Annotated in this window: 417 protein-coding genes, 7 tRNA genes, 3 rRNA genes and 2 pseudogenes (2 of these 429 running past the window's edge); 198 read left to right on the forward strand and 231 right to left on the reverse strand. The window is 67.9% G+C overall.

All coding sequences use genetic code 11. The features are described 5' to 3' along the window. Window positions 1-193: the start of an ABC transporter substrate-binding protein gene (locus ACQFZP_RS09050; protein WP_211891108.1), read on the reverse strand. It extends 926 nt beyond the left edge of the window; 193 of the gene's 1,119 nt are visible here — the first part of the coding sequence; its start codon is at window positions 191-193; the stop codon falls past the left edge of the window. 159 nt (window positions 194-352) lie between these two features. On the opposite strand from ACQFZP_RS09050, the gene ACQFZP_RS09055 reads away from it, so the two are divergent. Continuing rightward, the gene (locus ACQFZP_RS09055) at window positions 353-1,153 is read left to right on the forward strand and encodes a hypothetical protein (protein ID WP_211891109.1); all 801 of its coding nucleotides are present in this window, start codon (window positions 353-355) and stop codon (window positions 1,151-1,153) included. Window positions 1,154-1,212: 59 nt separating this feature from the next. Here the strand turns inward: ACQFZP_RS09055 and ACQFZP_RS09060 are convergent, their stop codons facing one another. Then, window positions 1,213-1,998 carry a helix-turn-helix transcriptional regulator gene (locus ACQFZP_RS09060; protein WP_211891110.1) on the reverse strand — a complete coding sequence of 262 codons (786 nt, stop codon included), beginning with the start codon at window positions 1,996-1,998 and terminating at the stop codon, window positions 1,213-1,215. Between the two features lie 85 nt (window positions 1,999-2,083). Here ACQFZP_RS09060 and ACQFZP_RS09065 point away from each other — a divergent pair, with 85 nt between their 5' ends. The 3 genes from ACQFZP_RS09065 to purT all read left to right on the forward strand — a co-directional run bounded on the left by ACQFZP_RS09065 (window position 2,084) and on the right by purT (window position 6,962). After that, window positions 2,084-3,865 carry an ABC transporter transmembrane domain-containing protein gene (locus ACQFZP_RS09065; RefSeq protein ID WP_211891111.1) on the forward strand — a complete coding sequence of 594 codons (1,782 nt, stop codon included), beginning with the start codon at window positions 2,084-2,086 and terminating at the stop codon, window positions 3,863-3,865. After that, on the forward strand, window positions 3,862-5,685 hold the full coding sequence (locus ACQFZP_RS09070) for an ABC transporter ATP-binding protein (protein WP_211891112.1): 1,824 nt from the start codon (window positions 3,862-3,864) through the stop codon (window positions 5,683-5,685). Before ACQFZP_RS09065 ends, ACQFZP_RS09070 begins: the two co-directional genes overlap by 4 nt. A gap of 68 nt (window positions 5,686-5,753) precedes the next feature. Then, window positions 5,754-6,962: a formate-dependent phosphoribosylglycinamide formyltransferase gene (gene purT / locus ACQFZP_RS09075; RefSeq protein WP_211891113.1), complete on the forward strand. Its 1,209-nt coding sequence runs from the start codon at window positions 5,754-5,756 to the stop codon at window positions 6,960-6,962. Window positions 6,963-7,273: 311 nt separating this feature from the next. Here the strand turns inward: purT and ACQFZP_RS09080 are convergent, their stop codons facing one another. Further along, the gene (locus ACQFZP_RS09080) at window positions 7,274-8,167 is read right to left on the reverse strand and encodes a hypothetical protein (RefSeq protein ID WP_211891114.1); all 894 of its coding nucleotides are present in this window, start codon (window positions 8,165-8,167) and stop codon (window positions 7,274-7,276) included. 158 nt (window positions 8,168-8,325) lie between these two features. Between ACQFZP_RS09080 and ACQFZP_RS09085 the strand changes: the two genes are divergently transcribed. From ACQFZP_RS09085 to ACQFZP_RS09095, 3 genes are read left to right on the forward strand one after another with little or no spacing between them, the layout of a single operon-like run. After that, window positions 8,326-9,384, forward strand: coding sequence for a hypothetical protein (locus ACQFZP_RS09085; RefSeq protein ID WP_211891115.1), 1,059 nt, complete (start codon window positions 8,326-8,328; stop codon window positions 9,382-9,384). 1 nt (window position 9,385) lies between these two features. Beyond that, window positions 9,386-10,246, forward strand: coding sequence for an ABC transporter ATP-binding protein (locus ACQFZP_RS09090; RefSeq protein ID WP_211891116.1), 861 nt, complete (start codon window positions 9,386-9,388; stop codon window positions 10,244-10,246). Further along, the gene (locus ACQFZP_RS09095; RefSeq protein ID WP_211891117.1) at window positions 10,243-11,532 is read left to right on the forward strand and encodes an ABC transporter permease; all 1,290 of its coding nucleotides are present in this window, start codon (window positions 10,243-10,245) and stop codon (window positions 11,530-11,532) included. The genes ACQFZP_RS09090 and ACQFZP_RS09095 overlap by 4 nt, the downstream gene beginning before the upstream one ends. A gap of 135 nt (window positions 11,533-11,667) precedes the next feature. Here ACQFZP_RS09095 and ACQFZP_RS09100 read toward each other — a convergent pair whose 3' ends face one another. Next, a complete protein-coding gene (locus ACQFZP_RS09100) occupies window positions 11,668-12,336 on the reverse strand; it encodes a hypothetical protein (RefSeq protein ID WP_211891118.1) in 669 nt (222 codons plus the stop codon). A gap of 266 nt (window positions 12,337-12,602) precedes the next feature. Between ACQFZP_RS09100 and ACQFZP_RS09105 the strand changes: the two genes are divergently transcribed. Together ACQFZP_RS09105 and ACQFZP_RS09110 are read left to right on the forward strand one after the other, a co-directional pair. After that, entirely contained in the window at window positions 12,603-14,906 is a 2,304-nt protein-coding gene (locus ACQFZP_RS09105; protein ID WP_211891119.1) for an HNH endonuclease signature motif containing protein, read from the forward strand. Between the two features lie 273 nt (window positions 14,907-15,179). Next, window positions 15,180-15,839, forward strand: a complete 660-nt coding sequence (locus tag ACQFZP_RS09110; protein ID WP_249312275.1) for a dihydrofolate reductase family protein — start codon at window positions 15,180-15,182, stop codon at window positions 15,837-15,839. A gap of 218 nt (window positions 15,840-16,057) precedes the next feature. Here the strand turns inward: ACQFZP_RS09110 and ACQFZP_RS09115 are convergent, their stop codons facing one another. After that, a complete protein-coding gene (locus ACQFZP_RS09115) occupies window positions 16,058-18,625 on the reverse strand; it encodes an MMPL family transporter (protein WP_211891120.1) in 2,568 nt (855 codons plus the stop codon). 136 nt (window positions 18,626-18,761) lie between these two features. Here ACQFZP_RS09115 and ACQFZP_RS09120 point away from each other — a divergent pair, with 136 nt between their 5' ends. Next, window positions 18,762-19,403: a TetR/AcrR family transcriptional regulator gene (locus tag ACQFZP_RS09120; protein WP_211891121.1), complete on the forward strand. Its 642-nt coding sequence runs from the start codon at window positions 18,762-18,764 to the stop codon at window positions 19,401-19,403. Between the two features lie 344 nt (window positions 19,404-19,747). Here ACQFZP_RS09120 and ACQFZP_RS09125 read toward each other — a convergent pair whose 3' ends face one another. The 8 genes from ACQFZP_RS09125 to ACQFZP_RS09160 form a co-directional block, all read right to left on the reverse strand. Further along, window positions 19,748-20,851 carry an alpha/beta fold hydrolase gene (locus ACQFZP_RS09125; RefSeq protein WP_307852803.1) on the reverse strand — a complete coding sequence of 368 codons (1,104 nt, stop codon included), beginning with the start codon at window positions 20,849-20,851 and terminating at the stop codon, window positions 19,748-19,750. 27 nt (window positions 20,852-20,878) lie between these two features. After that, a complete protein-coding gene (locus tag ACQFZP_RS09130) occupies window positions 20,879-21,418 on the reverse strand; it encodes a histidine phosphatase family protein (protein ID WP_104310690.1) in 540 nt (179 codons plus the stop codon). Continuing rightward, window positions 21,415-22,965 (reverse strand): ABC transporter ATP-binding protein, encoded by a 1,551-nt coding sequence (locus ACQFZP_RS09135; protein WP_211891122.1) that lies wholly within the window; start codon window positions 22,963-22,965, stop codon window positions 21,415-21,417. Before ACQFZP_RS09135 ends, ACQFZP_RS09130 begins: the two co-directional genes overlap by 4 nt. Before the next feature lie 55 nt (window positions 22,966-23,020). Beyond that, window positions 23,021-24,712, reverse strand: a complete 1,692-nt coding sequence (locus tag ACQFZP_RS09140; RefSeq protein ID WP_211891123.1) for an ABC transporter permease — start codon at window positions 24,710-24,712, stop codon at window positions 23,021-23,023. Window positions 24,713-24,731: 19 nt separating this feature from the next. Continuing rightward, window positions 24,732-25,775, reverse strand: a complete 1,044-nt coding sequence (locus ACQFZP_RS09145; protein ID WP_211891124.1) for an ABC transporter substrate-binding protein — start codon at window positions 25,773-25,775, stop codon at window positions 24,732-24,734. A gap of 33 nt (window positions 25,776-25,808) precedes the next feature. Beyond that, window positions 25,809-26,801 (reverse strand): metallophosphoesterase family protein, encoded by a 993-nt coding sequence (locus tag ACQFZP_RS09150; RefSeq protein WP_211891125.1) that lies wholly within the window; start codon window positions 26,799-26,801, stop codon window positions 25,809-25,811. Beyond that, window positions 26,798-27,553 (reverse strand): tyrosine-protein phosphatase, encoded by a 756-nt coding sequence (locus ACQFZP_RS09155; RefSeq protein ID WP_181026887.1) that lies wholly within the window; start codon window positions 27,551-27,553, stop codon window positions 26,798-26,800. Before ACQFZP_RS09155 ends, ACQFZP_RS09150 begins: the two co-directional genes overlap by 4 nt. Before the next feature lie 341 nt (window positions 27,554-27,894). Further along, on the reverse strand, window positions 27,895-28,794 hold the full coding sequence (locus tag ACQFZP_RS09160) for a MurR/RpiR family transcriptional regulator (protein WP_211891126.1): 900 nt from the start codon (window positions 28,792-28,794) through the stop codon (window positions 27,895-27,897). Window positions 28,795-28,833: 39 nt separating this feature from the next. Between ACQFZP_RS09160 and ACQFZP_RS09165 the strand changes: the two genes are divergently transcribed. After that, window positions 28,834-29,814 carry an NAD(P)H-quinone oxidoreductase gene (locus ACQFZP_RS09165; protein WP_211891127.1) on the forward strand — a complete coding sequence of 327 codons (981 nt, stop codon included), beginning with the start codon at window positions 28,834-28,836 and terminating at the stop codon, window positions 29,812-29,814. 97 nt (window positions 29,815-29,911) lie between these two features. On the opposite strand, the gene ACQFZP_RS09170 is transcribed toward ACQFZP_RS09165, so the two are convergent. Continuing rightward, window positions 29,912-30,376 carry a DUF6892 domain-containing protein gene (locus ACQFZP_RS09170; RefSeq protein WP_211891128.1) on the reverse strand — a complete coding sequence of 155 codons (465 nt, stop codon included), beginning with the start codon at window positions 30,374-30,376 and terminating at the stop codon, window positions 29,912-29,914. A gap of 127 nt (window positions 30,377-30,503) precedes the next feature. Between ACQFZP_RS09170 and ACQFZP_RS09175 the strand changes: the two genes are divergently transcribed. Together ACQFZP_RS09175 and ACQFZP_RS09180 are read left to right on the forward strand one after the other, a co-directional pair. Then, window positions 30,504-31,124 (forward strand): DJ-1/PfpI family protein, encoded by a 621-nt coding sequence (locus ACQFZP_RS09175; RefSeq protein ID WP_211891129.1) that lies wholly within the window; start codon window positions 30,504-30,506, stop codon window positions 31,122-31,124. Next, window positions 31,124-31,351, forward strand: a complete 228-nt coding sequence (locus tag ACQFZP_RS09180) for a DUF1272 domain-containing protein (RefSeq protein ID WP_104310698.1) — start codon at window positions 31,124-31,126, stop codon at window positions 31,349-31,351. Before ACQFZP_RS09175 ends, ACQFZP_RS09180 begins: the two co-directional genes overlap by 1 nt. A gap of 79 nt (window positions 31,352-31,430) precedes the next feature. On the opposite strand, the gene ACQFZP_RS09185 is transcribed toward ACQFZP_RS09180, so the two are convergent. Next, entirely contained in the window at window positions 31,431-32,480 is a 1,050-nt protein-coding gene (locus tag ACQFZP_RS09185; RefSeq protein ID WP_211891130.1) for a 2,3-butanediol dehydrogenase, read from the reverse strand. Continuing rightward, window positions 32,477-33,313: an SDR family NAD(P)-dependent oxidoreductase gene (locus ACQFZP_RS09190; protein ID WP_211891131.1), complete on the reverse strand. Its 837-nt coding sequence runs from the start codon at window positions 33,311-33,313 to the stop codon at window positions 32,477-32,479. The genes ACQFZP_RS09185 and ACQFZP_RS09190 overlap by 4 nt, the downstream gene beginning before the upstream one ends. A 114-nt stretch (window positions 33,314-33,427) precedes the next feature. Here ACQFZP_RS09190 and ACQFZP_RS09195 point away from each other — a divergent pair, with 114 nt between their 5' ends. Continuing rightward, window positions 33,428-34,036: a TetR/AcrR family transcriptional regulator gene (locus ACQFZP_RS09195; RefSeq protein ID WP_211891132.1), complete on the forward strand. Its 609-nt coding sequence runs from the start codon at window positions 33,428-33,430 to the stop codon at window positions 34,034-34,036. 115 nt (window positions 34,037-34,151) lie between these two features. Next, entirely contained in the window at window positions 34,152-35,456 is a 1,305-nt protein-coding gene (locus tag ACQFZP_RS09200) for an NAD(P)/FAD-dependent oxidoreductase (protein WP_211891133.1), read from the forward strand. 65 nt (window positions 35,457-35,521) lie between these two features. Here the strand turns inward: ACQFZP_RS09200 and ACQFZP_RS09205 are convergent, their stop codons facing one another. Both ACQFZP_RS09205 and ACQFZP_RS09210 read right to left on the reverse strand, forming a co-directional pair. Further along, the gene (locus ACQFZP_RS09205; protein WP_211891134.1) at window positions 35,522-35,836 is read right to left on the reverse strand and encodes a heavy metal-binding domain-containing protein; all 315 of its coding nucleotides are present in this window, start codon (window positions 35,834-35,836) and stop codon (window positions 35,522-35,524) included. A 115-nt stretch (window positions 35,837-35,951) separates the two neighbouring features. Further along, complete coding sequence (locus ACQFZP_RS09210; RefSeq protein ID WP_211891135.1) at window positions 35,952-36,530, reverse strand: hypothetical protein; 579 nt, start codon at window positions 36,528-36,530, stop codon at window positions 35,952-35,954. A 169-nt stretch (window positions 36,531-36,699) separates the two neighbouring features. On the opposite strand from ACQFZP_RS09210, the gene ACQFZP_RS09215 reads away from it, so the two are divergent. Then, window positions 36,700-36,951 carry a hypothetical protein gene (locus tag ACQFZP_RS09215; protein WP_211891136.1) on the forward strand — a complete coding sequence of 84 codons (252 nt, stop codon included), beginning with the start codon at window positions 36,700-36,702 and terminating at the stop codon, window positions 36,949-36,951. A gap of 167 nt (window positions 36,952-37,118) precedes the next feature. On the opposite strand, the gene ACQFZP_RS09220 is transcribed toward ACQFZP_RS09215, so the two are convergent. Beyond that, window positions 37,119-37,191 (reverse strand) — tRNA-Arg (locus tag ACQFZP_RS09220). Between the two features lie 165 nt (window positions 37,192-37,356). Between ACQFZP_RS09220 and ACQFZP_RS09225 the strand changes: the two genes are divergently transcribed. Together ACQFZP_RS09225 and ACQFZP_RS09230 are read left to right on the forward strand one after the other, a co-directional pair. Beyond that, complete coding sequence (locus tag ACQFZP_RS09225) at window positions 37,357-38,646, forward strand: MFS transporter (protein WP_258067887.1); 1,290 nt, start codon at window positions 37,357-37,359, stop codon at window positions 38,644-38,646. A gap of 252 nt (window positions 38,647-38,898) precedes the next feature. Further along, on the forward strand, window positions 38,899-39,567 hold the full coding sequence (locus tag ACQFZP_RS09230) for an SRPBCC domain-containing protein (RefSeq protein ID WP_211891138.1): 669 nt from the start codon (window positions 38,899-38,901) through the stop codon (window positions 39,565-39,567). Window positions 39,568-39,695: 128 nt separating this feature from the next. Here the strand turns inward: ACQFZP_RS09230 and ACQFZP_RS09235 are convergent, their stop codons facing one another. Then, window positions 39,696-39,866 carry a hypothetical protein gene (locus ACQFZP_RS09235; protein WP_179557633.1) on the reverse strand — a complete coding sequence of 57 codons (171 nt, stop codon included), beginning with the start codon at window positions 39,864-39,866 and terminating at the stop codon, window positions 39,696-39,698. 198 nt (window positions 39,867-40,064) lie between these two features. Further along, window positions 40,065-40,538: a redox-sensitive transcriptional activator SoxR gene (gene soxR / locus ACQFZP_RS09240; protein WP_307852804.1), complete on the reverse strand. Its 474-nt coding sequence runs from the start codon at window positions 40,536-40,538 to the stop codon at window positions 40,065-40,067. Between the two features lie 115 nt (window positions 40,539-40,653). On the opposite strand from soxR, the gene ACQFZP_RS09245 reads away from it, so the two are divergent. The 6 genes from ACQFZP_RS09245 (at window position 40,654) to ACQFZP_RS09270 (ending at window position 47,457) form a co-directional block, all read left to right on the forward strand. After that, complete coding sequence (locus tag ACQFZP_RS09245) at window positions 40,654-41,193, forward strand: flavin reductase family protein (RefSeq protein WP_211891139.1); 540 nt, start codon at window positions 40,654-40,656, stop codon at window positions 41,191-41,193. A 61-nt stretch (window positions 41,194-41,254) separates the two neighbouring features. Further along, entirely contained in the window at window positions 41,255-41,878 is a 624-nt protein-coding gene (locus ACQFZP_RS09250; RefSeq protein WP_104310709.1) for a superoxide dismutase, read from the forward strand. A gap of 92 nt (window positions 41,879-41,970) precedes the next feature. After that, window positions 41,971-42,756 carry an EI24 domain-containing protein gene (locus ACQFZP_RS09255; RefSeq protein WP_211891140.1) on the forward strand — a complete coding sequence of 262 codons (786 nt, stop codon included), beginning with the start codon at window positions 41,971-41,973 and terminating at the stop codon, window positions 42,754-42,756. A 235-nt stretch (window positions 42,757-42,991) separates the two neighbouring features. Further along, the gene (locus tag ACQFZP_RS09260; RefSeq protein ID WP_211891141.1) at window positions 42,992-44,935 is read left to right on the forward strand and encodes a beta-glucoside-specific PTS transporter subunit IIABC; all 1,944 of its coding nucleotides are present in this window, start codon (window positions 42,992-42,994) and stop codon (window positions 44,933-44,935) included. Window positions 44,936-44,967: 32 nt separating this feature from the next. Next, window positions 44,968-46,401 (forward strand): 6-phospho-beta-glucosidase, encoded by a 1,434-nt coding sequence (locus ACQFZP_RS09265; protein WP_104310711.1) that lies wholly within the window; start codon window positions 44,968-44,970, stop codon window positions 46,399-46,401. Between the two features lie 144 nt (window positions 46,402-46,545). Further along, window positions 46,546-47,457: a PRD domain-containing protein gene (locus ACQFZP_RS09270; RefSeq protein WP_211891142.1), complete on the forward strand. Its 912-nt coding sequence runs from the start codon at window positions 46,546-46,548 to the stop codon at window positions 47,455-47,457. Window positions 47,458-47,803: 346 nt separating this feature from the next. Here ACQFZP_RS09270 and ACQFZP_RS09275 read toward each other — a convergent pair whose 3' ends face one another. The 15 genes from ACQFZP_RS09275 to serS form a co-directional block, all read right to left on the reverse strand. Further along, window positions 47,804-48,121, reverse strand: coding sequence for a hypothetical protein (locus ACQFZP_RS09275; RefSeq protein WP_211891143.1), 318 nt, complete (start codon window positions 48,119-48,121; stop codon window positions 47,804-47,806). 286 nt (window positions 48,122-48,407) lie between these two features. Further along, entirely contained in the window at window positions 48,408-49,820 is a 1,413-nt protein-coding gene (locus ACQFZP_RS09280) for a glycoside hydrolase family 1 protein (RefSeq protein ID WP_211891144.1), read from the reverse strand. 81 nt (window positions 49,821-49,901) lie between these two features. After that, window positions 49,902-51,761: a beta-glucoside-specific PTS transporter subunit IIABC gene (locus ACQFZP_RS09285; protein ID WP_211891145.1), complete on the reverse strand. Its 1,860-nt coding sequence runs from the start codon at window positions 51,759-51,761 to the stop codon at window positions 49,902-49,904. A gap of 205 nt (window positions 51,762-51,966) precedes the next feature. Next, on the reverse strand, window positions 51,967-52,884 hold the full coding sequence (locus tag ACQFZP_RS09290; protein ID WP_211891146.1) for a PRD domain-containing protein: 918 nt from the start codon (window positions 52,882-52,884) through the stop codon (window positions 51,967-51,969). 139 nt (window positions 52,885-53,023) lie between these two features. Then, window positions 53,024-53,140, reverse strand: a 5S ribosomal RNA gene (rrf, locus tag ACQFZP_RS09295). Between the two features lie 130 nt (window positions 53,141-53,270). Then, window positions 53,271-56,384, reverse strand: a 23S ribosomal RNA gene (locus tag ACQFZP_RS09300). A 444-nt stretch (window positions 56,385-56,828) separates the two neighbouring features. Continuing rightward, a 16S ribosomal RNA gene (locus tag ACQFZP_RS09305) occupies window positions 56,829-58,348 on the reverse strand. Together the 16S, 23S and 5S rRNA genes form the textbook arrangement of a ribosomal RNA operon. A gap of 529 nt (window positions 58,349-58,877) precedes the next feature. Then, window positions 58,878-59,723 (reverse strand): Cof-type HAD-IIB family hydrolase, encoded by an 846-nt coding sequence (locus ACQFZP_RS09310; RefSeq protein ID WP_104310950.1) that lies wholly within the window; start codon window positions 59,721-59,723, stop codon window positions 58,878-58,880. Between the two features lie 172 nt (window positions 59,724-59,895). Next, window positions 59,896-59,985: transfer RNA gene (locus tag ACQFZP_RS09315), tRNA-Ser, on the reverse strand. Between the two features lie 102 nt (window positions 59,986-60,087). Then, entirely contained in the window at window positions 60,088-61,383 is a 1,296-nt protein-coding gene (locus tag ACQFZP_RS09320) for an LCP family protein (RefSeq protein ID WP_211891147.1), read from the reverse strand. A 105-nt stretch (window positions 61,384-61,488) separates the two neighbouring features. Next, complete coding sequence (locus tag ACQFZP_RS09325; protein ID WP_104310948.1) at window positions 61,489-62,835, reverse strand: LCP family protein; 1,347 nt, start codon at window positions 62,833-62,835, stop codon at window positions 61,489-61,491. A gap of 29 nt (window positions 62,836-62,864) precedes the next feature. Next, a tRNA-Ser gene (locus ACQFZP_RS09330) sits at window positions 62,865-62,952 on the reverse strand. A 98-nt stretch (window positions 62,953-63,050) separates the two neighbouring features. Beyond that, on the reverse strand, window positions 63,051-64,523 hold the full coding sequence (locus ACQFZP_RS09335; RefSeq protein ID WP_307852805.1) for an LssY C-terminal domain-containing protein: 1,473 nt from the start codon (window positions 64,521-64,523) through the stop codon (window positions 63,051-63,053). A gap of 8 nt (window positions 64,524-64,531) precedes the next feature. Next, window positions 64,532-65,386, reverse strand: coding sequence for an HAD family hydrolase (locus ACQFZP_RS09340; protein WP_258067949.1), 855 nt, complete (start codon window positions 65,384-65,386; stop codon window positions 64,532-64,534). Further along, window positions 65,383-66,648 (reverse strand): serine--tRNA ligase, encoded by a 1,266-nt coding sequence (gene serS, locus ACQFZP_RS09345; protein WP_104310947.1) that lies wholly within the window; start codon window positions 66,646-66,648, stop codon window positions 65,383-65,385. Before serS ends, ACQFZP_RS09340 begins: the two co-directional genes overlap by 4 nt. Before the next feature lie 84 nt (window positions 66,649-66,732). On the opposite strand from serS, the gene ACQFZP_RS09350 reads away from it, so the two are divergent. The 3 genes from ACQFZP_RS09350 (at window position 66,733) to ACQFZP_RS09360 (ending at window position 68,757) form a co-directional block, all read left to right on the forward strand. Beyond that, on the forward strand, window positions 66,733-67,902 hold the full coding sequence (locus ACQFZP_RS09350; protein ID WP_104310946.1) for a diacylglycerol/lipid kinase family protein: 1,170 nt from the start codon (window positions 66,733-66,735) through the stop codon (window positions 67,900-67,902). A 166-nt stretch (window positions 67,903-68,068) separates the two neighbouring features. Continuing rightward, on the forward strand, window positions 68,069-68,317 hold the full coding sequence (locus ACQFZP_RS09355) for a helix-turn-helix domain-containing protein (RefSeq protein WP_179555371.1): 249 nt from the start codon (window positions 68,069-68,071) through the stop codon (window positions 68,315-68,317). 125 nt (window positions 68,318-68,442) lie between these two features. Next, entirely contained in the window at window positions 68,443-68,757 is a 315-nt protein-coding gene (locus ACQFZP_RS09360; protein ID WP_211891148.1) for a DUF6907 domain-containing protein, read from the forward strand. Between the two features lie 24 nt (window positions 68,758-68,781). Here the strand turns inward: ACQFZP_RS09360 and ACQFZP_RS09365 are convergent, their stop codons facing one another. Continuing rightward, the gene (locus ACQFZP_RS09365; RefSeq protein WP_211891149.1) at window positions 68,782-69,093 is read right to left on the reverse strand and encodes a hypothetical protein; all 312 of its coding nucleotides are present in this window, start codon (window positions 69,091-69,093) and stop codon (window positions 68,782-68,784) included. 158 nt (window positions 69,094-69,251) lie between these two features. Then, the gene (locus ACQFZP_RS09370) at window positions 69,252-70,691 is read right to left on the reverse strand and encodes a hypothetical protein (protein WP_211891150.1); all 1,440 of its coding nucleotides are present in this window, start codon (window positions 70,689-70,691) and stop codon (window positions 69,252-69,254) included. A 439-nt stretch (window positions 70,692-71,130) separates the two neighbouring features. Between ACQFZP_RS09370 and ACQFZP_RS09375 the strand changes: the two genes are divergently transcribed. Further along, complete coding sequence (locus ACQFZP_RS09375) at window positions 71,131-71,433, forward strand: DUF6907 domain-containing protein (protein WP_211891151.1); 303 nt, start codon at window positions 71,131-71,133, stop codon at window positions 71,431-71,433. 3 nt (window positions 71,434-71,436) lie between these two features. Here the strand turns inward: ACQFZP_RS09375 and pheA are convergent, their stop codons facing one another. Next, a complete protein-coding gene (pheA, locus tag ACQFZP_RS09380; RefSeq protein WP_179555376.1) occupies window positions 71,437-72,384 on the reverse strand; it encodes a prephenate dehydratase in 948 nt (315 codons plus the stop codon). A 67-nt stretch (window positions 72,385-72,451) separates the two neighbouring features. Here pheA and pgm point away from each other — a divergent pair, with 67 nt between their 5' ends. Further along, window positions 72,452-74,080, forward strand: coding sequence for a phosphoglucomutase (alpha-D-glucose-1,6-bisphosphate-dependent) (pgm, locus tag ACQFZP_RS09385; RefSeq protein WP_211891152.1), 1,629 nt, complete (start codon window positions 72,452-72,454; stop codon window positions 74,078-74,080). Between the two features lie 115 nt (window positions 74,081-74,195). Here pgm and ACQFZP_RS09390 read toward each other — a convergent pair whose 3' ends face one another. Together ACQFZP_RS09390 and ACQFZP_RS09395 are read right to left on the reverse strand one after the other, a co-directional pair. After that, window positions 74,196-76,691, reverse strand: a complete 2,496-nt coding sequence (locus tag ACQFZP_RS09390; RefSeq protein WP_249312278.1) for a hypothetical protein — start codon at window positions 76,689-76,691, stop codon at window positions 74,196-74,198. Window positions 76,692-76,841: 150 nt separating this feature from the next. Further along, window positions 76,842-77,801 carry a M15 family metallopeptidase gene (locus tag ACQFZP_RS09395; RefSeq protein ID WP_211891154.1) on the reverse strand — a complete coding sequence of 320 codons (960 nt, stop codon included), beginning with the start codon at window positions 77,799-77,801 and terminating at the stop codon, window positions 76,842-76,844. Between the two features lie 131 nt (window positions 77,802-77,932). Between ACQFZP_RS09395 and ACQFZP_RS09400 the strand changes: the two genes are divergently transcribed. Then, on the forward strand, window positions 77,933-78,220 hold the full coding sequence (locus ACQFZP_RS09400; protein WP_179555380.1) for a GNAT family N-acetyltransferase: 288 nt from the start codon (window positions 77,933-77,935) through the stop codon (window positions 78,218-78,220). Window positions 78,221-78,263: 43 nt separating this feature from the next. On the opposite strand, the gene eccCb is transcribed toward ACQFZP_RS09400, so the two are convergent. The 6 genes from eccCb to ACQFZP_RS09430 form a co-directional block, all read right to left on the reverse strand. Next, window positions 78,264-81,203 (reverse strand): type VII secretion protein EccCb, encoded by a 2,940-nt coding sequence (gene eccCb / locus ACQFZP_RS09405; RefSeq protein WP_211891155.1) that lies wholly within the window; start codon window positions 81,201-81,203, stop codon window positions 78,264-78,266. After that, entirely contained in the window at window positions 81,200-82,240 is a 1,041-nt protein-coding gene (locus tag ACQFZP_RS09410) for a hypothetical protein (RefSeq protein ID WP_211891156.1), read from the reverse strand. Before ACQFZP_RS09410 ends, eccCb begins: the two co-directional genes overlap by 4 nt. After that, window positions 82,237-83,088 carry a hypothetical protein gene (locus ACQFZP_RS09415; protein WP_104310933.1) on the reverse strand — a complete coding sequence of 284 codons (852 nt, stop codon included), beginning with the start codon at window positions 83,086-83,088 and terminating at the stop codon, window positions 82,237-82,239. Before ACQFZP_RS09415 ends, ACQFZP_RS09410 begins: the two co-directional genes overlap by 4 nt. Next, entirely contained in the window at window positions 83,085-84,419 is a 1,335-nt protein-coding gene (locus tag ACQFZP_RS09420) for an EsaB/YukD family protein (protein ID WP_211891157.1), read from the reverse strand. Before ACQFZP_RS09420 ends, ACQFZP_RS09415 begins: the two co-directional genes overlap by 4 nt. Window positions 84,420-84,487: 68 nt before the next feature. Then, on the reverse strand, window positions 84,488-84,988 hold the full coding sequence (locus ACQFZP_RS09425; RefSeq protein ID WP_104310931.1) for an OCRE domain-containing protein: 501 nt from the start codon (window positions 84,986-84,988) through the stop codon (window positions 84,488-84,490). Then, window positions 84,985-85,716: a hypothetical protein gene (locus tag ACQFZP_RS09430; RefSeq protein ID WP_104310930.1), complete on the reverse strand. Its 732-nt coding sequence runs from the start codon at window positions 85,714-85,716 to the stop codon at window positions 84,985-84,987. Before ACQFZP_RS09430 ends, ACQFZP_RS09425 begins: the two co-directional genes overlap by 4 nt. Before the next feature lie 141 nt (window positions 85,717-85,857). Between ACQFZP_RS09430 and ACQFZP_RS09435 the strand changes: the two genes are divergently transcribed. Together ACQFZP_RS09435 and ACQFZP_RS09440 are read left to right on the forward strand one after the other, a co-directional pair. After that, on the forward strand, window positions 85,858-86,205 hold the full coding sequence (locus ACQFZP_RS09435) for a hypothetical protein (RefSeq protein ID WP_104254576.1): 348 nt from the start codon (window positions 85,858-85,860) through the stop codon (window positions 86,203-86,205). A gap of 39 nt (window positions 86,206-86,244) precedes the next feature. Then, a complete protein-coding gene (locus tag ACQFZP_RS09440) occupies window positions 86,245-86,553 on the forward strand; it encodes a hypothetical protein (protein WP_104254575.1) in 309 nt (102 codons plus the stop codon). A 107-nt stretch (window positions 86,554-86,660) separates the two neighbouring features. Here the strand turns inward: ACQFZP_RS09440 and ACQFZP_RS09445 are convergent, their stop codons facing one another. The 13 genes from ACQFZP_RS09445 to ACQFZP_RS09505 form a co-directional block, all read right to left on the reverse strand. Next, a complete protein-coding gene (locus ACQFZP_RS09445) occupies window positions 86,661-87,170 on the reverse strand; it encodes a DUF6301 family protein (protein ID WP_211891158.1) in 510 nt (169 codons plus the stop codon). 64 nt (window positions 87,171-87,234) lie between these two features. Continuing rightward, window positions 87,235-87,705: a hypothetical protein gene (locus ACQFZP_RS09450; protein ID WP_211891159.1), complete on the reverse strand. Its 471-nt coding sequence runs from the start codon at window positions 87,703-87,705 to the stop codon at window positions 87,235-87,237. Beyond that, window positions 87,695-90,238: a DNA/RNA non-specific endonuclease gene (locus ACQFZP_RS09455; protein ID WP_211891160.1), complete on the reverse strand. Its 2,544-nt coding sequence runs from the start codon at window positions 90,236-90,238 to the stop codon at window positions 87,695-87,697. Before ACQFZP_RS09455 ends, ACQFZP_RS09450 begins: the two co-directional genes overlap by 11 nt. Next, window positions 90,235-90,603 (reverse strand): DUF6507 family protein, encoded by a 369-nt coding sequence (locus tag ACQFZP_RS09460; RefSeq protein ID WP_104254572.1) that lies wholly within the window; start codon window positions 90,601-90,603, stop codon window positions 90,235-90,237. Before ACQFZP_RS09460 ends, ACQFZP_RS09455 begins: the two co-directional genes overlap by 4 nt. A gap of 1 nt (window position 90,604) precedes the next feature. After that, on the reverse strand, window positions 90,605-90,940 hold the full coding sequence (locus ACQFZP_RS09465; RefSeq protein ID WP_104310924.1) for a hypothetical protein: 336 nt from the start codon (window positions 90,938-90,940) through the stop codon (window positions 90,605-90,607). Between the two features lie 2 nt (window positions 90,941-90,942). Further along, on the reverse strand, window positions 90,943-92,040 hold the full coding sequence (locus tag ACQFZP_RS09470; RefSeq protein ID WP_211891161.1) for a DUF6177 family protein: 1,098 nt from the start codon (window positions 92,038-92,040) through the stop codon (window positions 90,943-90,945). 174 nt (window positions 92,041-92,214) lie between these two features. Beyond that, window positions 92,215-92,742 (reverse strand): DUF6301 family protein, encoded by a 528-nt coding sequence (locus tag ACQFZP_RS09475; RefSeq protein WP_211891162.1) that lies wholly within the window; start codon window positions 92,740-92,742, stop codon window positions 92,215-92,217. Between the two features lie 10 nt (window positions 92,743-92,752). Further along, window positions 92,753-92,950 carry a hypothetical protein gene (locus ACQFZP_RS09480; RefSeq protein ID WP_211891163.1) on the reverse strand — a complete coding sequence of 66 codons (198 nt, stop codon included), beginning with the start codon at window positions 92,948-92,950 and terminating at the stop codon, window positions 92,753-92,755. A gap of 165 nt (window positions 92,951-93,115) precedes the next feature. Continuing rightward, the gene (locus tag ACQFZP_RS09485) at window positions 93,116-93,643 is read right to left on the reverse strand and encodes a DUF6301 family protein (RefSeq protein ID WP_104310920.1); all 528 of its coding nucleotides are present in this window, start codon (window positions 93,641-93,643) and stop codon (window positions 93,116-93,118) included. 10 nt (window positions 93,644-93,653) lie between these two features. Next, window positions 93,654-96,104 carry a hypothetical protein gene (locus tag ACQFZP_RS09490; RefSeq protein ID WP_211891164.1) on the reverse strand — a complete coding sequence of 817 codons (2,451 nt, stop codon included), beginning with the start codon at window positions 96,102-96,104 and terminating at the stop codon, window positions 93,654-93,656. Further along, on the reverse strand, window positions 96,097-96,465 hold the full coding sequence (locus tag ACQFZP_RS09495; protein ID WP_104310918.1) for a DUF6507 family protein: 369 nt from the start codon (window positions 96,463-96,465) through the stop codon (window positions 96,097-96,099). The genes ACQFZP_RS09490 and ACQFZP_RS09495 overlap by 8 nt, the downstream gene beginning before the upstream one ends. 4 nt (window positions 96,466-96,469) lie before the next feature. Next, window positions 96,470-96,811 carry a hypothetical protein gene (locus ACQFZP_RS09500; protein WP_211891165.1) on the reverse strand — a complete coding sequence of 114 codons (342 nt, stop codon included), beginning with the start codon at window positions 96,809-96,811 and terminating at the stop codon, window positions 96,470-96,472. 1 nt (window position 96,812) lies between these two features. After that, window positions 96,813-97,862, reverse strand: coding sequence for a DUF6177 family protein (locus tag ACQFZP_RS09505; protein ID WP_211891166.1), 1,050 nt, complete (start codon window positions 97,860-97,862; stop codon window positions 96,813-96,815). A 276-nt stretch (window positions 97,863-98,138) separates the two neighbouring features. Here ACQFZP_RS09505 and ACQFZP_RS09510 point away from each other — a divergent pair, with 276 nt between their 5' ends. Next, window positions 98,139-98,570, forward strand: coding sequence for a hypothetical protein (locus ACQFZP_RS09510; RefSeq protein WP_211891167.1), 432 nt, complete (start codon window positions 98,139-98,141; stop codon window positions 98,568-98,570). Between the two features lie 66 nt (window positions 98,571-98,636). Here the strand turns inward: ACQFZP_RS09510 and ACQFZP_RS09515 are convergent, their stop codons facing one another. The 7 genes from ACQFZP_RS09515 to ACQFZP_RS09545 form a co-directional block, all read right to left on the reverse strand. Then, entirely contained in the window at window positions 98,637-99,686 is a 1,050-nt protein-coding gene (locus ACQFZP_RS09515) for a lipoyl protein ligase domain-containing protein (protein ID WP_211891168.1), read from the reverse strand. A gap of 23 nt (window positions 99,687-99,709) precedes the next feature. Further along, entirely contained in the window at window positions 99,710-100,675 is a 966-nt protein-coding gene (locus ACQFZP_RS09520; protein WP_211891169.1) for an alpha/beta fold hydrolase, read from the reverse strand. 2 nt (window positions 100,676-100,677) lie between these two features. Then, window positions 100,678-101,526, reverse strand: coding sequence for a transglutaminase family protein (locus ACQFZP_RS09525; RefSeq protein ID WP_104254567.1), 849 nt, complete (start codon window positions 101,524-101,526; stop codon window positions 100,678-100,680). Next, entirely contained in the window at window positions 101,523-102,464 is a 942-nt protein-coding gene (locus tag ACQFZP_RS09530) for an alpha-E domain-containing protein (RefSeq protein ID WP_068478330.1), read from the reverse strand. The genes ACQFZP_RS09525 and ACQFZP_RS09530 overlap by 4 nt, the downstream gene beginning before the upstream one ends. Then, window positions 102,458-104,248 (reverse strand): circularly permuted type 2 ATP-grasp protein, encoded by a 1,791-nt coding sequence (locus ACQFZP_RS09535; protein ID WP_104310912.1) that lies wholly within the window; start codon window positions 104,246-104,248, stop codon window positions 102,458-102,460. The genes ACQFZP_RS09530 and ACQFZP_RS09535 overlap by 7 nt, the downstream gene beginning before the upstream one ends. Before the next feature lie 121 nt (window positions 104,249-104,369). Continuing rightward, a complete protein-coding gene (locus tag ACQFZP_RS09540) occupies window positions 104,370-105,785 on the reverse strand; it encodes an FAD-binding oxidoreductase (protein WP_211891170.1) in 1,416 nt (471 codons plus the stop codon). Between the two features lie 409 nt (window positions 105,786-106,194). Then, complete coding sequence (locus tag ACQFZP_RS09545; RefSeq protein WP_211891171.1) at window positions 106,195-110,787, reverse strand: proline dehydrogenase family protein; 4,593 nt, start codon at window positions 110,785-110,787, stop codon at window positions 106,195-106,197. Between the two features lie 119 nt (window positions 110,788-110,906). On the opposite strand from ACQFZP_RS09545, the gene ACQFZP_RS09550 reads away from it, so the two are divergent. The 3 genes from ACQFZP_RS09550 to ACQFZP_RS09560 all read left to right on the forward strand — a co-directional run bounded on the left by ACQFZP_RS09550 (window position 110,907) and on the right by ACQFZP_RS09560 (window position 114,387). Then, window positions 110,907-111,860, forward strand: a complete 954-nt coding sequence (locus tag ACQFZP_RS09550; protein WP_104310909.1) for an L-lactate dehydrogenase — start codon at window positions 110,907-110,909, stop codon at window positions 111,858-111,860. A gap of 83 nt (window positions 111,861-111,943) precedes the next feature. Then, a complete protein-coding gene (locus ACQFZP_RS09555; RefSeq protein WP_211891172.1) occupies window positions 111,944-112,636 on the forward strand; it encodes a YczE/YyaS/YitT family protein in 693 nt (230 codons plus the stop codon). Between the two features lie 167 nt (window positions 112,637-112,803). Then, complete coding sequence (locus ACQFZP_RS09560; RefSeq protein WP_211891173.1) at window positions 112,804-114,387, forward strand: amino acid permease; 1,584 nt, start codon at window positions 112,804-112,806, stop codon at window positions 114,385-114,387. A 105-nt stretch (window positions 114,388-114,492) separates the two neighbouring features. Here ACQFZP_RS09560 and ACQFZP_RS09565 read toward each other — a convergent pair whose 3' ends face one another. Further along, on the reverse strand, window positions 114,493-115,452 hold the full coding sequence (locus ACQFZP_RS09565; protein ID WP_211891174.1) for a carbohydrate kinase family protein: 960 nt from the start codon (window positions 115,450-115,452) through the stop codon (window positions 114,493-114,495). 68 nt (window positions 115,453-115,520) lie between these two features. Here ACQFZP_RS09565 and ACQFZP_RS09570 point away from each other — a divergent pair, with 68 nt between their 5' ends. After that, the gene (locus tag ACQFZP_RS09570) at window positions 115,521-115,880 is read left to right on the forward strand and encodes a hypothetical protein (RefSeq protein WP_146080713.1); all 360 of its coding nucleotides are present in this window, start codon (window positions 115,521-115,523) and stop codon (window positions 115,878-115,880) included. A 3-nt stretch (window positions 115,881-115,883) separates the two neighbouring features. Here ACQFZP_RS09570 and ACQFZP_RS09575 read toward each other — a convergent pair whose 3' ends face one another. Together ACQFZP_RS09575 and ACQFZP_RS09580 are read right to left on the reverse strand one after the other, a co-directional pair. Beyond that, the gene (locus tag ACQFZP_RS09575) at window positions 115,884-116,618 is read right to left on the reverse strand and encodes an ABC transporter permease (RefSeq protein WP_211891175.1); all 735 of its coding nucleotides are present in this window, start codon (window positions 116,616-116,618) and stop codon (window positions 115,884-115,886) included. Next, on the reverse strand, window positions 116,615-117,397 hold the full coding sequence (locus ACQFZP_RS09580; protein WP_211891176.1) for an ABC transporter ATP-binding protein: 783 nt from the start codon (window positions 117,395-117,397) through the stop codon (window positions 116,615-116,617). Before ACQFZP_RS09580 ends, ACQFZP_RS09575 begins: the two co-directional genes overlap by 4 nt. A 63-nt stretch (window positions 117,398-117,460) precedes the next feature. Here ACQFZP_RS09580 and ACQFZP_RS09585 point away from each other — a divergent pair, with 63 nt between their 5' ends. After that, on the forward strand, window positions 117,461-118,636 hold the full coding sequence (locus ACQFZP_RS09585) for an SLC13 family permease (RefSeq protein WP_104310903.1): 1,176 nt from the start codon (window positions 117,461-117,463) through the stop codon (window positions 118,634-118,636). A 3-nt stretch (window positions 118,637-118,639) separates the two neighbouring features. On the opposite strand, the gene ACQFZP_RS09590 is transcribed toward ACQFZP_RS09585, so the two are convergent. After that, window positions 118,640-118,870: a hypothetical protein gene (locus ACQFZP_RS09590; RefSeq protein WP_179555398.1), complete on the reverse strand. Its 231-nt coding sequence runs from the start codon at window positions 118,868-118,870 to the stop codon at window positions 118,640-118,642. A gap of 215 nt (window positions 118,871-119,085) precedes the next feature. Between ACQFZP_RS09590 and ACQFZP_RS09595 the strand changes: the two genes are divergently transcribed. Beyond that, window positions 119,086-120,075 carry a Gfo/Idh/MocA family protein gene (locus ACQFZP_RS09595; protein ID WP_211891177.1) on the forward strand — a complete coding sequence of 330 codons (990 nt, stop codon included), beginning with the start codon at window positions 119,086-119,088 and terminating at the stop codon, window positions 120,073-120,075. Window positions 120,076-120,157: 82 nt separating this feature from the next. On the opposite strand, the gene ACQFZP_RS09600 is transcribed toward ACQFZP_RS09595, so the two are convergent. Next, window positions 120,158-120,239 (reverse strand) — tRNA-Tyr (locus ACQFZP_RS09600). Between the two features lie 123 nt (window positions 120,240-120,362). On the opposite strand from ACQFZP_RS09600, the gene ACQFZP_RS09605 reads away from it, so the two are divergent. Next, window positions 120,363-120,851: a YajQ family cyclic di-GMP-binding protein gene (locus ACQFZP_RS09605; RefSeq protein ID WP_104310980.1), complete on the forward strand. Its 489-nt coding sequence runs from the start codon at window positions 120,363-120,365 to the stop codon at window positions 120,849-120,851. A gap of 56 nt (window positions 120,852-120,907) precedes the next feature. Beyond that, window positions 120,908-122,422: a cardiolipin synthase gene (gene cls, locus ACQFZP_RS09610; RefSeq protein WP_211891517.1), complete on the forward strand. Its 1,515-nt coding sequence runs from the start codon at window positions 120,908-120,910 to the stop codon at window positions 122,420-122,422. Between the two features lie 272 nt (window positions 122,423-122,694). Here the strand turns inward: cls and ACQFZP_RS09615 are convergent, their stop codons facing one another. From ACQFZP_RS09615 to ACQFZP_RS09625, 3 genes are all read right to left on the reverse strand, one after another. Continuing rightward, entirely contained in the window at window positions 122,695-124,059 is a 1,365-nt protein-coding gene (locus ACQFZP_RS09615; protein ID WP_211891178.1) for an FAD-dependent oxidoreductase, read from the reverse strand. A gap of 87 nt (window positions 124,060-124,146) precedes the next feature. Next, on the reverse strand, window positions 124,147-125,244 hold the full coding sequence (locus ACQFZP_RS09620) for a polyprenyl synthetase family protein (RefSeq protein ID WP_211891179.1): 1,098 nt from the start codon (window positions 125,242-125,244) through the stop codon (window positions 124,147-124,149). 101 nt (window positions 125,245-125,345) lie between these two features. After that, entirely contained in the window at window positions 125,346-126,074 is a 729-nt protein-coding gene (locus ACQFZP_RS09625) for a class I SAM-dependent methyltransferase (protein WP_104310978.1), read from the reverse strand. A gap of 93 nt (window positions 126,075-126,167) precedes the next feature. Between ACQFZP_RS09625 and ACQFZP_RS09630 the strand changes: the two genes are divergently transcribed. Then, window positions 126,168-127,478, forward strand: coding sequence for an isochorismate synthase (locus tag ACQFZP_RS09630; RefSeq protein WP_211891180.1), 1,311 nt, complete (start codon window positions 126,168-126,170; stop codon window positions 127,476-127,478). A gap of 86 nt (window positions 127,479-127,564) precedes the next feature. Then, window positions 127,565-128,020: an ASCH domain-containing protein gene (locus ACQFZP_RS09635; RefSeq protein ID WP_211891518.1), complete on the forward strand. Its 456-nt coding sequence runs from the start codon at window positions 127,565-127,567 to the stop codon at window positions 128,018-128,020. Between the two features lie 25 nt (window positions 128,021-128,045). Here ACQFZP_RS09635 and ACQFZP_RS09640 read toward each other — a convergent pair whose 3' ends face one another. Next, complete coding sequence (locus ACQFZP_RS09640) at window positions 128,046-128,897, reverse strand: PPK2 family polyphosphate kinase (protein ID WP_211891181.1); 852 nt, start codon at window positions 128,895-128,897, stop codon at window positions 128,046-128,048. A gap of 95 nt (window positions 128,898-128,992) precedes the next feature. Between ACQFZP_RS09640 and ACQFZP_RS09645 the strand changes: the two genes are divergently transcribed. Beyond that, window positions 128,993-129,202, forward strand: coding sequence for an Rv0909 family putative TA system antitoxin (locus ACQFZP_RS09645; RefSeq protein WP_104254545.1), 210 nt, complete (start codon window positions 128,993-128,995; stop codon window positions 129,200-129,202). A 60-nt stretch (window positions 129,203-129,262) separates the two neighbouring features. Here ACQFZP_RS09645 and ACQFZP_RS09650 read toward each other — a convergent pair whose 3' ends face one another. Beyond that, on the reverse strand, window positions 129,263-129,757 hold the full coding sequence (locus tag ACQFZP_RS09650; protein ID WP_374100757.1) for an acyl-CoA thioesterase: 495 nt from the start codon (window positions 129,755-129,757) through the stop codon (window positions 129,263-129,265). A 122-nt stretch (window positions 129,758-129,879) separates the two neighbouring features. Here ACQFZP_RS09650 and ACQFZP_RS09655 point away from each other — a divergent pair, with 122 nt between their 5' ends. Further along, window positions 129,880-130,485 (forward strand): LppP/LprE family lipoprotein, encoded by a 606-nt coding sequence (locus ACQFZP_RS09655; RefSeq protein WP_211891182.1) that lies wholly within the window; start codon window positions 129,880-129,882, stop codon window positions 130,483-130,485. A 39-nt stretch (window positions 130,486-130,524) separates the two neighbouring features. On the opposite strand, the gene menD is transcribed toward ACQFZP_RS09655, so the two are convergent. Both menD and ACQFZP_RS09665 read right to left on the reverse strand, forming a co-directional pair. Beyond that, on the reverse strand, window positions 130,525-132,399 hold the full coding sequence (gene menD / locus ACQFZP_RS09660; RefSeq protein WP_307852806.1) for a 2-succinyl-5-enolpyruvyl-6-hydroxy-3-cyclohexene-1-carboxylic-acid synthase: 1,875 nt from the start codon (window positions 132,397-132,399) through the stop codon (window positions 130,525-130,527). Then, a complete protein-coding gene (locus tag ACQFZP_RS09665) occupies window positions 132,392-132,961 on the reverse strand; it encodes a PLDc N-terminal domain-containing protein (RefSeq protein ID WP_211891183.1) in 570 nt (189 codons plus the stop codon). Before ACQFZP_RS09665 ends, menD begins: the two co-directional genes overlap by 8 nt. A 96-nt stretch (window positions 132,962-133,057) precedes the next feature. Between ACQFZP_RS09665 and ACQFZP_RS09670 the strand changes: the two genes are divergently transcribed. Next, window positions 133,058-133,444, forward strand: coding sequence for a DUF4229 domain-containing protein (locus ACQFZP_RS09670; RefSeq protein WP_104310892.1), 387 nt, complete (start codon window positions 133,058-133,060; stop codon window positions 133,442-133,444). On the opposite strand, the gene ACQFZP_RS09675 is transcribed toward ACQFZP_RS09670, so the two are convergent. Next, window positions 133,441-134,418, reverse strand: a complete 978-nt coding sequence (locus ACQFZP_RS09675) for a 1,4-dihydroxy-2-naphthoate polyprenyltransferase (protein WP_307852807.1) — start codon at window positions 134,416-134,418, stop codon at window positions 133,441-133,443. The genes ACQFZP_RS09670 and ACQFZP_RS09675 overlap by 4 nt on opposite strands. A 159-nt stretch (window positions 134,419-134,577) precedes the next feature. Here ACQFZP_RS09675 and ACQFZP_RS09680 point away from each other — a divergent pair, with 159 nt between their 5' ends. Further along, entirely contained in the window at window positions 134,578-135,816 is a 1,239-nt protein-coding gene (locus ACQFZP_RS09680; RefSeq protein WP_211891184.1) for an SGNH/GDSL hydrolase family protein, read from the forward strand. A gap of 137 nt (window positions 135,817-135,953) precedes the next feature. Here the strand turns inward: ACQFZP_RS09680 and ACQFZP_RS09685 are convergent, their stop codons facing one another. From ACQFZP_RS09685 to ACQFZP_RS09695, 3 genes are all read right to left on the reverse strand, one after another. Further along, window positions 135,954-137,312: an AMP-binding protein gene (locus ACQFZP_RS09685; RefSeq protein WP_211891185.1), complete on the reverse strand. Its 1,359-nt coding sequence runs from the start codon at window positions 137,310-137,312 to the stop codon at window positions 135,954-135,956. Between the two features lie 40 nt (window positions 137,313-137,352). Then, on the reverse strand, window positions 137,353-138,264 hold the full coding sequence (locus ACQFZP_RS09690; RefSeq protein WP_151423960.1) for a 1,4-dihydroxy-2-naphthoyl-CoA synthase: 912 nt from the start codon (window positions 138,262-138,264) through the stop codon (window positions 137,353-137,355). A gap of 72 nt (window positions 138,265-138,336) precedes the next feature. Next, window positions 138,337-138,873, reverse strand: coding sequence for a hypothetical protein (locus ACQFZP_RS09695; RefSeq protein ID WP_104310887.1), 537 nt, complete (start codon window positions 138,871-138,873; stop codon window positions 138,337-138,339). Window positions 138,874-139,047: 174 nt separating this feature from the next. On the opposite strand from ACQFZP_RS09695, the gene ACQFZP_RS09700 reads away from it, so the two are divergent. Beyond that, window positions 139,048-140,046, forward strand: a complete 999-nt coding sequence (locus ACQFZP_RS09700; protein WP_211891186.1) for an o-succinylbenzoate synthase — start codon at window positions 139,048-139,050, stop codon at window positions 140,044-140,046. Window positions 140,047-140,080: 34 nt separating this feature from the next. Here the strand turns inward: ACQFZP_RS09700 and ccsB are convergent, their stop codons facing one another. The 5 genes from ccsB to ACQFZP_RS09725 are packed head-to-tail and all read right to left on the reverse strand — an operon-like array spanning window position 140,081 to window position 145,184. After that, complete coding sequence (gene ccsB, locus ACQFZP_RS09705; RefSeq protein WP_104310885.1) at window positions 140,081-141,175, reverse strand: c-type cytochrome biogenesis protein CcsB; 1,095 nt, start codon at window positions 141,173-141,175, stop codon at window positions 140,081-140,083. Beyond that, on the reverse strand, window positions 141,172-142,983 hold the full coding sequence (gene resB, locus ACQFZP_RS09710; RefSeq protein WP_211891187.1) for a cytochrome c biogenesis protein ResB: 1,812 nt from the start codon (window positions 142,981-142,983) through the stop codon (window positions 141,172-141,174). Before resB ends, ccsB begins: the two co-directional genes overlap by 4 nt. Next, on the reverse strand, window positions 142,967-143,851 hold the full coding sequence (locus tag ACQFZP_RS09715) for a cytochrome c biogenesis CcdA family protein (protein WP_374100765.1): 885 nt from the start codon (window positions 143,849-143,851) through the stop codon (window positions 142,967-142,969). The genes resB and ACQFZP_RS09715 overlap by 17 nt, the downstream gene beginning before the upstream one ends. Window positions 143,852-143,904: 53 nt before the next feature. Then, a complete protein-coding gene (locus ACQFZP_RS09720; protein WP_307852808.1) occupies window positions 143,905-144,540 on the reverse strand; it encodes a TlpA family protein disulfide reductase in 636 nt (211 codons plus the stop codon). Then, complete coding sequence (locus tag ACQFZP_RS09725; protein WP_104310883.1) at window positions 144,537-145,184, reverse strand: histidine phosphatase family protein; 648 nt, start codon at window positions 145,182-145,184, stop codon at window positions 144,537-144,539. Before ACQFZP_RS09725 ends, ACQFZP_RS09720 begins: the two co-directional genes overlap by 4 nt. A 117-nt stretch (window positions 145,185-145,301) precedes the next feature. On the opposite strand from ACQFZP_RS09725, the gene aspS reads away from it, so the two are divergent. Then, window positions 145,302-146,612 (forward strand): aspartate--tRNA(Asn) ligase, encoded by a 1,311-nt coding sequence (aspS, locus tag ACQFZP_RS09730; protein WP_104310882.1) that lies wholly within the window; start codon window positions 145,302-145,304, stop codon window positions 146,610-146,612. A gap of 81 nt (window positions 146,613-146,693) precedes the next feature. On the opposite strand, the gene ACQFZP_RS09735 is transcribed toward aspS, so the two are convergent. From ACQFZP_RS09735 to ACQFZP_RS09765, 7 genes are all read right to left on the reverse strand, one after another. After that, window positions 146,694-147,083: a DUF4913 domain-containing protein gene (locus ACQFZP_RS09735; RefSeq protein WP_211891188.1), complete on the reverse strand. Its 390-nt coding sequence runs from the start codon at window positions 147,081-147,083 to the stop codon at window positions 146,694-146,696. After that, window positions 147,080-148,840: a type IV secretory system conjugative DNA transfer family protein gene (locus tag ACQFZP_RS09740; RefSeq protein ID WP_211891189.1), complete on the reverse strand. Its 1,761-nt coding sequence runs from the start codon at window positions 148,838-148,840 to the stop codon at window positions 147,080-147,082. Before ACQFZP_RS09740 ends, ACQFZP_RS09735 begins: the two co-directional genes overlap by 4 nt. Continuing rightward, the gene (locus ACQFZP_RS09745; RefSeq protein WP_249312281.1) at window positions 148,837-150,399 is read right to left on the reverse strand and encodes an ATP/GTP-binding protein; all 1,563 of its coding nucleotides are present in this window, start codon (window positions 150,397-150,399) and stop codon (window positions 148,837-148,839) included. Before ACQFZP_RS09745 ends, ACQFZP_RS09740 begins: the two co-directional genes overlap by 4 nt. Continuing rightward, the gene (locus tag ACQFZP_RS09750) at window positions 150,396-151,889 is read right to left on the reverse strand and encodes an SCO6880 family protein (protein WP_211891523.1); all 1,494 of its coding nucleotides are present in this window, start codon (window positions 151,887-151,889) and stop codon (window positions 150,396-150,398) included. The genes ACQFZP_RS09745 and ACQFZP_RS09750 overlap by 4 nt, the downstream gene beginning before the upstream one ends. A gap of 4 nt (window positions 151,890-151,893) precedes the next feature. Further along, complete coding sequence (locus tag ACQFZP_RS09755) at window positions 151,894-153,471, reverse strand: hypothetical protein (protein ID WP_211891190.1); 1,578 nt, start codon at window positions 153,469-153,471, stop codon at window positions 151,894-151,896. Further along, window positions 153,471-154,220 carry a hypothetical protein gene (locus ACQFZP_RS09760; protein WP_211891191.1) on the reverse strand — a complete coding sequence of 250 codons (750 nt, stop codon included), beginning with the start codon at window positions 154,218-154,220 and terminating at the stop codon, window positions 153,471-153,473. The genes ACQFZP_RS09755 and ACQFZP_RS09760 overlap by 1 nt, the downstream gene beginning before the upstream one ends. Before the next feature lie 97 nt (window positions 154,221-154,317). Next, window positions 154,318-154,701 carry a TrbC/VirB2 family protein gene (locus ACQFZP_RS09765; protein WP_368845302.1) on the reverse strand — a complete coding sequence of 128 codons (384 nt, stop codon included), beginning with the start codon at window positions 154,699-154,701 and terminating at the stop codon, window positions 154,318-154,320. A gap of 221 nt (window positions 154,702-154,922) precedes the next feature. Between ACQFZP_RS09765 and ACQFZP_RS09770 the strand changes: the two genes are divergently transcribed. The 3 genes from ACQFZP_RS09770 to ACQFZP_RS09780 are packed head-to-tail and all read left to right on the forward strand — an operon-like array spanning window position 154,923 to window position 157,623. Next, entirely contained in the window at window positions 154,923-155,438 is a 516-nt protein-coding gene (locus ACQFZP_RS09770; protein WP_211891193.1) for a hypothetical protein, read from the forward strand. After that, entirely contained in the window at window positions 155,435-156,634 is a 1,200-nt protein-coding gene (locus ACQFZP_RS09775; protein ID WP_211891194.1) for a M23 family metallopeptidase, read from the forward strand. Before ACQFZP_RS09770 ends, ACQFZP_RS09775 begins: the two co-directional genes overlap by 4 nt. Then, window positions 156,634-157,623, forward strand: a complete 990-nt coding sequence (locus ACQFZP_RS09780) for an FHA domain-containing protein (RefSeq protein WP_211891195.1) — start codon at window positions 156,634-156,636, stop codon at window positions 157,621-157,623. Before ACQFZP_RS09775 ends, ACQFZP_RS09780 begins: the two co-directional genes overlap by 1 nt. 36 nt (window positions 157,624-157,659) lie before the next feature. Here ACQFZP_RS09780 and ACQFZP_RS09785 read toward each other — a convergent pair whose 3' ends face one another. The 3 genes from ACQFZP_RS09785 to ACQFZP_RS09795 all read right to left on the reverse strand — a co-directional run bounded on the left by ACQFZP_RS09785 (window position 157,660) and on the right by ACQFZP_RS09795 (window position 158,518). Continuing rightward, window positions 157,660-158,010 (reverse strand): glutaredoxin family protein, encoded by a 351-nt coding sequence (locus ACQFZP_RS09785; protein ID WP_307852809.1) that lies wholly within the window; start codon window positions 158,008-158,010, stop codon window positions 157,660-157,662. A 71-nt stretch (window positions 158,011-158,081) separates the two neighbouring features. Then, window positions 158,082-158,180: a 30S ribosomal protein bS22 gene (locus ACQFZP_RS09790; protein WP_082775156.1), complete on the reverse strand. Its 99-nt coding sequence runs from the start codon at window positions 158,178-158,180 to the stop codon at window positions 158,082-158,084. A 125-nt stretch (window positions 158,181-158,305) separates the two neighbouring features. Beyond that, window positions 158,306-158,518 carry a helix-turn-helix domain-containing protein gene (locus ACQFZP_RS09795; RefSeq protein WP_104254521.1) on the reverse strand — a complete coding sequence of 71 codons (213 nt, stop codon included), beginning with the start codon at window positions 158,516-158,518 and terminating at the stop codon, window positions 158,306-158,308. Window positions 158,519-158,729: 211 nt separating this feature from the next. Here ACQFZP_RS09795 and ACQFZP_RS09800 point away from each other — a divergent pair, with 211 nt between their 5' ends. Further along, a complete protein-coding gene (locus tag ACQFZP_RS09800; protein ID WP_211891196.1) occupies window positions 158,730-160,187 on the forward strand; it encodes a TrkH family potassium uptake protein in 1,458 nt (485 codons plus the stop codon). Then, entirely contained in the window at window positions 160,180-160,848 is a 669-nt protein-coding gene (locus tag ACQFZP_RS09805) for a potassium channel family protein (protein ID WP_068478414.1), read from the forward strand. Before ACQFZP_RS09800 ends, ACQFZP_RS09805 begins: the two co-directional genes overlap by 8 nt. Here ACQFZP_RS09805 and ACQFZP_RS09810 read toward each other — a convergent pair. Beyond that, entirely contained in the window at window positions 160,841-161,860 is a 1,020-nt protein-coding gene (locus ACQFZP_RS09810; protein WP_211891197.1) for an Lrp/AsnC family transcriptional regulator, read from the reverse strand. The genes ACQFZP_RS09805 and ACQFZP_RS09810 overlap by 8 nt on opposite strands. A gap of 109 nt (window positions 161,861-161,969) precedes the next feature. On the opposite strand from ACQFZP_RS09810, the gene ACQFZP_RS09815 reads away from it, so the two are divergent. Further along, a complete protein-coding gene (locus tag ACQFZP_RS09815; protein ID WP_179555423.1) occupies window positions 161,970-163,544 on the forward strand; it encodes an AbgT family transporter in 1,575 nt (524 codons plus the stop codon). 55 nt (window positions 163,545-163,599) lie between these two features. Continuing rightward, window positions 163,600-164,799: a M20 family metallopeptidase gene (locus ACQFZP_RS09820; RefSeq protein WP_211891198.1), complete on the forward strand. Its 1,200-nt coding sequence runs from the start codon at window positions 163,600-163,602 to the stop codon at window positions 164,797-164,799. An 81-nt stretch (window positions 164,800-164,880) separates the two neighbouring features. On the opposite strand, the gene ACQFZP_RS09825 is transcribed toward ACQFZP_RS09820, so the two are convergent. From ACQFZP_RS09825 to proC, 3 genes are all read right to left on the reverse strand, one after another. Further along, window positions 164,881-166,110, reverse strand: a complete 1,230-nt coding sequence (locus ACQFZP_RS09825) for a CPBP family intramembrane glutamic endopeptidase (RefSeq protein ID WP_179555425.1) — start codon at window positions 166,108-166,110, stop codon at window positions 164,881-164,883. A 90-nt stretch (window positions 166,111-166,200) separates the two neighbouring features. After that, window positions 166,201-167,754 carry a DnaJ domain-containing protein gene (locus ACQFZP_RS09830; protein WP_211891199.1) on the reverse strand — a complete coding sequence of 518 codons (1,554 nt, stop codon included), beginning with the start codon at window positions 167,752-167,754 and terminating at the stop codon, window positions 166,201-166,203. A gap of 90 nt (window positions 167,755-167,844) precedes the next feature. Next, complete coding sequence (proC, locus tag ACQFZP_RS09835) at window positions 167,845-168,684, reverse strand: pyrroline-5-carboxylate reductase (protein ID WP_179555427.1); 840 nt, start codon at window positions 168,682-168,684, stop codon at window positions 167,845-167,847. 114 nt (window positions 168,685-168,798) lie between these two features. Here proC and ACQFZP_RS09840 point away from each other — a divergent pair, with 114 nt between their 5' ends. After that, window positions 168,799-169,098, forward strand: coding sequence for a hypothetical protein (locus ACQFZP_RS09840; protein WP_146079215.1), 300 nt, complete (start codon window positions 168,799-168,801; stop codon window positions 169,096-169,098). An 18-nt stretch (window positions 169,099-169,116) separates the two neighbouring features. On the opposite strand, the gene ACQFZP_RS09845 is transcribed toward ACQFZP_RS09840, so the two are convergent. After that, window positions 169,117-169,587, reverse strand: coding sequence for a nucleoside deaminase (locus ACQFZP_RS09845; RefSeq protein WP_371029797.1), 471 nt, complete (start codon window positions 169,585-169,587; stop codon window positions 169,117-169,119). Between the two features lie 73 nt (window positions 169,588-169,660). On the opposite strand from ACQFZP_RS09845, the gene upp reads away from it, so the two are divergent. The 4 genes from upp (at window position 169,661) to ACQFZP_RS09865 (ending at window position 172,295) form a co-directional block, all read left to right on the forward strand. Beyond that, complete coding sequence (upp, locus tag ACQFZP_RS09850) at window positions 169,661-170,296, forward strand: uracil phosphoribosyltransferase (RefSeq protein WP_211891200.1); 636 nt, start codon at window positions 169,661-169,663, stop codon at window positions 170,294-170,296. A gap of 379 nt (window positions 170,297-170,675) precedes the next feature. Continuing rightward, window positions 170,676-171,371, forward strand: coding sequence for a winged helix-turn-helix domain-containing protein (locus tag ACQFZP_RS09855; protein WP_211891201.1), 696 nt, complete (start codon window positions 170,676-170,678; stop codon window positions 171,369-171,371). Window positions 171,372-171,514: 143 nt separating this feature from the next. Further along, window positions 171,515-171,979 carry a MarR family winged helix-turn-helix transcriptional regulator gene (locus tag ACQFZP_RS09860; RefSeq protein ID WP_179555429.1) on the forward strand — a complete coding sequence of 155 codons (465 nt, stop codon included), beginning with the start codon at window positions 171,515-171,517 and terminating at the stop codon, window positions 171,977-171,979. Next, on the forward strand, window positions 171,963-172,295 hold the full coding sequence (locus tag ACQFZP_RS09865; protein ID WP_211891202.1) for an ArsR/SmtB family transcription factor: 333 nt from the start codon (window positions 171,963-171,965) through the stop codon (window positions 172,293-172,295). The genes ACQFZP_RS09860 and ACQFZP_RS09865 overlap by 17 nt, the downstream gene beginning before the upstream one ends. A 153-nt stretch (window positions 172,296-172,448) precedes the next feature. Here ACQFZP_RS09865 and ACQFZP_RS09870 read toward each other — a convergent pair whose 3' ends face one another. The 4 genes from ACQFZP_RS09870 to ACQFZP_RS09885 are packed head-to-tail and all read right to left on the reverse strand — an operon-like array spanning window position 172,449 to window position 176,717. Beyond that, a complete protein-coding gene (locus tag ACQFZP_RS09870; RefSeq protein WP_104310860.1) occupies window positions 172,449-173,564 on the reverse strand; it encodes a bifunctional 2-methylcitrate synthase/citrate synthase in 1,116 nt (371 codons plus the stop codon). Continuing rightward, entirely contained in the window at window positions 173,561-174,475 is a 915-nt protein-coding gene (prpB, locus tag ACQFZP_RS09875; RefSeq protein ID WP_211891203.1) for a methylisocitrate lyase, read from the reverse strand. Before prpB ends, ACQFZP_RS09870 begins: the two co-directional genes overlap by 4 nt. Beyond that, entirely contained in the window at window positions 174,475-176,010 is a 1,536-nt protein-coding gene (locus ACQFZP_RS09880) for an MmgE/PrpD family protein (protein WP_211891204.1), read from the reverse strand. Before ACQFZP_RS09880 ends, prpB begins: the two co-directional genes overlap by 1 nt. Continuing rightward, entirely contained in the window at window positions 176,007-176,717 is a 711-nt protein-coding gene (locus tag ACQFZP_RS09885; protein WP_211891205.1) for a GntR family transcriptional regulator, read from the reverse strand. The genes ACQFZP_RS09880 and ACQFZP_RS09885 overlap by 4 nt, the downstream gene beginning before the upstream one ends. Window positions 176,718-176,891: 174 nt before the next feature. On the opposite strand from ACQFZP_RS09885, the gene ACQFZP_RS09890 reads away from it, so the two are divergent. Together ACQFZP_RS09890 and ACQFZP_RS09895 are read left to right on the forward strand one after the other, a co-directional pair. Further along, on the forward strand, window positions 176,892-177,977 hold the full coding sequence (locus ACQFZP_RS09890; protein WP_211891206.1) for an AI-2E family transporter: 1,086 nt from the start codon (window positions 176,892-176,894) through the stop codon (window positions 177,975-177,977). Window positions 177,978-178,085: 108 nt separating this feature from the next. Further along, window positions 178,086-179,300, forward strand: coding sequence for an MFS transporter (locus ACQFZP_RS09895; RefSeq protein ID WP_211891207.1), 1,215 nt, complete (start codon window positions 178,086-178,088; stop codon window positions 179,298-179,300). A gap of 95 nt (window positions 179,301-179,395) precedes the next feature. Here the strand turns inward: ACQFZP_RS09895 and ACQFZP_RS09900 are convergent, their stop codons facing one another. Beyond that, on the reverse strand, window positions 179,396-180,325 hold the full coding sequence (locus tag ACQFZP_RS09900) for an AraC family transcriptional regulator (RefSeq protein ID WP_211891208.1): 930 nt from the start codon (window positions 180,323-180,325) through the stop codon (window positions 179,396-179,398). 92 nt (window positions 180,326-180,417) lie between these two features. Continuing rightward, on the reverse strand, window positions 180,418-180,795 hold the full coding sequence (locus ACQFZP_RS09905; protein ID WP_211891209.1) for an ankyrin repeat domain-containing protein: 378 nt from the start codon (window positions 180,793-180,795) through the stop codon (window positions 180,418-180,420). A gap of 149 nt (window positions 180,796-180,944) precedes the next feature. Here ACQFZP_RS09905 and ACQFZP_RS09910 point away from each other — a divergent pair, with 149 nt between their 5' ends. Further along, window positions 180,945-181,340, forward strand: coding sequence for an META domain-containing protein (locus ACQFZP_RS09910; protein ID WP_307852810.1), 396 nt, complete (start codon window positions 180,945-180,947; stop codon window positions 181,338-181,340). Between the two features lie 144 nt (window positions 181,341-181,484). Further along, window positions 181,485-182,465 carry a beta-ketoacyl-ACP synthase III gene (locus ACQFZP_RS09915; RefSeq protein WP_104310969.1) on the forward strand — a complete coding sequence of 327 codons (981 nt, stop codon included), beginning with the start codon at window positions 181,485-181,487 and terminating at the stop codon, window positions 182,463-182,465. Between the two features lie 409 nt (window positions 182,466-182,874). Here ACQFZP_RS09915 and ACQFZP_RS09920 read toward each other — a convergent pair whose 3' ends face one another. The 10 genes from ACQFZP_RS09920 to ACQFZP_RS09965 all read right to left on the reverse strand — a co-directional run bounded on the left by ACQFZP_RS09920 (window position 182,875) and on the right by ACQFZP_RS09965 (window position 196,648). Beyond that, window positions 182,875-184,026 carry an ROK family protein gene (locus ACQFZP_RS09920; RefSeq protein ID WP_211891210.1) on the reverse strand — a complete coding sequence of 384 codons (1,152 nt, stop codon included), beginning with the start codon at window positions 184,024-184,026 and terminating at the stop codon, window positions 182,875-182,877. 128 nt (window positions 184,027-184,154) lie between these two features. Next, window positions 184,155-185,309: a multiple monosaccharide ABC transporter permease gene (gene mmsB, locus ACQFZP_RS09925; RefSeq protein ID WP_104310968.1), complete on the reverse strand. Its 1,155-nt coding sequence runs from the start codon at window positions 185,307-185,309 to the stop codon at window positions 184,155-184,157. 50 nt (window positions 185,310-185,359) lie between these two features. Continuing rightward, window positions 185,360-186,901, reverse strand: coding sequence for a multiple monosaccharide ABC transporter ATP-binding protein (mmsA, locus tag ACQFZP_RS09930; protein WP_104310851.1), 1,542 nt, complete (start codon window positions 186,899-186,901; stop codon window positions 185,360-185,362). A 137-nt stretch (window positions 186,902-187,038) separates the two neighbouring features. Beyond that, window positions 187,039-188,160: a multiple monosaccharide ABC transporter substrate-binding protein gene (gene chvE, locus ACQFZP_RS09935; RefSeq protein ID WP_104310850.1), complete on the reverse strand. Its 1,122-nt coding sequence runs from the start codon at window positions 188,158-188,160 to the stop codon at window positions 187,039-187,041. A 189-nt stretch (window positions 188,161-188,349) separates the two neighbouring features. Next, entirely contained in the window at window positions 188,350-189,765 is a 1,416-nt protein-coding gene (locus ACQFZP_RS09940; protein ID WP_211891211.1) for a GH1 family beta-glucosidase, read from the reverse strand. Beyond that, window positions 189,762-192,110 carry an alpha-xylosidase gene (gene yicI / locus ACQFZP_RS09945; protein WP_104310848.1) on the reverse strand — a complete coding sequence of 783 codons (2,349 nt, stop codon included), beginning with the start codon at window positions 192,108-192,110 and terminating at the stop codon, window positions 189,762-189,764. Before yicI ends, ACQFZP_RS09940 begins: the two co-directional genes overlap by 4 nt. Before the next feature lie 14 nt (window positions 192,111-192,124). Beyond that, window positions 192,125-193,006 (reverse strand): carbohydrate ABC transporter permease, encoded by an 882-nt coding sequence (locus ACQFZP_RS09950; protein ID WP_104254495.1) that lies wholly within the window; start codon window positions 193,004-193,006, stop codon window positions 192,125-192,127. Next, window positions 193,003-193,977: a carbohydrate ABC transporter permease gene (locus tag ACQFZP_RS09955; protein WP_211891212.1), complete on the reverse strand. Its 975-nt coding sequence runs from the start codon at window positions 193,975-193,977 to the stop codon at window positions 193,003-193,005. Before ACQFZP_RS09955 ends, ACQFZP_RS09950 begins: the two co-directional genes overlap by 4 nt. A gap of 61 nt (window positions 193,978-194,038) precedes the next feature. Further along, window positions 194,039-195,322 (reverse strand): ABC transporter substrate-binding protein, encoded by a 1,284-nt coding sequence (locus tag ACQFZP_RS09960; protein WP_104310846.1) that lies wholly within the window; start codon window positions 195,320-195,322, stop codon window positions 194,039-194,041. A gap of 165 nt (window positions 195,323-195,487) precedes the next feature. Continuing rightward, the gene (locus tag ACQFZP_RS09965; RefSeq protein ID WP_104310845.1) at window positions 195,488-196,648 is read right to left on the reverse strand and encodes an ROK family transcriptional regulator; all 1,161 of its coding nucleotides are present in this window, start codon (window positions 196,646-196,648) and stop codon (window positions 195,488-195,490) included. Window positions 196,649-196,784: 136 nt separating this feature from the next. Between ACQFZP_RS09965 and xylA the strand changes: the two genes are divergently transcribed. Beyond that, entirely contained in the window at window positions 196,785-197,981 is a 1,197-nt protein-coding gene (xylA, locus tag ACQFZP_RS09970) for a xylose isomerase (RefSeq protein WP_104310844.1), read from the forward strand. Between the two features lie 133 nt (window positions 197,982-198,114). Next, window positions 198,115-199,464 (forward strand): FGGY family carbohydrate kinase, encoded by a 1,350-nt coding sequence (locus ACQFZP_RS09975; RefSeq protein ID WP_211891213.1) that lies wholly within the window; start codon window positions 198,115-198,117, stop codon window positions 199,462-199,464. Between the two features lie 60 nt (window positions 199,465-199,524). Here the strand turns inward: ACQFZP_RS09975 and ACQFZP_RS09980 are convergent, their stop codons facing one another. Both ACQFZP_RS09980 and ACQFZP_RS09985 read right to left on the reverse strand, forming a co-directional pair. Continuing rightward, a complete protein-coding gene (locus tag ACQFZP_RS09980; RefSeq protein WP_104254489.1) occupies window positions 199,525-199,938 on the reverse strand; it encodes an Hsp20/alpha crystallin family protein in 414 nt (137 codons plus the stop codon). Window positions 199,939-200,100: 162 nt separating this feature from the next. Next, window positions 200,101-201,033, reverse strand: coding sequence for a DNA-3-methyladenine glycosylase family protein (locus ACQFZP_RS09985; RefSeq protein ID WP_211891214.1), 933 nt, complete (start codon window positions 201,031-201,033; stop codon window positions 200,101-200,103). A 79-nt stretch (window positions 201,034-201,112) separates the two neighbouring features. Here ACQFZP_RS09985 and ACQFZP_RS09990 point away from each other — a divergent pair, with 79 nt between their 5' ends. The 5 genes from ACQFZP_RS09990 to ACQFZP_RS10010 all read left to right on the forward strand — a co-directional run bounded on the left by ACQFZP_RS09990 (window position 201,113) and on the right by ACQFZP_RS10010 (window position 206,559). Beyond that, window positions 201,113-202,033, forward strand: a complete 921-nt coding sequence (locus tag ACQFZP_RS09990) for a rhodanese-related sulfurtransferase (RefSeq protein WP_211891215.1) — start codon at window positions 201,113-201,115, stop codon at window positions 202,031-202,033. Window positions 202,034-202,485: 452 nt separating this feature from the next. Then, the gene (locus ACQFZP_RS09995) at window positions 202,486-203,760 is read left to right on the forward strand and encodes a branched-chain amino acid ABC transporter permease (RefSeq protein ID WP_104310840.1); all 1,275 of its coding nucleotides are present in this window, start codon (window positions 202,486-202,488) and stop codon (window positions 203,758-203,760) included. 9 nt (window positions 203,761-203,769) lie between these two features. Further along, entirely contained in the window at window positions 203,770-204,750 is a 981-nt protein-coding gene (locus tag ACQFZP_RS10000; protein WP_104254485.1) for a branched-chain amino acid ABC transporter permease, read from the forward strand. Between the two features lie 22 nt (window positions 204,751-204,772). Beyond that, window positions 204,773-205,756: an ABC transporter ATP-binding protein gene (locus ACQFZP_RS10005; protein WP_307852828.1), complete on the forward strand. Its 984-nt coding sequence runs from the start codon at window positions 204,773-204,775 to the stop codon at window positions 205,754-205,756. After that, the gene (locus tag ACQFZP_RS10010) at window positions 205,753-206,559 is read left to right on the forward strand and encodes an ABC transporter ATP-binding protein (RefSeq protein WP_104310839.1); all 807 of its coding nucleotides are present in this window, start codon (window positions 205,753-205,755) and stop codon (window positions 206,557-206,559) included. The genes ACQFZP_RS10005 and ACQFZP_RS10010 overlap by 4 nt, the downstream gene beginning before the upstream one ends. Before the next feature lie 342 nt (window positions 206,560-206,901). On the opposite strand, the gene ACQFZP_RS10015 is transcribed toward ACQFZP_RS10010, so the two are convergent. Together ACQFZP_RS10015 and ACQFZP_RS10020 are read right to left on the reverse strand one after the other, a co-directional pair. Next, window positions 206,902-208,254 carry an ABC transporter substrate-binding protein gene (locus tag ACQFZP_RS10015; RefSeq protein WP_104310838.1) on the reverse strand — a complete coding sequence of 451 codons (1,353 nt, stop codon included), beginning with the start codon at window positions 208,252-208,254 and terminating at the stop codon, window positions 206,902-206,904. A gap of 110 nt (window positions 208,255-208,364) precedes the next feature. Continuing rightward, entirely contained in the window at window positions 208,365-208,838 is a 474-nt protein-coding gene (locus ACQFZP_RS10020; protein ID WP_211891216.1) for a GNAT family N-acetyltransferase, read from the reverse strand. A gap of 54 nt (window positions 208,839-208,892) precedes the next feature. Here ACQFZP_RS10020 and ACQFZP_RS10025 point away from each other — a divergent pair, with 54 nt between their 5' ends. Further along, window positions 208,893-209,912, forward strand: a complete 1,020-nt coding sequence (locus tag ACQFZP_RS10025; RefSeq protein WP_211891217.1) for an acryloyl-CoA reductase — start codon at window positions 208,893-208,895, stop codon at window positions 209,910-209,912. Window positions 209,913-209,953: 41 nt separating this feature from the next. Here ACQFZP_RS10025 and ACQFZP_RS10030 read toward each other — a convergent pair whose 3' ends face one another. Continuing rightward, window positions 209,954-210,301, reverse strand: coding sequence for a winged helix-turn-helix transcriptional regulator (locus tag ACQFZP_RS10030; RefSeq protein ID WP_104310835.1), 348 nt, complete (start codon window positions 210,299-210,301; stop codon window positions 209,954-209,956). Window positions 210,302-210,379: 78 nt separating this feature from the next. Here ACQFZP_RS10030 and ACQFZP_RS10035 point away from each other — a divergent pair, with 78 nt between their 5' ends. Then, window positions 210,380-211,039, forward strand: a complete 660-nt coding sequence (locus ACQFZP_RS10035) for an FMN-dependent NADH-azoreductase (protein WP_211891218.1) — start codon at window positions 210,380-210,382, stop codon at window positions 211,037-211,039. A gap of 170 nt (window positions 211,040-211,209) precedes the next feature. On the opposite strand, the gene ACQFZP_RS10040 is transcribed toward ACQFZP_RS10035, so the two are convergent. The 12 genes from ACQFZP_RS10040 to hemE all read right to left on the reverse strand — a co-directional run bounded on the left by ACQFZP_RS10040 (window position 211,210) and on the right by hemE (window position 222,086). Next, window positions 211,210-211,848 (reverse strand): DedA family protein, encoded by a 639-nt coding sequence (locus ACQFZP_RS10040; protein ID WP_211891219.1) that lies wholly within the window; start codon window positions 211,846-211,848, stop codon window positions 211,210-211,212. A 6-nt stretch (window positions 211,849-211,854) separates the two neighbouring features. Beyond that, window positions 211,855-213,207 carry a glutamate-1-semialdehyde 2,1-aminomutase gene (gene hemL / locus ACQFZP_RS10045; RefSeq protein WP_179555445.1) on the reverse strand — a complete coding sequence of 451 codons (1,353 nt, stop codon included), beginning with the start codon at window positions 213,205-213,207 and terminating at the stop codon, window positions 211,855-211,857. Continuing rightward, the gene (hemB, locus tag ACQFZP_RS10050) at window positions 213,204-214,229 is read right to left on the reverse strand and encodes a porphobilinogen synthase (protein WP_104310832.1); all 1,026 of its coding nucleotides are present in this window, start codon (window positions 214,227-214,229) and stop codon (window positions 213,204-213,206) included. Before hemB ends, hemL begins: the two co-directional genes overlap by 4 nt. Before the next feature lie 97 nt (window positions 214,230-214,326). Continuing rightward, on the reverse strand, window positions 214,327-215,238 hold the full coding sequence (locus tag ACQFZP_RS10055; protein WP_211891220.1) for a uroporphyrinogen-III synthase: 912 nt from the start codon (window positions 215,236-215,238) through the stop codon (window positions 214,327-214,329). 14 nt (window positions 215,239-215,252) lie between these two features. Further along, on the reverse strand, window positions 215,253-216,176 hold the full coding sequence (hemC, locus tag ACQFZP_RS10060; protein WP_307852811.1) for a hydroxymethylbilane synthase: 924 nt from the start codon (window positions 216,174-216,176) through the stop codon (window positions 215,253-215,255). Continuing rightward, on the reverse strand, window positions 216,173-217,459 hold the full coding sequence (locus ACQFZP_RS10065) for a ferrochelatase (RefSeq protein ID WP_211891221.1): 1,287 nt from the start codon (window positions 217,457-217,459) through the stop codon (window positions 216,173-216,175). Before ACQFZP_RS10065 ends, hemC begins: the two co-directional genes overlap by 4 nt. Then, window positions 217,456-218,259: a hydrogen peroxide-dependent heme synthase gene (hemQ, locus tag ACQFZP_RS10070; RefSeq protein WP_104310829.1), complete on the reverse strand. Its 804-nt coding sequence runs from the start codon at window positions 218,257-218,259 to the stop codon at window positions 217,456-217,458. The genes ACQFZP_RS10065 and hemQ overlap by 4 nt, the downstream gene beginning before the upstream one ends. Window positions 218,260-218,320: 61 nt before the next feature. Next, complete coding sequence (locus ACQFZP_RS10075) at window positions 218,321-218,617, reverse strand: DUF3618 domain-containing protein (protein WP_104254473.1); 297 nt, start codon at window positions 218,615-218,617, stop codon at window positions 218,321-218,323. Beyond that, window positions 218,610-219,071 carry a phage holin family protein gene (locus ACQFZP_RS10080; RefSeq protein WP_104310828.1) on the reverse strand — a complete coding sequence of 154 codons (462 nt, stop codon included), beginning with the start codon at window positions 219,069-219,071 and terminating at the stop codon, window positions 218,610-218,612. The genes ACQFZP_RS10075 and ACQFZP_RS10080 overlap by 8 nt, the downstream gene beginning before the upstream one ends. Before the next feature lie 30 nt (window positions 219,072-219,101). After that, window positions 219,102-219,425, reverse strand: a complete 324-nt coding sequence (locus ACQFZP_RS10085; RefSeq protein ID WP_104310827.1) for a hypothetical protein — start codon at window positions 219,423-219,425, stop codon at window positions 219,102-219,104. 97 nt (window positions 219,426-219,522) lie between these two features. Beyond that, the gene (locus ACQFZP_RS10090; protein WP_104310826.1) at window positions 219,523-220,953 is read right to left on the reverse strand and encodes a protoporphyrinogen/coproporphyrinogen oxidase; all 1,431 of its coding nucleotides are present in this window, start codon (window positions 220,951-220,953) and stop codon (window positions 219,523-219,525) included. Continuing rightward, window positions 220,950-222,086: a uroporphyrinogen decarboxylase gene (gene hemE / locus ACQFZP_RS10095; RefSeq protein WP_374100758.1), complete on the reverse strand. Its 1,137-nt coding sequence runs from the start codon at window positions 222,084-222,086 to the stop codon at window positions 220,950-220,952. The genes ACQFZP_RS10090 and hemE overlap by 4 nt, the downstream gene beginning before the upstream one ends. Window positions 222,087-222,224: 138 nt before the next feature. Between hemE and ACQFZP_RS10100 the strand changes: the two genes are divergently transcribed. After that, complete coding sequence (locus ACQFZP_RS10100; protein WP_179555449.1) at window positions 222,225-223,562, forward strand: glutamyl-tRNA reductase; 1,338 nt, start codon at window positions 222,225-222,227, stop codon at window positions 223,560-223,562. Between the two features lie 402 nt (window positions 223,563-223,964). Further along, window positions 223,965-224,465: a hypothetical protein gene (locus ACQFZP_RS10105; protein WP_179555450.1), complete on the forward strand. Its 501-nt coding sequence runs from the start codon at window positions 223,965-223,967 to the stop codon at window positions 224,463-224,465. A 103-nt stretch (window positions 224,466-224,568) separates the two neighbouring features. On the opposite strand, the gene ACQFZP_RS10110 is transcribed toward ACQFZP_RS10105, so the two are convergent. Further along, the gene (locus ACQFZP_RS10110; protein WP_211891222.1) at window positions 224,569-226,581 is read right to left on the reverse strand and encodes a M13 family metallopeptidase; all 2,013 of its coding nucleotides are present in this window, start codon (window positions 226,579-226,581) and stop codon (window positions 224,569-224,571) included. A 100-nt stretch (window positions 226,582-226,681) separates the two neighbouring features. Between ACQFZP_RS10110 and ACQFZP_RS10115 the strand changes: the two genes are divergently transcribed. The 3 genes from ACQFZP_RS10115 to ACQFZP_RS10125 all read left to right on the forward strand — a co-directional run bounded on the left by ACQFZP_RS10115 (window position 226,682) and on the right by ACQFZP_RS10125 (window position 230,075). Further along, window positions 226,682-228,043 carry an MATE family efflux transporter gene (locus ACQFZP_RS10115; protein WP_307852813.1) on the forward strand — a complete coding sequence of 454 codons (1,362 nt, stop codon included), beginning with the start codon at window positions 226,682-226,684 and terminating at the stop codon, window positions 228,041-228,043. Between the two features lie 173 nt (window positions 228,044-228,216). Continuing rightward, window positions 228,217-229,335 carry a hypothetical protein gene (locus ACQFZP_RS10120; RefSeq protein ID WP_211891223.1) on the forward strand — a complete coding sequence of 373 codons (1,119 nt, stop codon included), beginning with the start codon at window positions 228,217-228,219 and terminating at the stop codon, window positions 229,333-229,335. A gap of 107 nt (window positions 229,336-229,442) precedes the next feature. Next, window positions 229,443-230,075, forward strand: a complete 633-nt coding sequence (locus ACQFZP_RS10125; RefSeq protein WP_104310821.1) for a LysE family translocator — start codon at window positions 229,443-229,445, stop codon at window positions 230,073-230,075. On the opposite strand, the gene ACQFZP_RS10130 is transcribed toward ACQFZP_RS10125, so the two are convergent. Further along, a complete protein-coding gene (locus tag ACQFZP_RS10130) occupies window positions 230,072-231,130 on the reverse strand; it encodes a hypothetical protein (RefSeq protein WP_211891224.1) in 1,059 nt (352 codons plus the stop codon). The two genes, ACQFZP_RS10125 and ACQFZP_RS10130, sit on opposite strands and share 4 nt — an antisense overlap. 190 nt (window positions 231,131-231,320) lie before the next feature. Between ACQFZP_RS10130 and nucS the strand changes: the two genes are divergently transcribed. The 4 genes from nucS (at window position 231,321) to ACQFZP_RS10150 (ending at window position 234,599) form a co-directional block, all read left to right on the forward strand. Next, window positions 231,321-232,016 (forward strand): endonuclease NucS, encoded by a 696-nt coding sequence (nucS, locus tag ACQFZP_RS10135; protein WP_179555454.1) that lies wholly within the window; start codon window positions 231,321-231,323, stop codon window positions 232,014-232,016. A gap of 69 nt (window positions 232,017-232,085) precedes the next feature. After that, window positions 232,086-232,853 (forward strand): HAD hydrolase-like protein, encoded by a 768-nt coding sequence (locus ACQFZP_RS10140; protein ID WP_249312282.1) that lies wholly within the window; start codon window positions 232,086-232,088, stop codon window positions 232,851-232,853. Between the two features lie 49 nt (window positions 232,854-232,902). Next, window positions 232,903-233,385, forward strand: coding sequence for a DUF3224 domain-containing protein (locus tag ACQFZP_RS10145; RefSeq protein WP_104310817.1), 483 nt, complete (start codon window positions 232,903-232,905; stop codon window positions 233,383-233,385). A gap of 17 nt (window positions 233,386-233,402) precedes the next feature. Continuing rightward, entirely contained in the window at window positions 233,403-234,599 is a 1,197-nt protein-coding gene (locus tag ACQFZP_RS10150; RefSeq protein ID WP_211891225.1) for an ATP-binding protein, read from the forward strand. Between the two features lie 29 nt (window positions 234,600-234,628). Here the strand turns inward: ACQFZP_RS10150 and ACQFZP_RS10155 are convergent, their stop codons facing one another. The 4 genes from ACQFZP_RS10155 to ACQFZP_RS10170 form a co-directional block, all read right to left on the reverse strand. Next, complete coding sequence (locus ACQFZP_RS10155; protein ID WP_211891226.1) at window positions 234,629-235,327, reverse strand: GNAT family N-acetyltransferase; 699 nt, start codon at window positions 235,325-235,327, stop codon at window positions 234,629-234,631. 111 nt (window positions 235,328-235,438) lie between these two features. Beyond that, complete coding sequence (locus ACQFZP_RS10160) at window positions 235,439-235,903, reverse strand: peroxiredoxin (RefSeq protein WP_104310815.1); 465 nt, start codon at window positions 235,901-235,903, stop codon at window positions 235,439-235,441. Between the two features lie 148 nt (window positions 235,904-236,051). After that, window positions 236,052-236,990: an HpcH/HpaI aldolase/citrate lyase family protein gene (locus ACQFZP_RS10165; RefSeq protein WP_249312284.1), complete on the reverse strand. Its 939-nt coding sequence runs from the start codon at window positions 236,988-236,990 to the stop codon at window positions 236,052-236,054. Window positions 236,991-237,060: 70 nt separating this feature from the next. Next, window positions 237,061-237,723 carry a hypothetical protein gene (locus ACQFZP_RS10170; protein ID WP_211891227.1) on the reverse strand — a complete coding sequence of 221 codons (663 nt, stop codon included), beginning with the start codon at window positions 237,721-237,723 and terminating at the stop codon, window positions 237,061-237,063. A 94-nt stretch (window positions 237,724-237,817) separates the two neighbouring features. Here ACQFZP_RS10170 and ACQFZP_RS10175 point away from each other — a divergent pair, with 94 nt between their 5' ends. Then, window positions 237,818-238,747, forward strand: a complete 930-nt coding sequence (locus ACQFZP_RS10175; protein ID WP_104310813.1) for an N-acetylglucosamine kinase — start codon at window positions 237,818-237,820, stop codon at window positions 238,745-238,747. A 30-nt stretch (window positions 238,748-238,777) separates the two neighbouring features. On the opposite strand, the gene ACQFZP_RS10180 is transcribed toward ACQFZP_RS10175, so the two are convergent. Next, complete coding sequence (locus ACQFZP_RS10180) at window positions 238,778-239,698, reverse strand: aldose 1-epimerase family protein (RefSeq protein ID WP_211891228.1); 921 nt, start codon at window positions 239,696-239,698, stop codon at window positions 238,778-238,780. Between the two features lie 99 nt (window positions 239,699-239,797). On the opposite strand from ACQFZP_RS10180, the gene ACQFZP_RS10185 reads away from it, so the two are divergent. Further along, entirely contained in the window at window positions 239,798-241,075 is a 1,278-nt protein-coding gene (locus ACQFZP_RS10185; RefSeq protein ID WP_211891229.1) for an alpha-amylase family glycosyl hydrolase, read from the forward strand. Between the two features lie 174 nt (window positions 241,076-241,249). Here ACQFZP_RS10185 and ACQFZP_RS10190 read toward each other — a convergent pair whose 3' ends face one another. Together ACQFZP_RS10190 and ACQFZP_RS10195 are read right to left on the reverse strand one after the other, a co-directional pair. Further along, complete coding sequence (locus ACQFZP_RS10190) at window positions 241,250-242,731, reverse strand: MFS transporter (protein WP_249312285.1); 1,482 nt, start codon at window positions 242,729-242,731, stop codon at window positions 241,250-241,252. A 238-nt stretch (window positions 242,732-242,969) separates the two neighbouring features. Further along, window positions 242,970-243,054, reverse strand: a tRNA-Leu gene (locus tag ACQFZP_RS10195). Window positions 243,055-243,288: 234 nt separating this feature from the next. On the opposite strand from ACQFZP_RS10195, the gene ACQFZP_RS10200 reads away from it, so the two are divergent. The 7 genes from ACQFZP_RS10200 (at window position 243,289) to pknB (ending at window position 252,430) form a co-directional block, all read left to right on the forward strand. After that, a complete protein-coding gene (locus ACQFZP_RS10200; protein WP_104254452.1) occupies window positions 243,289-243,999 on the forward strand; it encodes an FhaA domain-containing protein in 711 nt (236 codons plus the stop codon). Next, on the forward strand, window positions 243,996-244,574 hold the full coding sequence (locus ACQFZP_RS10205; protein ID WP_104310810.1) for an FHA domain-containing protein FhaB/FipA: 579 nt from the start codon (window positions 243,996-243,998) through the stop codon (window positions 244,572-244,574). Before ACQFZP_RS10200 ends, ACQFZP_RS10205 begins: the two co-directional genes overlap by 4 nt. Window positions 244,575-244,576: 2 nt before the next feature. Further along, window positions 244,577-245,827: a Stp1/IreP family PP2C-type Ser/Thr phosphatase gene (locus ACQFZP_RS10210; protein ID WP_179555463.1), complete on the forward strand. Its 1,251-nt coding sequence runs from the start codon at window positions 244,577-244,579 to the stop codon at window positions 245,825-245,827. After that, window positions 245,811-247,220 carry an FtsW/RodA/SpoVE family cell cycle protein gene (locus tag ACQFZP_RS10215; protein ID WP_179555464.1) on the forward strand — a complete coding sequence of 470 codons (1,410 nt, stop codon included), beginning with the start codon at window positions 245,811-245,813 and terminating at the stop codon, window positions 247,218-247,220. The genes ACQFZP_RS10210 and ACQFZP_RS10215 overlap by 17 nt, the downstream gene beginning before the upstream one ends. Continuing rightward, window positions 247,217-248,677: a peptidoglycan D,D-transpeptidase FtsI family protein gene (locus tag ACQFZP_RS10220; protein WP_179555465.1), complete on the forward strand. Its 1,461-nt coding sequence runs from the start codon at window positions 247,217-247,219 to the stop codon at window positions 248,675-248,677. Before ACQFZP_RS10215 ends, ACQFZP_RS10220 begins: the two co-directional genes overlap by 4 nt. Continuing rightward, window positions 248,674-250,470 (forward strand): protein kinase domain-containing protein, encoded by a 1,797-nt coding sequence (locus ACQFZP_RS10225; RefSeq protein WP_211891230.1) that lies wholly within the window; start codon window positions 248,674-248,676, stop codon window positions 250,468-250,470. Before ACQFZP_RS10220 ends, ACQFZP_RS10225 begins: the two co-directional genes overlap by 4 nt. Window positions 250,471-250,657: 187 nt before the next feature. Further along, a complete protein-coding gene (gene pknB, locus ACQFZP_RS10230; protein WP_104310806.1) occupies window positions 250,658-252,430 on the forward strand; it encodes a Stk1 family PASTA domain-containing Ser/Thr kinase in 1,773 nt (590 codons plus the stop codon). Between the two features lie 66 nt (window positions 252,431-252,496). On the opposite strand, the gene ACQFZP_RS10235 is transcribed toward pknB, so the two are convergent. Both ACQFZP_RS10235 and ACQFZP_RS10240 read right to left on the reverse strand, forming a co-directional pair. Continuing rightward, window positions 252,497-252,688: a hypothetical protein gene (locus ACQFZP_RS10235; protein WP_104310805.1), complete on the reverse strand. Its 192-nt coding sequence runs from the start codon at window positions 252,686-252,688 to the stop codon at window positions 252,497-252,499. Further along, on the reverse strand, window positions 252,688-253,584 hold the full coding sequence (locus tag ACQFZP_RS10240; protein WP_211891231.1) for a class E sortase: 897 nt from the start codon (window positions 253,582-253,584) through the stop codon (window positions 252,688-252,690). The genes ACQFZP_RS10235 and ACQFZP_RS10240 overlap by 1 nt, the downstream gene beginning before the upstream one ends. A 148-nt stretch (window positions 253,585-253,732) precedes the next feature. Here ACQFZP_RS10240 and ACQFZP_RS10245 point away from each other — a divergent pair. After that, window positions 253,733-253,969, forward strand: a pseudogene (locus ACQFZP_RS10245) (cell division protein CrgA); the annotation flags it as partial. A gap of 163 nt (window positions 253,970-254,132) precedes the next feature. Here the strand turns inward: ACQFZP_RS10245 and ACQFZP_RS10250 are convergent. Continuing rightward, the gene (locus ACQFZP_RS10250; RefSeq protein ID WP_307852814.1) at window positions 254,133-254,876 is read right to left on the reverse strand and encodes a rhomboid family intramembrane serine protease; all 744 of its coding nucleotides are present in this window, start codon (window positions 254,874-254,876) and stop codon (window positions 254,133-254,135) included. Window positions 254,877-255,029: 153 nt separating this feature from the next. Then, entirely contained in the window at window positions 255,030-255,569 is a 540-nt protein-coding gene (locus ACQFZP_RS10255) for a peptidylprolyl isomerase (protein WP_104310961.1), read from the reverse strand. Window positions 255,570-255,700: 131 nt separating this feature from the next. On the opposite strand from ACQFZP_RS10255, the gene ACQFZP_RS10260 reads away from it, so the two are divergent. Beyond that, window positions 255,701-256,306, forward strand: a complete 606-nt coding sequence (locus ACQFZP_RS10260; RefSeq protein ID WP_104254443.1) for a hypothetical protein — start codon at window positions 255,701-255,703, stop codon at window positions 256,304-256,306. 33 nt (window positions 256,307-256,339) lie between these two features. Here the strand turns inward: ACQFZP_RS10260 and ACQFZP_RS10265 are convergent, their stop codons facing one another. Next, window positions 256,340-257,209: a LysR family transcriptional regulator gene (locus tag ACQFZP_RS10265; protein WP_211891233.1), complete on the reverse strand. Its 870-nt coding sequence runs from the start codon at window positions 257,207-257,209 to the stop codon at window positions 256,340-256,342. A gap of 68 nt (window positions 257,210-257,277) precedes the next feature. On the opposite strand from ACQFZP_RS10265, the gene ACQFZP_RS10270 reads away from it, so the two are divergent. Further along, window positions 257,278-258,201, forward strand: a complete 924-nt coding sequence (locus tag ACQFZP_RS10270; protein WP_249312288.1) for an EamA family transporter — start codon at window positions 257,278-257,280, stop codon at window positions 258,199-258,201. On the opposite strand, the gene ACQFZP_RS10275 is transcribed toward ACQFZP_RS10270, so the two are convergent. The 5 genes from ACQFZP_RS10275 to ACQFZP_RS10295 form a co-directional block, all read right to left on the reverse strand. Then, window positions 258,195-258,653, reverse strand: coding sequence for an NUDIX hydrolase (locus tag ACQFZP_RS10275; RefSeq protein WP_104310960.1), 459 nt, complete (start codon window positions 258,651-258,653; stop codon window positions 258,195-258,197). The genes ACQFZP_RS10270 and ACQFZP_RS10275 overlap by 7 nt on opposite strands. Before the next feature lie 153 nt (window positions 258,654-258,806). Next, a complete protein-coding gene (locus ACQFZP_RS10280; RefSeq protein WP_179555473.1) occupies window positions 258,807-259,466 on the reverse strand; it encodes a methionine ABC transporter permease in 660 nt (219 codons plus the stop codon). Then, window positions 259,463-260,515 carry a methionine ABC transporter ATP-binding protein gene (locus ACQFZP_RS10285; RefSeq protein WP_211891234.1) on the reverse strand — a complete coding sequence of 351 codons (1,053 nt, stop codon included), beginning with the start codon at window positions 260,513-260,515 and terminating at the stop codon, window positions 259,463-259,465. The genes ACQFZP_RS10280 and ACQFZP_RS10285 overlap by 4 nt, the downstream gene beginning before the upstream one ends. A 149-nt stretch (window positions 260,516-260,664) precedes the next feature. Further along, complete coding sequence (locus ACQFZP_RS10290; RefSeq protein ID WP_211891235.1) at window positions 260,665-261,540, reverse strand: MetQ/NlpA family ABC transporter substrate-binding protein; 876 nt, start codon at window positions 261,538-261,540, stop codon at window positions 260,665-260,667. A 176-nt stretch (window positions 261,541-261,716) separates the two neighbouring features. Continuing rightward, entirely contained in the window at window positions 261,717-262,610 is an 894-nt protein-coding gene (locus tag ACQFZP_RS10295) for a LuxR C-terminal-related transcriptional regulator (RefSeq protein WP_211891236.1), read from the reverse strand. Window positions 262,611-262,792: 182 nt separating this feature from the next. Between ACQFZP_RS10295 and ACQFZP_RS10300 the strand changes: the two genes are divergently transcribed. From ACQFZP_RS10300 to ACQFZP_RS10315, 4 genes are all read left to right on the forward strand, one after another. After that, window positions 262,793-263,137: a DUF485 domain-containing protein gene (locus ACQFZP_RS10300; protein ID WP_211891237.1), complete on the forward strand. Its 345-nt coding sequence runs from the start codon at window positions 262,793-262,795 to the stop codon at window positions 263,135-263,137. After that, complete coding sequence (locus ACQFZP_RS10305) at window positions 263,134-264,765, forward strand: solute symporter family protein (RefSeq protein WP_211891238.1); 1,632 nt, start codon at window positions 263,134-263,136, stop codon at window positions 264,763-264,765. The genes ACQFZP_RS10300 and ACQFZP_RS10305 overlap by 4 nt, the downstream gene beginning before the upstream one ends. 174 nt (window positions 264,766-264,939) lie before the next feature. Then, entirely contained in the window at window positions 264,940-265,785 is an 846-nt protein-coding gene (locus ACQFZP_RS10310; protein ID WP_283245167.1) for an SDR family oxidoreductase, read from the forward strand. A gap of 198 nt (window positions 265,786-265,983) precedes the next feature. Continuing rightward, a complete protein-coding gene (locus tag ACQFZP_RS10315; RefSeq protein WP_211891239.1) occupies window positions 265,984-266,337 on the forward strand; it encodes a UBP-type zinc finger domain-containing protein in 354 nt (117 codons plus the stop codon). Window positions 266,338-266,528: 191 nt separating this feature from the next. Here ACQFZP_RS10315 and ACQFZP_RS10320 read toward each other — a convergent pair. From ACQFZP_RS10320 to dnaA, 9 genes are all read right to left on the reverse strand, one after another. Next, window positions 266,529-266,601, reverse strand: a tRNA-Ala gene (locus ACQFZP_RS10320). Between the two features lie 41 nt (window positions 266,602-266,642). Further along, a tRNA-Ile gene (locus ACQFZP_RS10325) sits at window positions 266,643-266,716 on the reverse strand. A gap of 54 nt (window positions 266,717-266,770) precedes the next feature. Further along, window positions 266,771-267,178: a DUF3566 domain-containing protein gene (locus ACQFZP_RS10330; protein ID WP_104254434.1), complete on the reverse strand. Its 408-nt coding sequence runs from the start codon at window positions 267,176-267,178 to the stop codon at window positions 266,771-266,773. An 11-nt stretch (window positions 267,179-267,189) separates the two neighbouring features. Continuing rightward, complete coding sequence (gyrA, locus tag ACQFZP_RS10335) at window positions 267,190-269,856, reverse strand: DNA gyrase subunit A (protein ID WP_211891240.1); 2,667 nt, start codon at window positions 269,854-269,856, stop codon at window positions 267,190-267,192. Between the two features lie 17 nt (window positions 269,857-269,873). After that, window positions 269,874-272,078 (reverse strand): DNA topoisomerase (ATP-hydrolyzing) subunit B, encoded by a 2,205-nt coding sequence (gene gyrB / locus ACQFZP_RS10340; RefSeq protein WP_104310792.1) that lies wholly within the window; start codon window positions 272,076-272,078, stop codon window positions 269,874-269,876. Between the two features lie 165 nt (window positions 272,079-272,243). Next, a complete protein-coding gene (locus ACQFZP_RS10345; protein ID WP_104254431.1) occupies window positions 272,244-272,732 on the reverse strand; it encodes a DUF721 domain-containing protein in 489 nt (162 codons plus the stop codon). Beyond that, complete coding sequence (gene recF, locus ACQFZP_RS10350) at window positions 272,725-273,906, reverse strand: DNA replication/repair protein RecF (protein ID WP_104310791.1); 1,182 nt, start codon at window positions 273,904-273,906, stop codon at window positions 272,725-272,727. Before recF ends, ACQFZP_RS10345 begins: the two co-directional genes overlap by 8 nt. Before the next feature lie 3 nt (window positions 273,907-273,909). Beyond that, entirely contained in the window at window positions 273,910-275,049 is a 1,140-nt protein-coding gene (dnaN, locus tag ACQFZP_RS10355) for a DNA polymerase III subunit beta (RefSeq protein ID WP_104285227.1), read from the reverse strand. Window positions 275,050-275,527: 478 nt separating this feature from the next. After that, a complete protein-coding gene (gene dnaA, locus ACQFZP_RS10360; protein ID WP_104310789.1) occupies window positions 275,528-277,036 on the reverse strand; it encodes a chromosomal replication initiator protein DnaA in 1,509 nt (502 codons plus the stop codon). Between the two features lie 378 nt (window positions 277,037-277,414). Between dnaA and rpmH the strand changes: the two genes are divergently transcribed. The 8 genes from rpmH (at window position 277,415) to ACQFZP_RS10400 (ending at window position 289,394) form a co-directional block, all read left to right on the forward strand. Then, window positions 277,415-277,552: a 50S ribosomal protein L34 gene (gene rpmH / locus ACQFZP_RS10365; protein ID WP_068484134.1), complete on the forward strand. Its 138-nt coding sequence runs from the start codon at window positions 277,415-277,417 to the stop codon at window positions 277,550-277,552. Next, window positions 277,491-277,946: a ribonuclease P protein component gene (rnpA, locus tag ACQFZP_RS10370; protein WP_258067908.1), complete on the forward strand. Its 456-nt coding sequence runs from the start codon at window positions 277,491-277,493 to the stop codon at window positions 277,944-277,946. The genes rpmH and rnpA overlap by 62 nt, the downstream gene beginning before the upstream one ends. Before the next feature lie 41 nt (window positions 277,947-277,987). Continuing rightward, on the forward strand, window positions 277,988-278,254 hold the full coding sequence (gene yidD, locus ACQFZP_RS10375; RefSeq protein WP_374100766.1) for a membrane protein insertion efficiency factor YidD: 267 nt from the start codon (window positions 277,988-277,990) through the stop codon (window positions 278,252-278,254). Between the two features lie 21 nt (window positions 278,255-278,275). After that, window positions 278,276-279,286: a membrane protein insertase YidC gene (gene yidC / locus ACQFZP_RS10380; RefSeq protein WP_104310786.1), complete on the forward strand. Its 1,011-nt coding sequence runs from the start codon at window positions 278,276-278,278 to the stop codon at window positions 279,284-279,286. 49 nt (window positions 279,287-279,335) lie between these two features. Next, entirely contained in the window at window positions 279,336-279,845 is a 510-nt protein-coding gene (locus tag ACQFZP_RS10385) for a protein jag (RefSeq protein ID WP_104310785.1), read from the forward strand. A 278-nt stretch (window positions 279,846-280,123) separates the two neighbouring features. After that, on the forward strand, window positions 280,124-280,762 hold the full coding sequence (gene rsmG / locus ACQFZP_RS10390) for a 16S rRNA (guanine(527)-N(7))-methyltransferase RsmG (protein ID WP_104310784.1): 639 nt from the start codon (window positions 280,124-280,126) through the stop codon (window positions 280,760-280,762). A gap of 6,248 nt (window positions 280,763-287,010) precedes the next feature. After that, a complete protein-coding gene (locus ACQFZP_RS10395; RefSeq protein ID WP_179555487.1) occupies window positions 287,011-287,934 on the forward strand; it encodes a ParA family protein in 924 nt (307 codons plus the stop codon). A gap of 284 nt (window positions 287,935-288,218) precedes the next feature. After that, a complete protein-coding gene (locus ACQFZP_RS10400; RefSeq protein WP_307852830.1) occupies window positions 288,219-289,394 on the forward strand; it encodes a ParB/RepB/Spo0J family partition protein in 1,176 nt (391 codons plus the stop codon). A gap of 98 nt (window positions 289,395-289,492) precedes the next feature. Here the strand turns inward: ACQFZP_RS10400 and ACQFZP_RS10405 are convergent, their stop codons facing one another. From ACQFZP_RS10405 to ACQFZP_RS10435, 7 genes are all read right to left on the reverse strand, one after another. Then, window positions 289,493-290,455: a D-alanine--D-alanine ligase family protein gene (locus tag ACQFZP_RS10405; protein WP_104310782.1), complete on the reverse strand. Its 963-nt coding sequence runs from the start codon at window positions 290,453-290,455 to the stop codon at window positions 289,493-289,495. Between the two features lie 35 nt (window positions 290,456-290,490). Continuing rightward, window positions 290,491-291,813, reverse strand: coding sequence for a PLP-dependent aminotransferase family protein (locus ACQFZP_RS10410; protein WP_179555489.1), 1,323 nt, complete (start codon window positions 291,811-291,813; stop codon window positions 290,491-290,493). Window positions 291,814-291,917: 104 nt separating this feature from the next. Beyond that, window positions 291,918-292,403: a Cys-tRNA(Pro) deacylase gene (gene ybaK / locus ACQFZP_RS10415; RefSeq protein WP_211891241.1), complete on the reverse strand. Its 486-nt coding sequence runs from the start codon at window positions 292,401-292,403 to the stop codon at window positions 291,918-291,920. A 24-nt stretch (window positions 292,404-292,427) separates the two neighbouring features. Beyond that, complete coding sequence (trxA, locus tag ACQFZP_RS10420) at window positions 292,428-292,751, reverse strand: thioredoxin (RefSeq protein ID WP_104244011.1); 324 nt, start codon at window positions 292,749-292,751, stop codon at window positions 292,428-292,430. Between the two features lie 91 nt (window positions 292,752-292,842). Then, the gene (gene trxB, locus ACQFZP_RS10425) at window positions 292,843-293,835 is read right to left on the reverse strand and encodes a thioredoxin-disulfide reductase (RefSeq protein ID WP_211891242.1); all 993 of its coding nucleotides are present in this window, start codon (window positions 293,833-293,835) and stop codon (window positions 292,843-292,845) included. 71 nt (window positions 293,836-293,906) lie between these two features. Further along, window positions 293,907-295,994 carry a murein biosynthesis integral membrane protein MurJ gene (gene murJ / locus ACQFZP_RS10430; RefSeq protein WP_211891243.1) on the reverse strand — a complete coding sequence of 696 codons (2,088 nt, stop codon included), beginning with the start codon at window positions 295,992-295,994 and terminating at the stop codon, window positions 293,907-293,909. 2 nt (window positions 295,995-295,996) lie between these two features. After that, window positions 295,997-298,420, reverse strand: coding sequence for a DUF6049 family protein (locus tag ACQFZP_RS10435; RefSeq protein ID WP_211891244.1), 2,424 nt, complete (start codon window positions 298,418-298,420; stop codon window positions 295,997-295,999). A 92-nt stretch (window positions 298,421-298,512) separates the two neighbouring features. Between ACQFZP_RS10435 and ACQFZP_RS10440 the strand changes: the two genes are divergently transcribed. Next, window positions 298,513-299,943, forward strand: coding sequence for a CCA tRNA nucleotidyltransferase (locus tag ACQFZP_RS10440; protein ID WP_211891245.1), 1,431 nt, complete (start codon window positions 298,513-298,515; stop codon window positions 299,941-299,943). 102 nt (window positions 299,944-300,045) lie between these two features. Here the strand turns inward: ACQFZP_RS10440 and ACQFZP_RS10445 are convergent, their stop codons facing one another. Then, the gene (locus ACQFZP_RS10445) at window positions 300,046-301,461 is read right to left on the reverse strand and encodes a hypothetical protein (protein WP_211891246.1); all 1,416 of its coding nucleotides are present in this window, start codon (window positions 301,459-301,461) and stop codon (window positions 300,046-300,048) included. A gap of 227 nt (window positions 301,462-301,688) precedes the next feature. Between ACQFZP_RS10445 and rpsF the strand changes: the two genes are divergently transcribed. The 10 genes from rpsF (at window position 301,689) to nhaA (ending at window position 310,572) form a co-directional block, all read left to right on the forward strand. Continuing rightward, the gene (gene rpsF / locus ACQFZP_RS10450) at window positions 301,689-302,078 is read left to right on the forward strand and encodes a 30S ribosomal protein S6 (protein WP_104244003.1); all 390 of its coding nucleotides are present in this window, start codon (window positions 301,689-301,691) and stop codon (window positions 302,076-302,078) included. A gap of 2 nt (window positions 302,079-302,080) precedes the next feature. Beyond that, window positions 302,081-302,674 carry a single-stranded DNA-binding protein gene (locus ACQFZP_RS10455; protein WP_104254414.1) on the forward strand — a complete coding sequence of 198 codons (594 nt, stop codon included), beginning with the start codon at window positions 302,081-302,083 and terminating at the stop codon, window positions 302,672-302,674. Window positions 302,675-302,712: 38 nt separating this feature from the next. Then, on the forward strand, window positions 302,713-302,973 hold the full coding sequence (gene rpsR / locus ACQFZP_RS10460; protein WP_068482210.1) for a 30S ribosomal protein S18: 261 nt from the start codon (window positions 302,713-302,715) through the stop codon (window positions 302,971-302,973). 12 nt (window positions 302,974-302,985) lie between these two features. Continuing rightward, window positions 302,986-303,438 carry a 50S ribosomal protein L9 gene (rplI, locus tag ACQFZP_RS10465; RefSeq protein WP_104254413.1) on the forward strand — a complete coding sequence of 151 codons (453 nt, stop codon included), beginning with the start codon at window positions 302,986-302,988 and terminating at the stop codon, window positions 303,436-303,438. A 179-nt stretch (window positions 303,439-303,617) separates the two neighbouring features. Further along, window positions 303,618-305,186 (forward strand): polyprenol phosphomannose-dependent alpha 1,6 mannosyltransferase MptB, encoded by a 1,569-nt coding sequence (gene mptB / locus ACQFZP_RS10470; protein ID WP_211891247.1) that lies wholly within the window; start codon window positions 303,618-303,620, stop codon window positions 305,184-305,186. 358 nt (window positions 305,187-305,544) lie between these two features. After that, a complete protein-coding gene (gene dnaB / locus ACQFZP_RS10475) occupies window positions 305,545-306,930 on the forward strand; it encodes a replicative DNA helicase (protein WP_104254411.1) in 1,386 nt (461 codons plus the stop codon). A 126-nt stretch (window positions 306,931-307,056) separates the two neighbouring features. Further along, complete coding sequence (locus ACQFZP_RS10480; protein ID WP_211891248.1) at window positions 307,057-307,281, forward strand: hypothetical protein; 225 nt, start codon at window positions 307,057-307,059, stop codon at window positions 307,279-307,281. Window positions 307,282-307,352: 71 nt separating this feature from the next. Further along, window positions 307,353-307,832, forward strand: coding sequence for a cupin domain-containing protein (locus ACQFZP_RS10485; protein WP_104310773.1), 480 nt, complete (start codon window positions 307,353-307,355; stop codon window positions 307,830-307,832). 10 nt (window positions 307,833-307,842) lie between these two features. Then, a complete protein-coding gene (locus ACQFZP_RS10490) occupies window positions 307,843-308,595 on the forward strand; it encodes an alpha/beta hydrolase family protein (RefSeq protein WP_211891249.1) in 753 nt (250 codons plus the stop codon). A 135-nt stretch (window positions 308,596-308,730) separates the two neighbouring features. Further along, entirely contained in the window at window positions 308,731-310,572 is a 1,842-nt protein-coding gene (gene nhaA / locus ACQFZP_RS10495; RefSeq protein ID WP_218854853.1) for a Na+/H+ antiporter NhaA, read from the forward strand. Between the two features lie 81 nt (window positions 310,573-310,653). On the opposite strand, the gene ACQFZP_RS10500 is transcribed toward nhaA, so the two are convergent. Then, the gene (locus ACQFZP_RS10500) at window positions 310,654-312,360 is read right to left on the reverse strand and encodes an FAD-dependent oxidoreductase (RefSeq protein ID WP_211891250.1); all 1,707 of its coding nucleotides are present in this window, start codon (window positions 312,358-312,360) and stop codon (window positions 310,654-310,656) included. Between the two features lie 85 nt (window positions 312,361-312,445). On the opposite strand from ACQFZP_RS10500, the gene ACQFZP_RS10505 reads away from it, so the two are divergent. After that, a complete protein-coding gene (locus ACQFZP_RS10505) occupies window positions 312,446-313,072 on the forward strand; it encodes a YdeI/OmpD-associated family protein (protein WP_211891251.1) in 627 nt (208 codons plus the stop codon). Between the two features lie 20 nt (window positions 313,073-313,092). On the opposite strand, the gene ACQFZP_RS10510 is transcribed toward ACQFZP_RS10505, so the two are convergent. Both ACQFZP_RS10510 and ACQFZP_RS10515 read right to left on the reverse strand, forming a co-directional pair. Continuing rightward, window positions 313,093-314,787 (reverse strand): ABC1 kinase family protein, encoded by a 1,695-nt coding sequence (locus ACQFZP_RS10510; RefSeq protein ID WP_307852831.1) that lies wholly within the window; start codon window positions 314,785-314,787, stop codon window positions 313,093-313,095. 155 nt (window positions 314,788-314,942) lie between these two features. Beyond that, window positions 314,943-315,479 carry a PadR family transcriptional regulator gene (locus ACQFZP_RS10515; RefSeq protein WP_249312289.1) on the reverse strand — a complete coding sequence of 179 codons (537 nt, stop codon included), beginning with the start codon at window positions 315,477-315,479 and terminating at the stop codon, window positions 314,943-314,945. A gap of 192 nt (window positions 315,480-315,671) precedes the next feature. On the opposite strand from ACQFZP_RS10515, the gene ACQFZP_RS10520 reads away from it, so the two are divergent. From ACQFZP_RS10520 to ACQFZP_RS10545, 6 genes are read left to right on the forward strand one after another with little or no spacing between them, the layout of a single operon-like run. Further along, window positions 315,672-316,040, forward strand: coding sequence for a PadR family transcriptional regulator (locus ACQFZP_RS10520; RefSeq protein WP_104254615.1), 369 nt, complete (start codon window positions 315,672-315,674; stop codon window positions 316,038-316,040). Between the two features lies 1 nt (window position 316,041). Then, a complete protein-coding gene (locus tag ACQFZP_RS10525; protein ID WP_211891253.1) occupies window positions 316,042-316,404 on the forward strand; it encodes a DUF1048 domain-containing protein in 363 nt (120 codons plus the stop codon). A gap of 2 nt (window positions 316,405-316,406) precedes the next feature. Continuing rightward, the gene (locus ACQFZP_RS10530; RefSeq protein ID WP_211891254.1) at window positions 316,407-317,186 is read left to right on the forward strand and encodes an ABC transporter ATP-binding protein; all 780 of its coding nucleotides are present in this window, start codon (window positions 316,407-316,409) and stop codon (window positions 317,184-317,186) included. Then, on the forward strand, window positions 317,183-317,944 hold the full coding sequence (locus ACQFZP_RS10535) for an ABC transporter permease (RefSeq protein WP_211891255.1): 762 nt from the start codon (window positions 317,183-317,185) through the stop codon (window positions 317,942-317,944). The genes ACQFZP_RS10530 and ACQFZP_RS10535 overlap by 4 nt, the downstream gene beginning before the upstream one ends. Window positions 317,945-317,998: 54 nt before the next feature. Continuing rightward, entirely contained in the window at window positions 317,999-318,226 is a 228-nt protein-coding gene (locus ACQFZP_RS10540; protein WP_104310765.1) for a FitA-like ribbon-helix-helix domain-containing protein, read from the forward strand. After that, window positions 318,223-318,633 carry a type II toxin-antitoxin system VapC family toxin gene (locus ACQFZP_RS10545; RefSeq protein ID WP_211891256.1) on the forward strand — a complete coding sequence of 137 codons (411 nt, stop codon included), beginning with the start codon at window positions 318,223-318,225 and terminating at the stop codon, window positions 318,631-318,633. Before ACQFZP_RS10540 ends, ACQFZP_RS10545 begins: the two co-directional genes overlap by 4 nt. A gap of 211 nt (window positions 318,634-318,844) precedes the next feature. On the opposite strand, the gene ACQFZP_RS10550 is transcribed toward ACQFZP_RS10545, so the two are convergent. From ACQFZP_RS10550 to ACQFZP_RS10570, 5 genes are read right to left on the reverse strand one after another with little or no spacing between them, the layout of a single operon-like run. After that, complete coding sequence (locus ACQFZP_RS10550; protein ID WP_211891257.1) at window positions 318,845-319,450, reverse strand: hypothetical protein; 606 nt, start codon at window positions 319,448-319,450, stop codon at window positions 318,845-318,847. Further along, window positions 319,447-320,028: a DUF6286 domain-containing protein gene (locus ACQFZP_RS10555; RefSeq protein WP_211891258.1), complete on the reverse strand. Its 582-nt coding sequence runs from the start codon at window positions 320,026-320,028 to the stop codon at window positions 319,447-319,449. The genes ACQFZP_RS10550 and ACQFZP_RS10555 overlap by 4 nt, the downstream gene beginning before the upstream one ends. Continuing rightward, on the reverse strand, window positions 320,025-320,405 hold the full coding sequence (locus ACQFZP_RS10560) for a hypothetical protein (RefSeq protein WP_211891259.1): 381 nt from the start codon (window positions 320,403-320,405) through the stop codon (window positions 320,025-320,027). Before ACQFZP_RS10560 ends, ACQFZP_RS10555 begins: the two co-directional genes overlap by 4 nt. After that, on the reverse strand, window positions 320,402-320,602 hold the full coding sequence (locus ACQFZP_RS10565) for a DUF2273 domain-containing protein (protein WP_104310760.1): 201 nt from the start codon (window positions 320,600-320,602) through the stop codon (window positions 320,402-320,404). Before ACQFZP_RS10565 ends, ACQFZP_RS10560 begins: the two co-directional genes overlap by 4 nt. Continuing rightward, complete coding sequence (locus ACQFZP_RS10570; RefSeq protein ID WP_179555505.1) at window positions 320,599-321,051, reverse strand: Asp23/Gls24 family envelope stress response protein; 453 nt, start codon at window positions 321,049-321,051, stop codon at window positions 320,599-320,601. The genes ACQFZP_RS10565 and ACQFZP_RS10570 overlap by 4 nt, the downstream gene beginning before the upstream one ends. On the opposite strand from ACQFZP_RS10570, the gene ACQFZP_RS10575 reads away from it, so the two are divergent. The 3 genes from ACQFZP_RS10575 to ACQFZP_RS10585 all read left to right on the forward strand — a co-directional run bounded on the left by ACQFZP_RS10575 (window position 321,041) and on the right by ACQFZP_RS10585 (window position 322,824). Beyond that, complete coding sequence (locus ACQFZP_RS10575) at window positions 321,041-321,349, forward strand: hypothetical protein (RefSeq protein ID WP_211891260.1); 309 nt, start codon at window positions 321,041-321,043, stop codon at window positions 321,347-321,349. The genes ACQFZP_RS10570 and ACQFZP_RS10575 overlap by 11 nt on opposite strands. A 211-nt stretch (window positions 321,350-321,560) precedes the next feature. After that, a complete protein-coding gene (locus tag ACQFZP_RS10580; protein ID WP_211891261.1) occupies window positions 321,561-322,538 on the forward strand; it encodes a helix-turn-helix domain-containing protein in 978 nt (325 codons plus the stop codon). A gap of 91 nt (window positions 322,539-322,629) precedes the next feature. Further along, window positions 322,630-322,824, forward strand: a complete 195-nt coding sequence (locus ACQFZP_RS10585; RefSeq protein ID WP_179555508.1) for a hypothetical protein — start codon at window positions 322,630-322,632, stop codon at window positions 322,822-322,824. 96 nt (window positions 322,825-322,920) lie between these two features. Here ACQFZP_RS10585 and ACQFZP_RS10590 read toward each other — a convergent pair whose 3' ends face one another. The 8 genes from ACQFZP_RS10590 to ACQFZP_RS10625 all read right to left on the reverse strand — a co-directional run bounded on the left by ACQFZP_RS10590 (window position 322,921) and on the right by ACQFZP_RS10625 (window position 332,101). Beyond that, window positions 322,921-323,946 (reverse strand): LacI family DNA-binding transcriptional regulator, encoded by a 1,026-nt coding sequence (locus tag ACQFZP_RS10590; RefSeq protein WP_211891262.1) that lies wholly within the window; start codon window positions 323,944-323,946, stop codon window positions 322,921-322,923. 88 nt (window positions 323,947-324,034) lie between these two features. After that, window positions 324,035-325,519, reverse strand: coding sequence for an aldehyde dehydrogenase family protein (locus ACQFZP_RS10595; protein WP_211891263.1), 1,485 nt, complete (start codon window positions 325,517-325,519; stop codon window positions 324,035-324,037). Window positions 325,520-325,529: 10 nt separating this feature from the next. After that, the gene (locus ACQFZP_RS10600; protein WP_211891264.1) at window positions 325,530-326,309 is read right to left on the reverse strand and encodes a glucose 1-dehydrogenase; all 780 of its coding nucleotides are present in this window, start codon (window positions 326,307-326,309) and stop codon (window positions 325,530-325,532) included. Between the two features lie 62 nt (window positions 326,310-326,371). Then, a complete protein-coding gene (locus tag ACQFZP_RS10605; RefSeq protein ID WP_211891265.1) occupies window positions 326,372-327,364 on the reverse strand; it encodes an ABC transporter permease in 993 nt (330 codons plus the stop codon). After that, a complete protein-coding gene (locus ACQFZP_RS10610) occupies window positions 327,361-328,353 on the reverse strand; it encodes an ABC transporter permease (RefSeq protein ID WP_211891266.1) in 993 nt (330 codons plus the stop codon). Before ACQFZP_RS10610 ends, ACQFZP_RS10605 begins: the two co-directional genes overlap by 4 nt. After that, window positions 328,350-329,900: a sugar ABC transporter ATP-binding protein gene (locus tag ACQFZP_RS10615; protein ID WP_211891267.1), complete on the reverse strand. Its 1,551-nt coding sequence runs from the start codon at window positions 329,898-329,900 to the stop codon at window positions 328,350-328,352. The genes ACQFZP_RS10610 and ACQFZP_RS10615 overlap by 4 nt, the downstream gene beginning before the upstream one ends. 34 nt (window positions 329,901-329,934) lie before the next feature. Continuing rightward, window positions 329,935-330,999: an ABC transporter substrate-binding protein gene (locus tag ACQFZP_RS10620; RefSeq protein WP_211891268.1), complete on the reverse strand. Its 1,065-nt coding sequence runs from the start codon at window positions 330,997-330,999 to the stop codon at window positions 329,935-329,937. A gap of 31 nt (window positions 331,000-331,030) precedes the next feature. Then, window positions 331,031-332,101, reverse strand: coding sequence for a mandelate racemase/muconate lactonizing enzyme family protein (locus ACQFZP_RS10625; RefSeq protein WP_307852815.1), 1,071 nt, complete (start codon window positions 332,099-332,101; stop codon window positions 331,031-331,033). Window positions 332,102-332,510: 409 nt separating this feature from the next. On the opposite strand from ACQFZP_RS10625, the gene ACQFZP_RS10630 reads away from it, so the two are divergent. Then, window positions 332,511-333,323, forward strand: a complete 813-nt coding sequence (locus tag ACQFZP_RS10630) for a tyrosine-protein phosphatase (protein ID WP_211891270.1) — start codon at window positions 332,511-332,513, stop codon at window positions 333,321-333,323. On the opposite strand, the gene ACQFZP_RS10635 is transcribed toward ACQFZP_RS10630, so the two are convergent. After that, window positions 333,264-334,259 (reverse strand): EamA family transporter, encoded by a 996-nt coding sequence (locus ACQFZP_RS10635; RefSeq protein ID WP_211891271.1) that lies wholly within the window; start codon window positions 334,257-334,259, stop codon window positions 333,264-333,266. The genes ACQFZP_RS10630 and ACQFZP_RS10635 overlap by 60 nt on opposite strands. Window positions 334,260-334,384: 125 nt before the next feature. Between ACQFZP_RS10635 and ACQFZP_RS10640 the strand changes: the two genes are divergently transcribed. After that, window positions 334,385-335,281 (forward strand): LysR substrate-binding domain-containing protein, encoded by an 897-nt coding sequence (locus tag ACQFZP_RS10640; protein WP_211891272.1) that lies wholly within the window; start codon window positions 334,385-334,387, stop codon window positions 335,279-335,281. Window positions 335,282-335,519: 238 nt separating this feature from the next. Here the strand turns inward: ACQFZP_RS10640 and ACQFZP_RS10645 are convergent, their stop codons facing one another. Together ACQFZP_RS10645 and ACQFZP_RS10650 are read right to left on the reverse strand one after the other, a co-directional pair. Further along, window positions 335,520-336,164, reverse strand: a complete 645-nt coding sequence (locus ACQFZP_RS10645; RefSeq protein ID WP_211891273.1) for a response regulator — start codon at window positions 336,162-336,164, stop codon at window positions 335,520-335,522. Further along, window positions 336,161-337,363 carry a sensor histidine kinase gene (locus tag ACQFZP_RS10650; RefSeq protein ID WP_211891274.1) on the reverse strand — a complete coding sequence of 401 codons (1,203 nt, stop codon included), beginning with the start codon at window positions 337,361-337,363 and terminating at the stop codon, window positions 336,161-336,163. Before ACQFZP_RS10650 ends, ACQFZP_RS10645 begins: the two co-directional genes overlap by 4 nt. A gap of 133 nt (window positions 337,364-337,496) precedes the next feature. On the opposite strand from ACQFZP_RS10650, the gene ACQFZP_RS10655 reads away from it, so the two are divergent. Then, window positions 337,497-338,288: an ABC transporter ATP-binding protein gene (locus tag ACQFZP_RS10655; RefSeq protein ID WP_211891275.1), complete on the forward strand. Its 792-nt coding sequence runs from the start codon at window positions 337,497-337,499 to the stop codon at window positions 338,286-338,288. Then, window positions 338,285-340,408 (forward strand): FtsX-like permease family protein, encoded by a 2,124-nt coding sequence (locus tag ACQFZP_RS10660; protein ID WP_211891276.1) that lies wholly within the window; start codon window positions 338,285-338,287, stop codon window positions 340,406-340,408. The genes ACQFZP_RS10655 and ACQFZP_RS10660 overlap by 4 nt, the downstream gene beginning before the upstream one ends. A gap of 307 nt (window positions 340,409-340,715) precedes the next feature. Here ACQFZP_RS10660 and ACQFZP_RS10665 read toward each other — a convergent pair whose 3' ends face one another. Next, window positions 340,716-341,318 carry a response regulator transcription factor gene (locus ACQFZP_RS10665; RefSeq protein WP_104310750.1) on the reverse strand — a complete coding sequence of 201 codons (603 nt, stop codon included), beginning with the start codon at window positions 341,316-341,318 and terminating at the stop codon, window positions 340,716-340,718. Further along, on the reverse strand, window positions 341,315-342,589 hold the full coding sequence (locus ACQFZP_RS10670) for a sensor histidine kinase (RefSeq protein ID WP_211891277.1): 1,275 nt from the start codon (window positions 342,587-342,589) through the stop codon (window positions 341,315-341,317). The genes ACQFZP_RS10665 and ACQFZP_RS10670 overlap by 4 nt, the downstream gene beginning before the upstream one ends. Window positions 342,590-342,770: 181 nt before the next feature. On the opposite strand from ACQFZP_RS10670, the gene ACQFZP_RS10675 reads away from it, so the two are divergent. Next, window positions 342,771-343,265 carry a small multidrug efflux protein gene (locus ACQFZP_RS10675; RefSeq protein ID WP_211891278.1) on the forward strand — a complete coding sequence of 165 codons (495 nt, stop codon included), beginning with the start codon at window positions 342,771-342,773 and terminating at the stop codon, window positions 343,263-343,265. Between the two features lie 58 nt (window positions 343,266-343,323). Here ACQFZP_RS10675 and ACQFZP_RS10680 read toward each other — a convergent pair whose 3' ends face one another. Continuing rightward, window positions 343,324-344,076: a formylglycine-generating enzyme family protein gene (locus tag ACQFZP_RS10680; RefSeq protein WP_211891279.1), complete on the reverse strand. Its 753-nt coding sequence runs from the start codon at window positions 344,074-344,076 to the stop codon at window positions 343,324-343,326. A gap of 73 nt (window positions 344,077-344,149) precedes the next feature. Here ACQFZP_RS10680 and ACQFZP_RS10685 point away from each other — a divergent pair, with 73 nt between their 5' ends. The 7 genes from ACQFZP_RS10685 (at window position 344,150) to ACQFZP_RS10715 (ending at window position 350,040) form a co-directional block, all read left to right on the forward strand. Continuing rightward, entirely contained in the window at window positions 344,150-345,118 is a 969-nt protein-coding gene (locus ACQFZP_RS10685; protein WP_211891280.1) for an alpha/beta fold hydrolase, read from the forward strand. Between the two features lie 191 nt (window positions 345,119-345,309). Continuing rightward, entirely contained in the window at window positions 345,310-346,239 is a 930-nt protein-coding gene (locus tag ACQFZP_RS10690; protein ID WP_211891281.1) for an ABC transporter ATP-binding protein, read from the forward strand. After that, window positions 346,236-347,081, forward strand: coding sequence for a hypothetical protein (locus ACQFZP_RS10695; protein WP_211891282.1), 846 nt, complete (start codon window positions 346,236-346,238; stop codon window positions 347,079-347,081). The genes ACQFZP_RS10690 and ACQFZP_RS10695 overlap by 4 nt, the downstream gene beginning before the upstream one ends. Then, window positions 347,078-348,373, forward strand: coding sequence for a sensor histidine kinase (locus tag ACQFZP_RS10700; protein ID WP_211891283.1), 1,296 nt, complete (start codon window positions 347,078-347,080; stop codon window positions 348,371-348,373). The genes ACQFZP_RS10695 and ACQFZP_RS10700 overlap by 4 nt, the downstream gene beginning before the upstream one ends. After that, the gene (locus tag ACQFZP_RS10705; protein WP_211891284.1) at window positions 348,370-349,038 is read left to right on the forward strand and encodes a response regulator; all 669 of its coding nucleotides are present in this window, start codon (window positions 348,370-348,372) and stop codon (window positions 349,036-349,038) included. The genes ACQFZP_RS10700 and ACQFZP_RS10705 overlap by 4 nt, the downstream gene beginning before the upstream one ends. Window positions 349,039-349,169: 131 nt before the next feature. Beyond that, window positions 349,170-349,457 carry an MGMT family protein gene (locus ACQFZP_RS10710; RefSeq protein WP_211891285.1) on the forward strand — a complete coding sequence of 96 codons (288 nt, stop codon included), beginning with the start codon at window positions 349,170-349,172 and terminating at the stop codon, window positions 349,455-349,457. After that, a complete protein-coding gene (locus tag ACQFZP_RS10715; protein ID WP_211891555.1) occupies window positions 349,435-350,040 on the forward strand; it encodes a uracil-DNA glycosylase family protein in 606 nt (201 codons plus the stop codon). The genes ACQFZP_RS10710 and ACQFZP_RS10715 overlap by 23 nt, the downstream gene beginning before the upstream one ends. A gap of 118 nt (window positions 350,041-350,158) precedes the next feature. On the opposite strand, the gene ACQFZP_RS10720 is transcribed toward ACQFZP_RS10715, so the two are convergent. The 3 genes from ACQFZP_RS10720 to ACQFZP_RS10730 form a co-directional block, all read right to left on the reverse strand. After that, entirely contained in the window at window positions 350,159-350,434 is a 276-nt protein-coding gene (locus ACQFZP_RS10720) for a hypothetical protein (protein ID WP_211891286.1), read from the reverse strand. A 561-nt stretch (window positions 350,435-350,995) separates the two neighbouring features. Next, entirely contained in the window at window positions 350,996-351,364 is a 369-nt protein-coding gene (locus ACQFZP_RS10725; protein ID WP_211891287.1) for a GreA/GreB family elongation factor, read from the reverse strand. 335 nt (window positions 351,365-351,699) lie between these two features. Next, window positions 351,700-352,257, reverse strand: a complete 558-nt coding sequence (locus ACQFZP_RS10730; RefSeq protein ID WP_211891288.1) for a DUF488 family protein — start codon at window positions 352,255-352,257, stop codon at window positions 351,700-351,702. 378 nt (window positions 352,258-352,635) lie between these two features. Between ACQFZP_RS10730 and ACQFZP_RS10735 the strand changes: the two genes are divergently transcribed. Both ACQFZP_RS10735 and ACQFZP_RS10740 read left to right on the forward strand, forming a co-directional pair. Then, window positions 352,636-353,313, forward strand: coding sequence for a DUF6766 family protein (locus tag ACQFZP_RS10735; RefSeq protein ID WP_211891534.1), 678 nt, complete (start codon window positions 352,636-352,638; stop codon window positions 353,311-353,313). Window positions 353,314-354,219: 906 nt separating this feature from the next. Beyond that, window positions 354,220-354,552: a cupin domain-containing protein gene (locus ACQFZP_RS10740; RefSeq protein WP_211891289.1), complete on the forward strand. Its 333-nt coding sequence runs from the start codon at window positions 354,220-354,222 to the stop codon at window positions 354,550-354,552. A 415-nt stretch (window positions 354,553-354,967) separates the two neighbouring features. Here the strand turns inward: ACQFZP_RS10740 and ACQFZP_RS10745 are convergent, their stop codons facing one another. After that, on the reverse strand, window positions 354,968-355,951 hold the full coding sequence (locus ACQFZP_RS10745) for an aldo/keto reductase (RefSeq protein ID WP_055939215.1): 984 nt from the start codon (window positions 355,949-355,951) through the stop codon (window positions 354,968-354,970). 88 nt (window positions 355,952-356,039) lie between these two features. Between ACQFZP_RS10745 and ACQFZP_RS10750 the strand changes: the two genes are divergently transcribed. Together ACQFZP_RS10750 and ACQFZP_RS10755 are read left to right on the forward strand one after the other, a co-directional pair. Further along, window positions 356,040-356,453, forward strand: coding sequence for a MerR family transcriptional regulator (locus tag ACQFZP_RS10750; protein WP_055939212.1), 414 nt, complete (start codon window positions 356,040-356,042; stop codon window positions 356,451-356,453). A 221-nt stretch (window positions 356,454-356,674) separates the two neighbouring features. Beyond that, window positions 356,675-357,805 (forward strand): annotated as a pseudogene (locus tag ACQFZP_RS10755) (IS30 family transposase). A gap of 176 nt (window positions 357,806-357,981) precedes the next feature. On the opposite strand, the gene ACQFZP_RS10760 reads toward ACQFZP_RS10755, so the two are convergent. Further along, a complete protein-coding gene (locus ACQFZP_RS10760) occupies window positions 357,982-359,985 on the reverse strand; it encodes a serine hydrolase domain-containing protein (RefSeq protein ID WP_211891290.1) in 2,004 nt (667 codons plus the stop codon). Window positions 359,986-360,780: 795 nt separating this feature from the next. Here ACQFZP_RS10760 and ACQFZP_RS10765 point away from each other — a divergent pair. After that, complete coding sequence (locus tag ACQFZP_RS10765; RefSeq protein WP_211891291.1) at window positions 360,781-361,455, forward strand: recombinase family protein; 675 nt, start codon at window positions 360,781-360,783, stop codon at window positions 361,453-361,455. A 24-nt stretch (window positions 361,456-361,479) separates the two neighbouring features. Here ACQFZP_RS10765 and ACQFZP_RS10770 read toward each other — a convergent pair whose 3' ends face one another. Beyond that, a complete protein-coding gene (locus tag ACQFZP_RS10770; RefSeq protein WP_211891292.1) occupies window positions 361,480-361,953 on the reverse strand; it encodes a DUF6416 domain-containing protein in 474 nt (157 codons plus the stop codon). A 469-nt stretch (window positions 361,954-362,422) separates the two neighbouring features. Next, a complete protein-coding gene (locus tag ACQFZP_RS10775; protein ID WP_211891293.1) occupies window positions 362,423-363,187 on the reverse strand; it encodes an HNH endonuclease family protein in 765 nt (254 codons plus the stop codon). A gap of 174 nt (window positions 363,188-363,361) precedes the next feature. Between ACQFZP_RS10775 and ACQFZP_RS10780 the strand changes: the two genes are divergently transcribed. From ACQFZP_RS10780 to ACQFZP_RS10800, 5 genes are all read left to right on the forward strand, one after another. Then, on the forward strand, window positions 363,362-363,481 hold the full coding sequence (locus tag ACQFZP_RS10780; protein ID WP_307852816.1) for a helix-turn-helix domain-containing protein: 120 nt from the start codon (window positions 363,362-363,364) through the stop codon (window positions 363,479-363,481). Window positions 363,482-363,625: 144 nt separating this feature from the next. Next, a complete protein-coding gene (locus tag ACQFZP_RS10785) occupies window positions 363,626-367,219 on the forward strand; it encodes a helicase-related protein (protein WP_249312291.1) in 3,594 nt (1,197 codons plus the stop codon). Continuing rightward, the gene (locus ACQFZP_RS10790) at window positions 367,216-370,059 is read left to right on the forward strand and encodes a DUF1156 domain-containing protein (protein ID WP_249312292.1); all 2,844 of its coding nucleotides are present in this window, start codon (window positions 367,216-367,218) and stop codon (window positions 370,057-370,059) included. Before ACQFZP_RS10785 ends, ACQFZP_RS10790 begins: the two co-directional genes overlap by 4 nt. A 9-nt stretch (window positions 370,060-370,068) precedes the next feature. Then, window positions 370,069-373,491: a DUF499 domain-containing protein gene (locus tag ACQFZP_RS10795; RefSeq protein ID WP_249312439.1), complete on the forward strand. Its 3,423-nt coding sequence runs from the start codon at window positions 370,069-370,071 to the stop codon at window positions 373,489-373,491. 15 nt (window positions 373,492-373,506) lie between these two features. Beyond that, entirely contained in the window at window positions 373,507-375,261 is a 1,755-nt protein-coding gene (locus tag ACQFZP_RS10800; protein WP_211891296.1) for a hypothetical protein, read from the forward strand. A 143-nt stretch (window positions 375,262-375,404) separates the two neighbouring features. Here the strand turns inward: ACQFZP_RS10800 and ACQFZP_RS10805 are convergent, their stop codons facing one another. Next, window positions 375,405-375,911, reverse strand: a complete 507-nt coding sequence (locus ACQFZP_RS10805; RefSeq protein ID WP_211891297.1) for a hypothetical protein — start codon at window positions 375,909-375,911, stop codon at window positions 375,405-375,407. A gap of 487 nt (window positions 375,912-376,398) precedes the next feature. On the opposite strand from ACQFZP_RS10805, the gene ACQFZP_RS10810 reads away from it, so the two are divergent. Further along, window positions 376,399-376,968: a uracil-DNA glycosylase family protein gene (locus tag ACQFZP_RS10810; RefSeq protein WP_307852817.1), complete on the forward strand. Its 570-nt coding sequence runs from the start codon at window positions 376,399-376,401 to the stop codon at window positions 376,966-376,968. Between the two features lie 245 nt (window positions 376,969-377,213). Here the strand turns inward: ACQFZP_RS10810 and ACQFZP_RS10815 are convergent, their stop codons facing one another. The 3 genes from ACQFZP_RS10815 to ACQFZP_RS10825 form a co-directional block, all read right to left on the reverse strand. Beyond that, window positions 377,214-378,401: a hypothetical protein gene (locus tag ACQFZP_RS10815; RefSeq protein WP_211891298.1), complete on the reverse strand. Its 1,188-nt coding sequence runs from the start codon at window positions 378,399-378,401 to the stop codon at window positions 377,214-377,216. Window positions 378,402-379,318: 917 nt separating this feature from the next. After that, a complete protein-coding gene (locus ACQFZP_RS10820; protein ID WP_211891299.1) occupies window positions 379,319-380,254 on the reverse strand; it encodes a hypothetical protein in 936 nt (311 codons plus the stop codon). Between the two features lie 204 nt (window positions 380,255-380,458). Continuing rightward, entirely contained in the window at window positions 380,459-381,499 is a 1,041-nt protein-coding gene (locus ACQFZP_RS10825) for a hypothetical protein (RefSeq protein ID WP_211891300.1), read from the reverse strand. A gap of 598 nt (window positions 381,500-382,097) precedes the next feature. Between ACQFZP_RS10825 and ACQFZP_RS10830 the strand changes: the two genes are divergently transcribed. The 6 genes from ACQFZP_RS10830 to ACQFZP_RS10855 all read left to right on the forward strand — a co-directional run bounded on the left by ACQFZP_RS10830 (window position 382,098) and on the right by ACQFZP_RS10855 (window position 387,361). Further along, window positions 382,098-382,892 (forward strand): hypothetical protein, encoded by a 795-nt coding sequence (locus ACQFZP_RS10830; protein ID WP_211891302.1) that lies wholly within the window; start codon window positions 382,098-382,100, stop codon window positions 382,890-382,892. Window positions 382,893-382,990: 98 nt separating this feature from the next. Continuing rightward, a complete protein-coding gene (locus ACQFZP_RS10835) occupies window positions 382,991-384,097 on the forward strand; it encodes a serine hydrolase domain-containing protein (protein WP_211891303.1) in 1,107 nt (368 codons plus the stop codon). Window positions 384,098-384,165: 68 nt separating this feature from the next. Then, window positions 384,166-385,431, forward strand: coding sequence for a histidine kinase (locus ACQFZP_RS10840; protein WP_211891304.1), 1,266 nt, complete (start codon window positions 384,166-384,168; stop codon window positions 385,429-385,431). After that, complete coding sequence (locus ACQFZP_RS10845) at window positions 385,428-386,087, forward strand: response regulator transcription factor (protein ID WP_104313392.1); 660 nt, start codon at window positions 385,428-385,430, stop codon at window positions 386,085-386,087. Before ACQFZP_RS10840 ends, ACQFZP_RS10845 begins: the two co-directional genes overlap by 4 nt. A gap of 130 nt (window positions 386,088-386,217) precedes the next feature. Next, on the forward strand, window positions 386,218-386,871 hold the full coding sequence (locus tag ACQFZP_RS10850) for a hypothetical protein (RefSeq protein ID WP_146080858.1): 654 nt from the start codon (window positions 386,218-386,220) through the stop codon (window positions 386,869-386,871). Window positions 386,872-386,878: 7 nt separating this feature from the next. After that, entirely contained in the window at window positions 386,879-387,361 is a 483-nt protein-coding gene (locus tag ACQFZP_RS10855) for a hypothetical protein (RefSeq protein WP_211891305.1), read from the forward strand. 37 nt (window positions 387,362-387,398) lie between these two features. On the opposite strand, the gene purB is transcribed toward ACQFZP_RS10855, so the two are convergent. After that, window positions 387,399-388,781: an adenylosuccinate lyase gene (purB, locus tag ACQFZP_RS10860; protein ID WP_104313386.1), complete on the reverse strand. Its 1,383-nt coding sequence runs from the start codon at window positions 388,779-388,781 to the stop codon at window positions 387,399-387,401. Then, window positions 388,778-389,332 carry a low molecular weight protein-tyrosine-phosphatase gene (locus ACQFZP_RS10865; RefSeq protein WP_306455441.1) on the reverse strand — a complete coding sequence of 185 codons (555 nt, stop codon included), beginning with the start codon at window positions 389,330-389,332 and terminating at the stop codon, window positions 388,778-388,780. The genes purB and ACQFZP_RS10865 overlap by 4 nt, the downstream gene beginning before the upstream one ends. A gap of 198 nt (window positions 389,333-389,530) precedes the next feature. On the opposite strand from ACQFZP_RS10865, the gene ACQFZP_RS10870 reads away from it, so the two are divergent. Together ACQFZP_RS10870 and ACQFZP_RS10875 are read left to right on the forward strand one after the other, a co-directional pair. Continuing rightward, a complete protein-coding gene (locus ACQFZP_RS10870; protein WP_211891306.1) occupies window positions 389,531-389,884 on the forward strand; it encodes a hypothetical protein in 354 nt (117 codons plus the stop codon). Next, a complete protein-coding gene (locus ACQFZP_RS10875; RefSeq protein ID WP_211891307.1) occupies window positions 389,881-391,326 on the forward strand; it encodes a hypothetical protein in 1,446 nt (481 codons plus the stop codon). The genes ACQFZP_RS10870 and ACQFZP_RS10875 overlap by 4 nt, the downstream gene beginning before the upstream one ends. Window positions 391,327-391,335: 9 nt before the next feature. Here ACQFZP_RS10875 and ACQFZP_RS10880 read toward each other — a convergent pair whose 3' ends face one another. Then, on the reverse strand, window positions 391,336-391,755 hold the full coding sequence (locus ACQFZP_RS10880) for a phage holin family protein (RefSeq protein ID WP_179555535.1): 420 nt from the start codon (window positions 391,753-391,755) through the stop codon (window positions 391,336-391,338). Window positions 391,756-391,944: 189 nt separating this feature from the next. Between ACQFZP_RS10880 and ACQFZP_RS10885 the strand changes: the two genes are divergently transcribed. From ACQFZP_RS10885 to ACQFZP_RS10920, 8 genes are all read left to right on the forward strand, one after another. After that, window positions 391,945-393,075 (forward strand): thiamine pyrophosphate-dependent dehydrogenase E1 component subunit alpha, encoded by a 1,131-nt coding sequence (locus ACQFZP_RS10885; RefSeq protein ID WP_104313376.1) that lies wholly within the window; start codon window positions 391,945-391,947, stop codon window positions 393,073-393,075. Between the two features lie 62 nt (window positions 393,076-393,137). Next, window positions 393,138-394,103, forward strand: coding sequence for an alpha-ketoacid dehydrogenase subunit beta (locus ACQFZP_RS10890; RefSeq protein WP_104254611.1), 966 nt, complete (start codon window positions 393,138-393,140; stop codon window positions 394,101-394,103). Between the two features lie 55 nt (window positions 394,104-394,158). Then, a complete protein-coding gene (locus tag ACQFZP_RS10895) occupies window positions 394,159-395,592 on the forward strand; it encodes a dihydrolipoamide acetyltransferase family protein (protein ID WP_211891308.1) in 1,434 nt (477 codons plus the stop codon). Between the two features lie 172 nt (window positions 395,593-395,764). Continuing rightward, entirely contained in the window at window positions 395,765-396,883 is a 1,119-nt protein-coding gene (locus ACQFZP_RS10900) for a metal ABC transporter substrate-binding protein (protein WP_211891309.1), read from the forward strand. Further along, window positions 396,880-397,689 (forward strand): metal ABC transporter ATP-binding protein, encoded by an 810-nt coding sequence (locus tag ACQFZP_RS10905; protein ID WP_211891310.1) that lies wholly within the window; start codon window positions 396,880-396,882, stop codon window positions 397,687-397,689. Before ACQFZP_RS10900 ends, ACQFZP_RS10905 begins: the two co-directional genes overlap by 4 nt. Beyond that, window positions 397,686-398,612 carry a metal ABC transporter permease gene (locus ACQFZP_RS10910; RefSeq protein ID WP_211891311.1) on the forward strand — a complete coding sequence of 309 codons (927 nt, stop codon included), beginning with the start codon at window positions 397,686-397,688 and terminating at the stop codon, window positions 398,610-398,612. The genes ACQFZP_RS10905 and ACQFZP_RS10910 overlap by 4 nt, the downstream gene beginning before the upstream one ends. Window positions 398,613-398,614: 2 nt before the next feature. Continuing rightward, window positions 398,615-399,451, forward strand: a complete 837-nt coding sequence (locus ACQFZP_RS10915; RefSeq protein WP_179555538.1) for a metal ABC transporter permease — start codon at window positions 398,615-398,617, stop codon at window positions 399,449-399,451. A 1-nt stretch (window position 399,452) separates the two neighbouring features. Then, complete coding sequence (locus tag ACQFZP_RS10920; protein WP_211891312.1) at window positions 399,453-399,911, forward strand: Fur family transcriptional regulator; 459 nt, start codon at window positions 399,453-399,455, stop codon at window positions 399,909-399,911. A 54-nt stretch (window positions 399,912-399,965) separates the two neighbouring features. Here the strand turns inward: ACQFZP_RS10920 and ACQFZP_RS10925 are convergent, their stop codons facing one another. After that, window positions 399,966-400,946, reverse strand: coding sequence for an aldo/keto reductase (locus ACQFZP_RS10925; RefSeq protein ID WP_211891313.1), 981 nt, complete (start codon window positions 400,944-400,946; stop codon window positions 399,966-399,968). 153 nt (window positions 400,947-401,099) lie between these two features. Between ACQFZP_RS10925 and ACQFZP_RS10930 the strand changes: the two genes are divergently transcribed. Continuing rightward, entirely contained in the window at window positions 401,100-401,360 is a 261-nt protein-coding gene (locus ACQFZP_RS10930) for a hypothetical protein (RefSeq protein ID WP_179555541.1), read from the forward strand. A 113-nt stretch (window positions 401,361-401,473) separates the two neighbouring features. Here ACQFZP_RS10930 and ACQFZP_RS10935 read toward each other — a convergent pair whose 3' ends face one another. Further along, complete coding sequence (locus ACQFZP_RS10935; protein WP_211891314.1) at window positions 401,474-402,358, reverse strand: nitrilase-related carbon-nitrogen hydrolase; 885 nt, start codon at window positions 402,356-402,358, stop codon at window positions 401,474-401,476. Window positions 402,359-402,462: 104 nt separating this feature from the next. Here ACQFZP_RS10935 and ACQFZP_RS10940 point away from each other — a divergent pair, with 104 nt between their 5' ends. From ACQFZP_RS10940 to ACQFZP_RS10960, 5 genes are read left to right on the forward strand one after another with little or no spacing between them, the layout of a single operon-like run. Beyond that, the gene (locus ACQFZP_RS10940) at window positions 402,463-402,636 is read left to right on the forward strand and encodes a hypothetical protein (protein ID WP_179555543.1); all 174 of its coding nucleotides are present in this window, start codon (window positions 402,463-402,465) and stop codon (window positions 402,634-402,636) included. Then, on the forward strand, window positions 402,633-404,135 hold the full coding sequence (locus ACQFZP_RS10945; protein WP_211891315.1) for a purine-cytosine permease family protein: 1,503 nt from the start codon (window positions 402,633-402,635) through the stop codon (window positions 404,133-404,135). Before ACQFZP_RS10940 ends, ACQFZP_RS10945 begins: the two co-directional genes overlap by 4 nt. A gap of 2 nt (window positions 404,136-404,137) precedes the next feature. Beyond that, window positions 404,138-405,229: an alcohol dehydrogenase catalytic domain-containing protein gene (locus ACQFZP_RS10950; protein WP_211891316.1), complete on the forward strand. Its 1,092-nt coding sequence runs from the start codon at window positions 404,138-404,140 to the stop codon at window positions 405,227-405,229. Between the two features lie 49 nt (window positions 405,230-405,278). Beyond that, window positions 405,279-405,932: a TetR/AcrR family transcriptional regulator C-terminal domain-containing protein gene (locus tag ACQFZP_RS10955; protein WP_104313353.1), complete on the forward strand. Its 654-nt coding sequence runs from the start codon at window positions 405,279-405,281 to the stop codon at window positions 405,930-405,932. Continuing rightward, window positions 405,925-406,758 carry an SDR family NAD(P)-dependent oxidoreductase gene (locus ACQFZP_RS10960; RefSeq protein ID WP_211891317.1) on the forward strand — a complete coding sequence of 278 codons (834 nt, stop codon included), beginning with the start codon at window positions 405,925-405,927 and terminating at the stop codon, window positions 406,756-406,758. The genes ACQFZP_RS10955 and ACQFZP_RS10960 overlap by 8 nt, the downstream gene beginning before the upstream one ends. Window positions 406,759-406,770: 12 nt before the next feature. On the opposite strand, the gene murQ is transcribed toward ACQFZP_RS10960, so the two are convergent. Then, window positions 406,771-407,691, reverse strand: a complete 921-nt coding sequence (gene murQ / locus ACQFZP_RS10965; protein WP_211891318.1) for an N-acetylmuramic acid 6-phosphate etherase — start codon at window positions 407,689-407,691, stop codon at window positions 406,771-406,773. Window positions 407,692-407,827: 136 nt separating this feature from the next. Here murQ and ACQFZP_RS10970 point away from each other — a divergent pair, with 136 nt between their 5' ends. The 3 genes from ACQFZP_RS10970 (at window position 407,828) to ACQFZP_RS10980 (ending at window position 411,294) form a co-directional block, all read left to right on the forward strand. Beyond that, window positions 407,828-408,709 carry a MurR/RpiR family transcriptional regulator gene (locus ACQFZP_RS10970; RefSeq protein ID WP_211891319.1) on the forward strand — a complete coding sequence of 294 codons (882 nt, stop codon included), beginning with the start codon at window positions 407,828-407,830 and terminating at the stop codon, window positions 408,707-408,709. A gap of 173 nt (window positions 408,710-408,882) precedes the next feature. Beyond that, entirely contained in the window at window positions 408,883-410,877 is a 1,995-nt protein-coding gene (locus ACQFZP_RS10975) for a glucose PTS transporter subunit IIA (protein ID WP_211891320.1), read from the forward strand. A gap of 150 nt (window positions 410,878-411,027) precedes the next feature. Next, window positions 411,028-411,294 carry a hypothetical protein gene (locus ACQFZP_RS10980; RefSeq protein ID WP_211891321.1) on the forward strand — a complete coding sequence of 89 codons (267 nt, stop codon included), beginning with the start codon at window positions 411,028-411,030 and terminating at the stop codon, window positions 411,292-411,294. A 15-nt stretch (window positions 411,295-411,309) separates the two neighbouring features. Here ACQFZP_RS10980 and ACQFZP_RS10985 read toward each other — a convergent pair whose 3' ends face one another. Then, entirely contained in the window at window positions 411,310-412,005 is a 696-nt protein-coding gene (locus ACQFZP_RS10985; protein WP_211891322.1) for an alpha/beta fold hydrolase, read from the reverse strand. Window positions 412,006-412,127: 122 nt separating this feature from the next. Next, window positions 412,128-412,673: a TetR/AcrR family transcriptional regulator gene (locus ACQFZP_RS10990; RefSeq protein ID WP_104313340.1), complete on the reverse strand. Its 546-nt coding sequence runs from the start codon at window positions 412,671-412,673 to the stop codon at window positions 412,128-412,130. A gap of 73 nt (window positions 412,674-412,746) precedes the next feature. Between ACQFZP_RS10990 and ACQFZP_RS10995 the strand changes: the two genes are divergently transcribed. Together ACQFZP_RS10995 and ACQFZP_RS11000 are read left to right on the forward strand one after the other, a co-directional pair. Then, window positions 412,747-413,949, forward strand: a complete 1,203-nt coding sequence (locus ACQFZP_RS10995) for a DUF418 domain-containing protein (protein WP_104313338.1) — start codon at window positions 412,747-412,749, stop codon at window positions 413,947-413,949. A 93-nt stretch (window positions 413,950-414,042) separates the two neighbouring features. Next, entirely contained in the window at window positions 414,043-415,068 is a 1,026-nt protein-coding gene (locus ACQFZP_RS11000; RefSeq protein ID WP_211891324.1) for a S41 family peptidase, read from the forward strand. A gap of 1 nt (window position 415,069) precedes the next feature. Here ACQFZP_RS11000 and ACQFZP_RS11005 read toward each other — a convergent pair whose 3' ends face one another. Together ACQFZP_RS11005 and ACQFZP_RS11010 are read right to left on the reverse strand one after the other, a co-directional pair. Beyond that, window positions 415,070-415,426 carry a DUF2834 domain-containing protein gene (locus ACQFZP_RS11005; protein WP_211891325.1) on the reverse strand — a complete coding sequence of 119 codons (357 nt, stop codon included), beginning with the start codon at window positions 415,424-415,426 and terminating at the stop codon, window positions 415,070-415,072. A gap of 234 nt (window positions 415,427-415,660) precedes the next feature. After that, window positions 415,661-417,157 carry a dicarboxylate/amino acid:cation symporter gene (locus ACQFZP_RS11010; RefSeq protein WP_211891326.1) on the reverse strand — a complete coding sequence of 499 codons (1,497 nt, stop codon included), beginning with the start codon at window positions 417,155-417,157 and terminating at the stop codon, window positions 415,661-415,663. A 279-nt stretch (window positions 417,158-417,436) separates the two neighbouring features. Between ACQFZP_RS11010 and ACQFZP_RS11015 the strand changes: the two genes are divergently transcribed. After that, window positions 417,437-419,047 (forward strand): DHA2 family efflux MFS transporter permease subunit, encoded by a 1,611-nt coding sequence (locus ACQFZP_RS11015; protein ID WP_211891327.1) that lies wholly within the window; start codon window positions 417,437-417,439, stop codon window positions 419,045-419,047. Here ACQFZP_RS11015 and trmB read toward each other — a convergent pair. Then, complete coding sequence (trmB, locus tag ACQFZP_RS11020) at window positions 419,025-419,765, reverse strand: tRNA (guanosine(46)-N7)-methyltransferase TrmB (RefSeq protein WP_211891328.1); 741 nt, start codon at window positions 419,763-419,765, stop codon at window positions 419,025-419,027. The genes ACQFZP_RS11015 and trmB overlap by 23 nt on opposite strands. Before the next feature lie 128 nt (window positions 419,766-419,893). Here trmB and ACQFZP_RS11025 point away from each other — a divergent pair, with 128 nt between their 5' ends. Further along, window positions 419,894-420,277 carry a hypothetical protein gene (locus ACQFZP_RS11025; RefSeq protein WP_211891329.1) on the forward strand — a complete coding sequence of 128 codons (384 nt, stop codon included), beginning with the start codon at window positions 419,894-419,896 and terminating at the stop codon, window positions 420,275-420,277. Here the strand turns inward: ACQFZP_RS11025 and ACQFZP_RS11030 are convergent. From ACQFZP_RS11030 to ACQFZP_RS11045, 4 genes are all read right to left on the reverse strand, one after another. Continuing rightward, window positions 420,274-420,759 carry a MarR family winged helix-turn-helix transcriptional regulator gene (locus ACQFZP_RS11030; RefSeq protein WP_307852818.1) on the reverse strand — a complete coding sequence of 162 codons (486 nt, stop codon included), beginning with the start codon at window positions 420,757-420,759 and terminating at the stop codon, window positions 420,274-420,276. The two genes, ACQFZP_RS11025 and ACQFZP_RS11030, sit on opposite strands and share 4 nt — an antisense overlap. A gap of 59 nt (window positions 420,760-420,818) precedes the next feature. Further along, window positions 420,819-421,541 carry a response regulator gene (locus ACQFZP_RS11035; RefSeq protein WP_249312294.1) on the reverse strand — a complete coding sequence of 241 codons (723 nt, stop codon included), beginning with the start codon at window positions 421,539-421,541 and terminating at the stop codon, window positions 420,819-420,821. Further along, on the reverse strand, window positions 421,535-422,851 hold the full coding sequence (locus ACQFZP_RS11040) for a sensor histidine kinase (RefSeq protein ID WP_211891330.1): 1,317 nt from the start codon (window positions 422,849-422,851) through the stop codon (window positions 421,535-421,537). Before ACQFZP_RS11040 ends, ACQFZP_RS11035 begins: the two co-directional genes overlap by 7 nt. Before the next feature lie 111 nt (window positions 422,852-422,962). Beyond that, window positions 422,963-424,429: a protein adenylyltransferase SelO gene (locus ACQFZP_RS11045; protein WP_211891331.1), complete on the reverse strand. Its 1,467-nt coding sequence runs from the start codon at window positions 424,427-424,429 to the stop codon at window positions 422,963-422,965. 242 nt (window positions 424,430-424,671) lie between these two features. On the opposite strand from ACQFZP_RS11045, the gene ACQFZP_RS11050 reads away from it, so the two are divergent. After that, window positions 424,672-424,857, forward strand: a complete 186-nt coding sequence (locus ACQFZP_RS11050) for an MbtH family NRPS accessory protein (RefSeq protein ID WP_179555568.1) — start codon at window positions 424,672-424,674, stop codon at window positions 424,855-424,857. A gap of 7 nt (window positions 424,858-424,864) precedes the next feature. On the opposite strand, the gene ACQFZP_RS11055 is transcribed toward ACQFZP_RS11050, so the two are convergent. Then, a complete protein-coding gene (locus ACQFZP_RS11055; protein WP_211891332.1) occupies window positions 424,865-425,608 on the reverse strand; it encodes a hypothetical protein in 744 nt (247 codons plus the stop codon). A 156-nt stretch (window positions 425,609-425,764) separates the two neighbouring features. Here ACQFZP_RS11055 and ACQFZP_RS11060 point away from each other — a divergent pair, with 156 nt between their 5' ends. Beyond that, window positions 425,765-426,097, forward strand: a complete 333-nt coding sequence (locus tag ACQFZP_RS11060) for a hypothetical protein (RefSeq protein ID WP_104313302.1) — start codon at window positions 425,765-425,767, stop codon at window positions 426,095-426,097. Window positions 426,098-426,149: 52 nt separating this feature from the next. On the opposite strand, the gene ACQFZP_RS11065 is transcribed toward ACQFZP_RS11060, so the two are convergent. Genes ACQFZP_RS11065 through ACQFZP_RS11085 form a run of 5 tightly spaced genes read right to left on the reverse strand, consistent with a single transcriptional unit; the run spans window position 426,150 to window position 429,819 of the window. Continuing rightward, window positions 426,150-427,223, reverse strand: coding sequence for an SIS domain-containing protein (locus ACQFZP_RS11065; protein ID WP_211891333.1), 1,074 nt, complete (start codon window positions 427,221-427,223; stop codon window positions 426,150-426,152). A gap of 44 nt (window positions 427,224-427,267) precedes the next feature. After that, entirely contained in the window at window positions 427,268-428,152 is an 885-nt protein-coding gene (locus ACQFZP_RS11070) for a PTS system mannose/fructose/sorbose family transporter subunit IID (protein WP_179555571.1), read from the reverse strand. Then, a complete protein-coding gene (locus ACQFZP_RS11075) occupies window positions 428,142-428,924 on the reverse strand; it encodes a PTS mannose/fructose/sorbose/N-acetylgalactosamine transporter subunit IIC (RefSeq protein WP_104313297.1) in 783 nt (260 codons plus the stop codon). The genes ACQFZP_RS11070 and ACQFZP_RS11075 overlap by 11 nt, the downstream gene beginning before the upstream one ends. Then, window positions 428,921-429,403, reverse strand: coding sequence for a PTS sugar transporter subunit IIB (locus tag ACQFZP_RS11080; RefSeq protein ID WP_104313295.1), 483 nt, complete (start codon window positions 429,401-429,403; stop codon window positions 428,921-428,923). The genes ACQFZP_RS11075 and ACQFZP_RS11080 overlap by 4 nt, the downstream gene beginning before the upstream one ends. After that, a complete protein-coding gene (locus ACQFZP_RS11085; RefSeq protein WP_104313293.1) occupies window positions 429,403-429,819 on the reverse strand; it encodes a PTS sugar transporter subunit IIA in 417 nt (138 codons plus the stop codon). The genes ACQFZP_RS11080 and ACQFZP_RS11085 overlap by 1 nt, the downstream gene beginning before the upstream one ends. A gap of 140 nt (window positions 429,820-429,959) precedes the next feature. Between ACQFZP_RS11085 and ACQFZP_RS11090 the strand changes: the two genes are divergently transcribed. Together ACQFZP_RS11090 and ACQFZP_RS11095 are read left to right on the forward strand one after the other, a co-directional pair. Next, entirely contained in the window at window positions 429,960-430,748 is a 789-nt protein-coding gene (locus tag ACQFZP_RS11090) for a GntR family transcriptional regulator (RefSeq protein ID WP_179555573.1), read from the forward strand. A gap of 112 nt (window positions 430,749-430,860) precedes the next feature. After that, entirely contained in the window at window positions 430,861-431,589 is a 729-nt protein-coding gene (locus tag ACQFZP_RS11095) for a DUF554 domain-containing protein (RefSeq protein ID WP_211891334.1), read from the forward strand. Here ACQFZP_RS11095 and ACQFZP_RS11100 read toward each other — a convergent pair. Then, a complete protein-coding gene (locus ACQFZP_RS11100; protein ID WP_211891335.1) occupies window positions 431,586-432,989 on the reverse strand; it encodes a carboxylesterase family protein in 1,404 nt (467 codons plus the stop codon). The two genes, ACQFZP_RS11095 and ACQFZP_RS11100, sit on opposite strands and share 4 nt — an antisense overlap. Window positions 432,990-433,184: 195 nt before the next feature. Here ACQFZP_RS11100 and rpmB point away from each other — a divergent pair, with 195 nt between their 5' ends. From rpmB to rbsK, 13 genes are all read left to right on the forward strand, one after another. Next, complete coding sequence (gene rpmB, locus ACQFZP_RS11105; protein ID WP_068483927.1) at window positions 433,185-433,421, forward strand: 50S ribosomal protein L28; 237 nt, start codon at window positions 433,185-433,187, stop codon at window positions 433,419-433,421. Next, window positions 433,421-433,591, forward strand: coding sequence for a 50S ribosomal protein L33 (rpmG, locus tag ACQFZP_RS11110; RefSeq protein WP_068483925.1), 171 nt, complete (start codon window positions 433,421-433,423; stop codon window positions 433,589-433,591). Before rpmB ends, rpmG begins: the two co-directional genes overlap by 1 nt. A 2-nt stretch (window positions 433,592-433,593) precedes the next feature. Continuing rightward, on the forward strand, window positions 433,594-433,899 hold the full coding sequence (gene rpsN, locus ACQFZP_RS11115) for a 30S ribosomal protein S14 (RefSeq protein ID WP_104313288.1): 306 nt from the start codon (window positions 433,594-433,596) through the stop codon (window positions 433,897-433,899). Window positions 433,900-434,053: 154 nt separating this feature from the next. Then, on the forward strand, window positions 434,054-434,677 hold the full coding sequence (locus ACQFZP_RS11120) for a DUF2975 domain-containing protein (protein ID WP_104313286.1): 624 nt from the start codon (window positions 434,054-434,056) through the stop codon (window positions 434,675-434,677). Then, complete coding sequence (locus ACQFZP_RS11125; protein ID WP_104254297.1) at window positions 434,677-434,913, forward strand: helix-turn-helix domain-containing protein; 237 nt, start codon at window positions 434,677-434,679, stop codon at window positions 434,911-434,913. The genes ACQFZP_RS11120 and ACQFZP_RS11125 overlap by 1 nt, the downstream gene beginning before the upstream one ends. Window positions 434,914-434,974: 61 nt before the next feature. Then, window positions 434,975-436,693 (forward strand): AMP-binding protein, encoded by a 1,719-nt coding sequence (locus ACQFZP_RS11130; RefSeq protein ID WP_211891336.1) that lies wholly within the window; start codon window positions 434,975-434,977, stop codon window positions 436,691-436,693. 268 nt (window positions 436,694-436,961) lie between these two features. Then, complete coding sequence (locus ACQFZP_RS11135; RefSeq protein ID WP_068483913.1) at window positions 436,962-437,249, forward strand: HU family DNA-binding protein; 288 nt, start codon at window positions 436,962-436,964, stop codon at window positions 437,247-437,249. Window positions 437,250-437,378: 129 nt separating this feature from the next. Further along, entirely contained in the window at window positions 437,379-439,553 is a 2,175-nt protein-coding gene (locus ACQFZP_RS11140) for a cytochrome c oxidase assembly protein (protein WP_249312296.1), read from the forward strand. Beyond that, window positions 439,550-440,839, forward strand: a complete 1,290-nt coding sequence (locus ACQFZP_RS11145; protein ID WP_104313281.1) for an ATP-dependent DNA helicase — start codon at window positions 439,550-439,552, stop codon at window positions 440,837-440,839. Before ACQFZP_RS11140 ends, ACQFZP_RS11145 begins: the two co-directional genes overlap by 4 nt. A 165-nt stretch (window positions 440,840-441,004) precedes the next feature. Then, window positions 441,005-441,562, forward strand: a complete 558-nt coding sequence (locus tag ACQFZP_RS11150) for a YceI family protein (protein ID WP_068483909.1) — start codon at window positions 441,005-441,007, stop codon at window positions 441,560-441,562. A gap of 218 nt (window positions 441,563-441,780) precedes the next feature. Next, window positions 441,781-442,875, forward strand: coding sequence for a VanZ family protein (locus ACQFZP_RS11155; RefSeq protein WP_211891337.1), 1,095 nt, complete (start codon window positions 441,781-441,783; stop codon window positions 442,873-442,875). A 110-nt stretch (window positions 442,876-442,985) separates the two neighbouring features. Continuing rightward, window positions 442,986-443,396, forward strand: coding sequence for a DUF6157 family protein (locus tag ACQFZP_RS11160; RefSeq protein ID WP_179555577.1), 411 nt, complete (start codon window positions 442,986-442,988; stop codon window positions 443,394-443,396). Next, a complete protein-coding gene (rbsK, locus tag ACQFZP_RS11165) occupies window positions 443,393-444,322 on the forward strand; it encodes a ribokinase (RefSeq protein WP_211891338.1) in 930 nt (309 codons plus the stop codon). Before ACQFZP_RS11160 ends, rbsK begins: the two co-directional genes overlap by 4 nt. 295 nt (window positions 444,323-444,617) lie before the next feature. On the opposite strand, the gene ACQFZP_RS11170 is transcribed toward rbsK, so the two are convergent. From ACQFZP_RS11170 to ACQFZP_RS11180, 3 genes are all read right to left on the reverse strand, one after another. Next, window positions 444,618-445,856, reverse strand: a complete 1,239-nt coding sequence (locus ACQFZP_RS11170; protein ID WP_211891339.1) for a saccharopine dehydrogenase family protein — start codon at window positions 445,854-445,856, stop codon at window positions 444,618-444,620. A 126-nt stretch (window positions 445,857-445,982) separates the two neighbouring features. Then, on the reverse strand, window positions 445,983-447,506 hold the full coding sequence (locus tag ACQFZP_RS11175; RefSeq protein ID WP_104313271.1) for an APC family permease: 1,524 nt from the start codon (window positions 447,504-447,506) through the stop codon (window positions 445,983-445,985). Between the two features lie 155 nt (window positions 447,507-447,661). Beyond that, window positions 447,662-448,204, reverse strand: a complete 543-nt coding sequence (locus ACQFZP_RS11180; RefSeq protein ID WP_181027062.1) for a TetR/AcrR family transcriptional regulator — start codon at window positions 448,202-448,204, stop codon at window positions 447,662-447,664. A 52-nt stretch (window positions 448,205-448,256) separates the two neighbouring features. On the opposite strand from ACQFZP_RS11180, the gene ACQFZP_RS11185 reads away from it, so the two are divergent. Next, complete coding sequence (locus ACQFZP_RS11185) at window positions 448,257-449,432, forward strand: FAD-dependent oxidoreductase (protein WP_211891340.1); 1,176 nt, start codon at window positions 448,257-448,259, stop codon at window positions 449,430-449,432. A 622-nt stretch (window positions 449,433-450,054) separates the two neighbouring features. On the opposite strand, the gene ACQFZP_RS11190 is transcribed toward ACQFZP_RS11185, so the two are convergent. Beyond that, window positions 450,055-450,079, reverse strand: the 3' portion of a protein-coding gene (locus ACQFZP_RS11190; protein ID WP_211891341.1) for an SDR family oxidoreductase. The gene runs 833 nt beyond the window's last position; 25 of the gene's 858 nt are visible here — the last part of the coding sequence; the start codon falls outside the window, past its right edge; its stop codon occupies window positions 450,055-450,057.

A 450,079-nucleotide genomic window follows, 5' to 3' on the forward strand; every position in this document is an offset into this window, starting at 1 on the left:
CTGGCAGGGCGCCCTCCTCCGCTGGCGTCGCCATCACTCCGTCGGCTGCCGCAGCGTCGCCGGATGCGCATCCCGCGAGCGCGAGCACCCCGACGGTGGCGGCGGCGAGAGCCCCGGTCCAGCGACGGAGCACGGAACGGTGCGTCGAGGGTCGGGTCGGGGCGGACGAGCGGCGGGTGACAGTCGAGGTCAAGGTGGCTCCATTCGACAGAGTGCAGACGCGAGAAGTAAGGGTTACCTCAGAACACATCGAGCCTACGGACGTGGCGTATCGTTCCGCGGTCACTCGGCGTCGCGTTCCTGCCACCGCATCTGGCCGCGGGCCACCCGCGCGCCGCGCTACGCTTCGAGAGTGAATCAAGGTGAGCTGGTCGGGGGGCTGCTCGTCATCTTCGTGCTCGCCGTGATCGCGATCGCCACGATCGTGGTGTTCGGGGACCTCAGCATCCGCCCCCGGCCGCGCCGCCTGCCCGTCTGGCAGTACACGCACCGCGTCATCGGCAAAGATCAGCCCTACGCGACCTCAACGGGTTCGTTCCCGGCAAGCGAGCAGCGCCTGTGGGAGCTCTGGCGCGAAAGCCACACCCCCGGCAGCATCGTCGCCATTCCGGTCGAGCCGGAACCGGTCGCGCCGAAGCGAGCCGCGGACGACACTGACAACGGCAACCGCACCCAGCCGGAAGACGCCGACACCGCAGGCGCAGCCGCCAGCGGGGACAACGCTCCGACTGAAGCCGCCGAGAAGATCCCGGAGGTGCGGCAGGTGCGCGTCTCCCGCGTCTCTCGGGAGCTGCGCTCGGTGTATCCGCTCGCCCTCGTGGGCTTCAACGTGTACTTCGAGGAGTACGAGAAGACCGAGTTCCCGGTCGGCCTCATCGTGCGCGGCAGCGACGGCGTCGCCATGATGACGCTCACCGACGATGACATCGTCGCGTTCGACGAGCGCGGGCGACGACTCTGGTCGAGCCGCTGGGAGCGGCTCATCTTCTCCAACGCCCACGACCTGCTCCTCTACAACGGGCACACGCAGATCCGCATCGACGACGAGGACCAGCGCGACCTCGTCGAGGTCCTCGTCGTGAAGTACGGGCGCTTCGAGCAGATGCACTTCCTGCCCGGCCCCGAGCGCCGCGCGCCTGACGCTGACGCCTGACGCCTGACGCCTGACGCCTGACGCCTGAAGCCTCACACCTCACCTTGCTGGCCGCGGGTCTACGGCCGCCAGTCGCTGGGCTTCGACCCCATGGCGCGACGGAAGGCGGCACTGAACGCGCTCGTCGTGGCGTACCCGACGCGACCCGCGACGGTGCCGACGGGGACGTCGTCGGCGAGCATCCGCGCGGCCGCGGCCATGCGCACCATGGTGCGCCAGTGCGAGAAGGTCATGCCGACCTCCGACGCGAAGATGCGGGCGATCGTGCGGACGCTCAGCGACAGCTGCCACGCCCAAGCCTCGACGCCACGATCGTCAGCTGGGTCGTTCAGCACGCGGCGCACGAGCGGAGCGAGGCGCTCGTCGCGGGGCACGGGAACCGTCTCGACGTAGCTCGTCGCCTCTGGCAGCAGTTCGATGACGACCGTCTGCGCCCGCAGGCGCTGGTCGGTCTGCATGGGCGACTCGGCGAGGTGCAGCAGCAGCTCGCGGAAGGCGGCGCCCAGCTGCACGGTGCCGACCGAGGGCCAGTCCGGGGCGACGTCGCTCGTGAAGTAGGTGCAGCATCCGGTCGACGAGGCGTCGACCTCCATCGTGTGCGGCGTGAAGGGCGGCACCCAGATGCCCTGCCCGACGGCGAGCGTGCGCAGGGCGCCTTCGACGAGCACCACGACACTGCCGCGCGACGGCCACATGATCATGCCCTCGGGATGCACGTGCGGCTCCCGGTCTCCGAGGTTCGGACCGGTGAGCACGGCCGTCGTGAGGAGGAACGGTGCGGGGATGCCAACGGGCCTGACCTCGACGGTCGCAGGCCCTTGGCTGAATTCGAGCGCCTGGAACACGGTGGATCTCCTGGTTGTCCGGAACGCAACAGAAGTTGGCCGAACGCATCGCTAGCGGGACTTAGGTGAACCTTACTATCGACGGATGCCCCGTGAGAACCCCCAGGCCCCGACCCCCGCATCCGTCATGCGAGACGCACTGTTCGCGTCGGGGCGCAGCTGGCGACTCACGCTCGCAACGCTCGGCTACGTCGTGCACGAAGCCGCCGAGGCGCTGGTGCCGGTCATCGTCGGCGTCATCATCGACCGCGCCATCGTCACCGACGACGTCGCCCAGCTCGCGCTGATGCTCGGCGTGCTGCTCGTGAACTTCCTCGTCCTCTCCTTCTCCTATCGGTGGGCGGCGAGGCTCATGGTGCGCATCTACGGGCACGGCGAGCTGGAGCTCCGGCGGTCGCTGCTGACGCGGGTCCTGCACCCGAACAGGGTCACGAGTCGCCGCAGCCCGGGTGAGCTGCTGCAGATCACGACCTCCGACAGCTACCGAGTCGCGGGCGTCTCGTGGTCGGTTGTGCAGCAGGGGGCAAGCGCCGCGGCGATCCTGGTCTCGTCCGCCGCGCTGCTCGCCATCTCGGTGCCGCTCGGCATCGGGGTGCTCGTCGCGTCGCTGCTGATCCTCGTCGGCATGCACGCGGCGTCGAAGCCCATCGAGGCGCGGGGCGCCCGAGAGCAGGCATCGGCGAGCGCCGCCAGCGACGTCGCGACGGACCTCGTCGCGGGGCTCCGCATCATCCGCGGCATCCGCGCCCAGCCGGAGGCAACGCGTCGGTACCTGGACGCGAGCGCGGAGGCGAAGACCGGCGCGATCGCCGCGAACCGCGGCATCCAGCGGTACCTCGCGGTCAGCGGCGTCGCGTCCGGCGCGTTCCTGGCGGTCCTGGCGTTCTCGGCGGCGGCACTCGCCTCGATGGGGCAGATCACGCTCGGCGAGCTCGTCGCCGTCGTCGGGCTCGGCCAGTACTTGCAGGGCTCGCTCGCGCACGTGGGCACCTTCGCCTCCAACTGGCTGCACAAGCGCGCGTCGGCGGTCCGAGTCGTCGCGGTGCTCGGTGAGGAGCACGCTGTGCCGATCGAGGACACGCACTCCGGCGGGGCCGGGCTCGTGGATGCGGTGCGCGCGTCCACAGACTCCCCCGCGTCGTTCGCGTGGCGGGCACCGGACGGCAGCGTCGTCGACGTGACCCCAGGGGCGCTCGTCGGCATCAAGCCCTCGACGCCAGCGGCCGCACGCGACCTTGCGGCGACACTCGCCTTCCGGGTTCCGCTCGAGGCCGGCGAGGTGACGGTCGCGGGATTGGACGCCCGCACGATCGGCCCCGACGCCTACCGCCGCCTCGTCTTCGCGCCACCCCACGACGCCACCGTCTTCTCGGCGACGCTCGAAGAGAACCTGTTTCTCGAGGCGCAGGTGACGGAGGGATTGGCAGAAGTGCCAGCACTCGGGACGACGGCTGGGGCTTTCGCGGCGGCGGGCGAGCGTCCGACGAACTCCAGCTCACGCCGAGATACAGCCGCAGAGCGCGCGGCGCTCACGGAGGTCTCCGCCCTCGGGTGGGACCGGCAGCTCGGCGAACGCGGCCGTCGCCTCTCGGGTGGGCAGCGCCAGCGCGTCCTGCTCGCCCGCGCCTTCGCGAGTGACGCTCGCGTGCTGGTGCTCGACGAGCCCGCCTCCGCGCTGGACCCGGCGACCGAAGCGCGTGTCGCCGAATCGCTCCGCGCGCATCCGGTCACGACGCTGCTCGTCACCCGCAGCCCCCTGCTGCTCGCCGCCTGCGACCGGGTCGTCGAGGTTGGCGGCGAGGTTGGCGGCGGGGCGGGGAACGAAGCCCACGGAGCGCACGCCGACGAGGAACTGGCCCGCCGATGACCACGAAGAGAGCGCCAACAGTGCGCACGCCTGCCCTCCTGCCCATCGCGACGGGCCGCGAGACGGCGCACGCCGTCGCCGCCCTGCTGCGCGCATCCCGGACGCGGATCGCCGCTGTCGTGCTGCTGCTCCTCGGCGGGTCATCGTCGACGCTGCTCGTTCCGCGTCTCCTGGGCTGGCTCGTCGACCTCGTCACGGGAGGCGCCGGCGTGGCCGCGCTCGTCACGCCCGGCGTGCTGCTGCTCGTCGTCACGGCGGTCTCCGCACTGCTCGCCTACGCGGGCATCCGCCTGCTCGTCGCGGTGGTGCAGGAGCTCGTGAGCTCCCTCCGCGAGGACGCCCTGGGCGTCGTGCTCGGGATGCGCGCGAGCCAGGCCGAGAGCTCCGACTCGTCGGACATCGTGTCGCGCGTGACCGGCGACGTCGAGTCCGTGACCGAGGCCGCATCCGGCGTGCTGCCTGCGGTCACGCAGTCGTCGTTCATGATCGTGCTGTCCCTGGCTGGCATCGCCGCCATCAACCCGTGGCTCGGGTTCGCCGCGCTGGTGGCCGTGCCCGTGGAGGTGCTCGCGACGCGGTCCTTCATCCGTCGTTCCCGCCCCGTGTATGCGGAGATGCGGGTCGCTGAGGCCGAGCGCGGACAGGTCATCATCGAGGGCGTCAGCGGGGCCGACACGATTCGCGCGCTCCGCCGCCAAGCGCTTCAGCTCGCCGAGGTGGATGCGCGCAGCCTGCGGTCGATCGACCTCCAGTACGAGGCGGCTCGCATCCGCACGACGTTCTTCGGCCGCCTGAACGTGGGCGAGTACCTGGGCGTCGCGGCGATCCTGATCGTCAGCTTCTGGCTCGTGCAGGCGGGTGCCGTCTCGATCGGCGGCGCGACCGCTGCTGCCCTCTACTTCCTCGCGCTCTTCGGCCCCATCGGGTCGCTGCTGTCGAGCATCGACGAGCTGCAGCTCGCCGGTGTCGGGCTCGCGCGGCTCGTGGGAGTCGTCGGGGCCGGCCGGCACCGTGGGAGCGACAGTCAGGGTGACGTGGCGCCTGCACCCCTCGTCGAACTGGCACCAGCAACGCAGTCGCCGCTACCTGCGATGCCCGCCATCGCAGTCGACGCGGTCGATTTCAGCTACGACGGCGAGCGGATGCAGCTCTCTGACGTCACCCTGACTGTCGCGCCGGGTGAGCGGGTCGCGCTCGTCGGTGAGAGCGGGTCGGGCAAAAGCACGCTCGCGCAGCTCATCGTCGGCGCGTTCGACCCGACGGGCGGTTCGGTCCTCGTGGGTGGGCGGCCCGCGGTGGCACGCGAGCGCGACGCGAGCGTGATGCTCGTGACGCAGGAGATCCACGTGTTCGCGGCGACGATCGCCGAGAACCTGCGCTTCGGCGCACCGGCGGCGAGCGGCCAGCAGCTCGCGGACGCGGTGCGCACTGTCGGGGCCGAGTGGCTCCTCGAGCTCGACGAGGGCCTCGAGACCCGCGTGGGCGCATCCGGCCTCGCGCTCGACGGTGCCGCCGCCCAGCAGCTCGCTCTCGCCCGAGTGCTGCTGCGCGATCCTGCGATCCTGGTGCTCGACGAGGCGACCGCGGAGGGCGGGGGCGACGACCCGCTCGGCCTCGACGCCGCGCTCACGGCGGCGACCCGCGGCCGCACCTCGGTTGTCGTTGCGCACCGCCTGTCGCAGGCACGCGTCGCCGACAGGATCGTGGTCCTCCGGGCCGGGAAGGTCGTCGAGGAGGGCGCTCACGACGAGCTGGTTCGCCGTGGCGGTGAATACGCCCGACTGTGGGCCGCGTGGCAGCGCGCCTCGCCGGCCGGTTAGACGCTCGTCTCACGCGTTCGGAGAGCGCGACTCGCCCGCCGGAAACACGGGGGTGGGAGAATGCGTGCATGACGGATGGCACCCTCGGCACCCCGCTCACCCCCGCTTCGACGCGCGCGCTGCTGCTCGGCGCCGGCGAGCTCGGCAAGGAGGTCGCGCTCGAGCTGCAGCGCCTCGGCGTCGAGGTCATCGCGGTCGACCGATACGCGAACGCCCCCGCGATGCAGGTCGCGCACCGCAGCCACGTCGTCGACATGCTCGACCCGGTGGCGCTGCGCGCTGTGCTCGCGCTCGAGCATCCGGACATCGTGATCCCCGAGGTGGAGGCGATCGCGACGCAGGTGCTCGCCGAGATCGAGGCTGAGGGGCGCACACGCGTCGTGCCGACAGCGCGGGCGACGCAGCTCACGATGGACCGCGAGGGCATCCGCAGGCTGGCCGCCGAGGAGCTGGACCTCGCGACGTCGCCGTACCGTTTCGCGGACACGTTCGCCGAGTTCGCGGACGCCATCGAAGCGGTCGGCTTGCCCTGTGTCGTGAAGCCGGTCATGTCGTCGTCGGGGAAGGGCCAGTCGGTGATCCGCGAACCTGACGACATCCAGGCGTCGTGGGACTACGCGCAGGAAGGTGGGCGCACGGGCCGCGGCAGGGTCATCGTCGAAGGCTTCGTGCCCTTCGACTCCGAGATCACCCTGCTGACGGTGCGCCACGTCGGCGGCACCGTCTTCTGCGAGCCGGTCGGGCACACGCAGGTCGACGGCGACTACCGCGAGTCGTGGCAGCCGGCCGCGTTGCCTGAGGCTGCGCTCGAGAAGGCGAAGGTCGTCGCGAAGACGGTGACGGATGCCCTGGGCGGCTACGGCCTGTTCGGGGTCGAGCTGTTCATCGTCGGCGATGACGTGCTCTTCTCCGAGGTGTCGCCGCGTCCGCACGACACGGGCCTCGTGACGCTCGTGTCGCAAGATGTCTCGGAGTTCGCGCTGCACGCCCGCGCGGTCCTCGGTCTTCCGGTGTCGGAGCCGCTGCGCATCGGAGCGGGGTCCGGGGAGCCGGCCGCCGCGTCCTGCGCTGTGCTCGCCGAGGGTACGGGCGTGCCGGTCGTCGAGGGTGTGGATGCTGCGCTCGCCATCCCGACGTCGCAGGTGCGGCTCTTCGGGAAGCCGAACGTCGCGGGCAAGCGTCGGGTCGCCGTCGCGCTCGCGCGTGGCGCGGACGTCGACGAGGCGCGGGAGCGGGCGCGCGAGGCCGCGGCGGCGCTGCGCATCACGCTGGACTGAGGCGAGCAGACCTGCGCCGCTGGGGAGCGCCAGGCTGGGGGCAAGCCTGGGGTCAGCGTGCGCGGGATCGCGCGGCGCCCTTGCGCAGGAGGAGCAACTGGAGCAGGACGGCGGCGGCGGCGGCGGCGATGATGCCGAACTGCGCGCCGTCCAGGCACAGACCTCTGGGAGATGCAGGTTCCCCGCGAGACGAACCTGCATGTCTCGCAGGTCTGCGCCCGCGGGAGGGCACGCGAGCACCAGCACAGGAGGGCAAGGGCGGGAGCAGGGCGGCGAGCGCCAGCGGGCCCGCGGGAGGGCACTCGCGCGCCCTAGCTCTCCAGCCCGAGCTCGCGCACGCATTCGCGGAGGAACGCGGCGCCGGCATCGTCGTGGATGAGGTCGCCGAACGTGACGACGTCGTAGTCCTTCTCGAGGATGCCATCGGCGGGGCGGACGTCCACGTGCGCGGCGTCGTACCCGCTGGCGTGCAGTTCGTCGGCCATCTTGTAGTCGCTGCGCGAGTCGCCGACCGAGCGCCACCGCTTCGGCAGCGGGCCGGCGGCCTTGAACTCGGCGAGGGCGCGGCGCGCGCCGTGGTCCTTGTCGAGCTTCACCGACTCGATGTCGGTCGAGATGATCGTGGGGTCGATGCGGAACGGGACGAGGCCCTGCGCATCCGGGGCCTCGCGGTCGCCGTGGCGCATGCCGACGCCCTGCTGCGCGGCGAGCTCGAACGCGGCGTCGTCGAAGGCCTTCTGCCGTTCGAGGTAGGCCTCAGAGCTGACGTCGGTGCGCTGCTCGACCGAGATCATGGCCTTCTTGGTCTCGTCGAAGAAGAGGACGTCGCTGAACTCCCTCTCGCCCAGTTCGCGGATCGCGGCGACGTACGCGGCGGGCGGTACAACCGTCTCGTCGATCTGCAGCTCGCTCATCCCTTCGGGTGAAATCGCCGACCAGGTTCCGCCCTTCTCGTACACGCCGAACATGCGCGCGCCCGGCTGCTGCAGCGCCTCGGCGAGCCCGTTCTCGAAGAGCGGCTCGATGACTCGCTCGCGGATGAACTCCTCGGAGCGGCCCGTGATGAAGGCGATGGGAACGCCCGCGGCGGCGAGCGTGACGAGGTCATCGAGGATGCTCTGGATCGCGACGGTGCGGGTCACTGGGCTTGCGATGGGGCCGTCAACGTCGAGGAGGAGGCCGAGGTCAGGCGCTGAAGTGGTCACGTCTCATTGTGGCAGGGGGCGAGTCCCCGGGTCCAGGATGGGCGCGCCCAGTGTGGTCGGCCCCTGCTACCTTGTGCGCGGGGTCGGCTTCCGCATCAGGCCGGCGTGACCCGCAGATCTCGTCGCGGTCCTGCGATGCGGACAGAATGGAGCTCGGCGTGCGCGTATGGAAGTCCTGGATCTGGCCGGGAATCAAGATCCTCCTGGTGGCCGTGATCGCCGTCGCGCTCGTCAAGATCGCCTTCTTCAGCTCCGCACCTGAGGAGTCCGCCGCCCTGCCGACCGGCGAGATCGTCGAGCCGACGATCAGCCCCGTGCTCGGCACCATCACGAACGACGTCACGTTGACCGCGAACGTGCAGGAGTCGCCCGCCGTCGAGGCGAAGGTGCCCATGATGGGCACGATCGACGCCGTCTACGCGACGCAGGGCGGCCGCGTCGAGGCGGGCGACGTGCTCGCGTCGATCCGCAACGAGAAGACGCCGACCGCCGTGGTTCCGACGGCACCGGATGCGACCGGCGAGGCCCAGCCCGCGCCGGCGGCCGAGCCGGAGTACGAGTGGAACGAGATCGTCGCCCCGACCTCGGGCACGATCACGAAGCTCAACCTCATCGCAGAGCAGCAGGTGTCCGTCGGGGAGGCGCCGGTGGCGATCACTCCGGCGAGCTTCGTCGTGAAGGGCACGATCCCACCGGCTCAGCTGTACCGTCTCGCGACGACGCCGACGGATGCGCAGGTGACGATCACGGCCGGCCCGGCACCCTTCACGTGCACCGAGCTGCGCATCGCGTCTGGTGCAGCGGCGAAGAGCAGCAGCGCCGCGCAGGACCCGAGTGGCGCATCCGGTGCCCCTGAGACGACGGACACCACGACCGTCACGTGCCGTGTTCCTGCCGAGGTGACCGTCTTCCCCGGCCTCGAAGCCAACGTGGTGCTGCACGGCGGGGTGGCGGAGAACGTGCTCACGCTCCCCATTACGGCCGTGAAGGGCCAGGCAGAGACGGGCGTCGTGTTCGTGCAGGGGGCCGACGGCGCCATCGAGGAACGCAACGTGAAGCTGGGCCTCACCGACGGCACGCTCGTGCAGATCGCCGAGGGGGTCTCCGAGACCGATATCGTGCTCGAGTTCGTGCCGGGTGCCGACCAGGCGAGCCCGGAGGACTGCTTCATCGACCCGATGAGCGGCACAGAGGTCTGCGGAATGCTCGGCGGCTGACGTGGCGTTCATCGAACTCCGCGACATCTCGAAGTCGGTGCGGGCCGCCGACGACAGCGAGCTGCACATCCTGCGCGGCGTGAACCTGCGAATCGAAGAGGGCGAGCACCTCTCCATCGTGGGCCGCTCGGGGTCGGGCAAGTCGACGCTGCTGAACATCCTCGGGCTCCTGGACGCACCGACGAGCGGCGAGCTGCTCTTCGACGGCAAACCGACGGCGGCGCTGCGCCTGCGGGCGCGTGACCGGATGCGGGGGGCCCAGATCGGCTTCGTGTTCCAGCAGTTCAACCTGCTCGAGGGACGCACGGCGACGGAGAACGTCGCCATGCCGCTGCTCTACGCCCGCGACCGCACGTTCTGGCGGCGCGACGCGCTCGCCAGGGAGGCGCTCACCGATGTGGGCCTCGATCATCGCCTCGACTCGCTGCCGACTCGCCTCTCCGGTGGCGAGCAGCAACGCGTCGCGATCGCACGCGCCATCGTGCGCCGGCCGCGGGTGATCCTCGCCGATGAGCCCACCGGGGCGCTCGACGTCGAGACGGGCGCGCGAGTCATGACGCTGCTCGCCGATATCTCGAAGGAGACGGGGGCCGCGCTGGTCACCATCACCCACGACGAGAACGTCGCGGCGAGAGCCGACCGGATGCTGCGGCTCGATGCGGGCGTGCTGGTTCCTTCGAGCGCCGGCCGGGGTACGGATGCCGTCGCACATCCGGGCACGGGCCTGCATTCGGACAGGCGCACGGCGACAGACCTGCAATTGGACCTGGAGCTCGACGTCGACTCGCCCGCGCCCTCGACTGCGACTGCGACGAGGGCCAGGACGACCGAGGCGACTCCCGCGGAAGGCGGGAGCGCATGAGCTGGTTCACGCAGGTCACCGGCGCGTTCATCGAGGCCTGGGATGAGCTGCGAGTGCACCGGGTGCGCGTCACGCTGGCGCTCGTCGGGATCGGGATCGCCGTGTTCGCGATCGTCGCGGTCACGGGGCTCGGGTCGATAACACGGCAGTCGTCCATCGAGATCTCCGAACGCTCGAGCGGCCGGCCCGCGAGCTACCAGCTGACGGTGTCGAGCGAGGCCACCGACGAGAAGGTGGAGGTCTACGAGGCGGCGTACGCCGCCGCCATCGAACGGTACGGGATCACGTACCAATCGACGTCCGGGTACGCGGCGACGCGTATCCAGTTCGTTGACGGGGTCGCCGACGTCGAGTCGATGATCGTCGATCCGGCGTACGGGGAGATGCACCGGGTGAAACTGCTCGACGGGTCCTGGCTCACGGACAGTGACGCCGACCGTCTCGCGCCGGCGGTCGTCATCAACGAGACCATGTGGAACCGGCTCGGCAACCCCTCGATGGCTGAGCATCCGACGCTCGAGGTCGCAGGGTCCGCTCCGACGACGGCCGTCGTGGTCGGTGTCTCCGCGAACATCTACCCGGACTATCCGGAGCAGCTCTACGTTCTCAGCGATGCGCAGCACCTGCTCGGCGCCAGCTCGGGCGGCGGGATGATGGGCGGTGGCGGCATGATGAGCGGATCCTTCACCGACCCGTTGGCTGCTGGCGCGGAGGGGGACTCCGCCACGTTCCCTACCTACGAGCTGTGGTTGCCCCTCGAGAACCACGAGCAGCTGTCGAGCCAGATCGTTCGGGACCTGAAGGCGGCGCTCGGGGAAGGCGGAGCGGTCGAAGCGCAGCGCATGGACTACCTGGCGTGGGGCGACGATCCGTTCCTGGCCGTGCAGATCCTGGTGACGGCCGTCGGCGGCATCGTCTTGCTGGTCGGCACGATCGGGTTCGTGAACCTGTCCATCGTGACGGTCAAGCAGCGGGTGCGGGAGATCGGCATCCGTCGCTCGTTCGGAGCAACGGGTGGGCGCGTCTTCTTCTCGATCCTGCTGGAGAGTGTCGTGGGGACGCTGCTCGCAGGCGTCGTGGGCATCGGCTGCGCGATCGTGCTGCTGCAGAATCCGCTTGTCCAGGAGGCGATCACGGGTGGGCTCGGACTCACCGACTCGGTGCCGTTCCCGGTGGATGCTGCGGTGCTCGGCATCGTCGTCAGTGTCGGTGTCGGACTGCTCGCAGGGTTCATCCCGGCCGTCATCGCGACCCGCAGCAACGTGATCGACGCGATCAGGTCATAGGGCGTCGCTGCGTCGTTCGGGTTCGGGTTCGGGGTTCGGGGTCCGAGCGTCCGAGCGTCCGAGCGTCCGAGCGTCCGAGCGTCCGAGCGTCCGAGGCTCAGCGGTCGGCTGGCCTGCGCGGGTCCAGCTCGGCGGCTAGCTGGCTTGCGCGGCTTCCGGCCCGGCGATTGGCGTGCCGAAGCGAAGGGCGGCGACGACGGCCCAGATCAAGAGCAGCGGTAGCGCGACGTAGGCGCCGGCCATGAGGGGTGCGCTCAGCGTCAGGTAGCCGGCGGCGGATACGAGCAGCGCGAGGACGGTCGCACCGCTGACAAGCGTCGCCCAGAGCACGCGCCGAGTCTGGCCGATCAGCACGATCAGCACGAGGGCCGCGAGCGCCAGCATCTTCACGCCGTCGACGACCTGGATTGCCGCCCAGATCTGCCCGGAGTCGAGACCGATCACGCCTGCTGCTCCGTCGGATGCGAGCCCGAACGTGAGGAGCGCTTCGCCGGCCAACTGGATGAGCGAGAGCACAAGCGTTGCCAGGCCCGCGCCGCGGGTGGCTCTGCGCATCCGCTCGCTGCCGAGCAGGGTCGACATCCCGTAGAGGGCGACGGCGGCGAGGCCATGCACGAGTGCCGCGTTGACGAGCACGCTCGGCGAGGTGGCGTAGGCGGCGGCGATGGTGGCCGAGCTGTCGCTGGGGGCGACGTCGGGGGCACCGACCAGCAGGCCGCTCACCCAGGCCGACACGTAGACGCCGCACCACACCCACAGCGTGCGCTGGATCTCGAGCGTCGGGGCCGCGAGCGGTGTAGTCATGCGACAACGCTAGCCGGGGCGCGCGAATGGATGCTGTGTTCAGGCGGGTGGGTGCTGGGCTCGCGGATGGATGCTCAGCTCACGCGGGTGCGGTGGGCTCGCGGCGGTCCACTGTCTGCCCCTTCCGAGCGATACCCCCGTGAATGGGGTTCGTCGGGTGATGGGCGGACTCGCCTGTCGCCCTTTCCCGCGGAGAATGTGGCGCCCATGGCCAAGAAGTGACGCCAGAAACGCAGAATGTCGGTGGTCCGGGAGACGATGCAGGCATGCAGAACGAACCGGTCGACACCAAGGCACCGCAGGCAGCGGCGCTTGGTCGTTCCGCGACGACGGGTGAGGTCCGTGACCGCCTCGAGGCTCGCCTCGGCGTCGAACTCGCCGTCGTCGACGGGGCATGCGACGAGGTTCCGCTGCAAGGGGTGCCCACCCGTTCCGTCAGAACCCGTCAGGTGCGCGACCGCCTCGCGGCACGACTCGGCGTCGAACCCGCCGTCGTCGACGAGGCCTGCCAAGACGCCGAAGACCGCGCGGCCGGCCCACGCCGCGCCTTGCTGATCTCTGCGCTCGCCCACAACCAGCGGCAGCTCAACAGGCTGCACGGCGAGCAGTCCGAGCTCCACGCTCAGGCGCTCGAGATGGGCCTCCGCGGCGATGAGCTCGCTGGCACGTCAAGTCCGGCACTCGAGGTTCGGTCGCTTGCGGGCGAGATCGGGGCCGTGTCGGAAAGGTCGCAGCGGTCGGTGCAGATCGAGCTCGGTCGGGCGTATGCGATTGCCAAGGTCTTCGAGCCGGTTCAGGGCGCCATGGAGGCCGGAGCGATCAGTCGGGCGCACGCGCTCGTGATCGTCGACGCCGGTCTTCGCATCGCGCATCCCGACCCGGCCGAGCTCGAGCGCCGCAGGGCGGAGTTCTGCAGGGTGGTGCTCGAGAAGGCAGTCTCGACGACGCCTGGCCGCATCAAGGCGCTTGCGGAGCGCGCTGCCGAAGAGCTGACGGAGGAGTCGCTGGATGAGCGCTTCGAGCGGGCCCGCCGCACTCGGAGGGTCACGCTTGCGCAGCTCGAAGACGGGCTCGGCGAGCTGTCCATCGTTGACTCCTACGCGAAGCTCAGGCTTGTCTTCGACCGCACGACGAGGCAGGCGCGCGTCATCAGCGACGCCGAGCGACGGGCAGCTAGAGAGCGTGCCGACTCTGATCGCGCTGCGGACTCTGGTCGCGCGGCGGGCTCTGATCACGCTGCGGACTCCGGTCACGCGGCAGGCTCTGATCACGCTGCGGACTCCGGTCACGCTGCGGACTCTCTCGAGGCCGAGGCCGGCGATCCGGCCGGGCAGCTGGCCGGTTCCCATCTGTCTACGGGCGACCTCGAGGATGGGTCGGCGGGCGCGGGCGCGGAGACGCGTGCGGATGCAGCTGACCCGAACGAGGGCCCTCTGCCGGAGCCACGTTCGCTGGATGAGGTGCGAGCCGACGTGCTGAGCGACAGCTTCCTCCGGGCGACGCCGGAGGAGTTGAAGGGCCGAGACCCCGTCGAGGCGAAGATCGCCTTCGTGGTCCCCGTCGAGGCGTACCTTGCTCCGGCGGCGCCTCAGCACAGCGGAATGGTGCCGGGCGTGCCACCGGATTCGCCTGGCGCTACCGACGCTCGGCCGCCGCGTGTGGCCTCAGCTCCGGCCCTTCTTGACGGTTACATCCCCGTTCCGACTGCGGAGGTTCGCCGTCTCATCGACGCGGCTCCCGAGTTCGAGCGCATCTTCACCGACCCCATCAAGGGGACGCTTGTCGAGGTCGACAGCTACCGACCGACGAGTGCGATGCGACGCCGGCTCGCCGTTCGCGACGGTCGGTGCCGCTTCGTGGGCTGCATGATGCCGGCGAACCGCTGCGAGATCGACCACACGAAGGCCTGGGAGGAAGGCGGACCCACGAGTCTCCCCAACCTCGGCCACCTCTGCAAGGGCGACCACACGGGCAAGCACCACGGTGACTGGGCCCTGCAGCAACTGGCGGATGGGACCTACGAATGGAGCTCACCCACCGGGCTCCTCTTCCGAGACGAGCCAGCGCAGTTCGGGAGACTCACCGCCTTGCCGCCGCCCCTCCCTGCCGCGGATGCTCATGCCGTCGACCCGCCAGACGCGAGAACCCCGCGAGGGCCAAACACCCCTGCAGATCCTGCGAACCCTGCAAACCCTGGCAACCCTGCGCGCCTTGCCGAGCTTGGCGAGCTTGGCGAGCCTCACGGTCCTCATGACTCTGGCGACACCCGTGCATCCCTCGACGCAGGCGACTCCAGCGATGCCGACGACGCTGACGACACCGGCGACGAGGATCGCCGTCAGCGCTTCCCGAGGGTCGGTTTCCTGGAGGAGTTCCGGCGTGAACGTGCGGCGAAGAAGGCGGCCATCGACGCGGCGGGCTCTCGGACGCGGCAGCCGGAGTTCCGTCCAACAGCGCAACAAGACAACGCTGAAGGCTTGGCACAGAACCTGCCAGAGGGCGGGGCGGGAACCGGAGACCGCCTGGGTCAGGAGGACCCGGACTCCTCGCACGATCCACCGCCCTTTTAGGCCTTCGGATTCCCACCCCGTTCACCGTTGGCAGGGCGTCTCACGGTCGTACATTGAGATGCAGGGGCGGCGGCAGTCAGGTGCAACGCGACAACACGGTGGGACGGCCGCGAAGCATCCGCGCTCGCAGCAGGGCTGACGGCGGCGGCCGGGCACCGACCGTGGCATCGACCGTGCCAACGGACGCGAGAGCCGTCAGGAGAGCGGTCGGGGTAGCGACGCCAACTGCAAGAGCAGCAAGACCCAAAGCGACAAGCAGCAAGCAGCAAGCTCATGAGTGCGATCAAGGGAGACGCCATGGCCGGCCAGATCATCATCGACCTCTTCACGACGCTGGACGGGGTGCAGCAGGCTCCGGGCGGTCCGGAGGAAGACCCGGAGGGTGGGTTCAGGTTCGGGGGTTGGCAGGGGCCGCTCATCGATGAGGTGGACGGCGAGCAGGTGAACGCAGGCATTCAGAGCATGGATGCGCTGCTGCTGGGCCGCAAGACGTACGACATCTTCGCGGCGTACTGGCCGCGATACGCGGCCGGTCCGTCGGACAGCATCGCGTCGGTGTTCAACAGCATCCCGAAGTACGTGGCGTCGCGCGGCAACCCAGAACTCCCGTGGGCGACGTCACACCTTGTGGGGCCGGACCTGGCGACCGAGGTGGCCGCGCTCCGGGGGCGGCACTCGAGCATCCACGTGGTCGGGAGCGTCGACTTCGCACAGGCGCTGGTGCGGGAGGGCCTCTTCGACGTGCTGAATCTGTGGGTCTACCCCGTCGTGCTGGGGTCCGGGAAGCGCCTCTTCCCCGACGACGGGCCACCCCTCGGGTTGACGCTCCTCGAGCCGCCCGTCGCGTCCCCGAAGGGCACCGTCCTCCTCAAATACGGACCAGGCGGACCCGTGGAGACGGCCGACATGGACGAGGCTCTCCGCGAGCGCTGACCGGCCCCGACCGCCGTTTGGGTATCGAGGTCGGGGATCGGGAACGGGAACAGGAGCACAGCCGCTCCCGCCTCGACCTCGACCACGACCTCGTTTGCACCGACGACCACAACCACGGTTGCACCGACGACTGCAGGCGTAACTACGACGAACCGCCGCCCCGGATTTCGAGGCAGCGGTTCGCCGTAGACGCAATTCAGCTGTGCCTCGTCCGCGCCTCAGTGCACGGGGTGCTTGCGCTCCAGCGCGGCCCCTTCGACGTCGACGTTCGGCATGATCTTGTCGAGCCACTTCGGCAGCCACCACGCTGACTTGCCGAGGAGGTGCATGAGCGACGGCATGATGAGCATGCGCACGATGAACGCGTCGAGCAGCACACCGAACGCGAGCCCGAACCCGATTGAACGGATCATGGTCGACTCGGCGAACACGAACCCGCCGAACACCGACACCATGATGAGCGCCGCCGCGATGACGACAGCCCGGCCGGCGCGGAAGCCCTGCACGACCGCGACCCTCGCCTCCGCCCCGTGCACGTACGCTTCGCGCATCCCGGACGCGAGGAACAGCTGGTAGTCCATGGCGAGCCCGAAGAGGATCCCGACGAGGATGACCGGGAGGAAGCTCAGGATGGGGCCCGTCGCGTGCAGCCCGATGAGGTCGGCGAACCACCCCCACTGGAAGACGGCAACCACGGCGCCGTACGTCGCGAACAGCGACAGGATGAACCCGCCCGTCGCGATGAGCGGCACGAGGATCGACCGGAACACGAGGATCATGATGAGCAGCGACAAGCCGACCACGAGGGCGATGTAGAGCGGCAGCACCGAGTTGAGACCCTCGGAGATATCGATATTGATCGCCGCCTGACCCGCGACGCCGAGCGTGATGCCGTCCTCGATCTCCGGCAGCGCACGCAGCTCACCGACCAGCTGCTCCGTGGAGACGCTGTTCGGCCCCTCCGCTGGAATCACCTGGAACGCCGTGAGGCTCTTGTTGTCAGAAACCCCGATCGGGGCGACCGCCGTCACGTCCTCGAGCGACGCGAGCTTCTCCGCGACCAGCACCTGCTTGTCGAGCACTCCCGCATCATCGAGCCCCTCGGGCAACGTCGCCGTCACGAGCAGCGGACCAGTCGTGCCCGCCCCGAACTGCTCCTCCGTGATCGTGAACGCCTGATACGACGCCGACTCCTCAGGTTCCGACGACCCATCCGGCAGCCCGACCCTCATGGAGAGCGCGGGGATAGCGATCGTCAGCAGCACGGCAACGCCCGCGAACACGGTGACGATGGCCCGCCACGTCGGCATCGCCTTCAGCGGTGCAGCGTGCGCAGCACGCACCTGACCCGTCACGACCCCGACACCGCCAGTTGCGGTGCCGCCGGCCTCGCCAACCCCGCCGCCCGTGCCGTGCAGCTTGCGGATGTGCGCCCGCCGCCGCTTGTTCAGCACCCGCATCCCGAGCTTGCCGAGCAGCGCAGGCGTGAGGGTCACAGCGATGAGCACCGCGATGAGCACGCACACCGCGCCGGCCGTGCCCATGAGGCCGAGGAACGGGATGCCCGTCACGTTGAGAGCAAGCAGGGCGACGATGACCGTCGCGCCCGCGAACACCACCGCGTTGCCGGCGGTGCCGTTCGCGAGGCCGATCGACTCGCGCACCTCCATGCCCTGCATGAGCTGCTTGCGGTGCCGGTTCACGATGAACAGCGAGTAGTCGATGCCCACCGCGAGCCCCAGCATGATGCCGAGAACCGGGGTGACCGACGCCATCTGCACGACCCCGGAGAACGCGAGCACGCTGACGACGCCGATCGCGACGCCCACGAGCGCCGTGAGGATGGGGAGGGATGCGGCAAGCGCCGACCCCAGCAGCACCAGCAGCACGATGGCCGCGAAGACGAGGCCAACCGCCTCGCCGATGCCGAAGATCTGCGGCACGCTCTGGGCGATGTCCGTGGAGAACGCCACGTTGACACCGTCGACGGGGTGCGCCTCGAAGTACTCGATGACCCCCTGCTTGGCTTCCTCGCTCAGCTCCAGGCGAGGCTCCGTGAACGACACGTTCACGATCGCCGTCGAGCCGTCCTCCGAGACGAGGCTGATGCCGTCCGACAGCTCCACGAGCGTCGCGCCGTTCTCCAGCTGCTGCAGCTGCGTGTCGATCTCAGCCTGCGATGCATCCAACGTCGCCTGCTGCTCGGCGACAGCCTGCACCTGTGCGTCCAGCTGCGCCTGCTGCCCCGCGAGGGCCTCGACCTGCGGCGCCGGGTTGCCCGCCGCCTCGAGCTGCTGCTTCGCGGCATCCAGCTGCGCCTGCGCGGCATCCAGTTGGGCCTTTCCTGCATCGAGCTGCGCCTGGCCCGCGTCAAGCTGCGTCTGACCCTCGGCGATCTGCGTGCGACCGCTCTCGACCTGCGCCGCCTGCGCCTCGAGCTCGGCGGTCGCCGAGAACGGGTCGATGACGCCGGCCACGTCGGCGAGGTCGCCGCGATCCGCGATGACCGCGCTGATCTCCGCGCGCTGCGCGTCCGTGAGCGCCGACCCGTCCGCCGTCGAATAGACGACGGTGCCGGATGCGCCCGCGAAGTCGGGCAGCTGCTCCTCGAGGTCCGAGATGACCTCCCCGGATGCCGTGCCTGGCACGTCGAAGCTCGACGTGAGGCCCTTGAACCCGATCAGGAACCCACCGACGGCGAGCCCGAGGATGACCAGCCAGGCCCCCACGACGACCCACACTCGGCGGGTCGCGAAGTTCCCCAGGCGGTACAGCAGTTCGGCCATCAGCATCCTCTCGGCGCACAAGATCGTGCGCGCTCGTTCGTGGTGGCGCTCGAGCCCAAACCGTCCGCCTGAGGGAGCGCCGCCCTAGATCATACGCAACGTCTCGTCTACGCAGTTTGTGAATATGATGGCGGGCATGCCAGAGCAAGCCGCAGATGCTTCAGAGCAAGCCCCAGGCGTCGACGAGCGCGCCGCTTCCGGCCACCGACAGGGCCCGGTGCGCAGCGAAGCCGCCAGGGTCGCGGTGCTTGAGGCCACCTCGAAGCTGTTCGCCGAGCGCGGCTACGAGCGCCTCACCATGGAGGGTGTCGCCGCAGAGGCGGGCGTCTCGAAGCAGACCATCTACCGCTGGTGGCCCTCGAAGGGCGCGCTCGTCTCCGACTGCCTCCTGCAGGGGCAGCTCTTCCCGAACCGCTTCACCGTGCCGAACTCGGGTGAGCTGCGCCACGACCTCACGGCCTGGCTCAGCGCCGTTCTCGCGCTCCTCGGTCAGCCGCAGGGCGAGCTGCTCGTCCGCTCGCTGATCGCCGCATCCGTCGAGAACGCCGACATCGGCCGGCGCTTGCACGAAAGCCTCGGCGCGAGCCACTCCCTCACCGAACGGTTCGAGATCGCCATCGCCGATGGCCAGCTGGCAGCGGATGCACGGCTCGAGGAGATCGGTGAGGCCATCATCGGCGCGCTCCTCCTCCGCGCGCTGAGCCGCACCGAGTCGAGTGACGAAAGTCTCCAGCGCCTCCTCGACGCGGTGCTCGGACCGGCTCAGCCAAGCGGCTGACGGCACAACGACTGACGCCGAAGGACAAACAGCCAAGGGCAAACGGATGCGGCTGACGGCGTATCAGGCCACACCGTCAGGCATGGGAGTGAGGTGAAAGCCTCAGGCTTTAGACCTCGGGCATCGGGCGCCAGGCGCCAAACGTCAGGTGCCAAACCGCGTCAAGCCAGGTGGCAGGCCTCAGATGCCAGGCCACGTGCCCGGCCGGGTCAGGCCAAGTCAGGCCCGGCCAAATCAAGCCCGGCCAAGTCAAGCCCGGCCAAGTCAAGCCCGGCCAAGTCAAGCCCGGCCAAGTCAGGCCCGGCCAAGTCAGGCCCGGTCAGGTCAGGTCAGGTCAGGTCAGGTCAGGCATGATCCTGGCTCTGTCGACCCTCCGACTGGCTTCCACCATTGGGGTCGGCTTCAGCGGCATCGGCTTCGGCAGCGCCGAACGCCTCGAGCTGGGCTTGGAAGTGCTCCGTCTTCGCCTCGGCGATGTCCTGCGGGCGGTTGTCGGCGCTTGCGAAGAACTCGTTCCACCGCGAGCGCAGCACCTGCAGCACCAGTCGGGGTGTGACGTGCACCCTGCGGTTGCGCGCTTCCTCGTCGGCGACCTGCACGAGCTTGCCCGCCGCGGCGTCGGCGGCGAGATCCTGCCCGGCACCCTCCGCGCTTCGCGTGTCGAAGGGTTCCCGCGCGTGGTCCACGCAGAGCTCGGCGACACCCTTCGCGTGGTCGTACATGACGGAGTGCGCGGCGCCCTCGATCTCCCACGTGGATGCTCGAGGAAGCAGCCCAGCCATCTCGCGCAGCCAGGAGCGCGGCACGAGCGAGTCGTGCTCGCCCCTGATGATGAGCGTGTGCGCCTGGATGTGGGGCAGCACGTCCTCGATCCGGTACCGCATCATGCGCGGCAGCACGGCGGAGAACCAGCGGAACCCGCACAGCAGGTAGGCGCCGACAGCCAGCATCGCGACCCTGAACGGCTCGTGCGCCGACGACTCGAGGAACCGGAACGCCAGCTTCAGCAGCGACCGCTCGCGGGGGTTCGTGACGGGGCCGATGAGCACCAGCGTGCTCAGCTCGGGACGCTGCGAGGCGAGCTCGGCCACCACCTGGGTGCCCATCGAATGGCCGATGAGGACGGGGTCGACGAGCCCCAGCTCGTCGACGACGGTGCCGACCACAGCTGCGTAACGCTGGATGCTCATGGGCCGCTTCGGGTACGGCACGCCCGCGAAACCGGGCAGGTCGAGGGCGTGCACCGGCCCGAACTCCCCGAGCCCGGGTGCGAGGTTCTCGTAGTAGTTCGACGCGACGCCGATGCCCGCGACGAGCACAAACGCCCGGTCGCCGTCGGCTCCGATCGTCGACACCCGCGCCCGAACCTCCCCGTGGCGGATGTACCTGACCTGGACGTGCTGGCCAGCGAGGTCAGAGGCGGAGGCCGGTCGGGAAGCGGGAGACACGGCATCAACTGTAGCCAGGGGCGCCCGTCACTCCCCCAGGAAGCGCGCCGTCGGCCGACGCCCAGCGCCGGGCTCGAGCAGCACGACCTGCCCGTTCAGGATGCGAGGGCACACGCCACCCGTGATCGCTTCGATCCCCGCCCTCAGGAAGACGCCGTGGCTCACGACCACCGCAGTCCCGGGCGCCTCGAGGAGGGCGCCGAGGGCGCTGCCAGCTCGCCTCCCCAGCTCAACTGCCGACTCCGAGCCCGGGTAGTCGCCAGACGGCCATCGCTCTGCGGCCTCGGCCACCCGCATCCCCTCAGCCTCCCCGAAGTCGCGCTCGAGCAGGCCGGGTTCCACGACAGGATCGGGGGCGCCGAGGTGCGAGCCCACGATCGCCGCGGTCTGCGCCGCACGGGCAAGGGGCGAGGTGACCACCCGGCCCCACTGCGCGCGGGCGAGGAGCCGGCCCGCGGCTTCCGCCTGCGCCGCCCCGTGCGCATCGAGGGCGATATCGCTGCGGCCCTGCAGCCGGCGTTCCAGGTTCCAGGCGGTGCGACCGTGCCGCACCAGCGCGAGCGTCATGCCGCCGACCCCGAGGAGCCGGCAACGCCGACTGCGAGTTCCGGCGCGCCAGCCGGGGCCGGACCGGCAGTCGGCCCGGTCACTTCCGAGCGAGTCGCCGAGGGGGTGGATGCATCGACACCACCCGCTGATGCGCGGACTCCGGAGCTGGAGTCGGGAGCCGCGGATGCGCGGGCTCCGGAACCAGAGTCAGCAGCCGCGGGACCCGCGACCGCGACACCAACATCGGCGCCACCCGCGCTAGCGCCAGCATCGGGACCCACACCAGCACCAGCGCCAGCCCCGAGATCAGCGCCAACACCAGCGCCGTAGATCCGTGCCCTCGCGACGCGGACCGTGACTCGGTCGCCGACCTTCGGCCGAACGCCGCGGGTCCGCGCGCGCAACCGCAGGCCAGCCCAGTCGAGGACGAGGTCGCTGCCCTCCGGTGTGAAGAGCGCCGACCTGACCGTCGCGTCACCCGCGAGGTCTGCCTCGCCTGTATCGCTTGCCTCGCCTGCCTGACAGGGGACGCCCTCGCGCAGGACATCGCCTACCCCGACTGCGTGGGCCGACTGGCCTGGGACATCCGTCGGGCCCGTAACCTTTGCACCGACCGCAGCACCGACCGCAGCCCTGCCCACAACCGAGCCCGCAACCGTGCCCACGATCTCCACCTCGACGTCGCTCGGGAGGATGGCCGCCTGAACCGGACCGCGGCTTTCCTGCTGGTGCCCCTCGAGCCTGCCCCGGTCCACGCGCAGCGGGTGCGCATCCGCTGCGAAACCCGCCCCGTCGACTGCGCCGTCGACCGCCCCGCCAACTGTGCCGTCCACGATGGTCGCGTCGGACAGGAACTTCGCGATGAACGGCGACGCGGGACGCGTCACGAGCTCCTCCGGGGTGCCGAGCTGCTGGATGCGCCCGCCGTCGAGCACCGCCACGCGATCGGCGAGGGCCAGCGCTTCGGAGCGGTCGTGGGTGACGTGCACCACCGTCAGGCCGAGCTCGCGCGTGAGCGTGTGCAGCTCGAGCCTGAGGCTGTCGCGCAGCGGCTCGTCGAGCGCGGAGAGGGCCTCGTCGAGCAGCAGCACCCGCGGCCTCCCGACGAGCGCGCGGGCGATCGCGACCCGCTGCCGCTGACCGCCCGAGAGCGTCGCCGGATCGCGCTTCGCAGAGCCGTCCAGGCCGACCATCTCGAGCGCCTCATCGACGCGGCGACGGCGCTCGGGCTTCGAGACACGGGCGCGGCGCAGCGGGTAGTCGACGTTGCGGCCGACGTTCCAATGCGGCCAGACGGCGTGCTGCTGGAACACCATGCCGAGCTCCCTGGCCTCCGGTGGCACCACGGATCCCCCGCCGGCGACGACCCGCTCGCCGATGCTCACACGCCCCGACGTGGGGGCCTGGAAACCGGCGATCGTGCGCAGCAGCGTCGTCTTGCCCGACCCGGACGGGCCGACGAGCGCCAGGAACTCGCCATCGCGCAGCGCGAGGTCGATGTCGTCGAGGCCGACGGTGCCGCTCGGGAAGCGGACGGAGACTGAGTCGAGAGTGACGGATGCCACGGTGTTTCCTTCCAGGATGGTGATGCAGAGAGAAGGTCGAGAAGAGCGCCGACCGCTACTTCGGCGCCCTCGTGGCGATGCCGATGACGGTGACGCCGAGGAGCGCCACGATGAGCGACAGCGCCGCGGCGGTGTTGAACGCCCCGGCCTGCTGGAGGTTGAAGATCGCGACGCCGAGCGTCTGCGATCCGGGAGAGAGGAGCAGCACGGACAGCGTCAGCTCGCGCACCGCGGTGACGGCGACGAGGACCGCACCGGAGATCGCAGCGGGCGCCGCCATGCGGCTGGAGATGTCGACGAGCGCGCGCATCCGGCCCGCTCCCCCGATCCTCGCGGCCTCCTCGGCACTCGCCGGGGTGCTCGCGAGTGGCGCCGCCACGGCCTGCACGACGAGCGCCGTGAACGAGGTGACGTAGGAGCAGAGAATCAGCCATGGCGTGTTGAAGAGCCCGATGTGGGGTGCCAGCACGAGCCACGCGACGGCGATGACGATGCCGGGAACCGCCTGCGGCAGCATGGCGAGGGCGCGGAGGGGCCCGCTGCCGCGCATCCGAGTTCGGGTGACGAGCACCGCGATGCCGAGCCCGAGGAACCCGCAGATGAGGGCCGCGAGCACCGCGAGCATGACCGAGTTCGTGGCGCCCTGGATCGCGTTCGTGGAGGTGACGGCTTTCACGACGTTGTCGAGCGTGAGGTTCTCGGGCGCCAGGGCGAGCCCCGGCGCGCGGAGCAGCGACTGCTGCAGCAGCGCGAGCAACGGCAGCACGGTCACGGTGAGCACCAGCACCCAGGTCACGATGGACGCGGGAATGCGCGCCCGCCCGAGCGGCAGGAGCTGCGGCGTGGACGACGACGAGTCGAGCTCCCAACGGCTCTTGCCGATGAGGAAGTCGACGACCAGCGCCGCGAGCGCAAGCAGCAGCAGCACGACCCCGATCGTCGCGACGACCGCAAGCGGCTCATCCACGGTCCCCGACTGCAGGTAGCGGTAGACGAGCGTCGCGAGGGTCGTGTACTGCTCGGGCAGTCCGATGATCGAGGGGATGCCGAAGTCGGCGAGGTTGCCGACCGCGACGAGCACGAACGACGACAGCAGGGCGGGCCGAAGAAGGGGAACGGTGATCGTGAACACGCTGCGGGCGGGGCTCGCCCCGGCGATGCGCGCGGCCTGCTCGAGGTCGGACGGCACGCGGCGCAGGGCGGCCGAGACGATGAGCATCGCGATGGGGTAGCTGTGCACGGTGAGGAGCAGGATGACGCCGTCCGCGCCGTAGATCGACCACAGCGGACCGCCGAACGCCTGCGACCACCAGAGGTTCACGGGGCTCGTCGGCCCGGCGATGCCGAGCCACGCGATCGCGCCGACAAACGGGGGCACGAGCAGCGGGGTGAGCGCGAGGAGCCGCAGGCCGCGGCGTCCCGCCAGGTCGGTGCGGTCGAGCAGCACCGCGAGCGCCGTGCCGATCACCACGGCGCCGAGCGCGGATGCGCCTGCCGACACTAGGCTGTTCGTCGCGGCCTCGACGACGTCGCCCTGCCAGAGGACGTGCAGCTGCGAGCCGCCGGCGGCGAGCACGAGGATCGCGCCGATCGGCACGAGCACAAACGCGGCGACCGCGACCCAGAGGGCAAGCGACAGGCCGTGGACCCCATCCAGCCAGGAACGCGCAGTCTTCCGGACCGCCGCCGAGGCGGCACCGCTGCGTTCAGCGGCACCGCCCCGGGGTGTTGTGAGGGTTGCGGTCATGAGAGGAGCAGCGCCGTCATCAGAGGAACAGCGTGCGGAACTTCTCGACGGCCGCATCCTGGCTGGCGCGGATGGTCTCGAGCTCCGGGGAGAGGATCGTGATCTCGTCCATGGAGGGGGCGCCCTCTGGAGTTCCGACGTCCTCGCGGACGGGCAGGTACGACTGGCTGACGGCTAGCTCCTGGCCGTCAGCGCTCACGAGGAAGTCGACGAACGCCTTCGACGCGTCCGCCTCCTGGGTGTCGGCGAAGATGCCGACGGGCTGCGACACGTAGGGCACTCCCTCGGTCGGGTAGGACACCGCGATCGGCGAGCCCTGGGCGGCGAGCTCGCGCGCCAGGTAGTCGACGACGATGCCCACGGGCTGTGCGCCCGTCGCGATGGCCTGCGAGACGGGGCCGTTGCTGTCCGCGATGACGGGCTTGTTGGCGGCGAGCTTCGTCATCCACGCCTCACCGAGCGCTGGCTCGTCGAGCCACACGGCGGCGTTGTAGGCGGCCGCGCCGGAGACGTCCGGGTTCGGCATGACCAGCTTGTTCGCGTACTCGGCGTCGGTGAGCTCAGCCCACGACGTCGGCGGCTCGCTGACGAGGCCAGTGTTGTAGGCGATGACGGTCGGGATGATGCGCGTGCCCGTGTAGTAGCCCTCCGGGTCGACGATGTCCTGATTGAGCGACTCGACGTCGGCCGGCGAGTACTGCAGCAGCAGATCGTCGGCCGCGTAGTCCTCGAACGTTCCGGCGTCTGCCGCGAGGAAGACGTCGGCCTGCACGCCGCCGGAGGCCTGCTCGGTCGCGACTCGCGTCGTGAGGTCGCCCGTGCCCGCACGGAACACCTCGACGGTGACCTCCGGGTGCACCTCGTTGAAGGCGGCGACAAGCGCATCCGCCTTCTCCTGCGGCTCTGACGTGTAGAGGGTGATGGTGGCGGCTTCCAGCGTGGACTCCGCCGATGGGCTGGCGTCACCGCTGGCGGCGGTGCTGGGGGAGCTTGCGCAGCCCGCGAGGAGGACCCCGGCGAGGCCGAAGGCCGCGAGCGCGGCTGGGGTACGGAGAGAGTTCATGATGACCTAACTGTTCGAGGAGAGCGGGTCTGTTCAGGAGGAGACAGGTGAAGGTTGAGACGTGGTGGGGGTGGGGGTGAGAGTGAAGAGCGGGGCCGGATGCTCGACGCCGACGCTGGAGGTGCTGGCGCCGTCCGCGCCGAGGTGCACCAGCGAGAACATCGAGCGGTCGAAGCCGCTCACCGTGCCTGGCTCGGCGTCCATGACCTGGTGGTAGACGAGCGCCGGCCCCGCAGAGACGTGCACGCCGCGCATCGTGGCGGACAGCGGATGGTGGAAGTGCCCGCACAGGATCGCGCGAACGTCGGTGCCCTCGACGATGTCGAGGAAGTCTGCGGCGTCGCGGAGGCCCGCCCGCGCCAGCATCGGCAGCGGGGACCCGAGCGGCGGGTGGTGCATGACGACAACCGTCCCCGAGGGCGCGAGGGAGCTGGAGCTGCCAGTGCCGGTGCCGGCGCTGGTGCTGGTGCTGGTGCCGGTGCCGGCGGGCAACCTCAGCTCGGCGTCGAGCCACGCGAGCTGCTCCGCCCCCAGCGACCCCGTGGACGAGTCCAGCAAGACGAAGCGCCACGCACCGACCCGCACGGCGCGGGGCGAGGCGTCCTCCGCGCGCGCACCCACCGGCGCCCGATGACCGGGGAGGATGCGAGCTGCGGCCCTCTCGTCGTGGTTGCCGAGCACCGAGAGCACTGGCACACCCCACGAATCCTCCAGCTCGAGGAGGGCGTCGCGAAGGGCCGGGTAGGCGGCCGCGTTCCCGCGCTCGATGAGGTCGCCGCTGATGACGATCGCATCGGGTTCGAGACCCGCGGCGCGCGCGTAGTCGCTCGCCGCGCGCATCCGCGTGATGCCGTCGACAACCCCGTAGAGGGATGCGACAGCGGTTGCGTGCACGTCGCTCAGGTGGAGCACCGTCGTGCGACGCGACCCCGACGGGCGCGGACCGTCGGGCGTGACGCGACCCGCGGGGTGGACGAGGTCGGCAGGATGGGCGAGGTCGACGGGATGCGCGAGGTCGGCAGTCATGACGCGGCCGTCGTGGTGGGCGCGACCGAGGGGGCGCGCGAAGTCGAGGAGCCCGACTCGACCGACGGGGCGAGCGCGCTCGCCGTGGTCCGGCCGGACTTGCCGCGCAGGGCGTGCACCTGATCGTCGGTGAGGCCATGCGAGCGCAGGTACGCTTCGGCGCCGCCGAGCTCACGGATGATGTCGAGTGCATGCTCGAGCGCTTCCGGCGGACTGTCGAGATGGAGGCGGAGGATCTCGTCGCGCTGATCCGACGGGTACGCGTCGGCCACGGCGAAGGCGAACGCCTCGCGGACGGAGCGGACCGCGGCCCCGGAGAGCGCATAGTCGCGCACCACGTCGGCTTCGCTTGCACCGCCCACGAGCTGCGCGAGAGCGACGACGAGCCCCGTGCGGTCCTTGCCGGCGGTGCAGTGCACGAGCACGCCGCGCTCGGCGTTGGCGAGCACGGCGACAGCCTCCGTGAGCGCCCCGCCGCGACGCCGAAGGAGCGTCTCGTAGATGTCCTCGAGACGGCCCGCGACTGGCGGTTCGCTTCCGTAGAGAGGGACCTGGCGCACCTGGACGCCGTGGGTGCGGTCACCAGACTCGGCGCGCTCCCGGAGGTCGAGGATGAGCTCGACGCCCAGCGCCCGCAGCGCTGACTCACCGTCGGCCGAGAGCGCGTCCGGGGAGCCAGCGCGCACGATCCACGGCGAGTTCGCGTCAGCTGCGCGGGCGTTGAACAGCCCGTCGATCTCGATTGCTCTCACGAGCACCTCCCGTTGCGTTTCCATCACTTGCCTCGGTTCCAAGCACCGGGGGAGCATCCGTTACACGGATTCCGTACGGCTTGGAACGTCGTTACATCGGGAGTGTGTCGAGCGAGGGTGAACGCGCGGTGACGGGCGTCGAGCGAGCGGATGAACGCCGCGAGGCGAGTTCGCGAGGCGGCGACTCAGACGTCCGCCGGCACCTGCACGACCGCCAGCAGCAGGTGGTCGCCGCAGTGCAGCAGGAGGCGGTCGCCGCAGTCCAGCAGCAGGTGGTCGCCGCAAGTGCAGCCGCAGTCCAGCAGCAGGTGGTCGCTGCAGTGCAGCCGCAGGCGGTCGGCTCAGTCCTCGGAGAGCGCGTCGGCCACCACGTGGCGCATCCCGACGGCCGCGTCGTCACCGAGCACCTGCCCCAGCGTGGAGTGCAGCGTGTGCAGCACGACGGTGTGGCCGAGGCGCGCGAGGAACGGGTCGATGTCGTGCGCCGTTCCCGCCGGCCCCGTCGTCACGACGATGTCAGCGACCCGCCCAAGCGGCGAACGGGCGTAGCTCGTGATGAGCACCACGGCCGCCCCCTGCGCCCTGGCGGCCTCCGCCGCGCGCAGCGATTGCACGTTCGCGCCCGAGTAGCTGAGCGTCAGGCACGCGTCGCCGCTGGAGAGCGACCGCACCGCGAACTGCTGCGCGAGCGCATCCACCGGGGCCTCGACGGAGTGCCCGAGGGTGCTGAGGCGCATCGCGAAGTCCTGCAGGGGCGGCCCCGAGAACCCGCTGCCCACGAGCACGATGCGCCTGGCACCGCGAAGGGCGGCGACGGCCGCGGCGATGCGTTCCGGGTCGACGCTGTCCTGCGCGAGCCGCACGGCGTCGATCGCATCGTCGAAGGTGCTCGCCTCCACCGACTGCGCCTGCTCTCGCGGCGCGAGCGAAGCGGAACGCGCGAGGTCGAGCCGCAGGTGCTGGAAGCCGCGGAACCCGAGACTCTGACACGCACGGATGACGGTGGCCGTCGACGTGCCAGCGGCGTCCGCGAGCTCAGCCGTCGACCATTCGACCACCTCGTCGGGTCGCGTCAGCACCATCTGCGCGACCTTGCGCTCGCTGGGCCCGAGGGCGGCGGATGCGGCGCGCACGCGGGCGAGCACGCTCAGCTCCGGCCGCGCCACCGAACCGCCCCGCACCGACGCGTCCTCGCGCCCCGACTCGGGAGGGAGGCCTGACGGGGTGGGGAGGCCTGACATGTGAGGGAGTATAGGGGCCCGCATGAAACACTGACCCCCATGCGCGCAATCACGGTTCCAACGCCAGGCGGGCCGGAGGCCCTCATCCTCTCCGAAGTCGACGAGCCGATCCCCGGGCCCCTCGAAGTCGTCATCGACGTGGCCGCCGCCGGCTTGAACCGCGCCGACGTCGCGCAGCGCGAAGGCAAGTACCCGTCACCGGCCGGGGCACCCGACTGGCCTGGCCTCGAAGTGAGCGGAACCGTCGTCGCCGTGGGGGCATCCGTCACGGCGTGGAAGGTCGGCGACTACGTCGTCGCGCTCCTGCCCGGCGGCGGCTACGCCGACCGCGTCGCCGTCGACGAAGGGCTCGTGCTCCCCATGCCGAAGCGCGTCGACCTCGTCGAAGCGGCCGGCCTCCCCGAAGCAGTCGCCACCGTCTGGTCGAACCTCTTCATGAGCGCGCAGCTCAAGGCGGGCGAGACCCTGCTCGTGCACGGCGGCACCAGCGGCGTCGGCACCATCGCCATCCAGCTCGCGGCCGCCCTCGGCATCACCGTCTACGCGACCGCCGGCACCGCCCAGAAGGTCGCCACGACCGAGCAGCTCGGCGCGACCCGGGGCATCAACTACCGCGACCAGGACTTCGTGGAGGTCATCGCCGACGCCACCGACGGTCGCGGCGTCGACGTGATCCTCGACCTCGTCGGCGGAGACTACCTGGCGCGCGATGTCGACGCCCTCGCCACCAACGGCCGCATCATGGTCATCGCGGCGCAGGGCGGCAACGAGGCCACCATCAACGTCGGGCGCCTCATGCAGAAGCGCGGCCGCATCTGGGGAACGACCCTCCGCGCGCGCCCACTCGAAGAGCGGCGCGAGATCATCGCGCAGGTGCGCGAGCACGTGTGGCCGCTCGTCGAAGCGGGCAAGGTGCGGCCCCTGCTCGACACCGTCGAGACCCTCGACTTCGCGCACCGGGCCCACCGGCGCATGGAGTCCGGCGAGCACGTCGGCAAGATCCTCCTCGCCGTGCGCTGACCGACGCGCTGAGCGGCGCGCCGGTCACCAGCGACAGACGAGTGCGCGCCGCCCCGAAGCTGCTGACCGGCGCGCACCTGCCTTCGCCAACCGGCGCTCAGAGCAGCTGCGCGTCGATGCCCTTCCGGCGAAGCCCGTCGAGAACCTCCTCGTCGACGCCGAGAAGGGTCATCGCCGACAGGTTCGGGAAGTGGCGGGTGTCGGTGAAGTCGGTGATGTCGAAGGTCGAGTCCTCGCCGCTCCACTGCGGGGCGATCTCCATGTAGATGTCGTTCCCGCCGTCCTGGAACAGCTCCTCGACAGCCGGCGCGAACTCGGTCGGCACCGGCAGCGACCGGAAGTACTCGAGCACCTCGGGGATCGGCTCCGAGATCTCCTTCGACAGGTCCACCTCCCGGTCCACGTGCTCTTCGAGGAAATCGGTGAGCACGAACTGGGGCGTCAGCAGCTCCTGCTCGTACATCAGCTCCTGGATGACGGCGAGCTTGAAGTTGAGGTCCGCGAAGTCGATCGCGTCGCTTGGCAGGTCGCCGGCGGGCTGGGTCTTGGGGGAATCGCTCATGCGAAACATGCTGGCGGAAGCAGTTGAGCGTCAGCCGAGACCCCCAAGGGCGGGGTTGTGGTCGCTTCGTTCGTCGCCAGACGACCACAACTCAGCCCTCGGCGTGGAAGTCCGGGAGAATGGCGTCATGCCTGAAGCGAAGCGCCGCGTCACCGTCGTCCTGTTCGAGGGGTTCGAGCTCCTCGACGTGTTCGGCCCCGTCGAGCTGTTCCGCATCGACCCGTCCCTCTTCGACGTCGAGCTCATCGCCCCACAGGCCGGCCCGGTCCGCAGCTCGCAGGGTCCGGAGGTCATCGCCACGAGCGCGTTCGCCGACGCGGCGAGCCCCGACATCGTGTTTGTCCCGGGCGGGCAGGGAACGCGCCCGCTCGCCACCGACCCCGAGTTCCTGGCCTGGCTTGGGAGGTGGGCAGCGGATGCGAGGCTCGTGACCTCCGTCTGCACCGGTTCGGCGCTCCTCGCGGCGGCCGGCCTGCTCGACGGGTTCCGCGCGACCTCCAACAAGCGGGCGTTCGCGTGGGCATCATCGCAGGGCGCATCCGTCGACTGGGTGCCACAGGCCCGCTGGGTCGAGGACGGGAACCGGTGGACGTCCTCCGGCGTCGCCGCCGGCATGGACATGACGGCCGCTATCATCGCCGCGATCCACGGGCCCGAGGTCGCGACCACGCTCACCGACGCCGCCGAGCTCGAGGTGCACGCCGACGCGAGCTGGGACCCCTACGCAGTGAAGAACGGGCTCGCCTGATGGCCCTCGAGCTGCGCCCGAACTGCGAGCGCTGCGACGTCGACCTGCCCCCGCACGCCGAGGCCTACATCTGCACTTTCGAATGCACGTGGTGCCGAGACTGCGTCGGCACGTTCGCCGGTCGAGCGTGCCCGAACTGCGGCGGCAACCTGGAGCGGCGACCCGTGCGCCCGGCATCGAAGCTCGCCGCGAACCCGCCGAGCACGGTCCGCGTGCACGGCGGGTAGCGACAGGTATTGCGGGAGGGCGTAAGGAGGGCGCAGGGCAGCGCCGGGAGAGCCTCCGCACGCCGAGCCTCGCGTCTGCCTACGTGCGCACGAGCACCTTCATGCCCTCGCCCGAACGCAGGCGCTTGATGGCCCCGACCACGTCGTCGACGGGCACGTCATCCACCCATCCGTCGGCCGTGTATCCGCCGGCCGCCATTGCCGCGATCACCGCGTCGAAGTCGCTCTGCAGGTAGGCGAGGGTGCCGACGATCGCGGTCTCCCCCATGACCAGCTGCGTCGGCAGGAAGTCCATGGGCCGCTCGTGGATGGCGACGACCACGACCCGACCGCCCGGCGTGAGGTTCGCGAGCGAGGCGGCCACGGCGGGCCCCACCCCGGCCGCGTCGAATGCGACATCCACGCCGTCCCCGCCCGTGAGCTCCGCGACGCGAGCCGACAGGTCCTCCTTGGTGGGGTCGACGAGGTTTGACGCCCCGACTCCGGCGATCGCAGCCCGGCGCCCCGCACTCGGCTCCGAGACGATGACCGTCTCCACACCCTTGGCCCGCAGCGCGAACCACACGCCGATGCCGATCGGACCGGCACCCGAGATGAGCGCCGTCTGCCCCGCCTGCACATCGCTCTGCTCGACCGCGTGCCACGCGACCGCCATCGGCTCGACGAGCGCTCCAAGGCGCAGATCGACGTTCTCGGGCAGCACGTGCAGCTTCGTCGCATCCACCGTCGTGAACTCGGCCATGCCGCCGCCGTGCGACGAGAGGCCGTGGAAGCCGATCTTCGTGCACACGTTCGGCTTGCCGCGACGGCAGGCGGCGCACTCGCCGCACGCGTAGATCGGCCAGACCGCAACCCGGTCGCCGATCTGAACCGAGTCGACGCCCTCCCCGAGCTCGACCACGGTTCCCGAGAACTCGTGCCCGAGGATCTGCGGCGGCATGGACCCCGTGACGGGGTGCGGATGCTCGAAGTCGAGCCCCGAGGATTCGGGCGCGTAGTAGACGTGCAGGTCGGAGCCGCAGATGCCGGCGTACGCGCAACGCAGCTTCACCTGGCCGGGGCCGGGCGTCGGCTCGGCGACCTCCTCCACGCGAACGTCCTCCTTGGCGTGGAACACTGCCGCCTTCATGCGAGGAACTTCCGCAGGTCGGGGTAGCCGGTCGTGGACCAGGCACCGTCGACGACGAGGTTGTCGCCCGAGATGTACGAGGCGTCGTCGCTCGCGAGGAACAGGGCGGCGGATGCGATCTCCTCCGGCTGCGCTGCGCGCCGGAACGGGATGCGTTCGTCGTACGCCTCCTGCACCCCGGGGAGATCGGTGAGGCCCTTCGTGAGCGGCGTCGCGACGAGGCCAGGCGAGACCGCGTTGACGCGGATGCCGTGCTCGCCGAGCTCGAGCGCAGCCTGCTTCGTGAGCATGACGGCGGCAGCCTTGGACGCGGTGTAGCCGACCCCGAAGTGCATCGGCACCAGCGAGTTGAGTGACGCGACGTTGACGATCGCGCCCGGCTTGCCCTCGGCGAGGAACTGCCGGGCCGCCAGGCGGGTGCCGTTGAAGGCGCTGTAGAGGTTGAGGCGGACCGTGAAGTCCCAGTCCTCGAAGGAGATGTCGGTGAGCGTGCCGGAACGCGACCCGCCCGCGACGTTGAAGAGCGCATCCAGCGTGCCGAACTTCTCGACCGTCTCGGCGACGAGCCCTGCGAAGTCGTCCTCGTCGGTCACGTCCGTGCGGCGGCCGACGACGCTGGCGCCGAATGTCTCGCCCGCCGAGGCGACCAGCTCGGCGTTGATGTCGGCGACGACAACCGACGCGCCTTCCGCCACGAGCCGTTCCGTGATCTTCGCGCCGATGCCAGAGACCCCGCCCGTGACGATCGCGACCTTGCCGGCGAACCGGCCGGCGCTGGTCCCGGCGCTGGTCCCGGCGCTGCTCGCTGTGCTTGAGCTTGCTCCTTGTGACATTGCTCACTCCGTTCTGCCCGCCCTCGTTGGCGAGCCCCTTCACCATACGCCCGCTATCAGTCACCTGTCAGATAGTTTGCCGAGAAGGAGCCACGCACCCCATAGGGTTGGCGAATGGACCCGCGTCAGGCACGAACCCGCTCGGCCCTCCGCGCGGCGATCTACGAGCTCGCGGCCGCCCAGCCCATCGCCGACGTGAGCGTCGCCCAGGTCGCCAGGGCCGCCGGCATCACCCGCGACACGTTCTACCGTCACGCGACCACCCCGGAGCACCTCCTCGCGGACTTCCTCGGGGAGGAGATCGACGCCCTCATGGCCCCGATCGCGAACCTGCCAGCCACGAGCGGCACCGAGCTGAGCGTCTTCGACGAGCCCGAACGCGAGCTCCTCCGGCACGTCGCCCGCCACGCGCAGATCTACCTCAATGCCATGGCGCCTCGCCTCACGGGGCCCGTGCGCGACACCCTCGTCGACCGAGTCGAGGCGGGCCTCCTCACCCACCTCGAGCGGCACCCCGAGATCGCTCCGCCAGCACAGCCCGGCATCGACGACGAACGGCACCGCCGCATCCTCGTCGCCTACGCCGGCAGCGGCACCGTCAGCGCCATCGAGGAATGGCTGCGCTCGGGCGAGCTCGGCGACGTGGACGGGGACGTGGACGCTGCAGCAAGCACCATCATCGCCGCGTCACCCGACTGGTGGCTCGGACGCTCACGTTCGTAGGCGACATCGCCGCACCCGCTCAGTTGTTTCGCGATGGTGGCAGCAGGCTGGGAGTTGCGTGACCATGACCCGGTCGCGGCTCCCTCGACAGCGACTGGCGGATAGCGTCGCTCTGATGACCCCCACCCCGAACGGCGCCGCCCAGCCAGCACCGCAGTCAGCGACGACACCGCAGCCGACACCGAAGCAGCAGCCGACGCTCACCACCTACCGAGTGCTGGTCATCGGGGGTGGCAACGCTGGCCTGTCCGTCGCGGGCCGACTCCAGCGGGCCGGCGTCGACGACATCACCGTCGTCGAGCCGCGCGAGAACCACGTCTACCAGCCGCTCCTCTCGCACGTCGCCGGCGGCACCGCGAAGGCGAGCCAGGCCGCGCGACCGCAGGCCGACGTGATGCCGGACCGCGTGACGCTCATCCGCGACGCCGTCGCCTCGGTCGACCCGGAGACGTCGTCGCTCGTCCTCGCATCAGGTCGAAGCATCGGCTACGAGCACCTCGTCGTCTGCCCCGGCGTCGTGCAGGACTGGGATGCGATCCCCGGCCTCCAGGCCGCGCTCGGCACCCCGAACGTCGCGTCCAGCTACGAGATCAGCCTCGCCCACAAGACCTCCCGGATGCTGCGCGAACTGCAGCAGGGAACGGCCGTGTTCGTTCAGGCGCCGGAGCCCGCGTCGTTCGGCGGCGCGATCCAGAAGCCCATGTACCTCGCCTGCGACTACTGGCGATCCCGGGACGTGCTCGACCGCATCCGGGTCGTGCTCGTGCTTCCGGATGCGACGCCGCTCGGCGTGCCCGCGATCGACCGCGAGCTCGAGCGCAAGATCACCGAATACGGCATCGAGGTGCGCCGCGAGGCACAGCTCACCGAGGTGCTCGGCGACGCGAAGACCGCGGTCATCGAGACCGCTGGGGAACACCGCGAGCGCATCCCCTACGACGCCCTCATCGTCGAGCCGCCGCAGCGGGCTCCCGAATGGATCGCCGAGGCCGGACTCGCAGGCGCTGAGCTCGCCTACCCGACCCCCGAGATGAGGAGCGAGCGCGGATTCGCGGACGTCGACACGCACACGATGCGGCACCACCGGTTCCCGAACGTGTGGTCGCTCGGCGATGCCGCCGTGTCGCGCAGCCAGCGCTCCGGGGGTGCACTGAGGAAGCAGACGAAGGCGCTCGCCGAGAACCTCGTGAGCGTGCTCCGCGACCAGGCCCCGGAGAGCGACTACGACGGCTACACGGTCGCCCCGTTCACAGTGTCGCGCTCGAGCGTCGTCTTCGGGGAGTTCGACGACACCCTCAAGCAACGGCCGAGCATCCCGTTCTGGAAGGGCCTCGCCCGCGAGCGCCGCCTCACGTGGGTGTTCGACCGCCACGTGCTGCCCTGGGTCTACTGGAACCTCATCCTGAAGGGGCGGGCGTGACCCCAAAGCCTCGAGGCTGCGCGGCCCGTGACACGTAGCTCGTTCAGCCCACCAAGCCGGTGGCCTCAGCGGATGACGACGGCCGTCCCATAGGCCACGATCTCCTGAAAGTTCTGGTCGATCTCGTTCGAGTCGTACCGCATCGCGACGACGGCGTTGGCGCCTGCCGCCTCGGCTGCCGACTTGAGGCGCTCGACGGCCTCCGCGCGCGCCTGCTCGAGCTGGGTGGTGAGCCCCTTCAGCTCCCCGCCGCCGAGCGACTTGAAGCCCGCCGCGAACTGGGCACCGATGTTGCGAGAACGCACGGTGAGGCCGGAGACCTCGCCGATCACGCTCGTGATGGAGGATCCGGGAACGTCATTGGTCGTCACGATGATCATGGGCAGAGGATAGCGGGCAGAGACGCCCCGGCATAGGCGCGCGGAGACAGCCGGTCAGGTCCAGGCGTGCGGGCCGACGCTGACGTCCGACCCGTGCAGTCGTAGCCTGACCGGGCTAGGTGCGGGGCGCCCAGTCGACCCAGTCGTAGCCGACGTCGTCGCAGGCGTCATCCGCATCGTCGAGCGCGTCATCCACCGTGCCGGAGTCTGGGTCGGCGGCGTGCGTCCGCGCAGCATCCCAGATGAGCCAGTCGTCGCGGTCTGAGGCTCGCCCCGTGAACGTGAAGACGAGATCGCTGATCGCCTTCTTGACCTCCGGGTCGACCTTCTCCGCGTCACGTGCAGCGAGCAACTGGTCGACGGCCGCCGTGAACTGCGCCTGCTTGTCCGCATCGCCGTCGTAGCTCGCGCCATCGGCCGAGAGGGAGAACATCGCATCCGTGGCCGCGTTCGCATCCTGGCACACGAGTGCGTCGCCCTCGAGGGCGTCGGCGACGGGGAACGTCGTGGGGGCTGGCGTCGCGGGCGTCGCTACCGCCGATGAGGATGCGCCCGTTGAGGACGCGGCCGTCGAGGGCGCGCTGGGCGAACCGGAGCCTTCGGCGCCGATGCGTTCCGCGAGCGTGCATCCGCTCAGCAGCAGCGCAACAGCAAGCGCGCCGACAGCGCCGACAGCAGGTGATGATCTACGCACAGTCACGAACTCCCCCGGAGTGATCTCGAATACCGACTCCAACCATACGAGGCACACTCTGAAAGACACGGGATCGGCGTCCAACCTGTGGAGAGAGCGGAACCGCGGAAGGGTCAGCGCCTCTGGAAGTGCAGCGTTGCGGAATGAACAGGTGTGCCAGGATCACCCCATGAAGCCCTTGCTCATCGCAGCAGCAGTCACCCTCGGAGTCGCGCTCGCTGCCCTCGCGCTCGCAGCAGGCCTCCGCACCGACGACCCCGCGGCGGCCGAGTTCCTCGTGGGCCTCGGATACCTCGGCCTGATGCTCGCGCCCGTCAGCGCCCTCGCAGTGCTGACCGTCGGCAGCATCGCACTCGTGCGCACCGCGCGCCGCGACGCGGCGGCGAACTCCGAAGCGCTCCGGACCACCGGGCGCGGGTGACTCGCGGGGCCGACTGACTCGCGGGTCCGAGGCGACAGACAGGAGACGTCAGGCTGGGCCCACCAGGCAGAATGCAGCAGGCGACAAAAAAGGCCCGCTTTCGCGAGCCTTTCCTGCATCTGTCTCAACACAGAGCTGTGTACCCGAACTGTGAAGCTCTTGTACTGTGCGCCCGAAGGGATTCGAACCCCTAACCTTCTGATCCGTAGTCAGATGCTCTATCCGTTGAGCTACGGGCGCCCGGTGTTTCGCTTGCGCGATTGACCAGGGGATAGCTTACACACGACCCGACCGGTCCGCAAACCCGGCGGGTCGCAGGACATTCGGGCGAGCTGACGAACGATGCGCGCGCACCCATGCAGGCGCACAACGCCGACCCGAAGTCCCCGGAGTACCCTCGAACGAGTGACGCCCGACCGCACCAACACCCCGAAGCCCCCATCCACAGGCAACCCCTGGCTCGGTCACCTCGGCGGGTCCCGCGACTACCGGCGCATCCAGCTCGCGATGCTGTGCGCCGGGTTCGCGACGTTCGCGCAGCTGTACGCCCCGCAGGCGCTGCTGCCGGAGATCTCGACGACCTTCGCCATCGACCCCGCGACCGCCGCCCTCATGGTCTCCATGGGCACCCTCGGCGTCGCCATCTCGGTGCTGCCGTGGTCGATCGCCGCCGACCGGATGGGTCGCGTCCGCGCCATCACGATCTCCATCTCGAGCGCCACCATCCTCGGCCTGCTCATGATCCTCATGCCAAGCTTCGAGCTCGCCCTCGTGCTTCGCCTCCTCGAAGGCATCGCCCTCGGCGGCGTCCCCGCCTGCGCCATCGCCTACCTCAACGAGGAGCTCCACCCCACCGCGGCGGCCGGCGCCGCCGGCACGTTCGTCGCCGGCAACACCCTCGGCGGACTCGGCGGCCGAATCGTGCCGACCCCCGTCGCCGAGCTCCTCGACTGGCGGCTCGGTCTCCTGACGGTGTCGCTCATCTCCGTCGCCATGGCCGTGCTCTTCATCTGGCTCATCCCCAAGCCCCGCGGATTCGCACCACTCGCGAAGAACGCAGGCGGCACCCTCGGCGCGAGCATCGGCCGCGCCTGGAAGGCCATCACCGCCCACCTCTCCAGCACCAGGATGCTCGGGCTCTTCGCGCAGGGATTCTTCCTCATGGGCGGGTTCGTCGCCGTCTACAACTTCCTCGGCTTCCACCTCACCCAAGCCCCCTACTTCCTGCCCGTCTGGCTCGTGTCGCTCGTCTTCGTGACCTACCTCGCCGGCTCCTTCTCGTCGCCCTTCATCGCCCGCCTCGCCGGCCGCCACGGACGCAAGCTCGTGCTTCTCGCATCCACCGCCATCTCCCTCGGCGGGCTCGCCCTCACCCTCTCGCCGCAGCTGTGGCTCGTCATCACGGGACTCGCGATCTTCACCGCCGCCTTCTTCGGCGCCCACTCCGTCGCCGTCGGCTGGGCAGGCGCCTACCCGAGCCGAGGCCGCGCCCAGGCGACAGCCCTCTACAACCTCGGCTACTACGGCGGCTCCAGCATCTTCGGGTTCCTCGGCGGCGTCTTCTTCCAGCACTTCGACTGGCCAGGAGTCATCTGGATGGTCGGCGGGCTCACCATCATCGCCGGACTGCTCGCACTCTTCCTCCTGCCGTGGAAGGGTGAGACGGCGGCAACCCAGGCCATCCGCGTTCCCTGACGCACCGGACCCACCCCGCACGACCCGCGGCGTCGTCGCACGCCCGCAACCGCAACTTCACGTAATCGTCACAGCGAACCCCGCGCCGAGCCTGCAAAGGTATGCGCCGGGGTGCGACCCTTGAGGGACGGGATGCGTGCCCACCTCGCACGCCCGCACCCTAGAAGACAAGGCGCCCCAGACCCCGCCGCCCGCAGCTCATCACCCTCACCCCCGCAGCTCAACCCGCGCCGACACACAGAAGGAGGGCACATGACCACGACGCCCGCCTCCACCAGCACTCCGACGTTCGACGGCGCCGGCCAGCTCGCCGCCGTCGCCCGCTCGGTGCGGATGCAGGAACTCGACGGCCACGACGGCTTCGTCATCACCCTCACACAGACGTTCACGGCGAAGCGCAGCTCGCTGTGGTCCGCCGCAACCGAGATCTCCCGTCTCGCACAGTGGTTCGCCCCCGTCGACGGGAGCCTCCGCCAGGGTGGCACCTACCAGATTCAGGACAATGCCCACGGGCACATCACGGGATGCCACGCCCCCGACTCGTTCACTGCCACGTGGGAGTACGACGGCGAGCACTCCCACCTCGAGGTTCACTTCACGAAGGTCGACGAGACCCACGCGACCCTCGCACTCGAGCACCACTCGCCAACCGACGAGGAGACGTGGCCGAAGTTCGGGGTCGGCGCGACGGGAGTCGGCTGGGACCTCAGCTTCGCGAGCCTCGCCCACCACCTCGCGACGGGTGCAAGCGTGCCCCTCGAGACCACCGCCTGGGTGCAGACGGACGACGCGAGCACGTTCCTCGTGCTGAGCGCAGAAGCATGGGCGGATGCATCCATCGCCGCGGGCTCAGACGAGGCGGACGCCCGCGCCGCACAGAAGCGCACCACGGACGCTTACCTCGACGGCCTCAACAGCTGAGACCAGGCTCCGTCACCACGCGCAGTCACCAGGCACAGTCAAGTCGACTCGCTGAGCCTGACGAGCTGGCTGCGTCCGCTGAGAGTGCGGAGCTAGCCGCGCCGTAGCCTCCTCCGGACCGCCGCGCTCTACGCCGTGAAGAGCTTCAGCTCGTCGGCAGTGAAGTAGTTCTGCGTGACGGCGCTGATGAGCACGAGGTACTTCTCGCGCTTCTCGTCGTAGGACGTGACCGTCCCCACGTTGCCGGTCATCGTGTCCCCCGTCACCTGCACGGTGTCACCGATCTTGAACTCAGCCATGGTCTCTCTCCTGTTTGCTGTTCCGGCTCTCTGCCGTCCCGGCTCTGCGCCGGTCCTTCGAACGATATTCGCGACCACCGACACCAGCCAGTCTCGCGCGTCACTTCCTGACGTGACATTTGTCACGGAACGGCGGTCCCCCACGATCGCGGACCCCTTTCCAGCGGAAGCGGCGCGCAAGCACTGCAACAGCCCGCTTCAGTCCAGCCTGCGCGGACCGGATCCGTCGCCCGCGAGGGCATCGTCGGGGTTGAGGAGCCCACACGCCTTCATCGACAGGCAACCGCAGCCGATGCACCCCATGAGCTCCTCCTCGAGGCGCTCGATGCCACGCCGCCGCTCCTCGAGCGTGCGCTTCCACCGCCCGGAGGCCCGCTGCCAGTCCTCCTGGCTCGGGGTCGCGTCACGCGGCAGGTCCGCGAACGCATCCTGCACGTCCGAGAGCGGGATGCCGAGGCGCTTCGCCACCGAGATGAGCGAGACGCGGCGGATCATGTGCCGCGCGTACCGGCGCTGGTTGCCCGCAGTGCGCACCGCCGCGATGAGCTCGAGCTCTTCGTAGAAGCGCAAGGCGGATGCGGCAACCCCGGTGCGTCGCACCATCTCACTCACCGTGAGCAGCTCGTCGGAGGGCAGGGGCGACCCCTGTGTGTCCTTGCGTGTCTCGCTCACAGTGAAATCCCACCGCTCGAATTGACTTCAACCCTACTTGAGGTTCTAGCCTCGAAGACAGAACGCACACGCAACTCCGATCCCCGTCCTTCAGCGAAGGCAGAGAGCCGATTCGATGACAGATCCCGCCCCCAAGGCAGCAGCTCAAGCGGCATCGGCCCAAGCAGCACTGGCCGACGAATTCAAGACGGCCTTCCGGGAGCATCCCGCCGCCGTGGCGATCATCGCCGGGCAGACCGCCACCGGCCCGGTCGGACTCACCGCGTCGAGCGTCAGCTCCGTCGCCGTCGACCCGGCCACCCTCTCGTTCTCGGTGACCCGCGCAACGGGCAGCGCGGGAGGCCTCCTCGAGGCGGGCGACATCACGGTGAACCTCCTCAGCCTCGACCAGGAGACGCTCGCCCTCGACTTCGCCCGAAGCGGTGCCCCGCGCTTCACGCCGGAGCAGGGGTGGGAGCACTTCCCCACCGGCGAGCCGTACCTCCCCCAGGCGCGGGAGACGCTTCGGTGCCGCATCGCCAGCACCGTCAAGGTCGGCGGCTCCACGATCGTGCTCGCCGAGGTACTCGAAGTGCTTCACGGCAGCAGCACCCCGCCGCTCATGTACCAGAACCGTCGCTTCGGTCGCCTCGACGCGTCGTCCTTCGACCAGTAACGCTCGCGCGAACAGCCACCACGAACCACTCCACGAAATCCGACAGAAAGAAGGTCACACCATGACCGCATACACCCTTCCCGACCTCGCCTACGACTACTCCGCGCTCGCCCCGAGCATCAGCGGCGAGATCATGGAGCTGCACCACTCCAAGCACCACGCCACCTACGTCAAGGGCGCGAACACGGCCCTCGAGCAGCTCGCCGAAGCCCGCGAGAGCGGCAACCTCGCCAACGTGAACAAGCTCGAGAAGGACCTCGCGTTCAACCTCGGCGGCCACGTCAACCACTCCATCTTCTGGACGAACCTCTCCCCGAACGGCGGCGGTGAGGCGACCGGCTCGCTCGCCACGGCGATCGACGCGCAGTTCGGCTCGTTCGACAAGTTCGTCGCGCAGTTCACGGCTGTCGCGCTCGGCGTGCAGGGCTCCGGCTGGGCAGTGCTCGCCTACGACGTGCTCGGCGAGCAGCTCGCGATCTTCCAGCTCTTCGATCAGCAGGGCAACGTGCCGTTCGGCCTCGTCCCGCTGCTCATGCTCGACGTGTGGGAGCACGCGTACTACCTCGACTACCGCAACGTGCGCGCCGACTACATCAAGGCGTTCTGGAACATCGCCGACTGGAACAACGTGCAGCAGCGCTACGACGCCGCGACCACGAAGACGAACGGCCTCATCACGCTGTAGTTCCTTCTCGCACGAACCGCGAGCGTTGAGGCGCGGCGGGGACGTGGATGCACGCATCCGCTTCCCTGCCGCGCCTCAGTAGTCTCGGTGGCATGATCGGGCAGTTCTTCGCAGGCGTCGGCGCGCTCTTCCAGGGCTTCGGGTACTGGAAGCGGAAGCCGCACATGATGCTGCTGGGGCTCATCCCGGCGTTCATCGTCTTCGTGCTGGTCGGCGCAGCCCTCGTGACGCTGTTCTTCTTCGTCGACGACATCGTCGAATGGGCGACGCCGTGGGCCGCGCAGTGGGACGAGGTCTGGCGCAACACCCTCCGCATCGCCTTCATGACCCTCATCATCGCCGGTGGCGTCTTCCTGTCGGTGACGACCTTCACGGCCATCACCCTGACCGTCGGCGACCCGTTCTACGAGCGCATCTGGCTGAGCGTCGAACGCGACCTCGGCGACGAGAACCCCGGGGAGGGCCTCGGCTTCTGGGCCGCCGCGAAAGGCAGCCTCTGGCTCGTCGGCATGGGCATCCTCTCCGCCATCGTCGTCGCCGTCATCGGCGTGATCCCGCTCGTCGGCTCGGTCACCGCGGCAATCGTCGGCGTCGCCCTCAACGGCACCGTGCTCTCCCGGGAACTCACCGGCCGGGCGCTGGATGCGCGCCGCCTGCTCGGCGATCAGCGCGCGTCCGTCATCCGCGGTAACCGGGCACAGCTGCTCGGCTTCGGCGTCGCGACGCAGCTCTGCTTCATGGTTCCGGGCGGCGCGGTCTTCACGATGCCAGCGGCCGTCGCAGGCTCCACGGTGCTCGCGCGGCGCCTCCTTGACGAGCGCGGCCTCACTGGTGTCGGCAGCCGCGAGGGCACGCCGGAGGTCGCCGGACCCGTGTAGCTCTCGAACCGCGCTTGCCGAATCGGCGAGGATGCGGTTAGAGTTCGAGGCGACTGCGGGCCTGTTACTCAGCGAGGCAAGAACCCACGTCACAGCTCCCGAGTGGAGCTGACGCAACGCACTGCGAGCATTGCTGCTCCGCAGGGCGTCGACCTCGCTATCTGTTCTTGCACCGTCATGTCGTCAGGCTCTCCGCTCGGGAACGTCCCCATCCCAAGCATCAATGGAGAATGCCATGGCTGAAGCAGTCCGCAACTATCCCAGGCTCGCAGGCGAGATCGTCGATCTCGTCGGCGGCGAGAAGAACATCCAGTCGGCGTCGCACTGCGCGACCCGGCTCCGACTCGTCCTGAACGACACCCCCGCCGGCGCCAAGGACAAGGTGGCCGCGCTGCCCGGCGTCATCACCGTCGTCGAGGCGGGCGGCCAGTTCCAGGTCGTCATCGGCTCGCACGTCGGCGAGGTGCACGAGGCGCTCATGTCGAACGCCAACATCTCGAACAACGTGCCGGAGACGACGGCCCACAAGCCGTCCATCTTGAACCGCGTCATCGCGACCATGTCGGCCGTCTTCGCACCCTTCGTGTACATCCTCGCCTCCGCAGGCCTCCTGCAGGGATCGCTCATCATCACGCGCATGATCTGGCCGGCGTTCGAAGGCACCGGCACCGACCTCGTGCTCACGTTCATCTCCTGGACGCCATTCGCGTTCCTGCCGATCTTCATCGCCATCACCGCGTCGAAGCACTTCAAGGTCAACACCTACATCGCCGTGCTCTGCGCCGCCGCCATCATGAACCCCGACTGGGCCGCCCTCGCGGGCCGCATCGAGGGTGGCGAGACCATCGACTTCCTCGGCATCGCCCTCAACTCGACGACCTACTCGTCATCCGTGCTGCCCCCGCTGATCCTCGTCTGGGTGCTCTCCTACCTCGAGCGCTTCCTCAACAGATACCTTCGCGGCGTCGCGCAGGCCCTCCTCGTGCCGCTCATCTCGGCCGTCGTCATGGTTCCGCTTGTGCTGCTCGTCATCGGCCCGCTCTCCGCGGCAGGCGCATCCGGCGTCGCCAACGGCTACAACTGGCTCGTCGAGATCGCGCCGGCCGTCGCAGCAGGCCTCATCGGCGCCTTCTGGCAGGTCGCTGTCATCTTCGGCGTGCACTGGGGCGTCACGCCGTTCGTGCTCGACAACTTCGACCGCTTCGGCCAGGACTCGTTCCAGGCATTCCAGACCGCGGCCGTCATCGCCCAGGTCGGTGCGGCGTTCGGCGTGTTCCTCAAGACCCGCAACAAGGAGATGCGTGGTGTCTCCGGCTCCGCGGCCGTCACCGGCATCTTCGGCATCACCGAGCCCGCCATCTACGGCGTCACGCTCCGACTCAAGCGCCCGTTCCTCCTCGCCTGCATCGCCGGCGCGGTCGGAGCGATCACGATCTCCTTCTTCGGCTCGCGCTACTACGCGTACGCCGGCCTGCCGGGCATGCTGACCATCGTCAACTCGGTCAGCCCCGACAACCCCAACTCCATCATCGGCATGGTCGTCGGATGCGCCGTCGCCTTCTTCGGAGCCGCCGCCCTCGTGTACTTCATCGGCTTCAAGGACGTCGTCGCCGAGAACCTGCCCACGAGCGACCTCGACCAGGCTCGCCCCACCGACCCGGAGCAGAACGCCCGCTTCGAAGCAGCCCTTACCGCATCGAACAGCACCGGCGTCGTCGCCAGCCCGCTCGAAGGCCAGGTGCTGACCCTCGCCGAGGTGCCAGACGAGGTCTTCTCGGCAGGCGTCATGGGCTCGGGCGCGGCCATCGACCCCGCAGGCCACCAGGTCTTCGCGCCCTTCGACGGCACGGTCGTCTCCGTCTTCCCGTCGAAGCACGCCATCGGCCTCATCTCCGACGAGGGCGTCGAGGTCCTCATCCACGTCGGCATCGACACCGTCCAGCTGAACGGTGAGCACTTCACCGCCCACGTCTCCGAGGGCACCGAGGTGAAGCAGGGCGCGCTCCTCCTCGCCTTCGACGCCGTCGCCATCAAGGCCGAGGGCTACTCCCTCATCACCCCCGTCCTCATCACCAACTCCGGCAGCTACAGCGAGGTCGTCGCGACCGGAGCGGGAGCAGTCGCCGTCGGCGACCAGCTCGCCGTCGCCGTCGCGACCGCGTCCGCCGCCAGCAACTGACACGACCACAGACGAGAAAGGAACTCATGACCATGAGCAGACTCCCAAGCGACTTCCTCTGGGGCGGCGCCGTCGCAGCACACCAGCTCGAGGGCGGGTGGGATGCGGACGGCAAGGGACCGAGCGTCGTCGACGTGCTCACCGCGGGTGAGCACGGCGTGCCCCGCCGCATCACCGACTCCGTCGAGGCCGGCGAGTTCTACCCGAACCACGAGGCCATCGACCACTACCACCGGTACCGCGAGGACATCGCACTGCTGGCCGAGATGGGCCTCAAGTGCTTCCGCACGTCCATCCAGTGGACCCGCATCTTCCCGAAGGGCGACGAGCTCGAGCCGAACGAGGCCGGCCTGAAGTTCTACGACGACCTCTTCGACGAGCTGCTGAAGCACGGCATCGAGCCCGTCGTCACGCTCTCGCACTTCGAGGTGCCCCTGCACCTCGCCCGCGAATACGGCGGCTTCCGCAACCGTGCCCTCGTCGGCTTCTTCGAGCGCTTCGCGAAGGTGTGCTTCGAGCGGTACGCGACGAAGGTCAAATACTGGATGACGTTCAACGAGATCAACAACCAGCTCGACACCCGCAACGAGCTGTTCCTCTGGACCAACTCGGGAGTGCTCCTCACACCGGAGGACAACCCGCGCGAGGTCGTGCTGCAGGTCGCGCACAACGAGCTCCTCGCATCCGCTCTCGCAGTGAAGGCCGGCCACGACGTCGACCCGAACCTGCAGATCGGCGGCATGATCTCGCACGTCCCGATCTACCCGTACTCCTGCAACCCGGCCGACGTGCTCGAGGCGCAGATCTCGAGCCGCGACCGCTTCCTGTTCCCCGACGTGCACGTGCGCGGCCACTACCCGGCCTACGCGGTGCGGGAGCGCGAGCGCGAAGGCTACGACATCGGCTGGCAGGACGGCGACGCCGAGATCCTCGCGGCGGGCACCGTCGACTACCTCGGCTTCAGCTACTACATGTCGACCGTCGCAAAGGCCGACGTGCAGAACGACGAGAAGATCTTCAACGGCGGCCTCGCCAACTCCGTGCCGAACCCGTACGTGAAGGCCAGCGACTGGGGATGGCAGATCGACCCCGTCGGCCTGCGCTACGCCCTCAACGTGCTCACCGAGCGCTACGAGCTGCCCCTCTTCATCGTCGAGAACGGCTTCGGGGCGATCGATGTCGTGAACGAGGACGGCTCGATCGACGACGACGCGCGCATCGAGTACCTGAAGGCGCACATCGAGCAGGTCGAGCTCGCCGTCTCCGAAGACGGCGTCGACCTCATGGGATACACGCCGTGGGGCATCATCGACGTCGTCTCGTTCACGACCGGCGAGATGAAGAAGCGCTACGGCATGATCTACGTCGACCGCGACAACGCCGGCAACGGCACCATGGAGCGCTCGAAGAAGAAGTCCTTCGACTGGTACGCGGGCGTCATCAGCGCCAACGGCACCGGAATCTAGTGTCCTTCCCGGGGGTCCCGCACGTCGGGGTCCCCGGGAATCCACTCGGGCTGCGTCCAAGCGGACGTAGTCTTCATCTGTGCGTGCGGCGGCTGAATACGGACGCCGCGCGCCGAACCCAAGAACGTGAGGAGGGGAGACCCGATGACGAAGACGCAGACGGGAACCCTGCTGAGGGTGTTGAACAACAACGCCGTCATGGTCGACGCCGCGGGTGACCGCGTCATCCTGCTCGGCCGCGGCATCGGCTTCGGGAAGCGCCTCGGCGACACCGTCGAGCTGGCCTCCGCGACCGAATCGTTCGCCCCCTCCACCGCGCTCGAGCTGCGGCAGCTCGCCGACTTCGCCCGCGAGATCCCGCTCGAGGTCTTCCGCGTGGCGCGCCGGGCCGTCGACCACGCCGAGACGGCAGGTGACGTGCGGCCGAGCCAGGCGCTCCTGCTCTCCGTCGCCGACCACCTGCACTTCGCGGTCGTCCGAGCCCAGACAGGCCTGCGCGTCGACTTCCCCCTCAAGTGGGAGATTGCGCAGCTCTACCCGCGCGAGACGCAGCTTGGGCAGGCGACCGTCGGCTTCGCCAACGAGGAGCTCGGCGCGGATGCGGCCATCGACGCCGACGAGGCCACCGCCTTCGCCATGCACTTCGTCAACGCGCAGTTCGCGAAGTCCGACACCTCGCAGACCGTCGCCATGACGAAGACCCTGCAGAGCGTCGTCGACGTGGTCACCGAAACCTTGGGGGCGGATGCGACCGCCGACCCCACGAACGTCGCCCGCTTCGTCACCCACCTGCGCTACCTGTACGCGCGCATGACGACCCGCACCCAGCTCGACAGCGCTCCCCCGCAGCTCTTCACGGCCATCCGCGACTCGTATCCCGAGATCGTCGCCACGAGCGACCGAGTGCGGGACATCATCGAAGCGCAGGGCGGGAAGCTCAGCGAGGCCGAGGTCTGCTACCTCGAGATCCACCTCGCGCGCCTCTCGACGAGCGGCCGGGAGCCGCAGGCGGTGCCCGCCGAGTCAGCTGCGGCTGCGGACGAGCCGTCCGCGTAGGACGCTGCCCTCCACGTCCCGGCCCCCACTCGCCCGCGAAGTCGCCCTCGAACTGGCCCGCGAACTCGCCCCGACCCCGGCCCCGGTTTCGGGATGGAAAAGTCGCTGTCTTGGCGAAAGCTTTCCCGAACGGAGCGAGTTTCCCATCCCGAAGCGGAGGGCAGCTGGCTCGGACGGAACCACCCCGGGGCGTCTCGTGCTGGGAAGTGACCGCGAGAGAGAAGTCGCCTCGGGAAAGAAATTCACCTCGGGATGGGAACCTCGCTGTTTTCCGGGAAACTTTCCTCAACGAAGTGACTCTGCCATCCCGAGACGGCAGGCGCCCGAGACGGCAGGCGCGCGACGATCAGCGCTGTTTCGCGACGGCGCGGCCGAGGCGGACGGCGCCCTCCTGGAGTCGCTCGACGGACGTGTCGCCGTAGGAGAGCCGGAGGCGTCGATCCGAATCCGTGCCCGGCCCTGACGGGAAGAACGAGCCGCGCTGGTAGCTGATGCCTTCGGCCGTCGCGTCGTCCGCGAGCTTGTCGGCGTCAATCGAGTCGTCCGCGATGCGCGGCCAGAGGAAGAGGCCGCCCTCCGGTGCGTCGATCTCGAAGACCCCGGGGGCTTCGGCTTCGAGGGCAGCCGCGAGCGCATCCGCTCGCTGTTGCCTCTGAGGCAGCACGCGGTCGTCGCAGCCTCGCGTGACGCCATCCCCGGCGGTCGGGTCGAAGAGCGTGTTGAGCCCGGCTGTCCAACATCAGTGCGATATCGGGCGAAACGCGCCCCGCGGCGCCTGGAGACCCGAATATTGCACTGATGTTGGTCAGTGACCCTCGGCAATCCCCCTGTCCGGGTGTGTCCGATCGCGTGCACCGAAACGAAAGGCGGGCCGCGCGATGTGCGCGGCCCGCCTCTGCGAGCGCCGATCCCCCGAGCAATGGACTACCGGAGGAGATGGGGGTTGGCCGTTACGCCTGCAGGCTGCCACCGTTCGTGCGGATGACCTCGGCGTACCAGTCGAACGACTTCTTCTTGTAGCGCTCGAGCGTGCCCGAGCCGTCGTCATTGCGGTCGACGTAGATGAACCCGTACCGCTTGCTCAGCTGCGCCGTGCTCGCCGAGACGAGGTCGATGCAGCCCCACGTCGTGTAGCCGAGCAGCTCGACGCCGTCGGCGATCGCCTCGCCGGCCTGCACGAGGTGGTCGTTGAGGTAGGCGATGCGGTAGTCGTCCTCGACGGTCTTGACTCCGCCGACCTCGACGAGCTGGTCCTTCGCGCCGAGCCCGTTCTCGACGATGAACAGCGGCTTCTGCCACCGCTCCCAGAACTGGTTCATGACGACGCGCAGGCCGACCGGGTCGATCGCCCAGCCCCATTCGCTCTTCTCCAGCGTCGGGTTCGGCACTCCCATGATGATGTTGCCGCTCCCGTCAGCCTCGACGGGCTCCGCCGATTCGGCGATGCTCATGTAGTAGCTGAACGAGATGAAGTCGACCGTGTTCCTCAGGATCTCGCGGTCCTCATCCGTGATGTTGAGGTTGATCCCCTTCTCCTTGAAGAGGCGAAGCGCGAAGCCCGGGTACTCGCCGCGCACGTGCACGTCGCCGAACATCAGGTTCGAGTGGTCGGCTTGCATGACGGCGAGCGCGTCGGCGGGCGACGGGGTGAGCGGGTAGGTGGGCAGCGCTATAAGCATGCAGCCAACCTGAGCGCCAGGCGCGACCTCGCGCGCGACCTTCGTCGCGAGCGCCGAAGCGACCAGTTCGTGGTGCACTGCCTGGTACAGGTCCTGCTCGCTGAGCTGGTCCTTCGGCGTGAGGATGCCACCGCTCATGAGCGGGGCGTGCAGCACCGAGTTGATCTCGTTGAACGTGAGCCAGTACTTCACGCGCGAGCCGAAGCGGTTGAACAGCACTCGGGCGTACCGCTCATAGAAGCCGATGAGCTCACGGCTGACCCAGCCGTCGTACTGCTGCGCGAGGTGCAGCGGCGTCTCGTAGTGGGAGATCGTGACGAGCGGCTCGATGCCGTGCTTCTCGAGCTCGTCGAGCACGCGGTCGTAGAACGCGAGGCCCTCCTCGTTCGGCTCGAGCTCATCGCCCTTCGGGAAGATGCGGCTCCACGCGATCGAGAAGCGGAACGTCTTGAATCCCATCTCCGCGAAGAGCGCGATGTCCTCCGCGTAGCGGTTGTAGAAGTCGATGCCGACGTGCTTCAGGTTGTCGGCCGTCGGCCCCTCGGTGGGAGGCGACATGATGCCCTTCGGCATGACGTCCTGGATGGAGAGGCCCTTGCCCCCGTCGAGGTAGCCACCCTCGAGCTGGTTGGCTGCGGTCGCGCCGCCCCAGAGGAATCCGTCTGGGAAGTTGGTTGTCGTCATACGAGTGTCTCCTTCGTTCTGCGATGCGTTCGTGCGTGAGTTCGTGAGCATGTGGATGTAGGGCTGGAGGCGTGGATGCGCCTACTTGGCGAGCGCGACGGCCTCGACCGACTTCGCGAGGTACAGCGCCTCTCCGTGCGAGATGGGGCCGGTGACCTGGCTCGTGATCTCCGGGTACAGTTCGGCGTTCGTGATGATGACGGGCGTGGTCACGTCGTAGCCGGCCGCCTTGATGGCGTCGATGTCGAACTCGATGAGCAGTTCGCCGGCCTTCACGGCCTGGCCGGATTCGACCTTCATGGAGAAGTGCTGGCCGCCCAGCTTCACCGTGTCGACGCCGATGTGGATGAGCACCTCGGCTCCGTCCGCGTGGCGCAGGCCAATGGCGTGTCCCGTCGGGAAAGCGGCGGCGACGACACCGTCGAACGGCGCGTAGACGGCGCCGGAGCTGGGCAGGACGGCAGCGCCCTTGCCGAGCACTCCACCGGCGAACACTGGGTCAGACACCTCGGACAGCGCGACGGCGGTGCCGTCGAGGGGGCTGCGGACCTCGAGGTCGTTGTTCGCGACCTTTGCCAGAGCATCCTCATCCACCGGGTCCTTGAATCCGACGATGACGGTCAGCAGGAACGGCACCACGATGGCGACAGCCATGCCGATGAAGAGCAGCGCCAGGTTGCCTTCGCTAAACAGCGCCGGGAGGGCGAGGAGCGAAGGGACGGCGAGCGCGTTCGCGGCTACGCCGCCAGCCGAGATGAGCGCGCCGCCGAGCACGCCACCGATGATGCCGTAGACGAACGGGCGCTTGAGCGGCAGGTTGATGCCGTAGATCGCTGGCTCCGTGACACCGGCGAGGAAGCCGGAGAGCGTTGCAGGTGCGGCGAGCGATTTGATGCGCTTGTTGCGGGTACGTACCCAGACGCCTGCGACGGCTGCCGCCTGCGCGCTGACAGCGGCGTAGATGGGCGCCGCGAGGTAGACGAAGCCGCTCTGCTGGTACTCGAGGACCATGATCGGCGAGACGCCCCAGTGCAATCCGAAGATGACGAAGACCTGCCAGAGGCCGCCCATGATCGCGCCGCCGAGCCACGGCGCCACCGCGAAGACCCAGCCGATACCGTCCGCGAGGCCTCCGCCGAGGAACGAGGAGATCGGGCCGATGACGAGGAAAATAAGCGGCACGAGCACGGCAACGACGATCATCGGCGTGACGAAGCGGCGCACGGCCGACGGGAGGCGCTTCAGCAGGAAACGCTCCATGTAGCTCTGCAGCCAGACCGCCACGATGATCGGAATGACGCTTGAGACGTAGCTGACCATGATCACGGGGATGCCGAAGAACGTGATGCCCTCCGTGCCGGCCATGGCGACGATCGAGGGGTAGACGAGCGCACCGGCGATGGCGAGCGACGTGAACTGCTCGGTCTTGAAGTACTTCGCGGCAGAGATCGCGAGTGCGAGCGGCAGGAAGTTGATGAACGCATCCGATAGTGCGTTGAGGATCGCGTAGGTGCTCGTGTCGGTGGCGATCCAGCCGAACGTCGCGGCGGCCGCGAGGAACGCCTTCAGCAGCCCGGTGCCAGCGAGGGCCCAGAGAATCGGCGTGAAGATCGCGGCGATGAGGGCGATGAAGCGGTTGAGGAGGTTGCCCTTGTCCTCGTTCTCGTCGGCGGTGCTCGGCTGCGTGCCCGCGACGAGGTTCGAGATCTTGCCGAGCTCCGCGTAGACCTCTGGCACCTCGTTGCCGATGACAACCTGGTACTGGCCGCCGGCCTCGGCCGTCGTGATGACGCCTGGGATGACCTTGACGGCGGCCTTGTTAATCTTCGCGTCGTCCTTGATCGTGAAGCGCAGTCGGGTCATGCAGTGCACCACCGACTTGACGTTCTCTTCGCCGCCGACGCCCTTGAGCACATCCGCTGCAACTCTTGAGTGATCCATGGGACCGCCCTCCTTCTCCCGCCTACGGCGGCAACTCAGTCTGGAACCCCTGGGTCGTCGCCCGCATCAAGCGTCTCGGGGGAGATTTTGGGCAACAAAAAAACCTGAACTCGAACACCGCCATTTCGGCGATATGAGTTCAGGTTTTGCCCGCTTGACCGGTAACAATCCAAGGATTCCGCAGGACTTCATTGCCCTGCGGCAGTCACTCTAGCATCGGCTCGACGTCCGTGCCATAGGCAATGTGCTGAGCGAGGCGTTCGATGTGCACGGTGACGTAGAGCAGCTCCTCGTCTGTCAGCTCGACGCCCGTCGCTTCCCGCACGTAGCTCTTCACCTGCTCGGCGATCGCGAACGAGCGCGGGTAGGTGCGCTTCGTGAAGTCGAAGAACGACGAGTCTGTTGAGCGGAGCATGCTGCGCGACACGAGCCGCTGCAGGAGGAATTGGATGTGGAGGATGAAGCGCGCGTAGTCGTGGCTGTCCACGTCGAGGTCGACCCCGAGGCCGGCCTCCACGGTGACGACGACGTGCTGCACGCGCCGGAACAGGAGCGCCGAGGTGCCGTCCGGTTCGTCGCGTGTGGAGTTCAGCACGTGCATGGTCAGGAAGACTGCTTCTTCCGGCGGGAGCTCACGTCCGAGTGCCGCGGAGATCGACGCTGCCATCTGCTTGGAGGCGGCGAATTCCTGGGGGTGCAGCACCCGGAGCTCCGGCATGGAGGTCGCGGGGATGCGAATGCCCTTGTCGAGGCGTTCGAGGACGTATTGGATGTGGTCGATGATCGCGAGGGGCAGGCGCTTGCCGAGGTCACGGCCGAGGGTGCGCTCGGCTTCGTCGACGGCGCCCATGACGGCTTCGACGACCGCGTAGGGCACGGCGCTCAGCAGCTGCAGTGCCTGGTCGCCCTCGCTGCCCGTTGCGAGCACGAAGGTCTTCTCGACGCGGGATGGGTCGATGAGGTCGCCCGGCTTGAGTTGGAAGCCGAGCCCTCGCCCCATCAGCACGCGTTCGTGCCCGGATCCGTCGATCTGGATCACAACGTTGTTGTTGATGACCTTCGAGATGCCGGGGCCCGGGGAGTTGCTGGAGTCGTGGGAGTTCCTCCTGCGGGATTCACCCATGGTGGGCATTCTATTGCTCCTGGCTCGGAGGAATCGTCGTGCGTGGTCTGCAGCCGTGTTTACGGGCAACAAAAAAGCCGGGGTTGGTGGGTGAGGAGCATCTCTGCTCACTCACCAACCAACCCCGGCTCATGAAGAAGTCCGGCGGTGACCTACTCTCCCACAGGGTCCCCCCTGCAGTACCATCGGCGCTGAGAGTCTTAGCTTCCGGGTTCGGAATGTAACCGGGCGTTTCCCTCTCGCTATGACCGCCGAAACACTATGGACAAACCATCATGTTTCGAACCACACACCACACCCAAAACGGGCCGGCATGCGGTCGATTCTCGATCGTCTATCGAGAACCACAAAGTGGACGCGAACAGCAACAACATTCATGTGCATGTTTTATCAAATCATCAGCTTATTAGTACCGGTCAGCTCCACACATTTCTGTGCTTCCACATCCGGCCTATCAACCCAGTCGTCTACTGGGAGCTTCTCCCCCGAAGGGATGGAAATCTCATCTTGAAGCCGGCTTCCCGCTTAGATGCTTTCAGCGGTTATCCGTTCCGAACGTAGCCAATCAGCGGTGCTCCTGGCGGAACAACTGACACACCAGAGGTTCGTCCATCTCGGTCCTCTCGTACTAAAGATAGATCTTCTCAAATTTCCTACGCGCGCAGCGGATAGAGACCGAACTGTCTCACGACGTTCTGAACCCAGCTCGCGTGCCGCTTTAATGGGCGAACAGCCCAACCCTTGGGACCTACTCCAGCCCCAGGATGCGACGAGCCGACATCGAGGTGCCAAACCATGCCGTCGATATGGACTCTTGGGCAAGATCAGCCTGTTATCCCCGAGGTACCTTTTATCCGTTGAGCGACAGCGCTTCCACAAGCCACTGCCGGATCACTAGTCCCGACTTTCGTCCCTGCTCGACTTGTCAGTCTCACAGTCAAGCTCCCTTGTGCACTTACACTCGCCACCTGATTGCCAACCAGGTTGAGGGAACCTTTGGGCGCCTCCGTTACTCTTTAGGAGGCAACCGCCCCAGTTAAACTACCCACCAGGCACTGTCCCTGAACCGGATTACGGTTCGAAGTTAGATATCCAGAATGACCAGAGTGGTATTTCAACAACGACTCCACGAACACTAGCGTGCCCGCTTCACAGTCTCCCACCTATCCTACACAAGCCACACCGAACACCAATACCAAGCTGTAGTAAAGGTCACGGGGTCTTTTCGTCCTGCTGCGCGTAACGAGCATCTTTACTCGTAATGCAATTTCGCCGAGTTCGCGGTTGAGACAGCTGGGAAGTCGTTACGCCATTCGTGCAGGTCGGAACTTACCCGACAAGGAATTTCGCTACCTTAGGATGGTTATAGTTACCACCGCCGTTTACTGGGGCTTAAATTCAGAGCTTCGCCGAAGCTAACCCTTCCTCTTAACCTTCCAGCACCGGGCAGGCGTCAGTCCGTATACATCGTCTTGCGACTTCGCACGGACCTGTGTTTTTGATAAACAGTCGCTTCCCACTGGTCTCTGCGGCCATCAATGCGCTTTCAGGAGTAAATCCCTATACGCCTCAGGCCCCCCTTCTCCCGAAGTTACGGGGGCATTTTGCCGAGTTCCTTAACCACGATTCTCTCGATCTCCTTGGTATTCTCTACCTGATCACCTGTGTCGGTTTGGGGTACGGGCGACTAAAACCTCGCGTCGATGCTTTTCTTGGCAGCAGAGGATCACCGACTACCTCACAAAAGTGAGTTCCGCGTCAGATCTCAGGCTTCACGAGTGACGGATTTGCCTATCACTCACCCTACATCCTTGCCCGGATTCAACCAATCACCCGGTTCGGCTACCTTTCTGCGTCACACCTGTTAATACGCTAACCGCACCAGAACGGGGTCGAGCGCTAGGCTTCCCACCCACCCGAAGGCAGACGAGAAGATTCGGACTCTTAGCACTACTGGATTAGCTTGGGCGGTTTTTCGCCGGCCACGGGAATATCAACCCGTTGTCCATCGACTACGCCTGTCGGCCTCGCCTTAGGTCCCGGCTTACCCAGGGAAGATTAGCTTGACCCTGGAACCCTTGATCATTCGGAGGACGGGTTTCTCACCCGTCTTTCGCTACTCATGCCTGCATTCTCACTCGTGTAGCGTCCACGGCTGGTTTCCACCGCCGCTTCACTCGCCACACGACGCTCTCCTACCCATCCACACGACTGGACCACGAAGGCCTGTCTATAAATATGAATGCCACAACTTCGGTGGCGTGCTTGAGCCCCGTTACATTGTCGGCGCGGAATCACTTGACCAGTGAGCTATTACGCACTCTTTCAAGGGTGGCTGCTTCTAAGCCAACCTCCTGGTTGTCTGTGCAACTCCACATCCTTTTCCACTTAGCACGCGCTTTGGGACCTTAGTTGGTGGTCTGGGTTGTTTCCCTCTCGACTATGAAGCTTATCCCCCACAGTCTCACTGCTGCGCTCTCACTTACCGGCATTCGGAGTTTGGCTGACGTCAGTAAGCTTTTGGGCCCCATCGGCCATCCAGTAGCTCTACCTCCGGTAAGAAACACGCAACGCTGCACCTAAATGCATTTCGGAGAGAACCAGCTATCACGAAGTTTGATTGGCCTTTCACCCCTAACCACAGCTCATCCCCCCAGTTTTCAACCTAGGTGGGTTCGGTCCTCCACGAAGTCTTACCTTCGCTTCAACCTGGCCATGGATAGATCACTTCGCTTCGGGTCTAGGACATGCGACTGAATCGCCCTATTCAGACTCGCTTTCGCTACGGCTGCCCCACACGGGTTAACCTCGCCACATATCACTAACTCGCAGGCTCATTCTTCAAAAGGCACGCCGTCACAGCTACAAGGCTGCTCCGACGGATTGTAAGCAAACGGTTTCAGGTACTATTTCACTCCCCTCCCGGGGTACTTTTCACCTTTCCCTCACGGTACTTGTCCGCTATCGGTCATCTGGGAGTATTTAGGCTTATCAGGTGGTCCTGACAGATTCACACGGGATTTCTCGGGCCCCGTGCTACTTGGGATACTCTTCAACGTCAATACACGCATTTCGACTACGGGACTCGCACCCCCTCTGGTCAGCCATTCAAAGCTGTTCGTCTATACGCTACTGTCACGCCCACTGCCTGGTAGAGCAGCATGAAAAGTCCCACAACCCCGACCGTGCAACCCCTACCAGGTATCACACACGACCGGTTTAGCCTGATCCGCGTTCGCTCGCCACTACTAACGGAATCACTGTTGTTTTCTCTTCCTGTGGGTACTGAGATGTTTCACTTCCCCACGTTCCCTCTACCCGCCCTATATATTCAGGCGGGAGTCACCAGGTCACCACAAGGGGCCTGGCGGGGTTTCCCCATTCGGAAATCCTCGGATCAAAGTTCGATTATCAACTCCCCGAGGCTTATCGCAGATTTCTACGTCCTTCTTCGGCTCCAGATGCCAAGGCATCCACCGTTTGCTCTTAAAGATTTGATTTACACATGAGTAGCCAATCATTTCATTCTCAGAAACTCTTGACTAAAATTGCTGAACACCACAAACCCAACCATCCGAAGACGATCAACATTTGCGGCATTCAAGATGCTCGCGTCCACTGTGTAGTTCTCAACATACGATCGGTACCAACCCTGCACGACACAAAGCCGCACAACGAAGGCCCAAGAGTTCCGATCCACCACCACCCCAACTCCCCGAAAGAAGCCGCGAGCGGCAGCAGGCCCGGTCCCTCAGGACCCAACAGCGTGCACACCAGCACTCACCATCACCCACACGTTTCCAACCCCAAAGGGCGTACTCCGCACGAACAACAACAAGCACCGAATAGTCAAATGTTCCACCCATGAGCGCCACCGGTCGACGTTTGCGACCGAAATGACTTCAGCTACACACCCCGAAGAGTGCGTGCTAAGTGCTCCTTAGAAAGGAGGTGATCCAGCCGCACCTTCCGGTACGGCTACCTTGTTACGACTTAGTCCTAATTACCGATCCCACCTTCGACGGCTCCCTCCAAAAGGTTAGGCCACCGGCTTCGGGTGTTACCGACTTTCATGACTTGACGGGCGGTGTGTACAAGGCCCGGGAACGTATTCACCGCAGCGTTGCTGATCTGCGATTACTAGCGACTCCGACTTCATGGGGTCGAGTTGCAGACCCCAATCCGAACTGAGACTGGCTTTTTGGGATTCGCTCCACCTCGCGGTATTGCAGCCCATTGTACCAGCCATTGTAGCATGCGTGAAGCCCAAGACATAAGGGGCATGATGATTTGACGTCATCCCCACCTTCCTCCGAGTTGACCCCGGCAGTCTCATATGAGTTCCCACCATTACGTGCTGGCAACATACGACGAGGGTTGCGCTCGTTGCGGGACTTAACCCAACATCTCACGACACGAGCTGACGACAACCATGCACCACCTGTATACCGACCTTGCGGGGCGAACATTTCTGAACGTTTCCGGTATATGTCAAGCCTTGGTAAGGTTCTTCGCGTTGCATCGAATTAATCCGCATGCTCCGCCGCTTGTGCGGGCCCCCGTCAATTCCTTTGAGTTTTAGCCTTGCGGCCGTACTCCCCAGGCGGGGCGCTTAATGCGTTAGCTACGACACGGAAACCGTGGAATGGTCCCCACATCTAGCGCCCAACGTTTACGGCATGGACTACCAGGGTATCTAATCCTGTTCGCTCCCCATGCTTTCGCTCCTCAGCGTCAGTAATGGCCCAGAGATCTGCCTTCGCCATCGGTGTTCCTCCTGATATCTGCGCATTCCACCGCTACACCAGGAATTCCAATCTCCCCTACCACACTCTAGTCTGCCCGTACCCACTGCAGACCCGAGGTTGAGCCTCGGGATTTCACAGCAGACGCGACAAACCGCCTACGAGCTCTTTACGCCCAATAATTCCGGACAACGCTTGCACCCTACGTATTACCGCGGCTGCTGGCACGTAGTTAGCCGGTGCTTTTTCTGCAGGTACCGTCACTTTCGCTTCTTCCCTACTAAAAGAGGTTTACAACCCGAAGGCCGTCATCCCTCACGCGGCGTTGCTGCATCAGGCTTTCGCCCATTGTGCAATATTCCCCACTGCTGCCTCCCGTAGGAGTCTGGGCCGTGTCTCAGTCCCAGTGTGGCCGGTCACCCTCTCAGGCCGGCTACCCGTCGTCGCCTTGGTGAGCCATTACCTCACCAACAAGCTGATAGGCCGTGAGCCGATCCATAACCAAAAAATCTTTCCAAACACAGACCATGCGATCGTGTTAGATATCCAGTATTAGCCACCGTTTCCGGAGGTTATCCCAGAGTTATGGGCACGTTGCTCACGTGTTACTCACCCGTTCGCCACTAATCCACCCAGCAAGCTGGGCTTCATCGTTCGACTTGCATGTGTTAAGCACGCCGCCAGCGTTCGTCCTGAGCCAGGATCAAACTCTCCGTAAATGAATAACAACCAAACAACCCGAAAGCTGCCTGATAAACATCACGCCACCACACCGAAGTGCGATGACAAGTTTGAAACTGACAAAAAACAAAACAACACCAAACCCGAAGGCTCAGTACTGACTTGTATTGTCCAAATATGTTTCCAAAAGGAATCCTTACCCCTCCAATAAAGGAGAGGCACGGGATCAAATTGGCATTTGACATAGTGCACGCTGTTGAGTTCTCAAGAATCGGACGCTTCTCGTTTCCGGCCTATTCGACCATCTCCCGAGAGCAACCTCTCTAACCTACATCAGGCTTGGAACCTTGTCAACTTGAGCTGTGCGAGATTCGCAATTGCTACTGGACGTTCGTGGTCCTGATGTTGAGTTATGTGCGCTTCTTCCTGGCCGGTTTCCCTGCCGCTCGGAAGCAACCTGTGTAACTTACCCGCGTTTTGATCCAGAGGTCAAACCATCCTTGAACCCGGGCGTGTCGCGCCCGTGGTCGGGCTCGCGGACCTAGCGCCTGCGGGCGGCTCCGGGCGCTATTCCACCAGGCCGTGGCGGGCGAAGGCCGTGGAGATGCCGTCTTCCAGCACGGTGGTGGTGACCTCATCAGCAAGCTTCTGCAGTTCGGGGTCGGCGTTCCCCATCGCGATCCCGACGCCACACACGTCGAACATCTCGATGTCGTTCCAGCTGTCGCCGATGCCGATGGCATCAGCACGGTCCAGCCCGAGGTGCTCGAGCACCTTCTCGATGGCGGCACCCTTCGTGGTGCCCGGAAGACCGACCTCCCCGTCGGAACCACCAGGCAGCGGCATGCTCCCGCGCACGATGTGGAAGCGCCCGCCGAACTCGGCCTTCGCCCGGTCGACGGCGCCGGGCTGCTCCGTGAAGAACACCGCCTTCGCGATCTCGGTGAGCGGGGCGTCCTCGATGGGCTCGGCAGAGAACCCCTCTTGCGGCGACGTCTGCGGTTCGACCTTGCCGACCCGCGCGGCCTGCAGGTGCTGCACGAGCGCCGCCCGGGTGGCTGCAGGTGCGTAGACGCGCTTGTCGCTCTGCAGCAAGTAGTGGAGGTCGTGCTTCTCGAAGTGCGCGATGAGGGCGTCGAGCTCGGCCCGCGGCATCGTCTCCTCGTGCACGCGAACGTCTCCCGCGTCCGCGAAGGCCCCGCCGTTGGTGACAGCCCCGTCGAACCCGATATCGAGCACCGCCTGCGGGATGTGCCCGGCCGCTCGGCCGGTGCAGAGGTAGACGAGGTGCCCCGCGGCACGTGCCTCACGCACCGCTCGCACCGTCGAAGGAGCGATCCGACGCCCGTGGTCGAGGATCGTGCCGTCGACATCGAGGAAGGCGATCTTGGGACTGCTCGAGCGTTCTGGCATGTGACCTCACGTTGGTTCGGGAGTGCAGGGGCACTGACCAACCAACCCTATGCCGTGCGCGACTCGCCAAGACCGGCGGGTGGTCGCACCACAGGTGCCGCCGCTGGAGACACGAAACCCCGGCTCCGAGCTGGGCTCGGACCGGGGCTTCATCTTGGTGTTCTCTGCAGAGCGGAGACGAGGGGATTTGAACCCCTGGTCCCCTCAAAGGGGACTCCACCTTAGCAGGGTGGTGCACTCGGCCGGACTATGCGACGTCTCCAAGACTCACCTATCGTAGCGGGTCGCGAGCCAAGTTCCGAACCGAGCGGGAAATTGGCGTACGACTGCTCGTGGCACGCGCCGGCCAAGCCGAGACGAGCGACTATCCGAAGAGCGTCGTCGGGTTGGAGCACGACTCCTGGTCGGCTGCCTGGCCTGCGAAGGTCGGCGCCGGAGTCGCGACCGGCGCGTTCGGGTCGACGGGCGCATCCGTGGCCGTGTCCTCACCGGTCGTGCCGTCGCCGGCCGCGCCATCCTCACCGGTCGCGCCATCCTCACCGGTCGGCGCCCCGGCAACCGACAGAGGCTGGTCGGCAGCGAGCAGATCCCACATGGCTGTCGCGTCGGGCTCGAGTGGCATGACCCGAGCACCGTCGTAGTCGGCCGTCGGCAGCTGCACGAACGCGATCTTCGACAGATCGACCTGGTTGAGCGCTGACGCCATGCCCATGAGCGTCGGCACGTCGGCGAGCGATTTCGTCATCTTCATGTTCTGCGTGGCTGCGACCCCGAGGCCGTACAGCTTCGTCGGGTTCGCGAGGGTGCCAGCGCTCTTCACCTCACGGATGAGCGATGAGAGGAACACCTGCTGGTTCGCGATGCGCTGCAGGTCGCTACCGCCCACGCCGTGGCGGGTGCGGAGGAACTTCAGCGCATCCTCGCCCTGCAGCGTGTAGTTGCCGGGTTGCAGGTAGAGGCCCACGTAGTCGTCGCTGATCTCGTTCGCGACGCACACGTCGACACCGCCCACCGCGTTCGACATCTCGATGACCCCGAGGAACTGCACCATCGCCGCGTACGGAATGTCGAGGCCGCTCATCGCCTCGACCGTCTCGACGACGCAGCCCATGCCACCCTCGCCGAGGATGCTGTTCATGGGCACCTCGAAGCGCTCCTCCTGAGCAACACCCTGGTCATTGGTGCACGCCGGCTGGTCGACGATCGTGTCGCGGGGGATGCTGACGACGGATGCGTGCGTGCGGTCAGCAGAGACGTGCAGCAGCATGTTCACGTCGTTGAGCACGCCGGACGCGTCCTCGTCGCCCTCCCCGTACTCGGCGCCCTGACCCGTGCGGTCATCGCTGCCGACGAGGAGGATGTTGAAGCCGCCCTCGATCTCATCGAACGCCACGGTGTCCTCGTCGTCTCCGCCGGGATTCGGCAGCACGTCGAGCCGCCCCCAGAGGCCGGCGACAGCGATGCCGCCGATGGCGAGCACGCTCACGAGCGCCACCGACAGCGCGATGAGCAGCCCCTTGCCAAGCGAGCGAGCCGCTGACGTCACGGGCAGCCGGCCGTGCTGGGCGACCCCGCCGCGCGCATCCGGGTGCAGGATGCCGTCGTCACCGGCCCGGTCGAAGCGCTGAGCGCTGCTCCCCCGTCGTCGAGAAGTCGTCACAGGTGCGGGCCTCCCCCGAAGCGTACGTGGAGTTCGTCAGCATAGGCCTCGCGAACGTGGATCACCTGACCACGCCCGAGCAGCGCTCGCCGCTGTTCACCGAGCTCAGAAGAGCGACGTGCTCGCGTTGGAGCACGACTCCTCATCGGCGCGCTGACCGGCGAGCGTCGGCTGCGGCACGGCCGTCGTTGGCGCCGTCTCAACCGGAAGGCCGGTTGCCGGGTCGACCGGGATGCCCGTGGCCGGGTCGATCGGGAAGCCCGTCGTCGGGTCGATCACCCAGCCCGTCTCCGGATCGATGTTGACCGTCGCGTTCGGGTCAGGTGTCTCCGTCGCCTCCGGAGCACCGGCGACCTCGAGCGACTGGTCGGTGCGCAGCAGCTCCCACATGGCCGTCGCGTCCGGTTCGAGCGGCTGCACTCGCGCCGAGTCGTACTCGCCCGTCGGCAGCTGCACGAACGTGATCTTGTCGAGCGGCACCTGCGAGAGCGCCATCGCCATGCTGACGAGCGTGTTCGGGTCGGTGAGCGAGCTCGACATGGTCATGTTCTGCGTCGCCGCGACACCCAGGCCGTAGAGCTTGACGGGGTTCGTGAGCGTGCCCGCGCTCTTCACCTCGCGGATGAGGGAGGACAGGAACACCTGCTGGTTCGCGATGCGGGTGAGGTCGCTGCCGTCACCGACGCCGTGGCGGGTGCGGAGGAACTTCAGCGCATCCTCGCCCTGCAGCGTGTAGTCACCCGGCTGGAGGTACAGGCCGACGTAGTCATCGTTGATCTCGTTCGCCACGCAGACGTCGACGCCGCCGACGGCGTTGGACATCTCGATGACGCCGCGGAACTTCACCATCGCCGCGTAGGGGATCTCGATGCCGCTCATCGCCTCGACCGTGGAGACGACGCAGTTCATGCCGCCCTCGCCGAGGATGCTGTTCATGGGGACCTCGTAGGCCTCTTCCATGGCGACGCCCTGGTCGTTGGTGCAAGCGGGCTTGTTGACGATCGTGTCTCGCGGGATGCTGACGACGGATGCGCTCGAGCGGTCCTCCGCGATGTGGAGGAGCATGTTGACGTCGTTGAGCACACCGTCCGCGTCCGCTTCGCCCTCGCCGAACTCGGCACCCTGCCCCGTGCGGTCATCGCTGCCGACGAGCAGCACGTTGATGCCGCCCTCGATCTCGGCGAAGTTCGCGGGCTCCTCAGAACCTGACGGGTCGGCGATGTCGAAGGTCGTGACCTTCGACTGCAGGTTGATCCAGGCGAGCGCCCCGACGAACATGACGCTGACGAGCGCGACGCACAGGGCGATCGTCCCCGTCTTCACCACCGAGTTCGTCGGCGTCGTCACGTGCAGCTTGCCGTGGCGCGCCGAGGTGACCTTCGGCGCTTCGTCCTTGACGCCCTGGCCCGGGACGAAGCCGCGCCGTGCGCGGGAAGGTCCGGAGTGCGTCACAGGCGGGGTTCCTCACGTCAGGGGCTTGGTGGCGGAGGGCGTGGGATTCGAACCCACGAGACATTGCTGCCCACTGGTTTTCAAGACCAGCTCCATCGGCCGCTCGGACAGCCCTCCAGGATTGCTCACAACGATTCAGTATCGTTTTCGAGCTTGTCGCGTGTCCATGGTAACCGAAAGTGAAATGTCTGGTTACCCGGGGAGGACCCGCGACCTCACGGACGCTGCCGCGAGTACTGACGCGCCGGCTTCCCTGACAGAGCCAGCAGGGACAGGATATCCAGAGCCGTGAACGCGAGGGTAGTGCTGAACCTGATTTCCTCGTCGCCGGCCCACCAGCTGCCGAACTGCAGTGCGATCGACGCCGCCGCGTAGAGCAGCAGCGTGATGCGGGCCCAGTTGACGCCGCGCAGCACGAGCACACCAAGCAGCAGCGAGGTGAGGACGATGATGGCGCCCGCGATCATCGCCACGATCCAGGCGGGCTCCGCGAGCGTCGCCGCATCGGTGCCGGAGAGGTCGGCATCCGTGAGCACCTCACGCATGCCGTCGGGCCCGAGAAGGGCCAGCGCCCCGAAGAAGAGCAGGGCGAGCACCCCTCGCCCGAAGACGACGATGGCACCGAAGGTCGTCGTGATCGGCCGGCCGTGCCGTCGCACGGCCTCGCCGACGGAGGCCTCGACCGGATTCGACGAGCTGAGGGGCTCGAACGCCGCCCGCTTCCTCGCCGAGCGCTCCGGACGAGCGGGAGCGGATGCGGGCCGGGGCCACGGGGCAGGGGCAGGGGCGACCGTGGGCTGGCGCTCGAACGCGGCGTTCGCCAGCGGCTCGAGCACCGGGGACGAGACGCCCGTCGCAGCATCCACGGCGCTCGGCAGCTGCAGCACCGGGAGGTTGCCGTCGGTGCGGATCGAGTCACCACCCCCGTTGCGCGAGTGGTACCCGGTGGAGAAGTCCTTCAGGATCGCGACCGACGCCCGCGGCGTGCCCTGGAGCACGGTCGCGACGATGTGGTCCCGCTCGACATCGGTGTCCGCATCGATCTTGTGCGTGACCTGCAGCGTGAAGAGCGAGAAGCCGACGGCACGATCGAAGGTGCCGGCCGCGAGCCAGTCGACGCGCGTGCCGCCTGGGAGGAGCCAGCCTTCCGGACACTTCCAGAACCGCACGTGGTGCCGCTTCGCGGGATTCCCGGCGACTTCCTGCTGGTAGGCGAAGTCCTGCTGCCGACCGAAGAGGAAGAGCGGGCTCACCGGCGCCTCGTCGTAGCTGCGCCGAGTGACGGTCGAGGAGATGATCCCGAGGCTCGTGCGCAGCGAGATGTCATCGGCCCGAGTCCAGCCCGCGGCCCGCATGGCCTCATGCAGCTCGGCCTCGTGACCGAGCAGCCCAAGGTTGATGGGGTCGCCAAGCAGGCCGTCGCTCGTGCGGGCCCTGCCGATGAAGTAGTCGGGCACGTACACGGTCGTCAGGATGCGGTGCATTCGCGGCAGCACCAGGTACGCGAGGAGCGCCCAGAAGATGACCAGGAGCAGGATCCCCCACCAGCCGACCTGCAGGGAGTCGTCGGCGACGAGGAACGCGAGCCAGATCGCGGCGAGCCCGGCGAACACGAAGAAGAAGCCGTCGAGCCCCTGCCCGATGGCGGCGAGCGGCCGCTTCCGCCTCCGTGGCACGTCGACGGTCACGCTCGTGCCTAGCTGAGCTTGCTCAGCGCCACGCCGAGGCCGTCGTGGGCGAAGTCCGGCGCCAGCACGTTGCCGGCGTCGATGACCTCCTGAGGCGCGTCGCCCATCGCGATGGCCGTTCCCCCGTTGGCCGCCCACTGCAGCATCTCGATGTCGTTGCGGCCGTCGCCGGCGACGACGACCCGCTCCATCGGGATGCCCAGCTCGCGACGCACACGCTCGAGCGCGGTGCCCTTGTTGACTCCGTCCGGCGCGATGTCGAGCCACGCCGTCCACCCAACCGAGTAGCTGACCTCGTGCAACCCGAGCCGTTCGATGACCGCCGTGAACTCCTCGATCGAATGGTCGGGCGAGATGACGACCAGACGCGTCGCCTCGGCGTTGAGCAGCTGCTCGAAGGGAACTTCCTGGCCCCGAGCCTCGAAGCTGCCGTCGGGGAAGTGCCCGCTGTACTTGAACACGCCGTGCGGGTCCTCGACCGCGAACATGGCGTTCTCGAGTGCGCCGCGCAGGCTCACGAGCACCTCGGTGGGGTCGAAGGTCTCGATCCACCGGGTCGCGTATCCGCCCTGGGCGACGGCATCCCGCTCGAGCGTCATGGCCCCGTTGGCGGAGACGTGGAACCGGGAGTCGAGGCCGAGCCGCTCTGCGATGGGGCGCGTGTCCGCCCAGCTGCGGCCCGTCGCGAGCATGACCTCGTGGCCTGCCGCCTGCAGGCGGCGAACCTGCTCGAACGTGGCGTCTGGGATCGCGCCGTCGATGCCGAGGATCGTTCCGTCGATGTCGAGCGCCACGAGCATCCGCTCGCCTGCGGCATCCGCCTCGTTCGAGGTGCCCAGGCCCGTCAGGCTCTCCGCGCTCACGCGACGGGCTCCATGACCTCGAGGCCACCGAGGTACGGGCGCAGGGGCTCGGGGATGAGCACCGAGCCGTCCGCGCGCTGATGCGTCTCGAACAGGGCGACGAGCCAGCGAGTCGTCGCGAGCGTTCCGTTGAGCGTCGCGACCGGCGTCGTCTTCCCCGACTCGGTGCGATGGCGCGTCGACAGGCGCCGCGCCTGGTAGGTCGTGCAGTTCGACGTCGAGGTGAGCTCGCGGTACGCGTCCTGCGTCGGCACCCACGCCTCCACGTCGAACTTGCGAGCAGCCGAAGAGCCGAGATCTCCAGCGGCGGTGTCGATGACGCGGTAGCTCAAGCCGAGCGACTGCAGCACCTCCTCCTGCCAGCCGAGGAGCCGCTCATGCTCCGCCTCCGCCTCCTCCGGCTTCGCGTAGACGAACATCTCGAGCTTGTTGAACTGGTGCACGCGGATGATGCCGCGAGTGTCCTTGCCGTGCGAGCCGGCCTCGCGGCGGTAGCAGGTCGACCAGCCGGCGTAGCGAAGCGGGCCGGCCTCGAGGTCGAGGATCTCATCCGAGTGGTAGCCCGCGAGCGCGACCTCGCTGGTGCCCGTCAGGTACAGGTCGTCGTCCTGCAGGTGATAGACCTCGTCGGCGTGCTCGCCGAGGAACCCGGTGCCGCGCATGATCTCCGGCTTCACGAGCGTCGGCGTCGTGAGCATCACGAAGCCATTGCGGATCGCGACGTCGAGGGCGTACGACATGAGGGCCAGCTCCAGTCGCGCGCCGATGCCGCGGAGGAAGTAGAAGCGTGCGCCGGAGACCTTCGCGCCGCGCTGCATGTCGATCGCGCCGAGCAGCTCGCCCAGCTCGAGGTGGTCGCGCGCCTCGAAGTCGAAGCTCGGCCGCTCCCCGACGGTCTTGAGCACCTCGAAGTTCTCCTCGCCACCCGCGGGGACCCCCTCGATGACGAGGTTCTGGATGCGCCCGATCGCGACGTCCGCGGCGGCGCTCGCCTCGTTGGCGGCCTGGCTCGCGGCCTTGACGCTCGCAGCGAGCTCCTTGACCGAGGCGAGGATCGCCGGCTTCTCCTCCTTGCTGGCCTTCGCGACCAGCTTGGACGCCGCGTTCTGCTCAGCACGCAGACGCTCGAACTCGGAGATCGCCGACCGGCGAGCCGCATCCGCCTCGAGGGCCGCGTCGACCGTCGCCGGGTCGTTGCCGCGCGAGAGCTGCGAGCGCTTGAGAAGGTCGGGCTGGTCACGGAGAAGCTGGGCGTCGATCACGGGCCAAGCCTAGCTGGCGCAGGTGACACGGGCACGAGCGGAGCTCGGCGCTGACGCACACCATGGCTGACTTAAGCTCACTGCATGCCGCATACCGCCCGACAGGGTTCAGACAAGCTCGCCGCCATCGTCGTCAACCCAGTGAAAGTCGACACGAAAGCGCTGCGCGCAGCTGCCGCCGAGAGCGCCGAGCGGTACGACTGGCCGGAGCCGCTCTGGTTCGAGACGACCGTCGAGGATCCTGGCGCCGGGCAGACGAAGGAGGCCATCGCCGCCGGCGCGACCATGGTCATCGCCGCCGGAGGCGACGGAACCGTCCGGCTCGTCGCCGAGACGCTCGCGGGCACCGATGTCGCCCTCGGCGTCGTGCCAGGCGGAACCGGCAACCTGCTCGCCCGCAACATCGGCATCGAGGTGGCCGGGGGTGTGACCGACACGGTCTCGGAGATGGTGCAGAGCGCCTCCACCATCCTGCCGGGCGCAAAGCCCTCCTCGCTGCCCATGACCACCGTCGCGCGCGCCGTGGAAGTGGCCTTCGGCGGAGTGGACGCTCGCATCGACCTCGGCTGGGCCGCCGTCGAACGCGAGGACAAGACCCGCGAGCGCATGGCCTTCACCGTCATGGGCGGCGTCGGGATCGACGCAGGCATGATCGCGAACACCTCAGAGGACCTCAAGAAGAAGGTCGGGTGGGTGGCGTACCTCGGGGGCATCATCCGCTCCGTGGCCAACGGGCCAAACTTCCACCTGCGGCTGCGGGTCGACGGCAAGTCGCACGCCAGCACGCTGCGGGCCGCCACCGTGATGGTCGGCAACTGCGGCCTGATGCCCGGCGGGCTCCACCTGCTCCCGGACGCCGAGATCGACGACGGGCGACTCGACCTCGCCATCATGCGCCCGAACGGGCTCCTCGGGTGGCTGCAGATCTACGGGCGCATCGTCGTGCAGTCCGGCATCATGCGTCGCACCGACGTCGGCCGGCGCATCCTGCTGGAAGGCCGCAAGCACGTGCGCGCGCTCACGTACGCCCAGGTCGAGGAAGTCACCTTCCGCCTCGACTCGGGCCCGGAGGAGTTCGAGGTCGACGGGGATGCGGCCGGCCGGATCACGGCTGCGCGCATCTGGATCGAGCCCGCGAGCCTCACCGTGCGCACCCCGAAGCCCATCCCCGAGAACGAGGGCCTGCGCACGCTCGCGCGACGGCTCGGCCTGGCTGCAGAAGAGAACTCGCCGAAGAAGCCTGCGCTCAGCTGAGGCGGCGCGCCCGGGAAGCACGCTCGAGCCGGGCGTGCGCCGCGGTCGCGCGCCTCACTTCTCCGCCGAATCCGCCCGGAGTGCTTGCATCCTCTCGGAATCAAGCGCGAGAATGCTACTTATAACTCTGTAGACTCATGAGTAGCATTCCTCCATCATTTGGGACATGGTCGGTGAACTCCAGCGAAGCGTGGGCAAGAACATCCGTCGAATCCGGCTCTCGCGCGGCATCAGCCAAGAGGCCCTCGGCGCGGTCGTGGGACTGCACCGCACCTACATCGGCTCCGTCGAGCGAGGCGAGCGGAACATCACCCTCCAGACGCTCGAGGGCATGGCGGAACTCCTCGGCGTGGCCCCCATGGAGCTCCTCGACGACGACACCTCAGCGCGAACGGATGCGACTCCCAGCGCCTGACCTCGCAGCCTCACCTCACCAATGTCGGTGGCAAGCCGTAGCTTGTCGGTGCAGGGCAACGAGAACAGACTGTGCCGGGTCCCCTCGCTTCCCTCCCGCTGATCCGCCGACACCTGGAGCGATCGATGACGCACACCACCGGCACGAACACCTGCCCGACCTGGTGCATCGCGTTGCACCTCGACGGCGACACCCTGCACCACGGAGCGAGCATCGAGCTCGCGGTCATGCGGCGCCCCAGCCCCGGCGAGCGCCTGTTCCGCCCAGACCTGCCCGCGACGCCGATGACGCTCGAGCTCGTCGCCCACCAGGAGACGGGTGAGCCTGCGCCGTGGATCGCGGTTCTCCACGAGGGCGCGGCCGTCCTCGACCTCACGACGCTGAGCGCCGAGCACCTCGCCGCCGCACTCCGCGACCTCGCAGCCGACGCGCGTCGCTGAACGTCGCGAAGACACCCGAGGGTGTCAGTCGGAACGGGCCGCTCCCCCACCCGACTCATCGATCTCATCCCGCTCCGCGCGCGCACGCCGCCGCATCCACACGACGAAGGCGACGAGCAGCACGACGATCACCCCCGAGAGAACAGCGATCGTGACCACCGCAGCGCGGGGAACGGACTGCTCCGCGGCATCCGAGGCGACCTCGACGGCCTGCGCCTGCATGGCCCCCCAGAGGAGCAGCGCTGCACCGAGGAGGACCGCGATGACGGCGAGTCCGACGCGACGAACGCGTTGACGCGGGGTCTGGCGAGGGCTGTGGCGAATAGCTGACGACACGTCTGTCTCTTCTCGGGTACGACTGCGGACGCAAGGGCACGCGCATCCGGAGACACAACTGCGTCCTTCCGTGCGCGAAAAAGGGCGACCCACCCCGTGTCGGGGTAGGCCGCCCAGTCTCTCAGACCGGCGTGCGCCGGACCTGGATCTGCTGGCGCTTAGGCGTCCTGCTTGCGCTTCTTCTGCGCGAGGAGGAGCACGGTTCCGGCGAGCAGCACCGAACCGGCGATGCCGAACGCGAGCGCGGCGTCGAACTCTCCACCCGTGGTTGCGAGCGTGTCGTCGTTGCCAGCGGCCACCGCAGTCTCAGTCGGGGTCGCCGACGTCGAGACGGATTCCGAAGGCGAAGGCGTGACCGTGATAGTCGTGCCTGGCGTCGAGGTCGGCTCGGTGGTTGCCGTAGCCGTGGGCTCCGTCGTTGCCGTAGCCGTGGGCTCCGTCGTCGCGGTTGCCGTCGGCTCCGTCGTTGCCGTAGCCGTGGGCTCGGTCGTCGCAGTTGCCGTCGGCTCCGTGGTTGCCGTAGCCGTGGGCTCCGTCGTCGCAGTTGCCGTCGGCTCCGTGGTTGCCGTAGCCGTGGGCGTCGGAGTTGCCGTTGCGGTCGGCGTCGCCGTAGCCGTCGGGGTTGCCGTTGCGGTGGGCGTCGCCGTGACCGTCGGGGTAGCCGTCGGGGTCGGGGCCACGTCGAAGCCGAGGGCGATGCGGATGTTCTTGCGCAGCTCGAGCTGCTCTGCGTCGCTCCACAGGAATTCGAACTTGTCGGCGAGCACCGTGTCACCCGTGGGCTGGACGTCGGTGACGACGAACGCTGCCCAGGTCTCGGCGTAGTCCTCGACGATGTTCATCGCCGCGTAGTTGCTGACGTAGTCCGACTCGTGGGTCGCGTACCAGGCGTTGGCGACGTTCCAGTCGTAGTTGTCCTGCGGCGGAGCCGCGTCGCCGTAGGGCTCCCAGAAGTTCTCGTGGAAGCCGAGGATCTGCGAGTCGGGCTGCGGGCAGCCTTCCCAGAGCTCGAGCTTCTCGCAAGAGGCGTACGTGAGGTCGACCTCTTCCGTGTTGAGCGAGAGCACGTGAGCGAACTCGTGGATGAGGGTCTCGGTGAGGATGGCCTGGTCGTCCGCGTAGGCGAGGTTGACCTTCAGCTGCCACTTGGAGGGGTCGGCGCTGTCCTGGTTGACCGAAGCCGCAGTGTTGCTGCTCGGGTTGTTGTAGGTCTCGTACGTCGACATGTGCTCGTTGATGAACGACGGCGTCGCGATCTTGACGTAGATTTCCCAGATCGCGGCCTCGTCGGGCGTGACACCCGCTGGGAGCTCCGCTCCCGGCTGGATGACGTAGTTGCGCACGGGCTCCGTCGAGCGTGAGAGGTGCGAGCGGGTGTCGTCGCCGTGGCGCGACGGTGCCGCGACCGGCTCCGTCCGAGATCCGGTGAGGTCTTCGCTCGGGGTGTCTGCGAGCGCAGGGGCCGAGCCGAGACCGGCAGAGATCGCGACGATTCCGCCGATGAGTCCGATGGATGCGAGCGTCTTGCGGACGCCGCCGCGAGCCGACATCGAGCGCGAGCCCGTCTCCGACTCAAGCTGTTCGAGCTGCTTCTTCAAGCGTGGGCCCCTTCGTTGGTTGCGGGTCGTGTCGGTGCTGCGAGGCGCTGCGTCGCGAGAGGCGACCACCCGCGTGGTGATCGCACTCCGGCTCTGCGGCGCTGAGGCGGTGTCCCGCCAACCCACCGTCGCCGTCCCGAAACCGGGGTTGGGTAGCACGCGAAGATGGGAGCCAGCAAAGTGCCTGTCTAACGTAACAGGAACGTGACCTTTTTCAAGGGGCGAATTTCGGGTACTTCTCCCCCTGGCGTTGGGACACGCGGTGCGCTACGTGGTGCACGGCGGCGGCGTGTGCGACCGGTCGAGTGGCAGACGACACAGAATGTCGGCGGTCACTTCTACGGTGTCCGAACAGCCCAGCATCCGCGTCGCGCGGCAGCCGCCCCGGCTGTGCCGGACCGGGGCAGCCCCTCCACGTGCACACCAGAGGAGAACGCGCATGATCACGCGATCCGGCACCCCGCTCTGCCCAGCATGGTGCATCGCCCTGCATCTCGATGCAGACAAGACCCTGCACTACGGCGCAAGCAGAGAGGTCTCGGTGGTCACGCGAGCGCCGGCGTCCCACCGCGAACGTCAGCAGGCGTTCGCCATCGACACGCTGGTGCTCGTCCAGCATCAGGAACGCCACGAACGTGTTCCATGGCTCGCGATCCTCTTGCGCGACGGCCCGGTGCTCGATCTCACGGTCGACAGCGCACGCCGTCTCGGCGCGAACCTCACCGAGGCCAGCGCGCGATGAGCCTCAGCCGCGCAGCGAGCTCAGCCAGTCGACCGCTTCGCCGAAGTGCTCGTCGCCCCACTTGGGGTCGACGACGACCGGCTTGCGATCCGCCCGCGGGTACGAGCCGAGGAAGATGACGTGCGGGCTGAAGCGGCGAAGGCCGAGCAGCGCATCCGCAACCCTCGCGTCGTCGATGTGGCCATCGAGGTCGAGCACGAAGCGATACGAGCCGATGCGGTCAGGCAGAGGGCGAGACGTGATCATCGAGAGGTTCACGCCGCGAGTCGCGAACTGCTCGAGCATCACCATGAGGGACCCCGGGAACTCCTCAGGAAGCTCGACGATGAGGCTCGTCTTGTCGGCTCCCGTCCGAGCCGGAAGCTCACGACTGAGGCTCACGAGCGCGAACCGTGTGCGCGCCGTCTTGTTGTCCTGGATGCCCTCACCCAGCACCGACACGTCGAAGCGATCCTCGACCCCGCGCGGCGCTATCGCGGCGTCGATGTCGCCACGCTCGTCGAACAGCGCGTTGACGCTCGAGATGTTCGAGTTCGCGACGACGTGCTCGTGCCCCGGGATGTTGCCGTGCAGCCACCTGCGGCACTGGCCGTACGCAACCGGATGCGCCGACACCGTGCGCACATCCTCGAGACGCGTTCCGGGCCGGACGACGAGGCTGAACGAGATCGCCACCTCGTACTCGCCCGCGATACGAAGTCCCGGGATCGTCGCGAGCGCATCCTGAGACGCCGTGACGCCGCCCTCGATGCTGTTCTCGATCGCGATCATGGCTGCCACGCTGCGCCCGGAGGTGACATCGGCGAGCGCCTCGCCGACGTTGCTCACGGGACGCCAGATCTGACCCTCGGCGGCGGCGACCTGGCCGAGCGCCGCCTCCGTGAACGTGCCAGCCGGCCCGAGGTAGGAGTACGTCTCTCGCTCATCTGGCACGGTGCTGGCATCGGTCATGGGGTTCAGCCTATGCCGATGCATGAGTTCCTCCCCACGAGACACCGCGCGGTGCCAGACTGAGGGCATGCACGATCGCGCTGGCAGCCTCGCCCTTGAAACTGACCTCATCGATCTCGACGCACTCATCGCTGCGTACGCCGAGAAGATCCCCGACCCCGCCGTCTCGACGCAGCGCGTCTTGTTCGGCACGAGCGGCCACCGCGGCTCGAGCCTGAACTCCTCGTTCAACGAGACGCACATCCTCGCCATCACGCAGGCCATCGTCGAGTACCGAGCGGCTCAGGGCATCACCGGCCCGCTCTTCATCGGACGTGACACGCACGGACTCAGCGAGCCGGCCGAGCGCAGCGCCCTCGAGGTGCTCGTCGGCAACGGCGTCACCGTGCTCGCCGACCTCGACGACGAATGGGTGCCGACCCCCGCGCTCTCGCACGCGATCATCCGCTACAACGCCGACCCGGGCAACACCGAGCAGGCAGACGGCATCGTCGTCACCCCGAGCCACAACCCTCCGCAGGACGGCGGCTTCAAGTACAACCCCCCTCACGGTGGCCCGGCTGACAGCGACGCGACCGGGTGGATCGCGAACCGCGCCAACGAGCTCATCGAGGCCGGCCTCGAAGGCGTGAAGCGCGGCACCCCAGACGCGAGCAACGTGGGCCGCCACGACTTCAAGGGCGACTACGTGCGCGACCTGAAGAACATCATCGACGTCGACGCCATCAAGCGCGAGGGCGTGCGCATCGGCGCCGACCCGCTCGGCGGTGCCAGCGTGCGGTACTGGCAGGCCATCGCCGACGAGTACGACCTCGACCTGACGGTCGTGAACCCGGACGTGGATGCGCGCTGGCCGTTCATGACGCTCGACTGGGACGGCAAGATCCGCATGGATCCGTCGTCGCAGTCCGCCATGGCCTCCGTGCTCGCGCGACGCCACGACTACGACATCCTGACGGGCAACGACGCCGACGCCGACCGCCACGGCATCGTCACCCCTGACGCGGGGCTCATGAACCCCAACCACTACCTGGCCGTGGCCATCGACTACCTGTGCGCGAACCGCCCCGAGTGGTCCGCGTCGGCCGGCATCGGCAAGACGCTCGTGTCGAGCACCATGATCGACTTCGTCGCCGCCTCGCTCGGCCGCACGCTCGTCGAGGTGCCCGTCGGCTTCAAGTGGTTCGTCCCCGGCCTCATCGACGGCTCCATCGTGTTCGGCGGCGAAGAATCTGCCGGAGCGTCGTTCCTCCGCAAGGACGGCACCGTCTGGACCACCGACAAGGACGGCATCCTCCTCGCCCTCCTCGCGGCCGAGATCATCGCCGTCACCGGCAAGACGCCGTCGCAGCGGTACGAGGAGCTCGTCGCGGAGTTCGGTCGCCCGGCCTACGAGCGCGTCGACGCACCAGCCACCCCCGCCCAGAAGGCGGTGCTCGGCAAGCTCGACGGCGATGCGATCTCAGCGGTCGAGGTCGCCGGCGACCCCATCACCGCACGTCTCAGCCACGCCCCCGGCAACGGTGCGGCCATCGGCGGGGTGAAGGTCACCACCGACAACGCGTGGTTCGCCGCCCGCCCATCCGGCACCGAGGACGTCTACAAGATCTACGCCGAGTCGTTCAAGGGGCCTGAGCACCTGTTGCTCGTGCAGGCGGAGGCCAAGGCCATCGTCGACGCGGCGCTCAGTTCCTGACCGCGCGCACCGCACCACCCGCCGCTAGAACGCCGCCTGCGTTTCCCACCTCTGGACGTGCTCGAGAGGATGGAAACGCAGGCGGCGTTCTGTGTCGGCGGGCGCCGGCGGGTTGCTACTGGCCTTCGGCGGGAGTCGGGTTGGTCGCGCTGAGGCGGCCAGCCTGTCCGACGCCAGCGGAGAACTCGACGCTCACGATGTCACCCGACGCGTTGAAGCAGGTCACGCCGGTTTCGAAGGTGATCTCGCACACGAACTCGCCGAGCACCACGGGCGAGTTGTAGGGCTGCACGACGGCACCCTCAAGCGGAATGTCGTCCGTGAGGCACGGGAACGTGTAGCCGTTGGAATCGAGCCCCACGACGACGCCCGTCGCGCCGGCCTGGCACGCCTGTTCCGGAACCGGGAAGTCGACGGTGTACTGCTGGCAGGTGACGCCCGTCTCCGGGGTGATCTGGCAGCGGATGTTGCCGGTCTCGCTCGTGAAGGTGACCGGAGCGAAGTTGGGGTCGGCGACGGCGGCCGGCCCGGCGGGCGGTGCCGGCTCCTCCGTGGCGGGCTGCTCCGCGGCGGTCTCGCTCGCGGAGGGGTCGCCGCCGGCGATGGGGTCGTCTCGGTTCGCTCCGACGACGTTGCCGATCATGATCGCCGAGATGATCAGCAGGATCGAGCCGACCACCGAGAGGGCGATGATGCCGAGACGTCGACGGTTGCGGTTGTCGAGGCCACGCACGGCCGCACCGACGCGTCCACCGCCTCCGCCGCTCCCGCCGCCGAGCGCGGCACCCACTCGGTCGAACGGATTCCGATCGGACGGCTGGACGTCGGGCTCGTCACTGACCGGTCCCGAGGAAACGGGCCCCGTGGACCGCGGCGGGGCGGCAGCAGGCGCACCCGCCCCACGCGGCGCGGGCCCGGGACGGCGAGGCGCACGAGGCGCACGCACGCCAGCGGACGCCGGGGCGGACGACGACTCGTCCGCGTCGTCCTCGTCGAACCAGCTGGAGAGCAGCTCCTTGGCAGGGTCCTGCTCGCGCTGGCCTCCCTGAGGCGTTTCAGGCGGAGCGAAGCGCGCATCCCGGTCGCTGTCACGATCCTGCGCGAAGTCACGACCCTGCGCGGAATCCTGATCCTGCGCGAAGCCCCGGCCGTGGCTGACACCCTGGCCCTGGTCGACGTCCTCGCCGAAGGCGGGCCCGGTGTGCTGCTTCGGCAGCGCGCGCGTCGGCGGCTCAGCCTCCGGCGCACTCGGTGCCTGCGCTGCACTCGGGACCTGGGCTGCGGGCTCTGGCATCTGCGGGGTCTGCGCTGCCGCGGCGCCGGAGGCACCGAACAGCTCGGCCGCATCCTGTCGCTCGGAGTCGCGCGCTTCACCGAAGCTCTCGCGCTTGCGAGACGGGAGCGGCACGATGCCGGTCTGCTCGAAGTCGCGAGACACGATCGGGCGATCGGAGTCATCGAGGACGCTGCCGTCGCTGCGCTCACCGGCAAGGAGCTCATCGAAGGCGCTCTTCCCGGCAGGTGCCGCGCGGGGCGGCTCGCCGGGAACGACCGCCGGCCCGCTCGGGAAGACGGGGGCAGCGGATGCGCCGCGGAACGGGTCTCCCGTGGCGGGCATCGGCGGCGGTGAGGGGACGACGCGCGGCGTCGGGAGCGCCGGCGGCTCGGCGCGGAACGAGGGGATACGCGGGGCCTCGTTGGTGGTGCCCGACTGCGCACCGGCACCCTCGAGACCCGTATCGGTCGAGGCCGGCGTCGCAGCGTCAGCTGATGAGCTGGGAGCGGCTGCCCGCTGGTCGGAGTCGGCGGTCGGCGCCGCTGCTGCCTGCTCGGGCGGCCTCCCGAACTGCGGTGCGGCGCTGGCTGGTGCAGCGCTCTCCGGAGCAGCGGTCTCCGATGGCGCCTCACGGTGCGGTGCGGGTGCGGCCGGGGCGGGTGCCGCCGGCTCCACGGGCGCGGGGTCGCCCGTGCCCTCGAGGTCGGAGAACCAGCTCGGCACCTGTCCGCGCGGCTCGCTGTCGTCTCCACCGGGCATGCCGGGCTGGGACGAACGTGCCGGCGGGGTGTTCATGGGGAGCACGTCGAACTCGGTTGTCGGCGGCTCGAACGCGAACGCATCCCGCACTGGACCCGTCGTGTTCGGCGTCGACGCTGCGGGAGCCTGCGGAGCCTCAGCGCTCGCAGCTTCTTCAGCGGTCGGCGCCTCGACGGGCGGCTCAGCTGGCGCGGGGGTGCGTGGGCGCGCCGGAGTGGGAGGGATGACCGTCTCGGGCGTGACGATGCCTCGCTCACCCGTCGCGCGCAGGTCGGGGTTGAAGCGGCGACGCGAGCGGAGGAACGACGGGGGCTCCGGAGCCGCGGGTTCCGGTTCGCTGCCGGCGTCGTCCGTCTCGGGCGCGCTCGGCGACGAGGCCTTCGGGCGGTACCGTGCGAAGAAGTCGTCACCGTCAGTGGGCGCCGTCTTCTGCTCTGCCTCTTCGCGAGCGCGGCCGACGACCTCCGAGGGCGGAGTGGGGGCCGAGGCGTTCCACCGGAAGCCTCCCGCACCGATATCAGCGGGTCGGCGCGGAGCAGCGTTGCTGCCGTCGCTCTCGGCGGCGCGAGGGCGCACGGCCGTCAGCTTGGTACCGCACTCGGCGCAGAATCTCTGTCCGACCTGCGCTTCGGCACCACACGTGGGGCACGTTGCCATCTCGACCTCCTGGTCTTGGAGTGCTTCTGCTTCCAAAGCTCTGGCAGAACTCTACCGAGCCTCGCCTCTTCAGTAGCCTGGCGCCGCGGGAGCGCCCAGGAATTCCTCGTACGTGCTGGTGCCAGCCGCCTGCATCGCGGCGGACGTCTCCGTGCCGACGTAGCGGTAGTGCCAGGGTTCGAACTCGTACCCGGTGGTCGCGGTCGCCCCGTCCGGGAAGCGCAGGATGAAGCCGAAGCGGTGGGCATTCGTGGCGAGCCACTGACCGCCCGCCGTCGTCGAGAAGCACTGCTCGAGCACGCATCCCTCACCCTGCGATGAGATGTCGGCGGCGAGCCCGGTCTGATGCTCGCTGTACCCGGGACGAGCCGACGTGAGGTCGGCTGCTTCCTGGCCGAGGTCGGCGACGTACCCGGTGTAGAGCTCGGTCTGCAGCCCGTAGTCGCGGTACCCGCTGGTCATGTCCAGGGTGAGCCCCGCCTCGGCGCTGGCCGCCGCGAACATCGTCTGCACCGCGGTCGCCGCCTCCGAGCGGAGCGAGTGGCCGTTGGCGGAGGGGACGCCGATCTCCGACATGGCGACGAGGTCGGCGGGCGCGTAGTCGGCGGGAACCAGCGGTGTCTGCTTGTTCACGAGCACCGTGATGCTGTTGGGGTCCGTGATGTCGAGCGCGGAGGCCGGTGGCTGCGTCTCGGTCGGAGTCGGCTCGGCCGCCGCGGTCGGCTCCGGGGTCGGTGTGGCTGTGGGGGTCGGGGTGGCCGTCGGCGTCGCGGGGGCCGAGGTGGATGCGATGGTCGGCACGCTCGCGTCACCGTTCGATGCGGCGGTCACGGCCCAGTAGATGAAGCCGCCTCCCAGGAGCACGACAACCGCGAGACCCGCCGCCGCGATCTTCCGGTTCCGGCGCACACGCGCTGAGGCCTTGCGCTTGCTCCGCCCGGCACGTTCGGCGCGCCGCCCCTGATCATCCGGCGCCTGAGCCTCCGACGCTCGGCCGTCCGGCGTATGGTCCTGCTGCTCCTCAGTCACCGGTCAACCCTCGCACAGGCGCTGGCGGGGTCGTCCGGGACTGGCCGAGGGTGCGGACACTGATGCTCGCACTCGGCATCGTCGGCGGAATCACTGAGCCTTCTGCCGGTGGGACGGCGTAGCCTCTGCGCATGTCAAATTCCGTCCAGCACCAGCAGGATCGTTCGCGCTTCGCCCTCAACGACGGCGACGGCACCGAGATCGGGTTCCTGAGCTACGTCACGACGGCCGACGCGATCGTCATCGATCACACGGTCGTCGACCCCGCCTATCAGGGGCAGGGACTCGCCGCGGTCCTGACGGATGCGGCGCTGACGACGCTCGGCGAGCAGTCGGCGCTCACCATCGTCCCGCAGTGCCCGTACGTGGCGGCGTTCATCCGCAAGCATCCCGAGTACCAGCCGCTGACCACCCGCTGAGCGACGCAGCAGGCCGCACACCCACCGAGCAGCCGCCGCCCCGTCAGGCGCGCTCGGGGAGGTTCGCGAGCTGCACGACCGCGGGAGCCTCTCCGCGTCGCACGTACTTGCCGCGGCCCGGGGGCATCCGCTCGGCGTAGAGGCGCGGCGCGATCTGCCCCTCGCTGCGATCGCCGGAGAGCAGCAGCAGCGCCCCGCCCGTGTCCCGCGTGCTCTGCAGGAACGGCGCGTACATGGCCCTCGTCGACCCGGCGACGGGCCTCGTGACGACGATGTGGATGCCGAGGTCGCGAGCCGCAGGCAGGTGAGGGACCAGCGCCCCGAGCGGGTCGGTGCCGCCGGCCGCGACGATGTCGTAGTCGTCGACGAGGAGCACGACTCTCGGCGTCTTCCTGAGCTCCTCGGCGGTGCGGCCTGGCCGCTCGGCGAGTTCGCTGGCGATGGACGCGGCGAGCCCGCTCGCCTGCGCCGCCGACTTGGCGTGGGCTGCGAGGTACTCCTCGGGGATCACGCCGGGCACCTTGCCGCGCGGGTCGACGACGGCGATCGCGAGCTCGTCTGGAGTGAACCGCTCGACGAGGCCCTTCGCGATGACGCGCAGCGCCGTCGACTTGCCGCTCTTCGCATCCCCGAGCACGACCAGGTGCTGGTCGGAGTCGAGGAAGTCCCACAGCGCGGTGTCCATGGTGTCCTGGCGGAGGCCGAGGGGCACGGCGGCGGGTTCGTCGGCCGCGTCGGGCAGGCTCGACGGGTCGACGACGTTCGGCAGGAGGCGGATGGGCGCTGCGGCCGGCCCGCTCCAGGATTCCGCCGCTCTGGCCGCGAGTTCCTCGAGGGCGTCGCCGACCTGGTCGGGGTCGACCGCTTCGAGCGTCGGGAGCGCGAACTGCGCCAGGGTCTTCGCGTCGGTGAGCGCGCGCCCCCTGGAGTCGGCCGGCACCGATTTGGCGAGCTTGCGGTCTATGGCCGAGTCGGACGGGTCATTGAGGCGCAGCTCGATGCGCGTCCCGAACAGCGACTGGTGCGCCATGCGCAGCTCGCTCCAGCGGCCGAGCGTCACGATGAGGTGGATGCCGTAGCTCGATGCCTGCAGCATGAGCTTCGTGAACGGCCCGTCGAGGTGCTCGAAGTCCTGGCGGAGGGCGCCGTAGCCGTCGACGAGGAGGACGATGTCGGCGGTCGGCAGTCCGGGCAGCTTCCCCGCGGCGTGCATGGCGCGAAGCTGCGCCGTGCTGTCGATGCTGTGCCGTTTGAAGAGCTCCTCGCGCATCCGCAGCATCGCGGTGAGCTCCTCGACGAGGCGCACGAGTCTGGAGTCGTCTCCTCGCGTGGCGACGCCGCCGACGTGCGGGAACGCCTCCAGCCTGCGGAGGCCGCCGCCTGTCAGGTCCATGCCGTAGATGCCGACGGCGCCCGGTGCGCCGCTGAGGGCCAGCGATGCCGCGATCGTGCGCAGGGCCGTGCTCCGCCCAGACTGCGGACCACCGATGATGGCGACGTGACCACCCGATTTGGTGAGGTCGAGCACCCACGGCTCCTGCCGCTGGTTCCCGGGTTCGTCCTCGACCCCGATGACGAAGCGAAGCGGATGCGCTCCCCCGGGGTTGGCGGGGCCGTGGGGGTGTTCGCCGGAATCGCTGGGGTCTGCTGAACTGTCCGCGCCGGCCGCGAACGCCTCGCCGAGCGAGATGCGCTCGGCGAGCGGGGGCAGCCAGACCGGCCTGACCTTCTCCGGCCGGTCGAGCTGGGCGACGAGGTCGTCGATGAGGGTACGGCGGGTCTCCGGGGCGCGCAGCACGAGCGGTGCGTCAGGGTCTCCCCCGCTGTCGATGCCGTTGAAAAGGGGCACCTCGACGATGCGCGGCTGCTCGTCGTCCGTGACCGGGCGCGCCTCAGCCACCTCGTCGATGGGACCGGAGACGTAGCCGGCGTGGAAGCGCTGGTAGACGCTCGTGTCGACCTTCAGGTAGCCGTAGCCGGGGATCGGCGGCAGGTGGAACGCGTCGCCGGAGCCGAGCACAACCTGCGACTCCGCCTCGCTGAACGTGCGCAGACCGAGACGGTAGGACAGGTAGGTGTCCAGCCCGCGCAGCTTGCCGCCCTCGATGCGCTGGCTCGAGAGCAGCAGGTGCACGCCGATGGAGCGGCCGATGCGGCCGATCTGCAGGAACAGGTCGATGAAGTCGGGTTCCGCCGTGAGCAGCTCGCCGAACTCGTCGATGACGACGAAGAGGTGCGGCATGGGCGCGAGCTCGGGGCGAGTGCGGCGCAGCTCGCGGTAGTGCGAGATGGACGGTGACGAGTCCGCGGCCTTCAGGAGCTGCTGTCGGCGCACGACCTCGCCCTGGAGCGAGGCCTTCGCTCGCACCGTCAGCTGCGGGTCGTCGGCGAGGTTGTCGATGAGGCCCGCGAGATGCGGGAGTCCCTCGAACGGTGCGAAGGCCGCCCCGCCCTTGTAGTCGACGAGGATCATCGCGAGGTCTTCCGGCGGGTGGGAGACGGCGAGCGACAGGATGAGCGTGCGCAGCATCTCCGACTTCCCGGAGCCGGTCGCGCCGATGCAGATGCCGTGCGGGCCCATGCCCTGCTGCGCGCTCTCCTTGAGGTCGAGGTGCACCGGGCGGCCCTGATCGTTGACGCCGAACGCGACACGGAGGAACTCCGAGGGCTGTCGCGGCGCCCAGACGCGCTCGAGTGCGACTGGCTTGTCGAGGGGAACGCCGAGGATCTCGGCGATGTCGGCCGCGGGTCCCTCGTCGTCGCGGGCCCCCGCGGTGGCGAAGGTGCGCCGCGCGGCCAGGGTGCGGGCGAGGCCCTCGAACGCGGTCGACGTCACCTCGTCGGCTTCGAATGAGAGCGTGCGCTGCTCGCTGCCGCCCGCGTTGTGCGTGAGCGCCGCACCGCCGTCGGCATCGAGCTCGATGCGCACGTCGACGTCGTCCGGCTCGTGGAGGCGATCGTCGACGAGGTGGACGATGGTCACGCCGATCTCGCTCGGCGTGTAGCTGCGGTCGGGGAGCTGCAGCGGGCGGGCGGCTCGCCGTGGCGGTCGTCGACCACGACGAGACTGGTCAGCGTCGTCGCCGTGCCACCGCGGCGCCTCGCGGCGGCGGCCGTCTGGGTGCGGTCGAGGAGCTCGCTCCCGATCACGGCGGCGAGCTGGCGGAGGTCCGGCGCGACGCGACGCGCCGGCATCGGACCGTCGAAGAGGCGCGGGTTCTGCGCGTGCGGGAGCAGGTCGAAGCCACGCCAGTCGTCTCCGCGGTCCGGAGCGAAGGCGGCGGCGAGCTGCACGTCGTCCGGGAGCTGGTGGCTGGCCAGCTGGGCGACGAGCCCCCTCACGAGGGGCACGGTGCGCTCCCGCGGTCCGATGATCGCGACGACGGATGCGCCCCGAAGCTCCGCGACGGCGGGCATCCCCGGCACCTCGCTGTGCGTCTCGGCGAGCAGCTGCGCCTCGCGAAGCAGGATGGGGTCGGCGGGCTCGGTCGGCGAGTCCTCAGCGGAGACCCCGAGTTGGAACCACGGCACGGTCGCCGTGCCCACGCGGGCCTGCAGGTGGTCGGGGTCGCCGCGGCGCCTGTCCCAGAGGCGAGCGGGATCCTGCACCAGGGAGGCGAGGCCGCTGCGGTCGGGATGCACGAGCCTCGCGGCCCGCGCCGCCCCGGCCGCCTCGTCGCGCAGCTCGGTGCGCTGCCGCTCGAGGTAATCGAGGTAGCGCTTGCGGCGGATGCGCAGCGCCCGGCCGGCGCGACCCCTGGCCGAGATCGCGAAGCCGACACCAGAGACGATGGCGACGACGAACACGATGCCGGCGATGAAGAGGAACAGCGGCTGCCCGTTGCGCATGACCACCATCATCGTGACGGACGTGAGCGCGCCGACGACCGGCAGCAGGAACTGGAATGGCGTCGCGCTGGCCTCGTCGCTCAGCGTGGGCGGCGAGGCGAGCTGGCGGGGCTCGGGCCTCTGGGCCGGGAAGACGGTCCGGGTGGGTCGGTGTGCGTCGCGGATGCTCACGGTCGCCTCCCTGGTCGGTCGGAGGTGGATGCGGGTCGGTTGGGCGCTGGGGGAAACACGGGCGCCTGCGCGGGCGGCGCGACGGGTGCCGGCGGCGCGTGCGGGATCGGAGCCGAGGGCGCGACCGGGGTGGGCACCGGCGGTGCCGCCACCCCCGCTGCCGCATCGATGACCCTGGCACCGAGGCGCAGCATGCGCACGCCGTCGAGGCCCCGCCGCGCGCTCTCGCGCAGCTTCCGGTCGTGTCGCAGGAGCACAGACGGGAAGGGCAGGTTGTCGACGAGCATCTCGGTCGCGAGGCCGGCGACGCGCTGCACGTCGACCGCGACGAGGACGACCCTGGTGTGCGCGCCGATCGCGGCGGCGACGTCGAGGGCCTGCTGGACGCTCGACCGGTCCGCCGGGGTCACGAGGCAGAGCACGTGCGAGTGCTCCGCGAGGTCGCGGAGGCGCTCCAGCGGAGTCGCGCCCCAGTCCGTGACCGTGAGGTCGTAGGCGTCGCTGGACGCGCGGTGCAGCCGCCACCAGGCGTCGACGTCGGCGGGCCACTCGGCCGGCGACAGCTCGAGCGCCTCGACGGCCGTGCCATCGAGGCCGCGTTCCGGGCGGGCGCTGCCGCCCTGCGCGCTGACGAAGCGCACCCGGTCGCGCCGCACTGACGACAGGAACCTGGCGAGCTCCACGGCGACCGTCGTGCATCCGGCGCCGACCGCGAGCGAGGCGACGCCGACACGACGGCGGAGCGCAAGCGGCACGGCGGCACGCTCTCGGAGGTCCCGCAGCTCGGCCGCCCCGCGCGCCGTGAACGCGTGCGGCCAGGCCAGGTGCAAGGCGCTCGGTCGGTTCAACGGAACGCCTCGAGGAGGTCGGCGAAGATCCCGAACGAGCCGAGCGCGAGGGGCACAACCGTGAGCACCACGAGCAGCTCCACGATGTCGGCCCAGCGCCTGAGCTTGGCGGCGACGACCCCGCTCGGGCTCCACGCGGCGGTGGCGACCGCGAGCAGCGCCACGACACCCGCGGCGAGGGCCTTCTCACCGTCGCCGAGGAGCGGCGTCGACAGCAGCCACAGGATGCCGGGCACGGCAGCGGCGGCCAGCAGGGCGAGACGGGGAGGCGCGAGCGGGAACGTGCGCATGCGGAGGAGCGCGACGATGGCGAGGGCCGCGGCGAGCCCCTGCCGCCACGGGTCGCCCGAGAGCAGCAGCTCGGTGAGCGACAGCGCGGCCACGACCGACACGGCGATGACCGTCCAGGTGAGCTGCGCGAACGACTCCGCGATCGCAGCCCGCACGTCAACCGTCGACGCGCGCTCGCCGCGCATGATGCGGTCGTCGTAGGACGTGAGGCCGCTGAGGGAGAGGGCGGCGCCAGGAAGCAGGCCGAGGGCCGCGACGCTCAGCACGGACACGATGACCGCGACGCCACCGCGATCGAAGCCAGCCAGGCTCAGGAAGAAGAGGATGCTGCCGGCAATCAGGCCGACTGCGGCGCCGTACCTCGCCGAGCCCCGCTGGAACCCGATGCCCCACACGAGTCCGAGCACGAACCAGGCGGACATGGCGGCGACGAGCACCGTGTTCGGCAGGAGACCCGCGACGCCGCCGGTGCCACCGTCCCTGCCGACCTCCGCGGCGAGCCCGAACGCGGCGGGCAGGGAGACCCCGATCGCTGTGCTCGCGACGGCGACCGCCGCGAACCGCTGGCCCGACCGAGCGAGTCCCGCGCCAGCGGCCGCGAGCAGTGCCGCGGCGGCGAGCATCCACTGCGCCGGAAGCGCGAACGCGCCCATGGCCCACATGGCGGCACCCGCGGCGGCGACCCCGGCGGCGACGGCCAGCGTCGTGCGCGTGTGCGCCTCCCCCCAGGCGTCCCGCCTCGTGGCCCCGGCCTCCGTGATGGCGTCGGTGATGTCGATGACCTCTGGCGCCTGCGGTGCGTCGTCGGCGGTCGTCACGCGCAGCATCGCGCCCGGCCGCACCCCCTGCTCCTCGAGGGTCGCGTCGAAGTCGAGGGATGCGCCGGTGAGTGTCGTCAGGATCAGCACGTCACCGCCGTGCGGGTGCTCGTCGAGCAGCTCGAGGACGTGAGGGAGGAGCGCCCCGACGGGCTCGGTGCTCGGCAGCGCGAGCTCTGCCTTCCGCTCGCTGCCGATGACGGTGAGTCGCGTGTACGACACTCAGTGCTCCTCAGGGTTCGGTCGCCGGACGTCGGGGTTCGCTTGCCGGATGCCAGGGCTGGCGCTGCTCACTCGACCACCGTCAGCGTCTGCGGGTCGATCGTGATGCCGCTCGTCGGGTTCGTGTAGTACCCGGTGGCCGGGTCGATGTACCAGCCGATCCTCGTGTCGATGAGCTTGCCGGCCGGGTCCGTCGCGTAACCGGTGGCGGGGTCGACAACGAAACCCGTGCGCGGGTCGGTGTACTGGCCCGTCGCCTGGTCGAGCAGGAAGCCGGTCGCCTCGTCCTGCACGACCGTGCCGCCTGGCTGGACGGGGTTCGCCGCGGCCGCCGCCTGGAACGCGGAGATCGCCTCCTGCTGCTTGCGATCCTCGAGCAGGTTCACGACGAAGCTCGTGCCGAGGCACGCGCAGCAGATGACGGCGCCGAGGATCACCGAGCCGAGCAGTCGACCCACGTTCGTGTTGACGGTGCGCCTCGTCGCCTGCGGTCCGTGCGCGAGCGCGCCGAGCATCCGCTCGCGGTGTGCGCGCGTCGTGTCGATGAGCGTGCGGTCCGTCTCACTCACGCGGCCACCCCCGTTCCTGGCACGCCGGGCCGACCGAGGCGCACGCGCCTCGAGCCGAGGGCCAGCACCGTGCCGAACGGAACGGTGACGGCCGTCTCCGCCTGCAACCGCTGCGGGTCGCCGCCCGCGAACGCCCACGTGCCGGAGACGCTGCCGAGGTCGGTGACGAGCACACCCTCGAAGTTCGGCTCGAGGCGCACGTGGGTCGGGGCGAGGCTCCGTGAGAAGTCGGGCACGGCGACCGGCCGCTGGCTCCTCGACGAGACCTGCGGGGCGCGGCCCACGACGATCACGCCGCGGACGACGTGACGCGAGCCGTCATCGAAGTGCAACTCGAGGTCCGGGCTCGAGAATCGCTGGGGCACGCGAGTCGGCGGGGCGAGCTCGATCGCGGCCGGCACCAGATGCAGCGGATCGCGCCCCGTGCGGACGTTCATCGTGGCGCGTGCGCCCGTGAGCGGATGCGCGGGCATGCCCGTCGACCGGGCGACGGTGCGGAGCCCCAGCAGGGCGTGGCCCGCGCTCGTGCCGAGCGCGGCGCGCATCCACCACCAGACCGCGAGCAGGACGAGCGACACGACCACTCCGACGAGCACCGCGAACGCGAGACTGTGGGCCGCGGCCAGCAGCGAGAGGCCAGCGACCACCGCGAGCCCGAGCGCCACGTCGAGCGCGATCGACCAGGCGAGCTGGGCGGTCGCCGCTGGGAGATCGGCCGTTTTCCACACGAGTCGCAAGGCTAGTCGGCCAAACCTGACGCCGGGAGGGGAGAACTCCCCGGTGAAAAGTTGGACGACGGCAGGCAACCCGTGCTGGACTGACATCTCCCGATAAGAACGCGCGCCGATCGCGGTGCTGGAGAGGATGCCATGAAGTTCGCAATGGAAGACCAGACCCTGGTCACGCTCGGCAACAAGTCGCAGACCGAATCGGACGACCTCGGCGAGCTCGTGAAGCAGCTCTTCGACGCGGCCGAGCCGCTCTCCTCGACCTTCAACGGGCCCGCGAAGGCCAGCTTCAACAACTTCAAGTCGAAGACCGACGAGATCTCGAACGCCCTCAACTCGGCGCTCGTCGGCATCGTCACCTCCATCAGCGGCCAGAACAAGGCCTTCGTCGCCGCCGCCGACGACGGAGCCGCGACGCACGAGGCCGCGGCCGGCTCGACCGACTTCAGCTCTGAGTCCTTCCTGACGCGCATCCGCCCGCAGGCCTAGCGCTCAGACACCGACGCGACGAGAACGAGGAGAACACGCATGTTCACGAACCAGATGGATCGCAACGACTACAACATCGGCTCGTCCGAGGCGACGCAGGCGAACTTCGAGCAGGTCGCAGCCCGTCTCGAGTCGGCGCTCGACCGCCGCGACGCCGACGTCAAGTCGGCCATGGCCGATTACCAGGCCGACGGCGTCTCGGAAGAGTACGCGCACCTCGAGCAGCAGTGGAACTCAGCCGGACAGCAGGTGCGCGACGTCATCGCCGCCATCCGCAACTCGCTGGTCGAGAACGACGACGTCGCCCGCCGCGCCCTGTCCGCGGCACGCGCGTCGATCCCGAGCTAGGCAGCGACTCAACGCACCGACATGAGCGGCGGCGAGCATCCGGCACTGGATGCTCGCCGTTGGCGTTCTCAAAGACGCGGTGGCCGCGAACGGTGCTGTGCCTCGGATCAGATGGCCTCGCCCGGCACTCGGTCAGGGCCGATGCCCGACCGCTCCTCGCGGCGCTCGATCTCAGCGTATGCCGGCTGGAGCGCGATGAGCGCCACGCTCGTGTCGAGCGACTTCAGCCACAGGCGCCCGCCGTTGTCGAGGTCCCAAGCGATGTCGCTGCCCTGACGTGCGGATCCCTCACCGAGGATCTCCGCGAGCTCCGCGCCGAGGTGGCGCCGGGCACCTGCGACATCGACTGCACCACTGGCGTCCGCACCGCTGAGCTTCACCTGGATCTCGGTGACCGACTCGTCCTTGACGGAAGCCGAGGCGTTCGAGACGCGTTCGGGCGACTCGATGTATCCGGTCCGGTAGCGAGCGCTGCGGCTTGTCGACCGAGCTTCCGACCATCCCAGCTCTGCAGCTACCCCGGTCAGCTCTTGCTTCGAGACCGGCCAGCTGAGCCCCGTCAGCACCTCACTCAGGCGGGCAACGGTGCTTCGGTCGGCGATGTTCTGCGTCGTCATGGCGTCGTCTGCTTCCCAAGCCCGAGGTCGAGGTCATTCGGGTGCGCGCCCCCGACCCGGAGCGTCACGGGTGACGCGCGGCGCGCGCTTCCTCAAGCTTGGCTCTCAGCCATGCGGGCTGGTTGACCTCGTCTCGCGGGAACTGCTCGAGGTCCGTCAGGTACGCAATGGCATCGACTGGCGCATCCCACTCTGGCTCGTCGTCGTAGTTGTACTCCGCCGAGACTGCCCCTTGGGCTGTCACTGAGACCTTCGCGCTGAACCAGGTGCCAGCCCCTTCGCGGTAGGTCGCCGACCGCAGGTCTCGGACGGCGTCACGCAGGGTTTCCGTGAACGGGAGCGCATTGAACTGCCCGTCGCTCATCTTGTACTTCCCGTTCGGGTTCGCGGCCCGCACGCGCTCCGACGTAACCGGGGCGAGCACCGTTCCGAGATACTCGGCGCGTTCGTCTCCCGGACCGAGCAGGCCGTGCAGCTCTTTCGCGACCCGCGTGAGGGCTTCCTGCTCAGCGATGAGTCCGCGTTCATCTGACATTCGAAAACTCCTTGTTGATCGGCATCTCGCCGTTGACCGAGTACGTTACCTGCACGCGATCCGGCACCGTGCTCCCGTCCGGGTAGTGCGGCTTGATCGAAACCTCGATCATCGTCGAGGGGTCTCTCTGCAGGAGCTCACGCCACGAGTTCTCCAGGTTGAAGTAGCTGTCGCCACCACCCCTGTTGATCTCTTTCAACATGGCGATGAGGTTGGCGTCCTCTGGGCCGCCACCGAAGCCGTTCCCGAACAGGTGCCCGCCATCGTACCCATCGCCGCCTTCGTCTCCGATGCGCGACTGCACGCTTGGCGACCGGTCCGCGTCTCCGAGGGCCAGCTGCTCCGTGTGCGCACCGACGGTGCGGCCGGCGTGATCCGTTTCGAAGACGTGGGCGGCGCTCGCCCCTTCAGAGACTTCGCCGACGTTCGGATGCACCACGTACGTCGCGTTCGGCTGAGGGTTGATCAAGTCGGCGTTCAGGTTGCCCGTCGTCCCGTAGTTCGCCTCGACGTAGACGACCTTGCCGTCAGCGTCCGTGTAGAAGTCGCCACGGCCCTCGACCCGGTACAGGCTGTTCGGCGCCAGGTCGCTGCTCGCCGCGAACGGCGTGCGGGGCCCGGGTGCGTCCGCCTTCGGCACCTCGACTGTCTGGGTCGGCTCGGGACGCGGGTACTCCGTGGGTGGCTCCGGGTAGGACGCAGCGGCGGCCGGTCCGGGCGGCGTGCCCTCTGCGTGAGGCGCCACCTGCCCACCGTTCGCGTCTGGAGCTGGCGTCGCGCCCGGGGCATCTTGCTGGCCATTGCCATTCTGCTGGTCAGGCGCGTTCTGCTGGCCGCCTGCATCCTGCGTACCGTTCCCTGATGGATGCTCGGCGTCACCCTCAGGGGTCCGAGTGGGAGCCACCTCAGGGCCGCGCACCCCGTTCGGGCCATCAGGTGTGCCAGTCGTGGCATTGGTGCCGCTCGGAGAGGTGCCGGAGCTCGACGGTGCGCCGGTCGCACCAGAACCCGGCGAGTTCTGCCCGGTTGACGCAGACCCGGCGCCCGACGGCGACGCGCCGTTGGTCGACGGCCCCTCGACCGAGGATGTCGGTGTCGGCGCACCGGGCGCGGACGAAGGCGAAGCAGCACCAGGCGCGGGCGCGCCGGCCGCTGGGTTCGGCGTGGCTACGGGGCCCGCGGGCCCAGACGGGGCCGCCGGAGCTTCAGGCGCGTCCAGTCCGAAGTGAGACGAGACCGGAGGCACTCCACCGGACGGCGAGAGCGCATCCACGACCCCCGTCGCGCCCACGTACGGCGTGATCTTCAGGCCGTCTGGCGAGAACTTGATGCCCTTCGTCACGAGGCCGACCGCGAGCGAGCCGCCGGGAATCGCGAAGTCGGCGGCGACCCCGCCGACACGGGTCACGATCGAGCCGACCTTCCCGGCCGTCGACACGCCCTTCGCGACGTTCGCACCTGGGATGAAGAAGGTGCCGATGTTCGCAAGCGTCTCGGTGCCCGTCGCGACCGCGTCCTCCTCCCACGCGTGGAAGCCGTTCTCGCCCGCGAGCGCGGCCTGGTGGTCGTAGCCGATGAGGCTGCCCCAGCCGGTCGCGGCGACGTTGACGCGGTCGTCGAACCACTGGTCTGCCTCTGAACCGGGCGCCACGAGCTTCACGGCCCACGTCGTCGGGGACAGCACGACGGCCGTCGAGAGGGCGAAGTTGCCGAGCCCGCCCCACGCGGCGCCTGCCTTGTCCCAGCCCCAGTCGCCGGTGACGGGGTCGCGGCCGATGAGCGACGCCGCCCCCGTCCACGTGCCGTGCCAGAAGTTCCCGGCGCCGTGCGCGACCGACTCCGAACAGTTGCGGTCCTCCTCAGACGGGTACCCCCACGGCAGCTCGGTGGACGCCATGATCGCCTCGGCGGTGATCGCCTCGTCCTCCGTCACGTAGCTTCCGGTGCTGAGCGTCTCCAGTCCGGCGGCGCACGTCGTCGCGGCGGCCGAGACCGTCTCGATGATCGCCGCGTACTCGGCGAGCAGCTCCGTGTTCTTCTCCTTCGCCGGGCCGTGCTCTGTCCAAGGGATGTGCTCGGACTTCTCATCCATGTCGCTGAAGGAAGTGGTCATCCACTCCATCGACAGGCCGTGCGCATCCCACACCGTCACGTTGTAGCCGGCCAGCGCCTCCTGACGGAACGCCACCGCGCGGTCCTCGAGGTCCTTGAGCGTCGGTTTCACCGCTTCCAGCGCCTCCGCGTAGGTGTTCAGGTAGCCGGCCGCGCTGGAGAAGCTGGTCTCCACATCCGCCGCCGCGTTCGTCGCGGGCGTGATCGCCGCATAGACGGACTCCTGCTCCGGCGCCTGGTAAGAGGCGCCGATGCCGGTCCACGTGGTGCTGATGGTCGACACCTTCTCGACGAGGCCGGACCCCATCCCTTCCAGCGACGTCGCAGACCCCTCGATGAGCGACGTGTCGAGGTCGGCGCTCTTGCAAACGAACGCCGACGGGTCGATGAGACCGTCTCCCGTGCAGACTTCGATGGTCATGCGTCCCCCCGGTAGCCGTGCTGCTCGAAGAAGCTGAAGTCGCCGTCGGAGCCGTCCGCGATGGCGCCCTGGAACTCGAGCGCCATCTGCTCCTGCCCGTTGTTGTAGGCGTAGACGGCGTTGGCGACGCCCGTGACGCTCGCGTTGACGGTGTTGCCGACGGCCGTGACGTTCGACTGCTGCTCGGTGAGCAGGCCGGCGAGGGCCTCGGAGACGCCTGCGGTGATGCCGCCGCCCCACGCGACGCCCGCCATGACGCCGTTCATGCCCGCTTCCGTGATGACGGTCGCGAGCTCGCCCTGCGTGGTCTGCACGCTCGTGAGCACCGTCTGCACCCCGGTGGGGTCGATCTTCCAATCCGACACGTCACACCCTCTCTGTCACGGTTCCGCCGACAGCGGCGGCGATCTGCTCGGCCAGGGCACGGCCGCGCTGCGGCTCGCTCCTCGGCACGGTCACGTCTGTCCACAACCCGAACGCTGTGGGCGGATGCGCGATGGCGGCGACCGCACTCGTCGGGTCGACGATCGGCTGGCTCTCGAACACCGTCAGCAGGGACGCTCCCGTCCCGTCGACCGCGTGGCGCACGGCGCCGTCCTCGAAGGAGACGAGCTGCCCCTCCGGGTGGGTCTCGGCGATGGCGCGCGCGATGGCCTCGTCGCTCGGTGCGACCTCGCTCAGCAGGACCAGTTCGATGGGCACGGTCAGCTCCTCCCGACGTTCGCGTCACCCGTGGCGAACTCCACGGCGAGGGCGGATGCGAGGCGCTCCTGGTCGAGGTCCGTCGCGAACGCGCGCAGCTGGTACCAGAGCGGGTCGCCGCCGGAGAGCCGCACGATGAGCGCTGGCGCCCGGCGGAGGCCGACGGTGGTGACGTCGTGGTGCTCGGCCAGCGCGTCCACGTCGATCACAAGGTCGCGCACGGCGCGTGCGCCGAGGAGCACGGCGAGCGGCTGCTCGGGGCGGCGCACACCGGGCAGGCGGCCGAACGAGCCGTCGCGCTCCTCGACCTCACCGCAGGAGAGGAGCGCGACGTTGACGCGGCTCGTCTCGGCGAGCTCGCGCAGCGTGTCGAGCACGCGCGGGTGCGCGGCCAGGGATCCGCGGGGATCGCGGGCCAGTGCCGCGATCTCGGCGCCGCCGACGGGGACGGCGCCGCGCACGTGCTCAAGGATCCCCGACTTCGTGCGCGAGACCGCGAAGCTGACGGCCGAGCCGTCGCCGCCCGCCGCGTAGTGGCGTTCGGTGACGGGCATCTGCCGGCGCATGGACTCGGTGACAGCGGCGTGCGACCAGCGCTGCGCGAGCGGCTCGACGAGGCCCCAGCGCTCGAGTGCGCCCCCGCCCAGGCCCGCTACGAGGAGGTCGGCCGTCCCGCCGATGAGCGTGCGGTCGTCCGCGCGGTCGCGCACGTACACGTCGAAGACGAACGACGGCGTCGTCTGCTCGCGCAGGCGCGAGAGCGTGGGGTGCGGTTCGGGCAGGACGCCGGGCTTGGGTGCCCAGAAGTCCCCGAAGCTGCGGATGCGCGTTCCCCGGAACGCGTCGAACATCGCGCTGCCGTGCGACACGGCCCAGTACCCGCCAGCCGCCTGGAACGCATCCGCGACGAAGCTCGACACGTGCGCCTGGTCGGTCGTCACGAGGATCGGGCGGAGGCGCGAGAACTGCGCGTCAATCAGGAACCGCTGCAGCGGCCTCGAGAGCGTGACCCGCTCAGCGGAGGCCCAGTAGACGGTGTAGCCGCCGCCCGCGCCATCAGGGCCGCGCTCGTCGGAGAGCGGGTCGATGAACGCGGTCACGAAGCCGCCTCCTGGGAGACGGGAGCAGGATTGCACATGTGCGGCACGGGGATCCTCCGGAGAATTCGCGGATGAATCGCCAGCGTATCCACGCATCGCGCGTCACGCGATGGGTACTTCTCCCCTCACCGGGTCGCCGTAAACGGCGCGCGCCGAGGAACGTGGGAGGGGCGCCTACAGGTAGTCGCTCTCGCTGCCGGTTCCCGGAATCCGGTCCTCGGGGATGCCGAAGTGCTCCTCAGCCCGCTCGATGTCCGCGTAGCGCGGGTGGAGCACTTTGAGGAGCACGGTGGATTTCAGCACCTTGACCCACACACGCCCTCGGTTCCCAAGCTCCCAGTAGGCATTCCCGTCCTGCTTGCCTGAGGGTTCCCCGAGCACTGACTTCACACACGCCGTCATCTGCTTGCGCACCGCGAGCATGTCCTTCCTCGCGTGCTCCTTCGAGAAGTTGCACAGCCGCACGTTGACCTCGGCGACGTCGACATCCAAGTAAGAGACGCGCGCGTCCACCGTGCCACCGGCAGCGTCGAGCATGCCCGAAAAATAGTGAGCCCAATTACTCATGTCCCTTTCCATCCGCCACCCGAGACCGTCCGCCAGGCGCTTGCCGTCCTCTATGGGAAGCGGCCAGACAACATCCCGAAACGCCGTGACGATTTCCTGCACGCGGGCCTCATCGGCCACAACCAGTTCCACCATGAGTTCTCTCCTACTTTCCAAGTCCGAGGTCCAGCGCGTCCGGGTTCAACACAATTTCTTGCACGGTGACGTCACCGGTTCCCTTCGCTTTCACAAGCTGGTACGACACCTTGATGGACCCATCCGCGAGCCCTTCGGCAAGCGCAGGGTTCTCAGCGAGGTGCTGCTGCAACTGCTTGTCCACTCGGAACACGTCGTTGAAGTACATCGTCGACCCTTATTTCGCGCTCGCGCTCCGCGGAGAGCGGCCATTCGACGTCTCGAAACGCAGCGACGATCCGCTGCACCTGTGCCGTGTCGGCGACGATGAGTCGGGGGTTCGTGTCTCCTACTTCGGACATGGTTACTCGGTAAGCCTCTGACAAGCCACCACCTACAGGTAATCGCTCTCGCTGCCAGTTCCCGGAACCCGGTCCTCAGGAATACCGAAGTGCTCCTCAGCCCGCTCGATGTCCGCGTAGCGCGGGTGGAGAATCTGCAAGAGCACAGTCAGGTCGATGTTTTTCGCCCAGATCCGCCCGCGGTTCTCCAAGTCCCAGTAGGCGTTCCCTCGCTGCTTGCCCGACGGCTCCCCGAGCACAGACTTCACACACGCCGTCATCTGCTTACGCACAGCGAGCATGTCCTTCCGCGCGTGCTCCTTCGAGAAGTTGCACAGGTTGACCTTGACCTCGGCGACGTCGACGTCCAAGTAAGAGACGAGCACATCCGCGGTGCCACCAGCAGCGTCGAGCATGCCTGAAAAATACTGAGCCCCGTTACTCAGGTCCATCTCCATGCGCCACCCGAGACTATCCGCCAGGCGCTTGCCGTCCTCTACGGGAAGCGGCCAGGCGACGTCGCGAAAGGCCGTGACGATTTCCTGCACGCGGGCCTCGTCGGCCATCACCAGTTCCACCATGAGTTCTCCCTTACTTTCCGAGTCCGAGGTCGAGCGCGTTCGGGTTCAACACAATTTCTTGCACGGTGACGCTACCGTTTTCCTTCGCTTTCACCAGCTGGTACGACACCTTGATGGACCCATCGGCGAGCCCTTCGGCAAGCGCAGGATTCTCCGCGAGGTGTTGCTGCAATTGCTTGTCCACGCGGAACACGTCGTTGAAGTACATCGTCGATCCTTGCGGAGCGCGAGTCCCATCCGGCAAGACACGCCCAGCCTTGCTCAACGAGGAGGCACCACCCTTCGCTTCCGTGATGACCAGTGTGGACCCGTCCTCCGACAAACCAACCTGATCGAACGAGTCTCTACCCGGCTTCGACTCATACAAAAGCGACGCGTCCTGCGAAGCAATCACATCCTTCGCTGCCTGATCGCCCATATCCTCCGAGAGTTTGAGCTGCGCAGTCAAGCCGTCCCGCTCCGCCCAGGACAGCTTTTCGAGCTCAAGCAGTTTCTGAGCGAGATGGGCCTTGACCTCTGGCGCGAGCGTCGGATCCGCATTCACATCACCGATTTGTGCGGCGATTGTCTTCTCGATCGTGCCCTTGGTCAGCTCGCTCTTGCTGACGTCGATGCCGTGCTCCGCGAGCTCGGCGAGTTTGGCGTTCTGCGCGGCAACCGCTTCCACACGCGCAGCCGCAGCCTCTGTGCGGTCGTCGAAGAGCTTGTCGAACGCGTCGGAAAGCTCCGGCACCGTGTCGTTGACGCCCAGCGTCGCCTTGTACGGGTCGACGCTCGTCGGATCTGGGATGCCACCATCGGAGGCTGGGACGCCCGACTTGAGCGAGGCCGACTCTGGATCGCGCGCGTCGGGCTTTCCGTCACCGTCTAGTTCAGGCCCGCGACCACTCGGGTCACGCACTCCCCCGTGGTCGTCAATCAGCCCGCCCGGTGAGCCCGGGGTTCGGCCCGGCGCGGGAACCTCAGGTCCGGAGCCGTTTGGCGAGGCAGGGGTCCGCCCCTCCTCGGGGACGTCCACACTCGCATCGTCACCTGGTTTGCGCCCCGCCCCGTCACCCAGCGCCGGATTCGGGTTTCCCTCGGGCTGCCGAACCGGCACACCAGAAGGCACCCGCTCGGGGGCGTCTGGCCCGCGACCAGGTCCACCCCCGGACTCGCCCAACGCGTCGAGGGCCGCGTGCCCACCAGCCGACGACACCGGCGAGGTGAGCCCCTTCGCTTTCGACAACGGCGTCACCCCGGGCTTGTTCCCGACCAGGAACGACCCCGCTTTGCTGAACGCCAACGCGGTCTTCGCCGCGCCTGCCGCGACCCCGTTCGGGAGCTTCGCCACCATGCCGGGAACCCGCGCCGCCATCGTCCCGATCTTCGCCGCGTTCACCCCGGGGACGATCATCGCCAACCCACCGAACACCACCTCAGCGCCCGCCGCGACGCCGTCTTCCTTCCACTTCGCCCAGCCATCACCACCAGCTAGGGCCGCCTGATGATCCCAACCGACCATCCCACCCCAACCCGTCGCCGCGAGGTTGATGCGGTCGTCCAGGAAGTCGGTGAGGTCGCTCTTGCCGGTGGTCTCCTTCAGCAGCCATGAAGCGGGCACCGTCAACACGAGCGCGGCGCTCGACACCAGAAAATCGGCCGTTCCACCAAGCGTGGTCACGATGTTCGCCACCGACCACTCACCCGTCACCGGGTGGAACCCCAGCAGTGCTTTACCGCCTTCGAACGTGCCACCGACGAAATTGTCGAAGCCTTTCTGAATGGACTGCTGAACGCCTTCCGCCTCCTTCGACGGGGAACCCCACGCCATCGGTTCGTCCAGTGAACCCAGCTGCTCGGCCGTCACCGGCACCAACGGCGCCGCGCACACGCCCGTCAGCAAGCCGTTGATGCTGTTCGCGCACGTCGTCGCGGCCGTCGAGATCGACTCGAGAATGACGTTGTACTCGGCCAGCAGAGCGTCGTTCTTCTCGACCGCGGGCGGATGCTCCTCCCACGAGCAGTCCACGAGCACGTTCGGCTTGTTGTAGCTGAGCGACATCTCGGGCACCTTGCCCTGGCTGTCTACGTACCTCTTGTACCCGGCGAGCGCTTCAGTCCGGAAGTCAGCCGCTCGCGTTTCAAGATCAGCCAGCGTGGTCTTGATCGTCGACAGCGACGACGCGTACGTGTCGATGTGCCCCTGCGCCGACGTGAATCGCGAGGACACGTCGCCAGCCGCATCCACCGCTGGCGTCATCAGCGCGTACACGCTCTCCTGCTCCGGCGCCTGGTAGGGCTCGGCGATCGGAGTCCACGCCGTTTCCACGGCATCGACCTTCGACTTCAGGTTCGTGCCCATCGACGCGAGCTGGTCGCCGCCCGACGCGATGGTCTCCGTGTTTAGGTCGGCAGACTTGCAGGGGAACAGGGCCGGGTCGATGAGGCCGCCCGGGTCGGCGCCGTGTGCCTCAGGCACCTTGATATCCGTACTGGTCGAAGAACGAGAAGTCCCCGTCCTCTGCCGACGCCATCATCTCCGACTGGAAGGACGCGGCCATGGCCGTCTGCCCCGCCTCGTACGCGAGCGTCGCGTTCGACACACCTGTCACCCCTGCGGAGATCGTCTGGCAGATGGTGTCCACGCTCGCCTGCTGGTCTGTCACCAGCCCCTGCACCGCCGAGCCCACACACGCCGTCCACTCGCCACCCCACGCCAACGCGCTCAGCACCCCGGCCACGTTCTCCGCGCTCACCGTGGGGAGCACCTCAGACTCTGCCCCGATCACCGCGGTCAGCACTGTCTTCACACCGCCCGGGTTGATCTGCCACTCCGCCATCGCGTCACACTCGCTCTCTGATCACACCTGCAGTCGCCGCAGCGATCCGCTCCGCCAACTCGCGCCCCCGCGCCAGCTCCCCCGCTGGCACCGTCATCTCCGTCCACAACGACAACGACAACGACGCCGGAGCACCACGAATCGACGCCCGCGCCCCCACCGAATCGAACACCGGCGCCGTCTCGTACACCGTCAGCAACGGGCACCATTCGGCGTCGAAGTACTGCAGCACCGCGCCGTCCAGGAAGTGCGCCACCTGACCATTCGGGTGCAGCCCCTTCGCCGCACCGAACTGCAACTCCTGCGACGGCATCACATCGCTCAACATCACCAACTCCAGAGGCACGTCACACACCCCCAAGCTCAGCCGACAGCGCCATGCCGAGACGCTCCTCGTCGAGGTCATGGGCAAACGCCCGCAAGCGGTGCCAGAACGGCGCCAGCTCGCTGAATCCGACAATCAACGACGGAGCACGCCGCGAACCAACCGGCACCGCACCGAACTCCTCGCGAACCCGATCCACGTCGATGCGAAGGTCGCGCACCGCCCTCGCGCCCAGCAGGGCCGCGATCGGCACATCCGCAGGCCGAAGACCCACGGACTGCCCGACTGAGCCCAGCCGCTCCTCCACCTGCACGTGGGAGACCAGCACGACGTTCGGCACGAAGCGCTCACCCAGCTCCACCAGCGTCGGCAGAACTGTCGGCACCGCCTCCAACGACAACCCCGCACCGTCTCCAGGCCGCTCGTACGTGCCGATCGGCACCACGCCGCGCGCCTGCACCAGAACACCGTCGCGGGAACGCGCGGCCGACACACTGCCCACCGCGCCGCCACTCCCGGCCACATACCGCCGCCGGGCTACCGGCATCTCGCGGCGCAGCTCCTCCGTGAGCGCGTCCTCCGACCACGGCTGCGTCAGCGGGTCATAGCGCCCCCACCGCTCAGGGGTCTCGCCACCCAGGCCAGCAAACAGATGGCGCACCACTGCCCCCACACGAGCCTGCTTCTCCGCCCGTGTGCGCACATGCACATCGAAACTCAGCGCCCCAAGCCCGCTCGACCGAGTCGCCTCGAAACCCTCGAGTCGGTGTCGACCAGCAGGCACCCCCATCCAGAGCTCCGAGAACCCGCGAAGCCGATACCCCGAACGCGTGTCGTACACCCCCGAGCCGGTATCGACTGCCCACTGGCCGTTCGCGGCGCGCAGTTCCTCCAACACGAAGCGAGAGACGTGCGCGTCAGCCCTCGTGACCAGCACCGGCCGCAGGCTCGCCGAACGGCTGTCCATGATGAACGCCCACAGCGGCATCGACAACGTCACCCTCGACGACGACGCCCGGAAGACGTTGCACTCGGCCGTGAACTCGTCCGCGATCGGATGCGACTGCTTCATCGCGGGCCCCCGGCCGAGGCGACTTGCCCACGTTCACCTGATCGCCCACGTGGCAGCGGATGCCGAGCAACCCCCACGGCGCGCGGACGCGCGAAAACACCTACTCCTGCGCCCATCGGCCCCCCAAGTGAATCGCCTGGCCAGGCTACGGGCCTTGGCGGATCCGCGCGATGGGGACTTCTACCTGCCGGTAAGCCTGAAAGCAGACCACAGGAGTGAATTCGCGTTCTTCGCTCGACGAGCATCCCGTCGTTCGCTCGCGTCTAGACTCGCCCCGTGAGAGAACGCCGCACGGAATCCAGAACCGGCCCGCACCTGAAGTGGGCGGCGGCCCTTCAGCTCGTGCAGGGAGTCCTGATGGAGGGCATCCCGTTCCTCGGCCTGATCGTCCTGCTCGCCGTCGATGCCGACGCATCCGTCATGGAGCGCGGCTTCTCGTTCATCGTGCCGTTCTTCGACGAGCACCTGTACCTGATGATGGCCATGAGCGGGGTCTTCGCGGCCCTGCGCATCTTCGGCGCGATCGGTCTTCTGCGGAACCGCATGTGGGGCTTCGCGCTCACCCTCCTGAATTGCTTCATCACGCTGACGCTCATGATGTTCATGCTCCCTGCCGGAATCGCCGACGGGCTCCTCGCCGGGAGCGCGCTTGTCCTCCTGCTCATGGCGCGATACGGGACAACTCCTATCGAAACCCGACCACGCTGATTCGCGCCAGCACGGCGAATCAGCTGCGCATGACGGTACCGCACGTGACCACCGCAGCGTCCGAAGCTACGGAACCCGGTGCGTCCACTCCCTCGACGCGAACTTCGACTGCGCCAGCTCACGAGCCCGCGCGAGTTCCTCGTCCGACAGCTCGGCGGGCGTACCGCCATAGTGCTCCACGAACGTCGTCTTGAAGTGGTCGATGATCGCCGAGCGCTCCATGCCCGTCTGCGACCGCAGGGGGCTCACGCGCTTGTTCGCGGACTGCGTGCCCTTGTCGCTCAGCTTCTCGCGGCCGATGCGCAGCACCTCCGTCATGCGGTCGCCGTCGATGTCGTAGCTCAAGGTCGCGTGGTGCAGCACCGCGCCGGAACCCAGGCGCTTCTGCGCGGCCCCGCCGATCTTGCCGGACGGGCTCGCGATGTCGTTGAGCGGCTCGTACCTGGCGTTGATGCCGAGGCCGTGCAGCGCATCCAGCACCCACGAGTCGAGGAACGCGTACGACTCCGCGAACGACATGCCGTGCACAAGATCGCTCGGCACGTACAGCGAGTACGTCACCACCGAGCCGGCCTCCATGAACATGGCGCCGCCACCCGTGATGCGCCGCACGAGCTGCACCCCATACCTGTCGAGGTTCTCCTGGTCGACCTCATTCTTCACCGACTGGAACGAGCCGAGCACGACGGCCGTCTCGTCCCACTCCCACAGGCGCAGCGTCGCGGGGCGTCGGCCCGCGCCGACCTCCTCGGTCAGCACCTGGTCGAGAGCGACATGCTCGCGAGGCGTCAGGGGCCCCGGATGCAGGATCTGCCAGTCGTACGCGCGCCAGTCGCGTGCACCGAGCACGGCCCGGCGGACCACCACGCCGACGGCCTCAGGCGTGACGCCGAGCAGCTGCGCATCCTCCCGAAGACCATCGCGCACCGCGGCCGTGATCTCCTCCGCGCTCGCGTCCGCAGGCAACCCGTTCAGCGCGCCGTTGATGTCGTCGAGCGCCTCGTCTGGCTCGAGGAAGAAATCGCCCGCGAGGTGCGCCTCGACGATCCGACCGCCCTCCACCTCGAGGTCGACTGTGACGAGCTTCCCGCCAGGAACCTTGTACTCACCGTGCATGGAAGCACTCTACGGCGCAACCGCTACAAGAGCGGCGGGATGCGCGCATCCAGCCACGCGACGATGTCGGCGATGACCTCGTCACGGTTCAGCTCGTTGAGCAGCTCGTGCCGCGCCTCCGGGTAGATCTTGAGCGTCACGTCGCTGAGCTTCGAACGCTTCCGATACAACCGCGCGAGGGCACGAGGCCCGCGCTCGCCGTAACCGACCGAATCCTCCGAGCCGGCGAGGATCAGCACGGGCACGTCGTCGAGCGTCCCCGAGGCGGCACGGGGTGGGACGTGAATGAGCTGCAACGCGCCTCGCGTGGACCACACGGGCGTCTTCGCGATGTCGAAGCACAGCTCGTCGTAGGCGAACGCTCGCCGCGCCTCCGGGTTGCGGCTCAGCCACATGAGGCCGGTCTCGTCGGGCTCGAACCGCTTGTTGAGGTTGCCCGGGTTCGTGAAACCGGGCAACGCGAGGGCCGTGCCGGTGAGGATGCACGCCGAGAAGAACGCCGAATCGCGCACCAGGAGCTGCTGCGCGAGCAACGAGCCCCACGAGTGCCCCTGCAGGATCAGCGGGAGCTGCGGGTAGCGGTCCCGAACCCAGGCGGAGATGTCCTCGAGCGCCTCGAGCGCGGCCCGATTCTCTGTCGCCGGCAGCGCTGAGAGCCCAAGAGAGCCGAGGCCCGTCTGCCCGTGCCCGAGCTGGTCGTGCGCGACGACCGCGTAACCCGCGGCTACCAGGTCGCGCGCATACGCGTCGTAGCGCTTCGCGTGCTCACCCGAGCCGTGCGACAGGTGGAGCACGCCGCGCGGCGACACGCAGGCCCACTCGTAGACGTGCACGTCCACGCCATGACCCGTCGGGACCACGAACGTCGCCGGCGCACCGGTCGGGTCGGGCTTCGGTGCGGCCGGACCGCGCGCATCCGCACGACCCTGCGAGCCGCCGTGCGAACCGCCGGCAGATCCGCCCTGCGGGCCGGTGCCCGAGCCCGGCATGACTAGGCCTCCCGCGTGATGTCGACCTTCACGAACAGCTGCGAGGAGAACGGTCCCGCGTACACGCCGCGCAGTGGAGGCACGTCGTTGTAGTCGCGGCCGCGGCCGACAAGCACGTGGCGCTCGCCGATCGGGATGTCGTTCGTCGGGTCCCAGCCTCGCCACTCGCCGTCCCAGTACTCGATCCACGCGTGCGACTCGCCGCTCACCGTCTCACCGATCTCGGCGTTCGGCCGCGGGTGCAGGTAGCCGGACACGTAGATCGCGGGAATCCCGGCAGCGCGCAGCGCCCCGAGCGCGATGTGTGAGATGTCCTGGCAGACGCCGCGCTTGTGCTCCCACGCCTCGGCGGCCGTCGTGCGGACGCCCGTCACTCCGCCCTCGTAGGCGACAGCCTCGTAGACGAGGTGCAGGATCTCCATCGCCGTGGATGCAGGTCCGGTGTTCGCGCCCTTGACCTCAGCCGCGAGCGCCTTGACATCCTCCGGCGGCATCGTGAGGCGCGTCTGCGCCGTCTGCTCGACGAGCTCGACGCTGCGGAGTCGCTCGCGAGCCAGCTCATCCCAGCTCAGCGACAGCTGCCCGGCCTCGGGACGCTGACGCACCTCGACGAGGCTCGACGCCGTCAGCGACAGCTCCGAGTGCGGGTTCAGCACCTCGAAGGCCGTCACCTTCGTACCCCAGTAGTCGGAGTAGTTGTGCGTCGACGAGTGCGGCGTGACATCGAGGTGCCCGAACAGCACGAACTGGCCGTTGTTGGCCATCGGCAGCATGCGGGCCTCGTTGTACGAGGTCGTGACGTCGCCCTCGTATCGGAAGCCGGTGGAGTGGCGGATGCGGATGCGGCTCATGAGTTGTCTCCCACCCAGCTCGGGGCTGTGATCGACGGGAAGTAGCGCTGGCGGATGGCCTCGGAGGCCCGAGACACCGCGTCCTGCACGCCATCCATGTAGCGGGGCAGGTCGGCCAGGGTGTCGTGGATGGGCCGGTACTCGAGGTCGGACGAGATCTGGCCGAGCAGGCGCTGGGCCTGGTCGGTGACTCCGACGCGGCCGCCGCGCTCGTGGCGGGGCTGGATGTCGTAGAGGCAGGAGAGCGCCGTCGACACCGAGTACTGGATCGACCGTGGGAAGAGACGGTCGAGGAGCAGGAACTCCGCCGCGTTCGCCGCGGAGGGCATGCCGTGATAGGTGCGCAGGTACGACTCATACGCGCCGCACGAGCGGAGGATCGTCGTCCAGGAAGCGCCGGACGCCTCCGTGAGCGAACGCGTCGCGAGCAGGCGTGCCGTCATGTCGGCGCGCTCGAGCGAGCGGCCGAGCATCATGAACTGGTACGCGTCGTCGCGGCTCGCCGCCGAGTTGACGACACCCACCGCGAGCGCCGAACGCTCGCGAACCCACGCGAACAGGTCGTGCACCTTCTCCTGGCGCACGCTGAACGGCATGCGCGAGTAGGTGGCGTTGAGGCACTCCCACAGCTCCGTCGACACGATCTCACGGGCGCGGCGAGCGTTCTCGCGGGCCGCGTTCACCGAGTAGGCGATCGAGGCGGGCTGCGAGCGGTCGACGGCCATGAGGTTCAGCACGTCAGAGCGGGTCAGCTCGGCATCCGGCTGCACATCCGCAGCGCCCATGACGCTCAGGAGCGAGCGGCAGGCAGTCGCCTCGTCGACCCACGGGTCCTCGAGCAGCAGCTGCAGGTGCACGTCCAGGATGCGCGCGGTGCCGTCGGCCCGCTCGACATAGCGGCCGATCCAGAAGAGCGACTCGGCGATACGGCTCAGCATGCGTCCGTTCCCTTCTGGTTCGTGTCGGCAGGTCCCGCCGCGACGGGCGCTTCCGAGCGCGCCTGCTGCTGTTGCTGGATCTGCTCTGACTGAGCGTGCGAATGCGACTGAGCCTGGGAGGCCCGCCCCTGCGTCTGCTGCTGCGTCTGCTGCTGGTCGCCGCGCTTGGGGGCGTCCTGCGGCATGTGGTCCTGACGGTGCGGGATGACGCGAAGCACACCCGTCACGGGGTGCGGCGTCTCCGACATGTCGGCCTGGTCGTCGAGCAGCTCCTCGACGCCGTGAGGCTGGGGCTTGGAGAAGCTGCGCTCGGCTCCGACCACCCACGTGTCCTTGGAGCCGCCGCCCTGGCTCGAGTTCACGACGAGCTGCCCCTCCGGCAGCGCGACGCGGGTGAGGCCGCCGGGCAGCACCCACACGTCGTGGCCGTCGTTGATGGCGAACGGGCGCAGGTCGGCGTGACGCGGCCGCATCCCGTCTTCCACGAGCGTCGGGATGGTCGAGAGCTGCACCACGGGCTGCGCGATCCAGCCGCGCGGATCGGCGAGCAGGCGCACGCGCATCTCGTCGAGCTCCTGCTTGCTGGCGCTCGGGCCGATCATGAGGCCCTTGCCGCCCGAGCCGTCGACCGGTTTCACGACGAGCTCGTCGAGGCGATCGAGCACCTCCTCGAGCGCGTCCGGCTCCTCCAGACGCCACGTGTCGACGTTCGGCAGGATCGCCTCTTCCGACAGGTAGTAGCGGATGAGGTCGGGCATGTACGTGTAGACGAGCTTGTCGTCGGCGACACCGTTGCCGACCGCGTTCGCGATCGTCACGTTGCCGAGCCGCGCCGCCATCATGAGGCCGGGCGAGCCGAGCATCGAGTCGCGGCGGAACTGCAGCGGGTCGAGGTAGTCGTCGTCGACACGGCGGTAGATGACGTCCACGCGCTGGGGGCCGGCGGTCGTGCGCATCCACACGCGGCCGCCGGAGCAGAACAGGTCGCGGCCCTCGACGAGCTCGACGCCCATGAGGCGGGCGAGCAGCGTGTGCTCGAAGTACGCGGAGTTGTAGACGCCGGGCGTGAGGACGACCACGGTCGGGTCCTCGATGCCGTCCGGCGCGGATGCACGCAGCGCGCCGAGCAGGCGGTTCGGGTAGTCGCCGACAGGGCGGACGCGCATGCGGGAGAAGAGCTCCGGGAGCGTCTGCGCCATGGCGCGGCGGTTCGAGATGACGTACGAGACGCCCGACGGGACACGCACGTTGTCTTCCAGCACGCGCATCTCGCCGTGCTCATCCCGGATCAGGTCGATGCCCGAGACGTGGATGCGCACCCCGTTCGCCGTGCGGATGCCCTTCGCAACGCGGTGGTAGTGCACCGAGGAGGCGATGAGGCTCGCCGGGATCACGCCGTCGGCGATGGCCCGCTGGTCGCCGTACACGTCGTCAAGGAACGCCTCGAGCGCGCGCACGCGCTGCTTGATGCCGGCTTCCGTCTTCTGCCACTCGGCGCGCTCGATGACGCGGGGGACCACGTCGAGCGGGAACGGACGCTCCTCGCCGGCGAAGTCGAACGTGACGCCCTGCGCGAGGTACGAGTCGGCGAGCGAATCGGAGCGGTGCCGGATCTGCTCCTGCGTCATCCCCGAGAGGACGTCGTAGAGATCTCGGTACGTGCGCCGCGGATCCAGCTCGCCCTCGGGCGCCTCCCCCATGAACATCTCGTCGAATGGCGGCGACAGCGCCGCTTGGGATTGCCTGGTCAGAGCCTGGCTGTAGCCGTCGAAGAGGTCACCCATGTCCCGAGACTAGTGGACGGAATGTGACGCCCTTGTTTCGCGGACGATCCTCCTGGACGGCACGCCCGAGGTCCCGCAAAAATTCCCGTCAATTGGGAACGCGACCACGCGGCGGCGCGGGCTACTCGGCGAAGACCTTGCCCGGGTTGAGAAGCCCCTGCGGGTCGAAGAGGCGCTTGATGCCGCGCTGCAGCTCGTACTGGCGCTCGCCGAGCTCCTCACCCAGCCACTGGCGCTTGAGGAGACCGACCCCGTGCTCCCCCGTGAGCGTGCCGCCGATCGAGATGGCGTACGTGAAGAGCTCGTCGGCCGCATCCCACACCGCCTGCGGGACGACAGTCTCCGCCCGGTCGTAGATGAACGTCGGATGCAGGTTGCCGTCACCGGCGTGCGCGACCGTGACGATCGTCGTGCCGGTGCGCGCCGCGACCTCGTCGATCTTCGCGAACATGTCTGGCAGCCGGTCGCGGGGCACGGACACGTCCTCGACCAGCACCTTCCCGAGCGCCTCCTTCGCCGCATACGCCTGGCGCCGCACATCCACGAGCGTCAGCGCCGACTGCGCATCCGTGGTCATCGAGACCGTGCCGCCGTTGGCTCGCAGCACCTCGACGATGCCCTCGGCCTCGGCGACCGCGTTCGCGCCGTCGGTCTGGATCAGCAGGTACGAGTCACCGTGCGAGGCGAGATCGACACCCGTGTAGGCGGAGACGGCGGCCAGCACGCCCCTGTCCATGAGCTCCATGATGGCCGGCTGGATGCCGGACGCGGTGACGGCGGCGGATGCACGGGCCGCGCTCCCCACGTCGGTGAAGTACGCGCCGATCGTCGGCACGACCCCGGGCACGAGCGGACGCAGCTTGAGCGTGCACTCGACGATCACGCCGAGCGTGCCCTCCGAACCGACCATGAGCGCGCACAGGTCGAGGCCCGTGACGCCCTTGACCGTTCGGTGGCCGACCTCGATGACCGAGCCGTCGATGAGCACGACCTTGAGCCCGAGCACGGCCTCCCGCGTCACCCCGTACTTCGCGCACAGCAGGCCACCCGCGTTCGTCGCGATGTTGCCGCCCACCGTCGAGATGTGCTTGGAAGCCGGGTCGGGCGCCCACCAGAAGCCGTGCCCCTCGAGCTGCTCGTTGAGCGCGCCGTTCAGGATGCCCGGCTGCACGACCGCAAGCTGGTTGGCGGGCGAGACCTCGAGGATCCGGTTCATGCGCAGGGTCGAGAGCACGATCTCCCCCTCGCCGCCAGCCCCACCTCCCGCGAGGCCCGTGCCGGCTCCGCGCGTGACGATGGGGACGCCGAGCTCGCTCGCGATGCGGCACGCCGCCTGCACATCCTCAACCGACTCCGCCTCGACCAGCGCGAGCGGGACTCCGGCCGCGACCACGCCGGAGCGGTCGACGCGCAGAAGCTCAAGCGCCGCCAGGTCAGTCACCACTCGGCCAGGCAGCTCGCGGGACAAGGCCTCCAAGGCTCGCGCAGGGTCAGGCGTTCGCGGGGAGTCGGGGGTTCCGTCGGCGTCGACAGTCATGCGTTCGATCGTAGGCGACCGGCACGGAGGACACCCGTATCCGCTCGCTCAGTCCTTTGATGACCGAGGTCGTGGCGGCCCTCCCACGCGCGGTCTGCCGCCGCGTGCGGGGTTTCTCCGACTGTGATGGGTTCTACGGATGCGCGTGCGGGGTTTCTCCGACCGATGATGGGTAAAAACCCATCACGCTCGCAAGAAGTCCGCACGGTCCTTGGATGGACGCGCTCGGCACATCCCAGCAGATCGGCGTGCCCTCATCACACGAAGCGCTGCCTCGGCGCGGCTTCTGCGACATCCGCCCCACGCCTGACCAGCATCAGTGCGAAATCCTCGACTGAAACCTTCCAACCGCGATTTCAGCTCGAAATCGCACTGATGTTGGACAGCGCTCGCGGGACACCTGAGCGCATTACCCGCGGGACTTGATGGGGCCCTGCGTGATGGGCGCGTCCGGGTCGATGGTCTGCTCGTACGGGAACAGCTGCTGCATGCGCGCGTCGGGGTGCCCGTTCCGGTGCGCGGTGATGGAGATCGCCTGCTCGCGGAGGAACGGGAGCGCCTCGATGCGGCCGGCGGGCGTGACCGCGTCCGACCAGATGGAGATGTCCGGGTCGCCTTGGAGGGCGTCGCAGAACTCTCGCCGCCTGCCGCCGATGAGGCGCACGCGCAGCGTCTCGATGCCACCCGTGCGGGCGCGCTCGGCGAACTCGGCGTCGGTCTCGCGCTGCACGGCCAGGCCCTGCGCGTGCAGCTCTGCGAGCACCGCATCCGGCACCTCGATGCCCGACGTGATGACGGGCTTCGAGCGCACGATGCGGGCGGCGACGATGACGCGGATGAGGTCGGCGAGCGTCGCGTCCTCGGCCGCGCGGACCGTGGCGCGCGCCGGGATGTATCGCATGAGGTTGCGCTCGAACTTCAGGTTCGAGACGTCGGAGACCTCGCCGAACTCCTCGTTGAACGCGATCTGGTCGCTGAGGGAGGCGCGGCGGAGGCGGTCGAAGGTCTCGTAGTCCATGAACGGGGCCGCCGACTCGATGAGCGCCGTCGCCTGCTCATCGATGCCGCGCAGGTGGAGGGTCTGGGACTGCTCGCCGTGGTTCGGGCGCCACGCGCCGAGGGAGAGCAGCGAGTTGGGGCCCCCGAACTTGGTGGCCGTGCCGACCATGGAGCGGAGCCAGCCGCCGAACGGCTGACGCTGGGGCGTGTTGCCGAGGATGTCGCGGTTCACGTACAGGTTGCCGGCCTCGACCCGGCGCAGCCATTCGGCGATCTCGGTGCGGTCGAGCGAGTGGATGCCCGCCGTCAGCCCGTACTGGGTCGAGTTCTGCAGGCGGATGGCCTCATCCAGGGTGTGCGTGTGCATGACGCTCAGCACGGGGCCGAAGAACTCGGTGACGTGCTGATAGCTGCCCGGCTTGACGCCGACGCGGATGCCGGGCGACCAGAGTCGGCCGGTGTCGTCGAGCTGCCGCGGCTCGACGAGCCACGATTCGCCCTCGCCGAGGGACGTGAGCGCGAAGCGCAGCTGCGAGTCGGGCGGGGAGACGAGGGGCCCGACGACGGCGCCGGGGTCGCTCGGGTAGCCGATGCGCAGCGACGCGACGGCGTCGGCGAGCTGCTCATGGAAGCGCTTCGAGCGGGCCACGGAGCCGACGAGGATGACCGTGCCGGCGTGGCCGGGCCGCTGCCCCGCGCTGAGGAACGCGCTGCGCGCGACATCGAGGGCGGCCCGGTCGAGGTCGGCGCTCGGCGTGATGATCATGGAGTTCTTGCCGCTTGTCGCCGCGATGAGCGGCAGGTCGGGGCGCCAGCGCAGGAACGAGCGCGCCGTCTCCCAGTTGCCGCTGAGCAGCACCCGCTGCACGCGGTCGTCGGTGATGAGCATCTGTCCGAGCTGCTCGTCCGAGAGGAGGCTCTCGTCGCAGATCGCGAGCTGTACAAGGTCGCGTGGGATGTCCGCATCCCACAGCACCTCGGCGAAGACGGCCGCCGTGCGGCGCGTGCGAGGCGATGGCTTCAGGACAACCGCGCTGCCGGCCGCGAGCGCCTGCGCCGTGTGCCCCGCGCTGCCTGCGACGGCGGGCACCCAGGACGGCGTGACGACGGTCACGGCGACGGGTTCGAAGTCGGCGCCCTGCATGCGGTCGAGCTGGCGGGCGAGGTGCGCGTAGTAGTTGGCGAGGTCGATGCAGCGGCTCACGTCGGCATCGACGTCGGGGAGTGGGGTCCCCGTCTCTGAGACGGCCACCTCGATGAGACGCGCTCGGTTCGCTTCGAGCGCCTTCGCCACCTTCTCGAGCACGGCTGCCCGCTCCCAGCCCGGCTTCTGGGCCCAGGGTTCGGCTGCGCGCTCTGCGCGCGAGAGCAGCGCATCCACGTCGCCAGGCTCGTGCAGCAGGTGCCGCTCGACCTCGTCGATGCCGAGCTCGCTGCGAGGCACTCGACGCTGGATGGAGAGGAGCCAGTCGCGGTTGCTGGCAAGCGACGGGTCGGTGCCGGGCGAGTTGCGGAACGTGTTGCGCAGCAGTCGGCCGCGCTTCAGCCCGAGCACGACTTCGGTGAGGCGAGGGCTGGGGCCCGTGTCGGCCGGGTTCTCGGTGACTTCTTCGTCGTCGTCGATGACGGGCTTCGAGGCCGGCTTCAGCTTCTTCACGCGCGCCGGCCGTTCGGCCGCGGGCTCCTCGTCCTCGAAGAGGCCGTCTGGGAACAGCTCGAGCTGGATGCTCGCCGTCACGGTGGCGGCGTCGTCGGCGAGCACGCGGTCCTGTTCGCGGTTCGGGCCTGAGTCGATCTGCCGCATCCGGGCAGTCGCGCTGAGGAGTCGCTCGTCATCGGGATGCACGGCGTCGGCACCCGCACCGGCCGTGACGGCGGCGGTCGCGGATGCTGCGTCGGCCGGCTCCGCGCCGAGCTGCCTGGCCCGCACGTCGACCCGGTGCTGCAGGTAGCTGGCCGCGTGGCGCTGCGTGGTTCCGTCGACGACGGGGGTGCGCTCGACGAGTTCGACACCGGCCGAGCGGATGCGAGCGAGGGTCGCGTCGTCTGCCGAGCGAGGAACGACGACCCTGACCGGTTTCGGCAGCCCTCGAGCGTTCGCGATCGCGGCGGCGAGTGCCACGTCGCGGCGCGCGTCCGCTTCGACCTCGACCCGGAACGCTGCGACGTGGTCGATCGCGAGCGCCTCGTCGAGGAGGCGCGCGAAGTTGGCGTCGACGTCGGCGTCCGACGCGTAGGTTGCGAGGCGCCAGCCGTTGATGACGGCGTCGGCGCGCTCGAGGTCGTGGTTCGCGTCTCGCGTGATGGCGACCGTGATGTCGGAGCCGAGGTCCTCGCGGCGCATGTGCGCCCATCCACCGATGCGGCGGAGCAGGCCGGGCGTCTCGGGGAACTGGGCGGGCAGGGAGATGCCCACGTGCAGGCCGCGCAGCTCCTCCTGCTCGAAGGCGCGCATGAACGCCTGCACGGTCAGCTCGAGATCGGTCGACGACTGAGCTCGCAGCATGAGCAGCGGAGGCGTCGGCGCGGTGAGAGCCGCCCGGCCGAGTGCGGAGAGCTTGAAGACGACGCGCTCGAGCGTTCCGTCGAAGTCCCAGAGGGCTGGCTGCGCTTCGATGTCGACGACACGAAGTTCGAGCTCGCGAATCTGGCCGGCTGCGAGGAGCTGCGTGTAGGTCTCGAGGCGCGCGTTCGAGGCGCGCTCGCCGAGCACCTCATCGCCGAGCAGGCGGATGCGGGAGACGGCCCCTCGAGACGCGGCTCGTTCGACGGCGGCCGAGAGGTCGGCTGGTGCGTTCCGGACGGTGTCCTCTCCGAAGAACGCCGCTGTCGCCCGACGCATGAGCGGCACCGCGAGCCACGGGACTCCGGGGCCGGCGAAGGCACCGAGCTGGAACACGCGCTTCGTGCTGGTCGAGAGGCTCGCGGGAAGCTTCGGGGCGAGGTCGCCGAGGCCGTTGCCGGCCGCGATCGCGTCGTCCGGGCGGATGACCTCGTCGATGAGGGAGCGGAGGAACACCTCGCCGTCCGACCCGCTGAGCACACGGTCGAGCTCGGAGGTCGTGTCGGCTCGCCGCTTCGCTCGAGTGCTCGAAGCCGCCTCGACCGCGGCGGCCCGCTTCGCGTCGGCGTCGGCCACCTGCTCGCGCCAGCCGCGGAGCAGGGCGAGCGCAGCCGGCAGCGCTTCGGAGACGGGGACGTCCCGCAGCTGCGTCACGACCGGCATGGCCGCGGTCGGCGGGGCCGCGTCGGCGGGCGGCCGAGCCGTCGCCTGACCGGGCTGGGTGCCCGTGGCCGGGCCCTGCGCTACGACGCCGGCATGACCGGTGTCGCGGTCCCCCGTCGCCGTGCGCCCTTCCGCCCGGAGCGCCGCGACTATCGAGTCGTCGACGGCGACGGTCTGGTCTGGACGCGGTACGGCACCCCGTCCAGCATCTCGATCGCCCGTCGCGGTTCGCCCCTCGGCACGGAGCGCGCTCACGATCGAGTCGTCGACGGCGACGGTCTCATTCGAGGAGGGCTGAGCGACAGCATCCGCTCCCCTGGGTTCGAGGGTCGTCTCCCCGTCCGCCGGCGTCTCCACGTCTGCCGGCGTCTCCACGTCGCCCGCGTTCGCATCCGCGGGGGCGTTGGTGACTGGCTCGCCGGGAGTCGAAGCGCCGGTGGCTGCAGCATGAGGGGCGGCAGCGCCATCGGCTGAGGCATTGCCGCCGGCTGCAGGGCCATCGGCCGCAGAGCCGTCAGCCGTCGCATCGGCGGGATCCTGAGTGGCGTCGCCATCATCCGCGCCACCGTCGCGCTTCGCGAGCACCTGCTTCACGAAATCTGCGCGCTGCACCCGCCTGGCGTCGACCTCCTCGAGTCCGCGCGCGCGTCGGTCGGGGCCACCGCGGCCGACCGCGCCGCCACCATCCTTCGAACTGGCACCGCCAGCCGATCCGCTCGGTGGAGGAGTCGCGCCGTCGTGCCGTGATCCTTCACTTGATTCCGACGGGATGCGCATGCGAACGAGCGTAACCAGCGCACCTTCAGCGCAACCCGAGCCGCGCCGCGACACGCCGCAGCGATCAGGCCAGCGCCCATACGATCAGAGGGTTGCTGATCTTCCCGAAAGGAAGCACCATGCCCGTGCAGAAGCAGTCGAAGGTCGCGATCGTGGGGGCTGGCAGCGTCGGCACCTCGCTTGCGTACGCGTGCCTCATCCGTGGCGTCGCCCGCGAGATCACCCTCTACGACATCGACACGAAGAAGGTCGAAGCGGAGGTGCTCGACCTCGCGCACGGCACCCAGTTCACGGGTTCGAGCGTCATGACCGGCTCCAGCGACATCACGACCGTCGCGGGAGCCGACGTCGTCATCATCACGGCGGGCGCCAAGCAGAAGCCCGGGCAGACGCGCCTCGACCTGGTCGGCGTGAACGTCGGCATCCTCGAGTCGCTCATGCCGCAGCTCGTGGAGCTCGCACCCAACGCCGTGTTCGTGCTCGTCACGAACCCGTGCGACGTGCTCACGGTCGTCGCCCAGCGCATCTCCGGCCTGCCGCCCGGCCGGGTCATCTCGTCGGGAACGGTGCTCGACACCTCCCGCCTGCGCTGGATCATCGCGAAGCTCGCGGGCGGTCTCGCGCCCACGAGCGTGCACGCCACCATCGTCGGCGAGCACGGTGACAGCGAGTTCGCGCTGTGGTCGCAGGCCACGATCGGCCCCATCCCCATCCTCGACTGGGAGCGCGACGGCGAACGCCCCTTCACCGAGGACACCCTCGAGAGCATCACCCACGATGTGCGGACGGCCGCGTACAAGGTCATCGAGGGCAAGGGCGCCACGAACTACGCGATCGGCCTGTCCGGCGCCCGCATCGCCGAGGCCATCGTCAACGACGAGCACGCCATCATGCCCGTCTCCACGCTGCTGCAGGGGCAGTGGGGCATCGACGACGTCGCCATCTCGACCCCCGTGATCGTGGGCGCCAACGGCGTCGAGCGCATCCTCGACACCCCCATGTCGCCGAGCGAGCTCGAGAAGTTCCTCGCGTCCGCCGAGGAGATCCGCTCCACGGTGCGCTCCGTCAGCTAAGCCCGCCAGCCCGGCGCCCGCACCCATCCACTGTTCCCGAGTGGACCGCGATGCCGCCGCGCGCGAGGGGCTTAGATAAGCGGATGCGCTCCATCGTCCGCCTGCCCCGTCGCGCCACGCAGCTCGTCATCGGCATCGTCCTCTACGGCCTCGCCATCGCGATGATCGTGCGGGGTGAGCTCGGCGTCTCCCCGTGGGATGTGCTGACGCTCGGCATCCAGGTGCAGTCGGGGCTGCCCTTCGGGCTCATCACGGTGCTCATCAGCGTCGTCGTGCTCCTCATCTGGATCCCCCTCCGGCAGCGGCCGGGGTTCGGGACGCTCTTCAATGCGCTCTTCGTCGGGCCCTGCGCCGACCTGGGGCTCTGGCTCATCCCCGAGGGCCTCGATCTCTGGTGGCGCATCCTCCTGCTGGCCGGGGGCATCCTCACCCTCGGGCTCGCGACGGGCCTCTACATCGGCGCGCTCTTCGGGCCGGGGCCGCGCGACGGGCTCATGACGGGCCTGCACCGCGTCACCGGCTGGCGCATCTGGATCGTGCGCACGAGCCTCGAGGTCATCGTGCTCGCCATCGGGTGGATGCTCGGCGGCGACGTCGGCATCGGCACCGTCGCGTTCGCCCTGCTCATCGGCCCCATCTGCGGCGTCACGATCCGCTGGTTCACGGTCGACATCGGCGGCGCCACCGAAGCGCAGACGACCGCGGAACGGGACGCACGCGGCAGCGTCGAACCCAGCGACCCCGAGACCCTGCCAGGCGATTCCCCGGCGAGCTGACGGGATCACCCACGTCACTTATGAACACAAGGTGAACGGGACGTGTGACGCCCCCTACCCTTGCTCAGTACCGACCTCGAGGCGCCCAGCGCGCTCCTCCCTCATGTGCTGACTCTTCAGCGAACGCGCGACGCCCGGGGTTCCCTTCACCAGGAGAAACGTGATCCATGACGTCCCCACGCGCTGACGGCCAGATTCCAGAGGGTGCCGCAGCACCCCACACCGAGGCCGTCTTCACCGAGAAGGGCCGCGACCTGAGCGAGCGTGGCCACCAGTCGCGCCGCGGCCCGGCCGTCGAGCAGGGCGAGGCCCTCGCCAACACGCTCAAGCCGCGCCACCTGTCGATGATCGCCCTCGGCGGTGTCATCGGCGCGGGCCTCCTCGTCGCCTCCAGCACCGCGATCCTCGCGGCCGGCCCCGCCGTCATCCTCGCCTACGCCCTCGCGGGCGTCGTCGTCGTGCTCGTCATGCGGATGCTCGGCGAGATGGCCTCCATCTCCCCCGAGACCGGATCGTTCTCGGCCTACGCGACGCGATTCATCGGGCCGTGGGCCGGCCTCTCCATCGGCTGGCTCTACTGGTGGTTCTGGGTGGTCGTCGTGGGCATCGAGGCCACGGCCGCCGCCGTCATCATCAGCGGCTGGCTGCCTGAGGTTCCCCAGTGGATCCCGGCGCTCATCATCACCCTCGTGTTCCTCATCGCGAACCTCATCAGCGTGAAGTCGTTCGGCGAGTTCGAGTTCTGGTTCGCGTCGATCAAGATCGTCTCCATCATCATCTTCATCATCGTCGGCGCGCTCCTCATCGCGCACGTCATCCCGAACAACACGGCCACGTTCGGGAACCTCGCGCCGGCCGACGGCGGCTTCGCCCCGTTCGGCGTCGCTGGCATCCTCGCCGCGCTCCTCCCCGTCATCTTCTCCATGTTCGGCGCCGAGGTCGCCACCATCGCGGCCGGCGAGTCCGAGCAGCCAGCCCAGGCGGTGCGCAAGGCCGTGAACTCGGTCGTGTGGCGCATCCTGCTCTTCTACATCGGCTCCATCCTCGTGGTCCTCATCGTGCTGCCCTGGGACCAGATCACGGCAGGCGTGAGCCCGTTCGTCACGATGCTGAACGCCGCCGGAATCGGTTGGGCAGCCCTCGCGATGGACATCATCGTGCTCTCCGCGCTGCTCTCCACCCTCAACGCGTCGCTCTACACCGCGTCCCGCATGGCGTTCTCGCTGTCGCGTCGCGGCGAGGCGCCGAAGGCGTTCCGCAAGGTCTCGAAGCGCGGCACCCCGTACGTCGCGATCCTCGCATCCGCCGTCGTCGGCCTGCTCTCGGTCGTGCTCAACTACACGACCCCCGAGTACGTGTTCTCGTTCCTCGTGAACTCGACGGGCGCTGTCGCGATCTTCGTGTGGATCGTCATCGCCGTCTCCCAGCTGCGCTCGCGCCGCATCCTCGCGGAAGACGCCGTCGCCGCCGGCGAGGACCCGAACGCGATCACCAAGGGCGCCATCCGCATGTGGGGCTTCCCGTGGCTCACCTGGGTGGTCATCGTCGCGCTCTCCGCGCTGCTCATCTACATGTTCTTCGCGGGCGAGACGCGCCTCATCGAGGTCACGACGAGCTTCATCATCGCTGGCATCTCGATCGTCGCGGGCGTCTCCGTGCAGCGCAAGCAGAAGCGCGAGCGCGCGGCGGCGGCAGTGGCGCCTGCGTCGAGCTCGGCTTCGGGCCCGGCGTCAGCGGCCGCGTCGGAGTAGTTGCCCCACCGGCCCACGGTTTCGGGATGGGCAAATCACTTCGCTGCGGGAAGTTCCCCAGCACGAAGCGACTTCTCCATCCCGAGACCGCCGGGAGGTCGCGGCCTACGCGTCGGCGGCGGGCGGCAGGTCGTCGTCCGCGGCGAGGAAGCTGCCCGTGACCCGCACCGTGGCGGCCGCGACGGTCATCGCTCGCTGCAGCACTCGGCGCGCATCCGCCGCCTCGTGCGGTACCCCACCTTGCGCGATGGAGGCGACCGCGGTCGCGAAGACCGCGTCGCCGGCCCCCATCGTGTCGACGATCTCACCTGGCAGCTCGACGATCGGCTCGGCCACATCGATGCCGGCCCGGTTGACCCAGCGCCCGCCGCGCGTGCCCTCCGTGGCGAGCACGTGGGTGGCGCCGAGGTCGAGCATGTCGCTGGTCGCCTCGTCGAGGGGCGCTTCGAAGAGCAGGTCGGCGTCGTTGTCGGACAGGTGTGCGAACAGGGCGCTGGACACGTGCCGCTCGAAGTTGTCGAGGAACGCGCCTGGGTCCTCGACGAGCCCCAGGCGCGGGTTCGGGTCGAGGAGCAGACGCTCCTGCGGGCGGATCACGGCCTCGAGGAGCCGCCTGTGCTGCTTCTTGTCGTCGAACGCGAAGCCGGAGATCGCGACGAACGGCGCCGCGCGGATGAGCGCCACCTGCTCGTCGTCGAAGCGGATGCGGCGGGCCCGGGCCGCGTCGTCGAACGTGTACAGGGGCTCCCCGTCGGCTGGTTCGCCGAGGGCCCGCCCGGTGCCCGCGAGCGACACCGACGGCGCGAACTGGATGCCCCGCTTCCGCAGGTGGTCGCGGATGCGGAGCCCGTCCGGGTCGTCGCCGATGCTCGCGATGAGGGCGACGGGCACCCCCAGGCGCGCGAGCGCCATGGTGACGTTGAGGGCTGAGCCGCTCACGTAGCTGCGGCGGGTGAGTCCCCCACGCGCCTCCGTCTCCTGCAGTTCCGTGACGATGGCGTCCCCGATGACCACGACAGGCGCGTCTGGAGCGGGGCGGGCCTTCGCTGTGGGTTTACTGCTCATGTCCCCGATTGTGCCTTGCATGGATGGACCCTGACTGTCTGTTCGAAGTGCGCGCTTATCCTCGTTGCATGTCCACTCCAGCTACCAGCCGAGAGGCAGCGCACGTGCTGCTCGACGCCGTCTCCGTCACGGAGGTGTCGCCAGATGCCGCGGCGCTCGCCTATGAGCGACTCGTCGAAGTCGGTGCCTTCGTCGTGCAGGTCGAGCAGGGGCAGGGGCTGGACTCCGACGGCGACCCGGATGCGGAGCTGCCGGCTGACGGCGGCCCCAACCAGGTGAAGGTCAACATCGAGCTGTCGAACCTGCTGCACGCCAACTACATGACGCTCGACTGGCTCATCGAGGAGCTCGCCCACGCCCGCAACACGACGCGCGACGACATCATCATCGCGCTCCGCGAGCATCTCGACAGCGTCGCCGCCAAGTAGCGTCTACCCGGTTCGACGGCGAAGGGTGAGCGAGCCCAGGATGAGCGCGCCGACCGCGAACGCGAAGATGACGAGGACGGGCGCCCACAGGTCCCATGCCGAGCTCCCCGCCGTGACGGCGTTGATGGCGTCGATGCCGTAGCTCAGTGGCAGCCAGTCGGAGATCGCCTGCAGCGCGTCCGGCATCTGGTCGCGGGGCATGAGGATGCCGCCGAGCAGGATCTGCGGGATGACGAGCACGGGCATGAACTGCACTGCCTGGAACTCGGTGCGCGCGAACGCGCTCGCGAGCAGCCCCAGCGCGGTGCCGAGCAGCGCATCCGCGACCGCGCCGAGGCCAAGCTGCCACAGCGGGCCCTCCACGCTCAGGCCGCACACGACTACGGCGAACGCCACGGTGACGATGGCCTGCGCCACCGCGGCGACGGCGAACGCGAGCGCGTAGCCGACGATGAAGTCGCCCTTCGCGAGCGGCGTCGTCATGAGCCGCTCGAGCGTGCCCGAGCGGCGTTCCCTGAGGGTCGTGATGCTCGTGATGAGGAACATGATGATGAACGGGAACAACGCCAGGATCGCCGGGCCCAGCCGCTGGAACACACCGTCCTGCTCGGAGAACAGCCAGGCGAAGAGGCCGACGAGCAGGCTCGGGGCGACGACCATGAGCGCGATGGAGCGCGGGTCGTGGCGGAGCTGCCTGAGCACGCGCCCGGCCGTGGCGAGCGTGCGCCGGGGGCTCACGATGCGCCCCCTTCTGCGGATCCCGCGTGCCGCCCGTGTCGCGTATCGCCGCGTTCGATGAGGGCGAGGAAAGCCGCATCCGCGTCGCTGGCGCCTGTCTCACGGAGGAGCTCCGGCGGGGTGGTGTCGGCGATGAGGTGGCCATCCCGCATCAGGATGAGGCGGTCGCAGCGCATGGCCTCATCCATGACGTGGCTGCTGACGAACAGGGTCGCGCCATCGTCGGCGAGTGAGCGGAACAGCGCCCACAGGTCCTGGCGCAGCACGGGGTCGAGGCCGACGGTGGGTTCGTCGAGCACGAGCACCTCCGGGTCCCCGAGCATCGCCACCGCGAGGGAGACGCGGTTCTTCTGCCCGCCGCTCAGCGACTCGACCTTCTGCCTGGCCTGCCCGGTGAGCCCGACGCGGTCGATGAGCGCGCCGAGGTCAGCCCGCCTGCTTCCGAGCACGCTCGCGAAGTAGCTGAGGTTCTGCGCCACGGTCAGGTCGTCGTAGACGGATGCGGCCTGCGTCGCGTAGGAGACGCGGGAGCGGAGCTGCCGCGATCCGGCGGGCTCGCCGAGCACCGTCACGGTGCCACCCGCCGTCTTCTGCACGCCGACGATGGCGCGCATGAGGGTCGTCTTCCCACATCCGGATGGCCCGAGGAGACCGCTGATCTGCCCGCGGGGAATCGAGAGGTCCAGCCCGTCGAACACCGCCTTGCCGCCGCGTCTGACGTGCAGCGCGCTCACGACGACGGCCGCCTCGCGGCTCGCAACGTCATCGTTCGCGCTCATGCTCGAATCCTACGAGCGAGCACCGACATCGGGGCCGTATCGCGGGCCTAAACTTGCTCAGCCATGGCCGAGTCCCCCGCGTCCCGCGTCGCCCCACTCATCGCCACCGCCGTGCTCGTCGTCGCGGCGGTCGTCGTCGCGGCCACCGGTGTGCTGCCAGCTCCCGAGCTGCTGGAGCTGGGCGAGCGGGTGATACCCGTGCTGGCGTTCGTCGTGGGCATCACGATCGTCGCGGAGCTGGCGAGCGAGGCCGGCGTCTTCTCGGCGCTCGCCGACCGGCTCGCGAAGCTCGGCCGGGGCCGCCTGTGGTTGCTGTGGATGCTCGTGCTCCTGCTCGCTGTCGTGAGCACCGCCTTCCTCTCTCTCGACACGACCGCCGTGCTCGTCACCCCGGTGGTCGTGCTGCTCGCCGTGCACGTCGGCGTCTCACCCATCCCGTTCGCGCTCGCGACCGTCTGGCTCGCGAACACCGCGTCCCTCTTCCTGCCCGTCTCGAACCTCACGAGCCTGCTCGCGGCTCGGTCGTTCGAGGGCGGGCCGCTCCAGTTCCTCGCGCTGACGTGGGCACCGGCGCTCGTGGGCGTGGTCGCGAGCGCCGCCATCCTGTCGTTCGTCTTCCGCCGCCAGCTCGACCGTCGGTACCGCATGCCGACGCCCACGAGCATCCCGGACCGGCCGCTGCTGATCTTCTCGTCGGTCGTCACTGCCCTGCTGCTGCCACTGCTGGTCTCCGGCGTCGAAGTGGCGGTTCCGGCGGGCGCCGCCGCGCTCCTGCTCGTCGGCGCGTTCGCCGCGCGTCGGCGGGATGCGCTGCGCTTCGGCCTCGTGCCCTGGCAGGCGCTCGGCATCGCCGGGTCGCTGTTCGTGCTCGTCGAGGCCGCCCACGCGCACGGGCTGAGCGAGCTGCTCGCCGCCGTCTCGGGACGTGGCGACGACCCGCTCAGCCTCCTGCAGCTGGCGGCGATCGGCGCCGCGAGCGCCAACGGCATCAACAACCTGCCCGCCTACCTCGCCCTCGAACCCGTCGCCGACAGCCCCGCCCGATTGGTCGCGTTGCTCATCGGCGTCAACCTCGGACCGCTCGTCACGCCGTGGGCCTCGCTCGCGACGCTGCTCTGGCACGAGCGTCTCGTGTCACTGGGCGTGACGATCTCGTGGTTGCGCTTCGTCGCGCTCGGACTCGTGGGGGTCGCGATCATCGTGCCCCTCGCGACGCTGGCACTCGCCGCGACGGTGTGACTGCTACTTCTTCTTGCTCGCCATGTCGTCGAAGGCGGCCTGCAGGGCGATCGCGAAGCCGACGCCCAGAGCGATGCCCGTCATCATGAACGCGACCGTGAAGGCCGGGCTCATCGCCAGGATGACGGAGATCACGATCCCGATCGCGACGCCGATGGCGATGCCTAGGGCCCAGGGCACGAGCCGGGGGCGGTAGCTGCTGACGGGGTCCCTGTCTTGCTTCGGTGCGGTCACGGTCTTCTCCGGTCCTCGTCGAAAGCTGTGCGCCAATTCTGGCCTGGCCATCGCCGCGGTTGATCCTCGCGGGTGAACGATCAGCGTCTGTGCGGGTGACGCCCAGGTGCAGGATCGGCGTGCTCCCGGCCAGCGTCGACGAGGGCGGCTCCTCGCAGAGCACCCACGAGAACCACCAGTGGATGCTCGACGGACCGCTCGGGTAGGTTCGCGTCATGCAGAAGATCAGGTGGGCCATCCTCGGGCCGGGTGCGATCGCGGAGTCGTTCGCGACGTGGCTGCCGAGCTCCGAACATGGCGAGCTGCGAGCGGTCGCCAGCCGCGACGCCGAACGGGCATCGGCCTTCGCCGCCCGTTACGGGGCAGCGGTCTCCGGGACCTACGCCGAGATCCTGGCGCGCGATGACATCGACGCCGTCTACGTCGCCACCGTGCACACGACGCACGCGGAGCTCGCGATCGCAGCGCTCGAGGCCGGGAAGGCAGTGCTGTGCGAGAAGCCTCTGGCCCCGAGCGCCGCCGAGACGGAGCTGGTCCTCGAGGCTGCCGAACGCGCCGGCCTGCCCGCCGTGGAGGCCTACAAGCACCGCTTCAGTCCGCTTGCCCGTGCCGTCGACCGTCGCCTCAAGTGGGGCCAGGTCGCCGCGCCCCTGCACGTGCACGCCCAGTTCGGCTTCGCGGCCGGCAGCAGGGACGGACGCCTGTTCGACCCGCAGCTCGCGGGCGGAGCGATCTTCGATGTCGGCGGCTACCCTGTCTCCTTCGCCGTCAGCGCCGCGGCCTCGGCCGGCATCGCGCTTCCGGAGCTGCACCTCGCGCACCCGGACGGACGCATCGAGGCTGGAGTCGACGTCCACTCCTCCGCCAGCGTCGAGGCGGACGGCTTCACCGCCTTCGTCGAGTGCTCCATCGACACCCAGCTCACGAAGCGCGCCGACATCGTCGGAGATGGCGGCTGGATCACTCTCGAGAACGCCTTCGGCGACCGCGACCTGTCGCCGAACGTGCTCAGCCACATCCACGAGGGGCAGAGGCGTCGCATCGAGGTGGCGCAGGTGCACCCGTTCGCGGCCGAGGCGGATGCGGTGTCGCGCGCGCTGAGGGACGGTCGCCTCGAGTCACGCGCCATGCCGTGGGAGCAGACGCGCACGGTCGCGCGCCTCCTCGACGCCTGGCACGCTGGCGTGATGGAGGCGCAGGCGTGATGGCGTCCGGGACGTCCGCCTGATCAGGCCCAGATAGCAATGACGCGAGACATCTGGTGGATGTCTCGCGTCATGGCGTTCGTGGCGAGTGAGGGATTCGAACCCCCGAATGCTGAGCAGTCTGATTTACAGTCAGATCCCTTTGGCCGCTTGGGTAACTCGCCAGTGCACAGCGCGAAGCGCAAACGTGCAGGCTAGAGACTACCGACTTCCACCCGGTTTGTCGAAACGACGCGGACGCACCCCCGCTCACGAGATTGTCGGCGGTCCTCGCTACCATGGTGGGCATGGCAGATTCCTCGTTTGATGTCGTTAACAAGGTCGACAAGATGGAGGCGGACAACGCCGTCAACCAAGCGCAGAAGGAGCTCGAGACGCGCTATGACTTCAAGGGCGTCGGCGCCTCGGTCGATTGGTCTGGCGAGAAGCTCCTCCTCAAGGCCTCCAGCGAAGAGCGCGTGAAGGCGGTGCTCGATGTCCTGCAGACCAAGTTCATCAAGCGCGGCTTCTCGCTGAAGACGCTCGACGTCGGTGAGCCGTACGCCTCCGGCAAGGAGTACCGCATCGAAGCCTCCCTGAAGGAGGGCATCGACCAGCCGAGCGCGAAGAAGCTCACGAAGCTCATCCGCGACGAAGGCCCCAAGAGCGTGAAGGCGCAGATCCAGGGCGACGAGCTCCGTGTCTCGTCGAAGAGCCGTGACGATCTGCAGGCGACGATGGCGCTGCTCAAGGGCGCCGACGTCGACGTCGACCTCCAGTTCGTCAACCGCCGCTAGTGCCCCCGGGGGCGCCGATGGCCGCGCTCGATCCGAGCACGGCCATCGGCGCGCTCATGCCCTGGTACCCGGAATTCGGCCTCACCGGGTTCTGGCTCGGCGCGGTCGCCACGGTCTACGTGCTCATCATCGTCACGTCGGTCGTCGTGATCCCCCGAAACCGGCGACCCACGACGGCGCTCGCCTGGATCATCACGATCATCCTCATCCCCTACCTCGGCGTCGTCCTCTTCTTCCTGTTCGGCACGAACCAGCTGCCAACTCGCCGCCGACGCATGCAGGCTCAGGTCGACGGCATCATCCGCGACGCCACCGACCAGATCGCCCCGGCCGAGCAGGTCATCACGAGCCCCTCGTGGTTCGCCCAGGTCACCAAGCTCGGCGAGCACCTCACCGCGATCCCCCTCGCCGACGGCAACCGTCTCGAGCTGCACGGCACCTACAACCGGGCCATCCGTCGAATGGCCGACGAGATCGACGAGGCCGAGAGCTACGTCAACGTGCTCTTCTACGCCATGAGCCACGACGACGCCACCGCCCCGTTCTTCGACGCGCTCGAACGCGCCGTGCAGCGCGGCGTGACCGTCCGCGTCCTCTTCGACCATGTCGGCTCGATGCGCTACCGCGGCTACAAGAAGATGAAGCACCGCCTCACCCAGATCGGCGCCGACTGGCACCGGATGCTCTCGCTCTACCCGTGGCAGGGCGGCATGCAGCGCGTCGACCTGCGCAACCATCGCAAGCTGCTCGTCGTGGACGGCCGCACGGCCTACCTCGGCTCACAGAACCTCATCTCCCGCGACTACCACCGCGGCCCCAAGCCGGGCGGCGACGACCTCAAGTGGAAAGACCTCATGCTCCGCATGGAGGGGCCCATGGTCACCGGCGTCAACGCCGTCTTCATCTCCGACTGGTACGCCGAGACAGAAGAGCTCCTCACCGACGTCTTCGAGAACGACCCGGTCACCCCGGAACCCGACGAGGCGGAAGCCGAGATCGAATCCGGCGACCAGCACGACGTGTTCCCCTGCCAGCTCGTCCCAAGCGGCCCCGGCTACGAGAACGAGAACAACCTGCGCCTCTTCAACCAGCTGCTCTATGCAGCGCGGGAGCGCATCGTCATCGTCAGCCCCTACTTCGTGCCAGACGATTCACTCATGTACGCCATCACGACGGCCGTGCAGCGAGGCGTCAGCGTCGAACTCTTCGTGGGCGAGATCGCCGACCAGTTCTTCGTCTTCCACGCCCAGCGCTCCTACTACGAGGCGCTCCTCCGCGCCGGCGTCAGGATCATGCTGTACCGGCGCCCCTACATCCTGCACTCGAAGCACATCACCTTCGACGACTCCGTCACCCTCATCGGCTCCAGCAACATGGACATGCGCTCGTTCACCCTCAACGCAGAGCTCATGCTCATGGTGCACGGCGAAGAGTTCGTGAACCGGATGCGCGAAGTCGAGAACGGCTACAGGCAGCGCAGCTTCGAGCTGACCCTCGACGAGTGGCGGCAGCGGCCCATCCTGACCCGCGCGCTCGACAACGTCGCCCGCCTCACCAGCGTCATCCAGTAGCGGCGCCCCATTGCGCCAACTGCGCTGATCTTGCCGAACGGTTCCCGGAACCGCCCCGGCAAAGAATCTCCAGCCGACGGCGAGCTCCCCCAGTGTCGCGCCGCGGTCAGAACGACCATTGCGACGCGGCTCAGCCGCCGGCTGAAGTGTTGACTCGGACCGGTTCAGGCCCGAAATCTCTTCCGCTCTCTGTGCGTACTCCGAGCGTACGAGGTGAACGAGCGTTCCGCGATGGGCAGAACTCCCCACTTCTTGAACGGCGACCAAAACCCCTATTCGCCCCGGGAAATCCTCGTCATCTCGTCTCGATCCACAACCTTGATCCGCTCACGGCCATTCGCCTCGCCGAGGGCAAGCTCGTGCGCATCGAGACGACGCCACCCAGCGAGGTCGGTGAAGCGCACCCCGCGCGATTCGAGCAGCTCGACGACTGAGGCCTCGCTCGCATCGGCGGGAGTCCACCAATTGCCCTGATCCGCGACGAGGTGCGTCACCGTCTCAAGTGCGTCCGACTTCGTGTGCCCGATCAGGCCGATGGGGCCGCGCTTGATCCACCCCGTCGCGTACATGCCGTTGACCTGCTGGTTGTCGTCGTCCCACACCTGCCCCTCACGGTTCGGGATGACGCCGTGATGCTCGTCGAACGGCACGCCGGGGAGCGGCGAGCCGAAGTAGCCGATGGCCCGGTAGACGGCCTGCACCGGGTACTCGACGAACTCGCCGGTCCCGCGCACGCCGCCCTCGGCGTCCGGCTCCGTGCGCTCGATCCGCAGCGCCCGGACGCGCTCGCCGTCTGGCCCGTCCTCCGTGAGCACCGCATCCGGCTTCGAGTAGAAGTGCAGGTGCAGGCGGCGCGAGGCGGTGAGCTCCCGCTCTCCGCGCCACTTGCCCATGATGCGCCCGATGACCATGAGCTGCTTGTTCGTCTTCGCGAGCTCGGCGGCCGCCGGGTCGCGGTCGAAGTCGTCCTCGTACACGATGACGTCCACGTCGGGCACCTCGCCGAGCTCCCGCAGCTCGAGTGGTGTGAACTTCACCTGCGCGGGCCCGCGTCGCCCGAAGACGTGCACGTCGGTGACGGGGCTCGCCTCGAGGCCCTCGACGACGTTCTGCGGCACCTCGGTGGACATGAGGTCCTTCGGGTGCTTCGCGAGCATGCGCGCGACATCGAGCGCCACGTTGCCGTTGCCGATGACGGCGACCTCGCGAGCGTCGAGCGGCCACGTCCGGGGCACGTCGGGGTGCCCGTCGTACCAGTTCACGAAGTCCGCGGCCCCGTAGCTGCCCTGCGCCTCGATGCCTGGGATGTCGAGGGAGGCGTCGCGGATGGCTCCCGTCGAGAAGATCACCGCGTGGTAGTGCTGCTTGAGGTCCTCGAGCGTGATGTCCTTGCCGAACTCCACTCCGCCGAACACCCGCATGACACCGGATTCGAGCACCTCGCGCAGGGCGTTGATGATGCCCTTGATGCGCGGGTGGTCAGGGGCGACCCCGTACCGCACGAGCCCGTACGGCGCTGGCAGCTTGTCGAACAGGTCGATGGACAGGTCGAACTGGCGCTCCATCTTCTGCAGGATGTCGGCCGCGTAGATGCCGGCTGGTCCTGCGCCGACGATGGCAAGGCGGAGCGTGGTCACATGTCCTCCAGGACGGGTCGAGGTGGAGGCTCGCGAGGTGTCGTCCTCCGGAAGGGGTCAGGGGTGAGCCGTCTCGGGACGCCTCGGTCAGCGATCGCGGCTGACGACCTCCGCGGCGAAGCGCTCGAGCGCGTTCTTCGCCGGGCCGGCTTTCAGCGGCCGCAGGGCTTCGACGGCGAGCGTCACCCAGTTCTGGGCTTCGTCGATCGTGAGCTGCGTCACGCGGTGCTCGCGGAGTTCGGTGATGATGCTCGAGATCTCCTCTTCGCTCGCGCGAGTCTCCTCCGGTTGCTCGTTGACGCCGGCGACGCGGGTGCGGATGCGCTCCAGCAGGTCGCGGCTCGCTTCGTCGGTCGCCGCCTGGCGTTCCAGCAGCAGCACAGGGAGGGTCTCGACACCCGCGCGCAGGTCGGTGCCCGCGAGCTTGCCCGTCGTGTCCGGGTTCTGCTGCAGGTCGATGACATCATCGGCGAGCTGGAAGGCGACGCCGACTCGCTCGCCGTATTCGGCAAGCGCCGCGACGACCGTCTCTGGTGCGTTCGACACGATCGCGCCGAACTGAGCGGCGGCGGAGATGAGGGAGCCCGTCTTGTCGGCGAGGACACCCACGTAGTGGTCGATGCGGTCGGTGCCGGCCGACGGCCCGGTCGTCTCACGCATCTGCCCGAGCACGAGCCGCTCGAAGATCGAAGCCTGCAGCCGGACGGCGCGAAGGCCCAGCTCGGAGAAGAGCAGGCTCGAACGGGCGAAGAGCAGGTCGCCGGCGAGGATCGCGATGGAGTTGCCCCACTGGAGGTGCGCGGCGGCGACGCCTCGACGCAGCTCGGCCTCATCCATGACGTCGTCGTGGTAGAGCGACGCGAGGTGCGTGAGCTCGACCGCGGCAGCTGCCGTGATGACATCGTCGGAGCCCGGCGTCTCGCCGAACTGCGACGAGAGCACCGTGAGCATGGGGCGCAGGCGCTTCCCGCCGGCGTTGAGGAGGTAGCGGGCGGTGACGTCGGCGATCTCGTCGGCGTACTGCACCTCGGCGCGGAGGCGGGCCTCGACCGCGGCCAATCCAGCGTCGAGCCGCTCTCGCAGCACGTCGGACTTCGGACCGTCGAAGAGGTCGTCGGTTCCGCCCGGCACCACGGTGCTTCGCGCCTTGCGGCGCTGTTCGGTCTTGGGGAGCTCCACGCTCATGTCTCCTGGTGGTTCAGGTGTTCCGTCCGAAGGAGATCTCCGCACGAACTGGGTTGGGGTGCAGGTGGCGCTGGGCCGGTGCCTGCTGGCTTCCGTCTCCCCTAGCTGGGGGCGCTGCCGGTCTCGGCGAGCGGGACGAATGCCTTGTGCAGCGCGACGACACCGGCCGAGAGGTTGCGATACTTGACCCGTTCGAAGCCCGCCTCCCGCAGCCAGGATGCCAGCTCACGCTGCGCGGGCCACGCGATGATCGATTCGTTCAGGTACGTGTATGCCTCGGGGTCGCTGCTCACGAGCTTCACGATGCTCGGCATCGCGAGCTGCATGTAGGCGCGGTAGCCCGTGCGGATGATGGCCTGCGGCGGCGTCGAGAACTCGGCGATGACGAGGCGTCCGCCCGGCTTCGTGACACGCAGCATCTCCCGCAGTGCGACTTTCGGCTCCTGCACGTTGCGCAGGCCGAAGCTCACCGTCGACGCGTCGAACGTGTTGTCGTCGAAGGGGAGCTTGGTCGCGTCACCCTGCACGAACTCGATGCGTGGGTTGGCACCGTGGATGCGCTTGCCCTCCTCGATCATGCCGGCGGAGAAGTCGAGGGCGGTGACCTTGGCACCAGCGTCGGCGAGGACCTTGCTGACCGTGCCGGTGCCTGCGGCGACATCGAGGATCTTCTCACCCGGCTGCGGGGCGATCGCGTGGCGGGTCTGCACACGCCAGCGCGGCGCGTTGCCCATGCTCAGGATGTCGTTCGTCTCGTCGTATTTCTTGGAAACACGGTCGAACATCGACGACACTTGCTCGGGTCGCTTGTTCAGGTCGGCTTTGGTCACCGGATCATCCTACGTTGCGGCGCAGGCTTCGCCCTGGCCGCGTTCAGGCGGACTCCCGGGGCCGCCCTTCGCGCCGGGTTTAGGCTTGCGGTCGTGCCAGCTGTCAACGCTCCCCGCTTGCGCGCGCGGACCATCGAGGTGCCGCATTCCGGCGATCTCCTCCGCTTCGCCTCCCCGACCTCCCCCCTCGTGTGGCTTCGGCAGGGCGACGGCATCGTCGCTTCGGGACGTGCCTGGCGGGGCGAATTCACCGGCGAGGCGCGCATCCCAGACTCCGCCGAGGCCTGGCGGCAGGTTGTCGAGGCGGCCGACATCGACGACACCGCCAACACCACCGGCTCCGGCCTCGTCGCCTTCGGGGCGTTCGCGTTCGCGGCCGAGTCCGGGGCGCGCAGCGTGCTCGAGGTGCCAGAGCTCATCGTCGGTCGCCGCGGCTCGGTCTCCTTCGTGACCGCCATCACCGCGGACGGATCCGACCCGAAGCCACTCCTGCCCGAGGCTCAGCCGTTCGGCGAGACGGACGCAACGGCGCTCCTCGAGGACGGCCTCATGTCGTCCGACGAGCACCGCCGCGCGATCGATCGGGCACTGGACCTCATCCACACGGGCCACCTCTCGAAGGTCGTCCTGGCGCGCGAACAGCACGGCAGGCTCCCAGCTGGCGCCGACCGCCGCCGCCTGCTCGCGCGCCTCGCGTCCGCGTATCCCGAGTGCTGGACCTACGCCGTCGACGGCCTCACCGGCACCAGCCCCGAGACGCTCGTCCGGGTCCTCGAGCGTCAGGTCTCGGCTCGTGTGCTCGCCGGCACTGCACCGCGCGGTGCCGACGAGGAAGCGGATGCACGCGCAGAGGCGCGGCTCCGCCACAGCGAGAAGAACCTCGCCGAGCACCGCTACGCCGTCGAGAGCGCGCTCGCGTCCCTCGAGACGCTCGACACGCACGACGACCCCGGCACAGGTCTCACGAGCAGTCGCGTCCCCTTCACGCTCAAGCTGCCGAACCTCTGGCACCTGGCGAGCGACATCCGCGGCACCCTCCCGACCGGTGTGACGGTGCTGGATCTCGTGGACGCCCTCCACCCGACGGCGGCGGTCGGCGGCACCCCCACCCCGGCTGCCCTCGACGCGATCCTGGCTCTGGAGCCGTTCGACCGGCAGCGCTACGCCGGCCCCGTCGGCTGGGTCGGCGCTGGCGGCGACGGCGAGTGGGCAGTCGCACTCCGCGGTGCGGAGATCGACGCGAGCGGGTCGATCACGGCATACGCGGGCGGCGGCATCGTGGCCTCCTCGGACGCATCGGACGAGTACCGCGAGACGCAGCTGAAGTTCCGCCCCATCGTGGAGGCGCTGCGCGGCGAGGCGGAGGACGAGTCGCGGCCTCGCGGCGGGGAGATGACGCGGTGACGGACGCGACCAGCAACGCCAGCAACAGCAACCAGGCGCTCGGACGCACCGAGCTCCCGAGCGTCGACCGTGCGGCCGCCGCCGTGATGTGGGACGAGTACCGCGCCGCCAACCAGAGCGCCGCCGCGTCGGCGTCCGACTACACGGTCGAGTACTTCGGGGACAGCGTCGAGCTCGCCGACGAGCTGCTCGCGCTCGTGACCCACGGCCCGAAGCGCGCGACCGCAGGACTCGTCGAGGAGTTCGCCGAGGAGAGCGAGCCTCTCCCCCGCATCGGTTCGCACTGGATCGCCTGCGATGGCCGCGGCGCGCCAGTCGTCGTGATCCGCAGCACAGAGCTGCGCATCGGCACGTTCGACAGCGTCGACGCCGCCTTCGCCTATGACGAGGGTGAAGACGACCGCAGCCTCGACAGCTGGCGTCGCGAGCACCTCCGCTACTGGGAGCGCACGCGCGCCGCCGCCGGCCGGGAGTTCACTCTGGAGCACGAGATCGTCCTCGAACGATTCAGCGTCGTCTGGCCGCCCGAGCTCGCCGACTGAGCGAGCCCCGCCGTCTGAGCGGGTGTCAGGCGCTCTCCGCCAGGCGCCGCTTCTCGGTCTCGACGTCGAAGTCCGCGGCAGGCCACTGCAGCTCGAAGCCGCGCAGCGCATCCAGCAGCAGCCCCTTCACGACAAGCCGCGAGAACCACTTCCTGTTCGCCGGAACGCAGTACCACGGGGATGTCTCCGTCGACGTGCGTCGCAGCGCGATCTCGTAGGCATCCTGGTACTGGTCCCAGAGGAGGCGCTCATCGACGTCACCGGGGTTGTACTTCCAGTGCTTATCCGGACGCTCGAGCCGTTCCGCGAGGCGAGCACCCTGCTCGTCCTTCGAGATGTGCAGCATCACCTTGATGAGCTTCGTCCCGGATGGGGCGAGCTCGTCCTCGAAATCGACGATCGCCCCGTAGCGCCGCTCGATCTCCTCCGGCGGTGCGAATGAGCGCACGCGCTGGATGAGGACGTCCTCGTAGTGCGATCGGTCGAACACGCCGATCTTGCCTGCCGCGGGCAGCTGCTTGCGGATGCGGACGAGGAAGTCCTGCTCACGCTCTTCAGGCGTCGGCGCCTTGAACGACGCGATCTGCACGCCCTGCGGGTCGACCCCGCCGATGACGTGACGCACGATTCCACCTTTGCCGGACGTGTCCATGCCCTGCAGCAGGAGCAGCACGGAAGGGGCCGCCCGGCCGGCACGCGCGTTCGCGAACATGCGCTCCTGCAGCTCGGCAATCTCCTCGTCGTGCTCGGTGAAGAGGGCGGCCGCGTCTGCCTTCTTGCCAGTGAAACCAGGTGTCGAGTCGGGGTCGACCGAGCCCAGATCGAAGTCGGGGGCAACGCGCAGCACTGCGGCGTCTTCGGTGGTGAAGTGAGGCATGAGACCAGGCTAACGCCACCGCCTGGCACTAGGCTTTGGCACCGCGACGGCTTCCACGACGGAGAGGGAGCGGCGCTCGAGCGAGGGAGAACCACATGGGCATCGAAGACATCACCGGCAAGGCGCAGGAGTTCCTGAAGGACCCGCGCGTCACCGAAGCGCTGAAGAGCGAGCAGGCGGAGGACGTGAGCGACAAGATCCTCGACGGCGTCGCGGATGCGGCCCAGAAGGCCACCGGTGACAAGTTCACCGATCAGATCAAGGGCGCCCGAGACGCGGCCGACAAGCAGGTCGGCAACCAGTAGCGCCGCGGCTCAGCTGCACGAGGAGGGCGCTCGGGAGACCGGGTGCCCTCCTGCGCGTGATCAGCGTCGCTCCTCGCCCGCCGTCGGGACCGCGATGGTGCCGGTCTTCGGGTGCGTCGTCGGCATCCGGTCGCGGGCGTAGGTGATGGTCGAGTAGCCGTGCGGCTCGGGCGTGCCCTCGTCGCCGAGGCTCACGAAGACGATCTTCTCGATGGAGAGGATCGTGCGGCGCGTGATCATGTTGCGCACGACGGCTCTCATCGTCATGGAGGTACGCCCGAAGTGGGTCGCGACGAGGCCCATCTCGATGAGGTCACCCTGCTCGGCCGACGCCTCGAAGTTGATCTCCGAGATGTACTTCGTCACGCACCGGTAGTTGCCGAGCTGGATGATCGCGTAGATCGCGGCCTCTTCGTCGATCCAGCGCAGCAGGCTGCCGCCGAAGAGCGTGCCGTTGGCGTTGAGGTCTTCGGGGCGCACCCACTTCCTCGTGTGGAAGTTCATGGCACCGTCCGCAGCCGCGGGTGCCTCTGGGGTCGTGGATGAGGGGGCCATCGTTCCTCCGGGAATCGTCGCTGGACATGCCAGATCAGCATATGTCCTGACATAAGCACTCCCTGGATCCGTCAAGCCTCGCTCATTAGCCTTCGGGAATGTCGACTGAGGAGGGCTCCACCATGCGAATCCCACGATCAGCACAAATCCCCGCCGCCATCGCGTTCCTCGCCGCCGCATCCCTCGGCATCAGCGGGTGCGCGGCGACCACCACGCCACAGACCGCTGAGACGACACCAGCCGCCACGGTCACCGTGACCGCGACGACGACACCCGCCTCCGAGAGCGAGCCGAGCGAAGCACCCGCGCCGGAGACCGCCTGCACGGACTCGACACAGGCCGCGGCCCTCGAGACCGCACTGCCTCAGGTGGAGGCATACCCGGACTTCCCCGACCTGCCGTGGGTCGCGGCCGAACCCGACCGCGAGACCTGGGATGCGTGCGCGCCCCTCTCGTACGTGGTCGTCACGCTCGAGGGCGGCACCGCGTCCACCCCGCACCACATCCTGCTCTTCCACAGTGGTGCGTACGTCGGCACGGCGACGGCCGATGCCTACGGCTTCCTGCCCGAGATCGGGCAGCTCTCCGACACCCTCATCACCGTCACCTACCGCTACCCGCTGCCCGGCGAGCCGAACGCTGCCCCGACGGGCGAGGCGGTCGCCACCTTCGCGTGGGATGCGGCGACGCAATCCGTCGTGATGGACGGCGATCTTCCGCCCGCCTGAACCGCGGTGGCGCGGCCTGCTGCGCGCCTGCTTCGGGCCTCAGCCTCGAGACAGGGGAACCTCGATCAGGATGCGCTCGTGCTCGCGCGAGACAAGCGCGCCCTGGAGGTCCGCGCGCGTCTCCGCTCGGCAGTAGCTCCAGCCGTACGCGGTCGCCAGCGCCTCGAGGTCGACCCTGGTGGGCGTGTAGAGCACCCGCGTGTGCGCCTCCGCGGCTGCGGTCCGGGCCACCTCGAGGTCGTCGAAGATGGTGCCCCCGCCGTCGTTGCCGACGATGAGCTGCACGCGTGGGGCCCACTCGCCCCCCTGCCCGATCAGCAAGGAGGACGCATCGTGCAGCAGCGTGAGGTCGCCGATCAGCGCCCGCGTCACGCCGCCCTGAGCTGACACCGGACCGCCGAGCTGGCTGCCGACGGCGACTCCGAGCGTCGTCGCGATCGTGCCGTCGATGCCCGCGAGACCGCGGTTGGCGTGGACCCGGATGGGCTTGCCCGCCACCTGGGCGTCGAGCGAGCGGATGAGCGTCGACGCTCCGAGCACCAGGCGGTCGTGCGGCCACGTCGCGCTCCACACCGCCTCCGCGAGCATCCGCCGGTCGACCTTGGTGCGAGCGACCGCCAGTTCCTGCTTCGCGAAGCGGCCCCGCACCGCGGTGTCACTGGAACGAGACGCCTCGATGTCGGGTGCGGGAGTCTGCTCGGCATCCGCCTCCATCAGCTCTCGACTCGCGAGCACCCACTCGCGGAGCCACGCGCGAGATTCGGTTCTGGCATGCGCGTCGGCGGTCGGCACCGGATGCACGCGCACGGCGTCGACGTGCGCCGCGACCGCGTGCCCCGGGTTGTACGGCTCGCCGCCGGTCGGCCCGACGACCACCGCGTGGACGTCATCGTGTGCGATGAGCTGGGGAATCTCGCGACTGAGCGTCGGATGGCCGAAGACCAGGACCCGCTCGATGGCGTCGCGGAGGTCTGGGCGCGGGGAGGTCGGGCCAAGGAGCTGACGGTAGGCGAGCACGAGGTTGCGGCCGTAGCGAGAACCGCTCGTGGCCTCGGCGATGAGGGGCCAGCTACCGTCGTGCGCCACCTTCTCCGCTTCAGGGCCGGCAGCGGCGCCTGCGATGACGAGCGTGCGGGGCCATTCGGCCGCCTCGATGTCGAGCGTCTCGGCTCCGGATGCGGGTGGCTCGTCCTGCCCTGGTGCAGCCCGACCCTGGTCCGCCGCGACTCGGTCGGCGGGGGCGAGGGTTGCCGCCCCAGCGGCCCACGCGTCCAGTTCAGGAACGGCGACGCTCAGCGGGTCGCGGAAGGCGAGGTTCAGGTGCAGCGGCCCGCGCGTCGCGGCTGCCCGCATCGCGAGGCGCTCGGCGAGCGATACCTCATCGGCGGCCCCGACCGGCGCTTGCACGGCATCGTGCGGGACGTTGGGGCCGAAGATGCCCGGCTGCGTCGTGGCCTGGTTCGCGCCGATTCCGAGGAGCTCCTCCGGGCGGTCCGCAGTGACGGCGACCAGCGGCACGGTGGCATGGAACGCCTCGAGCATGGCCGGGAGGAGGTTGGCGACCGCTGTCCCGGACGTCGTGATGACGGGGACCGCTCGCCCGGTCTCGGCGGCGAGGCCAAGCGCGAAGAAGCCGGCGGAGCGCTCATCGATGCGGACGTGCAGCCGAACCGCGCCGACGCGCTCCAGCTCGGCCGCGACCAGCGACAGCGCCTGCGAGCGAGACCCAGGGCAGACGACGAGATCGGTGACCCCGCGCTGGACGAGCTGGGCCAGGAAGTCGAGACTGAAGTCCGTCGCCGGGTTTCCGGTACGCGGCAGCGAAGCGGGCACCGGCGTCGAGGCAGCCGACGCGTCGCCCCCTGCGGGGTGCTGCGAGTGGGGAGGTTCGGGTTCGACGTGCCGATCAGGCACGGGACGACCCGTCACCCTGAGTCCAGTCGTCCTTGTGCTCGATGGGTTCTCCATCATGGCCAGCGTCGCCAGCGTCACCCTTGCGCGGCTTCTTGCCCCCGAGCTCCGGCTTGGCGGGCCTCTCGGTCTTATCAGCCTTCGAGGCCCGCTCACCCTTCACGGGCTCGTCTGCCGCATCCTCCAGCGCCGTCGCAGCGCCACCTTCGGTCACGGGGCCCTTCGGCGCGGCGGCCGGGAACTCCACGTCGTCAAGGGCCTTGAGCTCTTCCTCCAGCTTCCGGATGCGCTCCTCGCTGTCGGACTCGATGCCGATGGACTTCAGGAACGTCTCGTCGTCGTCCGGTGTCGTCTGCACGGGCTTGACGGCGGTCGCGTTGCCTCGGACCTTGCCGAAGAACAGCCAGAGGAGCGGGCCGACCACGGGGACCAGCAAGACGACGACGACCCAGACGGGTTTCGGCAGCGCACGAGTGCGCTTTGCGTCCGTCATCGCGCAATCGACCACGGCGAAGATGGTCACCGCGACGACGATGACTGCGGCAGTAATGAGGAGGCGAGACATGGTCCCCCGAGGATACGCGACTTGCCTCCACCCGACCTGGTGGTGCCTGTGCCCTGGGCGAACCTGGGCTCACCCGGTCGCTCGTAGAATTGCGGGATGAACTCGAAGCGCGCCTGGCTCGTCTACTCCGTCATCAGACTGCTCGCGTTCGCGGTGCCATTCGCCGTCGTCATGCTGGCCCTGCCCGCCTGGCAGTGGAACTGGCTGGCCGGCGCCCTCATCGGTGCCGTCATCAGCGCGTGCATCTCCGTCATCTTCCTGCGCGGCACACGCCAGCAGATGGGCGACGACCTGCAGCGCCTCACCGAGCGCAAGGATGCGCGCACCGCCGACGACAAGGACGAGGACGCGGCCTTGGACTCCACCGCTGAGACCGAGGCGGCCGAACCCGTCAAGGCCACGTCCGAGACCGAGCCTGCCGAGGCCGACCCCGGTGAAGAGCCGACGCCCGACTCTTCGCCGCAGCGCTCACCGAGCAGCTAGCGCACGTACCCGCTGAAGACGATGCCGAAGCCGAGCAGCAGCGCGTAGGCGAGCGTCGCGAAGCTCGTCAGCATGAGCGCGAGGATCAGCTCTTTGGGCTTGCGGGCAGTCGATGCGATGAGGACTGCGGGAGCGGCGAGCAGCAGCGCGAAGAATGTGAAGATCGCGTTGCGGTACGCGATGGCGAAGAGGATGGCCAGCACGAACGGCGCCAGCGTGAAGACGCCGAAGAGCCAGCGCGAGACGACGGGGCCGACGAGCACGGCGAGCGTTCGCTTGCCGGCGAGGCGGTCCTGCTCGATGTCACGGATGTTGTTGACCATGAGCACGGCGCAGGCGAAGAGGCCGATCGCGGTGGCCATGATCCACACGTTCGTGGAGACGCTGCCGATCTGCACGAACGTCGTGCCGGCGGTCGCGACGAGGCCGAAGAACACGAAGACGAACACCTCGCCGAGCCCCGCGTATCCGTACGGACGCTTGCCACCCGTATAGAACCAGGCCGCCAGGATCGCGGCCGCGCCGACGGCCAGCAGCCACCACTGTCCGGAAGTGACGACCAGGAAGAGACCTGCGAGGGCGCCGAGGCCGAAGAAGATGAACGCGACGAGTCGCACGCGCTTCGGGTCGACGAGGCCCGAACCGGTCAGACGGGCGGGGCCGACGCGATAGGCGTCGGTACCGCGGATGCCGTCGGAGTAGTCGTTCGCGTAGTTCACGCCGATCTGCAGGCAGAGGGCGACCGCGAGACACGCGAGCGCGCGCACCCGGTGGTACTCGCCGAGCGGCCCATCGACGATCGCGCCAGCCGTGCCGAGCAGCACCGGTGCGATGGCGAGCGGGAGCGTGCGCAGCCGGGCACCGGAGATCCAGGCGCGCGCATCCAGCTTGCGCACCTCGCCGGCTTTCGGCCGGGGCCGCTGCGTCGGGTTCGCTTGCTGCTTCCGCTGTCTCTGCTTCTGTTTCTGCGCCACGGAGCGATTCTAGAGGGCGGCGCGCGGCCCGCATCCCTGCGACGACGGTTCGCGGCCCCGAGAAGCGAGCTCGCCATCCCGTTCCCGGCCAGCGTCACGGTGGCACTATGAGACCATCACCTCCCATCCCCCGCACGACGTCCGCTCCACAGGAGATCCATGACTTCCCGATCACGCGTTCGCGCGGCGGCCGTCTGCCTCGCGACCGCAGCTATCGCCCTCCTCGTGGCTCCCGGGGCCCTCGCGGCGCCCCTCGGCGATCCGACGGTGAACGGAGGCACGCAGGGACGTGAGTACATCGCCTTGGGCGACTCGTACTCGGCCGGCTTCGGGCTCGTGCCGTTCAGCGAGGAGCCCGCCGCCGGCTGCTTCCAGGCAGTCGCGAACTACCCGCACCGCATCGCCGACTCGCTCGGCCTGACCCTCGACGACCGCACGTGCAGCGGCGCCGTCACCGCCGACATCCGCGATGTCGAGCAGGTCACCGGGGCAGGCGCGAGCGCACCAGTGCAGTCGGCGAGCCTGTCCGCCACGACCGAGATCGTCACCCTGTCGATCGGCGGCAACGACCTGCAGTTCTCGGACATCGCCGCCTCGTGCATCGCAGCGAGCTCCCTCGGGCCCCTCGTCGCCGATCAGACCACGCCCAACTGCCGTTCGAAGTACGTCGTCAGCGGAGGAGGCGTCGAAGTCGACACCTTGAAGGACCGCATCGACTCGCTGGTCGCCCCTGCTCTGGCGTCGACGTTCGCCCTCATCACCGAGAAGGCACCCAACGCCGAGATCGTCGTCGTCGGGTACCCCGCCATCACCCCGGACCCCACGAACACGCCGGTCGGCGGCTGCTTCTCCCCAGCCTTCACCTCGGCGGGCTACCCGGAGAACTCCTTCCCGTTCACCGACGTCGACACCGCATACCTGCATGAGACGGAAGTGCGCCTCGACGCGGCCATACAGACGGCGGCCGAGGCCATCGGCGCCACCTTCATCTCCACCCTCGAGGCGACGGCCGCCCACTCCGCCTGCACGACCACGGATCCGTACATGAGCGGCATCACACTGGAACCTGGTGAGGGAACGCCGACCACACCCGGCGCATCCCTCAAGCTCGGCGCCCTCCATCCCAACGAGGCCGGCGTCGCCTACCTCGCGGAGGCCGTCGGGGCGGAGCTGCGGGCGATCTTCGAGCCCGGCACGCCCGAGGCGACCGCGCCGACTCCCGCGGCCAGTGCGACCGCCACCGCCCAGCCGACGGCCCCGGCACCGGCCGCGCCGACCGCGCCACTGGTCATCGTCGGCGTGCTGGTCCTGCTCGGAGCCGGAATCGGCACGGCAATCTTCGTCCGACGACGATCGGCCGCCGCCAACCGCACACACAAGCACGCCCCCGAGGCCTGACTCCGCAGAGCGCAGGGCCGTCGTTCGCCGCGACCTGGGCTGATCGAACCCCCTCAGGTTCGACGTCCGGCCGCTGTGCAGCACCATCATGGTGCAGCGCATGGTGCAGCCGCCGACGGCCGGCATCGGCGACAGGCTCAGGCCTCGTCGGCACCTCCGTGGGCGAGCCGCGCGACCAGGTCCTCCAGCGATCGACGGTCCGGCTTCCCACTGGGCAGGAGCGGGATGCTGCGCGCGACCACAAGGAGCGCCGGACGAGCCGCACGGCCAGCGGCCGCCGTCGCCTCGCGGATGGAGCGCCAACGCTCGTCGGCTGCGAGCTCACGCGCATCCAGCAACGTCGCCACGGCGCCGGGCTGGGACGTGTCGGGCCCCCACGCGGACGTCTCCACCACCAGCGCGGGCACCTGCCCCCACTGCTCGGACGGCGCGGCGACGACAACGGCCCCCTCCAGGCCGGGCAGGCGGCGCACGATGCCCTCGACCCGGTCGAGCAGCACCTTCTCGCCACCGGAGACGATGACGTTGTCGAGTCGACCCGTCACCACGAGTCGTTCGCGGCCCGTGGCCTCGTCGATCTCGAAGCGGCCGCCGTCGCTCGTGCGGTACCAGCGCACCCCGTCGTCCTCGACGAACGCCTCAGCGGTCCGGCGCGGGTCACCGAGGTAGCCGGCGCAGAGCACGGGGCCCGCCAGCTGCACCTCGCCGTCGCGGATGCGCACCTTGACCCCGTCGAGCGGCTCCCCGTTGTAGAGGCTGCCGCCGCTCGTCTCGCTCGAGCCGTAGCTCGTCGCGAGGTTCCAGCCGAGCTCCTCCGCCCGCGACCGGAGGGCTGGTGGCAGCGCCTGCCCTCCGACGAGGATCGCGTCGAAGCGCGCGACGGCGCCCGCGATCGGACCAGCGCCCAGCTCGGCTTCGGCGGCGTCGAGCAGCCGCACGAGCTGTGCCGGGACGAGAGACACGTAGCGCCGCTCGGCGGTCAGCTCACCCGCCGCGCGCGCGAAGCCCTCGGCGGTGAAATGCTCATCGCCCAGCACAACAGGCTCGGTTCCAGCGATGATCGACCGCATGAGCACCTGGGCGCCCGCGACGTAGGAGGCCGGCAGCGTCAGCAGCCACTGTCGCGTGGGATCGGCTGGCTGACCGGGGGCACCGAAGAGCTCATCGAACCTGGCGTACGTGGCCGCCGCGGACGCGCGCAGTGCGCTCTCCTCGAGCATGACCCGTTTCGGCTCGGCAGTCGAGCCGCTCGTCTCGATGACGAGCACCACGTCGCCCGGGACGCGCTGGAGGACATCGTGATCGGGACGGTCGGCGTCCAGCCTGGGCGTAGTTGCCGAGTCGCGTGAGGACTGCGACGGGCCTGCCGTCGGCAGGACGGCCGGACCCCCGCCATCCAGGGCCCGCTCGAGCGCCGCGGTGACGGCGGCCGGGTCGCGCGCATCCACCCGAACAAGCCGCCGCAAGCCTGCGCCGCCCGATGGTGCGGCCGTCATCGCGAGGACCCCACCGCCGAACCGCGCCGGCCGGCGGGCGCTAGAACTGCCACGGGAACGGCGACCAGTCAGGCTCGCGCTTCTCGAGGAACGAGTCGCGACCCTCGACGGCCTCATCGGTTCCGTAGGCGAGGCGAGTCGCCTCGCCGGCGAACACCTGCTGGCCCACGAGGCCGTCATCGACCGCGTTGAACGCGAACTTCAGCATGCGGATCGCCGTCGGCGACTTCGTCAGGATCGTCTCCGCCATCCGCACAGCCTCGACCTCGAGCTCCGCGTGCGGCACCACCCGGTTCACGGTGCCCATCTCCATGGCCCGATCCGCCGAGTACTCCTCCGCGAGGAAGAACACCTCGCGCGCGAACTTCTGCCCGACCTGCTTCGCGAAGTACGCGGAGCCGTAGCCGGCGTCGAACGACCCGACGTCCGCATCCGTCTGCTTGAACTTCGCGTGCTCGCGCGACGCGATCGACAGGTCGCACACCACATGCAGGGAGTGCCCGCCGCCGGCCGCCCACCCCGGGACGACCGCGATGACAACCTTCGGCATGAAGCGGATGAGGCGCTGCACCTCGAGGATGTGCAGGCGCCCGTTACGGGCCGCGTCGATCGTGTCGCGCGTCTCACCGTCGGCGTACTTGTACCCGTCGCGACCACGGATGCGCTGGTCGCCGCCCGAGCAGAACGCCCAGCCGCCGTCCTTCGGGCTCGGCCCGTTGCCGGTCAGCAGCACCACGCCGACGCGTGGGTTCATGCGCGCGTCATCGAGCGCCCGCGCCAGCTCGTCGACCGTCTGCGGCCTGAACGCGTTGCGGACCTCAGGCCGGTTGAAGGCGACACGGGCGATGCGCCCCGTGACATCCAGGTGATACGTGAGGTCGGTGAGCTCCTCGAAGCCCGGGACGGTGCGCCAGCGCTCGGCGTCGAAGAGTTCGGAGACGAAGGCAGTCATGCCCCAACGCTAACCGACTCGCGGCCGTGACCAGACGGCTGTCGGCCGAACAGGGCCCGGCTCCGTCAGGAACTACCAGAGAGGCGGCGCAACAGGCAGCGTGCCGCCGTTTGCGATGAGCTGGACGAGCGTGTTGCCGACCAGCCACGCTGGCGGCGCACCGAACGGCAAGCCGAGGATGAGCGCGAAGATCGCAGCCCCCCTCGCGCTGTTGAAGATGATGCCCCAGAGCGCCAGAGCGATCGTCAGGAATCCGGCGATTCCCGCCGTGAGCAGCCACATCTCGATCTCGAACTTGCGGTCGATGCCGAACAGGTTCGACGCGTAGAAGAACACGAACACGTCCGCCAGCACAGTGATGAGCACACCGAGCAGCGCCCAGTGCCCTGCCGACCAACGGCGCGGGTTGAACGCGATCTCGTACCAGGTGCGCTGGACGAGCGTGCCATGCCGGTGCTGGGGCTTGTCGTATCCAGGCTTGCCGACGACCGACACAGAGCGCGCGGGCTGTCGTGCCACCGGCGCCGGGCCGAGGAGGCCGTCGTCGAAGTCCTCGTCAGCCGGCGGAGGGCTGAAGCGAGGTGCGGGGCTGGAGAGATTCGTAGACATAAGGGTTTCACGTCCGGTGTGACGGATCGATGCCTCAGCCTAGCGCGATCCGGACGGATCGCACCCAGCTCGGCCGCTTGTCCCCGTCCGGCGCGACAGCGGCACGAGCCAGCAGCTGCGGCTCGGACCAGTGACCGCCGCGCCAGCCGTCGAGAAGCGCGAGAGAATGGGCCCATGCAGCTGCCCGACCTGGACGAGCTCCTCGCTCGCACGCACATCGTGACGCTCCCCCTGGTGACGCGTTTCCGGGGCGTGGATGCGCGGGAGGCCGCGATCATCCGTGGCACCCAAGCCTGGAGCGAGTTCTCGCCGTTCCTCGAGTACGAAGACGCGGAGGCCGCGAACTGGCTGCGCGCGGCCCTCGAGTTCGGCTTCGACGCTTCCTTGCCTCGGTGCTCTGACGGGGAGGTGTGGGTCAACGCGACCGTGCCTGCCGTCGAGACGTCGAAGCTCGACAGCGTGCTCGCGCGCTTCGACGGCTGCCGCACGGCGAAGATCAAAGTCGCGGAGCGCGGGCAGGTGCTCGCCGACGACGTCGCCAGGGTGCGAGGGGTGCGCGAGCGACTGGGCGCCGACGCACGGCTGCGCATCGACGCGAACGGCGGCTGGTCGGTCGACGAGGCGGTCCGAGCGCTCCGCTCGCTCTCGCGCTTCGACCTCGAATACGCGGAGCAGCCCTGCTCGACCGCCCTGGAGCTCGTGGAGCTTCGGGGGCGCCTCGCTGGCGAGGGAATCGCCGTGCCGATCGCCGCCGACGAGTCCATCCGCAAGGCCGAGGACCCGCTCGAGGTCGCGCGTCTCGGTGCGGCGGACGTCATCGTCGTGAAGATGCAGCCCCTGGGAGGTGTTCGCCGCGCCGCCGAGATCGTACGCGCGACGGGGCTCCCGGCCACGGTATCGAGTGCCCTCGACTCGTCCGTCGGCATCGCGATGGGCGCACAGCTCGTCGCGGCCCTCCCCGAGCCGAGGCACGATGCCGGTCTCGGCACGGCGTCGCTCCTTGCGGACGACGTCGTGGCGGAACCACTCCGCCCACGCGCCGGGCGCATCCCGCTTGCCCCGGTGACGATCGACGAAGCCGCGCTCGACCGCCTCGCGTCCCCGGCCCCGCGTCAGGACTGGTGGCGCGCCCGCATCAGTCGCTGCCACGCGCTGCTCGCCGCTTCGGCCTGACCTCGGCCGGAGGTCGGCCTGAGGGCTCGCGGGCCTACAGGCCCGAGTAGGCGTGCAGCCCCTTGAAGAAGACGTTGACGACACCGAAGTTGAACATGACCGTGGCGAACCCGGCGATGGCCAGCCACGCCGAGGGTGACCCTCGCCAGCCGCGCGTCGCTCGGGCGTGGATGTAGCCGGCGTAGACCACCCAGATGATGAAGGTCCACACCTCCTTGGTGTCCCAGCCCCAGTAGCGACCCCAGGCGCGTTCCGCCCAGACCGCACCAGCCATGAGGGTGAAGGTCCAGAGGATGAAGCCGACGATGTTGATGCGGTAGGCGAGGTTCTCGAGGCGCACCGCATCCGGCAGCGCCGAGAGGAGCTTGAGCCGCGACGGGAGACCGGCGCGCACGCGGGCGACGCGACGCGTCTGCAGGAGCTGCGCGACGCTCAGGCCGGCACCGATGGCGAGGCACCCGGTCGCGAGGGAGGCGACGAACACGTGGATGACGAGCCACACCGACTGGAGCGCGGGTGCGAGCGGCACGACGTCGACGTAGAAGCCGAGCGTGGCGATGCCGAGCGTGATGACGGTGAAGCCAGTGATGAAGGTGCCGAGGAAGCGCACGTCCGCCCAGAAGCGGGCGAGCAGGAAGACGAGCACGATGAGCAGCGTCGAGGTCATCGAGTACTCGAACATGTTCGACCAGGGCACACGGTCGGCGGCGATGCCGCGAAGGACCGTGGCCGCGAGGTGCACGAGGAAGGCCGCGACCGTGAGCCACATGGCGATCCGAAGCGACGGGGTCGCCCTCGTGTCGCGCCAGGCATCACCCGATTCGGTGCGAGTGGATGCGAGCGAAACGGAGCTCGAGGGATCCTCCGTCGTGTAGCTGGCCGGTTCCGCCATCTCTCGCTCGCGCGCTGCTGTGTCGTACGTGCTCGCGCCCGCCGAACCGGCGGCCGCGCCGACGAGTGCGTTGCGACGCGCGGCGGTCGCTCCGACGGCGGACTGCCGCTCGGTGCGTTCGGCGGCCCGCGCGCTGCGTCCCGCCAGATCGAGGGAGAACGCGATGAACGCGACCGCGTAGACCGCCATGGCGATGTAGAGGAGCAGGTTCGACCAGCTGGACAGCGTTTCGATCATGGAGCTTCCTGAGTGGGAGAAGAGGCGAGCGCCGCGCCTTGGTTGCCGGCGCCGGGTTCTGAGCTTTGGGTGGGCTCGGTTCGTTGAGAGCCCGAAGAGTCGCGGGCCGGCGACGCGGGTTCGGCTAAGCCTACGATTTTTCTCGTGTGCAGGTCGAGGAGATCGTTGACGGCCGCTGCCAGCTGCGGGTCGTCGCCGCGGGCGAGGCCCGCGTACTCGACGAGCACGGTGCCGTCGGCGCGCGTGGTGGCCTTCACCCACAGGCGGCGCCGTGGCACGAGCAGTGACGTGAAGAGCCCGCCGATGATGAGCACCGCGAAGATGAGGACCGGGATCTGCGTCGGGTCGTCGTGCACGTCGAACGAGGCGTAGCGGGGAACCTCGCCGAGTTCGATGGTGCCGAGACCGTTCGGGAGCTCGGCCGTCTCCCCGGGGCGCAGCTCGATGGGCTTGACGTCGAGATCACGTGCGGCGATCGGTGTGAGCGTGTCGGTGTCGAGCGTGTAGACGGACCTCGGCACCCCCTCGTCGAGGCCGAGGTCGCCCGAGTAGACGTTGAGCGTCAGCATCGGGTCGCGAAGATCGGGGTGGTTGGAGGTGAGGGCACCCGACTCGAGCTCCACCGCCGACGGGTAGAAGAAGCCGAGCATGCCGATCTGCTCGTCGAGTCCATCCGGCACCTTCACGACGCCCATGGAGGTGAGGAAGGAGTCCTGCGGAAGGAACGGCACGAAGTCTGAGAACACGGCGTTGCCGTCTGGGTCTCGCACGGTGATCTCCGGGGCGTACCCGTTGCCGAGGAGGTAGCTGTCGGTGCCCGCGAAGCGAAGGGGGTCGTTGACGCGGACGGTCTCGCTTCTGGCTTCGCCGCCCGGTGTGTTGACGGTCACGTTCGCCGCGTAGTCGGTGGCCTGCCCGATGGCGTTCTGGTTCTCTTCCTCGTACGTGATGTCGAAGGAGTCGAGGCGCATGGAGAACGGCGCGAGCGCGTCCGGGGTGAAGAAGCGGCCAGGGTTGAACGACGAGTAGCTGACGAGCCCGTTCACGAAGGTCTGGCCTTCGACGAGCACCCGCTGCCCTGACCAGGTGTAGCCGCCGCCGATGCCGACCGCGACGATGATGCCGACCATGGCGGAGTGGAACACCAGGTTGCCGGTCTCGCGCATGTACCCGCGCTCCGCGGAGACCGAGACCCCGCGCCTGCCGTCGTCGAAGATGACCGTGCGGTACCTCTTGTCGCGCAGCACCTTGGCGGCTTCGTCGATGACGCCACCGCGCTTCGGGTCGAGAGAGGCGTCGAGCACCTGCGTCGAGTAGGCGTCGAGCCGCGAGAGGCGCGCCGGGGTCTTCGGGGGCTTCGAGCGCAGCGCGTCCCAGTGGTGCTTGATGCGCGGGATGATGCAGCCGATGAGCGAGACGAACAGCAGCAGGTAGATGGCGGTGAACCACGGCGAGCTGTAGACGTCGAACATGCCGATGTCGTCGAGGAACGGAGCGATCTCGGGGTACGTGTCCTGGTAGACGATGACGCCGTTCGGGTCGCTCGAGCGCTGCGGCACGAGCGAGCCAGGCACGGCCGCGATCGCGAGGAGCAGAAGCAGCAGGAGCGCGGTGCGCATGCTCGTGAGCTGACGCCAGGCGGTGCGCAGCCAAGCGACGAGGGCGGACGCACGGCCGGACTTCTTGACGCCGCCCGGCCTGTTGGACGTCGTCGCGCCCGCGGCTCCGGATGCGGTCTTCTTCGGCTGCCGATCGCGGGCTTCGAAGCCGTCCTTGCCCGCGTCGAAATGATCAGAGGGGCGCGACATAACCGGGGAGCATCGCGGCGAACGCGAACATGATCTGCTGCCAGACGCCGATGAGCATCAGGAATCCAAGGACGATGAGGAGGCCTCCGCCAATCAGGTTGATGGTTCGGATGTGCTTGCGGAGCCAGTTGACTCCCGTGGTCACGCGGCCGAGCCCGAGTGCGATGAGGATGAACGGCAGGCCGAGCCCGACGCAGTAGAAGAACGCGAGCAGGGCGCCCCTGGACGGGGAGGCCGTCTGCGCCCCGAGGGCCATGATCGCGGCGAGCGTCGGGCCGAGGCACGGGGTCCACCCGATGCCGAAGACCACGCCGAGCAGCGGTGCACCCAGCAACCCGGATGGGGCGAACTTCAGGCGCGCGGTGCGCTGCATGAACGACACCTGGCCGATGAAGACGACACCCATGAGGATGACGATCGCGCCGAGCACCCGCATGACTGCGCCCTGGTACTGGATCAGCCAAATGCCGATCTGCCCGAACGCTGCGCCGGAGAGCACGTAGATGACGGAGAACCCGAGCACGAAGAGGGTCGCGCCGAACGCGACCCGGCCTCGACCGGTGGTGAGGCGGGTGACGAGGGAGGGCTTCGCGGGCGCGGTCGACGCTGCGGAGGAGCCTGTGCTCGAGCCACCGCCCACCGCTGCTGCAGCAGAAGCCGCGCCTCCTCCGGTGCCCCCTGCGGCCACTGCTCCGATCGGGGTGCGCGAGGTGGTCTTGGCTGGCGCATCCTGAGCGACAGCCCCGACGAGCCCGAGGTACCCGGGGACGACCGGGAGCACGCACGGAGACGCGAAGGAGATGAGGCCCGCGAGGAGGGCGAGGGGGATCGCGAGGAGCAGCTGCCCGCTCACGATGGTCTCGCCGATCGCGTTGCCGGGTGCGATGGCGGTCAGTGCGGATGCTGCGAAGAGGGCAGTGGTCACTTGCTGCTCTCGGCGAGGGTGTCGGTGATCATCGAGCCGAGGATCGACGGGTCGATGGGGCCCCGGATGACCGACGCCACGCGGCCCTCGGCGTCGAGCACGAGCGTCGACGGAATGGCCTGAGGTGGCACGTTGTCCGCGAAGGCGAGGCGGACGCTGGCGTCGTCGACGTCGAGGATCGACGGGTAGGTGATGCCCTGCGTCTCAGCGAACGCCTTGGCCGTCGCGGCCTGGTCGTAGATGTTCACGCCGACGAACTCGACGCCGTCGCCTTCGTGCTCTTCCCACAGCGCCTGCAGATCGGGCGCTTCGAGGCGGCACGGTGGGCACGCCGCGTACCAGAAGTTCACAACGGTGACCGACCCTGCGAGGTCCTCGCTCGACAGCTCGTCGCCGAACTCGGTGATGCCACCGAATTCGATCGGCGCCTGGCGCTCTTCCGCTGGGAAGATCTCGTAGCTGCCGTCGCTCGCCACGGTGCCTGCTCCAGCGTCGCGTGCCTGATCGGCGAGGTCTTCGCTCGGGGCGCACGCGGCCAGCAGGAGCATCGCCGCAACACCCAACGAGGCGAACGCGACGCGAAGGGGTCGGGCAGAGCGCGACATCTTCACGCTCTCTGAGCGGATGGTCACACGGCTCCCTCATCGGTGGCGGCGCTAAGTTCCTGCGCCGCCGGTTCGCGGTAGTCGGCTTCCACGAAGCCGGTTGCGGGGTGGTACTCCAGCGTCGTGATGCTCGAGAGCGAGCACCGCCGGTGCTTCGGGTTGTGCGGGAGCGGCTCTTTCGAGAGCGCTCGGTGCACCATCCAGATCGGCAGCTGGTGAGAGACCACGATAACATCGCCGCCGTCAGCGAGCTCTGCGCCGTCGAGCACCGCCTCGCGCATGCGGGCGACGATGGACTTGTACGCCTCCCCCCAGCTGGGACGCAGCGGGTTGACGAGCTTCGGCCACGATCCTGGGCGACGCAGCGCGCCGTACTTGCCCGTCATGCGCCTGCCCTCGAACGCGTTCGTGGGTTCGATGACCCGCTCGTCGATGACCGGTTCGAGCCCGAACAGCTCGGCGATGGGCGCCGCAGACTCGCGGGTCCTCTGCAGCGGAGAAACGACGAGTCGGGTCGCCGGTACGGCACGGGCGTGCAGGTCTTCTGCGGTCACGCGCGCCATGCGGGCGCCGAGCTCCGAGAGCCCGAAGCCTGGGAGCCGCCCGTAGAGGAGCCCATTGGGGTTTTCGACCTCGCCGTGGCGGACGAGGTGGATTCGCTGTGCCGCCATGCAATCCAGTCTACGAACCGCCGCCGACACTCAGGCACAGGATGCGCATCCGCGACCTAAGCCGTGCCTTGTTCTCTTCCCGCTCGCACGCACGTGCGCCTCGGGTACCCTTGACCGGTGACTGATCGCGCCCTCATCTCCTCCCTTTCCACGCTCGAAGACGGCCCCGTGCTTGTGCAGGGGTGGGTCGATACGGTTCGAGACCAGAAGAAGGTGCAGTTCGTCGTCCTCCGTGACGAGAGCGGCGCCGTCCAGCTCGTGAACCCGCGTGCCGAGGGCCGTGAGGCGATCTCCGACACGATCTCCGCGCTCGCGCAGGGCAGCTTCATCTCCGTGCGCGGCCAGAAGAAGGCCGACGAGCGCGTGAAGCTCGGCGGGCTCGAGGTCAAGGTCGACGAGATCGTCGTCGAGACCGCAGCGCTCCCCGAGACGCCCATCGCCGAGGACACGTCGATCGACAAGCGCCTCGACTGGCGCTTCCTCGACCTGCGCATCCCGCGCAACGCCCTCATCTTCCGCATCCAGACGACGTTCGCGCACGCGTTCCGCACGTACTGGGTGGAGAACGGCTACGTCGAGCTCTTCACGCCGAAGCTCATGGCGTCGGCGTCCGAGTCGAAGGCGGAGCTCTTCAAGGTCGACTACTTCGAGACGAGCGCGTACCTCGCGCAGAGCCCTCAGTTCTTCAAGCAGATGGCGATGAGCTCGGGCCTCGGGAAGATCTTCGAGATCGGGCCCGTGTTCCGGGCCGACCCGTCGTTCACGTCGCGCCACGCGACCGAGTTCACCGGCATCGACGCCGAGGTGAGCTGGATCGAGTCGCACGAGGACGTCATGCAGATGCAGGAGCAGCTCATGGTTGCTGGCCTGCAGGCGGTCAAGGATGCGCACGGCGAGGAGATCAAGGCGCTCTTCGACGTCGACATCGTCGTGCCGTCGCTGCCGTTCCCGCGCATCCCGCTGCTCGAGGCTCGCGAGATCGTCGAGGCGCGTGGCCACAAGCTGGAGCGCAACGACCTCGACCTCGACCCCGAGGGTGAGCGTCAGATCGCGGCGCACGTGCAGGAGACGTTCGGGCACGAGTTCGTGTTCCTCACGGACTACCCGGCATCGATCCGCCCGTTCTACCACATGCGCCACGAGGGCGACGAGTCGCTCACGAAGAGCTACGACCTCATCTGGAACGGCGTCGAGATCTCGACGGGCGCCCAGCGCGAGCACCGTGTGGACGTGCTCGAGGAGCAGGCGAAGCAGAAGGGCATGGAGGTCGACGAGCTCGGCTTCTATCTCGACTTCTTCCGCTACGGAGCACCGCCCCACGGCGGGTTCGGCATGGGCTTCGCGCGCATTCTGATGCTGATGCTGCACCAGACGACGCTGCGCGAGGTCACGTACCTGTTCCGCGGCCCGAACCGCCTGCAGCCGTAGGTCTCATCGCGCTGCGCGCAACCAGGCAGCGACCTCAGAGCCGTCCGCGATCTCTCGCGGGCGGCTCTGCTGCGTCCGACGTCAGCCGCACTGCGTCACCTCGTGGCCTGGCGGGGGTGGTGCGCAGGGCAGGTCGTCACCGCGACGGTTGGTGCTGTCGCGCACGTCGGGGCTCGACTCGAAGGGGCCATCGGGGCTGAAGAGCACGCCGAGGTGGTAGTCGGCATGGTCCCGGAACCAGAGGCAGGCCCCGCCTGGCGAGTCCTTCAGCTCTTCCCACGCCTCCCAGAGCCCGCGGAGACGGAGCACCGCCTCGGGTGAGTCCCACCAGCGAGCCGACCAGACTCGCGTGCGCCCGTCCACTCGGCGGGCGCACGCTCGGCTCACGAACTGGCGCACGAAGTCGTCGAGGCACGCGAACTGGCTGGCGGACGCGCTCCCACCGCCTGGGCGCGTCTCATCGTCGCTCATCGCCGCTCCCCCGCGCGCACTGGTGCGTCCAGAGCTGCGGCGGGATCCTCACCGGGGCCGTGTTGCGCGATCGAGGCGCGGATACGGGTCGCGTGCGGGCCCTGCATCCACGATCTGGTCTTGATGAGGGTCGGGCGCGCGCCGGATGCGAGGACGAGTGCACGCCCGCGCGGGAGCGCGGCGAGCTCGGAGACGTCGAGGATGCGTTCGCGGTGGAGCTGCCTCGAGACGGTGCGGTGGCCTCGGCCGTAGCTCAGCGAGGAGAGTTCTCTGTCGTGGTCTCCGACGAGTTTGGACAGCTCCTCGAGGAAGGCCGCCTCGCTGACGCCCCCGCCGTAGACCTTGACGTTCGCGGCGGACCAGAGCTTTCGCATGCCTCCCTCGCCCCAGACTTCGACGCCCTGCGACCAGGACTGGAGGATGGTGATGAGCACGATGCCGCGCGAGCCGTAGTGGCTGTACAGGTCGGGGAGGGTGCGCCACCGGCAGACGTTCGCGGCTTCGTCGAGCACGCCGAGCAGCGGCCGGGTGAGTCGACCGGCCGGTGAAACCGCGGCGAGTTCTTCCGCTGCCTCCGCCACGGCGACGGTGAGGGCCGTGACGAGCGGGCCCGTGCTCCCCTGCCCCTCGCGGGAGAGCGAGTAGAGAGTGTCGGTGCCACGCACGAACTGGTGAGGGTCGAACCGCGGTCGGCCGTCAGAACCGGTCCCCGGCGTGATCCAGGAGGCGAGGGCCCTGCCGGTCAGGCACGAGGCCATCTGCTGGGCCGTGCCGTAGATGCCGCCGCGCTGCCGCTCGGGTGCGCTGATGACCCCTTCGAGCTGGTCGGCGATGAGCCGAAAGCCGTTGTCCTGCAGGATGCCGATGGCTTCGTCGTCGCCGGGTCGCGTCACCCACCGGTACACCTCGGTGATGGGCTTGCCCGCGAGCGCGCCAGCCAGCAGGAGCGCCGCGAGGAGGTCCTTCGCGGCGGGGTCGAAGAAGGCGTCGGCCCTGGAGCCGGGCTCCCTCGACGCGCTGGCGAAGTGGTCGGCGAGCTTGCCTGCCTGCACCTCGTCGGTGACGTAGCTCAGCGGGTCCCACCACCATCGGGCGACCTCACCCGCGACGGACTGCGGGTCGAAGACCCACACTCGGCCCGTGGCAGCGCGCACTCCGCGGGTCGCGTCGACGACGTCGCGTTTGTTGGAGGTGACGATGACCGCACCTGGTGCCTCGACGATGGCTGGGATGGCGAAGGCGGTCGATTTCCCGGTGCGCGGGCCACTGATGTTGATCTGCATGTCCTCCCACCCCGCGTACACCGGAGCCGGACCCGGGATGCTCGTGCCGAGGCGGACGCCGATCGGGCCGTCGACGCCGAGGCGCCGGCTGCTGGCCGTGGCTCCGCGAGCGCTGATGGCAGCGATCTCCTTCCCCCGGCCGAGCAGGGCCGCGGCGCGGTCGAGTCGGCGAGCGCCGGATCGCCGGCGCCGGCTGAGGAGCGTCGCCGCGGTGCCCGCGAGCAGGAGTCCGAGGCTCATCACGACGGCGAGCGCGGTCGCGGTCTCCGTCCAGTGGATGCGGCCTCGCAGCACCTCGAAGAACAGGGCGAAGAGGTTGTCCGGCAGGGCGGACCCCGTGCCATCGACCGCGTTCGCGGCGCGCACGCAGACGTTGGTGCCGCCGACGGCGACGACGACCGTGCCGAGCGCGACCCACAGCACGACGGCCTCGGTCGCCAGTCCGCCCGGCCCGCGCTTCCGCGGCGCGCTCACGATCTCGCTCGATCCGGCTCGTGCCCGCGGTCGATCCCCGGAGCGTCGCCGGTCACCCTGCTCGCCTCGTGCCAGAGCTTGTTCGTATCGTTGATGCTCGCCTCCGCGGCGGTGAGCTGCACGTCGACCGGGATGCCTGGCCGGCCGCCGACCTTGACGAGGAACTTGCCTCGTCCCGGCGGTTCGGCCTCCCGGCCGCTGGTCGGGTCCCAGGCGGGTGGGTCCTGCCAGCCGATGAGCAGCTCCTGCTCGGCCTGCGACAGCGGTACCGCCGAGGTGAGGCGCGGCATCTCGGCCCCGGGCAGGCCGCCGCAGATGACCATGCCGGCGCGTTCCACGAACCCCTTCGCCTTCATCCGCTCTGATTCGGTGGGCAGGGCGAGGAGGTCGCTCATGGTGTGCGAGATCATGGCCATCCCGACCCCTCGCTGCCGGTTGAGGCGGGTGAGCGCGTCGACGCGGTCGACCATGCCCTTCCCTGCACGGAGCGCTCGCCAGAGCTCGTCGAGGATGACGAAGTAGTGCCTGCGGGGTTCGAGCCCCGCATCCGCGAGCACGTTGGCGACGTTGACGGTGCCGAACCCCGCTGACCAGCAGGCGAGGAGCGCCGCCGCCTGCAGGTCGACGTCGGAGTCGTCGATCGAGGAGACGTCGTACACGACGGGCGCATCGCGTCGCATCGGGTTGGTGGTCTGCCGCGAGAAGGTCTCGCCGAGCCTGCCGCCACCGACGAGTCCGATGAGCGACGCCTCGAGGTCTTCCGTGATCGCCTTGTACCGGCTGTCGTCTCCTCGGTCGAGCGCGACCGCGCGCACCTCCGGTGGCCCTGCCTGGACGACTTCGAGGAGGTCGCCGAGCACGGGCACCCCGTCGTGGTGCTCGTCGAGCCATTTGAGGGCGCGGTCGATGATCGTCTCCTCGCGGTCGCTCGGCGGCTGGAGCCGCATGATCGTGAGGAGAGCGGCGACCATCGTGTGCCGGCGACCGTGGGCGTCGGCGAGCACCTGGCTGGCCTCGGCCTCGAAGCCGTGGGCCCTGAGCCGCTTCGCGGCCGCCGTCGCCTCGCCGGGGTCGAGCACGTTGAGGTAGCCACGTCCGCGTCCGAGCGAGATGACCTGGCCCCCGAGGGCGGTGATCATGTCGACGTGGTCGGGCTTCAGGTCGCCGAGCACGAGCGGCATCACGCCGTAGCCGGCGAGACCCGTTGCCATGCGCCGAACCAACGACGACTTGCCGAGGCCTGGTTTGCCGAGGATGAACGCGGACGGGTTGCTGATGAGCTTGGCTCGTTGGAACCACGAGATGGGGTCGCAGCAGAGGGTGGCCCCGGTCTGCGTGTGGCGGCCGAGGGGCACCCCGATCATCGGGGTGCCCGTCCCGACCGCGAACGGCCAGAGCCCGCAGACCTGGACGGTCGTGCCGCGCCATTCATCCGGGGCCTGGACGTAGGTGGATGCGCCGCTGCCGGCGCCGCTCCAGCCTCGCGCGCCCGGTCGCGCTTGGGTTCTCTGGCGCGCCTGCGCGGTCGGCTTCGCCGTCTTCTGGTGTGATCGCTTCATAGTTTCTCTCGCAGTTCGCTTGGCACTCGCAGGTGCTTGCTGAGGACGAGGCCGAGCGGCAGCGCCGCGGCGAAGGCCGAGTCCTGGGATCCGTAGACGGGTCGGAGGCGGAGGCGTGCAGTCGCGGCGAGGTTGTCGATGGCCGCTCGCGCGTCGAGCTCGTGCTCCGCGTCGAGCACCGTCGCCGTGACGAGTGCCCCGAAGTTCACGAGGCCTGCTCCGGAGGCCTCCTCGCTGGCGGTCGCCGCCGCCGCCCGCACGGCGAGCGTGTCGCGGGCGGCGGGCTTTGAACTCGACGTCTGCCTGAACTGGGCGGCGCTGAGGTCGGCCTCGACGAGGGCGGCAGCGCGGGCCGCGTCGATGGGCCGGTAGAGCAGCGTCACCCGTTTGCGGGCGATGTCGCGGTGCGGCGCGAGCAGCCGGGCGAGCACGCTCGACTGCACACTGCCCCTCGGCGCCACGGTCATCGCCCACGTCGTCGAGTAGGCGGAGTCGTGGCGGTAGCCACCCCAGCTCGCTCGGGCTGCTGCCGGACCCACGTCGCTCCAGCTGAGCTGCGGGGCCTCGCCGGCGGCGTGCGCTTCGTCGATGAGCACGGCGACGGCGGGGTCATAGGCGACTCGAACGATCTCGCAGACCTCCTGCGCCGTGAGCGGTTGCGCGGCGCCGGCGCCGGTCGCCTGCAGTCCCGCGCTGAGGCCGGGGAGGCGGGCCGCGAGCTCTCGCGCCATCTCGTCGGGGGCCCGCCGGCGCCCTCCGGCTCTCAGCGACCCTTGGAAGGTGAGCGCGACGAATGCCTTCACGGTGGATGACCCCTCCGGGTAGTCGGCGACGGTCTCCTCGAGCACGGCGCGCGCGAAGGCTGGCGCGTTCGGGTCGATGTTCATGGCGACCTCGCGCCGCAGGCGCGTGCCGGAGTCCGGCGCGGTCTCGATGGTCACCGAGGCCGCCTCGATCCCCTGCTCGTCACCGAGGCTCGAGAGCCAGTGGCCCCACTCGGCGACCCACGAGTCGATCTGCTCCTGATCGACGAGCGCCGCGCCATCCGGTTCCGTACCGAACACCACCGTGTAGCTGCCGGCGGCCGGCGTGAGGAGCAGGGCGAACCGGCGTCCGTGCGAGTCGCTGTGCTCGCTCAGCCTCGTCGGCGCCGCGATGCCGGGCAGCTGGAAGGTCGCCCACGGCACGCGGCCGATCGGGCCGGACCGGTAGCTCGCCTCGCCCCTCGCCCGTGACAGCGCCCACCCTGAGCGGGCCCCGAGGCGGGAGAGCGCGTTCTTGCCGTGCGCGTCACGCACGACGAGCAGCAGCAGGCACACGCCGATCACCGTCGCCACGATCAGCGCCGCGACGATGCCGGAGATCATGACGGCGACGACCACGAGCACCAGCCCGCCCAGGAGGAGCGCCGTGCCCACGGAGCCGAGCCCGAGGAGGCCTGCGGAGGTCGGCTTCCGCCAGTTACCGTACGTGCGCACCTGTCGTGCCATCGAGCTATCGACCACCGCTCGGCTCCTCTCCTGTGGTCCGCTCCGCGACTGTGATCGCGGCGTCCGTGCCGTGTCTGATCGCCTTCTTCACGGGCTGGACGGCCGCGAGCGCCGCCGCAGCGTATGAACCACCCGCGGCCTTGCCGACTGCCGCCACCGCACCGCCTCCTGGCCCTGCGCTCGGGAACGCGGGGGTCCTCGCGGGCCCCGGCGACGGCACCGACGACCCCGGGGTCGACGGAGATCGGGGTGGCGTCGCCGATGCCCCTGGCGCCCGCGCCCCGCTCCGCGGCACCCCCGTTGCCGCCCGCGAAGGGCTGCTGCCCTGCGGCGCAGTGCTCGGCCGGGGTCGCGCGCCTTCCGGTACGCGGTCCGCGACCGCGTTGGCGATGGATGCGCCCCCGCCGCTCGAGGCGAGCGCCCCGACCATGGGCGTCACGAAGCGCATGAGCGCGGGGAGCGCGACGATGGCGAGGGCGAGAATGACGAGCCCCGTGTAGGTGGTCAGAACGGCGCTGCCCTCCGAGGTCGGGGCGGCCCCGCTCATGTGGAAGCCGGCGGCGTAGACGATCGCCGCGGCCGGCTTGTAGAGGATGAACGCGGTCAGCCAGGCCACGCAGCGCTGGAACCACCCTCTGCCGAGCTCCGTGTTCGTCGCAGAGGCGGCGAGCGGCAGGATTCCGGCGAGGATGACGAGCATCCCGCCTCGCACGATCATGAGGAGCACCTGCACCACCGAGACGAGCCCGACGATCACGCCGATGAAGAGGCCGTTGCTGACCCCACTCGCGATCGCTCCGCCGGAGCTCCCGGCAGCACCGCCGGCGAGGCCCGCGACGGATCCCCCGAGCATGACGCCGACGTTGTCCTTGAAGCAGTTCGGGGCCCCGTCGAGGTCGCACTCGAGCGACTCGTCGATGATCCAGGTCGAGAACGAGTCCCCCGCACGCACGAGCAGCCACACGATCGTGAGGCCGACGCTTGCGACGACCACCAGCGTGAGCAGGCTCTTCAGGAGTTCCTGCCCCGGCCGCGCCCGCTGCTCCCACGCCATGCGCGCGCCGCCGATCATGACGGAGACGATGGCGCAGACACCCGCGATCCACCACGTCGAGGACTGCAGGAACGTCGCGGTGTTGGTCGACGCCGCCGGGGCCGCGGGGATGAGCGCAGACACCAATGAGGAGGCGCCCGCGATGAGGACACCGCCCGCGAGCACGGCGAACAGGCGGCCGTGGAACGGAACCCCGTCGCCGGAGCGGATGCGGAGCCCCACCATGACGGCCAGGAACACGAGCCCGATGATGGCGACCGTGCCAGAGATCCAGCTGACGTACCCGAGCACGGTGCCGAGGTACGCTTCGACGTCGCCGGTCGGCGCGGCGGCAGCTGAACCCGCCGCGGCCCCCGTCGTCCCGAGGTCGGGTGTCGGCACGTCGACCCACATGGTGCCGAGCGTCGAGATCTGCTCGGCCACCCACTCGTTGACGTCGTTCTGGAGGGCCTCACGTGTTCGGCTCCACACCGTCGAGGCGATCCCCTTCGAATAGCACTCGAAATCGCCGAGCCCGCAGTCAGCCATCAGGCGCCCCACCGCACGTAGCCGCCGACGTCGCTGAGCGCCTGCAGGCGCACCGGATGCGGCTCGTCGGTCGGGATCCGCCAGTCGCCACCGACCCACTGGAGGTCGACGACGGCGGCGATGAAGTTGCTCATGCCATCGACGGTGACGCGCTGCGCGACGTCGACACGCGCGGCCTGGCCGTCGAAGGCGAGCATCCGGTAGCCCACGATCTGGAGCCGGATGAGCTCACCCTCGGAGCCCGACTCAGCCCCCGACTTCGACTCTGCGAGGATCGCCTCTCGGTGGGGTCCAGGCGCCAGGGCGTACTCGAGGAGCGGGGCCCGGAGCCCCGCGGTGTTCGACTGCACGAGGAAGTTCGCGGCCGCGAACAGCGCACCTTCCGGCGAACGCTGGAAACAGGATGCGAACCCATCCTCATGCGTCTCTCCCGGACCCGCGGCCGGTGCGCTCGGGGCGAGGTTCACGTCGACATCCCGCCAGTCGGTCTCCGGCGCGATCGCGAGTCGCCATTCCCCCGCCTCGGCGGGGCCCGGCGCCCCAGGCTCGGGCAGCCCGCAATGGCTGGGTGACAGCGTGTCGCCAGCCGCGACGGGCTGGGGACCGACGCTCGCGTCGAGCGTCGGCGTGGAGGTCGCGGACTCGGCCCGCGCATCCGCACCCCCACCGGGAGCCTCACCCCCGAACGCCGCGAGGGCTGAGACGACGACACCGGCACCCACAAGGAGCGCGACGCCGAGGGCGGCCACGACGAAGCCAGGACGTCCCCATGACGTGCCCGAGCTGAGGCGGCCAGATCGGCGCGGCCTCTGCCTGCTGTTCGGCATGATGCTCGCCCGCCGCATGTCAGACGAAGAAGCCGACGAGGCTCGTCGCCGCCGAGATGATGATGACCCCGCCGAGCGCCATGCCGATCTTGCCCGCGTGCTCGCCGCCCTCGCCTCTGCGCGACTGGATGGCCATCATCGTGCCGGCGGCGATGAGGCCAAGCACGCACACCGCGAGCCCGATCCACTTCACCCAGCCGAGCAGGGTCGTGAGGCCCTCGGTGCCCGGAGGCTGCACCGGGTCAGGGTCGGGCAGCGTCGCCAGGTGCGCGGTGGTGTCGAGCAAGATCGCGAGTGCGACGGTCGTCATGATCAGAGGTCTCCTGTCGAGATGAAGGCGCGAGAACGCGCGCCGAAGAGCGACCCAGGTAGGCGGGGTCGGGCGCCGCCGGGGTCGGACCACAAGCGATCGAGTCTGCGCGCCGTGCCTCGCCCCGGTGTCTGAGCCGAACCGTCGACGCCCTCAGATGGCTCGTCGGTGCTGGTGCCGGCTCGGTACAGGAATGGACTCTACGCACGGCCGAAGGGACCGCAGGGAGTTATCCACAGGCCGAATTCGGGGCGCTCCGAGCGACCTAGATTGGTGCTCGCCGCAGCCGAGCTGTGGCTGGGAAGGGGTGCTCGATGCGCCGGAAGATCGCAGTTGCTGCGCTGACAGCGCTGGCCCTGGGAGTGAGCGGATGCTCGACAGCCGACGGGCCGCCGACGACATCGCCGAGCCGACAGACGCTGTCGGACCGGTCGTCTGAGCTCACGGATGGGTCGCGGGGCGAGCACATCGAAGCGGAGGACCCAGAGCCGTCGCCGACACACGATGACGAGTCGGATGCCGACGCGATCAGCGTCGCTGCCGCGACCATGGCGGCGTACCAGCGTCGCGATGTCTCCCAGCGGGACTGGCTCGAGGGGCTCGAACCCCACCTCACCACGGCGGCGGTCGTCGCGCTGAGCTCCGTGGACCCGGCATCGATCCCCGCGCTGACAGCTGGCGGGAGCATCGCGGTCGAACGCGACGCAAGCGGCTACCTCGCCCGCGTCGCCGTCTCGACCGAGGGTGGTTCCTATCGGCTCCTGCTCGTGCGGGACGGTTCCGGGCCCTGGCTCGTCAGCCAGATCGCGCCACCGGACGGAGCCTCGTGAGCGCGCGAACCGGTGCATGGTGGGGAATCGCGATCGTGAACCTGCTCGCGCCGGCGCTGCTGCTCGGGGCCCTGGTCCTCACGACGATCGCGAGCACATCGCTCGCGAGTGCGGCGGCCTGCGCCACCTCCGGGTTCTCGGTGCCGGTCGTTCCGCTCGGCACCGAGACGGAGACCGGCACGGTCGGTTCAGGAGCCGCCGCCGGTGCCATCCAAGCCGACCCGATCTCAGCGTCGCGGCTCACCGTCAGCACCACGATCGACGGCGAGCCGGTCGAGTTCGCTGGCGCGCAGCTCTCGAATGCCGCACACATCCTGGCCGCGGGTCGCGAGGCCGGCCTCGGGGTCCGCGACCAGGTCATCGGGGTCATGACCGCCATCGGCGAATCGACCCTGCAGGTGCTCGACCACGGCGACGCGGCCGGTCCCGACTCACGAGGGCTCTTCCAGCAACGCGACAACGGCGCGTGGGGAAGCTACGCCGACCGAATGGACCCGCACGCAAGCGCCGGCAGCTTCTTCAACGCCCTGCTCGCAGTTGCCGAGCGTGACGCGCTCGCACCGTCGGAGGCCGCCCATCGCGTCCAGGGAAACGCCGACCCGCAGCACTATGCCAAGTACTGGCAGGCCGCCATTGCCGTGAGCGAGACCATCAGCGGAACCAGCACTGGGCTGGGCACAGGGATGCCGCCCGCGAGCGGAGCGAGTCCGGACGCAGACGGAGGGTGTGGGGCGGCAAGCGCGGCTGCCGCGGCCGCCGGTGGAAGCACCGCGAACCTGAGCCCCTCGGGCTGGGCGGCACCCGGTGACGGCGGGCTCACCGACACGTTCGGGAACCGGTTCCACCCCACCGACTTCGAATGGCGCATGCACAACGGCATCGATCTCGCGGCGGGCGGCTGCGGCGGGCAGATCTGGGCCGCGCAGTCCGGGACCGTCGTCGAAGCCGAACCCGACAGCTCCGGGAACGGCACCATCCGAGTCGACCACGGCGGAGGGCTCGTCACGAAGTACCTCCACATGGAATCGGACGGCTACCTCGTCGGAGTGGGGGCGGTCGTCACCGCCGGTCAGCAGATCGGCATCACGGGTACAAGCGGCCAGTCCACCGGCTGCCACCTCCACTTCGAAGTGCTCGTCGACGGCGAACGCGTCGATCCGCTTCCGTTCCTCGACGCGCGCGGGGTGAGGTTCTGATGGCGGGAAGACGCACGAGTCGCCGGCCAGAACCGGGCGAGGCCGTCCCCACGTGGCCGCGCGTCACCGCGCGCCTCGATGCGAGTGGCGGCGGCATGCTGTCGTGGAGCTCGACCCCGGCTGAGATCTCCGCGGACGACCGTGATGCCGCGCTTGCAGCCGTCGTCGCCCGATGCACACGCCTCGCGCAGACCATCGCCCGCGCGATCCGACTCGAGCTGCACGAGGGGAACCGGATGCAGGAGTTCGCCGTGCATCCATCTGCGATCATGCAGGCGATCAGCGCCGACGGACTGCCGGAGACCGATGCTGGGAGCGAGCCCGAGCTCACCATCATCACCGGCACGTGCGTCGCCTGCGCCGCAGCCGCGTCGGCAGCCGAGACCAGGTGCCGGAGGTGCGGCACGCCAGAACCGCTGCTTCGAGGCGGCATCTCCCTGCAGAGGCGCGCTGACCCCGAGCCGGACCAGCCAGCCGTCACCGAGCCGCGCTCCGGGCGCCGGGCGCTGCGTCGGGCATCGTCGCAGGCGTCGAGAGCAGGGACGGCCGCCGGGCCGAATGCCGGGCCCACCACCGAGTCGATCTCAAGGCCTGGACCCGAGCGACGGCCGCGGCGATGGTCGCGCCGAACGACGGCACGGCTGCCCGCAGCGCCCCGGACCCTCGTCATCGAGTTCGAGGACAGCTCCCGTGCGGTACTGGCCGGCAGCGCCGCGGTCGGCCGTAACCCGTCACCCGTTAACGGCCGCATCCCGGTCCGCGTCGACAGTCGGGACAACACCGTGTCGCGCACCCACGCGCTCGTGGACCTCGACCGGTCCGGACGCATCCTCGTCACCGACTACCACTCGACGCACGGAGTGCACCTCAGCGGTGCCAGCAACTCCACTTTCTCGCCAGGCGTCGTCTACCGCGTTCCGAGCGGCGCCCGACTTCGCCTCGGCGACGTCGTCTGCCGCGTCAGCACCGAACCCGCCCTGACGGCCTGAACCCGCTGGTCGGTCCCCCTCAGGCTCGGCCCGCGTTCACCCCCGGGCCGCGGCGGCAGACACCGCCGCATCCAACCGCTCGGGCTCGACGAACCACTGCGAGTGCTGCACGCCATCGATCAGCACGACCGGGATGAGCTCACCGAAGCGCTGCTGCAAGGCTGCGTCGTCCAGGATGCTCAGCACCGACAGCTCAGCGTCGTGGCGGGCGGCGACCTCCCGCACCACCGGCTCCGCGTCCTCGCAGAGGTGGCAGCCCGGCTTGCCCAGGAAGGTGATCGTCGGAACGCGTGCATCCGTCATGCCCTCGAGTCTCGCAGACACCACGCGGACGAGAGCGGTCTTGTGGTCGTCAAGACGCGCGGGAGCGACCACAAGCCCGCTCACGGCCAGAGCAAACCCGCGCCTTAACGCAGAAAACGCCTGACCCGAGGGCCCGGCGCTCTGCGTCGTCGCGACTACTTCTTGTTGCGACGCTGGTGGCGAGTCTTGCGAAGCAGCTTGCGGTGCTTCTTCTTCGCCATGCGCTTGCGGCGCTTCTTGACTACTGAACCCATAGGAACATCCTTTATCTACAAGTACGAGGTGCGCGCAGCGGTGGGCTGCGGCATCGCTGGCGCCAGCTTACACGTCACCTGGCGGTAACCCTGTGTTCGAAAGAAAACCCAGGGTCCAGCAGGACTCAAGCGGTGTGCTGACCGAACTCGTCACCGCGGCCGGACTGCTTGATGGCCTCGGAGACTGCCGACTCCGGCACCCGGAACGAGCGGCCGAACCGCACCGCGGGAAGTTCACCGGAGTGCACAAGTCGGTACACCGTCATCTTCGAGACCCGCATGAGCTCCGCCACCTCGGCAACGGTCAGGAACCGCACATCAGACAGGTCGTTTGCCATGTGTTGCAGCTCCAAGGTGACGGATGATCCGCGCGTTACGGAAGTGAAGTGAGTGTCAGTTGAATACCTTATGGCCCAGAGCACTGCAGAAACAAGGTGCAGAGCGAATCATCCCGTGCCACGTATTCGCGATTCCACGCGCGAGGAGTAGCATGACCGACGCCTCGCGCACGTGAGGCGTCGGTCGACTGTGCTGTGAAGTGGGGATGTGATGCGCACACCGCGGGCCTCGAGCATCCCCGCTCCCGTGGACACGGATGGGCTGCTGCGGCGCATCGTCTCCGCTGTCGGCCGGAAGATCGACGACTTCGCCCACCACACGCCGTCGCGGTTCGCGGTGATCATCTTCACGAGCATCATCCTGCTGTGGACGACGATCTACATGCTGCCGATCTCGTCCGCCGACGGAACGGTGACTCCGTTCCACGAGGCGCTCTTCACGGCGGTCTCGACGATCTGCGTCACGGGCCTCTCCGTGGTGGACATGGCGACGCACTGGTCCGGCTTCGGCCACTTCATGGTGTTCCTGGGCATGCAGGTCGGCGCGATCGGCGTGCTCACGCTGGCGAGCATCATGGGCGCGATCGTCACGCGGCGCCTCGGCCTGCGGCAGAAGCTCGTCGCCGCGAGCGACAGCAACGCCCTGCGCACGCACGCTGGCCCGGTCTCCGAGTCGCAGGCCGTCAAGCTCGGCGACATCGGCGGCATCCTCGCGACGGTCGCGATCTCGCTCGTCATCATCGAGACGTGCGTCGCGCTGCTCATCATCCCCCGCCTGCTCATCGCCGGGGAGCCGCTGTGGGATGCGATCCTCGACGGCTTCTTCTGGGCGACGTCCGCCTTCACCAACACGGGATTCATGCCGACGAGCACCGGCATCGAGCCGTTCGCGACGGATGCGTGGATGCTCACCTGCCTCGCGACCGCAGTGTTCCTCGGCAGCCTCGGCTTCCCCGTCATCTTCGCGCTCACGCGCTGGGTGAAGACGAAGCAGCGCATCTCCGTGCACGTGAAGCTGACACTGTCCACGACGGTGCTGCTCTTCGTTCTCGGCGCGATCGCGATCTACGTCCTCGAAGGCGACAACCCCGCGACGATCGGGGCGCAGGAGCCCGTGTTCCGTCCGATGACGGCGGGCTTCATGTCTGCCATGACCCGCTCAGGCGGGTTCTCCACGATCGACCTCGCGAACGCCGACCCGGCGACGATGCTGGCGATGCAAATGCTCATGTTCGTGGGCGGTGGCAGTGCATCCACCGCTGGCGGCATCAAGGTCACCACGCTGGCCATCCTCTTCCTCGCCGCGTTCGCCGAGGCCAAGGGCGTCAACGACATCCAGGCGTTCGGTCGCCGCATCCCGAACGACGTTCTCCGCCTCGCCGTCAGCGTGACGCTGTGGGGCGCGACGATCGTGGCCGTCTCGTCCATCTCGCTCATGCACTTCGCCTCGGTGCCGTTCGACGAGGCGCTCTTCGAAGCGATCAGCGCGTTCGCGACCTGCGGCCTCTCCACGGGCCTCACCGGCGACCTGCCGGAGCAGGGCGCGTACATTCTCTCCATCACCATGTGGCTCGGCCGCGTCGGCACGGTCACCATGGCCGCAGCCCTCGCTTCCAGCGAGCACAAGCAGCTCTTCCGGCTGCCCGAAGAAAGGATCATCGTTGGGTGAGCCGATTCCACACAATGCGCCGGTGCTCGTCATCGGCCTCGGCCGATTCGGCGCTGCGACTGCGGGCCAGCTGCAGCGTCAGGGGCGAGAGGTGCTCGCGGTCGACACCGACGAGGGACTCGTCCAGAAGTGGGCGGAGCGGGTGACGCACGCCGTCCAGGCGGATGCGCGCAACATCGAGGCCCTGCGGCAGATCGGCGCGCACGAGTTCGCGGTCGCCGTCGTCGCCGTCGGCACATCGCTCGAGTCGAGCGTGCTCGTGACGGCGAACCTGTCCGACCTCAAGGTGCCGCAGATCTGGGCGAAGGCGATGTCGGCGACGCACGGCAAGATCCTCGGCCGCATCGGCGCGCACCACGTCATCTACCCGGAGCGCGAGGCCGGCGAGCGCATCGCGCACCTGCTCTCGGGTCGGATGCTCGACTTCATCCAGTTCGACGACGACTTCGTGCTCGTGAAGCTGTACCCGCCGAAGGCGATCCGCGGGGTGCCGCTCATGGAGTCCGGGGTGCGCACGAAGTACCGCGTGACGGTCGTCGGCGTGAAGAGCCCCGGCAAGCCGTTCACCTACGCGATGGCCGACACCGTGGTCTCGAACCACGACCTCGTGATCGTCTCGGGTTCAGCTTCCGACGTGGAGCGCTTCGCCGCCCTCACGTAGCCGCACCGTCAACCCAGGGCACGTGGCCGGTGCGGCGCTGGCTGCCGTCGAACACGTGCCCCATGCGCTTGCTGTAGTGGAGCATGATGCTGCGTTCGACGACCCGAACGTCGGCGTCCTGCACGATCTGCATCTCGACCTCTGGCGCTTCCGCCAACGAGCTCAGCCAGACGACGACGTACAGGTTCGCGCTGCCTCCCGCGAGCGCGGCGCACGCGCGCACGGACTGCCGCTGGCTGATGCGCCCGGCGGCCGAGTAGAGCCGGCCGGCCGGGACGACCATCCACAGCACCAGCGAGTACGGCCAGCGGGGCTGCTCGAGCTGCACGTCGATGCGCTGCACGATGTGCCCGGACCGCACGGCACGGTGCACGAACCGCCTCGCGTGCGCCTCAGAGACGCCGAGCGCTGACGCCAGCTCGCTGCTGGGCGCTCGTCCGTTGCGCTCGAGGATGCTGATGGCCTTCGCGAGGGCGGGCGAGAGCGGCGCGGCGGGGGACGTGCTGCCGTCTCGGGCCTCCACCTGCCGGGAGGAGGCGCCGAACCCGGACCGCCAGTGCGAGCCATCCAGGAACATCCGCGTCACGAGCATGGTGCGCATGCGGGCGACGTCGGCGTGTGAGGTCAGGCCGAGACGGAGGAACCGGCGCAGCTCGTGCACGTCCGGGACGAGGACGGTGAGCATGAGGTCGTGGTCGCCGGTGATCTCGGCGATCGTCACGACCCGCGGATGCGTGACGAAGGCCTCGATGACGGTCTCGACGGCCCCTGGTCGGCACTGCACCGCGACGATGGCGGTGACGACCCCGGAGTTCCAGCCGACGTGCGTCGTGACCCAGGCGGAATCGTCGGCCTGGAGCCGCTCCCAGCGGCGGCGGGCGGTGGGAGCGCTGACCCCAATGGTCTGACCGATCTGCGCCCACGGTGCGCGCGGATCCTCCTGCATGACGTCGATGAGCGCGAGGTCCGATTCGGACAGCACCGGGGACACTTCTCGCGTCTGGAGATCCATATCGAACATATTGGACCAATATCTGGCCCGATGCGACCACCGTAACAAAGCCGTAAAGCAGAATCAGAACACTCAGGACAGCGAAGTCCCCTCGAACATCGGAGTGCACATGACTCGGACTGACACCACGGAGCTGACGCTCGCGGAGGCGCCAGGGCTCAGCGGAAGGATGCTGCGCGGCGTTGAGCGCATCGGCAACCGACTCCCGCATCCGTTCTTCCTCTTCCTCATCCTCGCCGGCCTCGTCGCCATCGCGTCGGCCATCGCGGCAGGACTGGGGGCGAGCACCATCGACCCGGCGACGGGCGAGGTCATCCCCATCCGCAGCATCCTCTCGGCAGAGGGCCTCGTGTACGCGGTCTCGACGGCGATCGAGAACTTCATCACCTTCCCGCCGTTCGGCCTCATCATCACGGTCATGCTCGGCATCGGCGTCGCGGAGCGCACGGGCCTGCTGAGCACGTTCATGCGCGCCACGGTGCTCTCCGCGCCGAAGTGGGCCGTGACGTACGTGGTCGTCTTCGTGAGCCTCATGGGCAACCTGGCGTCGGACACGGCCGTCATCATCCTGCCCCCGCTCGCAGCCGCGGCCTTCCTCGCCGCGGGTCGGCACCCGCTCGCCGGGTTCATCACCGCGTACGCCGCCGTCATCGCCGGCTTCAGCGCGAACGTCGTCCCCGCTGGCACCGACGTGCTCATGTCGGGCATCACGACGAGCGCCGCCCAGATCGTCGACCCGGGCGCCGAGGTGTCGGTGCTCGCGAACTACTACTTCTTCGCGTCGTCGACCGTGATCCTGTCCATCACGATCACGTTCGTCTGCCAGCGGTTCCTCGAACCGAAGCTCGGCACGTACGTGCCCCCGGAGACGAAGCTCCTCCCGGGCTCGCTCACTCCGGACTCCACCACGAAGCCGGTCACCAGCACGGAACGTCGCGCGCTCCTCATCGCGGCGGTCGCGATCGTCGCCTACCTGGCTGTCCTCGTGGTCCTCCTCCTGCTGCCGGGTTCAGCCCTGCAGGGCGAGGGCGGCGCCATCCTGCGCTCGCCATTCATGTCGAGCATCCCCATCTTCATCCTCTTCATGTTCCTCATCGGCGGCATCACCTACGGCGTCATCGCAGGAACCCTCACGAGCTGGGCGCAGATCCCCAGCATGATGACGGATGCGGTGAAGGAGCTCGTGCCGTTCATCGTCGTCATCTTCACGGCGGCCCAGGCCATCGCCTGGTTCTCGTGGTCGCAGATCGGCCTGCTCCTCGCCACCGGCGGGGCGGACGCGATGGAGGCGACAGGCCTCGGCGGCATCGGCGGCCTCATGATCTTCAGCGTCTTCGTGTTCGTCCCCGCGCTGCTGCTCACGAGCGGTTCCGCACTGTGGACCCTGCTCGCGCCGATCTTCGTGCCCATGTTCATGCTCAACGGCGTCGACCCCGCCTACGTGCAGGCGGCGTTCCGCATCACCGACTCGGCTTCGAACCCGCTCGTGCCGATGAACCCGCTGCTCCCGGTCGTCCTCGGCCTCATGCAGAAGTGGGCGCCGAAGGGCGGCCTCGGCACCCTGTTCAGCCTGGTCATGCCGTTCACGATCGCGATCTGGGGCGTCTGGCTGCTGCAGCTGCTCGTGTGGGGCCTCTTCGAGCTGCCCGTCGGCCCCGGCCATTCCCTCATGATGGGCGGCTGATCTGCGCGCCCGTCGACCCGACTCCGACCCCGAACCAAGTGGAGGAACACCGAATATGAACATCCGCACCGACCACGTGCCCGCCATCGTCGACGAGCTCGGCGCACACCTGCCGGCCCGACTGCCCCTGCTCGTCGACGTCGCCGCCGACCTGCACGCCAACCCGGAGATCCGCTTCACCGAGGTGCACGCCGCGGCGCGGCTCACGTCCGAGCTCGAGTCGGCCGGGTTCGCGGTCGAACGCGGCTTCGCTGGCCTCGACACGGCATTCGTCGGCCGCTGGTCGACCCCGGATGCGGGCGACGAGACCCCCACGATCGCCGTGTTCTGCGAGTACGACGCCCTCGAGGGCATCGGCCACGCCTGCGGACACAACATCATCGCGGCCAGCGGGCTCGGCGCGGGGATCCTGCTGAAGGACGCGCTCACGGCCACCCCCGGGACCCCTGCGCACCTGGTCGTGATCGGCAGCCCAGGCGAAGAGGGGGCCGCTGGCAAGGTCCCGATGATCGAGGGAGGGGTGCTCGACGGCATCGACCTCGCGATCATGGTGCATCCTGCGGCGACGAACACCGTCGGCGGCTCGACGCTGTCCCGGGTGGCGCTCGACGTCACGTTCACGGGGCGCGCCAGCCACGCCGCCGCGAGCCCGGAGCTGGGCATCAACGCGCTCGACGCCTCCACGCTGTCGCTGACGGCGATCGGCCTGCTGCGGCAGCAGCTGACCGACGATGCCCGCGTGCACGCCATCGTCACCGACGGTGGGCAGGCGCCCAACATCATCCCCGAGCGTGCGGCGCTTCGTATCTTCGTGCGCGCCAACGAGCGGGACCATCTGCTGGAGAACATCGTGCCCAGGGTGCGTGCCTGCTTCGAAGGTGCCGCGCTCGCGACGGGATCCTCGGTGCTGATCGAGGAGAACACCCCCGCCTACTACTCGCTCATCTCGAACCCGGTGCTCGCGGATCTCGCCCACTCGGCCTACGAGCGGATCGGGCGGCCGGTCACGGAGGAGCCCATCACCGGGTCCACCGACATGGGCAACGTCAGCCACGTCGTCCCGTCGATTCACCCGATGATCCAGCTCATCCCTGGCGGGGTCACCCACACGAGGGAGTTCGCCGAGGCCGCGGATGGTCCGAACGCCTCGGCGACCATCGCTGACGGGGCTCGGATGCTCGCGGCGACCGCCCTCGCCGTGTTCCGCGAACCGAGCCTCGCGGCCGAGGCGAAGCACGCGTTCGACGCCCGCTGACGTGGAGAAGCCCCTCGCGATGGACGCTGGTTCCATCTCGAGGGGCTTCGTCGTACCGGGGGTTCGGCCGGGCGACCGGCGCTACTCGGGACGCTGGTTCGTGCCAGCCGGCGTCGTCGAACCCGGCTGCGGCTGACCCTGGTTCGGGGCCTGGCCGTAGTGCTGGTTCGGCACCTGGCCGGGCTGCTGGCTCGCAGCCTGACCGTAGGCCTGATTCGGCGCGTCGCCGTAGGTCTGCATCGGCTGCTGCGCGGCCTGCTGTGCGAGTTGCGCCTGCTGCTGAGCGTGCAGTTCGTAGGCGGCCCGAGCCTCGGCCTCGCGACGCTGCTTCGCGGTGACGAGCGGGGCCGTCGTGGTCTCGATGCCGTCCTTCTTCGCACGCCAGATCACAAAGGCGGCGACGATGGCCAGGAACGCGGCCGGGAGGAGCATGATCGGTCCACCCGCACCCGCGGAGCGGTCGATGCCCTCGCTGAGCTGGCCGGTCAGCACGGCTGGGATGAACAGCATGACGTTGTTCGCGGAGTGGATGAGCACGGCGCTCTCGAGCCCGCCCGTGTACTTGACGGTGACCGACATGATCACGCCGAAGAAGAAGTAGTACCCGATGAGCCACCAGTCACCCGCGCCGTGCGCGAGGCAGAAGAGCGTCGCCGAGACGGCGGTTCCGACGATGAAGGAAAGCTGCGGGCCAGCGAACCACGAGCCGGCGGCGCGCTGGAAGCCGCCGCGGGCCACGTACTCCTCGGAGGCGGCCTGGAAGGGCGTCGTGAGCAGCACGAAGACGAGCATGAGCATCGCCGTGCCGTCGATGTTGAGCTCGGCGGGCTCGAGCAGGAACAGCGCGGCCGAGTAGACGGCGAAGACCGGAACGATCACCAGGGCGAGCTTGCGGAACCAGGCCCAGCGGAAGCGGCCGGTGACCGACGAGATGGTGCCAGGCCGGACGCCGAACAGCATCCGCTGGCCGAGGTAGGCCAGCGGGAGGAGCGCCGCGAGCGCGAGGTTGTTGGTGACGAAGATCGCGGGCGTCATGGGGATGACGCCACTCTCAACCGCGTCTCCGAGCGCCTCCGGGCTGAGTTCACCGGTGAGGGTGGAGATGAGGATGCCCACGGCGCCGATCGTCATGGACGTCACGAAGAAGCCGACGATGAGGAACGCGATGAAGAGGACGCCCCTCCACCACCCCTTCCCGCGGCCGATCGGGCTCAACGCGTGGTCGTACGTGAGTCTGCTGCTGCCGGAGGCGGACTGCTCGGTGAGCGGAGCACTGCCGGTCGGGGTCGGAGTCATGCTGTGGTTGCTCATGCTTCGACGCTACTCAGCGGTGGATGCCGTGGGATCGGTCGCACGAATGATTCCGTGGCGCTGTCTGTCGGCTGCGCGACGGAGGCCGGGTCAGCGCTTGTGCGCGATCAGGTCACGCAGCAGCAGCCGGTCGACCCGGTTGCCGTCGCCGGCGAGCCAGTCGCCGACTTCGCGTAGCAGCGACTCCGTCGTGGCGAGGCGGACTCGCTGCCAGGTGAGCGCGTTGTCGACCTCGAGGGGCCCCTCGCGTTCCGCGACGACCGTCATCCAGCCGCGAACCTCGGACATCTCCCCGAACAGCTCGTGGAAGCGCTCGACCGCGTGCGGGAACTCGGCCGCGGGTGAGGAGAAGGCGACGCCGTTGTGCGTGAGCTCACCGTCACGCGAGATGCCGTACGTGCCGGGCGCCCACAGCTCGTCGTTGACGAGCGCGACCCTGCGTCCGCTGACGATGGCGTGCGCGATCGAACCGGCATTCTGGCCGGGGACGCGCAGCCCGTGCACGACGCGAACGCCCGGGATGCGGAGAAGCTGAGCGAGCGGCTCGCCGACGGAGCGCTGGGCGAGGAAGGCGCGCATGGGGTTCGTTCCGCCGGCGGTGCCGCCCGCATCCATGGCCGTCTGGCCTGGTTCACCCCAGACCCGCCTGCCACCAGCGGCAGGCGGGGCTGACTCGTTCGCGAGCTGCACCAGCAGCCGTTCCCTGGTGACGGCGATGCGCCGCTGCGCGAGACTCGACCACGCGAAGTAGCCGGACACGGCCGCGGCGAGGTAGATGGCGGCCTGCACGAGCAGGCTCGCGAAGGCCGGGTTCTGCATGCCTGCCGTCGTGGCGAACAGGGACATGACGCCGAGGGTCGCCGACAGCACGCTCGCCGCGATGGCGATGACGAGGGTCGCGAGCCACATGGTCAGTGCCCAGCGATTCGCGTGGACCCTGAGCCGCAGGACGAGCCAGGCCGCGCTCAACCCCACGTAGAGGAGGACGGCGGGCCACATCGTCGGCTCCGCGCCAGGCCCGAACGTCGGAACGGTGAGCCGCGCGAACGACACGTCGAGCACGAGGAGGAGGGCGCCGATGACGACGATGGCCGCGTGCACCGAGACTGCCGTCAGCTCGCGCCGCGTGAACGGACGCGGAGCGGCCGCCGCCGGCGGCCAGTACACGGGGTGCTCCGGCCAGCGCGTGCGGAACCAGGCCATGCGTCGGACGTCGAAGTTCTGGGCTGGGATGCGGGCAGGGGGCGGGGCGTCGCGGGTCGCGGGTTCCGCGTGCGCGCTGCGGCGCGGGGCTGAGGTGGCGGATTCCTTCGTCGCTCCGGAGCGAGGCGGCGTGCGGAATCGGCCGCCGCCACCCGCCGAGCGTCTGCTCGTCGGAGCCCATTGAGCTCGCTGCTGTGAACGGACGCGGCGCGAGCCCCCGCCGGAGAGCCAGGCGTCATGCTCTCGGCGAGTGCTCTCCTCGGTGAGCACCTCGACCGCGAGGCGGACCCGCACGAAGTCGTCGGAGCTTCCACCGAGGTCGGGATGCGATTCCCGCTGCCTCGCGCGCCCGACTCGTCGGATCTCCTCCAATGACGCGCTGCGGGAGACGCCGAGCACGAGGTACAGGTCTTCCGTGAAGACATGCTTCCGACCGCTCATGGCCGCCCCTCCCGCTGTTCGTTCAAGTCATCAAGCCTACGCATCCCTGGCCCCACGGCCCGCCGCCGTGCGGGAGAAGCGTGGGGACGCTCAGGAGTTCTCTGCGGCGAGCTCGGCCGAGCGTCGCTGGTTGGCCGCGAACGCCCGCTCGAAGAGGCCCGCGAGGTCGCCGTCCTGCAGCTCGGCGACGGAGCGCTCGGTGGTGCCGTTGGGGCTGGTCACGCGCCGGCGCAGCTCGGCCGGTTCGGTGTCCGGGTCGCGGACGACCATGCCGACGGCCCCCTCGAACGTGCCGACCACCAGCTCCTTGGCGAGGTCTTCATCGAAGCCCAGGCGCTTCGTCGCTTCGAGGTACTGCTCGATCAGCAGGAAGACGTGCGCGGGCCCAGAGCCCGAGACAGCCGCGAGCGCGTCGATGCGGTCTTCGCCGACGGTGGCGACGCGTCCCACGCTCTCGAAGAGCGCGACCGCGACGGCGAGCGACTCCTCGCTGGTCGACGCGTTGGCGGCGAGACCCGTCACGCCGAGTCCGATGCTCGCGGGCGTGTTCGGCATCGATCGGACGATCTGGGCACCCTCCGGCAACCGGGCGGCCAGGCTCTCGAGGCGCACACCGGCCGCCACGGAGATGACCACGGCATCCGGCTTGAGCGAGGACGCGATCTCGTCGAGGAGCTCCCCGATGAGATAGGGCTTGACGCCCAGGACGACGACGTCCGCGCGCTCGACTGCGGCCAGGTTCGCCCGCGGGTCGTTCTCGAGCGCGGTCGTCGAGACCCGATCGTCGCGCTCAGCGGCGGCGGCCGAAGCCGCCGACCTCGTCGTGACGTGGACGCGCGCGCCCTCGCCGAGGGGCGCATCCAGCAGCCCGCGCAGGATCGCGCCGTTCATGTTGCCGCCGCCGAGGAACGCGTATGTCAGTGCCGTCATACCCGGATTGTACGGATGCACCACCGACAACGCTCGAATGCAGCACCTGCTCTGACAGCCGTCAGGGTGGTCTCGGTATGCTGGCCGTTACTCGTCACCGTCGAAGGGGAACTCGTGCCGAATCCGGAACTCGCCGCACACATCCGCGAACTGCTGCTCGAAAACCCGCACGTGGGTGAAGTGCTCCAGGTGCGCAGCGTGGAAGTCGATGACCGAGTCACGCTCGTCGGCGTGCGCGTCTCCGTGCTGAACCTCCCCCAGGTGCTCGACCTTCCCCCCGTCCTCGCCCAGCTGCGCGCCCTCGTCCGTGAGGCGGCGCCTCACGCGGAGGCGATCTTCGTGGAGCCGGACGTGACGGAACGCCACAACGTGCACGTCAGCACCGAGTCGATCGTCATCCGCTCCGTCGACTAGCCGGCAGCACTCGGGGAGTCAGTCACGGAAGAATCCCCGCACGAGGGCCGCGCATTCCACCTCGCGCACTCCCGCGATGACGACGGCGCGTTCTGGGAGCCGTCGATCGCGCACGAGGTCATAGCGCGACCCCACGGCACCCGCCTTGTCGTCCCAGGCACCGTAGACGAGGGTGCCGATACGGGCGGAGAGGATCGCGCCCGCACACATGGCGCACGGCTCGAGCGTGACGACGAGCGTGCATCCGTCGAGCCGCCACGTGCCGAGCCGTTCAGCTGCGCGGCGCAGGGCGAGCACCTCGGCGTGACCCGTCGGGTCGCCGGTCAGCTCGCGCTCGTTGTGGGCCGTCGCGATGACGGCGCCGGATGCGTCGGTGACGACGGCCCCAATGGGCACGTCCTCGCTCGCGAGCGCCAGTTCGGCCTCGCCAAGGGCGATTCCCATGAGCTCGTGCAGGCGCTCGTCGACGTGAAGTGACACGCCGCCCATCCTCCCACCGCCGGCGGCCGCCGGTCTGCGCGGATGTCACCGGGATGCCTCCGGCTTCGTTACTCTGTATTTCATGCGCCTGCACGTAGCCGACCACCCGCTCATCACCCACAAGCTCTCGGTGCTGCGGGACAAGAAGACCTCGTCACAGCAGTTCCGCTCGCTTGTCGAGGAGTTGGTGACGCTGCTCAGCTACGAGGCGACCCGTGACGTGCGCACGGAGTCCTACGAACTGCAGACGCCCGTCGCGAAGACCACGGGGCTCCGCATGACCGATCCCGTCCCGCTGGTCGTGCCGATCATCCGCGCTGGCCTCGGCATGCTCGACGGCTTCCTCAAGCTCGTCCCGAACGTCGAGGTCGGCTTCCTCGGGATGCGTCGCAACGAGGAGACGCTGCAGCCGGAGACCTACGCGAAGCGACTTCCCGAGAATCTCGCGAACCGCCAGTGCTTCGCGCTCGACCCGATGCTCGCGACCGGCGGTTCACTTGTCGCCGCGATCGACTTCCTGTTCGACGCAGGCGCGGTCGACGTGACGGCGATCTGCATCGTCGCGTCGCCGGAGGGCATCGAGCGGATGCGCGAGGCGTTCGAAGACAAGAACGTCACCGTCGTCGTCGGAGCGCTCGACGAGGGCCTGAACGAGGACGGCTTCATCGTCCCGGGCCTCGGCGACGCTGGCGACCGCCTCTACGGTGTCGCGGAATAAACTTCGCGTCACCTGTTGACATGCGCGGTCACGAAGAAACATACTGGCCGCATGACGAACCCATCGCGCACCCTGACCGCCTTTTCGGCGACGGGAACCGCTGGCATGATGATGCCCAGCACCGCGATGTCCTGTCGAATGTGTCGCTGACTCCGAATTCTGCTCGTCGAGTCGCCGCATTCTTCGCCCCCTTCTCCGTGAAGCTCTCTCTCGAAGAAGGAACACTGCGCCCCTTGGGCCAGCGTGACCGCTCTGCTCTCTGCACCCGGTCGCATCCCGCCGAGGCTCCAGCCCCTCGGCATCGTTCGCGAACCGTCGCGAACCAGCCCCGCCGACACGCGGGCGCTTCGAGCATCATCACCTCCAAGGACTTCATCCAATGTCTCTCGCAACCGACTTCCGCCGCCCCCGCACCCTGAATGCCGTGACCCAGATCCCAGAAACCCCCCGCCCCGCCTACGTCCAGGCGGTCCCCGTCGCGCCTGAAGCGCGCGGTTTCGTTCTCTACGTCGGCCTCGACGAGGCCAAGGCCACCCTCGACGGAACGACGCTCACCGAGCTCGTCGAAGCGCTCAAGCGCGTCACGGCCGAGGTCGCGCCGCACGCTGAGACGCACGCAGCCGTGGCGCTCGCCCCCAAGGGCGCGGGCGGTCGCGACGTCGAAGTCGTCCGCCTCGCGCTCCAGGACCCACAGGCGCTCGCCGCGCGCGGTGTCGAGGAGGACCACCAGCCGGACCCGGCCGAGGGTGTCACGATCGACACGACCCGCAAGCGCGTGAGCGTCTCAGGCGAGAACGCCGGCCTCACCTACAAGGAATTCGAGCTCCTCCAGGCGCTCGTGCTTCGCGAGGGCCGTACCGTCGACCGCACGGAGATCATCGACATCCTCTGGCGCGACAGCGACGAGGAACGACCGAACGAGCGCACCATCGACGTGCACGTCCGACGCCTCCGCTCGAAGCTCGGCGCGTATGGCGACATCGTGCGCACGGTCCGCGGAACCGGGTACCGCTTCGACCGCCACGCCGACGTCGATGTCCTGTACCCGAACGCGCAGTCACCCGACCGCCTCTGAGCGCACGCCGAACCGGTCGCTACTCCGCATCGGAGCACCCGGATAAGGGCAGTCCTGCCCCATCGTCGCGCCGGATTCCGCCGAGCAATGTACTGGCCAGTACACTCGACGGAAGCTGCCGAGACGAAGAAGCAGGAGGCCCGATGCCGACGACAAGCAACCCGGTAGAGGCTTGGGAATCGCTGTTTCGTGCGCAGGTCTCCATCATGCGTGAGCTGCGTGGCGAGTTCGCAAGCAATTCGATGTCGATGAACGAGTACGACGTGCTCTTCAACGTCGTCCGCGAACCGCAGGGACGCATCCGCCTGCGAGACCTGAACCGCAACGTGCTCATCACACAGTCGTCCGTGTCGAGGCTCGTCGACCGGCTCGTGCAGCGCGGCCTCCTCGTCAAGATCGACGACCGCCTCGACCTGCGCTCCACGCTCATCGAGATCACCCCGGATGGCCGCGCCGAGTTCACACGCGCGGCGCGCACCCACATGCGCAACATCCAGGACCGGATGACGAGCGCGCTCGATCCCGACGAGCTGCGCACGCTTCAGTACCTGTGCACCAAGCTGCGCCTCGGGCAGGCAGGCGGGCGTGGTCGTGACTCCGACTCCTGACTTCGCGTGGCCCGGTGCCGCATCCGCGGCTCCGCTCGACGCTGCGGGCGCCAACGCGCTGGCTCACGGACTCCAGGTGCTCGCCGACCCGACGAGGCTGCGCATCCTCTCGCTCGTCGCGGCGAACCCCGACCGGCCGACGACGGTGACCGAGCTGGTCGCCGCCCTCGGATGCGCGCAGTCGACCGCCTCGCACCACCTGCGGATCCTCGTCGACGGCGGGTACCTCAGCTATGAGCGCAGCGGCACGTGGGGGCTGTACCGTCTCGAGGCGCCGAGGCTCCTCGAGACGTCGGCCAGCATCCGTCCGCGCTGAGCGGTGCCGCACGCGCGGCTCCCCCAGCCAATGCCTCCTCGACGCTCGGGATGGAAAGATGACTTCGTTGTGGGAAGTTCCCCAGCACGAAGCGACATTCCCATCCCGAATCGTCGAGCGAGGCCCGGGCGAGCCCGCGGGTCAATCCGCGGATCAGCCGTCGAGGTGGCGCTCGTCGACGCCGTTGTAGACCGCGAGTGGGCGGATGAGCGAGTTGGCCGCCGCCTGCTCCATGATGTGAGCCGTCCATCCGGTGATGCGCGCCGCCGCGAAGAGCGGCGTGAAGGTCTGGGTGTCGAACCCCATGAGGTGGTAGACGGGGCCAGCCGGGTAGTCGAGGTTGGGCTTAATGCCCTTCCGCTCGCCGAAGCTCTTCTCGAGGGCCTCGGCCAACTCGAGCAGGTCGCGGCGGTCGTAGTGCTCGACCAGCCGCTCGAGCGCCGCGTGCATGGTGGGCACGCGTGAGTCGCCGTTCTTGTAGACGCGGTGCCCGAAGCCCATGATCTTCTTCTTGCTCGCGAGCGCGTCGTCGAGCCACGCCTCGACGTTGGCGGCCTCGCCGATCTCGTCGAACGTGTGCATGACGGCCTCGTTCGCGCCGCCATGCAGCGCACCCTTGAGCGCGCCCACGGCGCCGACGACCGCCGAGTAGAGGTCGGCCGTCGTGGAGGTGATCACGCGGGCGGTGAAGGTGGAGGCGTTGAACGAGTGCTCGGCGTACAGCACCATCGAGACGCGGAAGGCGTCGACGACCTCGGGGGCGGCCTCCTCACCGAACGTCATCCAGAGGAAGTTCTGCGAGTAGTCGAGATCATCGCGCGGTTCGACGAGCTCCAGCCCGTGCCTGCGCCGCTGGTCGTACGCGACGATCGCGGGCAGCGCGGCGAACAGCGCCTTCGCCTTCGCGAGCTCCGCATCCGCCGACGGGTCCTCCGCATCCGGGTCGTTGGCGCCGATGATGCTGACGGCCGTTCGCACCACGTCCATGGGATGCGCCGACGTCGGCAGCGCGTCGATCACGGCACGCACGTTGTCCGCGAGCGCACGACCCGCCCGCTCCTGCGCCACGAACTCGGCGAGCTCGGCCTCGCTCGGCAGCTCGCCGCCCCACAGCAGCAGGGCGACCTCCTCGAAGCTCTTCTGCGCCGCGAGCTCCTGCACCGGGTAGCCGCGGTAGAGCAGGGAGTTCGTCTCCGGATTGACCTTCGAGATGGCGCTGTAGTCGACGGGCACCCCTGCGAGGCCCTTGTAGATCTCCTGCTCAGTCATCGTTGACCTGGCCTTTCCTGAACGCTGAAATTGAACACTCCGCTGTCGAAGTGGTTATACCCCTCGTAGTCGACAAGGTCATACAGCTCCGAGCGGTGCTGCATCTCGTCGAGCTTGCCGGTGAGGGTCCCGTGGCTGATGAGCTCGTCGAGCGCGCCCGCCGTCGCGCCCATGGAGATGCGCAGGGTCGAGACGGGCCAGATGACGAGGTTCATGCCGACGTCGGCGAGCTGCTGCACCGTGAAGAGCTCGCTCTTGCCGAACTCGGTCATGTTGGCGAGCAGCGGCACGTCCACCGCGGCGCGCATGGCTTCGAACTCCTCGAGCGAGGCCATGGCCTCGGGGAAGATGGCGTCGGCGCCCGCATCGACGAGCTTCTTGGCTCGGTCGATGGAGGCGTCGAGCCCCTCGACGGCCCTGATGTCGGTGCGTGCCATGACGAGGAAGTTGTCGTCGCGCCGCGCATCCACCGCCGCTCTGATGCGCTTGAGCGCGGTCTCCTCGTCGACCACCTGCTTGCCGTCGAGGTGTCCGCATCTCTTCGGGTTGACCTGGTCTTCGATGTGCATGCCGGCGAGCCCCGCATCCTCGAGCTCCTGCACGGTGCGCGCGACATTCATGGGCTCGCCGAAGCCCGTGTCGGCGTCGATGATGGCGGGCAGCTCCGTCATGCGGGCGATCTGCCTGCCGCGCCCGGCCACCTCGGTGAGCGTCGTGAGCCCGATGTCGGGCAGCCCGAGGTCGGCGGAGAGCACGGCGCCCGAGATGTAGACGCCCTCGAAGCCCTTCTGCTCGATGAGGCGGGCCGAGAGCGGGTTGAAGGCGCCGGGGAAGCGAAGCAGCTCGCCGCTCGCGAGGCTCGCGCGGAACGCGGCACGCTTGTCGGCGGGGCTGGTCTTGGCGTACAGCATCAGAAGATCCCCCCACCCTCGGTGTACTCGATCGTGCCGGGCAGGGCGACGAAGCCGAGTTGGCCGAGCTCCCCGGGTGCCAGCTCCGGGAGGCGCTGCGCGGTGTCGAGGAACCGCTCGATCTCGCCTTCGTCGACGACTCCGGTCGCGAGGGTGCGGAACTTGTCGACGTACTCGGTCCGCGCGAACGGCCTCGCGCCGAGCGGGTGCGCGTCGGCGACTGCGATCTCGTCGCGGATGACGGTGCCGTCGGTGAGCGTGATCTCGACGCTGCCGCCGAACGCCTTCTCGGCGATGTCGAGCGAGTGGTAGCGGCGGGTCCACTCCGGGTCCTCCTCGGTCACGACGCGCTTCCACAGCTCGACCGTGTCCGGCCTCCCCGCGCGCTCGGGCGCGTAGGAGCCGACGTGGTGCCAGGCGCCGTCCTGCAGCGCGACCGTGAAGATGTACGGGATGGAGTGGTCGAGCGTCTCCCGGCTGGCCGTCGGGTCGTACTTCTGCGGGTCGTTCGCGCCGGAACCGATCACGAAGTGCGTGTGGTGGGAGGAGCGGATGAGGATGCGCTCGATCCGGTCGGGAGCCGTCGCGAGCTGCGGGTGCTCGTTGTGGAGCTTGCGGGCGAGGTCGATCCAGGCCTGCGCCTGATACTCGGCCGAGTGCTCCTTCGTGTAGCTGTCGAGGATCGCGGTCTTCGACTCCCCCGCGGCGGGGAGCGGCACCTGGTAGCGCGCATCCACGCCGCCGAGGAGCCAGGCGATGACCCCGTCTTCGCCCTCGTAGATGGGGGTCGGGCTGGTCTGTCCGCGCATCGCGCGGTCGACGGCCTCGACGGCCATCTTCCCTGCGAAAGCCGGCGCGTGCGCCTTCCACGTCGAGATCTCACCCTTGCGCGACTGCCTCGTCGCCGTGGTCGTGTGGAGCGCCTGCCCGACGGCCTGGAAGATCGTCTCCGTGTCGAGGCCGAGGAGCGTGCCGATGCCGGCCGCGGCCGACGGGCCGAGGTGAGCGACATGGTCGATCTTGTGCTCGTGGAGGCAGATGCCCTTGGCGAGGTCGATCTGGATCTCGTAGCCCGTCGCGATGCCGCGCACGAGCTGCTCGCCGGAGATCGCCCGCTGGCCGGCGAGGTGCTGGGCGACGGCGAGGATCGGCGGGATGTTGTCACCCGGATGCGAGTACTCGGCGGCGAGGAACGTGTCGTGGTAGTCGAGCTCGCGCACGGCGACGCCGTTCGCCCAGGCCGCCCACTCCGGGGACGTGCGCTGCGCATCCTCGAGCCCGAAGAGCGTCGAACCGGCGCCGTGCCGCGAGACGCCGTGCGCGAGCGCCTGGTCACGGGCCGCGACGATCGGGGCGCGCGTGAGGGAGGCTGCTGCGACGGCGGCGTTGTCGATGACCCGGTTGATGACCATGTCGGTCACGTCTGCCTGGACGGTGACGGGGTCGGCCGCGACTTCGGCGATCTTCCACGCCAGCTGGTCGTGGCGCTCGAGGTTCTCGTCGCTGCGGTGGACTCGGACGTCGTGGAGGTTCACGTGGAGAGGATCCCTTCGGAAGGAGATGGCTGAGACAGGGCCGGGTTCGGCGCGGTCGGCGGCGGCTCATGCGCCTGCAGTGAGGCGAGGGCGGTCGTGAGGCTGCGATGCAGGTGGAAGTGGGTCGCGTGCGACGCGAGGCGCGGATCCCTCGCGAGGATCGCGTCGACGACGCCGAGATGCTCGCTCGCCGCTTCCCGGAGTCGTTCCGGATTATGGCTTGAGAGCCTGCGTACTCGTGATGAGTGGAGGCGGCACGACTCGAGCGCCACGCTCAGGTACTCGCTGGCGGCCGCCTCGTCGATGGCGCGGTCGAGAGCATCCACGAGCTCGAAGTACTCGGCGATGCCCTCTTCCCCGAGCTCGAGGAGCCGCGGGGCGTCGAGCAGGCGGATGCGGAGGGGCTCGAACCGGTCGGCGTCACGGCGCATGGCCGCGAGCGCCGCGGCCTGCGTCTCGAGCGCCTCTCGGAGCTCGTAGAGCTGCACGACCCGCTCGGTGCTGATCTCGGAGACGACGAGGACCCTGGGCGACTGACTGCGGACCAAGCCGTCGGCGAGAAGCCGAGTGAAGGCGCCGCGAACCGGCGTGCGGGAGACATCGAGGCGACGTCCCTGCTCCACCTCGGTCAGGACGGTGCCGGGTGGGAGCGCGCCCGCGAGGATCTCCTCGCGGAGCACCGCGTAGACCCGATCACTGGCGCGCATGGAACCTCCTCGGTCGAACACCCCTCAATGTATACATTAGGTGGCTTCTGGGCAAGCACGTCCCAGGCATTGCCAGCTTGTGCATACATAACCGTGCGCCCCGAACGTGCCCTAGCCTTGGCGAGCAGACGCCCTCCCTGGTGAGCGCATCCCCTTGCTGCCGAGGAGGCACCGATGTCCGACCCAACCCGACCGGCACTGTCCAAGACGTCCGCCGACCTGTTCCGCAGGAACCCCGTCACGTGGGGCTTCTGGGTCGCCATCGGACTGCTGCTCGCGGTGCTCCTCGCGACCACCGTCATGCAGCTGTCCTCCGTGCTCGTGTCGATCTTCGTGGCGTTCTTCATCACGCTCGGCCTCGACCCGCTGGTGCGCTGGCTGCAGCGAAAGGGACTGAAGCGCGGGATGGCGATCGTCGTCGTCATCCTGGCCTTCACCGCGATCGTCGTCGGCCTCGTCTGGGTCGTCGTGCCCATCCTCGTCTCGCAGATCACGCAGCTCGCGACGACCGTGCCGCAGGAGATCGACCGCCTCATCGCGGAGGGTTGGTTCGACGACGTCAACAAGGCGACCAACGGCGCCGCCCAGAACGCCCTCGACTGGGCTCAGGACACGCTCGTCGACCCCAATACCTGGGCCACCGTCGGCGGCGGCGCGCTGCAAGTCGGAACGACCATCGTCAACGGGGTCTCGAGCGGCATCTTCATCTTCATCCTCGTCATCAACTTCGTCGCGACGCTCGGGAAGATGAAGCAGGCCGGCTACTCGCTCATCGACGCGTCGGTGCGACCGCGCTTCGAGGACTACGCCGAGCGCATCATGGCGTCCGTCGGCTCCTACCTGAGCGGCATGGTCGTGCTCGCGTTCATCAACTCCGTCTTCAGCGGCCTGCTGCTGTGGGCGGTCGGCGCCCCGTACCCCTTCATCGTCGCCGTCGTCGTGTTCTTCATCACGCTCATCCCGCTCATCGGAACGATCATCACGACCGTCGTCATGACGATCATCGCGCTCTTCGCGTCGCCGATCTCGGCGCTGATCGTGCTCATCTCGATGCTCGTCTACATGCAGGTCGAGGCGTACATCCTCACGCCGCGCGTCATGTCGAAGGCCGTGCAGATCCCCGGCTCCGTGGTGCTCATCGCGGCCCTCGCGGGTGGCACGCTGCTCGGCCTGCTCGGCGCGCTCGTCGCCATCCCGATCTCCGCAGGCATCATCCTGCTCATCCGCGAGGTCGTCATCCCCCGCAAGGCACGCAACTGACCTGCGGGCGCTTTCCAGTTCCTGCGTCACTCGGGATGCGGGACGTTCGGTTACCTCCCGCGGACGCACGATCAACCACGAGACGCCGTCTTCGGCGAGGGTGAGGGCATGACCACCGGAACCATCCCCATCGTCCCCGCGACGCAGGCGCCACGGACGCAGATTCCCGCGAAGACGGCGTGGGCCGCCATCGCGGCCATGATGGCGACGAGCTTCGTGCTCGTCCTCGCCGAGTTCCTGCCACCGAGCCTGCTGCCCTCGATGGCCGCGTCGCTCGGCATCACCGAGGGGCAGGCGGGTCAGACCGTCACGGTGACCGCGTTCGTCGGGTTCCTCACCGCCCCGACCATCGGCATCTTCGTCCCCCGCCTCGACCGCCGCACCCTCCTCGTGATCCTCGCCGGGGCCGCGGCGCTCTCGAGCGCGATCGTGGCCGTCGCGCCCGGCTTCGTGCTGCTGCTCGTCGCGCGCCTCCTGCTCGGCGCCGCGCTCGGCGCCTTCTGGGCCATGTCGATCGCGATCGCCGCGAGCCTCTCGCAGCCCAGGCACCTGGGGCGCGCCATCATGCTCGTCAACACGGGGACGACGGTCGCGACCGTCGCCGGCGTGCCGCTCGGCAGCTACCTCGGGACGATCATGGACTGGCGCCTCATCTTCGCGAGCGTCGCCGTCGTGACCGTGGCGGTCGCGATCGCGCTGCGCGTCGCCCTGCCCCACGTGCCCCCGACCGCGTCGAGCGGCGGCCTGCGCTCGCTGGTCGACACGCTGCGCGTACCGGGCATCCGCGTCGGTCTGACGGGGCACATCCTCACCGTCCTCGGGCACTTCGTCGCGTTCACGTACATCCGCCTCGCCATCGACCGCGTCCCAGGTCTCGACAGCGTCGGCGTGGCCGCGCTGCTCGTCGCGTTCGGGGTCGGAGGCGTCGCAGGCAACTTCCTCGTCGGCCTCCTCGTCGACCGGCACCTCGCGGTGCTCCGCTTCGCCGTGCCGCTGCTCATCGGCATCTCCATCGGCGTCGTCGCGCTCGCGCCCGGCGAAGTGTGGCTCGTTGCGGTGGCCGTCACCACGTGGGGCATCGGCTTCGGCGGCTGGCTCACCACGCTCGGCACGTGGATGGGCCGGCTCGTGCCCGACCGCATGGAGTCGGGCGGCGGACTCTCCGTCGCGGGGTTCCAGCTCGCCATCACCCTGGGCGCCGGCGTCGGAGGCCTGCTCATCGACCTGATCGGGGTCACGCCCGCGCTCGTCGTCGCCTCGGCGTCCGCGGTCGTCGGCGGCCTCATCTTCGGCAGCGCGCGGTTCCCGGGCCGCGCCGACTGAGGTCACTCCGGATGCTGGCGTCGGCTGCGCGAGGGTGCCGCGGGCGCCAGCATCCACCCGCGCGGGGTCCAGGCCACGCACGGGAGCGGATGCCGCTACGGGCTCGCGCGACCCCGCTGGACTGCCCCCGACCGCGCCTCGACCCGCCAGCGACCCGGAGTCGACCCGGTGTGGCGCTGGAACGCGCGGCTGAAGCCAGCCTGCGACTCATAGCCCAGCCCGCTCGCGACCGCGCCGATCGTCAGCTCGCTCCGCAGCAGCAGCCCCTTCGCCGTCTCCATGCGCACACGCGTGAGGTACCCGATCGGCGTCTCCCCGACCGCCTCCTGGAAGCGAAGGGCGAACGCCGAACGCGACATCCTCGCGACCCTCGCGAGATCGTCGAGCGTCCACGGGCGGCCCGGCTCCTGGTGGAGTGCCTCGAGCGCGGCCGCGATGCGCGGCTCGGTGACGTCACGCAGCCAACCCGCCGGCGCGCATCCCGCCTCGTTCCAGGCCCGAAGGGCCGTCGACACGATGGTCGTCGCGATGCGGCTGCAGATGACGGCGTCGCCCGCGCGAGGGTGCCCGGTCGCGCCCCCTCGCCGAGCGGACTCGCTGTCACGGCCCCAGGCGCACGCCATGCCATCGATGAGGGCCACCATCGACGGCTCCTGCCGCGCGAAGTCGCGCACGACCAACGCGGCGGGCAGCGTCTCGGCCGCAGCGTGCGCGAGCGGGGCCGCCTCGAAACCCACGTCGATGAACTCGACGTCACCCGTCGCCAGCACCGACGTCGAGTGCGCGCGCGGGAAGAACACGAGCTCCCCCGCCGAGAGATCCTCGCTCGGCGCGCCCTGCACCGTGAGACGCGCGACACCGTCGAAGACGTAGACGAATCCCGGCCCAGCGTGGCGTCGCGCGAACGGCTCGCCAGACGCGAGCTGGTGCCGGTGCGAGGCGACGAGCGTCCATTCGAGCGACGCGAGGGCCCGATCGAGGGCGTCGCTCGGGGGTGCGTGCGGCGTCAGAGTGGTCACGTTCATTCGAACGCCCGGGGGCAAGCGCTTGTTCCACGGCTCACCGAACGCGACGACACAGTCCGGCCGGTCAGGTTTCGCCCACCGCCCTGAGGTGATCAGTCCAGCAGGTGCGCCTGTCCGAACATGTCCGCGGTCGCGCGCGCGGACGGCGTCCCCGCGTCGAGGTCGGCACCCGCATCCAGAAGCAACCGCACGATCTCATCCTCGCCCTTGAAGAGAGCACCAGCGATCGGCGACTGGTCGCGCGCATTGCGCAGGTCGACGTCGGCCCCGCGACCGATGAGCGCCTCGACCGTGCCCGCGTGACCGCTGTACGCGGCGAGCATCAGCGCAGTGTTGCCGGCCGCATCCTGCAGATCGACGGGCATGCCCTGGTCGATGAGCTCCAGCAGCGTCTGGCTGTCCCCGCGGCGAGCACACCCCATCGCGAGCTCCTTGAGGGCCACCACTTGTTCTGGGGTCAGTTCGGGCATGCCGACAGGGTATCCGCTCGCTCGCGTGCCGCTGGGAGGGCGGTTCCTCCGCGGTGAGCCGCACGGCCTGCGCGCCCGAGGAGTGCGTCCGCTCCGCCACATGATGCCCGCGAGCGGCCCTCCGATCGTCCGCGCCCAGTCGCTACGATGTGGCCATCCCCCTGAGCATCGGAGCCCTCGTGAAGACCATCGGCGTCAGCATCGCAGTCGCGGCAGCGGCTCTCCTGCTCCTCACCGGATGCGCGGCTCCCGCCGCATCCGCAGCCGGCACCTGGGGCACCCCGAACTCGAGCGGCCAGGGCGAGCCGGGCCTCAACCTCGCCGACGACGGCAAGGTCACGGGCAACGACGGCTGCAACCGACTCATGGGCGAGTGGACGGAGACCGACGGCACGGTCGAGTTCGGGGCGCTCGCCTCGACGATGATGTTCTGCGAGGGCGTCGACACCTGGCTGCTCGGTGCGAGCACCGCCGAGGTCGGCGGCGACTCGCTCGTGGTCTTCAACGAGGCCGGTGACCAGATCGGGACACTGCCCCGCGGTTGACGCGCGGACGCGCTGCCGGGCTGCCAAGCTGCCGCGTTCTGGCCCGCCGCCTGCCGCTCCGGCGCGCAATCCGGTGAGCCCGCACGCTCCGAACACCACCCACAGAGACGAACACTGACCGGAGGGTAGGATTCTGCGTTGATCATGCTTTCCTTCTCCCAGCCTCAGCCAGTGCACTCGCGCATCGTCGGAGTCGGCTACGAGTCGCCAGAGCGCGTCGTCACCAACGACGAGCTGTCGCTGACTCTCGACACCAGCGACGAGTGGATCACCTCGCGTGTCGGCATCCGCGAGCGCCGCCTGGCCGCAGAGGGGCAGAGCGTCACCGACCTCGCGGCAGCCGCCGGCGTCAAGGCGCTGCTCTCGGCGGACGTGCATGGCACCGACATCGACATGGTCATCGTCGCCACGATGACGGCCATGGACCGCTCGCCGTCGACGGCCGCCCAGGTGGCGACGCGCATCGGCGCCACGCACCCCGTCGCGTTCGACCTCAACGCCGCGTGCGCCGGCTTCTCGCAGGCCCTCGCCGTCGCCGACCAGGCGATCCAAGCGGGCTCCGCGAGCCGTGCCCTCATCATCGGTGCAGAGCGCATGAGCGACTTCATGGACTGGACCGACCGCACCACCGCCATCCTCATGGCCGACGGCGCAGGCGCCGTCGTCCTCGAGCGCAGCGAGACGCCCGGCATCGCACCCGTCGCCTGGGGCTCGCAGCCCGAGCTGGGCAACCTGGTGCGCATCCAGCAGCCCTCCGGCCGCTTCGAGCAGGAAGGCCGCAGCGTCTTCCGCTGGGCCATCACGCAGGCGCAGCACGTCGCGATCGACGCCCTCGCGAAGGGCGGCGTGCGAGCGGACGAGCTCGTCGCGTTCGTCCCGCACCAGGCGAACCTGCGCATCATCGACGCGCTCGGCAAGCAGCTCGGCCTCGCCGACGAGGTCGTCGCGCGCGACGTCGTCTACTCGGGCAACACCTCAGCCGCATCCATCCCCATCGCCCTCGCCAAGCAGGTCGAAGCGGGCGTCGCCGAGCCAGGTGGGCCGGCCCTGCTCCTCGGATTCGGCGGCGGCTTCTGCTACTCCGGCCAGGTCATCGCGTTCCCCGAGGTCCGCAACCCCGCTTAGTCGGGAGTGTCGGCCCGGTTTTCGGCATCCAGTCCCGGCGGTCCGCCGCCCCGGGATGGGAACCTCACTTCGTTGGGGGAAGTTCCCCGCAATAGAGCGAGAAACCTATCCCGAGAAGCGGCCGAGGCGCCGTGGCCAAGCGCGCACAGCCGCACCGGGCGGACGCCGCCAATGCCGTCTGCGGATGGGTTTCGCGCATCCGGATGGCTTACAAGCCATCCGCATGCGTGCATGCCATCCCGAAACGCAGGGCGCGATGACAGATCCGCCTCGGAGCCGGATCACGCAATCTCGGGATGGGAATCTCGCTTCGTTGGGGGAAGTTTCCCGCAATAGAGCGAGAAACCCATCCCGAGAAGCGGGCGAGGCGCCGTGGCCGAGCGCGCGGTGCAGCGTCAGCCGCGCCGCGTCAGCGGTGCAGGTGGGCGCGTTCGATGAGCGCCTGGAACTGCAGTTCCGCGGCGCCGATGAAGAGCAGGTCGCTGCCGAGTCCGGCGCGCACCACTTCGACTTCGCCGTAGTTCGGGGCGAGGGTGTGCTCGGCGAGGATCTCGAGGAAGTAGTCGCGTTCGAGGTCGAGGAGCACGCCGAGGAACCCGCCGAGGACGACGCGTTCGGGGTTGAGGATGTTGATCATGTTGCGCACGCCGACGCTGAGGACGCCGAGCTGCCGGTGCGTCTCGAGCTTCACGGCGGGGTCGATGCTCTGCTGGAGCATGCGCTCGAGCTCGTCGTCGCTCGCGCTCTTCGTGCCGAGCGCGGCCAGGAGTCGGCGCCTGCTGACGACGCGTTCGAGTTCGTCATCGCCCGAGTTGCCGAGCGCCGCGGGGGTCGCGACGAGGTTGTGGCCGAACTCGCCCGCGTACCCGGCGACACCGTGCAGGAGTCGGTCGTCGGCGATGATGCCGCCGCCGATGCCGCTCGCGCCGCCGTTCATGTAGAGCATGTTGCTGATGCCGCGGCCCGCGCCGAAGATGTGCTCGGCGACGGCGCCGAGGTTGGCGTCGTTCGCGGCGAGGACGGGGAGGCCCGTGGCTTGCTGCAGCTGCTCGGCAAGTGGCACGTCGCGCCACTCGAAGTGCGGCACCCAGCGCACGAAGCCGTCGGATGCGCGGACGAGGCCGGGCACGGCGACGCCGATGCCGACGCATTCGTAGAGGGTGTCGAGGCTCTCGCTGAGGCCCTCGACAAGCGCCTTGACGATGGCGACGGCCTCTTTGGCGGTCGGCGGCTTCTCGGTCTCGAAGCGGATGCGCTTCAGCAGCTCGCCGCGGAAGCTCACGACGCCGACGTTGAGCGCATCCACTTCTGGGACGACGGCGACGGCGACGATCTTGTCGCACAGGTTGACGATGGGGCTGGGCCGTCCGACGAGGTTCGTGGCGACCGGTTCCTGCTCCTCGACGATGCGCCGATCCGCGAGCTCTGCGACGAGCGCGGCGATGGTGGAGCGGTTGAGGCCTGTCTCGCGGGTCAGCTCGGCTCGGGAGGCCTGGCCGCCGCGGTGGAGGCGCTCGAGGATGAGGGAGAGGTTCGACGACGCGACGCGATCGGTGGGCATGCGCGTCCTCTTCTCTCGCTCGTCGTCGTGGTGATGCTGGTCTTCTGCTGTCCTGGTTCGTGCACGTCGGCGCTCGGCCGAGCAGCTCCGCCGCCAGCGCCGGGTGGGCGCGGGCGGCGGAGCACTGATCAGCTGCGTCCGCCCCGGCGCTTGCCGAGGACGTCGATGGCGACTGCGAGCAGCAGCACGAGGCCCTTGATGACCGACTGCCACGCCGAGTCGACGGAGAGGATCGAGAGTCCCATGTTGAGGACGCCCATGATCATCGCGCCGATGACTGCGCCGATAACCGTACCAACTCCACCGGTCACGGCCGCGCCGCCGATGAAGGCAGCGGCGATGGCGTCGAGCTCGTACGTGTTTCCGGCGGAGGCGACGGCGCCTCCTGCGCGGGCGGTCGTGACGATGCCGGCGAGGGCAGCGAGCACACCCATGTTGACGAAGATGAGGAAGTTGACGCGCTCGGTGCGCACACCGCTCATCTTGGCCGCGAAGAGGTTGCCACCCATGGCGTAGACGTTCCGGCCGAAGACGGTGCGCTGGAGGATGAACGTGTAGAGCATGATCAGCACGGCCAGGATGATCAGGATGATCGGCAGGCCCTTGTGCGCGGAGAGGAGCCACGCGAAGGCGAGGACGGCGACCGCGACGATCGCGAGCTTCGCGATGAGGGCGGCCCCCGGCTCGACGGGGAGGTCGAGCTTCTTGCGGCGGGCGCGGGTGCGCAGCTGGCTTCCGATGACGGCCGCGACGACGACGAGCGCGATGAGCATGGTGACGACGTCGTGTCCGCCGAGCATGGTGCCCATGGACTGGGGCAGCGAGCCCTTGCCGATGGCGACGAACTCGTCGGGGAGGGCGTTGATGGTGCCGCCGGTGAGGAGCACGAGCGTGAGGCCTCGGAAGAGGAGCATGCCGGCGAGCGTCACGATGAACGCGGGTATGCCCACGTAGGCGATCCAGAATCCCTGCCAGACGCCGATCACCGCCCCGGCCGCGAGGCCGATGAGCACGGCCGCGAACCACGGCAGGCCCCATTGGGTGATGGCGATGGCCGTGATGGCGCCGACGACGGCGACGACCGATCCCACTGACAGGTCGATGTGGCCGGCGATGATGACGATGATCATGCCGACCGCGAGGATCAGCACGTACGCGTTCTGCTGGATGAGGTTGTTGATGTTGGCGGGGAGCAGCAGCTTTCCGCCGGTGAGGATCTGGAACAGGATGATGATGACGGCGAGTGCGCCGAGGATCCCGTATTGGCGGACGTCGACGGACATCCTGACTTTGCGGGTGCCTGCTTCGCTCGCGGCCTCGGTGTTCGTGGTGGTCACGACTCGTCCTTTCCAGCGGTCATGTACTGCATGAGGAGTTCCTGGGTTGCGTTCTCCTTGGTGACTTCGCCGGTGAGGCGGCCTTCGGAGATCGTGTAGATGCGGTCGGCGAGACCGAGCAGCTCGGGGAGCTCGGAGGAGATGACGACGACGGCTCTGCCCTGTTCGACGAGCTTGTTGATGAGTCCGTAGATCTCGTACTTGGCGCCGACGTCGATGCCGCGCGTGGGTTCGTCGAGGAACAGCACGTCCGGGTCGGTCTGCAGCCATTTGCTGAGCACGACCTTCTGCTGGTTTCCTCCGGAGAGCTTGCCCGTGAGCGTCGCGACGCTTGCCGTCTTGATGTTCATGGACTTGCGGTAGCCCTCGGCGACGCCGTTCTCCTTGATGCCGTCGACGACGCCCCAGCGGGCGACCTTCTTGGCGGCGGCGGCGGAGATGTTGGCCTGGATGTCGCCGATGAGGTTGAGGCCGAGGTGCTTGCGGTCCTCCGTGGTGTAGGCGAGGCCGTTCTTGATGGACTCGTCGATCGTCTTCGTCGAGATCAGCTGGCCCGATTTGTACACCTCGCCGGAGATGTTGGTGCCGTAGCTGCGGCCGAAGATGCTCATCGCGAGCTCCGTGCGGCCCGCACCCATGAGGCCCGCGAAGCCGATGATCTCGCCGGCGCGCACGTGGAAGGAGATGTCGTCGACGACCTTGCGGCTCGGGTCGGCGGGGTGGTGCACGGTCCAGTTCTCGACGCGCAGCTTCTCCTCCCCGATGACCGCGTCGCGGGGCGGGAACATGGAGCTGAGCTCTCGGCCGACCATGGCGCGGATGATCCGCCCCTCGGTCGCGTCCTCTTCGCTCATGTCGATGGAGTCGATGGTGGCTCCGTCGCGGATGATAGTGACGCGGTCTGCGATGCGTCGGATCTCCTTGAGCTTGTGGGAGATGATGATCGAGGTGATGCCCTGCTCGCGCAGCTGCTCGATGAGGCCGAGCAGGTGGGCGGAGTCTTCGTCGTTGAGGGCGGCGGTTGGCTCGTCGAGGATGAGGAGCTTCACGTCCTTGGAGAGCGCCTTGGCGATCTCCACGAGCTGCTGCTTGCCGACGCCGATCTCGCGGATCACGGTGGCGGGGTTCTCGTTGAGGCCGACCCGCTTCAGCAGCTCTGCCGCGCGGCGGTTGGTCTCGTCCCAGTCGATGATGCCGAAGCGCTGCACCTCGTTGCCGAGGAAGATGTTCTCCGCGATCGACAGGTAGGGGCTGAGGGCGAGCTCCTGGTGGATGATGACGATGCCGTCGTGCTCGCTGTCGTTGATGTTCTTGTACCGCACCTCGCGGCCATCGAACTCGATGGTCCCCTCGAAGGTGCCGTGGGGGTAGACGCCGCTCAGGACCTTCATGAGCGTCGACTTGCCAGCGCCGTTCTCGCCGCAGATGCCGTGCACCTCGCCGCGCTGGACTTCGATGTTGACGCCCGAGAGGGCCCGCACACCGCTGAATTCCTTCACGATGTTCGACATCTTCAGGATCTTGTCGTCTTGCACCATTGCTCCGTCTCGCTTTCCGAGCTGCAACGCTCGGTGTTGCTCTGCGCGTTCAGGCGCGAGCTGTCACGGAAGCGCGCTCGGGCTGGTGTGGGGGCACAGCCAGCCCGAGCGCGTTCCGTGTGTGTGTCGGTGACTCGTTAGAGTCCGACGTCCGATGCCTTGAGGAAGCCGCTGTCGATGAGCTTCTCCTGCACGCTGTCCTTCGTGACGACCTCGGGGTCGAGGAGGTACGAGGGGACGACCTTGACGCCGTTGTCGTAGCTCTCGGTGTCGTTGACGTCGACCTCGGTGCCGGCCTTGAGGGACTCGATCATGGCGAAGACCTGGTCGCCGAGGAGGCGGGTGTCCTTCCAGACCGTCATGGACTGCTTGTCGGCGAGGATGTTCACGACGGACGCCTTGTCAGCGTCCTGGCCCGTGAGGATCGGCCACTCGGAGCCCGGCGTGTAGCCGGCGGAGACGAGCGCCTCCGAGATGCCCTGGGCGAGGCTGTCGTTCGGCGAGAGGACGACGTCGACCTTCTTGTCGCTGTAGTTCGAGGCGAGACGGTTCTCCATCTCGTCCTGAGCGCCAGCGCTCTCCCAGCCCTGGATGCCGACGGAGGCCCAGTCGTCGTTCGATGCGGGTGCCTTGCCCGAGGCGACCTCGAGCTTGCCCTCGTCGATGTACGGCTTGAGGACGTCCCATGCGCCGGAGAAGAAGAACTTGGCGTTGTTGTCGTCGGGGCTGCCGGCGAAGGGCTCGAGGTAGAACGGGCCCGGCTGGTTCTCGAGGTCGAGCGTGTCGACGATGTACTCGCCCTGCAGCTTGCCGACCGCGTAGTTGTCGAACGTCGCGTAGTAGTCGACGTTCTCGGTGTCGTTGATGAGGCGGTCGTAGGCGATGATCGTGACGCCTTCGTCAGCCGCGTCCTGCAGCACCGGTGCGAGCACCGAGCCGTCGATGGCGGCGACGACGAGCACGTTGACTCCGGACGCGATCTGGTTCTGGATCTGCGAGATCTGCGTGTCCGGGTCGTTCTCGGCGTACTGGAGGTCGGTGGTGAAGCCGGCCTCGTCGAGCTTGCTCTGGAGCTGCGCGCCGTCGTTGATCCAACGCTCGAGCTCGCGGGTCGGCATCGAGATGCCGACGCTCTCGACCTCGACTGCTGCTCCTGCTTCGCCGGTTGCTGCTGGGTCTGCTGGCGCGTCGCAGGCGGTGAGGCCGAGTGCGAGGCCTCCAACGACTGCGAGACCGAGCAACTTCTTCGTTGCTGACATGAAGGTCATTTCCTCTCTGAAATGTCTTGCCCTAAGTTGTCGCGCCAAACATATACCTACTTGGGCTTGCGCGCGACCTCTTCGGAGAGATTCGTGACCGAACTGCGACGTACGGCCACCTTGTATTCGGGGCCTAGCCTGCCGTCCTGCGGATGCTGCCTGTCAAACGCCTTGGTTGTCTCCTCCAACTTATTCGCGGACAACCCCCGAAATTTGCCGGTTGCGGATGAGATCAGACAGCCACAGGCCACTGTTCTTCACGGTGCGCCGCTGCGTCTCGTAGTCGATGTGGACCACGCCGAATCGCTTCGAGTACCCGTACCCCCACTCGAAGTTGTCCATGAGCGACCAGACGAGGTACCCGCGGAGGTCGACGCCGCGATCCATGGCGCGACGCGCGGCTGCGAAGTGACGCCGCAGGTAGTCGATGCGCTCCGGGTCGTCGACGACCTGCCGATCTCCGTCGACCGTCACAACGTCGGCGAAGGCTGCGCCGTTCTCCGTGATCATGAGCGGCAGGTCCGGGAACTGCTCGGAGAGCGAGACGAACAGCTCCTCGAGCCCGTCCGGCGCGATGTTCCAGCCCATGTCCGTGTACGGGCCGGCCTGCGGCAGGAAGTCGATGTCCGGGCTCCCTGGCCACGGGGATCCGCCCATATCCTTGTGGCCGTCGTTCTTGACCCGCTCGCTCACGCCGTCCCAGGTGCGCACGGTGACGGTGGAGTAGTAGTTCACGCCGAGGAAGTCGAGCGGCTGGTGGATGCGCTCGAGGTCCCCCGGCTCGACGAACGACCAGTCCGAGACCGAGGCCGTGTCCCGCAGGAGGTCCTCGTCGTATCTCCCTAAGAGCATGGGAGACGTGAACGCGCGGTTGGCGAGCGCGTCCACGCGTCGCTTCGCGTCGGGGTCATCCCCTCGCGTCACGTGGAAGTTCAGGGTCACCGAGACGTCGGGGGCGTTGCTGGCTGCGCCACGGATGGCCGACACCGCGAGCCCGTGGGCCAGGTTGAGATGGTGGACCGCCGCGAGCGCGTCAGCGCCGTCGGTCCGGCCAGGCGCGTGAGCGCCAGATCCGTAGCCGAGGTAGGCGGAGCACCAGGGTTCGTTGAGGGTCGTCCACGTGTGCACCCGGTCGCCGAGGTGCGCCGCGGCCACGTGGGCGTACTCCTCGAAGCGGAACGCCGTCTCCCGGTTCGCCCAGCCGCCGGCGTCCTCGAGCTCCTGGGGCAGATCCCAGTGGTACAGCGTCGCGATGGGTCTGATGCCCCGCTCGAGGAGCCCATCGACGAGGCGGTCGTAGAACGCGAGGCCTCGCGGCTCGACCCGCCCTGATCCGCCCGGCTGCACGCGCGGCCAGGAGATCGAGAAGCGGTAGGCCTCGAGACCCAGCTCCGCCATGAGGTCCAGGTCGGCCTCGACGCGGTGGTAGTGGTCGGCCGCGACGTCGCCCGTGTCGCCGTTCCAGGTCTTGCCAGGCGTGTGGCTGAAGGTGTCCCAGATCGACGGGCCACGCCCATCCTCACGAGCAGCGCCCTCGATCTGGAATGCCGCGGTGGCCGCCCCGATGAGGAACCCGGGAGGGAAGTCCGCACCAGCGCGGCTCATCGTTCGATCCGAGCCGCTGCGCCGTCGGCATCCACCCGGGTGTCCCCGAGCTGCAGCGACCAGGTGCTCGTGGTCGGTCCGGTCGCACTGACCGAGTCGTCGTCCCAGCTCACGACGAACTCAGCGCTCGCCCCATCCGGTGTCGTCACGGTCGTCACCGCTGATCCAGCGCCCGCCCCCGGGTACGCGGAGATGACGACGCCGTCGAGGTAGTCGTGGTCTGGGCGGTCGAAACGCTCATGCCGCGCGATCACCGCACCCTCGCGCACGTACAGCGGGAGGCTGTCGAAGCCGTGCCGTTCGCGCCGCCACGTGCCTCCCTGCACGGTCGTGCCGTCGAGCAGGGACGTCCAGCGGCCGGCGGGAAGGTAGAACTCGACGTCCTCATCGGCCGAGAAGACCGGGGCGACGAGGAGGTGCTCGCCGAGCAGGTACTGCCGGTCGAGGTACCGGCAGCTCGGGTCGTCGGGGAACGCGAGCACCATGGGCCGGAGCATCGGGATGCCGCGCTCGTGCGCCTCCAGGCCCGCCGCGTAGAGGTAGGGCATGAGCTGCAGCTTCAGCCGGCTGAACTTCCGCAGCACCGAGACGGCGCTCTGCGGATCGGACTCGTCGAGCCCCTCGGCCTCGTCGAACACCCACGGCACGCGGTACGAGCTCGAACCGTGGAGCCGCGAGTGGCTCGACAGCAGGCCGAACGCGACCCAGCGCTTGAAGACGCCGGCGTCAGGCGTGCCCTCGAAGCCGCCGATGTCGTGGCTCCAGAAGCCGAATCCACTGAGCGCGAGCGAGAGGCCGCCGCGCAGCGTCTCCGCCATCGACACGTAGCTCGACGTGGAGTCCCCACCCCAGTGCACCGGGAGGCGCTGACCGCCCACCGTCGCCGAGCGCGCGAACAGCACCGCGTCGCCCTCCCCCTTGGCACCCTCGAGCACTTCGAACACCGCCTCGTTGTACCGCTGCGTGTAGAAGTTGTGCATGCCGACGGGGTCGGAGCCATCCGCGTAGACGACGTCGACGGGGATGCGCTCGCCGAAGTCGGTCTTGAAGCAGTCGACGCCCTGGTCGATGAGCGCGCGGAGCTTGCCCTGGTACCAGGCGGTGGCCTCCGCGTTCGTGAAGTCCACCAGTGCCATTCCTGCCTGCCACTTGTCCCATTGCCAGACGTCGCCGTTGGGTTTGCGCACCAGGTAGCCGAGCTCTTTCGCCTCCGCGAACAGGTGCGAGCGCTGCCCGATGTACGGGTTGATCCACACGCTCACGCGCAGGTCCTTCGCGTGGAGCCTCGCGAGCATCCGCTCTGGCTCCGGGAACGTGCGCGCATCCCACGTGAAGTCGGACCAGTTGAACTCGCGCATCCAGAAGCAGTCGAAGTGGAACACGCTCAGCGGCAGCTCCCGCTCCGCCATCGCGTCGATGAACTCGGTGACCGTCGTCTCCTCGTAGTCGGTCGTGAAGCTCGTCGACAGCCAGAGCCCGTAGGACCACGCTGGCACCTTCGCGGGGCGTCCCGTCAGCTGCGTGTAGCGATCGAGCACCGCCTCTGGCGAGCCCCCGCCGATGACGTAGTACGTGAGGCGCTCGCCCGGCACCGAGAACTGCACCCGCTCGACCGCCTCGGACCCCACCTCGAAGCTGACGTGGCCCGCGTTGTCGACGAGCACCCCGTAACCCCGGTCGCTGAGGTAGAAGGGGACGTTCTTGTAGGCCTGCTCGCTCGACGTGCCCCCGTCGGCGTTCCAGACCTCGACGTTCTGGCCGTTCTTGACGAGTGGCCCGAAGCGCTCGCCGAGCCCGTAGATGAGCTCGCCCACCTCGAGCGACAGCTGCTCGTGCACATAGTGCTCAGCGAGCGGCAGCGCCATGCCGGACCGCGGCGACCCGACGACTCCTGCGTCGACCTGCGCATCCGCCTGCAGGCCCGCGTACCCGACTGAGCGGTGCCCGCTGCTCGTGAGCACACGCCCATCTGATTCGAACGAGAGCGACCACGGCTCACCGCGAGCAGCCCGCAGCGTCAGGCTGCCGCTCGTGAGCGTGCCCTCCGTCTCGCCCACGCTGACTTCCGCGTGACCGCTCGTCGCACCCGGCAGCGAGAAGCCCAGCGGGGGCTTGCCGCCCTGGTGGTGCTCGATGGTCACGCCGATCACGTCGGGGAGCGGCGAGTGGATGGAGACGGTGAGGATCGGCCTGTTGAGGGTGTCGCCGCGCGAGCCGATGACCTTCGTGGGGGCCGTGATCTGCAGGCCCTGCCCGTCGGACGACTGCTCGAGGTCGTAGACCTCCTGTGCGTAGAGGACCTCGACGCCTGGTCGGATCTGCCAGAACCCGTCGGTGAATTTCATGGTTGCCTTTCGCCTTACTTGACCGCGCCGGCGGTGATGCCGCGCGTCAACGTGCGCTGGAAGATGAGGAAGAAGATGAGCGTCGGGATGACGCCGAGCAGGGCGGAAGCACTGGTCGTCGTGACGTCCATCATTCGGTCGCCCTGGAGCACGCTGACCGCGACGGGGACCGTCTGGGAGGCGTTGCTGACCAGGAAGGTGAGGGGGATCAGGAACTCGTTCCAGGTCCAGATGAAGAAGAAGATGATGAGCACGCTGAGGGTCGGCATGCTGATCGGGAACACGACGCGCCACAGCACCGTCCAGCGACTCGCGCCGTCGAGCGCGGCGGCCTCGAGGATCTCCTTGGGGAACGTGCCGAGCACCGACGCGAGCAGGTAGGTGCCGAATGCGCTCTGGATGACCGTGAAGATGATCACGACGCTCCACGGGTTGTCGTAGAGGCCGACCATCTTGAACATGTTGTAGAGCGGGTAGAGCAGCGCTTCCTGCGGCAGGAGGTTCGCGAAGAGGAACGCGACGATGATCCACATCCGCCCCCTCACGCGGCCCACCCCGATGGCGTAGGCGTTGAGGAACGAGATGAGGACGGCGGCGACGGCGACCGTGCCGGAGATCCAGATCGAGTTCCACAGCTTCTGCGGGAAGTTCGTGCGTTCCCAGAACGCGACGATGCCGTCGAAGTACAGCGACGACGGGAACGCGAGCGGGCCGCCCTCGCTGTAGTCGCTCGGGGACTTGAACGAGTTCAGGAGGATGAGGATGAACGGGAAGAGGATGATGAGCCCGCCGATCACCGTGAGGGTGATCGCGATCCAGTCCTTGCCGTTCGGGGCGAGGTATTTGGAGCGCGGCCGCTTGGGTGCGCGCTGCTTCGACACTGCGTCTGCGGTCATAGTCCCGCACGCTCCTTCCGCTCCACCGAGGTCTGCGCTCGGATGAAGAAGATCGCGACGATCGCGATGACGATGGTGAGGGCTGTGGCGATGGTCGCCCCGTAGCCGACCTGCTGGGATTGGAAGAACTCGCTGTACGCGTAGTAGCTGGGGACGAGCGTGCTGGTGCCCGGGCCGCCGCGCGTGAGCACGTAGATGGGGCCGAAGACCTTCAGCGCCGCGATGGTGCAGGTGAGGGTGACGACGAACACCTCGGGCCGGATCTGCCCGAGCGTGATCGCCGTGAACCGGTCCCACCATCCCGCGCCATCGAGTTCCGCCGCCTCGTACAGCTCGGGGTCGACGCGCTGCAGGGCGGCCATGAAGATGACGATCGGGTAGCCGAGCTGCACCCACACGAGCACGAGCATGATGCTCAGGAGCGCCGTGTCCGGACTCCCGAGCCAGTTGCTGGCGAGCCCACCGAGGCCGACCGCTTCGAGCATCACGTTGAGCGCGCCGTTCTCCGGGCGCAGGATCCACCCGATCACGATGCCCGCGATGGCCATGGGCAGGATCTGCGGGAGGTAGTAGGTGGCGCGCAGGAAACTGGCGATGCGGCCACCGAACTTCTTGCCGATGACGTCGAAGAGCACGACGGCGACCAGCAGGCCGAGTGCGGTTGGGACCACGACCATGGCGATGATCATCGCGATGGTGTTCCGGAACGACGCCCAGAAGGCGGAGTCCCCGAAGAGCTTCACCCAGTTCTCGAGCCCGATGAACTCGGGCGGCCGGATGCCCCGGTACTCCGTGAAGCTGAGGTAGACGTTCCAGAAGAGGGGAACGACGATGACGACGATGAGCAGGAGCGCCCCGGGGACGAGGTAGAGCCACCACCCCCAGCGGGAGGCGCCTCGCTCCGGGAAGGAGCTGACATCGGCGGGGAGCGGGCGACGCCCTGGTTTTTTCGCAAGCGGCGGCTGAGCCATGGTTGGTCTCTTTCAGAGTGGGCGGGGCCGGCCGACGAATGGCGTCCGGCCCCGCGTCTGATTACTCGCGGAAGTCGACCGCGTACGAGTCGTACGACTGGCCGAGGCTGTCGAGGACCTCATCCGAGGTCTTCGTCTTGTTCACGAGCTCCTGGAGCTGCGCGACGAGCTCGTCGTAGAAGGTCGGGGTCGGCCAGTCCGGGTAGAACGCCAGCCCGTCCTTCTCGTTGATGTCGTTGAAGGCCGAGATGAGCTCCTGGCTCTTCGGGTCGGTGATGTCGTCGACGTTGGCGGCGACGGGGAGGCCGCCGTTGTTGCCGATGAGCGCCTGGATCTCGGGGCGCATGGTGATCTCGATGAACTGCGTGGCGAGGTCGGGGTCCCCGGCCGCCGCTGGCACGACCCACATGTTGCCGGCCGAGCCGAGGCTTAGCTCGGTCTCGGGGAACGGCACGATGCCCCAGTCGAAGCCCGAGATCTCGTCGGCGAACCGCCCGTACCACCAGCTGCCGGACACGAAGATGGGTGCGTCGCCGTTGATGAACGAGACTCCCGCGTCCTCGGCCTTGAGCCCGGAGGCGTTCGGGGAGATGTAGCCGGCATCGACGTACTCGACGACCTTGTCGGTCGCGTTCTTCATCGCGTCGCTCTGCCAGTCGACTTCGCCTTCGTAGAGCTGGTAGTCGTTGACGAAGTCGCGGTCGGATTCCTGCAGGAGGAACTGGTACCAGAGCTGACCGAGGGGGTACTCGAGGCCTGCCTGCGCGAGCGGCGTGATGCCCGCATCCGCGAAGGTCTTGAGTGCGCCTTCGAACTCGGCCATCGTCGTGGGCACCTCGATGCCCTGCTCGGCGAACGCCGCCTTGTTGTAGTAGACGGTGACGAACTCGCCGTAGTTCGGCACGCCGTACCACTCGCCGGATCCCATGACCCCGTCTTCGCTGTAGCGCGCAGTGGTCTGCAGTGCGGGCGCGAGCTTGTCTGCCCAGCCGTATTCCTCGACGGATTCGGTGATGGGGGTGAGCAGGCCCTGGCTGGCGAGGAGACCGGCCGTGGCATTGCCCTTCGTGTACTCGAGGATGTCCGGCGCCTGGTCCGAGTTGAGGACCTGGCTTGCGGTCTGGCGGATCTGCTCGAAGCTCTTCTCCTCGAACTCGACGGTCGCACCCGTCTCCTCTTCGAAGACCTTGATCGCCTCGTCCCAGGCGATGCCCATCGCGCTGTTCTCCGCCTCGAAGTGCCAGAGCGTCAGGACTCCGTCGCCTTCAGGAGCGCTTGGACTGCAGCCAGCCAGCGCCAGGCTGCTGACCGCGATCACGGCCGCGGCTGCCCATTTCTTTCGCATGAGTGAACTCCTTTGTTCTTCCTGCAGACGCGTCGGCGGGGGCCGACGATTTGACGCCAGCCCTCCGAACCGAGTGCCTCGAACTGACGTGACGGACACTTCCTTTGGGTCCGACGGGCACCAGTTTGAAGTCACCGCAATGTTTTTGTCAAGCAGTGAAACAAATTAGGTTCGCGAGGTGAGCAACCTCCGGATGGCCACGACGGCGGCACCCTGCGCGTAGCTGTCGAAGTGGAAGTCAGGGCGCTCGATCCTGACCTGCGAGAAGTCGACCTGCTCCAGGTACTCCGTCGCGGCCGAGACGAAATCATCCGGCGCGAGGTCGAGCATGTGGCGCCCCTCGCCCATGATCGCGACGATCTCCGGATCGACGGTGTTCACGGATTCGGCGACGGCGACACCGAGCGCGAACGACGCGCTGCGGAAGGCCGAGAGCGCCCGCTCGTCACCCGCCCGAGCGCGCTGCAGGGCAAGCTCGTACTGCCCAGGATCGACGCCGGCGTTGGCCTCGATAGCAGGCATGGTCACGAAGCTGTGGATGCAGTTCTGGTGCCCCTTGGCACACGTCACACCGCTGCCCGGCATCCGACTGTGGCCGATGCGACCGGCACGGCCGTGGGCACCAGGCGCCGCGTCGTTCGCGACGACGAGCCCGCTTCCGATGCCTGCGCCGAGGCCGTAGACGACGAGCGATCGATGCGCTCCGAGGCCGCCGAACCAATGGAGGGAGGCCGCGAGCGCGTGCACGTCGTTCGACATGGACGTCGGCAGGCCCGTGGCCTCCGCGACCAGGCGAGACAGCGCGATCCCGTCCCAGCCGAGGAAGTTCGAGCGGTGCAGCACCTCGACGCCGCCCACGTTCGAGACATCGCCCGCCACGCCGATGCCGATCGCCGCGACGAGCGGGAAGCCGACGGACACGTCCGCGACCAGCCCGGCGACGAGCGCGACCACCGCATCCACCGACCGATTCGGAAGCGGAGCAGACACCTTCGCGACGACCTGCGCCGTGAGGTCGGTGATCACGACGTACGCGGCCTCACCCGTGAGCTTCACGCCGACGAAGTGGGCACGCTCCGGACGCAGGAACAGGCTCTCGGAGGGGCGCCCGCGGTGGCCGGAGGGCTGCAGCTCCCCCTCGCCGAGCAGGCCCGTCTCGATCAGGTCCCTGGCGATGCGGGTCAGGCTCGTGCGCGAGAGGCCCGCCGCCTCGGCAAGCCGGGCACGCGACCTTGGACCGCCGAGGAGGAGCTCGAGCAGGATGACCCCCTGCGTCTCACCGAGCTCGGGCCACGACTCGAATGAGGCGGGTAGCGCGTCGTTCATTGCGCGAGCTTAGCCCCGCGCCGAGCCCGGCTCGCACTCGAGACACCCTCGGGACGCTCCGAGGGTGGCGATCTCGGCCGCGAACATATATGTTGGCGACGGCAACAATTTTGTTCAACGTCGAACCAGGAGGACCATGTCCACGCCAGCCCCCACCCCCGCAGACAAGTTCTCGTTCGGTCTGTGGACCGTCGGCTACAACGGCACCGACCCGTTCGGCGGCCCGACGCGCGCCGACCTCGACGTCGTGCACGTCGTCGAGAAGCTCGCCGAGGCCGGCGCCTACGGACTCACGTTCCACGACGACGACCTCTTCCCGTTCGGATCCACCGACGAGGTGCGCGACTCCCAGATCTCTCGCCTGCGCGGCGCCCTGGATGCGACGGGCCTCGTCGTTCCCATGGTCACCACGAACCTCTTCTCCGCCCCCGTCTTCAAGGACGGCGGCTTCACGTCGAACGACCGCGACGTGCGCCGCTTCGCGCTGCGCAAGGTGCTCCGCAACCTCGACCTCGCCGCCTCGCTCGGCGCCGAGACGTTCGTCATGTGGGGCGGCCGTGAAGGCGCCGAGTACGACTCCGCGAAGGACATCCGCCAGGCCCTCGAGCGCTACCGCGAGGCCGTCAACCTGCTCGGCGACTACGTCACCGACAAGGGCTACAACATCCGCTTCGCCATCGAGCCGAAGCCGAACGAGCCCCGCGGCGACATCCTCCTCCCCACGGTCGGCCACGCCCTCGCGTTCATCGAGACGCTCGAGCGTCCAGAGCTCGTCGGCGTGAACCCTGAAGTCGGACATGAGCAGATGGCAGGCCTCAACTTCGCCGCCGGCATCGCGCAGGCCCTCTACCAGGGCAAGCTGTTCCACATCGACCTCAACGGCCAGCGCGGCATCAAGTACGACCAGGACCTCGTGTTCGGTCACGGCGACCTGCAGAACGCGTTCGCGCTCGTCGACCTGCTCGAGAACGGCGGCCCCAACGGCGGCCAGACCTACACGGGCCCGCGCCACTTCGACTACAAGCCCTCGCGCACCGAGGACGAAACGGGCGTGTGGGAGTCGGCAGCGGCGAACATGCGCACCTACCTGCTCCTCAAGGAGCGCGCGGCGGCATTCCGCGCCGACCCCGAGGTGCAGGAGGCTCTCGCGGCGTCCCGCGTCGACGAGCTCTCCACCAACACGCTCGGCGAGGGCGAGACGTACGACGACTTCCTCGCCGACCGCTCCGCATACGAGGACTTCGACGCGAACGCCTACTTCAACGGCAAGGGCTTCGGCTTCGTGCGCCTGCAGCAGCTCGCACTCGAGCACCTCATGGGCGCCCGCGGCTAGTCCCGCCCTCGCCCCACGGACTCCCCGTCCCCCTGACAGAGCTGTGGCGGATGCACGCACGTCCAACGACGCGCATGCATCCGCCCCAGCTCTGTCGTGCACCCCACCCCAGCACTACAGAAAGCAGACCACCATGCTCGTCGCCGGCTTCGACTCGAGTACGCAGAGCTGCAAGCTCGTCATCCGGGACGCCGTGACGGGCGAGCTCATCCGCCAGGGTCGCGCGTCGCACGCCCCCGGCACGGAGGTGGACCCGGAGAACTGGTGGGCCGCCGTCCAGGACGCGACCGCAGCGGCTGGCGGGCTCGAGGACGTCGCAGCGCTGTCCGTCGCCGGCCAGCAGCACGGCATGGTCGCGCTCGACGCCGATGGCCACGTCGTGCGCGACGCGCTGCTCTGGAACGACACGCGCAGCGCGGCTGCCGCCCGTGACCTCATCGCGGAGTTCGGGCAGGAGACGCTCGTCGAGCGCACAGGCCTCGTGCCGGTCGCCTCCTTCACCATCACGAAGCTCCGCTGGCTTCGGGATGCCGAGCCACAGAACGCCGCGCGTGTCGCCGCCGTCGCACTCCCCCACGACTGGCTCACGTGGCGGCTCCTCGGCTACGGCCCCGCCGACGAGAGCCCCCTCGGCCCCGACCTGACGAAGCTCACGACCGACCGCTCCGACGCTTCCGGAACCGGCTACTGGTCACCGTTCACCGGCGACTACGACCGCGAGCTGCTCGTCGCGGCGCTCGGCCACGACGTCATCCTCCCGCGCGTGCTCGGCCCGTCCGAGGTCGCCGGCAAGACCCCGGCTGGCGTGCTCGTCGCCGCGGGAGCCGGTGACAACGCGGGTGCCGCGCTCGGTCTCAACGCCCGCGCCGGCGACGTGGTCGTCTCCATCGGCACCTCCGGCACCGTGTTCTCGGTCGCCGAGCGGCCGGTTGTCGACCCGAACGGCGGTCTTGCGGGATTCGCCGACGCGACGGGCGAGTTCCTTCCCCTGTCCGCCACGCTCAACGCGGCGCGCGTCATCGACACGACCGCAACCGTGCTCGGCGTGGACCACGCGGAGTTCGGCCGGCTGGCCGCGTCCGCCCCCGTGGGCTCCGGCGGGCTCGCGTTCGTGCCGTACCTCGACGGCGAACGCACTCCCGACCTGCCGGACGCGACAGCATCCCTGCTCGGCATGACGCGTGGATCCTTCACACGCGAGAACCTCGCCCGCGCCGCGGTCGAGGGCATGCTCGGCAGCCTCGCACAGGCCCTCGATGCGCACCGCGCGCTCGGCGTCGACGCGAAGCGCGTCATGCTCATCGGCGGCGCCGCTCTGAGCGAGGGCGTGCGCGCCGTCGCCCCGACCCTCTTCGAGGTTCCCGTCGAGACCATCGCCCACCTGGAGCCGGCGCCTGATGCGGCGCTTCGAGCCCGGTTCGCGGCGGCCGCGGAGCTCGCGCGGGACTCCGAGGAGTCAGGCAAGGGCCTGCGTTCCGTCTGAGACATCGCGAAGGGGGCAGTGCGAGATCGCACTGCCCCCTTCTGCTGCGTCGCCTGTCGGCTACGCCTGGATGGTCTCGACCTTCGTGCCGGTCTCGATCTCGATCTTGCGCGGCTTCGCGCGCTCGCTGACGGGAACCGTCACGGTCAGCACGCCGTGCTCGTAGCTCGCGGCGATGCGCTCGGTGTCGAGGCCCTGGCCGAGCGTGAACTGGCGCAGGTAGCTGCCGCCGTTGCGCTCACGCACGAGCCACTTGGCACCCTCGGCGTTCACGGTGCTGCGCTCGGCGCGGATCGTGAGCTGCTGGCCGTCGAGGTCGACGTCGATCGAGCTGGGGTCGATGCCGGGCAGGTCGGCGGTGAGGATGTAGTGGTCGGCCTCACGGTAGAGGTCGATGGGCATCGAACGCGGACTGTTCGGTGCTCCCTGGAAAAGTCGTTCCATCTCCTGGAACGGATCGAAGACGCGTGCCATGTCGTTTTCCCTTCCTTGTACGCACCCTCACGATCGTGAGCGACTGCGGTGAACTTGAGTCGACTGGTGTCAACTTCCTTGCTCAGAAAAATTAGCACTCGACCAGGCCGAGTGCCAGAAAGTTTGCTGAAAACCGCGTCAGCCGTGGGCGAACGACCCCCGTCAGTGGAAGCGGTGGTCCTGCACGGTCATGCGCGCGCCGTGCTTCGGGCGCGGGTTGCCAGCCAGCTTGATGAGGCGCACGACCCGCTCGCGATGCCCCCGCCACGGCTCGAGCAGCTCCCGCATGCCGTCGTCGTCGACGTCGCAGCCCGCGAGCGCCCACCCCACCATGTTGGGGATGTGGTAGTCGCTGAAGCTCGGCGCGTCCGGGTCACCGTGTGAGCGCTGCACGGTCTCGTTTGCCGTCCACACGCCGACGCCGACGATCGAGCGGAGGCGGCGCAATGGCTCCTCAGACCCGGTTGGCAGGCTCGCCGTGCGCTCCAGCGCCGACGCGACCGTCGCGGAGCGGATGACCGTACCCGTCCGGGAGTGGTCGACGCCCGCCCGATGCCAGTCCCAGCTCGGGATGCGCCGCCACTGCTCCGGTGTGAGCGGAAGCCGCAGGTGGCGCGGCACGAGGCCGGCCGGGCCGGGCGCGGCACCCGCGTAGTCGCGGTGCAGGATGTCCCACGCTCGATGCGCCTCGAGGCCCGTGATCTTCTGCTCGATGATGGCGGCACTGAGCGCCTCGAACACCGCCCCCGACTTCGGAAGCCGCAGCCCCTCGTTGCGACGCCGCACATCCGCCAGCTCGGGAAGCGCCTCGAGGCGCAGCTCGCTCCAGTCGTCATCGCGACCAAGGAGGACCGGGGCTTCGTCGACCGCGATCTCGGCGGCCTCGCCCCACGACACGATGCGGACCCCGTCCCGCGCCTGCCGGAAGACAGTCGTCGCCCCACCCGCGAACGCGTGCGACGTGCGCCACACGTCCCTCGAGACCGGGTGCATCCAGCAGGTCGGGTCGCGCCTGCCCCGCATGAGCGGCGACAGGGTCTGCACGACATCGACCGGCAGCACCGGCCGATAGAGCGTCATGACCCGATCTGGCATGCGGCAAGGGTACGCAGACCCACCGACATCCGCGCCCCCTCGACGCTCGGAGCCCCGCCGCTCACCTAAAATCGACCGCATGGCTGTCCCCAAGATCGTGCTCTACTACGCCTTCGCGCCCCTCGCCGATCCGGAGGCGATCCGCCTCTGGCAGCGAGACCTCGCGGCGTCGCTGGGGCTGCGCGGACGCATCCTGATCTCGAAGGACGGCATCAACGGCACCCTCGGCGGGGAGCTCAACGCGCTCAAGCGGTACGTTCGCACCACCCGCGAGTACGCGGCATTCAAGGACGCCGACTACAAGTGGTCGGAGGGCACCGGCCTCGACGAGAACGGACAGAGCCTCGACTTCCCGCGCCTCAGCGTCAAGGTGCGGGACGAGATCGTGAGCTTCGGGGCGCCCGGGGAACTGGAGGTCGACGAGCACGGCGTGGTCGGCGGCGGCACCCACCTCGCGCCTGATGAGCTCCACGCACTGGTCGAGTCACGTGACGACGTCGTCTTCTTCGACGGACGCAACGCCATCGAGGCCCAGATCGGCCGCTTCGAGGGCGCCGTCGTGCCAGAGACGGGCACAACCCGTGACTTCATCGCCGAGCTCGAGTCTGGCAAGTACGACGAGCTCAAGTCGAAGGCCGTCGTCACCTACTGCACGGGCGGCGTGCGCTGCGAGGTCCTCTCCGCGCTCATGGTGAAGCGCGGCTTCAGCGAGGTGTACCAGCTCGACGGCGGCATCGTCCGCTACGCCGAGCAGTTCGGCGACGAAGGCCTCTGGAAGGGATCGCTCGCCGTCTTCGACGCGCGCGAGCACCTCGAGTTCGGGCCGAACACCGAGAAGCTCGGGCGCTGCCGGGAGTGCGCGGCGCCCACGCACCGCACGCAGAACTGCAGCGACACCTCGTGCCGCGAGCGCTTCGTCGCCTGCGAAGACTGCGGCGCGAACGAGCTGCTCTGCGCCGAGCACCAGCTCGCGGCGGTCCCAGACAGGGCGGTTTCCTGACCGGAGGATCGGGCCAGGACCGAGTCGGCCGCATCCGTCGCCCCTCGAGGACTTGACGGACCACCTTCCGGTCGGTGACACGCCGAGCACGTGGGCGATCTTCAGACATCCCCGATCTTGGCGGCGGCGGCACACTGGAACGCGCCGGACCGCCACATTTGTGGTGACGTAGAACAAAATTGCGCGTTCGGGCGGCTCACGGCGCACAGCGGCACGCCCGCACCGCTATCGTGTGTAGCGGCAAAGAAACATTGCCGATACAAATCATCCGTAGATTCGCAGAGTGGCGAATCCTCGCTTGCAGCAATAGCAGTTCCAGAATCTCGTTCAGTCGTCGTGCCCAGCCCGACTCGCACTGGAGGTACTCCGTGCCCCTTCTCCTCAGTCCGCTTCCGCCAGCCGGATCGCGCTCAGCGACCGCCGGGCGTTCCCGGCTCACCCAAACGCACCGAATGCTCGCGGCCCTCGCGATGTCGCTCTTCGCGTTCCTCGGCGTCTTCTCGATGGCCGGACCCGCAAACGCGGAGTCCGAGCCCCCGGAAGAGTCGGCGTACTCGATCAGCGGCATCCTCAACTTCGAGAGCGAACCCGTCGAGGGCGTCTCGCTCACCGTCGAAGGCGACGGCTACACCGAGACGGTGGAGTCGGGTGAGGACGGACGCTGGCGCGTCCCCGTCCCCGGCCCCGGCAACTACACGGTGACGCTCGACACGGAGACGCTGCCGGACGGCGTGGACCTCCGCAACGAAGACGGGGCGACGGCCGAGGTCACGGAGGACGAGTGGTCGACGACCAACGTCGGTCGCCTCTTCGCGCTCGGCGAGGACACGAGGCAGAGCAGCAACTTCGGCTCGCAGCTCATCGAGCGCCTCGTCGCGGGGCTCAACTTCGGCCTGCTCATCGCGCTCGGCGCGATCGGCATCACGCTGATCTTCGGCACGACCGGGCTGAACAACTTCTCGCACGGCGAGCTGGTCACGTTCGGTGGCCTCATGGCCTGGCTCTTCTCCGTCTCCATGGGGCTCAACATCTTCGTGGCGATGATCATCGTCGTCCTCCTCGGCGCGGCCTTCGGCTGGGTTCAGGATGCGACGCTCTGGAAGCCACTGCGCAAGCGCGGCGTGCGCCTCGTGCCCGCCATGATCGTGAGCATCGGCCTCGGCCTCGCGCTGCGCTACATCTACCAGCTGTTCTTCGGCGGAGCGATCCTCCCGATGAGCTCCGTGGGTCTCAGCGGGGCCGTCGAGTTCGGCCCCGTGCGCATCACGACAGGCTCGCTGCTGAGCATGGGCATCTCGATCGTCACCCTCCTGCTCGTCGCCCTGTTCCTGACCCGCACCAGGGTCGGCAAGGCAACCAGAGCCGTCTCCGACAACCCGTCGCTCGCGAGCGCATCCGGTATCAACGTCGACCGCATCATCCGCATCGTCTGGACCACGGCAGGTGGCCTCGCCGCCCTCGCCGGCGTCATGCTCGCCCTGTACCGCCAGTCGTCGTGGGACATGGGCTTCCAGGTGCTGCTGCTGATGTTCGCCGCCGTCACCCTCGGTGGCCTCGGCTCCGCGTACGGCGCGCTCGTCGGATCGCTCGTCGTCGGCATCTTCGTCGAGCTCTCGACCCTCTTCATCCCCGCCGACCTCAAGTACGCGGCGGCGCTCCTCATCCTCATCCTGGTCCTGCTCGTCAGGCCCCAGGGCATTCTCGGCCGCCGCGAGCGAGTCGGCTAGGAGACGAACATGGACTGGTCAAACATCCTGAGCAACGCCGTCGGCGAGCTCCTCAGCCCCACCACCGCTGCCTACGCGCTCGCCGCGATCGGCCTCGGAATCCACTTCGGCTACACCGGCCTCCTCAACTTCGGTCAGGCCGCGTACATGCTGATCGGCGCGTACGCGTTCGCGATCCCGACGATCAGCCTCGGCTGGCCGCTCTGGGCCGCCGTGCTGTGCGTCATCGTGGTCTCGGTGATCTTCTCGTTCATCCTGGGCGTCCCGACACTGCGGCTGCGAGCTGACTACCTGGCCATCGTGACGATCGCCTCCGCCGAGATCCTCCGGTACATCGTGACGACGACGGGCCTCACCTCGGTCACGGGTGCCGCCAACGGCCTCAACGGCTTCAAGGGCACCTTCGCGGCGATCAACCCGATCCCGGACGGCACCTACGGCTTCGGTCCCTTCACGTACAACGCGTACGACTGGTGGACCCGCATCGTCGGCTGGGGCATCGTCCTCCTCGCGACGCTCCTCGTCTGGGCCCTCATGCGCAGCCCCTGGGGTCGCGTGGTCCGCGGCATCCGCGAGGACGAGGACGCCGTGCGCAGCCTCGGCAAGAACGTCTTCGCCTACAAGATGCAGGCCCTCATCACGGGAGGTCTCCTCGGCTCGCTGGCCGGCATCATCTTCATCCTGCCGAGAGCCGTGCAGCCCGCCAACTACACGACGGGCCTCACGTTCTTCATCTGGACGATCATGCTCCTCGGTGGAGCCGCGACGATCTTCGGCCCCATCGTGGGCGCCATGATCTTCTGGGTGGTCCTCTCCCTCACGCAGGGCGTGATCAACGGACTCATCGAATCCGGGGCGATCACCTTCCTCTCCATGACGCAGGGCGCCCAGCTCCGCTTCATCATCGTCGGAATCGCGCTCATGCTGCTGGTGGTCTTCAGACCCCAGGGCATCTTCGGAAACAAGAAGGAGCTGAGCTTCAGTGCCTGAGCAGACGAGCCCACCAGCGGGCATCCTCCCCACCCACGAGTTCGTCGACGGCAAGGTCGGACCCGGCTGCAAGAAGGTCGACCCGATCGTCATCGCCGACGGCGTCACCCGCCAGTTCGGCGGCAACACGGCAGTGGATGTGCAGCACCTCGAGATCCCGCGCGGCAAGATCACCGCGCTCATCGGTCCGAACGGCGCCGGCAAGACGACCATGTTCAACCTGCTGACGGGCTTCGACAAGCCGAACACAGGCACCTGGTCGTTCGACGGCACCTCGCTCGCGAACGTGCCAGCCTTCAAGGTGGCGCGCTCCGGCATGGTCCGCACCTTCCAGCTCACGAAGTCGCTCGGCCGCATGACGGTGCTCGACAACATGCTGCTCGGCGCCGACCAGCAGGGCGGCGAGGGCATGCTGCGCGCGCTCTTCAAGCCACTGTGGCGCGAGCGCGAGACCGAGATCACGGCGAAGGCAGACGAGCTCCTTGCTCGCTTCAAGCTCGACGCGAAGCGCGAGGACTACGCGGCGTCCCTCTCGGGCGGACAGCGCAAGCTGCTCGAGATGGCCCGCGCGCTCATGAGCAGCCCCAAGCTCATCATGCTCGACGAGCCCATGGCCGGCGTCAACCCGGCGCTCGTGCAGTCGCTGCTCGGCCACGTCAAGGAGCTCAAGAACGACGGCACCACGGTGCTGTTCGTCGAGCACGACATGCACATGGTCACCAACATCTCCGACTGGGTCGTCGTCATGGCCGAGGGCCAGATCGTCGCAGAGGGCCCACCCGAGACGGTCATGAAGGACCAGGCCGTCATCGACGCGTACCTCGGCGCGCACCACGACCAGGACCTCGGCGACCTCGACATCAAGGAACTGGAAGTCGAGCGCATCGCCGAGGAACAAGGCGTCGAGGCGGCCGCCGAGTACGAGGCCGAGGTGCTCGGGACGACCTCGATCGCCGAGGAGATCGCCGAGACCAAGGCCGAGACGAAGGAGAGTGACGGCAAATGAGCGAGACGCAGCCCACCGCATCCGCTGCACCGGCATCGACCGCGCCGCGAGGCGACGCAGTTCTGTCCACCATTGACCTCGTCGGCGGTTACCTGCCCGGCGTGAACATCCTCAACGGATGCTCGATCGACGCCTACCCCGGTGAGCTCATCGGCATCATCGGCCCCAACGGAGCCGGCAAGTCGACGGTGCTCAAGGCCATCTTCGGGCAGATCAAGATCCGCGGCGGCAGCGTCATGCTGAAGGGCGAGGACATCACCGGCCTGCGCGCCGACAAGCTCGTCGCCAAGGGCGTCGGCCTCGTGCCGCAGAACAACAACGTCTTCCCGTCGCTCACCATCGAGGAGAACCTCGAGATGGGGCTCTTCCTGCGGCCCAAGGTCTTCAACGAGCGCTTCGAGTTCGTCGCCGACCTCTTCCCCGAGCTGGGGAAGCGTCGCAAGCAGCGCGCCAGCTCGCTCTCGGGCGGTGAGCGCCAGATGGTCGCCATGGCCCGCGCCCTCATGATGGACCCGTCGGTGCTGCTGCTCGACGAGCCCTCCGCGGGCCTCTCACCAGTGCGCCAGGACGAGACGTTCCTGCGCGTGCGCCAGATCAACCGCGCTGGCGTCTCGGTCATCATGGTCGAGCAGAACGCACGCCGCTGCCTGCAGATCTGCGACCGCGCCTACGTGCTCGACCAGGGCAAGGACGCGTACACGGGAACCGGCCGCGAGCTGCTCAACGACCCGAAGGTCATCGCCCTCTACCTCGGCACCCTCGCCGCGGACGAGCAGGCGAAGGACGGCGACGCGGCCCACTAGCCGCCAGCATCCACCGCAGACGGGCGGGGAGGCCACCAGCAGACGCGCTGGGGACCTCCCCGCCCTTCTGCGTACGCGCCGCGAGCCTCTGCGCACCCCACCGAACCCCACCGCTGCCAGTCGAAGTGCCCCTCCCCGCGCTCCTTTTTGATCGCTGCCAGCCAAAGCGCCCATTCCAGCACCCCAGAAGGGCCACTTGACCGGCAGCGACCGCAAGAATCGCGCTGCACCACCGGGCCCCGAGGCTATGCGGGCCGGACGGGCGGGTGAGCGGATGCACCTCCTGGGCACACGGAAGGGCCCGGGATGCGTGCATCCCGGGCCCTCGTTCAGCGAGTCAGCTTAGAGCTGGCCAGCCTCTTCTCCGATGTTGGAGTAGGTGTTGCCGCTGCCGTACTGGTAGATGCCGATCGTGGCCTCTGACGGGTCGCCGTTCTCGTCGAACGAGATCGGGCCGGAGACGCCGTCGTAGTCGATGTCGGTGCCAGCTTCGAGGAGCGTGACGCAGTCGGCGTAGGTGGTGCACTTCTCACCATCGACGGAGACCTTCTGCATGTTGTCCTTGATGGTGGTCGGGTCAGCTGCCCCACCGGCCTGCGCCGCGAGGGCAGCGAGGATGACGGCGTCGTACGACTCAGCGCCGTACGTGTAGTCCTTCAGGTCGGGGTCGATGCCGAGGAGCTTCGCGCGGAAGTCGTCGGAGGCGACGACGCCGGGGATGGTGCCCTTGGCGCAGTTCAGCGTGCCCTCTTCGAAGTCAGCGGAGTAGTCGGCCATGTTGCCGTCGACCATGTACAGCTTGTCGGCGGGGAAGCCCTTGGTGCCGATGAGCTGCGGGACGATGGTCGCCGTCTGGTCGAACGCGACGAGCGCGATCGCGTCGGGGTCGGCTGCCGTGACGGCGTCGATCTGTGCCGAGAACTGGCTGTCGCCCTCGTTGAAGGCCTCAGAGGCGACGACCTCGCCGCCAGCGGCCTCGACTGCCGTGGTGATGCTCTCGGACAGGCCCGAGCCGTACGCGTCGTTCAGGTAGATGATGCCGACGGATGCGTTGCCGTCGTTGACGATCGTGTTCCCGTTGACGCGGCCCTGGAGGATGTCCGAGGGGGCGGTGCGGAAGTAGAAGCCGTTGTCTGCGTACGTGGAGAACTCGGCCGACGTGTTGGCCGGGGAGATCTGCACGACGCCCGCGCCGGTGATCTGGTCGATGACCGTCATCGAGACGCCGGACGATGCGGCGCCGACGATGGCGGACACATTCTGGCTGAGGAGGTCGGTGACCGACTGCGTGGCGATGTCGGTCGACGTGTCACCAGAGTCGCGGTGGACGACGCTGATGTTGCCGCCGAGCACGCCGGACGGCGATGCGTTGATCTCGGCGACGGCGAGGTCGACGCCCGCGATCTCGGGCGGGCCGAGGAAGGCGAGGGTTCCGGTCTGCGGAAGCAGCGAGCCGATCTTGAGCGCTTCGGAGCGCTCCTGAGCGGTCGGGGCTTCGACGGGCGAGACCTCGGTTACGGTCTCAGCCGTGTCCGGGCCACAGACTGCGGCAGCGGCGTCGCCGTCCGCGGCTGGTTCGCCACCATCTGTCGTCGAAGAGCACGCGGCCAGCATGAACACGCCGACGCTCATGGCGGCGATTCCTGTGGTGATGCGAAGCTTCCTGGAGGGAGACGACTTGGCAAGGTTACTCATGGTGCTCCTTTATACGTAAGCAGAGAGCGAGCGCCGCGCAGCGGCGCCCGGATCTCAAGTTAGCCGCGGCACTGCGACGAACTGATTCATGCTTGTTACGAGCGAGTAAATCATGAGTGGGGGCTCGATGTGTATTTCACCATCGGGACATGGGGAATGTCGTCCTCGATGAAGGTGTCGCCGCACCGTTCGAAGCCGAATCGCGCGTACCAGGCTTCGAGGTGCGCCTGCCCGTTGAGGGCCGTTGCGACCCCCTCGCTGTCGGCGATCTCGATGAGGTGACGGATGATCTGGGCCGAGTATCCGAGGCCCCTTGAGTTCTCGGCGGTGACGACTCTGCCGATCGCGCGCGCGTCGGTCGGGAGGCGCTCGTCCGGCCAGCCGAGCGGCAGCAGGCGCGCGTAGCTGTGGGGGTAGAGGGGGTCGTCGCCGACGAACGCGTGCTGGGTGCCCTCTGCGAAGTCGGCGGTGTCAGGGTCGAGATAGACGCAGTCCTGCTCGACGACGAAGATGCTCGAGCGCAGGTGCAGGATGCCCCACAGCTCGGCCGCGCTGAGTTCGGGGAAGGTGCGAACCGTGATCATGTCAGCCAGTGTCGCAGAGGTGGAGTTCGGAGACTGGCCACCTACGATGGCGCCATGGTTCGCGGATACCTGACGACGAAGTCCACTGACGCGGCGGGCAAGCCTCGCATCGATGTCGCGTTCGACGAGCTCGACGATGAGCTCTTCGGCGGCGGTCACCTGCGGCGAGACCAGGTGCTGGTCGACGTCGCCTATACGAGCCTCAACTACAAGGACGCGTTGCTGCTCGCGGGGAAGCCCGGCGTGAGCCGGGCGGATGTGCTTGTCCCCGGCATCGACGTCGTCGGGGTCGTGCGCGAGTCCCGCACCCAGAACTTCGTGCCCGGCGATCGAGTGGTGCTGAACGGCGCTGGCCTCGGCGAGACCGGGCACGGTGGCCTCGCCGAAGTGTGCCTCGTGGACGACGAGTCCCTCATCCACCTGCCGGAGGCGATGTCGCTGATCAACGGTGCTGCGATCGGCACGGCCGGTTACACAGCGATGCTCTCGGTGCTCGCACTGGAGAAGCAGGTCGAGCCTGGTGATGGCGACGTGCTCGTGACCGGCGCGGCCGGCGGGGTGGGCAGCGTCGCGATCGCGTTGCTGGCGGGCCTCGGCTACCGGGTGGTGGCCTCCACGGGCCGCGGGGACGAGGAGGGTGACTACCTGCGGAGGCTCGGCGCGGCCGAGATCATCGACCGGCGCGAGCTGTCGGATGCGGTGGGCAAGCCGTTGCAGACCGAACGCTGGGCGGGCGCCGTCGACGCGGTCGGCTCCACGACACTCGCCAACGTGCTCGCCCAGACGAGACGCGAGGGGATCGTCACCTCATGCGGCCTCGCACAGGACACCGACCTGCCGACGACGGTGATGCCGTTCATCCTCAGGGGCGTGACGTTGCGAGGAATCAACTCGGTGGTGCAGAGCGTCGAGGTGCGGGCGGAGGCGTGGAACCGGCTCCTCGAGCTCGACAGCGAGCTGCTGGAGTCGATGACGGAGGTCATCGCCCTGGAAGAGGCGCTCGACCACGCGCAGCCCATCCTGGACGGCAAGGTGCGTGGCAGGACGGTTGTGCGCGTCCGCGGCGACCTGTGACCCGTTCGGCCCACTTCGGGGCCATAGACCCTGGGCGAGGATCAGCTCGAGCGTGCCGGTTCGAGGTTCTCTGACGCCCACGTGCCGAGCTGCTTGAGCACCGGGATGAGGCGCTGGCCTGCCGTCGTGAGCTCGTAGCTGACCGAGACAGGCGGCCCGTTGCTGACGGTTCGTTCCACGAGGCCCGCGGCCGCGAGCTCGCTGAGACGATCGGAGAGAACGGCGTCGCTGATGCCGGTCACAGCGCGGCGCAGGGCGACGAAGGTTAGCGGCTGCGAGCCGAGCACGTCGATGATCATGCCGTTCCAGCGCTTGCCGAGCAGGGTGAAGGCAAGCGAGATGGCGCCGTCGCACGCTGCCGCGCTGTGCACCTGCACGTTCTCTGCCATGCCGTCAGTGTACCCGTGCTAACCTCCACAGAGTCGCTCTGGTTTTCAGAGTGACTCTGTGAATCAGATTGGAGCACCATGTCCCTGCTGCGTATCGACGCGAGCCTCATGCCCGCCACCTCCGCGAGCCGTGCGCTCGGCGACCTCGTCGAGGCCGAATGGGTTGCAGCCCACCCCGATTCCGTCGTGACCCGCCGCAACCTCGTCGACTCCCCCGTCCCCGCCGACGCCTGGCAGAACGCCGTCTACGCAGGCTTCACCCCGGAAGAGGACCGCACCGAGGAGCAGCGCGCGGCTGTCGCCCTCGCCACGCAGCTGGCCGACGAGCTCATCGACGCCGACGCCCTGCTCTTCACCGTCCCCCTCTACAACTACGGCGTCTCCCAGCACTTCAAGCTCTGGTTCGACCTCGCCTACACCGACCCGCGCATCAACCCGGGCAGCACGACCCTCAACGGCAAGCCGGCGACGCTCGCGACCGTCCTCGGTGGCAACTACGACGAAGGCACCCCGAAGGCCGGCTGGGACCACTCCACCCCGTACCTCACGCGTCTGCTCGAGGACGTCTGGGGTCTTGACCTCCGCGTCGTCCAGCGCCCCTTCACGCTCGTCGGCGTGAACCCGGCACTCGACCAGTTCGCTGACCTCGCCGCCGACCTCAAGTCGGACGCCGAGACGAAGGCAACCCAGTCCGGGCGTGAGCTCGCCGAGCTTCGCGGCAAGGCGGACGCGGCCTAAGCAGCGCACCCGCCCTGCCAGGCCCCCGGCCAGGCAGACCCCGGGCCTCGCTCACCGAGTGGCCTCTTTCGGGATGGGTTTCGCGTTTCGGGATGGGGTGCACCCCATCCCGAAGCGAGCAACCCATCCCGAAACGCGCTTCAGGGGCGGGCTCAGCTTCAGGGACGGGCTCAGCTGGCGACGTGGTGCGCTTTCCGGCGCTCCGCGAGCTTCTCGAACCAGCCGTTGACGAGCTGCGCGAGCACGCCGAGAGCGATGGCGGTGACCACGGCGAGCGCCATCATGAGGAGCGGGTTGCTCTGACTCCACGAACCGAACGCCGCGCCGATGAGCACCGCGTAGCCGACCCACACGGCGCTGGCCAGCACGGAGAGCGGCAGGAACCGCGGCATGGGCATGCGGGCGTCGGATGCGGCGAGCACGGTCGCGATGCGGCCCATCGGCAGGAGCCTGACCGTCACCATGACCCACTTCGGCCGGGTCTTGAGCTGGTCGCCGACCCGTGTGCGCACGGCGGTGAGCCGTCGCCCGTTCATCCAACTCCATTTGCCGAAGCCGATGCCTCGCGCGAGCCAGTACGTGCCGAGGTCGCCCAGCACCATGCCGGCGACGCAGAAGACGAAGAGGCCGAACAGGTTGATGAGCGCCGTCCAGCCCTGATCCCCGGCCGTCAGCGCGGAGAGCGCGACGACCAGCGACTGGCTGGGCAGGAACGTGACGACGCCGCCGATGAGCAGCACGAGCGCGGCCACCGCGAAGCTCCACCCGGAGCCGCGGAGGCCGAGCACCCACTCCGAGAGCTCTTCCACGCGCCCCTACTCTGGCGCCACGGCGTCTGCCGCGGCCTTCGCTGCGGCGGGCAGCGCCGCGAGGACTCGCTCGATGGCCGCGTCATCGTGGGCCGCCGACACGAACCACGCCTCGAACACGCTCGGCGGCAGGTTGACCCCCGCGTCGAGCATGGCGGCGAAGAACGGCGGGTAGCGCCAGGCTTCCTGGCGCTTGACCTCGTCTTCGTTGCGCGGGCCTCCTCCGGTGCCGGTCCAGCCGAGCGCCGCGCCGTCGCCGAAGGTGAAGCTGAAGAGGTTGCCGACGTTCTGCACCGAATGGGCGACGCCAGCGGCGCTGAGCGCTTCGGAGGTGGCGGCGCGGATGCGTTCCGCGGCCGCGTCGACCCGTGCGTACACGTCGGCGTCGGCAAGCGCGAGCGTCGCGATGCCGGCCGCAACCGCAACCGGGTTCCCCGAGAGGGTGCCCGCCTGGTACACGGGGCCCTGAGGGGCGAGGTGGCTCATGATCTCGCGTGAGCCGCCGAGCGCCGCGACGGGCATGCCGCCGCCGATGACCTTGCCGTACGTGTAGAGGTCGGCCTGCCACCCACCTGAGGCCTCGCTCTTCTGCTCCTCGCCCCACCAGCCGGCAGGGCCCGTGCGGAAGCCCGTGAGCACCTCGTCGCAGACGAGCAGTGCACCCTCGGCCGAGCAGAGCTCTGCGAGCGCGCGGTTGAAGCCGGGCTCAGGCGGCACGACGCCCATGTTGGCGGGCGACGCCTCCGTGATGACGGCGGCGATCTCGCCCGGATGCTCGGTGAACGCGGCACGCACGGCGTCGAGGTCGTTGAACGGCACGACGATGGTCTGCGACGTGATGGCCTCTGGCACCCCGGCAGAACCGGGGAGCGCGAGCGTCGCGAGCCCAGAACCGGCCGCCGCGAGGAGACCGTCGGAGTGCCCGTGATAGCAGCCGGCGAACTTCACGATGAGGTCGCGGCCCGTGTACCCGCGAGCGAGGCGAAGCGCCGTCATGGTCGCTTCCGTGCCCGTCGAGACGAGACGCACCTGCTCAATGGGGGCGATGCGCTCGACGACCAGCTCTGCGAGCTGGGTCTCAGCCGGAGTCGGCGCGCCGAACGAGAGCCCGCGGGCCGCGGCGTCCTGCACGGCGGCGACGACCGCCGGGTGCGCGTGCCCGAGCAGCATGGGGCCCCATCCGCTGACGAGGTCGACGTACTCGTTGCCGTCGACGTCGGTCAGGTACGGGCCCGTGGCCGAAGCTGCGAAGGGAGGGGTGCCGCCGACCGAGCCGTAGGCGCGGACCGGGGAGTTCACACCGCCCGGAGTGACGTCGAGGGAGCGGGCGAACAGGGCTGCTGAGGCTGCGTGGTTCATCGTGCGTCCACTCTGCCATGGGCCGCCGACACTCCAGTGCCCGCCTGCAGGTTCAGGGTGCGGGCGAGCTCGCTCGCGTAGTAGGTGAGCACGGCGTCGGCCCCAGCGCGGCGGATGGAGGTGATGGATTCGGCGATCGCGCGGTCGCGGTCGATCCAGCCGTTCGCGGCGGCCGCCTCGATCATGGCGTACTCGCCGCTGACCTGATACGCCCAGACGGGAACGATCGACTCCGCGGCGACGTCGGCGAGCACGTCGAGGTACGAGCCCGCAGGCTTCACCATGACCACATCCGCGCCCTCGTCGATGTCGATGAGCGCCTCGCGCATGCCCTCGCGACGGTTCGCCGGGTCGAGCTGGTAGGTGCGGCGGTCGCCCTGGAGCTGCGAGTCGACGGCTTCGCGGAATGGGCCGTAGAAGGCGGACGCGTACTTCGCCGAGTAGGCGACGATCGCGACGTCGGTGTGCCCGGCCGCGTCGAGGGCCGCGCGCGCGCTGGCGACCTGGCCGTCCATCATCCCGGACATGCCGAGCATCGCGGCGCCCGCGTCTGCCTGAGCGATCGCCATCGCGTCGTAGCGTTCGAGCGTCGCGTCGTTGTCGACTCGGCCGGCGGCATCCAGCACCCCGCAATGCCCGTGGTCGGTGAACTCGTCGAGGCAGAGGTCCGTCTGCACGACGATGGCATCCCCGAACTCCTCCGCGAGCACATGCGCCGCGACGTTGAGGATGCCGTTCGGGTCGGTGGCGCCCGAACCGACCGCGTCACGTGTCTCCGGCACGCCGAAGAGCATGACCCCGCCCACACCGAGCCCCGCCGCCTCATCGACGACGCGACGGAGCGAGTCGAGCGAATGCTGCTGCACGCCGGGCATCGACGAGATGTCGATGGGCTCGCTGACCCCCTCGCGCACGAACAGGGGCAGGATGAGGTCGTTCGGGTGCACTCGCACCTCGCGGACCTGGCGGCGCACGGCGTCGCTCTGGCGCAGACGGCGGGGCCTGCGGCTCGGGGAGATCATGCGATCGTGTCCTTCCTCAACGTTCAGCGTCGGCTTCGCGACCGCGATCCGACCCTGCCTTCATTCCGATTCCGGCGCCGTGCTGCGATCCAGCAGCTCAGCGGTCGCCGGGAGTCTGACCGCGACCCTCGTCGAGCGCGGGGATGTCTTCCTTCGGCACGGGCCGGTTGTCGTGCTCTGCCTGCAGCTCGGCCTCGAACGCCCGGACCGCCTTGAGATCGATCGCCTCGGTCACTGGCATGTCGCTGCCGCTCGCGAGCCACTCGAGGCCGTCGAGCAGCGACGCGACCGAGCGCTGCTTCGCCACCACGTCGACGCGGAGGCCGAGCTGCCTGGCGTCCTTCGCGGTGCGCGGGCCGATCGCGGCGATGTAGATCTCGTCGGGGATGGGCGAGAACTGCTTGTCGACCTGCTCGGCCACGGATCCGCTCGTCACCAGGATCGCTCGGATCCGGCTGTTGCGGATGTCGTACTGGATGCTCTCCGCGGCGGGCACGCCCACCGTGCGGTACGCGACGACCGAGTCGACGAGGTGCCCGCGCCTCGCGAGCCCCTCAGCCAGCGTGGGACGTGCGACCTCCGAACGCAGCCAGAGCACGGAGATGGGAGGCTGGTGGCGCGCCGCCTCGGCCCACTCGAGCAGCAGGCCCTTCGCGGAGTTGTCGTGCGTGGGCACGAAGTCGACTCGGTAGCCAGCCGTCGTGAGCGACGCGGCCGTCGTCTCCCCCACCGCTGCGATGAGCGTGTGATCCGGCACCTTCACGCCGAGCGAGTGCATGACGTCCGCTGCGGTGGCGCTCGTGACCGCCACCCAGTTGTAGTGACCGCTCTCGAGCAGTCGGATCTTCTCGGCCAGCACCCTCGAGTCGCTCTCGTTGGGGCTCGCGAAGTTGATGAGGGGGGCAGTGATCGGGAAGGCGGAGCGGGCCCGAACAGCTTCAGCCACGTCGCCGCCCCAGACGCCTCCACGAGGAACGAGGATCTTCCAGCCCTTCAGCGGTGCATCCATCGTGGCTCCTCCGTTCAGGCCATCAGCGCGAGCGCACCCTGATCGAAGAGGTCCGTCGAGATGAGCGTGACCAGTTCTGCCTGGGCGGCATCGAATGCGCGGGGGTCGGAGACCTCCACGGCACGTCTGCTGGACACCCGCGAAGATCCGTCTACTGCATACACGGTAGCCCACGCCTCGAGCTTTCCGTCGGCGTATCGCGCGGAGGCGCCGACGGGGGCGGCGCAACCGGCCTCGAGTGTCGCGAGAATGCCGCGTTCGACGAGAACCGCAGCGCGCGCCGTCGGGTCGTCGAGCTGGGAGACGCCGGCAGGAGTTTCGCCGTCGCGAACTTCGATGCCGAGGCATCCCTGGCCTGGGGCGTTCGGGAAGGTCTCGAGGTCGAAGCGCTCGGTGATCGCCGCCGCGAACCCGAGGCGCTCCAGGCCCGCCGCTGCGAGCACCACGGCGTCGAGATCACCGTCGGTCACGAAGCGGAGTCGCCGCTCGACGTTGCCTCTGATGTCGCGGATCTCGAGGTCTGGCCGCAGTGTCAGCAGCTGCGCCACGCGACGTGGCGAGCCGGTGCCGACCTTCGCGCCGTGCGGCAGCTGCTCGAGGGTCAGACCGGATGCGCCGCCGAGCGAGCAGAGCGCGTCGCGCTGGTCTTCCCGCACCGGGTAGGCAGCGACGGTGAGGCCGGGGGCCTTGGCCGTCGGGAGGTCCTTCAGGGAGTGGACGACGAGGTCGCATTCACCTGCGAGGAGCGCGTCGCGGAGTTCACTCGCGAACACTCCCGTGCCGCCGAGCGACGAGAGCGCCGCGCGGGTCACGTCGCCGTGTGTCGTCACGCGCACGAGCTCGGTCGGCTCGCCCGTGATGCGTTCGAGCTCCCGCGCCATGGTCGAGGTCTGCGCGACCGCCAGGGCGCTGCCCCTCGTGCCGATCCGGAGCGTCACGGCAGGAGTCCGGACACCGCCGGCTTGAAGCCGAGGCGCTTGTTCGCGCAGCAGCCGGGGCGGCACACGTCGAACCAGGGGCCGATGGTGGTCATCGCCGGTCGCTCTCCGACGGGGATCGCGTCGCGACGTTCGAGGACGAGGTCGACGAGGCCCTCGACGTACTTGGCGTGGATGCCGGGCGTGGGGGTCCTGCGAAACGCGAGTCCCGCATCCGCCGCGGAGTCCTTCGCCTCGTTGTCGAGGTCCCAGAGCACCTCCATGTGGTCGGAGACGAAGCCGATCGGCACGACGACAACCGCCTTGACGCCCTTCGAGGGCAGCTCCTCGATGACGTCGTTGATGTCGGGTTCGAGCCAGGGCTGCGAGGGCGGTCCGGAGCGCGACTGGTAGACGAGCTGCCAGGAGAGCTGCTCCGGCACCCGGCCAGCGAGCGTGGTGTCCTCGATGAGCTCCTGCTGCGCCGCAAGGGCGACGACCTCGGCGACAGCGAGGTGCTGAGCTGCGTACGCGCCGCTCTCGCCGAAGCCGGCGCCGGGAGGGCCCGAGTTCTCGGCGTCTGCCATGGGCACCGAGTGCGTCGTGAAGAGCACCTCGACCTCGGTGGCGAGGTCGAGTTCGCTGTGCTCCTGCGCGAGGCTGAGCACCGCGTCGCGGACACCCTCGATGAAGGGCGCCACGAATCCGGGGTGGTCGAAGAAGGCGCGCACCTTGTCGATGGTCAGCTGACCGCCGAGGCCCGAGTCCTCGAGCGCATCCGCGAAGTCCTCGCGGTACTGACGGCAGCTCGAGAACGACGAGTAGGCGCTCGTGGCGATCGCGATGAGCGTCGAGCAGCCCGCCTCGCGGGCATCGAGGAGCACGTCGTTGAAGTACGGTTCGGAGTTGCGATTGCCCCAGAAGACGGGCAGGTCGATGCCGCGGCGCTCGAGCTCGCGCTCGATGGACGCCTTCAGCTGGCGGTTCTGCTCGTTGATGGGGCTCACGCCGCCGTAGTGGCGGTAGTGGTGGGCGACCTCCTCGAGGCGCTCGTCCGGGATGCCGCGACCGGCCGTGACGTTGCGCAGGAACGGGATGACCTCGTCCTGCCCCTCAGGTCCACCGAAGGAGGCGAGCAGGATGCCGTCGTACGCGACGGGCTCGGTCGTGTGCTCCGGCCCGAACCTGGCGGCGTCGGATGCTGCGCTGACGGCCGCGTTGACCTCGACGCGCGTGAACGTCGCGGGATTGGGCTTGCGTCCGGGAGTGCGCTCGCCGGTCTGCCGCGGGGCGACGTCGGTCACTGCAGCACCTCGACGATCTCGGAGGTCTGCACGAAGCGACCCGTGTAGAACGGCACCTCTTCGCGCACGTGCCTCCGAGCGTCCGTCTGGCGCAGATCGCGCATCATGTCGACGAGGTTGAGCAGGTTGTCGTCCTCGAGGGCGAGCAGCCACTCGTAGTCGCTGATGCCGAAGGCCGCGACCGTGTTGGTGAGCGTCGACGTGTAGGACGAACCTGCGCGCCCGTGCTCGGCGAGCATCTGGCGACGCTCATCCTCTGGAAGCAGGTACCACTCGTAGGAGCGCACGAACGGGTACACGGTGACCCACTGGCGCGGCTCCTTGCCGAGCATGTACGCGGGCATGTGGCGTGCGCTGAACTCCGCCGCGCGGTGCACGCCCACGATCTGCCACGACGGGGTGAGCGGTGCGATGAGCTCGCTGCGGCGGATCTGTCGAAGACCCCACTGCAGGCTCTCCGGCGCCTCGCCGTGCAGCCACACCATGAGCTCCCCGTCGTGTCGGAACCCGGAGACGTCGTAGAAGCCGCGAACCTTGACGCCGTTCTCTGCGAGCTCGGCCACGATGCCATCGAGCTCGTCGACGGCCTTGATGGCGTCTCGCCCTGAGAGCACGAGCTCGTTGAGGGTCTCGCGACGGAACACGGAGATCATCGTGTACTCCGTGAGCGTCGTGCCCCCACCCTGCTCTTCATTGCCCGCTTGCGCTTCTGGAGCGGCCTGGTCTGCCTGCTCTGCGGGGACTGCTGACGTTGCATTGGGCTCGGCCGCGTAAGCCGGGACCTCGTTCGAGTGGGTCATGGTCCTATTCTACGAAATGTCGAGGAATGATTCGGGGTGCGCGTGACGAGCGCCGGACAGCTCAGCGCGAGCGGCGGTACAGCGTGACGGCGGCCGTGATGCCGCCGGCCACGACAACCGCTGCACCGGTCGCGAGACCCGCGAGCAGCAGCGGATTGTCTTCCTTCAGGCGCTGGATGCTGTGCCGCGTGGAGTTGAGGAGCTCGCGACCGCGGATGCGCGGGTCGACCTTCACCTCGATCGCGTCGAGCGTCGCCGCCAGCTCGCGCCGGGTCTTCTCGATATCGGCCTTCAGCTGGCCGTCGTTGCGCTTGTCTTCCTTCTTCGCGAGGGTCGCCTCGCCGTTCTGCTCACTCATACTGTCCGAGCCCCTTCACTGCGTTGACATCCTGCTTGACGCTGGCGATCGTTCGCTCCGGCGCGAGCTTGCCCGCGCGCTTGAGCGCGACGTAGCCGGCGAGGCCGAGCACGATGACGAGCAGCAGGAACGCGCCTGCCACGATGAGCGCGGAGAGCCACGGCGCGAAGACCGTGTTGAGCCCGAGGACGGCAGCGGTCACGAGCACTGCCCACAGGGTGAGCGCGAAGAATGCCGCGGCGGCGAACAGGCCGACCGCGATGCCGTACTTCGTGCCCGTCGAGATGAGCTCCCGCTTGCCCTGCTCGACCTCGTCGCGCACGAGCTTCGTGAGGAGCTTCGGGACGTCGGTCACGAGCGTGCCGAGGCTCGCCCTCGACTTCGGGTTGGCCCTCGTGCGGCCGATGCCGGGGAAGGGCCCGCGGATCGGAGTCTTTTCTGACGACTCAGACATGAGTGTGTCGCTCTCTGCTGGGAGTGCTGGTTAGGATGCGTCGCTGCTCGGGTTGCCGACCGTGCCGGTGGGGGCCGGCGGCTTCGACTTCGAGGAGGAGCCCTTCTTGCCGTTGTCCTTGACCGCCTTCGTGACCTGCGCGGTCACGAGCTTCGCGCCGCTGACGGCCGCGTCTGCGACCTTCGGAGCGAGCTTGCGGGAGATCTCGTCGACCTCTGCGCGCTTGGCGCGGACGAGCTTGGTGTCCCAGACCGTGTGCGCGACCGAGGAGATCTGCTCATAGCGCTTGCGTCCCGCGCGAGCCCCGAGGACGTACCCGGCACCGAGGCCAAGCACAAACACGAACTTCTTCATGAAAACTCCTATCGTTCGCCGGTGCGCCCGCGACCGGTCGATCGGGCGCTGTGAAGCCACGAATCAAGCCTAGCCCCGCTCGGCATCTCAACTCGCGCTAAGCCTGTGCGTCCGCGGGGAACAGCCCGTCGACCGCACGGAGCACACCGGGCACGACGCTCGCGAGCCCCGTGCCGTCGATCCAGGTGCCCGCGAGCGCGAGACCGACCGACGCCTCCGCCGCCGAGCGTGCGCCGCGCAGCGTCTCAGCGCGGCCGAGCCGTGCCGCAGGAGGTGGAAGATGCCACACCTGCCTCGCCATGGCCACGACATCGTCGGCGGCGATGGCGGTTCCGAGCAAGCGACCGGCGTCGGCGCAGGCGAGGGCGAGAAGCTGATCGTCGTCGAGTCCACCGGTGAGCGGCTCGGCTCCCCCGCTCACCTCGGGGCCGTACGAGAGGCGGAGCACGTGCATCCCCGCGCCTGCCGCCGCCTCCTGCCAGGCCCACTTCGCGGTGACGTGGGTGAGCGCCTTCGCGCGGATGCTCGTGCTCGGGTCGCCGACGAGCACTCCGGTTCCACGCGGTCGGGCATCGAGCTGCGGGGCGCGGACGAGCAGGGCGACGACCTCGGCCGGCACGGGGCGTTCGCCCGGTGACGCCGGCTCCGATGTCGGGACGGCGACCGTCGACAGAATGCGCTGCACCAGCACGCTCGCCCCGTCTTCGAGCTCCACGCTCCAGGACTCGTCGCCGGAAGACAGCCCCGCGTGCTTCCGCACGGCCACGACGCGCGTGCCGAGGCGCACCTCCACGCCGAGCTCGGCGAGCTCGCGCTCGAGCAGCGCCACGACCCGGTGCATCCCGCCTGTGACGGTGCGCACGGCAGCACCCGGGGGCGCGCTCTTGCGCAGCGCGGCGACGGCGCCTGCGAGCGAGCCGTGCTCGAGGAGGCGATCGGCGAGGCCGGGGACGAGCACTCGGTGGTCGAGGTCCGAAGGGTCGAGCGAGTAGACGCCGCGAGTGACCGGCGCCACGAGCCGTCCCAGCACGATCGGCCCCATACGGGCGAGGACCAGCGCCTCGAGGTTGCGCGCGTCGGCACCGATCTCCGGATCGAGCCGCCGATCGCGCTCGAGCTCGGCGATGCCTGCGTCTCCGACCGCCGCGTGCACGGCCGCCCGAGCCTCGGCGTCGAGCAGCGACGCCTCGCCGGGAATCCCGAGAAGTCCCCCCGCCGGCATGGGCGCGGCCGTGCCGTCTGTCACCACCCAGGATCCGAGCGCGCGCGGCTCGGCGACGTCGTCGAGCATCCCGAGCTCCTGGAGGAGCGCCGCGAAGGCGCCACCCTTCGTCGCGAACGCCTCAGCGCCGATATCGATCGGCAGGTCGCCGAGGTGGGCACGGCGGATCATTCCGCCGAGCTGGTCTCCGGCCTCGACCAGAAGCACCCGGACGCCGCGGCTCGCGGCTCGCCTCGCGGCGAGCATCCCGGCGATGCCCCCTCCGACGACGAGGAGTTCGGGCTGCTCCGAGTGTCGCGGGTTCACTCGACCCGACCGCCATTCGGCAGCGAGTGCGCGAACTCCACGAGTCCGGTCAGGACGGCAGGGTCGGCCGAAGGCGGGACCCCGTGGCCGAGGTTGAGGATGTGGGCTGGCGCGGAGTTGCCGCGTCGGACCACGTCGCGCACATGCGCCTGCAGCACCGCGTCACCCGCGCCGAGCACGGCTGGGTCGACATTGCCCTGCAGCGGCGCGTTGCCGCCCAGGCGACGCGACGCCTCATCCAGAGTGATGCGGTCGTCGACACCCATGACGTCGGCGCCGATCGCGTGCATGTCCGGCAGGAGCTCGGCCGTGCCGACGCCGAAGTGGATGGTGCGAACACGCTCACCGGCGGGCGTGCGCAAGGCTCTCACGCGCTCGAGCGCGAGCCCGCTCGAGGCGGCGATCGACCTCTGGTACCGGTCGCGGCTCAGCGATCCCGCCCAGGAGTCGAACAGCTGCACTATGCTCGCGCCAGCCCGTACCTGCGCCTCCAGGAAGGCGGCGGAGAGCTCGGCGATCGCGCCGGAGAGGTCAGCCCACGCCTCGGGGTCCGCCTGCATGAGGGTGCGCGTGCGGAGATGGTCCTTCGACGGGCCGCCCTCGACCACGTACGCGGCGACCGTGAACGGGGCGCCCGCGAAGCCGATGAGCGGGGTCGCGCCGAGTTCCGCGACCGTCAGGGACACCGCCTCCGAGATGGGAGCGAACAGCTCGGGACTGATGCGCTCCCGAACGCGGGCCGCGAACTCGTGCGCCTCCTTCGAGGTCCGCACCGGGTTCTCGAAGACCGGGCCCGTGCCCGGCACGATGTCGACGGCCTCGCCGATGAGCTTGAGCGGCACCACGATGTCGCTGAAGAAGACCGCCGCGTCGACACCGTGCCTGCGCACGGGCTGCAGCGTGATCTCCGCGGCGAGCTCCGGGCGGAGGCAGGAATCGAGCATCTCGATCCCCGTGCGCAGCTCGCGGTACTCCGGCAGCGAACGCCCCGCCTGCCGCATGAACCACACCGGCAGCGTCTCGGGGCGCTCGCCGCGTGCAGCCCGGATGAGCGGCGCGTCGGCCGTGAGGCCGGAAGAGAGGGGGTGCGAATCGCTGAGTGGCAGGGGTGCGGGAGCTGTCTCGGTCACCACACCATTCTGTACCCGGCACTCGAGCGGGGAGCACAGCCTGCCACCGCGCGCATCTCGACCTATTCCCGGACCGCAAGCAGATTAAGGGAAGGTATGGCTCAGAAGCGGATGCGCCAAGAACTTCTACAATAAGTAATCGTGTTGCTGTGTCTGAGTGCCAATCACCGCACCGCGAGCTTCCCAGTTCTCGAAAAGCTCGCGGCCCGCGAGGACGGCGAACTAGAGTCCGCGCTCCGCGGCGCCCCCGGTGTCGACGGAGCCATCGTGCTGGCCACCTGCAACCGCTTCGAGATCTACCTCGACATCGACACGGCCCAGCCCGTCGCCCCGGAGCTCATGCCGACCATCGCATCGGCACTCGACGTCTCGGTCGAGACGCTCCGCGCCAACATGGCCGTCATCCACGACACCCAGGTGCCGGAGTACCTCTTCGCAGTCTCGAGCGGCCTCGAATCCGTCGTCGTCGGCGAGGGCGAGATCTCCGGCCAGGTTCGCCGAGCGCTCGAGGAGTCGCGCGCCGCCGGAATGTCGACCTCCCAGCTCGAGCGCCTCTTCCAGTCGGCGTCCACCACGTCACGCGGCATCAAGTCGGGCACGAAGCTGCAGAGCGCCGGCCGTTCGCTGGTTCGCCTCTCCCTCGAGCTCGCGGCGTCTCAGATCGCTGACTGGAGCACAGCGCAGGTTGTGCTCGTCGGCACCGGCTCGTACGCCGCCGCCTCCTTGAAGGCACTCCAGGACCGCGGCGTCACGCGCGTCGGTGTCTACTCCCCCTCGAACCGCGCCCACAAGTTCGCGGAGCGAGACGGGGTCTTCGTCATCGACCGCGAGAACCTCCCCGAGTACCTGTCGAACGCCGACCTCGTCGTCACCTGCTCAACTGCCGACACGGTGGTCATCGACTACGACCTCATGCTCGGAGCCCGCCTCGCGCCCGGCTGCGCCGAGTCGACGCTCATCATCGACCTCGGCATGCCCCGAAACGTCGACCCGGCCGTCGGGCGCCTCGACGGCGTCTCGGTGCTCGACCTCGAGACCATCCGCATCCACGCTCCCCTCGAGGAGCTCGGCGCAGCAGACGAAGCCCGCTGCATCGTCTCGCGCGCCGCCAGCGAGTTCGTCGAGCAGCAGGCCGAGACGAGCGTTGCCGAGGGCATCGCCGCGCTCCGCTCGCACATCACCGACATCGCACGCGCAGAGACCGAGCGCGTCGCCAGCAAGGACGATGCCGGGGTCGCCGAAGCCGCCCTGCGTCGCCTCGCGAACACGCTCCTGCACAGCCCGTCAGTGCGCGCCAAGGAGCTCGCCCGTGCCGGCCGCGGCGACGAGTACCTCGACGCCATCGAGCTGCTGTTCGGCATCACCGTCGAGCGCGCAGCCCCGAAGACGCCCGCAGCACCAGCTCTCCCGACGCCGCTTCCCCGCGTCGCCGACGCGGAAGACGATGGGGCCCTCGAGTGCCCCGTCCACACGTCCTAGCACCGAAGCCTCTGCCCGCGCCCTGGCTCGGGTGACCGGTTCCGCGGCCCTTCGGCCTGCCCCGGACTCGAGGCCCCGGTCCTCGCGTCGGTCTTCGTTCCGGTGCCATGCCCATACCGGCCTCGGCCGCGACTCGGGATGGGAAACTCTCTGTCTTGTGGGAAGTTTCCCTCAACGAGGTGACTCTGCCAGCCCGAAAGCGCAGCCGGCGACCGAGATGACGGGTGCAGCGGCTCGACCGCCGAATGCACGGCCACGCGGACCGGCTGACGCTCATCCTCGAACTCGCGAGGGACAATCGTCGGGCGCTGGCAAGCTCGGGCGCCGCGCCTCGTCGGAACCCGCGGCGAGCGTTCCGAGCCGACCGCCAGGTGCACGCTCCGTCGATGGGAACCCTTGCGAATGCTCCGCGATCACCGTTCGAAACTGCTCACTGCCGCCGCTGCCCTGACTGCGCTGCTGGCGCTCAGCGGATGCGCGGGCGGCGGGCAGGATGGCGACGTCGCGCCTGATGAGGGGATGCAGGCGCCGGGCACGGCGATCGCGGACGCGCTGACGGAGAACGAGATGGGTGGGACGCTCGATTTCGGGGCGCTCCTGCCAAGCGGTGCGACTGGCGCCGTCATCGCCTGCCCTGCTGACACGGTCGACACGCTCGCCGAGAGCACCGGCATCGACGCGGGCAACTTCGAGCTGGCCGATGGCACGCTTCCCGTCGCCGACGGCTCGTTCGCGCTGCTCTTCGGTGATGCAGAAGACCGCATCACCTCGTCGGCGGTGTACGCGGCGGACTCGGTGGACCTGTGCGCGGGCGATGCTGTCGCATCCACCTACCTGGGCTCCGGGGCGCTGGTCATGCTGTCGAAGGTCGGTGACATCTGGACGCCGAACGGCGTCGAGTAACCCCTCGTCGGCGAGGTACGCGCGGGGACGAGGACACCCCTCGCGATGGAGTCGGCTCCGTCACGAGGGGTGTCCTTGTCGAGGCGTGGGCCGCCTGGGCCTGCTACCAGATGGTGACGCGTGCCTCCGGGGCGAGCCAGAGGGCGTCGTTCTCGGTGACGTCGAACGCGTCGTAGAAGGCATCCACGTTGCGCACGATCTGGTTGCAGCGGAATTCGGCCGGCGAGTGCGGGTCGACGGCGAGCAGCAGCTTGGCGTATTCGGGGCGAGCCTTCTGCTGCCAGGCTTGCGCCCAGCTGAGGAAGAACCGCTGTGCGGCGGTGAGGCCGTCGATGGTGTCTTCGTCGTCTGGGCTGAAGCCAGCGTGGGCGCGGTAGGCGCGGTACGCCTTCCAGGCGATGCCGAGTCCGCCGAGGTCGCCGATGTTCTCACCGATCGTGAGCTCGCCGTTGACCTTCTGCCCTTCGGTGCCCTCCGGGGAGAGCTCGTTGTACTGGTCGATGAGGGCGCGCGTGCGTTGCTCGAACGCGACGCGGTCGTCGGCGGTCCACCAGTCCTCGAGGCGGCCGTCTCCGTCGTACTTCGAGCCCTGGTCGTCGAAGCCGTGCCCGATCTCGTGGCCGATGACGGCACCGATCGCGCCGAAGTTCGCGGCGGGGTCACGGTGCTCGTCGAAGAACGGCAGCTGCAGGATGGCGGCTGGGAAGACGATCTCGTTCTCGCCCGGCGAGTAGTAGGCGTTGACGGTCTGCGGTGGCATCATCCACTCATCGCGGCGCACGGGCGTGCCGAGCTTCGCGAACTCGTAGGCGGCCTCGTAGACGGATGCGCGGCGCGAGTTGCCGACGACGTCGTCGTCCTTGATCTCGAGGTCGGAGTAGTCGCGCCACCGGTCGGGGTAGCCGATCTTCGTGACGAACTTCTCGAGCTTGTCGAGGGCGCGCTGACGCGTCTCGGGGCTCATCCACTCGAGTTCGGTGATGGATGCGCGGTACGCGCCGGTGAGGTACCCGACGAGTTCGAGCATCTTGGCCTTCGCGGTCGGCGAGAAGTGCCGCTCGACATATGCCTTGCCGATGGCCTCCGGCAGCTTGCCTTCGGCGTGGCCCGTGCCGCGCTTCCAGCGCTCCCGCTGCTCCGGCGTGCCCTGGAGGGTCTTGCCGTAGAACTCGAAGTTGGCTGCGGAGGTCGAGGGGGCGAGGATGCCCGAGTACTGGGATGCGATGCCCCAGACGAGCCAGTCGCGCCAGGCCTCGAGGCGATCTTCGGTGAGGAGGCCGGCAACGCCCTCGAAGAAGTCGGGCTGACGCACGATGACGCGGTCGAGGGCCCCGGCGGGTGCACCCCAGCGGCCCGTCCAGTCGGCGAAGTCGACGTTGGAGTAGGCGGCGCTGAGCTCGGCGAAGGTGCGCGGGTTGTAGGCGAGTTCCGCTTCGCGCGACTTCACGACGTCCCAGTGGAGCCCCGCGATCTCGGTCTCGAGAGCGAAGACCCGCGCGGCGCGCTCCTCCGCGTCGGGGAGACCGGCGAGGCCAAGCATGCGGGCGATGTGCGCCCGGTACTGCTCGCGGATCTCCGCGTACTGCTCCTCGCGGTAGTAGCTCTCATCCGGCAGGCCGAGGCCGGACTGCTCGAAGTAGAGGGCGTACTCGGCGGGCGACTTGAGGTCAGGGTAGACGTACGCCGACACGAAGGAGCCGAGGCCCGTGCGCTCAAGGTCGCCGAGCACGGCGAGGAACTCGTTGATCGAGGAGGCGGCGAGGGCGCGGTCGATGTCGGGGCGGACCGGGTCGAAGCCGAGGGCCTCGAGCTTCTCCTCATCCATGAACGCCGCGTAGGCGTCGGCGGCCTTGCGGAGCTCTGAACCCGGCTCGGCGTCCTTGCCGCTCTCGAGGATGTCGAGGACCGCCTTCTCGGCGTCTTCGCGCAGCTGGATGAAGCTGCCGTAGGCCGGCAGGTACGCGGGCACTTCCGTGGCGGCGATCCACTTGCCGTTGGTGTGCCGGAACAGGTCGTCGGCGGGGCGGACCGAGGCGTCGAGCGCCTCCAGGTCGATGCCCGAGGGAAGCTGCTCGGATGCGGGAGCGGTGGAGGCGAGGTCGTCCGTCTGTGACATGCCTCTCAGGCTAGGACACACCACCGACACTGACGCTGGGATCATCTCAGGGCGAACAGGTAGCGCGGTCGGCTTGCCGACGCTCTGCGACAATGACCTGGTGCGCGCATCCGACGGCCCCTCCCCGCGTGACCGCACCGGCGCCCGCACCCTCGACCGCAGCATCCTGACGCTCGCAGTGCCCGCGTTCGGAGCACTCGTCGCGGAGCCGCTCTTCCTCCTCACCGATACGGCCCTCGTCGGCCACCTGGGTGACACCGCCCTCGCCGGCCTCGGCGTCGCCGCGACGATCCTGCACACGGTCGTCGGCATCATGGTCTTCCTCGCCTATACGACGACTCCCGTCGTGGCTCGTCTGCTCGGCTCAGGCGACCGGCCGGGGGCGATCCGCGCCGGCATCGAGGGGATGTGGCTTGCAGCCTTCTGCGGCCTCGTGCTCCTGGTGGTCGGCCTGCCGCTGAGCGCGCCCCTCGTCGGCGTCTTTACGAGCGACCCCGGCGTCATCGAGGCGGCGAACACCTACCTGTCGCTCAGCCTGTGGGGCCTCCCGGCGATGCTGCTCGTGATCGCCGCCATGGGCCTTCTGCGCGGGCTGCAGAACACGAAGGTGCCGCTCGTCGTCGCCATCGCGGGCTTCGCCGTCAACGCGGCGCTCAACGCGGTCTTCATCTACGGCTTCGGCTGGGGCATCGCAGGCTCGGCGATCGGCACGGTCATCGCGCAGTGGGGCATGGCCATCGTCTACATCGTCATCGCGATCCGGGCGGGCCGGGAGCTCGGCGTCTCTCTGCGGCCCGGCATCGGCGACCCGCGCATCGTGTTCTCGGCCAACGCGTTCATGGTGCTCCGCACCCTCACGCTGCGCGCGTCGCTCGTGGTGCTGGTCTGGGCAGCCGGCCAGCAGGGGGTGGCGGAGCTCGCGTCACTGCAGATCCTGCTCTCGATCAACAGCCTCATCGCGTTCACCCTCGACGCGCTGGCGATCGCCGGCCAGGCCATGGTCGGCCACGCGCTGGGCGCGGGCGAAACCAGGAAGGTGACGGCGATCTCTCGCCGCCTCAAGCAGTGGGGCTTCTGGTTCGGCGTGATCCTCGCGGTCGTCTTCGCGGCCCTCGCGTGGGTGCTCGGGTACGTGTTCACGAGCGACCCGGCGGTCTTGGCGCTCCTGCCCATCGGGCTCCTCATCCTCGCCGCCGGCACGCCGATTGCCGGATTCGTCTACGTGCTCGACGGCATCCTCATCGGGGCTGGCGACGTGCGCTATCTCGCCCTCGCCGGCATCCCACCGCTGCTCGTGCTCGTCGCAGGGGTCGCGATCGTGCTGCCGCTCGGGATGCAGGGAGCCGCGGGACTCGGACTGCTCTGGGCGTCCTACGCCGTCGGCACGATGGGCGCACGCGCCCTTGTGCTGGGCGCCCGCGAGCGCGGAACGAAGTGGCTGGTGCCGGGAGCGGCCAGGTAGGACGCGCTCGCCTGGCGCGATTTCCGGGATCACCGATTGGACACAGGGGAGTTCTCCCCATCGCTCCCCGGGGATTTTGGTGTCATTGTGGGTGAAATGCGGGCCGTCTCAGGCTCGATGTCGCTGTGCACCTCTGACGCCGGCGCCAACAGATCCCCCTCTGGAGTTCCACCATGCGCGCATCCCTTCCCACCGACACCAACTCGAACGAGAACCGTCTTCCGTCACGCCGCTCCATCGTCACGGCCGGCGCCTGGAGCATCCCCCTCGTCTCCCTTGCGGTCGGGGCGCCCATGGCGTCGGCGAGCACGACGACCGCCGGATTCGATCTCGCGATCGTCGGCCTCCAGTTCGGCGAGACGCTCCCGCTCTTCACACCCGACTACACGCAGCGATACTCCTCGTTCACGCCGCTGAGCAACTTCGCCGTCGCGAACTACGGCGACGAGCCATCTCCCACGGAGGGGTTCCGTGCGAGCTACACGGTCGACAACGAGCTCGCCGTGCTCGACCGCGTCGGATATCGCGTCGCCGGTTCGACGGAGCCGACCTACGTCGACGAGGTCGAGACGATCGTCACCGGAACGCGCACCGAGTACCGTTGGCTCGTGCCCGTCTCGGTCCCGGTCAACGAGTCCGAGGACCCGCTGTTCCCGACGGGGGCAGTCGCGCTCGTCGTCGAGTCGACGGTGCTCCTGCGCTACCCGAACGACGCGTACGACCCCGAGAAGCTGGTCGGCGCTCGCGCGAGCGCGACGTCCCTCGCCGCTGAGGCCGAGACAGGCAACAACGTGCTTCAGGGTGTGGGCACGACCGACCTGGAGCCGGCATCGCCGTACGCGGCGCAGACGGAAGCGACCTTCGAGACAGCGCCGCTCGGCACGGGTCCCGCGAGGACGAGCCGTCCGACCTCGGTGAAGATCACGTCGATCGGCCCCAAGCCGCTCCCGGCGACGGGATCGGCGATCGTCAGGTTCGACTACCGCTCGACGACGACGTTCTCGATCGCGAACGTGCGCTTGAACGGGGCCCCGACAGCCGTCTTCCTGCAGAACGTCACGGCCCCCGAACGCCAGCCGTGGGCGACCCTGCAGGAGCTGACAGCGGCGCTCGGTGCTCCGCTGGATGCCGGAGACGTCCTCGAGTTCGACGTGCTCTACGACGCCCCTGCGGTCGCGGGATACGACGTCGAGTCGACCGCCGGACACGCAGGCTTCTCCCCCGCCGACAACAACGACCGCGACCAGCGCACCACCGAGTTCGCGTACGTGTACGGGGTCGTCCCGGCGTAGCCTCGGCACGCGTGCAGGTGCTGCCCGCGACCTCCTGCCGCAGGAAGGACCTGCCCACAGCGCGAGAAGTGCTCGCGCGCCGCTGCGACGGGCGCTAGGTTCGCGTCATGGTCCCGTTCGAAAGCCTGCTCGCCTTCGCTGTCGCGTCGGTGCTGCTCATCCTGATCCCGGGACCGAGCGTGCTCTTCGTCATCGGGAGGTCGATCGCGCTCGGTCGCCGTGCGGGCGTGCTGAGCGTGGTCGGCAACGCGATCGGCATGATCCCGGCGGTCCTTGCCGTGGCCCTCGGCGTGGGGGCGCTTGTCGCGTCGTCGGTGCTCGCGTTCACGATCATCAAGATCGTCGGCGCCGTCTACCTCGTGTGGCTCGGTGTGCAGGCGATCCGGAACCGCAACGCGCATCTGACCGCGGAGGCTCCCCGACCCGCGAGCGCCGTCAGGCTCCTCCGGCAGGGCTTCATCGTCGGCAGCACGAACCCCAAGACGATCGCGTTCTTCGTGGCGGTGCTGCCGCAGTTCGTGTCGCCGGGCGCCGGTCCGGCCTGGACGCAGCTCCTCGAGCTCGGCCTCTGCTTCCTGCTGCTCGCCCTCATCTTCGACGGCACGTGGGCGCTCACCGCCGGAACGGCCCGCGCGTGGTTCGCGAAGTCGCCGAAGCGCATCTCGGGTATGTCCGCAACGGGCGGGGCCATGATGATCGGGCTCGGCGGGGTGCTCGCCCTGTCGGGAGCGAAGAGCTAGGCCGCGCCCTCCGGCGCGTCTGCGAGCGGTCGGCGCAATCGGTCGCCGATCCCGGGGATCACCCACCGTGCAGCGATCGACGAGACGGCGACGAGTGCGACGAATCCCGTGATGAGCTTGTCGGCCAGCGAGTTGACGAGGTTCGACCCCAGCACGGCGAGGCCCTGGGGCTGCCCCAGCATCTGCAGCGTCCAGACGATGCTCTCCCCGGCATGGCCCACTCCGCCGTGGAAGAGGCTGAGCAGGAGCGGAACCGCGACCGCAGAGCACGACAGCGCGACGAGGATCGTCAGGATGAAGTAGCGAGGGAGCGTCGACGCCATGCCGAAGCGGCGCGCCCCGTAACCCCAGACGAGAGCGCCGACGAGGTTCACGAGCGAGAACCAGATCGAGTGGGGTCCGCTGAGCCACACACCGCCGGTGTTGGTGACGATCGCGACGACCACGCCAGCCCACGGGCCGACGACGATGGCCGTGACCGCTGTCCCGATCATGTCGAAGAACAGGGGCAGGCGCAGGAAGTTGACGATGAGATGGCCGGCGAGGTTCATCAGGATGCTCGCCGAGATGATGAGGATGATCTGCCGCGGCCCGAGCTGTCGGCGCGTGCGCGCGTCGCTGGAGGTCTGCGTGACAGGCGCGGTGCCCACGGCCAGGGGCCGTCCGCTCAGCTGCTCGCCTGCCGGCTGGGACTCCTCGGCCTCGGCCGGGACGGCATCCGAACCCTCCGCTCTCGTCCCCTGCACCGCCAGTTCGGCGTGTGCCGACGGGATGGCGCTGCCAGCCCTGGCGACCCACTCGGGGATCGTCGCTGGCGGGGCACCCAGCACTTCCACGATCTCGCCGATGAGTCGCGCGTCTAGCCGAGATCTGCCGGGTCGGAAGGCCTCGAACACCGTGGTCCGGGCTGGACCAGACGCATCGGAGCCAGCGCTGCGCCGGTTGGCCTGGATGCGCGAGGCGATCTCCGCGAAGGGCATGCTGCCCGACTCGGCTCGCAGTCGGCGGAGGTCCGCGACGACCGCATCGCAGGTCTCACGATCTGCATCCGCCACGATGAACCTCCCCGCCCAGGCTGAGGGCTGCCTGCCGATCATCACCGTATCAGCGCCGGAAAGCCGGATATCGCGGCCCGGCGTCGGCCGGCTTCTTGGTCCGTCGGGGCCTGAATGCCGTCACTCCGGTCCCTGCCGGACACCGGCGCGCGTGGCCGTCCGTCGCGTCTCGAACGATTACCCTCGACGGGTGCGTCTTGTCATTGCGAACTGCAGCGTCGATTACATCGGCCGCCTCACCGCCCACCTGCCCATGGCCCCTCGCGTGCTCATGCGCAAAGCCGACGGCAGCCTCCTCGTGCACTCCGACGGGGGCAGCTACAAGCCGTTGAACTGGATGAGCGCGCCCTGTTCGATCGTCGAAGAGGCACCGGATGCGACCCAGGCCGACGCCGGCGTCACGGCGCTCTGGCGGGTCACGCAGACGAAGACCGGCGACCAGCTGCTCGTCACGATCGGCGAGGTCTTCAGCGACCATTCGCACGATCTCGGCAAGGACCCGGGGCTCGAGAAGGACGGGGTCGAGGCGCACCTGCAGAAGCTGCTCGCCGACCAGATCGAACTGCTCGGTGAGGGGCACGCGCTTGTGCGCCGCGAGTACATGACGGCCATCGGTCCCGTCGACATCCTCGCGCGTGACGAGACCGGCGCATCCGTGGCCGTGGAGATCAAGCGACGCGGTGGCATCGACGGCGTCGAGCAGCTCACGCGCTACCTCGAGCTCATGAATCGCGACCCGCTGCTCGCCCCCGTCTCCGGTGTGTTCGCGGCGCAGGAGATCGCCCCGCAGGCCCGCACGTTGGCTGAGGACCGCGGCATCCGCTGCGTCATCCTCGACTACGACGAGATGCGCGGCGTCGACCCACGCCACATGCGCCTGTTCTGACGGGCCACCCCGACCGTTCAGCTGTCTGTCGCCTTGCGCTCGGGTGCTCCTCACTACACTGGCTCGGACATGACGCACACAAGCTCCACTGAAATGACCGGTCCGGTCCCCACCGCACCCCAGTCGACCGAGGTCGTCCAGCCGGCAGCGACGCCGGGAACACGACGGGTCGACCTCGAGCGCGGAACCGGCATCGCCCCGTACACGGCTGTCCTCTGGGACCTCGACGGCACCATCAGCGACTCGGCGCCCGGCATCCTCAACAGCCTGCGCGCCGTGCTCTCGAGCTACGGCCTCCCGATTCCCGGAGACGCCGAGCTGCTGAAGCACGTCGGCCCGCCCATCCACGAGACGTTCGCCGCCTACGGGCTCGACCCGATCGAGGCCACCGAGCGCTACCGCACCATCTACCGCGAGTCGGATTCGTTCATCGGCGACCCGTACCCGGGTGTCCTGCAGGTCATCCGCGACGTGCACGCGGCGGGTATCCCGCAGTCGACGGCGACGAGCAAGCCGGAGAGCTCCGCGGCGGTCATCCTGGACAGCTACGGCGTCGCCGACCAGTTCCTCACGATCACGGGAGCCTCGGACGACGAGGTGCGCTCGGCGAAGGCCGACGTCATCGAAGAGGCGCTCAGGCGGCTCGACGTCGCGGGCGTCGACCTCAGCAACGTGCTCATGATCGGCGACCGCTTCTACGACGTCCAAGGGTCAGCGGAGCACGGCGTGCCCGCCGTCTACGTGTCCTGGGGGTACGGACGCCTGGGTGAGGAAGCGGGCTCGGTGGCGGTCGCCGATTCTGCCGAGCGGCTTCGCACCTTCCTCGCTCTCGACTGATCCCCGCGGCTCCCGCCGCTTTGTCGGTGCTGCGTCGTATCCTCATGGCATGCGCGTAGAGAGCTCTTTCACGATCGAAGCCTGGGATGCGAACGGCCGTGCCGTCGGCATCGAGACCGCAGCCCCGCTCGGGGGTGCGTTCATCGTCCGTGCCATCTCGGGGGGTGACATCGAGGGGCGCAGCGAAGTGCTCTTCGCGGGTGCCTTCAACGAGAAGCACGGGTCCGGCACCTACGTCGCGATCGACGCCTTCGAGGGCACGATCGCCGGCAAGTCGGGCACGCTCGCCTTCTGGCACGCGAACACGGTCGCGAGGGGCCGTCCGGCCGCGGGCGGCGGGCTGCTCCACATCGTGCCCGACTCGGGCACCGGAGAGCTGGCGGGTGTGAGCGGCACCGGCGAGATCATCGCCCGCGGTGACGACCACACGCTCGTGCTCGAGATCCGGTTCGACGACACCGACGAGGTCGAGATCGACGGCGAGGTGTTCGCGGGCGAAGTCGAGGCGGGCACGTCCGAGCCCTCGGCCTGACCGGAAGTCGCGGTCCGGTGCCGAAGCAAGCGGGAGGAGCATCCGCGCCCCCGAACCCGTTCACGCCGTCCTTCGGGGTCACGCCACCGCTGCTCGTCGGGCGGTCTGCGATGCTGGCCTCCTTCGAGGCGGCGATCGACGGCACTCCCGGGGAGGTGGGGCGGGCGACCCTCGTCACCGGTCTGCGCGGGGTGGGCAAGACCGTCATGCTCAACGCGCTCGAGGACATCGCAGTGTCGCGCGGCTGGCTCGTCATCTCCGAGACGGCCACCAAGGGACTCGCGGAACGCATCACAACCGAGGCCCTCCCGAAGCTGCTCGCCGAGCACGACCCGCGGGCCAGCAAGCGGCGCATCACAGGAGTCACGCTGCCGATGAGCTCCGGCGGGTTCATCTCGACCGTCGAAGACCGGCACAGGCCAGTCGCCAACCTGCGATCGCAGCTGACGGCACTCACGGGCCTCCTCGCGCCGAACGGCACCGGCGTGCTCATCACGGTCGACGAGATCCACCGAGGTGCCATCGACGACCTTCGCGAGATCACGACGGTGGTGCAGCATGCCTTCCGCGAAGGCCTTGACGTGGCCTTCGTCGGGGCTGGCCTCAAGCCGAACATCAACGAGCTGCGCAGCGACCGGATGCTCACGTTCCTCCGCCGCGCGCACGTTCAGGAGCTCGGACAGCTCAGCTACGAGGCCTCAGCACGAGCGCTCTCGGAACCCATCGTCGGCGGGGGTCGCAGCATCGACGACGAGGCGCTCGACTACGCCGTGCGGGGCACGCAGGGGTACCCGTTCCTCGTGCAGTTCATCGGCTCGAAGTCGTGGCAGGAGGCCGGCGGCGCCGAGCGCATCGACCTTCAGCACACGCGTCGCGCTGTCCGCCTCGCGCGGCAGGCGATGGGCCAGTACATCTACGAGCCGACGCTCGCGGCCCTGTCCGTCGGCGACCGCACCTACCTCGCCGCGATGGCGAGCGACGACGGTCCATCGCTCTCGAGCGAGATCCGCCAGCGGATGCGCGCGAAGGCAGGCTACGTCGGCGTGTATCGGCAGCGTCTCATCAACGCCGGCATCATCGAACCGGCGGGCTACGGCCGTGTGCAGTTCACGACGCCGTACCTGCGCGAATACCTGCGCGAGCATGTGGTGAGCGAGGCGATCGCGCTCCCCCAGGGCCGCGCGTTCCCACCCCCGCCTGCCGACGACGAGTAGCGAGGCCGAAGGGCTCAGCCCAGGGCCGCTCAGGGAACGCGCACGCCCGTGAACGGGGTGGCGCGGCGCAGCTCGAAGCCGAGCTTCTCGTAGGCGGTGATGGCGCCCGTGTTGCTGGCCGCGGCGTGCATGAGGGCCTGGTCGCCGCGTTCCTGGATGTGGAAGGCCACGTCGAGCACGAGGCGGGAGGCGAGGCCCTGGCGTCGGTAGTCGGCGTCCGTGGCGACGGCGCTGATCTCAGTCCATCCAGCCGGGTGGAGCCGCTCACCCGCCATGGCGACGAGCTTCCCGTCGCGGCGGATGCCGATGTAGCGCCCCATCACGTACGTGCGCGGGAGGAACGGACCTGGCTGGTTCCGCTCGACGAGCGCCAGCATGTCATCGGCGTCGTCGGCACCGAGTTCGACGACCTCCTCGTCCGGCCTGGTCTGCAGGCGCGGCGTCTGCACGAGCTGCACACCTTCTCCGCGCCAGGTCTGCGCCCATCCGGCCGGAACCTCCGGGTCTGCGTGCGAGATCGCGAGCTCGGCCCCCGATCCCAGGAGCTCGGCGATCGCGTCCCACACGTGCGGCTCATCCCAGGAGCGCACACCGAGGAACGGCGATACGTCCGCCGGGTATCGCTTCACGAGGTCCCCGCCGATCGCGAGGTGCGCGTGAGCACCGGTCAGCGAGTGCCAGGCGGGGTTGTCGAGCACAGAGGTGGAGGCGATGGCGGTGTCGGTCATGTGGTCCTCGAGACAGTGGATGTGTCTCCGATTGTCACGCACGCGAGGGTCACCCCCGCGCGGCGTGACCGACCGTTACGGCTGGTTGCCCCGCTGTGTCGTCCTCCGTCGTCAGACGCCGAGCTGCGAGCGAAGCGCCTGCACGTGCCCATCGGGGTCGACGTCGTAGGCCACGTACGACAGCTTGCCCGCTGCGTCGACGATGAAGCTCGAGCGGATCACGCCGGTGCCCGCGATGCCGGCGACGGGACGCTCGCCCCACGCGCCCCACTCCATCGCGGTCGCCCCGGAATCGCTGAGCAGCGAGTACGGAACCTGCTGCTCCTCGCCGAAGATCGCGAGTTCTCGCGGCTGGTCCAGTGAGATGCCGAGCACGGTGACGCCAGCGCCGCTCAGGGCGTCGAAGTTGTCGCGGAAGTCGCACGCCTGCTGCGTGCACTTGGTCGTGCCCGCCTTCGGGTAGAAGTAGACGACGACGGGCGACCCGGTGAGGTCACTGAGCCGGATGATCTCGCCGTGCTGGTCGGTGAGCGCAAAGTCGGGGGCGCTGTCGCCGACGCTGAGAGTGGTGACCAAGATTGCTCCTCGCTCGGGAATCTGACGTGCCGACTCTAGCGAGCGCGCACCCACACTCTCCTGGGAACAGCGAACGGGCCGCCACCCCACCGGCGAACGAGGGGCAGGCGGCCCGCAGGCCTTCGGTCGAGCTGTCCGTCGGGTGCGACTAGACCTCGACGGTGATGCCGAAGGCCTCGGCGAGGCGCAGGATCTTGCGCGCGCGGCCGAGGCGGGGCAGGTCGCTGCCGTCACGGACGACGCCGCCAGCGGCGTCGAAGTCCGCGAGGAACTCGCGGGCCCAGAGGATGTCGCTCGTCTGCGGGCAGATGACCTCGTTGACGACGGCGGTCTGCTCGAGGCGGAGGCAGAGCTTGCCGGTCATGCCGTGCTCGAGCGTCCACTCGGACTCGTTGCGCAGGACGCGGAGGCTCTCATCGGTGGTCGGTCCGTCGACGGGGCCGGGCAGGCCTGCCGCCTTGGACGAGACGGTGAGGCGCGAGCGGGCGTAGGCCATGGCCTCGCGGGTCGCCCACATGCCGGTGTCGCGACGGAAGTCACCGCTGCCGAAGGCAAGGCGGAAGGAACCGTCGGCGCGGGCGATGTTCGTGGCTTCCTCGAGTCCGAGTGCCGATTCGATGAGCGGCACGACGGGAATGCGCGCGCCGAGTCGTTGGTACGTGTTGACGACCTGCTCGGCCTGCTCGGTCTTGGCGAGCACGACCCCGAGGAGTCCGGGGACGCCCGCGAGCTCGTCGACGTCGTCGGCCCAGAAGTCGGAGAGGGTGTCGTTGATGCGAACCCAGGCGGAGTTGCCGGCCTTGAGCCAGGAGATGACATCGGCGCGTGCGGCGGCCTTGTGCTTCGGGTCGACGGCATCTTCGATGTCGAGGATGACGACGTCGGCGCGGGACTCCGCTGCGGCATCGAACGCTTCCGGCCTGGATGCCGGGACGAGCAGCCAGGACCTGGCATCCGCCGGCGGCACGACGTGACCGGCTGTTGACTTGGGGTGGGGGCTCGCTGGAACGTTCAGAACTCTCGCCTCATTCATCGACTGGATGCACGGGCCGGCTCGACCACGCACGGCCGCGTTTTCCGCAGCCAAGGTGTGAGCTTAGTACGACGAAACGCGCTGTCCTTCTGCGGACCCCTACAAGAACTTGCCCGGATGCTGATCAGTAGGAGTACGGAATCAGCCCGAAGAGGAAGTAGAAGATCGCTGGGACGATCATGACGACACCCAGGACGGAGCCCACCGAGGCTGGCATGTTGCGCCATCCGCTGGCACGCAACGCGAGCACTCCGAAGACGATGGCTGCGGCCGCGCTCAGGATCTGCAGGATGGTCAGCACCGGGTTCAGGACTGCGTAGATCTCAAAGCTCCCGGTCCGCGCGACGGCGCTCATGATGAAGGAGAGCAGAGTCGTGAGGAGCCACCCGCCGAGCGCACTCGCGAGGGAGATCATGCCGAAGCGATTGGTCGCGAATGAGAGCTCTTCGCGGAGCGTCGAGAAGGTGAGCACCCGACGCGGTGGGGTGTTCCCGGGCTGCGAGTAGGCTCCGGGCTGCGAGTAGGCCCCTGGCTGCTGGTAGGCGCCCGGCTGCTGGTACTCCCCGCCTGCCGGCTGCTGGTAGCCGGCGGGCTGTTGGGCTTGCTGCCCGTACGCCTGCTGCTGCCCCTGAGCCGCCTGGCCGGACCCGTTGTAGGCGGAAGGTGGGCCGCTTGGCGGCGTTCCATAGTCGGGGGTGCCCTGCCCGGCGTTCGCCGCGAAGTTCTGCGGCGAGTTCGGCTGGCCGTCCGGTCGCTGCTGCCCGTTCCACTGGCTCGGTGTCGTCATGCCATCACCCTAAGACTCTTGGCGTGCTTCCGGCTCGGGCACCTCTCCCCGGAGTGGGAGGGCGTTGTCGCCTGACTGCAATACGATTCGGTACATGACGACGACGTTCTCCCCAGCGCCCGTTCTTGCCATCGATGCCGGTCAGAGCGGCATCCGCTCGCAGATCGACGCGGGCGAGGTGCGCTCCTTCGCCGCGATCCGCACCGACCTGCCGCTGGCGCCGCAGCTCGCGAGCGTCGTCGAGCAGTCGCTGCGGGAGTCCGGCCTGACGGGCGTCACGGTGTCTGGCGGCGTGTCCGGTGTGACGCACGCGCAGACCGTCGCGGATGAGCTCGCCCTGCTGGTGGAGCCGTTCGGGGTCGCGAGGGTGTTCATCGCGCACGACTCGATCTCGGCGTTCCTTGGGGCGCTCGGTTCTGAGCTGGGCGCGGTCGTGGCGGCTGGCACCGGCGTGGTCACGCTGGCCGTCGGGGAAGAGCGGCTCGCGCAGGTGGATGGCTGGGGCTACCTCGTCGGTGATGCCGGCTCCGGCTACTGGATCGGCCGTGCGGCACTGGATGCGGTCATGCGCGCGTTCGACGGTCGCGGTCCGGAGACGGCGTTGACCGAGGTCGTGCTGGCTCACCACCCTGATCTCCCCAGCATGTACGTGTCGCTGCAGACCAACGAGGGGAAGGTTCGGCACATCGCCTCGTTCGCGAGGTCGGTGGGTGACCTGGCGGAGACGGATGCGGTCGCCGCCGAGATCCTCGCGGCTGCTGGCTCGCAGCTCGCGGCGTCGGTCGCTGCCGGGCTCGCGCGCGTCGGCCTGCCGGGGTCGCGTGACGAGGTGCAGGTCCGCGCGATCGGCAACGTGTTCTCGTCGCCGCACGTGGCGGCGGCGTTCCGCAGCTCGCTGCTCGAGCGCGTCCCTCAGGCTCGCGTGGCGGTGGGCGAGAGCCACCCGCTCGACGGCGCGGCGATGCTCCCACACCTCGAGCAGGACCACGCTCTCATCGCGTCGATCGGGGTCGTGACGCTCTAGCGTCCTGACGCTGGCGTTCCTCGGGGCTCTCTAGATCGCGAAGATCCGCTGCGACGTCTCGAGCTTCTCGCCTGGTTCGAGCCAGGCGAGGTCGAGGCCCGAGTTGAAGGCGTCTGGCGCACAGGTCATGGGCTCGACCGCGACGGCCTGGCGGTCCCAGTCGATGCCGGGCTGGTCGCTCGTGAAGACCTGCACCCACGGCGCATCCGTGCCCCAGGTCATGCCGACCCCCGTGCCGTCAGCGGTGGTGAGGGTCACCGTGGCGGTGGTGCTGTCGCCGAAGACGTCGGTGAAGGCGTGGTCGATCTCCATCTCGCCGATGCGTCGCGCCTCGCGGTAGTCGAACGCCCCGGCGACTTCCTCGACGGAGACGACGGAGCCGGGGAGCAGGCGCGCGCCGTGCGCGTGCATGAGCTTCTGCGCCGGCGACTGCAGAGTCCAGTCGTCGATCTGCCCTTCGCCTGCGACGAGGTAGGAGTGGGTGGATGCGCCAGCCGGGGCGGTTCCGGCGCCCACGTTGCGCAGCTCGATGGTGGTCGAGAGGCCGTCCTCGCCGAGCTGGTACCTCGTGCGGACCTCGACACGGAACGGGTAGCCGGTCTGCGGCTCGATCGTGGCGGCGAGGAGCACGAAGTCGGTGCCGACGTCTTCCGGCTGGAAGTCGAGCCAGAGGGCGAGCCCGTGGAGCGCGTGCCCGCGCTTCGGCTCGGAGAGCGGGAGCTGCAACTCCTGGCCGTCGATGCGGTAGCGGCCGTCGATGATGCGGTTCGGCCACGGTGCGAGCGTCGCCCCCTTGTACGCCGGCCGCACTTCGTCCATGTCGAAGCCGTGCACGAGGTGCCTGCCGTGGTGCGTGAGCTCGCGCAGTGTCGCCCCGATGCTGGAGATCGACGCCTCGTATCCGCCGTGGGAGAGGAAGTAGGAGGAGCCTGAGCGCGGGGTGATCGACATCGGTGGGGACTCCTCGGTGCTGTCAGGGGAAGGACGAATGGCAGTCTTTCACGCCGAGTCGGATCCGGCTCTCTCAGCCCGCGTCACTAGCCTGGGGAGATGACCTCAGCTCCTCAGCCCTGGCCGCAGACCGCTCTCTGGTGGCATGTGTACCCACTCGGGTTCGTGGGCGCGGACACGACCGGCGGTGATCTGCCCGGATCCGTTGAGCATTGCCTCGACCGCATCACCGCCTGGCTCGACGAGCTGGTCGGCCTCGGGCTCAACGGCCTGCTCCTCGGTCCCGTCTTCGCATCGCAGACCCACGGCTACGACACGGTCGACCACCTGCGCATCGACCCTCGGCTCGGCGACGACGCCGACTTCGACGCGCTCATCGCCGCCTGCCGCGAACGCGGCATCCGCGTGCTCCTCGACGGCGTCTTCAATCACGTGGGCCGCGACCACCCCTGGTGGCGCGAGGCGGTCGAGGCCGGGCCGGATTCCGCCGCGGCCGCCAGGTTCGCGAGAGGGTCGGATGCGCGCGAGGTGGACGGCCTCGCCGTCGACGTGTTCGAGGGTCACGACGCGCTTGTCGTGCTGAACCATCAGCATCCCGAGGTCATCGAGTACGTCTCGGGCGCCATGGCGCACTGGCTGGAGCGAGGCGCCGACGGGTGGCGACTCGACGCCGCCTACGCCGTGAGTCCGCTCTTCTGGCGCGCGACCATCGACCCGCTGCGTGAGCGGTTCCCCGACGCATGGTTCGTGGGCGAGGTCATCCACGGCGACTACGACGGGTACGTCGCCGACTCGGGGCTCGACTCGGTCACGCAGTACGAGCTGTGGAAGGCGCTGCGCTCTTCCGTCCAGGAGCAGAACCTCTTCGAGCTCGACTGGTCGCTGCAGCGCCATAACGACTTCACGGCGCATTTCCTGCCGATGACCTTCCTCGGCAACCACGATGTGACACGCATCGCGAGTGCCATCGACGACGAGCGCAACCACGCCGCCGCCATCGCCATGCTCTTCTTCTTCCCCGGCACCCCCAGCGTGTACGCGGGTGACGAGCGCGGGCTCGAAGCGGTCAAGGAGGAGCGCGCGGGTGGGGACGATGCCATCCGTCCGGAGTTCCCGGCCGACCCCAGCCAGTGGCCCGAGAACCCCTACTCCCAGGCTCACCGCGACGCGATCGCGTTCCGGCGCCAGCACCCGTGGCTCGCGACGGCGAGGACCCGCACGGAGGACCTCTCGAACACGGCGGCGCTCTTCATCGCCGAGGGCGACGACGGTGAACTCGCGAGGCTCGCGGTGAACCTCGGCGACGACGCTGTTCAGCTGGGAGGCCGGGAGGTCGGCGGCCACGGCTTCGAACGGTGGAGCGACGCCGGCGAGTGACCGCGGCCGGCTACGCAGCTCAGGCCTGCGTTCAGCCGAATGGCTGACCAACTTCAGTGCAATTTCCTATCTCGGGCGCGTGTTCTGCGCCAGAACGCCGGATATTGCACTGATGTTGGTCAGCCGCGAGCGCAACACCCCTGGACTTCGCCCCGTGCAGCTGCCTCGGCTGTCTCAGTGCATCGAGACGAGCGTGTCCTGCTCCTCCGCCTCCTGCTGCACGAGCGGGCGGTCCTTCGTGCCCCTGATCATGAAGCCGGCGATGAGCGCTGCGAGGAGCATGGCGCCCGCCGCCGCGAGGAACACGGCCGAGTAGCCGTTCGTGAAGGCCTGCAGCTGGGGTTCGCCTGCTTCGAGACCCGCGGCGACCGCGTTCGCGTAGAAGACGGTGAAGACCGAGAGGCCGATCGACCCGCCGATCTGCATGGTGGAGTTGACGGTCGCCGCCGCTGCGCCGGCGTCGTGCGGCTCGACGCCCGTGAGTGCGAGGTTCTGCAGGGGCACGAAGATCATGGCGAGGCCGATGCCGAGCAGTACGAGTCCGGGCAGGATGTGCGTGACGTAGCCGCCGTCGACGGTCACGCCGGAGAGCAGCAGGAGTCCGCCGGCGACGATGATCGGGCCGACGATCATGAACGGACGCGGGCCGAACTTCGGGAGCAGGCGTGCGCAGACGGGAACGCACGCGAGGATGACCACCGTCATGGCGACGTTGGCGAGACCGGCGACGAGCGGCTCCATGCCCATGACGATCTGCAGGTGCAGTGCGAGGTACATGGTCGCCCCGATGAGCACGCTGCCGATGACAGCCTGGATCAGGAACGCTCCGCCGCGCACCCGGTCGAGCACGACCCGGAGCGGGAGCAGCGGCTGGGCGACCCGAGTCTCGATCCAGACGAAGGCGGCGAGCAGCACGACCCCGAGCGCGAGGAAGCCGATGGTGCCGAGCGAACCCCAGCCCTCTTCCGCGAGGCTGAACCCGTAGACGAGCGAGCCGAGGCCGAGTGACACGGTGAGCGTGCCCCACAGGTCGTAGGTGTTGTCGCCCTCTGCCTTGCTCTCCTTGAGCACGATGAGCGCGCCGATGACACCGGCGATGACGAAGAAGACGTTGACCAGCAGGCACCAGCGCCAGCTGGCGAACTCGGTGAGCGCCCCGCCGAGGACGAGTCCGACCGCTGCGCCGCTTCCGCCGATGGCGCCGAAGACCGCAAATGCGGTGGTTCGGTCCTTGCCAGACGGGAAGCTGACCGTGAGCAGGGCGAGCGCGGCTGGAGCGAGGAGTGCGGCGAACAGCCCCTGCAGGCCGCGAGCCAGGATGAGGTCGAAGGCGTTCTGCGCGAAGCCGCCGTAGACGGAGGCGGCGCCGAAGCCGATCATGCCGACGAGGAAGGCGCGCTTGCGCCCCCAGTAGTCGGCGATGCGACCGCCGAGGAGGAGGAGCGCCCCGAAGACGAGCGCGTAGGCCGTGACGACCCACTGGCGCTGCACGTCGGTGAGACCGAGATCGAGCTGCGCCTGCGGCAGCGCGATCGTGACGATCGTGCCGTCGAGGACGACGACGAGCTGGGTGAGGGCGAGCACCGCGAGTGCCCACCACTTGGAGATGGTGCGTGGCGCGGATGCGCGGGTGACGGAAGACGCGTCAAGAGACAAGAAAACCCTCCAGGTTCTCAGAAAGCGAGTGCTGGAGGTTTCAAGCCTCGGACCGAGGACGTCGCCGCCTCGACCTACCCGAGCGGCGACGCTCGACAGATCGGCAACTGTAGCAAGTCCTGCGAGCGCACATAAGCGCAGACGCGTCGCGTGGCGTCGCCATGAGAACGACAGAACCCCCGGAACCGAAGTTCCGGGGGTTCTGTGTTCCCGATGCAGGTGACCTGCTCTGGGACTCTGGTGCGCGAGGGGGGACTTGAACCCCCACACCCGAAGGCACACGGACCTGAACCGTGCGCGTCTGCCAATTCCGCCACTCGCGCCAACCTCCGAGAGATTACCAGACACTTCCCCCGACTGCGAAACCGACGCGTGGATGCACGCCCGAGGACCCCCAGAAAATCGCGGCCCGGGCCGAACGGCCCGGCCGCCGAACGCCCATTGGCAACCCACAGGAAGGCACCTGAAGTCGGACATCCAGCCCAGTGCCGTTAGCATGAAACAGATTCGCGCCACCCGGTGCGGGCTGCGGCGTGCCCTTGAGAACCAGGAGTCAAGTGGGAATCCTCGACAGATTTGAGCGTGGGCTCGAGCGTGTCTTCAACGGTGCGTTCGCGAAGACCTTCCGCTCTGGGCTCCAGCCCGTCGAGATCAGCGCTGCGCTGAAACGCGAGATGGACACCAGGGCGTCGGTCGTCACGCGCGACCGCGTGCTCGTCCCCAATCGCTTCAACGTGCAGATGTCGCAGGTCGACTACACGCGCATCTCGCAGATCGCCGGCATCCAGGATGAGCTCATGCGCGTCGTTGAACAGCATGCGGCGAAGCAGGGCTACCAGTTCTCCGGCGGGCTCAGCATCAAGTTCCTCGAGAACGACTCGCTCTCCGAGGGGCGGATCGAAGTCGATTCGCGGAGCGTCCAGGGGCAGGTCGCCTGGGCGCCGATCCTCGACGTCGATGGGGAGCGCATCCACGTGGGCATCGGCTCGACCGTCATCGGTCGAGGCTCGGAGGCTGACATCACGATCGCCGACACGGGCGCCTCCCGCAAGCACGCGGAAGTCGTGTGGGACGGCAAGCGCGCGGGCATCCGCGATCTCGGCTCGACGAACGGCACGAAGGTCAACGGCCGATCGATCTCGCAGGCGGGTCTCGAGCCCGATTCGACGATCCAGATCGGTCGTCACCGTATTGTGTTCCGGGTGATCCCCCAGGCCGACCCGAGTGACGACACCGGGTACCTCCCTCGACAGGGAGGCAGAACATGACCAGTGAACTGACCCTCCTGGTCCTCCGCCTCGCTTTCCTCGCGGCGCTCTGGATCTTCGTCTTCTCCGTCATCTACTCGCTCCGCAGCGACCTCTTCGGTACGCGCTCCTCCGCGTACAAGCAGGCCATGGAGAAGTCGCGCCAACAGGTCTTCGCTTCGGCAGACAGCGACAGCGCGCCTGCCCCGGCGGCACCGGCTCCCGTCCGATCACAGGCGCCCAGCGACCCGACCGAGGCAGTCCAGCGCCCGTCGACTCCGGTGCCGAGCGCATCCGCACGCTCTGAGCGGCCGAGCAAGCTCGTCATCACCTCTGGCCCGAAGCGAGGCACCGAGCTCACCCTCCGCAGCGAGCCGCTCTCGATCGGCCGCTCAGGCGACTCCGACCTCGTCATCCAGGACGACTACAGCTCGACGCACCACGCGCGCCTCCTGCTCTGGAACGACGCATGGATGGTGCAGGACCTCGACTCCACGAACGGCACGTACGTGAACGGCAAGCGAGTCTCGCAGCCGACCCACGTTCCCATCGGCACCCCTGTCCGCATCGGGACGACGACGTTCGAGCTGCGATAGGCATGCTGGTCATCGCGCGCGCCGGCGCCGTGTCACACGTCGGCAAGGTCAGGAGCAACAACCAGGACTCCGGGTTCGTCGGAACCCACCTGTTCGTCGTTGCCGATGGCATGGGCGGACACGCGGGCGGCGACGTCGCGAGCGCGATCGCCGTCAAGCACTTCGCCGAGAACGACGAGCAGTACGCGGGCACCGACGACGCCCAGCACGCCATGACGGAGATGCTGCTCGATGCGAACTCGCTCATCGCGGGGGCGGTCGAGGAGCACAGCGAGCTTCGCGGCATGGGCACGACCGTGAGCGCCCTGAGCCTCGTCGGCGAGTCCCTGGTGCTCGCCCACATCGGCGACTCGCGGGTGTACCGCTTCCGCGACGGTTCCCTCGTGCAGATGACGGTCGACCACACGTTCGTGCAGCGACTCGTGGATGCTGGCCGCATCACGCCAGAAGAGGCGCTCACGCATCCGAGACGCTCGGTGCTCATGCGTGTGCTCGGTGACGTCGAGACGCGACCCGATGTCGACACCGAGGTGTTCGACATCCAGGAGGGCGACCGCTGGCTGCTCTGCTCCGACGGCCTCTCCAGCTACGTCGATGAGTCGCAGATCGAGCGGACGCTGGCTCGCATGGACGAGTCGAGCCGCGAGATCAGCGATGACCTCGTGCAGCTGGCGCTCGACAACGGGGCGCCGGACAACGTGACGGTCGTGCTGCTGGAGATCGGCACGGCGCCGCTCGAGCCGATGAAGACGCGTGTCGTCGGCTCGGCCGCGAACCCGCTGCGCTACTCCGCGAACCTGCAGAAGCGCAGCAACCAGATCATCCCGTCGATTCTGCACCCGCTGCGGCGTCCCGCGCCTCGCCCGCAGGACGAGGAGTTCGTGCCCTTCAGCGACGAGGCACTCCAGGAGCTGATCGCCGAGGACAAGCGGCGCAAGCGCGTCCGGCAGTTCTCGTGGCTTGCCGCGTCCATCGTCTTCATCGCAGCAGTCGCCGGCGCGGGCCTCTTCGCCTACAACTGGACGCAGCAGCAGTACTACGTCGGCGAGAACGTCGGCTATGTGGCCATCTACCAGGGCGTGCAGCAGGGCATCGGGCCGATCACGCTGCACGAGCTGACCGAGACGACCGACATCAAGATCTCCTCACTGCCCGAGTACCAGCAGTCGCAGGTCGACAGAACGATCAGCGCCGGTGACCGCGAGGCGGCCAACGAGATCGTGGAACGGCTTCGAGATGCCGTCCCTGAGTAGCCCGTTCCGGAGCGGGGCCCGCGAGCAGGCGCCCGTCGTGCCTGGCGCGCCCCGCAAGACCGGCCAGGGGCTCCGCAACATGGAGCTCGGCCTGCTGGTGTTCGCCTTCATCATCAACTTCTCCGCGCTGCTGCTCGTGCAGCTGGGCGTCCGCGGCACCTTCGACTTCAACGTCGTGACGCTCTCGGCCATCATCGGAGCGCTCACCCTCGGCGTGAACATCGTGCTGCGATTCCGTGCGCCTGGCGCCGACCCCTTCATCCTGCCCATCGCGGCGGTGCTCAACGGCCTCGGCATCGCGATGATCTACCGGATCGATCTCAGCAACCCTGACCTCGAGGGCGTCTTCTGGACTCCGTCGACGCAGCAGATCGTGCTGACGATGCTCGCCGTCGGCGTCGCCATCGCCGTGCTCATCGCCCTGAAGAACCACCGGGTCCTGCAGCGCTACACGTACGTGTTCATGGCCGTGGCCATCGTGCTGCTCCTGCTGCCGCTCATCCCCGGCCTCGGGCGCACCGACGTGGCGGCGCGCGTGTGGATCAGCATCGCCGGCTTCTCGTTCCAACCCGGTGAGATCGCGAAGATCGCCCTGGCGATCTTCTTCGCCGGCTACCTCGTGACGGCCCGCGACTCGCTCTCCGTCGTCGGCAAGAAGTTCCTGTGGATGCGCTTCCCCCGCATCCGGGACCTCGGTCCGATCCTCGTCGTCTGGGCCGTCTGCATGGGCGTGCTCGTCTTCCAGCGTGACCTCGGCACCTCGCTGCTCTACTTCGGCCTGTTCCTCGTCATGGTCTTCGTCTCGACCGGGCGTCTGTCATGGGTGCTCATCGGCCTCGGCCTGTTCATCGGCGGTGCGCTCATCGCGGCCAACACGCTCGGCTACGTCGAGTTCCGAGTGCACGCCTGGCTCGACCCGTTCGACCAGGAGATGTACGACGCCGACGGCGGCAGCTTCCAGCTCGTGACGGGCCTCTTCGGCCTCGGGGCCGGCGGCCTCATCGGCAAGGGACTCGGCTCCGGCAGCCCGGGCACGACCCCCCTCGCCTCCAGCGACTTCATCATCGCGGCCATCGGCGAGGAGCTCGGCATGGCCGGCATCTTCGTCGTGCTGCTGCTCTTCGTGATCTTCGTGGCACGCGGGTTCCGCATCGGCCAGCAGGGCGTCGACGACTTCGGCCGCCTCCTCGCGACCGGGCTCGCGTTCACGATCGCCCTGCAGGTGTTCGTCGTCGCGGGTGGCGTGATGCGCGTCATCCCGCTGACGGGCCTCACGATGCCGTTCATGGCTGCCGGTGGCTCGAGCCTGCTCGCCAACTGGATCATCGTCGCCATCCTGCTGAGACTGAGCGACACCGTGCGTAACGTGCCGACGGAGGCGATCGACGAATGAGCAAGAACATCCGCCTGGTCGGCGTCCTCGTCATGATCATGTTCATGTCGCTGTTCGTGGCGTCGACCAGCATCCAGGTCTTCCAGGCCGAGACGCTGCGGGACGACCCGCGCAACAGCCGCACCCGCGAGGAGAGCTTCGAGATCCAGCGTGGCCCGATCCTCGTCAACGGCACCCCGATCGCGTCCTCGACCCCCGTCGACTCGGAGTACAAGTACCAGCGTCTCTACGAGAACGGACCGCTGTACGCGGCCGTGACCGGGTACTACTCGGTCGACGGGGCGTCAACGGGACTCGAAGGCGCACTCAACCCCGAGCTCTCCGGCAACAGCGACACGCAGTTCTTCCAGGGACTCGAGCGCCTCTTCACCGGCCAGGACCCGGCAGGAGCAGCCGTCGAGACGACGATCGACCCAGTCGCGCAGCAGACGGCCGCGGATGCACTCGGAGAGCTCAAGGGCGCGGTCGTGGCGACCAACCCTGCGACGGGCGCGATCCTCGCGATGTACTCCACACCGACCTACGACCCGGCGTCGATGGCCAGCCACGACCAGACAAGCGTGCTCGAGGCGTACAACGCGCTGCTGGCCGACCCCAACGATCCGCTCAGCAACCGGGCCATCGGCGGCAACATGAACCCGCCAGGCTCCGTCTTCAAGCTCGTGGTCGCCGCTGCCGCGCTCGAGGACGGCCTCGCGACCGCCGAGTCGCCGCTGCCCAACCCGGCGACCCTCACGCTCCCCGGCACCAACGTCGCCGTGAACAACCCCTCAGCCGGCGCGAAGTGCGGCAGCGGCGACACGACGAATCTCCGCATCGCCCTCGAGCAGTCCTGCAATGTGCCGTTCGCGCAGCTCGCCATGGACCTCGGGGCGGAGCGCGTGCGCGAGATGGCTGAGGCCTTCGGCTTCAACCACGAGTTCGAGGTGCCGATGACGGCAAGCGCCAGCACGTATCCCACCGCACTCGAAGACGACGCGCAGCTCGCGCTCACCGGTTTCGGCCAGTTCGACGTGCGGGCGACTCCACTCCAGTTCGCAATGATCTCTGCGGCAATCGCCAACGGCGGCGAGGTCATGAACCCATCGCTTGTAGAGAGCATCCAGACGCCGACGTTCCAGGAGATCCAGGGGCCCGAGATCTCGAGCTTCGGGCGAGCCATCAGCGAGGAGACTGCGGCATCACTCCAGTCGATGATGGAGGGAAGCGTGAACTCGGGCGTCGCCAGTAATGCAAGAATTGACGGGATCAACGTGGCTGGGAAGACAGGGACCGCGGAGAACGGCGAAGGCGAGCCGTACTCGCTGTGGTTCACAGGATTCGCCGAATCAGGCGATACGCAGATCGCGGTCGCGGTAGTGCTCGAAGACGGTGGCGGAATGGGACAGTCTGGGACGGGCAACGGCCTGGCGGCGACGATTGGGCAGCAAGTGATGAAGGCGGTGCTGAGCAGATGAGACCAGCTGCAGGTGTTTCGTTCGGAGACCGGTACAAGCTGAGCTCGCGCATCGCCATCGGCGGTATGGGCGAGGTCTGGGAGGCGACCGATCAGGTGATCGGTCGCACCGTGGCGATCAAGATCCTCAAAGACGAGTACATGGGCGACCCCGGCTTCCTCGAGCGCTTCCGTGCCGAGGCGAGGCACGCCGCTCTGGTGAACCACGAGGGCATCGCCAACGTGTACGACTACGGCGAGGAGAACGGCTCCGCCTACCTCGTCATGGAGCTCGTGCCCGGGGAGGCGCTGTCGACCGTGCTGGAGCGCGAGCGTGTGCTCCCTCCGGACCAGGTCATGGACATCGTGTCGCAGACGGCGCTCGCCCTGCACGCCGCCCACAAGGCCGGCCTCGTGCACCGTGACATCAAGCCCGGAAACCTGCTCATCACCCCCGACCGCCGGGTGAAGATCACCGACTTCGGCATCGCCCGCATCGCCGACCAGGTGCCCCTGACGGCGACCGGTCAGGTCATGGGCACCGTGCAGTACCTCTCGCCCGAGCAGGCTTCGGGTCACGCGGCGAACCCCGCAACCGACATCTACTCGCTCGGCATCGTCGCCTATGAGGCACTCGCCGGGCGGCGTCCGTTCACCGGCGAGTCGCAGGTCGCGATCGCGATGGCCCACATCAACGACGAGCCGCCTGCGCTGCCCGTCACGGTGCCAGAGCCCGTCCGCAACCTGGTCCTCGCCGCGATCGCCAAGAAGCCAGACGACCGCCCGGCGTCCGCCGAGGTGTTCGCCAGGGCTGCTCGTGCGCTCCGCGACGGCAACGTGACCCGCGCGGCGCAGGCCGTGCCAGCGGTCCTCGGGCTCACCGCTGCTGACGAGGTCGGCGACGCGACCGCCCCGCTCGACCGCACGGCGGTCATGGATGAGGGTGCGCGCACCACGGTGCTCGGCACCGCCGCGGGCACCACCGAGGTCATGAAGGACGACTTCGACACGCTCATCGGCGGCACGCCCGTCGAGGGCGAGGAGCAGTCGGATGCTCTCGTCTCTCCTGCCACGGACGAGCGGAAGAAGCCCGCGGCGTGGGTCTGGGTGCTCATCGGCGCCATCGTGCTCTTCGCCGCTGCGCTCGCCTGGTTCGCCGTCGCGCTGCTGAACAGCAACGCGCCCGCCGCGACGACGCCGCCGGCGACCACTGCAGAGACGACAGCTGTGGAGACCCCACCGGAAGAGCCGACCCCGACGGTCAGCACGCCGACCACGGTCTCCATCGCGCAGGGTGACTTCATCGGCCTCGACTACGACACGGCCGCCACTCGCATCTCCGAGCTGGGACTGACCCCGGCCCGTGCCGTGGGACCTGTGGCGACGAACCCGGATGACGTCAACACGGTGACCGCGGTCAGCCCGACCGGCACCGTCGACCTCGGTTCGACCGTGACCCTCACGGTCTACGACAGCATGGCGACGCCGAACACGCCGACGACCGCCCCCACGGTCACCGTCAACGCGGCCGGAACGCAGGCCAGCATCAGCTGGCCCTCGTTCCAGTGCCCTCCTGGTCAGAGCCTCTCGAGCTACAACGTCAACGTGTCGGGTGCAGAGTTGCAGGATGACCCCGGAACCGCGACCACGGCCACGGCCACGGTGAGCGAGGGATCCTCGATCGTCGAGGCCTCCTACAGCGCGACATGCGGCTCGGGGAACACCAGTGCCGATTCACCCACGGGTTCCGCGACGGTCCCGGAAGTGAACACGCCCGACCCGACGCCGTCTTCGTCCACTCCTCCCGGAGCGTAGGGGACGAGGGTCGCTCCCGCACGGTGGCGCGAGGCAACGAATTCGCCCAACTCCATGCATGCACATGAAACGTGCGGTTCACAGCACCGATGGCACCGTTCACCCATTCCGGGCGAGATAAGATCGGCAGACTAACGAGGCTTGAGCTTGGTGGACACCGCCAAGGGGAGAGGAGCTTGCTTCCGTGATGCAGGGCGAACGCACGCTCGCGGGCCGATACGACATCGGCCGGCGAATTGGTCGTGGAGGTATGGCTGAGGTCTACCTCGGGACCGATGAGCGCCTCGGCCGACGCGTCGCCGTCAAGCTCCTCAACACGCAGCTCTCGGGTGAGCCCGACTTCCGCTCGCGCTTCCGCCAGGAGGCGCAGGCGGCCGCGCGAATGACGCATCCGACGATCGTGCGCGTCTTCGACGCAGGCGAGGACACGTTCGTGCGCGCCGACGGGCACGAGCTCGTCGTCCCCTACATCGTCATGGAGTACATCGAGGGGCAGCAGCTCCGCGATGTCATGGCCGGCGCTCCCCTCGCGGACACCCAGATCCACGAGTACATGACGGGCATCCTCACGGCGCTCGAGTACTCGCACCGTGCAGGTGTCGTGCACCGCGACATCAAGCCGGGAAACATCATGATCACGCCGGAGGACACGGTCAAGGTCATGGACTTCGGCATCGCCCGTGCCATCTCCGACACCGCTGGCACGATCGCACAGACCACCGCCATCCTCGGCACCGCCTCGTACTTCTCGCCAGAGCAGGCGAAGGGCGAGAACGTCGACGGACGAAGCGATCTCTACTCGGCTGGCATCGTGCTCTACGAGATGCTCACGGGCAAGGTCCCCTTCCAGGGCGACTCAGCGGTCGCCGTGGCGTACCAGCACGTCACCGAGCGCCCGATCGACGCGAACGAGATCAACCCGAAGGTCTCGAAGGCCATGAACGCGGTCGTGAAGCGGTCGCTCGCGAAGAGCCGAGAGGATCGCTACCAGTCGGCCTCTGAGTTCCGCCGTGACCTCGACCTCGCAGCCCAGGGCATCATGCCGGCCTTCGCGACGAAGGTGGAGGACGACGACCGCACGCAGCTGTTCGGCCCAGCGCCTTCCGGTGTGAGTGCAACAGAGTCGGCGTTCAACTCGCTCTCCGAGACCGATGACCGCGCACCGCAGGTGCAGCGTCGCCCTCCGGCGATGTGGATCTGGGGCGCCGCGGCGCTCCTCGTCGTCGTCATCGTCGCCGTCAGCATCTGGGTCTCGCAGCTGCCGCAGGCAGGTCAGCTCCCCGATACGAGTGTCGATGTACCGGATGTCGTCGGCGAGCAGTGGGACGCAGCGCGCACGACGCTCGAGGAGATCGGTCTGACTCCGGTACGCGAAGCGCAGACGAGCGAAGATGTTCCCGAGAACCAGGTCATCAGCACGACTCCAGGGTCCGGACTCAGCGTCTCACTCGGTCAGGAGATCACGGTCGTGGTCTCGACGGGACCGTCGGCGGTGACCATGCCAGACATCAACGGCATGACCGTCGAGCAGGCGACGGTTGCCCTGCAGGGTGCCGGACTGAGCGTCGGCCAGATCACGTCAGAGGACTCCCCGACCGTCGCAGCGGGCACGATCGTGCGCAGTGACCCCGCGGGCGGTTCGAGCGTCGCGGCGGCCTCCAGCGTCAACCTCGTGACCTCCACGGGCAACGTGGCGCTGCCTGACCTCCTGGGACAGCCGCTCGAGTCGGCGACGGCGACCTTGCGAGAGCTGGGACTCCTCGCGGTCGTGAAGCAGGACCCGGGCTGCCTCGCGGTCGAGGGCAACCCGATCGTGAACATGTCGGTGCCTCCGGGACCCGTCGCCCAGCACTCGCAGGTCGAGGTCACCTACTGCACGTCGGAGCCCGCGCCGACACCGACGACGACGACTCCCGACGCCACGCCGAGCGGTGCGCCCTCGACGCCTCCGGAGGATTGATCCACCTCCCCGCACACAGTTGATCAGAGTCGAGGGCCCCTTCCGCTTCGCGGGAGGGGCCCTCGATCAGTTCTGAGCCGGAGCCTGGGACAGCACGCCGAGACCGACGGTGACGTCGTTCTGGGGTGTGAGAAGGGCATCCACCCAAGGGAACGCGAAGAAGACCAGGCCGTAGAGTGCCGCGGCGATGAGGACCAGGGCGATGAGCAGCTTCACGGGCCAGGGGCCGGGGAGCACTCGCCAGAGGGCGCCGTACATCAGAGACCTCCCTGGCTCGCGACCGAGGCCGCTATCGATGCTGGCGGACCGTCGGCTCTCGGAGTGAAGGTGTCGAAGACCGCGTAGCCGATGATGCGCTCTGCGGTCGACCAGAACGGGTTGCAGCTCATGATCATCATGAGCCGGTCGGTGCCCGTCTGCTCGGGGTACCGCGGCACCGAACCCAGCACGTCCACCTGGGTCGGTGCGACGTACTCACCTGATCTGTAGGAGTAGGTGTACCAGCCGTCGGCCGTCTCGACGACGAGCTCATCACCGAGCTGCAGCTCGTGGATCTTCTGCATGGACGCCCCGTAGGCGAGGCGATGGCCCGCGATCGCGAAATTGCCGACCTCGCCGGGCATCTGCGAATCCGGGTAGTGGCCGATGTTGTGGTCGAGCACCTCATGCTGCTCGATGCCCTGCGCGATGGGACGGGCGTAGTCGGCGCCCCAGGTGGGCACGTAGAGGATCGCGAACCGCTCGTTGGTGACGGTCGGTGCCGAGGAGATGGGGATGCCGATCGCGGGGTCGGTCGTGGTCACGGTCGTGGCTTCCTCGCCACCCTCGGCGAGCACCTGGCTGAGCTCCTGCCCGGCTTGGTTCTGCTCCTCGCCGACGATGAGGTCGTTGAGCCAGTACTTCCAACCGACGAAGAGGAGCATGACGACTCCGAGCGTCATGAGGACTTCTCCGGAGACACCCACGACGCTGAGCTTGCGGCGCGGCCTGGAGCCGGATGAGGGACGCTGACCTCTGCTCGAGCTCTGACGCTGACGGGTCTCATTTTCGAGGGCACGCCGCTGGGCCCGAGTCTGGTAGCCGTCGTCGTCGGCGAGGAGCGACTCGATCGAGGTGGTCCCGTCGTCTCGTCCAGGCCGTTCAGCAGATGGCATAGGAGCAATCATAGATAGGATGGCCCGCATGTCTCGTGAGAAGTCCAGCGGCTCCAAGTCCGACGAGCCGGAGAAGAAGACTCCGGCCGGTACGAAGAAGCACCGTTCGTCCGAAGCGTCCGCCGCAGCGGCCGCTCTCGCGGCGACCGAGAAGCAGCGCAGGCAGAAGCGCGCAGCTGGTGTCGCCGACAGCGATGAGCGCAACCCGAACCCGGTCTGGTTCAAGCCGCTCATGTTCGGCTTCCTGATCGTCGGGTTCCTCTGGATCATCGTCTTCTACCTGACGAGCGGCGCGTTTCCCATCGCCGAGCTCGGGTCGTGGAACATCCTCGTCGGGTTCGGCATCGCGTTCATCGGCTTCATCATGACGACGAACTGGCGCTAGCCGCTTCCTTCTCCACACGAGCTCGAATTACAGCTGTGTAATTCATCCCCAGGTGTGCATAACCCTGTGGATAACTTTTGTGCATAGCTCTCTGTGGCGGAGAAGCCACATAGCAAGAAGCCGCGCATCCCGATGGATGCGCGGCTTCTTGCGTTCCGAGTGACTACCCGGCGATACCCAGCGGCAGCTGCGAGACGCTCGCGGTGGCGCCGACCACGATGAGCACACCGAGCGCCGCCACTATCCAGAGCCCCTTCCGCGACGGCTTCGCCGACTTCGACTCCCACAGGAACAGCCACGAGCAGAGCGCGCCGGTGACAAGGCCACCGAGGTGGGCCTGCCAGGCGATGCCCGGGATGACGAACCCCATGACGACGTTGATGCCCACGAGCACGATGAGCGACATAGTGTTCATGCGCGCTTGCCGCATGACGACGAAGTAGGCGCCGAAGAGGCCGAAGACGGCACCGGATGCGCCCAGGACGGTCGTGTTCGGTGCGACGAGGGCGATCGCGAGCGAGCCCCCGAGCGCGCTGACGATATACAGCGCCGCGAACCTGAGATGCCCGTACACCTGCTCGAGGACGCGCCCGAAGATCCACAGCGTCAGCATGTTGAACGCGAGGTGGAAGACGGTCGAGTGCGCGAAGGCCGACGTCAGCATGCGCCACGGTTCGAACGCACCACTCCCGACGTGGGAGTAGATGCCGTGATAGACGAGGAGGCCAGTGACCAGATCGCCGGTCACCTGCTGGAGGAGCCAGAGGACGGTCGAGACGCCGATGATGGCGTACGTGACGAGCGGTCGCTGGTCTTGCCCGAGCCGTCGCAGCCGCGTTCGCGCTGAAGGACGCTGAGCGGCCTTGGCTCTCGCATTCGACTCCCGGATGCACTCAGGACAGATCACGCCGACAGGCGCGAGCGTCTGGCACTCGGGGCAGACGGTGCGGCCGCACCGCTGACAGAGCACGAAGCTCTGTCGGTCTGGGTGTCGATAACAGAAGTTCTCACGCTGCTGCGACAGCTCGGGTGATGTCATTCGTGAAGAGGAACCTGGAGCCTAGAGCTGCTCGACGGTGACGCTCTCGATGACGACGTCCTTGAGCGGCTTGTCACGGCCATCGGTCGGAACCTTGGCGATCGCGTCCACGACCGTGCGCGACTCGTCATCGGCGACGCGGCCGAAGATGGTGTGCTTGCCCTGCAGCCACGGCGTCGGGTCCGTCGTGATGAAGAACTGCGATCCGTTCGTTCCGCGGCCGAGCTGCTTGCCGGCGTTCGCCATGGCGAAGATGTAGGGCTCGTTGAAGTTGAGCTCGGGGTGGATCTCGTCGTCGAACGCGAAACCGGGGCCGCCGGTTCCGGTGCCCGTGGGGTCGCCGCCCTGGATCATGAAGTTGGGGATGATGCGGTGGAAGATCACGCCGTCGTAGAGGGGCGTGCTCTTGGTCTGGCCGTCACGAGGGTCGGTCCATTCCAGCTCGCCCGTGGCGAGACCCACGATGGTCTTGACCGTGTTCGGCGCGTGGTTGCCGAACAGCTCCACCTTGATGGGGCCGTGGTTCGTGTTGATCGTTGCAAGTGCAGTGGCGATTGACATGCTCGTCATCTTTCCATAGCCGTCCGACTTCTCTCCTGCCTGTCCGCCGACAGCGTGCGGTGATTCAGGTTGCGTGTGGCAGAAGCGTGCCAAGATATGCACTACCTACTTGTCAACGTCCGGAGGTACCAATGGCCCTTTCACGGAAGCAGTCGCGTGAACTCAAGCGTCTCCGCAAGGACGCAACAAACCTGTGGAGCGAGCAGCAGTCTGTCATCGAGCACGCTCGTGGCATCCTGCAGTCCGCTGGAGTGAGCGCGAAGGGCTTGGCTGAGTCCGAGCTCGTCCCCGCTCTGCAGAAGAGCTACGACAACAACGTTCGCCCGAGCTTCGACCGCGGCTACAGCGTGGCCCGCGAAAAGTACGAAGACGCGAGCGTCCGCTTCAACGGCAAGGTCCTCCCCGTCGTCGCCGGCCTCTCGGGCTCGGTGGCTGGCACGGTCAGCAACCTCGCTTCGAAGAACCACGACCTCAAGGACGTCGCCGGCTCCGCGAAGAAGGTCTCGAAAGAGCTGAACTCGCGCGCCAAGAAGGCATCGAAGGCGTACGACAAGAAGTACAACAGCTCCGGCGTCGGCGTCGGCGGCTGGCTGCTCATCGGTGCTGGCGTCGCAGCTGTCGCTGCTGTGGGCTACGCCCTCTGGCAGACCTTCCGCGCAGATGACGACCTGTGGATCGCTGACGAGGAGCTCGACGCTCCCGTCACCACGGTCTCGCCCGCATCGGCCGCGAAGTAGTTCGCGCGCTCCTGCATCTGACTGGCCCCGCGCTCACCTCGTGAGTTGCGGGGCTTCGTCGTAGGTGCCGGTGATGAGCTGTGCCAGCGCGTCCGCCATCACGGGCTTCGCGCCCCGCCACCAGGCGAGCCGCACTTCGATGGCCGGAGCGTCGCGCAGGGGCCGGTAGACGACCCCCGGTCGGGGGTGCTGGGCGGCCGTGGCCTCGCTGGTCACGCCGAAGACATCGCCATCCGCGATCAGGGTCAGCCACTCGTCGAGGGAGGTGGTCGGGATGAAGATGGGCGATCGGTCAGCCTGCCAGAGTGAGCCGACTGTGGTGCCGGTCCGTGCATCCACCGCGAGGGTCTTGCCGGCGAAGTCGTCGAGGACCAGGGTTCGCCTGCGCGCGAGCGGGTCTTCCTTCGACAGGACTGCGACCCGTCGCTCTTTCCCGACGAGAACGGTCTCGATGCGGGGATCGCGGGGTGCCGTGCGGAGGACGGCGAGCTCGGCTTCACCATCCAGGAGTCCGGCCGTCGCCGTGTTGCTCTGCCGGAAGACAAGATGTGATTCAGGATGCTCGGCTCGCCAGCGTCGTTGCACGGTGCTCGTGTGCGCGCCGAGCGTCGACCAGGCGTAGCCGACCCGAAGTTCCCGGGTCGCCGCATTCGCTTCGTCGCCGATGAGGCTCACTTCGAGGAGGACGCGGCGCGCTCGGGCCAGGATCCGCTCGCCGAGGGGGGTGAGCGCCACATGACGTGTGGAGCGGGAGAGGAGCTGCGCACCGAGCTGGGTCTCGAGCGCGAGGATGGCACGCGACACGGCCGCCTGCGAGCAGTGCATCTCGATGGCCGCATCGGTGAAGGTGCCCGCGTCGACGACCGCGGCGAGGGCGCGGAGGTGGCGGAGCTCGAGACTCATGCGCCAAGCGTATAACTCCCGCGTGTCATGCATTTCTGCGCTCGGTTCACCAGGGACACGATTGGCGCATGACTGGAACCGCGGACACGACGATGCCGAACGCTGCCGCGCCGCGCAGCGTCCTCGCCGGCTCGGCGCTGCTGACCGGCAGCGGGCTCTCCAATCAGCTCGGTGCCGCGTTCGGAGCACTCGCCTTCGATTCCCTTGGCACCGCGGGAGTCGTCGCCGTCCGCCAGCTCGTGTCGGCCGCCATCCTGCTGCCGGTTGCCCGGCCACGGCTGCGGAGCTTCACCTGGGCGCAGTGGTGGCCGGCATTGCTGCTCGGACTCGTCCTGGCGACCATGAACCTGTCCCTCTACGCGGCCGTCGATCGCATCGGGCTGGGGCTGGCCGTCACCCTCGAGTTCCTCGGCCCACTCGCTGTCGCGCTGTCCTCGTCGCGCACGCGGGCGGATCTGCTTCTCGCGGCGGGCGCCGCCGTCGGCGTGTACGTGCTGCTGCTGCCCGACGGGTCCAGCGATCTCCTCGGCTACGCGTTCGGCCTGCTCGCTGCCTGCTGCTGGGCCAGCTACATCCTGCTCAATCGGATGCTCGGAGGCCGCCTGACCGGCCTCCAGGCGCCTGCCACAGCCACGCTGGTCTCGAGCCTTCTGACACTGCCCATCACCGTGCAGCTGATCGCCGACGGGAAGTTCCTGGGCTGGCCACTACTGCTCGCGGCGGTCTCCGGCCTGCTGTGCTCCGTCATCCCCTACTCGATCGACATCATCGCGCTCCGCTGGGTGACCACGAGGTTCTTCGGGGTGTTCATGAGCATCAACCCGATGTTCGCGGCGCTCGCCGGAGTTGCCGTGCTCGGTCAGGTGCCCGTCGCGCACGAGTGGGTCGGCATGGCCATGATCGTCGGCGTCAACGCTGTCGCCGTGTCACGCGGCCTCCGCGGGGGCCGTAGCACCGAGGAGACGCGGAGAGACGCCGGAGGAGCTCAGTGAGCGGCGCGGAGAGAACGCAGGTGCCCGTTGGCGGGGCGTTCCGCGTGGAGCCTGAGCCCCACATCCACGAGCGACACGGTGCGAAGCGCGGCCACCTCCGCGAGGTCGAACCAGCGAGCCTCATCCGTTGAGCCGCCGCGCTCGTTGCGCAGCTCGCCGCTCACGATGCTCGCCTCGTAGACGATCCGGACCGACTGCATCGGCGTCTTGCCCGGCTCGAGCCGGTCACGGCCCGCGATGATGTGCGAGTCGATGCCGAGGAGGTGGTCGATGGAGGCGTGGTAGCCGGTCTCTTCCCAGATCTCGCGGACGACGCCGTCGATGGGGTCCTCGCCCGGGTCCGTTCCGCCGCCGGGCAGGGTCCAGCCTGAGCGACCACGGTCATGCCAGTGCGCGAGGAGGATCTGCCCGTCGCGCACGATGACACCGTAGGAAGCGAGTCGTCGATGCACGGAACCCCCAAAGATCTCTGCCGGGGTCTCGAGGTCAGCGGCCCGGTGCCTGGCCGACCCGAACCACGGGCGCACGCTATCGTACGCCGACGCGCGCCGCGCTCCCGCACAAGGAGGCCCCGACGCGCGCCGGATGGTGCGTAGCGAGCGGGATCAGCGACGCAGCGTCTTGCGCGCGGCCCAGTTGCCGAGGAACTGGAGCCCCTGCACGAGGATCACGATCACGATGACAGCTGCCCACGTGACCTCGGGCTGGAACTGACGATAGCCATACTGGATCGCGAAGTCACCAAGTCCGCCACCGCCGATGAATCCGGCCACCGCCGACATGTCGACGAGCGAGACCACGGCGAACGTGTATCCGAGGATGAGCGGCCCAAGTGCCTCAGGCACGATTACGGTCCACACGATCTGGAAACGTCCCGCACCCGACGCGCGCGCCGCCTCGATGACACCTGGTGACACAGTCAGCAGGTTCTGCTCGACAAGGCGAGATATGCCGAAAGTGGCCGCAAGCGAGAGCGCAACGATCGCCGCATTTGTACCGATACCAGAACCCACGATGAGTCTCGAGAGTGGCTGGACGGCCGCGATGAAGATGATGAATGGGATTGGTCGGAAGAAGTTCACGATTACGTTCATGACCGCGTTCGCGAAACGTTGCTCGTAGAGGTTGCCGCGGCGCGTCAGATAGAGCACGAGCCCAACCAGGAGCCCGCCAAGCCCACCGAAGAGCAGGCTAAGCGAGACGAGGAAGAGAGTCTCGCCGGTCGCCTCGAACAGCTTCGGCAGGAGTTCGATGACCTCGTTCATGCCGCACCTCCCGCAGTGATGTCGTCGAATTCCGTGACGACCGCGAGGCCGCCGATTTCATCGAGGGCCCGGCGTCGTGCATCCGCGTCACCCTGCAGCGCGAAGGTCAGGTCGCCGAACGACTTCCCGCGGATCTCGTTCATTCCGCCGTACACGAGCTCGACAGTGATGCCTGCTTCGTGCAGGATACGCAGCGCCTGACCCTGGTTGGTCCGCCCGTCGCGGAAGCTCAGCGTCACGAGCGTGCCAGGGTGGCGGGCACCCAAGTCTGCGCGCAGCTCGGCATCCGGGATGCCCTGCACGACCGTCGAGACGAAGCGCTGCGTTGCCGGGGCCTCCGGGTTCGCGAAGATGTCGAACACCTCGCCCTGCTCGACGATTTTGCCGTGCTCCATGACGGCGACGTGGCTCGCGATCTCCTTCACGACGTCCATCTCGTGCGTGATGACGATGATCGTGACCCCGAGCTCCTCGTTTGCCTTCTTCAGCAGCTGCAGCACGTCCGCCGTCGTCTGCGGGTCGAGCGCGCTCGTCGACTCGTCGGCGAGGAGGATGCTGGGGTTCGTCGCGAGGGCGCGCGCGATGCCCACGCGCTGCTTCTGCCCGCCGGAGAGCTGGTCGGGGAAGGCGCGCGCTTTCTCGGAGAGTCCGACGAACTCGAGCAGCTCGGCGACGCGCTTCTCGCGCGCTGCCTTCGGCGTCTTGGCGACGCGCAGCGGATACGCCACGTTTCCGGCGACGTTGCGTGAGTTGAAGAGGTTGAACTGCTGGAAGATCATCCCGATTCCGGCGCGGACAGAGCGCAGCTTCGTCTCGGGCAGCTTCGTGATGTCGACCCCATCCACGTGGATGCTGCCGGACGTGGTCGGCTCGAGCGCGTTGATGAGACGCACCATCGTTGATTTCCCTGCACCCGAGTAGCCGATGACGCCGTAGATATCGCCGGCCTCGATGTTGAGCGAGACCCCGTCGACGGCCCTGATGACCGGGGCTCCGCGCTTGGGCGCCGGATACTCCTTGACGACGTCGGTGAGTGTGATGAGGGCCATGTGTTCGCTCTCGCCTTCTTCACGGTGGACCCGTGTGGTGGTGCTGGTGAGCGGCGCCGTGACGCCATTCGTTGATGCAAGCGAGATCGCCGCCCGAGGCCTGATGATCATCATCGGGTCTCGGGCGGCGAGCGCGCTAGGGGTGAGTCCTAGCCCTGGGCTTCGATCTCTGCGACGAGCTCGTCGAGCGTCGTCTGCAGCTCGTCGACGGGCGTCTTGGTGAGCACGGCGGTCTCGCCGAACGTCTCCTTGACCGCTGCCGCAACACCCTCCGAGTTCTGGTAAATCTCGACGAGCTTGAGGTAGTTCTCATTGTCGGCGTTCTCGGCCGTCGTCACGAAGATGTTGATGTACGGGAACGCGGACTCGTTCTGCGGGTCATCCCGCGTGAGTGCGTCTTCCGTGGTGAGGCCAGCGTTCTCGACGAAGTCGTTGTTGATGATCGCGCCGGCGAGGTCAGGCAGCGAGGTTGCCGTGACGGAAGCCTCGAGCTCGGTCACCGTGACACGCGACTCGGGGAGCACATCGTCGAGGGTGGAGAACGGCGAGCCGCCGTCCTTGAGCTCGATGAGGCCAGCTTCCTGGAGCACGAGGAGGCCGCGGGCGCGGTTGGAAGCGTCGTTCGGGACTGCGACCTCTGCGCCGTCCGGAATCGCGTCGACCGAGTCGTACTGCGACGAGTAGAAGCCGAGGGGGTAGATGGCCGTCGAGCCGATCGGCACGAGGTCGTCGCCACTCGCGGCGTTGTGCTGCGCGAGGTAGATGATGTGCTGGAACGCGTTGACGTCGAGCTCACCCTCGCTCGTGGCGGGGTTGGGCTGGTTGTAGTCCGAGAAGTCGACGAGCTCGACCGTGAGGTCCTCAGCTGCCGCTTCCTCGACGAGGACGTCCCAGTACGGGTCGGATGCGCCGACGACACCGAGCCTGATGGTGTTCTCATCGGAGGCGCCGGTGGAGCACGCGGAGAGGCCTCCAATGAGGGCGATCGCGCCGACTGCTGCGGCGATCTTGGTGAAACGTGACATGGAGGAGGGTCCTTTCAATGCGGCGCGCGAACGCCGGCAATCCTCTAAGGGTCTAGAGGGCCTCGCAAGAATAAGAGAACAGCGCGTCGCCGCGCCGGTACATCCTGACACGTTGCGTAACAGTCCACTGACGGCGTCACCTACGCAACAATGTTGCGCTGGAATCGCCAAGCAACTCAGGGCAGAAGGCCCAAGTGCCTGGCCTTCGCAAGAGCCTGGTAGCGAGAGCCCGCATCCAGCTTCGTCATTGCGGTCCCGAGGTAGCTCTTGACCGTGCTCTCGGTCAGAATCAGCTTCCTGGCGATGTCCTTGTTCGTCAGCCCGAGCGCGATCTGACCGAGCACATCCAGCTCCCGCGGCGAGAGCCTGACCGGAGCCTCAGGGAGATCTGCGGTGGCGGCGGCCTCTCTGCTGCGCGGATCTCCGTGGTCGCCGGCGAACCTCACGAGGCGTTCCTCGATGCCCCGCAGCCTGGCCCGCACCTCGGCATCGGCGAGGAGGGATGCCACCTCACGCAGCTCGGAGAACGTCCCCCTCAGCTCCTCGAGCTGCGTCGCGGTGAGACCCCCGGAACCCAGCTCCGAGATGCTCGCGGACCCCACCCGCATCCGACGGCTGAGCTCATCCCGCAGCCGCAGCTCGTCTTCAACGTTCTTCCCGAGCGCGACCGCCTGACCGAGCGACATCGACTGAGAGTCAGGGGCCGCCCGGAACCCGCCATAGAGGACACCCCGCACGTGCTTGTCGACGATGACCGGCACAGCCATCAGGCTCTGGACGTGCTCGGACAGCACCTGCACGTCGTAGTCGTGCGTGATGCGACTGCTGCCGCGGTAGTTCGTGGTGACCTTGGCGCGACGCTCGAGCATTGCCCGACCTCCGAGACCGCGCCCCAGCTGCACCCTGAGCCCCACGAGGCCGCGACCCTGGTTGCCGCAGATCGTATGCACGTCCGTCGTGTCGCGGTACGTCGGACCGCCGAACGAGAGAGGGCACCCCGTGGAGTCCCGCAGGCGCGCCACAGCCTGAGCGAAGACGTCAGCTTCGGTTGCTGCCTCTGGGAACATCATGTGCGTCACTACCAACTTCCGGGGGTAGTTCGATACTTCGTCGTATGCGTAGCGTGGATGCTATCACGCAGGCGATGAGGCTTTCGTGTTCGCAATGATGCGAAGAAATGCCGCCGTCAGCCGCTCCGGAATACACGTCCATCCCTGACGAACGCAGCAATGCACTGAGGCAAGGAGGCCCCATGCAGAATGAAACGTCACCACCGCCGACCGGCGGAATCGACTATGTCGAATTCGAGGAATCGGCCGATTTCAAGGAACTGAAGAAACGCCAGCGTTCCTTCGTCTTCCCACTCTCCATCTTCTTCCTCGTCTGGTACGGCGCCTACATCATCGTCGCCGCATACGCGCACGACTTCATGGCCACGCCCGTCGTCGGGAACATCAACGTGGGTCTGCTGCTGGGCATCGGCCAGTTCGTCACGACCTTCGCGATCACCATGTGGTACGTCTCCTACGCCAACCGGAGACTCGATCCGCTCGCGAATGACCTGCGCGTCCAGCTGACCAAGGAGGACCAGGCATGAGCGTCCAGCTCATCGCCCCGCGGGCGAGCGCGGTGGCCGACAACGACCCCGTCCTGAATATCGCGATCTTCGCGGCGTTCGTCGCCGTGACGCTCTTCATCGTCATCAGGGCGAGCCGAAACAGCAAGACCGCCGCCGATTACTATGCGGGCGGTCGCTCTTTCTCGGGGACGCAGAATGGATTCGCCATCTCCGGCGACTATCTCTCCGCAGCGTCCTTCCTAGGCATCGTCGGTGCCATCGCCGTCAATGGATATGACGGCTTCCTCTATTCGATCGGGTTCCTCGTCGCCTGGCTGGTGGCGCTGCTGCTGGTCGCCGAGCTCATGCGCAACACGGGCAAGTTCACGATGGCCAACGTGCTGTCGTTCCGCCTCAAGCAGCGGCCCGTGCGCGTCGCGGCGGCCCTCACGACGCTCGCGGTCTGCTTCTTCTACCTCCTCGCCCAGATGGCCGGGGCCGGCGGTCTCGTCGCGCTCCTGCTCGGCATCACGGACGACATCGGCGTCGCGATCGTCGTCGCCGTCGTCGGCGTGCTCATGATCATCTACGTCCTCATCGGCGGGATGAAGGGCACGACCTGGGTGCAGATCATCAAGGCCTTCCTGCTCATCGGCGGCGCCGGGGCGATGACGATCTGGGTGCTGGTCATCAACGGCTTCGACCTGTCCGCGCTCCTGCAGGCGGCCGTCGACAAGGCGGCGCTCGACGGTGCTGAAGACCCGGCCGCGATCCTCGCTCCGGGGCTCCAATACGGCAAGAACCCCATCGACTTCGTGTCGCTCGGCCTCGCCCTCGTCCTGGGTACGGCGGGCCTCCCGCACGTCCTGATGCGCTTCTACACGGTGCCCACCGCCAAGGAGGCCCGGAAGTCCGTGGTGTGGGCCATCTGGCTCATCGGCGGCTTCTACGTGTTCACGCTGGTCCTCGGCTACGGGGCCGCCGCACTCGTCGGTGCGCCCGCCATCAAGGACGCGCCCGGCGGCGTGAACTCCGCCGCGCCGCTACTCGCTCTCGAGCTCGGGGGGCCCATCCTCATGGGCTTCATCTCCGCCGTGGCCTTCGCGACCATCCTCGCCGTGGTCGCCGGCCTCGCCATCACGGCTGCCGCATCCTTCGCCCACGACATCTACAACAGCGTCGTGAAGCGAGGCACGGCAACCCCCGAGCAGGAGGTGAAGGTCGGCAAGTACACGGTTGTCGTGCTCGGCGTCGTCGCCATCGTCGGCGGCATCGGCGTACAGGGCCAGAACATCGCGTTCCTGGTGGCGCTCGCCTTCGCGGTCGCCGCCAGCGCGAACCTGCCGACCATCCTCTACTCGCTGTACTGGCGCAAGTTCACCACTCGCGGCGCGCTGTGGAGCATGTACGGGGGTCTCGCGACGGCCATCGTCCTGATTCTCTTCTCGAAGGTCGTCTCCGGTGCCGAGACGGCGATGCTCGGCGCGGAGATCGACTTCGCCTGGTTCCCGCTCAACAACCCGGGCATCGTCTCGATCCCCGTCGGCTTCCTGCTGGGCTGGCTCGGGTCCGTCCTGCCGCAGAAGAAGGAGGATCCGCGCGTCGCCGCCGAGATGGATGTGCGCTCGCTCACCGGGTACGGGGCCGAGGAGGCCGTCGAGCACTAGGCACTCCCTCGTCCGAGCACGCCACGGACTGCTCGAGTTCGTCGAAATGGTCGCTCCGACCCGGTCGGGGCGACCATTTCGGCGCTCTCGTTGTCTCGGTGCCACAACGCACATGAGGTTCGGGATGCGCGTGGGTAGCGTGAACATGTCCACGATGCACACGGAGGTGCGGATTTGACCCAGTCAGCGCAGACAGGTTCCCTCGCCGGGAAGACCATCATCATGTCAGGCGGAAGTCGCGGCATCGGACTCGCGATCGCGAAGCGCGCGGCACGCGATGGAGCGAACGTCGTGCTCCTGGCGAAGACCGGTGAGCCCCATCCGAAGCTGCCCGGCACGGTCTACACGGCCGCTGAGGAGGTACGCGAGGCCGGTGGGCGCGCCCTGCCGGTCGTGGGCGACGTCCGTGACGACTCCGACCTGCAGCGGGCGGTCGATACGGCGGTCGTCGAGTTCGGCGGCATCGACATCGTCGTCAACAACGCGAGCGCCATCGACCTGCGGTCGACGCTCGACATCGACGAGAAGCGCTACGACCTGATGCATCAGATCAACCAGCGGGGCACGTTCATGCTGTCGCGGGCCGCGCTGCCGCACCTGCTGGGGTCGGCGGATGCTCGCATCCTGTCGCTCTCACCTCCCCTCAACCTCTCGGCGAGGTGGCTCGGCGCCTACCCTGCGTATATGACCGCGAAGTACGGCATGACGCTCGCGACGCTCGGCATCGGTGCCGAGTTCGCCGAGAAGGGAGTCGAGGCGAACACCCTCTGGCCGCGCACGACCATCCAGACCGCCGCCGTCGCCAACATCATCGGCGGCGAGGAGCTCATGCGGCGCAGCCGGACTCCCGAGCTGTACGCGGATGCCGCGCACGTCGTCCTCACGGCGCCGCGCGGCCGGTACCAGGGCGAGACGCTGCTGTGCGAAGACGTGCTCGCGGATGCGGGCGTGAGCGATCTGGGCGCCTACTCACCCGGTGTGGATGCCGCCGAGCTGTTTCCCGATGCCTTCGTCGACTGACCGCATGAGCGACGTGCGCTGGCGTGCCGTCCGGGAGCACCGCTGCCGACCGGTCGACCTTCGACGGGCGTCGAACGGGTGCGCGACGGACGTCGGAGGGTGTCTCGAGACCAACGGCCTAGTGTGAGTCCCAGATGGGCGGTTCGGGCACATCCCTGGCAGACCCTACGTGCAGCAGTCCAACGAGGGAGCGCGACGATGACGGGTGTCGATCAGCACATCAAACCGGACGTCCCACCGTCCGGTCCGGGTTGTGTGGAGTGCGAGGAGTCGGGCAGCTGGTGGCTGCACCTGCGTCGCTGCACGTTCTGCGGCCACATCGGCTGCTGCGACGACTCTCTGAACACGCATGCGACGAAGCACGTTCACGCAACGGGTCATCAGGTCATCTGCAGCTACGAGCCTGACGAGGTGTGGTTCTGGGACTACGCGACGGAGACGATGTTCGACGGGCCGACGCTGCACGCGCCGCACAGCCACCCACGGTCGCAAACGGTTCCGGGCCCGCGGGAACGCGTGCCGGCCGACTGGCAACGCCTCCTGGGCGCATGACGACGCCGCTCGGCGATCTCCCGGACGAACCGCTCGCCCTGCACGAGGCCCCATACGCGTAGGCCGGATGCCGAGGGCGGGGTTGTGGTCGTCCAGCCTCGCCTGAAGCGGCCGCAAGTCCGCCCCCGGATGGGCCGACTCACGCAGAAGAACCCCGGTCAGATTTCTCTGACCGGGGTTCTGTGTCACCGTGGAGCCTAGGAGATTCGAACTCCTGACATCCTGCTTGCAAAGCAGGCGCTCTACCAACTGAGCTAAGGCCCCGTTCGGGGGTGGAAACGACACCAGCCTTCAGTGTCGAACCGTGGGGCTACCAGGACTTGAACCTGGGACCTCTTCGTTATCAGCGAAGCGCTCTAACCGCCTGAGCTATAGCCCCCGAAGCGACTGCCCCAACATACACGAAAAGTGCACCGCAGGGGAAATCGAGCCGCTAGCTGTTCGTGAAACCGAACACGAGGCCTCCCGTGACCTTCACCGCGAGGTTGTAGAGGAACGCCGCGACCGCGCCGAGGGCAGTGCCCGCGACGAGGTTGAGGAGCGCCACGACCAGCGAGAAGAGCATGAGCTGCGGCAGTGTGACGAAGTCATCGACTCCAACGCCTGCCGAACCGGAGACGTCGTTGAGGAGGTTGTTGACGCTCCCCAGCACACCCGTGTTCTCGATGACCGTCCACATGAGGAACGTCGCAACGATGGTGATGATGCCGAAGCAGATCGACAGCAGGAAGGAGAACTTCACGACAGACCAGAAGTCGATGTGCACCAAACGGAGGCGCACCTGCTTGCTCGCAGTCTTCTTGCTGGACTTCTGGGCCAGCTTGTCAGCAACGCTCGTCATAGATCAGTACCTCAGTCTTCGGTCTCGTCCTGCTCGAACGACGTGACCGAGTCTGCCACAGTCTCACTCTCGTCACTCTCGGCAGTCGTGCTCTCCCCATCGCTGGAGGCATCAGGGGTCGCCTCGGTCGCCGACTCGGTGTCGTCCGAGGCGGTGGCGCCGGCGGATTCGCCGTCCTCGCCCGCCTCGTCTTCCTTCTCGAGCTCACGGTCGGCGTTCTGCGCGATCGCGATCACGTAGTCGCTGTTGTCGAGCCTCGCGAATGTCACGCCCATGGAGTCGCGTCCGGTCACGGAGACCTCGGCGACGTTGGAGCGCACGACCTTGCCGGAGGCGAGGATGACCAGCACCTCTTCGGCGTCGTGGACGAGCAGCGCGCCGGCGAGCCCGCCGCGTTCCTCGTTCAGCTTCGCGACCTTGATGCCGAGGCCGCCGCGCTTCTGGATGCGGTACTGCGACACCGACGTCCGCTTCGCGTATCCGCCCTCCGTGACGATGAACACGTAGGCGTCATCACTCGAGGTGACCGCTGCAGTGAGCAGGTAGTCGCCGTCGCGGAACGACATGCCCTTGACGCCGGACGTGGAGCGGCCCATGGGCCGGAGCGCCTCGTCGTTCGCCTCGAAGCGAAGCGACATTCCGAGGTGGGAGACGCAGAACACGTGGTCGGACTCGTCGGCGAGCATCGCCGAGACGAGCTCGTCGCCCTCGCGCAGGTTGACGGCGATGATGCCGGCCTGGCGGTTCGTGTCGTACTCGGTGAGCGCCGTCTTCTTGACGAGCCCCTCGCGGGTGGCGAGCACGAGGTACTGCGCCTGGCGGTAGTCGCTGATGTCGAGGATCTGCGCGACCTTCTCGTCGGGCTGCATCGGCAGCAGGTTCGCGATGTGCTGCCCCTTCGCATCCCGGCCGGCCTCGATGAGCTCATACGCCTTGGCCCGGTACACCCGGCCGAGGTTCGTGAAGAAGAGCAGCCAGTGGTGCGTCGTCGTCACGAAGAACTGCTCGACCACATCGTCCGCGCGGAGCTGAGCGCCCTTGATGCCCTTGCCGCCCCGGTGCTGTGAACGGTAGTTGTCGCTGCGCGTGCGCTTGATGTAGCCGCCGCGCGTGACGGTGACCACCATCTCCTCTTCCGGGATGAGGTCCTCATCGGTCATGTCGCCGCCGGAGCCTCGCAGGATCTCGGTGCGTCGATCGTCGCCGAACTTGTCGACGACTTCCTGCAGCTCATCCGCGATGATGGTGCGCTGACGCACCGGGTCGGCGAGGATCTCCTTGTATTCGGCGATCATCGCTTCGAGACGCGCCGCGTCTTCCATGATCTTCTGGCGCTCGAGCGCGGCGAGGCGGCGCAGCTGGAGGTTCAGGATGGCGCTGGCCTGCAGCTCGTCGACGTCGAGCAGCTCCATGAGTCCCGTGCGGGCCTCTTCGACGGTCGGCGACCGGCGGATGAGCGCGATGACCTCGTCGAGCATGTCGAGCGCCTTGAGGTAGCCGCGGAGGATGTGAACCTCGTCTTCTGCCTTCTTGAGGCGGAACTTCGTGCGGCGCACGATGACCTCGACCTGGTGCTGCACCCACGCCGTGATGAAGCCGTCGATCGCGAGCGTGCGGGGCACGCCGTCGACGATCGCGAGCATGTTCGCGCCGAAGTTCTCCTGCAGCTGCGTGTGCTTGTAGAGGTTGTTGAGCACGACCTTGGCGACGGCGTCGCGCTTGAGCACGATGACGAGGCGCTGACCGGTTCGACCGGAGGACTCGTCGCGGATGTCGGCGATGCCGGTGAGGCGCTGGTCCTTGACGAGCTCGGCGACCTTCAGTGCGAGATTGTCTGGGTTGACCTGGTACGGCAGCTCCGTGATGACCAGGCACGTGCGCCCGTGGATCTCCTCGATCGCGACGACAGCGCGCATCGTGATGGAGCCGCGACCGGTGCGGTACGCCTCCTGGATCCCCTTGGTGCCGAGGATCTGGGCACCGGTCGGGAAGTCAGGGCCGTGGATGCGCTCCATGAGCGCGTCCATGAGCTCCTCGCGGGTCGCATCCGGGTGCTCGAGGTGCCACAGCGCACCCGCCGCGACCTCACGGAGGTTGTGCGGCGGGATGTTCGTGGCCATACCGACGGCGATGCCCACGGAGCCGTTGACCAGGAGGTTCGGGAAGCGGGCGGGCAGCACGGCGGGCTCGCGCGTGCGGCCGTCGTAGTTGTCCTGGAAGTCGACGGTGTCCTCGTCGATGTCCCTGACCATCTCAAGCGCGAGTGGCGCCATCTTGGTCTCGGTGTATCGCGGGGCGGCGGCGCCGTCGTTGCCGGCGGAGCCGAAGTTCCCCTGGCCGAGGGCAAGCGGGTACCGCAGCGACCACGGCTGGACGAGGCGGACGAGGGCGTCGTAGATCGCCGAGTCGCCGTGCGGGTGGAACTGCCCCATGACGTCTCCGACGACGCGGGCGCACTTCGAGAACGCCTTGTCTGGGCGGTAGCCGCCGTCGTACATCGCGTAGATGACACGGCGGTGCACGGGCTTGAGCCCGTCCCGGACTTCGGGGAGCGCTCGACCGACGATGACGCTCATCGCGTAGTCGAGGTACGAACGCTGCATCTCGAGCTGCAGGTCGACCTGCCCGATGCGGTCTTCGCCGTCGGCGTTGGTGGTTGTGACGCGTTCTTCAGCCATAGATGTGCCTGTGTGCCTTAGATGTCGAGGAAGCGCACGTCGTGCGCGTTCTGCTGAATGAAGGTCCGGCGCGATTCGACGTCCTCGCCCATGAGCGTGCTGAACACGGCGTCAGCCGCTTCCGCGTCGCTCACCTTGACCTGCAGGAGCGTGCGCACGGCGGGGTCCATCGTCGTCTCCCAGAGCTCCTGGTAGCTCATCTCGCCGAGTCCCTTGTAGCGCTGGATGGCGTTGTCCTTGGGAATGCGGCGACCGGCCGCCTTGCCGTCTGCGAGCATCGCGTCGCGCTCACGGTCGGAGTAAGCGAAGTCGTGCGCCGCGTTGGACCACTTGATGCGGTAGAGCGGGGGCTGCGCGAGGAACACGTAGCCGAGCTCCACGAGCGGACGCATGTAGCGGAAGAGCAGCGTGAGCAGCAGCGTCGTGATGTGCTGGCCGTCGACATCGGCGTCTGCCATGAGGATGATCTTGTGGTACCTGACCTTGTCAGGGTCGAAGTCGTCGCCGAGCCCGGCGCCGAACGCTGTGATCATCGACTGCACTTCGTTGTTCTGCAGGGCGCGGTCGAGGCGGGCCTTCTCGACGTTCAGGATCTTCCCGCGCAGCGGGAGGATCGCCTGCGTCTCAGGGTCGCGCCCCTGAACTGCCGAGCCACCGGCCGAGTCACCCTCGACGATGAAGACCTCGGAGCGTGTCGGGTCCTTCGACTGGCAGTCCTTGAGCTTGCCCGGCATGCCGCCGGTCTCGAGGAGGCCCTTGCGTCGGGTCTGCTCGCGTGCACGACGGGCGGCGAGGCGGGCAGCGGATGCCTGGCCGGCCTTGCGGATGATGTCCCTGGCCTGCGAGGGGTTGCGGTCGAACCAGTCCTGGAGCGCCTGGCCGACGATGCGCTGCACATACGACTTCGCCTCGGTGTTGCCGAGCTTCGTCTTCGTCTGACCTTCGAACTGAGGTTCGCCGAGCTTGATGGAGATGACGGCGGCGAGCCCTTCGCGGACGTCCTCACCCGAGAAGTTCTCATCCTTCTCCTTGATGAGGTTCTTCTCGCGCGCGTACCGGTTGACGACCGTCGTGAGGGCGGCGCGGAACCCCTCGAGGTGCGTGCCGCCTTCCTTCGTGTTGATCGTGTTCGCGAACGAGTGGATGGACTCCGAGTAGGAGTCGATCCACTGCATCGCCAGCTCGAGCGAGATCTTGCGCTCGGTGTCCTCGGCATTGACCTCGATGATCTCCTCGTGCACCGGCTGCTTCTTGCGACGGCTGACGAGGTGCTGCACGTAGTCGACGAGTCCGCGCTCGAACAGGTACGTCTGCGCGCGCTTCTGCGGGATCTCGATGGATTCGGTGACGGCCTTCGGCTCGCCGGTCTCCGTGCGCTCGGCGTCGTCGATGTCAGCGGCGGTCTCGTCCTGCAGCTCAGTGATCTGCGCGGCGAGTCCATCGCCCGTGAGGGTCGACTGGTCGCGGTCGTCTGCGAGCGAGATGCGCAGGCCCTTGTTGAGGAACGCCATCTGCTGGAAGCGGGCGCGGAGCACCTCGAAGTCGTACTCGACGGTCTCGAAGATCTCGGAGTTCGCGTAGAACGTGATGGTCGTTCCAGTGTCTTCGGTCGGCTCGCCCTTCCGGATGTTCCCGGTCGGCACGCCGTTCTCGAAGTCCATCTCCCACTCGAAGCCGTCGCGCTTGACCTGCGCGATGAGGCGGTACGACAGGGCGTTCACGACGGAGGAGCCAACGCCGTGGAGACCACCCGAGACCGCGTATCCGCCGCCGCCGAACTTTCCGCCGGCGTGCAGCTTGGTGAGGACAACCTCGAGGGTGGAGATGCCCTCGACGGGGTGCAGCTCGACCGGGATGCCTCGACCGTTGTCCCGAACGCGCACGGCTCCATCGTCCTGCAGCGTCACCTGGATGTCGTCGCAGTACCCCGCGAGCGATTCATCCACAGAGTTATCCACAATTTCGTACACGAGGTGGTGGAGCCCCTCGGGACCGGTGGATCCGATGTACATGCCGGGGCGTTTGCGAACGGCTTCGAGCCCCTCGAGCACCTGGATCTGGCCTGCGCCGTAGTCGTTCTCAACCCGATCGTTCTGCGAGCGGGCCTCGACCACCTCGGCGGGAGCCCCCTCCTGGCCTTCCGACGTTCCTGGACCGTCCGACTGCAGAGCGTCGTCTGGCGTCTCAGTCGTGTTCTCGGGGTCGGAAGTTTCTGATGCCATAACTCGGGCGTCTCCTTGCTGTGTGGCGACATGCAAGATCCGCGTTGCGAGCAAACTCGCGCGACGCGGATCTAGCGACTGTTCAGTCTACCAAGGAACACGACTCGAGGCCCGAAAATGGAGCGTGAAGCGACGAAAACAAGGGGACGTACCGTATTTGCCTTGTCAACCGTAGGTATCGCGTGGACCACGCCCTGGAACCGATCTGGGACCGCGTTTCCACGAGGGGGCACCCGGGTTCAGAAAGCGGATGCGCTCGACCTTCGCTTCCGCGTACCTCTCGGTGAGGTTCGTGAGCAGCATCGTCTGCATCCCTCGGAGCTGCGTCGCCCACGCAGTCGAATCGCACTGCACCAGCAGCACGCCGTCCTCGATGTGCAGCGGAGTGGAATGCGCCGCCGTCTCCTTGCCCACGATCTCGGGCCACGCGTCCATCAGCTCGGCCTGCTTGAGCGGTCCGTTCCAACCGAATTGCCTGGTCAGGGCCGCAAGGGCCGATCCAGCGGCGACAGGATCACGTCCGAAGCCGAACGGCTCGGACAGCTCGGTGCCCTCCGCATCCTTGGCCTTCGCCGCAAGGCGTCGGCGAAGCGACGTCGTCTTCCCGCCGAAGACCTCCTTGAACCGCGCGTAGACCTCTGCACCCTCACTCATCGGCGGCCCCCGTCTGGATCGTGCCGGCACTGATCCGGATGATCTGCGAGCGCAGCCCCTCAGGAACGTCCTCGAGGACCGCGGCCGTGATGAGGACCTGCTCGAAATCACCGATCGCCTCCGCGAGGCGGGACCGGCGCGAGGCGTCCAGCTCCGCGAACACGTCGTCGAGGATGAGCACCGGATCGCCCGCGCGTGACTCGCTGCGCACCAATTCGGCGGCCGCGAGCTTGAGGGCAAGCGCAAACGACCAGGATTCACCGTGACTCGCCGTGACTCGCGCCGGCAGACCGTTGAGCCAGAACACGGCGTCATCGCGGTGGGGGCCGACGAGGCTCACGCCTCGTTCGAGCTCGCGAGGACGCATCTCGGCGAGCTGCGCGGTGAATCGGTCACGGATCTCCGCGGTCGTGACCTCGCCGCCTTCGACTTCCGCGCCCTCGCCATCGGCGTCACCCATGACAGAGGCAGCGTGGCCGAAGGCGGAGACGCGCATCGACAGCGTCGGCCGATGGTCCGCGCCGACCAGACGCTGGTACGAACCGGCGAGGTGCGGAAGCAGCCGATCGCAGAGCAGCAGCCGCTCGGCGATGATCTGGGAGCCGAGCTCCAGCATCCGCTCGTCCCACACGTCCAGTGTCGCGATCATCGCTTCCGACGATCGCGGGCCCCGCATCGATCGGAGCAACGAGTTCCGCTGTCGCAAGACCCGCTCGTAGTCGGCGATCACGCCGCCGAGCTTCGGCGAATGGGTCACGAGCAGGGAATCGAGGAACCGTCGCCGAGCGCCAGGCTCACCACGCACGAGCGTGAGATCCTCCGGAGCGAACAGCACGCTTGCGAAGTACCGAGCCAGGTCGCGGGACCTGACATTCTGGCCGCCGACCCTCGCCTTGTTCGCACCGGAACTCGCGATCTGCACATCCAGGTGCAGCGAGCGAGTCTCGTGAGCCAGTTCCATCTTGACCACGGCGAACTCCTGGCCGAAGCGCACAAGCGCCTGGTCACTGGAGACTCGGTGCGAGCCGAGCGTGGCCAGGTAGCCGATCGCCTCGACGAGGTTGGTCTTGCCCTGGCCGTTGGAGCCGACGAACAGGTGGGCGCCGGGCCCCAGCGACAGGTCGGCGGACTCGTAGTTCCTGAAGTCGTGCAGCTGCAGACGGGTGACGTGCACTGGTTACCGCATGAGCAGATTCGGCTGCAGCAGGTAGCGGTAGTTCGTCGACTCGCCCTCGTCGCGCGAGGTCTGGCTCGTGAGCAGCACGGGGCCCGGCTTGTTGGGGTTCTCGGAGTTCGTGAACGCGATGCGCACGAACGGCGAGTGGATGGCGCCGACGCCATCCAGCAGGAACTGCGGCTTGAGCGAGACGACCATGTCGTTGCCGTGCAGGACTGCGTCGAGGTTCTCGCTGGCCTGCGCCTGCTCGCTGCCGAGCGCTTCGAGGTGGAGGCCCTCGGTCGTGAACGTGAAGCGCAGGGCTGCCTCGCGCTCGAGCACGAGCTGCACGCGACGAACCGCGTCGACGATGTCGCTGACCGTCAGCACTGCGTAGTGCGGCGTCTCAGCGGGGAAGAGCCGCTCCACTGCGGGGAAGTTGCCCTTGATGAGGAGCGAGGTGACGGTCTTGTTGCCAGCGGAGAAGGCGATGAGCTCACGGATGTCGTCCTTGACGAGCGTGATCGTGATCTCACCGGAGCTGCCGAGCGACTTGCCGACCTCGGCGAGTGTCTTGGCCGGCACGAGAGCTGTCTCGGTCTCGGTGAGGGAGCTCTGCCACTCGATGGTCCGCACTGCGACGCGGTAGCGGTCGGTGGCGACGAGGCTCATCGAATCGGCCTGCAGCGAGAGGTTCACACCCGTGATCACGGGGGCGACGTCTTCGCGAGAGGCTGCGACCGCGACCTGGGAGATGGCCTCCGAGAACACGTCGCCGGCGATGGAACCGCTCGCGCCTTCGACGACGGGCAGGCTCGGGAACTCCTCGATCGGCATCGTCGGCAGGTGGAACGAAGCGCTGCCGCAGCGGATGACGACTCCGGAGTCGTCGCGGCTCAGCTCGACGGGAGCCTGAGGAAGTCGATTCGCGATGTCAGCGAGGAGGCGTCCCTGCACGAGGACGGCTCCGGGTTCCTGCACATCAGCGTCGATGCTGGTGCGGCTGGAGACCTCGTAGTCGAATGACGAGAGCGTGACCCCTGCTTCGCCGACCTCGACGACGACACCGCTGAGGATGGGGAGGGTCGGGCGCTGAGGCAGAAGCTTGACGACAAACGACACCGCATCGCTGAAGACGTCACGGTTGACCACAAACTTCACTAGGCGTTCCTCTCGTTGGAATGCCCCAATGGTAGCCGCCCAGATTCGGTGTGTTGTGCCCGAGCGTCAGAGCATCCTGTGCTGCCTGCCACGGCACGAGCCCGTCGTCGCGCACGCGAAAATACCAGTCCCGCGAGGGCCGGCCGACCACCGTTCACCAATGTCATCGACTCGCCCAATATCAATAGATTTCTTGTCATCATCGTATTAACAGCTGTGCACACTGTGGATAACTCCGTACTCCCCAGCGGCTGCCTGGGAACTACAAAAATGTAAGTTGTGGCGGAGCGGTGGACGCCCTGTGCACGCTGACGAGCACTGGGGTGCACAACTTCTCGGACTCCACAGCGCCGAGCGCGTTTTCCACAGTCCGTGCTCGCGTGTCGATTCCACAGTCCACAAGTTATCCACAGGCCCTGAGGGCAAGAAAAACTCCGCATCCGTGCCCGAGGGCCCGTGATGCGGAGCTGGAGGGCGCTCAGGAGCGTCCGTTTCCGTTCTGGCGGATGCGCGCGGTGAGCTCCGTGACCTGGTTGTAGACGTCGCGGCGCTCGGTCATGAGCTTCGTGATCTTGCGGTGCGCGTACATCACCGTCGTGTGGTCGCGCCCCCCGAACAGCTGCCCGATCTTGGGGAGAGACAGGTTCGTCATCTCCCTGCAGATGTACATGGCGATCTGCCGGCTCGTGGCGATCGCCTGCGATCGGGAGGATCCGTAGAGGTCGTCCACCGTCAGCTGGAAGTACGCAGCCGTCCGATTGATGATGTCCACGGGAGAAACGATGCCCGTGTCCTGATCGGACACCAGGTCCTTCAGCACTGTGGAGACCAGCGCCAGGTCGACCTTCTCGCCATTGAGGTTGGCGTAGGCGGTGACTCTGATGAGCGTGCCCTCCAACTCACGGATGCTCGAGGAGACCCGTGCCGCGATGAACTCGAGCGCATCGTCCGGGATCAGCAGGTTGTCGACCTGCGACTTCTTCCGGAGGATCGCGATGCGCGTCTCGAGGTCGGGCGACTGCACATCGGTGATGAGGCCCCACTCGAATCGGGAGCGCATCCGGTCTTCGAACCCTGTCAGCTGCTTCGGTGGGAGGTCGCTCGTGATGACGACCTGCTTGTTGTGCTCGTGCAGGGTGTTGAACGTGTGGAAGAACGCTTCCTGCGTCGAATCCTTGCCCTGGAGGAACTGGATGTCGTCGATCAGCAGGATGTCGTTGTCGCGGTAGCGCGCCTGGAACGACTGCGTCCGGTTGTTCGCGATCGAGTTGATGAAGTCGTTGGTGAACTCTTCGCTCGAGACGTACCTGACCTGGATGCCCGGGTAGATCGATTCGGCGTAGTTGCCGATGGCGTGGAGCATGTGCGTCTTGCCGAGCCCAGAGCCGCCGTACACGAACAGCGGGTTGTACGAACGTGCCGGCGCTTCAGCGACGGCGACGGCAGCCGCGTGCGCGAATCGGTTCGACCCACCGATGATGTAGTTGTCGAACGTGTACCGCGGGTTGAGCCGCGATTCAGGGTCCGGCTGCGTGCGCGCGCCTTGATCTGAGGACGAATGATGACCGACGGATTCTGCTTCGACGACGTTCACCGAGCTGGTCGGGGTGGGCGCGGCCCGCGGCGGAGCGACCTCGATGTAATCGTGCGAGGCGAGCGGGTCACTGACCGAAGCTCGCGGAGCCGCATCCGGGTTGACGAGAACCGCGAAGGTCTTGATCTCCGGCTCGCCGAGTTCCGCGATCGCAGCGAGCATGGGCACGCGCGCACGAGTCTCGATCATCGTGCGGGTCATGTCGTTGGGGACCTCGAGCAGCAGCGCGCCGCTCATGACGCCCTTGGCTTCGACCAGTCCGAGGAACCCGAGCAGGGAAGCAGGGACTCGATCATCTTCGCGAAGTGTGGAGAGCAGCGTGTGCCACGTCTCTGAAACGGGGTCGGTCACCGAAGCACTCCCCCCGTCCCTCTGTACTTCACGAGACCGCATCTCTGCGGACCGCGTCTTCTTGGCTGCGCGCTCGCAGCATGGTCAACGCACCGGCCGTGTGGCACTGGTGCGCAAGTCATTGTGATCTACCCGGCGAGATATCCACAACTTCTGTGGACAAACAGGCGGGAGCCTGTGCATAACTCGCGGAGGTAGGGGGCCAGCCTACGCTGGATCGCCACGCGCGCCAATCGCTTTGCGAGGATTCGGCATGTCGCGCACTTGCCGGGCACCGGTGTGAGCATAATGCTGGCCCTCTGGCGTCAGTTGACTGCCGGGCGCGGGTCACGTAGGTTAAGGCAGTTGTGCCCTTCGGTAGGGCACTTGTGAAAAATCCGTACGGCGTCCGCCGATCGGGTCGTATCTTCCGGAGTTCTCATGTCGAAGCGTACTTTCCAGCCAAACAACCGCCGTCGCGCGAAGACCCACGGCTTCCGCCTGCGTATGCGCACCCGTGCGGGTCGCGCCATCCTCTCGGCTCGTCGCCGCAAGGGTCGCACCGAGCTTTCCGCGTAGCTTCTTGCTTCCCTACGCGAACCGCGTCACGAAGGGCGATGACTATCAAGCCATCGTTCGACGCGGCGTTCGCGTGGGTGCTCGAGGAATCACGGTCAGCGTGCGCGAGCGCGAACACGATGACACACCTACCCGCTTCGGCTTCATTGTCTCGAAGCGGGTAGGTGTGGCTGTCGTGCGCAATCGCATTCGTCGGCGCCTCAAGGCGGTCTCCAGAGAGCTGCTCCCTGAGGTCGGTTCTGGCTTCGACATCGTGTATCGGGTTCATCCGGAAGCGGCCGAACTCGGGTTCGATGATCTGCGCGAGCGCGCGAGATTCGGGTCGTTGCGAGGCGTGCGTCGTATCGCTGCACCCAGCGACGCGGATGCTCGTGCGTCCAAGTCCGGGAGGTGACCGTGCGCGCCCTTCGACGAGCCGCGCTCGTTCCCAGGAACGTGGTCATCGCACTGTTGAACGCGTACCGCTTGGTGATCTCACCGCTCTACGGTGACGTCTGCCGGTATCACCCCAGCTGCTCCGCGTACTCTTTAAGGGCTGTGCAGGTTCATGGCGTCCTCCGGGGCGGCTTCCTCACCGGGCGACGACTCGTTCGCTGCCACCCCTGGGCTGCTGGAGGCATTGACGACGTGCCCGAGCCAGAACACCGAACCACCACCACTACTGCTCGCGGATTTGTCGTCCAGGGCACTAGCGGGACTTAAGAGAAAGACGTCACCGCACTCATGGATATCCTCGGAACCATCTTGTGGCCGATCAAATGGGTCATCGAGCTCATCTTGGTCGGTTTCCACACGCTGTGGACGACGCTCGGTCTCAACGGCACTGATGGTTGGACGTGGATCCTCGCCATCCTCGGCCTGGTGCTCGTCGTCCGCTCCGCCATGATCCCGCTCATGGTGAAGCAGGTGAAGTCCCAGCGCGCGATGATGGATGTCGCTCCTGAGATCAAGAAGATCCAGGACAAGTACAAGGGCAAGCGTGACCAGTTCTCCATGGAGGCCATGCGTCGCGAGACCATGGCTGTCTACCAGCGAACCGGCTCGAACCCGATGGCGGGATGCTGGCCACTGCTCGTGCAGATGCCGATCTTCTTCGGTCTCTTCTCGGTGCTCAACGGCGCGCAGCACAACACGGTGGGTGTCGGTGCGCTGAACCAGGAGCTCGCGACGTCCTTCTCGCAGGCGGACATCTGGGGCGCTCCACTGAGCGCGACGTTCCTCAACAACGACGGCAACGTCGGCGTCCAGATCCTCGCCGGTGTCATGGTCGTCGTCATGACGGTCTCGCAGTTCATCACGCAGAAGCAGATCACTTCGAAGAACGTGTCGCAGGCGACCAAGGAGTCGCCGATGTACCGCCAGCAGCAGATGCTGCTCTACATCCTGCCCCTCACGTTCCTCGTGTCCGGAGTCATGTTCCCGCTGGGTGTCATGACCTACTGGCTCATCTCGAACTTCTGGACCATGGGCCAGCAGTACATCATCATCCGCAACATGCCTACTCCCGGATCCGAGGCAGCGAAGGCTCGTGAGGAGCGCCTGAAGGCTCGCGGCAAGTGGGTTGAGCCCGAGCGCAAGGACTCCAAGGGCAACGTCATCGTGGAAGCCCCCGTGCAGCAGCCGGCACAGCGCGCTCAGCCCGTGTCAAAGAACCGTGCCAAGAAGAAAGCAACGGGCGGGAAGCCCGGCGCAGGTGGAGCCTCTGGCAAGAGCAGCCCACCCGCGAAGAAGTAGCTTCCCCTCCCCTCGCCTCGCCTCGTCCCCTCTGTGTTAAGGAACCCGAATGACTGAAGCAACCTCCGAGGCCATCCCCGCTGACGCAGAGACGTCGGATGCCCGTGACGACGGTGACATCGCCGCCGACTACCTCGAAGAGCTGCTCGACATCAGTGATGTAGATGGTGACCTCGACATCGAGGTTCGTGAGTCGCGCACCTACATCTCGGTGAACTCCGACGGGGAGTCGAACCTGTCGAAGCTGGCTGATGGGGAGACGGTGGATGCGCTGCAGCACCTGACTCGCCTCGCCGTGCAGGCGGAGACGGGTGAATTCTCGAGACTCATCCTCGACATCGGCGGTTCCCGCGATGCGCGACGGGGCGAGCTGGCCGGGCTCGTCGACCGCGCGATCACCCGCATCGAGGAGGGCGCCTCGTCCGCGGCCCTGCCCCCGATGTCCTCGTACGAACGAAAGATCGTTCACGACATCGTCTCCGAGCGCGGCTATGTGTCTGAGTCTGAAGGCGAAGCGCGCGAGCGTCACACGGTCATCCGCCCGGCACCTTCGGTCTGACGCGCGGAGTTATCCACAGTAGTTTCCACAGGCCATTGTCTGGGGAATTGGACTGGAATTGCCTCTCGGGGTAAAAGGCCAGGTCAGCTACTCTTTCCTACGGATTTTCGGTTCGAGCGCTGTGGATGCGATGTTATGCACAGAGTTATCCACAGGCAAGCCGCGGGTTGCGTTTCGGTTGGTCTGTGAAGAATCGGATCGTGTCAAACTGGCACGAGCTGAGCGCGCCGCGATCTACGGTGCTTTGAGACATCCACGTTGCGAGAGGGGCACGCGCCATGACTGACCACCCGAATGAACTCGAGGTCGAGCCGGCTATCGCGAAGGTGCTGTTTGAGGACCGGATCGAACTCGCTCGCGCGTTCACGTCTGACCTCGCGAAATACGGGGAGCAGCTCGGCCTCGTCGGTCCGCTCGAGTACCCCCGCCTCTGGACTCGGCACATCATCAATTCGGTTCTCATGGCTCCCTTGCTGCGTCCCGGGCTCGTCGGCGACATCGGTTCAGGTGCCGGCCTCCCTGGTCTCGTGCTGGCCATCGCGCGTCCTGACGTCAATTTCGTGTTGATCGAACCCATGGAGCGGCGCACGGAGTGGTTGCAGCGTGAGGTGGATGCCCTCACTCTCACGAACGTCCAGGTGCGTCGAGCGCGAGCTGAGGAAGTGCACGATGAGTTCACCTTCGATCAGCTGACCGCGCGGGCCGTATCTGCGCTGAGCAAACTCATCCCGATCACGGTGCCTCTTGTTCGCTCCGGCGGGGAGCTCGTGTTCCTCAAGGGGCGATCGGCTGAAGCTGAGATCGAGAAGGCCAGCAAGGCCATCCGAAAGTTCGGTCTGACAGATGTTCGCGTTGAAGAGCTCGGCGAGAACCTCGACACTGAGGCCACACGGGTCATCCGCGCAACGGTCGACTAGGACTATCGCTTCGCGTTTGTCTGAAATCGGGACCTGTATCGATCATTCTCGATTCAAGGTGCTGCCTCGCTGGATCGCACCATTCCTTCGATGCAGCTCAGAAGTTTGAATGCACCCAGATCGACTGATATTTGGATGATCGGCGGCGTTCTGAAGAGTGTCGTGCTCGAACGCAGACTACGACCGCGGTTTCGGCAGCAAGACATGCTTTCCTGTGTCCTGACGCCGGTTTGGGACGAGCTCGGTGGCTTCTGCACTCGTTTCACGTGAAACAGGCTGGTTAGGTTCGTTTCCTGAAGTGCGTATCGCCAGACTGGGCCTTGCGCCTGGACTTCTCGGCACCTTGCCTCAGGAAAGGAGCAGATGAGAACTCCGGGGCCGGTAACGATCAATGGTCTCGACGTTTCGATCCAGAAAACCCGAGGTCGGGTGGAGAACGCAAGTGGCGGGGCTTGCCGATACTCGCACTAGGTTCTCGCTGCGCAACAGCGTCGGACTCTGAGCGTTGCCCTGTCGCGCAGAGGGAGGGTCCATCTCCTCTCCAAACTCACAAGGCGTGACTTCAGTAGGGATCTGAAGCCGGCCGCTCTTGATTTTGACTCCGCCAGTCTCTCGTGGGCCTGGACGTGAACGTCCGTCTGCCCAGGTGCAAGGATGGCCGCCTGCACGCGACTTCGGGAGGTATGAACCTTCGAGAGGTACTAATCCACGACGCTTCTCGTGAGGGTCAGGGACGTGCTCGTTCGCGGCGGGATGGATGGATGGCCGACAGAGGCGGCACGTGGTGCATATGCAGACACCCTAGCGAGCCGGCGGCTCGGGACATCATGAGCGCGGGTGTCAAGCTGCGCGCGAAGGCCCGAGGCCCGAGGGTCTCTTGGCCGTCGCGTTCGCGCTAGGCTCGGTTCTCCGCACGAGGTTGTTTCACGTGGAACCGTGTGCCTATTGGCCGCACGGTCGTGTAGCTAACAAGGCCCGGTCATGGTCGAGCCGGGTCCTGCACGAGCCCTGTAGGAAATGGCCTATGCAAGCCTCTTGTCGTGCCCGGGATATGCAACAGCTCGCGCATGTATGAGTCGACCGTGTCGAAGACTGGCTGGACTCGAAGGGTTTCACGTGGAACGAGGCATGAACAGGCAATCCCGGCGACTAGCGGAGTACTGGGCTGAATCTCGTACGTGAGCTGTGCCACGTGAGTTGTTCCACGTGAAACATGCTCCCTTGGGCAGTGTTCGCACTCAGAATAGAGAGAGTGGATTGGGCGCACCCCACCAGGGTCTACTCTCCCGTGCGAAGTGCGAGATCGACCGTACGGATCGGTCGTGGATGAGGCCAGCCGCACTCGTCCCACCGATGGTCCGGCGGCTTGGTCGTTGCTAGCTTCCCGCCCCGCACTACAGGCTCTCCAGGGGTTGATCGGACGGACTCCCGCGCGGCGCATCTGGGCCGCTGTGCAATTTACAACGCAAACCACCAACGGCGTGCGCTGCCGAGCCAAACTGTTTCACGTGAAACGAGGTGCCCACCTCTGGATCTCGCAACGGGCTCCCAGGCCGATCCAGTTCAGTGACCTGGTTCACATTGGGAAACCTGTCTGGTCCCGGAAGACAACACCGTCGTTAGGGGCTAGTGCTCGTGCAGCCCGCCCGTCCGACTACTCAGTTCAAGCGGTGAGACCGTTTACAGGGATGTCGAAACCGTCTCTACCGGTTGAATCCCGCCGTCGATGTAGTCCGCTGACGAAACGGAGCCCGCGAGTGGGGACTCAAATTGCGCGAGCTGTTCGTGGATTCCCGAACTGACCTAACGGCCGGAGGATGGGAACGGAGTACGGAGTCGACGAACATTCGATCGAGGGGGCAGTGACGGGGTGAGTGCAACTCTCGCCTGGAACCTACAGGTCATCGAGCGCTTGGGGTTAGGTCTCATCCCAGCGGCTCCCCTTAGGTCTCAAAGGCTAGACGGATCTGGCGCTGGGCCTGCCCTGGCCAGGGCTGGACTACGCACCGGCCGGGTTAGACAGATCGAGACACGGCATGACTACGAAGGCATGGTCGCCTTATGAGGCTACTGAATCTCGGTCTGGCCTGCTTCCTGTGTTGGAGTGGTGGAACCACGTGAGCCTCGGTGCTCGGTGCCGCTGGGATGAGCGCCGGCGTCCGTCCTTGGTGCTGGCCAGGCAGTGGATTGTCAAATCGCGTGTCTCGAGCAGAGTGATCTGGGCGATCTGCAATGTTGCGACGGCTTGACGGAAGGCACAACGTGCAGTCCCAGGGTCAAACAACGGACAGAGCGCTGCAAGATCCTCCAGGCGCCCACTCCGGCTCCCTCCGTGTTCTAACCGTCCTGGCCGGCGTAGTGTGTGCGGCGAGCAACACTGCGGTCACTGCCCCACCGCCATCCCTGACCTCATCTCCACAGCCCGTGCCCGTGCCCCTATGCCAGTATCTCGAGGCGCCAGGCCGAGAGCTGCGAGACGTAACTGGTCGCCGGTGAGCGGCAAGACTGTGGCGTTGTAGCGCTGCTGTGCGCTGTGAGGCATTTGGTGCGAGCTGCGCGCCGTGCGGTCCGAATTGTGTGGCGTTGGGCCCGAGCCGACTGCTCGTTGGACGGGTCTCCATCACCACCCCATTCCCAGGGGAGCGATCTCCACGGGCGATATACGTCCTGCGCGTCGCGGCCCGTAAACAGATGAGCACGGTGCCCTCAACCAACCGAATCTGCTCGCGAAGGCTCGTGAGCGATGACGAGGATCTCATCTACGGCGCTGTAGCGCGGCGCAGTCGGGCTGATCGAAGACAGACACCGAGCCAGTCTCCGCGGCCCAATTCCTCGCCAGCCAGCAACTTTCGTTTCACGTGGAACGACTCGCTTCGTGCGGGATGACGAGGTCAACGCCGAGGATCGCTTCAGTTCTGTTCACGCGGAACGACCAGCTCGAGTGAATACCGAGAGAACGGGCATGCCTAACTTCACGTGGAACGACTCGCTTCGCGCGAAAGGCTGTCACGTCGGAGGCCTGTGCCGCGCTTCCGTTTCAGGTAGGGCGACTAGCTCCGGCCCCTGCCAATCAGTAGGCCAGTTCCGGTTTCACGTGGAACGACGAGCTCCTACACTCACTACAGAGACAATGCATGGTTCCGTTTCACGTGGAACGACTAGCTTGGGAACCTGCCAAATGGTAAAGCACTGTTCGTTTCACGTGGAACGACGAGGTTGGGTGCGGAGGAGATGAGGTGGTCTCGCCTCTCTAGGAGCAAAGATCTCGCACGCTCATCGCGGAAACGATGTGCGATTCTGTTTCACGTGGAACGACCAGTTACAGCACGGCGAGGATGGACATTCTGGTCGCGTTTAGTCTGAAGCAGCGAGGCCCACACGCATGGCCATGTCCGGGGCCCGCGTCCCATGTGCTCGTTTCACGTGAAACGGCAGCCCAGACCAGCCTCGTGTCGGTCGGTCGGATCACGTATTGCGTAGAACAAGACTCGGGTTCAGCATGCTGCACCCGAGGCTCTACTTATGAACGGGGCACTGCCTTGGCGTTTAGTCCCGACGTGTGAGAGCAAGCACCGGGTTCCACGTGAAACAGATCCAGAATCCACGCGGGCCAAGATCGAACACCGACAGGCCTGTCGGTGTCTAGCCACCTTGTCGGGCCTCCTGTGCTTGGTCTGCTTACCCTGCTGGCCTGCGGGGCCTGCATATCCCGGGACACTGGTGACAGTGGCGAGATGGGTGATTGGTACGGGACTTCCTCCCGAACCGAGGCAGCGCAGCGGTGGGTAGTTCGTGGGAAGAGGGCTCACCCCTCACCCTGTGGCTCTGAAAGGCCGGTCCGCCCCCACATCGCCTCATTCTTCCTGCCTCACGGCACCCTCCACTCGCCGCGACGCCTCAACCGTCAGGTATCACGTAGCAACAGACAGGTATCACGCAGCAACAGACAGGCAGCCCCCACGTGGCTCCCTGTGGCGACCTTGGCGCGCCAGGAGACTGGCGTCGTGCGCCGCTCCCGGCCGCGGCGCTTGGTTCAGGCCTCGGAACTGGCGGCATGGCTCGGCACAAGGCAGGGCAGCCCGGCTAGCTCGCGCTGTGTTTCCCGCTTCCGGCTCCGTCAAGTGCCCGACGAGGCCGAGGTCGTGCGTACGGGCCTGCCTCTAGGAGGGGATGGGAAGGGAGAAATGCCGAGTTGATCGACTGTTGCACTCGACGCGGCAATCGCCGAATGACCACACCCGCCGCCGGTGAGATCTCGCGGATGGATATTGTGCGAATGCGGCTCGCTCAGTGAGAAGACGACAACGTTACGTATGCGTCAGTGAGAGAGTGAAACTGGAACACGAAAGGGACCCGCAAAAGCACCGGAGTCCTATGAGAGCACTGATGGGGTGAGCCCGGAAGGCTGCGCGTGATTGCGGTCGACACCTTTGTTCGTGCCACAGCGCGGAGGTTCGGCTTTGCGGTACGCAGATACGGGAGCTAGCGGCCGGGCACGCGAAATATCTGCGCGCGCTATTCGGAGACATGGACCGGGCCTCGTCGGCGACTGACCACGAGCATCACCTAACGCAGGACTCCATAGGGGGAAGCTCGACATGTTTCACGTGGAACTGAGTCGCGCTGGTCCGTTTGTTGGCGAAGCGAGACAGGGCTCTTTGAGTAGTCCACTCACACCTAGGCTTCGTCGTTCTCATCTGGGTACGAGGTTGGTGCCGGGCCAGCTTAGAACCTGCGACCCATTCCACCCCAGTCCTGAATGAGCTCTAGGTGGCTCACCAGGTGGCTCACGCCAACGTCCGGCAGCGGAACAGCAGAGAGACCCGGGACGTATTCTGTGCTCAGAGTGCTGCGGCCAGTAGGGTCGTCGATTCTCCTCAACAAGCACAGAGGGCTTGAGTTGGCGCGGCCGTGGTGCAACAACCGGCCGCACGACTCGGCGTCTGACGGTCGCCACATGTGAGAGGAGCAAACGTGAATCTAGCTCAGGAAGCGTTTGGTTGATCAGGGCATGCCCTGTGTCGGGCAGGCCGGGGCCCGGGGCCTCGGTCAGCTCACCGGGTCCGTCAAGGTGCCGGGGCACAGTCACAGCCTGTCGTCGGGTCGGCTGTGGCGTCTCTCGCCGTGTCATCGATTTGGTCGGGATCATGTTTGAGCCGGCCTGTATTGCACGTGTGGCCAATGGTAGAGAGTCGGCGAACCGCGAACCGCGGGGACCTATAACCAGAGGTTTCACGTGGAACGCTGGACTGTACGGATCGTTCAGCACAGGCGGGACAACGGTGGAGCCGTGGCGTACCGAAGTTTCTGCCTCCGACTTGAATAGACGCGAAGCGCGGATAGGGCAGAGGGTTTGCGTATGGAGAGCGCAGGGCTCTGCCCCCGATCACGCAACCCCGGCGGATTGAGTCGTAGGGATTAGACCCCCTCAGTCAGCACGCAGTCGCACGCGTGTTTCACGTGAAACTCCGGAGCGTGCGCCAGGGTGCCGAGGTACACCGTGATCCGAGGCGCCCCACCTGCCCAGGCTGGGGATGGCGGTCCGGAGAGCCGCAACCCCGCCCCGGCTCCACAGTCCGAGTCCTCATTGGCCTGCGTCGAGTGAGGCGTCCCTCTCGCGGAAAGAGAGAGTACCCGACCTGTTCAGTTCAGCTCGGAGGTTGTCTTTCGTGACAGTCGTGAGACCTCGTTGGATCGATCAATTGGTGCAGACGCACTCGTACCCGCAAAACAATCTCCCCATAGGACTTCGCGTCGCTACAAGCGGAGAAGTGTGCTTCAGCCACTCGCACGGGATACCTCACGTTTCACGTGAAACGAGCATGAGAACACGGGACCAGCGCTTCAATTCTTGCTGCCGTCGGTTGCAGTCCTTGGTCCAATGAGAGCCGTGCGCCTTGCGTTGAATCCTGAAAGACCGGCGATGCATGTGCACGCGGCAGGGATTAAGTGCATCGAAGGCCCACGGGAAAGACTGTCCCTGCAGATCAACGACCTCCAGTGAGTAGTCAGCTCGGTTCGGCGGGTCCGGCCCCAATCTCCATGTCTCTGCGCGGGAACGCCACCCTGCTGCCCAGGACGGACAGCCCAACAAGTCAACCCTGTGGCTGAAGTTGAAGTATGGGCCGTGTTTCACGTGAAACTTGCGCCGCGCCACCAGCCTCGACGATTCCACAACTCTGAGCGTCGCCGCGTTTCCATTGCGGATGTGAGGCACAATTGAGACGTCTACTTGAGGGAGAGCATTCTTGAAAGCTTCATCTGCCGGCGACGCTGTGACGCCATCAGCGTCGGGGCTCGACGATTCGCCGCTCGCGACAGCATTGTCTGAGCTGAACCAGCGGAGGAAAAGCCTGGTCAAGAAGGAAGTTCCCCTCCCCAACCACACGCGGATCTTCACGATCTCCAACCAGAAAGGCGGCGTGGGCAAGACGACGACCGCCGTCAATCTGGCCGCAGCTCTCGCTACCCTCGGTGCCCGGGTCTTGGTGATCGACCTGGACCCCCAGGGCAACGCTTCCACCGCCCTTGGCATCGAACATCGTGGAGAGACCGCCGGCACGTACGAAGCGCTCCTCGACGGTGAGCCACTGCGTGAGCTGATGCAGCAGTGCCCTGACATCGACACGCTGTGGTGCGTCCCGGCCACACTCGATCTCGCGGGCGCAGAGATCGAGCTCGTCAACCTCGACAAGCGCGACTACCGCCTGCGACAGGCCATCGCGGCGCTCCTCGACGAGACCACCGGTACCGAGGAAGAGTTCCACTACATCTTCATCGACTGCCCTCCCTCCCTCGGGTTGCTGACGATCAACGCATTCGTCGCCGCTCGGGAGGTACTCATCCCCATCCAGTGCGAGTACTACGCCCTCGAGGGGCTCGGGCAGCTGATCTCGAACCTCAACCTCCTCTCGCAGGACCTCAACCCGCAGCTGCGGCTCACGACGATCCTGCTGACGATGTACGACGGGCGAACCAACCTCTCCCAGGAGGTCGCCGCCGACGTTCGCGAGCACTTCCCACAAGAAACGCTCAAGGTCGCGATCCCGCGCACTGTGCGAATCTCCGAGGCCCCGAGCTTCGGCAAGACCATCATTTCCCACGAACCAACCTCGACCGGCGCGATCGCGTATCTCGAAGCGGCCGTCGAAATCGCCCAGCGAGGAGCATAACCACCATGGCAACCAAGAAACGCACCGGACTGGGACGAGGCATCGGCGCTCTCATCCCGACCTCCGATAGAGGCGCCTCGCGCCCTTCAGACGTGTTCTTCGACAGCGAGACACCGGCGTACCCGACGACTGCATCGTCACGCACCAATCCAGCAGAGTCTTCACCGAAGGCAGACGGAGCCTCGGAAGACACCTCGAAGGCGGCCCCCGCGTCGGAGAAGTCCACGGCCAACGCACCCAAGCGGGCGGCACCTGCACGCGCGAGCCGAGCAAAGGTGCCCGCAGTGGACGCCGCAACGGCGAAGAGCGGTGCCGCGAAGAAGGCAACGGCAGAGAAGGCATCGGCAGATAAGGCGCCGGCAAGAAGGACGACAGCAGCATCGTCGAAAGCACGCACCACCGCGAAGCCAGATGCCAACGAGGCGGCCGTAGCTGCAGAAACGAACGAGACAACCACACGAGCGGAGACCACTGAATCGACGAACAACGATTCAGCCGGGCTTGAGGCCGGAACAACCGAAACCGCCGCTACAGCGGCGACAGCTGCGACAGCTGCGAGTGGCGAGAGCCAGGGCTCGGAAGACTCAACCGGAGACGAGGACTCCGACGGTCTGGTTGAGATCCCGGGCGCCACCCTGCGCGCTCTGGATCCGAACCGCATCGTTCCGAACGCGCACCAGCCCCGCACGGAGTTCGACGAAGATGCTCTCCAGGAGCTCATCACGTCGGTTCGGGAGTTCGGTGTGCTCCAGCCGATCGTCGTGCGTCCCATCCCTGCCGACCATCCACTGCGCGATGAGGCCGACTACGAGCTCATCATGGGCGAGCGTCGCCTGCGCGCGACGAAGGCGGCAGGCCTGGAGAGCATCCCCGCCGTCATCCGGAACACGGAAGACGACGTCATGCTGCGTGACGCGCTTCTCGAGAACCTGCACCGCAGTCAGCTCAACCCGCTCGAAGAAGCATCCGCGTACCAGCAGCTCCTCAACGACTTCGGGATCACCCAAGAGGTGCTCGCCGAACGCATCGGCCGTTCGCGTCCACAGATCAGCAACACGCTGCGCCTCCTGCGCCTCCCGCTGGAAGTGCAGCGTCGTGTCGCGGCCGGAGTCCTCTCCGCCGGTCACGCACGCGCGATCCTCAGCGCCGGGGAACCCGCGGCGATGCAGCAGCTCGCCGACAAGATCGTCAACGAAGACCTCAGCGTTCGATCCGCCGAGGCAGCCGCAGCGAAGTCCAGCAGCGCCAAGGCCGACACGCAGGCACCCATCCACAAGGAGCCACGCAGCGGTCTCACCGGGTACCTCGACGAGATCGGCGAGCAGCTCGGCGACCGGCTCAACACCCGCGTCAAGGTCACGCTCCGCCGCACCAAGGGTCAGATCGTCGTCGACTTCGCCTCGATCGCCGATCTCAACCGCATCCTCGAAGAACTCGGCGAATCGGCACCCGGAAAGTAGCCGAGCCGCATGAAGCGCTGAGAACTCCGCGCGACGAAGCGGGTGGATGGGCCGGAAGGCGCATCCACCCGCTTCGTCATTCGAGGCTTGGTGTGGAGCTACTCGAGCGGCCCGCGCCCGGCAGCTGCGGCAGCCAGCTGGGCGTAGATGGCGCTCAACTCCGAGTCGTCCGCTTCGATGCCGAGCGGCACGATCGAGGTCTCAGTGAGGCCAGGAATGGGGTCGGCCTCGAGGAACCACACAACACCGGCTTCGTCGACGATGAAGTCTGCACGGGCGATGTCCGACAGCCCGATGCTCGCGATCGCGAGGAGCGCGGCGTCACTGACGCGCGCGGCCTCGTCGTCGGAGAGCCTGGCCGGCGCGTAGTAGGTCGTCTCGCCGGCGTTGTAGCGCGCCTCGTAGTCGTACACGCCGTTGTTGGCGACGACCTCGACCGCGGGGAGTGCGAGCGGCTCGCCATCCAGGTCGAGCACGCCGACCATCACCTCACGGCCCTCGATGCGCTTCTCGATGATGACGGTGTCGTCGTAGGTGAACGCGGTGACGAGCGCCTGCGGGAGCTCCTCGAACGAGGCCACCGAGGTGACCCCCTGTGCGGAGCCGCCCTCGACGGGCTTCACGACGGCCGGCAGCTCGATACCGCGGGCGATGAGGCGCATCACGGCCTCGGCACCGAGTTCCCGGAACGTGCTGTTCTCGAGCACGATCGAAGGCGGCGTGGCCAGGCCAGCGCGCTTCGCGATCGCCTTGGCTGTCGCCTTGTTCCAGGCGAGACGCGCGGACGTCGGACGCGACCCGACGTACGGGAAGCGGCCCGCGCGGAGCAGGGAGTAGAGCGCGCCGTTCTCACCGCTGGAGCCGTGCAGCAGCGGCCACACGACATCAGGCTTCGTCTCCTCGAGAAAACCCAGCAGCGACGCGTCGGGCTCGCGGATGGTGACGTCCGCACCCGCTCGACTGAGCGCATCCGCGACTCGCCTGCCGGAGCGCAGCGACACGTCTCGCTCGTGCGAGATGCCGCCGGAGAGGATGACGACGTGCAGGCCCTCGATGCTCAATGGGGTTCCCTTCGTAGGAGAGTCAGATGCCGCGGTCAGGAGATGTTCGGCGGGGGCATGTTGACGCGGTCCTCGTCCGGCCCGCGTCGCGCCGACGTGCCGAACGTCTCGACGAGGTCGAGCTCGCCGTTGATCACGTTGGCGAGACGTCGCACGCCTACCTTGATGCGTTCGGGCGTGGGGTAGCAGAACGAGAGGCGCATCTCGTGGCGGCCGCGGCCGTCGGCGTAGAACGCGGTTCCGGGCGTGTAGGCGACGAGCTCTTTGACGGCGCGGGGCAGCATCTGCTTCGAGTCGAGCTGCTCGGGAAGGCGCACCCACACGAAGAAGCCACCGTCCGGCTTCGTCCAGCTGAGCTGGGGCAGGTGCTCGTGCAGAGCCCGGTCCATCACATCGCGGCGTTCGCGGTAGACAGCGCGGTAGCCCTCGATCTGCTGTTGCCAGTCGCTCTGCCGCAGGTACTCCGTGACGACCCACTGGTTGAAGGTCGACGGGGAGAGGATCGAAGCCTCGACCGCCAGGATCAGCTTCTCGCGGATGGCGTGTGGCGCGAGGGCCCAGCCGACGCGCAGGCCGGGCGAGAGGATCTTCGAGAATGAGCCGAGGTAGATGACGTTCTCGGCGTCCATCGAGCGCAGCGCGGGAAGGCCCGGCTTGTCGAAGTACAAGAGCCCGTACGGGTTGTCCTCGAGGATCAGGATGTGCTCGCGCTTGCAGATCTCGAGCACGCGGATGCGGCGCTCGAGGCTCATGGTCACGCCGGCCGGGTTGTTGTAGTTCGCGACGGTGTAGAGGAACTTGATGGTTCTGCCGTCGGCTCGAAGACGCGCGATGTTCTCCTCGAGGGCCTCGGGGATGAGCCCGTCTTCGTCGATCGTGACCTGCGCCACGTCTGCCTGATACGACTTGAACGTTCCGAGCGCGCCGACGTAGCTGGGCGCCTCCGTGAGGACGACGTCGCCCGGGTTGAGGAAGAGCTTCGACACGAGGTCGAGTGCGTGCTGCGAGCCGGTCGTCGTGACGACGTCATCCGCGGAGGCGTCGTTGATGCCCTCGAGGCTCATGACCTGCAGGATCTGCTCTCGCACCTCGGGGATGCCCTGTCCGCCGCCGTACTGCAGCGCCTCGGAGCCGTGCTCCCGCATCATCGTGGTGAAGGCGGAGTGGATGAGCTCCTCGGGGAGCGCCTGCACGAACGGCATGCCGCCTGCGAGGGAGACGACCTCGGGGCGGGAGGCGACGGCGAAGAGGGCTCGGACCTCGCTGGCGGCCAGACCGGCGGTGCGGTCGGCGTAGCTGGTGTACCACGGGTCAAGGTTGCGGCCTGTCTGCGGGCCGACGTCTCCTGGATGCGTCACGGGGTTCCTTCGCGAGAGTCGAAATCCCAGGATACGCCCGAGTGGAGAGTTCCTTCGCGAACCGCATGCAGGAAGTGGACTGCACGGCCCTCCCGTGTCCGGGGTCAGTCGCGAGCGATCGGCGCGCGCTGCCCGTCCAACACGTGCAGGAGGGCGCTGGGGGCGACCTCGATGTCGAGGCCGCGTCGACCGCCGGACACGAAGATCGTCGGGTACGCGAAGGCGGAGTCGTCGAGGTAGGTGGCCAGGCGCATCCGTTGCCCGAACGGGCTGATACCGCCCCGCACGTACCCGGTGCGCTTCTCGGCGAGCGCCGTGTCCGCGAGGGCCGCGCGCTTGCATCCGGCCGCCTGGGCCAGAGCGCGCACGTCGAGGGAGCCGCTGACGGGGACGACGGCAACCGCGAGCTGCTTGTCATCCAGCTGCACGACGAGTGTCTTGAAGACGCGTGACTCGTCGACGCCGAGCTTCTCGGCGGCCTCCGCCCCGAACGCAGATACGCCGGGGTCGTGCACGTAGCTGTGGACCACGTGCTCGACCCCGGCTGCGTCGAGCGCCTTCGTCGCGGGGGTGATGGGCGCTCGCGCCATGTCTGCGTGACCTAGCTCTGAGGCTTAGCCCAGGTAGTCGGCGAACTGCTTCTCGAGGGCCGCGCGCGGGTACGCGCCGACGACCTCCTTGACGACCTCGCCGTTCGAGAACAGCTTGAGGGCGGGGATGCTCGTGATGCGGAACTTCATGGCCAGGTCGGGCTCGTCATCGACGTTCACCTTGACGATGGAGAGGTTCTCGTGGGCTTCGCTCATCTGGTCGAGCACCGGCGCGACCTGACGGCACGGGCCGCACCAGGGCGCCCAGAAGTCGACGATGACGGGACCTGGGGCGTCTGCCACGATCTGGTCGAAGTTCGCCGTGGTGGCGACGATCGGTTCTGACATTGGTACCTCCGTGGGAGTTGTCGTGCTTCGTGGTGGATGGTGTTCGGCGCGGAGTGCCTGCTCGGATTGAGCGGATGCGGCACCAGGCGGGTCAGACGATGACGGTCTCGTTCTCGGTGACCGCTGCTGCAGCCTGCTCCTCGGATTCTTCCGCGAAGGGCTCGGGCTGCGCCGCGAGGTATGCCTCGGCGTCCAACGCTGCGACCGTGCCGGACCCCGCGGCAGTGATGGCCTGGCGGTAGTGCGGGTCGATGACGTCGCCGGCCGCGAAGACGCCGGGGATGCTGGTGCGCGAGGAGCGGCCGTCGACCCAGATGGTGCCCTCGTCGGTGATGTCGAGGATGTTCCTGAACAGGTCGATGCGCGGGTCGTTGCCGATGGCGACGAACACGCCGGTCACCGGCAGCTCGGTGCGTTCGTTGGTCGCGGTGTTGAGCACGCTCGCACCCTCGACGCTGGTCTCGCCGGCGATGTCTTCGATGCGGGAGTTGAGCATCCAGTCGATCTTCGGGTTGTGCTCCGCGCGCTCGCGCATGATGACCGACGCGCGCAGGTTCTCGGAGCGGTGGATGATCGTGACCTTGCTCGCGAAGCGCGTCAGGAACGTCGCCTCCTCCATGGCCGAGTCGCCGCCGCCGACGACGGCGATGTGCTGGTCCTTGAAGAACGCGCCATCGCAGGTCGCGCACCAGGAGACGCCGCGGCCGGAGAGGCGAGCTTCGGCATCGAGGCCGAGCTTCCGGTACGCGGATCCGGTGGAGATGATGATGGTGCGGGCTTCGAAGTCCCCGCTGTACGACGTGGAGACACGCTTGACGTCGCCGTCGAGCTCGACGGACGTGACGTCGTCGTAGACGAGCTCGGCGCCGAAGCGCTCGGCCTGCGCCTGCATGCGCTCCATGAGCTCGGGCCCCATGATGCCCTCGGGGAAGCCGGGGAAGTTCTCGACGTCGGTCGTGTTCATGAGCTCGCCGCCGACCTCGACGCTCGAGGTGATGACAACCGGCTTCAGGCCTGCGCGCGCCGCGTAGATGGCGGCGGTGTAGCCCGCGGGGCCGGAGCCGATGATGATGACGTTCCGCATGAGTCCTCCACGCTTCTTCGAACCGCGGGAATCGCGGCTCGACATACAGGCAAACGCGTTGAGACTAGCGACTATTCCTTCGGACGAGGTGGTGAACCGCGCCCATCGTCGTCATCGGCGCTGTTCCGCGCTTCGCGGGCGAGCCGGGCTTCCTCTTCACGGCGGGCTGCCAGCTCGATCACCGCGCGGCGCTCCTCCTCACGGCGTTCGCGACGCGTGCGCGGCGGCTCCATGCGACCGACCTTCGGGATCTCGGTCGTGCGCGAGTGCATGGGCAGGATGATGCCCGCGGTCGAGAGGTCCTCGGTCGCGCCGCCGAACGCCCACGAGGCGGCGTTGACGCGCTCTTCGCGCTCTTCCTGCTCCTCGGCCTGACGGCGCTCCTCGGCGATGTCCGGTTCCACGTCTTCAGACGCGAGGTTCCACGGCGTCGGTGCAGCGTCGTTGCCTGAGACGGCCACCGTGTCGGGGAACGTTGCGAGGATGTCCGCGTCGAGCTCGCCGTCCTCGTCGTCGCGGCGTGCGGCACTCGAGGGGCCACCGGTCTTGACGCCGAAGCGGGCCAGCAGTGGTCCGGCGAAGCCGCGGAACTCCGGCGACTTGAGGACCCAGAGCAGCGGGAAGTAGAAGAGGGCCATGGTGCCGGCGCCGATGGCGCAGGAGATCAGGGCCTGGAAGATTCCGGAGCGAGGGAAGCCGTCCTCCTGGAACGTGCCGAGCAGGACCATGACGATCAGCGCCGGGATGGAGGCGGCGATGGCCGCGACCGTGAAGCGCACGTAGGAGCGGGTGATGTTCGCGAAGTCGAGCTGCCCCATCCGCTTCCTGAGGATGACGAGGAGGATCGCGAGTCGCAGCGTCGACATGATCGACTGCATGAGGGCGAGCCCGACGACGATGAACTCGACAGGGCCGATGGCGGCGAGCGCCATGCCGAAGATGTGCAGCGGAACCGTGAACAGGAACACGAAGAACACCGTCTTGGTGTCCTCGAGCGCGTAGAACGCACGCTGCACGATGAACAGCCCGCTGAACGGGATGAGGCCGACCAGGAAGGCGATGAGGATCGCCGCGATCGAGTTGATGCCGGCATCCGTCGTCGCGAAGATCCGCGCGAAGGGCACGGCGACGAGGGCGAGGCCGAACCCGGAGAACAGCAGGAACATGCCGATGAGGCGCGAACCTTCAGAGAGGTCGCGGATGAAGTCCTTCGGCCGTCCGTCGCTGATCGCAGCGCTCATGCGGGTGAAGAAGGCCGTGGCGATCGAGACGGCGACGACGGCGTGCGGGAGCGCGAAGATGAGGAACGCGTTCTGCATGGCTGCGATCGACGCGTTCTCACCGGATGCGAGGTACGCGACGATCGTCTCGACGAGCCCCGCGAGCTGCATGACCAGCAGCATCCCGAGGGTCCACCCGGCGAGCTTGCCGACCTGGCCGAGCCCCGTGCCGCGGAACTGGAAGTCGAGGCCGAAGCGGAGCCCTGCGCGACGCCAGAAGAACAGCAGCACGATGGTCTGCATGGCGACGCCGAGCGTCGCGGTGCCGCCGAGCATGGCGATCATCGTCGGATCCCACGAGTCGATGTTGCGCCCGGTACCCGTCGGGTCGGCGCCGAAGACGGAGCTGAAGAGCAGCAGTCCCGCGATGCCGACGACGTTGTTGATGACGGGTGCCCACGCGAACGGTCCGAAGAGGCCGCGGGCGTTGAGGATCTCGCCGAGCACCGCGTACATGCCGTAGAAGAAGATCTGCGGCATGCACCAGTAGGCGAAGGCCACGAGGAGGCCGAGCTGCTCCGAGCTGAGGCTCGCGCCGTAGAGCGCGCCGATGATGGGGGCGCCCACGGTCGCGAGGATGGTCAGCCCGCCGAGCAGCACCATGGCCAGCGTGACGAGTCGATTGACGTACAGCTGGCCGCCATCCTCGTGCCTGGCCGCCTTCACGACCTGCGGCACGATGACGGCGTTGAGGAGGCCGACCGAGATGATCGAGTAGATGTTGCTCGGCAGCTGGTTCGCGCCGGCGAACGCGTCGGCGGAGACGCCGATGACGCCGATGGTCTGCGCGATGACGATGGCCTTCACGAAGCCCAGCACGCGCGACACCATGGTGCCGGATGCCAGGAGCGCGCTCGCCCGAGCGATGCCCTGAGCCATGCTTACTCCTTGGTGCTCTCGGTCGCGTCGACGGTATCCGTTTCGACGCCAGCGTCCGGTCCTGCCCCGGTGTCGTCGTCCGAGGAATCCCCGGCCACCGCCGCGCGCCGCCGTCGGATGGTGCGCACGAGGCCGGCGATGAAGAGGACGGCGAGGCCGATGCTCGCGATGAGGATGGCGATGCTCTCCCACTCGGCGCGCACATCCAGTCGGATCTGCTTCGTCGAGGCGAGTGGCTCGCCCTCGGGCGTCATGACGTTGACGGTGACGTAGGTGGTGCCGTTGGCGATGGCTGTGATCGGGATGCCGACGCGGGACATGGAGTTCGGCTCGATCGACAGGGCCACGGCGTCACCGGTCTCGACCGCGCCTGTGGTTGGCCTGAGTTCGACGAGCACGGTCACCTTGCGGTTCGGGACCGCGTTCGACACGAAGAGCGGCAGCTCGGTGTCACGGCCGACGATGAGCGCCTCGCTCGTGTCGCCGAGTTGCACCGAGGACTCGGTGACCGTCACGTAGTCGCGAAGACTGCTCACCACCGTCTGGGCCCCTGCCGGGTCATTCGCCCACCCGGTGGACAGGGCCCCGACGCCTGCCGTGCGGACCGGGTCGCTGTAGTCGAGCGGGTCGTCGAAGATCGTCGAGATGACCTGGGCGCGCTCGATGGTCTGCATGACCCCGGTCATCCGGTTGAACGCGGTCTCGCCCACGCTTCCGTCGATGAGCGAGGCCTCGCGGCGATCGGTGTCGTCGTCTCCGGGGAACGTCAGGGGTGTCGTGGCGGCCCAGCTGAGTCCATCCACGAACTGCAGCGTCTGCGCGAGGCGCTCGCCGTCGAACTCGTCGCGTGTGACGGTGCCGACCAGCGTTCGCGGCTCGTAGGGGAGCTCGCGCGTGACGACGGCGAGCAGCGTCGCGATGCGGGTCGCCGCCTCGTTCCACTCCTCGTCGGTCGTCGCGTGCACTGCGTCGTCGAACGCGTCGTCGAGGATCTTCTCGGCGACGACCGCGTTCCACCCCGCGACGGTGGCCTGGGCGCTCTCCGTGAAGTCCGCGTCGGCGCTCATCCCCGCGTTGGTGTCGTCCAGGATGATCGACTCGCCACCCCAGCCGCGGAACTTGTCGAGGTCGGTCGACTGGACCGTGCCCGCCTGCGGCCAGACGACTCCGCTCATGGAGTAGGGGAAGCTCACGAGGCTCTCGGCGGTGGGGAGCGGAGGCGCGAGGGGCTCGGGTTCCTCAGTGGGGGATGCGGTGGGCGATTCCGCGTCCGTGGCCTCCGGGGTGGCGGATGCATCGACGCCGTTCGACGTGTCGGCGTCGCCGTCCTCCGAGGGGGTGGTGGTGCCCGTGTCGGTCGTCTCCGTCGCCGTGGGGGTCGGCGTCGGCGTCGCGGTGTCTGCCGGGTCGGCGAAGTTCGCGGGGTCGATGGCGAAGTCGAAGTTCGTGACCTCGAGCGGCTGCTGTGCACCCCACTGCGACTGGAGCGTGAGGCTCGCGTCAGCGAACGGCAGCTCGAACGTCTGATTCTTCAGCGCGGTCAGGCGGTCCAGCCAGCTGATCGCCGACTCTGGCGCGGCCGAGCCGAGGACGCGGATGGATGCGAGGAGACGCGGATCGATGGCAACGGTCGCGTTCGGGCTGGCCTCGACGGCGCTCAGGATCTCGTCGAGGCGCCCCCCTGGCGCCGTCTGCTCGAGGAGGGTGTCGACGCCGAGCAGCGGTTCGTCGGCGTCGGCGAGCAGCCCGGAGGTGATGGGGACAACGGTTGAGACGAGGGTCGGTTCCACGGCCGCAGTCCCGTTGAGCACGATCGTCGAACGAGCCTGCGCGAGCTTCGAGTCGCCGCTCACGAGCGTCGCCGCCATGGGTCGCGGACCGAAGTCGTCAGCTGCCTCGAAGGGGAGGCCATCAGCGGGAACCGAGACGCTCACGGTGGTGGTCTCACCTGCGGCGATCGGACCGGAGCCGAGGCTTGCGACGAGGGCAAGACGGTCGAGCTCAGCCTCACTGCTCGACTCGCTCCACGCATCCAGGGCGAACCTCGTGTCGATCGTGGAGGAGCCGACGGACAGCTCGAGCTGGGCCGGTGCGAGCTCCGCGTCGGTCTTGTTGACGACGACCAGCTCGACGACCAGCGGTCCGCCCGGCTGCACGAGCCCGCCGTCAGCGGGCGCGGCATAGATCGATACCTGGTCGTCCGGGGCATCGGCGATCGCCCGCGGCTCGACCGCGGCCGTCCCGACCACCGCATTCCCGACGGTGGCGACGCTCGTCGTGGCCGCTGCGGGCTGGCTCGTGGGTGCTGCTGACGCGCCCCCGGCGACCCCGAGCGCCAGCAGCGACGCCAGGAGCGTCGCAGGGACAACCCGGCGTGCACAGGCACGCAGGAACCGTGGCACAGCTGCGCGCGGTGCGTGGTCCATGACCTCCATAGTAAGGACGGACGGGGAAGTGGCGAGCTGAACGCGCCCTCAAGCGCACGGCGAGCATCCGCCTCGGCTCGTAGAATGAGCGGATGCAAAACGTGCAGTCCGCCATGGAACGCCTTCGCGGACTCGCGACCGCGTCGCCCGTCGCCGAGCTCGCCGCCGCCTTCGAGGCGGCCGGATTCGAGCTGGCCCTCGTGGGTGGGCCAGTCCGCGACGCCTTCCTCGGGAGGGAGGTCACCGACCTCGACTTCACGACCGACGCGCGCCCCGACGACATCCTGCGCATTGTCGCGCCCATCGCGGATGCGCACTGGGACATCGGCCGCGAGTTCGGCACGATCGGCGCCCGGTTCTCGGGCGAGACGGTCGAGATCACGACCTACCGGGCCGACAGCTACGACGGCACGTCCCGCAAGCCGGTGGTCGCGTTCGGGGACACGATCGAGGGTGACCTGCACCGCCGCGACTTCACTGTCAACGCGCTCGCGCTGCAGCTGCCCGCCCTCACGCTCGTGGACCCCTCCGACGGCACGAAGGACCTCATGGAGGCGACGCTGCGCACGCCCATCGAGGCAGCAGTCTCCTTCGGCGACGATCCGCTGCGCATGCTCAGAGCCGTGCGGTTCACCTCGCAGCTGGGCTTCCAGCTCGACATCGCCTCCTTCGACGCGATCGTCGAACTGCGGCGACGCATCCTCGACATCTCCGCCGAGCGGGTCAGAGACGAACTCGTGAAGCTGCTCAAGACCGACACGCCTCGCGCGGGTCTCGAGCTTTTCGTCGAGACGGGACTTGCCGAACTCGTGCTGCCAGAGCTCCCCGCCCTGCAGCTCGAGCGCGACGACGCGCACCGCCACAAGGATGTCTACGAGCACTCGATCACGGTGCTCGAGCAGGCCATCGCACTCGAGCGCGAGCGCAATCCCGGTGCCGACGCCGACATCGTCCTCCGCCTCGCGGCACTGCTGCACGACATCGGGAAGCCCAAGACGCGCCGCTTCGGGGAGAACCGCAAGGTCACCTTCTACAACCACGACGTCGTCGGAGCGAAGCTCGCGCGCAAGCGCCTCACCTCGCTGCGCTTCGACAACGACACGATGAAGTCGGTCTCGCGCCTCGTGGAACTCCACATGCGGGTCTTCAACTACGAGGGCGCCGGATGGACGGACTCGGCCGTGCGTCGCTTCGCACGGGATGCCGGCCCGGAGCTGCAGCGTCTCCTCATCCTCATCCGCGCCGACATCACGACTCGCAACCAGCGGAAGTCAGACCGCCTGCTCTTCGCGATCGACGACCTCGAGCGGCGCATCCTGGAGCTGCAGGAGAAGGAAGAGCTCGACTCGGTGCGGCCCAGCCTGGATGGCGAGCAGATCATGGCGATCCTCGAGATCGCGCCCGGCCCGGTCGTGGGGAAGGCCTACAAGCACATGCTCGAGGTTCGACTCGATGAGGGCCCGCTCGAGCACGACGATGCGAAGCAGCGCCTCCTCGACTGGTGGGAAGCGAACCGCCCGTAGGTGCATCCCGGCCGCTGGGGAAGACGGCGCGTCCGGTCAGCCGAGTGAACGCAGAACGGCCCCCTCCGAAGAGGGGGCCGTTCGCGTGCGGGTGACCGGAACCTACTCGGCGGTCAGGTACTCCGCGAGGCTGTACCCGGAGCAGGAGACGTAGCTTGAGCTCGTCGCCTCCTGGACCACGTTGCCGTTGACCGTGATCGTGCAGGTCAGCTGGTCGTCGGTGTAGTCGACGGTCGACGCCGAAAGGTAGGCGGACGAGCTGTCGTACCCGTAGTCGGCCTTGTACTTCATGGTGACGGTCTCAGACCACGGCACCGCGGTGGCGAGCGCCTCGGTGTCGACCTGGACTCGGTCGGCGCCCGACAGATCGTTGTCGTAGCTGTAGCTGACATCGATGGGGGAGGTCGACGTGCTCGTCACCGTCATCTCCACGGTGATCTCGCCCTCAGAAGGAACGCCGTTCTCGAGGGTCGAGTACTCGTCGTCCATGAGCGTCTCGTAGTCGTCCACGCTGTCGCCGACCGTGTTCGTGACAGTTGCCACGCTCGTCCAGGTCGTGATGATCGGGCCGACGATGAGGCCGAGCCCACCGAGCACGAGACCGATGATCGCGAGCAGCTTCTTCGCGTTGAAGCGCTTGACGACCAGCCCCGCGATGCCCAGGCCGATGGCCGCGAGGGCCAGCGCGATCCCGAAGTATCCGAAGAACGGGATGAACGCGATCGCGATGCTGAGGACACCCGCGATGAGCGCGATCAGGCCGAGGGTGTTCATGCCGCCGCCCTGACCCTGCGGGGCGTAGTTGCCGTACTGCTGCTGTCCGCCACCAGCGCCGCCGGCCGCACCGTACGCGGGAGCGGCACCGTAGGCGCCCGCTGCGTTCTGGTCCTGGGGAGTGGACCCGTACGCGTTCGGTGCGGATGCGCCGTAGGCGTTCTGGTCCTGGGGTGCCGAGCCGTACGCGTTCTGCGCGGGGGCGCCATACGCGTCAGGTGCCGGAGCGGATCCGTAGGAGCTCGGCTCGTTGCCGTAGCTGTTGCCGGAGGTGTAGTCGGGGGTGCTGCCGTACCCGGGAGCCGAGTAGTCGCTGCCAGAAGCGGATGGCGCCGTGTACGAGGTGTCGCCCGTGTACGAGCCTGCGCTCGGCGACGAGTACGAGGAGTCACCCGACGATCCGTAGCTCGGGGTCGAGTAGCCGGCGTTCGACGAGGCGCTCGGCACACTCGATCCGGTGGAGCCCGAGTACGAGGACTGCCCGCCCTGGTAGTCGGAGGCCGAACCGGGGGCCTCATACGAACCACCAGGAGCTGAGTAGTTGCTCGGGGCCTGGTAGTTGTCGCCGCTGGAGCCGTAGCTGCTGCCGACGCCGTAGCCGCCCTGCTCGCCGTTGGCGGGCTGGTCGCCGAAGGACGCCTGCGGCGCCTGCGGTGCGGCCGAGTCGCCGTTCTGCGGCGCTGGGTTCTGTGGCACTGGGGCGTTCGGGTCGCGTTCGCCCGCGCCGCCTGTTGGATCGCTCATGATTCCCCTAGGTAGTGGTGCGTTTCAGCGGACCACGGGGGCCGCCGGTTGTGCTGGAACGAGCATATTCGTTCGCGAGAAGGGGAGTTCTTCCAATTGGCTGGCATTTAGGAGGAAGAAACGACTATGCTGGCGAGGTTGTCTGTGCGATCAACTGCCCAGACACGCGCAATAACCCTCCTGCTGCAGATCGTCTGCAGCCGTTCTAGACCGAAGGAGGTGGGTTTATCGTGCATCAGTATGAGTTGATGGTGATCCTCGATCCAGAGATCGACGAGCGCACCGTAGCTCCGAGCCTCGATAAGTTCCTCAACGTCATTCGCAACGACGGTGGAACCATCGAGAAGACCGACATCTGGGGCCGTCGTCGCCTCGCCTACGAGATCAACAAGAAGAGCGAAGGCATCTACGCCGTCGTTGACTTCACGTCGACCTCGGCAACGGCGAACGAGCTCGACCGCCAGCTGAACCTGTCCGAAGCTGTCATGCGCACCAAGGTGCTCCGCGCAGAAGAGGCCATCGCACGCGTCGCCTCCGAGGCGAAGCGCGACGAGGCTCGCAAGGCTGCCAAGGCCGCTGCTATCGCAGCGAAGCCCGCGGCGACCACCGAGGCGTAGTCATGGCCGGCGACACGATCATCACCGTGGTGGGCAACCTCACGGCTGACCCCGAACTGCGTTACACGCAGAACGGGCTCGCAGTCGCGAACTTCACCATCGCATCCACCCCCCGCGTGTTCGACCGTCAGGCGAACGAGTGGAAGGACGGCGAGGCACTCTTCCTTCGGGCGAGCGTCTGGCGTGAATTCGCTGAGCATGTCGCCTCGAGCCTCTCCAAGGGCTCGCGAGTCATCGCGCAGGGTCGCCTGAAGCAGCGCTCCTACGAGACGAAGGAAGGCGAGAAGCGCACTTCCATCGAGCTCGAGATCGAAGAGATCGGACCAAGCCTTCGCTACGCGACGGCTCAGCTCACCCGCACGTCCTCCGGCGGCGCCGGCGGACAGCAGGGTGGCGGCGGCCAGGGCGGCTTCGGTGGAGGCCAGCAGCGCTCCTTCGGCGGCAACAGCGGCGGCGGCAACGCCGGTGGCGGTGGACGTCAGTCCGCCCCTGCGGACGAGCCGTGGGGACAGCCCGCGGGCCAGCCTCGCGACAACGGCGCATCCGGCTGGGCGACGCCCGGCGCATCGAACGATTTTGACGAGCCCCCCTTCTAAAGGGCGCTCGCAAGCACACTCAACGAAAGAAGATCCCAATGGCTGGAAAGTCAAGCGGCGACCGCCGCAAGGGTGTACGCGGGAAGGGCGGCAAGCCCGCTGCTCCCGCGAAGCAGATCCGGGTCGGAGTCATCGACTACAAGGATGTCAACACCCTCCGCAAGTTCATCTCGGAGCGCGGAAAGATTCGCGCACGTCGCATCACCGGCGTCTCCGTCCAGGAGCAGCGCCTCATCGCACGTGCAGTCAAGAACGCACGTGAAATGGCGCTCCTGCCCTACGCCGGCTCTGGCCGCTAAGGAGTAGTCGACATGGCAAAGGTAATTCTTACGCACGAGGTCTCCGGCCTCGGTGCAGCCGGTGACGTCATCGAGGTCAAGAGCGGCTACGCCCGCAACTACCTCGTCCCCAAGGGCTACGCAGTCAGCTGGTCCCGTGGCAGCGAGAAGCAGGTCGAGCAGATCCGTTCCGCTCGCGCCGCACGCGAACTCGCAACCCTCGAAGAGGCGAAGGCGCTCAAGGACAAGCTCGAGTCCGCCCTCGTCAAGCTCCACGTGAAGTCGGGTGCCGAAGGCCGCCTCTTCGGCTCCGTCCGCGGCGCCGACGTCGCGACCGCTGTGGAAGCAGCCGGCCTCGGCAAGATCGACAAGCGCAAGGTCGAGTTCCCCAACCCGATCAAGTACACGGGCAACCACGAGGCGACTGTTCGCCTCCGTGACGACCTCGTTGCGACGGTCAAGCTCCAGGTCATCGCCCAGCGATAACCACGGCAGCAGAAGAACGGCCCCGGACATCTCGATGTCCGGGGCCGTTCTCGTTGCAACCGCGCCCGGTTACACCGTCTGGCGCGTCGACGCCACCGTGGGGCGGACGCAGGGACGAACGCTATAAGGTCAGCGGAGTCCAGCATCCCGCCAGAACCTCTCCTGATTGATTCACGACCATGCCGCAGCAAGTCCACCGATGGGCGACCGAGCGCGAGCCGCGCCGGTTCCCGTTGACGGTGAGCCCGACGATCCTCGGCCTCATCGGGTCGCTGTGCATCCTCGTCGGCTCGTTCGGCGCTGGCTGGATCGGCGACGGGCTCGGTCTGCGTGAATGGTTCCCCATCGCGTTCCTCCGCAGCTCACCCGACCTGACACGGCTGTGCACGATGCTCCTGATCGTCGGCGGCTTCCTGCTGCTCATCGCCTGGCTGCGCTTCCGATCGAGCGTCTCCGACACCGACGCGTCCCTGCGACGCGTGATCAGGACCTCCATCATCTGGGCACTGCCTCTGCTGATCTGCGTCCCCGTGTTCAGCCGCGACATGTTCTCGTATGTCGCCGTGGGGCGACTCATGGCAGCCGGCATCGACCCGTACCAGCACGGCGTCAACGAGATCGCCGGATGGTACTCGCTGGGGGTCGACCCCTTCTGGTCGAGCACCGAGTCACCATACGGTCCGCTCTTCATCGCCGTCGCCGCCGTGTTCTCCTGGCTCGGAGCTCAGACGCCCGAGTACGCGCTGTTCCTGAATCGTCTGGCCGCGACCGCTGGCGCCGTGCTCATGGTGGTCGCGTTCCTCAAGATCGCGGCCCTTCGGGGACGCAGCCGCGCGTTCGTTGCGTGGATGATCGCTGCGAACCCGCTCACGCTGCTCCTCTTCATCGCCTCCGGACACAACGACGGCCTCATGCTCGCCGGTATGGGGTTCGGTCTGCTGTCCGCTCTCAAGGGGCGCCGCGTCCTCGCGGTCATCTTGATCGCACTCGCCGTCGCTATCAAGCCCATCGCGCTCATCGCCCTGCCCATCGTGGCGCTCGTCGACAGACCGAGCACTCTCCCCCTCTGGGACCGGGTGAAGAGCTGGGCGCTTCACGGTGCCATCGCGATCGGGCTCGTCGGTGCGCTCGGGCTCGTGCTCGGCCTCGGCTTCGGCTGGGTGACCGCGCTCACGGTGCCAGGCGCGATCCAGCACTGGTACTCGCCGCTGACCCTCATGGTGGGCACCGTACGCGGCCTCGCCGAACTCGTCGGCCTGGATCCATTCGTCTTCGAAGTGGTCCTGAAGGTCATCGCCTTCTCGATCGCCGGCCTCGTCGCCTCCTGGCTGGTCATCACGAAGCGGCCCATCGATCCCGTTCTCCGCCTCGTGCTGTGCACCGCGGTCATCGTCGCCGCCTCGACGGCCATTCACCCCTGGTACGTCTTGTGGATACTGCCCTTCGCCGCAGTTGCTGGTCCGTGGCGCAGAGGTCAGGAGCACCTCGCCGTGCTCGCGACGATCTTCTTCACGACCGTGACGCTCGCCGAACCGACCGACTCGTTCTTCGAGGGGCCGTACACGCGCATCGTCGTCGCGTCCATCACGGTGCTGTTCGCGCTCTCCGTGCTCGTCTGGTGGTGGCGTTCGAACAATGTCTCTGGTCGGGCCGTGCTCATCGCCGTGCCATACGGGCAGGTGCTCGTCGACCGGATCGTCGCGCGCCGGGAACGCAGGCTGCAGCAGCGCACAGAGAGCCCCCTCTGACGACACCGTCGGGCCGACAGTCTGTGGAAAACGCCCGGATATCGTCGGTTTGCGTGGGTGCTCCGCCGGGTGTTATGCACAGCGACGCGCTCGGGGCTCAACCTTCAAGGGCTGCTTTACGTCACTTGTGCACAACTGGAGCATCCGTATAAACCGCTGGTCAGTGGCTGTTTCGTGGACATTACCTTCCAAACGGTAGCGGCGTTCTCCACACAGTTTCCACAAGCCGCACGGCGCGTCTCCACAGTTACACACAGAGTTATCCACAGGCGTCGTGTTTTGGGTTCGCTCGCTGGGGGAGGTGAGGGCTACTGTGGGGAAATCTCTCTCAGACCTACGAGCGCAGTCAGGAGCATCCGTGTCGATCGCGCACCTCGGTTCCCCTCCACAGGGTGAGCGCGAAACGCACGACGGTGTTCGCACTCCTCCCCACGATCTGCTTGCAGAGCAGTCGGCCCTCGGCGGCATGCTGCTCTCGAAAGACGCCGTCGCCGACGTCGTCGAAGCCGTCCGCGGCATCGACTTCTACGTGCCCAAGCACGAGATCATCTTCGACGCCGTGCACGCGCTCTACGCGGCTGGTGAGCCGACCGACGTCATCACGGTCACCGACCACCTGACGAAGTCGGGCGAGCTCTCGCGTGCCGGGGGCGCCGAGTACCTCCACACCCTGGCCGGCATCGTCCCCACCGCAGCCAACGCCGGCTACTACGCGGCGATCGTCTCCGAGCGAGCCGTGCTTCGTCGCCTCGTCGAGGCCGGCACGCGCATCGTGCAGATGGGCTACCTCGCGGAAGGTGAGGTCGTCGACCTCGTCAACCAGGCGCAGGCGGAGATCTACGGTGTCACGGGCGCCGTGGAAAAGGAGGACTACGTCGTCCTCGCCGAGGCCATCCTCGAGGCGCAGAACGACATCGACGCCGCGCAGAACAAGTCCGGCGGCATGACGGGTGTGCCGACCGGGTTCAGCGACCTCGATCGCATCACGAACGGCTTCCACGGCGGTCAGCTCATCATCGTCGCGGCCCGCCCCGGCCTCGGAAAGTCGACGGTCGCCCTCGACTTCGCGCGCTCAGCATCCATCACCCACGGCAAGCCGTCGATCTTCTTCAGCCTGGAGATGGGCAAGAGCGAGATCGCCATGCGCCTCATCTCCGCTGAGGCGAGCGTGCGCCTGCAGCACATGCGCGCGGGAGGCCTCACGCAGGAAGACCTCACGCAGATCGCGCGCACGCAGGGCGACATCTCCGACGCACCGCTCTACATCGACGACAGCCCCAACATGACGCTCGTCGAAATTCGCGCCAAGTGCCGCAGGCTCAAGCAGAAGGTCGGCCTCAACCTCGTCGTCATCGACTACCTGCAGCTCATGACGAGCGGCAAGCGCGTCGAGAGCCGCCAGCAGGAGGTCTCCGAGTTCTCGCGTGCGCTCAAGCTGCTCGCGAAGGAGCTCGACGTTCCCGTCATCGCGCTGTCCCAGCTGAACCGTGGTCCCGAGCAGCGTGCCGACAAGCGGCCAGCTGCGAGCGACCTCCGCGAGTCCGGATCGCTCGAGCAGGACGCCGACATGATCATCCTGCTGCACCGCGAGGGCGCCTACGACCGGGAGAGCCCGCGAGGCGGCGAGGCCGACTTCATCCTCGCGAAGCACCGCAACGGTCCGACCGACACCATCACCGTCACCTTCCAGGGGCACTTCTCGCGGTTCATGGACATGGCGCCGGGGTACGCGACGGGTCAGTAAGGGGACGCGCCGCGGGTTCATCCCTCCGGCTATCGAGTTCAGCCCCACGACCGAAGCGCCGGGGCCCCTGTGCTTCGTACCTTGAATGCAGCACCTACTCGCGGTGACACAGACAAGGGGTACATCATGAACGCAGACGTGACGCAGTCGGCCACCACGAAGCAGCGCCGGGCGATCCTCATCCTCACCATCGCCATGGGCGTGCTGCTGCTCGCGGTCCTCGTCATGCTGGTTGCCGGGGTCATGGCCAGCTCTGCACCCATGATCATCGCCGGCAGCAGCGGTTGCGCCGCGATCGCCACGGCCTGGACGACCGGCGTCCTCGCGATCCGCCAGCGGGCCAGCAAGTAGCCCGAACGCGGTCGCAGAGGCTGCGCGGCATCTGCCAGACTGAGCGCACCGACCCCAACTGGAGGAACCCAATGGTGAGTTCTGAAGAGATCGTCCTGGGCGACCTGCCCGCAGGTATCGTCCGAGCTGACGAGGCCGTGGCCGGCCGTGTGTGGAATGTGCTCGGCCACACCTACATCACGAAAGCCGAGAGCGCCTCGACCTACTCATGGCTCTCGCTCGACCCAGCCGGAACCGGGGTGCCGCCGCACGTGCACCCCACCCAGGACGAGTTCATCTACGTGTTCGAGGGGGTCTACACCCTCTACCTCGACGGCCAATGGACCACGGCCGGCCCGGGCGACCTCGTGCAGATGCCGAAGGGCATCCCGCACGCCTACTACAACAAGCAGGACGAGGCAGCGAAGTCGCTGTTCTGGGTGAGCCCAGGCGGCAAGCTCGCGAACCTCTTCAGCTTGCTTCACAACGTGACCGACCCGGCCGAAGTCGTGCGTCTCTCAGCCCTGAACGGCGTCGACTTCCTGCCAGAAGGTGCCGTGGAAGGCGCGTGAGACGGCGCACGTGACGGATGCGAGCATCCGGGGCATGCCGGGCGACCCGAAAGCGAGGCGCGAGACATACGGCCCGGACGGAGACCAGCATCTGACGTTCTGGGCGCCTCCAGGGCCCGCTCGCGGGCTCACGGTGCTCATCCACGGTGGGTACTGGCGATCGCAGTTCACCGCCGAACTCATGCTGCCGCTGGTGCCGGAGTTCACCCGACGCGGCTGGGCCGTGGCGAATCTCGAGTACCGGCGAGGCGACGATGGGTGGTCGGCGACGCGTGCGGACCTCTTGCGTGGCCTCTCGGTGGCGCGCAGCGAGGCATTCCGGTTGACGCGGGATGCGCGGCTCGTGATCGTCGGGCACTCGGTTGGCGGGCAGCTCGCGCTGCTCGGCGGAGAACCAGGCGACGCGGTTGTAGCGCTCGCGCCGGTCACTGACCTCGCGCGCGGCTACGAAGAAGGCAACGGCGACGGAGCCGTCTCGGACTTCTTCCGCGTGGCGCCTGCCCAAGCCCCGGAGGTCTACGCGTCCGCATCACCGATCGAGCATCTGCCCCTGCGGGCGCGAGCGCTGCTTGTGCACGGCGCCGACGACGCGCGTGTGCCGGTCGAGCACACCCGGGCCTACGTCGCCGCCGCCAGGCAGGCGGGCGCCGACATCGAGCTCATAGAGCCCGCGAGCCTCGAGCACCGCGCCGCGATCGCGCCGGACGCGCCGCACTGGCCAGACGTGCATGCCTGGCTCGACGCATCCGCTCGCCGCAGCTGACGCGGTCGACCTCGACGCCAGGGAGGGATTGGCAGGGCCTGCCTGAGGCCCCCGCGTGTCTCCGCTGGGACGTATGCTTTCCATCCGGTGCGAGGGGTCTGAACGCAGACCCGCGCCGACGTGGAGGGGGATCCATTGGGGAAGCAGAAACAGGACTGGGTGCGTCTGGTCGCGGACCGACTTCGCACAGAGTCTGGAAGCGCGCTTCTGCTGGTGGGAGTCGCGGTCTTCGCGCTCCTCTGGGCGAACTCTCCCTGGTCGGAGTCGTACGTGCATCTCTGGGAGACGCATGCGGCCGTCGGAATCGGCGACTTCCGCATCGACATGAGCCTCCACCACTGGGTGAACGACGGCTTCATGGTCATCTTCTTCTTCCTCATCGGACTCGAGGTGCGGCAGGAGTTCGCCGTCGGCTCCCTGCGCGACCGGCGGCAGGCCCTCGTTCCGATCGTCGCCGGAGTGGCAGGCGTCGTCCTGCCAGCCCTGATCTACCTGGCTATCGCCGGCCGTGAGGCACCGGAGGCATGGGGCGCCGTCATCGGCACCGACACCGCCTTCCTCCTCGGCGCGCTCGCACTGGTCGGCCCCAAGATGTCGAGCCAGCTGCGCGTCTTCCTGCTGACGCTCACCGTCGTCGACGACTTCCTCGCAGTCTCCATCATCGGCATCGTCTACACCGAGTCGGTGCAGTGGATGCCGCTTGCGATCGCCGTCGTCTGCCTCGTCCTCCTCTTCCTCCTCGCTCGAGCGAACGAGTGGCGCAGCACGCCGTACATCGTCATCATCGTCGTGCTGTGGGCGGCGACGCTGCTGTCCGGCGTTCATCCATCGCTCGCGGGAATGGCCGCCGGCCTGCTCATCCCCGCCTCAGACCCGGACCGCGAAGACGTGGTCCGTGCGAAGCGCCTCTTCCGAGACTTCTGGCAGTCGCCCCGCGCCGACGCCGCACGCAACGTGCGGCTCGGTCTCGCCAAGTCGATCTCCGTCAACGAACGCCTCCACGAGGTGCTGCTGAGCCCGGTGGCGCTGTTCATCGTTCCAGTCTTCGCGCTCGCCAATGCGGGTGTCGACCTGCGGGGCGGGATGCTCGGCAACGCGCTCACGTCCCCCGTCACCTGGGGTGTCGTCGCGGGTCTGGTGCTCGGCAAGTTCGGCGGCATCGCGCTCGGCAGCTGGATCGCGGTCCGGGCCGGTCTCGGCTCGCTGCCTCAGGGCGTCGGCATGGGCAGCGTCTTCGGTGGTGCCGCGCTCAGCGGCATCGGCTTCACCATGTCGCTGCTCATCATCTCTCTGGCCCTGGAGGGTGAGGTCGCCGGGCAGGCGATCGTCGGCGTCTTCATCGCCATGGTGCTGTCGTGGGTCATCGGCTGGCTCACGTTCACGTTCGCGCGCGTCAAGATGAACGAGACCACGGCTGACCTGCCGACGACACTCTCCCGCCCGGTCGACCCGGAGCGCGACCACATGCTGGGCGACCCGGACGCGCAGGTCACGATCGTCGAGTACCTGGACTTCGAATGCCCGTTCTGCGCTCGGGCGACCGGCATGTGGCAGGACCTGGGCGAGCACTTCAGCGACGGCGGGGCGCGCTACGTCGTGCGCCACCTGCCGCTCGAGGACTACCATCCGCACGCCTTCCAGGCCGCGATCGCCTCCGAGGCGGCCGCCAACCAGGGCAAGTTCTGGGAGATGCACAACCTGCTCTTCGCGAACCAGGAGCGACTCGACGCGCAGTACCTGCGCGGCTACGCGGAAGAGATCGGGCTCGACCTCCACCGCTTCGACGCGGACATGCTCGACGAGGCGCTGCCGCAGCGCATCCGCGCCGACATGCAGAGCGCCATCGACAGCGGAGCCCGCGGAACCCCGACGTTCTTCCTCGGCGAGACGCGGCACAGCGGCGCCCACGACGCACGAACCCTCATCGCGACGATCGAGGCGCAACGCAAGGAAGCCGCCATCCGTCGCCGGTCCTGAGCGCGCGTACTCCTGACCCCCGCGCGCCGCATCCATCTCTCGTGTGGATGCGCCGCCGGCCGCGTGGGAGGGCCGGAGAGCCTACTCCCCGCCGAACTCGCGGGCGCGGAGGGCGGCGAGGTGGGCGTGGATGAGGGGCAGTGAGGATGCGCCCTCCCCACTGGCCGAGGCGACGCGCTTCATCGACCCGGAGCGCACGTCGCCGGCGACGAAGACGCCAGGCAGGGTGGTCTCGAGGTCAGCGGGCGGCATGCCATCGGTCCAAGCATCCTTGGGGACATCTCGTCCCGTGAGGACGAAGCCCGCCCTGTCGAGCGCGATTCCCTCGGGCAGCCACGTGCAGTCCGGCTGGGCGCCGAGCATGCAGAAGAGCCCGCCGACGTCGAAGCGATGCTCCTCGCCCGAGGTCCGGTCGCGCACGGTCACCCACTCGAGGGCGGCTTCACCCCCGCCATCCGCGATCTCGCTGTTGCTGGCGACGGAGACGTTCGGGGTCGAGTCGAGCTCGCGGATCAGGTACTCGGACATCGACTCGCTCAGCGATGCGCGCCGGATGAGGATGGTGACGTGCTTCGCGAACTTCGCGAGGTGCACGGCCGCCTGACCGGCGGAGTTGCCACCGCCGACGACGATGACGTCTTTGCCCTGCATCTCCCTGGCCATCGATGTGGCCGCCCCGTAGTAGACGCCGGCACCCGTGTGCACATCGACCGCTTCGATGCCGAGGCGCCGATACGCGACCCCGGTCGCGATGAGGACGGTCCGTGCACGCAGCTCGGTGTCGCCGAGATGCACCCGGTAGCTGGGGACGCCGTCGAGCGTGCAGGGCTCCAGTCCGGTGACGGACCGTCCCGTGTAGAACTTCGCGCCGAAGCGTCCGGCCTGAATGCGGGAGCGCTGCGCGAGGCGCATGCCCGAGATGCCCCGTGGGAAGCCGAGGTAGTTGCGGATCATCGAGCTCGAACCTGCCTGCCCGCCGATCGCATCCCGCTCGAGTACCGCCGTGGTGAGCCCTTCGGAGGCCGCGTAGACGGCGGCGGCGAGGCCTGCGGGGCCAGCGCCGATGACCAGGACATCCGAGATCTCGCCTTCGGGCACCAAGTCGAAGCGGGTCGAGAGCAGCTCGTTGAGACCCCTCGCCGTTGCTGCGGGAAAGAGCCTGCCGTCGTATGCCCGGGCCAGCGGGAGCACGACTGGCGCCGAGGACTCAGCAGTCGCCGCGGCGATGAGTGCGGCGCCCTCGATGCTGTCCGGGGTGAGGATGCGGTTCGGGAAGCCGAGTCGTTCGAGGAGGTCCCGAATGGCTCCCGCCTCGCGGTCATGCGGTTCGGCGACGACATCGATCATGCTGACCGCCGGCCGCGCGACCGACCAGCCCCACTCGGAGAGCAGTTCCGTGACGACCGTGTGGAACTCCTCGTCGCGCGGTCCCATCGGGATGCCGGTGAAGGTGTCGATGTCTCGACGGACGGTTGCTTCCCGCAGAGCGTCGAGGTTCGCGGCATATCCAGCTCCGGGTGTCGCGAGGACGAGTCTGCGCGCTGTCGGGGAGATCGATTGCGTGCGGCGCAGGAACGTCGGGCCCGGGGTCTCGCCGACGGAGACGTCGGCGACGACCATGGCGACAGCGGCACCGGAATCGACGAGTTCCCTCAGGAGCTGCAGGGCGCCCTCAGCGTCTTCTGCCGTGATGATCTTGTAGTCACGGTCGTACCTTGCCCTGAATTCGGCTTCGATTCGCGCGAGTCTCTCATCGGCGGCGATGAGGATGATGGGCTGGTCAGTCATGCAATCAGGGTACTGAGCGATGAGGGTTTCGTGGGCGACTGTGGGAATCTGCGTTCACGCGTCGGTGGGGCGTACGCTTTCTGCCATGGCTGACAAGCAGGGCGCGCTCGCCGAGGACACCGCGGTTCCGGACACGAGCGCCGTCCGGTTCACGGCCCGGGTGATCGCCGTCCCTGTTGTGGGTGACGACGGCGAACGGCTCATCGTCCGGCTCCCGGAGGACGCAAGCCGGATGCTGCCGTCGCGTGGGCAGGTCGCCGTCGCGGGCGTGATCCGCGCCGAGCCCGCCTCAGGCTCCAGCGCGGATTCCGGTGATGCTGCGCGAGCTTTTGAGACGGTCATCGAGCCTGACGGCCTCCGCGGGCACTGGCTCGACGTCGCCGCCGCACTCGGAGACGGCGCCGCCGACGGCGACACCGTCAGCGTGGAGCTGCGGCCGGGCGGCGAGTGGCCCGAGCCGGAGATCCCGGCGGATTTCGCCGAGGCGCTCGCGGATGCCCCCGATTCTGCGGAGACCTGGCGTGACATCACGCCGATGGCGAGGTGGGAGTGGGTGCGCTGGATCAACTCCACGCGAGTCGTGAAGACTCGCGAGCGCCGCATCGAGGTCGGCCTCTCGAAGCTGGAGGCCGGGAAGCGGCGCCCGTGCTGCTTCGACCTCTCGTCGTGCACTGACCCCGAGCTGTCGAAGAGCGGCAAGCTCGCCGTCTGACTGATGCGTTCGGCGAGCGGTCAGTGGCGCCGTCGGCCGAGGGCGACGGCCGCGGCGTGAAGCAGCGGAACGACGGAGACGCTCATGAGCACGATGCCGAGCGGAGCGAGCTGAGGCAGCAGCAGGACGCCCGCGATGAGCAGCGCGGCGAACACGACTGCTGACACCACGCCGCGCAGCATCCGCTCGAGGGAGCGCATGTGTCGGTCGACGCTCGGCGTCTGCACCTTCAGCTGGCCGGCTTCGAGCCGAGTGGTCAGCGCATCCAGTCGCCCTGGCAGCGTCACGGCGGTCGCGAGCGCCGAAACGGCCTGCTTCGCCACGGCCTGAATGGTGTTTCCGCCCTCGTCGCGCGTGAGGGTGCGGGCGAACGGGTCGACCGCCTCCCACATGTTGAAGTCCTTGTCGAGCGCGGAGGTCACGCCCGACACCAGGGAGATCGCGCGGATGATGAGCAGGAAGTTCTCGGGCAGCTGGAACGGCATCTCCCGGATCGTGTCCCTGAAGCGGTCGGCGAAGTCGCCGAGCTCTGCGGGGTCGACGCGCTGCAGCTCGGCCACGCCCATGCCGCCGAAGCGACCGAACAGTTCCGTCATGGCCCGTTCGAGCTCCATCGTGTCGCCGGCCGGCAGCAGCACGCCGACCCTGCGCATGGACCTGACGAGGCCAGGCCCGTCGCGGGACACGATCGCGAAGATGAGCTCCCGCAGGCTGGCTCGCAGGGTGTCGGAGATGACGCCCATCATGCCGAAGTCGATGTAGGTCAGCTCCCATGTGACGGGTGCGGGACGCTCATCGGTGGCCTCGCCCTCCACGTCCGATAAAGCTGGGATGCGCGGCGTCGCCAGCGGGGTCACGAAGATGTTGCCAGGGTGCGGGTCGGCGTGGAAGAAGCCGGCGACGAAGAGCTGCTGGAACGTGGCCCTCGCGAGCTCGTTGGCCACCTCGACGGGGTCGATCCCCGCGGCACGGAGAGCGTCGACATCGGTGATCTTGATCGCGGTGACATCCGACAGGGTTAGGATGCGGGACGCCGTGCGCTCCCACACGACCTGCGCGGCGCCCACGCGGGGGTCGGTCTCGAAGTCGGCGGCGAAGCACTCCGCGCTGGAGCCCTCGTGGATGTAGTCGATCTCCTCGAGGCTGGTCGCCGCGAATTCCTCCACGAGGGCGGGTGCGTCGGCGCGCTTCGACACCAGCTCGACTCGCTTGAGGAGCTGGCCGACACGGCGCAGCGCGCGCAGGTCGGTCTCGACGAGGTCCTCGATGCCCGGCCGCTGCGCCTTCACGACGACGCTGGTGTAGCCCGTCTCCTCCGCGAGGGCGGGCGTGAGCGTCGCGCGGTGGGCCTGCCCGAACGAGGCTGCCGCGATGGGGGCTTCGTCGAAGCTCGCGTACGCCTGGCTGAGCGACATGCCCAGTTCAGCTTCGGCCTGCGCCCGGATGGCGGGGAAGGCGACGGCCGGAACCTCATCCTGCAGGCCCTCGAGTTCGGCTGTGATCTCGGGAGGCAGCACGTCGAGGCGTGACGACATGAACTGCCCCACCTTGATCATGAGCCCGCCGAGGTCGACCGCGAGTGCATGGAAGCGGCGGGCGAGCCGCTGCATACGCACGGTACGTCCCCGCTCCGAGATCTTGCCGAGGCGGATGCGCGGCAGGAAGATCTCGAACCACCAGATCTGCAGCATCGCGCGCTGCGCGAAGCGGACGATCCTGCGGTACCTGGCGCGGCCCTCGGCCGAGAGCTTCGTGTCGCCGTCCCGGGCGGCCCGGCCTCGAGTGACTGCTTGCGCCTGTGCGGCGGCGGCGGCAGTGAGCCTGCTCGCCGCCGCTCGCTCTTCGGTCAGGCCGGGGCCATCTGTCACGTTCAGTCCTCGGCGAGGATCGAGTACAGCTTGCGCCGCGTCTCGTCGAGGAGGGCCGCGGCGCGCTCGGCCTGGTCCGGGGTCGCGCTGCTCTGCACCTGCACAACGGCCTGCGCGAGTCGGGCGCCGGCCTTCGGGAGGGTCGCGGCACGTTCGGCGCGGCGTGCGGCGGGAGACTCCCACGGCAGGTCGCCAGTCGAAGCGTCGACGGCGACGGCGCGTCCTTCTTCGGTGAGGGCGTAGACCTTGCGCTCGCCCGTGACCTCCGGGACGACGAGGCCCTCGTCGGAGAGGAGCTGCAGTGTTGGGTAGACGGAGCCGGGGCTCGGCTTCCACGCACCGCTGGTGCGCTCCTCGATGGCCTGGATGAGCTGGTAGCCGTGCTGGGGGCCCTCGAGCAGGGCGACGAGCAGTGCGGTGCGGACGTCCCCACGGCCGGCGCGGGACGTGGTGGGGCGGGATGCGAAGCTCTCACGGATCTCGTCGACGGCTTCGCGGAGGCCGAAGCCGAGTCCGCCTGGGGTGTGCTGAGCGACCATGATCATTCCTTTCGAAGGGGGGGGGTGCCGATACCTGACGACACCCGACGATACATCGGTGAATGTCGGTAAAGCTGTGCATTCCGCCGTTCCTGAACGCGGGCTCCACCACGGGAACCCAGTGTTGCTAGGTACTGGTACTCAGTGTTACTTTGTACCGGTAGTCATCATTACTGAGTAGAGAGGGTGATCGTGGGCAAGCAAGCAACCGAAATGCTCAAGGGCACGCTCGAGGGCATCGTGCTCGCGATTCTCGCCACGCGTTCCGCCTACGGGTACGAGATCACGACCTGGCTTCGCGAACAGGGCTTCGCGGACATCGCCGAGGGCACGGTGTACGCGCTCCTTGTGCGCATCGAGCAGAAGGGGCTGGTCGACGTCGAGAAGGTCCCCTCGGAGAAGGGTCCGCCGCGGAAGGTCTACACGATCAACGCAGAAGGCACCGAGTACCTCGCGGAGTTCTGGCGCACCTGGGGGTTCCTCGCGGAGCGCCTCGAGCAGCTCCGCACCACCACCGCAGAACCAACTGCAACCAGCACAGATGAAGGAAGAGGCAACTGACATGGCCGCCAAGTGGATCGAAGCGCTCACGGGCTCACTCGAGGAGAAGAAGCTGTACAAGGAGGCACAGGCGCGATTGGATGCGCTGCCGGCTCCCTACGCGAAGGTGGCGCAGGCCATCCAGCGCTACCTCATGTACTACGGCGGCGTCACCGATGGGGAGTCGATGGTGCGCATGAATGCGGACCTCGCCGACCTGTGGGAGCGCGCGGCCGCCGACGGCACTCCCGTCCACGACATCGTGGGCTCCGACCCGGTCGACTTCGCCGAGACCTTCGGCCAGTCGTACTCCGGCAAGCAGTGGATCGACAAGGAACGTGCGCGACTGGTGAAGGCCGTCGAGGAAGCGCAGCGAGGGCAGTAGCCATGAGCGCTCCTCCGGCCATCGTCGTCGATGGCATCACGAAGTCGTACGGCGACCTCGCCGTACTGACCGGCGTCGACTTCGCCGTCGAGCGCGGCAGCATCTTCGCGCTCCTCGGCTCGAACGGGGCCGGCAAGACCACACTGGTGCGCATCCTCTCGACGCTCCTCCGCGCCGACGACGGGTCGGCAGCCGTCACCGGCTTCGACGTGGCGTCGCAGGCGTCCGAGGTTCGTGGATCCATCAGCCTCACCGGCCAGTTCGCGGCGGTGGATGAGGTGCTCACGGGTCGCGAGAACCTCGCCCTCGTCGCGCGTTTGCGGCACGTTCCGCGGCCCAACGAGGTCGCGGACGCCTTGCTCGAGCGCTTCTCGTTGGCCGACGCGGGCAGGCGTCGCGCCGCGACATACTCCGGCGGCATGCGGCGTCGGCTCGACATCGCGATGAGTCTCATCGGCAACCCACCCGTCGTGTTCCTCGACGAACCCACGACGGGACTCGACCCGCAGGCCAGGCTCGAGGTGTGGGGCGCGGTGCGCGAGCTCGCCGCCACCGGCACGACTGTGCTGCTCACGACGCAGTACCTCGACGAGGCGGAGCAGCTCGCCGATCGGATCGCGATCCTGAACGAGGGACGCATCATCGCGAACGGCACGCTCGCCGAGCTCAAGCGGCTGCTGCCGCCTGCCAACGTCGAATACGTGGAGAAGCAGCCGACGCTCGAGGAGATCTTCCTGGCCGTCGTTGGGGATTCCGGCGGAGAAAGGGGGCTGGCCTCATGACCGCGCACTTCGTCGGCGACACCGCCGTCCTGACGGGTCGCTCGCTGCGCCACGTGCTCCGCAGCCCAGACACGATCGGGACGACAGCCGTCATGCCGATCGCGTTCATGCTCATGTTCGTCTACGTGTTCGGCGGGGCGATCGACATCGGCGCGGGCGCCTACGTCGACTACCTGCTGCCAGGGATCCTGCTCATCACCGTCGCATCCGGCGTCGCCTACACGGCGTACCGGTTGTTCCTCGACCTGAAGGGCGGCATCTTCGAGCGGTTCCAGTCGATGCCGATCGCCAGATCGTCGGCCCTGTGGGCGCACGTGCTCACCTCCCTGGTCGCGAACCTCGTCTCGGTGGCCGTCGTCGTCGGCGCTGCCCTGATCATGGGCTTCCGGTCGGGTGCCGGACTGCTCGAGTGGCTCGCGGTCGCGGGCATCCTCGTCCTCTTCACCCTCGCTTTGACCTGGATCGCCGTGCTCGCTGGCCTCTCGGCGAAGACTGTCGAGGGCGCAAGCGCGTTCTCCTACCCGCTCATCTTCCTCCCGTTCGTCAGCTCGGCATTCGTGCCGACCGACACCATGCCGGGACCGGTGCGCTGGTTCGCGGAGAACCAGCCCGTGACGTCGATCGTCAACAGCATCCGCCAGCTCCTCGAGGGGCAGCAGGTGGGCGGGGACCTCTGGGTTGCGCTCGCGTGGTGCGTCGGAATCCTGTTTGTTGCCTACCTCGCGGCGAACGGGATCTACCGGCGGAAGATCAGCTGACTGCATCTGTAGATCTCCCTGAGTGCTAGCATTGCTAGCACTCAGGGAGGTCCTATGGCGACGCTCACGATCCGCAATCTGCCCGAAGAGACGAGGCGTGCCCTCAAAGCACGCGCCGCCGAGCACAACAGGTCCATGGAGGCCGAGGTGCGCGCGATTCTGGAAGAGTCCCTGGTGCCTGCGCCGGACTTCGTGACGAACTGGGTGAACGTCGTCGTCGATCTCGAGGGAGATTTCCATCTGCCGCCGCGGTCGAAGCCACGCGAGGTAGATCTCTCGTGATCGTCGTCGATACGAATGTCCTCTCCGAACCCCTGCGCCGTGAACCCGATCGGCGGGTTCTGGAGTGGCTCGCGCGCAACGCAACGCAGATTGCCTTGACGACGATCACGGTCGCCGAACTGCGATACGGGGCCATGCGGCTGCCGGAGGGCACCAGGCGAACGGCCCTGCTGCTGGCTGTGGACCGACTCGTCGCTGAAGCAGGGGACCGAGTCTGCTCCTTCGACGTGGAGGCCGCGCGCGCCTACGCGTCAATTCGATCTGAGCGCGAAGCACGGGGGACATCGATCTCGGTCGAGGACACCATGATCGCGGCGATCTGCTTGGCCCGGGGGTACGCGCTCGCGACGAGCAATGTCGGAGACTTCGACGACGTGGGGCTGTCACTCGTCGATCCCTGGGCCTAGCTTGGCCACCGGCGCTGCGCCCCCGTGGCCGTCGGTGAGGTGCGGCTACCGCTGCGCGCCGGGGTCTTGCTGCTGCTGCTGCTTTTTCTTGGCGCTGCGGCGCTTGACGACGAGGCCGAGGACGAACGTGACGATGCGGAGGAACATGGGGTCCTTCTTCTTGGGTGGGGTTTCTTGGGTGGGGTTGGTTGGGTGGGATGACTGACCTGGGTTACTGGAGGCGCGTCGATTTCTGCACGCGGGCGCGGAAGCCGCCCGTCAGCTGCAGCAGCACCGGGAGCTCCTTACCGAGCAGCGCGTCGAGGGCACGGAGGTCGCGTTCCACGAGGTCGACGGCGTCCCTTGGCGAGACCCCGCGGCGGCAGGTCGCGGAGACCTTCAGCACAGGGGCGCGCTTCACGTCGTAGGCGGAGACGCTCGTCGAGACGAACTCGTCTCGGGCGCCGAGCGCGTCGTCGAGCGCAGCCCGGGCGACGGTCACGTCGATGACGGTTGGCCCGACGTCGGAGGTGCGCTCGTGCACGATCGTGCCGGTTCGTCCCTGTCCCTGGCGGAGTGCGAATACCAGGAGAAGGATGATGCCGATGACGAGGACCGCGACGAGGGCGATGAGGAGCCAGCTGAAGTCGGTACCGGGGAACGGGGTCTGCTGGAGCCATCCGGTGACGTTGGTGTTCACGCCTTCGGAGATGGGCGTCCAGGTGTCTTTTGCTCCGGGCAGCCACGCGCCGATGGCTGCGGCGGCGCCGATGATGAGGAGGAGGAGGCCGGTGGCGGTGATGAGGAGCCGGTTCAGGCCTCGGTTGGTGCTGTTCATGCGCCGACCTTCCCGTTCTCTGCGACGCGTACCTTGGCGGTGACGCGGGGGTTCAGTTCGTACCGTTCGAGCTGCTGGTTGACGGCGGCCGTGATGGCGGCCGCGTCGACCGGGAGCCCGGATGCGGGGGTGAGGTGCACGTCGGCGCGTCGGTGGGAGACCGACACGGTGACGTTGTCGGGACTCACGTTGCCGGCGTGCGCCGCGTGCCGGGCGAGGGTGGACGCGATGACCGCGTTGTCCGCGACGGTCGCGGTTCGCGTCGAGGTGAGGGTGTGCCTGGCTCGTCGTCCCGGGGCGAGGCCTGCGATGAGCAGCACGAGGCCGATGATCGCGACGACCACGCCGGCGATGCCGACGTACTGGGCGGGCTGCTCGAGCACGCCCAGCGCGGAGGCGAACATGTCCGCCGGGGCGACGAGCAGCGCGGGGAGGGCGAGCAGCGACAGGACGATCTCGGTGCCGATCCAGGCCGCGACCAGGATGAGGAGCACCGCGAGGGTGATCGCGAGCGCCGAGCGGGGCGAGTGCGTCTCTCGCCGGGAGAGGCGCGAGTACAGGGAGGTGTTGGTGCTCATCTGACTCGCTCCTCCGCTCGGATGTTGAGGCTGGTGACCCGCAGCATGACGCGTTCCACGCGCGAGTCGGTCAGTGACTGAAAGCGATCCCTGATCTCTCCCTTTGCCTGCTCGACACGTTGGAGGATCGGCCCGCCGCTCCGCTCGACGGCCGCGTCCTGCGAGCGGATGCGCTCGAGGGACGGAACGCGGATCGGGGTGCTGATGCGCAGCGCGAGGCCGCCCTTGTGGTCTTCGAGGCCGACGCTGACGCTGCCAGCGTCGACCCCGAGCGCGTCACCGGTGACAGCTGACGCAAGACGAGTCAGGGCCTTCGCGGTGAGTCGTGTCGTGCCTCGCTGCGCCGCGCCGCCCGGAGCCGTCGCGGCCGCGCTCATGAGGACGTGTTCCGTCCACGAATGACGTCGACGAGGGCGCTCGCGTCGAGCTTTCCTTCGAGGATGCGCCCGATGATGCCGCCGACGATCATCGCGATCGCGACGAAGAAGAACGCCCAGAAGCCCAGGATGGTCCAGCTCAGCGCGAGGACCGCGCCGATGAGGATGCCGGTTCGGGTGAGAGACGAGTTGCTCACTGGACTCGTGCCTCTTCCTGGTCATCGTCGTTGTCGTCCTCGGAGGGGAGGTGCACGTCGTTGACGGTGACGTTGACCTCGGTGACCTCGAGCCCGACGATGGTCTCGACCGCGTCGATCACGTCGGCGCGGACGCCGTCAGCGACATCCTGCAGTGAGACGGGGTACTCGGCGACGATGGTGATGTCGATGGCGACCTGCTTCTCGCCGACCTCGACGCTCACGCCCTGGCCCTGGTCGGTGGCGTTGAGGGCATCGCGGATGGCGCCGATGGCGCGAGCCGCCCCGCCGCCGAGGGCGTGGACGCCGCGGGCGTCACGAGCTGCGATGCCGGCGACGCGGGCGACGACGCTGTCGTTGATCGTGGTCTTGCCGTGCGTGCCGTGCGCCGGCTGCAGGTCCTTGCGGTCGGAGGACGTGGTGCTGATGGTCGGGGTGGTGTTCGACATTGCTTTCTCCTTGTTGTGTGCCGATGCGGGCGCATCGGCGGTGCTTGGTGGTGAGACGTGTGAAGTCCATGATTTGTCACAGAAAAGTGTTCAGACGACGATTTCGCTTGGATGCTCACCGGTCGTGCCGCTGGCATCCAAGGAGAAGGGGGCGCCCTGGGAAGTGAATTCTGATCTGCCCGGTGAGCATATGCACGGCTACTGCATCCGCAACCGAGAACTGCGCGGTGCTGCGCGAGTCAGCACTGCGCATAAAGGGCTTCTGAGCAGGGATTTTCTTGAAATTGGCTTGCTGTGAGCGAGGAAGTACCACTTTGTCTCACGCTCACGACGGAAATGATTCCGGTCACCTCCGGCGAGAGCTCTTGTCATCGACCACAATGGGAAACGTGACGAACTGCCCCCGAGCGTCGTCTCATCTGTGAGCGCCGCACCTGCCCAGGTGCTGGTCGCCGGACGCGTGAACGGATCGCGTTCGTGCAGCGATACGGAATGGACGGAGTCGGAAGGTGCAGGAGCACGTCAGTCAGGGTGGCAGCGACTTCGATCTCGGAGTGGTCGAGGTCGAGTCCAGGGCTTCGGGAGAGCTCCCCAAGGTGGTGTCGCTCACCGTCGACGAGGCCGGTCAGCGTGCCGTGGAGACCGTCCGCAGCTGGGGCTGGCACGTGCAGTCCTCCGCGGAGGAGTTCACCGTCGCGGGCGATGTGCTGAAGAGCGACACCTTCGCGCTGAGTCGCTACTGTCACTCAGCTGCCAGCTTCCGGTACGTGGTCCCTCGCGCCTTCGCCGGGGGTGCTGCGCGCCTCCTCCTCGCGTGCCTGGAAGGCGAGGTCGTCGTCGATATCGCGGGCACAACCGAGACGCTCACGCCAGGCAGCGTGCTGTTCGTCAACCCCGAGGACCTCATCAGCAAGAGGTCCGAAGTGCCCGTCAGCAGCCTGCTGGTCTTCTTCCCGCGGCCCCAGTCGTTCACCGAGAACTACGTGGGCACGACGTCGAAATCGGACGCGTACCTGCAGGTCCTCATCGACGCGTCCGCATCCATCCTCGGCGGCGGGCTGCGCGCCGAAGACGCCGCATTCACCCGGGTCGGGCTCGGTGTCGAGGCGCTCATCTGGGCGCTGGCCACGCAGACCGAGCTGCGCACGCTCGCGAAGAGCGGCAACGACCTGGCCCACGTCTACAGCGAGGCGGTGAAATACGTCTCCCGGTTCGCGTCCGACGAATCGACGACGGTGAACTCCATGGCGACCGCGCTCGGCGCATCGAGAGCGCACCTGTACCGCGCGTTCGCGGCGACCGGCGACACCGCATCCGCCTACCTGAGGCGGGCCCGGGTGCGCCTCGCTCAGCGGCTGCTGGCGGAGGGTGCGAGTGCCGAAGCGGCCGCACGGAGCTCGGGATTCGGCACAGCCAGACGGATGAGGAGCGCCCTGTCGGCGGCGCAGGTGGTCGATGTCGAGGTGACGATCGAGACCTCCTCGTAGCGCCGCTTCTGCAGCGACTCTCGGTTTCGGCGCATCCCGGTGCTGTTGGGTGGAGTGACCCCCGAACGCCGCGACGGAAGCGAGATCCCGAATGCAGACCCTCGGCACCGTCCTGCTCGCCGTCGGATTCCTCGCGCTCGCGGGAGCGCACCTCATCACCGACCCGACCGCCCTCGACGCCAACATCGGCGCGGGCTTCCTCATCATCGTCGGCCTCGTCACCGGGGCGGCAGGACTTCTCGTTTCCGTCATCGCGGCCCTGTTCGGCATGCGCCGCCGCCGCTGACTCCTCTCAGCTCGCGCCCGCTGCATCCACACGTGAGATGCAGCTTCCCGGCGCGATGAAGGTGCGTGGCTGGAGTTGATACGCCCACACCGACGATCACTGGCGAGGCGGTGCCGTCGAGTCGCGCTCGATGACCTCCGGTTGCCTCGTCAAGATCACATCGCTCGGGGGAATGCCGCTGAGCTGATCGAGGAGTGCGTCCGTCGCCGCAGTACCAAGCTCTTGCAGGGGAAGGGCCATGGTCGTCAGCGATGGTTGCAGGTAGGCGGCAACCGGCATGTCATCGTAGGAGAGTAGCGAGACATCCTCCGGAACCCGCTTTCCCAGATCGTGGAGGGCTTTGAGCGCTCCGATCGACTGCGGCAGCGTTCCGGCGTAGATGGCGGTCACTGCCGGATCCGTGTCCAGGATGCGCTGCGTCGCGACGTACCCTCCGGCCTCCGTATACGGCTCGCGCACGACGCATGGCCGGGCGATCCCGAGCGCGACGGCTTCGAGAATGAAACCGCGTTCCCGTTCCCTCGCCGGAGAGACATCCCCGGGCCCCGAGATGTGGCCGAGGGTCCGGTGGCCGAGACCGTACAAGTAATCGAGCGCCGTCTTGCTGGCATTCGCCATGTCGACCCCGACGTTCCTGTTGGACCCTGCCACGGTCCGGTTCACGAAGACGTGCGGCACGTTGTCGAGCCGCCCATCCTCGAGAAGAGGGTGCTTCTCCCTTACCGACGCGATGAGGAGGCCCTCCACTCGCCCGGCGCTGACGAGGTCGGTGTAGTCGGACTGCGTCTCGGACCATTCCGCGTCTTCGGCCAGCAGCACGACGAAGCCACGCTCCCTGGCGCGGAGGTACGTTCCACGCGCGATCCGCGCATAGACGGCGTTGGTGAGGTCGGGAACAAGCAGTGCGATGGAGCGTGTACGGGCACCTGCGAGCGCCCGCGCGCCCGCGTGCGGCTCGTAGTTCAACGCGAGCGCGGTCTCGAGGATCCGCGCTCGCGTCTCGTCCCTGATGCTCAGCGTCGTGTCACCGTTGAGCGCCCGGGAGACCACCGACTTCGTGACGCCGGCCGCGTTGGCGACGTCGATGAGGCGAGCGCGCATCGGCTGAGGGGTGGCGTTCATGGTGCGGCCGGCTTTCGCGGTGTGTCGGTACTCGTGCGTGCTGAGCGGTGCGAGGCCCGACGCGCGGCGCCGGCCCTCGCACCCCAGGCTATCCGGCCCTTCTGGCGTACTCCGTGTAGATCGTCTTGCGACGGGTGTACCGCTCGAACCCGTGGATGCCGTCGTCTCCGCCGAGACCGGACATCTTCCAGCCCGCGTGGAACCCCTGGACTTCTTCCGGGCCGATTCGGTTGATGTAGACCTCGCCGAACTCCAGGTCGTCGGTTGCGGACATCGCCGTTCGGATGTCAGTCGTGTAGACGTGTGAGGTGAGCCCATAGACGGTTGAATTCGCCCACTCGATGACCTCCTCGTACTCGTCGAAGACGATGATCGGCAGGACCGGACCGAACACCTCCTGTTGCACGATGTCCATGTCGTTCGTGACGTTGGTGAGCACCGTGGGGGAGAACCAGTAGCCGGGGCTGTCCTCCATGCCGGCGGGTGTGCCACCGCCGAACTCGAGCGTCGCACCCGCCGCGACAGCGCGGTCGACGTGCTCTTTCACCTTCTGCCACTCCTCCTGAGAGACCTTCGGCCCCATCTGGGTCGCCTCATCCGTCGGATCGCCGACGATGAGATTGCGCGTCCGCTCGAGGAACCGAGCGACGAACTCGTCGTAGACGCCGCGCTGCACGTACGTGCGCTCGTTGCAGGTGCACACCTGGCCGCAGTTCATGAAGCGCGCCTCGAAAGCGTGGTCGACGGCGAGGTCGAGATCTGCGTCGTCGAAGACGATCACGGGAGCCTTGCCCCCGAGCTCGAGGGAGACGGGGATGACCTTCTTCGCCGCGGCGGCCAGGATCTCCTGCCCCGCCCTCGTCGACCCGGTGACGGTCACCATGCTGACGAGCGGATGCTCGACGAGCGCCGAGCCTAGCGTGCGGCCTGGCCCCGTGATGACGTTGACGAGTCCGTCAGGCACCCCGGCGCGTTCGAAGACGCGGGCGAGTGCGATCGACGACAACGGGGTGACGCCGCTCGGCTTCACGACGATGGCGTTGCCTGCCATGAGGGCGGGCGCCACCTTCCTGGAGAAGATCGCTGCGGGGAAGTTCCAGGGGATGATCGCAGCAACCACACCGACGGGCTCCTCCCGAATCGCAAGCTGCTGGTCGCGGTTCGACGGGGCCGCGAGCTCGCCGATGTTCCGGTACTTCTGGCTGATCGCGTAGCCGAGGAACCCTTTGACGCCCTCGATCTCGCCGCGGGCCTCGACGATGGTCTTGCCCTGTTCGGCGACAACGATCTGCGCGAGTTCCTCGGCGTGCGCATCCACCTGCCTCACCACTTCCTCGAGCACGGATGCGCGGTCCGCGTACGAGCGCTTGGCCCACACGCGCTGGGCGTCGCTGGCCTGTTTGAGGGCGGCATCGATATGCGCGGTCTCGCCGATCGGGACGCGAGCGATGACGTCACCTGTCGATGGATTGTCGACCGTGCTTGTGTTGTCCGTGCGCACCCAGTCCCCGCCGATGCGCATGGCGGGTTGCGCTCCGAGGAGCGAGCCGGTTGCGAAGATGTCGTGTGCCATCGGGTGCCTTTCAGCTCATCACCATCCCGCCCTCGACGTTGTACGTCTGGGCGGTGATGTAGTTGGATCCCGGGCCGGCGAGGAAGACCGCGAGGGGCACGATGTCCTCGGGCACGGAGGTGCGCCCCAGCGGCACGTCTGCGGACTTCTCCTTGAACGTCTCACCCTCCGCCTTGCCGGTGAGGTCGCCGAACTGCTTGTCGACCTGCTTCCAGTAGGGCGTGTCGACGATGCCGGGGGCCATGGCGTTGACGTTCACGCCGTACGGGGCCATGGCGAGGGCGACGGACTGGGTGATGGAGATGACGGCCGCCTTCGAGGCGCAGTACGCCGAGACCAGGGCTTCGCCGCGGCGTCCCGCGATGGAGGCCATGTTGATGATCTTGCCGCTGTTCTGTTCACGCATCGGCACGCAGGCGGCTTGCGTCAGGAACATCAGCCCCTTGACGTTGACGTTGAAGATCCGGTCCCACTCATCCGGGGTCATCTCGTCGAGGGGTTTGATGAGGCCAACCCCCGCGTTGTTGACGAGGATGTCGAGGCTCCCGTGCTCGGCGACGATCTCGTCGACGACCCGCTTCGATTCTTCCGTGCTGCTCACGTTGAGCGACTTAGCGGACGCGGAGCCGCCCGCCGCTCGGATCTCGTCGACGACGGTGTTGGCGCCGTCGAGATTGAGGTCGGCGATGACCACGTGGGCGCCTTCATGCGCGTATCCGAGTGCCATGGCGCGGCCCATGCCTGAGGCTGCTCCGGTGATGAGTGCGATTTTGCTGTCGAGGGTTCCCAAGGGAGTTCTCCTTCGTTGTGGGGTAGGTGGGGGTGATGCTGGTGCGGATCTGGGGTGGGTGGTCACTGTCGTTGACGGTTGGACAGGACGCCCTGAACGACGACGGCGAGGACGAGGAAGAGGCCCGTGACGAGGTCCTGGTAGTAGGCGTTGAGTGTGCCGACCTGGTTGATGATGTTCTGGATGATGCCGATGAGCAGCACTCCGAAGAGCGCGCCGAGCATCGTCCCGACGCCGCCGGTGAGGAGCACGCCACCGATGACGGCCGCGGCAATAGAGGTCAGCTCGTACCCGGTCCCGAGCGTCGAGACGCCGGAGGAGAGGCGCGAAGCCAGGAGCGCTCCGGCGAGACCCGCGAGCGAACCGCTGATGACATAGACAGCGACCTTCACGCGGCTCGTGTTGCTGCCCATCATGCGCGCCGCGTCCTCGTTGCCGCCGAGCGCGAAGAGGTCGGAGCCGAACGCGGTCCGGTTGAGCACGAGGCCGGCGATCGCGAAGGCAGCGAGCAGTACCCAGATCAGGTTGCTGATGCCGAGGAAGGAGCCGTTGCCGATGGCGCTGAAGCCGCTGCTGGCGTCGATCACGATGCTCGACGACGCAAGTGCGACCGCGATGCCCTTGAACGCGAGCAGGGCAGAGAGCGTGACGATGAAGGGTGCCATCCTCGCCTTGCCGATGAGCAGGCCGTTGAGCAGGCCGCCGACCGCACCGACCAGGACGGGAGCCAGGAGCGCCGCCGCCCACCCGTACGGTGCCGCGAGGGCGGCGACGACGGTCGCGAGCCCCACCATGGATCCGACCGAGAGGTCGATCCCGCCGGAGATGAGCACGAGGCTCTGCCCGATGGTGATGAGTCCGATGAAGCAAGCCGCTGTGGCGATGGCCGACAGATTGGCGGGAGTTGCGAACGAGGGGAACGCGATGGCTGCGACGATGCAGAGGAGCAGCACCGCCCCGATCACACCGTGGGATTGGGTGAGCTCGAGCACCCGGTTGCGGCGCTGGGAGGTTGGGCGCGGGATGGCGGCCGTCGGTGTGGCTGGAGTGGTCACCTGGTGTCCTTTCTCGACTGCTGCAGGTAGAGCGCGGCGATGATGAGGACCGCTTTGAGGACCTGTGCGAATGCGAAGTCGATTCCTCGCATCACGAACGTGGTGTCGATCAGCTGGAGGAAGATGGCCGCTGCGACGGTGCCCGGCACGGAGATCCGGCCTCCGACGAGCGGGGTGCCGCCGATGACGACCGCCGCGATAGCCGTCAGCTCGAAGTTGAGGCCGATGAAGCTCGGGTCGGAGGCGCCGATGCGAGCCGAGACCATGAGGCCGGCGATTCCGGCCAATGCGGCGCTGATCGTGTAGATGGTGAGCAGCGTCGCGTTGCGCGGCGTCCCGGCGAGGTAGGCGGCGCTGCGGTTCGACCCGGTGAACAGTGCGTACCGACCGAATGCTGTCGAGCGGACGACGATCGCGATCGCTCCCGCGACGGCGAGCGCGAAGAGGGCGACGACGGGGATCCCGAGGAATGTGGCATTGCCGATCCAGGTGAAGACACCGCCGGCGGGAATCGTGCTCCGCGAACCTCCCGAAACCGCCTGAGCAAATCCTCGGACCGCCACGAGGAGACCGAGACCTGTGATGAGCGGGTTGATGCGGGCGAAGGCGATGAGCGAGCCGTTGAAGAGCCCGATGAGTGCCGCAGCGGTGATCGTGATGAGGATCGCCGCGACCTCGCCGTAGCCCAGGTAGAGCGCGACGGTCGCGGAGGCGAGCGCCATCACCGATCCCACGGAGAGGTCGATGCCGCCCGTCCCGATGGCGAGGGTCTGGCCGACCGCGATCATGATGATCGGTGCCGCCGAGAAGAGCAGGTTCTGGAAGGTGAAGGCGCTCGCGAAACCCTCGGTCGCGACCAGGTTGAACACGAACAGGAGCACGAGCGCCGCGTAGACGGAGTACTTGCTCGCCCACGTCGCAAGGGTCTTGCCCGGTGTCGGTCCACGGACGAGGCCGGTGGTGCCAGCTGCAGAAGTTTGCGTGCTCATGCTGTTTCCTCCATCGTGTGAGTCGCTGCGCTCTGACCTGACAGCAGCGAGATGACGGAGTCGTAGTCGACCTCGTGTGGGAAGACCTCGCCCGTCACGGCACCCTCGCTGAGGACGACCAGGCGGTCGCAGAGCGCGAGGAGCTCCTCGGTCTCGCTCGAGGTGACGACGACGGCGATGTCCTTCTTCGCGAGCTCCCGGATGACCCGGTGCACTTCGGCTTTCGCTCCGATATCGATGCCGCGGGTCGGATCGTCCAGCAGGATGACCTTCGGACCGAGGGAGAGCCAGCGTCCGAGCAGCACCTTCTGCTGGTTGCCTCCGGAGAGCTCGTTGATCGCCTGATCGGGTGCGGCCGCCTTGATCCGGAGCTCATCGGAGAACTCCCGGAAGACATCGTTCTGCGCGGCTCGACTCACGAAGCCGAGCTTCGAGATACGGGTCAGGATGGCGGCGGTCATGTTCTCCCTGATGCTGAGGCCCGGGAAGATCCCCTCGGTGCGGCGGTCCTCGGACAGGTAGGCGATGCCAGCGGCGAGCGAACCAGACGGGGTGGCCTTCCTGAGGGGAGTGCCGTCCACGATCACGGTTCCGGAGTCGGGCTTGACGGCACCGAAGATGGCCTTGCACGTCTCCGTGCGACCCGCGCCGAGCAGACCGAGGAGGCCGACGATCTCGCCCTTGCGAACGTCGAACGACACGTCGCGGACGCGAGTGCTCCAGCTGAGGTTCCGCACCGACAGCCCGACGTCATGGGTTGAGATCGCGTCGACGCGCTGCTGGGCGGCCTCGCGGTCGAGCACCCCCTCTTCGAGGTCGACGCCGCCGAGCATCGCCTTCACGAGTGCTGGCCGCGGCAGCTTCGACGGGGTGCTCTCGGTCACGAACGCACCGTCTCGCAGCACCGTGAAGCGGTCACACAATTCATACAGCTCTGACATCCGGTGGCTGACGAAGAGGATGGCGGTGCCCTCGTCGCGCAGCTGCCGGATGACGGAGAACAGCGTTTCGATCTCGTAGCCGTTGAGCGCGGAGGTCGGCTCGTCGAGAATCACGACCTTCGCCTCGAACGCCACCGAGCGGACGATCGCAACCATCTGCTGCATCCCGAGTCCGAGCTCGGAGACCTTCGACTTCGGGTCGAGACGCAATGCGTATCGGTCGAGGATCTCTTGCACCTGCGTGAGGGCCGCCCGCTTTTTCAGGATCCCGGCCACCCGTGGCTCCCTGCCGAGGAGGATGTTCTCCGCGACCGTTCGCTCCGGGATGAGATTGACCTCCTGGTAGACCGTTGCGATACCGGCGTTCTGCGAGTCGAGGGGCCGGGCGAAGCTCACGTTCTCGCCCTGCAGCAGGAGCTCGCCCTCGTCCGGCTTGTGGAAGCCCGTGATGATCTTGATGAGCGTCGACTTCCCGGCGCCGTTCTCACCGTTGAGCCCATGCACTTCCCCTGCGTAGAGGTTCAGAGAGACGTCCGTGAGCGCGCGAACGGCGCCGAAGGTCTTGGTGATTCCGCGTGCCTGCAGCACGAGTGATGTGTCAGCCATGACTGCCAATCAAGGTTCGTCGGCCGCAGCCGGCTCAGTAGGCCGCGCCGGAGTCGAGTGCCTCCTGCGCGTTCTCGCTCGTGTACAGGGCGTCCTTCATGATGATCTCCTGCGACACGGGCTCGCCCGCGAACCACGAGGTGAGGGCATCGACGGCGGCCGGGCCGAAGCGAGGATTGGTTTCGACGACGGCGTAGATGTTGCCGTTCGCGATCTCGGTGACCGCGTCGGCCGTGCCGTCGATTGACACGATCGAGACATCAGCGCCCGGATCCTTGCCGAAGTTCGTGAGCGCGGTCACCGCACCAAGGGCCATCGTGTCGCTGTGCGTGTAGACGGCGGTGATGTCCGAGTTGGCGGAGACGATCTGGCTCAGCACCTCCTGGGCCTCACTCGTCGACCAGTTGCCGGTCTGCTGCGCGACGATCTCAAGGCCCTCGTGCTTCGCGATCTCTTCGGCGAAACCTTCCGTGCGCAGCGTCGCGACGTCGCTGCCGGGGGCGCCCTGGATCTCTGCGATCTTGCCCTCCCCGCCGGTCGCCTCGACGACGGCCTGTGCAGCTCGCACCCCCTGCTCGTAGAAGTCCGAGCCAAGGAATGTCAGATAGTCGTCGCACGGCGTGCCCTCTGACTGCCGGTCGATCGTGACAACAGGGATGCCCTGCGCCTGAGCGTCCGCGAACGCACCCTGCAGGCCGGTCGAGCTGATGGGGGCCACGATGAGCGCATCCACACCCTGGTTGATCATCGACTGGATGTCCGTCAGCTGCTTCGCCTGGTCGCTGTTGGCGTTGGTATATACGAACTCCGCGCCCGCACCCTCCACGGACTGGCGGACCGACTCCGTCTCGACGGCTCGGAACGGGTTCTGCTCGTTCTCCGATTGGGAGAATCCGATGACCATCTCGGACATCTCGATATCGCTCGGGGCGTCGTTCACGCAGGTCTCCGCTGACTCGGACTCAACAACCTGCGTAGCTCCGGTCGCCACCGGTGCGCCGCTCGCGCCCGCGCCGTTCTCCAACGGTGCCGTGCAGGCCGTGAGGCCGAGGGCTGTGGCGGCAGCCGCGGCGAGGAAGATAAAACGTCGTTGTTTCATGATGCTCCTTGTTGTGTTCTGGGGCGCGCGATCAGGCGCGGTGGGGTTCGAGGGCCGCGAAGTCGAGGTCGATTCCGTGGCCGGGAGTGCTGGGGGCTGTGACATGCCCGTCAACGATGGGCATGGGGTCCGTCATGTAGGCCTCGAGGCTGAAGCCGTGCGCTTCCATATAGGTGCGGTTGGGGGCGGCGGCGAGGGCGTGCACGGTGAGGTCATGCACGCCGTGGCTCGTCACGGGCAGGTTGTGCGCCTCCGCGAGCGAGGCGATCTTGCGGAAGACCGTGTATCCGCCGCAGTTCGTCACATCCGGTTCGGGATAGCTGAGCGCCTCCGAGGTGATCGCAGCTCGGAACTCGTGGAGCGTGTGGAGGTTTTCCCCTCCGGCGATTGGGATGCCTCCTTCGCGGAGGATCCGCTGATGGCCGGGAAGGTCATCCGGGATCGTGGGCTCTTCGAGCCAGACGAGGTTGTACTCGCGGAGTTCACGCGCCGCTGCGATGGCCTGGTCCGCGCTCCATCGCATGTTGGCGTCGACCATAAGCGGGAAGCTGTCGCCGAGGTGCGTCCTCATCGCTGCGACTCGTTCGATGTCTTCGCGCATGCTGTCGCGGCCGACCTTCATCTTGATTGCGCGGAAACCAGCCTCCTGGAAGCCGTCGGCCTGCCTGAGCAGCTGGTCGAGGCTGAACTGCAGGTCGATGCCACCGGCGTAGACGGGAACCTTCGGGTCATAGCCACCGAAGATCTTCCAGAGCGGTTCCTCGACGCGTCGGCCGAGAAGGTCCCAGAGCGCGATGTCGATCGCCGAGATCGCCGATGTCTGGTGACCGCCGCGCCCCGCGTAGTGGAGCTGCCACCAGAGTTTTTCCCAGAGCTGTTCGATGCGGTTCGCCTCTTCGCCGATGAGTGCGCCGGCCATGTAGTCATTGATCATGACGGCGACCGCCCGCCCGCCGGCATTGACCGTGTACGTGTAGCCGAGGCCCTCGCCTCCATCCTCATCGCGGATGCGCACGGTGATGAGCTCGAAGTCGTCCATATCGCCGTGCATACTGTCGGTCAGCTTCACGGGCAGGGGTACTCGGTAGTGGTCAGCAACCACTGATTGGATCCTCGCCATTGGGGCCCTCTCGGTTGTCCTCGAAAGCGGTCTAGAAAACCGGTTTCCTTTCGTAGAGAGTGACACCAGTCGGCGACCGTGTCAAGCGGCCGACCGGACGATGGACGAGGTCGGTGCCACGCGCTACCATGCGCCCCACAGGCCTGCGTCCGCCCCCGACACGGTCTTACGCCCGCGCGACACGGTCTTACGCCACGCGACACCGGTCGCACCGGGTCGAGGTGGTCGCGAGCCCGGTGGATCCACACGAGAGACGCAGCCTCCCGGCCCGATGACGGTGGGTCTCTCGTGCCGATGCACCCAGTTGAGGTGTCCGAGGGGACCTGCGAAACCAGGGGGTTGGTCTGACCCGCCTCGCTCGAATGTCGGTGCCCGCGTCTAAGGTGATCGCATGACGACGGCGACTTCCCTTGAGGGCACCTTCAACTTCCGCGACACCGGCGGCCTGCCGGCGGCTGGCGGCGGCACGACCGCTTCCGGCGTCTTCTACAGGTCCGACGCGCTGAGCTCGCTCACGCCGAAGGGGCTCGAGGAGCTCGCGGCGAGCGACATCGGCACGATCGTCGACTTCCGCACACCCGCCGAGCGGCAGATGGCGCCCGACCGCCTGCCCGTGAGCCGGCAGTTCCACGTCGTCGAGCTGCCGCTGCTTGAAGGGGCCGTGACCGGACTGGTGCAGCAGGGCCTGCAGTCGGCTGCGCGCGGCGGCGACCCCGCCGAGCAGGCGAAGGCGATGGATGCGGTGCTCGCGCAGATCCCGACCTTGGGCGCCCTCTACGTGGAGATGCTCGAGCACAGCGCGACCACGTTCGCCGAGCTCGCGCGACTCGTCGCATCCGCGACCGTCAGCCCGCCGAACGCTGTGGTCGTCCACTGCACGGCCGGCAAGGACCGCACGGGCATCGGCTCGGCCCTGGTGCTCGACGCGGTCGGGGTCGAGCGGTCGGCGATCATCGCTGACTACGCGTCCTCCGGGGCGAACCTCTCAGGGGAGTGGGCCGAGCGCATGTACGGCATGGTCGCGCAGTACGGGCTGCCGCTCACCGACCAGATCAAGGACCTGGTCGCCGCGACGCCCCCATCCGCTATCGAGCACGCGCTCGAGTGGGTGGATGCGCAGGGCGGCTCAGCCGCGTACCTGCAGTCAGGCGGGCTCACCGGTGCGGAGCTCGCCGCGCTCAAGGGGCGCCTCACCGGAGCCTGAGGGTGCCGCCGCCGCATCAGTACTCGGTGTCGCGGCGGCAGCTGAAGCTGCATCCGGAGGCGCAGCGGCCGCGGGTGCGCGTCCTGCAGAGCGCTCGACGCCGATGCCAGCGACGATGACCAGCACGAGTCCCACGACCGGCAGCAACCCGGGCACCTGATGCAGCAGCAGCAAGCCGATGACGAGCGCGACCGCGGGCTCGAGGCTCGTGAGAGTTCCGTAGGCAGCCGCCGTAATGCGGCGCAGCGCCTGGATCTCGAGCATGAACGGCACAGTTGGCAGGAGCACGGCCAAGCCGAGGCCGGCGAGGGCCGCCTCCCACGTGAGCAGCGGAATGGTGCTCGGCGCCGCGATAATGCTCGCGATGACGGCCGCCACAGGAATCGAAACGGCCAGGCCGCGCACCCCACTCAGCTCGTCGCCCACACGCTGCGTGCACAGGATGTAGACGGCCCAGCAGGCCGCCGCGGCGAGCGCGTACAGCACGCCGATCGGGTCGATGTTCCCGGTCCACGGCTCCGTCAGCAGCACGACACCGACGGCCGCGATCAGTGGCCATAGGAGCGCCCGGCCCCGACTGCGCAGCACGGCGACCGCGAGGGGGCCCAGGAACTCGAGGGCCGCGGCCGTGCCGAGCGGGATGCGGTCGATCGCGAGCGTGAAGAGCAAGGTCATGCCCGAGGTGGCTGCGCCCAGCACAATGCAGGCGAGGAAGCTGCTGCGCGTGAACCACGCGCGTCGCGGCCGCACGATCACCAGCACGAGTGCCGCCGCGAACACCAGGCGGATCCAGCCGGTGCCGAGCGGGCCCAGCTGCTCGAAGAGGCCGGTGCTGAGCGCCAGGCCGAGCTGCACGAACAGCATGGCGCTGATCGTCATGAGGGTGCCCGAGCGGGCGCTGCCTCGTGGAGCTGGCGGAAGCGTGGACGCGGTCATGGATTCAGGATGGCGCGCCCGTGCATCCGTGTCCACGCGAGAAATGCGAACGCATCGTTCGCGATTCGCGCACAATGGTTCCGTGGGCGCCTGGCCCGCGGTCCGGATGATCGGCGGGAGTCCACATGGAGACGCGACGGCTCGAGTACCTCGTCGACCTCGAGCGCCTCGGCTCGATGCGGGCCGTCGCGGACCAGCACCTCACGACGACCTCCGTCGTCTCGCAGCAGCTCGCGCTCCTGCAGCAGGAGCTCGGCGCGCACCTCCTCGAGCGGGTGGGGCGTGGGGTGCGGCTGACCGCCGCCGGCTCGCGGCTCGCCGCACGCGCATCCGGGATCCTCGCGAGCCTCGACGAGGCGAGACGCGACTTCGACCCGGACGCGGAACCGCAGGGCACGCTGCGCGTGGCGGGATTCGCGACCGCCGCGCGAGCGCTGTTCCCGATCATGCGCGAGCTCGCCGCATCACACCCCGGCGTGCGGCTCGTGCTCGAAGAACAGGAACCCGACGAGGCACTCGCGCTGGTCGACGCCGGCCGGATCGATCTCGCGCTGGTGTACGACTACACGCTTGCACCCCTGCGCATCCCGCCAGGCTACGAGAGCGTGCGCCTGTGGGAAGGGGAGTGGGGGATCGGCGTTCCGGACAGCGTCGCGGTGGCCCTCCCCGGCGGCGGCCTCGAGCCTCTGCCCAACCGCGACCTCATGCTCGCGTTGCGCCACCAGGAGTGGATCGGCAACTCCAGGAACGACGCCGACGAGATCGCCATCGGCGTGCTCGCGTCGCTCGCCGACTACGAGCCGAACGTCACCCACCAGTCCGACGACCTCGCGCTGGTCGAAGACCTCATCGCGGCCGAGTTCGGGGTCGGGATGCTCCCCCTCACGCGAGCGCCGCGCGACAACGTGCAGATCGTGCGGATGCAGCAGCCGCCCATGCTGCGCGCATCCGCCGCCTACCTCCGCGGCACCGCGGAGTGGCCGCTGCTGCGCCACGTGCTCGACCGCCTCACCGGCGGCTGAGTCCCGCCGTTCGCCGCCGACCGACTCCAGAGGAACTTTGAGATGGGTTGCACGCTTCGGGATGGCTTGCAAGCCATCTGCGTGCGTGAAAGCCATCCCGAAACGTCGGGCGCCTCCTGACGGGAGCCCGCGGTCGCGACGGCAGTCTCGGGATGGGAAAGTCGCTTCGTTCTGGGAAGTTTCCCGCAACGAAGTGACTTTCCCATCCCGAGACTGGAGAAACTCCGTCATCGCTCGGTCACCTGACGAGGCCTATCCGCCACGCCCAGGCCGCGATCTCGACGCGGTTGCGGGCGCCGAGCTTCACGCTGATGTTGCGCGCGTGGGTCTTCACGGTCGAGACGGAGACGAAGAGGTCGGCCGCGATCTCCTCGTTGGTGCCGCCGCGCGCGATCGCGGCCGCGATCTCCACTTCGCGGTCGGACAGCTCGTGCTCAACATCGGATGCAAGCCGTCTGGTGGCACTCCCGGCGAGTTCGTCGAGCAGCCGCACCGTGATCGAGGGCGAGACGAGCGCGTCGCCGTCTGCCGCGGCGCGAACCGCTTCGACGAGCAGCCGGGGCCCCGCATCCTTGAGCATGAACCCGGATGCGCCGGCCTGCAGCGCCGAGCGCAGGTACTCGTCGGTGTCGAAGGTCGTGACGATGACCACTCGCGGCGCGTCCTGCCGGGCGGTGATGATCCGTGTGGCGTCGAGCCCGTTCATCCCGGGCATGCGGATGTCCATGAGCACGACGTCCGGCAGCAGCCGCGTGGCTGCGGCGACCGCCTCGTCACCCGAACCGGCGATGCCGACCACGCGGATGTCGCCCTCCGCCTCGAGGATCATGCGGAAGCCCGCGCGCACCATCTCCTGGTCGTCGGCGAGGACGACGGTGATCATCGCTGCGGCTCCAGGGGCAGGGTGACCGAGACCGTCCACGTGTCGGGGGTGTCGGCGCCCGCGCGCATGGCCCCGCCGAGCGCCGTGACCCGCTCGGACAGGCCCGTGAGTCCGAACCCGGCGGCGCCTTCCTCGCGGCTGCCGGCGCGCACCCCGTCGTTCTCGATCTCGAGCAGCAGCTCGGCGTCGACCACGCGCACCGACACGGCGGTTGTCCCGTCGGGCGCGTGCTTGCGCGCGTTCGTGAGCGCCTCCCTGACCACGCGGTACGCGGACTCGCCGACGCCGGGCGGCAGGGGAGCGTCCGCGTCCTCGAGGTGCAGGGTCGTGCGCTCGTGGCCTGGGTCGAACCGGTCGACGAGCGTCGGGATGTCGTCGAGGCCGTATGGCACTCTCAGGGGAGCAGGCTCCCCATCGCCGTGCTCGTCGCGGATCGCGCCGACCATGCGACGCATGCCGGCGAGCGCCTCGGTGCCAGCCGCCTCGATAGCGGCCAGGGCCTCGGTGGTGCGCTCGGGGTCGGCGCGGGCCACCGCGAGCGCCGCCTGCGCCTGCACGACGATCCCGGTGACCTGGTGCGCGACCACGTCGTGGAGTTCCCGGGCCAGCTCCAGCCGCTCCGCTCGCCGGGCGGCCTCAAGGGCGGATTCGCGGCGCAGGCGCACGAACCGCCCGGCGACGCCGCCGATGACGGCGCACCCCCAGACGAGGACGGCGAGGAGGATCGCGGTTCCGTCGACGCCGATGCGCAGCAGGGTAACGGCGAGCGCGACGACCAGAGCGCCGGCGCCGACTGCGATCGCGCCTCGGAGGGAAGCCGCGCGCACGCCGAACACCGTGAGCACGACGAGGGCTGCCGACTCGGTCAGCGAAGACCAGGGGGCGCCGGTGGATGCGGCGACCCCGGACCCGAGGAGCGAGACCGCGAAGGCAGATCCCACGCTCGAGGCGGCGGGCAGCCGGCCGCGGGCGAGGGCCAGCGCAGCCACCACGACGGCGACGAACGCGGTCGTCAGGGCCCCGGCGATGAGACCGTCGGCGGGACCGGTCTCCGGGACGACCGCAAGACGGGCGGCGAGCTCGAAGTCCACCACGAGCAGCAGCGCGAGCACCGCGAACTCGGCGATCTTCGGCGCGGCCTTGAGGCGGGCCGCAAGCGACCCGAGCCGCCCCCGTCCGCCGTCGCTGCTTGTCGTCACGCCTCCATCCTCCCGGACGCGCCTCAAGCAACACCCCGTTTCGCGGGCAAATCGTTCGAAGGAACGAGCGCGCCGGCGATGACCGTCCCCTCGGTCGACGCGGGCAGCCGTGCCCACCTCAGAGGGTGGATGCATGACTTCAGACCTCGGCGACCTCCGTTCCCCGCCCTCCGCTCCCCCGGTTCCGCTGGCCGCCCGGGCCATCGACGTCGTGCGCGAGTACGGCGACACCGGCAACCGCGTCCGCGCCCTCGACGGGCTGAGCCTCGACCTGCCCGCGAGGCGGTTCACGGCCATCATGGGCGCATCCGGTTCTGGCAAGTCGACCCTGCTGCACTGCCTCGCGGGGCTCGACCAGCCGACGTCAGGCCGCATCCTGCTCGGCGATACCGACCTCGGGCGGCTCGACGACGCGGCCCTGACGGCTGCGCGGCGCGACCGGGTCGGGTTCGTGTTCCAGGACGGCAACCTGCTCCCGCACCTCACCGCGGGCGAGAACATCGACCTGGGCGCGTCGCTTGCGAGGCGTCGCCCCGAGCGCGGCTGGCGGGCTGAGCTCGTCGAACGCCTCGGCATCTCCGACCGGCTCCGGCACCTGCCGGCGCAGCTCTCCGGCGGCCAGCGCCAGCGGGTCGCCGTCGCGAGGGCCTTGCTCGGGCGCCCCGACCTGATCGTCGCCGACGAGCCGACGGGCGCCCTCGACAGCGAGTCGGGCAGCTCGCTGCTCGCACTTCTGCGCGCGTGCGTCGACGAGTACGGGCAGACCGTGGTGATGGTCACCCACGACCCGGTGGCCGCGGCAGTCACCGACGAGGTCGTGCTGCTCAAGGACGGCAGGGCGGCCGGCAGCCTGAGCTCGCCCACCCGCGGTCGGGTGCTCGAGCACGTCGCGGCGCTCGCGGCGGGTGCCGGGGTGCCCGCATGATCGTCATCCGCGCGGCCGCGAGAAGCGTGCTCCGGCGGCCGGGCCAGGCGGTGCTCATCGGCATCGCGATCGTCGCGGCGACGGCCTTCGCGGCGGCGTCGCTGCTCATCGCCCTCAACGCGAGGACCGCGCTCGTCGCGTTCGGCATGAGCACGCCCGCGGCGGCGGGTGCCGTGGTCATCCCGCCGAGCGATCTGACATCGGAGGCGGCCACGAAGATCGCCGAGCGGGCGCGCACGCTCCCCGGCGTGGACGAGGTCGCCGTCGAGTACCTCGGCGACGTCGAGGTGCAGCTCGGCGGCACCACCGCCGTCTGGAAGCTGACGAGCGACCCCGGCTCCGGCCCCCTGAGCGGCATCGGCGAGCTGTCCGCCGGCACCGCGCCGGAGGTCGGCGAGGTGGTCATCGGCACGAGCACGGCCGAGCGCTCCGGCGCGACCGTCGGCGACGTCTTCGTCGCGGGCGGACGTGAGCTCACGGTCGCGGGAATCGGGCAGGTGCACGAGTTCGGGCAGGACGTCGCCCTCATCCGGGAAGAGGATGCGGTAGCGCTCGGCGGGTCGATGGCCCCGGTGCAGATCTTCGTCACGGGCGCCCCCGACCTCGACATGCTGAACGCGGTCGCGGGGGAGAGCACCGTCATGGGCGGCGAGGAGCGCCGCGCGGAGGAGGCCCGCTCGGTGACCGACACACTCGTAGGCGTCTTCGGTGCCCTCACCGTGTTCGTCGGCCTCGCCGTGCTGTCGGCCGTCGTGATCGTCAGCTCGACCTTCCGCATCCTGCTCACCCGCCGGGCCGCCGAGCTCGCGCTGCTGCGCTGCGTCGGAGCATCCCGCGCTCAGGTGCGCCGCTCGGTGCTCGTCGAGGCGGCGTTCATCGGCCTCGTCGCCGGTGCCGCGGGCGTCGCGGTCGGGCTCGCGACCGCGGCGGTGCTCGTCACGGCGGCCAGAGGCGCCGGGCTGCTCGATGCGCCCTTCGATGCCGCGCCGGCGGGACTCATCGCGTGCCTCGTCCTCGCCGTGTGCTGCTCCATCGTCGCCGCACTGCCAGCTGCGCGGGCGGCGGGCAGGACCTCACCGGTCGCCGCGCTCGGCGAGGCTCGCTCCTCGGATGCCCGCCCGCTGCGAGGTGCGCCCCGCCTGCTCTTCGCTGTCGCAGCGCTCGTCGTCGCGGCCCTCGCCGCGTTCGCGGGGGTGGCCGTCGCATCCACCGACGAGTTCCTCGGCCTCGCGCTCGCCGCGCTGAGCGGCACGCTCGTCTTCGCGGCGCTCGTCGCCGTCGGGCCCTTCCTCATCCGCTGGTCGGCGCTCCTGCTGCGACCGCTCGCATCCGGGTCGGTCGCGCTGCGACTGACGATGTCCAACGCGAGTCGCGCATCGCGTCGCACCGCCGCCATGACCACCGTGCTGACGCTGGGCGTCGGCCTCACGGCCGCGCTCACCGTCGGCGTCGCAGGGGCGTCCGCCGACGCCGAGGAGAGCGTCGCCCGCAACTTCCCGACCGCGGCCATCATCCCCGTCGACCTCGTCGACGACCCCGACGCAGTCGTCGAACGCCTGTCGGCGGACCCGTCCGTGGAGGCACGCCTCGGCGAGACCGACATCCTCATCGATCCGGCACCCGGGGTGGCACCCGAGGCGCTGCGCTCAGCCGTGCTCGACCGCGTGGACCCGGGCGTCCCCGTCTACTGGGCCGCCGACGTCCAGGCCGGGATCGAGCAGACCATCCTCATCGGGCAGCTCATCGGGGCGGCCATGATCGGCGTGACGCTGCTCGTCGCGATGATCGGGGTGACCGTGACGCTGGCGCTCTCGGTCGCCGAGCGGCGCCAGGAGATCGCGCTGCTGCGCGCCCTGGGCGTCAGCCGGTCGGGGACTCGCCGGTCCGTCGCAGCCGAGGCCGCGCTCGCCGCCACGGTCGGCTCGGCGATCGGCGTCACCGTGGGCTGCGGATACGGGGTGCTCGCCCTGCACGTCCTCGGAATGGCAGGCGGCATTCCGCCGTTCGGCACGCTCGCGGTGCTCGGGGTGGGCGTGATCGCCACCTCCGTGCTCGCCTCAGTCGCGCCCATGCGGGCCGCGAGCCGCGTGCCGCCGGCCATCGGCGTGGCCGCCCGCTGATGCGCTGACGCGCTGACGCGCTAATGCGCGGCTACGCGGGGGTTTCGGGATGGGTTCCACGCTTCGGGATGGGTTGCAAGCCATCTGCGTGCGTGGAAGCCATCTCGAAATGTGGTCCGGGTGGCGGTCACCGCCCGGGTCGCGCGGCGGGGCGGCGGCGCGGCTGTCTTGGGATGGGAACCTCGCTTCGTTCAGGGAAGTTTTCCTCAACGAGGTGACGTTGCCATCCCGAGACGAATCCCATCCCGAGCCGAGCGCCAGCCCGAGACGTTCGCCAGGCGACGGCGTGGGCGGATGCGCCACCGCGCTAGATCCAGCCGCGCTCGCGGGCGACGACGGTCGCCTGCTGCCTCGTCGAGACGGCGAGCTTTCCCAGCACCGACGACACGTAGTTGCGCACGGTGCCGGGGGAGAGGTGCAGGCTGCGGGCGATCTCGGCGATCGTCTCGCCGCGCTGTCCGGCGCGCAGCACGTCGAGCTCGCGGTCGGTGAGGGGGCTGCGTTCGTCGGCCAGTGCGTCCGCGGCGATCTCGGGGTCGACGTAGCGTCGACCGGCGGCGACTCGGCGGATGATGTCGGCGACCTCTTCGGCGCGGCGGGACTTCGGGATGAACCCCTGGACTCCCGCGGCGAGCGCGCGGCGCAGCACCCCGGGCCGGGCGTGCCGGGTGACGACGATGCATCGCACCTCGGGCAGGCCTTGCAGGCGCTCGGCGACTTCGACGCCGTCGAGGCCCGGCATCTCGAGGTCGAGCAGGCAGATGTCGGGCTTGAGGCGCAGCGCCTCTTCGACGGCGGAGGTGCCGGTGCTGCACTCGGCGATCACCTCGAGGTCGACTTCGAGGCGGAGCAGTGAGGCGAGGGCCGTGCGGATCATGTCCTCGTCGTCGGCGAGCAGCACCCGGATCATGCGTGTTCTCCTGTCGTCGCGGGGAGGTCGGAGGTGCCGGCGACCGGGGCGTGTACGACGGGCAGGCGCACTTGCACGGTGAAGCTCGTGCCGTCGTTCCACGCCTCGACCTTGCCGCCGCTGACCTCGAGTCGCTCGCCCATGCCGGTCAGGCCACTGCCCCACGCGACGTCGGCCCCGCCCTCAGCTCCGCCCACGCCTCCGGCGCCGCCGTCGTGGCCCGCCGCGTCGTTCACCATGCGGTAGACCCACGTGTCGCCGTCGCGGCTGAGGTCGATGCGGGCGCGGGCACCGTCGCCGTGCTTGAGCACGTTGGTGACGCTCTCGCGCACGATCGGGCCGAGCACGTCGGCGGGGGCGGATGCGGCGCCGGCTCCCACGTGCATCCGCACATCGTGGCCGGCAGCGCGGAGCAGGTCGGCCGCGTTCTCGAGCTCATCAGGCAGGGGTACGCCGCGGAAGCTCGTGGCGAGGGCGCGCGTGCCGGCGCGCGCCTCGTTGACGGCTCCCTGGGCGGCGCGAATCTGCTCGGCCGCGGCGGCCGGGTCCTTGGTAAGGAGGCGCTCCGCGAGCTCGAGCTGCAGCGCGATGACCTGCAGGTGGTGGCCCTGCAGGTCGTGCACGTCGTTGGCGAGGCGCAGGCGCTCGCGGGTCGCGGCGAGCTGGCTCTCGGCGGTGCGGGCCCAGTCGAGTTCCAGCACGATCTCCCACCACCACAGGGAGAACGCGGTCATCGAGGGCACCATCAGGACGAAGAAGGCGGGCGCCGAGAACGCGCTCACCGGGATGCCCTGCGTCGCGAAGGCCGACGCCTCCACGAACACGAGCACGAGCACGAGCAGTGTCGCGCCGACGACGACCCGCCACCGCACCCCGGGTGTCCAGGGGCGGACGGAGAGGACAAACGCGACGACCGCCGCGGCGGCCAGCAGCGACGATGTGCCGAGCCCGAGGAGGAGCGCGCCGAGCACCGCGAGCACGAACCCCGCCATGGTGAGCGTCGAGGGTGGGTGCCGTTCGCCGTCGCGCGCCGCGAGCACGCTCGGCCGGTAGTCGAGGAGCAGCAGGATGCTGGCGGCGATCCAGGCCACACTGCCGGCGATCGAGAGGGGGAACCGCCAGGGCGCGTCGAGTGCCGGCGCCGCCCAGGCCCAGAGGATCCAGAACAGGGCCGTGAGAGCGACGAAGAAGGCGACCCCCACCGCCGTGTACCACCAGGTGGCGGTGACGCCGCGGGCCAGCGCCGTCTCGCCGATGCGTGGAGTGCTCATCCCTCCACGGTAGGCCAGGCGTGGGCGAGCGGCCCGTGACATTTGTCATGAACCCGCACGCGCATCCTCACGAGGAGTGGTGACGCGGCGGCACTGCCGCACGCCGCGCATCCCGGGTGGAATGGAGACATCGCCGCGGCACCCGACGCGGCAGCCCACTTCAGCTCCGAAAGGCCACACCATGAACCCCATCGCAGAGCTCATCCTCGGTTTCCAGGACCTGATGGCGCAGTTGCCAGAGTGGCTGCAGCCGCTGATCGTCGCGCTTGCCGGCGCCGTTCCCTTCATCGAGGGTGAGGGTGCCGCGACGATCGGCATCATCGGCGGCATCAACCCGGTCATCGCCGCCATCGCGGGTGCCCTCGGCAACTTCATCGCCGTGGCGCTTGTCGTCTACCTCGGCGCTGCCATCCGGGCCCGCTTCGCGAAGTCGCCCGAGGACGCGACGCCGAAGACGGCCCGACGCGAGAAGTTCCAGCGCGCGTTCAACCGCTACGGCGTCGCCGGCGTGAGCCTGCTCGGCCCGCTGCTGCTCCCGACGCACTTCACGGCCGCGGCGCTCGCGGGAAGCGGCATCTCGAAGGGGCGCGTGCTCGTCTGGCAGGCGGTCGCGATCGTGCTGTGGACGACGCTGCTGACCCTCTTCATCACCGGGGTCATCGCCTTCGCCGTCTGATCCGGGGCTCGCAGCCGCTCAGCCGCCCACTAAGTCGCGTGTCAGGCCAGCGGATGCGTCAGCGCAGCGGGGTCCACCCGAACGGGGTGGGCCCCTCGAGTGTTGCGCGCTCGCGGTCCGCGCGGGCAGACCACCCCTGGGCCGCATTCTCGGCGTCGAATCCACCGCGGGCGACACGGAACCCGACGTCCTCGTGGTGCATGCGAGGTGCACCACCACGGCGGACGGAAGCGCGCACGCTCCACGTGTCGTCGGCGTAGCCGCCACCGCGGAACACGCGGTAGTCGTCGTAGCGGGCCGGGTCGAGGAGGTCCCAGCACCATTCCCACGTGTTGCCGAGGGTGTCGAAGAGGCCGTTGAGGTTGGGGTGCTTGCCGCCGACCGGCTGCGGGCTGGTGACGCCGTCGAGGCTGGTCCAGGCGACGTCGGCGAGCGGCCCGTACTGTGCTGCAGTCGACCCGGCCCGGCACGCGAACTCCCACTCGGATTCGGTGGGGAGGCGGATGCCGTCGGAGTCGACGTGCCAGGTGACCTGCTCGCCGTCGTACGAGTAGGCGTGGTCGAGGCCCTCCCATTCGGAGGCGGCGTTGCAGAAGCGGATGGCGCGCAGCCAGCTGACGTCGGTCGCGGGCCGGTCGGGGTGGCTCATCCCGTCGTCGGTCGCCTCGCCGAGGAGCTCGCCGAGCTGCGACTGGGTGACCGCGTAGACGCCGATCTCGAACGGCTCGAGCTCCACGCGGCGGCGGATCTTGCGGCGCGCGTCGTGCAGTTCGACGGTGCCGCCGTCGATGGCCGAGAATTCGATATCCATTGGGGCCATCCTCGCACCGGAGGCCGCGTCTGGTGCCTGGCGGGTGTCTGTCGCCGCGTGAGAGCATGCCGGAATGATGGACTCCGCCGCCTTTGTGTCCACCCCAGACGGGCGTCGCCTGCGCACGTTCGCGAGCGGGCCGCGCGACTCGGGCGCCGTGGTCGTGCTCGAGGCTGGCCTGGGAGCGAGCGGCCTGTACTGGGGGCTCGTGCACAGGATGCTCGCGGAGCGCGTGCGGGTCGTCGCCTACGAGCGAGCGGGGTACGGGGAGAGCACGCCGGATCCTGAACCGCGCACGTTGGAGCGCCTCGCCGACGACCTCGACGTGGTCGTGGACGCGCAGGAGCCGGCGCGGCTGGTGCTCGTTGGCCACAGCTGGGGCGGGCCGATCGTGCGGCGCTTGGCGGCACGTCGCCTGGCGACTGGCGCTCCCATGGACGGGCTTGTGCTCGTCGACCAGAGCGACGAGCACGCGGCGCTGTACTTCCGGCCGTCGACGCGGCGCCTCTTCGGATTCTCGGCGGCGGTGCTGGAGCCGGCCGCCAGGCTTGGTCTGCTGCGCGTGCAGCTGCGGAGCCTCGTCGAGGGGATGGACCCGATCGCGGCCGCGCAGGCCCTGGATGCATCCACGAAACCGGGTGCGGCGCGGGCGGCGGCCGCCGAGCAGCGCCTCGTGGGGAGCGAGCTCGCCGGGTTGCGGTCGCGCCCACCGAGGCTTGGAGATCTGCCGATGCGGGTGATCTCGGGCATGAAGGCGACCCCCGGCGATCGGACGCGGGGCCCGCTCATCGAGGCGCACCTCGAGACCGTCGCCGCGCATCCCGGGGCGGTGCACGTGCGGGCCGAGGAGTCAGGGCACGTGGTCAGCGCGGCAGAGCCGGGGCTCGTGGCGCGGCAGGCCCTTGAGCTGGCCCTGCACGTCGGGGACAGCGGTGTCGACTCGAGTGCATTGGTGTCGCTCGCTCGATCTGAGTGCTTCAAAAAGACCGACACGAACGCAGGCCGAAACGTTCCGCGGCGAGACGAGTTTCCGAGACGCTGACGAACCTGCACGTAGGCGATACGCCACACGGGATGTCCGACGAATGGGGGTGTCTTGGAAAGCTAATGGTTTTCACTGCACCTGGGGGAGTAGCACCTGGGTGCCACTGCGTGTCCCGGTTCGGTCCCGCAGTCCGATGCGGCTTCTCCCTGCCCGCCCCTAGTGTCCTCGTGAGTCGGAAAGGACCACGAATGATCACTGCGGAATCGCTGACGAAGCGCTATAGGAACAAGGTCGCTGTCGACGACGTCGACTTCACGGTCGAGCCGGGACTGGTGACGGGATTCCTGGGGCCGAACGGCGCCGGGAAGTCCACGACCATGAGGATGATCGTGGGTCTCGATCGACCCACCTCCGGTGCGGCGCTGGTCAACGGCCGCCCGTACGCGGAGCACAGGGCGCCGCTGCGGGAAGTCGGGGTGCTGCTGGACGCGAAGGCCGCCCATCGGGGACGCACCGCGTACGCTCACCTCCGTTCGATCGCAGCGACGCACGGCATCGGCAGAGGACGAGTCCGCGACGTCATCGGCATGGCCGGGCTCGACAGCGTCGCAGGCAAGCGGGTGGGCGGCTTCTCGCTCGGGATGGGGCAGCGACTCGGCATCGCAGCGGCGCTGCTCGGCGATCCGGCGACGATCATCCTCGACGAACCCGTCAACGGCCTCGACCCCGAGGGCGTGCTGTGGGTGCGGACCTTGATGCGGACCCTCGCGAACGAGGGGCGCACCGTGCTGCTCTCCTCGCACCTCATGAGCGAGATGGCCCAGACAGCTGACCGCCTCATCGTCATCGGCCGCGGCCGCATCCTCGCGGATGGCCCGATCGGCGAAGTCATCGCTGGGGCGACTCGCTCCGTGGTCCGCGTCCGCACGCGAGACACCCAGAAGCTCACGGCGATCCTCTCCGGCTCGGCGGCATCGGTCTCCCTGCAGCCGGATGCTGCCCTGGAGATCGTCGGGCTCACGGCCGAGCAGGTCGCGGTCGTCGCCGCAGACGCGGGCGTCGTGCTGCACGAGGTCGCAACACGGACGGGCACGCTCGAAGAGGCGTACCTCGCCCTGACCGCTGAACAGGTCGAGTACCGGTCGACGCAGGTCCCGAGTGGGGTGATGGGCCGATGAGCGCACCGACCCGCGTCAGGCAGGGGCACATCCACGCCCCGGTCCGACCTCGATTCCGGCACGTGCTCGAATCCGAGCTCATCAAGCTGACGAGTCTGCGCTCGACCGGGCTCCTCTCCGCCGCACTGCTGGTGCTGGGGCTCGGCGTGAGCGTCCTGTTCGCGGTGACGCTCGAGTCCGGCGGCGTTCCGTCCGCGCACTCGGTGGCCTTCTCCCTCGACGCGATCACGCTCGGAACCGTCCTCTTCGGGCAGATCATCGCCGGCGTCCTCGGCGTGCTCGCGATCAGCGCCGAGTACTCGTCTGGAACCATCCAGCCGACCCTCATCGCCGTCCCACGCCGCAGCCCGATCATCGTTGCGAAGGCGCTCGTGCTCTTCCCCGCCGTCACGGCCACCGCATTCATCGCGCTGCTGGGCTCATGGGCCGCGACCTACACGATCTACGCGGGGTACGGCATCCAGACGGAGCTGACCGAGCCCGGCTTCTTCTTCGCGATCGTGGGCGGGGCCGTGTATGTAGGGTTGTGTGCCGTGTTCGGTGTCGGAGTGGGTGCGCTGCTGCGTTCGGCGGCAGGAGGGGCGATCGTCGTGTTCTGCACGACGCTGCTCGCCCCCATCCTCACGTCCGTGCTCCCCACTTCAGAGCTCGTCCGCACCATCCGCCTCTACATGCTCTCGCACGCGGGCGACTCGATGGTCCGCATCGGTGACCCGACTCTGGGGTTCGCCGATGCGACCTCGCAGTACCTGAGCCCGGCCGGCGGGTGGATCACCGCGACGGTCTGGGCCCTCACGGCACTCCTCAGCGCACTCGTCGCGATCCGCCGGAGGGACGTGTGAACTCGAGCTCGCGCAGAACGCATCCTCCCGATGCAGAGCCCTCGAACGCTCCGACCGATCGAGGAGCGTCGCTGAGCGGAATCCGGCAGTTCGCGCGCCGACAACCCAGGACTGCGAGCGTCGCGCCGGTCGCGCTCTACGCGGCTGTCGCTCTCGGGCTCTGCGCCGTCTCCTTGGAACCGCGGTTCGGAACCCCCTGGTGGATCCCGGCGCTGCTCGGCATCGGCGGCACCGCCTGCCTGATCGCGCGAGCGAAGCACCAGCTGGCGACGTTCATCTGCGCCCTGGTGCTCGCGCTGCTCTCGCTCGCGTTCGGCACCGGGGCGGAGACACTGCTCCCCGTCATCACGCTGTACGGAGTCGGTGTCCGCCGCCCCACTCCTGTCGCATGGATGTGCACGGCCGTGACGATGGCCTTCGGGGCGGTCGGCGCGCAGGTCCTCGTCATGCGCCTCGCATCCGGCCCCTCCCTTTGGGGGTCGCCGCCGCTGACGCCTCGAAACGCGACGTTCGACTGGCTTCTCGCCTACGGCGCCATCGCGGCCGTGCTCCTCGTCACCGCACTCCTGGGGACGAGCGTGGGACAGCGGCGCAGATACGTCGCCTCGCTCCTCGAACGCGCGGAGCAACTCGCCAGGGAACGGGACCAGCAGGCGGAGATCGCGAGCGCGCGCGAACGCGAACGCATCGCCCGAGAGATGCACGACGTCATCGCGCACAGCCTGTCGGTCATGATCGCCATGTCGGACGGCGCACAGGCGGCGGTCCAAGACCGACCGGAAGAATCGCAACGAGCCATCGGGCGGGTCGCGGAGACTGGTCGCCGAACCCTCACCGAGGTGCGCCGCCTACTCGGATCGGTCCGCGAGGCCCCGCCCGCGAGCCGGCCGCTGCCGCCACAGCCCGGCGCCGGGCAGCTCGGGGCGCTCATCGAGGAGTTCGTCGCCGCCGGCCTTTCGGCGCGACTGGTAGAGCGCGGCGAGCCGACCGCCGACCCCGCAGTCGGCCTCACCGTGTACCGCATCGTGCAGGAGTCGCTCACCAACGCGCTCCGCCACGGTCGCGAGCTGGAGCAGGTCACCGCCGAGGTGACGTGGTCGAGGGACGAGGTCGTCATCGACGTGCGAGATCGGTCGCAGCCTGCACTGCCGAATGCCGACGTCGTCGGGAGGGGCATCATCGGCATGCGCGAGCGCGTGACGATGTTCGACGGCACCCTCGAGACGGGTCCGCAGCCCGGCGGCGGCTGGCGGGTCCTGGCGAGACTGCCCCTCGGGGAGTGGACGTCATGAGCGATGCGATCCGGGTGCTCCTCGTCGACGACCAGGAGCTCGTCCGATACGGCTTCCGCCTGGTGCTCGAAGCCGACCCCAGACTGGTCGTCGTGGGAGAGGCAGCGGACGGGGTCCAGGCGGTTGGTGCCGTGGCGCGGCTGCGCCCAGATGTCGTCCTCATGGACGCCCGGATGCCCGGCCTCGACGGCGTCGAGGCCACCCGTCGCATCACCGAGACCGCCGCTGATACACGCGTCCTGATGCTCACCACCTACGACCTCGACGAGATCGCGTTCGCTGCGCTCGAAGCCGGGGCCGTCGGCTTCCTCCTCAAGGACACCCGCCCCGAGGAGCTCGTGGCGGCAATCCTCGCCGTTCACGCCGGGGACGCCGTGGTGTCTCCACGCATCACCGCGAAGCTCATCGGCATCGCCGCACCGCGTCTCGGTGCACGAGCCGAGCCGAAGCTCGCAACCCCTGCACTCGATGCCCTCTCGCCTCGCGAGCAAGAGATCTTCGCGCTCATCGGCGCTGGACGGACGAACGGCGAGATCGCGGAAGCACTGCACCTCAGCGAATCCACCGTCAAGACGCACGTCGGTCGCGTGCTCTCGAAGCTCGAGCTTCGAGACCGCGTGCAGGCCGTGATCCGCGCCTACGAACTCGGTATCACCGGCCAATGACCTGACACGGTACAGCCGGCGCGCACCACGAGAGATACGATCGACTCGCGCAGCGCAGCGTTGGTTGTGCTTGCGGCATTCACTCACATGGGTGACCGACGCGTCACCTACCTGGCGTTGGAGACGGTCGCATGAGTTCGCTCGACGAGGTTCGACGAATCGTGAATGGTGTCCCGCCCGGGCAGGTCATCACGTACGGAGAGATCGCTGCGCGCATCGGGACTGGCCCACGTCACGCGGGCCGCCTCGTGGCGCAACTGGGTGATGGCAGCCCTTGGTGGAGGATCGTCTACTGGGATGGCTCCCCGGCAGCTTGCCACGACGGCGTTGCACCCAATTTGCTGGCACAAGAAGCCACGCCCATGTGCGCTGACCGAGTCGACATCAGGAGGGCCCGTGCAAAACAACCGAAACCTTGATCCCTTCGCGCTCCTGCACCATGACCTGGTGCATGACGAGAGCAACAAGCACCTCCTGGACCAGGGCAAGGCTCCCGTCTACACCGCGGGTCCGAGCGCACGTGTCGCCGTCATCGGGCAAGCACCGGGACGGCGCGCACAAGCGAGCGGCATTCCATGGGATGACGCCAGCGGCGCCACGCTCGTCGAATGGCTGGGCGTCACCGAGGAACAGTTCCGCAACCCCAACCTGTTCACCCTGCTGCCGATGGACTTCTACTACCCCGGCCCGCATCGCAGCGGCTCCGGGGACGCCCCACCGCGCCGAGGATTCGCGGCCCGATGGCATCCGCCGCTGCTCGCGCTCATGCCCAAAGTTCGTCTCACGCTGCTGATCGGACGGTACGCCCAACACGCCTACCTGCCCTCCTCGAGAGCAACCCGGCTGACAGATACTGTCCGGGACTACCAACGCTTCCTCCCCGAACAGTTCCCCCTCGTGCATCCTTCACCGCTCAACTTCCGCTGGCACACCAGGAACCCCTGGTTCCTCACGGACGTCGTCGGGGACCTGCGGCGGCATACTGCCGACGCGTTGCACTGATCATGCTAGATCGAGGTACGACTGCATCGTCACGGCCGCCTGGCCGGAGCAAGCGGTCGGACGCGTTCACCACCATGCGACCTAGTGTGAACTCACCCGGGAGTCTGGTGCGGCTGGTTCAGCACGAGTCGTTCGCCGTGACGGCCGCGATACTGTCGGCCGCGATGCTCGCCCAACACAGCGCACTATCCGAGACCGACCCAGGCCGCCGCCGGATATGCGATGTCATCCGCTGCTCGAGCAGCGCCGATTCGGTACAAGCAGAGACGTCGATCACGATCACGTCCACGAACGCGCCCAGCTCTCGTTCGAAGGAAGCATGCGCCTGCAACGCGAGCTCCGCTGCGGAAGTGGCGAGCAACTTCGAGCTGGCTGGAGTCGCAACGTAGATCACGAAAAAGTGCTCGAGCTGCGTGTGTCGTTGAGCCTCCTCGATCGCCGCTGACCCAGACGTTTTGAAGCATTCCTTGGTCGCCTCTGATGAGGGGGCCTCACGAAGATCGATCGCCGCGACAACGGCGCGCGCATTCGTGGGCGATGGAGACTCTCGAGACGCTGGTCGGAGACGGATGGCGATGCTGCAAACGAGTCGAGGATGTCGAGTGGAGCTCCGAGAAGGAGCGTGGGGCGGGGCATGATGCTCCATTTGTTCAACGAGGGCAGCCCCCCGTCGGCTGGCTCCCGGCCAGGCGAGCGAGACAGCCGATGGGTGGCTCCGGGGGAATCGGATGCGACCGTCGCTTCGAGACGGCAGTGCCTGCACGGCCCGTCGACGATGGACCGCGCGGCAAGAGACCAGAGCCGTCTCTACGGCCGCGGTGAGAGTTTCTGTCCTGTCGGGGGTGCCACGTCTCGCAGGAGCCGCGAGTGCGCGATGCTGTGAGCGTCTGCAGGAAGCGGTGACTCTTGCTGCGAGGACGTCGACTAGGCAACGTGCACGTGGCTGCGGTTGCGGTTATCCGCTGAACGGTTCGGCGCTGATGACCCGAACTTTGGTTTCGACGCCCGACGGGGGCGTGAAGCAGACAGTGTCTCCCACCCGGGCGCCATTCAGGGCCTGACCGAGGGGCGATGAGGGTGAGTACACGTCGACAGCGATCGAAGGCTCAAGCGAGATCAGTTCTCGCGAGCCGAGGAGGAAGATTGAGGTGCGCGCGGCGTTCGTGAACAGCACGGTAACGAGCATGCCGGGTTCGACGAGCCCGTCATTGGGCTTGTCCGCGGCGTCGGTCGTGCGCAGTGCTTCTCGAAGTGCTCGTATTCGCTTACTGGTTTCCGGGGTGGGGGCTGATTGTGCGGAGAGCGCGGTGAGCTCTTCGGTCATCCGCTCGAGGACGCTCGGGGGAACCCAAGTGGTTTCTGAGGCAGTCATGTCGTTCCGATCTGTGGTCAAGCTGGCCGGCCAGCTGAACCTCTGACCATAGCCCATGAGCACCCACAAATCCGAGGTGTCTGCGCTCTCGCGAGGCCACCTCCAGCGCCCGGCCCACCCTTTGCCTGCTCTCTCGGGAAGAGGACGACAGCGGGCATGGCCTGGTGGGCGGCGAGGCCCTAGTGCCTACTCGTGCGGGTTCGGCGCTGCGTCGTCAAAGGGGCCGACGTCACTCACGCGGAAACACGGTGCGGCAGTAGCCGGGTTTGTTGTGGTCGCGGAGGCGGTCAAGCTGCGGCTGGGTAGGTGACGAGCCCGTCGGGGCTGATGTTCGCACCGGCGCTTAGCTCGGCCGCACTAACACGGCCAGGGCCGATGATGTGGTGCACGTCGCGTCCGCCGGCAACAAGATGGTCCGCGATGATGCGGCGATGGCAGCGCCACCAGACCGCTTCGGAGCACATGATCGCGATCCGATGCCCCGAAGGGAAGACATCTGTGAGCGCCGATCGGAACTCGTCGGATAGAGCATGGTCCGCGTAGTTGTGAAAACTGCGGTTCTGCCACCACGCGTTCACCTCGAAAGGCACGGTCTTGCTGACGAGACGCCGCCCAGCCAGCGCGTCGATGTGCTCGAGCGAGATGTTGCGGTCGAGGAGAGATGCGGCAAGAGCGTCCGCGTTGAAATGCGGGAAACGGTTCGAGCCTGCAAGCTTTCGCACGTCAAGGACCCGTTCGATGTCGTGTTCCTCCAGCAGGGCAAGGAAATCTGCGATCTGCCGGGTCGAGTGTCCAACGGTGAACACAGGTGCGGGAGAACTGCCTTCGGACTGAGGTCGACTCATGGATGGCTCCTTTCCTCCAACCGGGCGGCCAGGCTACCGGTACCCATCGTGACGCTTCACACGGATCGCGAAACTGAAGCTCCCCAGGTGTTTGCGATGACCGACCCTGCTGACGACTCGAACTAAGTCAGCGCAGTTCGTCGTCCGAACCGACGAACACCTGGTGGGAGGTGCCCCCTATCTCGTCCGCAGTGATCCCGCGCGCTACGGTCGACGGATCATCCTCGCTAGCGAAACTTGACGATGGGGGAGTGGTCTTATGACGAACTCAGGAAACGGCGAAACGCGCGGCATGCGGGTGGTCTTCTGAACCTGGCTGTTACTCATCATCGGCGGCCTCGCCACGATGATCATCCTGCCGCTGGCGGGACATTAGCCATGAACCGCAGCCTCCGGGACGCCGGCTTGAGCCTCGCGTTCCTCGCGATCTTCCTCCTCACGCTCGTCGCCCAGTCCATCGCCGGCCTCGCCTATCTGAACGAGCAACAGGCACAGCATGGGCAGCCGTCCGTGCCGTACCTGGAATTCGTGACCTCATCCGACTTCATCGTGGATGTCGCCGAGAACTGGCAATCCGAGTTCCTGCAGTTCTTCCTCTTCATCCTCGCCACGATCTGGCTCGTGCAACGCGGCTCCCCGGAATCGAAACAGCCCGGGGACGAAGGCACGGGTTCAGACGCCGATCAACTCGTGGGGGAGCATGCGAGAGCGGATTCGCCACGCTGGGCGAAGGCGCGAGGCATCCGCTTGTGGGTCTACTCCAACTCGCTGCTGCTCGTGATGGGCGCGATCTTCCTGCTGTCATGGCTTGCGCAGTCCATCGCCGGACGCGTCGTCGCGAACGAGGAAAACGCGCAGCACGGACAACTGCCGTTGCCCTGGCTCGAATACGTCGGCTCGGCCGACTTCTGGAACCGGTCCCTGCAGAACTGGCAATCCGAGTTCCTCGCCGTGGGCGCGATGGTGGTCTTCTCCATCTACCTGCGACAGCGCGGCTCAAGCGAATCGAAACCCGTCGGGGTGCCGCACCACACCAGCAGCGAAGAATCGGAATGATCTAGCGATGAGCCCAAGGCACGGGGCCTCTGGGCAGCGCGGTCGTCGCCGCGAGAGTCGGGGAGAGACGGCAACCACCAGCTCGGACTGCAGAAAGCACGTGTGAGCGAAGTGTCTCGACGTACCCAGCGGCCACCGGGTAGTCCTAGTCGTTGATGTGCAAGACGTAGCCCGCGCCCCGCCCAGTCGTCACGGATTGAACTTCGTACTCAACCCGTTCCCAGCAAAGTTCGAATGCACATCGGCACCGACGGGGGCGTGGCCCTGCCGGGTTTCATCTGCGACGGAGTAGCGGTGCGCTCAGTGGTGCGGCGAACGGTTGCTTCCGTCGCGGGGAAGTTCTTCGGCGGGGAGTGGCTGTCGCGAGGAGGATGGAGAGTGATCGGTATCCAAGCCCCTTCGTCGTTGGTTCGGGCACTCACCGAGTTGCCGAGTCGAGCCTGTCGCCTCGGCTTCTCAGAACCAAAGGATGGATAACTCATGGGGTACATGTACTACGGCAGCCAGGGGTACGAGCTCGAGATCGATGACCGGCCTCTGTCGCACCTGAAGATCGCACTGTTGAGCATGCTCCGGGCGGAGAGATGCGTGGCGTTCACCATGCAACGACCCAACTCCAGCGGAGGCGGACGAGAAACCCTCTGGATCACCCCGCACACGGATCTCCGCTTCCGATTTATCGGAAGCCGGCCACCGAGCATCAACGAAGACTGGGTCAAGCTGCTGATCGCCTCCGCCAGCACGCCGGCGGGGATGCGACTCTGCACAGAACCGGCCTCAACCCGCACGCTCCACGCGAGATAGCGGCCCGTTAGGTGCGGACACTGCCCGTCGCACAATCCGCGGGTTCGACACGTCCCATGAGCGCATGACAACGTCATCAACTGCACGGGCAATGATGAGGGCATGCAGAAGACCTCGCTCATTGCACTTGCCCGCCATCAACTCGCTCACGCGCGAACGGCCTCGAGCGGGCGAAGCGCGAAGACCATCTTCGGCGGCCACGAGCACCACCTACGCCAAACGCTGATCGCCTTGCGGGCCGGTGAAAGCCTGGCCGAACACGTCAACCCTGGAGAGGCGACCGTACAAGTCCTGGAAGGTCGCGTCACGCTCAGAGCCGGTGACCTGTTCTGGAACGGCTCTCCAGGAGACCTGCTCACCGTCCCGGACGGACCTCATTCCCTCGACGCCGTTGACGATTCAGCCATCCTCCTCACCGTCGTGAAGAAACACTGACCCCTTAACCGCACCGCCGCCTCACTGACTCGGAACAAGGGCTCAGGAGCGTCTGAGCATCGCGAATCATTGAGACGACCCGCGAACAAGCAGTCCTCTCGACGTCGGCAGGCACACTGCACTTGTGCTGACAGCAGCTCCACGCATCCTGACTACGCCAAGTCTCCGTCGAGGACCTGCTGCTCATAACGGCGAGCGATCCGAGCCGCAAGGCCGGAGAACTCGGCCATCGCTCTCGCCTCAAAACCCATCGTTTCTGGCGGGACCGGAACCGTCGGCGCTTTAGAGGCGCCACAAACGATCACCGAAAACCCCTTACGGCAGGGATTTTCGGCGCATCGCTGCGAGGGGCGCGGTGTTGAATCCGACGCCGGCCCGCGAGACCTGTTCGGTGTCGCGGGCCTTCGCGTGCAGGTCAGCCGCGGTCGCGTGCCATTCCTGCTTCGGTGTTACGGGTGCCGACCGTGATGCCGTGCGGGGATGCGGCGTCGATGCGTTCGAGGTCGTTGGCGGTGAGTACGACGTCTGCGGCGGCGGCGTTCTCCTCGATGCGCGCGGCTTTGGCGGTGCCGGGGATCGGCACTGTGCCAGCCTGGATCAGCCACGCGAGCGCGAGCTGCGCCGTGGTGACGCCCTTTTCGTCGGCGATGACCTTGAGCGCTGCGACGACGCGGAGGTTCGCCTCGATGGCCTCGTCAGAGAACCGGGGGAGGTTGCGGCGGGCGTCGCCTTCAGGCAGGTCGTCTTTGCGGGTGACGGTTCCGGAGAGGAATCCGCGCCCGAGTGGGGAGAAGGGTACGAACCCGACGCCGAGCTCCGAGGCTGTGTCGAGGACGCCGTTGTGCTCGGCGTCGCGCTCGAAGAGGCTGTACTCGGACTGGATCGCTGTGATCGGGAACGTCGCATGCGCCCGACGAAGCGTCTCGGCCGAAGTCTCTGAGACGCCGATGTAGCGCACCTTGCCAGCAGCGACGGCTTCGCTCATCGCGCCGATGGTCTCCTCAATCGGCACTTTCGGGTCTGCACGGTGGAGGTACCAGAGGTCGACGTGGTCGGTACCGAGGTGCCCAAGGGACCGGTCGATCGCGCGGCGCGCGTGTTCTGGGGAGCCGTCGAGGCCGATTGGTTCGCCGTCGTCGGTGAAGTCCGTCGCGAACTTCGATGCAATGACCACACGCTCCCGGTCCGTGCCGAGGACGCGACCAAGGAGTCGCTCGTTCTCGAACGGCCCGTACGCCTCCGCTGTGTCGAACAGGGTGATCCCGAGGTCGAGCGCTCGACGGATGGCTTCGGTGGAGCCTGCTTCGGTGGCGCCGCCGTAGAAGGCGCTCATGCCCATGCATCCGAGCCCGAGCACGGAAGTCTGAAGGCCTTGGGAGCCGAGAGGGATCTGCTGCATGTGGTGTCCTTTCCTCGCCGGGGTGCCCCGGGCGAAGACAACCTTCCACACTGGTGTGCACACCATGTCAAGTGGCAGACTCAGTTCCATGCTGCTTCCCGAGGTCCACGTCGACGAGCCCGTCACGATCAGTGTCGCCGCAGACCTCCTCGGCATCACCGTCGACACCATCCGCTACTACGAGAAGGAAGGCATCGCGCCCGCGCCCGACCGTGGTCCGGACGGGTGGCGACGGTACGACACGGCCGCGTTGAGCTGGCTCGCCGGAACGGTGATGCTCCGCGGCACGGGGATGAGCGTGCAAGAGATGCGCGAATACGCGGCGGCGTACCGGGCCGGTGCTGATCATGCCGAGCGTCTTGCGCTCCTCGAACAACACCACTCGGCCGTCCTCGCCCGGCAGGCCGAGGTCCAGCGTCACTTGGCGGCGCTGGAGCGGAAAATCAAGGCGTACCGCCAGACCATCGTCGCGACGAGCGACAGCGCCCGACCGGCTGCCTGACGGCTCTGTCGGGTCAGCCGTCGGCTTGTGGGGGGGGGGCGCGATCAAGACACACGCATCGCTGCGAGAACGACGATCTCTGCGGAAGTGCCCACAGGGATGACTCCGCCGAAAACGATGGGCGGTTTCTGTCGGTCGTTGCAACACCCCGATGAGTAAGGGGTGGGCGGATGCCAGCGAGCGGTGCTGCGCGGGAGCGCGAGCGAAAGTTCTGGGAGCTGATGCGGGAGGGGCGATCTTCGTCAGCGGCGTGTGAAACTCTCGGCGTGCACAGACGCCAGGGGTATCGGTGGATCAAAGCGGCCGGTGGTCGATTCCCGGTCGAGGACAAGCCGCGATCGGGTCGGTATCTCGAGCTCGAGGATCGCTTACGGATCGCGGATCTGCGCCTGCAGGGCGCCGGGGTGCGTGAGATCGCGCGGGAGCTGGGACGGCAGCCGTCGACCATCTCGCGCGAGCTGCGACGCAACGGCAAGCCGGGCAGACATGGGTACCGGCCGCACGCGGCCCAGAAGTAGTGCGAGGCTCGCGCGCGCCGACCGAAGGCATGCCGGCTCGACGAGCCGGTCCTCGCGGCGCTCGTTGAGGAGCGGTTGGTGAAGAATTGGAGTCCACAGCAGATCAGTGATGACCTGGCCCGTCTGTTCCCGAGGAATCCGGAGATGCGCGTGGCACCGGAGACGATCTACCAAGCCCTGTTCGTCCAGGGGCGCGGACACCTCCGCGCTGACCTGCACACACACCTCCGCACCGGGCACGCTGCCCGCAAACCTCGCGGCTTACGCTTCACTGACAAGGGCAAGATCCGCGACAAGATCCTCATCAGCGAACGGCCCGCCGAAGCACGAGATCGAGCCGTCCCGGGGCATTGGGAAGGGGACTTGATCGTTGGGTCGGCATCCGGATCTGCAATCGGCACGCTCGTCGAGCGCGCGAGCCGCTACGTGATGCTCGTTCATCTCCCGAACGGACATAGCGCCCCCGCGGTCCGAGACGGACTGATCGCGACGATCAGCACACTGCCGGCCCATCTTCGTCGGTCGCTGACCTGGGACCAGGGAACCGAGATGGCGAAACACCTCGACGTGACCCTCGCAACGGATATGGCGATCTACTTCTGCGACCCCCACTCTCCCTGGCAGCGAGGCTCGAACGAGAACGCAAATGGACTGCTGAGACAGTACTTCCCGAAAGGCACGAACCTCAACGCTCACGGCCCTGCACGGCTGCTCGAAGTCGCGACGGAACTCAACCAGCGACCACGAAAAACCCTCGGCGGTAGAACCCCTGCAGCCACCCTCGAAGAGCTACTCTCGAATCCACCAAGACCAGGTGTTGCGACGACCGGCTGACACCACCCATGGGTTTTGAGATGTCTCACTGGCAGTCACAGGTTGCATGACGGACGAGACGTCAAGTGGGGCGCGGGCTTGCAGCTCCCCGTCGAGGTCCGCCCCGTCGTGCCCGTAGATCGCAGCGCGGGCGTCACCGTCCTCGAGAGCCGCGGAGCAAGCACCTGTACCTGTGGTCAGTAGGTGATGCTCGGGAGAAGCAATCCGCCGACGACAGCCACGTACCCGAGTCCACAGAATGCGAGCGTCAGAACAATGCGTCCGGTGATGCGGAGGGTGCGTGCCCCTCTGGACCGCCACGGCGAAGGATTCTCCGCGTTGTTCTCCGTTGGTTGCGCGCGGTGGATTGTGAGGAGCGCTGCGGGAAGCGCGCCCAGAACGGCCGCGAAGGTGAGTGCTTGTGCTGAACGCAGGATCACTGCGGACGGTGGAGCTCCGTCCGAGAGGAGCGTCGCCGCGACAGTCGCCCAGAGTATGCCCGCAAGCGCAAGCGCCAGGAGGGCTGCCGCTCGGAGACGGCGCAGCAGCCGCTCTCGACGCGGGGCTTCATGAGCGACCTTGTACCAGCGACGGATGCCCCACCGCGCAGGAAGCGCGAGCACCGCGGCAGTGAGCACAGCGAGCGAGAGCGTCGCGATGATCGGCAACGCCGCCCGACTCGGCGACATCGGCTGGAGCGCGAACGCCGGGTTGAGGCCGATCGCGACCACGCGTCCGTCCTGCTGATCGACGGCGAAGCGTCGTTGCCCATCAACTTCTTGCCAGACCCAGGGCTCCACCTCGACGAGATCCACGGGAGTCCCGGCCAAGTCGGTGACCGCCGATATCGTCACCGCATTGCCCGCGCTTGGAGACACTTCCACGGTGGAGAGGGCAGCGAAAAGGCGCACGAACGTGGACTCGCTGCGCCTCGACACCTGATAGGTGCCGACGATCTCGTCTGCATGCTCGGCTGCGGTCGTCGTTTCCACGACGGCTGCGTCGCGCTGGTCGGGAAAGTACCGGTCTGCGAACCCGCGAGACAGGGCGTCTCGGATCGCAGTCGACGCGTCCCCGTTCAACCCGGTGCTGTTCAGGGAGATGTATACGCCGGCTTCGTCGTCTGGGTAGAGGTCGAGTTGCGCGTGGAACGCGGTGAGGTCACCTCCGTGGCTGAGGATCCGGTGCCCGTTTCTGTCCGCCTCGAAGTAGCCCAGGGTCATGCGAGGTCCTGCAGCGAGACCGCCGAGCTCCTCGGCGCTGAGGGCTGGCTCGTGCATCTGCTCCAGAGTGCGTTCGCTGAGCAGCGGACTGCTGTCCCCGAGTTGCGCGAGCATGAACGCGTTCATGTCTGCAGTCGTCGCGGAGATCGCACCGGCAGGGGCGGGTGCGTTGATCTCGAACGGCACTTCGGCGGAGCCGGTGAACGAGTAACCCTTGGACATCGATGACTGCATTTCATCGGGCAGCGGCTGGGCGAGCGTTGCAGTCGACATGCCTACCGCGTCGAAGACGCGCTCCTGGACGTAGTCGGCGTAGCCGACGCCGACGGTCCGCTCCACGACATACGCGGCGAGCCCGTTCGAGTAGTTGGAGTACGCGGGGGTCGTGCCAGGTTCTGCGATCTGCTCGGGCGGGTCGATCGTAACGGCATCGCGGAGCGATGTGGCATTCCCTCCGGGGCCAGCGATGACTCCGGCGATCTTGTCCTCGAAGCCGGCGGTGTGGGTGAGGAGATGACGAAGCGTGATGGGTTTCTCGAATGAGGTGTCGAGCGTGAAGTCGAGAGAGTCCTGAACTGGCGCATCCAGGGCGAGACGTCCTTGCTCGACGAGCTGCATCACAGCGGTGGCGGTCACGACCTTGGAGATCGACCCGATGCGGAAGAGCGTGTGCTGCGGATCCACGGGCACCGGATCCTCAGTGTCCGAGCCGGTGTCCGCGTAGCCATACCCACGCTGCGTCATCACCTGTCCCTTGCTGACGACTCCAACCGTTGCACCAGCGATTCCCTCACGCTCGAGAGCGGAAGGCAGCATCCCGTCGAGCCACGCGTTCACGTCCTCAGTCGTGAGCTCGTGCGCGGCGCTCGTGAGGCCGACGGGCGCGGCTACTGCGCTCGTCGCGCCGAGCATCGCGAGCACCCCTGTCAGGGCGACAGCGCTCAGGCCGCGAACGAGGAAAAGGGGATAGCTGAGCAATTTTGATCCTTCAACGGAGTACATAGCTGACAGAGCGAGGCCGGAGTATCGACCGACCCCGAACGGGGGCTCATTGACAGACTTTCCCTCTAAACATAGGACCGGGATCGATGTGACGAAGCCACAGCCATATCCCCGTTCCTCCCGGGGCCTACTCGTCCTCGGGATCTCGACGGCTTCAGGCGACGCATTGCGCGTGCTGTCGGATGGCGGCCGAGGGTTCTCTCACCCAGTGAAGCGACCGCTTGTCTCCAGTCGCTGGAACACCCAAATGGCTAGACCAATCGGATTCGCAAGCAACCCGGGCGGCATCGCAAGGCAAGCCTGCTCGATCCCATCCAGTCCTCGCGAAACCCATGGGTTTTGAGGTGTCTCACGCGGTAGAGAACGAACCCCAACACACCTCGGCGCGCGACGGCACCACGACGACTGCGCCTCGGCTCCCGCAACCGCCGTGGATGCCTGCAGATGGCGAGCATGCAAGCTGGTGACATGCCAACGAACGAAAACAGGAAAATACTCACGCTACTTGTGAGCCTAGGAGCAGCGGTCGTGCTCGTCTGGCTCACGCTGACCAGCGGCATTCTGGGGCACATCTTCGACCCAGGCTAGATCGACTCGCTGCAGAAGCATGCTCGCGTAACCCTAGGGTTTTGAGACAACCGGTGTGAGACACCGATCCGGGGGAGTGGGTGGCGGAATCTCGCGGGACTCGGATTCTCAAAACCATGTTTCATAACCGACTCACCGTAGACGTGTCGCAGGGGTCGGTTTTGCGACACGTATGGTGCAGGAATGACCAAGCTCATCGGCTACGCCCGTGTCTCCACTCGACACCAGAACACCGACCGGCAAGAAGTCGATCTGCGGGCAGCCGGCGTCCGTACCGATGACCTCTACGTGGATCGGGGAGCGTCGGGCGCGAACGCATCCCGGCCCGCACTCGACGGTGCACTGCGGGCGCTCGAGCCTGGTGACACTTTCGTAGTGACGACTCTTGATCGCCTCGGCCGCTCGACCGGCAACATGCTCACGCTCGCCGAAGAGCTCCGCAGCGAAGGAGTAGCACTGCGGGTCCTGAACTTGGGCGGGGGAGACGTGGACACGTCAACCCCAATGGGGTCCATGGTGTTCACCGTCATGGCCGCGCTCGCGCAGATGGAACTCGAGATCAAACGCGAACGCGTCCTCGACTCGGTCAGCAAGCGCCGAGCCGCCGGCTCCGACCTGGGCGGGCGCCCAAGGAAAATCAGCGAGAGCCAACTCAAGAACGCTGCCCACTTGGTCGCGGCCGACGTGCCGGTCGCAGAGGTCGCGCGAAACCTCGGCATCTCGCGGGCGACACTGTATCGGCGCTTGCAAAAAGCCCAGATGTCGGAGGCGATCGAGGTGCTCGAGGTTCCTGAGATTGCGGCCGGCACCCACCCGCCGTCGCTACCTGGACTCACCGTGCCGATCGAGCGCATCTGACGTTAGATCCTGCCCCTCGGGTAGTCAGCGCTCTTCGCGCTGAGCATCCCGGAGCAGGCGCGCCACTTCGGGGGTCATGGAGTAGCGCTCGCCATCCCAGTCCCAGATGTAGTGCCACGCGAGCCCCTTGGGTGTGCTGTACATCGGGAGGCCAGCACGGCGGATGGCCTTGCCGACTCCACCAAGGACGCCCGCGACACCAGACTTTCCCTTCGGGTGATTCATTGCCGTGGCGACCTCGTCCGGCGTGACGCGCACGGTCTCATCGCCTACGTTCCGGATCAGTTGCTCGAGGACGGCTCGGCCGGGGGCGGAGAGCTCGGACCACAAGGCCGAAGCTAGCGACGCGGCTTCCTCGGACTGCACCCAGCCCGGGACGATACCCGATGGCAGCTGCTGCGGCAGATTGAGGTCGGGTGTCTCGGAGAGGAACTCTCCGAACCTGATGTAGAACTCTTCGACGCGGTGGGCGGGAACATGAACGGTGATGGGGAACATGGGAACTTCTCCTGAAGGTAGGTCGCAAACTAGCTTGCATTCCCTCATCTTGCATCAGTGTGCATCCGAAAGTCAAGCTATTTTGCAAGGTATCTTGGAGCGGGTCCCTCGGATCGCTTTGCGCGTGTGCACACCAACGCCGTGCTCCACTGCCCACCCCTGCGGGTCCTTGAGCTTGGCGGACCGCACAGGCAATCAGAGCTCCATGCCTCAGGGCGGCGGTAGCAACGCTCCTCAGGGGCGGTGACGCGCGCGGGCCACCAAGACTGCAATGAAAGCAGCTCCCGCGAGTCCCACGGTCCAGAGCAGCACCCGACCGCCGGGCGCCTCAACCTCGGAGGAACGCTCGGCATCCGACTCTGGGGTGCCGATCGCAGGCGCAGGCGTGGCCATGACAGATGGTGACGCCGATGGAGCTCGAGACGCCTCAGAAGGGAGCGTTGATGTAGATGGTGCCTGCGTGGACTCGTCAACGGCGGGGAGAGCACACGCTGTGGCGCCGGCGAACGCTACGCCGTCGATGCTCCCGCCGTTGATGATCGCGTCTTGATCGATTGGGGTGACTGCCAGGTCGTAGGCCGCGAGCACGCTCGTCATCTGCGCCAAATAGGTGCAGTGGAAGGCGGCATTCGGGGGCATCCATTCGGGAAGCGAGGCGCGATCCCTTCGCAGAGTTTGCGCGACCGTCGACCGCCTGCAGGTTCATGAGGTCGTTCGCGAACGCTTCGCGCTGCCCTGCGTCCCAGGTGTTCGCGCCGCCGGTCCAGGCTGCTGCGAGAGGCACGATGTGATCAATATGGACGGCGCCGGAAGTCGCAACACCGCGCGTGAACGAGATCACGTCTCCCGTGTACGGGTCGGTGAGAGTGCCACGCTCGACGACGCAACCATCCCCAGCACGCAGAGCGATGTTCGTGAGATCCCGCTGCAAGATGTCGTTGCGAGCGTCGCAACCGTTGCCGTCCGGATCTGACCAGTGCGCGAAGAGGTCTCGGTCGTACCCCACCTGCGACGAGTTCACCGTGCGCAGCCCCGCCGCCGCCGCAACCGAGGCGCCATCGACGCACCAAACACCATCAATTTCAATGATCAAACCTGAACCCGACAGCGACGCGACGCTACTATCGACGGCACCAGCAGGCGACGATTCCTGGGGTGGAACAGCGAAAGCGGGAGTTTCACCCACTGTCACGTCGAGAGCAGCGACCAGCAGAACCGCGACCCCCAGAGACACCCCCCAAGGGGAGCGGACCTTACGAGCGATAGTGCTCACTCCTTGTCTTGGTGCGCCCTTGAGTTTTGCTCAGAGCGGTGAAAATTGGTCAAGGTCGGACAAACCCTGCGCAACAGGGTCTCACCTATATCATCGCCATGACGGCCAGTGGCGGCCGACGAGGGAGAACGGAGCATGTCTGAGCCCTGGCTATCGGCGGTCGATATCGCTGCGCATCTCGGCGTCACGAAGGACACCGTCTATACGTGGATCGCAGAGAAGGGCATGCCCGCGCACAAGATCGGCCGCCTCTAGCAATTTCAGGCGAGCGAGGTGGACGAGTGGGTCCGTCGCGGGGGAGCGGCTCCCACCGCATGAGCACCACCCTGCACCCGTCGCAGGAATGTCGGTGGCCGCACATAGCCTGACCTACTGCCCAAAATCTGGAAGGAGATGCTCATGATTCAACCACCGCCTACCCTCACCCTCGACGCGTTGCGGTTGGGACAGCGCCTTCGTGGGCTTGTGCCAGGCCAGACGGTCACGCTCATCGCGGTTGATCCCCTCGACGAAGGACTCGTTGAAGTCGGGTACCGCGACGACACTGGCCGGCGCGGTGCTCGTACGATCACTGAGGTAGACGCCGCTCGTTTCGAGGTAATGAGCGATCTCGAATCCGCTCCTCCATTCGATGCAGACCCAGACGAATTCCGCCTCGCGTCCGAGGCGCTGCGCATCAAGTACGCAGCACTCTATGACCCGATGGCCGCGGTGAACAGTTCCGAAGTGGACCCACTCCCGCACCAGATCCGCGCTGTCTACGAAGAGTTACTGCCACGCATCCCGCTCCGGTTCTTGCTGGCGGACGACCCAGGAGCCGGAAAGACCATCATGGCCGGGCTCTACCTCAAGGAGATGATTCTGCGCTCCGACTGCGAGCGGGCCGTCATCGTCGCTCCGGGTGGGCTGGTGGAGCAGTGGCGAGAAGAACTCTCACAAAAGTTCGATCTGCGCTTTGAGGTCTTCAGCCGTCAGATGGTGGATGACGCGGAAGGCCGGAACGTCTTTGCGGAGCACCCGTATCTGATCGTCCGCATGGATCAGGTCTCGCGCAGCGAAGATCTTCTGGAACAGCTCTCCGACGTGGCCTGGGACGTGGCCATCGTCGATGAGGCTCACCGAATGTCTGCCCACTACTCGTCGTGGGCGGGGGAAGTCGACGAGACGAAACGGTTCAGGCTTGGCCGGCTCCTGTCCGACACGGCCCACAACTTCCTTCTCATGACCGCCACCCCGCACGCGGGGAAGGAAGAAGACTTCCAACTCTTCATGTCCCTGCTCGATCGCGACCGATTTGAAGGCCAGTTCCGTCACGGTGTTCACCGCACCGACACTCACGGCCTCATGCGTCGCATGGTGAAGGAGGACCTCCTCACTTTCGAAGGCAAGCCGCTCTTTCCTGAGCGCCGCGCGTACACCGTCGAGTACGAGCTGAGCCCCGCCGAGCGAGACCTCTACGAGGAAGTCACGACCTACGTCCGGACCGAGATGGGGCGTGCCGAGCGGATTGCCGCGGAAGGAGACAAGAAGCGCGGCAACAACGTCGGCTTCGCCCTCACCGTCCTCCAGCGACGACTCGCGTCCAGTCCCGCGGCCATCCTGCGCTCGTTGGAACGACGCCAGCAGCGCCTGGAAGGCAAGCTACGCGAAATGCAGCGTGCCACCGAGACCGCGCGACCCGGCACGGACGCTCCATCGCACGCCGACCAGAGAACCACAGGCCGCCCCGCACTCGCTTTCTCTGAAGTAGCGCTCCCTACGCTGTCACTCCACGAGATTGATGAGTTCGAAGACGAGACCACGGAGGACGAGCGCGCTCGTTTTGAGGAACGGATCGACACCGTGGTCGATCTTGCTACCGCCGCGCAGACCATCCCCGAGCTGCGGGCCGAGATCGCCATCCTGGAAGACCTCATCCGCAAGGCGCGGCGCGTGCGCCTGCAAGATGACGACAAGAAGTGGGTGGAGCTACGCACCATCCTCGACGAGCAACTCCTCACGAACGCCGCGTCCGGCGACGTCCGCAAGATCATCATCTTCACCGAGCACCGCGACACCCTCGACTACCTTCACACGAAGATCTCATCACTCCTGGGCCGCGCCAACGCCGTGATCACGATTCACGGGGGAACGCGACGCGAGGAGCGCAAGGCAGCTCGCGAGCAGTTCACGCACGATCCCGACACGGTCGTGCTCCTCGCCACCGATGCCGCGGGCGAAGGCCTCAACCTTCAACGCGCGCACCTCATGGTGAACTACGACCTGCCGTGGAACCCCAACCGCATCGAACAACGGTTCGGCCGTATTCACCGCATCGGGCAGCGAGAAGTGTGCCACCTCTGGAACATGGTCGCGAAGGACACCCGAGAAGGCGATGTCTTCACCCGTCTCCTGTCCAAGATCGACCAGATGTCGCTCGCCTACAACGGCAACCTGTTCAACGTGCTCGGCGACGCTGACGCGTTCCAGGAGCGGTCCCTGCGTGACCTCCTGATGGAGGCCATTCGTTACGGAGATCAGCCCGATACGAAGGCGAAGCTCGATCAAATCATCGATCGCAGCATCTCCGACGGCCTTGAAGACATGCTCGAAGAGCGAGCCCTTCATCCCGAAATGTTCAGTGCCCTGAATCTCGAAGAGATTCGTGCACGTATGGAGAAGGCGCGCGAACGTCGCCTGCAGCCCGGTTACATCGCCGCCTACTTCCTGCCGGCGTTCGCACGACTTGGCGGAAGGGTTCGCCGACGCGAACGTGGACGGTACGAGATCACGCGCATTCCGAGTCGCGTCATCGATGCTGCACGCCGCCTCAACCGGTGGGCCCCGGTGGCCGAACAGTACGAGCGCATCACGTTCGACCTCGATAAGAAACACGGCGATGGTCAGATTGAGGCAGCCCTCATTGCTCCCGGTCATCCTCTGCTGCACGCCGTCATTGAAACGACGATCGAAGATCTTGGCGGCGTGCTAGAACGCGGCACCGTCTTAGTGGACCGCCGCGACAGGCAAGCAAGCGACCCAGCGTTGATGTACACGGTCGAGCAGAAGATCGAGAACACAGCCCCAGAGCCCGATACACTTTCGCACCATTTTGACTATCCCCAGTTCGCCAGTAACGGGACCGTGACCGTGTCTTCTACGCCGCCGTACCTGGACTACGACCGGCCACAAGATGACGAAGCGGACCAGATCGACGCGATCCTCGCGGGCGACTGGGCGCGTGAGAACCACGACAAGCTGATTCGCGCGCAAGCGTTCCGTCATGGGCTTCAACCGCGCATTGACGAAGTCAAATCGCGACTTGAGATCGAAACGGTGCGCACACGAGCCCAGGTTCGTGAACGCTTGCTAGCGGAGATTAACCACTGGGACCGCGAACACAACCGGCTTATCGCGCTCGAACGCGGTGGGGCGGTCGGTCGTGTTCGAGCCGAGACAGCGCTCATACGCTCTCACCAACTCGAGGATCGCCTCGGCCGTCGCATGCGCGAGCTTGAAGCCGCCACGGAGGTCGCCGCTGCTCCCGCAATCATTCGGGGCATGGCACTCGTCGTTCCCAGCGGGGCGCTCACGCCAGCGAGGTCGGAGCCACAGCTGTTCGCTCGAAACACTGAGGTCGTTGAGCGCCGCGCGGTCGAGGCAACACTCGCGGCTGAACGGGCGCTGGGTCGCTCGCCAGAAGAAATGGCGCGGAACAATCCGGGGTACGACATACGCTCCACGGACTCCGAGGGACGCGTCTTCTACATCGAGGTCAAGGGCCGGATCGAAGGCGCCGACACGTTTACGATCACCACGAACGAGGTGACCTTCGCCCTTACTCAGGGCGACCGACACCGACTGGCGCTCGTAAGCGTCTCGATGACCGGCGTCACGTACGACCAACTGCGATATGTGACTGGCGCGTTCGATCACATGGACCCCTCAGACACCACCCGCTCTCTAAACGAAGAGTGGCACGACTACTGGGGTCGTGGAGCAAAACCACTATGACCCAGCCCATACACGACACCAACACCACGGCCGAAAGACAGCACATGACCAGTCAGCACAAGAAAAAGCTCATCGAGACGTCTCTGCCGCTCGAAGCAATAAATGCGGCGTCACAACATGAGAAGTCGGTGCCACGCAAAGGTCACCCGGCAACGATGCACTTGTACTGGGCGCGGAGACCCTTGGTCGCGGCGAGGGCGGTGCTTTTCGCACAGTTGGTTGATGACCCAGCCTCCCGACCCGATGAATTTCCAACAGTGGAAGCACAGGACGCCGAGCGCGCCCGCCTGCATTCCCTCATCGAGAAGCTTGTTGTATGGGAGAACAGCAATGATGAGCAGCTGATGGAACAGGCTCGAAACGAGATCCGCCGATCGAATGATGGCGTACTACCGTCAGTGCTCGACCCATTTGCTGGTGGCGGAACCATCCCACTGGAAGCACAACGCCTCGGAATGGAAGCGCACGCCAGCGATCTCAACCCCCTGGCTGTCCTCATCAACAGGGCACTGATTGAGTTCCCCCCCAAATTCAGTGACAAATACCCTGTATTCCCCGGTGCCTCTGGCACGCGGACCGGGTGGATTCGGGCTGAAGGACTTGCGGAAGACGTTCACCGCTATGGCGAATGGATGCGCGATCAGGCCCAAGAAAGGATCGGTCACCTCTATCCGAAGGTCAAATCTGACGAAGGAACAGAGCACACCGTTATCGCCTGGATCTGGGCAAGAACGGTCAAGAGCCCGAATCCAGCTAACCCGATAGAAGTTCCCCTCGTCCGAACTTGGTGGCTCAGCAAGAAGAAGGGCAGAGAAGCCTGGATTCACGCCGAAGTCGTCAATGGGCACGTCAGATATGAAGTTCGCCATGACGCCAATGGGCCTCAAACCGATAATGACGGCACCATGACCCGAGGCAACGGCATCGCACTTGGGGATGGAACACTAATCCCCAACGCGTACATTCGGGCAGAAGCACAGGCGGGGCGACTGGGCGCGCATCTGATGGCCGTTGTCGGAGAAGCGAAGCGTTCACGTGTCTTCGTTTCTCCCTCGGAAAAGCACGTGCGCGCAGCATCTGTGACACGTCCAACTGATGTACCAACTCAAGAAGTTCCTACGAACAATCACGATGTAGACCGCCTTCCGATGTATGGAATGCCAACGTGGGCGGATGCCTTCACTGATCGTCAACTAACGACACTCGTGACTCTCAGTGACCTGATTCTTGAGGTGCATGCTCGGGTTGTAACTGATGCGCTCGCTGCCGGAGTAGCCTCTGGTGAACGGCTTCAAACTGGGGGAAGCGGTGCCGAAGCTTACGCCGACGCCGTCTGCACCTACCTCGCCTTCGCGATCAGCAAGCTGGCTGATTGGTCTTCCTCAATTTGCAGCTGGATTCCACAGATCCAAGGTGTCCGAGATACATTCGCCCGCCAAGCAATTCCGATGGTCTGGGACTACACGGAAATCAACCCTTTCTCGAGTTCGGTTGGACACTTTCTCACTCATGTTCGGTGGGTGGCATCCGGCATTGACGGCCTCCCGAGCAGCAATCCTTCTGGCATTGTATTTCAGGCGGATGCAGCGTCGCGTGGGTACGAAAATGTCGTTGTTTCGACCGACCCGCCTTACTATGACAATGTCGGGTATGCGGACTTATCGGACTTCTTCTATGTGTGGCTTCGACGCTCACTGGGGGAAATCCACTCGCAAACCCTGGGCACCGTCCTCACTCCGAAGGCAGATGAACTTGTTGCCAACGTCAATCGACACGGTGGCAGGGCAGGGGCCGCAAAGTTCTTCGTGAATGGATTCAATGCCGTATTCAAGAGAATTCGAGCCACTGCAAACCTTTCAGCGCCGATGGCAGTCTATTACGCATACAAACAGCAGGACACTCGCGATGCGGGCACGTCTTCCACCGGCTGGCACACGTTGCTCGATGGTCTGATCGCCTCGGGCTGGGAGATCACTGCAACTTGGCCCATGCGGAGCGAGCGCAGCGGGCGCATGGTGAGCGTAGGCACCAACGCGCTTGCATCGTCAATAGTTTTGGCATGCCGCCCACGACCAGACGATGCGCCTACGACAACTCGACGGGCGTTCGTTGCTGCGCTCAAGTCTGAGCTCCCTGAAGCGCTACGCACGCTGATGCAGGGCGCGATCGCTCCTGTCGACTTGGCACAGGCTGCGATCGGGCCAGGAATTGCCGTGTTCTCTCGCTACTCACGCGTGCGCGAGGCGGACGGTTCTGACATGAGCGTGAAGGACGCGCTTGTGTTGGTGAATGCGACGCTCGACGAGGTCATCGGCGATCAGGAATCCGACTTCGACGGCGACACGCGCTTCGCTATCAAGTGGTACCGCCAGTATGGCTGGACTCAGGAAAGCTCCGGCATAGCGGATCAGCTTGCGCGTTCGTCAGACACGTCGATCGGCGCGTTGGAACGTGGTGGGATCTTTGAAGCGAAGGGTGGCAAGGCTCGCCTACTTGCGCCGTCCTCACTTGAAGACGTATGGGATGTAGGAGCCGATGACCGGGTCAGCGTCTGGGAGGCGACAGTGCGCCTCGCCGCCGTGATGGCGAAGGATGGCGCCGACAAGGTCGCCGAACTCATCCCTACCGTGCAAACGCGCGTGAGTTTAGACGCAGTCAAGGAACTTGGCTTCTTGCTCTTCCACGAGGCAGAAAAGAAAAAGGATTCCAAGGATGCGGGCCTCTTTAACGGCCTCGTCAGCGCCTGGGGTGACTTGAACGAACAGGCCCGCAAGTTTGAAGCTGTCGCTCCGCGGTTGGGTGCGCAGTCGATGTTCGATTTCGATGACGTGGAGGACTGATCGGTGGCCATGAACAACCAGGAGCGATTGTTCAAAGCCTTCGGGCTCCTCGCTGAAGGGATGTACGACACCGTCGACCAGGTCATGTCTACCTCGTTTGGCACCGCCGACTGGACCACAAAATGGTCTCTGGAAGATGCCGTCAAGCGCGGCCGTCCTGCGTTGCAGATGGACAAGACTGATGCTCAAATTCAGTTACGGGCCATCACTGAAAGGGGGTACGATTTCAAAGACGTCCTGTCTCGCGCTCAACAGGGCTACGGGTCCGAACTCAAAGACTTCCGCAACGACGTCATGCACGGAAAACCCGTCAGTTCCGACGACACGTCCCGCGCCCTCGACACGATGGAGAGGCTCCTCCAGGCTGTGGGAGCTGTCGACTCGGCAAAAGACATCCACAGCCTTCGCCAGGACTTGCAGCGCACGGTCTACGAAGACCAGACCCGCAAACAGGTCAAGCGCGCGTCAGCGGTCACGGCGTCCGATCAGGGTCTGCGGCCGTGGCGTGAGGTAATTCGTCCGCACGACGATGTTGCTCGTGGCGAGTTCACGGCCTCCGAATTCGCTGCCGACTTGCATTTCGTGCACACCGGTGAAGCCATCGGCACGGAATACAGCGACCCTGTCGAGTTCTTCACCCGGACCTACCTCACCGAGGGCCTGCGCGACTTGCTCTCACGGGCTCTGCGCCGGATGAACGGGTCAACGGACGCGAGCCCGGTCGTGAACCTCCAGACGAACTTTGGCGGCGGCAAGACGCACTCGATGCTCGCGCTCTACCACCTCTTCAGCGGCACGCGAGCAACCAAGTTCCCCGACGAGCTACAGAAACTCATCGCGGCAGCGGGGAGTGCCAATCTAGAAACGCTATCGGTCAAGCGTGTGGCGCTCGTCGGCACATACTTGAAGGCGGGCTCACCGATCGTCAAAAACGATGGCACAGAGGTCCGAACGCTCTGGGGCGAACTGGCATGGCAGCTCGGGGGACGTGAAGCGTTCGACCAAATCGCCGACGACGACGCGGCCGGGACGAATCCCGGTGACGCCTTGCGGACGTTACTGCAAGCCCACGGTCCAGCGCTCATCCTGATCGATGAGTGGGTCGCGTATGCCCGCCAACTCGTGACCGACAAGGAACTTCCCGCAGGTTCTTTCGATACTCAGTTCACGTTTGCGCAGTCTCTTACCGAGATCGTGAAGTCTGTGCCGGGCGTGATGCTGGTGGTCTCGATCCCAGCATCCGACACGGGCGCGACTGACCTTGAGATCGGCGGGGCGAACGGTCAACTCGCGCTGGAGCGATTGCAGAATGTAATCCGTCGCGTCGCTGATCAGTGGCGGCCGTCGAGTCGAGATGAGTCGTTCGAGATCGTGCGCCGTCGCCTCTTCCAGGCTCCAGACGCCGCAGGCTTAACTGCAATCGCGGCAACAGCACGGCAGTTCGTCACTATGTACCGCAAGAACATTGACCTGTTCCCACGCGACGCTACCGTCCCGGGGGGCGAGTATGAGGATCGGATCAAGGCGTCGTATCCGCTGCACCCGGAGCTGCTTGATCGACTCTATGAAGATTGGTCCACGTTGGAGCGGTTCCAGCGCACTCGTGGCGTCCTGAAGCTCGTGTCGTCGATCGTGCACGAGTTGTGGATCTCTGAAGACGCGGCTCCCTTGATCATGCCGGGCCATGTGCCGCTCGATGCCAGCATCGTGAACACCGATCTGACGCAGTACCTCGAGGACCAGTGGAAGCCCATTATCGATTCCGACATCGACGGTGCAGGGTCCACCGCGGCCGCGATCGACAAGAGTCGCCCAGCATTACAGGAACGCCACGTCACCCAGCGCATCGCCCGCACGATCTTCATGGGGGCGGCGCCCAGGAGTAAGTCGAGCAGAAAGGGCCTCGACAAGCAGTTTGTGTGGTTGGGCACGTGCACTCCCGGCGACACGCTCGGCAACTTCGGCAGTGCCATCGACCTCCTGGGGCAGAAGTCGACCTACTTCTACGAGGAACAGGGCCATTACTGGTTTGATACGCAACCTTCTGTGACGAAGACGGCCAGCGACTACGCCGAGCGCCTGCGTGAGGACGTCGAGTCAGTGTGGAACGAGATCGTGACGCGCCTCGACGCTGAACAACGGGTCCGTGGGGCCTTCGATCGCGTCCACATCGCCCCGGAGTCCAGCGCGGACATCCCCGATCTGGAAAACACTCGTCTGGTGATCGTTCACCCGCGCCACTCCCGACAGAAGAACAGCGGTGCTGAGAGCACTGCCCACCAGTGGGTGCACGCGGCGATCGAGCGAAAAGGCTCGAGTCAGCGCATCCACCGGAACGCCTTGGTGTTTCTTGTCGCCGATAAAAATGAGCTTGACCACCTCGAAGGAGCGACCCGCGTTTACCTGGGGTGGAAGAAGGTCCAAGCCACGAGCGAGTCGTTGAACCTGTCAGCGCAGCAGCGTCGGCAGACCGACGACCAGGTGGCGCGATTCGACCAGACCGTGACGGACCGGCTGCGCGACACCTACGTGTGGGCGACCTACCCAGAACAGTTCGAGGCGACCAAACCGTTCACGCTCAGTGTCGACAAGGTACCCGACAAATCCGGTGCCTCGCTCGCGCAGAAAGTGAGCGTCAAGCTCGGCCGCGACGACCTCCTGATCACGGACCTCGGCGCGGCCATCCTGGGTGAAACGCTGCAGAGAGAGCTCGGCGTTCTGTGGCGCGAGAAGGGCGAGATTAGCGTCGCCGAGGTGTGGGGATACTTCACCCGCTACCCGTACATGTTGCGATTAGTCAACCGCGACGTGCTCGACCGTGCGATCGAGACGGCCGTGGACTCAATCATGATCCACAATGAGCGTTTCGCGATGGCCCGAGGCAAGGACGAGACGACGGGGCGTTACCTGGATTTGGTGCTGCCACCCCAGCACGGCGTCACGATTCAGGTGACTGACAGTACGTTACTCATCGACGTCGCCAAGGCAGAAGCGCAGATCGAAGCTGACCGTGAGGAACAGCGGCGGCGCGATGAGGAGGCCGCCCAGGCAGCTGTCGAGTCGTCAGCCTCTGCATCGATGCCATCATCCCTGCCTGCCGCGCAGACCAGTGACAACGCGAACGTCGGCCCAGTCGACGACGTCTGGCCTGAGGGCACCCCGCCTGGGGGGCAGGCTGGCGTCGATGCGGTGGTCAACGCCGTGCTGGCGCGTTACTTCGGCTCGGTGACGGTAAGCGCTGACCGCTACTCACGGGACATCGGCAACGTAACCCGAGAGGTGATCGACCGCTTAGCCGGTACGGGCGCAGAGCTGGAGATCACCATCGACATTCAGGCGAAAAAGCATGCCGGGTTTGACGAGTCAGAACGACGCATCATCTCGGAGAACGCCGCGACATTGAAGTTCAAAGACTCCACGTTCGAGCACTGAAACTAGAGGCATCTGATGGCCATCGGCTACCGGGCGATACTGTCCGCAGGACACCACGACGGGAACCTAGCGGCGACCGTCGACGTGCTCCGAAAATGGGTGACGCGCAAGAAGGGGTTCGCCTCTCTCCCACGCAAGGGTGAAACGGTCGCGCACGCGAACGGCAGCACGCTCGCCGCCCACGAGATCCTCGATAGTGACCGTGATGTCAGCGGATACCGGTGGACGCTCACGGAAGAGTGGGCGCCACCCCGCTGGTACAAGAACGAGGCGTCCTCCCGCGTCGGGGTGACGCACATCAGCGTGGTGTTCTCCGCGCAACAGCTATGGCTGTGGGTCGACGTCGAACCTCCCGTGTTGGAGTACGTCGACCACGCTGGCCGTGCACGAACCGAGACGCAGCCGAGTGGCACGCCGGCCTTCGTCTCCGACATCCTGGCCGAAGTCGAGATGCACGACGGGCTCGAAACTCCTGTCTCCGACATCCAGCAGATTGCGACGTCGTCGCACCTCGGACACCTTGCCAGGGTGTTGCAGGACAGCACCCGACGCGGTGCGGTCTACGTGACCAGCCCCCCGAATGGCGTCACCGACGAAGCTTGGCTCACGCGTACGCGGAACATTCTGGGGCGCATCGAAGGTATGGGCTTCAGTTACATGCTCAGCGCTCCAGCACGCGCGGCCTTCAACCACGCGGTCGCGTCAGGCCACACGATCCCGGCCGGTGCCATCCGCACGTTCCTGCCCGGTGCCGAGCTCCGCGATCCCAAAGACGCGCTTCGACACCGGTTGTTGCACGCCTCCACCATCCAGGACAGCCCAGACCGACGTCTCCAACGCATCATGCGGAACGCGCAGGTCGAACGACTCCGTGACGTGCCCCTGCCCCAGGCGCTCCGTGACGCGGACTACGCATTCTTGCGCGAGCGAGGCCGGCACACTTTCGAGGTGCTCCACTCCGGGGCCGTCGCGACGACACCGACTGCAGGGCCCGACCGTGTTGAGGACCTCCTCAAGCGACTGGAGGAGGCCGAGGAGCTGCTCACGATGGCGCTCGACGAGAACGATGCGCTGCGCCGCACGACAACCGCAGCACGTCTCATGGCCGACCACCTGCGCCTCGAAAATGAGGAGACGTATCTTGACCTTGCAGTGATGCGGGAGGATCGCGAAAAGGACGGTCGAGAAATCGAGTATTTGCGCCGCGAACTCTCGCAGCTCAGTAGCGACGGGGCGGCGGCGGCCTTCGGTTTCGTGGACCAAGCTGCCGTTCAAGAAGCTCCATCGACTTTCCGCGAGCTGATTGATCGCGTGGCATCGGTCCCCAACGTGAAGTACTTCGGCGACCGCGCCGATGCCGAGGAGCTCGACGAGTACTCCGATCTCGGCATAGCGGCGGTGATGAAAGCGTGGGACGCCCTCGTCACCTTCGGCGCGTACGGGAGTGCGCGCACCAACGGAACGTTCGACCACTCGCTAAGCCACTACATCCAGCACACGCAGCACGGGTTGCCCATGCGCATCACGAAGGTTAAATGGAGCGAGGGCGAGACTGTGCGGTCCAACGCGAAGATGATGGCGCAGCGGACCGTCTCCGGTCTCCCGGATGCCATCGATCCAAGCGGCTCCAGGATGCTCGTCGCGCACATTGCCCTCGCGACCGGTCGTGCCGGCTCACCGCGCCTCTATTTTGAAGACACCGTGGAAGCTGCCGGCTTCGTCACCGTCGGCTACATCGGCGCCCATCTCGACAACACCCTCACCAATTGACGACAGAGCAGCGTGTCAGCTCTTCATAGGAGCACCCCGCCAAGCGGAGTGTTCCTCACGACCAACACCCATCAGCCGAGCTCGCTCTGTATCCAACAGCGCAAAAACCGAAACTCTCCAGCACCAGTTTCTTCCGGTGCTGATCATGATCGGACTGCCAAGTGCGACGCCGCCCCAACGGCTCGCTCGGGGTCGTGCCGAACAAGAAACTCCGCCGCGGTTGCCTCTACGGTAGAGCCAGGCCGCTCTCGGCTCACCTGACGGTGCCATCGCGACGGATGCGACGGCCGGCCCCCAAACAGCCACACCCGAAGATTGCTTTTCTCGAGTTCGGCGGCGATCCAGTCGAGCTGCGCCCGAAAGACGAGGCGATTAGCCCCAGTGGGGAGTTGCACGCCGTACGCGAGCAACACATCTGAGGTCTCTTCTCGATCCAGTTCACGCCGGATGAGCTCACGTCCCTGATCGAAGACCTCCGTCGACAGCTCGACGCTGAGCGCCTTCGTATTCGGCAACACTGCTGGATACACGTTGACGATGGCAGATGTCGCGCACCCCAGAACCTGTTGCGCGATATCAACTCTTTGGAGAGTTCTCACGCCAGTTCCGGGAGGAAGGCTATGGAGGATCGCAAGCAGGTGGGAAGGCATGATTCCCAGTCTCGTACACCCGGTGCTAGTGCGAGCGCCCTCCACCGTGCCGATGACGGCCCCTGTCATCGCGACCACGACGACGCCTCTTCCCATAAAGCGTTGCGGTGCCGCCCGGTCACCGCACGCGCAACGAAGCTCGTCTGCCGCTGCGGGAAACGCAGAGTTCTTACACCTGTAGAACTGCGCAGACCATCGGCTGACTAGCTACGCAGGTTGTCCCGAGCCCACACCGCTAGGACGGCGAAGGACCCTCGTCCTATGGTCTAGGTATGACTACCTATACCCCCGCGGAGCTGGCCCGAGAGCTTGGGTACCTCGACGAACAGCGTCCTGGCTTGGTCGTACGGAACTACCTCCGCACTAAGTACCCCCACCATCCCAAGTACCAGCCATGGGTGCTCGATGAAGCACATGCCAATGATGTTCGGGCCCACGTTCCGCCCGCGGTTCAAGGGCAAACTGCCGGCGAGGAATGACGAGCCGCGTGAGTGACAGCACAGGCCTCGTAGGTTTCCAACAGCGGATGACGTGGCGAGGCATCAAAGTCCTCACGTTGGCTGACATCTGGCCCAAGCAGCCAAAAGCCATGATTGTGGGCCTCAACCCTGCTCCACCGAGCGTCTCGGCCGGCCACTACTACCAAGGCCGCGTGGGGCAGCGTCAAATGACGCGCCTGCAGGAGGCTGGGCTCTTCCAAGCTCCGCCCACCGGCACCTCTCTGGAAGAAGAAGCCCAACGCGCTGATGTTGGTTTCACGGATCTCGTGAAACGCCCCTCCACGGGAGAAAGCGATATTTCTCGCGCGGAGCAGGCACACGGGCGGAGCGAGCTCATCGCGCACCTCGCAGCGAGATCCGTACCGTTGGTTGTCTGCGTGTTTCGACATCCTGCCAACGCAATCATGGGCGGCACCAGCGACGTCGGCTTCCAAAAACGATCAACACCATGGGGAGGTCATCTCTTCCGCATGCCAGGACCCTTCGAGAACGCCGACGTAGCCATCGCGCATATGTCGACCCTGGCTGAATTCCTCGGCCGCCCGTCGAAAGCCTGAGAGCACCCGAGCTGAGCGCATTCTTGAACGCACCAATAGCGGGTCGCGCGAGCCCGCCCGCTTGGCACCGACGAACAAAACCGCGGCCGGCTGATTGACGCAACGGTTCGCGTGTCGAGTGGGCGGCCACTCTGCGTCAATCGTCCAGGCGATCGGCCCCGACAGCACCGATTCTCCGCGAAGTTTGTACGCCCGCGCCTTCCACCCCGTCAAAAACCCTCTGGTACTGCCCCGACGTCCCGGATTCAGTTCATATTCGCTTCTGCCCAAGCCTCGTGCTCATCCAGCTCGGCGGCGAAGACTTTAAGACTCGTGTTGATCCACTCCTCGGATTTCGCCGCGGTGCGGTCCTGTTCGGCGTTTCGGTCCGGCTGATTGATCGCCATGACCTCCAGCCACACGGGCAGCGCTTGAGCCTGGAGAATGATGTCGACGAGGTCGAACTGGACTGACACCGCCTGACGCATCCCAAGTGGAAGGTCCTTCCAGTCGGCCTGAGTCTCGTTAGAACCGTTCAGTGCATTCCGCTGCATGAACGGTGCTGTCTTTTGGAGCTGGATGGCATGTCCGACGCGTTCTGCTCGGCGGATGGTCTCTTGCTGCGCCTGGTTCCAAGATATCGATCGAGGTAGCAGCTCGCGCATAGCGTCCAGGGCCTGTTTGGCCGCGTCTAGCCTCACAGCCTCGGCTTCCGATTCCCTCCGAAGCTCTCGCCCTCTCCAGACAAGCGTGGTGCCGGCTGCCAGGAGAACGGGCAGGGCGACAATCCCGCTCACTACCGCCGTCCCCCCGGAGATCCCCATACCGCCTGCGGCGAGCGATCCGCCACCAAGCCAGGCGAGAGTTGCCCTGGACGCAGCAGCTCCAGAGAGAGACGCGATCGCCGTTCCTGTGGAAGCGGATGCCGTCGCGGATACCGTCGCAAGTGTCCCCGCCGCAGTCCCCATTCCTACGCCGAATCCGGCAAGCGCTCCCCCCGCGCTTTCCGCGACTGCTCGCAGCAGGGAGAACTGTGTCTGCCTCCGGAGTTGCTTCACCTGGACCTCGACCGACTCCACCGCCACGCTAGGTGGATGGTCCAGACGCCCCTCAAGAAGTTGCGAGACATCTACCTGAGCGACGGACTCCAGAAACGGCTCAATGAACCTCTCCTGAGCATCTGATGATGCCTCACGAAAACGTTCGAGCTCGAACGCGACTTCCCTCGTGAGCCGATTGGAGTCGGCAACGATATGGCTTTGCCTGACTTCGTTTGCCGCATACAGAGGTCCCGCGAGAACGCGAAAAACTCCGCCACGGTTCGACTGTGCTTCCAGCACGCGACTGACGGCCTCAGTGAGTTCCTTTTCAGTGTGCCCGAGCGTCTCGAGGAGACGTCTCCGATGTGAACCTGCGGGGTCAGTCTTGCCGGATTCGATACGCGAGATGGCCACCGCTGCACTCTTCGGACTCTGTTCACTGCCATATCCCGCAGCACGCCCCAAATCCTGCTGCCCCAGGCCGCGAGCGGCCCGCCACTCCCGACCCCAGGCCTTCAGCACCTCAGCTTGCGCCGAGAGATGCACATCCTGCGAGAGACGCTCGGTGGACACAGTTGACACCAATCTATTTCGGGGCTAATTTAAGGCTAATCAATCGATCAAGACTACCCAATTAGCCCAGATTACCCCTAAGGAGCAGCTCGTGAGTGATGCACCCAACACGCCAAGCGTCTCCCGCGCGAAGAGATTGCCAAATAGCGATCCGACTCACTCGCCTGCAGAGGCCCCCACCCCCAGATTGTCGCCCCCACACGGGCGACTCCTGCCAGTTGCCGCCGGATTCACTCTCTTGGCCACAGGCGGGATCCTCATGGGCGACCCACGTATCCGTTCAGCCGTTCGAGCTGTCGTCGACGACCCCAAAGTTCACGACGCGGCTCGAAGCGCGGCAATCACGTTCTGCAGTGCGCTGCGAGAATCCTGGCGCCAAAACAGCGGACCGGATGCACTCGCTCATGTGTTGATGAGGTGAATTCACAGGCTGGCGACGCACCTGGACCTGCAGGTTCGCAACTGCACTCATCAGGCACTGACCTTCCCCCAGGCGACCGCCTTGCGAGCACAGCTGATTGACAGCGGTGAGCTGCCGCGCGGCGTACATTTTGGGAGTAAGCACGGGGCCGACTGGTGCAATGCATACCGAATCGACACTCTCACTCCGGGAGACTTGGTGCCGCTCTCCTCGGAGCCTGTCTTCGTCACCGACGAAGCGCCCAAGACAGTCGCGGACCGCTTCCGGATCCGCGTGTTCTAGTCCGTTGCCCTCGGCGAACGATCCGTCAAGGTGACGCCCACCTTCTGCGTCATCGTCATGCCAAGACAAGTCGCGCGCGGTCCGAGAACTGCTGCGCGGTCTTCTTGGAGTACGCGGTGCACCGGCGGCCTACTAGCCCGGCGATGGTCTCTTTGAGCGCAACAGTTTCCGCGGGTCGACCTGAACGGATGATTCCTACCTCATCGACCACGATGTAGCCCAGCTCGAAGAGATCGTCGCAGCCAAGACTGCAGGCCAACATCGCGATCGACGCGAAGTTTTTGCGTTGTTCCTCAACGGACTTCGCTCGCGGCGCGATGTGGGCGGCCACCAGCATGGACGCAGGCAGAACGCGCCCACAGAGGGCGCACTCGTTTGTGGTGCTTCCGTTCAGCAGGTACGCACGCAACCGGCCCTGTTCGCGGCGCCGGCGACCGATGGAGACTGCATCGGTCGCCCCCAGGTCCCAGATCTCCTCACGATGCTTTTCCTCGTCAACTGCAATTGTGCCGGCTTCGATGTTGATGCCGAGCTGTTGCAGGAGGTTACGGCCGTCAACCTCGTTGATCGCGCTGAGATACTTCTGCTGCGGAGATCCGTCCTTGTCCAGCGGCCCAGGCGCACCAACCGTGATCAACGACGACAGTTCGTGAAAATCAAGCTTGAGCCCTGTCGCGATCGGCTCAACGCGCACCAGCCAACCGGCATCCAAGTCGCGATCGCTGACTTTCGGGTACCCGTCTGGCCGAATCCCCGGCACCCAGTCGGCCACCACGCGGCTCACTGCACGAACGTTCCCGTTCGCGTAATGGAACACGACCTCACCCACGCGCATGTCCTTGATGAGAGCACGATCTTTCCGCAACGTACCGTCGTGCCACGGCGTCGTCCACAGACTTCCCTGCCCGATGGCGATCGCGTAGTTCTTGCCTTGGCTCGCCCACCAAAATTGCATCTCGCCCCCTCCGGCAGCCAGATCAACCGCTTCCACGCGCCAGGCTATCCCTCCGAACAAGCCAGCCAAGAGCAAGCAGCTTACGAAAGGTCACGGTCACGCCCCACGAAACCGGCGATATCTGCTTCCCCGCGAAATTCCACCGCCACAGTTCGCGCAACAGCTCGTTGCGCGAACTGTGGCATATTTCGTGACTCACCGGTATGTGAACCATTCCGCAACTCACGCCTGTAGAGCAACTCATGCCGCTCGCAGGACAGGAGCCCCACCAGATCCGGCACGGACCAGCGCAAGCGCAGCCCGATGATCACCACGCCCTGCTCTACGGGGGTACCTCGGGTAATCCGGCCGATCGCTCACACTCAACAACGGTATCGCGGTGGGGGAGGGACGTCGACGACGCTTCCCTCGCCTCGACATCCATTGCACCTCCGCCTGCCACCAAGCCCAGCAGTGACGTTCGTCGGCGTATCGCGCTCGACGAGCTTCGAGGTGCCCTGCGACGTTGAGCGCGTGCGCCACGGCGTCAACGGAGCTGCCTTCTTCCCGGGTCCAGCCGTGGTCAGACCGGGAGACGAGGCCGTGCAGATGGAGAGTGCGGAGGGCTTGCCGGGTGCGGAGGGCGTCGAGACCAGTGCTGCGGGTGAGCTCGTCGACGGTAAGCACGGACCCTTCGTCAATGTGTTTGTAGACGAGGCCGGCGGTGCGGCCCAGGCTGCGTGGGGCAGCGAAGGTGTCGTGCGCGAGCGTCTGGAGATTCTTCGCAAGCCGGGCGATGTGCTGGGTTCGAGCTTGCAGGGGGGAGGCTGCGACGGGGCGTGCAAGCACTTGTGTCCGGTTACCCGCTCCTGCCCCTGTGGAGAACTTCTGAGAGAGGCGGTAGCGCTGCGCGTGGGCGCCCTCCGGGGTTCCCTCGCGGACGATCCATGCCGACTCGAGCGAAGCCCCGTCGGTGGGGGTCGCGAGGCGACGCAGCGCCTCGTGCACGGTGGTGCGCCCGTAGCCGGTGTCGGCGGAGATGCGGCGCACGTCGGCCTCGACCGTGCACTGCGCGGCCTGAGCCATGTAAAGGCAGAGGGCATCGAGGACAGCTCGCGTGCTGTGCGAGCCCGTGCGGGACCGCTGCGAGGACGAGGCGCGGTCGCCGCCCCAGAGCCCGGGCATCGCGTTCGCGCGCGCTTGCGCCGCGTCCACGGCCTCGACCATGGCGGCGCAACGGACGAGGAATCCTTCGTCGCTGCCGTCGCCCGTGGCGGGGTTCCGGCTACGTAGGTCACGCACTCGCCGCGAGTCTCAGGCGGTTGAGGATGCGCAGGGCAATGTGGTCTCAGGAAACTCAGGGCCATCACCCTCTCGGCTTAGGTAGGTTACCTAACTAAATAGTTGTCGTGCTCGAGGATGAGCCGCCGGCTTCGGAGCGTTCGCGGGGAGAGAGTCACCATGTCGATCTCAGATCGGTCCACATCGAGCTGCGGGCCTACGCGAGGTGGCGCACGATGAGCACTGTCATGGCAGATCGGCCACGTGCCGATGGAGGATCCGACTCAGGCGATGAGGCGTTGAACGCCGACCTCGCGCTCGTGGGCTGCGGAGACCGTGCAGCGCTGTCTCGTCTCTACGATGCCCTGAGCCCGATGATGTTCGCGCTCGCCCTGAGACTCCTGAATCGAGAGGATCGAGCGCAGGAGGCCACGACCGATGCCTGGTTGACAATCTGGCAGTGCGCGCCGCGTCTCCCGCAGGGAAGCGCGCGGCGGACGATCCTGGCCGCGGCGGTTCGGTCGGCCTCGAAGCTAGCGGATACCGGGTGAAACTGAACCCGTCGTCAGAGTGGTGCGCTCATCGCAGCGCTCAGAAGCCTGCCCACTAGCCTGTTCGCATGTTCGGACCCGCTCCAGACGCCACTCAGCTCAAAGCGTTGCATCATGCCTGGGCGGCGGCGACGTCACCAGCGGCCAAGCTGGCAGCAGGTCTCGGCCTCGCGCAACTCGGCGATTTCACGGGCCGCGCTGAACTGCTCGACACCTACAGCGGAGACGTCTCTTCGCTTGACCGTGAGCACCGGCTCCGGCTCCTCGATCTGCTCCTGGCCACCGCCACCGAACGCGAAGCAATGGACGCTCGCCTGTTCGTCTTGCCCGACAACGACGACGGATCCGTGTACCTCAGACTCGCCGGTTCTGGCCGGATGCTCCTGGCCCGCGCAGCCACAGTCCGGTACGTCGAGCTTGCGCACGTCTTCGACGAGATCCACGACATCACTTTCGAGCTCGCCACGGACAGTGGGTTCGACCTGTCCGGCGTCGAGTTCGATCTCTATGACGAAGACTCGACCGTCGACGCGTGGGCGGGTGAAATGACAAGAGCGTTGGCCGACGTCTCCGCAACCTACGTCTTCCGCGGGGCCGCGTTCACCCCGCGGATCGTCATCGACGAGCTCCTAGGAGGTGTCGACCGAGCCGCGGCCGGGGGCCCGGTGCTCATCCGCCCGAACGCGGAACTTTTGGCGACCTGGTCGGGTCTCGCGCATCCCACCATCGGCAGCACGGTCGGGCCAGATGACGTCGCCGCGTTCGCCGAGTACGCCGAGCGGCTCCTCGCCCTTCCCTGGCGGGCCGGAGTCAAGTACTTCTGCGGTCACGACGTCGACGGCGGCCCGGGCCTGCACGGCTGACGTTCGCGCCGAAAGCCGCGAGCGGACTGGCCACGCAGGCAGGCGCGACTGTTCGCAGGGATGGGGTGCTGAGCGCCGCGTTTCGCCACGCTGGATGCATGGAAACGCAACGAACCGCAGACGCCGACCCTGACGCCAGCCCGGACCCGCACGAGGCGGCCATGCAGGCGCTCGTCGACGCGGGTTACCCCGGCCTGCTCGCATCCGTCACCGACGCCGAGGGCAGAAGCGCGAACCTCGCGCTCGGACAGGGAGACCTCGCCACGGGGGAGGCGCCGCCCGTTGACGGGGAGGTGCGCATCGGCAGCAATACGAAGATGTTCGTCTCGACGATCGTCCTCCAGCTCGTCGATGAGGGACAGCTCGCCCTCGATGCGCCGATCGACACGTACCTGCCCGGCCTCATCACCGGGGACGGGGTCGACGGCACGAAGATCTCCGTGCGCCAGCTGCTCCAGCACACCGCCGGCCTGCCCGAGTACGCGGACAAGGTCGCCGCGGACGCGTTCGGCGCGCAGCACACCTATATCTCGCCAAGGGACATGCTCGACGTCGCGTTCGAGCGCCCCGCGGCCTTCGCCCCCGGCGAGAAGTGGGGGTACAGCAACACCAACTACCTCGTTCTCGGGCTCATGATCGAGGCCGTCACCGACCGGGCCCTCGCCACCCAGATCGAGGAGCGCATCACCTCACCACTCGGTCTCGAGCACACCTACCTGCCCGCACCCGGCGAGCGGCAGCTGCGCGGCGAGCATCCCCGCGGCTACCACGCGGAGACGCCTGGCGACTTCCGGGACATCACCGACCTCGACCCAGCGTTCGGCTGGGCCGCCGGAGCTCTCGTGTCGACGCCGTCCGAGCTCAACACCTTCATGCGGGCACTTCTCGACGGCAGTCTCCTGAGCGCGGAGTCGATCGCCGAGATGCAGACCACCGTACCCGCGGGAGACGAGCTGACCCCCGGGGCCGCGTACGGCCTCGGCGTGCAGAGCTACCCGCTGTCCTGCGGCGGAGTCGCGTGGGGACACGGGGGAGACATCCCCGGAACGCAGACTCGCAACGCCATCGGCCCGGACGGCACCGCCGTGACGATCGCCGTCACCGCGCTGCCCTGGGCAGTCGTGTCGGCCGACGACAACGAGCAGCTCCTCGCGCACTACCGCATGGTCATCGATGCCCTCGACGAGACGCTGTGCGGGCAGTAGCAGACGACGCGTTCGCGTCGAGTGGTGGCCTCATCAGCGGCCACCACCCGACGTGGTTGAATCGGGTCATGCGCTCATCGCCGCGGAACTCGGCCGTGATCGGCGCCCTCTGGTCAGCGACGCCCAGTCTCCTCGTGCTGGCGGGAGCCGTCGGATTCCTCGCGATCGGCACCTGGGATCGCGCACTCTTCGCGTCGGTTCCCGGAACCGGGTCACCGCTGCTGCTGGCGGGTCTCATCGCCGTGCAGGCGCTGCTGCTCTGGCCGCGCCGCCTCCGACCGCTGCCTGTGTTCGGGGCGGTCGTCGGCATCGACTTCGCCATCCTCGGCACGACGGCCGGGGAGCTCGGCATCGGCGCGCTCGCCGTGGGCATCGCCTCGTACCGTGTCGTGCGACACCTGCCCCGGCGATCCGCGCTCACCGCGCTCGTCGTGGGGGCCGCGGCGACGACCACCGTCGGTGGCGTCGCGATGCTCCTCGGGTCGCGCGAGGCGCCGCTCGTCCTCACTGCAACGCTCCTCCTGCGCATCCTGCTCCTCTACGTCCTTCCCGCGGGCGTCGCCGACTACGTGCTCGGGCGGGAGCGGCTGACGGATGCGCTCCGCGAGCAGGCGCGCATGGCCGAGCAGCGGCAGGTGGAGCGGGCGCGCGGCGAGCTCCGGGCGGAGCGCACCGCGCTCGCACGTGAGCTGCACGATATCGCCGGCCACCACCTGTCGGGCATCATCGTGAGTGCGCAGGCGGCGACGACCCTGACGCGCTCCGATCCCGAGCGTGCGCGGGCCATGATGCAGGGCATCCAAAATGACGCACGCGCGACGCTCGTCGACCTCCGGCGCACCGTCGGGTTGCTGCGAAGCGACGACGACGTGTCGAACGGTGGGCCAGATCGCCCGAGCCCCACCCCGGATCTTGCTGGTATCGCGACGCTCGTCGATGCCGCACGGGAGCGGGGCCAGGTCGTCGGATTCCGCGTCATCGGTGCGCCTCGGTCGCTCGGCCCGCTGACGGAGGCCGCCGCGTACCGCATGGTGCAGGAGTCCCTGGCGAACGCGGCTCGGCATGCTCGGGGTGCGCGCAGCGACGTCAGCGTCCGCTTCGATGAGGGCGAGGTGGCGATCGTCGTCGTGAACACGCCGACGGGGCCCGCACCGGATGCGGTCGCGCCGCGCGCGCCCGCGCAGCCGGGGTACGGGCTCTCCGGCATGGCCGAACGGGCCGAGCTCGTGGGGGCGACTCTGAAGACTGGACAAACGAGCGGCGGCGGCTGGCGCAACGAGCTCACGATCGGCGGCGCAGGCCGAGGCGTGGACCGAGACGGGGAGGCATCATGATCCGGATCCTCATCGCCGACGACCAGGCGGTCGTGCGCGCCGGGCTGTCCGTCATCCTCGGTGCGGAGGCCGACTTCGAGGTCGTCGCCGAAGCCGCCGACGGTGCAGAAGCGGCCCGGCTTGCTCGTGAGCTGAACCCCGATGTGGTCTGCATGGACATCCGCATGCCGGGCACCGACGGCATCGAAGCGACGCGGATGATCGCTGCAGACCCATCGCTCGGCGCCGCGGTGCTCATCCTCACGACCTTCGACGTCGACGCCGACGTGTTCGCGGCGCTCGAGGCCGGGGCTGCCGGGTTCCTGCTCAAGGGGGCGGATGAGGCGACGCTGCTCGCTGCTGTCCGTTCGGTGGCCGCCGGGTACGGGACGCTCGACCAGCGGCTCACGCGCCGCATCCTCCATGAATTCGCTGACCGGCGGCGACCCGTCTCCGACCCCGCCCCGCCCACGGGGATCGTGCTGACCGAACGGGAGCTCGACGTGCTCGGGCTGCTCGCGCGCGGCCTGTCCAACGCGGAGATCGCCGGCGAGCTGTATGTCGAACCCACCACGGTGAAGTACCACCTCGCGGGGCTGCTCCAGAAGACCGCGTCGAGGGACCGCCTGCAGGTCGTGCTCTGGGGCATCCGCGCCGGACTCGTCGACGTCCGCTGAGCGAGACCGCAGCAGGCGCGTTCGGCCCGGGATGGCGGCGCCCAGGTTGCAACACGGTGACGGCCTGACCCGCCGGGGAGCCACACACGACCCACTGGGTAGACTGGCCGCAGATCGTGAGGAGCGAACGATGACGATGCAAGTGGGGCCCACCGCGGTACCGGAACGCCTGTGGATGTCGATGATCGCCCGCGCCGTGCCCGCGCTGATCATCGCCGCCGTCATCACCTTCTCGCAGGACCACTCGGCCTCGTTCGGGTTCATCACCTTCGGGGCGTTCGCGCTCGCATCCGGCGTGCTCATCGGCTTCGAGGCCGTCGGCTTCAAGGACCACCCGGCCCGCGCCCTCACCTTCGTGCGCGCCGTCGTCTCAGCCCTCGCCGGTGGCTTCGCCCTCTTCATGGGCACGGCCGAGATCGAGCACGCAACCCCGGCCGCGTTCATCGCGACCGTCGCGACCTGGGCCCTCGTCACGGGCGCGCTCGAGCTCATCAGCGCCCGAGTCGGCCGCGCCACCAAGTTCTTCTCCCGAGAGGTCCTCATCACCGGCGCCATCACGGTGCTGCTCGGACTCCTCGTCGCGATCATCCCACCAGACCTGCGCGTCGACTACGGCGGACTCGAGCAGGTCGAGGGCAGCCTCACCGCATCCGTGCAGACCGTCGGCTACGTCGGCGCGTACCTCGCCGTGCTCGGCGTGCTGCTGGTCATCGAAGGCATCACCCTTCGCGGCATCCTCGCGGATGCGCCGGCCGCCAAGCCAGAACTCACCAAGAAAGCCTGATTCCCCAGTGACACAACCCAAGCGCCGCGCGGTCTTGAAGCCATTCGAACTGCTCGGCATCTCCGCCGTCATGGCCGGATTCGTGCTCCTCATCCTGCTGCTCACCACGCAGGACTTCGTGCTCGCCCTCGTCTTCGCCGGGGTCGCCTTCATCGCCGCGATCCTCGTGATCGCGATGCTCGTGCTCTCCTACTCGCCGAACCCCGACGCCGAGCGCTACCTCGACCGCTTCGAGAACGCCGAGCAGGGTGTCTCGCGCAGCGACGAAGGCGAGGAGAGCCGTGCGGCGAAGCGGGCGGCCGACGAAGCCGCGCGCAGCGAGCCGGTCGTCGCAGACTCCGAGGCTCCCGAGACCGCAGTACCAGCCGAGCCTGTCGCTGAACAGAAGCCGACGCCGACAACGGACGCCCCCGCATCCGCCCCGACTGCAGACGCAGAAGAGGCCCCGCTCGACGAGACGACGTCGGGCGAGGCCCCCTCCAGCAAGTAGTTGCCGGACCGGGCTGAGCGTCTAGCTCAGGCCCGATCTAGCTCAGGTGGTCGACGAGGCGCGACGAGGCGCCCGTGTAGCTGCCGGGCGTGAGCGCGAGAAGCGAGTCCTTCGCGTCCTGCCCGATGTCGAGGCCCGTCACGAACTCGACGAGCTCGGCCTTGCCGATGCGGCGGCCACGAGTGAGGTCCTTCAGCACGGCGTAGGGGTCGGCGATGGATGAACGGCCCGCGACGATCTCTGCGCGGATGACGGTCTGGATCGCCTCGCCGAGCACCTCCCAGTTGCTGTCGAGCTCGTTCGCGAGCAGCTCCTCGTCGACGGCGATCTCGCGCAGGCCGCGCGTCACGTTGTCGAGGGCGAGCAGCGAGTGGCCGAACGCGACACCGATGTTGCGCTGCGCGCTCGAGTCGGTGAGGTCGCGCTGCAGGCGAGACGTGACGAGGGTCGAGCCGAGCGAGTCGAGGAGGGCGCTCGAGATCTCGAGGTTCGCCTCCGCGTTCTCGAAGCGGATCGGGTTGATCTTGTGCGGCATCGTCGACGAACCCGTCGCCCCCGCCTGCGGGATCTGGCGGAAGACGCCACGCGAGATGTAGGTCCACACGTCGGTGCAGAAGTTGTGCAGGATGCGGTTGAACCGCGACACGTCGGCGTACAGCTCGGCCTGCCAGTCGTGCGACTCGATCTGCGTCGTCAGCGGGTTCCAGCTGAGGCCGAGGCCCGTGACGAACTCGTCGGCGAGCTGCTCCCAGTTCGCGTCGGCGCTCGCCGCCTGGTGCGCCGCGAAGTTGCCGGTCGCGCCGGCGAACTTGCCGAGGTACTCGGTTGCCTCGACGCGCTTCAGCTGGCGGCGCAGGCGGTGCGCGAACACTGCGAGCTCCTTGCCCAGCGTGGTCGGCGTCGCGGGCTGGCCGTGCGTGAGCGACAGCAGGGGCACATCCCGAAGCTCGACGGCGAGCTCGGCGATGCGGTCGGCGAGCCCGGACGCGGAAGGCAGCCAGACGTCGTTCACGGCGTCGCGGATCGTGACCGCGTACGAGAGGTTGTTGATGTCCTCGCTTGTGCAGGCAAAGTGGGTGAGCTCGGCGAGCTCGCTCAGCCCGAGCTCCTCGAGGCGGGCGCGCACGTAGTACTCGACGGCCTTCACGTCGTGGCGCGTGCGAGCCTCGACCTCGGCGAGCTCGTCGATGTCCTTCTGGCCGAAGTCGGTGACGACGGCGCGCAGTGCGGCGGCCTTGTCCTCATCGATCTTGTGCGAACCGAACATCTCGCGGTCGGTGAGGAACAGCAGCCACTCGACTTCGACGTGCACACGGGCCCGGTTGAGGGCGGCCTCGGAGAGGTGCTCGCCGAGACCTTCGACGCTCTTGCGGTACCGCGAGTCGAGGGGACTCAGCATCTGGGGAGGGAGGGGGCTCATTGTGCTCCTTGGGATGAGGACGATCCGGCGCGCGACGTGAGGGCCGACCGGACGACGGGCTCGATCTGGCGAAGAAGCTCCTCGCATGCGCTCGTGATCATGTCGCGCACGTGGTCGAAGAGCTGGTCGTTGCCATAGTACGGGTCCGGGACTTCCGTGATCCCGCCGGGAGGCGCCGGGTGGAACGTGAGCAGCGGCTGCACGAGCGAGCGCTGCTCGTCGTCGGAGGCCCACGCCTTCAGGATGCGCCGCTGGCCGCGGTCGAAGGTGACGATGAGGTCGAACGTGTCGAACCAGTCGACCTCGAACTGCTTCGCGCGGTGGTTCTCGGCCGTGAATCCGGCCCGCTCGAGCGCCGACTGCGTGCGGGGGTCCGCCTTCTCTCCGACGTGCCACTCCCCGGTGCCGGCGGATGCGATGCTGACGGCGCTGCCCAGCCCGAGCTTCTCGACCATGTCGCGGAAGATGACCTCGGCCATCGGGGAGCGGCAGATGTTGCCCGTGCAGACGAAGATGATGCGAAAGACCGCGTCCCTGCTGTTTTTCGCCATGACGCCCATTGTCACGCATTCCGCGCACATCCGCGTGCCCGTTCATCCGCTCTTCTTCCACGACCCTGAACACGCCCCCACTCTGCAGACCCTTCGCCTGTGGACGCGACGCTGTGCACACCGCAGCCGGTGCAGCCGTTCTGGTGCGCGTTCGCGTTCGAGGATCGAAGCCTTCGAAGAACGAGAGGACGGCAGCCGATGCCAGAGACCATGCCAAGCGTTCCCATTGCGGTGCCGGTGATCGGCCCCACCCTGCCGGCCGTCGACGCCGTCCGAGAGCAGATCCTCCGAGAACTGCAGTTCGTGGCTCTCGACAATGCTCGAGCACTGCAGGCGTTCGACTCCGGGACCCGCGACATCTGTGCTGGGCTCAGACTGCTCGCCAACTCGGACACGTGGAGCTCGCCTGCGCAGCGGTGCCTCGCGCTCGAGGCGGAACTGCTCGCCGACGCGATCTCGCTCGTCGCCACCGCGGCCGCGCTCGCGGAGGAGGACTACCGATCGGTGCACGACGCCCTCGTCCTCGAATCCGCGGGGCTGAGCGCACGGTGAGTGGCGAGCTTGTTGTCATCGGTGCGAGCGATGTCCGAGCCGTCGCCGCGCGCGCCGGTCTCTTCGCGGTGGACTTCACGGCGCTGCGCTCCATCCTCGCCGCGCAGGAGTGGATGCCCCCGAACGCCTGGTTGAGCTCATCCGGCTTGTCGTTCGCGGCCTCGTCCGCACAGGCCGAGGTGGCGTTCTATGGAGGAGCGCCGCTCGAGCTGCAGCTCTCCTCGCTGGGCGACCGCATCCTCCTCGCGGCTGAGCTCTACGAACGTGCCGAGGTGCTCTCTCGCGCCGTGATCGATGCGGCCGGTGCCAGCATCGCCAACGCGCTCGGCCGCTCGGTGCCGCTCACGGTCGCGCTCCTCGGGCCAGCGGCCGGCATCGCTGCGGTCGTAGCCCTGTCCGGCGACGCGCCCACGTTGAGCGACCCGCGCATCCAGGACCTCATTCGCGTGACCGTCGAGAACGCCGACGACTTCGCCCTTGGCCTTCTCGGTCTTCCGCCCGTGCACGGAGCTGACGGCAGCACTCTCGTGTCGTGGGCGCTCGCGGGTGCGGGTGCCGTCGGTCTCGTCCCGAGCGATCGTTTCCGTGTGACGAGCACCGCCGTCCCGCTTGACGGGCGGACCTCACCGCCCGCCGGCCTTCACGAGCTCGTCGCCGCCATCCCGCCATCCGTCGACGGCGGGCCCCAGGTGCGCATCACAAGCTACGTGGACGCGGACGGCGCGCAGCTCTACGAGGTTGCGATCACGGGGACCTCGAACCAGGCCTACGGGACGACGGAGAACCCGTTCGACCTCGCCGGCAACCTCGCCGCCTATGCGGGTATCGACGCGCAGTCGGTCTCAGCCGTGCTCGCCGCCATGGACGTCGCTGGCATCGACCCGGGTGACGCGGTCGTGTTCGCCGGCTACTCGCAGGGCGCGCTCGTCGCGGCGGCCATCGCCGGCACCGGCAAGTTCGACACGAAGGGCCTCGTCTCCATCGGAGGCCCTATCGACGCGGAAAGACTCCGAGCAGAGCTGCAGAAGCAGGAGGGGAGAAGCGGGCGGGAAGCTCCGATCATCGAGATCCAGCACCGGGAGGACCCGATCGTCGGCCTGCAGGGACTCGCGCCGGACGGCTCGGATTCGACGGTGGTGGTCGCGGACGCCGACGCCCTGGCGCCGATGGGCGACGACCCGCTGGCGGCGCACTCGCAGACGAGGTACCTCGACACCGCCGGGTTGGCAGACGCCAGCGGCGACCAGGCCCTCGAGAGGGCGCGGGCCGAACTTCTCGACGCCTACGAGGGGTTCGAACTCGAAGAGACGACGCTCTCGACAGTGAGCAGGCTCGACCCGCTCCCAGACCGGGACGCCGCGCTCGACGAGGCGAACCGCTTCCTGGAGGAGAAGTTCGCGCCGATCACCAGCAACCTCGAACCCGACGACATCAAGCTCTGAGCGACGGGGTCAGTCTTCGCGGCGGCGCTTGTCGCTCTTCAACTTCGAGTCGGCACCCCGCACCCAGGCGCCGAGGATCGACGTGATGACCGACATGATGAGCGCCGCGAGCACCGCCCACCAGAAGCCGGAGACCTCGATGCCGAAGCCGATGCTCTCGCTGATGACACCGACCAGCCAGAAGAGGAAGCCGTTCACGATGAAGGAGATGAGGCCGAGCGTGAGGATGTACAGGGGGAACGCCACGACGCGCACGAAACCGCCGACCACGGCATTCACGACACCCCAGATGAGGCCGAAGAGCGCGAGCGTTCCGATGACGCCCCACGTCGAGTCCTCGAACGGGATCACCTGCACGTGCGACTGCAGGATGAGGGTCACGACCCAGAGGGCGACGGCGTTGATGATGATGCTCAGGAGGGCTCGCATACCCGTATTCTCCCTGATGCCGGAGAGAACGGCCTGGGTCGGCTGACGGTATGCCCTCGTCCATCTCGTGCAGGGTCCGCCCGAACTGTTGGAGGATTTCTCCTGAATCGCGGTGGGGCGGAGAACTAGACTGGCGAAATCTCGGGCAACCGCATTCGGGATCGGAACAGCAGGAAGGCGCCACACGACGTGACTCCAGGCGACGAGACCGTGCAGATCCTCACTCCAGAGGGAGAGGTGAAGCCGACGAAGGCCGCCGAGCCCTTCCTGGAGCAGCTTGAGCTGCTCGGCACCGAGGACTACCTGCGCGCGTACCGCGACATGAGCTACGTGCGAGCATTCGACCGCGAGTCGACCATGCTGCAGCGCCAGGGCCAGCTGTCGCTCTACGTCCCGGCGGAAGGTCAGGAGGCCGCGCAGATCGGCTCCGCCTACGCCATGCGCCCGCAGGACGCGGTGTTCCCCTCCTACCGCGAGCACGGCGTCGCGTTCGTGCGCGGCGTCGACCTCGTTGACGTGCTCCGCCTGCTGCGCGGCGTGACGCACAGCGGATGGTCGCCGGAAGGTCACGGCGTGCGTCCGTACACGCTCGTTATCGGTTCGCAGACCCTGCACGCCACCGGCTACGCGCTCGGCCAGAAGTTCGACGGTGCCACAGGCACCGGCGACCTCGACAAGGACGAGGCGACCGTCGTCTACTTCGGTGACGGCGCGACCAGCCAGGGCGACACCAACGAGGCCTACGTCTTCGCGACGAGCTACCAGGTGCCGCTCGTCTTCTTCCTGCAGAACAACCAGTGGGCCATCTCCGTGCCGGTCTCCGTGCAGGCGAACAACCCGCTCTACAAGCGCGCGGGCGGCTTCGGCATGCCCTCGACGCACATCGACGGCAACGACGTCATGGCGAGCTTCGCCGTGACACGCTCGCACCTCGAGCGGGCCCGCGCGGGTGGCGGCCCCGGCTTCATCGAGGCCGAGACGTACCGGATGGGCGCCCACACGACCACCGACGACCCCACGAAGTACCGCACGAAGGACGAGGAGGAGTCGTGGCGCCGCCGCGACCCCATCGCCCGCCTCGCCGCCTACCTGCGCGGCCAGGGCGTCGGCGAGGACTTCTTCGCCGGTGTCGACGAGGCCGCGAAGGACTACGCGGCCGACGTGCGCCGCGGCGTCTTCGAGATCGAAGAGCCAGACAACGACTCGATGTTCGACAACGTGTACAGCGACGCGCACCCGCAGCTCGAGGAAGAGAAGCAGTGGCTGCGCCGATACGAGGCGTCCTTCGACGAGGCCGCGAACCAGGAGGCAAGCCGATGACCGACGTCGCCACGAGCACCACGCAGAGCGGGCCTGAGGCGGATGCGCCGGAGACGGTCACCATGCCCCTCGCGAAGGCCATCAACGCCGGCCTGCGCCGCGCCATGGAGGACGACGACAAGGTCGTCCAGCTGGGCGAGGACATCGGCACGCTCGGCGGCGTCTTCCGCGTCACCGAGCACCTGAAGCGCGACTTCGGGGCGAACCGCGTGCTCGACACCCCGCTCGCGGAGTCCGGCATCATCGGCACGGCCATCGGCCTCGCCATGCGCGGCTACCGGCCCGTGTGCGAGATCCAGTTCGACGGGTTCATCTTCCCCGGCTTCGACCAGATCACGACGCAGCTCGCGAAGCTCACGAATCGCAACGAGGGCCGCCTGCAGATGCCGGTTGTCATCCGCGTGCCGTACGGCGGACACATCGGCGCCGTCGAGCACCACCAGGAGAGCCCTGAGGCGTACTTCGCGCACACCGCCGGCCTGCGCCTCATCTCCCCGTCGACGCCCAACGACGCGTACTGGATGATCCAGCAGGCGATCAAGAGCAACGACCCCGTCATGTTCTTCGAACCGAAGAGCAAGTACTGGCAGAAGGGCGAGGTCAGCCTCGGCGCTCCTGCCGCGGGGATGCACGCGAGCCGCGTGGCCCGCACCGGCACCGACGCGACGGTCGTCGCGCACGGCGCCATGACCGCAGTCGCTCTGCAGGCCGCCGCCGTGGCCGAGAACGAGGGCATCAGCATCGAGGTCATCGACCTGCGCTCGCTGAGCCCCATCGACTACGCGCCCATCGTCGAATCCGTTCGCAAGACGGGTCACCTCGTCGTCGCGCAGGAGGCGCCGTCGAACGCGAGCATCGGCTCCGAGATCGCCGCGACCGTGCAGGAGCGGGTGTTCTTCTCGCTCGAAGCCCCGGTGCTTCGCGTGTCGGGCTTCAACGTGCCCTTCCCGCCAGCCAAGCTCGAGGCGAGCTACCTGCCTGACGCGGACCGCATCCTCGAGGCCGTCGACCGCTCGCTCGAGTACTGACCTCGGCACCCGACGCCCGCACGCACCCTCACGCACAGATAGAGACAGCACGCATATGAGCACCGAGAACTTCGAACTCCCCGACGTCGGCGAGGGACTCACCGAGGCCGAGATCGTCTCCTGGCACGTCAAGGCCGGCGACACCGTCGAACTGAACCAGACGCTGTGCGAGATCGAGACCGCCAAGTCGATCGTCGAGCTGCCCAGCCCCTTCGAGGGTCGCGTCGTCGAGCTCTTCGCGAGCGAAGGCCAGACGGTCGACGTGGGCAAGCACATCCTCTCCATCGAGACTGCAGGTGCCGGCAGCGGCGCCGAGGAGCCCGCCGCGGCACCTGAGGCTCCGGTGGCCGACCAGGAGTTCGACGCGGCTCAGGCGGATGCGGCTTCGACCGTCTCCACTGAGGGTGCCGAGTCCGGCGCCAACTCGGTGCTCGTCGGCTACGGCCTCGGTGACGCGCCGACCACCCGCCGCCGCAAGAAGTCGGCGGCGCCCGCCCAGCCGACGCGACCCGCGCAGATCCCGGCTCCTGCCCAGCCGTCGCACCGCCCGCCCGCGCAGGCTCCCGCACCGGTCGCCGGGGGAGCGCAGCCGCAGGCCCGGCCCGGGTCGGTGCCCGCCGCATCCGCATCGCCGATCATCGCGAAGCCTCCCATCCGCAAGCTCGCGAAGGACCTCGGCGTCGACCTGTCGCAGGTCGAGCCGACCGGCCTCGCCGGTGAGACCACGCGCGACGACGTCATCCGCCACGCGCAGCAGGCGAGCGTCTTCAAGAACCTCGAGACTCCCATCTGGGGCGAGGTGCGCGAGGAGAAGCACCCCGTCAAGGGCGTGCGCAAGGCGACGGCGAACGCCATGGTGTCGTCGATGTTCACGGCCCCGCATGTCACGCTCTTCACCGACGTGGATGCGACCCGCACGATGGAGTTCGTGAAGCGCCTCAAGGCGTCGCCCGACTTCGCGGGCGTGAAGGTCTCGCCGCTCCTGATCGTGGCGCGCGCCGTGATGTGGGCGATCCGTCGCAACCCGACCGTCAACGCGGCGTGGACCGACGAGGAGTACACCATCAAGCACTACGTGAACCTCGGCCTCGCCGCCGCGACACCGCGTGGGCTCATCGTGCCGAATATCAAGGACGCGCACGCCATGACCCTGCACCAGCTGGCGCAGGCCATCGAGCAGCTCACCTACCGCGCCCGCGACGGCAAGACGCCGCCCACCGAGATGCGCGACGGCACGTTCACGATCACCAACATCGGCGTCTTCGGCATGGACACGGGCACGCCCGTCATCAACCCTGGCGAGGTCGGCATCCTCGCGCTCGGCACCATCAAGCTCAAGCCGTGGGTGTTCGAAGACGAGGTTCGCCCCCGCATGGTGACGACCCTCAGCGCCTCGTTCGACCACCGCCTGGTCGACGGCGACGTCGCGAGCCGCTTCCTCGCCGACGTGGCGACCATCGTGGAAGAGCCCGCGCTGCTGCTCGACTGAGCAGGTGGAAGCCCTGCTCATGCGGGGCGCCGGCCGCTGACGCGTCCGCCGGGTCACACAGAGTTGTGGCGCGACGTCTCTGGTGCCCGCTGGAGGCGCATCCACCCACAACTCTGGCCGAAGCGCCCGAGCGTAATTGACATTGATTCTCAGTACGTTTTACACTCCACTGGTGAACCTCCGCACTTCTTCCCTCATCGCCCTCGCCGGACTCTCGACGCTCGCCCTGGCCGCGTGCTCCGGCCCGGCCGCCGGCACCGATGCATCCGCTGCCCCCACGGCGGAGGGCGAGGCATTCACTGTCGTCGCGACGACCACGCAGGTCGCCGACTTCACGCGTGAGCTCACCGACGGCCTGAACGTCGAGGTCACGCAGTTGCTGCAGCCAGGCATGAGCGCGCACAGCTTCGAGCCAACTCCCGCCGACCTCGTCGCGCTCGGCTCGGCCGACCTCGTCGTCTCGAGCGGCGCCGGCCTCGAGGAGTGGCTCGACGCGGCCGTCTCGTCGAGCGGCTACGCGGGTGAGGTCGTGGACGCATCCGCCGGCGTCACCCTCTCAGGCAGCCACGAGCACGACCACGGCGAGGAAGCGCACGCGGAGGAGGGCCACGACCACGCTGAGGGCGAAGAGCACAGCCACGCTGAGGGCGAGGAGCACTCGCACGCCGAGGAGACCACCGCCGAGGCCGACGGTCACGAGCACGCCGAGGGCGAAGGCAACCCGCACACCTGGACCTCGCCCGCCAACGCGAAGCTCATGGCGACCGAGATCGCGACGCACCTCGAGGAGCTGCCCGGCATCGACGCCGCCGCGGTGCAGGCGAACGCCGACGCGTACGACGCCGAGCTGACCGAGCTCGACACGTGGATCGCCGCGAACGTCGACGCGGTGCCAGAGGCCGATCGGGTCGTGGTCACGAACCACGACGCGCTCCACTACTACCTCGAGCAGTACGGCATCACGTTCGTCGGCTCGATCATGCCGAGCTTCGACGACAGCGCAGAGCCGAGCGCCGCCGAGATCGACGCCCTCATCGCCGAGATCAAGGAGCACAACGTGAAGGCGATCTTCACGGAGACGCAGCTCTCGCCGCAGAACGCGGAGACCATCGCAGCGCAGACCGGCGCGAAGGTCTTCTCGGGCGACAAGGCGCTGGCGACGGATGCGCTCGGCGAGCCGGGCACCCCCACCGGCACGTATGTCGGCGCGACGGTGCACAATACTCAGATGATCATCGAATCCTGGGGCGCGACAGCGACCGACGTGCCTGAGGCGCTCGCTCAGCAGTGACGTCTCCCAGCCCCCTCGTCTCGTACCGCGACGCCTCCATTGCCTACGGCAGGGAGGCGCCTGCGTTGACCGGTGTGTCGTTCGAGGTGGGGGAGGGCGACGCGGTCGCGCTGCTCGGCCCGAACGGCGCCGGCAAGTCGACGCTGCTGCAGTCGCTCCTGGGGTTGCTGCCGACGTCCGGCACCGCCGAGGTGCTCGGCACGACTCCCGGGGCTCGCGCTTCCGAGGTGGGCTACCTGCCGCAGTCGACGCACATCGACCCCGACTTCCCCGTCTCGCTCGGCCAGGTGGTCATGATGGGCCGCTACCGTCGCCTCGGTCTGTTCCGCTGGCCGGGCGCCGCTGACCGCGAGGTGGTTCGGCGCGCGATCGAGACGGTTGGGCTGACGGAGCTCGCGAAGACCACGTTCGGCGAGCTCTCCGGCGGGCAGCGCCAGCGAGCCCTCCTCGCACGCGCCCTCGCGACCGAGCCCAAGCTCATCCTGCTCGACGAGCCCTTCAACGGCCTCGACCGCACGAACCGGGACGCGCTCATCGCGACCCTGCTTCGCCTCCGCGAGACGGGCGTCGGCATCGTCGTCTCGACGCACGACCTCGAGCTCGCCCATGAGGTGTGCTCGCACGTGCTGCTGCTGAACGGGCGGCAGATCGCTGGCGGTCCGATCTCTGAGGCGCTGACGGATGCGGCGCTCGCGGCCGCCTTCTCCGGCACGTCCGCCGACACGGAAGCGCACGGCGGCGCCCATGGCACGCTGTGCGCGCCGGGCGGCGACGACGCGGACGAGCACGAGCGGGCCCGGGTGTGACCGACCTCTCCGTCCTGCTGCAGCTGCCGTTCGTGCAGAGCGCGGCCATCGCCATCATCGTGCTCGCCGTCGCGAGCGCCATCGTCGGCACGGCCCTCGCCCTGCGCGGCCTCGAGTTCCTCAGCGATGGGCTCGTGCATTCGGTGTTCCCCGGCGTGGTGATCGGCTTCATCGCCGCTGGCACCGACGGCGTCTATGTGGGCGCCGGCATCGCGGCCCTCCTCGCGACGGTGGCCCTGACGATCGCCACGTCCAAGGGCATCGGCTCGGATGCGACCATCGCGGTGGTGCTCGCCGGCGCCTTCTCGCTCGGCATCGTCATCGTCTCGCGCAGCGTCGACTACGCCTCGGGCCTCGAGCACCTGCTGTTCGGGCAGCTCCTCACCGTGTCGAGCGGCGACATCGTCGCGATCTGCGTGCTGGGCGGCGCCGCGATCGTCCTGGTGCTCGCGACCTGGAAGGAGCAGCTGCTCGTCTCCTTCGACCGCAAGCAGGCGCAGGCCTCCGGGCTGCGGGTGCTCGCCTACGAGCTGGCGCTGAACGTCGCCATCGCACTGGTGGTCGTCGCCGCCGCGCGCGCGGTCGGCAATCTCCTTGTCCTCGCGCTGCTGATCGTGCCCGTGGCCGTCGCGCGCCTCGTCGTCCGGCGCGTGTGGGCGATCGTCGCCGTCTCGCTGCTCGTCTCGGTCGGCTGTGGACTCGTGGGTCTCTGGGCGGGACTCTGGCTGTCACTGGATGCGGGCATCCAGGCTTCCCCGAGCGCTGTGCTCGTGCTGGTGCTCGTCGCGCTGTATCTCGTGGTCGTCGCCGTGACGAGGCTGGCCGCGCTCGGCTCCTCCGATCGGGGACGGCGGCGCGCAGCCGCAACCCGCGCCGGCACGCCCCGCGCCGCTGAGCCCACGCGCGCCGAGGCGGTCTCGTAGCCGTGGACTACTTCTCCCTCGCGCTCCTCACGGGCACGCTCGTCGGTCTCCTCAGCGGCCTCGTCGGCGTGCTCGTGCTGCTGCGGCAGCGTGCCTTCTACACGGTCGCCCTCACCCACGCGACGTTCCCGGGCGGCGTCTTCGCGGCCGTCGCCGGCATCAATATCGTGGTGGGCGCATCCATCTTCAGCCTGCTGCTCGTGGCGCTCATGGCGGCGCTGTCGCGCGTGCCGAGGCAGGGCAAGCAGGTCGCCGCCGGCATCATCCTGAGCTTCGGCTACGCGCTCGGCATGCTATTCGCGTCGCTCAACCGGGGCCAGTCGGTGCGTGTCGACTCGTACCTTACGGGGTCGATCCTCGCCATGAACCCCACCAACGTGTGGCTGCTCGGCGGGGCCCTCGTCGTGGTCGCGCTCGTCTACGCGCTGTTCGGCAAGCAGCTGCTGTTCTCGAGCTTCGACGCGCGCGGCTTCCGCGCCGCCGGCTTCCGTGAGGGCACATGGGACCTCGTCGCGCTTGCCCTCATCACGCTCACCGTGGTCGTCGCGATGCCGGCGATCGGCTCGATCCTGGCGATCGCCATGATCGCCGCCCCGGCCGCCGCGGCTCGGCTGCTCACCAAGCGCATCGGGTGGATGCTCGCCCTCTCCTGCGTGTTCGGTGTCACGGCGGCGGTGGTCGGGCTGCAGGTCTCGCGGTCGCTGTCGTTCGCGGCCGGGGGTTCGATGGCGCTGGCGGCCGTCGCGATCTTCGTGGTCGCGCTGTGTGCGAAGGGGATCACGCAGCGGTTCGCGCAGGGCGTCTCGCATCGCGCATCCGCCCCGGGTATCGTCGGCTGACATGAGCGACGAGACGAACGGTGAGAGCGGCACCACCGCCGAGGCTCCCGCGGCCCCCGTCAAGCGGAACACCCGACAGCGGGAGGCCGTGCGCCGAGCGCTGGCCGAATCGTCGGAGTTCGTGAGCGCGCAGGTGCTGCACCAGCGGCTGTCGGCCGCGGGGGAGCGCATCGGACTCGCCACCGTGTACCGCACGCTCGGTGCGCTCAGCGAGAGCGAAGAGGCCGACTCGCTGCAGAACGCCGAGGGTGAGGTCGTCTACCGCGCCTGCGAGATGGGCGAGCACCACCACCACCTCATCTGCCGCAACTGCGGCGCGGCCGTCGAGATCACGGCCGACCCCGTCGAGCAGTGGGCCGCGAGCGTCGCCGCGAAGCACGGCTACACGCAGGCGAGGCACGTCGTCGACATCTTCGGCCTCTGCCCGAAGTGCACGGCGCTCGCGGAGGCGTCCGCGTAACTCGCCGATGCGACGTCCAGACGTCCGCGGAGCATGCGCTCCGCGGACGCAAGCTCACCAGCGGTTGTGGACCGTCGCGCGGAAGTAGCGATCGTAGATCTCGTGCACCTCGGCGTCGAGGCCGGTCGGAAGCTCCAGCGACGCGGCGGAGGTGTTCGACTCCACCTGTGCAGGGTTGCGCGCGCCGGGGATGACGCTCGTCACGCCGTCCTGAGCCGCGACCCAGGCGATGGCGGCTGCAGCCGGCGTGACACCCTCGGGGAGGGCTGCCGCGAACGCGCGGGCGGCTTCCACGCCGGTGGCGAAGTCTACGCCCGAGAAGGTCTCCCCGACATCGAACGCGCTGCCGTCGCGGTTGTAGGTGCGGTGGTCGTCGGCCGCGAAGGTCGTGTCCTTCGTGTACTTGCCGCTCAGGAGGCCGGAGGCCAGCGGCACGCGTGCGATGATGCCGACGCCGGCTTCCCGCGCCGCCGGCAGCACGCGATCGAGCGGCTTCAGGCGGAACGCGTTGAGGATGATCTGCACCGAGGCCGTTCCCGGCCGGGCGATCGCAGCGAGCGCCTCGTCGGCCGTCTCGACGCTGACGCCGTAGGCGGCGATGGAGCCCTCGTCGACGAGGGTGTCGAGCGCGTCGTACACGGCGTCGTTGGAGAACACGGGCGTCGGCGGGCAGTGCAGCTGCACCAGATCGAGCGTGTCGACGCCCAGGTTCGTGCGCGAGCGGTCCGTCCAGGCCCTGAAGTTGTCGAGCGTGAACTCGGCAGGATCCTGCGGGCCTCGCCGCCCTATCTTCGTGGCGACGAACACGTCCACGTCGGGGATCTCGCGCCGGAACGTGCCGATCAGCGATTCGCTGCGGCCGTCACCGTAGACGTCGGCGGTGTCGAAGAACGTAACGCCGCGCTGGACGGCGGTGCCGAGCACCTCGAGGGCGGCTCGCTCGTCGACGTCACCCCAGTCGGCACCGAGCTGCCAGGTGCCGAGACCGACGATGGACACAGGGCGGCCAGTACGACCGAGGGTTCGCTGAAGCATGCCAGATGCTAACGCGCCGCGCCTGACTCGGTGCCGAGTGGCGGGTGTCGAGCGCGCTGTCGAGCATTGAGCCATGGCGACCAGGGCCGGTGCTGGTGTCCGGCGTTCGCAGCGTCGACGCCGCATCCAGTTACCGCCCGTAGGGTCGATGGCATGAAGCCCGAACAGGAAGCCGCTCCCCAGCAGGTCGCCGTCTGGTACTTCGTCGCGGCGACCTTCATCTTCGCGGCCCCGGCCTTCGCCACGGACGTTCCGGTCTGGGTCCGCATCGCGTCGCTGGCCGTCGGGCTCGTGTTCGTCGCCATCGGTGGGCGACAGCTCGGCCGAGAGATGGGCGCCCGAAAGACGGCCCGCGAGGGAGCACAGCCTGACGAGCCCTCGTCCGGGGCGATGGAACCCCCGCGCGGCTTCTGAGCGGAGGGCCGCGACTGCTCATCGCTGCCAGCCATAGTGCCGTTCTGGGCACTCCAGAGGGGCCACTCGACTGGCAGCGATCGCGCGGAGGCGGGCGTCGCCTGGAGCCAGCCTTACGGTCGCAGGTCCTTCAGGTACGTGTTGACCTCGCGGGCCTTCGCAACCTCAGATGACAGGAACTGGGCGCTCAGCAGCTCCGTCCCGTCGCGGCCGGCCGTGGCGAGCGTGTTGCCGTAGGGGCTCGCGATGGTGCTGAGTCCCGTGAATCCGGGGCCCGAGTGGTTCGCGTAGGCGATGTAGAGCCCGTTCTCGAGGGCGCGGACGGGCACCATGTGGGTCGAGATGACCTCGGCGTTGTAGGAGTGGCCCGGCTGTCCGCCCTCGACGTCGCCCGTCGAGGGGACGGCTGTCGGGATGAGCAGCGCCTCGGCGCCCGCGACGGCCGCGCGGCGCGCGATCTCGGGGAACTCGATGTCGTAGCAGATGGCGAGTGCCACCCTGAGGCCGGCGAGCTCGACGACCTCGGCGGGCGCATCCCCGAGGTCGAAGACCTCCTGCTCCTCGCCGCCGAAGAGGTTCGACTTGCGGTAGCGGGTGAGCTCGTTCCCGTCGCTGCCGAACAGCGACGCCGAGATGAAGCGGCGTTCGGTGGTCGCGCCCGCGGCGAACCCGGCAGAGCGCTCGACCGTGTGCTCGACGGTGGATGCGACGATCGCGATCCGCAGGTCGGCGGCGATCTGCGCGATCCGCTCGCGGATGGCCGAGCCGTCTTCGGCGGCGACCTTCGCCGGGGCGTACCCGGTCGCGAAGAGCTCCGGGGTGACGAGGATGTCGGTGCCGTCTCCGGCGGCCCGCTCCGCGAAGGAGCGCAGCACCTTGAGGTTGTCGTCGATCGCGCCGACGGCGCCCTGTGCCTGCAGTACGGAAATCAGCGCCATCGCCAGCCTCACATCGTCTCGGTGCCCGTCGAGTCTCACCCTGGCGGGTGTCGACGTCATGTCCCCGAGAATAGCTCTTGACACGGTGGGGGACACCGCTCAAGATAGCCGAAACCGAAAGTAATTCGGTTGATCTGGTTTCGACGACGAGAGCAGGACCCCCAATGGACATGCGCGACCCGGAGATCACGGCCGATCTCAAGAGACGACTCGACACTATCGCGAGCGCTGAAGCAGGTGACGTCGCACACGACCCGCTGAGCGGTCGCGACATCGGACTCTTCGCCCTAACCTGCGTCGCCCTCGTGGCCGTCGGTGCGCTCGTGGTGATCCTGTGAGCGGGGCCGCCAAGCGCGAAGGCGTCGAGGGGAAGCTCGAGGGAGCATCCGCCGAACTCGACCAGGCCGCGACCTTCGGCTCGCTGCCGCTCCTCAAGAAGGAACGCATCTGGTCGGGCTGGGACTACAGCTGGGTCAATCTGAGCCTCGCGATCGCGACGTGGGCTTTCCTGGTCGGCGGCTCGACGGCGCTGCTCGTCGGATTCCAGGACGGCATCGCCGCGATGGTCATCGGCAACGCCATCGGCCTCGGCATCATGGTGCCGGCCGCGACGGCAGCGAGCGCCCGCTTCGGGGTCGAGCAGTACACGATCCTCCGACCCGTCTTCGGGCTCATCGGAGTCGGGGTGCTGGTCTTCACCGTCATCCTCGTCACCGAGATGGGCTGGTCGTCGCTGCTCGCGATCATGGTCGGCCGCGCCGTCACGCAGGTCGCCAACGGGGCGGCAGGCACCGACTTCGGCTCAGGCAGCTTCCTCGTCACCGCGGTGGGCCTCGTCGCGATCCTCATCGCCTGGCTCATCCTCTCGCGCGGCCCCGTCACGATCGGCAAGCTCAACCGCTTCGTCGCACCCGGCCTCGTGCTCGTCACCGTCTTCATGCTCTTCTTCCTCGTCGCGAACACCTCGTGGGAGGCGCTGTTCGCCGCCGAACCGCTCGCGCCGTTCGAGGAGTCGCAGCTCAACTTCATGCTCGCCGTCGAGTTCAACGTCGCGGTCGGCTTCTCCTGGTACCCCGTCATGGGGTCTATGGCGCGCATGACCCGCTCCCCGAAGGCCGCCCTCTGGCCCGCGTTCACCGGCCTCATCGTCGGCACGCTCGTCGCGCAGATCGTCGGCATGGCGGCGGCGCTCACGCTCGGCGACTCCGACCCAACGGTCTGGATGCTGCCCCTCGGCGGCCCGATCCTCGGCGCGTTCATGCTGCTGTTCATCTCCTTCGCCAACATCACGAGCATGTCGTCCATCGTCTACTCGACGGTGCTCGCGATCAGGCAGGCGAGCGGCAACCTCCTCGGGCGCGTGCCCTGGCCGCTCCTCTGCGGCGCGTTCTTCGTGCTCCCCGCGATCCTCACGTTCTTCCCCGACTTCATGTACCAGCAGTTCATGGTCTTCGTCACGATCTCCGGCGCCTTCCTCGCCGCCATGTGCGGCGCGATCCTCGCCGACTACTTCGTGCTCCGACGCCAGTGGGTTCGTCTGCCAGACCTCTACAAGCTCCGCAGTGGAAGCGCCTACCACTTCACGGGAGGCGTGAACTGGGCCGGCATCGCCTCCGTGGTCGTCGGTGCCGCCTTCTACCTGTGGATCTACAACCCGGTGACCCTCGAGACGCACCCGCTCTTCCTGCTGCTCACCGCATCCGCGCCCGCCACCGTGCTCTCTGGCGGCGTCTACCTGCTGCTCGCCCAGCTCCTCTACCGGCGCCGCGGCGTCGGGGCCTTCACGGACACGGCGACTACGACCACACACCACACGACCACCCGGAAAGGGGTCTGACCATGCGCGCACAAGCGGCAGTTCACTTCGAGGGAAGCAGCGAACTCCAGATTCGCGAGATCGAGGTCGCTGAACCAGGACCAGGGACCGTGCTCGTGAAGCTCGGCGCCTCCGGCGTGTGCGGCTCCGACCGGCACGTGCTCGACGGCGACTGGCAGCTGCCGTCGCCCACCGTCATGGGCCACGAAGGTGCCGGCGAGGTCGTCGCCATCGGCGAGGGCGTCATCGACGTCGAACCCGGAGACCACGTCATCCTCAGCTGGTTCTACCCGTGCCGTCGCTGCACGGCCTGCCTCAGCGGACGTGCCTACGTGTGCACGGGCAGCCGCAGCGAGGAATGCGTGCTGCCGGATGGCACGACCCCGCTCGCCCTCGACGGAGAGCCGGTGTACCCGTACCTCACCGCGGGCACCATGAGCGAGTACGCGGTGGTCCCCGAGTCGGCCGCCATCAAGGTGCCGAAAGAGGTGCCGTACGACGTGGCCAGCCTCATCGGCTGCTCGATCGCGACGGGCGTCGGCACCGTCGTCAACGATGCCGAGGTCGACGCGGGGGAGTCGGCGGTGGTCGTCGGTGCCGGTGGCGTCGGACTCAGCATCATCATGGGGCTGCAGCTCGTCGGCGCGAACCCGATCATCGCGATCGACCTCAACGAGGACAAGCTCGCCGCCGCCCGCGAGCTCGGCGCCACCCACACGATCGTTCCCGGCCCCGACCTCGCGGCCCAGGTGGCGGAGATCACCGGCGGTGGTGCCGAGTACGCGTTCGAGGCCATCGGCCGCGTGCAGACCATCGAATCGCTGCCTGGCCTCATCGCGCCGGGCGGCACCGCCGTCATCGTCGGACTCCCGCCCGCGGACGCCCCCGTGTCATTCGACGCGCTCGCCCTCGCAGAGACCGGCAAGCGCCTCATCGGCACCAACTACGGCTCGACCGTGCCGGGACGCGACTTCCCCAAGCTCGCCGCGCTCTACCTCGCAGGGCGCCTTCCCGTCGACAAGCTCATCAGCGAACGCATCCAGCTGAGCGAGGTCAACGAGGCGTTCGACGCCATGCGGAGAGGCGAGCGAGCGCGAAGCGTCATAGTCTTCTGAGGTGAACGCTCGCGCAGATGTCGTGCGCTGAGAACGAGGGAGTCTGATCATGGCACGTCCGAGAATTCCGATCCTGTCTCCCGAGAAAATCTGTCTGGCCGCGCTGGAGCAGATCGACCGCAAGGGTGACTTCTCGATTCCGGTGCTCGCGAAGGAGCTCGGGGTGAGCGCGTCGTCGATGTACCACCACGTGCACGGGCGAGCCGGCATCGTGAACGGCATCCGGGCGCTCATCAGCACGGAGCTGTCGCTGGCGATCGGGCTCGAGGACGCCACCGACGAGGACCTCGCGGCCTTGGCGGCCATGAGCTGGCAGGACCAGGTGCGCCGGTGGTCGAAGGACTACACGCGAGCCCTCGCGAAGCATCCGCTCGCCCTGCCGATCATGGTGCAGGAGCCCGTCAGCGACGAGCAGACGCTCGAGGTCTACGAGGCGATCGCGATCACGTTCCGCTCGGTGGGGTTCACCGACGAGCAGGCGCTCGTCGCGATCGCCGTGCTCGAGGGGCTCACGTTCGGGAGAGTGGTGGATGCGGCCTCGCCACCCATCCCGTGGTCGGCCGACGCCGACATGCATCCGGTGCTCCACGGCGTGACGCGGTCGCTCGAGCCGTCGCGCCGCCTCGAGCTCGCGTTCGACTTCGGCCTCGAGGCGATCATCGCTCGCCTCGAGGACGTCCTGGCGGCGAACGCTCGTGGCTGAGGCGAAAACGGTCGTCGTCACGGGCGGCTCGGACGGAATCGGGGCCGCGGCCGCGCGGTCGCTTGCTGCCAAGGGGTGGCGGGTCGTCGTCGTCGGACGCAACGCCGCCAAGACGGCTGCGGTCGCGAGCGAGATCGGCGCCGAGTCGTTTGTCGCCGACTTCTCACGCCTGAGCGAGGTGCGCGAACTCGCGGCGTCGCTCGTCGCCGAGGTCGGCCCGATCGACGTACTCGCGAACAACGCGGGCGGGATCTTCGGCGACACGACACGAACCGTCGACGGCAACGAGCTGACGCTGCAGGTCAACCACCTCGCACCGTTCCTGCTCACGAACCTCCTGTTGGAGGAGGTCCAGGTCGGGGTGGTCATCAACACGGCGAGCATCGCGGCACGCCTCATGGGTCGCATCGATCTCGACGACCTGAACAACGACGCCCGCTTCAGCGCCAACAAGGCCTACGGCGACGCGAAGCTCGCCAACATCCTCTTCACGAAAGGGCTGCACCGTGGACTCGCGGGGCGGCCCGTCGCGAGCGTCGCGTTCCACCCCGGGGTCGTCGGCACGAACTTCTCCTCCGATTCGACGAGCCTCATGCGGCTGCTCTACCGCACGCCGCTCGCGAAGCTCTTCACCATCAGTGCCGCGAAGGGTGGCGAGACGCTGGAGTGGTTCATCGCTGGCAAGCCGGGCGTCACCTGGCAGGCGGGCGAGTACTACGACGAACGCCACCACGCGACGAACGTGAACCCGCAGATCTTCGACGAGGACCTCATCGAGGGCCTGTGGAAGCGCAGCGCCGAGCTCGTCGGGCTCACAGCCGACTGAGGCGGCACCGGATCAGACCGCGGCGAGATCGACGGCGCGGCGCACGTTGCCGTCGGCCTCACGCAAGAGGGCGGCGGCCTGTTCTGCGTCGCAGTCCGCGAGCAGCATGACCACGGCGGTCTTCGCGTGATCGCCCGCCGAGGCGAGCGCCGCGTCGGCGTCAGGGCGTGCGGCCCCGGTGGCCTCGGCGACGATGCGCTGCGCACGGTCGACGAGCTTCGCGTTCGAGGGGCGCACGTCGACCATGAGGTTGCTGTAGGCCTTGCCGCCGCGAACCATGCTCGCCGTCGTGAGCATGTTGCAGACGAGCTTCTGGGCAGTGCCAGCCTTAAGGCGTGTGGATCCGGTCAGAACCTCCGGGCCGGTCACGACCTCGATGGCGATGTCGGCTTCCGCGCTGATCGGCGCGTTCGCGTTGCAGGCGATCGAGATGGTCGCGGCGCCGCGCTGTCGAGCGGCCCTGAGGCCACCGATGACGTACGGGGTGCGTCCGCTCGCCGCCAGCCCGACGACGACGTCGCTCGCCTGCAGGCCAACAGCGTCCAGCTCGCGGGCCGCGAGCTCCGGATCGTCCTCGGCGCCCTCGACGGCGCGGACGAACGCTCGCTCGCCACCAGCCATCACCCCGAGGACGTCTTCCGGCGCGGTACCGAAGGTCGGCGGGCATTCGACGGCATCCAGGAGCCCGAGGCGGCCGCTCGTCCCAGCGCCGAGGTAGATCAGTCGGCCACCCGCGCGCCTGGCTTCCGCGATGCGGTCCGCAGCACGGGCGATGGTCGGGAGCGCTGAGCGCACAGCCCCGGCGACCGTCGCATCCTCGTCATTCATGAGGCGCAGGATCTGCTCGGTGCCGAGGGTGTCGAGGTCCAGCGTTCGCGGGTTTCGCGCCTCCGTGGAGAGGGTTGCTAGCGTCGAGATCTCGTCGTTTGGCATGCTCGTCTCCGGTTTCTGACTCGCCACGGCGCAAGTCTTGTCGCAAAAGTACACGATTGACGCTGGGTAAGTAAATAATCTTCGAGGGTCTTGGCGGTCCCCGCTCGATACGCTGTCTGTGGAAAGCAGGTGGATCGTGGGTACAAAGGGCGCTGGTGCGAACTCTCGCACGGTACTTGTCGAGGTGCGGGCGCTGCTGCCGTCGCTCCGGCAGTCGGAGCGACGCATCGCGGAAGCGCTGCTCGCCGACCCCGAAGGGTTCGCGACGAGATCGATGGCGGAGATCGCGGAGCTCGCAGATACCTCGACGACCACGGTCGTGCGGTTCACGCGACGTGCCGGATACGCGCGGTTCCGCGATCTGCGCCACGACCTCACCGAGCAGAACCTCCGGGAGCGCCTCGCCTCGAGTGCGGGGGTCGCCCCGGCAGCAGATATCTCCCCGGGAGACTCGCTGTCCGACGTGGTGGCCAAGATCGCGATGAACGAGACGCTCTCGATCGCCGATACCGCGGAGATTCTGGACATCGATGCACTGGCGGCCGCCGTCGAGGCCATTGCCGGCGCCGCTCGTGTCGACATCCACGGGATCGGTGCGAGTTCCGTCGTCGGCGTCGACCTGCAGCGCAAACTGTCGCGGATCGGGCGCATCGCCCTCGAATGGCCGGAAGCGCATGCTGCGTGGACCGCCGCCGCAGTCCTCGACGAGCAGGCTGTCGCCATCGCCATCTCGCACTCCGGCTCCACCGCCGGGGTCGTCGAGTTCCTCCGCATCGCGAAGGCGACCGGGGCGACGACGATCGCGATCACGAACCACGAGCGGTCGCCGCTTGCCGCCCTGGCCGACATCGTGCTCCGCACCGCGGCGCGGGAGACGCCGTTGCGTTCTGCTGCTCTTGGCAGCCGGATCGCGCAGCTCATGGTCGTGGACTGCGTCTTCACCGGTGTCGCGCAGGTCGACTACGAGGGATCTGTCGCCGCCATCGAGAAGACGCACCAGGCGGTCCTGCGGGGCTGAGGGCGCCGGTTGCTCGGGCCTGAGTTCACGAACGGTCCTATCGCGCCTGGTCCCGTCACGCCCGGGGCCTTCGGTGCTGACGTGTGCCCCCTTGGGGAACTTTTTTACCTTTTCGTGTCACATCCTGGTACTGTTCTTCAAAATTCGAGCAATGTCGCGAGAAGAGGATGCCCATGAGCGCAAACGACGAACTCGCCAGCGAGCTGCTGCGGTTGCTCGGTGGCGCCGGCAACGTCGCCGGTGTCGAGAACTGCATGACGCGGATGCGTGTCAGTCCCGTCGACCGCGACCTGATCGACGAGACCGCGATCAAGTCCCTCCCGGGTGTGCTCGGCGTCGTCGACGACGACACGTACCAGGTCGTGCTCGGCCCCGGCAAGGTCACCAAGGTGACCGATGCCTTCCGCCAGCACCTCGGGGCGGCCGGTGCCGACGCCGATGCGCTCGCGGCTCGCGGAGCGGCCATCAAGGCGGGACAGAAGCAGCGCAACAACACCCCGTTCAAGAACTTCATCCGCAAGATCGCCAACATCTTCGTGCCCCTCATCCCGGCCCTCATCGGAGCCGGCATCGTCGCGGCCGTTCGCGGCCTCCTGGTGAACTGGGTCACGGTCGGGACGGCTCCGGAGTTCGTCGAGGCGGTGGTGCCGGCCCTGACCGTCATCGGCTCGGCATTCTTCGCGTTCCTGCCGATCTTCGCGGGCATCAACGCCGCGAAGGAGTTCGGCGGCACACCAGCACTCGGCGGTGCCGTCGCCGCGATCATCGTCTTCGCCGGCATCAGTGACGTGCAGTACAGCCTCCCCGTCCTGGGCGACATCGTGCTCGCGCCGGGTCAGGGAGGCGTGATCGGGGCCATCTTCGCGGCCGGTCTCTGCGCCTGGATCGAGCGCAGCCTGCGCGGGAAGATCCCTGATGCCATCGACATCCTCGTCACGCCGACGCTTGCGCTCCTCATCTCCGGTCTGGCCACGATCTTCGTGTTCATGTTCGTCGCGGGCAACATCGCGAGTGCGATCGGCACGGGCGCGATCTGGCTGCTCAGCAACTCCGGACTCCTCGCAGGGTTCGTGCTCGGCGGGCTGTTCCTGCCGCTCGTGATGCTCGGCCTCCACCAGGCGCTCATCCCCATCCACGCGACGCTCATCGAGCAGGTGGGCTTCACGCCGCTGCTCACGATCCTCGCGATGGCGGGAGCTGGCCAGGTCGGCGCCGCACTGGCGATCTACTTCAGGCTGAACCGGAACAAGTCGCTGCGGACAACGATCAAGGGCGCCCTCCCGGTCGGCATCCTGGGCGTCGGAGAACCGCTGATCTACGCGGTCACGCTCCCGCTGGGTCGCCCCTTCCTCACTGCCTGCCTCGGCGGCGCGGTCGGTGGTGCAGTTGCGGGTGCCTTCAATCAGTTCGCCGGTGCCTTCGGCGCGACGGCGATCGGCCCCTCCGGGTGGGCGCTGCTGCCGCTGCTGCAGAGCGACAACGGCCAGGGATACGCGATCCTCGCGTACGTCGTCGGGCTCCTTGCCGGGTACGTCTCCGGCTTCCTGATCACCTACTTCTGGGGCTTCACCCCAGCGCTGCTCGCCGAGCACAACGCGGATCAGGACAAGTACGGCGCGTCGGAGAGCCAGGATGCGGATGCTCCGAGCGCAACGGGGTCAGCGTCGGCGGTCGCCTCCGGGACCCGGGCGGTCATGGGGCAGCGCATCGACATCCTCGCTCCGGTGGAGGGGTCGATCATTCGTCTGTCGGACGTGCAGGACGAGGCGTTCTCCGCGGGAACCATGGGTGACGGCTTCGCCGTCGAGCCGACGTCCGGTGACTTCCGGAGCCCCGTATCCGGAACTATCACGGCACTGTTCCCGACCGGCCACGCGTTCGGCGTGACGACCGCCGAAGGGCTCGAGGTGCTTGTGCACATCGGCCTCGGCACCGTCGACCTGCAAGGGGAGGGCTTCGACCTCAAGCGGGCGGAGGGTGACGTCGTCGAGGCTGGCGACGTGGTCGTCGCCGTGGATCTCGAGGCCGTGCGTGCCCGGGTCCGGTCGCTCGCCACGCCCGTGGTCGTGCTGAACGGCGCGGCATTCCCGATTGTCGAGCGTCGCACGCAGGACGGGCCACCGCTCACGGTGGAAACCGTTGTCGCCGCCACTTCGGTGCGCAGCTGAGGCAAGGGGCGGCCGGCACGCGGTGCTGGTCGCCCACCTCGACGAGCGCGGCGCTGGCGTGGGTGAGCCGGCAGGACGTCAGGCGTTCTCCGGGCGCTCGGACCTGCGCACGTTAGCGTGGAGGTACGGGCGACGATCGGGGGCGGCACCATGGCTGAGAGCGGCAGGTTCCAGAGCCTCCCCGAACGGGTTGACCCGCGCGACTATTCGATCGACGTGCCGGCGTCCGAGCCGGCGGGCGTGACCGAGCAGCTCCCGCCGGCCGGCTCGCCGGAGCTCATCGCCGCGACACAGCTCGCCCAGACGTCGAGCGGCATCGGCTCTCGACGGCGCCCGCAGATGCGCATCGGCGTCACCGTGCTCGCGGCGGTTCTGGGTGGGGTCGCGCTGCTCGCGGTGCTCCAGGTCTTCCTCTAGCTCCCCTCAGCGTTCTCAGCCGGTCACGGCGTCGACGACGGCGGCCGCGAGTTCGTCCGGCTTCGTGAGCTGCGGCCAGTGCCCGGCCGGGAGCTCGACGATGCGCACGGATCGCGCACGGGTGAGCTCGGCGACGTAGGGGTGGCCGTCGCCCATGAACTGTCGAAGCATCGGCTCGGGCATGGTGCTCGTGATGACGACCGCCGGCACGTCGTAGCGGCGCTCGTCGCTGAGCTGCTGCCTCTCCGTGGCCACGCCAACGGGCTCTGGCACGGCGATGTCTGCGAGTCGCTGCCAGGCCTCCTCCGTTATGTCGACGAGGTCGGGTTCTCCGAAGACGCCCCGGTCTGGCAGCGGCACCGCACCGCCGGAAGACTCGAAGCCGTCGTTGATCACACCTCCGTCTGCGAGCGGCCCGGAGTCGACGTAGACGACCCGCGAGACGCGGTCGGGGCGTGCATCCACCGCCCCGTAGGCGACCGCGCCGCCGCCGCTGTGGCCGACGAGCACCACGTCGCCGTCGAGGGCGTCGATGAGCGAGGCCACCGCGTCGATGTGGGTGCGCAGGCCAACGCCCGCCGCGTCTTCACCCGGGGCCTTGCCCGGCAGGGTGAGGGGGTGCGCGGTGTGACCCGCGTCTTCGAGCGATCGCGTGACCGGGGCCCACGAGTCGCCGGTGAGCCAGAAGCCGGGGATGAGGATGATGTGCATGGCGCTGACGCTACCCACGGCCGCCGACATTCCACCGCGAGTCGGTGGCGGTCTCACAGATCAGCTCGCGGAGGCGTACACGTTCTCCGAAAGAGCGACGCTGTTCTCCGGCGGTGCCTCGCCTAGTTAGCCCCGAGTGCTGCGAGGAAGCGGTCGACGAGCGCCGTCGCGTCGCGCTCGTCGGCGATGCGCAAGAGCATGTCTCCGGCTGTGCCGGTGAGAACGGAGAGCAGGAGTGCCGCGTCTTGGGCCCCACCGGGGAGGTCGCGCTGCAGCATCTCGAGCAGCAGGTTGTATCGCTTCCGGAATTCCGCGGCGAGGGGTTCGTCGTCGACGGCGAGCTGCTCGAAGGCGGCGAGCAGGCGAGCCTCGCGAACCCGCTGCTCGTCGAGTGGCAGCAGCTCGAACGCCGCCGCTCTCAGGCGCGGGAGGCCACCTTCCGGGTGGCGGTCGGCGACGTCGGAGAGCCGCTGCACAAGCGCTTCGGTCTGACGGTCGATGGCAGCGAGCAGGAGCCCTCGGCGGTTGCCGAAGTGGTGCTGCACGGCGCCTGTGGTGACGCCGGCGGCGGCGGCTACCTCGCGGAGCGGCATGGCCGGCGGCCTGGGGGTCCCGAGCGTGTCTATGGCGGCTCGGATGAGCGCTTCGCGGGCGTCGGCGTGCGGCACGTCGCATCACCTCCCAGGTGTGTATCTCCTGCATGACAGTACCAACATAACAAGTGTTATGTACGGTGGTTGCATGACGACTACCCACTCCGCGCCTGCCCGGGTCCTCGCCCCCGACATAGCTCGCGGCCTCATGCTCCTGCTCATCGCGCTCGCCAACATGCCCTGGCACCTCTCCAGCTACGAGACCGACGGGCTATCCATGCACGACCCCGACGGGGGCGTCCTCGATCGGGCTTGGCAGGCCGTCGCCATCATCGCGATCGACGGGCGCAGCTACCCGCTGTTCGCGTTCCTCTTCGGCTACGGCATCTGGCAGCTCTACCGGCGACAGGTCTCAGCGGGAGCCTCCCGCGAGGAAGCGCGTCGCCTACTGAGGCGCAGGCATTGGTGGATGCTGGCCTTCGGCGCCGTGCACGCCCTGCTGCTGTGGGGTGGGGACATCATCGGCGCATACGGTCTCGTCGGGCTTCTCGCCTGCTGGCTGTTCCTGGATCGGAGCGACCGGACACTGGCCGTCTGGGCCGGAGTGCTCACCGGGCTCTTGGTCTTCGGGGCCGTGTCGTCGTGGATCGGGGGCGCCGCTCTTGGTCTTGCCGGTGATGCGGGAGGAAGCGTGAGTGTCCCGACCGCTGCCGAATCCGACACGTTCCTGCACTCCGTCCCCATTCGGCTCGCCACCTGGGCGACCGTTCTTCTCGGACAGGGGCTCCTGACGTTGGCGGTGCCGGTCGCGGTGCTGCTCGCGTTGCTGGCCGCCCGGCACTCGGTGCTTGAGCGAGCGGATGAGCATCGGCGCCTGCTGACGACGACCGCGCTCGTCGGTGTGGGGATCGGCTGGGCGGGAGGAGCGGTGGCGTTCGCGCACTTCGTCGGCGCACTCGCCGACCTGCCTTCCTGGACCTTCCAGATGCTGTCCATCGCGACGGGCTTGGCCGGAGGTATCGGGTATGCCGCCGCGTTCGGGCTCATCGGCGTCGCCTGGCAGCGCCGGGGCGTCGGCGTCGTCGGTCGTGCTCTCGTTGCGACCGGGAAACGGTCGATGACGAGCTACGTACTGCAATCCGTGCTCTTCGTGCCGGTGCTCTCAGTCTGGGGGCTCGGCCTCGGTGGTGTCCTCACCGAGTGGCAGGGTGCCCTCTACGCGGTCTGTGTTTGGCTGACGACGGTGCTCATCGCGACGGCGATGGAACGTCGCGGACAGCGCGGCCCTTTCGAGCGGCTCCTGCGCCACCTCGCCTACCCGAAGGTCGTCCCGTCGAAGGCGAGCTCGTGAATGCGGCAGGAGAGGAACTGGTCAACGGGGAACAGGCTCCGTTCTGCTGGACATGCCCCGTTTCTCCGGGAGCTGAGACCGTAAGGTGAGCGCATGGGCAGCGGCGCGTTCATCCCGAGACGCGGGGGATCCGCGCGTGCGCTCGTCGCGGGGGCGGTGGCCACGCTCGTTGTCGGATTGACGGGATGTGGCACCGCCGTTCAGCCAGCGCCCGTCCCCACGCCGACCGTCAGCCCCGCGGCGCTCGTCCAAGAGGCTGCTCAGGTCCTGGAAGAGAACGGCCTGTACTCGGGCGGAGATTGGTCGGCTGAACGGGATGCACTCCTCGCCGCGGGCGCGTCGGCCACAACCCTCGAGGAGGCGTACGACCTGATCGCGGCGGCGACCAGCGATGCCGGCGGCCGGCACGCGGGGTTCCTTCGCGCCGATGAGCGGGAGGCGGCGTACACGGAGGCACCGAGCGCCCCGCCCACGGTCGAAGCGACGCAGGGCCGCACCGTCACGATCACGGTGTCGGCGATCGGACACGACGGCCCACTCGCCGAGGAGTATGCCCGAGCCGGGGTCGAGGGGTTGGTAGCGCTCGCGGATACACAGACGTGCGGCTTCGTCGTCGACCTGCGCGGCAACTGGGGCGGGAGTGCGTTCCCGATGCTCGGGGCCGTCTCGCCACTCTTCGACACGCGCGACGTCGCGGGATTCGTGGACCGCAACGGCGAGCACAACACGATCACGGTAACCACGGAGAGCGCGACCTCGACCGCCGGTTACGAGCTGCGCTTCGACTCCGATGCTGGCATCGACGCGGATGCCTTCGTGGGCAAGCCGATCGCGGTCCTACAGGATTTCTACACGGCCTCCGCCGCCGAGCTGGTGCTCGCAGGCTTCTCAGGCCAGGGCAACGTCCGCACGTTCGGGGAGAAGAGCAACGGGCTCGCGACAGGCGTCGACGGCTTCATGCTCTCCGACGGATCGGAGATCCTGCTCACGACCTCGCGCTACACGGACCGGACAGGCGCGGTCATGCCGGAACCCATCCAGCCTGACGTTTCCGTACTCACGGGCGATGCCCCTCAGCTGGCTCATGCCTGGCTGGCCGAGCAATGCGTGGCGGGTTAGCTCAACGCTCGGCGGGAGCCCCCGGGTGGCCGCGCCCCGCCGCGATGTGGCGCTCGCGCATCGCGAGGAACAGCGGCAGGGCGAACGCGAACGCGACGCCGAAGCACAGGATGTAGACCCAGAGCCGGCGCATCCCCTGGCGGCGTCCCTCGACGATGATGAAGACCGCGCCTACCGTCGCGGCGACCAGCACATCGATGACGATTGACGTGACGGCAGGCCCGCTGCCGAAGTAGTCGCCGATGAAGGCGCTGCCCTCCATGCCCGCCATGACGTTGAAGGTCCAGGTCACGGCCCCGCCGACGATGGCGAGCACGAGGTAGAAGATCGCGAGGGGAGTCCAGGTGGATGCGCGCATGCCGCAAGGTTCGCACGCCCGGCCCCGCGGATCCCGAGACCCCGCCGCACCCCGCCCCGCCGCCCTTCTCTGTCGGCCGAGGGCGGTGTTGTGGTCGTCAAAACTCGCCGGAAGCGACCACAAGTGCGCTCCCGGCGCCCTGATCGTGACGGGGATGCGAGACGGGCGCCTGCTCCCGGATGCCCCGCGTGGGGTTCCGAGGGCAAGCGCCCGTTTCGCCTGCTTGAGCCGAAGCTAGCTGCGGCGTTCCGCATCCTGCAGGGTCGCGCCTTCGAAGGCGTCCTGCTCGCGGTCGCTCTGCGAACCGGTGGAGCGCTGGATGGTCTCCTCCACTTCCTCGTCGGTCTCGTCGGAGAAGGCGACGTCGCCGCGGGGCGCGTTGTAGAGCTTCTCGTTGAGGATCCCCTCGCGCTTCGCGACGATCATCGGCACGAGCGCCTGGCCGGCGACGTTGGTCGCGGTGCGGCCCATGTCGAGGATCGGGTCGATGGCGAGCAGCAGGCCGACACCCTCGAGTGGGAGGCCGAGCGTCGACAGGGTCAGCGTGAGCATGACCGTGGCACCCGTCGTTCCGGCCGTCGCGGCGGAGCCGACGACGGACACGATGACGATGAGGATGTACTGCATGATCGACAGTTCGATGCCGAAGAACTGGGCGACGAAGATCGCCGAGATGGCCGGGTAGATCGCGGCGCATCCATCCATCTTGGTGGTCGCGCCGAACGGCACGGCGAAGGATGCGTACTCGCGGGGCACGCCGAGGTTGCGCTCGGTCACGCGTTGCGTGAGGGGGAGCGTGCCGATGGAGGAGCGGCTCACGAACGCGAGCTGCACTGCCGGCCAGACGCCGGAGAAGAAGCGGCCGATGGACAGGCCGTGCGCCTTCACGAGGATCGGGTAGACGACGAACAGGACGAGCGCGAGGCCGATGTAGATGGCGATCGCGAACCAGGCGAGGCTCGTGAGCTTCTCCCAGCCGTAGTTGACGACGGCGCTCGCGATGAGGCCGAGCGTGCCCAGTGGGGCGATGCGGATGATCCACCACAGCACCTTCTGGATGACCGCGAGGGCGGACGCTGTGAACTCGAGGAACGGCTCGGCGCGCTTGCCGAGGCGCAGCGCCGCGATGCCGATGACGACGGCGATGACGATGACCTGCAGCACGTTGAACGCGATCGTCGAGTTCACGTCGCCGGTGTCTGCGTCCACGCGCGAGCGCACGCCCATGCCGAGGAAGTTCTGCGGGACGAGCCCGGTGAGGAAGTTCCACCAGGTGCCCACCGAGGAGGGTTCGCCGGTCTCGAGCTGCGACTGGTCGACGCGGCTGCCCGGCTGGATGGTCACGCCGAGCACGATGCCGATCGTCACCGCGATGAGCGCGGTGATGCCGAACCACAGGAGCGTCTGGCCCGCGAGCCTGGCCGCGTTCGTCACGAGGCGCAGCTGCGCGATGCTCGAGATGACGGCGGTGAGGATGAGGGGAACGACGGCGGCGGTCAGGATGGTGACGTACGAGCTGCCGATGGTGGCGAGCGTCGCGGCGAGCCCGTTGGGGTTGCCTTCCGCGTCGTCGCCCAGGTTGCGGGCGACCAGTCCGAGCACGACGCCAAGGACGAGGGCGGCAAGGATCTGGAATCCGAACGACGTGAGGAGCTTGCGCGCGCGGCTCTTGGGGCGCGGCGTCACCTCAGCTTCGGATGCTCCGGCTGTTGTGGGGGTGTTGGCCGACATGGAAGATCTCCCGATGCGATTTCTCATTTCGCGGGATATTCCGCGAACTGAGCGAGGCTACGCCTGACCTGGGGGAGTGTCACGGGTGTGACGGTTCATGACACACAACAAATGGTGTGCTGGGAGACGTCACGAACCGTCAGGGCGGGAATGGAACGGCGAGACCAGAGCTGAGGCTCGTCTCACCAAAAGTAATTAAACGATTGAGCGAAATCGCAAGCAAGGAGGCGTACCCTCACCTGGTCGTCACCATCCCCCTTGCACGAAAGTTGGAGCATCATGGCTGAGTCAGCGCGTCGACGGTGGGTTGGACTGGTCTTCATCAGCGTCGCGGTGGCGCTCATCATCGTCGACTCGACGATCGTGAACGTCGCCGTCCCGTCGATCGTCACCGAGCTCGGCATCACGTCGACCGAGGTGCAGTGGGTGCAGGAGGCCTACACGCTCGTCTTCGCATCGCTGCTGCTTCTCTTCGGGAGCCTCGCCGACCGCGTTGGCCGCCGCCGACTGATGCTCATCGGCGTCGTCATCTTCGCCGTCGCCTCCGTGGCGGCCGCACTCGCTCCGACGGGTGGGCTGCTCATCCTCGCCCGCCTCGTGCAGGGGGTCGGCGGGGCGATGATCCTCCCGACGACGCTCTCGCTCATCAACGCGACCTTCCGGGGGCGAGAGCGCGGCATCGCGTTCGCCGTCTGGGGCTCGACGATCGGCGGCATGGCGGCCGTCGGTCCGCTGCTCGGCGGGTGGCTCACAACCGAGTTCTCGTGGCGTTGGGCGTTCGGCATCAACGTGCCGCTCGGCATCATCATCGTCATCGGCGTGCTCCTCTTCGTCAGCGAGTCCAAGGAGCCCCAGCGGCAGCGCCTCGACCTCGTCGGCGCCGCGCTCTCGGTCGTCACGTTCGGGGCTCTTGTGTTCGGCCTCATCGAAGGCCGCACCTACGGCTGGTGGGCCGTCAACGAGACCTTCACGATCGGCTCGTTCGACTGGCCCCTCCCCATCTCGCCCGTGCCCGTCGCGTTCGGCGTCGCAACGCTCGCCCTCGTCACGTTCATCGTCCGCGGCGTTCGGCGGTCCCGCCGGGGCGAGTCGTCGCTGCTCGAGTTCTCGCTCTTCCGCATCTCCTCGTTCCGCAACGGCAATATCGCGGCGATGGTGGTTGCGCTCGGCGAGTTCGGCATCATCCTGTCGCTGCCGCTGTGGCTGCAGTTCGTGCTCGGCTTCGACGCCCTGCAGACCGGGTTCGTGCTGCTGGCGCTCGCCGCGGGTTCGTTCGTCGCGAGCGGATTCGCGGGTGCGAGCAGCGGGAAGGTCAACGCGGTCACGATCGTGCGCGTCGGCATCCTCGCGGAGATCGTCGGCATCGCGTGGGCGGGATTCATCATCGCCCCGGATGCGCAGTGGGGGTGGCTCATCCCCGCCTTGTTCGTCTACGGTTTCGGGGTCGGCCTGGCCACCGCGCAGCTCACGGGAGTTGTGCTGCAGGATGTTCCGGTCGAGCTCTCGGGTCAGGGATCCGGGACCCAGTCGACGTCCAGGCAGGTGGGGTCGGCGCTTGGCGTCGCCATCCTCGGAACGATCCTCTTCACGACCACCGGCGCATCCCTCGGTGCCTCGCTCGACGACGCCCAAGTGCCCGCCGACCAGCGAGACCAGGTGGTCTCGGCGGTGGTCGACTCCGCAGGCGGCGCCATCGCCGGGCTCGGCGAGAACCCTGCGACGGCCGATTTCGCGGACGACGCGAAGGCGGCGCTCTCCGACGGCACTCGGGCATCGGCGTTCACGGCCGCCGCGTTCCTCGCGCTCGGCCTCGCCGCGACGCTCCGTCTCGGCTCCGGGAAGCGCGAGGAGGAGGCGGCCGCAGAGGCTACTCCGACGTCACGTAGCTGAGGTCGTGGATGCGCCTCCCGGCCGTCGCTGCCTTCCGCTCGAAGACGGTGAGCGTTCGACCGTCGAACCGAGGGGCCCATTCGCCCGGATGCTCGCTCGTGAACTCGGGTGCCGCATCCAGCACCTCGCGCATCTGGAACGCGTAGTCCTCCCAGTCTGTGGCGAGCCGCATGCGGCCTCCGGGGCGCAGGGCGTTCGCGGCGACAGCACCGAAGCCCTCGCGCACGAGCCGCCGCTTCGTGTGCTTCGCCTTGTGCCAGGGGTCGGGGAAGAAGATCCACAGTTCCTCGATGCTGCCGGCGGGGAGCATGTGCTCGAGCACCTCGACGGCGTTCGCCTCGACGAGGCGCACGTTCGACAGGCCGGCGTCCTCGATGCGGCGCAGCGTGCGGGCGAGGCCGGCGACGAAGACCTCGACGGCGAGGAAGTTCCATTCCGGATGCTCGGCGGCCGCCGCGACCACGGCCTCACCCGTCCCGGATCCGACCTCGACGACGAGCGGCGCGTCCCTGCCGAACAGCTCGGCCGGGTCGACCCGGAACGAGGGGCTCACGGAGAAGTCGAGCTCGGCGCGTTCGACGTCGACGAGGTACTTCGGGCCGAGCGTGTTCCACGAGTTCAGCTGCCCCTCGGTGAGGCGGCCGCTGCGCCGCGAGAACGAGAAGATCGGACGATGCGAGGGGTGCTGCTCCGGCTGGGCGGTTTCTGCGTCTGACACCCGACAAACCTAGGCGATGCTTGGCGCGGTCGGGCAAACCAGCAGCTGGCAGGCAAGAGTGTTCGAGAAAGTGCCCCGGATGAGGGATGCTGGACGTCGTAAGCCGTCACCCCCGGTCGGAGGCCAGAATGCCGTATCGAAGCAAAGAAGTACTCGAGTCATGGGCTCGGGAGTTTGAGAGCCTCGGCTATGCCGAGCCGGGGGTCGTCAAGGTCATCCTGCAGGACGGCGACGAAGGCCATGACACGGGGCTCGTGCGGGTGCAGCTGACGGACGTTCCCACCGAGCTCTACCTGCAACCTGGTACCCGCGAGAGCCCGAAGTGGTCGGTGACGATGGAGCCCCGCGAGCATACGCTGAACCTCTCAGCGGCGAGCGTGCATTCCCTCGCGCAGGAGCTGGCCGTCATCTCAGCGCTGTGCACCTTCCTGCAGGCGAAGTCGATCGTGCTGCTCGCCGAGCTCCACTCGCCCGCGGAGGCGCAACCGGCGAACGGCGACGCCCGCCCCTAACCTGCCTGAGTGGACCCGGGCCCTTCGAGCTCCTGTGTCGTGACGCTCACCGCGTGCGTCAACAGCTCGGCGAGTCTCTGCAGCGTTGCAGGGTCCGCCTCGGCGGAGAGTGCCGCTTCGAGGCTCCGGTCGAATTCGTTGAGGCGGTTCCACGGACTCGACGAGAGGTCGACAGTGACCGTGAGGAGGCTCGCGCGCCGATCGCTGGGGTCGGTATCGCGATGGATGGTGCCGCGTTCGATGAGCCGGTCGCAGAGGGTCGAGACACCGGCGGAGGTGAGACCCAGGTATGCGCGGAGGGCGCTGGGCCTGGAGCCGGGGTTCTGGGCCAAGAACGCGAGGGCTCGCGCATCCATCTCGCCGATGCCGAGCGAACGCCTCGCTTCATGCTGCGACGCCTGCCTCGCTTCCGCAAAGGCGGTGAGGGCAGCGCTCAATGCGGGTGCGGGGGGCGGGCCGTCGGCGGAGGGAGCATTCGTCACTGCGGCGCTCCCCTCGATCTCGGTTGTGCCGCCCAGAGTACACGCCGGGCTTCGGCGCCTCAGGCGTGTTCAGTCGCATCCCATTCGAGGGCGAGCAACGCGAGCTGCACGCGGTTGGTGACGTGCAGCTTCGAGAAGAGGCTCGCCAGGTGGGTCTTCACCGTCGCCTGACTGACGAACAGGGCCGACGCGATCTCGGCGTTGGTCATGCCCTGCGCGACGTATCGCGCGATCTCCCGCTCGCGACTCGTGACCCCGGCCAGCGCCCCGTCATCGCGAGTGGCGCCCGGCTCGCGCTGTCGCTTGCCGCTGCCCTCGAGGGGGCGAGCTTCGCCGTTGCTTCCGGTGGCGGCGGCGCGAACGAGCCGGTCGAGGGCGCTCGGCGAGAAGACGGATCTGCCCTGTGCCGCGTCGAGCACCGCCCCGACGATGTCCTCCGGCGGGGCGTCCTTGAGGAGGAAGGAGACGGCGCCGGCCCGGAGCGCGTCCAGCAGGAACTCCTCCGTGTCGAACGCGGTGAGCATCACGACCTTCGCGCGGGACCCGGTGTCGGTGAGCTGCTGCACTGCATCAATGCCGGTGAGGCCGGGCATGCGAACGTCCATGAGGATGACGTCGGGGTCGTGGTGGGCGGCGAGGGTGAGCGCCTCGTCGCCGTTGACGCCTTCTCCGACGACGCGAATGCGTTCCGCGCCGTCGATGAGGAGCCTGAGGCCCATTCGAATCCCCACCTCGTCGTCGATGATGAGCACGCTGATGCTGTCCTGCCCGGGAGTTACCAAGGGAGCGTCACCTCCACCACGAAGTCGCCGCTCTCGGCAGCACCTGCCTCGAAGGTGCCTCCGACCAGGTGGATGCGCTCCCGGGCGCCCAGGAGGCCGTAGCCGGTGCCGAGGGCCGGCGCTGCCGGTGGCTGGAAGGAGTTCGAGACGGTGACGCTGAGGTGAGTACCACCGCCCTCGAGCACGACGTGCACCTCCGCTTCGGGAGCGTGCTTTCCAGCGTTGACGAGGAGCTCCGAGAGGGTGCGGTGCAGGGCGCGGATGCGCTCTGCGGAGAGCCGCGAGAGGTCACCCGGTCCGATGTCGAGCCAGGTCACCGACGGGGGATTCTGGTGGGGCGCCCCTTCGGAGAGGAGCGACTCGAGTGCTCGCAGGTCGGGGAGGGGCGCATCGCCTCGACCGGCCCCGTCAGACTCGCGCATGCCCGTGAGCACTTCGCGGAGACGGGTGTTGGCCCGGGCCGCCGACTCCCTCACCGTGGCGGCCGTCTCCCGCACGATCTCCGGTGACAGGTCGCTGCGGTACGCGAGCGCTCCCGCTTGCGTGGCGACGACGGCCAGGTCGTGCGAGATCGAATCGTGCATGTCGCGCGCGATGGCAGCCCGCTCCTCGGCCCGTGCGCGCTCGAGGTCGGAGACCCGGCTCTGTGCGAGCGCGGCTCGCTCGCGCTCGGCCAACGCGGCCTGCGCGCGCAACGACGTGATGAGTGCGGCGCGAGTGCCGCGGGATCGCCCGAAGAGCAGCGCGATGATCGTCGACAGCGCGATGAGGATGATGTAGAAGAGGGGCGCCTCAATGGGGGCGCGGCCGGTGACACTGGACTGGAACCAGTCCCACAGGACCCCGCCGCCGACGACGAGAGCCACGACCAGTGCATCCAACGGCAGTGAACGGCGCGCGCCGAGCCGCATCACGGCGATCAGCCATGCCCCGACGGCCAGGGAGCTGGTCATGCCGATGACGACGATCCACAGGTTCCCTGCGCGAGACCCCCGGACCGGGCCGACCGCGATGCACGCCACGAGACCGCCGACCAGGTTCACGATGAGGAACGCGATGAACCCACCGGACTCCGTGTCTGTGGCGGGGTCCTCCACCTGCACGGCCAGCGTCAGGATGAAGAGCAGGGCTCCGGCGAGCAGCGCCCCGAGCGAGATCGCGACGGCCCGCATCCACGGACGCCAGCGAGGGTTGTCGACCGGCAGCCCCGCCGACCGGAGGTCGCGCTCGGTCAGCCTGCCGCCGTGCTGCGCTCCGTCGAGGGCCAGCTCGTCCACAAGGTGCGGGGCCTTCGGGAGAGGAGCGGTCATGCGCTGAGTCTAGGAACACGCACCGACATTCGGATCGGCCGTTCGGTTGAACTCGGCGAGAAGCAGAACTCCATGTTGGAGAGCGAGATCCACTGCTGGCGGCCGCGCCGCTCAGGTTCCGCAGAAGGTGACGTAGTCGCCGAAGTCCTGCGGTGCTCCGGTCGCGTAGCGGTCGAGGCCGGGCCGTTCGTCGAACGGGGCGGTCACGGCTGCGAGCAGACGCCTCGTCGGCTCGAGCTCGTCGTCAAGAGCCGCCTCGAGTGCGTCCTCGACGAGGTGGTTGCGCGGGATGTAGACGGGGTTGGCGGCATCCATTGCGCTCGCGTTCGGGGAGAGCGCGAGCCAGGCCTGCGCCCAGGTGCGGAACGCGGGACCCGCCTCCCCGAAGATGTCGAGCGCTGGGGTGGGGTTGCCGCGAGCGTAGGCACCCAGCGCCCGGAAGGTGGAGGTGTAGTCGGCGCCGCTGCGCTGCATGAGGGTCAGAAGCTCACCGAGCAGGCGCTCGAACGTGTCGGGGGCGACGTCACCGGGAAGCCCGAGCTTGCTTCGCATGCCAGAGACCCACGTTTCCTGGTAGACCGGCCCGAACCCGGAGACCGCCTGCTCGGCCAGGGCGACGGCCGCGTCTTCGTCGTCCGCGAAGAGTGGGAGGAGCGTCTCCGCGAACCGCGCGAGGTTCCACCCCGCGGCATGTGGCTGGTTGCGGAACGAGTAGCGGCCCTGGATGTCGATGGAGCTGAAGACGGCGTCCGGGTCGAACGCATCAAGGAACGCGCACGGTCCGTAGTCGATGGTTTCGCCCGAGATCGTCATGTTGTCGGTGTTCATGACCCCGTGCACGAAGCCGACGAGCATCCATTGCGCAATGAGCTTCGCCTGGGCGGACACGACCCGCTCGAAGAAGGCGAGGTACGGATTCGCCGCCTCCGCGGCAGACGGGAAGTGGCGGGCGATGGCGTGGTCCGCGAGACGCCGCAGCAGTTCGAGGTCGCCGGTGGCTCGGGCGAACTGGAACGAGCCGACGCGCAGGTGGCTGCTCGCGACTCTGGTGAGGACCGCGCCCGGGAGCACGTCGTCGCGCTGCACCTGGCGACCCGTCAGGGTCACGCTCAACGATCGTGTGGTGGGAATGCCGAGGGCGTGCATGGCCTCGCTGACGATGAACTCCCGCAGCATGGGGCCGAGGACCGCGCGCCCGTCACCACCGCGGGCGAATGCGGTGCGGCCCGAACCTTTGAGGTGGATGTCCCGCAGTCGTCCGCGCGTATCGGTCACCTCTCCCAGCAAGAGGGCGCGACCGTCGCCCAGGTGCGGCGAGTACTGCCCGAACTGATGCCCCGCGTAGGCCTGCGCGACGGGGGTCGCGCCTTCAGGGACGGATGCGCCCAGCAGGACGGAGACGCCGTCGCTCGACCGCAGGAACTCGGCGTCGAAGCCGAGCTCGACGGCGAGCGCCTCGTTCAGCAGCACGAGGTGCGGGGCGGGTGCGGGCTCGGCTTCCCACGGCGCTGACAGCTCGGGCAGCTCCCGAGCGAAGCGGTTTCCGAACGTGACACCTGCATGCGTGGTCGCAGTCATGCGGGTCAGGCTAAGCGCGCTGGCGGGAAGTCCAATGAGAACCTCGAAGCACGCCCAGTCTCTCGGGCGTTTCCCGTTTCACATCTTGTTCACTCCTGACGCTCGTAGTCTGACGGCATCTGCCTGGACCCCGCAGAACGCAGCATCGCAATCCGCTCAGGAATGCGCCTGCACGCTGAAGCGAGGATCGAGATGCACCCTGCCAGCGCACGCCGACACGACCGCGCCGAGAGTCACGGCAGATGAATGCCTGGGACGACACTGGCACCGAGATGCTCGTGGTCATGAACCAGCACCGACAGCATTCGCTCTGGCCTGATTTCGCCGACATCCCTGCGGGCTGGGTGTCCGTCTTCGGCCCCGCGACGGCTCAGGAATGCCGCGTCTACCTCGCCGCAGAGCGGCCTGAGCGCGACCTCGAAGCTTGACGGGCGACTACTGAACGTCCTCGAACTCGAAGATTCCGGCAGGCGCCGTCGCGAGGAGCTCCTGCCGGTAGGAGTCGGAGAGAGCCGCAGCATCGATGCCCAGGATGAGGCTATTCAGCTCCACATCCATGCGCACGGACACCAGGCCGTCGTCGTTGCCCTTCCAGAGGGACGTCACCGCCAGAGCGGCCTTGCAGAGCGTGGCGTACGAGAAGTCCACCAGTTTCGGAGCGAACGACGCTCCTTCCGCTTCGATGCCGGCCGCCGCGGCGTCGACTTCCGGTGACGCGTCTCGCAGCGCCTGCCAGATCGCAGCTGGGTCTGCCGCAGCTGAGCCGACCACGGACACGCTGACCGCGCCCCTCGGGCCGGGACCGGCCGCGACGTCGACGTTGTCGAACCCGCCGACCTCGTCGGGGAGCAGGAACAGCAGCTCCTGCTCGTGCGCGGCGATGCGGGTGTACAGGTCTGACGACGTCTTCCCCGCGGGCAGATCGATCCACTTTGCCTGCTGCGCGAGGCACTGCGTCATCTGCACCGGCACGGGCTGATGCGTCATCTCCTCGATGGGGATGCCATCGAGCGCGTCCTGCGAGGGAAGTTCGTCGGCCACCGACCCGCCCGCGCTCGCGGCGGGTGCCACGCTGGCAGCGGGCTGCGCGACGACCGCCGATTCGGGTGGGGCGCATCCGACCAGCAGCAGGAGCGCGCCGCAGAGCATCGACGCAGGGGCGAGGCGACGGGAGAGCATGCACCGACCCTATGGATGGGACGGCCCGCATCCGGTCACGGAACGATCTCGACGCTCGTCTCGTGCATCACGATTCGGAGTCGGCACGTGGCGTCGGAGGTGCGTCGGCGGTTACATTCGGAGCACCGCGCCCGCACGCCGACTGGGGAGACCACCGTGATCCTGACGTTCCAGTTCCAGCCCGTCGAAGACCTGGGGGCGGCCGTCCAGCACTACCTCGACCTGGGTTGGGAAGAGGCGTGGCGCGAAGGCGAGCACACCGTGTCTATGCAGATGCCGGAGCTCGAGATCGAGCTGATGCTCGACGACGAGCCCGGCTGGGGGCCCGCCGGCCCCATGTACTTCGTCGACGACGTGGATGCGTGGCGAGCGGAGCATGCGAACGTCACGACGGGCGAGCCCCGCGACATCCCGGGCGGCAGAGTCGTCGAGGTGACGGCCCCCGGCCACACCTACTACGTGTTCTCCGTGGAGGAGATCGAAGGGTAGCGGCGCAACGAGGGGTGACCAAGACATCTGGCCACCCCTCGTGCAAGGAGGGTTAACCCGCGACCTTGGTCCGCATGGCCGAGCGGAAGTCGGGGAACGCTGGCTCGACGAGGTCGATGCCTCGGGACGCCGACATCCGGTACGCGAGCACCTGGTAGGGGAGGATCAGCAGAAGCGGCGAGAGCTCTTCCGCGGTCTGCTCGTCGAGAGCCAGTTCCCGCTCCCTGCCCGTGCTGGTCCCCGATGTCACGATGTGGACATGGTCGCAGTGACCTGATGCGAAGTCCGCGAACTGTCGCAGCCGCTCAGCTGAGGCGGTGCCGGGCACCTCGGTGAGGAAGAGGGTGTACTCGGGGCGCAGCTCGAACAGCGGCCCGTGCATGTACGCCTCGAGCTCCATCCCCTGGACGGGGACGCGAACTGTCTCGATGATCTTCGTCTCGGCTTCCACGGCGGTGCCCACGTTCGGTCCGAATCCGAGGATCGAGATGCGGGTTGCGGTCTCGAGCTCCTCCCTGTGCGCGTCGTAGTACCGCTCCGCGTGCTGGATGACGCCACCCATGGAGGCCACCGCCGCGGCGATTCCGGGCCGCGCGAGCTCGGCGGGGATCTCACGCCGTCCGTGCTCCGCGAGTCGAACCGACAGGAGCAGCAGGCTCAGGACGGTAGCCGTGACTCCCTTCGTCGAGTAGCGGACGGCCTCGTCACCGCAGCCGATGTCCAGACGGCAGTCGCCGAGGGCAGCGAGTGGACTCCGTGTGTCGGCGGTCACGATGAGGATGGGAGCCGCGACCCGGTCCCGCGCGGCCTTCACCGCGTCGATCGTCGATGAGCTGGTCCCGCGCTGGGAGACCGCGATGACCAGGTCGAAGTCGTTGTCCAGGCTCTCGTACTCCGAGTACGTGAACGGTTCGACGACCTTGGTCACGATGCCGCCGACCACCTCGAGGTGGCGCTCGGCGGCGTGCACGGCGTTGAGGGATGAGCCCGTCGCGAGGACGAGGACGCGGTTCACCTGGCGGTCTTCGATGAGGCGGTCGAAGTCCGAGAAGCTGGTGGCCTCGTCGGCGAGGATCTGCTCGCAGACGCGGGGTTGTTCGTTGATGCAGTCCAGCATCGTCGTCATGATGTGATTCCTTCGAGTTCGTGGGTCGATCAGTCAGTGGGTGGTCACGGTGCGGTGCCGAGCACGCCGGTCAGCGCGCCGAGGAGCCCGACGGCGAAGATGGCGAGCAGGACCCAGGTCGTCTTCCATCCCTTGCCGAGAAGCCAGTACACGAGCCAGAAGGCGCCAAGACCGAGGATGCCCGGCATGATGCCGTCGAGCACGTCCGTCTGGATGGAGCTGACTCCCTCGCCGACCTCGAACTGCAGCGGTACGTACACGGAGACCATGGAGGCCGTGAGCCCGCCGATGACCATGAGACCCACGATGCCGGCCCCGTAGGTGAGGCTCGACATGGCGTCGCTGCCGGAGATGCGCTGCAGCAGCTTGGTGCCGAACTTGTATCCGGATCGCAGGTACAGGTAGGACAGCAGTTGCACGGGCAGGTTGAAGCCGAGGAGGAAGATGATCGGCCCGAGGATGTTCCCCGCCATCGCCAGCGACACCCCTATGCCGGTGACGAGGAGCCGGATGGTGCCCCAGTAGAGCGAGTCGCCGATGCCCGCGAGAGGACCCATGAGGGCGGCCTTGACGCTGTTCGCGGTGGATGGTGCGAGGCTCGGGTCCTGACTGAGCTGCTCCTCGACGGCGGTGGAGACGCCGACGATCGCACCGGCGACGTATGGGGTGGTGTTGAAGAACTCAAGGTGCTTCTTGAGCGCCGCGGCCTGGTCTGACTCCTTCTCGTAGAGCGCCCGGACGGCGGGGATCATGGAGTAGGCGAACCCGAGGCCCTGCTGGCGCTCGTAGTTGAATGACGCCTCGATGCTCAGAGCCCTCAGGTACATGCGGTTCAGGACCGCGGTGGTGATCCTGCCGGTCTGCGTCGTCGGTGCTTCAGGGCTGACCTCGTCGAGGTGCGTGCCTGGTGCTGTCGTGTCAGAAGTCATCGTCTGCTGCTCCGTTCATGGCGAGTGCTGGCTGCTGCGCGCTGGTGCGGCGGCGTTCTGCGTCCACGAGGACCCATGCGATCATGGCCGCGCCGGCGGCGAGGCCGACGATCGGGATACCTCCGTACGTGACGAGCAGGAAGCCGATGAAGAAGAAGGGCATGACCCTCTTGTTGATGAGCATCCGGCCGAGGAGCGCGAAGCCGAGGGCGGGGAGGATGCCCGTCGCCACCTGCAGTCCGACCGTCACTGGTTCTGGGATGGCGGCGACGAGCGCACCGATGGCGTCGCTGCCCACTGCGTAGGAGACGCCGACCACGCAGGCGAGCCAGAAGATCCAGAGGAACCCGGAGAGGATGTGCATGGCGCTGACGCCGCGGATCGAGCCTCGCTCGACGTAGGTGTCCGCTCGGTGGAGCAGCGCGGGGGCCACGAAGACGAAGTGGAGGTTCTTCACGATGAGACCGAGAGCGGCGATCGGAAAGGCGAGCACGAGCGCCGTCTCCGGTCCGGCTCCGGCGTTGATCGCGAGAGCTGTCGCCAGCATGCCGCCGGTGAGGATCTCAGGCGGCATAGCGCCGCCGACGGTGAAGAGGCCGATGAACGCGAGTTCGAGGGTCGCTCCGATGGCCATCCCGGTGACGGGGTCGCCGAGGATGAACCCCACGACGGTTCCGGTGACGATGGGGCGGATGGCGAGGTTGCGGCCGAGGAAGAGGTCGATGAGCCCGAGCGCCAGCGCGGCGATGAAGAGCGTGAGCGCGGTCATCATGCGGGTGCGCTCCCACTGCCGCTGAGCGGAACCTTCCGGTCTGTGGCGACGGCGCGCGCTTCGACCTCGACGCCGCGGGAGGCCAGCCTGATCAGGCTGGCGGTCTCGTCTTCGGTCAGATTGACGGTGTTGGTGAGGGGAGTGGTCCCCTCGAGTCGCTTCGTGCCGCCGAGGTTGATGTGCTGCACGGTCGGGCAGCCGTCGGCGAGGCGGATGGCGTCTGCGACGTTGTCGGTCAGGATCAGCAGGCGGTAGCTGTCCGTCTTGCCTGAGTTGATCGCCTCGATCGAGTCGGCGACCGTCTTGATGACGAGCTTCACGTCGGCGGGCTTCGCGAGCTTCAGCGTGCTCTTGCGCAACTCGTCGGAGGGGACGTCGTCGTTGGCGATGAGGATGGCGGTCGGGTCCAGGGTGCGCACCCACGACATGACCACTTGGCCGTGGATGAGCCGGTGGTCGACTCGGAGCAGTTGAATCATCAGAAGTCGTCTTCCTGGTCGGTGTGGGGGTGGGGCAGGACGCTCACGGTGGCGCGGATGCGGTCGATCAGCGCCGGGTCTATGGAGGCGCTTGTGGTGATGGACTGCGTCGTGAGCAACTCGAGCACGAGTGAGAGCGTCATGCCGGTGATCTGGTGCACCCGGGGGTCCTGCTGGTACTCGAGGAGCGTGTTGCTGACACTGCCGCCGACGAGGTCGCTGACGAGGATGAGCGTGCCGGTGCTGCCCACCTCGCTGAGGAGGGCCTCGACGTGGCGTCGGACGGCGTCCACGTCACCGCTGTATGGCGGGAACGCGCGGAGGTCGTCTCGCTCCCCGAGGATGAGCGATGCGGCGCTTCGCATGCCTGCGGCGATGTCGCCGTGGCCGGCGAGGGCTACGAGCTGTTTCGTCATGCATTGGTCCTTTCCGTATGCATGATTGGTCTTTCTTGGTCGGTCAAACTGCCTCGGAGTTTAGGCAGGAGCGGACTCGTCACGGAATGGCTTGACACAGTTCGTGCCAATTGGATTGCTTTGGTCTGTAGTGTGCTCGTATGGAGCACATCGAGCGTGCAGAACAGCTAGGGCCCCCGGCGGGGTCGTCCACGTCCCTGCTCACGCAGACCGTCGCGGGGCGTCTCCTGGAGTACATCCGGTCGCAGGAGGTAGGACCCTCTGGGCGGTTGCCTCCGGAGCGGGTGCTCAGCGAGCACTTCGAGGTGAGCCGGTCGACGCTTCGCAAAGCCCTGAATCTGCTCGCAGTGCAGGGCGATGTCGCACCCGCCCCGCAGTCGGGCTGGTTCATCACGAACGTGCCGTACGGTCCGCCCCCGCGTCAGCTGCTCAGCTTCACGGAGATGGCCAGGCGCCGCGGCCTCGCGGTGCAGACCCAGGTCACGCATCAGCTGACGCGCTTCGCGAGCCACGAAGAGCGTCAGCGCCTGCAGCCGCGCGATTCCGACCGTGTCTTGGAGCTCGAGCGGATTCGTCTCCTCGAGGGGGAGCCGATCTGCGTGGAACGATCGGTCATAGCGCTGTGGCTGACACCCGGGCTCGATGGCGAGTCCTTCGTCGATCGCTCTCTCTACGAGCTGATGAGCAGCCATGGTGCGACACCGTCACGGAGCGACTTCATCGTCTCGGCCGCGCTCGCGGGGAGCATCTCTTCTGCGCTCGGCATCGACGCCAGCGATCCGGTTCTCGTCGGCGAGGAGCTGAGCTACAACCAGCATGGAGCGCCGTTGCATCTGAGCACTTCGAACTACCGGGCCAGCGCATACCGGTTCCAGGCGACGCTGACGGCTGCGAGGGGCGGCTCCCGGGGGATGCATCTGCCAGTCTGATCTGCACGTAGTGGGGCGCGCCGACCTGACCTTGTGCAGTCGGCTCTTGCGGTTCAGGCCGCTCAAGACTTCTCGCGTCCGCGCCGTTCGAGGCCTGCACCATAATCGGACGGTGATCATCGGGTCAGGGACGCTAGTGAACGTCGCGCTCATCCTCGTCGGCGGCGTGCTCGGCATCCTCCTGGGCGACCGCCTGAAGGAGCGCACGAAGACGACGGTGACCGCGGTGCTCGGCCTGTTCGTCATCGTGCTCGGCGGCATGAGCGTCGCCGACATGGGGTCTGCAGCGCTCGCGGATGCGGCCGGCCCGTTCGCGATGATCATCATCCTGCTGTCGCTTGTGTTCGGCGCTCTGCTCGGGTCGTGGTTGCGCATCGAGGATCGCCTCGAGGGGCTGGCGGTCTGGGTGCGCGGTCGACTGAAGTCCGAATCCGATGGCGACGGCCGCTTCGTCGACGGCATGGTGACCGCCACGCTCCTCTTCTGCGTCGGCCCGCTTGCCATCCTCGGCCCCATCTCCGACGGCCTGGGGCTCGGCGCCGACCAGCTCTACGTCAAGGCGGTGCTCGACGGATTTGCCGCGATGGCCTTCGCCTCGACCTTCGGCAAGGGGGTGCTGTTCGCCGCGGTCCCGGTCGGGATCATCCAGGGCGCCTTCACACTCGTCGGATTCCTGGCGGGCGATGTCTTCAGCGATGCCCAGATCGACGGGCTCTCGGCCGTCGGCGGGCTCATCCTGATCGCTCTCGGGGTGCGACTCGTCCCGCTCAGGGCCATCCCGGTCGGCGACCTGCTGCCGGCGCTCATCATCGCGCCGGTGGCACTCGCCTTCTTGGGCTAGTCACCCGCGCTGCCGCGAGCTGTCCCAGATGGTCGCGATGACGTCGGTCTCGACAACCCTTCACGGCGACGGAAGCTCGCGGCGCCCGGGATGCTGTCGGCCTCGGCGGGCAGGGTGCCGCGCGCGAAGTCGCCCCAGACGCCACGCATCCGCCTGCCAACACGGTTGATCTCAGTCCAGCTGGCGCCTCGCACGAGCGGGGCACGACTCCATGTCCGCTCGCCGCCGAAGAGCAGCGGCAGGTCGATCATGTGGCACGCGCCCCACACGTTGTGCGGCGCCTTCCAGCTGACGACGTAGGTGGATGCGCGCCCTCCGGCCCGCACGTGCCGCCTCGCGAACCGGGCCGCGTCGCGCCGGTAGACGAGCCAGGTGAGCGCGCTCACGACCGCCCTCGTCAACGGCCTCCCGACGACCGGCAGCTCGCTGAGCCGCTTGGTCGCGGGGATGCGCGGCACGAACAGCAGCGCTTCCTCCGACGTGTACCCGATGAGCAGATCGATCGCGGGGGCGTTCGCATCGCGACCCGCGAGCACGCCTGCAGTGTCCGGCAGCGGATCCGAGCCGTGCTGCGGACTGAATGACATCGCACCCTGCAGGCCGTACTCGGCGGATGCGCGCAGCGCTGCGGCCTGCGCGCGCACCACCGCCGCCACGGGGCTCTCGGCAGTGAGTTCGGCGGTCGCCTCGAGCATCCTGCCATGCATCTCCTCGCGGCCACCCTCGACGTTGAGCGGTGCGCTCTGGATGATCGCCCGCCGGAACAGACTCGGAGCCTCCGGCAGTGCCATCAGCTGCGCGATCGCGTGCGCGCCAGCGGACTGCCCATACGCCGTGACCTGACCGGGGTCGCCGCCGAACGCCGCGATATTGCGTTGCACCCAGCGGAACGCCTCGACGATGTCGAGCAGCCCCAGGTTGGCGGGGCGCGCATCCGAGCCACCCAGGAACCCGAACAGGCCGAGCCGGAACGTCACGTTCACAGCGACCACGCGCTGCTCCGCGACCAGAGGAGCGGGGTCCATGACCGCGGCGTCTCCGGCGGCCGAGACGTACGAGCCGCCGTGGATCCACACCATCACCGGCAGCTGCTCTCCGGGCGCGAGGTCGCCGGGCAGCGTGATCGAGAGCCGCTGGCAGTCCTCGTCCACGCCGAGCTCGCCGATGCCGCCGCCGAGCACCTCCTCGAGCACGGGCATGGGGGCCTGCGGGCAGGCCGGCGACCAGCTCGTCGCCATGAAGACCTCGGTGCGGTCGGCTGCTGGTCGTGGGGCCTCGAACCTGCGTGCCGCGGCGTACCGGATGCCCGTGGCTCGCACCAGCGGCACCTCGCCGGTCCACTCCTCGGTCCATCCCGTGACAGGACCGCAGGGAGGGGAGAAGCTGGGGGAAGAGGCCATGCTCGAGTCTTGCATCCGATCCCGCGCCTTCTTGCGGCCCAAGCTTGCGCTTCGCCGGGCGTGTCGCCTAAGCTCGACCCTTGGTGCGTCTGGGTTCCCCTCGGGCGCGACCGTGTTGGTGTGCAACCGCCACTGACGCAGACAAGAGATCTTGGGCGGGGCCTTCTGGTTCCCGCGGTATCTACGGAGGAAACAATGGCAGCAGTGTGCCAGGTGACCGGGGCGGTTCCCGGATTCGGTCACAACATCTCGCACTCGCACCGACGGACCAACCGTCGGTTCGACCCGAACATCCAGAAGAAGAAGTACTTCGTGCCTTCCATGAAGCGCACGATCACGCTGACGCTTTCGGCTAAGGGCATCAAGGTCATCGACGCACGCGGCATCGAGTCCGTCGTCGCTGAGCTTCGTGCGAAGGGAGTCAAGTTCTAATGGCGAAGAAGAGCCAGGACGTACGTCCGATCATCAAGCTCCGCTCCACCGCTGGAACGGGCTACACCTACGTGACGAAGAAGAACCGTCGCAACACGCCTGACCGCCTCGTGCTGAAGAAGTACGACCCGGTCATCCGCAAGCACGTCGAATTCCGAGAGGAGCGCTAAACATGGCCAAGAAGAGCAAGATCGCCAAGAACGAGCAGCGCAAGGTCATCGTCGAGCGCTACGCGGAACGCCGCGCAGAGCTGAAGAAGGCTCTTGTTGACCCGAACGGCACCGACGAGTCGCGCGAGGCAGCACGCCTCGGCCTGCAGAAGCTTCCCCGCAACGCTTCGCCGGTCCGCGTTCGCAACCGCGACAGCATCGACGGACGCCCCCGCGGCCACGTCTCGAAGTTCGGCATCTCGCGTGTCCGCTTCCGCGACATGGCTCACCGCGGTGAGCTTCCAGGAATCACGAAGTCGAGCTGGTAACCACCAGCCCGCCAGCAATGGCGTAGTGCTTCCCCGAAACCCCCGAGCGTCTCCGCTCGGGGGTTTCGTGCGTTCCGGGATGCGAGCCAGGGGTTGCGCATCCAGCCATATCGTTTATCGTTATGCATATCGAGAAACGATATGGAGGAAGATCATGAACGCACGACAGAACCCGGCAGGCACCGACCGCGAAGCGAAGGAGCTCGGCTACCTCTGGCCGCTCGGCATCGCTGCCGCCGGCCTCGTCATCCTGAAGCCCCTCGAGAACGTCATCGGGTACTTCGTCGACGGCAGCGTGCGCGTCAACGCGTCGTTCGAAGGGGCATCCGTCTCGCTGCCCACCCCCGTCGGGGCTGATGTGCCCCTCGACGGTGCCTCGACGATCCTCGTCGCCGGGGATCTCCTCCCGACAGGTGCGCTTGTTCTGCTCCTCATCGGACAGATCATCGGCGCCGTCCTGAGCCTCGCCGCAGTGTGGATGCTCCTGCTCTTCGCCAGGAACCTCGCGAAGGGCGACTTCTTCGGACGCAAGAGCATCCGCCTCCTCGACTGGTCGTCTGGGCTGGTCGTCGCTGCACTCGCGGCGCCAGGGTTCTTCGAGCTGCTCGGCACGAACTGGGCGATCGCGAAGCTCGGGTGGAGCGGGTCCGACGCGCCTGAGCCGACCATCCTCGACCAGACGTGGACGTTCCTCCTCATCCTGGTGATCTTGCTCGTCGTGAACCTCATCATGCGTCGCGGCGCGCGCCTCGAGCAGGACCAGGAAGGCCTCGTCTGATGGTGCCGGAGCCCCTCGAGGAGCCCCACTACATCGTGTGCCATCTGGGCGAGATCATGGCGAGGCGGGGCATCACGCTCGTCGACCTGTCGGAGCGGGTGGGCATCAGCGTCGTCAACCTGTCGGTTCTCAAGAACAACCGCGCCAAGGCGGTCCGCTTCGAGACGCTCGCGAGGCTCTGCGCCGTGCTCGAATGCAAGCCGGGCGAGCTCCTCGACTACCTGCCGCCGCGCTGATCTGCGCGCGCGCATCCGGATCGGCGGCGCAATGTCGGTGGCGTGCGTGAGAATGGCACGCATGTCAGATGTTCGAGGTGCCTCCGCCTTCCGCAGCGCACGTGACCAGCTGCTCGCCCTCCGCACGGATGCGGAGCGAGCGAGCCGTGAGTTCGAGTGGCCAGACGTGGGCGACACCTTCAACTGGGCGCTCGACTGGTTCGACGAGATCGCCGAGGGCAACGACCGCACAGCGCTGTGGATCGTGGAAGCCGACGGCAGCGAGGCGAAGTACAGCTTCGACGACCTCCGTCGCCGCTCCAACCGGGTCGCGAACTGGCTCGAAGCCCAGGGCATCGGCCGCGGCGACGTCGTCATGCTCATGCTCGGCAACCGTCGGGAGCTGTGGGAGGCGATGCTCGGCGCGTTGAAGCTCGGCGCCGTGATCCTGCCCACCTCGGTTGTGCTCGGCCCGCACGACCTCGACGACCGAGTCGAGCGAGCCAGGGTGCGGCTCGTCATCGCCGAGGAGGCCGACGCGGCCAAGTTCGACAACGTGCTCGGCAGCTACCGCATCGTGCAGGTGGGTGCCGGTCTCGACGGCGCAGCTCGCGACTCGTGGCTCGACTTCAACAACATCTACGACGCCTCGGATGCGCCGGTCGTGAAGCAGACGGCGAGCGACGACGCCGCGCTCATCTACTTCACCTCCGGCACCACGAGCCACCCGAAGATCGTCGTTCACTCGCACCGCTCGTACCCGGTCGGGCATCTCTCGACGATGTACTGGATCGGCGTCGAGCCGGGCGGCGTGCATCTCGCCATCAGCGCGGCCGGCTGGGGCAAGCATGCCTGGAGCAGCTTCTTCGCGCCCTGGAACGCGGAGGCCACCGTGTTCGTCGTCAACTACGAGCGGTTCGATGCGGGGCTGCTGCTTGAGCAGCTCGACAGGGCGGGTGCGACCTCGTTCTGCGCGCCGCCGACGGTGTGGCGCATCCTGGTGCAGCACGGCAGGACCGAGAAGCCCCGGGCGATGAGGGAACTGCTCTCCGCCGGCGAACCCCTCAACCCCGAGGTCATCGCGCGCATCCACGACTGGTGGGGCCTCGAGATCCGCGACGGCTACGGGCAGACCGAGACCACCGCCCTCATCGCGAACGCGCCCGGGTCCGTCATCAAGCCCGGCGCGATGGGGCATCCGCTGCCCGGCATGAACGTGGTGCTGCTCGACCCCCTCACCGGGGTGGCTGGCGACGAGGGCGAGATCTGCCTCGACATGCGCGGCGAGCGCCCCGTGAACCTCATGACCGAGTACCTCGGCTCGCCCGCGGCGACCGACAATGCGGTGCGCGACGGCTACTTCCACACGGGCGACGTCGCGACTCGCGACGAGAACGGATGCATCACCTTCGTCGGGCGCACCGACGACGTCTTCAAGTCCTCCGACTTCAAGGTCTCGCCGTTCGAGGTCGAGAGCCTCCTGCTCGAGCACGACGCCGTCGCCGAGGCGGGGGTCGTCGGGGCGCCGGACGCGACGAAGCTCAACATCACGAAGGCCTACGTGACCCTCGCAGCGGGGTGGGAGGCGAACCGGCAGACGGCCCTCGAGGTGCTCAGGCACGCACGGTCGGTCATGCCGCCGTACATGAGGGTCCGACGACTCGAGTTCTTCGAGCTGCCGAAGACCGCATCCGGCAAGATCCGCCGTGTCGAGCTTCGCAACCGGGAGATCGAGGCGGAAGGCAACCGGCTCGAGCATGAGTGGCGCGATGATGACTTCCCGGAGATCAAGCGACGCTGATCCGGATCCAGATCCGGGTCGCACGTCGTGCGGCCCTGCCTGCGGTTCTGGGGATTTTGGCGTCGATCCGGGCATCGATCCGGTCCAGAGGGGTCGTGAACCGGTGAATTCGGTGGCAAGACACGGCGTGTCAGGCGAATCTGCATGCCACGGGCCTTCGCTTTGGTAGGTTGACGAAGGTCCTGCCGCGGAATCCCGCGGAACTGCAGGACTTCTGAACCCAACATGCTGCACTCGCAAGGGCGGGGCCGCGTCCTAAGGAGGACATATGGCAGACAAGACTGTGAACAAGACCGAACTCGTTGCCGCGATCGCGACTGAGACCGGCCAGAGCCAGGCTGTTGTTGGAAGCGTCCTCGACGCACTCTTCAGCGAGCTCGCCTCGAACGTTGCCAAGGGCACCAAGGTCACGATCCCGGGCTGGCTCTCCGTTGAGCAGACCGCTCGTGCCGCGCGCACCGGCCGCAACCCTCAGACGGGTGAAGCCATCCAGATCGCCGCGTCCAAGGGCGTCAAGATCTCGGCTGGCTCGAAGCTCAAGGCTGCAGCCAAGTAGCGTTCGCGCCTGAATGCACGCGGGGTCGCTTCCACTCGGAAGCGGCCCCGCGTTCGTGTGTGCGGCTCACACCGCATCCGCCTGTGGATGAAGAGCCCGTCCGGCGGCGACGATCTACACTTGATGATCATGCCTACGCCCCTCGTCCCCGGTTCCAGAGACGAGAAGACGGCGGCAGCCGCGGATAAGACCGCCAGCAAGGCTGAGCGCAACCGCGCGAATGCGGACTCCTGGTCGCTCCACACGAAGCGGATGGTTGTCCTCGGCCCCGCGCTCTTCCTCCTCGCCGCCCTCGTCGCGGTCGTCTGGGGCCTCGCGTACGGCGGCGGAGCGAAGGCCCTCATTGTCTCCGACCCGGGCCCCGTCGTCATGTGGGGCGTGCCGATCGCGCGCCTTGCCCTGAACCTGTCCGCGTCCGTCACGATCGGCGCGCTGGTGCTCGCCGCGTGGGCGGCGAGCCGAAAGCAGCCCGAGTTCGAGCGGGCGATGACCATCGCGTCGTCTGGTGCCGCCGCCTGGGTGGTCTCCACGTTCGCCGCGGCGTTCCTCACGTACCTCCAGATCTCCAACGCGGCGTTCTCGTTCGACGCGGCCTTCGGCCAGGGCCTCCTGTTCTTCTTCACCTCGCTGGAACTCGGCCAGGCCTGGGTGCTTGCGGTCGGCATGGTTCTCGTGCTGTCGATCGTCGTGTTCGCGAGTCGCAGCGCCTGGATGGTCGGCCTCTCCGCGGCGTTCTCGTTCTTCTGCCTGTGGCCGCTCGGAGCGCAGGGCCACGCCGCGGGCGCAGCGAACCACGAGACCGTCGTCGGCGGCATCACCCTGCACTACATGGGTGCGGCGCTCTGGCTCGGCGGGCTGCTCGTCGTGGCGATCCTCGCTCCGCGCCTGCCCGACGTCCGTCGCGTGGCGGTGCTCGAGCGCTACTCGACACTCGCGCTCATCGCCTTCATCGTGGTCGCCGCGTCCGGGGTCGTCGCGAGCGTCGCGAACATCGGCTCATTCGCCGAGCTCGTCACGCCCTACGGCGTCATCGTCATGGTGAAGGCGGTTGTGCTGATCGCGCTCGGCTTCATCGGCTGGGCGCAGCGACGGGGACTCATCAACCGGATGCGCGCCGCGGTCGAACAGGGCGCCTCCACTCGCAAACCGCTCGTGTGGCTCGTCTCGCTCGAGCTCGCGTTCATGGGTATCGCATCCGGTGCGGCGGCAGCTCTGGGCCGCACGCCGTCGCCCGTCACCGAGGTCACGGCCGACCAGCTCGCGTCGCCGACGCCCGCGCAGCTGCTGACGGGGGACCCGCTTCCGCCTGAGTTCGAGCCCTTCCGCCTGCTCACCGAGTGGCGCCTCGACCCCATGTGGACAACCCTGTGCCTCTTCGCGCTGTTCTTCTACATCGCTGGCGTGCTGCGCCTCCGCCGCCGCGGCGACGAGTGGCCGCTGGGGCGCACGATCTCGTTTGTCCTCGGCATCCTGATCCTGCTCTACCTCGTCAACGGCTCGCTCATCGTCTACGGCAAGTTCGTCTTCAGCTTCCACATGACGCAGCACATGTTCCTCACCATGCTGGTGCCGATCATGTTCGTGCTGTCAGCGCCCATGACGCTGCTGCTTCGCGCCGTGCACGCGCGACACGACGGCAGCATGGGAACCCGGGAATGGGCGCTGAAGTTCGTGCATTCGAAGTGGGCGAAGTTCTTCTCGCACCCCATCGTCTCCGCCGTCGTCTTCGCCGGCTCGCTCCTGGTCTTCTACTACACGCCGCTGTTCCGCTGGGCGGTGACCGACCACGTCGGGCACATGTGGATGATCGCCGACTTCCTCATCGTCGGCTACCTGTTCGCGAACGCCCTCATCGGCATCGACCCGATCGGCACCCGAGCTCCCTATCCGATGCGCCTCATCGCGCTGGTGCTCGTCATGACGTTCCACGCGTTCTTCGGCCTCAGCATCATGAGCGGAACGGGGCTGCTGCTCGCCGACTGGTACGGGGCGATGGGCAGGCCGTGGGGTGCGGATGCGATCACCGACCAGCAGATCGGCGGCGCCATCGCCTGGGGCGTCGGCGAGGTGCCGACGGTCATCCTCGCCATGCTGGTCGCGTTCTCGTGGTCTCGCTCCGACGATCGGGAAGCCAAGCGGCGCGACCGGAAGGCGGACCGGGACGGCGACGCCGAGCTCGAGGCGTACAACGCGCAGCTGAAGGTGATGGCCGACCGCACAGCGGCACTCGAGAAGCGCAAGCAGGACCGGCGCGAGCACGAGGCGCAGCTTGAGCGTGACGCAGAGCAGGGGGCGAAGCAGTGACGATCGTCCTCACCCCGGAGCAGCAGGGTGTGTTCGACGCCATCGAGCACACGCGCGACCACCTCTTCGTGACGGGTCGCGCCGGAACCGGCAAGTCGACGCTGCTCAACCACCTGGCGTGGCACACCTCGAAGCAGCTGGTCATCGCGGCGCCGACCGGAGTCGCGGCCCTCAACGTGGGCGGGCAGACCATCCACTCGCTCTTCAAGCTGCCGATCGGTGTCATCGGGGATGCGCCGATCGAGCAGAACGGCGACGTCCGCAAGCTGCTCAACAAGATCGACACGCTGGTCATCGACGAGGTGTCGATGGTGAGCGCCGACCTCATGGACGCCATCGACCGGTCGCTGCGGCAGGCGAGGCAGCGCAAGAACGAGGCGTTCGGCGGCGTGCAGCTCGTCATGTTCGGGGACCCGTTCCAGCTGGCACCCGTCCCGCCGTCCGACCCGGACGAGCGTGCGTACTTCCGCGACCACTACCGTTCGCTCTGGTTCTTCGACGCGAAGGTGTGGCAGGAGGCGGAGCTGCGCATCCACGCGCTGCGTGAGATCCATCGGCAGCACGAGGACGAGTTCAAGAACATCCTCACCGCCGTCAGGTACGGGCAGGTCACGGCCGACATGGCGAACCGTCTCAACACGGTCGGCGCCAGGCCCGCCCCGGCCGACGGCACCATCACGCTCGCGTCCCGCAACGCGCAGGTGTCGCGCATCAACGCGCAGAACCTCGAGCGCCTGCCCGGCGCGTCGATGACCGCCAACGCCGACATCTCCGGCGAGTTCGGCGGGCGCAACTTCCCCGCCGACGAGCGCCTCGACCTGAAGGTCGGCGCGCAGGTCATGTTCCTGCGCAACGACTCCGATGGGCGCTGGGTGAATGGCTCCATCGGCGAGGTCACGCGCATCGACAAGACCGTCTACGTCGAGATCGACGGTGACGAGCACGAGGTCGAACCGCTTGTGTGGGAGAAGCTGAAGTACTCGTACTCGCCGGATACGCGTGAGCTGTCGCGCGACGTCGTGGGGGAGTTCACACAGTTCCCGCTGCGCCTCGCGTGGGCGGTCACGATCCACAAGTCGCAGGGGAAGACCTACGACCGTGCGGTGGTCGACCTGGGTGCGAGGGCCTTCTCGCCCGGGCAGACCTACGTGGCGCTGTCGCGCATCCGCGCCCTCGATGGGCTGCACCTGTCGCGACCCCTGCAGCCGAACGACATCTTCGTCGACGACAACGTGCTGCGCTTCATGAAGTCGGTGAGCGCGGCCGCGAAGCAGCAGCAGGCCTAGCTGCTCGCCGCGTTCGGTGGGGTCGTCGACGAGTTCACCGAAGTTTCTCCTGTCGGTCGGAATACCGTCACATCTCCATGCGTTTGAATAACTTGTATCCGCAACAATGTGTTACGTTGTCCAGGACTTGACCGAGACAACACCCACGAGCCTTCAGGAGAAGACATGAGCATCAGCGCAGCAGACATCAACGGCTGGACCGCCGGCACCTGGAACATCGACCCCACCCACACGGAGGTCGGCTTCGTCGTCCGCCACCTCGCCATCAGCAAGGTCCGTGGCGGCTTCGAGACCTTCTCGGGCGTCATCACGACCGGCGAGACCATCGAGGAGTCCACGGTCAACGCCGAGGTCGAGGTCGCATCCGTCAACACGAAGCAGCCCGCACGCGACCAGCACCTCGCGACCTCCGACTTCTTCCTCGCCGAGGAGTTCCCGACCTTCACGTTCGCCTCCTCTGCCACGCGCGTCGAGGGCGACTCGGTCAAGGTCGACGGCGAGCTCACGCTGCGCGGCGTCACCAAGCCGGTCACGTTCGACGTCGAGTTCGGTGGCATCACGACCGACGGCTACGGCCAGAAGAAGCTTGGCTTCGAGGCGGTCACGAAGATCAACCGCAAGGACTTCGGCGTCAACTGGAACGCACCGACCGAGGCCGGCGGCCTCACGCTCGGTGACACGGTCACGATCAACCTCGACGTGCAGGCGACGCTCGCCCAGTAGTCGCAGAACCTGGTCGCTTCGGCGGCTGAGGCACGATCTCCCCCGATCGTGTCGCGCGTTCCCCCCGAACGCGCACGAGAAGGCCGGATGCCCAGCATCCGGCCTTCTTCGCGTCCCCACCACTGCCGGGCCGAGGGCCGTGTGCACCCAGCGGATGACCTGCGGTGCGCCTGTCGGGTGACGCGGTTGTCTCGCATCCCGAGCAGAATGAGCGAGCTATGAACATCGCCGTCTCCACCGTGGTGGCTCTCACCGCGGGGCTCCTCCTGAACTTCCTCGTCCTCGTGCCGCTCATCGTGGCCAGCTACCGTCGCAGCGGCGGATTCTCGCGGACCCGCTTCCTGGGGTGGGTGGCCGCCGGCTTCTTCTTCGTGGCGATCTGGGCGTACACGCTGTTCCCGCTGCCCGACGGGGCGTACACGTGCCGCTCTCCCATCTGGAACCCGCTCGATTCCGTGGCCGACGTCATCCGCCTGCAGGGCGAGAGCTCGTCACTGCTGACGAATCGCGCGTTCCTGCAGCTCGCGCTCAACGTCGTGCTGTTCGTGCCGCTCGGCTTCCTGGCCCGCGCGCTTCTCGGGCTCGGGATCCTCGCATCCACCGCGGTCGGCTTCGCCTTGTCGCTGCTCATCGAGGTGACGCAGCTCACCGGGGTGTTCGGTGCGTTCCCATGCGCGTATCGCTTCTTCGACACCGGCGACCTGGTCACGAACACGACGGGAGCACTGCTCGGCGCGATCGTCGGGCTGCTGGTCATGGGCCGTGCGCACCGTGGCGCCGCCGACCGCCTGCCCGGCGAGCTGATCGAGGTGCCCGTCGAGATGACGCTCGGCCGTCGTCTGTTCGCGATGGTCGCTGACCTCACGATGCTCGGACTCGTGCAGATCCTTGCAAGCCTGACCGCGCTGGTGCTGCAGGGCGTCTTCGGTGTCGACGTGAGCGCATCCTGGACACGGTCCCTGTCGCTGGTCGTCGCCTTCCTGCTGCAGGCGGTCTCGGTGTATGCGGGCGGGGTGACGCTCGGTGAGCGTGCCGTGCTGATCCGTGCGCGCGAGGCGGAGGCCGTCGGATTCATGGGCATCATTGCGCGACGAACGGCGCGTCTGCTGGCCGGCATCGGCGGATTCACGCTGCTCGCCCTCTGGGAGTTCGGCGGACTCCTGCAGTTCGTCCTCGGCGTCACCGCTCTGGTCTTCGCGTTCCGCAGTTCAGAGCACCGAGGGCTCGGGCAGTGGCTGGCAGGATCGCGGCCACGCGCGGTGGAGCGGGAGGAGCGCGAGGCGCGTGACGTCGTGCGATCGCGCCATCGGTGAGCGTGGCGCGGCCCCGCGCGGTACGACCGGTCACGCTCGTGTCACGCCTGCGTTGCCGCGCGCGATCCGCCTCCCTGGTCCCCGGCACCGCGGACCCGTAGGCTCTGCCCATGGGGACGACGAACTACACCAGCACGTTCATCCAGATCGCCGACGACTGCCCCGTCGACGAGGCTGAGGCGCCGCCGGAGTCGGCGAAGGGGCCGACGATCGCGAGCCTGCAGCACAAGCTCGTCAGCGAGCATCCGTACGAGTACACGTCGGATGATGTGCTGTTCGAGACCTACGCCGTCCGCAACGCGATCCCGGACGAAGAGCGCGAGGCGGCCCGCGCTGCGTTCTTCGCGAAGGACCAGGCGTGCCTGCGCGCTTCGCCGCTCGGGAAGCGCTGGGGCTGGGGAATTCACTCCGACGGGGAGGCGCGCATCGCGCTTGTTCCGCTCGGCACCGACGAGTACGAAGAGAAGGCGGGCGACGAGTCGCTCAAGCAGCTCAAGGCGATGCGCTCGAAGCGCGCATGAGCAGCTTGGAACGAGTCGGGGTGCTTGTCGTCGGGAGTGTCTCCGCCGACCTCACTGCCTTCTCGACGCGCGCGCCCGAGCCCGGCGAGACGCTGCGCGGCGAGAGCTTCAGCCTCGCCCTCGGCGGCAAGGGCGCGAACCAGGCTGTCGCGGCCGCCAGAGCGGGGGCACCCACTGCATTCATTGCGTGCGTCGGTGACGACACCTTCGGCGAGATGGTCCTGCGAGAGCTCCGGTCCGCCGGGGTTGCAGTCGACGGCGTGCGAACCGTGGCTGGCGAGACCGGGATCGCGCACATCCGCGTGGATGCGACCGGCGAGAACTCGATCGTCATCGTGCCGGGGGCCAACGATGCCCTCGACGAGTCCATGGTGCTGCAGGGCATCGGCGACGCCGCGGCGACGAGCTCGGTGCTGCTCACCCAGCTGGAGACGCCCGAGCGGCTGACCGAGAGCATCCTGCGCACGGCACGGGATGCAGGGATCACGACCATCCTGGACCCGGCGCCCGCCATCGCCCTCGACGAGAAGGTGTGGGCGTCGGTCGACATCGTCACACCGAACGAGACCGAGGCGCGCATGCTCACGGGCATCGTCGTCGACAGCGAGGCGAGCGCCGCGGAAGCCGGGCGCTGGTTCCTCGACCGCGGCGTCGGCGCTGTGCTCATCACGCGGGGTGGAGCCGGGACGACGCTCGTGACCAGGGACAACATTGAGACGTTCCCGGTGATCGAGGTCGAGGCAGTCGACACGACGGCGGCCGGTGACGCCTTCGCGGGCGCGCTCGGGGCGGCCCTCGCCAGCGGGCAGCCGCTCGAAGCCGCGATCCGGTACGGAGCGGCGGCCGGCGCCCTTGCCGTCTCGAAGCGCGGCGCCTCGCCGAGCATCCCGACCGCCGTCGAGATCGAGCAGCTCCTCGCGCGGTGACGCGGCCAACTCGCGTGATGAACTGGCGCTCGCAGCGTCGGTCGTCGCGCCGGGGCCTCGTTCAGCACGGAAGTTGGCCACCGGGCGGCACACGCAGCCTGGTTCGGAGTGGGGCGCGCCGGCCCGGCCGCCGAACATCCCGACCGCGCCGAGCATCCCGACCGCGCCGAGATCGAGGACCTGCTGCGGAGTCGCTGTCCAACATCAGTGCAATATCGGGCCAAGCGGCGCCGAAACGGCGCTTTCGACCCGATATCGCACTGATGTTGGACAGCCGAGCTGACGAACTGGCGGTCTACGCGGTGAGCTCGGCGCTGCGGTCCTGCACGTGCCACGGCGAACCGTAGCCTGACGGCTCGGCGCCGCCGAGCAGCTCGAGGAACGGCTTCGAGTCGAATGCCTCCGGTGCGAGCACTCCCGCGCCAGACCAGACGCCCGTCGCGAGCAGCTCGAGCGCGATGACGGGATTGATGGCGGTCTGCCAGACGACGGCTTGCGAGTTGTCCTTCGCCATCGTCTCCTCGTTGTCGGCCACGTGGTACAGGTACACCTGCTTGGGCTCGCCGTCCTTGCCCTTGCCGGTCACGAGGAGTCCGGCGCACGTCTTGCCGCGCATGCGGTCTCCGAGCTTGGCCGGGTCGGGGAGGACCGCGGCGACGACGTCGCGGGGCGAGACCTGCTGGCCCTTGACGCTGACGGGCTCGGTGCTGTCGAGGCCGAGCATGTGCAGCGTCTTGAGCACGTCGATGAACTCCTGGCCGAGGCCGTACTTGAAGGTCACGCGCTTCGCGTTGGTCCAGCGCGGCATGAGCAGCACTTCTTCGTGCTCGACGTTGACGCACTCGACGGGGCCGATGCCTTCTGGGAAGTCGAACACTTCAGCCTCGCTGAAGGGCGGTGTCGTGTACCAGCCTCGCTCGCGCTCGTAGATGACGGGCGGGTTGAGGCACTCCTCGATCGTCGTCCAGATCGAGAACGACGGGGCGAAGTCGTAGCCCTCGACGGTCAGGTTGGCGCCGTCGCGCACGCCGAGCTCGTCGATCTCGGAGAACAGCTCGTCCTCGGCGTAGCGGGCGAACACGTCGGAGAGGCCGGGCTCGACCCCGATGCCGCACAGGGCGAGCACGCCACGCTCCTTGAGCGCCGCGTCGTGCTCGAACTGCTCGTCGCCGAGCTTCACACCCGTCTGCTCGTGCGGATGCTCGGGGTGCGGCTTCGAGAGGCTCATCGCCATGTCGAGGTAGGTCGCGCCGGCTGCGGTGACGCCCGTGAAGATGGGCATCACGAAGCGTGGGTCCACGGCGTTGAGGACGTGCGTGATGCCGTTGTCGCGGACGAGGGTCTCGACGGCTGCGGGGTCGGATGCGTCGACCTGCGCCGCTTGGAAGCGGGTGTCGTCGAGTTCGGCGACGAGGTCTTCTGGCCGGGTGGGGTCGTAGTCGGCGATGAGGCAGGAGTCGAAGAAGCTGCGGCGCTTCGCGATGCGGGCGGCGGCTGCGCCGACGCCTCCTGCACCGATGATGAGGATGTGCACGATTGGCCTTTCGTTGATCACGTGCGATGGATGGCGCCCGGTTCGCGGGGGTAAACCGTGCGGTTGGTAGGTCGTGGTGAGCAAGCGAGGCGCCCTGCGGAACTGCAGGGCGCCTTGCCTCGGGGATCAGTCCTCGGGGGCGAGGATCGCCGAGTGGCGGTTGATGGTTCGCTTCTCGAAGTAGTCCTTCGATCCGGGCATCGCGGCCCAGACGAACATGAGGATGAAGCCGATGACAAACGAGCCGATGCCGATGACGAACGCGCTGCCGAGGCCGAAGAAGGTCGTGTAGCCGTACTCGGGGTTCGCCATGTCGATTGCCGACTGGACGAACGCCCACACCATGAACACCCCGCCGAGCAGCGGGAACAGGAAGCGGTACACGAAGTTGCGCGCCGACGAGAAGAGGCTCGTGCGGAAGTACCAGATGCAGGCGAAGCTCGCGATCCCGTAGAAGAACGCGATGGCGAGGCCGATGGAGAGGATGGAGTCCTGGAGGACGCTGTTCGAGACGAAGCTCATGCCGACGTAGTAGACGATCGCGACGATGCCCATCAGGAGCGTCGAGAAGGTCGGGGTCTTCGACTTCTCGCTGACGACGGCGAAGCGTGCGGGCAGGGCCTTGTAGACGCCCATTGCGAAGGTGCCGCGCGCGGTGGGGAGGATCGTCGTCTGCGAGGACGACAGCGAGGAGACGGCGACGGCGAGCACGAGGAACCAGCCCCACGGGCCCATGGCCAGGTCGGTGAGCACGGAGAAGACGTCGTCGGCGTTCTCCTCGTTCGCGAGGCCGGTGCCGGTGTCGCCGAGGCCGGCGTACATCATGACGACGATCGTGATGCCGACGTAGGTGATGAGCAGCAGCACCGTCGAGAGCACGGCTGCGCGGCCCGGCGTCTTCTTGGGGTCCTTGGTCTCCTCGGTCAGGGCGAGGCAGGTGTCCCATCCCCAGTAGATGAAGAGGGCGAGGATGATGGCCTGCACCATGCCGTGCCCGTCGGCGAGGAGCGGGTTGAACCAGTCGATGCTCACGGGGGTCGGGTCGGGGGCGGTGCCGTTGGCGTAGCCGATGAGGCAGCCGACGACGAACGCGGCCATGGCGGCGTACTGGATGATCAGCAGCACCACCTGCATCTTCTCGCCGAGCTCGATGCCGCGCATCGAGATCCAGGTCATGACCGCGATGATGAGCGCACCGAAGAGGGTGACGACCACGCGATTCTCGGCGAGGGAGCCGTCGCCGATGAGCAGCAGGATGTAGACGGAGGCGATCTCGGCGAGGTTCGCCATGACCAGGATGCCGGCGACGGCGAGGGCCCAGCCGGACATCCATCCGGTGCGGGGGCCGAAGGCCTTCGCGGCCCAGGTGAAGACGGTGCCGCAGTCGTTGAGCTCGTTGTTGAGCTCGCGGTACGCGAATGCGGTGAACATCATCGGGATGAACGCCAGGATGAACGCGATGGGGGCCTGCTCGCCGACTGCGATGACGACGAAGCCGAGGGTCGCGGCGAGGGAGAAGAGCGGGGCGGTCGAGGCGAGGCCGATGACGGTCGACCCCCAGATGCCGAGTCGTGCTGGGGCGAGGCCCTTACCGATTGGCGTCTGCGTCGCCAGTGCTTCGGTGATCGGGCCGGGTTGTGCGTTGGTCATCATTGTCTCCCGCATCAAAGGGCCTGCCGCGTTCGCGGAGTGGTGCTGAACTTACCATTCGGTCGGTGACGCGCCGAGGGATTTCTCGCATCCCGTCGTAACGGTTGTGTTTCCAGACGTGGGCGGATGCCAGGGGAGGATGCCTGGGCGGCTCGCTACGCGCGAAGCTTCTCGATCGCGCCCATGATCTCGGCCGTCGACTCCGCATTGATGAACTTCTCGCTGCCCGCTCCGACGCTGAGCAGCGCGTTGTGGTTCATGCCGTCTCCGACGAACAGCACGAGGCGCGCGACCGCTGGGTCGCCGATGGCCCGGACGAGCGCGTCGAACCAGCCCTCGCGGCACTGGCGAAGCACATCCAGCGCATCCTTGTCACCGGTCTGCGCGAGGCGGTAGACGGCCTCGACGAGACGCTCGAGGAGGCTGTCGCGATCCTGCGAGGAGACGATGTAGTACGACACGGCGTTGTCGAGGTCGCCGAGCATGTTGTCGGCGTCGACCCGCGCCTGCGCCTGCAGCTCGGCGAGAAGCGCCTCGCCAAGCGCCTGCTTCGACGCGAAGTGATGGAGGACGCCGGCCTTCGACAGCTTGCAGGTCGTGCCCACGGCTTCGAGGGTCGTCCCGCGCACGCCGGAGTCGACGAGCAGGTTCATGTATGCGGTGAGAATCTTCTCCCGCTGACCGGAGACGGTGAGCATTCGGCAATCGTACCCAGGAAGTGACCCGGGTGAGTGCGAGTAGCGTTGCGTCATGACTGACGTTGACGTGCTCATCATCGGCGGCGGAGCGATGGGGCTGTCGACCGCGTGGCAGCTGGCGAGGCGCGGCAGGAGTGTCCGGCTGCTCGAGCAGTTCCAGCCCGGCCACCACCAGGGTGCGTCCCACGGTGCGACCCGGAACTTCAACACCTCGTACACGCAGCCTGACCTCGTCGCGATGCTGCACGAGTCGCGCGCGCTGTGGACCGAGCTGCAGCTCGACTCCGGCCGGCAGGTCCTCGACCTCGTCGGCCTCGTCAACCACGGGCCGGGGGCGGCGAGCCCGGACGTCCACGCCGCCATCTCCGCGGGAGGGGAGGCGGCCGAGCTGCTCTCGACGAAGGACGCGGGCGAGCGGTGGCCGGGCATCCGCTTCGATACCGAGGTGCTGCACCTGCCGAGAGCGGGCCGGGTCCGGGCCGCCGATGCGCTCACCAGCATGGCTGAGCTGGCCGCGGCGAGTGGGGCCGAGCTGAGCTGGGGCAAGCGCGCCGTGAGCGTCGTGGAGGAGACCGATCGGGTCGTCGTCGAGGCCCACTCGTGGGGTGAGGCGCCGGAGCACCGCGGCCACGCGCGCGAGACGATCACGGCGAAGGTCGTCGTCTCGGCCGTCAACGCGTGGACCCGCACGCTGCTCGCCGGCATCGTCGAGCTGCCGCGGATGCGGGTCACGCAGGAGGCACCCGTGCACTTCCGCGAGTTCAACGGCTACATCGACTGGCCGAGCTTCAACCACCTCCCGGCGTTCGGCCGCCCCGGGTACGAGGGGTGGCTTTCCCCCGTGTACGGGATGCTCACGCCGGGCGAGGGCATCAAAGCGGGTTGGCACGGAGTTGGGCCCATCGTGGACCCCGATTCGCGCGACTTCCTGCCGGTGCCGGCGCAGCTCGACGCGATCAGGCAGTACGCCCGCGACTGGCTGCCCGGCGTCGACGCTGAGAGCGCCGAACCGATCAGCTGCACCTACACGACCACCGACGACGCCAGGTTCGTGGTCGACAGAGTCGGCCGCATCGTCGTGCTCGCCGGATTCGCGGGGGAGGGCTTCAAGTTCGTGCCATCGATCGGGCGACTCGGTGCCGACCTCGCCGAGAACGGCCCGGGCGCGGCGCCCGAGCTGTTCTCCCTGAACCGGCCGCGCTCGCTCGCCGCGCAGCCCCTGCGGTAGCCACTCCGCGCATCCGCTCGGCCGTGCGGCCGTGCGGCCGAACGCCTGCCCCGCCCCGTCCCCGTGCTCGTCTCGGGATGGGAACATCGCTTCGTGCTGGGAAAGTTCCCGCAACGAGGTGAGTTCTCCATCCCGAGTCGGGTGTGGCGTGCGTGCTCGCCTTACCGGCTCGCTTGTTCCCCGTGCTCGTCTCGGGATGGGAACGTCGCTTCGTGCTGGGAAAGTTTCCGCAACGGAGTGAGTTCTCCATCCCGAGTGGGGCGTTGCGTGCGTGCTCGCCGTACCGGCTCGTTTGTTTCCCGGGGCGTCTCGGGATGGGAACATCGCTTCGTGCGGGGAAAGTTCCCGCAACGAGGTGAGTTTTCCATCCCGAGTGGGGCGTTGCGTGCGTGCTCGCCGTACCGACTCGCCTGGCCCTGCGGGACCGGTGGCGGGCTGCACCGTGTCGCCTCGGCGTGCTGCCGCCGCCGTCTCTAGCTGCCGCTTCCGTTTCGGGATGGCGTTCGCGCACGCGGATGCTCTGCAACCCCATCTGCGTGCGTGTAACCCATCCCGAAAGCGGGCAAGTCGAGGGTCGAGAGCCTCGGGTCGCGGCGGCACGCTGCGCGCCGAGCTCGCGGCGCTACGCGGTCAGGGTGCGGAGCGTC

Source organism: Pseudoclavibacter sp. Marseille-Q434 (genome assembly GCF_050315415.1).
Lineage (GTDB): Bacteria > Actinomycetota > Actinomycetes > Actinomycetales > Microbacteriaceae > Pseudoclavibacter.

What these genes read in the sequence shown, in the direction of transcription:
- ACQFZP_RS09065 (WP_211891111.1), top strand. Translation starts at nt 2,084, where the DNA reads ATGCCCCGTGAGAACCCCCAGGCCCCGACCCCCGCATCCGTCATGCGA.
- ACQFZP_RS09070 (WP_211891112.1), top strand. Translation starts at nt 3,862, where the DNA reads ATGACCACGAAGAGAGCGCCAACAGTGCGCACGCCTGCCCTCCTGCCC.
- purT (WP_211891113.1), top strand. Translation starts at nt 5,754, where the DNA reads ATGACGGATGGCACCCTCGGCACCCCGCTCACCCCCGCTTCGACGCGC.
- ACQFZP_RS09095 (WP_211891117.1), top strand. Translation starts at nt 10,243, where the DNA reads ATGAGCTGGTTCACGCAGGTCACCGGCGCGTTCATCGAGGCCTGGGAT.
- ACQFZP_RS09100 (WP_211891118.1), bottom strand. Translation starts at nt 12,336, where the DNA reads ATGACTACACCGCTCGCGGCCCCGACGCTCGAGATCCAGCGCACGCTG.
- ACQFZP_RS09105 (WP_211891119.1), top strand. Translation starts at nt 12,603, where the DNA reads ATGCAGAACGAACCGGTCGACACCAAGGCACCGCAGGCAGCGGCGCTT.
- ACQFZP_RS09110 (WP_249312275.1), top strand. Translation starts at nt 15,180, where the DNA reads ATGAGTGCGATCAAGGGAGACGCCATGGCCGGCCAGATCATCATCGAC.
- ACQFZP_RS09115 (WP_211891120.1), bottom strand. Translation starts at nt 18,625, where the DNA reads ATGGCCGAACTGCTGTACCGCCTGGGGAACTTCGCGACCCGCCGAGTG.
- ACQFZP_RS09120 (WP_211891121.1), top strand. Translation starts at nt 18,762, where the DNA reads ATGCCAGAGCAAGCCGCAGATGCTTCAGAGCAAGCCCCAGGCGTCGAC.
- ACQFZP_RS09130 (WP_104310690.1), bottom strand. Translation starts at nt 21,418, where the DNA reads ATGACGCTCGCGCTGGTGCGGCACGGTCGCACCGCCTGGAACCTGGAA.
- ACQFZP_RS09140 (WP_211891123.1), bottom strand. Translation starts at nt 24,712, where the DNA reads ATGACCGCAACCCTCACAACACCCCGGGGCGGTGCCGCTGAACGCAGC.
- ACQFZP_RS09145 (WP_211891124.1), bottom strand. Translation starts at nt 25,775, where the DNA reads ATGAACTCTCTCCGTACCCCAGCCGCGCTCGCGGCCTTCGGCCTCGCC.
- ACQFZP_RS09150 (WP_211891125.1), bottom strand. Translation starts at nt 26,801, where the DNA reads ATGACTGCCGACCTCGCGCATCCCGTCGACCTCGCCCATCCTGCCGAC.
- ACQFZP_RS09160 (WP_211891126.1), bottom strand. Translation starts at nt 28,794, where the DNA reads ATGTCAGGCCTCCCCACCCCGTCAGGCCTCCCTCCCGAGTCGGGGCGC.
- ACQFZP_RS09165 (WP_211891127.1), top strand. Translation starts at nt 28,834, where the DNA reads ATGCGCGCAATCACGGTTCCAACGCCAGGCGGGCCGGAGGCCCTCATC.
- ACQFZP_RS09170 (WP_211891128.1), bottom strand. Translation starts at nt 30,376, where the DNA reads ATGAGCGATTCCCCCAAGACCCAGCCCGCCGGCGACCTGCCAAGCGAC.
- ACQFZP_RS09175 (WP_211891129.1), top strand. Translation starts at nt 30,504, where the DNA reads ATGCCTGAAGCGAAGCGCCGCGTCACCGTCGTCCTGTTCGAGGGGTTC.
- ACQFZP_RS09180 (WP_104310698.1), top strand. Translation starts at nt 31,124, where the DNA reads ATGGCCCTCGAGCTGCGCCCGAACTGCGAGCGCTGCGACGTCGACCTG.
- ACQFZP_RS09185 (WP_211891130.1), bottom strand. Translation starts at nt 32,480, where the DNA reads ATGAAGGCGGCAGTGTTCCACGCCAAGGAGGACGTTCGCGTGGAGGAG.
- ACQFZP_RS09190 (WP_211891131.1), bottom strand. Translation starts at nt 33,313, where the DNA reads ATGTCACAAGGAGCAAGCTCAAGCACAGCGAGCAGCGCCGGGACCAGC.
- ACQFZP_RS09195 (WP_211891132.1), top strand. Translation starts at nt 33,428, where the DNA reads ATGGACCCGCGTCAGGCACGAACCCGCTCGGCCCTCCGCGCGGCGATC.
- ACQFZP_RS09200 (WP_211891133.1), top strand. Translation starts at nt 34,152, where the DNA reads ATGACCCCCACCCCGAACGGCGCCGCCCAGCCAGCACCGCAGTCAGCG.
- ACQFZP_RS09205 (WP_211891134.1), bottom strand. Translation starts at nt 35,836, where the DNA reads ATGATCATCGTGACGACCAATGACGTTCCCGGATCCTCCATCACGAGC.
- ACQFZP_RS09215 (WP_211891136.1), top strand. Translation starts at nt 36,700, where the DNA reads ATGAAGCCCTTGCTCATCGCAGCAGCAGTCACCCTCGGAGTCGCGCTC.
- ACQFZP_RS09230 (WP_211891138.1), top strand. Translation starts at nt 38,899, where the DNA reads ATGACCACGACGCCCGCCTCCACCAGCACTCCGACGTTCGACGGCGCC.
- ACQFZP_RS09235 (WP_179557633.1), bottom strand. Translation starts at nt 39,866, where the DNA reads ATGGCTGAGTTCAAGATCGGTGACACCGTGCAGGTGACGGGGGACACG.
- ACQFZP_RS09245 (WP_211891139.1), top strand. Translation starts at nt 40,654, where the DNA reads ATGACAGATCCCGCCCCCAAGGCAGCAGCTCAAGCGGCATCGGCCCAA.
- ACQFZP_RS09250 (WP_104310709.1), top strand. Translation starts at nt 41,255, where the DNA reads ATGACCGCATACACCCTTCCCGACCTCGCCTACGACTACTCCGCGCTC.
- ACQFZP_RS09255 (WP_211891140.1), top strand. Translation starts at nt 41,971, where the DNA reads ATGATCGGGCAGTTCTTCGCAGGCGTCGGCGCGCTCTTCCAGGGCTTC.
- ACQFZP_RS09260 (WP_211891141.1), top strand. Translation starts at nt 42,992, where the DNA reads ATGGCTGAAGCAGTCCGCAACTATCCCAGGCTCGCAGGCGAGATCGTC.
- ACQFZP_RS09265 (WP_104310711.1), top strand. Translation starts at nt 44,968, where the DNA reads ATGAGCAGACTCCCAAGCGACTTCCTCTGGGGCGGCGCCGTCGCAGCA.
- ACQFZP_RS09270 (WP_211891142.1), top strand. Translation starts at nt 46,546, where the DNA reads ATGACGAAGACGCAGACGGGAACCCTGCTGAGGGTGTTGAACAACAAC.
- ACQFZP_RS09280 (WP_211891144.1), bottom strand. Translation starts at nt 49,820, where the DNA reads ATGACGACAACCAACTTCCCAGACGGATTCCTCTGGGGCGGCGCGACC.
- ACQFZP_RS09285 (WP_211891145.1), bottom strand. Translation starts at nt 51,761, where the DNA reads ATGGATCACTCAAGAGTTGCAGCGGATGTGCTCAAGGGCGTCGGCGGC.
- ACQFZP_RS09290 (WP_211891146.1), bottom strand. Translation starts at nt 52,884, where the DNA reads ATGGGTGAATCCCGCAGGAGGAACTCCCACGACTCCAGCAACTCCCCG.
- ACQFZP_RS09310 (WP_104310950.1), bottom strand. Translation starts at nt 59,723, where the DNA reads ATGCCAGAACGCTCGAGCAGTCCCAAGATCGCCTTCCTCGATGTCGAC.
- ACQFZP_RS09350 (WP_104310946.1), top strand. Translation starts at nt 66,733, where the DNA reads ATGCCGCATACCGCCCGACAGGGTTCAGACAAGCTCGCCGCCATCGTC.
- ACQFZP_RS09355 (WP_179555371.1), top strand. Translation starts at nt 68,069, where the DNA reads ATGGTCGGTGAACTCCAGCGAAGCGTGGGCAAGAACATCCGTCGAATC.
- ACQFZP_RS09360 (WP_211891148.1), top strand. Translation starts at nt 68,443, where the DNA reads ATGACGCACACCACCGGCACGAACACCTGCCCGACCTGGTGCATCGCG.
- ACQFZP_RS09375 (WP_211891151.1), top strand. Translation starts at nt 71,131, where the DNA reads ATGATCACGCGATCCGGCACCCCGCTCTGCCCAGCATGGTGCATCGCC.
- pheA (WP_179555376.1), bottom strand. Translation starts at nt 72,384, where the DNA reads ATGACCGATGCCAGCACCGTGCCAGATGAGCGAGAGACGTACTCCTAC.
- pgm (WP_211891152.1), top strand. Translation starts at nt 72,452, where the DNA reads ATGCACGATCGCGCTGGCAGCCTCGCCCTTGAAACTGACCTCATCGAT.
- ACQFZP_RS09400 (WP_179555380.1), top strand. Translation starts at nt 77,933, where the DNA reads ATGTCAAATTCCGTCCAGCACCAGCAGGATCGTTCGCGCTTCGCCCTC.
- ACQFZP_RS09435 (WP_104254576.1), top strand. Translation starts at nt 85,858, where the DNA reads ATGAAGTTCGCAATGGAAGACCAGACCCTGGTCACGCTCGGCAACAAG.
- ACQFZP_RS09440 (WP_104254575.1), top strand. Translation starts at nt 86,245, where the DNA reads ATGTTCACGAACCAGATGGATCGCAACGACTACAACATCGGCTCGTCC.
- ACQFZP_RS09445 (WP_211891158.1), bottom strand. Translation starts at nt 87,170, where the DNA reads ATGACGACGCAGAACATCGCCGACCGAAGCACCGTTGCCCGCCTGAGT.
- ACQFZP_RS09450 (WP_211891159.1), bottom strand. Translation starts at nt 87,705, where the DNA reads ATGTCAGATGAACGCGGACTCATCGCTGAGCAGGAAGCCCTCACGCGG.
- ACQFZP_RS09455 (WP_211891160.1), bottom strand. Translation starts at nt 90,238, where the DNA reads ATGACCATCGAAGTCTGCACGGGAGACGGTCTCATCGACCCGTCGGCG.
- ACQFZP_RS09475 (WP_211891162.1), bottom strand. Translation starts at nt 92,742, where the DNA reads ATGGTGGAACTGGTTGTGGCCGATGAGGCCCGCGTGCAGGAAATCGTC.
- ACQFZP_RS09480 (WP_211891163.1), bottom strand. Translation starts at nt 92,950, where the DNA reads ATGTACTTCAACGACGTGTTCCGAGTGGACAAGCAGTTGCAGCAGCAC.
- ACQFZP_RS09485 (WP_104310920.1), bottom strand. Translation starts at nt 93,643, where the DNA reads ATGGTGGAACTGGTGATGGCCGACGAGGCCCGCGTGCAGGAAATCGTC.
- ACQFZP_RS09495 (WP_104310918.1), bottom strand. Translation starts at nt 96,465, where the DNA reads ATGGCGGAGTGGCAGATCAACCCGGGCGGTGTGAAGACAGTGCTGACC.
- ACQFZP_RS09505 (WP_211891166.1), bottom strand. Translation starts at nt 97,862, where the DNA reads ATGAAGCAGTCGCATCCGATCGCGGACGAGTTCACGGCCGAGTGCAAC.
- ACQFZP_RS09515 (WP_211891168.1), bottom strand. Translation starts at nt 99,686, where the DNA reads ATGCACGGTGAGTACAAGGTTCCTGGCGGGAAGCTCGTCACAGTCGAC.
- ACQFZP_RS09520 (WP_211891169.1), bottom strand. Translation starts at nt 100,675, where the DNA reads ATGCCGGGCTCGGGCACCGGCCCGCAGGGCGGATCTGCCGGCGGTTCG.
- ACQFZP_RS09525 (WP_104254567.1), bottom strand. Translation starts at nt 101,526, where the DNA reads ATGAGCCGCATCCGCATCCGCCACTCCACCGGCTTCCGATACGAGGGC.
- ACQFZP_RS09530 (WP_068478330.1), bottom strand. Translation starts at nt 102,464, where the DNA reads ATGCTGAGCCGTATCGCCGAGTCGCTCTTCTGGATCGGCCGCTATGTC.
- ACQFZP_RS09535 (WP_104310912.1), bottom strand. Translation starts at nt 104,248, where the DNA reads ATGGGTGACCTCTTCGACGGCTACAGCCAGGCTCTGACCAGGCAATCC.
- ACQFZP_RS09540 (WP_211891170.1), bottom strand. Translation starts at nt 105,785, where the DNA reads ATGACTGTCGACGCCGACGGAACCCCCGACTCCCCGCGAACGCCTGAC.
- ACQFZP_RS09545 (WP_211891171.1), bottom strand. Translation starts at nt 110,787, where the DNA reads ATGCGCATCCCGTCGGAATCAAGTGAAGGATCACGGCACGACGGCGCG.
- ACQFZP_RS09550 (WP_104310909.1), top strand. Translation starts at nt 110,907, where the DNA reads ATGCCCGTGCAGAAGCAGTCGAAGGTCGCGATCGTGGGGGCTGGCAGC.
- ACQFZP_RS09555 (WP_211891172.1), top strand. Translation starts at nt 111,944, where the DNA reads ATGCGCTCCATCGTCCGCCTGCCCCGTCGCGCCACGCAGCTCGTCATC.
- ACQFZP_RS09560 (WP_211891173.1), top strand. Translation starts at nt 112,804, where the DNA reads ATGACGTCCCCACGCGCTGACGGCCAGATTCCAGAGGGTGCCGCAGCA.
- ACQFZP_RS09565 (WP_211891174.1), bottom strand. Translation starts at nt 115,452, where the DNA reads ATGAGCAGTAAACCCACAGCGAAGGCCCGCCCCGCTCCAGACGCGCCT.
- ACQFZP_RS09570 (WP_146080713.1), top strand. Translation starts at nt 115,521, where the DNA reads ATGTCCACTCCAGCTACCAGCCGAGAGGCAGCGCACGTGCTGCTCGAC.
- ACQFZP_RS09580 (WP_211891176.1), bottom strand. Translation starts at nt 117,397, where the DNA reads ATGAGCGCGAACGATGACGTTGCGAGCCGCGAGGCGGCCGTCGTCGTG.
- ACQFZP_RS09585 (WP_104310903.1), top strand. Translation starts at nt 117,461, where the DNA reads ATGGCCGAGTCCCCCGCGTCCCGCGTCGCCCCACTCATCGCCACCGCC.
- ACQFZP_RS09595 (WP_211891177.1), top strand. Translation starts at nt 119,086, where the DNA reads ATGCAGAAGATCAGGTGGGCCATCCTCGGGCCGGGTGCGATCGCGGAG.
- ACQFZP_RS09605 (WP_104310980.1), top strand. Translation starts at nt 120,363, where the DNA reads ATGGCAGATTCCTCGTTTGATGTCGTTAACAAGGTCGACAAGATGGAG.
- cls (WP_211891517.1), top strand. Translation starts at nt 120,908, where the DNA reads ATGCCCTGGTACCCGGAATTCGGCCTCACCGGGTTCTGGCTCGGCGCG.
- ACQFZP_RS09620 (WP_211891179.1), bottom strand. Translation starts at nt 125,244, where the DNA reads ATGAGCGTGGAGCTCCCCAAGACCGAACAGCGCCGCAAGGCGCGAAGC.
- ACQFZP_RS09635 (WP_211891518.1), top strand. Translation starts at nt 127,565, where the DNA reads ATGTGGGACGAGTACCGCGCCGCCAACCAGAGCGCCGCCGCGTCGGCG.
- ACQFZP_RS09640 (WP_211891181.1), bottom strand. Translation starts at nt 128,897, where the DNA reads ATGCCTCACTTCACCACCGAAGACGCCGCAGTGCTGCGCGTTGCCCCC.
- ACQFZP_RS09645 (WP_104254545.1), top strand. Translation starts at nt 128,993, where the DNA reads ATGGGCATCGAAGACATCACCGGCAAGGCGCAGGAGTTCCTGAAGGAC.
- ACQFZP_RS09650 (WP_374100757.1), bottom strand. Translation starts at nt 129,757, where the DNA reads ATGGCCCCCTCATCCACGACCCCAGAGGCACCCGCGGCTGCGGACGGT.
- ACQFZP_RS09655 (WP_211891182.1), top strand. Translation starts at nt 129,880, where the DNA reads ATGCGAATCCCACGATCAGCACAAATCCCCGCCGCCATCGCGTTCCTC.
- ACQFZP_RS09665 (WP_211891183.1), bottom strand. Translation starts at nt 132,961, where the DNA reads ATGTCTCGCCTCCTCATTACTGCCGCAGTCATCGTCGTCGCGGTGACC.
- ACQFZP_RS09670 (WP_104310892.1), top strand. Translation starts at nt 133,058, where the DNA reads ATGAACTCGAAGCGCGCCTGGCTCGTCTACTCCGTCATCAGACTGCTC.
- ACQFZP_RS09680 (WP_211891184.1), top strand. Translation starts at nt 134,578, where the DNA reads ATGACTTCCCGATCACGCGTTCGCGCGGCGGCCGTCTGCCTCGCGACC.
- ACQFZP_RS09685 (WP_211891185.1), bottom strand. Translation starts at nt 137,312, where the DNA reads ATGACGGCCGCACCATCGGGCGGCGCAGGCTTGCGGCGGCTTGTTCGG.
- ACQFZP_RS09690 (WP_151423960.1), bottom strand. Translation starts at nt 138,264, where the DNA reads ATGACTGCCTTCGTCTCCGAACTCTTCGACGCCGAGCGCTGGCGCACC.
- ACQFZP_RS09695 (WP_104310887.1), bottom strand. Translation starts at nt 138,873, where the DNA reads ATGTCTACGAATCTCTCCAGCCCCGCACCTCGCTTCAGCCCTCCGCCG.
- ACQFZP_RS09700 (WP_211891186.1), top strand. Translation starts at nt 139,048, where the DNA reads ATGCAGCTGCCCGACCTGGACGAGCTCCTCGCTCGCACGCACATCGTG.
- ccsB (WP_104310885.1), bottom strand. Translation starts at nt 141,175, where the DNA reads ATGATCGAAACGCTGTCCAGCTGGTCGAACCTGCTCCTCTACATCGCC.
- resB (WP_211891187.1), bottom strand. Translation starts at nt 142,983, where the DNA reads ATGTCGCGCCCCTCTGATCATTTCGACGCGGGCAAGGACGGCTTCGAA.
- ACQFZP_RS09725 (WP_104310883.1), bottom strand. Translation starts at nt 145,184, where the DNA reads ATGGCGGCACAGCGAATCCACCTCGTCCGCCACGGCGAGGTCGAAAAC.
- ACQFZP_RS09735 (WP_211891188.1), bottom strand. Translation starts at nt 147,083, where the DNA reads ATGAGCGACGATGAGACGCGCCCAGGCGGTGGGAGCGCGTCCGCCAGC.
- ACQFZP_RS09745 (WP_249312281.1), bottom strand. Translation starts at nt 150,399, where the DNA reads ATGAAGCGATCACACCAGAAGACGGCGAAGCCGACCGCGCAGGCGCGC.
- ACQFZP_RS09750 (WP_211891523.1), bottom strand. Translation starts at nt 151,889, where the DNA reads ATGGCACGACAGGTGCGCACGTACGGTAACTGGCGGAAGCCGACCTCC.
- ACQFZP_RS09755 (WP_211891190.1), bottom strand. Translation starts at nt 153,471, where the DNA reads ATGGCTGACTGCGGGCTCGGCGATTTCGAGTGCTATTCGAAGGGGATC.
- ACQFZP_RS09770 (WP_211891193.1), top strand. Translation starts at nt 154,923, where the DNA reads ATGCGCCGGAAGATCGCAGTTGCTGCGCTGACAGCGCTGGCCCTGGGA.
- ACQFZP_RS09780 (WP_211891195.1), top strand. Translation starts at nt 156,634, where the DNA reads ATGGCGGGAAGACGCACGAGTCGCCGGCCAGAACCGGGCGAGGCCGTC.
- ACQFZP_RS09790 (WP_082775156.1), bottom strand. Translation starts at nt 158,180, where the DNA reads ATGGGTTCAGTAGTCAAGAAGCGCCGCAAGCGCATGGCGAAGAAGAAG.
- ACQFZP_RS09795 (WP_104254521.1), bottom strand. Translation starts at nt 158,518, where the DNA reads ATGGCAAACGACCTGTCTGATGTGCGGTTCCTGACCGTTGCCGAGGTG.
- ACQFZP_RS09800 (WP_211891196.1), top strand. Translation starts at nt 158,730, where the DNA reads ATGCGCACACCGCGGGCCTCGAGCATCCCCGCTCCCGTGGACACGGAT.
- ACQFZP_RS09810 (WP_211891197.1), bottom strand. Translation starts at nt 161,860, where the DNA reads ATGGATCTCCAGACGCGAGAAGTGTCCCCGGTGCTGTCCGAATCGGAC.
- ACQFZP_RS09815 (WP_179555423.1), top strand. Translation starts at nt 161,970, where the DNA reads ATGACTCGGACTGACACCACGGAGCTGACGCTCGCGGAGGCGCCAGGG.
- ACQFZP_RS09820 (WP_211891198.1), top strand. Translation starts at nt 163,600, where the DNA reads ATGAACATCCGCACCGACCACGTGCCCGCCATCGTCGACGAGCTCGGC.
- ACQFZP_RS09825 (WP_179555425.1), bottom strand. Translation starts at nt 166,110, where the DNA reads ATGAGCAACCACAGCATGACTCCGACCCCGACCGGCAGTGCTCCGCTC.
- ACQFZP_RS09830 (WP_211891199.1), bottom strand. Translation starts at nt 167,754, where the DNA reads ATGAGCGGTCGGAAGCATGTCTTCACGGAAGACCTGTACCTCGTGCTC.
- proC (WP_179555427.1), bottom strand. Translation starts at nt 168,684, where the DNA reads ATGACGGCACTGACATACGCGTTCCTCGGCGGCGGCAACATGAACGGC.
- ACQFZP_RS09845 (WP_371029797.1), bottom strand. Translation starts at nt 169,587, where the DNA reads ATGGGCGGCGTGTCACTTCACGTCGACGAGCGCCTGCACGAGCTCATG.
- upp (WP_211891200.1), top strand. Translation starts at nt 169,661, where the DNA reads ATGCGCCTGCACGTAGCCGACCACCCGCTCATCACCCACAAGCTCTCG.
- ACQFZP_RS09855 (WP_211891201.1), top strand. Translation starts at nt 170,676, where the DNA reads ATGTCTCTCGCAACCGACTTCCGCCGCCCCCGCACCCTGAATGCCGTG.
- ACQFZP_RS09860 (WP_179555429.1), top strand. Translation starts at nt 171,515, where the DNA reads ATGCCGACGACAAGCAACCCGGTAGAGGCTTGGGAATCGCTGTTTCGT.
- ACQFZP_RS09870 (WP_104310860.1), bottom strand. Translation starts at nt 173,564, where the DNA reads ATGACTGAGCAGGAGATCTACAAGGGCCTCGCAGGGGTGCCCGTCGAC.
- prpB (WP_211891203.1), bottom strand. Translation starts at nt 174,475, where the DNA reads ATGCTGTACGCCAAGACCAGCCCCGCCGACAAGCGTGCCGCGTTCCGC.
- ACQFZP_RS09885 (WP_211891205.1), bottom strand. Translation starts at nt 176,717, where the DNA reads ATGCGCGCCAGTGATCGGGTCTACGCGGTGCTCCGCGAGGAGATCCTC.
- ACQFZP_RS09890 (WP_211891206.1), top strand. Translation starts at nt 176,892, where the DNA reads ATGTCCGACCCAACCCGACCGGCACTGTCCAAGACGTCCGCCGACCTG.
- ACQFZP_RS09895 (WP_211891207.1), top strand. Translation starts at nt 178,086, where the DNA reads ATGACCACCGGAACCATCCCCATCGTCCCCGCGACGCAGGCGCCACGG.
- ACQFZP_RS09900 (WP_211891208.1), bottom strand. Translation starts at nt 180,325, where the DNA reads ATGAACGTGACCACTCTGACGCCGCACGCACCCCCGAGCGACGCCCTC.
- ACQFZP_RS09905 (WP_211891209.1), bottom strand. Translation starts at nt 180,795, where the DNA reads ATGCCCGAACTGACCCCAGAACAAGTGGTGGCCCTCAAGGAGCTCGCG.
- ACQFZP_RS09915 (WP_104310969.1), top strand. Translation starts at nt 181,485, where the DNA reads ATGCTTTCCTTCTCCCAGCCTCAGCCAGTGCACTCGCGCATCGTCGGA.
- ACQFZP_RS09920 (WP_211891210.1), bottom strand. Translation starts at nt 184,026, where the DNA reads ATGCCCACCGATCGCGTCGCGTCGTCGAACCTCTCCCTCATCCTCGAG.
- mmsB (WP_104310968.1), bottom strand. Translation starts at nt 185,309, where the DNA reads ATGTCCGTCGACGTCCGCCAATACGGGATCCTCGGCGCACTCGCCGTC.
- mmsA (WP_104310851.1), bottom strand. Translation starts at nt 186,901, where the DNA reads ATGGTGCAAGACGACAAGATCCTGAAGATGTCGAACATCGTGAAGGAA.
- chvE (WP_104310850.1), bottom strand. Translation starts at nt 188,160, where the DNA reads ATGTCAGCAACGAAGAAGTTGCTCGGTCTCGCAGTCGTTGGAGGCCTC.
- ACQFZP_RS09940 (WP_211891211.1), bottom strand. Translation starts at nt 189,765, where the DNA reads ATGAGCCGCGCTGGTGCGGACTTCCCTCCCGGGTTCCTCATCGGGGCG.
- yicI (WP_104310848.1), bottom strand. Translation starts at nt 192,110, where the DNA reads ATGAAATTCACCGACGGGTTCTGGCAGATCCGACCAGGCGTCGAGGTC.
- ACQFZP_RS09950 (WP_104254495.1), bottom strand. Translation starts at nt 193,006, where the DNA reads ATGACCGCAGACGCAGTGTCGAAGCAGCGCGCACCCAAGCGGCCGCGC.
- ACQFZP_RS09955 (WP_211891212.1), bottom strand. Translation starts at nt 193,977, where the DNA reads ATGGCTCAGCCGCCGCTTGCGAAAAAACCAGGGCGTCGCCCGCTCCCC.
- ACQFZP_RS09960 (WP_104310846.1), bottom strand. Translation starts at nt 195,322, where the DNA reads ATGCGAAAGAAATGGGCAGCCGCGGCCGTGATCGCGGTCAGCAGCCTG.
- ACQFZP_RS09965 (WP_104310845.1), bottom strand. Translation starts at nt 196,648, where the DNA reads ATGAACGACGCGCTACCCGCCTCATTCGAGTCGTGGCCCGAGCTCGGT.
- xylA (WP_104310844.1), top strand. Translation starts at nt 196,785, where the DNA reads ATGTCCACGCCAGCCCCCACCCCCGCAGACAAGTTCTCGTTCGGTCTG.
- ACQFZP_RS09975 (WP_211891213.1), top strand. Translation starts at nt 198,115, where the DNA reads ATGCTCGTCGCCGGCTTCGACTCGAGTACGCAGAGCTGCAAGCTCGTC.
- ACQFZP_RS09980 (WP_104254489.1), bottom strand. Translation starts at nt 199,938, where the DNA reads ATGGCACGCGTCTTCGATCCGTTCCAGGAGATGGAACGACTTTTCCAG.
- ACQFZP_RS09985 (WP_211891214.1), bottom strand. Translation starts at nt 201,033, where the DNA reads ATGCCAGATCGGGTCATGACGCTCTATCGGCCGGTGCTGCCGGTCGAT.
- ACQFZP_RS09990 (WP_211891215.1), top strand. Translation starts at nt 201,113, where the DNA reads ATGGCTGTCCCCAAGATCGTGCTCTACTACGCCTTCGCGCCCCTCGCC.
- ACQFZP_RS09995 (WP_104310840.1), top strand. Translation starts at nt 202,486, where the DNA reads ATGCTCGCGGCCCTCGCGATGTCGCTCTTCGCGTTCCTCGGCGTCTTC.
- ACQFZP_RS10000 (WP_104254485.1), top strand. Translation starts at nt 203,770, where the DNA reads ATGGACTGGTCAAACATCCTGAGCAACGCCGTCGGCGAGCTCCTCAGC.
- ACQFZP_RS10010 (WP_104310839.1), top strand. Translation starts at nt 205,753, where the DNA reads ATGAGCGAGACGCAGCCCACCGCATCCGCTGCACCGGCATCGACCGCG.
- ACQFZP_RS10015 (WP_104310838.1), bottom strand. Translation starts at nt 208,254, where the DNA reads ATGAGTAACCTTGCCAAGTCGTCTCCCTCCAGGAAGCTTCGCATCACC.
- ACQFZP_RS10020 (WP_211891216.1), bottom strand. Translation starts at nt 208,838, where the DNA reads ATGATCACGGTTCGCACCTTCCCCGAACTCAGCGCGGCCGAGCTGTGG.
- ACQFZP_RS10025 (WP_211891217.1), top strand. Translation starts at nt 208,893, where the DNA reads ATGGTTCGCGGATACCTGACGACGAAGTCCACTGACGCGGCGGGCAAG.
- ACQFZP_RS10030 (WP_104310835.1), bottom strand. Translation starts at nt 210,301, where the DNA reads ATGGCAGAGAACGTGCAGGTGCACAGCGCGGCAGCGTGCGACGGCGCC.
- ACQFZP_RS10035 (WP_211891218.1), top strand. Translation starts at nt 210,380, where the DNA reads ATGTCCCTGCTGCGTATCGACGCGAGCCTCATGCCCGCCACCTCCGCG.
- hemL (WP_179555445.1), bottom strand. Translation starts at nt 213,207, where the DNA reads ATGAACCACGCAGCCTCAGCAGCCCTGTTCGCCCGCTCCCTCGACGTC.
- hemB (WP_104310832.1), bottom strand. Translation starts at nt 214,229, where the DNA reads ATGATCTCCCCGAGCCGCAGGCCCCGCCGTCTGCGCCAGAGCGACGCC.
- ACQFZP_RS10055 (WP_211891220.1), bottom strand. Translation starts at nt 215,238, where the DNA reads ATGGATGCACCGCTGAAGGGCTGGAAGATCCTCGTTCCTCGTGGAGGC.
- hemQ (WP_104310829.1), bottom strand. Translation starts at nt 218,259, where the DNA reads ATGACCCACTCGAACGAGGTCCCGGCTTACGCGGCCGAGCCCAATGCA.
- ACQFZP_RS10075 (WP_104254473.1), bottom strand. Translation starts at nt 218,617, where the DNA reads ATGAGTGAGCAGAACGGCGAGGCGACCCTCGCGAAGAAGGAAGACAAG.
- ACQFZP_RS10080 (WP_104310828.1), bottom strand. Translation starts at nt 219,071, where the DNA reads ATGTCTGAGTCGTCAGAAAAGACTCCGATCCGCGGGCCCTTCCCCGGC.
- ACQFZP_RS10085 (WP_104310827.1), bottom strand. Translation starts at nt 219,425, where the DNA reads ATGAAGAAGTTCGTGTTTGTGCTTGGCCTCGGTGCCGGGTACGTCCTC.
- ACQFZP_RS10105 (WP_179555450.1), top strand. Translation starts at nt 223,965, where the DNA reads ATGCTCCGCGATCACCGTTCGAAACTGCTCACTGCCGCCGCTGCCCTG.
- ACQFZP_RS10110 (WP_211891222.1), bottom strand. Translation starts at nt 226,581, where the DNA reads ATGTCACAGACGGACGACCTCGCCTCCACCGCTCCCGCATCCGAGCAG.
- ACQFZP_RS10120 (WP_211891223.1), top strand. Translation starts at nt 228,217, where the DNA reads ATGCGCGCATCCCTTCCCACCGACACCAACTCGAACGAGAACCGTCTT.
- ACQFZP_RS10125 (WP_104310821.1), top strand. Translation starts at nt 229,443, where the DNA reads ATGGTCCCGTTCGAAAGCCTGCTCGCCTTCGCTGTCGCGTCGGTGCTG.
- ACQFZP_RS10140 (WP_249312282.1), top strand. Translation starts at nt 232,086, where the DNA reads ATGACGCACACAAGCTCCACTGAAATGACCGGTCCGGTCCCCACCGCA.
- ACQFZP_RS10145 (WP_104310817.1), top strand. Translation starts at nt 232,903, where the DNA reads ATGCGCGTAGAGAGCTCTTTCACGATCGAAGCCTGGGATGCGAACGGC.
- ACQFZP_RS10155 (WP_211891226.1), bottom strand. Translation starts at nt 235,327, where the DNA reads ATGACCGACACCGCCATCGCCTCCACCTCTGTGCTCGACAACCCCGCC.
- ACQFZP_RS10170 (WP_211891227.1), bottom strand. Translation starts at nt 237,723, where the DNA reads ATGACGACACCGAGCCAGTGGAACGGGCAGCAGCGACCGGACGGCCAG.
- ACQFZP_RS10175 (WP_104310813.1), top strand. Translation starts at nt 237,818, where the DNA reads ATGACGACGACGTTCTCCCCAGCGCCCGTTCTTGCCATCGATGCCGGT.
- ACQFZP_RS10180 (WP_211891228.1), bottom strand. Translation starts at nt 239,698, where the DNA reads ATGTCGATCACCCCGCGCTCAGGCTCCTCCTACTTCCTCTCCCACGGC.
- ACQFZP_RS10185 (WP_211891229.1), top strand. Translation starts at nt 239,798, where the DNA reads ATGACCTCAGCTCCTCAGCCCTGGCCGCAGACCGCTCTCTGGTGGCAT.
- ACQFZP_RS10205 (WP_104310810.1), top strand. Translation starts at nt 243,996, where the DNA reads ATGACCAGTGAACTGACCCTCCTGGTCCTCCGCCTCGCTTTCCTCGCG.
- ACQFZP_RS10210 (WP_179555463.1), top strand. Translation starts at nt 244,577, where the DNA reads ATGCTGGTCATCGCGCGCGCCGGCGCCGTGTCACACGTCGGCAAGGTC.
- ACQFZP_RS10215 (WP_179555464.1), top strand. Translation starts at nt 245,811, where the DNA reads ATGCCGTCCCTGAGTAGCCCGTTCCGGAGCGGGGCCCGCGAGCAGGCG.
- ACQFZP_RS10220 (WP_179555465.1), top strand. Translation starts at nt 247,217, where the DNA reads ATGAGCAAGAACATCCGCCTGGTCGGCGTCCTCGTCATGATCATGTTC.
- ACQFZP_RS10225 (WP_211891230.1), top strand. Translation starts at nt 248,674, where the DNA reads ATGAGACCAGCTGCAGGTGTTTCGTTCGGAGACCGGTACAAGCTGAGC.
- pknB (WP_104310806.1), top strand. Translation starts at nt 250,658, where the DNA reads ATGCAGGGCGAACGCACGCTCGCGGGCCGATACGACATCGGCCGGCGA.
- ACQFZP_RS10235 (WP_104310805.1), bottom strand. Translation starts at nt 252,688, where the DNA reads ATGTACGGCGCCCTCTGGCGAGTGCTCCCCGGCCCCTGGCCCGTGAAG.
- ACQFZP_RS10240 (WP_211891231.1), bottom strand. Translation starts at nt 253,584, where the DNA reads ATGCCATCTGCTGAACGGCCTGGACGAGACGACGGGACCACCTCGATC.
- ACQFZP_RS10255 (WP_104310961.1), bottom strand. Translation starts at nt 255,569, where the DNA reads ATGTCAATCGCCACTGCACTTGCAACGATCAACACGAACCACGGCCCC.
- ACQFZP_RS10260 (WP_104254443.1), top strand. Translation starts at nt 255,701, where the DNA reads ATGGCCCTTTCACGGAAGCAGTCGCGTGAACTCAAGCGTCTCCGCAAG.
- ACQFZP_RS10265 (WP_211891233.1), bottom strand. Translation starts at nt 257,209, where the DNA reads ATGAGTCTCGAGCTCCGCCACCTCCGCGCCCTCGCCGCGGTCGTCGAC.
- ACQFZP_RS10270 (WP_249312288.1), top strand. Translation starts at nt 257,278, where the DNA reads ATGACTGGAACCGCGGACACGACGATGCCGAACGCTGCCGCGCCGCGC.
- ACQFZP_RS10280 (WP_179555473.1), bottom strand. Translation starts at nt 259,466, where the DNA reads ATGAACGAGGTCATCGAACTCCTGCCGAAGCTGTTCGAGGCGACCGGC.
- ACQFZP_RS10285 (WP_211891234.1), bottom strand. Translation starts at nt 260,515, where the DNA reads ATGGCCCTCATCACACTCACCGACGTCGTCAAGGAGTATCCGGCGCCC.
- ACQFZP_RS10290 (WP_211891235.1), bottom strand. Translation starts at nt 261,540, where the DNA reads ATGTCACGTTTCACCAAGATCGCCGCAGCAGTCGGCGCGATCGCCCTC.
- ACQFZP_RS10295 (WP_211891236.1), bottom strand. Translation starts at nt 262,610, where the DNA reads ATGATGTTCCCAGAGGCAGCAACCGAAGCTGACGTCTTCGCTCAGGCT.
- ACQFZP_RS10300 (WP_211891237.1), top strand. Translation starts at nt 262,793, where the DNA reads ATGCAGAATGAAACGTCACCACCGCCGACCGGCGGAATCGACTATGTC.
- ACQFZP_RS10305 (WP_211891238.1), top strand. Translation starts at nt 263,134, where the DNA reads ATGAGCGTCCAGCTCATCGCCCCGCGGGCGAGCGCGGTGGCCGACAAC.
- ACQFZP_RS10315 (WP_211891239.1), top strand. Translation starts at nt 265,984, where the DNA reads ATGACGGGTGTCGATCAGCACATCAAACCGGACGTCCCACCGTCCGGT.
- ACQFZP_RS10330 (WP_104254434.1), bottom strand. Translation starts at nt 267,178, where the DNA reads ATGACGAGCGTTGCTGACAAGCTGGCCCAGAAGTCCAGCAAGAAGACT.
- gyrA (WP_211891240.1), bottom strand. Translation starts at nt 269,856, where the DNA reads ATGGCTGAAGAACGCGTCACAACCACCAACGCCGACGGCGAAGACCGC.
- gyrB (WP_104310792.1), bottom strand. Translation starts at nt 272,078, where the DNA reads ATGGCATCAGAAACTTCCGACCCCGAGAACACGACTGAGACGCCAGAC.
- ACQFZP_RS10345 (WP_104254431.1), bottom strand. Translation starts at nt 272,732, where the DNA reads ATGAGTGAGGGTGCAGAGGTCTACGCGCGGTTCAAGGAGGTCTTCGGC.
- dnaA (WP_104310789.1), bottom strand. Translation starts at nt 277,036, where the DNA reads ATGCGGTCTCGTGAAGTACAGAGGGACGGGGGGAGTGCTTCGGTGACC.
- rpmH (WP_068484134.1), top strand. Translation starts at nt 277,415, where the DNA reads ATGTCGAAGCGTACTTTCCAGCCAAACAACCGCCGTCGCGCGAAGACC.
- yidC (WP_104310786.1), top strand. Translation starts at nt 278,276, where the DNA reads ATGGATATCCTCGGAACCATCTTGTGGCCGATCAAATGGGTCATCGAG.
- ACQFZP_RS10385 (WP_104310785.1), top strand. Translation starts at nt 279,336, where the DNA reads ATGACTGAAGCAACCTCCGAGGCCATCCCCGCTGACGCAGAGACGTCG.
- rsmG (WP_104310784.1), top strand. Translation starts at nt 280,124, where the DNA reads ATGACTGACCACCCGAATGAACTCGAGGTCGAGCCGGCTATCGCGAAG.
- ybaK (WP_211891241.1), bottom strand. Translation starts at nt 292,403, where the DNA reads ATGGCGCGAGCGCCCATCACCCCCGCGACGAAGGCGCTCGACGCAGCC.
- trxA (WP_104244011.1), bottom strand. Translation starts at nt 292,751, where the DNA reads ATGTCAGAACCGATCGTCGCCACCACGGCGAACTTCGACCAGATCGTG.
- trxB (WP_211891242.1), bottom strand. Translation starts at nt 293,835, where the DNA reads ATGCGGAACGTCATCATCATCGGCTCCGGCCCCGCGGGCTACACCGCC.
- murJ (WP_211891243.1), bottom strand. Translation starts at nt 295,994, where the DNA reads ATGGCTCAGGGCATCGCTCGGGCGAGCGCGCTCCTGGCATCCGGCACC.
- ACQFZP_RS10435 (WP_211891244.1), bottom strand. Translation starts at nt 298,420, where the DNA reads ATGGACCACGCACCGCGCGCAGCTGTGCCACGGTTCCTGCGTGCCTGT.
- ACQFZP_RS10440 (WP_211891245.1), top strand. Translation starts at nt 298,513, where the DNA reads ATGCAAAACGTGCAGTCCGCCATGGAACGCCTTCGCGGACTCGCGACC.
- ACQFZP_RS10445 (WP_211891246.1), bottom strand. Translation starts at nt 301,461, where the DNA reads ATGAGCGATCCAACAGGCGGCGCGGGCGAACGCGACCCGAACGCCCCA.
- ACQFZP_RS10455 (WP_104254414.1), top strand. Translation starts at nt 302,081, where the DNA reads ATGGCCGGCGACACGATCATCACCGTGGTGGGCAACCTCACGGCTGAC.
- rpsR (WP_068482210.1), top strand. Translation starts at nt 302,713, where the DNA reads ATGGCTGGAAAGTCAAGCGGCGACCGCCGCAAGGGTGTACGCGGGAAG.
- rplI (WP_104254413.1), top strand. Translation starts at nt 302,986, where the DNA reads ATGGCAAAGGTAATTCTTACGCACGAGGTCTCCGGCCTCGGTGCAGCC.
- mptB (WP_211891247.1), top strand. Translation starts at nt 303,618, where the DNA reads ATGCCGCAGCAAGTCCACCGATGGGCGACCGAGCGCGAGCCGCGCCGG.
- ACQFZP_RS10480 (WP_211891248.1), top strand. Translation starts at nt 307,057, where the DNA reads ATGAACGCAGACGTGACGCAGTCGGCCACCACGAAGCAGCGCCGGGCG.
- ACQFZP_RS10485 (WP_104310773.1), top strand. Translation starts at nt 307,353, where the DNA reads ATGGTGAGTTCTGAAGAGATCGTCCTGGGCGACCTGCCCGCAGGTATC.
- ACQFZP_RS10500 (WP_211891250.1), bottom strand. Translation starts at nt 312,360, where the DNA reads ATGACTGACCAGCCCATCATCCTCATCGCCGCCGATGAGAGACTCGCG.
- ACQFZP_RS10505 (WP_211891251.1), top strand. Translation starts at nt 312,446, where the DNA reads ATGGCTGACAAGCAGGGCGCGCTCGCCGAGGACACCGCGGTTCCGGAC.
- ACQFZP_RS10515 (WP_249312289.1), bottom strand. Translation starts at nt 315,479, where the DNA reads ATGGTCGCTCAGCACACCCCAGGCGGACTCGGCTTCGGCCTCCGCGAA.
- ACQFZP_RS10525 (WP_211891253.1), top strand. Translation starts at nt 316,042, where the DNA reads ATGGCCGCCAAGTGGATCGAAGCGCTCACGGGCTCACTCGAGGAGAAG.
- ACQFZP_RS10530 (WP_211891254.1), top strand. Translation starts at nt 316,407, where the DNA reads ATGAGCGCTCCTCCGGCCATCGTCGTCGATGGCATCACGAAGTCGTAC.
- ACQFZP_RS10535 (WP_211891255.1), top strand. Translation starts at nt 317,183, where the DNA reads ATGACCGCGCACTTCGTCGGCGACACCGCCGTCCTGACGGGTCGCTCG.
- ACQFZP_RS10540 (WP_104310765.1), top strand. Translation starts at nt 317,999, where the DNA reads ATGGCGACGCTCACGATCCGCAATCTGCCCGAAGAGACGAGGCGTGCC.
- ACQFZP_RS10550 (WP_211891257.1), bottom strand. Translation starts at nt 319,450, where the DNA reads ATGAACAGCACCAACCGAGGCCTGAACCGGCTCCTCATCACCGCCACC.
- ACQFZP_RS10555 (WP_211891258.1), bottom strand. Translation starts at nt 320,028, where the DNA reads ATGAGCACCAACACCTCCCTGTACTCGCGCCTCTCCCGGCGAGAGACG.
- ACQFZP_RS10560 (WP_211891259.1), bottom strand. Translation starts at nt 320,405, where the DNA reads ATGAGCGCGGCCGCGACGGCTCCGGGCGGCGCGGCGCAGCGAGGCACG.
- ACQFZP_RS10570 (WP_179555505.1), bottom strand. Translation starts at nt 321,051, where the DNA reads ATGTCGAACACCACCCCGACCATCAGCACCACGTCCTCCGACCGCAAG.
- ACQFZP_RS10585 (WP_179555508.1), top strand. Translation starts at nt 322,630, where the DNA reads ATGCAGACCCTCGGCACCGTCCTGCTCGCCGTCGGATTCCTCGCGCTC.
- ACQFZP_RS10590 (WP_211891262.1), bottom strand. Translation starts at nt 323,946, where the DNA reads ATGAACGCCACCCCTCAGCCGATGCGCGCTCGCCTCATCGACGTCGCC.
- ACQFZP_RS10595 (WP_211891263.1), bottom strand. Translation starts at nt 325,519, where the DNA reads ATGGCACACGACATCTTCGCAACCGGCTCGCTCCTCGGAGCGCAACCC.
- ACQFZP_RS10610 (WP_211891266.1), bottom strand. Translation starts at nt 328,353, where the DNA reads ATGAGCACGCAAACTTCTGCAGCTGGCACCACCGGCCTCGTCCGTGGA.
- ACQFZP_RS10615 (WP_211891267.1), bottom strand. Translation starts at nt 329,900, where the DNA reads ATGGCTGACACATCACTCGTGCTGCAGGCACGCGGAATCACCAAGACC.
- ACQFZP_RS10620 (WP_211891268.1), bottom strand. Translation starts at nt 330,999, where the DNA reads ATGAAACAACGACGTTTTATCTTCCTCGCCGCGGCTGCCGCCACAGCC.
- ACQFZP_RS10630 (WP_211891270.1), top strand. Translation starts at nt 332,511, where the DNA reads ATGACGACGGCGACTTCCCTTGAGGGCACCTTCAACTTCCGCGACACC.
- ACQFZP_RS10635 (WP_211891271.1), bottom strand. Translation starts at nt 334,259, where the DNA reads ATGACCGCGTCCACGCTTCCGCCAGCTCCACGAGGCAGCGCCCGCTCG.
- ACQFZP_RS10640 (WP_211891272.1), top strand. Translation starts at nt 334,385, where the DNA reads ATGGAGACGCGACGGCTCGAGTACCTCGTCGACCTCGAGCGCCTCGGC.
- ACQFZP_RS10645 (WP_211891273.1), bottom strand. Translation starts at nt 336,164, where the DNA reads ATGATCACCGTCGTCCTCGCCGACGACCAGGAGATGGTGCGCGCGGGC.
- ACQFZP_RS10655 (WP_211891275.1), top strand. Translation starts at nt 337,497, where the DNA reads ATGACTTCAGACCTCGGCGACCTCCGTTCCCCGCCCTCCGCTCCCCCG.
- ACQFZP_RS10660 (WP_211891276.1), top strand. Translation starts at nt 338,285, where the DNA reads ATGATCGTCATCCGCGCGGCCGCGAGAAGCGTGCTCCGGCGGCCGGGC.
- ACQFZP_RS10665 (WP_104310750.1), bottom strand. Translation starts at nt 341,318, where the DNA reads ATGATCCGGGTGCTGCTCGCCGACGACGAGGACATGATCCGCACGGCC.
- ACQFZP_RS10670 (WP_211891277.1), bottom strand. Translation starts at nt 342,589, where the DNA reads ATGAGCACTCCACGCATCGGCGAGACGGCGCTGGCCCGCGGCGTCACC.
- ACQFZP_RS10675 (WP_211891278.1), top strand. Translation starts at nt 342,771, where the DNA reads ATGAACCCCATCGCAGAGCTCATCCTCGGTTTCCAGGACCTGATGGCG.
- ACQFZP_RS10680 (WP_211891279.1), bottom strand. Translation starts at nt 344,076, where the DNA reads ATGGATATCGAATTCTCGGCCATCGACGGCGGCACCGTCGAACTGCAC.
- ACQFZP_RS10685 (WP_211891280.1), top strand. Translation starts at nt 344,150, where the DNA reads ATGATGGACTCCGCCGCCTTTGTGTCCACCCCAGACGGGCGTCGCCTG.
- ACQFZP_RS10690 (WP_211891281.1), top strand. Translation starts at nt 345,310, where the DNA reads ATGATCACTGCGGAATCGCTGACGAAGCGCTATAGGAACAAGGTCGCT.
- ACQFZP_RS10695 (WP_211891282.1), top strand. Translation starts at nt 346,236, where the DNA reads ATGAGCGCACCGACCCGCGTCAGGCAGGGGCACATCCACGCCCCGGTC.
- ACQFZP_RS10705 (WP_211891284.1), top strand. Translation starts at nt 348,370, where the DNA reads ATGAGCGATGCGATCCGGGTGCTCCTCGTCGACGACCAGGAGCTCGTC.
- ACQFZP_RS10710 (WP_211891285.1), top strand. Translation starts at nt 349,170, where the DNA reads ATGAGTTCGCTCGACGAGGTTCGACGAATCGTGAATGGTGTCCCGCCC.
- ACQFZP_RS10725 (WP_211891287.1), bottom strand. Translation starts at nt 351,364, where the DNA reads ATGACCGAAGAGCTCACCGCGCTCTCCGCACAATCAGCCCCCACCCCG.
- ACQFZP_RS10730 (WP_211891288.1), bottom strand. Translation starts at nt 352,257, where the DNA reads ATGAGTCGACCTCAGTCCGAAGGCAGTTCTCCCGCACCTGTGTTCACC.
- ACQFZP_RS10735 (WP_211891534.1), top strand. Translation starts at nt 352,636, where the DNA reads ATGAACCGCAGCCTCCGGGACGCCGGCTTGAGCCTCGCGTTCCTCGCG.
- ACQFZP_RS10740 (WP_211891289.1), top strand. Translation starts at nt 354,220, where the DNA reads ATGCAGAAGACCTCGCTCATTGCACTTGCCCGCCATCAACTCGCTCAC.
- ACQFZP_RS10745 (WP_055939215.1), bottom strand. Translation starts at nt 355,951, where the DNA reads ATGCAGCAGATCCCTCTCGGCTCCCAAGGCCTTCAGACTTCCGTGCTC.
- ACQFZP_RS10750 (WP_055939212.1), top strand. Translation starts at nt 356,040, where the DNA reads ATGCTGCTTCCCGAGGTCCACGTCGACGAGCCCGTCACGATCAGTGTC.
- ACQFZP_RS10765 (WP_211891291.1), top strand. Translation starts at nt 360,781, where the DNA reads ATGACCAAGCTCATCGGCTACGCCCGTGTCTCCACTCGACACCAGAAC.
- ACQFZP_RS10770 (WP_211891292.1), bottom strand. Translation starts at nt 361,953, where the DNA reads ATGTTCCCCATCACCGTTCATGTTCCCGCCCACCGCGTCGAAGAGTTC.
- ACQFZP_RS10780 (WP_307852816.1), top strand. Translation starts at nt 363,362, where the DNA reads ATGTCTGAGCCCTGGCTATCGGCGGTCGATATCGCTGCGCATCTCGGC.
- ACQFZP_RS10785 (WP_249312291.1), top strand. Translation starts at nt 363,626, where the DNA reads ATGATTCAACCACCGCCTACCCTCACCCTCGACGCGTTGCGGTTGGGA.
- ACQFZP_RS10790 (WP_249312292.1), top strand. Translation starts at nt 367,216, where the DNA reads ATGACCCAGCCCATACACGACACCAACACCACGGCCGAAAGACAGCAC.
- ACQFZP_RS10795 (WP_249312439.1), top strand. Translation starts at nt 370,069, where the DNA reads ATGAACAACCAGGAGCGATTGTTCAAAGCCTTCGGGCTCCTCGCTGAA.
- ACQFZP_RS10800 (WP_211891296.1), top strand. Translation starts at nt 373,507, where the DNA reads ATGGCCATCGGCTACCGGGCGATACTGTCCGCAGGACACCACGACGGG.
- ACQFZP_RS10805 (WP_211891297.1), bottom strand. Translation starts at nt 375,911, where the DNA reads ATGCCTTCCCACCTGCTTGCGATCCTCCATAGCCTTCCTCCCGGAACT.
- ACQFZP_RS10830 (WP_211891302.1), top strand. Translation starts at nt 382,098, where the DNA reads ATGTTCGGACCCGCTCCAGACGCCACTCAGCTCAAAGCGTTGCATCAT.
- ACQFZP_RS10835 (WP_211891303.1), top strand. Translation starts at nt 382,991, where the DNA reads ATGGAAACGCAACGAACCGCAGACGCCGACCCTGACGCCAGCCCGGAC.
- ACQFZP_RS10840 (WP_211891304.1), top strand. Translation starts at nt 384,166, where the DNA reads ATGCGCTCATCGCCGCGGAACTCGGCCGTGATCGGCGCCCTCTGGTCA.
- ACQFZP_RS10845 (WP_104313392.1), top strand. Translation starts at nt 385,428, where the DNA reads ATGATCCGGATCCTCATCGCCGACGACCAGGCGGTCGTGCGCGCCGGG.
- ACQFZP_RS10850 (WP_146080858.1), top strand. Translation starts at nt 386,218, where the DNA reads ATGACGATGCAAGTGGGGCCCACCGCGGTACCGGAACGCCTGTGGATG.
- purB (WP_104313386.1), bottom strand. Translation starts at nt 388,781, where the DNA reads ATGAGCCCCCTCCCTCCCCAGATGCTGAGTCCCCTCGACTCGCGGTAC.
- ACQFZP_RS10865 (WP_306455441.1), bottom strand. Translation starts at nt 389,332, where the DNA reads ATGGCGAAAAACAGCAGGGACGCGGTCTTTCGCATCATCTTCGTCTGC.
- ACQFZP_RS10870 (WP_211891306.1), top strand. Translation starts at nt 389,531, where the DNA reads ATGCCAGAGACCATGCCAAGCGTTCCCATTGCGGTGCCGGTGATCGGC.
- ACQFZP_RS10880 (WP_179555535.1), bottom strand. Translation starts at nt 391,755, where the DNA reads ATGCGAGCCCTCCTGAGCATCATCATCAACGCCGTCGCCCTCTGGGTC.
- ACQFZP_RS10890 (WP_104254611.1), top strand. Translation starts at nt 393,138, where the DNA reads ATGCCCCTCGCGAAGGCCATCAACGCCGGCCTGCGCCGCGCCATGGAG.
- ACQFZP_RS10895 (WP_211891308.1), top strand. Translation starts at nt 394,159, where the DNA reads ATGAGCACCGAGAACTTCGAACTCCCCGACGTCGGCGAGGGACTCACC.
- ACQFZP_RS10920 (WP_211891312.1), top strand. Translation starts at nt 399,453, where the DNA reads ATGAGCGACGAGACGAACGGTGAGAGCGGCACCACCGCCGAGGCTCCC.
- ACQFZP_RS10925 (WP_211891313.1), bottom strand. Translation starts at nt 400,946, where the DNA reads ATGCTTCAGCGAACCCTCGGTCGTACTGGCCGCCCTGTGTCCATCGTC.
- ACQFZP_RS10930 (WP_179555541.1), top strand. Translation starts at nt 401,100, where the DNA reads ATGAAGCCCGAACAGGAAGCCGCTCCCCAGCAGGTCGCCGTCTGGTAC.
- ACQFZP_RS10935 (WP_211891314.1), bottom strand. Translation starts at nt 402,358, where the DNA reads ATGACGTCGACACCCGCCAGGGTGAGACTCGACGGGCACCGAGACGAT.
- ACQFZP_RS10940 (WP_179555543.1), top strand. Translation starts at nt 402,463, where the DNA reads ATGGACATGCGCGACCCGGAGATCACGGCCGATCTCAAGAGACGACTC.
- ACQFZP_RS10950 (WP_211891316.1), top strand. Translation starts at nt 404,138, where the DNA reads ATGCGCGCACAAGCGGCAGTTCACTTCGAGGGAAGCAGCGAACTCCAG.
- ACQFZP_RS10955 (WP_104313353.1), top strand. Translation starts at nt 405,279, where the DNA reads ATGGCACGTCCGAGAATTCCGATCCTGTCTCCCGAGAAAATCTGTCTG.
- murQ (WP_211891318.1), bottom strand. Translation starts at nt 407,691, where the DNA reads ATGCCAAACGACGAGATCTCGACGCTAGCAACCCTCTCCACGGAGGCG.
- ACQFZP_RS10975 (WP_211891320.1), top strand. Translation starts at nt 408,883, where the DNA reads ATGAGCGCAAACGACGAACTCGCCAGCGAGCTGCTGCGGTTGCTCGGT.
- ACQFZP_RS10980 (WP_211891321.1), top strand. Translation starts at nt 411,028, where the DNA reads ATGGCTGAGAGCGGCAGGTTCCAGAGCCTCCCCGAACGGGTTGACCCG.
- ACQFZP_RS10985 (WP_211891322.1), bottom strand. Translation starts at nt 412,005, where the DNA reads ATGCACATCATCCTCATCCCCGGCTTCTGGCTCACCGGCGACTCGTGG.
- ACQFZP_RS10995 (WP_104313338.1), top strand. Translation starts at nt 412,747, where the DNA reads ATGACGACTACCCACTCCGCGCCTGCCCGGGTCCTCGCCCCCGACATA.
- ACQFZP_RS11000 (WP_211891324.1), top strand. Translation starts at nt 414,043, where the DNA reads ATGGGCAGCGGCGCGTTCATCCCGAGACGCGGGGGATCCGCGCGTGCG.
- ACQFZP_RS11005 (WP_211891325.1), bottom strand. Translation starts at nt 415,426, where the DNA reads ATGCGCGCATCCACCTGGACTCCCCTCGCGATCTTCTACCTCGTGCTC.
- ACQFZP_RS11010 (WP_211891326.1), bottom strand. Translation starts at nt 417,157, where the DNA reads ATGTCGGCCAACACCCCCACAACAGCCGGAGCATCCGAAGCTGAGGTG.
- ACQFZP_RS11015 (WP_211891327.1), top strand. Translation starts at nt 417,437, where the DNA reads ATGGCTGAGTCAGCGCGTCGACGGTGGGTTGGACTGGTCTTCATCAGC.
- ACQFZP_RS11025 (WP_211891329.1), top strand. Translation starts at nt 419,894, where the DNA reads ATGCCGTATCGAAGCAAAGAAGTACTCGAGTCATGGGCTCGGGAGTTT.
- ACQFZP_RS11040 (WP_211891330.1), bottom strand. Translation starts at nt 422,851, where the DNA reads ATGACCGCTCCTCTCCCGAAGGCCCCGCACCTTGTGGACGAGCTGGCC.
- ACQFZP_RS11045 (WP_211891331.1), bottom strand. Translation starts at nt 424,429, where the DNA reads ATGACTGCGACCACGCATGCAGGTGTCACGTTCGGAAACCGCTTCGCT.
- ACQFZP_RS11050 (WP_179555568.1), top strand. Translation starts at nt 424,672, where the DNA reads ATGAATGCCTGGGACGACACTGGCACCGAGATGCTCGTGGTCATGAAC.
- ACQFZP_RS11055 (WP_211891332.1), bottom strand. Translation starts at nt 425,608, where the DNA reads ATGCTCTCCCGTCGCCTCGCCCCTGCGTCGATGCTCTGCGGCGCGCTC.
- ACQFZP_RS11065 (WP_211891333.1), bottom strand. Translation starts at nt 427,223, where the DNA reads ATGACGACGATGCTGGACTGCATCAACGAACAACCCCGCGTCTGCGAG.
- ACQFZP_RS11070 (WP_179555571.1), bottom strand. Translation starts at nt 428,152, where the DNA reads ATGACTTCTGACACGACAGCACCAGGCACGCACCTCGACGAGGTCAGC.
- ACQFZP_RS11075 (WP_104313297.1), bottom strand. Translation starts at nt 428,924, where the DNA reads ATGATGACCGCGCTCACGCTCTTCATCGCCGCGCTGGCGCTCGGGCTC.
- ACQFZP_RS11080 (WP_104313295.1), bottom strand. Translation starts at nt 429,403, where the DNA reads ATGATTCAACTGCTCCGAGTCGACCACCGGCTCATCCACGGCCAAGTG.
- ACQFZP_RS11085 (WP_104313293.1), bottom strand. Translation starts at nt 429,819, where the DNA reads ATGACGAAACAGCTCGTAGCCCTCGCCGGCCACGGCGACATCGCCGCA.
- ACQFZP_RS11090 (WP_179555573.1), top strand. Translation starts at nt 429,960, where the DNA reads ATGGAGCACATCGAGCGTGCAGAACAGCTAGGGCCCCCGGCGGGGTCG.
- ACQFZP_RS11100 (WP_211891335.1), bottom strand. Translation starts at nt 432,989, where the DNA reads ATGGCCTCTTCCCCCAGCTTCTCCCCTCCCTGCGGTCCTGTCACGGGA.
- rpmB (WP_068483927.1), top strand. Translation starts at nt 433,185, where the DNA reads ATGGCAGCAGTGTGCCAGGTGACCGGGGCGGTTCCCGGATTCGGTCAC.
- rpmG (WP_068483925.1), top strand. Translation starts at nt 433,421, where the DNA reads ATGGCGAAGAAGAGCCAGGACGTACGTCCGATCATCAAGCTCCGCTCC.
- rpsN (WP_104313288.1), top strand. Translation starts at nt 433,594, where the DNA reads ATGGCCAAGAAGAGCAAGATCGCCAAGAACGAGCAGCGCAAGGTCATC.
- ACQFZP_RS11120 (WP_104313286.1), top strand. Translation starts at nt 434,054, where the DNA reads ATGAACGCACGACAGAACCCGGCAGGCACCGACCGCGAAGCGAAGGAG.
- ACQFZP_RS11125 (WP_104254297.1), top strand. Translation starts at nt 434,677, where the DNA reads ATGGTGCCGGAGCCCCTCGAGGAGCCCCACTACATCGTGTGCCATCTG.
- ACQFZP_RS11130 (WP_211891336.1), top strand. Translation starts at nt 434,975, where the DNA reads ATGTCAGATGTTCGAGGTGCCTCCGCCTTCCGCAGCGCACGTGACCAG.
- ACQFZP_RS11135 (WP_068483913.1), top strand. Translation starts at nt 436,962, where the DNA reads ATGGCAGACAAGACTGTGAACAAGACCGAACTCGTTGCCGCGATCGCG.
- ACQFZP_RS11140 (WP_249312296.1), top strand. Translation starts at nt 437,379, where the DNA reads ATGCCTACGCCCCTCGTCCCCGGTTCCAGAGACGAGAAGACGGCGGCA.
- ACQFZP_RS11150 (WP_068483909.1), top strand. Translation starts at nt 441,005, where the DNA reads ATGAGCATCAGCGCAGCAGACATCAACGGCTGGACCGCCGGCACCTGG.
- ACQFZP_RS11155 (WP_211891337.1), top strand. Translation starts at nt 441,781, where the DNA reads ATGAACATCGCCGTCTCCACCGTGGTGGCTCTCACCGCGGGGCTCCTC.
- ACQFZP_RS11160 (WP_179555577.1), top strand. Translation starts at nt 442,986, where the DNA reads ATGGGGACGACGAACTACACCAGCACGTTCATCCAGATCGCCGACGAC.
- rbsK (WP_211891338.1), top strand. Translation starts at nt 443,393, where the DNA reads ATGAGCAGCTTGGAACGAGTCGGGGTGCTTGTCGTCGGGAGTGTCTCC.
- ACQFZP_RS11175 (WP_104313271.1), bottom strand. Translation starts at nt 447,506, where the DNA reads ATGACCAACGCACAACCCGGCCCGATCACCGAAGCACTGGCGACGCAG.
- ACQFZP_RS11180 (WP_181027062.1), bottom strand. Translation starts at nt 448,204, where the DNA reads ATGCTCACCGTCTCCGGTCAGCGGGAGAAGATTCTCACCGCATACATG.
- ACQFZP_RS11185 (WP_211891340.1), top strand. Translation starts at nt 448,257, where the DNA reads ATGACTGACGTTGACGTGCTCATCATCGGCGGCGGAGCGATGGGGCTG.